Annotated in this window: 346 protein-coding genes, 7 tRNA genes, 1 other RNA gene and 1 riboswitch (1 of these 355 running past the window's edge); of the genes, 138 read left to right on the top strand and 216 right to left on the bottom strand. The window is 64.8% G+C overall.

The window, feature by feature from the left end; translation table 11 throughout:
* The 9 genes from ACP15K_RS00245 to ACP15K_RS00285 all read left to right on the top strand — a co-directional run.
* Nucleotides 1–995, top strand: the 3' portion of a protein-coding gene (locus ACP15K_RS00245) for a sugar ABC transporter ATP-binding protein (RefSeq protein ID WP_424989539.1). 532 nt of this gene lie to the left of the window's left edge; the window shows 995 of its 1,527 coding nt (coding positions 533–1,527); its start codon lies off the left edge, out of view; the stop codon is at nucleotides 993–995.
* 14 nt (nucleotides 996–1,009) lie between these two features.
* Nucleotides 1,010–1,993, top strand: coding sequence for an ABC transporter permease (locus tag ACP15K_RS00250; protein WP_193139122.1), 984 nt, complete (start codon nucleotides 1,010–1,012; stop codon nucleotides 1,991–1,993).
* Nucleotides 1,990–2,973: an ABC transporter permease gene (locus ACP15K_RS00255; RefSeq protein WP_424989540.1), complete on the top strand. Its 984-nt coding sequence runs from the start codon at nucleotides 1,990–1,992 to the stop codon at nucleotides 2,971–2,973. Before ACP15K_RS00250 ends, ACP15K_RS00255 begins: the two co-directional genes overlap by 4 nt.
* Nucleotides 2,973–3,287 carry an L-rhamnose mutarotase gene (gene rhaM, locus ACP15K_RS00260; RefSeq protein ID WP_193139125.1) on the top strand — a complete coding sequence of 105 codons (315 nt, stop codon included), beginning with the start codon at nucleotides 2,973–2,975 and terminating at the stop codon, nucleotides 3,285–3,287. The genes ACP15K_RS00255 and rhaM overlap by 1 nt, the downstream gene beginning before the upstream one ends.
* Complete coding sequence (locus tag ACP15K_RS00265; RefSeq protein WP_424989541.1) at nucleotides 3,284–4,663, top strand: FGGY-family carbohydrate kinase; 1,380 nt, start codon at nucleotides 3,284–3,286, stop codon at nucleotides 4,661–4,663. Before rhaM ends, ACP15K_RS00265 begins: the two co-directional genes overlap by 4 nt.
* A 124-nt stretch (nucleotides 4,664–4,787) precedes the next feature.
* Entirely contained in the window at nucleotides 4,788–5,165 is a 378-nt protein-coding gene (locus tag ACP15K_RS00270; protein WP_193139130.1) for a GtrA family protein, read from the top strand.
* A gap of 13 nt (nucleotides 5,166–5,178) precedes the next feature.
* Nucleotides 5,179–6,564: an SDR family oxidoreductase gene (locus ACP15K_RS00275; protein WP_424989542.1), complete on the top strand. Its 1,386-nt coding sequence runs from the start codon at nucleotides 5,179–5,181 to the stop codon at nucleotides 6,562–6,564.
* Nucleotides 6,561–8,186, top strand: a complete 1,626-nt coding sequence (locus ACP15K_RS00280) for a GMC oxidoreductase (RefSeq protein WP_193139134.1) — start codon at nucleotides 6,561–6,563, stop codon at nucleotides 8,184–8,186. The genes ACP15K_RS00275 and ACP15K_RS00280 overlap by 4 nt, the downstream gene beginning before the upstream one ends.
* 120 nt (nucleotides 8,187–8,306) lie before the next feature.
* Entirely contained in the window at nucleotides 8,307–9,311 is a 1,005-nt protein-coding gene (locus tag ACP15K_RS00285) for a glycosyltransferase family 2 protein (protein ID WP_424989543.1), read from the top strand.
* Between the two features lie 6 nt (nucleotides 9,312–9,317).
* On the opposite strand, the gene ACP15K_RS00290 is transcribed toward ACP15K_RS00285, so the two are convergent.
* Entirely contained in the window at nucleotides 9,318–10,070 is a 753-nt protein-coding gene (locus tag ACP15K_RS00290) for an FkbM family methyltransferase (RefSeq protein WP_424989544.1), read from the bottom strand.
* A 452-nt stretch (nucleotides 10,071–10,522) separates the two neighbouring features.
* Here ACP15K_RS00290 and ACP15K_RS00295 point away from each other — a divergent pair, with 452 nt between their 5' ends.
* Complete coding sequence (locus ACP15K_RS00295; RefSeq protein ID WP_424989545.1) at nucleotides 10,523–12,145, top strand: VCBS domain-containing protein; 1,623 nt, start codon at nucleotides 10,523–10,525, stop codon at nucleotides 12,143–12,145.
* Between the two features lie 118 nt (nucleotides 12,146–12,263).
* Here the strand turns inward: ACP15K_RS00295 and ACP15K_RS00300 are convergent, their stop codons facing one another.
* From ACP15K_RS00300 to ACP15K_RS00310, 3 genes are all read right to left on the bottom strand, one after another.
* Nucleotides 12,264–13,427, bottom strand: coding sequence for an MFS transporter (locus tag ACP15K_RS00300; protein WP_193139141.1), 1,164 nt, complete (start codon nucleotides 13,425–13,427; stop codon nucleotides 12,264–12,266).
* A 557-nt stretch (nucleotides 13,428–13,984) separates the two neighbouring features.
* Nucleotides 13,985–14,596: an enoyl-CoA hydratase/isomerase family protein gene (locus ACP15K_RS00305; protein ID WP_193139143.1), complete on the bottom strand. Its 612-nt coding sequence runs from the start codon at nucleotides 14,594–14,596 to the stop codon at nucleotides 13,985–13,987.
* Nucleotides 14,593–15,348 carry an SDR family oxidoreductase gene (locus ACP15K_RS00310; protein WP_193139145.1) on the bottom strand — a complete coding sequence of 252 codons (756 nt, stop codon included), beginning with the start codon at nucleotides 15,346–15,348 and terminating at the stop codon, nucleotides 14,593–14,595. Before ACP15K_RS00310 ends, ACP15K_RS00305 begins: the two co-directional genes overlap by 4 nt.
* Nucleotides 15,349–15,462: 114 nt before the next feature.
* Here ACP15K_RS00310 and ACP15K_RS00315 point away from each other — a divergent pair, with 114 nt between their 5' ends.
* The 6 genes from ACP15K_RS00315 to lpxK all read left to right on the top strand — a co-directional run bounded on the left by ACP15K_RS00315 (nucleotide 15,463) and on the right by lpxK (nucleotide 21,999).
* Complete coding sequence (locus ACP15K_RS00315; RefSeq protein ID WP_424989546.1) at nucleotides 15,463–16,986, top strand: hypothetical protein; 1,524 nt, start codon at nucleotides 15,463–15,465, stop codon at nucleotides 16,984–16,986.
* Nucleotides 16,987–17,096: 110 nt separating this feature from the next.
* Nucleotides 17,097–18,446: a TldD/PmbA family protein gene (locus ACP15K_RS00320; protein WP_193139149.1), complete on the top strand. Its 1,350-nt coding sequence runs from the start codon at nucleotides 17,097–17,099 to the stop codon at nucleotides 18,444–18,446.
* Nucleotides 18,433–19,230: an inositol monophosphatase family protein gene (locus tag ACP15K_RS00325; RefSeq protein ID WP_424989547.1), complete on the top strand. Its 798-nt coding sequence runs from the start codon at nucleotides 18,433–18,435 to the stop codon at nucleotides 19,228–19,230. Before ACP15K_RS00320 ends, ACP15K_RS00325 begins: the two co-directional genes overlap by 14 nt.
* A 203-nt stretch (nucleotides 19,231–19,433) precedes the next feature.
* Nucleotides 19,434–19,679, top strand: a complete 246-nt coding sequence (locus tag ACP15K_RS00330) for a DUF4170 domain-containing protein (protein ID WP_193139153.1) — start codon at nucleotides 19,434–19,436, stop codon at nucleotides 19,677–19,679.
* Nucleotides 19,680–19,687: 8 nt separating this feature from the next.
* The gene (locus ACP15K_RS00335) at nucleotides 19,688–20,998 is read left to right on the top strand and encodes a 3-deoxy-D-manno-octulosonic acid transferase (RefSeq protein ID WP_424989548.1); all 1,311 of its coding nucleotides are present in this window, start codon (nucleotides 19,688–19,690) and stop codon (nucleotides 20,996–20,998) included.
* Complete coding sequence (lpxK, locus tag ACP15K_RS00340; protein ID WP_424989549.1) at nucleotides 20,998–21,999, top strand: tetraacyldisaccharide 4'-kinase; 1,002 nt, start codon at nucleotides 20,998–21,000, stop codon at nucleotides 21,997–21,999. Before ACP15K_RS00335 ends, lpxK begins: the two co-directional genes overlap by 1 nt.
* Before the next feature lie 18 nt (nucleotides 22,000–22,017).
* Here the strand turns inward: lpxK and ACP15K_RS00345 are convergent, their stop codons facing one another.
* Both ACP15K_RS00345 and ACP15K_RS00350 read right to left on the bottom strand, forming a co-directional pair.
* Nucleotides 22,018–22,638: a DsbA family protein gene (locus ACP15K_RS00345; protein WP_424989550.1), complete on the bottom strand. Its 621-nt coding sequence runs from the start codon at nucleotides 22,636–22,638 to the stop codon at nucleotides 22,018–22,020.
* On the bottom strand, nucleotides 22,625–23,185 hold the full coding sequence (locus ACP15K_RS00350; RefSeq protein ID WP_424989551.1) for a DUF721 domain-containing protein: 561 nt from the start codon (nucleotides 23,183–23,185) through the stop codon (nucleotides 22,625–22,627). Before ACP15K_RS00350 ends, ACP15K_RS00345 begins: the two co-directional genes overlap by 14 nt.
* Nucleotides 23,186–23,266: 81 nt before the next feature.
* Here ACP15K_RS00350 and mutY point away from each other — a divergent pair, with 81 nt between their 5' ends.
* The gene (mutY, locus tag ACP15K_RS00355) at nucleotides 23,267–24,331 is read left to right on the top strand and encodes an A/G-specific adenine glycosylase (protein ID WP_424989552.1); all 1,065 of its coding nucleotides are present in this window, start codon (nucleotides 23,267–23,269) and stop codon (nucleotides 24,329–24,331) included.
* Between the two features lie 79 nt (nucleotides 24,332–24,410).
* Nucleotides 24,411–25,409 (top strand): SLAC1 anion channel family protein, encoded by a 999-nt coding sequence (locus ACP15K_RS00360; protein WP_193139175.1) that lies wholly within the window; start codon nucleotides 24,411–24,413, stop codon nucleotides 25,407–25,409.
* Between the two features lie 55 nt (nucleotides 25,410–25,464).
* Here ACP15K_RS00360 and ACP15K_RS00365 read toward each other — a convergent pair whose 3' ends face one another.
* A complete protein-coding gene (locus tag ACP15K_RS00365) occupies nucleotides 25,465–26,946 on the bottom strand; it encodes an NAD(P)/FAD-dependent oxidoreductase (RefSeq protein ID WP_193139177.1) in 1,482 nt (493 codons plus the stop codon).
* Nucleotides 26,947–27,708: 762 nt separating this feature from the next.
* Here ACP15K_RS00365 and ACP15K_RS00370 point away from each other — a divergent pair.
* Nucleotides 27,709–29,217, top strand: a complete 1,509-nt coding sequence (locus ACP15K_RS00370) for a PepSY-associated TM helix domain-containing protein (RefSeq protein ID WP_424989553.1) — start codon at nucleotides 27,709–27,711, stop codon at nucleotides 29,215–29,217.
* A gap of 10 nt (nucleotides 29,218–29,227) precedes the next feature.
* Here ACP15K_RS00370 and ACP15K_RS00375 read toward each other — a convergent pair whose 3' ends face one another.
* The 9 genes from ACP15K_RS00375 to ACP15K_RS00415 all read right to left on the bottom strand — a co-directional run bounded on the left by ACP15K_RS00375 (nucleotide 29,228) and on the right by ACP15K_RS00415 (nucleotide 39,179).
* The gene (locus tag ACP15K_RS00375) at nucleotides 29,228–29,986 is read right to left on the bottom strand and encodes a polysaccharide deacetylase family protein (protein ID WP_424989554.1); all 759 of its coding nucleotides are present in this window, start codon (nucleotides 29,984–29,986) and stop codon (nucleotides 29,228–29,230) included.
* Nucleotides 29,987–29,988: 2 nt separating this feature from the next.
* A complete protein-coding gene (locus ACP15K_RS00380; RefSeq protein WP_424989555.1) occupies nucleotides 29,989–31,416 on the bottom strand; it encodes a protoporphyrinogen/coproporphyrinogen oxidase in 1,428 nt (475 codons plus the stop codon).
* 86 nt (nucleotides 31,417–31,502) lie between these two features.
* Entirely contained in the window at nucleotides 31,503–32,402 is a 900-nt protein-coding gene (locus tag ACP15K_RS00385; protein WP_193139185.1) for a glycosyltransferase family 2 protein, read from the bottom strand.
* Nucleotides 32,403–32,478: 76 nt separating this feature from the next.
* Complete coding sequence (locus tag ACP15K_RS00390) at nucleotides 32,479–33,498, bottom strand: glycosyltransferase family 2 protein (RefSeq protein ID WP_193139187.1); 1,020 nt, start codon at nucleotides 33,496–33,498, stop codon at nucleotides 32,479–32,481.
* A gap of 86 nt (nucleotides 33,499–33,584) precedes the next feature.
* A complete protein-coding gene (locus tag ACP15K_RS00395; protein WP_193139188.1) occupies nucleotides 33,585–35,087 on the bottom strand; it encodes a hypothetical protein in 1,503 nt (500 codons plus the stop codon).
* Between the two features lie 7 nt (nucleotides 35,088–35,094).
* Nucleotides 35,095–36,084 carry a UDP-glucuronic acid decarboxylase family protein gene (locus ACP15K_RS00400; RefSeq protein WP_193139190.1) on the bottom strand — a complete coding sequence of 330 codons (990 nt, stop codon included), beginning with the start codon at nucleotides 36,082–36,084 and terminating at the stop codon, nucleotides 35,095–35,097.
* 300 nt (nucleotides 36,085–36,384) lie between these two features.
* Nucleotides 36,385–37,317, bottom strand: a complete 933-nt coding sequence (locus ACP15K_RS00405; RefSeq protein ID WP_193139192.1) for a pirin family protein — start codon at nucleotides 37,315–37,317, stop codon at nucleotides 36,385–36,387.
* Between the two features lie 15 nt (nucleotides 37,318–37,332).
* Entirely contained in the window at nucleotides 37,333–37,632 is a 300-nt protein-coding gene (locus ACP15K_RS00410) for a GNAT family N-acetyltransferase (protein WP_193139194.1), read from the bottom strand.
* 98 nt (nucleotides 37,633–37,730) lie between these two features.
* Nucleotides 37,731–39,179 (bottom strand): aldehyde dehydrogenase family protein, encoded by a 1,449-nt coding sequence (locus ACP15K_RS00415; protein WP_424989556.1) that lies wholly within the window; start codon nucleotides 39,177–39,179, stop codon nucleotides 37,731–37,733.
* Nucleotides 39,180–39,372: 193 nt separating this feature from the next.
* Here ACP15K_RS00415 and ACP15K_RS00420 point away from each other — a divergent pair, with 193 nt between their 5' ends.
* Nucleotides 39,373–39,876 (top strand): hypothetical protein, encoded by a 504-nt coding sequence (locus ACP15K_RS00420; protein WP_424989557.1) that lies wholly within the window; start codon nucleotides 39,373–39,375, stop codon nucleotides 39,874–39,876.
* Nucleotides 39,877–39,880: 4 nt separating this feature from the next.
* Here ACP15K_RS00420 and ACP15K_RS00425 read toward each other — a convergent pair whose 3' ends face one another.
* The 8 genes from ACP15K_RS00425 to ACP15K_RS00460 form a co-directional block, all read right to left on the bottom strand.
* A complete protein-coding gene (locus tag ACP15K_RS00425; protein WP_424989558.1) occupies nucleotides 39,881–42,622 on the bottom strand; it encodes an AsmA family protein in 2,742 nt (913 codons plus the stop codon).
* A 181-nt stretch (nucleotides 42,623–42,803) separates the two neighbouring features.
* Entirely contained in the window at nucleotides 42,804–44,375 is a 1,572-nt protein-coding gene (locus ACP15K_RS00430) for a GMC family oxidoreductase (protein WP_193139210.1), read from the bottom strand.
* Between the two features lie 21 nt (nucleotides 44,376–44,396).
* Nucleotides 44,397–44,921, bottom strand: a complete 525-nt coding sequence (locus ACP15K_RS00435) for a Twin-arginine translocation pathway signal (RefSeq protein ID WP_424989559.1) — start codon at nucleotides 44,919–44,921, stop codon at nucleotides 44,397–44,399.
* Between the two features lie 68 nt (nucleotides 44,922–44,989).
* Entirely contained in the window at nucleotides 44,990–45,385 is a 396-nt protein-coding gene (locus ACP15K_RS00440; RefSeq protein ID WP_193139214.1) for a VOC family protein, read from the bottom strand.
* A 104-nt stretch (nucleotides 45,386–45,489) separates the two neighbouring features.
* Nucleotides 45,490–45,795, bottom strand: coding sequence for a ribbon-helix-helix domain-containing protein (locus ACP15K_RS00445; protein WP_193139216.1), 306 nt, complete (start codon nucleotides 45,793–45,795; stop codon nucleotides 45,490–45,492).
* A gap of 133 nt (nucleotides 45,796–45,928) precedes the next feature.
* Nucleotides 45,929–47,680: a sensor histidine kinase gene (locus ACP15K_RS00450; RefSeq protein WP_424989560.1), complete on the bottom strand. Its 1,752-nt coding sequence runs from the start codon at nucleotides 47,678–47,680 to the stop codon at nucleotides 45,929–45,931.
* Nucleotides 47,677–48,180: an RNA polymerase sigma factor gene (locus ACP15K_RS00455; RefSeq protein WP_424989658.1), complete on the bottom strand. Its 504-nt coding sequence runs from the start codon at nucleotides 48,178–48,180 to the stop codon at nucleotides 47,677–47,679. Before ACP15K_RS00455 ends, ACP15K_RS00450 begins: the two co-directional genes overlap by 4 nt.
* A 47-nt stretch (nucleotides 48,181–48,227) precedes the next feature.
* The gene (locus ACP15K_RS00460) at nucleotides 48,228–48,407 is read right to left on the bottom strand and encodes a NepR family anti-sigma factor (protein WP_193139221.1); all 180 of its coding nucleotides are present in this window, start codon (nucleotides 48,405–48,407) and stop codon (nucleotides 48,228–48,230) included.
* 114 nt (nucleotides 48,408–48,521) lie between these two features.
* On the opposite strand from ACP15K_RS00460, the gene ACP15K_RS00465 reads away from it, so the two are divergent.
* The gene (locus tag ACP15K_RS00465; RefSeq protein WP_193139223.1) at nucleotides 48,522–49,340 is read left to right on the top strand and encodes a response regulator; all 819 of its coding nucleotides are present in this window, start codon (nucleotides 48,522–48,524) and stop codon (nucleotides 49,338–49,340) included.
* Nucleotides 49,341–49,429: 89 nt separating this feature from the next.
* On the opposite strand, the gene ACP15K_RS00470 is transcribed toward ACP15K_RS00465, so the two are convergent.
* Entirely contained in the window at nucleotides 49,430–49,600 is a 171-nt protein-coding gene (locus tag ACP15K_RS00470) for a DUF1328 domain-containing protein (protein ID WP_193140092.1), read from the bottom strand.
* Between the two features lie 197 nt (nucleotides 49,601–49,797).
* Here ACP15K_RS00470 and ACP15K_RS00475 point away from each other — a divergent pair, with 197 nt between their 5' ends.
* Entirely contained in the window at nucleotides 49,798–50,127 is a 330-nt protein-coding gene (locus tag ACP15K_RS00475; RefSeq protein WP_193139225.1) for a glycine zipper domain-containing protein, read from the top strand.
* Between the two features lie 3 nt (nucleotides 50,128–50,130).
* A complete protein-coding gene (locus tag ACP15K_RS00480; protein ID WP_193139227.1) occupies nucleotides 50,131–50,484 on the top strand; it encodes a phage holin family protein in 354 nt (117 codons plus the stop codon).
* Here the strand turns inward: ACP15K_RS00480 and ACP15K_RS00485 are convergent.
* Nucleotides 50,481–50,882, bottom strand: a complete 402-nt coding sequence (locus ACP15K_RS00485) for a hypothetical protein (RefSeq protein ID WP_193139229.1) — start codon at nucleotides 50,880–50,882, stop codon at nucleotides 50,481–50,483. The genes ACP15K_RS00480 and ACP15K_RS00485 overlap by 4 nt on opposite strands.
* A gap of 88 nt (nucleotides 50,883–50,970) precedes the next feature.
* Between ACP15K_RS00485 and ACP15K_RS00490 the strand changes: the two genes are divergently transcribed.
* Nucleotides 50,971–51,702 carry a Crp/Fnr family transcriptional regulator gene (locus tag ACP15K_RS00490; protein WP_193139231.1) on the top strand — a complete coding sequence of 244 codons (732 nt, stop codon included), beginning with the start codon at nucleotides 50,971–50,973 and terminating at the stop codon, nucleotides 51,700–51,702.
* 124 nt (nucleotides 51,703–51,826) lie between these two features.
* Here ACP15K_RS00490 and ACP15K_RS00495 read toward each other — a convergent pair whose 3' ends face one another.
* A complete protein-coding gene (locus tag ACP15K_RS00495) occupies nucleotides 51,827–52,024 on the bottom strand; it encodes a CsbD family protein (RefSeq protein WP_193139233.1) in 198 nt (65 codons plus the stop codon).
* Between the two features lie 105 nt (nucleotides 52,025–52,129).
* Here ACP15K_RS00495 and ACP15K_RS00500 point away from each other — a divergent pair, with 105 nt between their 5' ends.
* Nucleotides 52,130–53,221 carry an AI-2E family transporter gene (locus tag ACP15K_RS00500; protein ID WP_424989561.1) on the top strand — a complete coding sequence of 364 codons (1,092 nt, stop codon included), beginning with the start codon at nucleotides 52,130–52,132 and terminating at the stop codon, nucleotides 53,219–53,221.
* Nucleotides 53,222–53,235: 14 nt separating this feature from the next.
* On the opposite strand, the gene ACP15K_RS00505 is transcribed toward ACP15K_RS00500, so the two are convergent.
* Nucleotides 53,236–53,580 carry a VPLPA-CTERM sorting domain-containing protein gene (locus tag ACP15K_RS00505; RefSeq protein ID WP_424989562.1) on the bottom strand — a complete coding sequence of 115 codons (345 nt, stop codon included), beginning with the start codon at nucleotides 53,578–53,580 and terminating at the stop codon, nucleotides 53,236–53,238.
* A 163-nt stretch (nucleotides 53,581–53,743) separates the two neighbouring features.
* On the opposite strand from ACP15K_RS00505, the gene ACP15K_RS00510 reads away from it, so the two are divergent.
* Entirely contained in the window at nucleotides 53,744–54,157 is a 414-nt protein-coding gene (locus ACP15K_RS00510; RefSeq protein WP_424989563.1) for a hypothetical protein, read from the top strand.
* Nucleotides 54,158–54,332: 175 nt separating this feature from the next.
* Here ACP15K_RS00510 and ACP15K_RS00515 read toward each other — a convergent pair whose 3' ends face one another.
* From ACP15K_RS00515 to ACP15K_RS00535, 5 genes are all read right to left on the bottom strand, one after another.
* Entirely contained in the window at nucleotides 54,333–54,629 is a 297-nt protein-coding gene (locus tag ACP15K_RS00515) for an Arm DNA-binding domain-containing protein (protein ID WP_424989564.1), read from the bottom strand.
* Nucleotides 54,630–54,863: 234 nt separating this feature from the next.
* Nucleotides 54,864–54,939: transfer RNA gene (locus tag ACP15K_RS00520), tRNA-Thr, on the bottom strand.
* Between the two features lie 42 nt (nucleotides 54,940–54,981).
* Entirely contained in the window at nucleotides 54,982–56,490 is a 1,509-nt protein-coding gene (locus ACP15K_RS00525) for a heme biosynthesis protein HemY (RefSeq protein WP_424989565.1), read from the bottom strand.
* Nucleotides 56,491–56,501: 11 nt separating this feature from the next.
* Nucleotides 56,502–58,166, bottom strand: coding sequence for a hypothetical protein (locus tag ACP15K_RS00530; RefSeq protein WP_424989566.1), 1,665 nt, complete (start codon nucleotides 58,164–58,166; stop codon nucleotides 56,502–56,504).
* Nucleotides 58,167–58,229: 63 nt separating this feature from the next.
* Nucleotides 58,230–58,946: a uroporphyrinogen-III synthase gene (locus ACP15K_RS00535; RefSeq protein ID WP_193139247.1), complete on the bottom strand. Its 717-nt coding sequence runs from the start codon at nucleotides 58,944–58,946 to the stop codon at nucleotides 58,230–58,232.
* 99 nt (nucleotides 58,947–59,045) lie between these two features.
* Between ACP15K_RS00535 and tsaD the strand changes: the two genes are divergently transcribed.
* From tsaD to ACP15K_RS00550, 3 genes are all read left to right on the top strand, one after another.
* Entirely contained in the window at nucleotides 59,046–60,146 is a 1,101-nt protein-coding gene (tsaD, locus tag ACP15K_RS00540) for a tRNA (adenosine(37)-N6)-threonylcarbamoyltransferase complex transferase subunit TsaD (RefSeq protein WP_424989567.1), read from the top strand.
* 72 nt (nucleotides 60,147–60,218) lie between these two features.
* Complete coding sequence (locus ACP15K_RS00545) at nucleotides 60,219–60,491, top strand: YciI family protein (protein ID WP_193139251.1); 273 nt, start codon at nucleotides 60,219–60,221, stop codon at nucleotides 60,489–60,491.
* Nucleotides 60,491–60,913, top strand: a complete 423-nt coding sequence (locus ACP15K_RS00550) for an EVE domain-containing protein (protein WP_193139254.1) — start codon at nucleotides 60,491–60,493, stop codon at nucleotides 60,911–60,913. Before ACP15K_RS00545 ends, ACP15K_RS00550 begins: the two co-directional genes overlap by 1 nt.
* A 196-nt stretch (nucleotides 60,914–61,109) precedes the next feature.
* Here the strand turns inward: ACP15K_RS00550 and speB are convergent, their stop codons facing one another.
* The 4 genes from speB to speA all read right to left on the bottom strand — a co-directional run bounded on the left by speB (nucleotide 61,110) and on the right by speA (nucleotide 66,456).
* Entirely contained in the window at nucleotides 61,110–61,961 is an 852-nt protein-coding gene (gene speB, locus ACP15K_RS00555; RefSeq protein WP_424989568.1) for an agmatinase, read from the bottom strand.
* A gap of 9 nt (nucleotides 61,962–61,970) precedes the next feature.
* Nucleotides 61,971–63,158 carry a carboxynorspermidine decarboxylase gene (locus ACP15K_RS00560; RefSeq protein WP_193139258.1) on the bottom strand — a complete coding sequence of 396 codons (1,188 nt, stop codon included), beginning with the start codon at nucleotides 63,156–63,158 and terminating at the stop codon, nucleotides 61,971–61,973.
* Between the two features lie 114 nt (nucleotides 63,159–63,272).
* Nucleotides 63,273–64,484 carry a saccharopine dehydrogenase family protein gene (locus ACP15K_RS00565; RefSeq protein WP_193139260.1) on the bottom strand — a complete coding sequence of 404 codons (1,212 nt, stop codon included), beginning with the start codon at nucleotides 64,482–64,484 and terminating at the stop codon, nucleotides 63,273–63,275.
* Between the two features lie 73 nt (nucleotides 64,485–64,557).
* Nucleotides 64,558–66,456: a biosynthetic arginine decarboxylase gene (gene speA / locus ACP15K_RS00570; protein ID WP_424989569.1), complete on the bottom strand. Its 1,899-nt coding sequence runs from the start codon at nucleotides 66,454–66,456 to the stop codon at nucleotides 64,558–64,560.
* A gap of 201 nt (nucleotides 66,457–66,657) precedes the next feature.
* Between speA and ACP15K_RS00575 the strand changes: the two genes are divergently transcribed.
* From ACP15K_RS00575 to ACP15K_RS00590, 4 genes are all read left to right on the top strand, one after another.
* Nucleotides 66,658–68,790, top strand: a complete 2,133-nt coding sequence (locus ACP15K_RS00575; protein ID WP_424989570.1) for a hypothetical protein — start codon at nucleotides 66,658–66,660, stop codon at nucleotides 68,788–68,790.
* Nucleotides 68,791–68,891: 101 nt separating this feature from the next.
* Complete coding sequence (locus ACP15K_RS00580; protein ID WP_424989571.1) at nucleotides 68,892–69,800, top strand: sulfotransferase family protein; 909 nt, start codon at nucleotides 68,892–68,894, stop codon at nucleotides 69,798–69,800.
* A 226-nt stretch (nucleotides 69,801–70,026) separates the two neighbouring features.
* Nucleotides 70,027–71,511: a lipopolysaccharide biosynthesis protein gene (locus ACP15K_RS00585; protein WP_424989572.1), complete on the top strand. Its 1,485-nt coding sequence runs from the start codon at nucleotides 70,027–70,029 to the stop codon at nucleotides 71,509–71,511.
* Entirely contained in the window at nucleotides 71,508–72,803 is a 1,296-nt protein-coding gene (locus ACP15K_RS00590; protein WP_193139269.1) for a glycosyltransferase family 4 protein, read from the top strand. The genes ACP15K_RS00585 and ACP15K_RS00590 overlap by 4 nt, the downstream gene beginning before the upstream one ends.
* Here the strand turns inward: ACP15K_RS00590 and ACP15K_RS00595 are convergent.
* A complete protein-coding gene (locus ACP15K_RS00595; RefSeq protein WP_424989573.1) occupies nucleotides 72,773–74,308 on the bottom strand; it encodes a GMC oxidoreductase in 1,536 nt (511 codons plus the stop codon). The genes ACP15K_RS00590 and ACP15K_RS00595 overlap by 31 nt on opposite strands.
* 11 nt (nucleotides 74,309–74,319) lie before the next feature.
* Nucleotides 74,320–75,291, bottom strand: a complete 972-nt coding sequence (locus ACP15K_RS00600) for an NAD-dependent epimerase/dehydratase family protein (RefSeq protein ID WP_193139274.1) — start codon at nucleotides 75,289–75,291, stop codon at nucleotides 74,320–74,322.
* Nucleotides 75,292–75,551: 260 nt separating this feature from the next.
* Between ACP15K_RS00600 and ACP15K_RS00605 the strand changes: the two genes are divergently transcribed.
* The 3 genes from ACP15K_RS00605 (at nucleotide 75,552) to ACP15K_RS00615 (ending at nucleotide 78,816) form a co-directional block, all read left to right on the top strand.
* Nucleotides 75,552–76,901, top strand: a complete 1,350-nt coding sequence (locus ACP15K_RS00605; protein WP_193139276.1) for a nucleotide sugar dehydrogenase — start codon at nucleotides 75,552–75,554, stop codon at nucleotides 76,899–76,901.
* Between the two features lie 95 nt (nucleotides 76,902–76,996).
* On the top strand, nucleotides 76,997–77,713 hold the full coding sequence (locus ACP15K_RS00610) for a potassium channel family protein (protein WP_193139278.1): 717 nt from the start codon (nucleotides 76,997–76,999) through the stop codon (nucleotides 77,711–77,713).
* The gene (locus ACP15K_RS00615; RefSeq protein ID WP_193139280.1) at nucleotides 77,710–78,816 is read left to right on the top strand and encodes an AI-2E family transporter; all 1,107 of its coding nucleotides are present in this window, start codon (nucleotides 77,710–77,712) and stop codon (nucleotides 78,814–78,816) included. The genes ACP15K_RS00610 and ACP15K_RS00615 overlap by 4 nt, the downstream gene beginning before the upstream one ends.
* A gap of 4 nt (nucleotides 78,817–78,820) precedes the next feature.
* Here the strand turns inward: ACP15K_RS00615 and ACP15K_RS00620 are convergent, their stop codons facing one another.
* Nucleotides 78,821–80,845, bottom strand: coding sequence for a hypothetical protein (locus tag ACP15K_RS00620; protein ID WP_424989574.1), 2,025 nt, complete (start codon nucleotides 80,843–80,845; stop codon nucleotides 78,821–78,823).
* A gap of 178 nt (nucleotides 80,846–81,023) precedes the next feature.
* Nucleotides 81,024–81,100 (bottom strand) — tRNA-Met (locus ACP15K_RS00625).
* A gap of 176 nt (nucleotides 81,101–81,276) precedes the next feature.
* Between ACP15K_RS00625 and ACP15K_RS00630 the strand changes: the two genes are divergently transcribed.
* The 4 genes from ACP15K_RS00630 (at nucleotide 81,277) to ACP15K_RS00645 (ending at nucleotide 86,788) form a co-directional block, all read left to right on the top strand.
* Entirely contained in the window at nucleotides 81,277–82,896 is a 1,620-nt protein-coding gene (locus tag ACP15K_RS00630) for a thiamine pyrophosphate-binding protein (RefSeq protein WP_193139285.1), read from the top strand.
* On the top strand, nucleotides 82,883–84,079 hold the full coding sequence (locus ACP15K_RS00635) for a CaiB/BaiF CoA transferase family protein (protein WP_394355437.1): 1,197 nt from the start codon (nucleotides 82,883–82,885) through the stop codon (nucleotides 84,077–84,079). Before ACP15K_RS00630 ends, ACP15K_RS00635 begins: the two co-directional genes overlap by 14 nt.
* A gap of 131 nt (nucleotides 84,080–84,210) precedes the next feature.
* Nucleotides 84,211–85,566 (top strand): tetratricopeptide repeat protein, encoded by a 1,356-nt coding sequence (locus ACP15K_RS00640; RefSeq protein ID WP_424989575.1) that lies wholly within the window; start codon nucleotides 84,211–84,213, stop codon nucleotides 85,564–85,566.
* A 22-nt stretch (nucleotides 85,567–85,588) separates the two neighbouring features.
* On the top strand, nucleotides 85,589–86,788 hold the full coding sequence (locus tag ACP15K_RS00645) for an OpgC family protein (protein ID WP_424989576.1): 1,200 nt from the start codon (nucleotides 85,589–85,591) through the stop codon (nucleotides 86,786–86,788).
* Between the two features lie 21 nt (nucleotides 86,789–86,809).
* Here ACP15K_RS00645 and ACP15K_RS00650 read toward each other — a convergent pair whose 3' ends face one another.
* Genes ACP15K_RS00650 through ACP15K_RS00660 form a run of 3 tightly spaced genes read right to left on the bottom strand, consistent with a single transcriptional unit; the run spans nucleotide 86,810 to nucleotide 88,668 of the window.
* Nucleotides 86,810–87,646 carry an alpha/beta hydrolase family esterase gene (locus ACP15K_RS00650; protein WP_193139293.1) on the bottom strand — a complete coding sequence of 279 codons (837 nt, stop codon included), beginning with the start codon at nucleotides 87,644–87,646 and terminating at the stop codon, nucleotides 86,810–86,812.
* Nucleotides 87,643–88,113: a rhodanese-like domain-containing protein gene (locus ACP15K_RS00655; RefSeq protein WP_193139295.1), complete on the bottom strand. Its 471-nt coding sequence runs from the start codon at nucleotides 88,111–88,113 to the stop codon at nucleotides 87,643–87,645. Before ACP15K_RS00655 ends, ACP15K_RS00650 begins: the two co-directional genes overlap by 4 nt.
* A gap of 33 nt (nucleotides 88,114–88,146) precedes the next feature.
* Entirely contained in the window at nucleotides 88,147–88,668 is a 522-nt protein-coding gene (locus tag ACP15K_RS00660; protein WP_193139297.1) for a YHS domain-containing (seleno)protein, read from the bottom strand.
* Between the two features lie 205 nt (nucleotides 88,669–88,873).
* Here ACP15K_RS00660 and gatB point away from each other — a divergent pair, with 205 nt between their 5' ends.
* A complete protein-coding gene (gene gatB / locus ACP15K_RS00665) occupies nucleotides 88,874–90,385 on the top strand; it encodes an Asp-tRNA(Asn)/Glu-tRNA(Gln) amidotransferase subunit GatB (protein WP_193139299.1) in 1,512 nt (503 codons plus the stop codon).
* Nucleotides 90,386–90,442: 57 nt separating this feature from the next.
* Here gatB and ACP15K_RS00670 read toward each other — a convergent pair whose 3' ends face one another.
* Entirely contained in the window at nucleotides 90,443–90,748 is a 306-nt protein-coding gene (locus tag ACP15K_RS00670) for a hypothetical protein (protein ID WP_424989577.1), read from the bottom strand.
* A 318-nt stretch (nucleotides 90,749–91,066) separates the two neighbouring features.
* On the opposite strand from ACP15K_RS00670, the gene ACP15K_RS00675 reads away from it, so the two are divergent.
* Both ACP15K_RS00675 and ACP15K_RS00680 read left to right on the top strand, forming a co-directional pair.
* Nucleotides 91,067–91,402 carry a DUF4177 domain-containing protein gene (locus ACP15K_RS00675; protein WP_424989578.1) on the top strand — a complete coding sequence of 112 codons (336 nt, stop codon included), beginning with the start codon at nucleotides 91,067–91,069 and terminating at the stop codon, nucleotides 91,400–91,402.
* A 4-nt stretch (nucleotides 91,403–91,406) separates the two neighbouring features.
* Nucleotides 91,407–92,792, top strand: coding sequence for an arylsulfotransferase family protein (locus tag ACP15K_RS00680; RefSeq protein WP_424989579.1), 1,386 nt, complete (start codon nucleotides 91,407–91,409; stop codon nucleotides 92,790–92,792).
* 6 nt (nucleotides 92,793–92,798) lie between these two features.
* Here ACP15K_RS00680 and ACP15K_RS00685 read toward each other — a convergent pair whose 3' ends face one another.
* Nucleotides 92,799–93,056, bottom strand: coding sequence for a BolA family protein (locus ACP15K_RS00685; protein WP_193139307.1), 258 nt, complete (start codon nucleotides 93,054–93,056; stop codon nucleotides 92,799–92,801).
* A 95-nt stretch (nucleotides 93,057–93,151) separates the two neighbouring features.
* Between ACP15K_RS00685 and ACP15K_RS00690 the strand changes: the two genes are divergently transcribed.
* The 7 genes from ACP15K_RS00690 (at nucleotide 93,152) to ACP15K_RS00720 (ending at nucleotide 102,106) form a co-directional block, all read left to right on the top strand.
* On the top strand, nucleotides 93,152–93,784 hold the full coding sequence (locus ACP15K_RS00690; RefSeq protein WP_193139309.1) for a DnaJ domain-containing protein: 633 nt from the start codon (nucleotides 93,152–93,154) through the stop codon (nucleotides 93,782–93,784).
* 52 nt (nucleotides 93,785–93,836) lie between these two features.
* The gene (locus ACP15K_RS00695) at nucleotides 93,837–95,033 is read left to right on the top strand and encodes an NAD(P)/FAD-dependent oxidoreductase (protein WP_193139311.1); all 1,197 of its coding nucleotides are present in this window, start codon (nucleotides 93,837–93,839) and stop codon (nucleotides 95,031–95,033) included.
* A 103-nt stretch (nucleotides 95,034–95,136) separates the two neighbouring features.
* Nucleotides 95,137–96,108: a cobaltochelatase subunit CobS gene (gene cobS, locus ACP15K_RS00700; RefSeq protein ID WP_193139313.1), complete on the top strand. Its 972-nt coding sequence runs from the start codon at nucleotides 95,137–95,139 to the stop codon at nucleotides 96,106–96,108.
* A 35-nt stretch (nucleotides 96,109–96,143) separates the two neighbouring features.
* A complete protein-coding gene (locus tag ACP15K_RS00705; protein ID WP_424989580.1) occupies nucleotides 96,144–97,769 on the top strand; it encodes a CHAD domain-containing protein in 1,626 nt (541 codons plus the stop codon).
* Nucleotides 97,770–97,884: 115 nt separating this feature from the next.
* Nucleotides 97,885–99,759: a cobaltochelatase subunit CobT gene (gene cobT, locus ACP15K_RS00710; protein WP_424989581.1), complete on the top strand. Its 1,875-nt coding sequence runs from the start codon at nucleotides 97,885–97,887 to the stop codon at nucleotides 99,757–99,759.
* Nucleotides 99,760–99,853: 94 nt separating this feature from the next.
* Nucleotides 99,854–101,662, top strand: coding sequence for an aminopeptidase P family protein (locus ACP15K_RS00715; RefSeq protein WP_424989582.1), 1,809 nt, complete (start codon nucleotides 99,854–99,856; stop codon nucleotides 101,660–101,662).
* Between the two features lie 81 nt (nucleotides 101,663–101,743).
* Nucleotides 101,744–102,106: a DUF427 domain-containing protein gene (locus ACP15K_RS00720; RefSeq protein ID WP_193139321.1), complete on the top strand. Its 363-nt coding sequence runs from the start codon at nucleotides 101,744–101,746 to the stop codon at nucleotides 102,104–102,106.
* Nucleotides 102,107–102,109: 3 nt separating this feature from the next.
* Here the strand turns inward: ACP15K_RS00720 and ACP15K_RS00725 are convergent, their stop codons facing one another.
* The 9 genes from ACP15K_RS00725 to murB all read right to left on the bottom strand — a co-directional run bounded on the left by ACP15K_RS00725 (nucleotide 102,110) and on the right by murB (nucleotide 113,549).
* On the bottom strand, nucleotides 102,110–103,795 hold the full coding sequence (locus ACP15K_RS00725) for a chloride channel protein (protein WP_193139323.1): 1,686 nt from the start codon (nucleotides 103,793–103,795) through the stop codon (nucleotides 102,110–102,112).
* 81 nt (nucleotides 103,796–103,876) lie between these two features.
* On the bottom strand, nucleotides 103,877–105,532 hold the full coding sequence (gene recN, locus ACP15K_RS00730; RefSeq protein WP_193139325.1) for a DNA repair protein RecN: 1,656 nt from the start codon (nucleotides 105,530–105,532) through the stop codon (nucleotides 103,877–103,879).
* Nucleotides 105,533–105,565: 33 nt separating this feature from the next.
* Nucleotides 105,566–106,399, bottom strand: a complete 834-nt coding sequence (locus ACP15K_RS00735) for an outer membrane protein assembly factor BamD (RefSeq protein WP_193139327.1) — start codon at nucleotides 106,397–106,399, stop codon at nucleotides 105,566–105,568.
* Between the two features lie 136 nt (nucleotides 106,400–106,535).
* Entirely contained in the window at nucleotides 106,536–107,456 is a 921-nt protein-coding gene (gene lpxC / locus ACP15K_RS00740; protein ID WP_193139328.1) for a UDP-3-O-acyl-N-acetylglucosamine deacetylase, read from the bottom strand.
* Nucleotides 107,457–107,676: 220 nt separating this feature from the next.
* A complete protein-coding gene (gene ftsZ / locus ACP15K_RS00745; protein WP_193139331.1) occupies nucleotides 107,677–109,272 on the bottom strand; it encodes a cell division protein FtsZ in 1,596 nt (531 codons plus the stop codon).
* 148 nt (nucleotides 109,273–109,420) lie between these two features.
* Nucleotides 109,421–110,752, bottom strand: coding sequence for a cell division protein FtsA (gene ftsA, locus ACP15K_RS00750; protein ID WP_424989583.1), 1,332 nt, complete (start codon nucleotides 110,750–110,752; stop codon nucleotides 109,421–109,423).
* Nucleotides 110,749–111,636 (bottom strand): cell division protein FtsQ/DivIB, encoded by an 888-nt coding sequence (locus ACP15K_RS00755; protein ID WP_193139335.1) that lies wholly within the window; start codon nucleotides 111,634–111,636, stop codon nucleotides 110,749–110,751. Before ACP15K_RS00755 ends, ftsA begins: the two co-directional genes overlap by 4 nt.
* Nucleotides 111,624–112,559, bottom strand: a complete 936-nt coding sequence (locus ACP15K_RS00760) for a D-alanine--D-alanine ligase (RefSeq protein ID WP_424989584.1) — start codon at nucleotides 112,557–112,559, stop codon at nucleotides 111,624–111,626. The genes ACP15K_RS00755 and ACP15K_RS00760 overlap by 13 nt, the downstream gene beginning before the upstream one ends.
* 90 nt (nucleotides 112,560–112,649) lie before the next feature.
* On the bottom strand, nucleotides 112,650–113,549 hold the full coding sequence (gene murB / locus ACP15K_RS00765) for a UDP-N-acetylmuramate dehydrogenase (RefSeq protein ID WP_424989585.1): 900 nt from the start codon (nucleotides 113,547–113,549) through the stop codon (nucleotides 112,650–112,652).
* Between the two features lie 152 nt (nucleotides 113,550–113,701).
* On the opposite strand from murB, the gene ACP15K_RS00770 reads away from it, so the two are divergent.
* Together ACP15K_RS00770 and ACP15K_RS00775 are read left to right on the top strand one after the other, a co-directional pair.
* Entirely contained in the window at nucleotides 113,702–114,295 is a 594-nt protein-coding gene (locus ACP15K_RS00770; protein WP_424989586.1) for a hypothetical protein, read from the top strand.
* Nucleotides 114,289–115,218 (top strand): hypothetical protein, encoded by a 930-nt coding sequence (locus ACP15K_RS00775; RefSeq protein WP_424989587.1) that lies wholly within the window; start codon nucleotides 114,289–114,291, stop codon nucleotides 115,216–115,218. Before ACP15K_RS00770 ends, ACP15K_RS00775 begins: the two co-directional genes overlap by 7 nt.
* A 194-nt stretch (nucleotides 115,219–115,412) precedes the next feature.
* Here the strand turns inward: ACP15K_RS00775 and murC are convergent, their stop codons facing one another.
* The 16 genes from murC to ACP15K_RS00855 form a co-directional block, all read right to left on the bottom strand.
* Nucleotides 115,413–116,810 (bottom strand): UDP-N-acetylmuramate--L-alanine ligase, encoded by a 1,398-nt coding sequence (gene murC, locus ACP15K_RS00780; RefSeq protein ID WP_424989659.1) that lies wholly within the window; start codon nucleotides 116,808–116,810, stop codon nucleotides 115,413–115,415.
* A 17-nt stretch (nucleotides 116,811–116,827) separates the two neighbouring features.
* Nucleotides 116,828–117,928: a UDP-N-acetylglucosamine--N-acetylmuramyl-(pentapeptide) pyrophosphoryl-undecaprenol N-acetylglucosamine transferase gene (locus ACP15K_RS00785; protein WP_424989588.1), complete on the bottom strand. Its 1,101-nt coding sequence runs from the start codon at nucleotides 117,926–117,928 to the stop codon at nucleotides 116,828–116,830.
* Between the two features lie 4 nt (nucleotides 117,929–117,932).
* Complete coding sequence (gene ftsW, locus ACP15K_RS00790; protein ID WP_193139347.1) at nucleotides 117,933–119,096, bottom strand: putative lipid II flippase FtsW; 1,164 nt, start codon at nucleotides 119,094–119,096, stop codon at nucleotides 117,933–117,935.
* Nucleotides 119,097–119,378: 282 nt separating this feature from the next.
* On the bottom strand, nucleotides 119,379–120,785 hold the full coding sequence (gene murD, locus ACP15K_RS00795) for a UDP-N-acetylmuramoyl-L-alanine--D-glutamate ligase (protein ID WP_193139348.1): 1,407 nt from the start codon (nucleotides 120,783–120,785) through the stop codon (nucleotides 119,379–119,381).
* A gap of 88 nt (nucleotides 120,786–120,873) precedes the next feature.
* The gene (locus ACP15K_RS00800) at nucleotides 120,874–122,379 is read right to left on the bottom strand and encodes a phospholipase D-like domain-containing protein (protein WP_424989589.1); all 1,506 of its coding nucleotides are present in this window, start codon (nucleotides 122,377–122,379) and stop codon (nucleotides 120,874–120,876) included.
* An 83-nt stretch (nucleotides 122,380–122,462) separates the two neighbouring features.
* Entirely contained in the window at nucleotides 122,463–123,548 is a 1,086-nt protein-coding gene (gene mraY, locus ACP15K_RS00805; protein WP_193139352.1) for a phospho-N-acetylmuramoyl-pentapeptide-transferase, read from the bottom strand.
* Entirely contained in the window at nucleotides 123,548–124,966 is a 1,419-nt protein-coding gene (locus tag ACP15K_RS00810) for a UDP-N-acetylmuramoyl-tripeptide--D-alanyl-D-alanine ligase (RefSeq protein ID WP_424989590.1), read from the bottom strand. The genes mraY and ACP15K_RS00810 overlap by 1 nt, the downstream gene beginning before the upstream one ends.
* Nucleotides 124,963–126,456: a UDP-N-acetylmuramoyl-L-alanyl-D-glutamate--2,6-diaminopimelate ligase gene (locus ACP15K_RS00815; protein ID WP_193139356.1), complete on the bottom strand. Its 1,494-nt coding sequence runs from the start codon at nucleotides 126,454–126,456 to the stop codon at nucleotides 124,963–124,965. Before ACP15K_RS00815 ends, ACP15K_RS00810 begins: the two co-directional genes overlap by 4 nt.
* Before the next feature lie 12 nt (nucleotides 126,457–126,468).
* The gene (locus ACP15K_RS00820; RefSeq protein WP_193139358.1) at nucleotides 126,469–128,280 is read right to left on the bottom strand and encodes a peptidoglycan D,D-transpeptidase FtsI family protein; all 1,812 of its coding nucleotides are present in this window, start codon (nucleotides 128,278–128,280) and stop codon (nucleotides 126,469–126,471) included.
* On the bottom strand, nucleotides 128,277–128,633 hold the full coding sequence (ftsL, locus tag ACP15K_RS00825) for a cell division protein FtsL (RefSeq protein WP_193139360.1): 357 nt from the start codon (nucleotides 128,631–128,633) through the stop codon (nucleotides 128,277–128,279). The genes ACP15K_RS00820 and ftsL overlap by 4 nt, the downstream gene beginning before the upstream one ends.
* A gap of 1 nt (nucleotide 128,634) precedes the next feature.
* Nucleotides 128,635–129,621 (bottom strand): 16S rRNA (cytosine(1402)-N(4))-methyltransferase RsmH, encoded by a 987-nt coding sequence (gene rsmH, locus ACP15K_RS00830; protein WP_424989591.1) that lies wholly within the window; start codon nucleotides 129,619–129,621, stop codon nucleotides 128,635–128,637.
* Nucleotides 129,622–129,624: 3 nt separating this feature from the next.
* Nucleotides 129,625–130,128 (bottom strand): division/cell wall cluster transcriptional repressor MraZ, encoded by a 504-nt coding sequence (gene mraZ, locus ACP15K_RS00835; protein ID WP_193139364.1) that lies wholly within the window; start codon nucleotides 130,126–130,128, stop codon nucleotides 129,625–129,627.
* Between the two features lie 488 nt (nucleotides 130,129–130,616).
* Complete coding sequence (locus ACP15K_RS00840; protein ID WP_193139366.1) at nucleotides 130,617–131,699, bottom strand: Mrp/NBP35 family ATP-binding protein; 1,083 nt, start codon at nucleotides 131,697–131,699, stop codon at nucleotides 130,617–130,619.
* A gap of 472 nt (nucleotides 131,700–132,171) precedes the next feature.
* Nucleotides 132,172–132,549, bottom strand: coding sequence for a response regulator (locus ACP15K_RS00845; RefSeq protein WP_193139368.1), 378 nt, complete (start codon nucleotides 132,547–132,549; stop codon nucleotides 132,172–132,174).
* 108 nt (nucleotides 132,550–132,657) lie between these two features.
* The gene (locus tag ACP15K_RS00850; protein WP_193139370.1) at nucleotides 132,658–135,030 is read right to left on the bottom strand and encodes an ATP-dependent helicase; all 2,373 of its coding nucleotides are present in this window, start codon (nucleotides 135,028–135,030) and stop codon (nucleotides 132,658–132,660) included.
* A gap of 169 nt (nucleotides 135,031–135,199) precedes the next feature.
* Complete coding sequence (locus tag ACP15K_RS00855; RefSeq protein WP_193139374.1) at nucleotides 135,200–136,006, bottom strand: glycoside hydrolase family 19 protein; 807 nt, start codon at nucleotides 136,004–136,006, stop codon at nucleotides 135,200–135,202.
* 195 nt (nucleotides 136,007–136,201) lie between these two features.
* On the opposite strand from ACP15K_RS00855, the gene ACP15K_RS00860 reads away from it, so the two are divergent.
* Nucleotides 136,202–139,636: a pyruvate carboxylase gene (locus tag ACP15K_RS00860; protein WP_193139376.1), complete on the top strand. Its 3,435-nt coding sequence runs from the start codon at nucleotides 136,202–136,204 to the stop codon at nucleotides 139,634–139,636.
* A gap of 67 nt (nucleotides 139,637–139,703) precedes the next feature.
* Here ACP15K_RS00860 and ACP15K_RS00865 read toward each other — a convergent pair whose 3' ends face one another.
* Complete coding sequence (locus tag ACP15K_RS00865) at nucleotides 139,704–140,630, bottom strand: ketopantoate reductase family protein (RefSeq protein ID WP_193139379.1); 927 nt, start codon at nucleotides 140,628–140,630, stop codon at nucleotides 139,704–139,706.
* A 137-nt stretch (nucleotides 140,631–140,767) separates the two neighbouring features.
* Between ACP15K_RS00865 and ACP15K_RS00870 the strand changes: the two genes are divergently transcribed.
* The 5 genes from ACP15K_RS00870 (at nucleotide 140,768) to ACP15K_RS00890 (ending at nucleotide 143,210) form a co-directional block, all read left to right on the top strand.
* Nucleotides 140,768–140,842: transfer RNA gene (locus ACP15K_RS00870), tRNA-Gly, on the top strand.
* A 22-nt stretch (nucleotides 140,843–140,864) separates the two neighbouring features.
* Nucleotides 140,865–140,939 (top strand) — tRNA-Gly (locus ACP15K_RS00875).
* A gap of 136 nt (nucleotides 140,940–141,075) precedes the next feature.
* Entirely contained in the window at nucleotides 141,076–141,663 is a 588-nt protein-coding gene (hisB, locus tag ACP15K_RS00880; protein WP_193139381.1) for an imidazoleglycerol-phosphate dehydratase HisB, read from the top strand.
* Between the two features lie 4 nt (nucleotides 141,664–141,667).
* Entirely contained in the window at nucleotides 141,668–142,306 is a 639-nt protein-coding gene (gene hisH / locus ACP15K_RS00885) for an imidazole glycerol phosphate synthase subunit HisH (protein WP_424989592.1), read from the top strand.
* A 385-nt stretch (nucleotides 142,307–142,691) separates the two neighbouring features.
* A complete protein-coding gene (locus ACP15K_RS00890; protein WP_424989593.1) occupies nucleotides 142,692–143,210 on the top strand; it encodes a VPLPA-CTERM sorting domain-containing protein in 519 nt (172 codons plus the stop codon).
* Nucleotides 143,211–143,265: 55 nt separating this feature from the next.
* Here ACP15K_RS00890 and ACP15K_RS00895 read toward each other — a convergent pair whose 3' ends face one another.
* On the bottom strand, nucleotides 143,266–143,652 hold the full coding sequence (locus ACP15K_RS00895) for a DUF2147 domain-containing protein (protein ID WP_193139390.1): 387 nt from the start codon (nucleotides 143,650–143,652) through the stop codon (nucleotides 143,266–143,268).
* A 140-nt stretch (nucleotides 143,653–143,792) separates the two neighbouring features.
* Between ACP15K_RS00895 and hisA the strand changes: the two genes are divergently transcribed.
* Nucleotides 143,793–144,518: a 1-(5-phosphoribosyl)-5-[(5-phosphoribosylamino)methylideneamino]imidazole-4-carboxamide isomerase gene (gene hisA, locus ACP15K_RS00900; RefSeq protein ID WP_424989594.1), complete on the top strand. Its 726-nt coding sequence runs from the start codon at nucleotides 143,793–143,795 to the stop codon at nucleotides 144,516–144,518.
* Nucleotides 144,519–144,597: 79 nt separating this feature from the next.
* Here the strand turns inward: hisA and ychF are convergent, their stop codons facing one another.
* Nucleotides 144,598–145,695, bottom strand: coding sequence for a redox-regulated ATPase YchF (ychF, locus tag ACP15K_RS00905; protein WP_193139395.1), 1,098 nt, complete (start codon nucleotides 145,693–145,695; stop codon nucleotides 144,598–144,600).
* Nucleotides 145,696–145,910: 215 nt separating this feature from the next.
* Between ychF and trpA the strand changes: the two genes are divergently transcribed.
* Entirely contained in the window at nucleotides 145,911–146,702 is a 792-nt protein-coding gene (gene trpA / locus ACP15K_RS00910; RefSeq protein WP_193139397.1) for a tryptophan synthase subunit alpha, read from the top strand.
* A gap of 28 nt (nucleotides 146,703–146,730) precedes the next feature.
* Here the strand turns inward: trpA and ACP15K_RS00915 are convergent, their stop codons facing one another.
* Complete coding sequence (locus tag ACP15K_RS00915) at nucleotides 146,731–147,534, bottom strand: ABC transporter permease (RefSeq protein WP_424989595.1); 804 nt, start codon at nucleotides 147,532–147,534, stop codon at nucleotides 146,731–146,733.
* Nucleotides 147,535–147,712: 178 nt separating this feature from the next.
* Here ACP15K_RS00915 and ACP15K_RS00920 point away from each other — a divergent pair, with 178 nt between their 5' ends.
* The 4 genes from ACP15K_RS00920 to cutA all read left to right on the top strand — a co-directional run bounded on the left by ACP15K_RS00920 (nucleotide 147,713) and on the right by cutA (nucleotide 150,985).
* Nucleotides 147,713–148,306, top strand: coding sequence for a GcrA family cell cycle regulator (locus tag ACP15K_RS00920; RefSeq protein WP_193139399.1), 594 nt, complete (start codon nucleotides 147,713–147,715; stop codon nucleotides 148,304–148,306).
* A gap of 330 nt (nucleotides 148,307–148,636) precedes the next feature.
* Nucleotides 148,637–149,113, top strand: a complete 477-nt coding sequence (locus ACP15K_RS00925; RefSeq protein ID WP_193139401.1) for a hypothetical protein — start codon at nucleotides 148,637–148,639, stop codon at nucleotides 149,111–149,113.
* A gap of 139 nt (nucleotides 149,114–149,252) precedes the next feature.
* Nucleotides 149,253–150,656: a 30S ribosomal protein S12 methylthiotransferase RimO gene (rimO, locus tag ACP15K_RS00930; RefSeq protein WP_424989596.1), complete on the top strand. Its 1,404-nt coding sequence runs from the start codon at nucleotides 149,253–149,255 to the stop codon at nucleotides 150,654–150,656.
* Entirely contained in the window at nucleotides 150,638–150,985 is a 348-nt protein-coding gene (cutA, locus tag ACP15K_RS00935; protein WP_193139405.1) for a divalent-cation tolerance protein CutA, read from the top strand. The genes rimO and cutA overlap by 19 nt, the downstream gene beginning before the upstream one ends.
* Here the strand turns inward: cutA and ACP15K_RS00940 are convergent.
* Nucleotides 150,967–151,314: a YigZ family protein gene (locus ACP15K_RS00940; RefSeq protein WP_193139407.1), complete on the bottom strand. Its 348-nt coding sequence runs from the start codon at nucleotides 151,312–151,314 to the stop codon at nucleotides 150,967–150,969. The genes cutA and ACP15K_RS00940 overlap by 19 nt on opposite strands.
* A gap of 42 nt (nucleotides 151,315–151,356) precedes the next feature.
* The gene (locus ACP15K_RS00945; protein WP_193139409.1) at nucleotides 151,357–151,650 is read right to left on the bottom strand and encodes a DUF6455 family protein; all 294 of its coding nucleotides are present in this window, start codon (nucleotides 151,648–151,650) and stop codon (nucleotides 151,357–151,359) included.
* A gap of 184 nt (nucleotides 151,651–151,834) precedes the next feature.
* Here ACP15K_RS00945 and ACP15K_RS00950 point away from each other — a divergent pair, with 184 nt between their 5' ends.
* Entirely contained in the window at nucleotides 151,835–152,122 is a 288-nt protein-coding gene (locus ACP15K_RS00950) for a CBU_0592 family membrane protein (protein WP_193139411.1), read from the top strand.
* Nucleotides 152,123–152,171: 49 nt separating this feature from the next.
* Here the strand turns inward: ACP15K_RS00950 and ACP15K_RS00955 are convergent, their stop codons facing one another.
* Nucleotides 152,172–152,885, bottom strand: coding sequence for a M48 family metalloprotease (locus ACP15K_RS00955; protein WP_424989597.1), 714 nt, complete (start codon nucleotides 152,883–152,885; stop codon nucleotides 152,172–152,174).
* 157 nt (nucleotides 152,886–153,042) lie between these two features.
* On the opposite strand from ACP15K_RS00955, the gene ACP15K_RS00960 reads away from it, so the two are divergent.
* Nucleotides 153,043–153,288 (top strand): hypothetical protein, encoded by a 246-nt coding sequence (locus ACP15K_RS00960; protein WP_193139413.1) that lies wholly within the window; start codon nucleotides 153,043–153,045, stop codon nucleotides 153,286–153,288.
* A 53-nt stretch (nucleotides 153,289–153,341) separates the two neighbouring features.
* Here ACP15K_RS00960 and ACP15K_RS00965 read toward each other — a convergent pair whose 3' ends face one another.
* Complete coding sequence (locus tag ACP15K_RS00965) at nucleotides 153,342–153,572, bottom strand: DUF167 domain-containing protein (RefSeq protein WP_424989598.1); 231 nt, start codon at nucleotides 153,570–153,572, stop codon at nucleotides 153,342–153,344.
* Between the two features lie 115 nt (nucleotides 153,573–153,687).
* Here ACP15K_RS00965 and ACP15K_RS00970 point away from each other — a divergent pair, with 115 nt between their 5' ends.
* Both ACP15K_RS00970 and ACP15K_RS00975 read left to right on the top strand, forming a co-directional pair.
* The gene (locus ACP15K_RS00970; RefSeq protein WP_424989599.1) at nucleotides 153,688–154,266 is read left to right on the top strand and encodes a nitroreductase family protein; all 579 of its coding nucleotides are present in this window, start codon (nucleotides 153,688–153,690) and stop codon (nucleotides 154,264–154,266) included.
* Nucleotides 154,263–154,961 (top strand): EI24 domain-containing protein, encoded by a 699-nt coding sequence (locus ACP15K_RS00975; RefSeq protein WP_193139416.1) that lies wholly within the window; start codon nucleotides 154,263–154,265, stop codon nucleotides 154,959–154,961. The genes ACP15K_RS00970 and ACP15K_RS00975 overlap by 4 nt, the downstream gene beginning before the upstream one ends.
* Here the strand turns inward: ACP15K_RS00975 and ACP15K_RS00980 are convergent, their stop codons facing one another.
* The 3 genes from ACP15K_RS00980 to mce form a co-directional block, all read right to left on the bottom strand.
* On the bottom strand, nucleotides 154,962–155,678 hold the full coding sequence (locus ACP15K_RS00980) for a VPLPA-CTERM sorting domain-containing protein (protein ID WP_424989600.1): 717 nt from the start codon (nucleotides 155,676–155,678) through the stop codon (nucleotides 154,962–154,964).
* Nucleotides 155,679–155,769: 91 nt separating this feature from the next.
* The gene (locus ACP15K_RS00985; RefSeq protein ID WP_193139419.1) at nucleotides 155,770–156,054 is read right to left on the bottom strand and encodes a DUF1467 family protein; all 285 of its coding nucleotides are present in this window, start codon (nucleotides 156,052–156,054) and stop codon (nucleotides 155,770–155,772) included.
* Between the two features lie 30 nt (nucleotides 156,055–156,084).
* The gene (gene mce / locus ACP15K_RS00990; protein WP_193139422.1) at nucleotides 156,085–156,489 is read right to left on the bottom strand and encodes a methylmalonyl-CoA epimerase; all 405 of its coding nucleotides are present in this window, start codon (nucleotides 156,487–156,489) and stop codon (nucleotides 156,085–156,087) included.
* A 138-nt stretch (nucleotides 156,490–156,627) separates the two neighbouring features.
* Between mce and ACP15K_RS00995 the strand changes: the two genes are divergently transcribed.
* The 4 genes from ACP15K_RS00995 (at nucleotide 156,628) to gph (ending at nucleotide 159,505) form a co-directional block, all read left to right on the top strand.
* On the top strand, nucleotides 156,628–157,326 hold the full coding sequence (locus ACP15K_RS00995) for a response regulator (protein ID WP_193139424.1): 699 nt from the start codon (nucleotides 156,628–156,630) through the stop codon (nucleotides 157,324–157,326).
* A 234-nt stretch (nucleotides 157,327–157,560) separates the two neighbouring features.
* Nucleotides 157,561–158,256, top strand: coding sequence for a ribulose-phosphate 3-epimerase (rpe, locus tag ACP15K_RS01000; protein ID WP_193139425.1), 696 nt, complete (start codon nucleotides 157,561–157,563; stop codon nucleotides 158,254–158,256).
* 26 nt (nucleotides 158,257–158,282) lie between these two features.
* The gene (locus ACP15K_RS01005; RefSeq protein ID WP_424989601.1) at nucleotides 158,283–158,840 is read left to right on the top strand and encodes a thioredoxin family protein; all 558 of its coding nucleotides are present in this window, start codon (nucleotides 158,283–158,285) and stop codon (nucleotides 158,838–158,840) included.
* Nucleotides 158,837–159,505 (top strand): phosphoglycolate phosphatase, encoded by a 669-nt coding sequence (gene gph / locus ACP15K_RS01010; protein WP_424989602.1) that lies wholly within the window; start codon nucleotides 158,837–158,839, stop codon nucleotides 159,503–159,505. Before ACP15K_RS01005 ends, gph begins: the two co-directional genes overlap by 4 nt.
* A 35-nt stretch (nucleotides 159,506–159,540) precedes the next feature.
* On the opposite strand, the gene ACP15K_RS01015 is transcribed toward gph, so the two are convergent.
* Together ACP15K_RS01015 and ACP15K_RS01020 are read right to left on the bottom strand one after the other, a co-directional pair.
* On the bottom strand, nucleotides 159,541–161,499 hold the full coding sequence (locus ACP15K_RS01015) for a bifunctional 2',3'-cyclic-nucleotide 2'-phosphodiesterase/3'-nucleotidase (RefSeq protein WP_424989603.1): 1,959 nt from the start codon (nucleotides 161,497–161,499) through the stop codon (nucleotides 159,541–159,543).
* Between the two features lie 247 nt (nucleotides 161,500–161,746).
* Nucleotides 161,747–161,822, bottom strand: a tRNA-Lys gene (locus ACP15K_RS01020).
* A gap of 107 nt (nucleotides 161,823–161,929) precedes the next feature.
* Between ACP15K_RS01020 and dapF the strand changes: the two genes are divergently transcribed.
* From dapF to ACP15K_RS01035, 3 genes are all read left to right on the top strand, one after another.
* Complete coding sequence (gene dapF, locus ACP15K_RS01025; protein WP_424989604.1) at nucleotides 161,930–162,772, top strand: diaminopimelate epimerase; 843 nt, start codon at nucleotides 161,930–161,932, stop codon at nucleotides 162,770–162,772.
* Nucleotides 162,769–164,031: a tRNA (N(6)-L-threonylcarbamoyladenosine(37)-C(2))-methylthiotransferase MtaB gene (gene mtaB, locus ACP15K_RS01030; protein ID WP_424989605.1), complete on the top strand. Its 1,263-nt coding sequence runs from the start codon at nucleotides 162,769–162,771 to the stop codon at nucleotides 164,029–164,031. The genes dapF and mtaB overlap by 4 nt, the downstream gene beginning before the upstream one ends.
* Nucleotides 164,032–164,095: 64 nt before the next feature.
* On the top strand, nucleotides 164,096–164,707 hold the full coding sequence (locus ACP15K_RS01035) for a glutathione S-transferase (protein ID WP_424989606.1): 612 nt from the start codon (nucleotides 164,096–164,098) through the stop codon (nucleotides 164,705–164,707).
* 58 nt (nucleotides 164,708–164,765) lie between these two features.
* Here ACP15K_RS01035 and ACP15K_RS01040 read toward each other — a convergent pair whose 3' ends face one another.
* On the bottom strand, nucleotides 164,766–165,434 hold the full coding sequence (locus ACP15K_RS01040; RefSeq protein ID WP_424989607.1) for an outer membrane protein: 669 nt from the start codon (nucleotides 165,432–165,434) through the stop codon (nucleotides 164,766–164,768).
* A 288-nt stretch (nucleotides 165,435–165,722) separates the two neighbouring features.
* Between ACP15K_RS01040 and petA the strand changes: the two genes are divergently transcribed.
* The 4 genes from petA to aroC all read left to right on the top strand — a co-directional run bounded on the left by petA (nucleotide 165,723) and on the right by aroC (nucleotide 169,710).
* Nucleotides 165,723–166,286 (top strand): ubiquinol-cytochrome c reductase iron-sulfur subunit, encoded by a 564-nt coding sequence (petA, locus tag ACP15K_RS01045; RefSeq protein WP_366191962.1) that lies wholly within the window; start codon nucleotides 165,723–165,725, stop codon nucleotides 166,284–166,286.
* A gap of 12 nt (nucleotides 166,287–166,298) precedes the next feature.
* On the top strand, nucleotides 166,299–167,642 hold the full coding sequence (gene petB, locus ACP15K_RS01050; protein ID WP_366191963.1) for a cytochrome b: 1,344 nt from the start codon (nucleotides 166,299–166,301) through the stop codon (nucleotides 167,640–167,642).
* 16 nt (nucleotides 167,643–167,658) lie between these two features.
* On the top strand, nucleotides 167,659–168,450 hold the full coding sequence (locus tag ACP15K_RS01055; RefSeq protein WP_424989608.1) for a cytochrome c1: 792 nt from the start codon (nucleotides 167,659–167,661) through the stop codon (nucleotides 168,448–168,450).
* A gap of 153 nt (nucleotides 168,451–168,603) precedes the next feature.
* Complete coding sequence (aroC, locus tag ACP15K_RS01060) at nucleotides 168,604–169,710, top strand: chorismate synthase (protein ID WP_424989609.1); 1,107 nt, start codon at nucleotides 168,604–168,606, stop codon at nucleotides 169,708–169,710.
* Between the two features lie 136 nt (nucleotides 169,711–169,846).
* On the opposite strand, the gene ACP15K_RS01065 is transcribed toward aroC, so the two are convergent.
* The 4 genes from ACP15K_RS01065 to ade all read right to left on the bottom strand — a co-directional run bounded on the left by ACP15K_RS01065 (nucleotide 169,847) and on the right by ade (nucleotide 174,486).
* Entirely contained in the window at nucleotides 169,847–170,725 is an 879-nt protein-coding gene (locus tag ACP15K_RS01065; protein WP_193139444.1) for a DMT family transporter, read from the bottom strand.
* Between the two features lie 83 nt (nucleotides 170,726–170,808).
* Nucleotides 170,809–171,096 (bottom strand): HU family DNA-binding protein, encoded by a 288-nt coding sequence (locus ACP15K_RS01070; RefSeq protein ID WP_193139446.1) that lies wholly within the window; start codon nucleotides 171,094–171,096, stop codon nucleotides 170,809–170,811.
* Nucleotides 171,097–171,218: 122 nt separating this feature from the next.
* Entirely contained in the window at nucleotides 171,219–172,682 is a 1,464-nt protein-coding gene (locus tag ACP15K_RS01075; protein WP_193139448.1) for an AMP nucleosidase, read from the bottom strand.
* A gap of 7 nt (nucleotides 172,683–172,689) precedes the next feature.
* Nucleotides 172,690–174,486 carry an adenine deaminase gene (gene ade / locus ACP15K_RS01080; protein ID WP_193139450.1) on the bottom strand — a complete coding sequence of 599 codons (1,797 nt, stop codon included), beginning with the start codon at nucleotides 174,484–174,486 and terminating at the stop codon, nucleotides 172,690–172,692.
* A 585-nt stretch (nucleotides 174,487–175,071) separates the two neighbouring features.
* A riboswitch (TPP riboswitch) is annotated at nucleotides 175,072–175,161 on the top strand.
* Nucleotides 175,162–175,209: 48 nt separating this feature from the next.
* Between ade and thiM the strand changes: the two genes are divergently transcribed.
* The 7 genes from thiM (at nucleotide 175,210) to ACP15K_RS01115 (ending at nucleotide 180,625) form a co-directional block, all read left to right on the top strand.
* Nucleotides 175,210–176,001 (top strand): hydroxyethylthiazole kinase, encoded by a 792-nt coding sequence (gene thiM, locus ACP15K_RS01085; RefSeq protein WP_193139451.1) that lies wholly within the window; start codon nucleotides 175,210–175,212, stop codon nucleotides 175,999–176,001.
* Nucleotides 175,998–176,645, top strand: coding sequence for a thiamine phosphate synthase (gene thiE, locus ACP15K_RS01090; protein WP_193139453.1), 648 nt, complete (start codon nucleotides 175,998–176,000; stop codon nucleotides 176,643–176,645). Before thiM ends, thiE begins: the two co-directional genes overlap by 4 nt.
* Nucleotides 176,642–177,475, top strand: coding sequence for a bifunctional hydroxymethylpyrimidine kinase/phosphomethylpyrimidine kinase (gene thiD / locus ACP15K_RS01095; RefSeq protein WP_424989610.1), 834 nt, complete (start codon nucleotides 176,642–176,644; stop codon nucleotides 177,473–177,475). Before thiE ends, thiD begins: the two co-directional genes overlap by 4 nt.
* Nucleotides 177,472–178,410, top strand: coding sequence for an ABC transporter substrate-binding protein (locus ACP15K_RS01100; RefSeq protein WP_424989611.1), 939 nt, complete (start codon nucleotides 177,472–177,474; stop codon nucleotides 178,408–178,410). The genes thiD and ACP15K_RS01100 overlap by 4 nt, the downstream gene beginning before the upstream one ends.
* A complete protein-coding gene (gene tenA / locus ACP15K_RS01105; protein ID WP_193139458.1) occupies nucleotides 178,407–179,090 on the top strand; it encodes a thiaminase II in 684 nt (227 codons plus the stop codon). The genes ACP15K_RS01100 and tenA overlap by 4 nt, the downstream gene beginning before the upstream one ends.
* Before the next feature lie 70 nt (nucleotides 179,091–179,160).
* The gene (locus tag ACP15K_RS01110; protein ID WP_193139460.1) at nucleotides 179,161–179,883 is read left to right on the top strand and encodes an ABC transporter ATP-binding protein; all 723 of its coding nucleotides are present in this window, start codon (nucleotides 179,161–179,163) and stop codon (nucleotides 179,881–179,883) included.
* A 1-nt stretch (nucleotide 179,884) separates the two neighbouring features.
* The gene (locus ACP15K_RS01115; RefSeq protein WP_424989612.1) at nucleotides 179,885–180,625 is read left to right on the top strand and encodes an ABC transporter permease; all 741 of its coding nucleotides are present in this window, start codon (nucleotides 179,885–179,887) and stop codon (nucleotides 180,623–180,625) included.
* Here ACP15K_RS01115 and ACP15K_RS01120 read toward each other — a convergent pair.
* The 7 genes from ACP15K_RS01120 to ACP15K_RS01150 form a co-directional block, all read right to left on the bottom strand.
* The gene (locus ACP15K_RS01120; RefSeq protein WP_226925628.1) at nucleotides 180,622–182,094 is read right to left on the bottom strand and encodes a mechanosensitive ion channel family protein; all 1,473 of its coding nucleotides are present in this window, start codon (nucleotides 182,092–182,094) and stop codon (nucleotides 180,622–180,624) included. The genes ACP15K_RS01115 and ACP15K_RS01120 overlap by 4 nt on opposite strands.
* A 162-nt stretch (nucleotides 182,095–182,256) precedes the next feature.
* Nucleotides 182,257–182,652, bottom strand: a complete 396-nt coding sequence (locus ACP15K_RS01125; RefSeq protein ID WP_424989613.1) for a F0F1 ATP synthase subunit epsilon — start codon at nucleotides 182,650–182,652, stop codon at nucleotides 182,257–182,259.
* Between the two features lie 12 nt (nucleotides 182,653–182,664).
* On the bottom strand, nucleotides 182,665–184,083 hold the full coding sequence (atpD, locus tag ACP15K_RS01130) for a F0F1 ATP synthase subunit beta (RefSeq protein ID WP_193139468.1): 1,419 nt from the start codon (nucleotides 184,081–184,083) through the stop codon (nucleotides 182,665–182,667).
* A gap of 18 nt (nucleotides 184,084–184,101) precedes the next feature.
* Nucleotides 184,102–184,971 (bottom strand): F0F1 ATP synthase subunit gamma, encoded by an 870-nt coding sequence (locus ACP15K_RS01135; RefSeq protein ID WP_193139470.1) that lies wholly within the window; start codon nucleotides 184,969–184,971, stop codon nucleotides 184,102–184,104.
* 21 nt (nucleotides 184,972–184,992) lie between these two features.
* On the bottom strand, nucleotides 184,993–186,531 hold the full coding sequence (gene atpA / locus ACP15K_RS01140; RefSeq protein WP_193139472.1) for a F0F1 ATP synthase subunit alpha: 1,539 nt from the start codon (nucleotides 186,529–186,531) through the stop codon (nucleotides 184,993–184,995).
* A complete protein-coding gene (locus ACP15K_RS01145; protein ID WP_424989614.1) occupies nucleotides 186,531–187,091 on the bottom strand; it encodes a F0F1 ATP synthase subunit delta in 561 nt (186 codons plus the stop codon). Before ACP15K_RS01145 ends, atpA begins: the two co-directional genes overlap by 1 nt.
* A gap of 303 nt (nucleotides 187,092–187,394) precedes the next feature.
* Nucleotides 187,395–188,156 carry a class I SAM-dependent methyltransferase gene (locus ACP15K_RS01150; protein ID WP_193139476.1) on the bottom strand — a complete coding sequence of 254 codons (762 nt, stop codon included), beginning with the start codon at nucleotides 188,154–188,156 and terminating at the stop codon, nucleotides 187,395–187,397.
* A gap of 63 nt (nucleotides 188,157–188,219) precedes the next feature.
* On the opposite strand from ACP15K_RS01150, the gene gloB reads away from it, so the two are divergent.
* Together gloB and clpA are read left to right on the top strand one after the other, a co-directional pair.
* Nucleotides 188,220–188,987 (top strand): hydroxyacylglutathione hydrolase, encoded by a 768-nt coding sequence (gene gloB, locus ACP15K_RS01155; RefSeq protein WP_424989615.1) that lies wholly within the window; start codon nucleotides 188,220–188,222, stop codon nucleotides 188,985–188,987.
* 162 nt (nucleotides 188,988–189,149) lie between these two features.
* Complete coding sequence (gene clpA, locus ACP15K_RS01160) at nucleotides 189,150–191,477, top strand: ATP-dependent Clp protease ATP-binding subunit ClpA (protein WP_193139479.1); 2,328 nt, start codon at nucleotides 189,150–189,152, stop codon at nucleotides 191,475–191,477.
* Nucleotides 191,478–191,589: 112 nt separating this feature from the next.
* Here clpA and ACP15K_RS01165 read toward each other — a convergent pair whose 3' ends face one another.
* The 3 genes from ACP15K_RS01165 to ACP15K_RS01175 all read right to left on the bottom strand — a co-directional run bounded on the left by ACP15K_RS01165 (nucleotide 191,590) and on the right by ACP15K_RS01175 (nucleotide 195,285).
* Complete coding sequence (locus tag ACP15K_RS01165; protein ID WP_424989616.1) at nucleotides 191,590–193,440, bottom strand: peptidoglycan -binding protein; 1,851 nt, start codon at nucleotides 193,438–193,440, stop codon at nucleotides 191,590–191,592.
* A gap of 3 nt (nucleotides 193,441–193,443) precedes the next feature.
* Nucleotides 193,444–194,640 carry a biopolymer transporter ExbB gene (locus tag ACP15K_RS01170; protein ID WP_193139483.1) on the bottom strand — a complete coding sequence of 399 codons (1,197 nt, stop codon included), beginning with the start codon at nucleotides 194,638–194,640 and terminating at the stop codon, nucleotides 193,444–193,446.
* 63 nt (nucleotides 194,641–194,703) lie between these two features.
* Nucleotides 194,704–195,285, bottom strand: a complete 582-nt coding sequence (locus ACP15K_RS01175) for a gamma-glutamylcyclotransferase (protein WP_193139485.1) — start codon at nucleotides 195,283–195,285, stop codon at nucleotides 194,704–194,706.
* Nucleotides 195,286–195,349: 64 nt separating this feature from the next.
* Here ACP15K_RS01175 and ACP15K_RS01180 point away from each other — a divergent pair, with 64 nt between their 5' ends.
* On the top strand, nucleotides 195,350–196,354 hold the full coding sequence (locus tag ACP15K_RS01180) for a DUF2125 domain-containing protein (RefSeq protein WP_193139487.1): 1,005 nt from the start codon (nucleotides 195,350–195,352) through the stop codon (nucleotides 196,352–196,354).
* A gap of 1 nt (nucleotide 196,355) precedes the next feature.
* Here ACP15K_RS01180 and ACP15K_RS01185 read toward each other — a convergent pair whose 3' ends face one another.
* The 5 genes from ACP15K_RS01185 to ACP15K_RS01205 form a co-directional block, all read right to left on the bottom strand.
* Entirely contained in the window at nucleotides 196,356–197,063 is a 708-nt protein-coding gene (locus tag ACP15K_RS01185) for an extensin family protein (protein WP_193139489.1), read from the bottom strand.
* Complete coding sequence (locus ACP15K_RS01190; protein ID WP_193139492.1) at nucleotides 197,060–197,977, bottom strand: prephenate/arogenate dehydrogenase family protein; 918 nt, start codon at nucleotides 197,975–197,977, stop codon at nucleotides 197,060–197,062. The genes ACP15K_RS01185 and ACP15K_RS01190 overlap by 4 nt, the downstream gene beginning before the upstream one ends.
* Entirely contained in the window at nucleotides 197,974–199,062 is a 1,089-nt protein-coding gene (hisC, locus tag ACP15K_RS01195; protein ID WP_424989617.1) for a histidinol-phosphate transaminase, read from the bottom strand. The genes ACP15K_RS01190 and hisC overlap by 4 nt, the downstream gene beginning before the upstream one ends.
* 140 nt (nucleotides 199,063–199,202) lie before the next feature.
* Entirely contained in the window at nucleotides 199,203–199,823 is a 621-nt protein-coding gene (gene rpsD, locus ACP15K_RS01200) for a 30S ribosomal protein S4 (RefSeq protein WP_193139496.1), read from the bottom strand.
* Nucleotides 199,824–199,992: 169 nt separating this feature from the next.
* On the bottom strand, nucleotides 199,993–200,844 hold the full coding sequence (locus ACP15K_RS01205) for a flagellar motor protein MotB (protein ID WP_424989618.1): 852 nt from the start codon (nucleotides 200,842–200,844) through the stop codon (nucleotides 199,993–199,995).
* A gap of 85 nt (nucleotides 200,845–200,929) precedes the next feature.
* On the opposite strand from ACP15K_RS01205, the gene ACP15K_RS01210 reads away from it, so the two are divergent.
* Nucleotides 200,930–201,496, top strand: a complete 567-nt coding sequence (locus ACP15K_RS01210; protein ID WP_424989619.1) for a gamma-glutamylcyclotransferase family protein — start codon at nucleotides 200,930–200,932, stop codon at nucleotides 201,494–201,496.
* Between the two features lie 24 nt (nucleotides 201,497–201,520).
* Here the strand turns inward: ACP15K_RS01210 and ACP15K_RS01215 are convergent, their stop codons facing one another.
* The 3 genes from ACP15K_RS01215 to ACP15K_RS01225 form a co-directional block, all read right to left on the bottom strand.
* Entirely contained in the window at nucleotides 201,521–202,861 is a 1,341-nt protein-coding gene (locus ACP15K_RS01215) for an MATE family efflux transporter (RefSeq protein ID WP_424989660.1), read from the bottom strand.
* Nucleotides 202,862–203,026: 165 nt separating this feature from the next.
* Entirely contained in the window at nucleotides 203,027–204,346 is a 1,320-nt protein-coding gene (gene gltX / locus ACP15K_RS01220; protein ID WP_193139502.1) for a glutamate--tRNA ligase, read from the bottom strand.
* Between the two features lie 61 nt (nucleotides 204,347–204,407).
* Entirely contained in the window at nucleotides 204,408–204,824 is a 417-nt protein-coding gene (locus ACP15K_RS01225; RefSeq protein ID WP_424989620.1) for a DUF1801 domain-containing protein, read from the bottom strand.
* 88 nt (nucleotides 204,825–204,912) lie between these two features.
* Here ACP15K_RS01225 and ACP15K_RS01230 point away from each other — a divergent pair, with 88 nt between their 5' ends.
* The 3 genes from ACP15K_RS01230 to ACP15K_RS01240 all read left to right on the top strand — a co-directional run bounded on the left by ACP15K_RS01230 (nucleotide 204,913) and on the right by ACP15K_RS01240 (nucleotide 207,386).
* Complete coding sequence (locus ACP15K_RS01230) at nucleotides 204,913–205,323, top strand: metallopeptidase family protein (RefSeq protein WP_424989621.1); 411 nt, start codon at nucleotides 204,913–204,915, stop codon at nucleotides 205,321–205,323.
* Between the two features lie 86 nt (nucleotides 205,324–205,409).
* Nucleotides 205,410–206,327 carry an MBL fold metallo-hydrolase gene (locus ACP15K_RS01235; RefSeq protein ID WP_424989622.1) on the top strand — a complete coding sequence of 306 codons (918 nt, stop codon included), beginning with the start codon at nucleotides 205,410–205,412 and terminating at the stop codon, nucleotides 206,325–206,327.
* A gap of 108 nt (nucleotides 206,328–206,435) precedes the next feature.
* The gene (locus ACP15K_RS01240) at nucleotides 206,436–207,386 is read left to right on the top strand and encodes an endonuclease/exonuclease/phosphatase family protein (protein ID WP_193139510.1); all 951 of its coding nucleotides are present in this window, start codon (nucleotides 206,436–206,438) and stop codon (nucleotides 207,384–207,386) included.
* A 232-nt stretch (nucleotides 207,387–207,618) separates the two neighbouring features.
* Here ACP15K_RS01240 and hemF read toward each other — a convergent pair whose 3' ends face one another.
* The gene (gene hemF, locus ACP15K_RS01245) at nucleotides 207,619–208,509 is read right to left on the bottom strand and encodes an oxygen-dependent coproporphyrinogen oxidase (protein ID WP_193139512.1); all 891 of its coding nucleotides are present in this window, start codon (nucleotides 208,507–208,509) and stop codon (nucleotides 207,619–207,621) included.
* 119 nt (nucleotides 208,510–208,628) lie between these two features.
* Here hemF and ACP15K_RS01250 point away from each other — a divergent pair, with 119 nt between their 5' ends.
* A complete protein-coding gene (locus ACP15K_RS01250; RefSeq protein ID WP_193139514.1) occupies nucleotides 208,629–209,003 on the top strand; it encodes a hypothetical protein in 375 nt (124 codons plus the stop codon).
* A gap of 2 nt (nucleotides 209,004–209,005) precedes the next feature.
* Here ACP15K_RS01250 and ACP15K_RS01255 read toward each other — a convergent pair whose 3' ends face one another.
* From ACP15K_RS01255 to clpS, 3 genes are read right to left on the bottom strand one after another with little or no spacing between them, the layout of a single operon-like run.
* Entirely contained in the window at nucleotides 209,006–209,821 is an 816-nt protein-coding gene (locus ACP15K_RS01255) for an SDR family NAD(P)-dependent oxidoreductase (RefSeq protein WP_193139516.1), read from the bottom strand.
* On the bottom strand, nucleotides 209,818–210,828 hold the full coding sequence (locus tag ACP15K_RS01260; RefSeq protein WP_193139519.1) for a class I SAM-dependent methyltransferase: 1,011 nt from the start codon (nucleotides 210,826–210,828) through the stop codon (nucleotides 209,818–209,820). Before ACP15K_RS01260 ends, ACP15K_RS01255 begins: the two co-directional genes overlap by 4 nt.
* Nucleotides 210,829–210,846: 18 nt before the next feature.
* Complete coding sequence (gene clpS, locus ACP15K_RS01265; RefSeq protein WP_424989661.1) at nucleotides 210,847–211,176, bottom strand: ATP-dependent Clp protease adapter ClpS; 330 nt, start codon at nucleotides 211,174–211,176, stop codon at nucleotides 210,847–210,849.
* A gap of 147 nt (nucleotides 211,177–211,323) precedes the next feature.
* On the opposite strand from clpS, the gene ACP15K_RS01270 reads away from it, so the two are divergent.
* Both ACP15K_RS01270 and ACP15K_RS01275 read left to right on the top strand, forming a co-directional pair.
* Nucleotides 211,324–212,019, top strand: a complete 696-nt coding sequence (locus tag ACP15K_RS01270) for an HAD family hydrolase (RefSeq protein WP_193139523.1) — start codon at nucleotides 211,324–211,326, stop codon at nucleotides 212,017–212,019.
* 178 nt (nucleotides 212,020–212,197) lie between these two features.
* Nucleotides 212,198–213,766, top strand: a complete 1,569-nt coding sequence (locus tag ACP15K_RS01275) for a serine hydrolase (RefSeq protein WP_424989623.1) — start codon at nucleotides 212,198–212,200, stop codon at nucleotides 213,764–213,766.
* 91 nt (nucleotides 213,767–213,857) lie between these two features.
* On the opposite strand, the gene ccoS is transcribed toward ACP15K_RS01275, so the two are convergent.
* The 8 genes from ccoS to ccoN form a co-directional block, all read right to left on the bottom strand.
* On the bottom strand, nucleotides 213,858–214,016 hold the full coding sequence (gene ccoS, locus ACP15K_RS01280) for a cbb3-type cytochrome oxidase assembly protein CcoS (RefSeq protein WP_193139528.1): 159 nt from the start codon (nucleotides 214,014–214,016) through the stop codon (nucleotides 213,858–213,860).
* A gap of 1 nt (nucleotide 214,017) precedes the next feature.
* Complete coding sequence (locus ACP15K_RS01285) at nucleotides 214,018–216,264, bottom strand: heavy metal translocating P-type ATPase (protein ID WP_193139530.1); 2,247 nt, start codon at nucleotides 216,262–216,264, stop codon at nucleotides 214,018–214,020.
* Between the two features lie 3 nt (nucleotides 216,265–216,267).
* A complete protein-coding gene (locus ACP15K_RS01290; protein ID WP_424989624.1) occupies nucleotides 216,268–216,732 on the bottom strand; it encodes a FixH family protein in 465 nt (154 codons plus the stop codon).
* Nucleotides 216,732–218,174, bottom strand: a complete 1,443-nt coding sequence (gene ccoG, locus ACP15K_RS01295) for a cytochrome c oxidase accessory protein CcoG (RefSeq protein ID WP_193139532.1) — start codon at nucleotides 218,172–218,174, stop codon at nucleotides 216,732–216,734. The genes ACP15K_RS01290 and ccoG overlap by 1 nt, the downstream gene beginning before the upstream one ends.
* A 537-nt stretch (nucleotides 218,175–218,711) precedes the next feature.
* On the bottom strand, nucleotides 218,712–219,578 hold the full coding sequence (gene ccoP, locus ACP15K_RS01300; RefSeq protein WP_193139534.1) for a cytochrome-c oxidase, cbb3-type subunit III: 867 nt from the start codon (nucleotides 219,576–219,578) through the stop codon (nucleotides 218,712–218,714).
* Nucleotides 219,579–219,624: 46 nt separating this feature from the next.
* Nucleotides 219,625–219,807 (bottom strand): cbb3-type cytochrome c oxidase subunit 3, encoded by a 183-nt coding sequence (locus ACP15K_RS01305; RefSeq protein WP_193139536.1) that lies wholly within the window; start codon nucleotides 219,805–219,807, stop codon nucleotides 219,625–219,627.
* Nucleotides 219,808–219,819: 12 nt separating this feature from the next.
* Entirely contained in the window at nucleotides 219,820–220,545 is a 726-nt protein-coding gene (gene ccoO / locus ACP15K_RS01310; protein ID WP_193139538.1) for a cytochrome-c oxidase, cbb3-type subunit II, read from the bottom strand.
* 12 nt (nucleotides 220,546–220,557) lie between these two features.
* Nucleotides 220,558–222,165: a cytochrome-c oxidase, cbb3-type subunit I gene (ccoN, locus tag ACP15K_RS01315; protein ID WP_193139540.1), complete on the bottom strand. Its 1,608-nt coding sequence runs from the start codon at nucleotides 222,163–222,165 to the stop codon at nucleotides 220,558–220,560.
* Between the two features lie 219 nt (nucleotides 222,166–222,384).
* Here ccoN and ACP15K_RS01320 point away from each other — a divergent pair, with 219 nt between their 5' ends.
* Nucleotides 222,385–223,224 (top strand): universal stress protein, encoded by an 840-nt coding sequence (locus ACP15K_RS01320; protein WP_424989625.1) that lies wholly within the window; start codon nucleotides 222,385–222,387, stop codon nucleotides 223,222–223,224.
* Nucleotides 223,225–223,226: 2 nt separating this feature from the next.
* Here the strand turns inward: ACP15K_RS01320 and fnrL are convergent, their stop codons facing one another.
* Nucleotides 223,227–223,976 carry a transcriptional regulator FnrL gene (gene fnrL, locus ACP15K_RS01325; RefSeq protein WP_193139544.1) on the bottom strand — a complete coding sequence of 250 codons (750 nt, stop codon included), beginning with the start codon at nucleotides 223,974–223,976 and terminating at the stop codon, nucleotides 223,227–223,229.
* 60 nt (nucleotides 223,977–224,036) lie between these two features.
* On the opposite strand from fnrL, the gene hemN reads away from it, so the two are divergent.
* Entirely contained in the window at nucleotides 224,037–225,392 is a 1,356-nt protein-coding gene (gene hemN / locus ACP15K_RS01330) for an oxygen-independent coproporphyrinogen III oxidase (protein WP_424989626.1), read from the top strand.
* Nucleotides 225,393–225,452: 60 nt separating this feature from the next.
* Here the strand turns inward: hemN and ACP15K_RS01335 are convergent, their stop codons facing one another.
* From ACP15K_RS01335 to ACP15K_RS01355, 5 genes are all read right to left on the bottom strand, one after another.
* Entirely contained in the window at nucleotides 225,453–227,063 is a 1,611-nt protein-coding gene (locus ACP15K_RS01335; RefSeq protein ID WP_424989627.1) for an ABC transporter ATP-binding protein, read from the bottom strand.
* Nucleotides 227,060–228,205, bottom strand: a complete 1,146-nt coding sequence (locus ACP15K_RS01340; protein WP_424989628.1) for an ABC transporter permease — start codon at nucleotides 228,203–228,205, stop codon at nucleotides 227,060–227,062. Before ACP15K_RS01340 ends, ACP15K_RS01335 begins: the two co-directional genes overlap by 4 nt.
* 1 nt (nucleotide 228,206) lies before the next feature.
* Nucleotides 228,207–229,292: a microcin C ABC transporter permease YejB gene (locus ACP15K_RS01345; protein WP_193139553.1), complete on the bottom strand. Its 1,086-nt coding sequence runs from the start codon at nucleotides 229,290–229,292 to the stop codon at nucleotides 228,207–228,209.
* Between the two features lie 3 nt (nucleotides 229,293–229,295).
* The gene (locus ACP15K_RS01350; RefSeq protein ID WP_424989629.1) at nucleotides 229,296–231,170 is read right to left on the bottom strand and encodes an extracellular solute-binding protein; all 1,875 of its coding nucleotides are present in this window, start codon (nucleotides 231,168–231,170) and stop codon (nucleotides 229,296–229,298) included.
* Between the two features lie 220 nt (nucleotides 231,171–231,390).
* Nucleotides 231,391–231,915: a c-type cytochrome gene (locus tag ACP15K_RS01355; protein ID WP_424989630.1), complete on the bottom strand. Its 525-nt coding sequence runs from the start codon at nucleotides 231,913–231,915 to the stop codon at nucleotides 231,391–231,393.
* 140 nt (nucleotides 231,916–232,055) lie between these two features.
* Here ACP15K_RS01355 and ACP15K_RS01360 point away from each other — a divergent pair, with 140 nt between their 5' ends.
* Nucleotides 232,056–232,889: a prephenate dehydratase gene (locus tag ACP15K_RS01360; protein WP_193139558.1), complete on the top strand. Its 834-nt coding sequence runs from the start codon at nucleotides 232,056–232,058 to the stop codon at nucleotides 232,887–232,889.
* Between the two features lie 3 nt (nucleotides 232,890–232,892).
* Here ACP15K_RS01360 and ACP15K_RS01365 read toward each other — a convergent pair whose 3' ends face one another.
* Together ACP15K_RS01365 and nudC are read right to left on the bottom strand one after the other, a co-directional pair.
* Nucleotides 232,893–233,348: a hypothetical protein gene (locus ACP15K_RS01365; protein ID WP_193139560.1), complete on the bottom strand. Its 456-nt coding sequence runs from the start codon at nucleotides 233,346–233,348 to the stop codon at nucleotides 232,893–232,895.
* Nucleotides 233,345–234,328, bottom strand: coding sequence for an NAD(+) diphosphatase (gene nudC / locus ACP15K_RS01370; protein ID WP_193139562.1), 984 nt, complete (start codon nucleotides 234,326–234,328; stop codon nucleotides 233,345–233,347). Before nudC ends, ACP15K_RS01365 begins: the two co-directional genes overlap by 4 nt.
* A 235-nt stretch (nucleotides 234,329–234,563) precedes the next feature.
* On the opposite strand from nudC, the gene ACP15K_RS01375 reads away from it, so the two are divergent.
* The 3 genes from ACP15K_RS01375 (at nucleotide 234,564) to rsgA (ending at nucleotide 237,727) form a co-directional block, all read left to right on the top strand.
* A complete protein-coding gene (locus tag ACP15K_RS01375; protein WP_424989631.1) occupies nucleotides 234,564–236,384 on the top strand; it encodes a 5'-nucleotidase C-terminal domain-containing protein in 1,821 nt (606 codons plus the stop codon).
* A 60-nt stretch (nucleotides 236,385–236,444) separates the two neighbouring features.
* Nucleotides 236,445–236,541: signal recognition particle sRNA small type (ffs, locus tag ACP15K_RS01380), an RNA gene on the top strand.
* Between the two features lie 154 nt (nucleotides 236,542–236,695).
* A complete protein-coding gene (rsgA, locus tag ACP15K_RS01385; RefSeq protein WP_193139565.1) occupies nucleotides 236,696–237,727 on the top strand; it encodes a ribosome small subunit-dependent GTPase A in 1,032 nt (343 codons plus the stop codon).
* Nucleotides 237,728–237,776: 49 nt separating this feature from the next.
* On the opposite strand, the gene ACP15K_RS01390 is transcribed toward rsgA, so the two are convergent.
* On the bottom strand, nucleotides 237,777–239,318 hold the full coding sequence (locus ACP15K_RS01390) for an ankyrin repeat domain-containing protein (protein WP_424989632.1): 1,542 nt from the start codon (nucleotides 239,316–239,318) through the stop codon (nucleotides 237,777–237,779).
* 417 nt (nucleotides 239,319–239,735) lie between these two features.
* Here ACP15K_RS01390 and ACP15K_RS01395 point away from each other — a divergent pair, with 417 nt between their 5' ends.
* From ACP15K_RS01395 to recR, 3 genes are all read left to right on the top strand, one after another.
* Nucleotides 239,736–241,505: a DNA polymerase III subunit gamma/tau gene (locus tag ACP15K_RS01395; RefSeq protein WP_424989633.1), complete on the top strand. Its 1,770-nt coding sequence runs from the start codon at nucleotides 239,736–239,738 to the stop codon at nucleotides 241,503–241,505.
* 12 nt (nucleotides 241,506–241,517) lie between these two features.
* Nucleotides 241,518–241,862: a YbaB/EbfC family nucleoid-associated protein gene (locus ACP15K_RS01400; RefSeq protein WP_193139571.1), complete on the top strand. Its 345-nt coding sequence runs from the start codon at nucleotides 241,518–241,520 to the stop codon at nucleotides 241,860–241,862.
* A gap of 256 nt (nucleotides 241,863–242,118) precedes the next feature.
* The gene (gene recR, locus ACP15K_RS01405) at nucleotides 242,119–242,712 is read left to right on the top strand and encodes a recombination mediator RecR (protein ID WP_193139573.1); all 594 of its coding nucleotides are present in this window, start codon (nucleotides 242,119–242,121) and stop codon (nucleotides 242,710–242,712) included.
* A gap of 95 nt (nucleotides 242,713–242,807) precedes the next feature.
* Here recR and ACP15K_RS01410 read toward each other — a convergent pair whose 3' ends face one another.
* Nucleotides 242,808–243,578, bottom strand: coding sequence for a DUF1013 domain-containing protein (locus ACP15K_RS01410; RefSeq protein WP_193139575.1), 771 nt, complete (start codon nucleotides 243,576–243,578; stop codon nucleotides 242,808–242,810).
* Between the two features lie 142 nt (nucleotides 243,579–243,720).
* Here ACP15K_RS01410 and ACP15K_RS01415 point away from each other — a divergent pair, with 142 nt between their 5' ends.
* Nucleotides 243,721–244,377 (top strand): ribonuclease T2 family protein, encoded by a 657-nt coding sequence (locus ACP15K_RS01415; RefSeq protein ID WP_193139577.1) that lies wholly within the window; start codon nucleotides 243,721–243,723, stop codon nucleotides 244,375–244,377.
* A gap of 22 nt (nucleotides 244,378–244,399) precedes the next feature.
* Here ACP15K_RS01415 and ACP15K_RS01420 read toward each other — a convergent pair whose 3' ends face one another.
* Nucleotides 244,400–244,780: an HIT domain-containing protein gene (locus ACP15K_RS01420; RefSeq protein WP_193139579.1), complete on the bottom strand. Its 381-nt coding sequence runs from the start codon at nucleotides 244,778–244,780 to the stop codon at nucleotides 244,400–244,402.
* A gap of 60 nt (nucleotides 244,781–244,840) precedes the next feature.
* Entirely contained in the window at nucleotides 244,841–245,494 is a 654-nt protein-coding gene (gene nth, locus ACP15K_RS01425; protein ID WP_424989662.1) for an endonuclease III, read from the bottom strand.
* A 109-nt stretch (nucleotides 245,495–245,603) separates the two neighbouring features.
* Here nth and ACP15K_RS01430 point away from each other — a divergent pair, with 109 nt between their 5' ends.
* The 3 genes from ACP15K_RS01430 to ACP15K_RS01440 all read left to right on the top strand — a co-directional run bounded on the left by ACP15K_RS01430 (nucleotide 245,604) and on the right by ACP15K_RS01440 (nucleotide 248,058).
* Nucleotides 245,604–246,485 (top strand): methylated-DNA--[protein]-cysteine S-methyltransferase, encoded by an 882-nt coding sequence (locus tag ACP15K_RS01430; protein ID WP_424989634.1) that lies wholly within the window; start codon nucleotides 245,604–245,606, stop codon nucleotides 246,483–246,485.
* A 59-nt stretch (nucleotides 246,486–246,544) separates the two neighbouring features.
* Entirely contained in the window at nucleotides 246,545–247,213 is a 669-nt protein-coding gene (locus ACP15K_RS01435) for an OmpA family protein (protein ID WP_193139583.1), read from the top strand.
* An 86-nt stretch (nucleotides 247,214–247,299) separates the two neighbouring features.
* Nucleotides 247,300–248,058, top strand: a complete 759-nt coding sequence (locus ACP15K_RS01440; protein ID WP_424989663.1) for an FCD domain-containing protein — start codon at nucleotides 247,300–247,302, stop codon at nucleotides 248,056–248,058.
* Between the two features lie 77 nt (nucleotides 248,059–248,135).
* Here ACP15K_RS01440 and ACP15K_RS01445 read toward each other — a convergent pair whose 3' ends face one another.
* The 7 genes from ACP15K_RS01445 to ACP15K_RS01475 all read right to left on the bottom strand — a co-directional run bounded on the left by ACP15K_RS01445 (nucleotide 248,136) and on the right by ACP15K_RS01475 (nucleotide 252,204).
* On the bottom strand, nucleotides 248,136–248,696 hold the full coding sequence (locus ACP15K_RS01445) for a F0F1 ATP synthase subunit B (protein WP_193139587.1): 561 nt from the start codon (nucleotides 248,694–248,696) through the stop codon (nucleotides 248,136–248,138).
* A 3-nt stretch (nucleotides 248,697–248,699) separates the two neighbouring features.
* Nucleotides 248,700–249,251 (bottom strand): F0F1 ATP synthase subunit B', encoded by a 552-nt coding sequence (locus ACP15K_RS01450; protein WP_193139589.1) that lies wholly within the window; start codon nucleotides 249,249–249,251, stop codon nucleotides 248,700–248,702.
* An 84-nt stretch (nucleotides 249,252–249,335) separates the two neighbouring features.
* The gene (locus tag ACP15K_RS01455; protein WP_108262886.1) at nucleotides 249,336–249,572 is read right to left on the bottom strand and encodes a F0F1 ATP synthase subunit C; all 237 of its coding nucleotides are present in this window, start codon (nucleotides 249,570–249,572) and stop codon (nucleotides 249,336–249,338) included.
* Nucleotides 249,573–249,641: 69 nt separating this feature from the next.
* Nucleotides 249,642–250,349, bottom strand: a complete 708-nt coding sequence (locus ACP15K_RS01460; RefSeq protein WP_226925664.1) for a F0F1 ATP synthase subunit A — start codon at nucleotides 250,347–250,349, stop codon at nucleotides 249,642–249,644.
* Between the two features lie 91 nt (nucleotides 250,350–250,440).
* Nucleotides 250,441–250,785 carry an AtpZ/AtpI family protein gene (locus ACP15K_RS01465; protein ID WP_193139595.1) on the bottom strand — a complete coding sequence of 115 codons (345 nt, stop codon included), beginning with the start codon at nucleotides 250,783–250,785 and terminating at the stop codon, nucleotides 250,441–250,443.
* A 240-nt stretch (nucleotides 250,786–251,025) separates the two neighbouring features.
* Nucleotides 251,026–251,277 carry a hypothetical protein gene (locus ACP15K_RS01470; protein WP_424989635.1) on the bottom strand — a complete coding sequence of 84 codons (252 nt, stop codon included), beginning with the start codon at nucleotides 251,275–251,277 and terminating at the stop codon, nucleotides 251,026–251,028.
* A gap of 30 nt (nucleotides 251,278–251,307) precedes the next feature.
* Nucleotides 251,308–252,204 (bottom strand): DMT family transporter, encoded by an 897-nt coding sequence (locus ACP15K_RS01475; RefSeq protein WP_424989636.1) that lies wholly within the window; start codon nucleotides 252,202–252,204, stop codon nucleotides 251,308–251,310.
* A 99-nt stretch (nucleotides 252,205–252,303) separates the two neighbouring features.
* On the opposite strand from ACP15K_RS01475, the gene ACP15K_RS01480 reads away from it, so the two are divergent.
* Nucleotides 252,304–252,651, top strand: a complete 348-nt coding sequence (locus ACP15K_RS01480; RefSeq protein ID WP_193139601.1) for an ArsR/SmtB family transcription factor — start codon at nucleotides 252,304–252,306, stop codon at nucleotides 252,649–252,651.
* On the opposite strand, the gene ACP15K_RS01485 is transcribed toward ACP15K_RS01480, so the two are convergent.
* Nucleotides 252,648–253,532, bottom strand: coding sequence for a LysR family transcriptional regulator (locus ACP15K_RS01485; protein ID WP_193140110.1), 885 nt, complete (start codon nucleotides 253,530–253,532; stop codon nucleotides 252,648–252,650). The genes ACP15K_RS01480 and ACP15K_RS01485 overlap by 4 nt on opposite strands.
* Nucleotides 253,533–253,749: 217 nt before the next feature.
* Here ACP15K_RS01485 and ACP15K_RS01490 point away from each other — a divergent pair, with 217 nt between their 5' ends.
* On the top strand, nucleotides 253,750–254,334 hold the full coding sequence (locus ACP15K_RS01490; RefSeq protein ID WP_193139603.1) for an FMN-dependent NADH-azoreductase: 585 nt from the start codon (nucleotides 253,750–253,752) through the stop codon (nucleotides 254,332–254,334).
* An 18-nt stretch (nucleotides 254,335–254,352) separates the two neighbouring features.
* Here the strand turns inward: ACP15K_RS01490 and ACP15K_RS01495 are convergent, their stop codons facing one another.
* Nucleotides 254,353–255,057, bottom strand: a complete 705-nt coding sequence (locus ACP15K_RS01495; RefSeq protein ID WP_424989637.1) for a winged helix-turn-helix transcriptional regulator — start codon at nucleotides 255,055–255,057, stop codon at nucleotides 254,353–254,355.
* Nucleotides 255,058–255,137: 80 nt separating this feature from the next.
* On the bottom strand, nucleotides 255,138–255,419 hold the full coding sequence (locus tag ACP15K_RS01500) for a DUF1153 domain-containing protein (protein WP_424989638.1): 282 nt from the start codon (nucleotides 255,417–255,419) through the stop codon (nucleotides 255,138–255,140).
* Nucleotides 255,420–255,900: 481 nt separating this feature from the next.
* On the opposite strand from ACP15K_RS01500, the gene ffh reads away from it, so the two are divergent.
* The 11 genes from ffh (at nucleotide 255,901) to ACP15K_RS01555 (ending at nucleotide 262,752) form a co-directional block, all read left to right on the top strand.
* Nucleotides 255,901–257,376 carry a signal recognition particle protein gene (ffh, locus tag ACP15K_RS01505; protein WP_193139610.1) on the top strand — a complete coding sequence of 492 codons (1,476 nt, stop codon included), beginning with the start codon at nucleotides 255,901–255,903 and terminating at the stop codon, nucleotides 257,374–257,376.
* Nucleotides 257,373–257,900: a GNAT family N-acetyltransferase gene (locus ACP15K_RS01510; RefSeq protein ID WP_424989639.1), complete on the top strand. Its 528-nt coding sequence runs from the start codon at nucleotides 257,373–257,375 to the stop codon at nucleotides 257,898–257,900. Before ffh ends, ACP15K_RS01510 begins: the two co-directional genes overlap by 4 nt.
* Nucleotides 257,901–258,024: 124 nt before the next feature.
* Entirely contained in the window at nucleotides 258,025–258,321 is a 297-nt protein-coding gene (locus ACP15K_RS01515; RefSeq protein WP_193139614.1) for a chorismate mutase, read from the top strand.
* A gap of 73 nt (nucleotides 258,322–258,394) precedes the next feature.
* Nucleotides 258,395–258,769: a 30S ribosomal protein S16 gene (gene rpsP / locus ACP15K_RS01520; protein ID WP_193139616.1), complete on the top strand. Its 375-nt coding sequence runs from the start codon at nucleotides 258,395–258,397 to the stop codon at nucleotides 258,767–258,769.
* Nucleotides 258,770–258,777: 8 nt separating this feature from the next.
* Nucleotides 258,778–259,410, top strand: a complete 633-nt coding sequence (gene bluB, locus ACP15K_RS01525) for a 5,6-dimethylbenzimidazole synthase (protein WP_424989640.1) — start codon at nucleotides 258,778–258,780, stop codon at nucleotides 259,408–259,410.
* A gap of 19 nt (nucleotides 259,411–259,429) precedes the next feature.
* Nucleotides 259,430–259,573 carry a hypothetical protein gene (locus ACP15K_RS01530; RefSeq protein WP_366192051.1) on the top strand — a complete coding sequence of 48 codons (144 nt, stop codon included), beginning with the start codon at nucleotides 259,430–259,432 and terminating at the stop codon, nucleotides 259,571–259,573.
* Complete coding sequence (gene rimM / locus ACP15K_RS01535) at nucleotides 259,574–260,122, top strand: ribosome maturation factor RimM (RefSeq protein ID WP_193139623.1); 549 nt, start codon at nucleotides 259,574–259,576, stop codon at nucleotides 260,120–260,122. It abuts the gene before it with no gap.
* Nucleotides 260,119–260,949 (top strand): tRNA (guanosine(37)-N1)-methyltransferase TrmD, encoded by an 831-nt coding sequence (gene trmD, locus ACP15K_RS01540; protein WP_193139625.1) that lies wholly within the window; start codon nucleotides 260,119–260,121, stop codon nucleotides 260,947–260,949. The genes rimM and trmD overlap by 4 nt, the downstream gene beginning before the upstream one ends.
* A 48-nt stretch (nucleotides 260,950–260,997) precedes the next feature.
* A complete protein-coding gene (gene rplS / locus ACP15K_RS01545; protein WP_193139628.1) occupies nucleotides 260,998–261,390 on the top strand; it encodes a 50S ribosomal protein L19 in 393 nt (130 codons plus the stop codon).
* Nucleotides 261,391–261,401: 11 nt separating this feature from the next.
* Nucleotides 261,402–261,623, top strand: coding sequence for a 50S ribosomal protein L31 (rpmE, locus tag ACP15K_RS01550; protein ID WP_193139629.1), 222 nt, complete (start codon nucleotides 261,402–261,404; stop codon nucleotides 261,621–261,623).
* A gap of 319 nt (nucleotides 261,624–261,942) precedes the next feature.
* Nucleotides 261,943–262,752 carry a division plane positioning ATPase MipZ gene (locus tag ACP15K_RS01555; protein WP_193139632.1) on the top strand — a complete coding sequence of 270 codons (810 nt, stop codon included), beginning with the start codon at nucleotides 261,943–261,945 and terminating at the stop codon, nucleotides 262,750–262,752.
* A gap of 3 nt (nucleotides 262,753–262,755) precedes the next feature.
* On the opposite strand, the gene ACP15K_RS01560 is transcribed toward ACP15K_RS01555, so the two are convergent.
* From ACP15K_RS01560 to ACP15K_RS01575, 4 genes are all read right to left on the bottom strand, one after another.
* Nucleotides 262,756–263,796, bottom strand: a complete 1,041-nt coding sequence (locus tag ACP15K_RS01560; RefSeq protein ID WP_193139633.1) for an AI-2E family transporter — start codon at nucleotides 263,794–263,796, stop codon at nucleotides 262,756–262,758.
* 74 nt (nucleotides 263,797–263,870) lie between these two features.
* Nucleotides 263,871–264,308 (bottom strand): universal stress protein, encoded by a 438-nt coding sequence (locus tag ACP15K_RS01565; RefSeq protein WP_193139635.1) that lies wholly within the window; start codon nucleotides 264,306–264,308, stop codon nucleotides 263,871–263,873.
* Nucleotides 264,305–266,914, bottom strand: a complete 2,610-nt coding sequence (locus ACP15K_RS01570) for a TRAP transporter permease (RefSeq protein WP_424989641.1) — start codon at nucleotides 266,912–266,914, stop codon at nucleotides 264,305–264,307. The genes ACP15K_RS01565 and ACP15K_RS01570 overlap by 4 nt, the downstream gene beginning before the upstream one ends.
* A 74-nt stretch (nucleotides 266,915–266,988) precedes the next feature.
* Nucleotides 266,989–267,957: a TAXI family TRAP transporter solute-binding subunit gene (locus tag ACP15K_RS01575; RefSeq protein ID WP_193139639.1), complete on the bottom strand. Its 969-nt coding sequence runs from the start codon at nucleotides 267,955–267,957 to the stop codon at nucleotides 266,989–266,991.
* A gap of 332 nt (nucleotides 267,958–268,289) precedes the next feature.
* On the opposite strand from ACP15K_RS01575, the gene ACP15K_RS01580 reads away from it, so the two are divergent.
* Nucleotides 268,290–268,802 (top strand): hypothetical protein, encoded by a 513-nt coding sequence (locus ACP15K_RS01580; RefSeq protein WP_424989642.1) that lies wholly within the window; start codon nucleotides 268,290–268,292, stop codon nucleotides 268,800–268,802.
* Nucleotides 268,803–268,822: 20 nt separating this feature from the next.
* Here the strand turns inward: ACP15K_RS01580 and ACP15K_RS01585 are convergent, their stop codons facing one another.
* The 12 genes from ACP15K_RS01585 to ACP15K_RS01640 all read right to left on the bottom strand — a co-directional run bounded on the left by ACP15K_RS01585 (nucleotide 268,823) and on the right by ACP15K_RS01640 (nucleotide 281,989).
* Nucleotides 268,823–269,788, bottom strand: a complete 966-nt coding sequence (locus tag ACP15K_RS01585) for an ABC transporter ATP-binding protein (protein ID WP_193139643.1) — start codon at nucleotides 269,786–269,788, stop codon at nucleotides 268,823–268,825.
* Nucleotides 269,785–270,780, bottom strand: coding sequence for an ABC transporter ATP-binding protein (locus ACP15K_RS01590; protein ID WP_193139645.1), 996 nt, complete (start codon nucleotides 270,778–270,780; stop codon nucleotides 269,785–269,787). The genes ACP15K_RS01585 and ACP15K_RS01590 overlap by 4 nt, the downstream gene beginning before the upstream one ends.
* Before the next feature lies 1 nt (nucleotide 270,781).
* The gene (locus ACP15K_RS01595; RefSeq protein ID WP_193139647.1) at nucleotides 270,782–271,735 is read right to left on the bottom strand and encodes an ABC transporter permease; all 954 of its coding nucleotides are present in this window, start codon (nucleotides 271,733–271,735) and stop codon (nucleotides 270,782–270,784) included.
* Nucleotides 271,735–272,718: an ABC transporter permease gene (locus tag ACP15K_RS01600; protein WP_193139649.1), complete on the bottom strand. Its 984-nt coding sequence runs from the start codon at nucleotides 272,716–272,718 to the stop codon at nucleotides 271,735–271,737. The genes ACP15K_RS01595 and ACP15K_RS01600 overlap by 1 nt, the downstream gene beginning before the upstream one ends.
* 108 nt (nucleotides 272,719–272,826) lie before the next feature.
* Nucleotides 272,827–274,392: an ABC transporter substrate-binding protein gene (locus ACP15K_RS01605; protein ID WP_226925631.1), complete on the bottom strand. Its 1,566-nt coding sequence runs from the start codon at nucleotides 274,390–274,392 to the stop codon at nucleotides 272,827–272,829.
* Between the two features lie 193 nt (nucleotides 274,393–274,585).
* Nucleotides 274,586–276,163 (bottom strand): ABC transporter substrate-binding protein, encoded by a 1,578-nt coding sequence (locus ACP15K_RS01610; RefSeq protein WP_193139650.1) that lies wholly within the window; start codon nucleotides 276,161–276,163, stop codon nucleotides 274,586–274,588.
* 323 nt (nucleotides 276,164–276,486) lie between these two features.
* Nucleotides 276,487–277,215 (bottom strand): ribonuclease activity regulator RraA, encoded by a 729-nt coding sequence (locus ACP15K_RS01615; RefSeq protein ID WP_424989643.1) that lies wholly within the window; start codon nucleotides 277,213–277,215, stop codon nucleotides 276,487–276,489.
* Nucleotides 277,216–277,218: 3 nt separating this feature from the next.
* Nucleotides 277,219–277,911, bottom strand: coding sequence for a FadR/GntR family transcriptional regulator (locus ACP15K_RS01620; RefSeq protein ID WP_193139654.1), 693 nt, complete (start codon nucleotides 277,909–277,911; stop codon nucleotides 277,219–277,221).
* Between the two features lie 368 nt (nucleotides 277,912–278,279).
* A tRNA-Arg gene (locus tag ACP15K_RS01625) sits at nucleotides 278,280–278,356 on the bottom strand.
* Between the two features lie 57 nt (nucleotides 278,357–278,413).
* On the bottom strand, nucleotides 278,414–279,805 hold the full coding sequence (locus ACP15K_RS01630) for a sensor histidine kinase (RefSeq protein WP_424989644.1): 1,392 nt from the start codon (nucleotides 279,803–279,805) through the stop codon (nucleotides 278,414–278,416).
* Nucleotides 279,806–279,836: 31 nt separating this feature from the next.
* Complete coding sequence (locus tag ACP15K_RS01635; protein WP_424989645.1) at nucleotides 279,837–281,252, bottom strand: dihydrolipoyl dehydrogenase family protein; 1,416 nt, start codon at nucleotides 281,250–281,252, stop codon at nucleotides 279,837–279,839.
* A gap of 2 nt (nucleotides 281,253–281,254) precedes the next feature.
* Nucleotides 281,255–281,989 (bottom strand): TVP38/TMEM64 family protein, encoded by a 735-nt coding sequence (locus ACP15K_RS01640; protein ID WP_193139660.1) that lies wholly within the window; start codon nucleotides 281,987–281,989, stop codon nucleotides 281,255–281,257.
* A gap of 265 nt (nucleotides 281,990–282,254) precedes the next feature.
* Between ACP15K_RS01640 and rpmH the strand changes: the two genes are divergently transcribed.
* The 3 genes from rpmH to yidD are packed head-to-tail and all read left to right on the top strand — an operon-like array spanning nucleotide 282,255 to nucleotide 283,065.
* Nucleotides 282,255–282,389, top strand: a complete 135-nt coding sequence (gene rpmH, locus ACP15K_RS01645) for a 50S ribosomal protein L34 (RefSeq protein WP_012177012.1) — start codon at nucleotides 282,255–282,257, stop codon at nucleotides 282,387–282,389.
* A gap of 17 nt (nucleotides 282,390–282,406) precedes the next feature.
* Entirely contained in the window at nucleotides 282,407–282,847 is a 441-nt protein-coding gene (rnpA, locus tag ACP15K_RS01650) for a ribonuclease P protein component (RefSeq protein WP_394355438.1), read from the top strand.
* Nucleotides 282,844–283,065, top strand: coding sequence for a membrane protein insertion efficiency factor YidD (gene yidD / locus ACP15K_RS01655; protein WP_193139662.1), 222 nt, complete (start codon nucleotides 282,844–282,846; stop codon nucleotides 283,063–283,065). Before rnpA ends, yidD begins: the two co-directional genes overlap by 4 nt.
* Nucleotides 283,066–283,236: 171 nt before the next feature.
* On the opposite strand, the gene ACP15K_RS01660 is transcribed toward yidD, so the two are convergent.
* Nucleotides 283,237–284,190, bottom strand: a complete 954-nt coding sequence (locus tag ACP15K_RS01660; RefSeq protein ID WP_424989646.1) for an alpha/beta hydrolase — start codon at nucleotides 284,188–284,190, stop codon at nucleotides 283,237–283,239.
* Between the two features lie 123 nt (nucleotides 284,191–284,313).
* Between ACP15K_RS01660 and ttcA the strand changes: the two genes are divergently transcribed.
* From ttcA to ACP15K_RS01710, 10 genes are all read left to right on the top strand, one after another.
* On the top strand, nucleotides 284,314–285,171 hold the full coding sequence (ttcA, locus tag ACP15K_RS01665; RefSeq protein ID WP_193139666.1) for a tRNA 2-thiocytidine(32) synthetase TtcA: 858 nt from the start codon (nucleotides 284,314–284,316) through the stop codon (nucleotides 285,169–285,171).
* 88 nt (nucleotides 285,172–285,259) lie between these two features.
* Entirely contained in the window at nucleotides 285,260–286,786 is a 1,527-nt protein-coding gene (locus ACP15K_RS01670) for an EAL domain-containing protein (protein ID WP_424989647.1), read from the top strand.
* Nucleotides 286,787–286,909: 123 nt separating this feature from the next.
* The gene (yidC, locus tag ACP15K_RS01675; RefSeq protein WP_193139671.1) at nucleotides 286,910–288,739 is read left to right on the top strand and encodes a membrane protein insertase YidC; all 1,830 of its coding nucleotides are present in this window, start codon (nucleotides 286,910–286,912) and stop codon (nucleotides 288,737–288,739) included.
* On the top strand, nucleotides 288,736–289,476 hold the full coding sequence (locus ACP15K_RS01680; RefSeq protein ID WP_424989648.1) for an MOSC domain-containing protein: 741 nt from the start codon (nucleotides 288,736–288,738) through the stop codon (nucleotides 289,474–289,476). The genes yidC and ACP15K_RS01680 overlap by 4 nt, the downstream gene beginning before the upstream one ends.
* A complete protein-coding gene (locus tag ACP15K_RS01685; protein ID WP_193139675.1) occupies nucleotides 289,473–290,114 on the top strand; it encodes a CatB-related O-acetyltransferase in 642 nt (213 codons plus the stop codon). Before ACP15K_RS01680 ends, ACP15K_RS01685 begins: the two co-directional genes overlap by 4 nt.
* Nucleotides 290,111–290,761: a ribosome biogenesis GTP-binding protein YihA/YsxC gene (gene yihA / locus ACP15K_RS01690; RefSeq protein ID WP_424989649.1), complete on the top strand. Its 651-nt coding sequence runs from the start codon at nucleotides 290,111–290,113 to the stop codon at nucleotides 290,759–290,761. Before ACP15K_RS01685 ends, yihA begins: the two co-directional genes overlap by 4 nt.
* A 156-nt stretch (nucleotides 290,762–290,917) precedes the next feature.
* A complete protein-coding gene (argB, locus tag ACP15K_RS01695; protein ID WP_226925632.1) occupies nucleotides 290,918–291,784 on the top strand; it encodes an acetylglutamate kinase in 867 nt (288 codons plus the stop codon).
* Nucleotides 291,781–292,449: a ferredoxin gene (locus ACP15K_RS01700; RefSeq protein ID WP_193139679.1), complete on the top strand. Its 669-nt coding sequence runs from the start codon at nucleotides 291,781–291,783 to the stop codon at nucleotides 292,447–292,449. Before argB ends, ACP15K_RS01700 begins: the two co-directional genes overlap by 4 nt.
* Complete coding sequence (locus ACP15K_RS01705; protein ID WP_193139681.1) at nucleotides 292,434–292,940, top strand: SixA phosphatase family protein; 507 nt, start codon at nucleotides 292,434–292,436, stop codon at nucleotides 292,938–292,940. The genes ACP15K_RS01700 and ACP15K_RS01705 overlap by 16 nt, the downstream gene beginning before the upstream one ends.
* A 70-nt stretch (nucleotides 292,941–293,010) precedes the next feature.
* Nucleotides 293,011–293,439: a GNAT family N-acetyltransferase gene (locus ACP15K_RS01710; protein WP_193139683.1), complete on the top strand. Its 429-nt coding sequence runs from the start codon at nucleotides 293,011–293,013 to the stop codon at nucleotides 293,437–293,439.
* 65 nt (nucleotides 293,440–293,504) lie between these two features.
* Here ACP15K_RS01710 and ACP15K_RS01715 read toward each other — a convergent pair whose 3' ends face one another.
* The 16 genes from ACP15K_RS01715 to rplO all read right to left on the bottom strand — a co-directional run bounded on the left by ACP15K_RS01715 (nucleotide 293,505) and on the right by rplO (nucleotide 308,369).
* Nucleotides 293,505–294,296 (bottom strand): amino acid ABC transporter ATP-binding protein, encoded by a 792-nt coding sequence (locus tag ACP15K_RS01715; RefSeq protein WP_319022417.1) that lies wholly within the window; start codon nucleotides 294,294–294,296, stop codon nucleotides 293,505–293,507.
* A gap of 10 nt (nucleotides 294,297–294,306) precedes the next feature.
* Complete coding sequence (locus ACP15K_RS01720) at nucleotides 294,307–295,605, bottom strand: amino acid ABC transporter permease (protein WP_193139685.1); 1,299 nt, start codon at nucleotides 295,603–295,605, stop codon at nucleotides 294,307–294,309.
* A 1-nt stretch (nucleotide 295,606) separates the two neighbouring features.
* Nucleotides 295,607–296,821, bottom strand: coding sequence for an amino acid ABC transporter permease (locus ACP15K_RS01725; protein WP_193139687.1), 1,215 nt, complete (start codon nucleotides 296,819–296,821; stop codon nucleotides 295,607–295,609).
* Nucleotides 296,822–296,940: 119 nt separating this feature from the next.
* Nucleotides 296,941–297,957 (bottom strand): amino acid ABC transporter substrate-binding protein, encoded by a 1,017-nt coding sequence (locus ACP15K_RS01730; RefSeq protein ID WP_193139689.1) that lies wholly within the window; start codon nucleotides 297,955–297,957, stop codon nucleotides 296,941–296,943.
* Nucleotides 297,958–298,166: 209 nt separating this feature from the next.
* Nucleotides 298,167–298,877 (bottom strand): ATP12 family chaperone protein, encoded by a 711-nt coding sequence (locus ACP15K_RS01735; RefSeq protein WP_193139691.1) that lies wholly within the window; start codon nucleotides 298,875–298,877, stop codon nucleotides 298,167–298,169.
* Nucleotides 298,870–299,559: an HAD-IA family hydrolase gene (locus ACP15K_RS01740; protein ID WP_193139693.1), complete on the bottom strand. Its 690-nt coding sequence runs from the start codon at nucleotides 299,557–299,559 to the stop codon at nucleotides 298,870–298,872. Before ACP15K_RS01740 ends, ACP15K_RS01735 begins: the two co-directional genes overlap by 8 nt.
* Nucleotides 299,556–300,596, bottom strand: coding sequence for an RluA family pseudouridine synthase (locus ACP15K_RS01745; protein ID WP_193139695.1), 1,041 nt, complete (start codon nucleotides 300,594–300,596; stop codon nucleotides 299,556–299,558). Before ACP15K_RS01745 ends, ACP15K_RS01740 begins: the two co-directional genes overlap by 4 nt.
* 96 nt (nucleotides 300,597–300,692) lie before the next feature.
* On the bottom strand, nucleotides 300,693–302,006 hold the full coding sequence (locus ACP15K_RS01750; RefSeq protein ID WP_424989650.1) for a replication-associated recombination protein A: 1,314 nt from the start codon (nucleotides 302,004–302,006) through the stop codon (nucleotides 300,693–300,695).
* A gap of 3 nt (nucleotides 302,007–302,009) precedes the next feature.
* A complete protein-coding gene (locus tag ACP15K_RS01755; RefSeq protein ID WP_424989651.1) occupies nucleotides 302,010–302,411 on the bottom strand; it encodes a hypothetical protein in 402 nt (133 codons plus the stop codon).
* 77 nt (nucleotides 302,412–302,488) lie between these two features.
* Nucleotides 302,489–302,908 (bottom strand): 50S ribosomal protein L17, encoded by a 420-nt coding sequence (rplQ, locus tag ACP15K_RS01760; RefSeq protein WP_193139701.1) that lies wholly within the window; start codon nucleotides 302,906–302,908, stop codon nucleotides 302,489–302,491.
* Nucleotides 302,909–303,043: 135 nt separating this feature from the next.
* Nucleotides 303,044–304,060 carry a DNA-directed RNA polymerase subunit alpha gene (locus ACP15K_RS01765; RefSeq protein WP_424989652.1) on the bottom strand — a complete coding sequence of 339 codons (1,017 nt, stop codon included), beginning with the start codon at nucleotides 304,058–304,060 and terminating at the stop codon, nucleotides 303,044–303,046.
* Between the two features lie 113 nt (nucleotides 304,061–304,173).
* Nucleotides 304,174–304,569: a 30S ribosomal protein S11 gene (gene rpsK, locus ACP15K_RS01770; protein WP_193139705.1), complete on the bottom strand. Its 396-nt coding sequence runs from the start codon at nucleotides 304,567–304,569 to the stop codon at nucleotides 304,174–304,176.
* 15 nt (nucleotides 304,570–304,584) lie between these two features.
* Nucleotides 304,585–304,953 carry a 30S ribosomal protein S13 gene (rpsM, locus tag ACP15K_RS01775; protein WP_193139707.1) on the bottom strand — a complete coding sequence of 123 codons (369 nt, stop codon included), beginning with the start codon at nucleotides 304,951–304,953 and terminating at the stop codon, nucleotides 304,585–304,587.
* Between the two features lie 274 nt (nucleotides 304,954–305,227).
* On the bottom strand, nucleotides 305,228–306,352 hold the full coding sequence (locus tag ACP15K_RS01780) for a porin (RefSeq protein WP_193139709.1): 1,125 nt from the start codon (nucleotides 306,350–306,352) through the stop codon (nucleotides 305,228–305,230).
* An 88-nt stretch (nucleotides 306,353–306,440) separates the two neighbouring features.
* Nucleotides 306,441–307,793 carry a preprotein translocase subunit SecY gene (gene secY / locus ACP15K_RS01785; RefSeq protein WP_193139711.1) on the bottom strand — a complete coding sequence of 451 codons (1,353 nt, stop codon included), beginning with the start codon at nucleotides 307,791–307,793 and terminating at the stop codon, nucleotides 306,441–306,443.
* A 102-nt stretch (nucleotides 307,794–307,895) separates the two neighbouring features.
* Nucleotides 307,896–308,369, bottom strand: coding sequence for a 50S ribosomal protein L15 (gene rplO, locus ACP15K_RS01790; RefSeq protein WP_193139714.1), 474 nt, complete (start codon nucleotides 308,367–308,369; stop codon nucleotides 307,896–307,898).
* A gap of 198 nt (nucleotides 308,370–308,567) precedes the next feature.
* On the opposite strand from rplO, the gene ACP15K_RS01795 reads away from it, so the two are divergent.
* Nucleotides 308,568–309,587 (top strand): TIGR00341 family protein, encoded by a 1,020-nt coding sequence (locus ACP15K_RS01795; protein WP_193139718.1) that lies wholly within the window; start codon nucleotides 308,568–308,570, stop codon nucleotides 309,585–309,587.
* Nucleotides 309,588–309,599: 12 nt separating this feature from the next.
* Here the strand turns inward: ACP15K_RS01795 and ACP15K_RS01800 are convergent, their stop codons facing one another.
* The 41 genes from ACP15K_RS01800 to ACP15K_RS02000 all read right to left on the bottom strand — a co-directional run bounded on the left by ACP15K_RS01800 (nucleotide 309,600) and on the right by ACP15K_RS02000 (nucleotide 342,333).
* Nucleotides 309,600–309,917: an antibiotic ABC transporter gene (locus ACP15K_RS01800; RefSeq protein ID WP_424989653.1), complete on the bottom strand. Its 318-nt coding sequence runs from the start codon at nucleotides 309,915–309,917 to the stop codon at nucleotides 309,600–309,602.
* Nucleotides 309,918–309,995: 78 nt separating this feature from the next.
* Entirely contained in the window at nucleotides 309,996–310,184 is a 189-nt protein-coding gene (gene rpmD / locus ACP15K_RS01805) for a 50S ribosomal protein L30 (RefSeq protein WP_366192830.1), read from the bottom strand.
* Between the two features lie 12 nt (nucleotides 310,185–310,196).
* Nucleotides 310,197–310,775, bottom strand: coding sequence for a 30S ribosomal protein S5 (rpsE, locus tag ACP15K_RS01810; protein WP_193139724.1), 579 nt, complete (start codon nucleotides 310,773–310,775; stop codon nucleotides 310,197–310,199).
* A gap of 11 nt (nucleotides 310,776–310,786) precedes the next feature.
* Nucleotides 310,787–311,146 (bottom strand): 50S ribosomal protein L18, encoded by a 360-nt coding sequence (gene rplR / locus ACP15K_RS01815; RefSeq protein ID WP_193139727.1) that lies wholly within the window; start codon nucleotides 311,144–311,146, stop codon nucleotides 310,787–310,789.
* An 11-nt stretch (nucleotides 311,147–311,157) separates the two neighbouring features.
* Nucleotides 311,158–311,691, bottom strand: a complete 534-nt coding sequence (rplF, locus tag ACP15K_RS01820; protein WP_193139729.1) for a 50S ribosomal protein L6 — start codon at nucleotides 311,689–311,691, stop codon at nucleotides 311,158–311,160.
* 12 nt (nucleotides 311,692–311,703) lie between these two features.
* Complete coding sequence (gene rpsH / locus ACP15K_RS01825; protein ID WP_193139731.1) at nucleotides 311,704–312,096, bottom strand: 30S ribosomal protein S8; 393 nt, start codon at nucleotides 312,094–312,096, stop codon at nucleotides 311,704–311,706.
* Nucleotides 312,097–312,108: 12 nt separating this feature from the next.
* Nucleotides 312,109–312,414 (bottom strand): 30S ribosomal protein S14, encoded by a 306-nt coding sequence (gene rpsN, locus ACP15K_RS01830; protein ID WP_193139733.1) that lies wholly within the window; start codon nucleotides 312,412–312,414, stop codon nucleotides 312,109–312,111.
* A gap of 20 nt (nucleotides 312,415–312,434) precedes the next feature.
* Entirely contained in the window at nucleotides 312,435–312,995 is a 561-nt protein-coding gene (gene rplE, locus ACP15K_RS01835; protein WP_193139736.1) for a 50S ribosomal protein L5, read from the bottom strand.
* Nucleotides 312,995–313,300 carry a 50S ribosomal protein L24 gene (rplX, locus tag ACP15K_RS01840; RefSeq protein ID WP_193139738.1) on the bottom strand — a complete coding sequence of 102 codons (306 nt, stop codon included), beginning with the start codon at nucleotides 313,298–313,300 and terminating at the stop codon, nucleotides 312,995–312,997. Before rplX ends, rplE begins: the two co-directional genes overlap by 1 nt.
* Nucleotides 313,300–313,668 (bottom strand): 50S ribosomal protein L14, encoded by a 369-nt coding sequence (rplN, locus tag ACP15K_RS01845; protein ID WP_011567679.1) that lies wholly within the window; start codon nucleotides 313,666–313,668, stop codon nucleotides 313,300–313,302. The genes rplX and rplN overlap by 1 nt, the downstream gene beginning before the upstream one ends.
* Nucleotides 313,669–313,742: 74 nt before the next feature.
* On the bottom strand, nucleotides 313,743–313,973 hold the full coding sequence (rpsQ, locus tag ACP15K_RS01850; RefSeq protein ID WP_193139740.1) for a 30S ribosomal protein S17: 231 nt from the start codon (nucleotides 313,971–313,973) through the stop codon (nucleotides 313,743–313,745).
* A 12-nt stretch (nucleotides 313,974–313,985) separates the two neighbouring features.
* On the bottom strand, nucleotides 313,986–314,189 hold the full coding sequence (rpmC, locus tag ACP15K_RS01855; protein WP_424989654.1) for a 50S ribosomal protein L29: 204 nt from the start codon (nucleotides 314,187–314,189) through the stop codon (nucleotides 313,986–313,988).
* 211 nt (nucleotides 314,190–314,400) lie between these two features.
* A complete protein-coding gene (locus tag ACP15K_RS01860) occupies nucleotides 314,401–315,021 on the bottom strand; it encodes a TIGR02466 family protein (protein ID WP_424989655.1) in 621 nt (206 codons plus the stop codon).
* 35 nt (nucleotides 315,022–315,056) lie between these two features.
* Entirely contained in the window at nucleotides 315,057–315,557 is a 501-nt protein-coding gene (locus ACP15K_RS01865; protein ID WP_424989656.1) for a methyltransferase family protein, read from the bottom strand.
* A gap of 94 nt (nucleotides 315,558–315,651) precedes the next feature.
* Nucleotides 315,652–316,248: a hypothetical protein gene (locus ACP15K_RS01870; protein ID WP_226925633.1), complete on the bottom strand. Its 597-nt coding sequence runs from the start codon at nucleotides 316,246–316,248 to the stop codon at nucleotides 315,652–315,654.
* A gap of 159 nt (nucleotides 316,249–316,407) precedes the next feature.
* The gene (gene rplP, locus ACP15K_RS01875) at nucleotides 316,408–316,821 is read right to left on the bottom strand and encodes a 50S ribosomal protein L16 (protein WP_193139747.1); all 414 of its coding nucleotides are present in this window, start codon (nucleotides 316,819–316,821) and stop codon (nucleotides 316,408–316,410) included.
* 12 nt (nucleotides 316,822–316,833) lie between these two features.
* Complete coding sequence (gene rpsC, locus ACP15K_RS01880) at nucleotides 316,834–317,559, bottom strand: 30S ribosomal protein S3 (protein ID WP_193139749.1); 726 nt, start codon at nucleotides 317,557–317,559, stop codon at nucleotides 316,834–316,836.
* Nucleotides 317,559–317,939, bottom strand: coding sequence for a 50S ribosomal protein L22 (rplV, locus tag ACP15K_RS01885; RefSeq protein WP_193139751.1), 381 nt, complete (start codon nucleotides 317,937–317,939; stop codon nucleotides 317,559–317,561). Before rplV ends, rpsC begins: the two co-directional genes overlap by 1 nt.
* Nucleotides 317,940–317,942: 3 nt before the next feature.
* Entirely contained in the window at nucleotides 317,943–318,221 is a 279-nt protein-coding gene (rpsS, locus tag ACP15K_RS01890) for a 30S ribosomal protein S19 (RefSeq protein WP_193139753.1), read from the bottom strand.
* Between the two features lie 3 nt (nucleotides 318,222–318,224).
* Nucleotides 318,225–319,067, bottom strand: a complete 843-nt coding sequence (gene rplB, locus ACP15K_RS01895; protein WP_193139755.1) for a 50S ribosomal protein L2 — start codon at nucleotides 319,065–319,067, stop codon at nucleotides 318,225–318,227.
* A 170-nt stretch (nucleotides 319,068–319,237) separates the two neighbouring features.
* Entirely contained in the window at nucleotides 319,238–319,858 is a 621-nt protein-coding gene (locus ACP15K_RS01900) for a YdeI/OmpD-associated family protein (protein WP_193139757.1), read from the bottom strand.
* A gap of 122 nt (nucleotides 319,859–319,980) precedes the next feature.
* Nucleotides 319,981–320,277 (bottom strand): 50S ribosomal protein L23, encoded by a 297-nt coding sequence (locus ACP15K_RS01905; RefSeq protein WP_193139759.1) that lies wholly within the window; start codon nucleotides 320,275–320,277, stop codon nucleotides 319,981–319,983.
* Nucleotides 320,274–320,894 carry a 50S ribosomal protein L4 gene (gene rplD, locus ACP15K_RS01910; protein ID WP_193139761.1) on the bottom strand — a complete coding sequence of 207 codons (621 nt, stop codon included), beginning with the start codon at nucleotides 320,892–320,894 and terminating at the stop codon, nucleotides 320,274–320,276. The genes ACP15K_RS01905 and rplD overlap by 4 nt, the downstream gene beginning before the upstream one ends.
* Nucleotides 320,891–321,634, bottom strand: a complete 744-nt coding sequence (gene rplC / locus ACP15K_RS01915) for a 50S ribosomal protein L3 (protein ID WP_193140124.1) — start codon at nucleotides 321,632–321,634, stop codon at nucleotides 320,891–320,893. Before rplC ends, rplD begins: the two co-directional genes overlap by 4 nt.
* Nucleotides 321,635–321,648: 14 nt before the next feature.
* Nucleotides 321,649–321,957, bottom strand: a complete 309-nt coding sequence (gene rpsJ, locus ACP15K_RS01920; protein WP_009503373.1) for a 30S ribosomal protein S10 — start codon at nucleotides 321,955–321,957, stop codon at nucleotides 321,649–321,651.
* Nucleotides 321,958–322,037: 80 nt separating this feature from the next.
* On the bottom strand, nucleotides 322,038–323,213 hold the full coding sequence (gene tuf, locus ACP15K_RS01925; protein WP_193139789.1) for an elongation factor Tu: 1,176 nt from the start codon (nucleotides 323,211–323,213) through the stop codon (nucleotides 322,038–322,040).
* A gap of 87 nt (nucleotides 323,214–323,300) precedes the next feature.
* Nucleotides 323,301–325,418, bottom strand: coding sequence for an elongation factor G (gene fusA, locus ACP15K_RS01930; protein WP_193139765.1), 2,118 nt, complete (start codon nucleotides 325,416–325,418; stop codon nucleotides 323,301–323,303).
* A gap of 27 nt (nucleotides 325,419–325,445) precedes the next feature.
* Nucleotides 325,446–325,916, bottom strand: a complete 471-nt coding sequence (rpsG, locus tag ACP15K_RS01935; RefSeq protein ID WP_193139767.1) for a 30S ribosomal protein S7 — start codon at nucleotides 325,914–325,916, stop codon at nucleotides 325,446–325,448.
* A gap of 12 nt (nucleotides 325,917–325,928) precedes the next feature.
* Complete coding sequence (gene rpsL / locus ACP15K_RS01940) at nucleotides 325,929–326,300, bottom strand: 30S ribosomal protein S12 (protein ID WP_008331617.1); 372 nt, start codon at nucleotides 326,298–326,300, stop codon at nucleotides 325,929–325,931.
* Nucleotides 326,301–326,597: 297 nt separating this feature from the next.
* Nucleotides 326,598–327,512, bottom strand: a complete 915-nt coding sequence (locus tag ACP15K_RS01945; protein WP_193139769.1) for a DMT family transporter — start codon at nucleotides 327,510–327,512, stop codon at nucleotides 326,598–326,600.
* A 98-nt stretch (nucleotides 327,513–327,610) separates the two neighbouring features.
* The gene (gene rpoC / locus ACP15K_RS01950; RefSeq protein ID WP_193139771.1) at nucleotides 327,611–331,864 is read right to left on the bottom strand and encodes a DNA-directed RNA polymerase subunit beta'; all 4,254 of its coding nucleotides are present in this window, start codon (nucleotides 331,862–331,864) and stop codon (nucleotides 327,611–327,613) included.
* 100 nt (nucleotides 331,865–331,964) lie between these two features.
* Complete coding sequence (rpoB, locus tag ACP15K_RS01955) at nucleotides 331,965–336,101, bottom strand: DNA-directed RNA polymerase subunit beta (protein WP_193140126.1); 4,137 nt, start codon at nucleotides 336,099–336,101, stop codon at nucleotides 331,965–331,967.
* 240 nt (nucleotides 336,102–336,341) lie between these two features.
* Nucleotides 336,342–336,722 (bottom strand): 50S ribosomal protein L7/L12, encoded by a 381-nt coding sequence (gene rplL, locus ACP15K_RS01960; protein WP_193139773.1) that lies wholly within the window; start codon nucleotides 336,720–336,722, stop codon nucleotides 336,342–336,344.
* Nucleotides 336,723–336,782: 60 nt separating this feature from the next.
* Nucleotides 336,783–337,301, bottom strand: coding sequence for a 50S ribosomal protein L10 (gene rplJ / locus ACP15K_RS01965; protein WP_193139775.1), 519 nt, complete (start codon nucleotides 337,299–337,301; stop codon nucleotides 336,783–336,785).
* Between the two features lie 268 nt (nucleotides 337,302–337,569).
* Complete coding sequence (rplA, locus tag ACP15K_RS01970; RefSeq protein WP_193139777.1) at nucleotides 337,570–338,271, bottom strand: 50S ribosomal protein L1; 702 nt, start codon at nucleotides 338,269–338,271, stop codon at nucleotides 337,570–337,572.
* Between the two features lie 2 nt (nucleotides 338,272–338,273).
* A complete protein-coding gene (gene rplK, locus ACP15K_RS01975; protein WP_193139779.1) occupies nucleotides 338,274–338,726 on the bottom strand; it encodes a 50S ribosomal protein L11 in 453 nt (150 codons plus the stop codon).
* A gap of 125 nt (nucleotides 338,727–338,851) precedes the next feature.
* Nucleotides 338,852–339,385, bottom strand: coding sequence for a transcription termination/antitermination protein NusG (gene nusG / locus ACP15K_RS01980; protein WP_193139781.1), 534 nt, complete (start codon nucleotides 339,383–339,385; stop codon nucleotides 338,852–338,854).
* A 199-nt stretch (nucleotides 339,386–339,584) separates the two neighbouring features.
* Nucleotides 339,585–339,785, bottom strand: a complete 201-nt coding sequence (secE, locus tag ACP15K_RS01985; protein ID WP_193139783.1) for a preprotein translocase subunit SecE — start codon at nucleotides 339,783–339,785, stop codon at nucleotides 339,585–339,587.
* A 115-nt stretch (nucleotides 339,786–339,900) separates the two neighbouring features.
* The gene (gene tdh / locus ACP15K_RS01990) at nucleotides 339,901–340,926 is read right to left on the bottom strand and encodes an L-threonine 3-dehydrogenase (RefSeq protein ID WP_193140128.1); all 1,026 of its coding nucleotides are present in this window, start codon (nucleotides 340,924–340,926) and stop codon (nucleotides 339,901–339,903) included.
* Nucleotides 340,927–340,934: 8 nt separating this feature from the next.
* Nucleotides 340,935–342,137, bottom strand: a complete 1,203-nt coding sequence (locus tag ACP15K_RS01995; RefSeq protein ID WP_424989657.1) for a glycine C-acetyltransferase — start codon at nucleotides 342,135–342,137, stop codon at nucleotides 340,935–340,937.
* Between the two features lie 120 nt (nucleotides 342,138–342,257).
* Nucleotides 342,258–342,333, bottom strand: a tRNA-Trp gene (locus ACP15K_RS02000).
* 158 nt (nucleotides 342,334–342,491) lie between these two features.
* On the opposite strand from ACP15K_RS02000, the gene ACP15K_RS02005 reads away from it, so the two are divergent.
* On the top strand, nucleotides 342,492–343,013 hold the full coding sequence (locus ACP15K_RS02005; protein WP_193139787.1) for a peptide-methionine (R)-S-oxide reductase: 522 nt from the start codon (nucleotides 342,492–342,494) through the stop codon (nucleotides 343,011–343,013).
* A 108-nt stretch (nucleotides 343,014–343,121) separates the two neighbouring features.
* Here the strand turns inward: ACP15K_RS02005 and tuf (ACP15K_RS02010) are convergent, their stop codons facing one another.
* Entirely contained in the window at nucleotides 343,122–344,297 is a 1,176-nt protein-coding gene (tuf, locus tag ACP15K_RS02010; protein WP_193139789.1) for an elongation factor Tu, read from the bottom strand.
* Nucleotides 344,298–344,308 lie beyond the last annotated feature (11 nt).

Consider the following 344,308-nt stretch of genomic DNA (forward strand, 5'->3'; position numbering starts at 1 on the left):
TCATGGACGAACCCACCGCCGCGCTGTCGCACAAGGAAATTCAGGAGCTGTACGAACTGGCGGACAAGCTGAAGGCACAGGGCAAGGCGATCCTGTTCATCAGCCACAAGTTCGACGAGATCTTCCGCATCGCCGACCGCTTCACTGTCTTCCGCGACGGGCAATTCGTGGGCGACGGGCATATCTCGGATGTCACCGAATCCGACCTGGTCAAGATGATGGTGGGCCGCGATGTCAGCCAGATCTTCCCGACCCGCAACAGCCAGATCGGCGAGGAAATCCTGCAGGTCGCCGGCTATGACCATCCCACCGAATTCGCCGACATCGGCTTTACCCTGCGCCGGGGCGAGATCCTGGGTTTTTACGGTCTGGTCGGCGCGGGCCGGTCGGAACTGATGCAGGCGCTGTTCGGCATCACCACGCCATCAAAGGGCGTCACCAAGATCGATGGCACCGTTCGGGTGATCCGCTCTCCGGCCGATGCCATCCACAACGGCGTGGTTTATGTGCCCGAGGATCGCGGCAAGCAGGGCGCCATCACCGCGCTGCCGATCTTCCAGAACGTCACCCTGCCGTCGCTGTCGAAAACCTCGCACCGGGGCTTTTTGCGGCTGGCCGAGGAATTCAAGCTGGCCCGCGAATACACACGGCGGCTCGACCTGCGCGCGGCCTCGCTGGACACCGAACTGGGCACCCTGTCGGGCGGCAACCAGCAAAAGGTGGTCATCGCCAAATGGCTGGCCACCCAACCCAAGGTCATCATCCTGGATGAGCCGACCAAGGGCATCGACATCGGCTCGAAAGCGGCGGTGCATGAATTCATGGCCGAACTGGCCGCGCAGGGTCTGGCCGTCATCATGGTCAGCTCGGAAATTCCTGAAATCCTCGGCATGTCCGACCGGGTCATCGTGATGCGCGAAGGGCGCATCGCGGCGGAACTGGCCGGCGATGACCTGAGCCCCGAAACCCTTGTCCGCCACGCCGCGGGCATCTGAGAAAGGCCGAACAGATGTTGAAACGGCTTCTGGCCTCGCGCGAGGTCATCCTGCTGGGCGCCATCGGGGTGCTGCTGGCGCTGATCGCCACCCGCTTTCCCGGCTTCGTGACGCCGGCCAATCTGGCCGGGGTGTTCAACGATACCTCGCCACTGATCCTGCTGGCCGTCGGCCAGATGATCGTGATCCTGACCAAATGCATCGACCTGAGTGTCGCCGCCAACCTGGCGCTGACCGGCATGGTGGTGTCGATGATCAACGTGGCCGCCCCCGGCCTGCCCATCGTGGTGATCCTGCTGGTGGCCGTGGGTCTTGGCACCGCCCTTGGCATGATCAACGGGCTGCTGGTGTGGAAACTGGCGATCCCGCCGATCGTGGTGACCCTGGGCACCATGACCATCTTCCGCGGCATGATCTTCCTGCTGTCGGACGGCAAATGGGTCAACAGCCACGAGATGAGCGACGCCTTCAAGGCCTTCCCGCGCGCCCAGGTCCTGGGCCTGCCGATGCTCAGCTGGATCGCCATCGCCGCCGTCATCCTGTTCACCCTGGTGATGACCCGCACCACGCTGGGCCGTGCTTTCTATGCGGTCGGCGGCAACCCGCATGCGGCCACCTACACCGGTCTGAACGTGGGCAAGACCCAGTTCTGGGCCTTTGCCATCTCGGGCGCGCTGGCGGGGTTGACCGGTTACCTCTGGGTGTCGCGCTATGCGGTGTCCTATGTGGATATCGCCGGCGGCTTCGAGCTTGACGTGGTCGCCGCCTGCGTGATCGGCGGCATCTCGATCGCCGGCGGCATCGGCACCGTGGGCGGCGCACTTCTGGGCGCCCTGTTCCTGGGGGTCATCAAGAACGCCCTGCCGGTCGTCAACATCTCGCCCTTCTGGCAGCTTGCCATCTCGGGCAGCGCCATCATCATCGCCGTCGCCTTCAATGCCCGCGCCAATCGCGAGAAGGGTCGGATCATCCTGAAATCCGCGGAGCACACGGCATGAGCACCACCGAGCGTTTCATCCCCGACCGGCTGCAATCGCCGCTGGCCACCCGTCTGAAAAGCTGGGAAAGCCTGCTGCTTCTGGTGGCCATCGCGATCTTCATCGCCAACAGCTTTGCCTCGCCTTACTTCCTGAACGCCTGGAGCCTGAGCGACGCAACCTTCAACTTCACCGAGAAGGCGATGATCGCCTTTGCCATGGCGCTGCTGATCATCTCGGGCGAAATCGACCTGAGCGTCGCCTCGATCATCGCGCTGGCCTCGACCGCCATGGGCGCGGCATTGCAACTTGGCGCCGGCACCCCGGTCCTGATCCTTGTGGGTCTGGGCACCGGGCTGCTGTGCGGCGCGTTCAATGGCGTGCTGGTCACCCGGCTGGGCCTGCCCTCCATCGTCGTGACCATCGGCACCATGAGCCTGTTTCGCGGCATCAGCTATATCGTGCTGGGCGACCAGGCGTTTCGCGGCTACCCGGCGGATTTTGCCTTCTTCGGGCAGGGCTATGTGTTCTGGGTGGTGTCCTTCGAATTCGTCCTCTTCGTGCTGCTGGCCATCATTTACAGCGTGGTGCTGCACAGGACCAACTTCGGCCGCACGGTCTATGCCATCGGCAACAATCCCACCGGCGCGCTGTTCTCGGGCATCCGGGTGGCGCGGGTGAAGTTCATCCTGTTCCTGCTGACCGGGCTGATGGCCGGGGTCGCCTCGCTCTGCCTGACCTCGCGGCTGGGCTCGACCCGGCCGTCGATCGCCACCGGGCTGGAACTGGAAGTCGTGACCATGGTCGTGCTGGGCGGCGTCAACATCCTGGGCGGGTCCGGCACAATTCCCGGCGTCTTCATCGCCGCCTTCGTGATGGGGCTGGTCACCTTCGGTCTGGGCCTGCTGAACGTGCCGGGCATCGTCATGTCCATCGTCATCGGCGCCCTGCTGATCGGCGTCATCGCCCTGCCCCGCCTTTGGGCGATGTGGAGGAAATGATGGAGAAGTTCGCCTTCAAGATGCATCTGAACCCCGGCTGCGAAGCCGAATACAAGGCGCGCCACGATGCCATCTGGCCCGAGCTTGTCACGCTGCTGAAAGAGGCCGGGATTGCGGACTATTCGATCCATCTGGACCCCGAGACCCATACCTTGTTCGGCGTGCTCTGGCGCAGCGACGATCACCGCATGGACGATCTGCCCGCAAGCCCGGTGATGCAGAAATGGTGGGCGCATATGGCCGACCTGATGCGCACCCAGGATGACAACGAACCCGTGGCGGTGCCACTTGTGCCCGTGTTTCACATGCCATGACCCAGGGACATGTCGCCGTCATCGACATCGGCAAGACCAACGCCAAGCTGGCGCTGGTCGATCTGGCCGATCTGTCGGAAATAGCCGTGGTCACACGGCCCAACCTTGTGCTGCCCGGCCCGCCCTGGCCGCATTTCGATGTGGACGGGCACTGGGACTTCCTGTTGGAGGCGCTGACCCGCTTTCACGCCGAGCACGGCATCGACGCTATTTCGATCACCACCCACGGCGCATCCGTGGTGCTGCTGGATGCCGACGGGGGTCTGGCCGCGCCGATATTGGACTATGAACACCCCGGCCCCGACGATCTGGCCGAAGACTATGATCGCCTGCGGCCTGACTTCTCCGAAACCGGCTCGCCCCGGCTGGGCATGGGGCTGAATGTGGGCGCGCAACTGCACTGGCAGTTTGCCACCGATCCCGGCCTGAAGGCCCGCACCGAAACGATCCTGACCTATCCGCAATACTGGGGCGCCCGGTTGACCGGGGTCACGGCGGCAGACGTCAGTTCGCTGGGCTGCCACACCGATCTGTGGAACCCGCGCAGCGGCGAATTCTCCTCGCTGGTCGACACGTTGGAGATTGCCGACAAGCTGGCCCCGGCCCGGCCCTCGGCGGATGTGCTGGGCCCGATCCTGCCCGAGATCGCGGCACGCACCGGACTGGCCCCGGATACCCCCGTGCATTGCGGCATCCATGACAGCAACGCCTCGCTGCTGCCGCATCTTCTGGGCAATCCCCGGCCGTTCTCGGTGATCTCGTCGGGCACCTGGGTGATCGTCATGTCCGTGGGCGGGCATAGGGTCGATCTGGACCCGTCGCGCGACACGCTCATCAACACCGACGCCTTCGGCAACCCGGTGCCCTCGGCCCGCTTCATGGGCGGGCGCGAACACGATCTGGCCAGCGGCGGCGCCTATCCCGAACCGACCGAGGCCGATATCGCCGCGGTGCTGTCCGGCGGCGTGATGCTGTTGCCCGCCGTGGTGCCGGAAACCGGCCCGTTCAAGGGGCAGACAGCCCATTGGCATGGGCCGGAGCCCGCGGTCGGCACCGGCATGCGCGGCGTGGCGGTGGCCTTCTATCTGGCACTGGTCACCGCGCGGTGCCTGGAACTGGTCGGTCACGATGGCCCGATTCTGGTCGAAGGCCCCTTCGCCCGCAACCGCTGCTATGGCCGGATGCTGTCTGTCGCCACCGGCTCGCCGGTGCGCGCCATGCACGGCTCGACCGGCACCAGCCAGGGCGCGGCCCTGTTGGCCCGTCCCGCACCTGTGGACACCGCCCCGGCGCCGACCACACCCGGCAATCCCGCCGCACCCACCCCGTCGGAACGGGCCCATATCACCGATTGGACGGCGCGCAGCCGGGCCTGACATCGGTACGCGACCCCACCATCGCAGCGCAACTTTAAGCTGCGCCGTGTCAGTTCACCGCTTCCACCAAGGAAGGGACCACTTTATAGTCGTCCCGTTGGTACCTTTGCGGAAAGTGGCGAGTATGCGCAGTCTGATCACCTTTGGCTTCATGGGCGGGATCGTGACCTGTGTTCACATCGCCGTCGGCCTGTTCTGCGTCCACATCCTGCATATGGAAGCCTTTTGGGGCAATCTGGTGGCTTTCTGCACAGGGTTTTTCCTGTCCTATTATGGCCACCGGCATGTGACCTTCCGCTCGCAGGCGCAAGTTTCACGCTCGATGCCGCGATTCTTCGTGATCTCGGCGATCAACCTTGTCATCAGCCAGATGAGTGTCCTGATCATCGTCGACATCGCCGGGCTTTCCTATAATCTGGCGCTGGCAGTGATGATCGTGCTGGTCAGCAGCTTTGGCTATCTGGCAGGACGGTTCTGGGCATTCAGCGACGGTGAATTCTGAAGGAGACGGCGCCATGAAGCTTTTCGTGACGGGCGCCAGCGGCTTCGTCGGACGGCAGGTCTTGCGGCGTCTGGCGCAGCGGCCCCAGGTGACCTGCATCCTGCTTCTGCGGGATCCGGCGGCCCTGCCCGACCTGCCCGCCAATTGCACCGCCATAAAGGGCGATCTGGACCGGCCTGACAGCTATCGCGCGGCCCTTGAAGGCGCAGACCGCGTGCTGCACATGGCCGCGCTGACCGGCAAGGCCGCGCCCGCAGCCTATGCCGCCGCCAACCAGCAGGCCACCGAAGCCCTGACCGGGGCCGCCAAGGCCGCAGGCGTCAAGGCCATGATCTTCGTCAGCACCATCGCCGCCGGCTATCCCGACAAGCGCCACTATCCCTATGCCCAGACCAAAGAGGCCGCCGAGACAGCACTGGCCGCCAGCGGTCTGCCGCACACCATCCTGCGCCCGACGCTGGTCTTCGGACCGGGCTCCCCCATTGCCGCGACACTGGGCAAGATCGCCGGGGCTCCGATCATCCCGCTGCCCGCGCGCGGCGGTCCTGTGGACGTGCAGCCGGTGCATGTGGACGACGTGGCCCGCGCCATCGACGCGCTGATCGACGCCGAGCCTGCGGGCGAGGTGCTGGATCTGGGCGGACCGGAGCGCCTGAGCTTTCGTGATTTCCTGACCCGGATGCATGCCGAGATCACCGGCAAGTCCCCGAAGTTCCTGCCGCTGCCCCTGACCCCGCTGCAAGCCCTGCTGGCGGTGATGGAACCTGTCGCCCGCCCGGTCATGCCCGCCACCGCCGGCCAGTTCGCGGTCTTCGCCAATCATTCCGCCGCGCGCGACAACTGGCTGATGGATCGGCTGCGGCCCGAGATGGTCTCGCTGGAGGACATGCTGGCCGAAGCGATCTCGGGCGATCCACCGCCGCCGCCCGCCCGCGCGCCCAGCAACACCACGCCCCCCGATCCCGAACCGCGCGACACGCTGGTGCAGGAATGCCGGGACATCAGCCGCCACCTGTGCGGCACCCTGCCCGGCCCGCAGGCCGAGGCCGCCTATCTGGACGGGATCGCCCGCTTCGCCCTGACCCCCGCACCGGGCAGCTTCGATGCAGCGGTTTTGCGGTTTTCCCGCCGCAGCCCGATGGCGCTGAGCCTGATGGACGGCTACACCAGCTTCTTCGCCCGCAAGAGCCTGTTTCGCCGCCGCCTGATCCTGCTGCTGGCCATCGTCGAAAAACTGCCGCCCACCGCGCGTGCGTTCCAGACCGTCCCCGCCGAGGGCCCGCTGCGCGCCACGCTGGTCACCGGCCTTCAGGGGCTGCGTGGCCTGGCCACCATCGTCGCGGGCGGGCTTGCCGCCCTGATCCTGTCGCTTCAAAACCGCGGCTCCGGCCCCGCATGAGCGTTCTGGTCGTCGGCGCCGGGGCCAGCGGCCTGCATGCGGTCCAGACCCTGCTGGCGCGCGGCGCGCAGGTGACGCTGGTGGATGCGGGCGGGCTGCACGCCGGCTATCCCCTGCCCGACACCCCGTTTTCGGAATTGCCCGCGGCACTGGACGATCCCGCCGCCTTTTTCCTGGGCGCGGATTTTCAGGCGGTGCATCTGCCCGACCCCGGGGGCGCGCGGGAATACTATGGCCTGCCGCCGTCCAAGGATTTCGTGTTCCAGCCGTCGCCGCAGCCGCGCGTGCTGACAGGCGACGGTTTCGCCCCGTTGCGCAGTTTTACCACCGGCGGGCTGGCCGAGGCCTGGACCGCCGGGGCCTATCCCTTCGATGCCGCCGATCTGGACAACTGGCCGATCACGGCGCGGGATCTGGCGCCCTACTATGATCTGGTCGCCCAGCGGATCGGCATCGGCGGCGCGCCCGATGACCTGTCGCCACACCTGCCCTTGCACGACCACCTGCACGACCCGGTGGCCCTGGATCGCGCCAGCGCAACCCTTCTGGACAGCTACAGCACCCGGCGCACGGCCTTGCAAAAGGCCTTGCCCGGCTTCCGTCTGGGCCGATCCCGGCAGGCCACGCTGGCCGAGGATCGCGAGGACCGGCGCGGCTGCACCCTTTGCGGGCGCTGCCTGTGGGGCTGCCCGACCGGCGCGCTCTATACACCGGGGCAGACCTTGGCCGCATTGCTGGATCATCCCGGCCTGACCTACCTGCCGCATCTGGCCGCCGAAGCGCTGGAGGGCGACGGGACGGGCCGCATCGCCACCCTGCGTGTGCGCCGCCGAGACGGTGCTACCCTGCACCTGAAGGCCGACCACTTCCTGCTGTCCTGCGGCACGCTGGAAACCGGGCGGCTGGTGCTGCAAACCCTGGCCGAGCGCAATGGCGCAGCACCACGCCTGCACGGGCTGATGGACAACCGGCAGGTGCTGGCCCCCTTCCTGAACCTGGGCATGCTGGGACGCGGCGCACCGGTGGATGCCTATCAGTATCACCAGTTGGCCATGGGGCTGGCGGCCACCCCGGAGCGGCCCTATGTGCACGGCCAGATCACCACGTTTACGGCCGGCGACCTGCACCCGGTGCTGCAACAACTGCCGCTGCCCCTGCCCGTGGCCAGCGCGGTTCTGGCCCGGCTGCGCAGCGGTTTGGGCGTGGTGAACCTGAACTTCCATGACACCCGGCGCGATGGCAACTGGCTGACGCTGGAGCCCGGTGCCGACGGCCCGGTCCTGTCGGCCCGCTATCGCCCGCCCTCGGGCGAACGCCCGCGCATCCGCGCCGCGCTGCGCGATCTGGGCCGGGCATTCCGCATGATGCGCGCCCCGCTGGCACCGGGCATGACCCACATCCGCCCCATGGGCGCCAGCGTGCATTACACCGGCACCCTGCCGATGTCACAGGCCGAGACGCCGCTGACCACATCCCCCGATGGCGCCCTGCGCGGGTTCGCCAATGTGCATGTGGCCGATGGCTCGGTCTTTCCGGCGCTGCCCGCCAAGAACCTGACCTTCACCCTGATGGCCAATGCCGCCCGCGTGGCCGACGCGCTGCCGCTGGCGCAGCGCGGCTGAAAGGGAATGTAAAAATGCCGCTGATCTGTGGCTTGGGGAAGCGCCCGCAACCGACTAGAACGGATATGACGCGACGTCCATTCTGCGCGTCCAAGGTGTGTTTTCAGGAGGTTCCCAGGGGTGTCCGCTACGTCGACTAACCCAAGATCCCCGGCCCTATCGGTCGTCTCCCCTTGCTACAACGAAGAGGCCGTGCTGCCCGAGTTGTATCGCCGGGTCACCTCGGTATGCCGCGACACCGTGGGCGAGGATTACGAAATCGTACTGGTGGACGATGGCTCCTCCGACCGCACCCGCGCCATGATGGAAGAGCTCAGCGCCGCCGATCCCCATGTGGTCGCGGTGATCCTGTCGCGCAACCACGGCCACCAGTTGGCCCTGACCGCCGGTCTTCAGATCGCGCGGGGCGACCGCATCCTGATCCTCGACGCCGATTTGCAGGATCCCCCGGAATTGCTGCCCAAGATGATGGCGCGCATGGATGACGGCGTTGACGTGGTCTATGGCAAACGGACCGAACGGCGCGGCGAGACCGCCTTCAAGGCACACTCGGCCCGCCTGTTCTACCGGGTGCTCAACAAGCTGGTCGAGATCGAGATCCCCACCGACACCGGCGACTTCCGCCTGATGAGCCGCCGCACGCTGGATACGCTGAACCAGATGCCCGAACATCACCGCTTCATCCGGGGCATGGTGTCGTGGATCGGGTTCCGGCAGGAGCCGCTGGAGTACATCCGCTCGGAACGACTGGCCGGAGAAACCAAGTACCCGTTTCGCAAGATGGTGCATTTCGCCGTCGATGCCATCGCCGGGTTCTCGGTTCTGCCGCTGAAAATCTCGTTGTGGCTGGGCATCATCTGCGCCGTGATCGGCGTGATGTTCATGGGCTACACGGTCTGGGGCTTCCTGTCGGGCAATGTGGTGCAGGGCTGGACCACCACCATGACCGCCGTGCTGATCCTTGGCAGCGGCCAGTTGATGATGCTGGGCGTGATCGGCGGCTACCTGGGGCGGCTTTACATGCAGTCCAAGAACCGCCCGCTCTACATCATCGACCAGATCATCTGCCAGCCGCAGGTCAACGCCGTGCGCGATGACGCGGACCGCGACGACCCTGCCGCCTGAGCCGGATCAGAAGGCCTTTGCCGGAAGCTGTTCGAACGGTTTGCGCGGCAGGCTGTCGAACCCCGGCAGGCTATCGTGCACATAGAAGGTGTCGTACAGCGAATTGCGCACGAAGTGATAGCCGTTGGCGAACAGGATCTCGTTCAACTCGGGCGTCGGGCGTTCCACCGTCAGTGTCAGGAACGTGTAGCGATCAAAGGGAAACTCCCGCAGGATCCGGGTTTCCGAGCCTTCCACGTCCAGGCTGAAATAGTCGATGACCCGGGGCGCGTCGTAGCGGTCGAAGATCTCGGCCAGCGGCAGGGTCTCCACCGACACGATCCGACCCTCCGCGCGGGCCTTGTCCAGCTCCATCTTGTCGAGGGCGTGATCGGCCTCCTCCACCACAAGGCTGGAGCGCTGGCCGTCAAGATAGAACTCCAGCTTGCCCGCCACCGGATCGACCGCCAGCGGCACGCAGGTACAGTCGCGCCTGGTCACCTCGGTCAGCTTCTTGTAGTTCACCGGGTTGGCCTCGATGCACAGACCGCGCCAGCCGTAGCGTTTTTCCAGCACGAAGGTATTGGCTTCCGAGAACCCGTCGAATGCGCCAAGTTCCACGAAGAACCCACCGGTCTTGCCCTTGAACACCTCGTCGATGACCCAGCGATCCTGCCCGCGGTCCGACATCCGGCGCGGCACGATCCCGAACCAGCGATAGCCGCTCCAGTACAGCAGGTTCTTCAGCCACATCACCGCAGAAAACAGCAGGTAGGCCACGCGCGCCAACCAGGAATGCCTGTCCAGAAATGCCGTAATTCTGCCCAAAATTGCCTCCGAAACAAATGTCGCCTTTTTCGCGCCGAACCCGCATCGACCACGCGTATGGCTACCACATATGTGCTTTGGGCACAGAGTGGCTTTTCCATACCCCCCCAAGCAAGGGGCCGACTTGACGCAAGGCCGAATGAACGGGATGTCCGGCCCCGAGGCAAGGCTGCGCAACTGTTCTGGTTAAGGCGGGATGCGCCGTCCGGGCCGCCCCTTTGCCCACCGAAATACTGAAAACAATGATCCTTGTCATAGGGTTAACCATCTCAACGGCGGTATAATCGGGATGTTGGGGTCCGATTGCACCAATTTTTATGCAGACATAGGAATACGTACAGCCGTCGGCCGAAAGTTCCCGAGTACCAGCGTTGCTTCACCACTTTGTTCGGGAGGATCATCTCATGTCTACCACAACAGGACTCACCATTGCCGGCACCCCGGCCAATGAAGACATTCACGGCACCCGGTCCGACGACATTCTCAGCGGCGGCGCGGGAAACGATACGGTGCGCGGGCGGCGCGGCGACGATCTGCTGATCTATGATGTCGCGGCCAACGCCGGGTCCCGCGACACCTATGATGGCGGCATCGGGTTCGACACCATCCGCCTGCTGATGACTTCTGATACCTGGGCCGACCCCCAGGTCCAGCTTCAGGTGGCCGCCTATCTGGCCTTCCTGTCGGCGGTGACCGACGGCCACACGCAGGACGCCGCGAAAGAGTTCTTCACCTTCACCTGCTTCGAGGGCCAGACCCTGCGCGTGAACCGCGTCGAGAAGCTGGAACTCTTCGTGGATGGCGTTGAGATCTCGCCCGAGGACGATCCCGTCGTGGCCAATGACGACACCGCCATGGTGACCGAAGACGGCCCGGTGCTGACCGGCAACGTCCTGACCAATGACAGCGTGCCCGATCTGGTCGGGGATGTTCTTCTGGTACAGGGGCCGGCCCTTGGCACCTTGGTGCTGAACGATGACGGCAGCTACAGCTACGCCCTCGACAACAGCAACCCGGCCATCCAGGCGCTGAACGACGGCGACACGCTGACCGACAGCTTCACCTACCTGGTATCCGATCTGGACGGCGACACCGATTTTGCCACCGTCAACATCACCATCAACGGCGCCGACGATGGGGTGTCAGGGGTGATGGATGTCGAAGGAGGATTTGAAATCTACACCGCCATCGACGGCACGCGCACGCAATGGGTCACGGTTGACCAAGGCCTGCAAGTCGGGCCACGGGGCGACGACTTCCTGATTGTGGCGACATATTCCGACCTATCGGGCGTTGACGCCAACATCAGGACAGTAGACTTCGACTATTCGGCGCAAGATGGATTGGGTCGGATCGAGGGCGTAGGCGGCACCGGAACTTTCAGTTTGAAATCCCTTGATCTGGTGAGATTCGAGGATACGGACGGCGACGGATGGTCGGTGACCTTTACCGGCTCCAATGGCGCCACCCATAGCATCACCGTACCAGGCACCGGCGCGCTGGAAATCGGAAGCCATGGCACCGTTGATTTCGGCACCATGTTCACAGACGTGGCTTGGGTCGACTGGGATTTCGACGGCAATCTGGACAACGACACCACCCGAGGCAATGATCAGGATCGTCTCTATATCGACAACATCGTCTTCGAGGATCTGCAGGGCACGACACCTTACCTTCAAAGCGGTGATCCCAATGTCATCGAGTTTGAGACCGGCGCACCCGTGGCCTCCGGCCAGCACGAAGAAGACGGATTTGTCTTTGCGGCTCTGGAGAACCACATCCATATCATTCATCAGCACGATGCTGATGCGGATCTCGAACTCCGCAGCAACTCGCCCAACAGAACCCATGTCCTCAGCCGGGCTGATGGGGCGGCTTTCGATCTGGAGTCGGTCGATCTGATCGGGAACTGGGGCGGGCTGACGTTCACCGCGTCCAATGGCGCGACGCACCACGCCCCGTGGGATCAACCGGGCTGGTCACCTTTGATGACAGCTTCCACGACGTCGTCTCGGTCAGTTTCCTGACCGGTGCAAACGCCTTCATCCTGGACGACATCTCGATCGCCTGATCACCGGCGTCCCCCAGTGGCTCCCGCCTCCCCCCGGCGGGGGCCACATTTCTGTCCCCGCCCAAGACCCGTGCCTAGCCCGTCGCCGAAACGTCCGTCGGGGCCGTCCTCAGCGTGCGCGCCAGCCCGACGATCAGCAGCGGCATCAGCGCCAGCAGCCCAAAGGCCACCCGCAACGAGGCCAGTTCGGCCACGAAGCCGATCACCGGCGGCCCCAGCAGGATGCCGCCGTAGCCCAGCGTCGCGACACTGGCGATGGCCGCCCCGGGCGCGATATCGGGATCATTGGCCGCGCGCGAGAACGCCAGCGGGAAGATCAGCGCATACCCAGTGCCAAGGATCACGAACCCCAGCAGGACCATCCAGAAACTGCCCGAGAACACCACTGCCAGCGTGGTGCCGAAACAGGCCGCCAGCCCGGCCAGTTGCGCCGACCGTACCGTGCCGAACCGCAGGATGATCCGGTCGCCCATCAGCCGCACCGCCACCATCGCCACCGAGAACGCGGCGAACCCCAGCGCCGCGCGCGCCTCGTCGACACCTGTTGAAACAACAAGGAAAATTGCGCTCCAATCCGCCATCGCGCCCTCGCCCATGGCCGAGCAGAAGGTCATCAGGCCGACCGCCAGCAGCGCGCCGCGCGGCAGGGCAAACACCGGGCTGCCGGCAGTGGTCGCGCGTCTGGGCGATTGCCAGCCGATGTTCCCGGCCCACAGGCAGATGGCGGACATGGCCCCGCCGACCAGCAGGAAATGCGCCTCCGGTCCCAGTCCCGCCTGCACCGCCAGATAGCCCGAGCCGGCGCCAACCCCGGCCCCAAGGCTGAACATGGCATGGAACGACGACATGATCGGGCGGCCGATGTGCCGCTCGACCTCTCCGGCCCAACTGTTCATCGCCACGTCCAGCCCGCCGAACAGCGCCCCGCACAGCAGCAGGGCCACGGCCAGCATCCAGATCGAAGGTGCCAGCCCGATGGCAAACAGCGTCAAGGTATAGACCGCGCCCAGACCAAGACTGACCCGCCCCGCGCCCAATGCATCCGACGCCCGACCCGCCAGCGGAAACGCAACGATCGCGCCCGCCGCCAGCAACAGCAGCAACAGGCCCAGCGTGCCGGGACCAAGCCCATGCTTGTCGGCAATCGCCGGAATCCGCGAGGCCCAGACGCCGTAGAGCCCGCCATTGAGGAAGAACAGCGCGTTCACCGCGCGCCGTGGCGTGCGCAGCTCAGCCATGGATCACCTCGGACGTCATCGGCCCGCCATTCGGCACAGCATTTGGGCGGTCGGATTCAATCGGCAACATCGGGCACCTTCCTGCTTGGGGTCCGGCGTCCATGCACCAATCCGCCGCCGCTTGTCATCCCTGTAATGCTCGTGGTCGCGCCCGAGGGTCGAATCGGACGCTCTACCGCCACGATGCACAACCCGGCCGGGAAACAGTCCAGGCCCTCGCCTTTTACGCGCGCGCGTCTTTAACCACGCCAACAGCTTGGCCCGAGCCGGAAAACACACGCATACCGGGCGATTAGACGAAATTTCCGCGCGTTTGCAGGTAGTTGCCGAAACCGTCAGCGCCCGACAGATGACCGGCGCGTTAACTTTCCAGATCCGCGCCCCCTCGCCGAGCGACACCCCGCTTTTCTACACAGAAGACACCTTCGGTCGGGCGCTCTCCTTACCCTCAACTCTCAACTCCTGCCCGGCCGAGGGGTTCCGCATTGCCGTCCGACCCGCCAGACAGGGGGTCCGCGTCGCCGCGCTCTGGTGCCGATGCCACATGCGGGTGCGACTCAGGTCGCAAGCGCCTTGATGGCGGCAATGTGATCGGGCGCGGCAGACAGCGACGCTTCGGCCAGTTCGGCCACCGTGGCGCCCAGCGCCTCGCGCGGAACGATCCGGTCCACCAGCCCCCAGGCCAGCGCCTCCTCGGCCTCGACCTTCGCCCCGGCCAGAAGGATCATCTTCGCCCGCGCCGGTCCCACCAGCGCCACCAGCCGACCGGGATCCGACGGTTGCGGCAGAAACCCAAGCTTGGCCACCGGGTAGAAAAACCTGGCCCCCGGCACCGCGATCCGCAGATCACAGGCCAGCGCCATCCCGAAAGAGCCGCCCGCCAGCGTCCCGTTCAGCGCAGCGATGGTCAGGCAGGGCAAACCGGCGATGGCACCCGACAGCCGTTCCCAGACCGGATCGACCGCCAGACCGGCCTTGGCGGCCTCGATGTCGGCACCCGCCGAAAACACCTTGCCCGCGCCGGTCAGAACGAACACCCGCGCCTGTCCCCGCGCCTGCTCGGCGATCTCGGCAATGCGCGCCAGCATGTCGGGCGTGACGGAATTGGCCTTGTCGGGCCGGTTCAGGGTGACGGTCCAAAGATCGCCGTCCCGTGTCAGGTCTATCATGCGTTCAATCCTATGCGGTGTCGGATCGCTTCATCGCGCAGCGACACTTCGGTGCCAACCAGATCATCCGCCGCAGGTCCCGACAGCCAGACCAGCGCCTTTGCGGGCCATTCCGCCAGGATATGCTCGGACCAGTCCATCTGGCTCACCCGGTTCACGCCGCTGGCCTTGATCTGCACCTGCATCTCGGTGGCCACGGTGCCCGGTGACAGGCCGATGGCGCGCACCCCGGCTGCCCCGGCCTCAAGATGCACCTGCTCGGTCAGCATCTTCACGGCGGCTTTCGAGGCACAATAATGGCTCCACCCCTCCAGCGGCCGCGATGCCGCCCCCGACGAAATGGTCAGGATCGTCCCGTGCCCGCGCGTGATCATTCCGGGCAGCACCGCGCGCATGCCGTGATACACTCCCAGCGTGTTGATTTCCTGGACCTTGGCCCAGTCTTCGGGGTCGCTTTCGACCAGCCGGGCGATGGGTTCGATCACACCGGCGTTGTTGACCAGCACCTCGACCGGACCAAAGGTGGCCTCGGCCGCATCCACCGCCGCCGACACCTCCCAGTAACGCGAGACGTCGCAGGGCACCGCCAGGGCGGTCTCTCCGATCTCTCCGGCCAGATCCGCGATCGGTTCGCGCGATCGGGCCAGAAGCACCACATTTGCCCCCGCCTGGGCGAATTCCCGCGCCGCCGCCGCGCCAATTCCCCGGCTTGCCCCCGTGATCAGGACAGTTTTTCCAGAAACGTGATCCATGTCCTCTTTCCTCTGCCGCCGGGATGCCCCACCTTTCAGGCAGACATCATTCCGGCCGAAGTCTGGCCCAGCCTGACCCGGACTGCAACAAACACCGCCCGACAGAGGTTTTTCATGCCCGCACTTCGCACCGCCCCCGCGCGCCTTGCCCTTGCCGCGTTCCTCGCCTCCACAGCGCTTTCCGCGCAGGCCGAGATCACCCCGGACGCACTCTGGCAGCGCTGGCAGGACAGCATCGCCAGCGAAGGCCGCAGCGTCACCGCCGAACGCAGCCAGCCCGACGGCCGCACCCTGCGGCTGGACGGCGTCACCGTGACCCAACCCCTGCACGAGGGCGGCGCGTTGACCGCGCGGCTCGACACCATCGCCCTGCAGGACGGCGGCAACGGCACAGTCACAGTCGTCATCGCACCGGGGCAGGAACTGCACATCGCGACCCAGGGCACCGACTCCCCGTCCGACGCTCTGTCGGCCCGCTTCGATCTGGGCGGCGACGGGCTGACCCTGTCGGTGGCCGGCGACATCGCGGCGCCGGATTATGCCTTTGCTTCCGACAGCTTCCAGATGCGCCTGACCGAACTGGTACAGGATACCACCCCGCTGGAAGCCGCGGGCGACCTCACGCTGGACCGGCTTGCGGGCACCGTGGCGGGCACCGACCCGGCGGCGGGCGCGCCGCTGTCGACCCGCTTCACCGCCGGACGCGCCGCCATGACGCTGGATCTGACCGATCCGGCCACCGGCGTCACCTCCAGTTCAGCCACCGCGCAGCAGGATCTCGACGGCGCGGCCAGCTTCGAGCCCGGCACCCGATCCGGCACGTGGTCCGTGGCCGGCAGTTTCACCGCCGGGCAGGCCGAGACCCGCTCGTTGCAGACCAGCCCCGAGATCGGCCGGGTCGAAACCACCTCGCGCCAGGACAGCACCGCGGCGCGGCTGGCGGTGGACGCGACGCGCGCGTCCTATGATGTCACCGCGAAAGGGCTGGCCTTCACCTTTGCCTCGGACCAGTTTCCGGTCCCGCCGATCAATGTCACCCTGCCCGAAATGGTGGCGGCGCTGACGATCCCGATGGCCGCCGCCCCCGAGGCGCAGATCGCCCGGCTGGCCCTGAAGCTGTCGCAACTCAGCCTCGACGATGCCCTGTGGAACATGCTCGATCCCGGTCGCGCCCTGCCCCGCACGCCCGCCGATCTGGACCTGGACATCGAAGCCGACCTGATCGTGCGCGACACGGTCCAGACCCCGGCGCCGCCCGCGCCGGGCCTGTCTGCACAGGCCCAACCCGACATGCCGCTGCCCGACCTGCTGCCCACCGGCCTGCGGATCAACGCCCTGACGCTCGGCTTCGCGGGGGCCGAAGTCGCCGCCACCGGCGATTTCACGGTCAACATGATGGGCGATCCCCCCGCCCCCAACCTGACCCAGCCGGTGGGCCAGTTGAACGTCACGGCCACCGGCATCACCACCCTGCTGCAACAGTTGTCGGCGGCAGGCCTTCTGGCCAGCGATCAGGCCATGGGCGTGCAATTGATGCTGGGCATGTTCACCACCCCCGGCGCGGACGACAGCCTGACTTCGACCATCACCGCCGAACCCGGCGGCGGGCTGGTGATCAACGGCAACCGGGTCCGCTGACCGGCGCTGCGCTGCGGGTTTGAAAACCCGGACCGAAGCCGCTACCTGTCTGGCAACCTGACCCGCGCGGGGCCGCCACCGGCTGCCCTGCGCCCGATCGAAAGAACCCCATGTCCCCGGACCGCCTTTCCGACCTGACCCAAGCCCTGCTCGATGCTGCCCGCAAGGCCGGCGCCGATGCCGCCGATGCACTGGCGCTGGACGGCACCTCGCTGTCCATCGGCGTGCGCAACGCCGCGCTGGAAGAGGCCGAACGCGCCGAGGGCACAGATATCGGCCTGCGCGTGCTGGTGGGCCAGCGGCAGGCCTGCGTTTCGGCCTCGGACACCTCCCCCGACACGCTGGCCGCCATGGCCGAACGCGCCGTCGCGATGGCGCGCGAAGCCCCCGAGGATCCCCATATCGGCCTGGCCGATCCGACGGAGCTGTGCCGCGACCGCGATGCCACCGGCCTCGACCTGGCCGATCCGGCGCCGGAACCCGCCCCCGATCACCTGCGCGACCTGGCCTGCCGCTGCGAAGCCGCCGCCCTGGCGCTGGACGGCATCGCGCAAGTGTCCTCGGCGCAGGCCACCTACAGCCGCCGCCGCGTGCATCTTGCCGCCAGCAACGGGTTTTCGGGCGGCTACAGCCGCACCGGCACCGGCCTGTCCTGCGTCGCCATCACCGGCACCGGCACCGGGATGGAGCGGGACTATTTCGGCGACATGCGCGTCTTCGCCGCCGACCTGCTCAGCCCCGAAGAGATCGGCACCACCGCCGCCGAACGCACGCTCGCCCGCGCCGGGGCGCGGCAGCCGAAAACCGGCAGCTACCCGGTGCTGTTCGACGAACGGATCGCGGCCACGCTGATCGGCCACCTTCTGGCCGCGGTGAACGGCACCGCCATCGCCCGCGGCGCATCCTGGCTGCGCGACGCGCTGGACCAACCGGTGCTGCCCGCCGGGCTGGACCTGATCGAGGATCCGCGCAAGCTTCGCGGCCATTCTTCGCGCCCCTTCGATGCCGAGGGGCTGACCGCCTCCCCGCGCGCCATCGTCAAGGACGGCGTGCTGCAGGGCTGGACACTGGACCTGGCCACGGCGCGTCGGCTGGGCCTGTCCAGCACCGCCAGCGCGGCGCGCGGCCCGTCGTCGCCGCCCAGCCCCAGCGTGACCAATGTCGCCCTGACACAAGGCCCGCACACCCCGGCCGAGCTGATGGCCCGGATGGGCACCGGGCTGCTGGTCACCGGGCTGATCGGCGCCACCATCAATCCCACCACGGGCGACTATTCGCGCGGCGCCTCGGGCCTCTGGATCGAAAACGGCGTGCCCGCCTACCCGGTCAACGAATGCACCATCGCGGGCAACCTGCGCGACATGCTGGGCCGCCTGATCCCGGCCAATGACGCACGTCCGCACCTCAGCCGCGTGGTGCCCTCGCTTCTGGTGGAGGGCATGACCCTTGCCGGCGCCTGACACGCGGCCCCCGACCGCGCAGGAGGATCTGGCGCTGCTGTGCCGGGCGGCCGAGCACGCCGGCGAAATCGCCCTGCAATTCTTCCGCCGCAACCCTAAAACCTGGGAAAAACCCGGCGCGGGTCCGGTGACCGAGGCCGACTACGCGGTCAACACCTACCTTGCCGAAACCTTGCAGGCGGCCCGTCCCGACTATGGCTGGCTCAGCGAGGAAACTCCCGACAGCACCGACCGCCTTGCCCGCGACACGGTGTTCATCATCGATCCGATCGACGGCACCCGGTCCTTTCTCGAAGGCAGCGGCAGCTGGGCCCATTCGCTGGCCGTGGCCCATCGCGGCCAGGTCATCGCCGGCGCGGTCCACATGCCCCAGCGCGGCTTCACCTTCACCGCCTCGCTGGGCGGCGGCGCCCGGCTGAACGGTGCGCCGCTGACCGCCAGCCCGCGCACCGCGCTGGATGGCGCGACACTTCTGGCCAACAAGTTCAGCGTCGCACCGAAATACTGGCCCAACGGACTGCCGCCGATCAAACGCCACTACCGTCCCTCGCTGGCCTACCGCCTCGGCCTGGTGGCCGAAGGCCGCTTCGATGCCATGCTGGTGTTCCGCGACACCTGGGAATGGGACATCGCCGCCGGCAGCCTGATCGCGACCGAGGCCGGGGCCAGCGTCTCCGACCGCCACGGCCACGCGCTGCGCTTCAACACCGAACATCCGGTCTCGTCGGGCCTGATCGCCGGCGGTCCATCCATCCACGACGCCCTGATGCACCAGCTGCGCTGAGCGCATCCCTTCCGATTTCTTCTTGGCACAAATACTCCCGCCGGAGGTGGCCCGTCGCCAGCCATACGCGGGCCATACGTTTTCCAGACCGTTTCCAGCCCCGGTTTGCGCCCCCGGTCCCGGCCCTGCGACCTGCCCACTTCTTGACCCTGTGCCGCAAATGCACAATGGTCGCCCGAACCGAAATCACAAAGGCTTTTGCCATGGCCCAGCGACTGCATCTCGTCTTCGGCGGTGAACTCGTCGATCCGTCCAAAACCCAGTTCAAGGACGTGGAAAACATCGACATCGTCGGCATGTTCCCGGATTACCAAAGCGCCTATGACGCCTGGAAATCGGCGGCGCAGCGCACCGTGGACAATGCCCATACCCGATATTTCATCGCCCATATCCATCGCCTGCGGGACGAAGAACTCGCGGCGTCCTCGACCGAAGAACTCGGCGACTGAGCCCGCCCATGGGCTTCGCGCCTGCCCTTTGCGCCTATCTGGCCTTTTCCTCCCACGCCACCGGCTATGGCAACCGGCTGCTGGCCCGGCGTCTGGCCGATGGCCGCGAATCCGCCGCGCGGATCGAGGAACGCAGGGGCGGCACGTCGGTCCCGCGCCCCGAGGGTCGGCTGATCTGGCTGCACGCCGCCTCGGTGGGCGAATCCCTGTCCCTTCTGGAAGTCATCAAGCGACTCGGAGAAACCGATCCCGAGGTGAATTTCCTGATCACCACCGGCACCGTGACCTCGGCCGATATCCTCGCCGCGCGCCTACCGCCACGCACCACGCACCAATTCGTCCCCATCGACGTGCGCCCCTTTGTGCGCCGCTTCCTTGACCACTGGCAGCCCGATCTGGCGATCTGGACAGAAAGCGAATTCTGGCCGGCGCTGCTGACCGAAACCAGCAGGCGCGGCATCCCGCTGCTGCTGCTGAACGCCCGCATGTCGGCGCGCTCGGCCCGGCGCTGGCGCTGGATGCCCGGCTCTGCGCGCGCCCTGATGCGCTGTTTCACCGCCGTGCAGGCGCAGGACGACCGCACCGCCGCCGCCCTGCGGCGCATGGGCCTTCCGCGCGAGAAACTGGCCGTCACCGGCACCCTCAAGGAAGGCACCCCGCCGCCGCCCTGCGACGAGGCCGAACGCGCCCGGCTGGAAAAGCTGATCGGCGACCGTCCGATCTGGGTCGCGGCCTCGACCCATCCGGGCGAGGAAACACAGGTTCTGGAAGCGCATCGCACCGCCCGCCGCACCTCCCATCGCCTGCTGCTGATCCTCGTGCCCCGCCACCCCGAGCGCGGCGATGACATCCAATCCATGGTGCGGGCCGCGGGCTTCAGTGTGACGCGGCGCAGCACCGGCGAAGATCCCGCCCCCGAAACCCAGATCCTGCTGGCCGACACGGTGGGCGAGATGGGGCTGTGGTACCGCCTTGCGCCGCTCAGCTTCGTGGGCGGCTCATTGGTCGATATCGGCGGCCACAATCCGTTCGAACCCGCCGCCCTCGGCTCGGCCATCATCCACGGCCCGCATGTGCGCAACTTCCGCGATATCTATCAGCGGCTGGGGGCCTTCGGTGGCGCGCGACAGGTTGCCGACGCGCGCGAGCTGGCGCAAGCGGTCACCGATCTGATCCGCCCCGACCACCGCGCGCCGATGGCCTATGCAGCCTGGGAGATCAGCTCCAGCGGCGCGGATGTCACCGACAAGGCACTGGCCCTGATCCTGGACCATCTGCCCGGCGCGCCCGCCCGCCCGGATGGCGAGGACACCCCCTGATGCAGGCGCCGCGGTTCTGGCAAGGGTCGCCCGAACGCCCCGGCTGGCAGGCCCAGATGCTGGCCCCGCTTGGCGCGCTTTATGCGGCCGGCACGGCGCGGCGGTTGCGCAAGGGCACGCCGCTACGCCTGCCGGTCCCGGTGATCTGCGTCGGCAACCTGAATGCCGGTGGCACTGGCAAGACCCCCACGGTCATGGCCCTTGTCGAACGGCTGGGCGCGCGCGGGCTGTCGGCGGCCATCGTCAGCCGGGGCCACGGCGGCTCGGAAACCGGCCCGCTGCAGGTGGATGCCCGCCGCCACACCAGCACGCAGGTCGGCGACGAACCCTTGCTGCTGTCCGCCTTCGCGCCCACCTTTGTGGCCCGCGACCGGGCGGAAGGGGCACAACTGGCGGTCGCCAGCGGTGCGGATGCAATCATTCTGGACGATGGATTCCAGAACCCGTCACTGGCCAAGGATCTGTCCATTGTCGTGGTCGATGCGCGGGCCGGCTTTGGCAATGGCCGCACCATTCCGGCTGGCCCCCTGCGCGAACCGGTGGCAACCGGTCTGGCACGGGCCGACCTGCTGCTGTCCATCGGCGCCGAGGACGATCAGGCAGCGTTCGATACACAATGGGCAGCACAGATCCCGGTGCCACGGGCGCGCGCCCATCTGGCACCGCTGCAAACCGGCATGACATGGCAGGGGCTGCGGGTGCTGGCCTTCGCGGGCATCGGCATTCCCGAAAAGTTCTTCCGCACCCTGCGCAGCCTCGGGGCCGATCTGGTGCAGACCGTGCCGCTGGCCGACCATCAGGACCTATCGCCGGCCCTGCTGACCCGGCTGGAATCCGAAGCCAAGGTGCGGGGCCTGCAATTGGTGACCACGGAAAAGGATGCGGTGCGCCTGCCCGACCGGATGCGCGGACAGGTCCTGGCCCTGCCGGTGCGGCTGAGCTTCACCGACGAGACCGCGCTGTCCGAAGCGCTGGATCAGCTGCCGCGCAAGGCCCGCTAGCCCGGCGCGGCCAGCCCGTTACTTCGCGGCCAGCTTTTCGTCCAGAAGCGCCGCAAAGTCAGCGTAGCTCATGTTCGAATACAACTCGCCCTCGATCACGAAAGACGGGGTTCCCGAAATGCCGTCGGCCTTGGTGTTGGCATCGTTCCACGCCACCAGCGCCTGCGCCTTCTCGGCGTCCTGCAAGCAGGCGTCGAGTTGGTCGTTGCTCAGCCCCGAGGTGCGCCCGATGCGGTGCAGGTTGTCGGCGATCTGGGCCGGCTCTCCCTGGGTCCAGCTTTGCTGATCGGTATAGATCAGGTCGGCCACCCCGAAGTACCGCAACTGCCCGCCACAACGGGCCACCATCGCGGCCCAAAGGCCGTAGCGGTCGAAAAATACCTCGCGGTGGATGAAGCGGACCTTGCCCGTGTCGATGTAGCTCTTCTTCAACTCCTTGAAGGTGGTCGCATGGAAGTTGGCGCAATGCGGGCAGGTGAAGGACGCGTATTCGATCACGGTCACCGGGGCGTCCGGATCGCCCATGACCATGTCTTCGATCTCGGCGATCTCGGCAAAGGCCGGACCGGCAAGGCCAAGACCGGCGGTCAGGGCGGCCACGGAAACGAGGCCGGTGGCCAGAAAATCACGACGATGCATCAGGGTCTCCTTGGGGATTGCGGCGCGCATGAACACGCGCGCCAAGACCGGCCAGCGCCGCGCGCAAACCGGGATCAGAAATTTCGTCCGCCACTTCCGCGCCGCGCGCCTGCGCCTCGGGGCCCGGAGATACGGGCCGGTCGTCGACGCGCCGGGCCGGGCCGTCAAACCCTGCCTGCCCTTCGCCAAAGCCGGTGGCGGCGGTTTGGGTGATGCGGATCTGGGACACGGCGTTATAGCCGTAGCAGGCATTCACCCGGTCGCGGATCGCGGGCAATTGCGGTTGCAGCATCGGACCGGCGGCGCCGCGCGCCAGCAGGGTCAGGGTCGCGCCCATGCCCTGTCGCGCATAGCCGACCTTGACCGGGCGGCACAGGCGGGCAATGTCGGGGCCGACCACCTCGGCCCAATGGGTCACAAGGCGGCTGACCGCGAAGCCGCGGCTTTCGCTGGCGCGCTTGATCTGCGGCTGCACAAGGCCGCCCGCCTGGGCAAACCCCTTGCTCCACCGCGTCTTGCGCTTGCCATTGTATCCGCTTTTCGACATCAGGCCCTGTCCGCTTTCGCGCGCCATCCTAACTGAGCTGTACCCGAGGGCCAGACCCAAACCGCAGGAGCCGCCTGACAGTTGTGTGACCATCCTCTCTCTGACCGTCTGCTGGACTGGTACGACACCCACGCCCGCACGCTGCCATGGCGCGTGCCGCCGGAACAGTCGCGGCAGGGGCGGCGCGCCGATCCCTACCGGGTCTGGCTGTCCGAGGTCATGCTGCAGCAGACCACCGTGGCCGCGGTGAAGGCCTATTTCGATGTCTTCACCAAGCGCTGGCCGCGGGTGCAGGATCTGGCGGCAGCGGCGGACGAGGACGTGATGGCCGCCTGGGCCGGGCTGGGCTATTACGCGCGCGCCCGAAACCTGCTGAAATGCGCCCGCGTGATTGCCTACGAGCTGGACGGCAGGTTTCCCGACACCCGCGAGGGCTTGCAGGCGCTGCCGGGGATCGGCCCCTATACCTCGGCCGCCATTGCCGCGATTGCCTTCGACCAGCCCGCGACCGTGGTCGATGGCAATGTCGAGCGGGTGATGGCCCGGCTGCACGCGGTGCCGACCCCGCTGCCCGCCGCCAAGCCCGAGCTGACCGCGCGGGCGACCGCCCTGACGCCTCCGGACCGCTGCGGAGACTACGCGCAAGCGGTCATGGATCTGGGCGCCACGATCTGCACGCCGCGCAATCCGGCCTGCAGCCTCTGCCCGTGGCGTGCAGACTGCGCCGCCCATGCCCAGGGCATCGCCGCCGAACTGCCACGCAAGACCCGCAAGGCACCCAAGCCGATCCGGCAGGGCACCGCCTTTGTCGGACGTCGTGTCGACGGCGCATGGCTGCTGGAACGGCGCCCGCCCTCGGGCCTGTTGGGCGGGATGCTGGGATGGCCCGGCAGCGACTGGGCCGAAGATCCCGCCCCCACGCCGCCGCCGGCATCGGGGCACTGGACCCCCCTGACCGGTGAAGTGCGCCATACCTTCACGCATTTCCACCTGCGCCTGCGGCTTCAGGTGGCGCATCTGCCCGACACCAGCACACCGTCCCGCGGCCAGTTCATTTCGGGCGACGCCTTCGATCCCGACGACCTGCCCACCGTGATGGCCAAGGCGTTTCACCTGTCGCGCGACTGGTTCGACGGCTCGGACTGACCCGAGGCAATTCGGACACTGGCGCAGGGGCGCGCGCCCTTGCTATGGCAGGTCATATTCAAGGAAAGCAGTGTATCCCATGACCGAGCCCACACCCCCTGCCCCGCCTGTCGATCGTCCGGCCCGCTGGCCCATCGGCCTGTTTCCCGCCGTTATGGGGCTGTTCGGCCTGAGCCTTGCGGTGCAGGCCAGCCTAGCTGCCATGGGCGCCAGCCCGGCATTGTCCTGGCCCTTTGTGCTGCTGGGGCTGGCAGGCCTGATGGTGGCCGTCGGCGGCTATGGCCGCAAGTTCCTGCGTCATCGCGCGGCGGTTGTGGCGGATTGGAACACGCCGCTGAACCTGGTGTTCTTTCCGGCCATTGCCATCGCCACGATGCTGGCTGGAACCGCGCTGGTCCCGCTGCTGCCTGGTTTGGCCCGCTGGATCTGGATCCTCGGAGCCGTGGCGCAAGCGGGGCTGAGCCTTGGCGTGTTGTCGGCCTGGACCGGCCAGCGCGAGTTTCAATTGGCCCAGGTGTCGCCCGCGTGGTTCATCCCGGCGGTGGGCAATATCGTTGCCCCGATCGGCGGCGGACAACTGGGATTTGAGATGATCTCGTGGGTATTCATGGCGGCGGGTCTGGCTTTCTGGCTGATGCTTCTGCCGCTGGTGTTCCTGCGCCTTCTGACGCTAGGCCCGCCCCCGGCCCCGCTGCGCCCGACGCTGGCCATTCTGGTCGCCCCGCCGTCTGTCGGGGCGGCTGCGTGGATGTCAGTCACCGGGACAGTCGACACGGTGGCGGTGATCCTTCTTGGCATGGGGCTGAGCTTTGCATTGCTGGTTGCGGTGCGTATGCCGATCTATCTGAAACAGCCCTTCGGCCTGCCGCACTGGGGATTGACCTTCCCCTGGGCGGCGCTGGCCGCGGCCTGTATCCGCATCGGCAGCAGCCTTGAGGTTCCGGCGCTTGTCTGGCTTGGCAACGGGCTGACGCTGGCGCTGGCGGGGCTGATCGCATGGCTGCTGGTGCAAACCGGGCGCGCCTTTCGGGATGGGCGTCTTTTCGCGGTGCCTCCCGCTGCCCCGGCGACAACCTGAAACGCGAAAGGCCGCCCCTGAACAGGGCGGCCTTGTCACGACCAAGGAAATGAAATCAGGCGGCGGCCACGCTCTTTTGTGCGTCCGCGTCGTCTTCCTTCTTCAGCTCGAACTCTTCGTGATAGGACCGTTCGACGTTCACTTCCCAAACGTCATGATTGGCCCCCACGATGTTGCGCGCGGCATACATGGCCGACAGCATCGAGTGATCCTGGTTGTTGTAGCGGTGCAGGCCGTTGCGACCGACGGTCTGGAAGTTTTCCAGCGAGACGATCCAATCTTTCAGCACCTTCAGCACGTCCTGATATTCGCCGTCATAGACCGGATAGGCCTTGGGCTGGCGAATGATGGCCGCGTCGATCACCGTATCCGCCGAGGCAAGCCCCAGTTCGTCCAGTTCTTTCGATGCCAGTGCGCGCAACTCCTCGTCGGACATGGTCCAAAGGCCGTCGCCCTCCTGACAGAAATACTCCATCCCGATAGAGGCGGTGTTGGGATCCGGCACCATTTCCGGCGACCAGGCCGAGAAGTTCTGGATCCGGCCCACCTTCACCTGCGGACTGTGGATGTAAATCCAGTTGTCCGGGAAGGGATCGGCCTGGTTCAGCACCAGCGTCACGATCAGGAAATCCCGGTACCGCAGCTTGTTGGCCGCTTCGATCACATGCGGCGGTGGCGGCGGATCGAAGGCCAGGATCAGGTCGCGCAGCGCCATGGTGTTGACGAATTCGTCGCCCTCCACCAGTTCGGTGCCCAGATCGGTTCCATCCTCGGCCCAGCGTTTCACGTCGACACCGGTCACCCGCATGTCATCGCGATGCACTTTCACCACGGCCGAGCGCATGTGCACTTCGCCGCCCTGCTTCTCGACCAGTTCCGCGCAGCGTTCCCACATCATGCCGGGACCAAGGCGCGGATACTGGAATTCCTCGATCAGCGAGGCGGTGTCATTGGCGCCGGAAATCGCGTTCCAGACCGCCTTGAACAGCGACAGGTTCTTGATCCGCTGTGCTGCCCAATCGGCCCGGATTTCCTTGGGATCGATGCCCCAGACCTTCTCGGTGTAGCTGCGGAAGAAATGCATGTAGAGACGGCCGCCGAAACGGTTGATCACCCATTCCTCGAAGCTCTCTTCCTTGCGATACGGGCGGATCTGCCATTTCAGATAGCTGACCAGAATCCGGACCGTTTCATAGGGCCCGATATTGGACAGCGCGTTGAAGATCTTCAGCGGGTAGTCGAAGAAACGCCCGCGATAATAGATGCGGCTCTGGCGGGGGCGGGTGATGAAATCATCGCCCAGCACCTCGTGCCACATGGCCTCAACCTCGGTCACCTTCGTGAAGAACCGATGCCCGCCGATATCGAAGCGATAGCCCTTGTTCGACTCGGTCCGCGAGATCCCGCCGACAAGGTCAGAGCCTTCAAACACAACCGGTGTGTGCTTATTGCTGAGTTTCTGAAGTTCATATGCCGCCGTCAGCCCTGCTGGACCACCCCCGACAACCACGACTTTTGAGGTATCAGTCTCACTCATTGTTCAGCCACCAATATTACCATCCCAAGCAACCAAGGAAATTCGACATAAATCTAATGAAATTCCGCTGTTCTTTGCCATGCTAGTGAAACGTCCGCAGGTCCACCAGATAACCCCGTGCCGCAGGTCACGACAACAGGGATTGAGGACACGGACATCTGCGGATCTGGGTATGCCGGCCGTTCATCCCGTCGGCCATATGGCAACTGCCCCCACTGTTTACTCGTGTGTCTCCACATACCAGAAGCGCTCCCACCATTCACACACACATTTACGCCGTCTCGCGGCCCCACGTCAGGTCGCGGGCGGACGTCGCAAATTTCCCACCTCAAGGGTCTACCACGATTCCTTTCCGCGACGTTACAATAATGTTCCTGAGCATACCTTCAATTTCGGAAATAGATGAACGACGCTGCGCCATTTTGTGTCACGAATAGCGATTTCCCGGCCTTGTTGCGGGGACGATCTCTCACATGTCAGTTGGGCAAGTCGATTTTCAACATTTGCCCCAAGAATCAACGGGATGATTCGTTGCGTCTTTGCGGCAATAGTTGCGCTGGCGCTCACGTTGTATATTTGGAATATAAACTGGAACGCTGCGGCTGTCAGGATCCGTCTGGCCCTATTTCTCCCGCCCTGCCCCGAATACTGTATCCAGTTCGACGGGCAATTGGCGTCGGCAGATATCTGGCGATCGCCGCCGACAGTTAGAAATTTGTGGAATGACCTCAGGCAGATGCCGCCGTCAGGAGTATATCGTTCATGTTGTCCCGCGCCTTTCGCACGACCGTTTTCAAACTTCACGCCTGGGTTGGCCTGAACCTATCGATCCTGATGTTCCTGGTCCTGTTGTCCGGCTCGCTGCTGCTCTACGGGGTCGAGATCGAAGCGGTGATGCAGCCGCAGATGCGGACCGATTCCGCACCCCTCGAAACCCCTGCCAGTGTCGGGCAGATCTTCACGTCGGTGCGCGACGCCTATCCCGATGTGCAGATCAATTCCATCACCCCCCGCGGCGGCGGGTTTCTGGCCGACACCACCTTTGCCGTGACCCGTTGGGGGCAGCAGATCAACATCTGGACCGACCCGGTCACCGCCGAGGTTATCGGCACCACGAAGGTCAACGGGCTGCGCAGTTTCCTCCATGCCTTCCACGTCAGTTTCCTGATGAAGATGAAGCTTGGCGACCTGGCGGTGCTGTCGTTCTCGTTCATCCTGTTCGGCATGGTGGTGACCGGTCTGATCACCTATCGCCGCTTCTGGAAGGGCTTTTTCCGGGCACCGGCGGGCGCGGTCGGATCGCGTGGATGGTGGGGCGGCGTGCATCGGCTGATCGCCTTGTGGACGGCGCCGTTCCTGATCGTGGCCACGGTCTCGGCCTCGTACTTCCTGCTGGGGCATTTCGGCATTCGCCCGGCCCCCCTGAAGCCTATCCCGACCCTGGAACGCGAGACCGTGCTGCCGCCGGGACTGGACGGTGCGATGCTGGACCAGGTGGCGACACTGGCCGGCGATGCCGTCGGCGGGATGGAGGTCACACGCCTGCGCCTGCCCGGCACCAGGAAACAGCGGTTCGAAATCGAAGGGGTGACCCATCACGCGGCGCTGGAAGGTGGCACGGCGCTGGTTTTCGTTGATCCCGCCAACTTGCAGGTGCTGGGCGCCTATCCCGCCGACGAGGCCGTGCCGGGGCGGAAGCTGGCCCGGATCCTGCAGTCGCTGCACTATGGCACCTGGGCCGAGGGCATTTCCCGGCCCATGTGGCTGGTGTTCGGGCTGGCCAGCAGCGCGCTGGCCCTGTCGGGTGTTCTGGTGTTCGCCGCGCGGGTTGCACCGCGGCCACAGGAAACCCCGAAAGGTCCGGCTCTGCGGCGCGCATGGCGCGGGATGCGACCGCTGAAATGGCTGATCCTTGCGGGATTGATCGGCGCGGGCGGGCTCTACACCTATCGGTTCACCGGTGTTTTCGCCCCGGAGTGGACACGCATCTACTCCCGCGTGCCGAAATCCGACGGCGAACTACGGATCTCGGGTTCGCCGCAGGCCGGCGAACCCCTGTCCCTGAAGCTGCGGCTGAATGGTAAGACCGCGACGGACGCGCAGGTGCTGTTTGACGGCAATCCGGTCGAGGGCACGCTCCGCCCCAACGACAAGGGGGCGCAGCTTCTGGCGACGGTGACGGCCACCGAAGGCCGCAACCGGGTGTCCGTGAACCTGCCGGATCGCCCGCAGGCCCCGCTGGTCTGGTTTATTGGGCGCCCGATCGACTAGGACGCCGAGGTTACATCCACGGCAGGCGTTCGCGCACCCAGCGCAGCGCCTTGCGGCGCGCAAGATAGGCCCCGCCGCGCCCGGCCAGATGCGCCTTCCAGCGTGTAATGTCCCGGAAATAGTGCATCTCGATGCGCGGAAGTTCGTGCAGGTTGTCCACCGGTCCGGCCTGCGCCAACCGCGTGCCAACACAGGTCTTGTAGATGCTGGAGGCCAGATTGATGACATGGGTATTCAACAGGCCGTAGGGCGGCGCGAAATGGTCGACCGGACGGCCCAGTTCATCCTCGATCTCGGCCTTCGAAACATTCAGCTCGATCGCCAGCGTGTCATCGGTGACCATTGTCAGGTCGGAATGGGTGACGGCATGGCTGCCGAACTGGATGCCTTCCGCCGCCAACTCCTTGATCTTGGGCCAGTCCATCAGCTTGCGCGGTGTGGCGCCCGAGCCGATCCACAATTCTTCCCGTCCCACGTAGTCCGAGGGCAGATAGACGATGGCGGGAAACCCGTGCCCTTGCAGCACCGGATAGGCCGCTTCGGCAAAATCAAGAAACGCGTCGTCGAAGGTGATGATGATCGACCGCTCTGGCAGGGGCTTGCCCATGTTCCGCGCTTCGACCAGATCGTCCAGGGTGATCACCGGCAGACCGGCTTCGGCAATCGCATCCATCTGTTCGGCGAATACGTCCGGCGGAATGGTCGTCGGCCCACTGCCCTGCGAGACCGAGTGGTACATCAGAATATCAACGATCGGGGTACTGGACATCCTCAATCCTCCACAACGTGTTTGGCAAACTCGGCCCGGCGTTCCGACCAGAGTTTGCGATCAATCGACAAATCTTCGTTAACGCACTCTACCGCACCATAAGCCATTGCATAGGCATGATGCGTGTTGTCATGGGCAAACAGTCCCTGCCGCCCGAAATTCAGCACGCCGTCCAGCCCGGAAACCCAGCGATCCATCACGTCGAAATTGGCCTGATAGTCCAGATCGTAGACCGGATAGGCATGGCGCAGGCGGCGGGTTTCGCAGGATTTGACCGGCATGGTCACCGGCAGACCGAGGTCGCCGAGCCAGCCGCAGAAGGCCTCGCCCAGTTCCGCATCGGTCATGTCCCACCATTTCTCGCCGGGATCGCAGGGCAATTCAGCGCACAGCAGCGTGGTACCGCGCGGGGTGCTGGCCGAGTTGTAGTTCTTGGGCTCGGACATCCGGCTGATCGGGGTCGAAAGCTCGGGGAAGTAATGGGCGTCGTATTCGGTGAACTGGTCGGTTTCCAGCACCAGGTAGATCAGGATCATGCCGCGATAGCGGATCGCATCGGCGGCTTTCAGAACCTCGTCCGGTGCTGCCGGGGTGATGGCCCGCACCAGCGCGGTGATCGGAATGGTGGACATCACCAGGTCGGCGTCATGCCGCACCGCGTCATCGCCCTGCCCCGTGGTGATGGCGACGACCTTGTCGCCCTCCCGCACGATCCCGGAAATCGGCGTGTTCAGGGTGAAGGTCGCGCCCTTGTCCGCCGCCGCCTGGGCCATGGTTTCCGAGATCTGCCCGAAACCCTTCTTCGGATAGTAGAAGCGCCCGGTGGTCGGACTGCGCAGACCCGGAAGCATCCGCATCATCTTGCCCAGGATCTTGCCAACAGAACTGCCCGACACCCGCCGTTCGGCCAGGGTCACGGCCAGTTCGTCCGGGTCCAGCCCCCACAGTTTCTTCACGTAGGGAAAGTAGAAATTCTCGGAAATCGTCGGGCCCAGCCCGTCGTAAAGCACACTGGAAAACGTCGCGTCGCCTTCACGCGGCTTGCGGAACTTGCCCAGCACCATGTCGCGCACCAGCGAGGCCGCGAAGGGTTTGGGCAGGCGCATTAGCGCGTCGGCCAGCTTGAGCGGGAAATGGATCCAGCGCCCGCCCAGCCGGATGCGCCCGTGCCGGGGCTGCAACAGCAGATCCTCGCCCAACAGCGCCTTCACATCCGCCAAAACATGCGGATCGGCCACCGGGTGAAACCGGTGCGAGCCGTAGTCGCACCAGATGTCCTCGATCTGAAAGGACGCCGAGTTGCCGCCCAGTCGCGGGGCGGCATCCAGAACCTCGACCCCCGCCGGATGCGGGCCGTTGCGGTTCAATGCAAAGGCCGCCGCAATCCCCGCCGGGCCGCCCCCCAGCACCTTGATCCTGTTCTCAGCCATTTCGTCGGCCTCCGAGCCTTTGGCGCAATGCGCCGAACCTATACGCGGACGCAGCCCCTGCGGGGCGCATCCCATGACTGAACCCATCAGGGTCGAAGATGCAGACGCGAGATCATGTCGGCGATCAGACCCAGCGACCAGACCATGATCGCCGCCAGAAAGGCAAACACCGCCGTTTCACTCAGGTTCCATTGGGTCAGATCGTAGAGCGACTTGAAGAACCCCAGCAAGAACAGCACCAGCCCTACCGGCAGGAACACCCGCAGCGGATTGAACAGCGTGATCATCCGCAGGATCAGAATGATGAAGTTCAGGAAATCGATGGGTTTGATCTTTGATTTGCCCACCCGTTTTCCGTATTCGATGGGCGTGTAGATCATCCGCTTGCCGTTGCAGGCCATGCACAAAGTGATCGTCGTGGTGAACGAGAAATTCTGCGGCAGCAGCGGCAGGAAGGGGATCAACTCCTTGGTGCGGAACACCCGCAGGCCCGAGTTGATGTCGTTGAGCTTGCGCTGCGCCATGAAGGACGCCAGCCAGTTGAGGAATTTCTTCGCCGGGCGTCGCACCATCGGCACGTTCTTCATCGCCGCGCCGCGATCACCGACCACCATGTCCTGCTGGCGGCACATTTCAAGCATCGCGGGCAGGTAGCGTGCCGGATAGGTGCCATCGGCATCCATGATGGCGATGTATTCGAACTGCGCCATCTTCACGCCGCGCTTCAGCGTGGCGCCATAGCCGGAATTGGCATCGTTCCACGTCACCGTCGCGCCCGAGGCAACAGCCTCTTCCCGGGTGCGATCTTCCGAGCCGTCGTCGACGACGATGATCTCATAGTCGATGCCTGTGGGATCCAGCGCCGAGCGCACATCCTCGACCGTCGCACGGACGGCATTTTCTTCATTGAAGGCCGGGATCACGACGCTCAACGCCATCCCGTCCAGGCCTGTCTCCGGCGCCATCGCCTTGTCCATTCCGTCCATGTTCCCGGTTCCCGTCGTGCCCGTTCTGGGCTTACTCGTCATGACATTTCATCCATGGTCCCATTGACTCGAGGGATCACGGCACATGCAGTCGTCCCTTGCGGCCCAACACGTGATATTCGAACAGGCACCACGCGTAGGCGGCGCTGGAATAGACGTAGTAGAGCTGGTGATACAGAAAGGCCTTCACCGCGAAGACCGGCCCGCCGTTGGCCTTCATGAAGGCGATCAGGTCGCGGTTCAACCAGGCGGCCAGCCCCAGCAAGAGCAGCGTCAGCCACAACATGTCGCCGTCGAACGGCAGGGCCAGCAATGACAGCAGCAGCAGGCCGGCAACCACGGCCTTGAACCGCTCCGACAGGCTGACGTTCAACTCGTTCACCAGCCCGCCGCGATTGATCATCAGGCGCGACCACGGCAGGGCGCGGCGGAAGATATCGGTAAAGATGCCATTGCGCAGGGTCCAGACCTTCAGATGCTTGCCTTGCAGGCGCGGCAGAACCAGGATCCTGCCCCCGGCCCGCGCGATCCGGTCGCCCAGTTCGATATCCTCGATCGAGGGCACCTTGTAGGTCGTCACGTCGAAGCCGCCCACATCGCGAAACACATCCGCCCGGATGGCGCCGCAACCGGCCCACCAGGTCGTGACCTCTTGCCCGGTGTGCTGGTGATAGTAGCGATGCATCAGGTTCTTGTAGCGCGAATACCACGGCTTGCCCTCGGGCGTGGTGTCATAGGAACCGAACACCGCATGCACCGTAGGGTCGGCAAATGCCTCTTGCAGCAGGGCCGCGCCGCCGGGCCAGGCGATCACGTCGCTGTCCACGAACCACAGGATATCGGCATCGGTGTTTTGCGCCGCCAGGTTGCGCGCCGCCCCCGGCCCGCCGTTCACCGGGGTGACCAGAACCCGCGCGCCCATTTTTTCGGCCAGAGCCCGGGTGCCATCGGGGCTTTGATCGTCCACGACCAGGACCTCGTCCACCTCACCGGCCGCCTGCATCTGCAACAGCGGCGTCAGCACCTTGGGCAGCAGGTGTTCGGCCTTGTAGGCCGGCATCACAACACAAATCTTCAACACACGCGGTTCAGCCATCAACAGGGATTCCGGAATTTCCGTATGAGCACCAATTATCGACCCAAGGTAAAGAAAAAGCGAGGAAATGGGGTTGCTTCATATTATCACTCTTTGAACCGCGCCCGATCCAGCCATGCAAACCGAACCAGCGACAGCAGCGCCGCCAGATAGGGCAGCAGCCAGATCACCCGCGCCCCATAGCGTGCCGCCGGTTGCGAAACCCCGCCACAGACGAAAGCATTGACCAGGATACCCAGGAACACCATCACCACCAGCACAAGGATCGGGGCCGTGAAGGGCGCCGGGCGCAGCAGGTGATAGACGATCACCAGCAAAGACAGGGCATAGACGACCTCGTGCACCCGTTCGACCGCGGGCAGCCAGCTCTTGTCGGCCGAGAGGGTGCCGTGCACGAAGAGGGTCACGATATCCCCGCCATAGCCATGGGCGCGGGTGATGATGTCGTCATGCGGCAGGGTCATCCACACGCTGAACCCCATTGCTTGCAACCATGTGTTCTGCAGGAAGGCATAGCTTGTGCCCAGCGGATCGTTCAGCAGCACCCGGAAGAAGAAGGGGATCTGATCCTCGGCCACCGCCCGCTGATCTTCCGGCGTCATCAGCAGGAACGACCCCAGCCGCGGTGATTCTTCCAGCAGGATGTGCGAGGCGGTCAGCCGGTACGGGTCATCGGACCATTGCAGCGCCTCGTACAGCGCGCAGGTCGGGATGCTCTCGTCCGGGCAGGTGCGTTCCATGAAGCGGTAGGCCGGGCCGTCCTCGATCAGGCGCACGGTGATGAAGGGCTTGTAGACGACCTTTTCGTTGGTGACTTCCTGAACCCCGATGGTGAAAGCGCTTTTCTCGGCAACGCCCAGCACCAGCATGATCCCCACCAGCAGCGGAGCCAGCCACCAGCGGCGCAGGTCCACCACCAGCGCGCCCAGGGCCGACAGTGGCAGCAGCAGCGCAAGAATCGGCAGGTGCGAAATATGAAACACGCCCGCCATCGTGCCGATGGCCAGCGCCAGAAGGATCTCGCCCCAGCGCATCTGTCGGGCATAGCCGGTCAACAGTGCCACAACCAGCAGCAACAGCGGCGTCAGGATATCGGGCATCAGGAAAGCGACGTAGAACGGCAGCGACGAAACCGCCGCCACGATGATCGGGAAAGACGCCGCGAACGGCAGGTTCAGACCATACCCATGGACACGCGACACCACCCGCACCACCAGAGTGGACGTCAGCAGCACCAGAAACGCGTTGACCAGCGGCACCAGTTTCAGCGATGCAAAGCCCGCGAAGATGGCCAGCACCAGCGAGTACCAGACCGAATGTGACCCATCGATGCCGGCCTTCTCGGTGCCGCCGGCCCCGCCCAGACCGCCGCCGGCCCCGCCGGCCCCCGATGCTGCCGGGTCCAGAACCCCCAGCATCTTCAGCACGTTGGTGCCCTTCAGATAATAGCCAACGGAGTCGAAGTAGAACAACGGCAGCGTGTTCAGCACCGCCACATACAGGCAGCAGATCAGGGCGACCGCGTACCAGAGGTAGGACAGCAGCCCTTCGCCGGAATGTGCGGTGCTATGCAGGTCACGGCTGGTCATTGGCGGATCAGTTCTGCTTGGCGGTTTTCAGACCGGGCTGGGCCTCCAGCCGCGCCCAGTTGTCCCGGAAATAGGCCACGGTGGCGGCCAGCCCGTCGTCCAGCTTGACTTTCGGTGCCCAGCCCAGCTTGGTCTTGGCCAGCGTGATATCGGGCTGGCGCTGCATCGGGTCATCGCTGGGCAAAGGCTCGAACACGATCTTCGAGCCGGTGCCGGTCATCGCCACCACTTTCTCGGCCAGTTCGCGAATCGTCATTTCGCTGGGATTGCCCAGGTTCACTGGTCCGGTGAACTCATCGGGCGAGGCCATCAGCGCCATCAGACCGTCGATCAGGTCGGACACGAAGCAGAAGGATCGCGTCTGATCACCCTCGCCGTAGATCGTGATGTTGCGCCCTTCCAGGGCCTGCATGATGAAGTTCGACACCACGCGGCCATCCTGCGGATGCATCCGCGGCCCGTAGGTGTTGAAGATGCGGGCCACCTTGATACGCAGGTTGTGCTGGCGTTTGTAGTCGAAGAACAGCGTCTCGGCACAGCGCTTACCCTCGTCATAGCACGAGCGGAAGCCGATGGGGTTCACGTTGCCCCAGTAATCCTCGGTCTGCGGGTGGATGGTCGGATCGCCGTACACCTCGGAGGTCGAGGCCTGAAGGATCTTCGCCCCGACCCGCTTGGCCAGCCCCAGCATATTGATCGCCCCATGCACCGATGTCTTGGTCGTCTGCACCGGATCGTGCTGGTAGTGCACCGGCGAGGCCGGACAGGCGAGGTTATAGATCTCGTCCACCTCGACAAACAGCGGGAAGGTCACGTCATGGCGCATCAGTTCGAATCCCGGTTCGGACAGAAGATGCGCCACATTGGCCCGACGGCCGGTAAAATAATTGTCGACGCAGAGCACCTCGTGCCCCTGCTTCAATAGCTTTTCGCAAAGATGCGAGCCCAGAAAACCCGCGCCTCCCGTGACGAGAATACGTTTGGGAGTTGATCTCATGCTTTCACCCCACCTCTGGCGGCCACCCGCAGATGTTCCGGCAGATCGGGGGCTGGAACACTACAAACCGGTCAAACCCGGACGGACGGGAACGCTGCCCGCCTGCCCGCACGGCCCTGAAAGGAACCGCACCGACCTGACCCCCTTCGCCGTCAGCCCCCTGCGCAACGAAGGTCCCCCGCCGCGCGCCCGAAACCCGGAATGACGCGGCGGAATGATTTAGCTATAACAGCACCTTCGCACGGCTCAAAGTGGGCAGGCAAATTATCCTTACGCCGCTGGCAAGGGTATCCTGTCGCATCAGGGGGCGGGGATGAACTCGGCGTCGTCGCCGGGCGGCAGTTGGAATCGGCCATGGGCCCAGTCGCCCTCTTTCCACGCGGCTTTCGCAGCCTCGATCTTCTCGCGCGAAGAGGCCACGAAGTTCCACCAGATGTAGCGCGGGCCGTTCAGGGTCTCGCCGCCCAGCAGCATCAGGCGTGCCCCCTGTGCACCCGCCCGGATCGTGATGGCGTCGCCGGGGCGAAACACCATCATCCGGCCCGCGTCATGGGTCTGACCGGCGATCTGGACGCTGCCTTCCAGCACGTAAAGGCCGCGATCTTCATGGTTGTCGGGCAGCGGCAGGGCTGAACCGGGCTGCAGCACCGCATCGGCGTAGAACATCTCGGAAAAGGTCGTCACCGGAGCCCGTTCCCCCCAGGCGTTGCCAAGAATCAGGCGCACCTGCTTGCCTTCGCCGTCCAGCAGCGGCAGCGCTTCCTGCTTCTGGTGTTCGAATTTCGCGTCGCTGTCCTCGGCCTCTTCGGGCAGGGCCACCCAGGTCTGGATGCCCGACAGGCTGGACGGCTGCGCGCGGGTCTGGGCGCTGGTGCGTTCCGAATGGGTCACGCCGTTGCCCGCCACCATCCAGTTCACCTCGCCGGGATAGATCATCTGGTTGGTGCCCAGCGAATCACGGTGCTGGAATTCGCCCTTCAGAAGATAGGTCACCGTGGCCAACCCGATATGCGGATGCGGTCGCACGTCGATGCCCTGACCCGACAGGAATTCTACCGGTCCCATCTGGTCGAAGAAGATGAACGGGCCAACCATCTGCCGCCGGGGCGCGGGCAAGGCGCGGCGCACCTCGAAATCGCCGATGTCGCGGGCACGCGGGATGATCAGGGTCTCGATCGAATCTTCTCGGCCGGCTTCGGGGCATTGCGGCTCGATGGCGGGGTTCCAGCTCATGGTCGTTCTCCTTGCTCAGGCCAGCACATCGGCCCAGTCGGAATGCTTGCGGAATTGCGCGGCGGCGAAGGGGCACAGCGGGGTGATCTTCAGTCCCGCCGCCCGCGCCTCGGCCACCGCATGGGCCACCAGCGCCACCCCGACCCCCTGCCCGCGATAGGCATCGGGCACCTCGGTGTGGTCGAGGATGATCTGATGCGCACCCAGCTTGGACCAGGTCAGTTCGGCCTCGGGCTGATCGGGACCGCTGCGATAGCTGTAGCGGCCCTTGCTGTCGGTCTCGTGAACATGGATGTCCTTGGGGTCGATCTGCATGCCGGGGCTCCTTTGATGATGGGACAAAGATAGCGGCAGGATCTGCGCAGGGTAGAGCGAAGACTCCACCGCCGCTGTTCACCGACGCACAGTGGCCTCTAGTCGTCGTGGAAGGCCGCGCCCGAGATCGACTTCACTGCCTGATACCCGCGAATGCCCCACAAGCCGGCCTCGCGGCCAACGCCCGAGGATTTCCGCCCCCCGAAGGGCGCGCCCGCGGCCCGCGACTGGCCGTTGACCTGGACCATCCCGACCTGAAGCGCCCGCGCCACGCGATCGGCCCGTTCGGGGCTGCCGGTCTGAAGATAGCCCGCCAGTCCGAAGTCCGAATTGTTGGCCAGTGCAATCGCCTCGGCCTCGTCGTCAAAAGGCGTCATCGTCAGCACCGGGCCGAAGATCTCTTCCTGAAAGATGCGCATTTGCGGCGTCACATCGGCAAACACCGTGGGACGGGCATAAAACCCCCCGTCCAGACCGGCGGGCAATCCTTCGCCCCCGGCAATGCACCGTGCACCTTCGGACCGGCCAAGCGCGATGTAGGATTGCACCCGCTGCCACTGGGCCGCGCTGACCAGCGGGCCGATATGGGCGCCGTTGGCATCGGGGCGGCCAACTTCGGTGTCACGAGCGGCCTCGGCGGCCAGAGCGACCGCCTGGTCATACACCGACCGTTCCACCAGCATCCGCGAGGCCGCGTTGCAGGATTGCCCGGCGTTGCGCATGCAATGGGCCATCCCCTGCTGGATCGCCACCGGCAGATCGCAATCGGCAAACAGCAGGTTGGGCGATTTCCCCCCCAGTTCCAGGATCGTGCGCTTGAACCCCGGCGCGGCGGCGACGGCAATGGCCTGCCCGGCACCCGTGGACCCGGTGAAGGACACCACGCAAATGGCGTGCGCGCCCACCAGCGCGGCGCCGGTTTCTGCCCCGCCCAGAACAAGGTTGAACACCCCCGGCGGTGTGCCCGCCTCGGCCATGCATTCGGCAAACAGAACCCCCGTGCGCGACGACAGTTCCGAAGGTTTCAGCACCATCGGACATCCGGCCAGAAGGGCAGCCCCCACTTTCAGCACCACCTGGTTCAATGGCCAGTTCCACGGCGTGATCAGTGCGGCCGGACCCAGGGCCTCATAGCGCACCCGATGTTCGGGGCTATCGGGGGCAACGGCCTGGTCGTCGCTTGCGGCGTCTGCGGCGGCCAGGGTGGCCTGCAGATGTCCCAGTGCCGCGCCGACCTGCTGCTTTCGGGCGAAGTCTACCGGCGCGCCGATCTCGTCCGAAATCAGGGCGGTGAAATCCCCCTCGCGCCGGGCCAAGGCCTCCAGCAGGCGGCGCATCAGGTCCAGCCGCGCGGGCTTGGGCGACTCTTCCCAGCCACTGGCGGCGGCGGCGGCCACGGCACGGGCCACGTCGTCGGGGGTGGACACCGGCATCGGCGCCCGCGCCTGCCCGGTTGCCGGATCGCATTGGGCGATGGCAGGCATGCCTTCCGGCACGCTCCAGTCTCCGCCGATGTACTGCCGGAAATCCGGCGTTGCCCCTGTCACGTCCTATGCCCCTTGCCCGCCATGAAACACGCACGCGACCCCCGGCGCACCGCGGGTCAGCAGCACAGCTATACAGGGACCGGCGGGAAGGAGCCACCACCCGTGAACATGGCCCAAGGGATCAAACGGCCCCAAGACAGGTTGCGCCAAAGCGCCTAGACTGGGCGGAAACTCCCCCTGCCCCGGAGGCCCGATGTTCCGCATTCCCATCGCCCTTGGCCTTGCCGCCTGCAGCACGCTCGCAGCGGCCCAACCATACGAGCATTGGTCCGACAACGGCGCGTGGCAGATCCTTGTCGATCCGGCGAGGGGACCGGCCTGTCTGGCGCAAAAGACCTTCGATGATGGCACGCTGGTGCAACTTGGTGCCGTGCCGGTGCAGGAGGGCGGGTTTTTCGCCGCCTACAACCCGGCCTGGACCGATATCAAGGCGGGCGACGAGGGCACGCTGACCTTCGACTTCGGGGATGAGCGGTTTGCCGGGGAGGTTGTTGGCCAGATTCATGACGGCACCCCCGGCGGCTATGCCTTCTTCGACAATCCCGCCTTCCTGACCGAATTCGCCAAGCGGCAGGAGGTGACAGTTTCCGGCGAGGGCGGCCATCGCATCCGCCTGGATCTGACCGGCACCAGCAAGACCATCGACGCGGTGCTGGCGTGCCAGAAGGCACAGCCCGCGCCGCATCTGGCGAAATAGGCCCCTACTGCAACTGGTAGATGTCCGGCACGCAGGGCTTGCGGTCGGCGGGCATCTTGTCGGCGCCATCGGCGCGCCGGCTGCGCGCCCCGCCGGCCTGCAGCTTGACCTGCGGATCGGACACCTTGCCGGTCACATCGATGGGCCAGGCGCTGCGATCCAGCGGCTTGCCCACCGGGCGCGGTTCGGCCCGCACCGAAATCGTGTTGCGAAGCCAGTCGATGCTGCCCCTGGCAACCACCTGCACCCGCGTCGTCTCGGCCACCAGCCGGTCCGAGGACACGCGGCCCGCGTCGATGCGCAACGGTGCGCGGACGCAGACGATCCTGGTGGCGCTGTGCCGCAATTCCGGCGAAAACAGCCAGGGCACAACACCCAGACCCGCCAGTTCCAGCAGGCTGGTGGCGATGTGCCCCTCGGCCATCGAGATCGTGGCGCTGCCCCGCATCGTGTTCAGGAAGGTGTCAAGCGAACTGATGTTGCCGCGCAGGTTCAGCGGTCCGCCAAGGGTGCCATCGGCATCCAGTTTCACCCCGGCCACCGAGAGAAGATGTTGGAGGTCCCAGCCACGCGTGCTGCCCGACACCGACAAGTACTTCGGCGCGTTCACCAGATCCGAGGCAAGGTCGAGGTTGAAGTATCCCCCGCCATAGGACACCTCAAGCGGGCCAAGGCTGGCCTGACCCTTGCGTGCTTTCAGGGTGCTGGATACCGAGGACACCCCCCGCTGGCCGGTGATCTTGCGAATGTCCACGGCGATGTCGACATCGGCTTCGGTCAACAGGGTTTCGGGGTCCAGAAGGTTTGGCGCGTCCCTGTCGGGCAGCACCAGCGGCTGCACGTTGGCGTCGTCTTTCGGCAGGACCAGTGGCTGCACCGCGTTGTCATCCTTGGGCAGAACCAGCGGTTGCGCCTTGGGCTTGCGGTCCTTCTTGATAAGGGTGACCAACTCGACGACCGCCGCCAACGTGTCCTGAAATGTGTCGATGCGGACAAGATCGCTGTGCAGGGATCCGCGCACCACCGGAACATGCCGCGCGATGCTGGTGTCAAGCATCGCCTTCAGATGCGAGTTGCCATTGGCCAGCCCCAAGGTGCTGGTGAAGGCCGTCCCGTTGCCCTTTACGCTGGCGGTCAGATCCAGCGCCCCGGCGTCGATCACCTTCAGATCCAGCGCGGACAGCAGCCGCGCCGTATCGGCCACTGACAGATCCATGTCGACGTCGATGCCTTCCAGATCCGTCACATCGCCCAACCGGGCCGACAGGGTCATATCCCACAGATCGGTGCCCGAGGTCTGCGCCTTCAACTCGGACAGGCTGAGATCGCCTGCGGTGTCGTCGATCTTGAACACCGCCTCGACCCGGCCCATCAAGCCTGCCTGAACTGGAGTGAGATCGGGCAGCAGCAGCGTCGCCGCGCCGGCCAGCTTGCCGTGAAAGGCAAGGTCATCCAGTTGCAGCACGTCATGGATATAGCCGCTGGCATCAAGGATCGGCGCATCAACCGGACCGGCCTTCAGCGAGATGCCATCCATGGCCAGCCGCCCATCGGGCGTTCTGTAGATCTTTTCGATCCGGGCGGGACCAAGTCGTTCCAGCCCGTTGTCAAAAGCGTTGGTCTGGAATTCGAGATTGCGCACTTCGAAGTCTTGGCCTTGCCCGACGATATGCGCCTCGAACCCGGCCAGCCTGATATCCCGGACCAGCCCTGCGGGCGGGGGCGGGCGTTTTTCCGGATGCAGACGCCCCGCAATCACCAGATCCAGACCCTGCCCGCGTGCCAGATCCGCGATACTGCCCGTCGCGGTCAGCATCTGCCCTTCCGAAAAATCGATGCTGGCGGCAAGGTTGGCGACCTTCACGTGTCCGGCCTGGCTTTCCACATCGGCCGACAGCTTGCCGTCGCCCTCCAGCACGCGCTGCAGCTTCAGCACTTCCAGAAGATCGCCAATGTCGCCGGTCTTCAGATCGAAGGTCGCGCGAAACCCGCCCCCCGCCGCGGCGGGCATCGGCTGGCCGTCAAAGGACATGGTCAGATCGCCGAAGGTCGCCGCCGTGGTGAAGGGCGCGCCTTGCGGATAGTTGCCCGAAATCCCGAAGGTGTGGCCGTTGATAAGACCCTTGCTGCTCAACCCGACCCGGCGGCCTCCGTCCAGTTGTGCCAGTGACAGGGTGTCGAGATCGAAGTCGAAGCTGAACCCGGAATTCGCATCGTCGACCTTCAACCCGACCGAGGTGAACAGGGCCGTGCGCCCACTCAGGAACGACAGGATACCCTTGCCGTCCCTGGAGTTGACCGGGGTGCCGGACGTGTCCAATTGCCTGGCCTTGTCAGCCAGATCTGCAGCCGATGGGGTCCAGCTTGTCGTGCCGTCCGCTTGCGTCAACAGGTTGATCTGGGCGCCCTTCACAACCAGATTGTCCAGACCTGGCTGCCCCCGCGCCATGGCGATGAGATCAAGGTCGAACTCCATCAGGTCAAGCCGCGCAAGGTTGATGCCCGTGATGTTCTGGCTCGGGATTTCGACCCCGGCCAGATAGAAGTGGCTCGTGGGGGCCAGCAGGACACGCACGTCCTTTGTGACCACAAGAGGCTGGCCGATCGCGATGCTCAACCGGTCTTCGACAAACGCCCGGCGCTGGGGCGAGAACAGCGCGGATTCCAGCAGCAGCCATCCCAGCGCCGACAGCAGGACAAGAAAGCCCAGAAGCCCCAGACCGAGGCGCGGCAACAGTCTTCGCATGGCCCTCCCCGTCTGTGTTCGGACAGCTGACATACAGGACATATAATCCCGCAATGGACCGCGCCACAGAAACACGCCGGCCCAGGGGCCACACGTCAGCGCATCTTGCCTTGGGTACGCCCAAAAGGCAGGCGGCGCCCCGAAACCTCGGGACGCCGCCGTTCATCATTCCAAGGCCCGATCAGAGCGCGCCGCGCGACATCTCTCCGGCGATATGGTCGGCCTGACGGATGGCCAGCGCCACGATGGTCAGGGTCGGGTTCTCGGCAGCACCGGTGGTGAACTGCGAGCCATCCGACACGAACAGGTTGGCAATGTCATGGGTCTGGCCCCAGCGGTTCACCACGCCATCGCGCGGATTCTCGGACATGCGGTTGGTGCCCAGGTTGTGCGTCGACGGATAGGGCGGGGTCGGGAAGACGCGGGTTGCGCCCACCGCCTCATAAACGGCGATGCCCCGCGCATAGGCATGGTTGCGCATGGCGATGTCGTTGGGGTGATCGTCGAAATGCACATTCGCCACCGGCAGCCCGTACTGGTCGGTCACGTCCATGTTCAGCGTGACGCGGTTGGTTTCCTGCGGCATGTCTTCGCCGACAATCCACATGCCGGCCATGTTCTCGTAACTGTCCAGCGCGGTTGTGAACTCGCGTCCCCAGGCACCGGGATCAAGGAACGCCGCCATGAACGGCAGGCCCAGGCTGAGGGTTTCCAGTTCGTACCCGCCGACGAAGCCACGCGACGGATCGTGCCGCGCCTCGTCCTGGATGATGCCCGCCATGGTGGTGCCTCGCCACATGCGCACCGGCTTGTCGAAGGTCGCATAGACCGATCCGGTCATGTGCCGCATGTAGTTGCGCCCCACCTGCCCCGAGCTGTTGGCCAGCCCGTCCGGGAACATTTCCGAGGCCGAGTTCAGCAGCAGGCGCGGCGATTCGAACGAGTTGCCCGCCACGCAGACGATCCGCGCCTTCTGCATCTGCAGATTGCCGTCCGCATCGTAGTATTCCACGCCGGTGACCTTGCCGGTGTCGTCGTGCAGGATGCGGGCCACATGGGCGCGCTCGCGCACTTCCAGGTTGCCGGTGGCCTCGCCCGCCGGAATGTCGGTATAGGCCGACGACCATTTGGCGCCCCATTTGCAGCCCTGAAAGCAGAACCCGGTCTGCTGGCACGGCGTCCGGTCGCCGTCGTCATGGGACATGATCGCCATCCGGCCGGTGTGCACTTCTTCATAGCCAAGCGCCTTGGCGCCAGCTTCGAATACCTTGTAGTTGTTGTTGCCGGGCAGTCCCGGCCAGCCATTGGTGCGGGTCACGCCCAGCTTCTTCTCGGCCAGATCGTACCAGGGCGCCATCTCGGCGCCGTCGATGGGCCAGTCCAGAAGGTTGGCACCCTGCACGTCGCCATAGGTGGTCTTTGCCTTCCATTCGTAATCCTGGAACCGCAGCGAGGCCCCGGCCCAATGAGTGGTTGTACCGCCGACGGCCTTGACGATCCACGCGGGAAGCCCGCTGAAATCCTTGGCGACGCGCCAGTCGCCCGACGTGGTGCGCGGATCGGTCCAGGCCAACTGCCCGAAGCTTTCCCATTCGTCATTGACGTAGTCTTCCGGCAGATAGCGTCCGCCCGCTTCCAGCGCGACGACGCTGACGCCCTTCTGCGCCAGTTCGTTGGCCAGAACGCCCCCGCCCGCGCCGGTGCCGATGATGACGACGACGCTGTCGTCGGTCAGATCAAAAGGTGCAGCCATGTTCGTGTCCTCCCAGGTGGCTCACAGCCAGTTGATGTCGTTGAAACCGCGGTCGATGTAGCCGCCTTGCTCGTAAGAGGCGCCCTCATAGCCAAAGATCGGCCAGACCGCTTTCTGGTTATAAAGCCCGGTGACCAGCCCGCCCCGGATCTGCTGGAAGAAGGCGCTGTTCTCGATCCCCCGCAGGATGTCGACGCGGTCGCGCTCCCAGCCGGTATCGAGGTACGAGCCAAAGCCCTTGCCACGGGCGGCGGCATCCAGCGCGGCAATCCCCGCTTCGATCGCCGGCGCGGCCTCGGGGGTGTCATAGCCGCTGACGGCCCGTACGTAGAATTCGTCGCCAACCTTGTCGTGGGGATAGATATCGCGCGCCATCTGCACCAGCGTGGCGAAGGTTTGCGGTTGCAGGGCTTGCACTTCACGGGCCCAGGCTGCATCCGCCGCGGCGATGAACCCGCCGCCGACCGCGAAACCTGTGCCAAGGATCGCGGCATTCGACAGCAATTGCCGCCGGGTCATGCCCCTTGGGGTTTTGGGGGTGTTCATGGTCTTCTCCTCCTCATAAGCCATGGTCGGCCCGCGATCCGGCGCGGGCCATCGGTGTCGATGTCAGGTCACTTGAACCGGCCGCCGCGCTCCAGCACTTCGATCTGATAGCCATCGGGGTCGGCGACGAAGAAGAACCTGGCAAACCGCGTGCCGCCCGGCGCGAACTCCACCAGTTTGCGGGGGTTCAGGCCTTCGGCTTCGAACCGGGCGTGTTCGGCATCGATGTCTTCGACCGACACCGCCAGATGGCCATAACCGTTGCCCAGGTCGTACGGCTCGGTCTGGCCCTTGTTCACGGTCAGTTCGACTTCAAAGTCACTTTCCGCATTGCTGAGATACAGCAGCGTGAAGGTTTCAAAATCCTGCCGATGCGCCACCTCAAGGCCGAAGGCCCGGCGATAGAAGTCGACGGAACGCGCCTCGTCGAGGACGCGGATCATGGTATGAATGGCTTTTGCCACGGATCTCTCCTGAATTGGTCCGGTTGCGGTCCAGTTCAGTATGCCGTGTCGGTCACGGGGCCGGGTAGTAGCCGTTTACTACAGCCCCGGAAAAGACCGGCGGGTCATTCCGCGGCGAAGGCAGTGCCCGTATCGTGATGCGCGTCCGCGGCCGGCTGCGCGACAAACACCAGACAGGCGGTGCGCAGAAGCGAGGTGAAATTCACCGGCTCGCCGCGGGTTTCCAGCACCTCGGAATGCAATTTCGAAATGAAGGCCGGGGTCGAGACGCCATCGGCCTGGGCAATCTGGTCAAGGATGTCCCAAAAGGCGTTTTCCAGCCGCAGGCTGGTGCTTTGACCGTTCAGCCGCAGCCTGCGCGTGGTGGATGCGTAGCGGTCCGGGTCTTGCCCGGCGAAGACTTGGCACATGCTGATCCCTCCCTGAAGCGCAGCGCTTGCTGCGGGGAAAGTGTCTCACAGCTTGGCTGCCATTTCCACTCCTCACCACGAAGCCGTGAACGCCGGAGCGATCTGCTGCCCCGCGCGGGTGTCGCTGCCGGGATCAATCCGATGTGTCGTCCTCACCGTCCTGCGCCCAGGACAGCGGAAAAACCACGTGCATTTCGTAGCGATCGGGATGTTCGATGACCTCGCGCGTGCCGTTCAATTGCGCCACGAACGACTGGATCAGCCGCGCGCCCAGCCCCGAGCCCTTGGGCATGTCCATGGTGGTTTCGCCGGTGTCCGCGGCGCGGGAATTGACCACGCTCAGGCTGATGTTGTCACCGTCCGCCTTGCGCAGTGCAATATCGATCCAAGCCGGGGCATCGCCCGTGGCCCCGCAGTATTTCACCGCGTTGATTGCCGCTTCGGTGGCCAGAAGTGACAGGGGCACGGATTGATCGGGGCTGATCTCGACCGGGTCCAACGCGGTCGACACCCTGATCTGATGTCCCGAGTCTTCAAGCGTGCCTACGACAACCAGTTGCTGGATGATCTCTTCCAGCAATTCATCGGCCCGCAGCGACGACAATTTTCGGGCAAGATAGAGATAGCGGTGGATGGCTGACAGCGCCATCACCCGGTCCTGCACCCGCCGCAACAGGCGCTTGGCCTCGGGGCTGTCCGTCGCCCTGATCTGCATGTTCAGCATGCTTGAAATCAGTTGCAGGTTGTTCTTCACCCGGTGGTGCACTTCGCGCAGAAGCAGGGTTTTTTCCTTGAGGTCGGCCTCCAGCAGGCGCTCCTGCTCGGACAGGCGAGTGGTCATGGCGCGAAAGGCTTCGGCGACGACCTCCAGTTCCTCGGGCGCATTGTCGAGCCGCGCGTTCTCCAGCCCCGCCTGCCCGCTGGAATACAGACGCATCCACGACCGCAGCCGCCGCACATGGCGGATCACCAGCCGCTGCACGCCGACATAGGCCACGACAATCGCCACCACCCACATCACGATGGGAAAATACAGCGCCATCAGCCGCTTGTAGGTTGGAAGCGTCAGGCCAAACTCGCGCGGTTCCCAGCTTCCCAGGGCATAGACGCGACCGTCGACGATGGGTGCGATGGCAAAGTCACGGGTCAGCCCCTTGCGGTTTTCCCCACGAAAGGTCTGGCGGCCCGCAAGCGCCAGATCTTCCAGCGTGCGGTCCTGCGGCAGCACCGAGCGCCGGTCATCGGCATACTCCTCGGTGGCAATGATCTCTCCCTCGGACTGGAACAGCACCAGGTCCACATCCGGGGCTGCGCGGGCCAGGGCATCGTTCAGGGCTTCGGCGGGCACGGCGATCCACACGGTGCCCAGAAAGGTGCCCTTGCGCAGAACCGGCACGGTGATGTTGACGGTGGCCACCCCGCTGAGAATGGCCAGCGGTGTCATCCCGATGTCCTCGACGGCCAGATCCGCAGCCGGCAGGGCCGTCAGCGGATCTTCGTCGGGGGACAGGTTCTTGGACCCGCAGACAAGGCCCCGCGCGAGATCGCGGTAACCGGCAAACAGGATCCAGCGGGATTTCTCGGCGATCTGGGCCATCGCCGCGGTACAGGCGTCATCGGTAAACTCCGAGGCCGAGACCAGAATGGCCAGCGTCTCGGCCGCACCAACGGCGGTGCGGATCACCTCGCGGCTGTCGGATACGGCGCGCTGGGTTTCCTCCAGAAGGGCTGCTGTGGACAGCGACTGGCGTTCTTTCAGCACCGAATAGGTCTGGTAGACCGAGATCAGGCCCAGCGGCAGGATCGCGATGCTCAGAACCAGGGCCAGTTGCACCGCCAGACGCGGTTGCAGGGTCCGACCTCGCGCCGTCTTGGTGTCGCTCATGCGGCGGTCGAACCTTTCACGACCGCCAGCGTCGCCGCGTCTGTCATTTCAAGCGCCTCGTCCTCGTCCAGATGCATCAGTTCGGCCAGACGCTTGCGGGCGCGGTTGGTGCGGCTCTTGATGGTGCCCACGGCGCAACCGCACATCTCGGCGGCACCCTCATAGGAAAAGCCTTCGGCGCCGACCAGGATCAGAACCTCGCGCTGTTCGTCGCTCAGCTGATCGAAGGCGGTCCTGAAGTCCGACATCACCAGACGGCCATCATGGGCCGGCTTTTCCGACAATTGCCCGGCCAGCGCACCATCGGGATCCTCGATCTCGCGGCGGCGCTTGCGATACTGCGAATAGAAGGTGTTGCGCGTGATTGTGAACAGCCAGGCGCGCATGTTGGTGCCCACCTGAAACTTGTCGAAGTTGCCCCAGGCCTTGACCACGGCGTCCTGCACCAGATCGTCGGCCGCGGCGGAATTGCGGGTCAGGCTTTGGGCAAACGCCCGCATCGCGGGCAGGTGTTCGACCAGCTCGTCCTTGGGATCCTGAATGTCGGTCACTTGGTGTCCTCGCCGTTTTTTTCGGCGGTATCGCGCCCGGCTTCCGCATCGCGCAGCTGCTGCAACAACTGGGCGAACCGATCCGGCAAGGGCTCGTTCACCGCGTCCGAATAGACCCGGCGAAGGTTGTCGTCGATCTGCTTGTCCAAACTGTCAGCTTTGCGGATTTTTGCCATTGCACCAAGTTTTCTGCCATGCTCGTTCGAGCGCTTTTTTGCATTCCGATGGGAACGTAACACGCGCACAGGCGTTTGGTTCCCGCAGACCGGAAAATTTTTTCGAGGACACACATGACCAAAACCCAAAGCCAGCCCGACATGGCGCAGCAGGTGGCCGCGGCCCTGCCCTTCCTTCGACGCTATGCGCGGGCGCTGACCGGCGGCCAGAAATCGGGCGATCAATATGCCGCCGCCACGCTTGAGACGATGCTGTCCGATGACGCGGTTTTCAATCGCCAGCTGCCGCCGAAAGTGGCGCTGTTCCGGGCGTTTCACCAGATCTGGACCTCCTCCGGCTCTCCCATCGCGGAAACCGGGGGCATGTCCGCCCCCGAGGCGCAGGCGCAGAAGCGGCTTGCCGCGCTGACGCCGAACACCCGCGAGACGCTTCTGTTACACAGCATCGAAGGCTTCGGTGTCAGCGACATCGCCAGCATCATCGGCGCGACCGAGGAAGAAGCCGGACAGCTTCTGACCATTGCGCGCCGGGAAATGTCGGACGCCATCCAGGGCCGGATCCTGGTCATCGAGGATGAGGCGATCATCGCGATGGACATCATGGCCATCGTCGAAGGCGCGGGGCACGATGTGACCGGCAATGCCCGCACCCGTGACGAGGCCGTCGAACTGGCGCGCCGCGATCCGCCCGACCTGATCCTGGCCGATATTCAACTGGCCGACAAATCTTCGGGCATAGATGCGGTCAATCACATTCTGAAGGAACTGGGCGAGGTGCCGGTGGTCTTCATCACCGCCTTCCCCGAGCGGCTGCTGACCGGCGAACGTCCCGAACCGGCCTTCCTGATCACCAAGCCCTATTCCGAGGAACAGGTGCAATCGGCGGTCAGTCAGGCGATGTTCTTTGCCAGCACCGACACGCTGAAGACCTGACACGAGAACGCCCCCGCCCTTTCGGTGCGGGGGCGTCTCACTCACCCAGTCTCACGCGTTACGATATCGTTGTCTTGTCGCCGTGCCGGTCAGGGCGCCCGGCCACGCAGGGCGCGCGCCACCATGGCGACCACGAACAGGACCAGGAAGATCACGAACAGGATTTGCGCGATCCCGGCCGAGGCCGAGGCGATCCCGCCGAAGCCGAAAACACCGGCAATCAGGGCGACAACAAGAAAAACAAGGGCCCAGTAAAGCATAACAACCTCCATCATGGTTTGTCTGTTGCGACTGGGGAAGGAACCCGCAAGCGGACCGGTTTGTTCCGAAGTTTTTTTCGCGGCTGTCGGGGTGGCATCCGGAATCACATGGACAGGCCACAAGAAAATCGGGAACCTGAAGGCTGCGAAACCGTTGATTGCCTGAACAGACATCTTTCCCACAGGAGACTTTCCTCATGGCACAGACCAAACCCACCACCGCCTCGCCCAGTCAGGACATTGCCGAGCTGTCGAAACAGATCGACGCGCTGAAAGAAGACATCTCTGGCCTGTCGAGTGCCTTTGCCTCGCTGGCCAGCTCGTCGCGGGATGCCGCCATCAGTGGTGCCCGCGAGAAAGCCGCCCAGGCCCGTGCGGCGGGCGAGGATCAGGTGGATGCGATGCTGCGCAGCGCCGAGGAACTGGGGGAGCGGACGACCAACGCGGTACGGGAACAGCCAGCCATGGCCGTTGGTCTGGCCGTCGGCGCAGGGTTCCTTCTGGGTCTGCTGCTCGGGCGGAGGTGATCAATGGCCGGACTCGTTTCAGGCCTTGAGGCGCGCCTGCGTCAGACCGTGCGCAGTGCCGCCTTCGGGGTGGCCGGGATCGTGTTCGGTCTGGTCGGCCTTGGCCTGCTGAGCGCGGCCCTGTGGATCCTGATCGCGGCGCATCATGGCGCGCTGGCGGCCTGCGTGGTTCTGGGGCTGCTGTTCCTGGCCCTTGGGGCCGGGTTGCTGGCCGCCGGTGCGTGGTCACCCTCCGCACCGTCCCACAAGACCCCGCCGCCCCCGCCTGCCGCACCGGGCGATCCCTTCATTCGTATTGCAGAAGGTTTCGCAACCGGCATGCAGGCCGGGCGCGCCGCGCGGAAAGGGCGCCGCTAGGCCGTCGCCTTGGGCGACTCGGCCAGGATATCGCGGATCATCAGGTCGGTGAACGGACGCGCCAGCATGCGCCATCCCTGCGCCTCGGCCCGGTCCGCGTCATCCTCTCCGACTGTCAGGACGATGCGGGCGCCGCGGTCGATCAGCGGTTGCAGGATCGGACTGTCGATCAATTGGGCAAGGCGCATTTCCAGGAATGCCGCCGAGATCTGGATGCCATCCTGCAGATACGCGAACAACTCGTCGGGCGATGACAGGTGGATCGCCCGGCACGGCCCAAGATGACGAAGCGTGCCCAGCATGTCTTCGGCGACCAGATGGTCGCGCTCCAGCACCAGAAAGATCGGACCCGCGTCCGGTTCCGCGTTGTTCTTCGAGGTGATCAGGCGATCGTTCATGTCGGGGTTCCCGTCCTGTGGACCCCCTTGGTGACCGAAATTCCGACGCCGCGCATTAAACTGCGACATAGCCGAATGGAAAAAGCTCATGGGAACAAAGTGCCTCAACTGCCCGTTGCGCAACCGGCCGATTTTCGCGCCGATGAGCGATGGTGAAGTTGCCTTCATGCAGAAGTTCAAGACCGGCGAACTGGTGGTCGAGGGCGGCACCACCCTGATGATGGAAGGCTCCAACAGCCCGCAACTCTATACACCGCTGGAAGGCATGGGACTGCGCTACAAGACCCTCGACAGCGGAGAGCGTCAGGTCATCAACTTCGTCCTTCCTGGCGATTTCATCGGGCTGCAGGCCGGGGTCATGAACGAAATGCAGCATTCGGTGGAATCGACCACCCCGATGCGGCTGTGCGTGTTCGACCGGCGGGCGCTTTGGCAATTGTTCAAGGATCATCCGGAACGCGCTTTCGACCTGACATGGATCGCAGCGGTCGAGGAACACTTCCTGGGCGAAAGCCTTGCCATCCTCGGCCACATGAGCGGCATTGAACGGATCGCGCGCGCCTTCGTGCGGCTGCATGATCGTGGCGCGGCCCTTGGGTTGATTTCCGCGGCCCGGATGCCGCTGCCGTATCGACAACAGGACCTGGCCGATGCGCTTGGCCTGTCACTGGTTCATACCAACAAGACGCTGACGCGCCTGCGCCAGCAGGGCGTTGCCACCTGGCGGGACGGGTCGCTCAACATCCTGGACTATGACCGGCTCTGCCAGATCGCGCAGTTGCCCACGGATCGGACACCGATGACCCGGCCGCTGATCTGACACGGACGACCAGGCGTCATCAAGGACGCGAACCACTGCGCACACACGAAAGGACCGGCATCCCTTCGGATGCCGGCCTGATCTTGGAATGGGCAGGCCCCATTCAGGGCCGCCGGGTGCGAAATCAGATCGACTTCAGCCAGCTGTCGATGGCTTCCTCGGCCTCTTCGCGGGTCTTGCCGTAGTTTTCCTGGATCAGCCCCAGCAGTTGTTCGCGGTTGCCCTTGGCCTCTTCCAGTTCCTGATCGCTCAGCTTGCCCCATTTCTCGCGGGCGCTGCCCTTGAACTGCATCCATTTGCCTTCGATTTCGTCCCAGTTCATGGCGGTCTCCTTTTCAATTTGGTTACGGGGATTGAACGCGCCACCGCGCCGGTTGTTCCAAGAAAAACCTATGGAACTTTTCCGCCGCGGCCGCGTTGAGGGGGGATGCAAAGCTTCATTTCCACGCGCGATCCCGTGCTTCGGGTCGCAACCATCGCCATCGCGGTCATCCTTGTTTTCGCAACCCTGAAACTGGGGGCCGAGATCTTCGCGCCAATGGCAATGGGCGTGGTCGCGGGGGTCATCCTCGCCCCCATCACTCAGGCGCTGGAGCGTGTCGGCCTGCCCGTCGGACTGTCCGCCGTTCTGGTGCTTCTGCTGGGCGTCTCGGGCCTGTTCGCGCTGGCGTTTCTGCTGGAACCGATGGTCGGGCGCCTTGTCGAGGAATTGCCGCGCATCAAGTGGGAACTGCGCGCCACCCTTCAGGATATCCGTGACCTGTTTCGCGGGATCGATGCGGTGAACCGCGAGGTCGGCGCCGCCCTTGGTGCCGAGACCGGCGCTGACGCGCAATCCACCGCCCCAGAGATGCCCGGCGTGACCGACGCGCTGCTGCTGGCCCCTTTCGTGCTGGCGCAACTGCTGATCTTCTGCGGCACGCTGTTCTTTTTCCTGCTGACCCGCAAGAGTATCTATCGGGGGCTGGCGCGGCTGATCGGCACCTCAGCGGACACCCTTGTCCTGTTGCGCCGCTTCGATGCGGCGGAACGTATGGTCGCGCGGTATTTCTTCACCATCACGCTGATCAACGCGGGGCTGGGTGTCTTTCTGGGCAGTGTGCTGTCGCTGATCGGCGTGCCCGGCCCCTTCATCTGGGGGGCGGCGGCCGCCTTGCTGAATTTCATGGTCTACGTCGGCCCGATGATGATGACGGTCGGGCTGCTGCTGGCCGGGCTGGTGGCCTTCAACGGGTTGATGGTTCTGGCCCCGGTGGCCGCCTATCTTCTGCTGAACCTGCTGGAATCGCAGTTCGTGACGCCCGCGTTGCTGGGCAGGCACATGGCGGTCAATCCGCTGCTGATCTTCGTGTCTCTGGTGGTCTGGCTATGGATCTGGGGGCCGATCGGCGGAATCGTTGCCATCCCAATCCTGGTGATCACCATCGTGATGCTGGACCTGTTCGAGCCCGATAGCGACACGGCGACAGGGCAAGATGCGGACCCGGATGAGCCCGCACCGCAAGGCGCCGTGTCCTGACGGCGTTACGCCCTCTACACAGGATTGCCGGGTTCGGCGTCAGACCGCCTCTCGTGCCCCGGATCCTGGGCGACGCGCCTGCGCCGCGCCACGCCCATCAGGCCGCCCAGCCCTGCCAGCAACAGCCCCACCGAGGCCGGGAGCGGCACGTTTGCCGACAGATAGGCGATGCTGTTTGTCTGTCCCGACATGAATACACTTCGGTACAGTCCATTCGCACCGAAGTTCACCAGGTTGGCCTTTTCCGGCACCAGGGTGGCCCAGACATCATACGCCCCCAGGATGGCGAGCGCCGTAATTTCCAGCACCGTTGTACGCCGCGAACGCGCCAGCATCCCCGCCTTTACCCGGGCTGCCACCAGCCGCATCCTGGTAAAACAGATTGGTGGCTGCACCGCGTATACCGCCAAGTCCCCCATTGATTCCCGTCTTCCCGGATTGGCCGTCGCTGCCAAGTGCAGAGGAGTAGCGTGTAACGGCTGCACTACCGTGACGTCCATCTTGGGCGTCCCCTGCCGCATAGTGAAAATACCTGTCACGCGCCCAGTAACCGCCCGACGCTCCGGCGGTGGCCGAACCGCCAGCAGCACCCAAGGCACCAAGCTGAAAGAACCCGCGCCCGCCACAAAAGCCGCCATCGCCACCACCTGCACCGGAAACGCGGCCGCTTGCCGAAAAGTCAAAGTTCACATTGTCGCCGATATCGGCGTTGTTCAGGGCCATGAAAGCCGCGCCGTTGTTGCCTCCGGCCCGGACATTCGTGTCAGAGGCAACGGTGAAACCCCCGAGGAACCTGAACGTCATCACACCGTTGCTGAGGTTCGTCACAAATTTCGTGCCGTTGAATGTGCCCCGGATGCGACCCCGTTAATTGTTCCTGCGGATGTGTTGACGATGGCATCGGCCGCGCCGGACGGGCTGGGGTTCAATCCATAAAGGACAATGACGGATTTGGTGAGTGTGGCGAATAGATTTGACATGGGTCTCCCTGGCGTTCGGTCTGTTTTGAACGCAGCTGGGGGGCCCAAACACGCCAATTGATGCATATGAAATCGATGTTGCCGCCAGTTTTCATCCCAAACAAGAAAATTCCGGGGGCCTGTTCGGCCGATCAACTTTGTTCCCCCAGGGTCTGGGCTGTCGCAGCAGCACGGCCTGCCTTTGCGGCTTTGATCAGGAAGCCGTCCGCCAATGCCGCAAAGGTCCGCGATTGAAGCTCCTGCCCGGTTCTCCTGGCCTCTTGCCTTGCTTGGGAAGGACGCATGCCGGAGTGAAGATCAGCCCTTGCAGCCCGCGCCTTTGCCACGAAGACAGCAGGATAGTCTCCGATCACCAACAGCTGTACCTTGCCGTCAATCCTGTCCTTGAAGCGCCATGACTTGGACCCGGACGCCCCGACGAAATGCAAACTCCCCCAAAAGTCAGCGACGGTGAAGGGCTCTACTATTCCGGGTGGGTTTGGGCCAGTGGCATCGGGGGTCCGTTCTCAGCAGCGCAGTCCAGCGTGCCCCCAAAATATACCCCTATTCTAGGGGCAGGCATGGGATGCGATCGAACGCCACCAGCCAGCCACTAAAAAAAGACGAAGCCCCTTGTTTCAAGGGGCTTCGTGGATGTCTTTGGCTGGTTCTGTAGAGTTTGGTGGTGCCGCTGAAGGGACTCGAACCCCCGACCCCATCATTACGAATGACGTGCTCTACCAGCTGAGCTACAGCGGCGATGGCGCGGTTGCTATCAGGACTTTCCGGCGGGGGAAAGCCCTAGTTTGCAACCTTTTCAGCCTCCTTGACCTGTTCCACTTCGGTGGCCGTCTGGTCCAGAATATCGGCCTCGGGCTCCTCCACTTCGGTGGGTTCTGCCGTCGGTTCTGGCTCTTCGGACTTGTCCTCCAGCGCGCCGACGATCAGCGGCAGCATGGCCATGCCGGTGCCATCGACCACGGCACCGCCCTTCTGGGCTTCCTTCCAGCTCAAGGTATCGAAGGCATCGCAGTTGTCGCAGATGGCGGTCCAGCCGCCGTGGACGTGGCCGCAGTTCTCGCAGACCCATTGCGGTCCGCGCGACGCGGTCAGCGCCTTGGCCAGCCAGGCCTTGACGGTGGTGTCGTCCGAACCTTCGCCCCGTTCGATCGCCGCCATCAGGGTCAGCGTGCGGGCGTTGGGCATGGTCTCGGGCAAATCGCCCAGGGCCTTGCGCGCTGCCGGGAAATTCTCGGCGGCGATTTCCAGTTCGGCCAGCAGCATCTTGCTTTCCGGATGGATCGGCTTGAGCTTCAGCAAGTTGCCGAACCGCTTGATCCGGGCAGCCGGGGTTTCACTGGGCTCGATGGCGGCAAAAGCCGCGGCCAGATCGGGGTGCGGCTCGGCGGTCCAGGCGGTCTTGATGACCTTGACGGCGTTGCGCGGCTTGCCCATCGCGGTATAGGCGCGGGCGGCCATGGCGGCGGCAGGCACCAGGGCCGGCGACAGGCGCGCGGCCTCGATCGCCTCGTCGTTGGCCATGTCCAGATCACCGGCAGCAATGCGCGCCTCGGCATCGGCCAGCGCCAGCACCGCATCGCGGCGCTTGTGCAGATCGCGCGGGACAGAGCCGTATTTCAGCTTGGCTCCCAGCGTCTTGCGGGCGCCCTTCCAGTTGGATTTCTGCGCCTGCAACTGCAACAGCGTGTCCGAAGTTTCCGCGTGACGCGGCTTCAGCACGAAGGCCTTTTCGGCCAGCTTCAGCGCGGTGTCGGTGTCGCCCTCGGCCAGCTTCTGCTTCATCAGGCCACGCACACCGACAAAACGGGTGCGATCGTCGCCCAGCAGCTTCTTGTAGGCTTCCATGGCCTTGGTCTTGTCACCGGTCATCTCGGCAGCCTGCGCCCGGATCAGGTTGGTCAGATCGGGACGTTGCAGCAGACGTTCGGCCTTGGAGGCCCGGCTCACGGCCTCGCTACCCTCGCCCGCCGCAAGGGCGGTAAAGGCTTCGGACAGCGCCTTGAAGCCGCGCCGTTCGCGGTTGCGCGAGAAATAGCGGGTGATGGCGGTTTCATCCCCGGCCAGGAACCGCAGGGTGGCAATCAGCAGCCCCAGCAGTTTCAGGACGATCCAGACGGTCAGCAGCAGCAGCGCGGCGGCCACCAGGGTCTGAACCGGACCGAGGGTGAATTCCCAGTTGGCCACGGCAAGGTGCAGGCCCTCGCCCTCGGTCATCAGCAGTTCCACCCCGAAAATCAGGGCGGCGATGATGGCCACAAAGAGAAGGATCTTGATCAGCGAAATCAGCATGGGGGGCCTCCTCAGTTGGCCAGCAGGGTTGCAGCCAGATCCGACGCGGCGGTGGTCACGTCACGGCGCGACTGCGCCGCCGTGATCCAGTCCGCCAGTTCGGCCTGACCCGCCGGCGGCAACAGTGCCAATTCGGCCAGGGTAGAATCCAGATCTCCGGCGACCAAAGCCGCCTCGGCCCGCGACAGAACCGCGTCCGGGTCGTTGCCTTCTTTCGGTGTCAGCGACCGGGCACCGGTCTGCGACCTCAGGAAGGCGACAAAGCGCCCGGTCGTGTCGTCTGCCACGGTTTCGCGGATGGAAGCGTCCAGCGCCGCGCGGGCCTCTTGCGGAAAGCTGCTGCGCAGTTGCGCCAGCGATTGCACGCCGTTCTCGGCATGGGCGCTCAGCACGTCGGGCACCTCGGTCAGGTCAGACAGGATCGCCAAGGGGGTCACATAAGGCGCACCGCGTTGGATGGCCCCGTCGAGACTGGCCAGCGCTTCGCGCATGGCGGCGGCATTGGCCTTGGCCTCTGCCGCGGCAGCAGCTTCGGCGGCCTGCGCCTGGGCTGCGGCGGCAACTTCCGCGGCCTGGGCCTGCGCCGTGGCGGCGACCTCGGCCGCCTGCGACTTGGCTTCTTCCTGCAGCGCACGGGCCTGGTCGGTGACCGCGGCCATTTCGGCGTTGACCTGTTCGTTCAGCGCCTGGGCTTCTTCCAGGGTCTTTTTCAACCCGTCCAGCTCGCGTTCATAGGCTTCGAACGCCGCCTTGGCAGTTTCCGAGCTTTCCTGAAGCGGACGCTTTTCCACGGCGGTCAGGCGATCGTTGATCGCGGCCAGCCGGGTGTCGAGATCGTTCAGCCCCGATTGCACACCGGAAATGGCACCACTGAGGGAGCTTTCCACATTGCCCACGGTGCTGCCCACGGCCTCGAGCCGGGACGCCATGTCGCCGAACTGCCCCTGAAGGGTCGTCGCCACATCGCCCAACTGGCCCTGAAGCTGCTGGCTGAGGGCGGCAATCTGATCTTCGGCGCCGGTGTCGGCGGGTTTGGACACGGCCTCAGCGATTTCGCCGATCCGGGCTTCCAATGTACCCAGACGTTCCGATTGTGTCGCCAGAGACTGCGAGGTGCCGTCATCCTGGGATCCCAGGTAGGTGGCGCCGCCGAAGCCCAGGCCCGCAGCCACGAGGCCGCCCAGCACGGCAGGCATGAAGCCCCCGCCGGATTTCTCCGCAGCCGGTGCCGGCGCGGGGGCCGCGACGGGCGCAGGCTCGGGCGTGGGTTCTGCGACAGGTTCGGTGTCTTCGGCAGCCAGTTTCTCGGCCTCGGACAGGTCTTCGGCCGTTTCCGACACCGCAGCCTCGGCCAGCACATCGGCATCCGTGGCAAGATCGCCTTCGATGTCCTCGGGCGTGACGCTGTCATCCTCGGCGGCAACGTCATCCTCGGCCAGCGATTCGGCGTCTTCCGAGACGTCCTCGGCCAACGCCTGATCCTCGGCGGTGTCGTCACCCCCTTCGGTCAGATCCGTGAACTCGGCATCTTCCACCGATTCCCCGGCCTCATCCGCAGGCTTGGCACCTTCGACATCGTCGGCATCCTGCCCGATTTCGCTTTCCTGAGCGCCATCGAGCTTGTCTTCGATCTCGGGGGGCTGCTCCGGATCGTTTTTCTTGTCCTTGGAACTCAAAACCAAATTCCTTCCCTGTCTCCAGCGTGGAGCATATCCCGCGCTACGGTCACGCTCAAGAAATCATCCCCGCTCCGACAGACGCTGAATGAGATCCAGCATGGCATCGGCATCGGGGGTGGGCGCAACTTCCATTCGGGCGCCACTTTGCACTTGTCCTGCCTCGGCAACAGCAGGGCTGATTGCCGCAAGCCGCAATTCAGCGCGCGCGCGGGACAGTTCCGGGGCCAGCAGGCGGGCGCTGCGCGGCGAAAACATCGGGACCAGCACCGGGGCCGGGCCGCTCAGGCAGGTCCGGGCTTCGTCGGTCAGCGGGCGGGGCTGCTGATCATAGACCGCCAGATGCGCCGCCGCGATCCCCAGATCGGCCAGATCCGCCACCAGATCGCGCGCCAGATGCACGCCGCCCAGATGCAGCAGGCGGCCTTCGGGCGGGTGCCGGGCGATCAGGCGCACCAGTCCGCGCGCCTCTCCCGGCCCTTGCAAGGCCTCCAGCCCGATGCCCCGCGCAGCTTCCGCCGTGCGCGCGCCGACGCAATACGCCGGGAAGCGCCGTTCAACGGCGTGCCGGGCAAACACCGCGACCGCGTTTTCAGAGGTGAAGGCCAGGGCCCCGACACCCTCCCAGGTGGCGTCTTGGGTCAAGACGCAAGCCGCAGGTCGTTCGACAATATCCAGAACCGGCGCGATCACGATCCGAAACCTGTCGCCGAACCGCGCCCGCACCTGCGTGGCAAAGCGCGCCGATTGCGCGGCGGGGCGGGTCAGAAGCAGGATCATTGCGGGTCTCCGACGCTGGTGCGGCGGATGCTTGCCGCCTTGCGCCGCCAGTGGTAGCTGGCAGGCATCCCCGACACAACACCACCGATCGCCCCGCCCATGTCTCCTGCCCCCCTCACCCTGCTCGGCCTGGAAAGCAGCTGCGACGACACCGGCGCCGCCGTTGTGCGCGCCGATGCCGAGGGCCGAGGACAGATCCTGTCCAACGTGGTCATCGGTCAGGACGAACTGCACGCAGCCTTTGGCGGCGTGGTGCCCGAGATCGCCGCCCGCGCCCATGCAGAAAAGATCGACGTTGCGGTTGAACAGGCGCTGTCCCGGGCCGGTCTGCGGCTGGACCAGGTCGATGCCGTGGCGGTGACGGCGGGTCCGGGCCTGATCGGCGGCGTGCTGTCCGGCGTCATGTGCGCGAAGGGGCTTGCGGCCGGGGCGGGTCTGCCATTGGTGGGGGTAAACCACCTTGCCGGCCATGCGTTGACCCCGCGCCTGACCGACGGGCTGGCGTTTCCCTACCTGATGCTGCTGGTGTCCGGGGGCCATTGCCAGTTCCTGATCGCCCATGGCCCGGACCGGTTCACCCGCCTTGGCGGCACCATCGACGATGCCCCGGGCGAGGCCTTCGACAAGACCGCGCGGCTGCTGGGCCTGCCGCAACCGGGCGGCCCCTCGGTGGAACGCGCGGCACGGGATGGGGACGCCCGCCGGTTTGCCTTCCCGCGCCCGCTGTTGAACCGTCCGGGATGCGACATGTCCTTCTCGGGGCTGAAAACCGCGGTGCTGCGGGCCCGCGACCAGCTGCTGGCGGCGCACGATGGCCTCTATCCGCAGGACGTCAACGACCTCAGCGCCGGGTTCCAGACGGCAGTGGCCGATGTTCTGACCGAAAAGACCCGCCGCGCGCTGACCGCCTATCTGGACCTTCAGCCCCCCGCCCCGGCCATCGCCGTCGCCGGGGGCGTTGCCGCAAATGACGCGCTGCGCCGCCGACTGTCCACGCTGGCCGCCGAGCACGGCCTCGCCTTCGTGGCCCCGCCGCTGGCGCTGTGCACCGACAACGCGGCGATGATCGCCTGGGCCGGACTGGAACGGTTGCGCGCGGGGCTGACCGACAACGCTCCCCTGATCGCCCGCCCGCGCTGGCCGCTGGACCCGGATGGACCGGCCCTGTTGGGCGGCGGTCGCAAGGGCCCCAAGGCCTGATCGCGAAAGGCGGCTTGTCCCGCCCCGGCCCGCGCCCTAGCCTGCGCCAGACTACATCACACGGAGACCCCCATGCTGCACGTGCTCATCTGCCAGGACAAACCCGGCGCGCTGGAAACCCGCAAGGCCAACCGCGAGGCGCATCTGGCCTATCTCAAGGACACCGGCATCGTCGCCCAGGCCGGACCGGTCCTGAACGAGGCTGGCGAGATGGCGGGCTCCATCATCGTGCTGAACACCGACAACCGCGCCGAGGCCGAAGCCTGGGCCGAAAGCGATCCCTACGCCAAGGCCGGTCTCTTCGCCTCGGTGCAGATCCAGACCTGGAACCGGGTGATCGGCTGATGGCCTATTGGCTCTTCAAGTCCGAACCCTCCACCTGGTCGTGGGACAATCAAGTGGCCAAGGGCGCGGCGGGCGAGGAATGGGACGGCGTGCGCAACTACCAGGCCCGCAACCACATGCGCCAGATGAAGATCGGCGACCGCGGGTTCTTTTACCACTCGCAGAAGGAAAAGGCCGTGGTCGGCATCGTCGAAGTCTGCGCCGAGGCCCATCCCGACAGCACCACCGACGATGACCGCTGGGAGTGCGTCGACATCAAGGCCATCCGCCCAATTGCCAAACCGGTGACCCTGGCCGATTGCAAGACCAATCCGGCGCTGGAAAACATGGTTCTGGTCAACAACACCCGCCTGTCGGTGCAGCCGGTCACCGACGCCGAATGGCGCGCTGTTTGCAAGATGGGCGAAACCGACCCGGACTGACCCACAAACGGGGGGCGGCTCCCGCCCTCTGTCGATGCAAGGCATCTCCGCCGGTTGGGCCCGGCAGCGCCGTGCCGGCGCTGCGCCCGCGCCTGAGCCTCCGGCCGTAAAACCGGATCAACGTCCTGTTTTCTTCTTGGCGAAAATACTCCCGCCGGAGGCAAGAAATCTCTCGCCGCTGCAATACAGCACACGCTCAGGCCAGCGCCATCACCCCATAAGCCACCTGCGCAGCGGTGAAATCCGACACGGCCCCTCCGGGCCGGGGCGCCAGTTCCACTACGTCGCACCCCACCAGCCGCCGCCCCTTCAGGGCATGGGCAACAAGGTGCAGTGCCTGCCAAAATCCCAATCCTCCGGGCACCGGTGTGCCGGTGTCCGGCATCACGGCCGGGTCCAGCCCATCCACGTCGAAGCTGACATAGACCTGCTGCGGGAAGTCTTCGGGCAGACCCACCCCGTGCAGCCCGCCAGTGACCAATTCCTCGGCATCGACGTGGAACACCCCGAACTTGCGACGATAGTCCGCTTCCTGTGCGCACAGGGCGCGAACTCCGAATTGCGCCAGCGCGATGTTGTCCTCCTCGACCAGCAATTGCATGACCGAGGCGTGGGAGTGCCGCTCGCCCTGGTAGGCCACTCGCAGGTCCGCATGGGCGTCGATCTGAACGATGCCAACAGGGCCTTCCAGTGCTGCTGCCACGCCGCGCACCGCGCCATAGCTCAGCGAATGCTCGCCGCCCAGCACCACGGGCACCCGGCCCGCGGCCACCGCCGCCTGCGTGCGGGCAGCAATTCGCGCCATCACGTCGGGCAAAGGGCCGTCACAATCGACCGGCGCTTCGGTGTAGATCCCGGCTTCGCAGGGCTCCACCCCGCGCCACAGGCGCTCCAGCTCGACACTGGCGTCCAGCAAGGCCGCCGGACCGCCGGCCGTGCCCGCGCCGTAGGACACCGTGCGCTCCAGCGGCACCGGGATCACCCGGAATTTCGCGGTTTCGGGGTCGCACTCGGCGGCGCTCAACTCGCCATCCAGAAATGGGGTCATGACGGCTCCTCAGCCCAGCCGCATACGGAAATCGTCATAGCCGAATTCGCGCAGCACATTCAGGTGGTCGGTGTCGGAATTCCACAGGGCAAGCGCCGGCAGCGGCACCCCGTTGAAGGTGTTGGTCTTCACCATGGAATAGTGGGTCTGGTCCAGAAAGGCGAAACGCTCCCCGACCGCAAACTCCGTTGCCGGGCGGAAATCGCCGATCACGTCGCCGGCCAGGCAAGACGGCCCGCCGATGCGGATCTCGCCGCCGGTGCCTTCGGGACGTTCGCCCAGCAAATCGGGACGATAGGGCGCTTCCACCACGTCGGGCATGTGGCAGGTGGCCGACAGGTCCGAGATCGCCAGCGGCACATCGTTCTCGGTGCGATCCAGCACCTCGCCCACCAGGATGCCACTGTGCAGGACCACCGCCTCGCCGGGTTCCAGAAAGACCTCGACGCCGTGCTGGTCGCGGATCCTGCGGATCAGCGCGATCAGCCCCGCGCGGTCGTAATCCGGCTGGGTGATGTGATGGCCGCCGCCCAGGTTCAGCCAGGACAGGCCGTCCAGCCAAGGCCCCACTGTCGGGGCGATCGCCTCCCAGGTGCGGGCCAGCGGTGCGAACCCCTGCTCGCACAGGGTGTGCATGTGCAGCCCGTCGAGACCCGCCAGATCCTCGGCACGGATCTGCGAGACCGGATGGCCCAGGCGCGAACAGGGGGCCGCCGGATCATAGCGGTCAGTCCAGCCTTCGGAGTGCTGCGGATTGATTCGCAGGCCAATTTCCACATCCTCGCCGCTCCGCCGTGCTTCCTCCACCAGTGGCTGAAAGCGCCGCAACTGACCCAGCGAGTTGAAGATCACGTGGTCCGACAGGGCCAGAACCTCCTGCAGATCCTCGGGCTTGAATCCGGCGCTGAAGGTGGCGACCTGCCCGCCGAATTCCTCGCGCCCCAGCCGCGCCTCGTGCAGGCCCGAGGCCGCCGTGCCCGCCAGATAGCGCGTCACCACCGGCGCCAGCGCCGGCATCGAACAGGCCTTGAGCGCCAGGAACACCTGCGCGCCCGAGGCTTCAGCCACCTCGGCCAGGATCTCGCAGTTGCGCGCCACCTGCGCCTCGTCGATCACGAAGCACGGCGACGGCACCGCGGTCAGGTCGAAGCGGGCAAACCGCGCGCGGCTGTCGGCGGCGATATCGATGGGGGGCATGGCGCACTCCAGAAAGCAGGGCCGTAAAATGGGTCGAGCGGGGCCCGGAACAGGCCCCTGGGCCTGTGACCGGCGCGGGCGGGGCTCGATGCCCCGGCCGCGCCGCGCCCTGCCCTAGAAGGCGACGGGGCCGTCCAGTTCCTCGACCTGCCACGGCAGCCCTTGCGTGTTCAGCATGTCCATGAAGGCATCCGGGTCCAGCTGCTCCATGTTCCACACCCCCGGCTCGCGCCAGATGCCCTTCAGCACCATGGCGGTGCCGATCATCGCCGGAACCCCGGTGGTATAGGCCACGGCCTGGCTGCCGACCTCGGCGTAGCATTCCTCGTGATCGCAGATGTTGTAGATGTAGAAGGTCTTCTCGCCCGACCCGTCGGCAGCCTCGCCGGTGGCGATATCGCCGATACAGGCCTTGCCCTTGGTCAACTCACCCAGATCGCTGGGATCGGGCAGCAGGGTCTTGAGGAACTGGATCGGGATGATCTCCTTGCCGTCATGCATCACCGGGTCGATCCGGGTCATGCCGACGTTTTCCAGCACCTTGGCATGGGTGATATAGGCATCCCCGAAGGTCATCCAGAAGCGGGCCCGCTCGATCTCGGGGAAATGGGTCGACAGGCTCTCCAGTTCCTCGTGATACATCAGGTACATGTTCTTCGGCCCGACGCCGGGGAAGTCGAATTCCACCTTGTGGGTCATCGCCGGGGAGGTCTTCCACTCGCCCCCTTCCCAGTGCCGCGCCTCGGCCAGAACCTCGCGCAGGTTGATCTCGGGGTTGAAGTTGGTGGCAAAGGCCTGCCCATTGTCGCCACCGTTGGCGTCCAGCACGTCGATCTGTCGAATGGTCTTCAGCTTGTGCTTGCGCAGCCATGCGGCAAAGACCGAAGTCACCCCCGGATCGAAGCCCGACCCCAGGATCGCGGTCAGCCCGGCGTCGCGGAATTTCTCCTGATAGGCCCACTGCCAGCTGTATTCGAACTTGGCCTCGTCCTCGGGCTCGTAGTTGGCGGTGTCGATGTAGTTCACCCCGGCCTCAAGGCAGGCATCCATCAGCACCAGGTCCTGATAGGGCAGCGCCAGGTTCACCACGATCTCGGCCCCGGTCTGGCGGATCAGCGCCACGGTGGCGGCCACATCCATCGCATCCAGTGCATGGGTGGTCACATCGATGCCGAAGCGTGCCTTCACACTGGCCGCGATGGCATCGCATTTGGACTTGGTGCGGCTGGCCAGATGGATCGGCCCGAAGATATCGGGGTTCATCGCCATCTTGTGCACGGCGACCGAGCTGACGCCCCCCGCCCCTACAACCAGAACATTGCCCATTCGCTTGTCTCCCTCATTCTGGGTCTGCCCCGGGGTCGTCGGACCCGCGGGGCGATCATGCGTTCGTGTTGGCCTATTCGAAATAGGTATAGCCCGACAGGCTGTCCTTGTAGGCCGAAATCAGGGTACGGCGCTCTTGCGAGGTCACGGCGCGTTTGGCCACCGCCTGATCGACGCGCTTGCGGAAGGCCGCTAGACAGTCCTGCGGATCGTATTCCACATAGGACAGGACCTCGGCGATGCTGTCGCCCTCGACCTCGTGCTCCACCGTGAACCCGCCCTCGCCGTCCAGCGCGATGGTCACCACATTGGCATCGCCAAAGAGGTTGTGCAGATCGCCAAGGGTTTCCTGATAGGCGCCCACGAAGAACACACCGATCAGATAGTCCTCACCGTCGCGCAGATCATGCACCGGCAGCGCCTTGTGCATGCCGTCGCCCAGGACGAAGCGCTTGATCTTGCCGTCGCTGTCGCAGGTGATGTCGGTCAGCACCGCGCGCCGGGTCGGAGCCTCGTTCAGCCGCTGCAACGGGATCACCGGGTGGATCTGGTCGATGGCCCAGACATCCGGCAGCGACTGGAACATCGAGAAATTGCAGTGGTAGTAATCCACGTAGTTCTCCAGCTGGTCGCGCAATTCGCTGGCGCCTTCCTGCGCGCGCTCGACCTCGCTGATCCGCGACAGGGTATACAGGAAGGTGCGCTCGGCGCGGCCCATCTGGCGCAGGTCCAGCACGCCGCGCCGGAACAGGGCGCGCAATTCGTCCCGGTAATAGACCGCGTCGTTGAAGCATTCCTGCACCCGGTTGCCATCCAGATAGCTTTCCACCGCCATCAGGTCGGTCAGCAGATGATGATCGCCGTCGCGGGCGACGGGCTTGTCGGGCACATCGTACAGGGTGGCGTCCAGCACGTCGAAGATCAGCATCGACGACAACGCCACCACGAAGCGGCCCGACTCGGTGACGATGGTCGGATGCGCCTCGCCGGCGTCATTCATGGCGTGGGCCACGGTCTCGACCACCGCGAAGCAATATTCCTCGACCGAGTAGTTCACCGAGTTTTCCGAGGGGCGCTTTTCGCCGGTGTAGTCGATGCCCAGTCCGCCGCCCAGATCCATGTAGGTCAACGGCGCGCCCAGACGGCGCAACTCGGTGAAGAAGCGGCAGGCCTCGGTGGCGGTGCGGCGCACGTCGATGACATTGGGCACCTGGCTGCCCAGATGGCTGTGCTGCAGCACAAGACACTCCATCAACCCGCTGTCTTCCAGCCGGTCGATCAGCTGTACCAGCTCATAGGTGCCCAGACCGAAGATCGACCGGTCGCCGGAACTGGCTTCCCATTTGCCGCCCACCGACTGGGTCAGCTTTACCCGCACGCCCAGCAGCGGCTTGGTGTCCAACTCCTCGGCCACGCGGCGGACGATCTCGAACTCGTTGAGGCTTTCCAGCACGATCACGGTGCGGAAGCCCAGCTTGCGCGACAGGATCGCCAGCCGGATGAACTCGTCATCCTTGGTGCCGTTGCAGATGATCAGGCTTTCATCGGCCAGCGGCTGCGCCAGCGCGACGATCAGCTCGGGCTTCGAGCCGGCTTCCAGCCCATAGCCGCGCGCCCGGCCAACCTCGACGATGCGGCTGACGACTTCATGCTGCTGGTTGACCTTGATCGGAAAGACCCCGCGATAGGCGCCCTTGTAGCCGACCTCGGCCATGGTCGCGTCGAAGGCATCGCACAGGCGGTTCAGCCCGTAGTCCAGAAACGACTGTACGCGCAGCTGGATCGGGGTGCCGATGCCACGGGCCCGCAAATCCTCGACGATCATCGGCAGGGCCACCGGAGGGCTGCCCGGCGCCAGCGGATCCCGCAGCCCGACATTGCCGTCGGGCAGGACCGTCACAAGGTCATGTCCCCACGCGTCGATTCCATAGTCGATGTCCTGCACTTCGCCCACCTGACTTGCTCCAACCATCCCGGCACTGTCCGGGAAGCGTGTTGTGGGTGCAACCCCCGTGCGATGCAAGCTTGAAAACAAGTCCGCCGCGCTGGTGCCCGTCCCTGCGTCAACCTGCGCCTGTCCGCCCGTGGGAATACCGGAATATCTTTCCTTCGAAGGGGTTTATTGTTTGCAGCTTGTGTCGGCGGGCCGCTACCCTGACAGCAACGCCGTCGAGTGCAGTATTTGGTCAAGGGATCGGTCATCGTGCCCCAGCTTTGTGTGAAATCCGCCCGCATCGCCGCCACCGGAACGCTGGTTGCCGCCACTGCAGCCCTTGCCGCCACCCCGGCCGCAGCCGCCGTGGCCGGCCTGTCGCATCCCCTTGTCTGGCCGATTCTGCCGATTGTTCTGACCGGACTGTTCTGTGGATTCGTGGCCCTGCGCGGCTATCGCGATTTCGCGGCACTGGCCGGTGTGTTCCTGCTGGGCTCGATGGGCCAGTGGATGCTGGTTCAGGATCAGTACTTCCCGGCGCTGAAGCTGACGCCGCTGTCGCTGCGGGTCGTTTTTGGCCTGGCGGCGCTGGGGCTTCAGGCCGCCGTGACCATCTGGGTGCTGCTTCCCGATATCCGGGTCGGCCTGCTGCGGCGGATCGGCTGGGGCGGCGGGCTGCGGCTGGTCGTGCTGATGGGCGTGCTGGCGCTGTTCGCGGTCTCGCCCACGCTCTACGTCGCCTATGACTTTCTGCCCAGCTATGCGGTGCAGATTTTGCTGTGGGGCGGCCTGATCGGATTGCACCTGTTGACCCTGGGCGGGCTGTTGCTGGTGCCGGGACCGGATCTTGGGCTGCGCCTGCCGGGCTTGATCTTCGCGGCGCTGGCGGTGGCGGGCAGTCTGGCGGTGGGCGTTCTGGCGATGCAGGTGATCCCGCATGTGGGCGACGAGGTGCCCTATATCCTGCAGGCCAAGCTGTACCTGCAAGGCGCGCTGACGGCCCCGGCCCCGCCCGAGGCCCTGCGGCCTGGCCTGGAATACTACCTTCTGGACATCGTGGACGGACGCTGGATCCCGACCACCGCGCCGGGCTGGCCGATCCTGCTGGCGCTGGGGATTGCCGCCGGAATGCCGTGGCTGGTCAATCCGCTGCTTACCGGCGCGACGGTGCTGCTGGCCCGCAGCTTTGCCCTGCGCAGCAGCGGCGCGGTGGCGCAGGCCAATCTGGTGGCGCTGCTGATGGCATTCTCGCCCTGGGTGCTGGCGGTCGGCGGCTCGTACATGACCCATTCGACGGCGGTGTTCATGGCAGTGCTGGCGTGGTGGTGTCTGAGTTGCGGCGGCTTCCTGCGGCATGGCGAGGCGCGCCCGCTGTCAGTGGGTTGGGCCGTGGCCGGGGGCCTGGCCATGGGCTGGCTGTTCGCGACGCGACAATTCGAGGGCGTTCTGATCGGCGTGCTGACCGGGCTGGCCCTTGTGGCGCACCGGCCCTTTGGCTGGCGTCCGATCCTTGGCTATGCCCTGGGCTGCATCGCCACCGGCGCGATCTACCTGATTGCCAACTTCGCGATCACCGGCAATCCGCTGGTGGCGCCGCTGGCCGCCTATCTGGAGGGCTACTGGCCCGACACCCGCAACGCCTTTGGCTTCGGCCCCGACCTTGGCCCGCCCGCGAAAAGCTGGGGCGCGCTTGATTTCCGTCCCGGCCACAGCCCGTTCGAGGGCGCCATCAACACCGCCAACGGGCTGGCATCCCTGAACCGCGAGGCCCTGGGATGGGCGACGGGATCCTTCCTGGCGGCGGGGCTGGCGCTTACCTGGGGCAACTGGCGGCGGATCACCCGGTTCGACCTGTTTCTCGGGCTGGTGCTGCTGGGCACCATCGGCGGCATGTTCTTCTACTGGTTCACCGGCACCTTCTTCGTCGGCCCGCGCTATTGGTACATCGCCTGTCTGCCGGTGTTCTGGATCAGCGCCTGCGGGCTGACCGCCTTCATGTCGCGCGCGCCGGAAGAAACCGCGAAACGCGCCGGCAGCGTGATCTGGGCGTTGTGTCTCAGCGCCCTGATGGTTTTCCTGCCGTGGCGCGGGGCCGAGAAATACCACCAGTACCGCGAAAACTATGCAGGGCTTGAGGCCCTCCACGAAGCAGGCCGCTTTGGCCATGATCTGGTGTTCGTGACGACCCCGGGCGACATCGGCCCGGCCCTGGTGCTCAACGATCCGATGCTGCCCCCCGGCAAGCCGATTTACCTGAAAGACATGGGTGAGGCGCAGAATGCCGCTGCGGCAGCGGCCCTTCCCGATCGCGGGGTGCGCCATGTGACCCTGTCCCCGGACGGGGCGCGGGAACACCCAGCCACCGAAAACTGAAAGGGACGTCGGCGTGAACCATTCATCCGTTCACTGGGCGTTTCCTTTCGCGCTGCAAGACTGGCCGCGCGCAAAAGCCCAACTGGACAAGGAGACCGCCGATGTCGCGCATGCCTGATTTCCTGATCATCGGGGCCGCGCGCGCCGGCACCACGGCCCTGTATGAATACCTGCGGCAGGCGCCGGATGTGTTCATGCCCGACGGCAAGGAGCCGAACTTTTTCTGCTACGAGGGGCTGAACCTGGACTGCCAGGGACCGGGCGCCGATTTCATCAACAATTCGATCACCGATCTGGCCCGCTATCAGGCGCTGTTCGACCCCGCCCCCGAGGGCGCGATCCTGGGCGAGGCCTCGCCGCTGTACCTCTACGAACCCCGTTCGGCCGCGCGCATCCATCATCACGTGCCCGAGGCGCGGCTTGTGGTGATCCTGCGCAATCCCATCGAGCAGGCGTTTTCGCATTTCATGCGCGCCCAAAAGCTGCGGATCGAACCATTGACCGACTTCACCGAGGCGCTGAAGGCCGAGGACAGCCGACTTGCCAAGGGCTGGCAGCCGATGTTCGGCTATTCCAGCTTCCCGCGCTACGGCGAACAACTGGCGCGCTTCCTTGCCCTGTTTCCCCGCGACCAGATCCTTGTGCGCCGCTACGAGGATTTCGACGCAGATCCCGCCGCCATGGTGGCCGAGGTTCAGACCTTCATCGGCGCCGACACCGCGCACCGGCCCGATGTCGGCAAGCGGCACAATGCCGGGGGCGTGCCCCGCAACGCGGCGTTTCAGGATTTCCTGATGAAGCCCAATCCGATCACCGGGACACTGGGCGCGGTTCTGCCGCGCCGCCTGCGCTGGCAGGTGCGCGACTTGATCGCCGGGTTCAACCTGCGCGACCAGCGCCCCGCGATCTCCCCGGAGGCCCGCGCAATTCTGGTGAGTCGCCTGCAGGACGACGTGGCCCAACTGGGCGATCTGTTGGGCGAGGATTTCTCGGGATGGCTGCGCGGGTGAGTCCGCCGACACACTCAAGACCCGATTCGGCCCGCAACCGTGCCGGCGGTCACGCAGACAAGTCCAGAAAACCAACTGGTTGCAGGGTGATTCTGGTGTATCACTCCATTAACGAGGCCACGGTAACCAGTAGATTGTGGCGCCATCGATCGTCAGAATCGGATGTGGTGCGCGGTTTGCACCGCGCCGCAAAGGACAGGGGCCGTACCGACCGGACATTGTAACCATGGCGACCAAACAAAGATTTTCCAAAGGCGTCGCCTGGATGGCCGTGGGCAACTGGTCGGAACAGTTGGTCAATTTCCTTGTGTTCATGCTGTTGTCGCGCCTGCTGGGGGCCGAGTCTTTCGGCCTGCTGACCATGGCCATCGTGCCGATCCTGCTGGGCGAAGGTCTGGTCCGCGAAACCCTGTCGGAATACGTCTTTTCGGCCCGTGACATCACCGATTCGGACATCAACACGGTGTTCTGGGCGCTGGCGGCCTTTGGCGCGCTGTTGTCGCTGATCCTGTTTTTTGGCGGGCCGCTGGTTGCGGCCTTCTATGGCATCAAGCAGGTCCAGTACCTGATGTGGGCCGCGGTGCCGATTGTTTTCACCACAGCGATCACCGCGGTGCCGGTGGCCCTGCTGCGCCGCCAGATGCGCCTGCGCCCGCTGGCCATCCGGGCGGTTGCCGGGGTTGTCAGCGGTGGCATCGTCGGGCTGGGACTGGCACTGACGGGCTTTGGGGTCTGGGCGCTGATCTTTCAGCGCATCGCCCTGAACCTGACCAACGTCGTGCTGGCCTGGCGCGCCGTGGACTGGCGGCCCAGCCTGCAATTCGATCCCCGGCGCCTGCGGATGCTGACCTCCTTCGGCTCGCATGTGATCGGGATGCGTGGCGCGGAAATGGCCAATGCGCAGATGCCCTCGATCGTCATTGGCGCCACCCTGGGTCCGGCCAGCCTCGGGTTCTACACGATCGCATGGCGGCTGGTCGAGATCTGCTCGTTTCTCATCGTTACCCCGCTGCGCATGGCGGCGCTGCCGTCGTTCACCGCGCAGCGCAGCATCGGCAACACCGCTGGCGAGTTGCTGCTGGATATCCTGCGCGTTGCCAGTTTCGTGGCCTTGCCGGCCTTCTTCGGGCTGGCCATCGTCTCGGAACAGGTGGTGGTGCTGTTTGGCGGCGAGAAGTGGCTGCCCGCAGCCCCGGTGTTGTCGGTTCTGGCGTTCTACGGGTTTTTCCTGTGTATCGCGAAGATTGAAGAAGCCTTTGCCTTTGCCTTCGGTCATGTGCGGGAATTGGCCTTCCTGGCCAATGCGGCGCTGATCTCGGGCACGCTGGCCCTTGTTGCGCTGAGTGGGCAGAAGCTGGAATGGATGGTGATCGCCTATGTGGCCACTGCCTATCTGCTGTCGCCGCTGCGCTGGTGGCTGATCGGACGTCATGCCAGCCTGTCGATCTCGCGCCTGATGCGCCCGCATTTCGCCACGCTGTTCGGCGGTCTGATCATGGTGTTGGGTCTTCGGGTGATCGACCCCTACCTTCTGGGGCTTCCCGCCTTCCCGACACTGCTGATCAAGGCCGTGGTCGGCATCGGGCTTTATGCCGGCGTTGCCATGATCACCATGCGCCGGCGGCTGGCCATGACCCAAAGCTATCTCAGCGGCCTGTTCCGGCCTGCCGCGCCCGCTGCTGCTCCCAAAACTCAGGACACGCCCTCATGAGAAGCCTCGACATCCTGATGTTCACCACCTTCTACCCGCCCTATTCCTTCGGCGGCGATGCCATCGGCACCCAGCGGATGGCGCAGGCGCTGGTGGCGCGCGGCCATCGGGTGACAGTGGTGCATGACGAGGACTCCTTCCTGATCCTCGGCGGCAAGCCCCCCGCGGGCGATCCGCCCGACGACGGGGTCATCCGCATCGGGTTGCGCAGCCGCTCAGGCCTGGCGTCGAACCTGCTGACCCAGCAGACCGGTCGCCCGGTGGTGCATGCCGCCCGCCTGCGCGAGATCACGGCGGAACGGGCGTATGATATCACCTGGTACAACAACGTGTCGCTGGTGGGCGGGCCGGGCATTCTGGACTATGGCAGCGGCCTGAAACTTTACGAGGCGCATGAGCATTGGCTGGTCTGCCCCTCGCATGTGCTGTGGCGCTATAACCGGGAGCTTTGCGACAAGAAGGACTGCCTGCGCTGCGTGCTCAGCTTCAAGCGCCCGCCGCAGGTGTGGCGCTATACCGGCTATCTTGACCGGCAGATGGACAAGGCCGATCTGATCGTCGCGAAAAGCGAATTCAGCCGCCGCAAGCATCGCGATTTCGGCCTGCGGCAAGAGATGGAGGTGCTGCCCTATTTCCTGCCCGATCTCGACCACCAGGCCACCGAACCCTTCTCCGGGCATCCCCGCCCCTATTTCCTGTTCGTCGGACGGCTTGAGAAGATCAAGGGCTTGCAAGACGTGTTCCCGGCGATGGACAAATATCCCGATGCCGACCTGCTGATCCTGGGCGATGGCGACTATGCTCCGGCCCTGAAGGATCTGGCAAAGGACAACCCGCGCATCCGTTTCCTGGGCCGCAAGTCCCCGGATGAACTGGCGGCCTATTATCGGGGCGCGCTGGGGCTGATCGTGCCTTCGGTCTGCTATGAGACCTTCGGCATCATCCTGATCGAAAGCTTCCGTCTGGGCACCCCGGTCATCGCCCGCCGCCTGGGCCCCTTCCCCGAGATCGTCGAACATGCCGGGGCCGGCACCCTGTTCGAAACCGAGGACGAGTTGATCGCGGCAATGACGACCCTGCAAGGCAGCGCGCCAGAGCGGGCAGCCCTGTCCGCCGCCGCCCGGCAGGCCTTCACATCCACCTGGCGCGAGGATCGGGTTCTGGCGCAATACGGCGCAGCGTTGGCGCGCGCGGCCCACCGTGCGGGCAAGACCGAACTGGCGCAGGTGCTGGACGCCGGGGCCTTCGAAAACGGCGCCAGCTACGCGGGCGCTTCGGTGGCAATGCGATAGGCGTTGGCCATCACCGGCAGGGTGATGGTGGTGGCAGCGATCGCCGGCAGGACCGAGGCATCCACCACATGCAGCCGCGAGGCTCCCGCCGGCCGCCCAAGGGGGTCCGCCCCCCGCGCGTCTGGCGTTTCGGACATGGGCAGGCTTGCACCCACGTGAAAGCTGGAACCGGGCGCGCCCAGCCGGGTGGCGAAGGGCAGCCCGGCCAACCCCAAGTGTTTCAGTCCCTTGGCCAGTGTACGCCCCGCAGATTGCAGGCGGGCATGGGTGTCTTCGGGCAAGCTGACCTGCGCCTGAAGCCGGCCATCGGCAGCCCGCCGCAGGATAATGCGGGCACAATGATCCGAATGCAGGAACAGTTGTGTCACGATCAGCCGCCGCGCCAGCACCGGCCAGACCGGCGCACTGAAAGGCAGTTTCGCGCCATAGGTCTGCAGCAGATCACGAGCATAGAAATCGTTCCACGTATACACCTGCCCGTGCACCAGATGCGGCGAGACCGCGTCGTCGGACAATTCCACGAACATCTGCGGCAGCGTATGATGCGGCAATCGGTCGGGCCGCCGCCGGTTGGGCCGGATCTGCAGGGCAGGCAGGAACCCGTGCTGGCTTTCGCGAAGGGTCAGGCTGTCGGCTTCGAACCCGGTCGACGCCAGCAGAATCCGCGCCGTTTCCAGAACCCCGGCCGCCAGAAACAGCCGGTCGCCCGACACCCGGCGTCCGTCCGACAGGTGAACCTCGACGCCCGTGTCGGTCTCGTCGATGGCGCGCACGATCTGTCCGGGGCGATGGTCCAGCCGGGGATCGCCCAGCATGTCGCGCAGCGTGTCTGCCGCCGACCACATGGTGCCGGTGGGACAGCCATGCAGGCACAATCCGCACTGTCGGCAATCGGCGCGCACCGCCTGTCGCGCCGCCCCGATGCGAAGGCCCTGCGCCGCCAGTTTGTCGGCGCGTGCCTCCGCCCGCGCCAGCAGCACCCGCGCTTGCGGCGAAGGCGTCAACAGCGACGGCGCTTCGGGCAAGCCGTCGGGCAGAAGGTCGGCCAGCGCATCGCGGCGCGCCGACACTGGCAGGAATCCCAGCACCGCGCGGTAATGCGGCGCCAGATCCTGCGCCGTGATCGGCCAGCCCGCCATGTCGCGCGCCGCATAGGGCAGCACCGCCGTGCCCCAGAGGTTCGACAGCCCGCCCACAGCGCGCGAGGCGCGCAGGGCAACCGGCCCGGCCTCGGCAAAGGTTTCCGCCGCGGGCTCCATCGCGAAATCCGAGCCGAACTTGCGGATCTGACCCGGCGTGGCACCGTACTGACCGGATTTGTAGCGCGCCACATCCACCGCCGCCCACGTCGCGGGGTCTGCGTCTGCCAGCGCGTCACGCGCGCCTGCCTGTTCCGGCTCAAGCGTCTTGCCGCCGTCCAGAAGGATCACCGCGCGCCCCAGCGCCAGCCGCGCCTTCACGGCGGCAATGCCGGAAGGGCCGGATCCGATGACGATATCGGCCACGGGGAAGCCCCTCAGCCAGCCATCTGGGCGCGTTTCTCGGCGATGATGTCGTCGATGATCTCGGACAGGGGCCGCTCGGGCCGGAACCCGGTGACTTCTTTCAGGCGCGAGACATCCGGCAGGCGGCGGTTCATGTCCTCGAACCCCTCGGGATAGACCGTGTCATAGGCGACCAGTTCGATCGACGAGGTCGATCCGGTGGCGGCGATCACCTGCTCGGCCAGCGCCTTGATCGACACTTCCTCGTCATTGGCGATGTTGAACACACGGCCCTGTGCCTCGGGGGTTTCCATCAGCCGCATCAGCGCCTCGATCACGTCTTTCACATGGCCGAAACAACGGGTCTGCTCGCCGGTGCCGTGCACCTTCAGCGGACGGCCCTCCAGCGCGGCCTGCACGAAATTGGGCAGCACCATGCCATAGCGCCCGGTCTGGCGCGGCCCGGTGGTGTTGAAGAACCGCAGCACCACGACCGGCAGATCCTTTTCGCGGGCATAGGCCAGCGCCAGGAATTCATCCAGCATCTTGGCGCAGGCATAGGACCAGCGCAGGTTTTTGGTCGCCCCCAGCGTCAGGTCGTCGTCTTCCGAGAAGGGGAACTTGCGGGCCTTGCCGTAGACTTCCGAGGTCGAGGCCACATAGACCGGCGTCTTGTCGGTCAGGGCTGCGGTCAGCACGTTCTCGGTGCCGTTGATGTTGGTCAGGATGGAGCGGCTGGGTTCCTCCATGATCAACTTGACCCCGACAGCGGCGGCCAGGTGGAAGACCAGATCGGCCTCGGCCACCATCCGTTCGACAAGATCGCGATCCAGAATGTTGCCTTCGGTGAAAGTCACCTTGCCGCTGGCCATCGCGTCCGACAGATTCTCAAGCCGCCCCGTGGACAGATCGTCCAGCACGTCAATGCTGTGCCCCTCGGCCACCAGCCGATCCGCCAGATGCGAGCCGATGAACCCTGCGCCGCCTGTGATCAATACCTTCATGTCACCTGAAACCCTTCAAATCGCCCGTTGCTTCAAGGTCTAGCACCCCGTTTGCCCCGTGGCCAAGGCTGCGTCGTCGCAATCGGGCGGGTTGGTGAATCCGCGGGCGTGCTGCCAGTCCGTTGACCAGAAGCGGGGCGCAACGCCCTGCCCCGCGACCTGACGCCGCGACAGTTTAACCAGATCGCCCTGCAACTCGTGGTTTGCTGCCGGAGTGTGCTAGGGTGGCCCGGTCCCTTTGTTCAACGCCGTATAGTCCCATGAATACCGAGTTTTCGCTTAGCAGCACCCTGAAAGACAAAATCAAATCGGATCAGGCCCATGTGGCCGTGATCGGCCTAGGATACGTGGGGTTGCCCTTGGCCCTGACGGTGCATGAGGCCGGGTTCCGGGTGACCGGGGTGGATCTGAATTCCGACCGCGTGGCGGCGATCAATGCCGGCCAGCGGGTCATCACCTATCTGGCCGAGGATCGCATTGCCACTGCGGTGGCCAGCGGGCGGTTCGGGGCCAGCGACGATTTCGCCGCGATCCGCGCTGCCGACATCATCCTGATCTGCGTGCCAACCCCGCTGGACAGTGCCGGTGACCCTGATCTGGCCTATGTGCGCAAGGCCGGCGCCAGCCTGTCGGCGCATCTGCAACCCGGTCAGCTGGTGGTGCTGGAAAGCACGGTCTGGCCCGGCGCGACCCAGACGGTGCTGCGCCCGCTGCTGGAAGACAGCGGCCTGAGCGCGGGCAAGGACTTCTTCCTGGGGTTCTCGCCCGAGCGCGAGGATCCCGGCAACGAAGTGCATCACACCAACACCATCCCCAAGATCGTCGGTGGCGACGATCCCGCCACCCGCGACCTGCTGAAGACCTTCTACGAAAAGGTCGTGTCCCAGGCGGTGCCGGTGGACAGTTGCGCCATCGCCGAGGCGGTGAAACTGGTGGAAAACACCTTCCGTACCGTGAACATCGCCTATGTGAACGAAATGAAGGTGGCGCTGGACCAGATGGGCATCGACATCTGGGACGTGATTCCCGCCGCCGCCACCAAGCCGTTCGGCTACATGCCCTTCTATCCCGGTCCCGGGATCGGCGGCGACTGCATCCCGGTGTCGCCGGTGTTCCTGTCGTGGCGGGCCCGCGACGTGGGATCCTCGCTGCCGCTGGTCGATCTGGCGCGCAGCTACACAGACACCACCCCGGCGACCATCGCCCAACGGATCATCGCCGATGTGTCGGTCAAGGCCGGTGTGGCGGCGGCGCAAGCCCGGGTGCTGCTGCTGGGCGTGTCCTACAAGAAAGATATCGAAGACAGCCGCGTCAGCCCGGCCATTGCCATCCTGCGTCATCTGGAAGCCGCGGGCGTCACGGTGGACTACCACGATCCCTATTTCCCGGTGATGCCCCTGACCCGCGACGATCCCGATCTGGCGGGCCGTCAAAGCATCGATCTGAGCGCCGGGGCGCTGGCGGGCTATGATGCGGTGCTGGTGACCACGGATCACACCCATGTGGACTACGCGCTGGTGGCCGAACATGCCCGTCTGGTGTTCGACAGCCGCAACGTCTTTGACGGGCGGGGCATCGTGATCGACCGGGGCAAGTTCACCAAGGTCTGACCCCTTCCCGCAATCCCTGATTTCCTTCTCTGACATGGACAAGGCCGCCACGGCGTGGCCTTGTCTGTATAACCGTCTCGCGAGAACTGTCGAAGATGACCGTGCTGAAACGCTATCACGCCGCCGTTGCCCGCCGCAGGTGGAGCCTGCTGCTTGTCCTTCTGGTCGTCAGCATGTTGCTGGAGCCCGCCTTCGGCAAGGCGAACTGGGTGGAAACACTCACGCTTTGTCTGCTGGCCCTGACTTTCATCGGCACCATCCAGTCCGCCAATGTTGCCGGGCAAAAGCAGGTTGTGGGAAATTTCATTGTCGTGATCTGGTTCCTGACCAGTATGGTGGACAGGTTCGGATTTGACACCGGTTCGCTTCTGGCAGTCGAGACCGCCTTTCTGCTGGGTGGCACCCTGTGGCTGGTCTTTACCTATCTGATGCGCGAGCGCGCCGGCAGCTTCGACAGCCTGATGGGGGCCGTGTTCGGCTATGTGCTGTTGGCGTTGGTCTGGTCGGTTCTCTATCTTCACATTGAAAACCTGCGGCCCGGCGCCTTTGCCCTGCGCGACGGTCCCGCCGAGCATGGCCAGCTGGTCTATTTCAGCCTCGTGACCATCACCACGCTGGGCTATGGCGATATTCTTCCGGTGGATCCCCTGGCCCGGATCTGCGCCGGGTTCGAGGCCGCCGTCGGAACCCTGTATGTCGCGGTGCTGATCGGCAGTATCGTGGGGGCGTTTGGCAATTCGGTCCGACCGCGCCACACTTCGTCCTCACGCCCCCCGTCCGATCCGGGCGCATCCGAAAGGCCAGATTCATGACCGACGCTCCCGCCCCCAAACCATCCCGCAGCACGGACGCCATCGCCATCGACGTGGCCATCCGCATGGGGTTTCTGGCGCTTTTTGCCTATCTGTCACTGCGGCTGGTGGCGCCTTTCGCGGCGATCGTGACCTGGTCGGTCGTCCTGGCGGTGGCGTTGCACCCGGTCTATGCGTGGCTGGCGGCCCGTCTGGGCGGCCGCAGGAAACTGGCGGCAACCCTGCTGACGCTGGTCGGGCTATCGGTCATCCTGGGCCCGGCGGCGGCGCTGGTCACCAGCACCGTCCGGTCGGTCGCCGGTTTTGCCGAGAAGATCCGCACCCAGTCCCTTGAATTGAAGGTGCCGACGTGGCTGGCCGATATCCCGGTGATCGGTCCCAATCTGAACGACGCCTGGACCATGTTGACCGGCAATCTGGAAACCTTCCTGCATGACTATGGCGCAACGGTCCTGAACCTGGGCACTCATCTGCTGGAAATCGCCGCCGGTCTGGCGGGCGGCATCCTGCAATTCACCATCTCGATGATCATCGCCGGGTTCCTTTTCCTGCCGGGTCAGAAACTGGCCGACGGCATCCGGCATTTCGGGCGTCGGATCATTGGCGACCGTGGGGCGGGTTTCGTGGACCTGGCCGGTGCCACGATCCGCAACGTGGCGCGCGGCGTGATCGGGGTGTCGCTGCTGCAGGCAATGCTGCTGGGCATCGGTCTGATCGTGGCCGGAGTACCGGCGGCAGGGCTGTTCGCGTTGGCCGCCCTGATCCTGGCCATCGTCCAGGTCGGCGCGGCGGTGGTGATCCTGCCGCTGGTGATCTGGGCCTGGACCTCGATGGGGACGTTGCCGGCCCTGCTGTTCACCGCCTATATGGTCCCGGTCGCCACCGTCGACAACATTCTGCGGCCCATCGTTATGGCGCAGGGTCTGACCACGCCGATGCTGGTGATCCTGCTGGGCGTGATCGGCGGCACGTTGTCCTTCGGGTTGATCGGCCTGTTCATGGGACCGATCGTGCTGGCGGTGTTCTATGAGCTGCTGATGTTCTGGGTGGAAGCCCCAACAGCCAAGGACGCACCGGACAGCGCCCCCCCCACCGAAGACTGACGCCTCAGCGCAGCCCGGTCAGCGCGGCCAGATCCCAGACCGGACGCGGTCCGTCTTTCGGCCCGGTTCCGAACAGGATGCGCCGCGGCACGTAGAACCGCGCGTTGACCGAGGATTGCGCCAGTGTCGGCAGCAAGCCGACCTCGGCCGCCTCGGGCGAGGTCGCCACCAGGACATGACCGTCGCTTTCGGCCATCAGCACCTCGCCTGGCAGCGCAGCCCCCTTGCGCATGATGAATTCTGGCGGCATGTCCGGCAGATCTGTCGAGGTGACGTAGTAATACAGCATGATCGGCGAGGCTGCGCCGCGCACCAGCCCCTCGGTGGCAAGCGCCTGTTCCGAAAAGGCGAGGCTGATCAGATCCTGAAGAACGCGGACATCCTCGGCGTGAAACGCGCCCGGATCGATGGACTCCAGACGCCAGCCGGCGGCAAAGGACGTGCTGGCAGTGTTCGGCGCCCAATCGTCGGGCCGCGCCAGCCACAGGCCCGCCGCCACACCGGCCAGTGCCAGCCCGGTCGCCAGCCGCGGACGCGTCACCACCGGCGCCAGACGCCAGAACACGATCAGCGACAGGATCGGCACCGGCGCGAAATGATGCGGCAACACGCGGTAAGCCTGCAGGTAGAACAGCGCGAAATATCCCAGCGCCACCAGCGACAAGGCCCGCGACAGGCGGTCCTGCCAGAACCACGTCAGCACCGCCAGGCCCGGCAGCAACCCGCAAGGTACCAGCCAGAACCAGAACCGCTCGACCTCGGCGACCGAGACAAAGCGCAACCGGCGCAGCAGGTTGCCCGAACTGAACTCATCCCCCGGCACCGGCAGGCCGAAATGCACCATGACCATTGGTGCCACCATGGTCACCGCCATGGCCGCCACCGTCAGCCCCCCGGCCAGAAACAGGCGCGCCCAGGGAATCGGCCGCCAGACCAGGAACACCGCGCCAAGCCACATGCCGATCAGGCCCACCGCCGAGGGGATCGACAGCAGCAGCAGCAGCAGAAAGGCGAACAGCCAGAGGTATTCGCGCTGCAGGAAGAACCAGATGACCCCCAGCGCGGCCACCACCACCAGCGGTTCGCGCGCCAGCGGCAGGGCAATATCTGCAAACGACGGATGATAGGTGGCGTGCCACCCGAGGGTGGCGGCGAACAGCACCAGCGCCAGACCAAGGGCGACCACCGCCCCGTTGCCAAGCGGCACCGGACGGCGCCAGCGCACCAGCCCCAGAACCGCCACCGTCAGGAAGGACATCTGCGGCAGCACCGACAACCGCGCGGACAATTCGTTCTCGCCGAAAAACCGCAGGGTGAAAGAGCTGAACACCACCGCCGACGAGGTCGACAGCGACGGGTAGGAGGCCATGTTGCCCGCCTCTTTCGGCCAGAATGGCGAGCCGGTCAGGACCATGTTGCGCAGGGAATAATAGCTGTGCACCCCGTCGCCATTGAAGTTCTCCCAGACGAATTTCGGCAGCAGCAGGGCCAGCAGCAGCAAGGGCACCGCCAACAGCGCGGCCATGTCCTGTCCGGCGTTCAGGGCCGCGCCCTCGGGCAATCCGCGACGCGCCACCAGCAGGGCACCGGGCAGCGCCGACAGGATCAGAAACAGACTGAACCCAACCCCGGTCAGAGGCTGGGGCAGCACCAGCGAAACAACACCGGGCGCCAGCGTCAGCCACAGCATCGACCAGATCAGCCCCTTGAGGACCACCGAGGTCATGCCTTGCACAGGTCCCGACAGCCCCAGCGCCAGAAGGATACCCGGTGCATAGATCAGGGCCGAACTGGCCAGCGCGGTGACCACAACCCCCAGATAGATGACCAGCGATCCCTGCCCCACGGGCCGGGTTGTGGCAAACTCGGCCACCGGTCCGGCGAAGGTCGACAGAACGGCCAATATCAGCAGACCAAGGCCAAGCCCGATGCCCAATCCGCCCATCCGATTCAGTGCCTGTGCGCTTTGCAAATCAAGGTTCCCGTCTTGCACGATGGCCGGCGATCCGCGGCGCTCGGGGAGATACATTCATATCCGGATAGTCATCCCTGCCCATTGAGGAAACTCAAGCAGGGCTTTCCTGCCCGCGTCGATGTTTCTCGATTCGGACCCGTCATAACGTGTTGCGGGAAACAACAGGTTTCCAGAATGCCCGACGGACATTGTGCCGCAAAACCGGGCCGACCAAGGATGTGAGAGGGGGAACTGGTAGCGGAGGAGGGACTTGAACCCCCGACACGCGGATTATGATTCCGCTGCTCTAACCAACTGAGCTACTCCGCCAGAGAGTGCGCGCTGACTAAGAGACTGGGGCGGACCCGTCAAGAGTGAAATCCCGAAATCGGGGAAGTTTCTGGGCAGCGCTCTCGCGCGGGTGTGACAGAAGCACAATGGACACCAGCGCTCGCCGTGATAGCCAGTGGTCGGGGCGTTCTGGCCCCGCTCGGACGGAGGCCCCCATGACGCCACAGACCCGCGCCGCCGATGTTCTGGCGCAACGACTTTATCAGGCCGGGTGCCGCCATGCCTTCGGGATGCCGGGCGGCGAAGTGCTGACCCTTGTGGACGCCCTGAACCGCGCCGGGATCGAGTTTGTTCTGGTCAAGCATGAAAACGCCGCCGGCTTCATGGCCGAGGCGGTCTGGGCGCGCACCGGGGCGCCGGGCATCCTGATCGCCACTCTGGGACCGGGGGCGCTGAACGGCATCAACTCGGTCGGCAACGCCCATCAGGACCGCGTGCCGCTGATCGTTCTGACCGGCTGTGTGGACGAGGACGAGGCCCAGACCTACACCCATCAGGTGCTGGATCACGCCGCCGTTTTCGCACCGATCACCAAGGCCAGCCTGCGCCTGTCGACGGGCAGTGCCGATGTGATCGCCGACAAGGCCGTCACCATCGCCACCGAGCCCCGCCCCGGCCCGGTGCACGTCGATGTTCCGATCAGCGTGGCGGTGGCTGCCGCCCCGCCGCCCTCACCCTTCGCGCGGCGACAGCTGGCCTCTCCTGCCGCGCCCGCCGGGCCGGATCTGGACACCGCCCGCGCATGGCTGGCCGAAGCCGATCGCCCGATCATGGTGGTCGGGCTGGACGCCCTGAACGAGGGCGCAGGCGCGGCGGTGCAGACGTTTGCCGAAGCCCATGGCGTGCCCTTCGTCACCACCTATCGCGCCAAGGGGATCGTGGACGAATCGCACCCCCTGTGTCTGGGCGGTGCCGGTCTGTCACCGCTGGCCGATGCCACGCTGGTGCCGCTGGTGCAAAGCGCCGATCTGATCCTGACGCTGGGCTATGATCCCATCGAGATGCGGCCGGGATGGCGCAACATCTGGGATGCCAGTTTGGACCGGGTGATCGAGATCGCCCCGGTGCCCAACCATCACTACATGCATCAATCCAGCCTGACCTTTCAGGCCGGGGTTGCCGAAAGCCTGAAGGCCCTTTCCGCAGGGGCCCCACCCCGTGCCACATGGTCCGACAAGGCGCCGGATGCCGCCAGGGCCGCGCTGGCCTGCGCCTTTCCCACGGGTGCCGACTGGGGGCCCGGCGCCATCGTCGCCACCGCCCGCGCCACCCTGCCGCCCGACACGATTGCCACCGTCGACAGCGGCGCGCATCGCATCCTGCTGTCGCAGATGTGGACCTGCCCCGGCCCGCGCAGCCTCCTGCAATCCTCGGCGCTGTGCACCATGGGCTGCGCCATCCCGCTGGCCCTGGGCGCCGCAATCGTCGAACCGGACCGCCCGGTCGTGGCCTTTACCGGCGACGCGGGATTCCTGATGGTCGCGGGCGAGCTGGCCACGGCACAGGAACGCGGGCTGAAACCGATCATCGTGGTCTTCGTCGATGCCAGCCTTGCCCTGATCGAGCTGAAACAGCGCCAGCGGCAACTGCCCAACAGCGCCGTCGACTTCGCCCGACATGACTATGCCGCCATCGGTCAGGCCTTTGGTGGCCATGGCGTCACGGTGTCCGATCGCGCCGGGCTGCAAGCCGCCCTGCGCGACGCGCTCACTGCCGACCGCTTTACTGTTATCGCCGCAATCTTCGACAAGGAGGCCTATGATGGCCGCATCTGAACCCCGCAGTGCACTGGACGGGATCGTCGTGCTGGACCTTAGCCGTATTCTGGCCGGTCCCACCTGCACCCAGCTTCTTGGCGACCTGGGCGCCACCGTCTGGAAAATCGAAAACCCGAAGACCGGCGGCGACGACACCCGGCAATGGGGCCCCCCCTATGCCCCCCAGGCGGATGGCAGCGACAGCGACCTGTCGGCCTATTTCATGTGCGCCAACCGCAACAAGCGGTCCGTGGCGGCGGACCTCGGCAATCCGGAAGACCGCGCCATGCTGGAAGCCCTGGCCGCCCGCGCCGATATCGTGATCGAGAACTTCAAACCCGGCGGGCTGGTCCCGTTCGGGCTGGATCACCAGACACTTTGTGCGCGCCATCCCGACCTTGTCTATTGCTCGATCTCGGGATTCGGCCACACCGGACCCAACCGTGAAAAGCCCGGCTATGACCTGATGGCGCAGGGCTACGGCGGCATCATGAGCCTGACCGGCGCCGCCGACGGCATGCCGATGAAAGTGGGCGTGGGCATCGCCGATGTGATGTGCGGGATGTATGCCACCATCGGCATCCTCGCCGCCCTGCGCCACCGGGAGACCACCGGCGAGGGCCAGCACATCGACCTGTCGCTGGTCGACAGCCAGATGGCCTGGACGATCAACGAAGGGGTGAACTACCTGACCTCGGGCAACCTGCCCCAGCGGCGCGGCAACGCCCACCCCAACATCGTGCCCTATGAAGTCTTCGAATCGCACGACGGCCATGTGATCGTGGCGGTGGGCAATGACGCCCAGTTCCGCCGTTTCTGCGATTTCCTGAATCTTGCGAACCTGGCCGATGACCCGCGCTTTGCCACCAATCCGGCACGGCTGAAGCACCGCGACGACCTGCTGCCCCAGATCGCCGCTGCCCTGCGGGACCATACCACCGACGCCATTATCGCCGGGCTTGAAGCCCGCAAGGTGCCGGTCGGCCCGGTCAACACGCTGGACCGCGCCCTGGGCTCGGATCAGGCCCAGGCCCGCGACGCGGTGGTCGAGATGCCGGGGCCAGCCGGGCCGGTGCGTCTGCTGGGAAATCCGCTGAAGCTTTCGGCCACGCCGGTCCGCTACGACCACGCGCCCCCCAATTTCGGAGCCGACACCGAGGCACTGAAAGCCTTCCTTTCCGCCAAACAGCCACCCGAATAGGCTGTATTTCGAGGCATCTGGCCGCATCTTCTTCACACGTTCGAACACAAACCCGTTGGTTCGGGCTTCATCGCTGGACAGGCCCGCGATCGCTTCCCACAACTGGAATTGAACAAGGTGGAGACGTGACCGTGCAGACAGATCTTTTTGGCAGCGATGTTTCGTTGGACACCTCCACCGCGGTGGAGGCGTGGAACGCGCTGCAATTGGCCTTTCTGGCGCATGGGGCCTCGGCACCGGATCATCTTGGGGCCACCCTGAAGGCCGCGCCCGAGTTTGCGCTCGGGCACGCCACCAAGGGGCTGTTCCTGCTGTTGCTGGGACGGCGCGAATTGATCCCCACGGCGCGCGAGGCGCTGCAGGCCGCCCGTCAGGGCCGCGCCGACAGCGCCCGCGAACGCGCCTTCATCGACGCGCTGGCCGCCTGGCTGGACGGCAGCCCCGCACGCGCGGCGGACCGGGTCGAAAGCGTGCTGGACACCGACCCCACCGACACGCTGGCGCTGAAGATCAGCCATGCCATCCGTTTCATCCTTGGGCACAAGGGCCGGATGCTGGCGCGGCTGAACACCGCCCTGCCCCTGATCGGCGAAGATCACGCGGCCAGGGGCTATCTCATGGGCTGCCACGCCTTCGCGCTGGAAGAAAACGGCCATTTCGCCGAGGCCCGCAAGTCTGGCGAGGCCGGGTTGGAACGCGCCGCCGACGACGCCTGGGGCCTGCATGCGGTGGCCCATGTGCACGACATGACCGGCGACAGCCGGGGCGGGCTGGCCTGGCTGAGCGGCAAGGAAGCCGCCTGGGCCCATTGCAACAATTTCCGCTTCCACGTCTGGTGGCACAAGGCGCTGATGCACCTGGATCAGGGCGACCACGCCACCGTGCTGGACCTTTACGACCACAAGATCCGGGCCGAGCATACCGACGACTACCGCGATATCTCGAACGCCACTTCGCTGCTGATGCGGCTGGAACTGGAAGGCGTGCCCGTGGGCAACCGCTGGGAGGAACTGGCCGATCTGTCGGAATCCCGCGTCGGCGACGGCTGCCTGATCTTTGCCGATCTGCACTATCTGCTGGCGCTGGTCAGCGATGACCGCGACGCCGCCGCGCACAAGCTGGTGGCGCGCATCGTGGCCGATGGTCAGGCGCAGGCCACTGATTATGCGCCGGTGTTCGACCATCCCGGTGTGGCGGCGGCCCATGGGCTGGAAGCCTTCGGCGAAGGCAACTACGCGCAGGCGTTCCAAAGCCTCACCGCCGCCCGTCCGGCCATGCAGCGGGCCGGCGGCAGCCATGCCCAGCGGGATGTCTTCGAACGCATCACCATCGATGCGGGCATTCGCGCGGGGCAATTGGGCCCGGTCGAGGATATTCTGGCCGCGCGCAGCGCCCTGCGCGACGGGGCCGAAGACAGCTTTGCCCGCCAGCGGCGCGAGATGATCAACGACCTGAGGCGTCCCGCGATGGCGGTGCCCGCCCAGTAACGACCCGGAAAGACCCGATCCCATGAGTGCCCTGAGTTCCGATCCCCCGCAGGCCCGGCCTGCGCAGGCGGCGGCTGCGCCGGCAGCCCGCGTCCGTGATATCCGTCTGGATTTCTATCGCGGCATCGCGATGTTCATCATCCTGATGGCGCATATCCCCTATAACACCTTTACCAACTGGATCCCGGCGCGGTTCGGCTTTTCCGACGCGACCGAGATATTCGTGTTCTGCTCGGGCATGGCCTCGGCCATCGCCTTTGGCCGGGTCTTTGCAGATCGCGGCTGGGGCATGGGGGCGCTGCGCATTTCCTACCGGGTCTGGCAGGTCTACTGGGCCCATATCGGGTTGTTCTTCGCGGTGGCGATGACCCTGGCCGCGCTGGACGCCACGGGCCTGTTCGAGCGCGACTATATCGGCGACCTGAACCTGTATCCGTTCTTCGTCGACAATACCCAGCAACAGCTGATCGGGCTGATGACCCTGCGCTACGTGCCGAATTACTTCGACATCCTGCCCATGTACCTGGTGATCCTGGCCATGATCCCGCTGATGATGGGTCTGGCGCGGATCCATCCGTACCTGGCCCTGGGCGCCTCGGCCGCGATCTGGCTGGTGACGCAGACCGGCGCGCTGTCGCTGCCGGCGGAACCCTGGACGGATCGCGAGTGGTTCTTCAACCCCTTCGGCTGGCAATTGATCTTCTTCACCGGCTTTGCCTTCATTCGCGGCTGGCTGCCCGCGCCACCGGTGCGCAAGGATCTGGTGCTGCTGGCGGTAGTTCTGTTGCTGGTGACCATCCCCTTTGCCCGCTGGCAGATCTTTATCCATGTGGACTGGATCAAGGACTGGCGGGCCGACTATCGGGTGCTGATCGCCAAGACCGACTTCGGGCTGCTGCGCTATGTGCACTTCCTGCTTCTGGCCTATGTGTTCTGGGTGCTGGCGGGGCCCGGCGGGTCGCACATCCGCGCCCATGGCACCGGCCTTGCGGCGCGGGCCTGGGGCTTTGTCCTGAAATGCATCCTGAAGGTCGGGCAACAATCGCTGGCGGTGTTCATCACCTCCATGTGGCTGGCGCGGGTCCTGGGCGCATGGCTGGACGTGATCGGGCGCACCACCCCGAACTTCTGGCTGGTCAATCTGACTGGCATGGCGCTGATCACCCTGACCGCCTTTGGCGTGGCATGGATCAAGGGCCAGCCCTGGCGCAAACCGGCCTGAGGCCCGCAGGCGCGGGCGCGCTCAGTCGCCGCCCGCGTCTTCGATCCAGTCCAGCACCAGATCAGCCCAGCCTTTGGGCACCGTGTGGCCGCCGTCGAACAACGCGAATTGCAGCGCCGCCCCCTCGGCACAATCCGACCAGCGGCGCAGCAAGAACCCATCGGTCTGCCCTGTGGTGCTGGCATCGGGACGTGCACAGCCGTTGGCGGAACGCCAGATGCTCATGGCCTCGAACACATCGCCTTGCAGGAACCGGCCGCCGCCCAGGGGGCGGCCTTCCAGCGGCACGGTGGTGTCGCGCCAACCGTGGGTCTGGAACAGACGGACCGGGCCCTCGCAGGTCTCGGGATGCGGCCGCCAGAACGTGCCCGCCACCGGCGCATAGGCCGTGAAAGCCCGAGGCGTGTCGCAGGCCACATAGGTGGCCATGAAGGCGCCGTTGGAAAACCCGCCCAGCACGACCTGACCGGGATCAAGACCAAAGCGGGCCGCCGCGTCATCGCGCACCTGTGTCAGGAAGGCGGCATCGTCGCGCCCGTCCGGGTTGCGCCCGCGGAAGTCCCAGCGATAGCCCGCCCGGTTGCCCGCCATGGGCGAACCATTGGGCGCGATCACCGCCCAGCCCCGCGCCAGAAACGGGGCCGCCACGGTCGGCGTGCGCAGGCTGCCCGCGCCAGTTCCGCCATAGCCGTGCAGCCAGATCAGGGCCGGGATCGGCCCCTCGACCGCCTCGGGCAAGGCCACGTGATAGGTGCCGCCATCGATCTCGCAGACGGCCCCCGGATCGGAACAGGCCGAGGCCGCGCCACCGCACAAGGCAACCGCAGCCCCCAGCAGCAACGCCGCGCGCGCCCTCATCCGGGTACCTGCCGCACCGGCAGGCCGCGCGCCACCCAGCCGGGGCCGGCGCGCGAGCCGACCATGCCTTCGGGCACATCCACAAGATTGGTCAGCCCCTGTTCGGCCAGCCGCGCCGTCAACTGGCTGGACCGCACCCCGCGCGCGCAGATCAGCGCGATGGGCCTTGCCGGATCGGCAGCGGTCAGCCGCGCCAGGGCCTCGGTGAAATCGGGGCGGCGCATGTCCAGCGGCATCGCCCCCGCGCCCACGCCGGTGGCGGCCCATTCATCGGGGCGGCGAATGTCGATCAGGAAGATCTGGCCTGCGGCGGCCAGATCATGCGCTTCGATCGGGGTGATCTGCCGTCCGTCGAAGGGTCGGCGCAGGATCCATGCGTACCAGCCCCCGGCGGCAAGGGCTGCGCCGCTGAGCCCGCCCAGAAGCAGGGTTCGCCGCGATAACGGGCCGCCCGGTCGCAGTCGCATGATGCCTTCGCCTCCCTGGCCAATGGCCGCCTGTCAGTTCGCCTGCGGCGCGTCGGACGACCACTTGGGAATGGTGTTGCCCGAGGCCGGGGCCTCTTCCAGCCCGACCCAGTTGCTTTCGGACAGTTGCAGGTTACCCGGAATATCCTCTTCCCAGAAGCCCACAACGGTCTGGGTGATGTTCAGGTACAGCTTGCCGTCCACGATCCGCCACAGCGTCGGATTGCCCGGCACCTTGCCGCCCTTGGCCACACCATAGGCGCAGTGACCATCGTATTGCGGCAGGTATTTCTCGGGATCTTCCAGGAAGGCGGCGCGATTGGCGTCGGAGGCAAAGGCGAAGGTGGCGCCGTTGTAGTCGGCGGTCAGGCTGGCACGCCCCTTTTCCGGGGCGGGCTGGGACTGGCCGACCGCGACCTGATCGAGGGTCCAGTAGGACACCACGTCATAGCCTGACACGGCATAGCCGGTTTCATCGATGAACTGCTCACCAGCCCAGAGCGCCGAGGTGGCAGTCGCGGAAAAGGCCAGGGCCAGAAGGGAAGTGCGGAACATGGGGGATCTCCATCTTGTCAGGGTCGAACGTTGAATACCTGCTCAAGGGGGGCTGCGCATCCCACCCTCCCGCGACTGTGAAGGGTTGTGTGTGCGGGCCAAAGGTTGGGTACGGCAACCGCCTGCTGCGGCCCCCGCGCACCGCCCCTTGCCAGCCCCGCGCCCCTGCCCTAGAACCCGTTCCGTTGACAGCAGGAGAGACAGGATGCTCGACCTCACCTATGAGGCCCCCAAGCCGAAAGTGATCGCAGGCGCCAAGCAGGACTGGGAGCTGGTGATCGGCCTTGAGGTGCATGCGCAGGTGTCCTCCAACGCCAAGCTGTTTTCCGGCGCTTCGACCCAATTCGGCGCCGAGCCCAATTCAAACGTCGCCTTTGTGGACGCCGGGATGCCAGGAATGCTGCCGGTCATCAACGAGGGCTGCGTGGCACTGGCGGTCAAGACCGGGCTGGGCCTGAAAGCACAGATCAACCTGACCTCGGCCTTCGACCGCAAGAACTATTTCTATCCCGACCTGCCGCAGGGCTACCAGATCAGCCAGCTGTATCACCCCATCGTGGGCGAGGGCGAGGTGCTGGTGGACATGGGGCCGGGCGTGGCCCGTCTGGTGCGGATCGAACGCATCCATCTGGAACAGGACGCGGGCAAGTCGATCCATGACATGGACCCGCACATGTCCTTCGTGGACCTGAACCGCACCGGTGTTGCGCTGATGGAAATCGTCAGCCGTCCCGACATTCGCGGCCCCGAAGAGGCCGCCGCCTATGTCAGCAAGCTGCGCCAGATCCTGCGCTATCTGGGCACCTGTGACGGCAACATGCAGAACGGCAACCTGCGCGCCGACGTGAACGTCTCGGTCTGTGCACCGGGGGCCTATGAGAAATACCAGGCCACCCAGGATTTCAGCCATCTGGGCACGCGCTGCGAAATCAAGAACATGAACTCGATGCGCTTCATCCAGCAGGCCATCGACCATGAGGCCCGCCGCCAGATCGCCATTCTGGAAGACGGCGGCAAGATTGTGCAGGAAACCCGCCTGTATGACCCGGACAAGGGCGAAACCCGCTCGATGCGGTCCAAGGAAGAGGCGCATGACTATCGCTACTTCCCCTGCCCCGACCTGCTGCCGCTGGAAATCGAACAGGCCTGGGTGGACGAGATCGCCGCGACCCTGCCGGAACTGCCCGACGAGAAGAAGGCGCGCTTCGTGACCGAATTCGGCATGACCGAATACGATGCCGGCGTGCTGACCGCCTCGGCCGAAAGTGCGGCCTATTTCGAGGAGGTCGCCAAGGGCCGTGACGGCAAGCTGGCCGCGAACTGGGTCATCAACGAATTGTTCGGCCGCCTGAAGAAGGAAGACCACGACATCACCAAAAGCCCGGTCTCGGCGGCGCAGCTTGGCGGCATCATCGAGTTGATCTCGAAAGGCGATATTTCGGGCAAGATCGCCAAGGATCTGTTCGAAATCGTCTATACCGAAGGTGGTGATCCGGCGCAGATCGTCGAAGATCGCGGCATGAAGCAGGTCACCGACACCGGCGCCATCGAGGCCGCCGTCGACAAGGTCATCGCCGAGAACCCGGCACAGGTGGAAAAGGCCCGGCAGAACCCGAAGTTGGCGGGCTGGTTCGTCGGTCAGGTCATGAAGGCCACCGGCGGCAAGGCCAATCCCAAGGCGGTCAACCAGATCGTGGCGGCCAAGCTGGCACAGTAATCCGCCCAATCTGTCCCTGAAAATGCCGGGCCGTCCGCAAGGGCGGCCCGTTGCCGTTCAACCCTCGGCCACGGGATGCAGAATCACCCGGCGGCCCAGCGTGACGACCCTGAAACAGCGCCGGTCGGCAGCGCGGCGCAGGTCCGCCTCCTGCAAAGATGCGCAGAACCGGCCCCGGCGATAGTCCCAACTGCCGACGAAAGGCTTGCCCAGATAGGTGCCGACCAGCAGGCCGTCAGGCTCGACCGTGACATCGACCCCATCGCCGCGCAGTTGATAGCCCGCCACCGCCTTGCGGAACGCCTTGCCGCGATCCAGTTCCTGATGCCCCGGCTGCACCGGCGCGTCAGAGGACAGAACCACGGGATCAGCTGGGCCACAGGCAGAAAGCACGGCACACAACAGACTTGTTGAAATCTGAATCTTCATGGAACCCCGGACCTTCCGGCAAGACCGGAACCGGCTTTCCGCCCGCGTCGAAAGTATCGCGAAAAGCCCTGACGCGGGGCCAGTTTCGGCGGAAATGGTAAATGAAGCCCTTGCCCGCCCCCCCCTTTGGCACGGCCCGGCCCTGTGACCTCAACGCGACGGCTGGACGCGCGTTCGCTCACGCGACATGTTGGGGCCTTCCCGCGGGGCATCTGAGGCCGATAATTGCCCGGCAACGCCAAGAGGTTCCCAATGTCGCATTTTGAGTACAAGGTCACCCCCGCCCCCGCCCGTGGCGTGAAAGGCAAGGGCGGCAATGATGCCAGCAGCCGCTTTGCCGCGACCCTGTCCGAGGCACTGAACCAGGAGGCCAGGGACGGCTGGGACTTCCTGCGCGCCGAGACCCTGCCCGTTGAAGAGCGGCAGGGACTGACCGGCACCAAGACCGTGTTCCGTTCGATGCTGGTGTTCCGCCGAAGCGTGGATATGTCCGAGGACGAGGCCACCAAGGCCGCGCTGCGGTTGCTGGAAGATCGAACGGATGATCGAACCGAAGACCGCGCGGAAGACCGAACGGACGAAGGCTGAGCCCATGGCCACCCCGGACAAGACGCGTGACCCCGCCAAATGGGTCTTCCTGACGACCCTGACCCTGTCGGTGCTGGCCGTCACCTTTCTGGCGGGGCTGTACCTGGCCCACAGCCGCCACCCGCTCTACCGATCCTTCATCGGCTTCACCAAGAAGGTCAGCCTTGTCTTCGAAGAGCGCGAGAACCTTGTTCCCGACGGCGAGCCGATTCATTTCCTGCAACCGGCGCGCAAGCCCGGCGACGGGGTAACGGTCAACAGCCTGCCCGACGACGGTGCCACCATCCTGATCGCGGGCTTCTTCGACGGCGGCAACGCGGCCCGGCTGATGCGCCGCGACGGCACCCTGCTGGCCGAATGGCCGCTGCGCTTTTCCGAGCATTTCCCCGACCCGGCGCATCTGCGTTTTGCCCCGGCCACCGACCGCAACATCGACACTCACGGCTCGCTGGCGCTGCCCGATGGGTCGCTGGTGTTCAACTGGGAATACGGCGGCAGCGTGAAGCTGTCGCGCTGTGGTGACGTGACGTGGACGGTGCCCGAGATCACCCACCATTCCATCGAACAGGCCGAAACGGGCGGCTACTGGGTGCCGGGACGCGCCTATCTGGGGACGGATACCGCGGATCTCTATCCCCCCGTCACCCGGCTGCAGAAAAAGGTCGCCTATCCCGAGGATCTGATCCTGCGGCTGGATAGCGACGGCAAGGTCATCGAACGCAAGTCGGTCCCTGAAATCCTGTGGGACAACGAGCTGCAGGGGGTGATGACCGCCGGCGGTTTCAGTTTCGATCCGCGCAACGACTGGGAAGACGAACTTGTCCACGTCAACAAGATCACCGAGTTGAGCACCGAACTGGCCCCGGCCTTCCCGATGTTCGAGGCAGGCGATCTGATGCTGTCGCTGCGCACCCATAACCTCGTGTTCGTGGTCGATCCCGACGACTGGCACGTCAAGTGGCACCAGACCGGACCCTGGCTGCGTCAGCATGATCCCGAGTTCAGCGCGGATGGCACCATCACGGTGTTCAACAACAACCGCTTCCTGACCGACCTCGGCCCGCTCGACCGCTCCCTGCCCGACACGCCGATGGTCAGCAACATCCTGCGCATCGATCCCGAGACTCGCGCGACTTCGATCGCGGCCGGAATGGCGCCGGGACAGGCGTTCCTGTCGGTGATCCGGGGCAAGCACGACCCGGTGCCGGGCGGCGGCTTCATCATCACCGAATTCGAAGGCGGACGCGCCTTCCAGACCGACGCCGAGGGCCGGGTCGTCTGGGAGTACCTTAACCGCTATGACGAGACGCAGGTGGCCGAGCTGACCGAAGCCCGGCTCTACCCTGCCGATTATTTCACCGTGACCGACTGGAGTTGCCCGCCACGCTGACCGCGATCAGGCATCGATCTCTAGCGCCAGCGCGTGGATACGCGCCAGAATATCCTTGCCGATGGCCGCATGGACCGCGCGATGCCGCTGCAATCGGCTCATTGCCGCCAGTTCGGCTGCGGCAATTTGGACACGAAAGTGACTTTGGCCACCCTCCTGATAGCCCGCATGTCCGCGATGCATCTCACTTTCATCAACAACTTCCAGACGTTCCGGCCCGAAGGCCTGTGAAAGCCGCGTCTCGATTTCCTCGGCAACCGTCATTTTCGGTTCTGCCCCCTTTTTCTTGGCGTCAGAAAGGTTAAACTCTGCGGCCTTCGAAGAAAACGGTCTTGCGCGAGTCGGACAGGAGTATGCCCATGGCAAAGAGTGATCCTTTTGGTTTTGACATGTCGGTGTCCTCGGCCAAGAAAAAGCGGACCCGTGGCAAACGCGGCATGTCCGGGGCATTCGAAACCTCGACCCGCGTCTGCGAATTTGACGGTTGCGATCTGGCTGGCCAGTATCGTGCTCCGAAATCGCCCGATCACCTGGACGAGTACCTGTGGTTCTGCAAGGACCACGTGCGCGAGTACAACCTGAAATGGAACTTCTTCAACGGCAGCACCGAAGAGGAAATGAACGCCCAGATCGACAAGGATCGTGTCTGGGACCGTCCGACCAAGCCCTTCGGAAAACCCTCCGAGGAACAGCGCGCCTGGTCGCGGCTGGGCGTGGACGACCCGCATCAGGTGCTGGGCGAGAACGCCACGCAGAACCCCGGCAAGTCGATCACCGGAACACGCCGCCTGCCGCCCACCGAGCGCCGCGCGCTGGAAATCCTTGAAGCCAAGGACCACTGGACCAAGATCGAGATCCGCAAGCAGTACCGCAGCCTGATCAAGATCCTGCACCCGGACATGAACGGCGGCGACCGCTCGGACGAGGATCGCCTGCAGGAAGTCGTCTGGGCCTGGGATCAGATCAAGGAAAGCCGGTCCTTCCGGGACTGAGCCGCCACACCGGGCAAGGCGCAACCTGCCGCCCCGACATCGGACAGGTTGTATGCCCGCTCCCACGCCCCTTCCCGCCCTGATCCTTGGCGCTGGCGCCGCCGGCCTGATGTGCGCAGCCCACGCCGGACCGGGTGCTGTGGTGATCGACCACATGGATCGCCCCGGCGAGAAGATCCGCATCTCGGGCGGCGGACGCTGTAATTTCACCAATATGTACGCGGGGCCGCAGAATTTCCTGTCGGCCAACCCGCATTTCGCCAAGTCCGCGCTCAGCCGTTATACGCAATGGGATTTTGTCAACCTGATGGCGCGGCACGGCGTGACATGGCACGAGAAGACCCTTGGACAGTTGTTCTGCGACGAGAAATCCGAACGGGTGATCCGGCTTCTGCTGGACGAAGTTGCCGCCGCGCAGGCCGAGGTCTGGCTGAAGACCGAGGTGCGCGAGATCGCCCATGTGGACGGGCAGTTCCGGGTCGATCTGATCCGCGACGGCCAACCGCTGACGGTCACGACCCGCGCGCTGGTGGTGGCCTCGGGCGGCAAGTCGATCCCCAAGATCGGCGCCACCGGTCTGGGCTATCGCATTGCCGAGCAGTTCGGCCATGCGCTGACCAACACCCGCCCCGGCCTTGTGCCGCTGACCTTCGGCGACAGTTTCAGCGATCTGGCAGGGGTGGCCTGCCCGGCGCGCCTGTCGTGTAACGGCACCAGTTTCGACGAAGCCCTGTTGTTTACCCATCGCGGCTTGTCGGGCCCCGCGATCCTGCAAATTTCGAACTTCTGGCGCGAGGGCGAAGATATTTCCGTGCGCCTGTGCCCCGATCTGGATTTCCTGGGCAGCCTGAAGGACGAACGCCAGCGCGCCGGGCGTCGGGACGTGGAAACGGTTCTGGCCGGACTTCTGCCAAAACGGCTGGCCGCGCAGGTGGTGCGCGACAGCGGGTTGAAGGGGCGGCTGGCCGATCTGTCGGACGCCGCCCTTGCCCCGCTGCTGGACCGGTTGACCGACTGGCGCCTGCGCCCCACCGGCACCGAGGGCTACCGCAAGGCCGAAGTCACGCTGGGCGGCGTCGACACCGCCGGTCTGTCGTCGCGCAGCATGGAATCGCGCACCGTGCCGGGACTGCATTTCATTGGCGAGGTTGTCGATGTGACCGGCTGGCTGGGCGGCTACAACTTCCAGTGGGCGTGGTCCTCGGGCTGGGCGGCGGGCACGGCAATTGCCGCGCGCGGCCCGGACTGACACGCCCCCGGCGCCCTCTTCGGGCCGACCTGCCTCTTGCACGCGGCGGGGATATGTTGCACCACGGCGCAATGTATTGAAGCGGCACGATGGCGGACGAACTATGGATGTGAACAGCAAACCCACGGAAAATATCTCGGTCCGCGATGTGTTCGGCATCGACACGGACATGACGGTCAAGGCGTTTGCCGACCGATCCGACCGAGTACCGGATCTGGATCCGACCTATAAGTTCGATCCCGACACCACGCGGGCGATCCTTGCCGGCTTTGCCCACAATCGCCGTGTGATGATCCAGGGCTATCACGGCACTGGCAAATCGACCCACATCGAACAGGTGGCCGCACGCCTGAACTGGCCTGCGGTCCGGGTCAACCTCGACAGCCACATCAGCCGCATCGACCTGATCGGCAAGGATGCGATCAAGCTGCGCGACGGCAAGCAGGTGACCGAATTCCAGGAAGGCATCCTGCCCTGGGCGCTGCGCAACCCCTGCGCCATCGTTTTCGACGAATACGACGCCGGGCGCGCCGACGTGATGTTCGTGATCCAGCGGGTTCTGGAACATGACGGCAAGCTGACGCTGATGGATCAGAACGAGATCCTGACCCCGCACCCGTCCTTCCGCCTGTTTGCCACCGCCAACACCGTCGGTCTGGGTGACACCACGGGCCTGTATCACGGCACCCAGCAGATCAACCAGGCGCAGATGGACCGTTGGTCGCTGGTGGCGACGTTGAACTATCTCAGCCACGACGCCGAGGTGATGATCGTCCTGTCCAAGGCCCCGCATTACAACACCGAGGCCGGGCGCAAGACCGTCAGCCAGATGGTCACCGTCGCCGATCTGACCCGCACCGCCTTTACCAATGGCGAACTGTCCACGGTGATGAGCCCGCGGACCGTCATCACCTGGGCCCAGAACGCCGAGATCTTCCGCGATGTGGGCTATGCCTTCCGCCTGAGCTTCCTGAACAAATGCGATGAGCTGGAGCGTCAGACCGTTGCCGAGTTCTACCAGCGCTGCTTTGACGAGGAACTGCCCGAAAGCGCTGCCAGCATCAGCCTGGGCTAAGTCCACCCCTTATAGTGTCTGTGACGGCCCGCGCCTTGTCGCGGGCCGTTTTGCGTCCTGCCCATGCCCGCGCGAAACTTGTCGCGGCTCCGGCCCTGTCCTACGACTGGGGAATGGATGAAATCGAACTGAAATTCGTGTCCAGCGCGGAACAGACCGCCGCGCTGTGTACGCAGGTGCCCGGCCTGCCGGGTCTGGTCACGCCGCCCACCACCCGGCTGCTGCGCAGCATCTACTATGACACGCCGGATCAGGTGCTGCGCCACAACGGTATTGCCCTGCGGCTGCGGTTCGATGGGGCCGGATGGGTCCAGACCGTCAAGGCCAAGAACAAGCGCCACGGCGGGCTGCACACCACGCAGGAATCCGATTGTCCGGCGGACGGCGAAACCCTGCGCCTCAAGCTGATCCCTGACACCGGCCTGCGCGACCGCATCACCGCGCTGTGCCGCCGCCGAGATCTGGCGCCGATCTGCGAAACCCGGATGGAACGGACCGCCGCCCTTGTCGACATCGCCGCCGAGGGCCGCGTGGAACTGGCCATCGACCGCGGAGAAATCCGGGCCGGGGAGCGCTGCGAACCCTATCACGAGGTCGAACTGGAACTGGTGCGCGGCGAGATCTCGGCCCTGTTCACCCTGACAGCGCGGCTGTTTCCCGAAGGCGGGCTGCGGTTCGCCCCAATCTCCAAGGCGGCACGCGGCTACATGCTGGCCGCCGAAGGCCGCATTGCCGAGCCGCCAGCCCCTCGCCACGCCCATCCGGTGCTCCTGACCCGCAAACAGACGGGCCAGACCGCCGCCCGCGAGGTGCTGCGCGAGTGTTTCGACCAGATCACCCAGAACATCGACACATTCCGCGACAGGGATGATCCCGAAGGCGCGCACCAGTTGCGCATCGGTCTGCGTCGCTTTCGCAGCGCCAGCGCCCTGTTTCGCCCGGTCATCGGCCATCCGAATCTGACCCGGCTGCGCGCCGAGGCCCGCTGGCTGAGCCGGGAGGTCGGGCTGCTGCGCGATCTGGACATGGCACTGACCGATCTGCTGGCGCCCGAGGCCGAAGCCTGCCCCGAAGAGCCGGGCTTTGCCCTGCTGACCGACCTGCTGGCGCCCCGGCGCCAGACGCAGCGCGACAGGGTGCGCGAGGTTCTGACCTCGGCCCGGACGCAAGCCTTCCTGCTGGACCTGGCCCGTTTCATCGAAACCCGTGGCTGGTTGCGTCCGGATGATTTCGCCCAGGACTACCGCCTGTCGCGACCGGCCAAAAAGCTGGTCCGCCGCGCGATCCACAACCGTTGGAAAGCCTGCGAGACACGCGCCGAAGGGATCGAAACCCTGTCCATCGATGCCCGCCACGCCTTGCGCAAGGAATTGAAGAAACTGCGCTACGCGATGGAGTTCCTCGCGCCGCTGCTGCCCCGAAAACGCACGAAATCCGCGCTGCGGCGGCTGAAGCGATTGCAGGATGTCTTCGGCGAGCTCAACGATCTGTCCACGGTCGAAAGGCTGTTGCTTGCACCCGATGCGCCGGGACGCAGGGATCCGGACGTGCAGCGGGCCGTGGGGCGCGTGCTGGGCAGCCACCGGGTACGGGCAGACCTGCGTTGGGCCGAGGCCCAGCACCTGTGGCAGGACCTTCGCGCCCACAAGCCCGGCCCCTAGACCTTTGCCGCGCCCGCGCGCCGCCTCTGGTCAAGCCTCGCCGGACAGGACATAAACGGGGCAACGGCCCGGCCTGACCGGCGCCATCCCTTACCGACCCGCTGCCGAGGCTGTCATGTCTGCAAAATCCGACAATCCCGCCGATCCGTTCAAGAAGGCACTCGCCGAAGCCACGCGGGTTCTGGCCGATGATCCGGACATCGGCGTCAGCTTCTCGGTCGATCCCTCGGGGATGACCGACGACAACATGCGCCTGCCGCAGGTCAGCCGCCGCATGACCAAGGCCGAGGTGCTGCTGGCCCGCGGCACTGCGGATGCCTATGCCATGAAGCGGCGCTATCACAACGCGGTCACCCACGCGCGCTATACCCCAGAAGGTCAGCTGGCGCGCGATATCTACAACGCGCTGGAAACCGCGCGCTGCGAGGCCGTGGGCGCCCGCGCCATGCCCGGCACCGCCGGCAACATCGATGCCAAGATCGCCACGGAAGCGGCCAAGAAGGGCTATGGCCAGATCGAGGAAATTGCCGACGCGCCCCTGTCGGTCGCGGCGGGCTATCTGTTGCGCCACCTGGCCACCGGGCGGCCTTTGCCCGAAGGGGCCGACAACGTCATGGACCTGTGGCGCGGCCAGATCGAAGCCAAGGCCGGCACCACCCTTGAGGGGCTGGAAGACTGCCTGACCGACCAGACCGCCTTTGCCCGCTTCGCGCGCCAGATCATCACCGATCTGGGCTATGGCGACCAGTTGGGGGATGACCCCGAAGGGCCGGATGAAGATCAGGAGGACGAGGCCTCCTCCGAAGACGATCAGGATCCCGACAGCACCCCGTCAGAGGACGAGGACAGCGAAGAAGACAGCGACGCCGCCCCCGAGCAATCGCAGGAGGATGCCGGCGATGCCTCGGAAGCGCAGGTCACCATGGATCAGATGGCCGATGCCGAGATGTCCGAAGAGTCCGACCTGCCCGACGGCGACGCGCCGCTGGACCCGCCGCCACCCGCGCCGGTTTCGGATGCCGATCCCGATTATCGCGTCTTCAGCACCCAGTACGACGAGGAAATCCGCGCCGAGGATCTGGCCGAACCGGTCGAGTTGGAACGCCTGCGCGCCTACCTTGACCAGCAGCTGGAGCCGCTGAAAGGGGCCGTCAGCCGTCTGGCCAACAAGCTGCAGCGCCGCCTTCAGGCCCAGCAGAACCGCAGTTGGGAGTTCGACCGCGAAGAGGGCATTCTGGATGCCGGGCGACTGGCGCGCGTGGTTGCCAACCCGACCACCCCGCTCAGCTTCAAGGTCGAGAAGGACATGGAGTTCCGCGACACGGTGGTGACGCTGCTTCTGGACAACTCCGGCTCGATGCGTGGACGCCCGATCTCGATCGCGGCGATCTGTGCCGACGTGCTGGCCCGGACGCTGGAACGTTGCGACGTGAAGGTCGAGATCCTGGGCTTCACCACCCGCGCGTGGAAGGGTGGCCAAAGCCGCGAGGACTGGCTGAACGAAGGCCGCCCGCAACAGCCCGGTCGCCTGAACGACCTGCGCCACATCATCTATAAATCCGCTGACGCACCATGGCGGCGGACCCGGCCCAATCTGGGACTTATGATGAAGGAAGGGCTGCTGAAGGAAAACATCGACGGCGAGGCGCTGGAATGGGCGCATCGGCGCATGGCGGTACGGCCCGAGGCACGCAAGATCCTGATGGTGATTTCGGACGGTGCGCCGGTGGATGATTCGACCCTGTCGGTGAACTCGGCCAACTACCTTGAAAAGCACCTGCGCGATGTCATCGCCATGGTCGAGAAGAAAAAGCTGGTCGAGCTTCTGGCTATCGGCATCGGCCATGACGTGACCCGATATTACGACCGCGCGGTGACCATCACCGATGTGGAACAACTGGCCGGGGCCATCACCGAACAACTGGCCGCCCTGTTCGACAGCGACCCGCGCGCCCGCGCCCGCGTCATGGGCATTGCCCGCGCCAGTTGACCGCCTGCCCCCTGTTCGCCCGCCGGGGGCTTTGCTAGGCTTTGCTCGCGCGCCGATCCCGGCGCGCGCGGCAACTTTCAGGGCGGAGAGCGTTTTGTTCCAATCCTTCGAGACAACTTCCAACCCCGCAACGGGCGCGCCGCGTCTGGCAGCCCTGCGCGAGGCCATCGCGACGGCCGGGCTGAGCGGGTTTCTGGTGCCCCGCGCCGATGCCCATCAGGGCGAATACGTGGCCGACTGCGACAATCGTCTGGCCTGGCTGACAGGCTTTACCGGTTCGGCGGGCTTTGCCGCGATCCTGCCCGATCTCGCCGGGGTCTTCGTCGACGGGCGCTATACGGTGCAGGTCCGCGCGCAGGTGGATCCGGCGGTGTTCACACCGGTAGCCTGGCCTGCGACCGGCCTGTCGGACTGGCTGAAGGCTCACGCAAAGCCGGGCATGAGCATCGGTTTTGACCCGTGGCTGCACACGGTGCAGGAAATCGACACCCTGCGCCGCGACCTGCGCGGCACCCAGATCACGCTGGTGGATTGCGAAAACCTTGTGGATCAGGTCTGGACCGACCGCCCCGCCGCGCCTGCCGCACAGGCCTGGGCGCATCCCTCGCAACTGGCAGGCAAGAGTGCGGCCGACAAGCGCGCCGATCTGGCCGCCGACCTGCGCAAGGACGAACAGCGCGCGGCGGTCCTGACGCTGCCCGACAGCATCGCCTGGTTGCTCAACATCCGCGGCGCCGACATTCCCCGCATTCCCGTCGTACAAGCCTTTGCCATCCTGCATGACGACGGTGCGGTGGATCTGTTCACCGATCCGGCCAAGCTTACCGGGCTGGAGGATCATCTGGGCGACGCGGTTCGCATCGCGCCCCAGGACCGCTTCGGCGCGGCCCTGCAGGGTCTGCCCGGCCCGGTGCGCATCGACAAGTCCAGCGCGCCGCATGCAGTGCAGATGTACCTGACCGACGCCGGCACCGAGGTTGCGCTCGACCGTGATCCCTGCGTTCTGCCCAAGGCCTGCAAGAACCCGGTCGAGATCGCCGGAGCCGAAGCCGCGCATCTGCGCGACGGGGCCGCCATGGTGCGCTTTCTGCACTGGCTGGACGATACCGCCGGCGACGGTACGGTGACCGAGATCGACGCCGTCACCCGTCTGGAGACCCTGCGCGCCGAAACTGGCGCGTTGAAGGATATCAGCTTTGACACCATCGCCGGGGCCGGTCCCAACGGCGCCATCGTGCACTACCGCGTGACCGAGGACAGCAATCGCGCTCTGGAACCGGGCGGGGTGTTCCTGATTGACAGCGGCGGCCAGTACGAGGACGGCACCACCGATATCACCCGCACGGTACTTGTGCCCGGTGGCCCTGCCGATCCCGACGCCGTGGCCGCCCATACCCGCGTGCTGCAGGGGGTTATCGCGCTCAGCCGTGCGCGGTTTCCCAAGGGGGTGACAGGGCGCGATCTGGATGCGCTGGCGCGCTTCGCGCTCTGGACCGCCGGTCAGGACTATGACCACGGCACCGGCCACGGCGTTGGCGCCTATTTGTCGGTGCATGAAGGTCCGGCGCGGATCTCGCGCACGGGGAACGAGGAATTGCGCCCCGGCATGATCCTGTCGAACGAACCGGGATACTACCGCGAAGGCGCCTTCGGCATCCGCATCGAGAACCTGATCCTCACGCACGAGGCCCCGCCCCTGCCCGGTGGCGACGACCGCGAGATGCTGTGTTTCCGGACCCTGACACATGTGCCCATCGACCGCCGCCTGATCGAGGTCGACGCGTTGAGCCGGGCCGAGCGCGACTGGGTCGATGCCTACCACGCCGAAACCCGCAAACGGCTGTCACCTTTGCTGGACGGCGCCGCGCACGACTGGTTGCTTCGCGCGACCGATCCGCTCTGAGACGGATTTTTGCGTGTATGTCGGCCCGATCCGGTCTAAGGATCGGGCCATACACAAAAGTTGAAACGAGTAGGGGAACGCATGTCCGATACGTCCAATGCAAATGGTGTCGCGCTCACCATCCGCGAATTGCCTGGCAAATATGTGGTCTACGCCTCGGGCGCCGTCTATGCCGAAACCCAGAACGCGCTGGAACTGGTCGACGGCGACGGCGCGCGGGAAATCTTCATTCCCCGCGCGGATGTAGCCATGGCCTTCTTCGACAAGTCCGAAACGTCGACCGACTCTCCGCAGAAGGGCACGGCAAGCTTTTACTCGATCGAAACCAAGAGCAAGGTGATCGACGATGCGGCCTGGTCCTATGAGAACCCGACCGCTGCGGCCGCGGCGATCAAGGATCATCTGACCTTCGACACCGACAAGGTCACCGTCGAGGAACACTGACCCTCAGGAATGCTCCTCGGCAGCGGTGGCGACCAGGGCGCGGTTATAGGCCTTCAGGGCGTCCAGATGATACAGGGCGCCCACCACCACGACCTCTCCGGGCGGGTCGCCTTGCTGGATCACCGGCAGGAAATCGCTGTCGGTTTGCTCGAACAACGGCATCGCCTGTTCCAGCGTGGCGGTGCGATCCAGGCTCAGCCCCTCAGTGATCAGCGCCCGTGCGGCCTCCTCCCCCGGATAGTGGGGGTGGTTGGGCTTGCGCATGACCACGGACACCCGGTGCAGCGCCAGCAGGTATTGCTGCGGCCCTCCGGCCAGATGGATCCCGCGCCGTTCCAGTTGCGTCAGGAAGAACGAGCGATGCACCATGGTGCTGGCCAGCGCCGTGGACAATCCCACCGAGGTCATCACGACAATCCCGGTTTGCCAGTCGCCGGTCAGCTCGAACACGATCAACGTGGTAGAGATGGGCGCGCCCAGCACAGCCGCCGCCACTGCCCCCATGCCCGCCAGCGCATAAAGCGTCTCGCTGCCCGAGACGTCGGGGAAAACCCCGGTGGCGATCAGCCCGAAAGCCAGCCCGGTCAGCGCCCCCATCATCAGCGAGGGCGAGAAGATGCCGCCACCCATGCGCCCGCCCATGGTGATGGCCACAGCAACGCATTTCAGAACGGCAAAGACCACCGCCTCGTGCAGCACCAACTCTCCGGTCAGGGCGCGGGCCGTGGTTTCATAGCCGACCCCGATGATATGCGGAAAGAAGATGGCAAGCGCCCCAAGAAAGACCCCGGCCACCGCCGGGCGCGCCCATCGCGGCAGACCCGTTTCGGCCTGGATGTCGTTGGCCACGCCTTCGGTCCAAAGCACCAGCTTCATGAAGATCACGGCCACCAGCCCGCAGACGAGCCCCAGCAGCAGAAAAGCCGGCAGTTCGATGAAGAAATCCAGCGTGTTCATTCCCGGAAGGACGAATTCGGTCACCCCGCCGAACTCCAGCCGGTTGATCACCGTACCGGCAACCGAGGCGATGGCGATGGGCGCGAAGGCATGAATCGCGAAGTGCCGCAGCACCACTTCCAGCGCGAACAGCGCCCCGGCAATCGGCGCGTTGAACGAAGCCGAAACCGCCGCCGCCACCGCGCAGCCCAGCAATTCGCGCCCGTGCAAACCGTCCGCGTGCATCCGACGGCTGACCCAGCTTGAGATCTCTCCGGCCAGATGAACCACCGGCCCCTCGCGTCCGGTGGAGCCGCCGGTAGACAGGGTGATGAGCGAGGCAACCGTCGAGGCGATGCCGGCCTTGCGCTCCAGCCGCCCCTCGTGCAGGGCCGCGCCTTCGATCACATCCGCCACCGCGCGCACGCGGCCATCGTCGGTGAACCGGTCGAGGATGATCCCCACGGCCAGCCCGCCAAGGATCGGGATGATCAGCACCCACCACCACGGCAATTCGCCCGCCACCGACGCCAGGGAAACGTCGTCGGTGCCGTAAAACGTTGTCTGCAGCACCTGGATGCCCTTGCGGAACCCCATGGCGGCCAGTCCCGACACGCAGCCCACCAGCAGCGCGATGAACCAGAACTGGATGGTGCCCGGCCCTTTCAGGCGCAGCGCGTCGCGGATGCTGACAAGATGGCTGCGCAATCGCGCCACTGCCTGCCTTGCAATCCGTCCCAGCCGCAAGCCCATGCTACACCCCCGCCCGACCGTAAACCCGGTGGCCCTGCGCGGGGCGGGTCCGGGTGATGCGGAGGGGGCGTAACACCGGCCCTATCCCGCCAGCAGCGCCCGCGCGGCAGAGCGCGCATGATCGGTGATCTGGTCGCCCGCCAACATCCGGGCAATTTCATCGACTCGGGCGTCGGGATCCAGCGGCACCACGTTCGACAGGGTCCGCCCTTCGGACACGGCTTTTTCCACGCGCCAGTGATGCTGGCCCAGGGCGGCCACCTGCGGCGAATGCGTGACCACAAGAACCTGCCCTTCGGCGCGCGCGGCCAGGGCTGCCAGACGCCGCCCCACGGCATCCGCCGTGGCCCCGCCGACGCCACGGTCAATCTCGTCGAAGATCAGGGTCAGCCCGGTGTCGCCGGCGGTCAGACAGACTTTCAGCGCCAGAAGAAAACGCGACAGTTCTCCGCCCGAGGCGATCTTGTCCAGCGGACCCGAGGGCGCGCCGGGATTGGTGGCCACGGTGAATTGCACCGCGTCGATGCCATCTGGCCCCGGAGTGGCGGGAAGAACCTCGGTTGTGAACTCTGCGCGCTCCATCTTCAGAGGGGCCAGTTCTGCCGCCATGGCCGCATCCAGACGACGGGCCGCCGCCTGCCGGGCCCGTTGCAGCGCCTCGGCGGCGGTGTCGTAGTCTGCTTGCGCCGCAATGACCGCCGCCTCCAGCCCCGCGATGTGTTCGGCGCCGTGATCGATCGCTTTGAGGCGTGTGCGCAGATCACCGGCCAGTTCAGCCAGTTCGTCGGGCAGAACGCCATGCTTGCGGGCCAGCCCCCGCAGCGCAAACAGCCGCTCCTCGGCCTGCTCCAACTCCATCGGATCGAAGGTCAGCGCGTCGAGACAAGCCTCGACCCCGGCCTGTGCCTCGGCCAGTTCGGTCATCGCCCGGTCCAGCGCGGCCAGTGGCTCCTGGATCTTGTCCTCCAGCAACTCGCCCGCCCCTTCCAGCCAGCGAATGGCCCCGGCCAGATTGCTTTCGGCCCCCTCGCCGCCCAGCACCTGTGCGGCGCGCTGCACGTCGTCGCGCACTTTCTCGGCGCCCTGCATCAGGCGGCGGCGGGTGTCCAGTTCGGCATCTTCGCCGGGCTGCGGGTCAAGATCGTCCAACTCCTTGACCGCATGGCGCAGGGTGTCTTCCTCGGCCCGCGCGGCATCCAGACGGGCGCGGGCCGTGGCCTCTTCCTTGCGGGCTGCAGCCAGCGCCTTCCACGCACCGGCCACGGCTGCTTGAAGCGCGCCATGCCCGCCGAAATCGTCCAGAAGCGCGCGATGACCGCGCGGGTCCAGCAAGCCGCGATCGTCATGCTGGCCGTGCAATTCAACCAACGTGCCGGACAGGGCGCGCAGCACATCGCCCGAACAGCGGCGATCGTTGACCCAGGCGGCCTTGCGTCCATCGGGAGAGTTGGTGCGGCGCAGCAGCAACTCGCGCCCGCCGGGCAGACCGGCCTCGGCCAGAACCGCTTGCGCGGGGTGGTCGTCGCCAATGTCGAACAGGGCCGTGACTTCGCCACGCTCGGCCCCTTGCCGGACCAGATCGGCACGGCCGCGCCAGCCAAGCACGAAACCCAGGCTGTCCAGCAGGATCGATTTCCCGGCTCCGGTTTCCCCGGTCAATACGTTCAGCCCCGGCTGAAACAACAGTTCCAGCCGGTCGATGATCAGGATGTCGCGTATGTCCAGTTCCCGCAACATGCGGCGCTGTCTCCCGTCATGCCGTGGTGTGTGTCAGAGCCATTTTCCCTGGATCGACTGACGGTAGATGCCACTCAACCAGTTCGAGCCAACAGGCTCCAGCAACAGCCCCTGCCCGGTCAACAGCGCATAGCTGTCGTTGTACCATTCGCTGCCCTGATAGTTGTAGCCCAGGATCGCCCCAGCGGTCTGGGCTTCCTCGATCAGGCCAAGGGCGAGATAGGCCTCGACCAGACGATGCAGCGCCTCGGGCGTGTGGCTCGTGGTCTGGAAATCCTCGACCACCACGCGGAACCGGTTGATCGACGCCGCGTAGTACTGCTTGCCCAGATAGAAGCGCCCGATCTCCATCTCCTTGCCCGCCAGATGGTCGAAGGCCAGGTCGAATTTCAGGATCGCCGAGTCGGCATATTCGCTGTCGGGATAGCGTTCGATCACCGTGCGCAGGGCTTGCAGCGCCTGGAAGGTGATGCCCTGGTCGCGGCCCACGTCGTCAATCTGATCGTAATAGCTGAGTGCCAGAAGGTACTGCGCATAGGCGGCATCTTCATCCGCCGGATAGAAGTCGATATAGCGCTGCGCGGCCGACCGCGACTCTTCATAGTTCCGATCCCAGTGGAAGGCATAGGCCTGCATGATCAGCGCCCGCTTGGCCCATTCCGAATAGGGATACAGCCGCTCGACCTCGCCGAAGTAGCGCGCCGAATCCTCAAGGTTGCCGGTCTCAAGCTCGTATTCGGCCCGATCGTAGATTTCCTTGGGCGAGAAGTTCTCGAAACTGGGCTCGCGGTTGCCCACGCAGCCACCCAGCCCTCCTGCCACCAGAAGCACGAGAATCGATTTCCGCAGTGACCCGGATGCGCGCATGCCTGTTCTTACCAATCCCGAGGTTTTGTCCTCAATTGAGACGGGGTTATCATGAAAGATTGGCGGGAAAAATGGGGATTGCAGAACACGGCGCGCAAAAATTGCGCGCCGTTCCGCCGTTTTCTGCCGGAAGGTGTCAGGCGCAGAGCGCCAGATCGCTGGCCTGCACCCCGACGCCGGGCAGCGACTGGGCCATTTCGGCGTCGCATTCGACGATTTCAAAGGCCTCGGGATCGGCGAACACCGCCCGCAGCAGCGCGTTTGTCAGACTGTGCCCGGCGCGAACACCGGTATAACGGCCCTGGATCGGCAGACCGGCCAGCGCCAGATCGCCAAGCGCGTCCAGCATCTTGTGGCGCACCGGTTCGTCCTGATGGCGCAAACCACCGGGGCTGAGCACCACGTCGCCGTCAAAGACCACCGCGTTCTCGGTCGTGCCACCCAGGGCAAGCCCGGCAGCGCGCATCGCGTCCACGTCGGACTGGCGGCAGAAGGTCCGGCTGTCGCACAGGTTGCGGACGAAAGCGCCGTTGCGCATGTTCAGCGAGCGGGCCTGATGGCCGATGGCAGCATCGTCATAGTCGATGCGGAAGTCGATGTGGAAGCCGTGCGACGGGGTCAGCGTGGCCATGGCATCGCCCCGCGTGACGGTAACCGGCTTGAGGATGCGGATCACGTGCAACGGTCCGGCCTGACGGACAAGACCCGCGGCCAGCATCTTGCGCACGAAGGGGGCCGCGCTGCCATCGAGGATCGGAACCTCGGGCGCGTTGACCTCGACCAGCGCGTTGGTGACGCCCAGACCTGCAAAGGCCGCCATCAGATGTTCGATGGTCGACAGCTGGGTGCCGTGATCGTTGACAAGACGGGTGCACAGCGGGGTCTGTTCGGCGCGATCCCAGCGGGCTTCCAGAACCGCGGCCTCGCCGGTCAGATCACTGCGGCGGAACACGATCCCGTGGTTGCGCGGTGCCGGGTGCACAATCATATGCACAGGGCGGCCCGAGTGGAGCCCGGTACCCTTGAAGTGCATGTCTTTTGCGACGGTCATCTGCATTGGGAGTGATCCTGCTTCAACAGTTTCAACAGTTTGCAGATGTTAGGTATGGGAGGGGGGTCGATGTCTCAACTCAATCTTCATGTCGGTCTGAAACATCCCAAAAATCAGGTCGGCGGGTTTTCGCTCATAGGCCTTCGCAGTCGCAGCAAGATATTGCTCTAAAAAGAAAAAGGGCCGCTTCACGCGACCCTTCAATTGTTTCAGACCGTGTAAAAAATCAGTTGGCCTGGCGGCGGAGAAAGGCCGGGATTTCGATTTTATCGAGGTCGGCGTCATCCTCGGGCAGGTCCTGGGGCATCGATTGCATCGGCGGCTGCTGCCGTGCGGTGGGGCTTGCCGGGCGCTGCTCAGTGCCGTGGCCGGTCATTCGGTTGATCAGGGAGTTGATCCCGAAGCGGGCCTTGTCATGGCTCGGTTCAGCCACCGGGGCTGCCGCCGGTTGCGCGGCGGGCCGCGCTGCGGTCTCGTAGCCTTCCGGAGCCTTGCGGACCGCCGCTTCCAGGCGCCGCAGGGTTTCGGCAGACGGGGTTCCGGCAGACCGCGCGGCGATGCCGGCGGCATCGCCAGCCGGGGCCGGCGCATAGGCGGGCGGCGGCAGGTCATCGCTGGCCTGTGGTTGCTGTGCTGCCGGAGCTTGCGGCTGCGGATCGAGATCGTGGAACAGCGTCGGCTCCTCTGCCACCACCGGTGCGGCGGCGGGCTGGGCCATGGCCGCGGCAGGCGCGACAACGGGCGCTTCCACCGGTGCCGGTGCGGCGGCTTCTGCCGGCTTTTCCTCGGCGGCGACCTTGTTGGTCAGCGGCGTCGCAAGGCTGCGGCGCGGCACCGGGGTGTCGGCAGCTTCCACAGCGGCATCGATGCCGGTGGCCACAACCGAAACGCGCATGCAGCCTTCCATGTCGGTGTCGAGGGTCGAGCCGACGATGATGTTGGCGTCCTGGTCCACTTCCTCGCGGATGCGGTTGGCGGCCTCGTCCAGTTCGAACAGGGTCAGATCGTAGCCGCCGGTGATGTTGATGAGCACGCCGCGCGCGCCCTTCAGCGAAATCTCGTCCAGCAGCGGGTTGGCGATGGCCTTTTCGGCGGCCTGGATCGCGCGCTGCTCGCCCTCGCCCTCGCCGGTGCCCATCATGGCCTTGCCCATCTCGTCCATCACGGCGCGCACGTCCGCGAAGTCGAGGTTGATCAGGCCCGGACGGACCATCAGGTCGGTGACACCCTTGACGCCCTGGTACAGAACGTCGTCGGCCATCGAGAAGGCCTCGGTAAAGGTGGTCTTTTCATTGGCCAGACGGAACAGGTTCTGGTTCGGAATGATAATCAGGGTGTCGACGACCTTTTGCAGGCATTCGATCCCCTCTTCCGCCTTGCGCATGCGCTTGGCGCCTTCGAACTGGAACGGCTTGGTCACGACGCCGACGGTCAGAACGCCAAGTTCCCGCGCGGCCTGCGCGATGATCGGGGCCGCCCCGGTACCGGTGCCGCCCCCCATGCCGGCGGTGATGAAGCACATGTGGCTGCCGACCAGATGATCAACGATCTGTTCGATCGATTCTTCCGCCGCCGCCGCACCGACCGAAGGCCGCGCCCCCGCGCCCAGACCTTCGGTCACCTTGATGCCCATCTGCACCTTGGAAACCGACCGGTTTTGCTGCAGGGCCTGCGCATCGGTGTTGGCCACCACGAATTCGACGCCTTCCAGCGCCTTTTCGATCATGTTGTTGACCGCGTTGCCGCCGGCCCCGCCCACACCGAAGACGGTGATCTTCGGAGTCAAATCTTCCTGCTCGGGCATAGTCAGGTTCAATGTCATGTCTGGATCCGCCTGTAGTTAATTTACGGACTTTGCGCCCGCGCGTGCTCATTGGCAGCGAGTGTATCCGCCCCGTGGCGCTGGGTCACGCCAAAATCTGTACATTTGGGTCAAAAACCACAAGGTTTGGCGGCTTCGCGCCGCCAATCTACCAGTTCTCCCTGAACCAGCGCACGGCGCGACGCAGGGATCTGGCCGGATAACGGTGGGTTTCGATGTCGAAATCCCAGCATTCGTCCTGTGGATGTGCCGCGAAAAGGCACAGCCCCACGGTGGCCGCAAACCCCGGTCCCGCCGCCGCCTGCGGCATCCCCTGGATGCGCAGCGGCCGGCCCAGCCGCACCTGCTGGCCCAGCATCCGCGTGGCCAGCGCCGACAGTCCGGGCACCTGGCTGGCGCCGCCGGTCAGCACGATCTTCTGGCTGGGCAGATGGTCAAAGCCCGCAGCCTCCAGCCGGGCGTGCACGTCTTCGAGGATCTCCTCGACCCGGGGCCGCATGATGCCGATCAGTTCGGATCGCGAGATTTCGCGCCGGTCATGTTCCCAATCGCCGGTCTCGCCGGTCAGCGGGATCGTCTCGCGGTCGTCGCGCCCGGTGGCCTCCAGCCCGCCATGCAGGGTCTTGATGCGTTCAGCCAGATCCAGCGGAATGCCCAGCCCCTTGGAGATGTCCTGGGTCACATGTGCACCGCCGATGCGCACCGTGTCGGCAAAGATCATGTGGCCGCGCAGGAAGATCGAGATGCCTGTGGTGCCTGCACCCATGTCGATGCAGGCGGCGCCCAGTTTCTGCTCGTCCTCGACCATCGCCGAAATGCCCGCCGCATAGGCCGATGACGCCAGCCCGGCCAGTTCCAGATCGCAGCGCTTCACGCAGTGCAGGATGTTCTGCACAACCGCCCGATCCACCGCCAGAAGATGCATGTCGGTGGTCAGCGTGTTGCCGATCTGGCCGCGCGGATCCGACAGGCCCGAGCGATAATCGAGCGCAAAGTTCACCGGTTGCGCGTGCAGGATGGTGCGATGACCGCCAATATCCGGCGTGTCGCAACTGCCCAGAACGGCGGCCACATCGCTTTCGCTGACCTCCTGCCCGGTCACGTCGATCTCGCCTGTGACCCCGTACGAGCGCGGATTGGCGCCCGAGAAACACACGATGGCATGGTCGGCCCGCACCTGCGCCATTTTCTGGGCGGCCTGCACCACCGTGCGGATGGCCCGCTCGGTCTCCTGCATGGCCGAAATCTCGCCATGCCGCATACCGCGTGCCCGTGTCGTCGCGGCCCCGATCACCCGGAATTGCGACTGCCCGGCCATCGGTCCGACCCCGTCCACCGTGGGCAGGTCGCCGCCATCAAATCGCAGGATCAGGCAGGTGGCCTGATGCGTGCCCATGTCCAGAACCGCCACCACGCCGCGCTGCATGGCGGCCTTGCGCATCTGGCGCATCGCGCGTTGCGTTTCGAATACGTCCATCATTGGCTTGCAAGTCCCTGTTCGAATGAGCGGGTGAGGCGCAGGTAGTCCATCGCCCCCGGCCCCAGCCGGACCGTCGGACGGCCCGGATTGCGCATGTCCACGACCGGCACGTCGCGATTGAGAAGATCCAGCGCCGCATGAATCGCCAGCGTCCGTTCCAGCGCCTGCTGCGCGCCGGTTTCGGGCAGCCGGATCACCTGGTCGCGATCCAGCATGATGTCCCAGCGCCGTTCGCCGCGCCGGGTCAGGGCCCGCAGGCGGTCCTGGATCGGCTCGGCTGAGGCGATCAGGGCCAGCGCCTCGGGGATGGCCGCATCGGCCCCGGTTCCGGTGACCAGCGGCAGGTCGGGGCGACCGTCGCGATGGTCGATATAGGCGATGCGATGGCCGGTGGCGTCCAGCATCTCCAGCGCGAAGGGCCGTCGCCAGATCACCGCCGGTTCGCGTTCACGCACGGCGATGCTCAGGGCACCGCCCAGTTCGACCGACACCTGCACCTGCGCCACCGCGTCCAGCTCGGCGACGCTGGCCTGCAACAGTTCCGGGTCAAGCCGGAACCAGCTGACCGGAAACTCCAGCGACAGCCGTGCGCGGATCGCCTCGGCCAGCACCGGCGAGGCCCCGGTCACCGCCATCTGCCGGATCTGGAACTCGGGACGGGCTTCGACCGAGGCGAGGATATCCCCGGTCCAGGTCTTCACCATGTCGATCTGCGCGGGCTGGGTGACCCAAGCCGCCGCCCCCCCAAAGATCAGGGCCGCGGGCATCACCGCCGTGACCAGACGCCGGAACAGCGGCGACAGCCACAACCGCGTCATGCGATAGGCCGCGCGGCTGGGCGCGGGATCGTTCAGGTCGCGGCGGCGGTGGATCAACGGTCGCATGAGGCGTCCTCCACCATCCAGCGCACGAGGGTCGGATAGTCGATGCCGCAATGTGCGGCCTGTTCGGGCACCAGCGAGGTCGGCGTCATGCCCGGCTGGGTGTTGGTTTCCAGCAGGATCAACCCGTCCAACCCGCGGCTTTCGTCCCAGCGGAAATCGGTGCGCGATACGCCCCGGCATCCCAACGCCTCATGAGCGCGCACGGCGTAATCCAGACAGGCCTCGAAAATCTCGGTCGGCACATCGGCGGGCAGCACGTGGCGCGAGCCGCCGGGGGCATATTTCGCCTCGTAATCGTACCAGCCGTCCATCAGGATGTCGGTCACGGTCAACGCACGCGATGCGTCCCCGCCGACGCCCGCCCCCAGAACGGTGGTGGTCATTTCGCGGCCCGGCGCGAATCGCTCGACCATCACCCGGCCCGGCATTTCGGGGGCCAGTTGCGGTGGGCCGTTGGCGGCCTCGTGCACCAGGTAGACCCCGACCGAGGAGCCTTCGTTGTTGGGCTTCACCACGTAGGGCGGATCCATCACGTGCCCGGCGCGCACGGCCTCGGCGTCGAAAATCCCGCTCTCGACCACTGGCAGGCCGGCGGCGGCATAGGCCGACTTGGTGCGGGTCTTGTCCATCGCCAGCGCCGAAGCCAGCACGCCTGAATGGGTATAAGGCAGGTGCAGCCATTCCAGCAGGCCCTGCACGCAGCCATCCTCGCCCCAGCGTCCATGCAGGGCGTTGAACACCACGTCCGGCACGGTCGCGGCCAGTTGCGCGGGCAGATCGGCCCCCGCGTCGATTTCGGCCACACGAAAGCCCGCCGCCCGAAGGGCCACGGCACATTCCCGTCCCGAACTGAGCGACACGTCACGCTCAGCGGACAGCCCGCCCTTCAGGACGGCCACCAAGGGATCTGTCTTGGACGACATGACCCTGCCTCAATCTGTTGTGGGGCGCCTGGCCCCGCTGCTCGAACCGCCGGATTTTTCCGGTCTGATCTTCTGGTGTGGGCGTCCCGTTCAGCCGGGCTTTTCGCCTACACGCATGATTTCCCACTCTAGCGTGATGCCACTGTTTTCGAAAACCCTTTTTCGCACGTCCTCGCCCAGATCTTCCAGATCGGCGGCGGTTGCGCCACCGGCATTGGTCAGGAAGTTGGAATGCTTTTCCGACATTTGCGCCCCGCCCTTGCGCGCGCCCCGCATCCCGGCGTCGTCGATCAGCTTCCAGGCCTTCAGGTCATGCACGTCGTCGGCCCGCCCGGTCGAGGAAAACCCCGACGGGTTGCGGAAGGTCGATCCGGCCGTGCGGTCCTTGGTGGGTTGGGTCGCATCGCGCTTGGCCAACTGTTCGGCCATCTTCGCTTCCAGCGCCGCCGGATCGCCAGCGGGGGCGCGAAAGGTGGCCTCTGTCAGCACCCAGCCGTCGGGCAAAGTGCTGTGGCGATAGCCGAAGGCCAGATCATCGGCGCTCAGGGTCACCGAGTCGCCTGCCCGTGTCACCGCCTGCGCGGACACGAAATGATCGGCGACATATTGGCCATAGCAGCCTGCGTTCATCCGCACCGCCCCGCCAATGGCACCGGGAATCGTGCGCAGGAACGTCAGGTCGCGCCCGGCTTGCGCCGCCTTGCGCGCCACATGGGCATCCAGCGCCGCGGCTCCGGCGACCACCAGATCGCCGTCGATTCGGATCTGGTTGAACCCGCGCCCCAGCCGCACCACCATGCCCCGGATGCCGCCATCGCGCACGATCAGGTTCGACCCCACGCCCATGGGAAACACCGGCACCATGGGGTCGAGCCCAGCCAGCGTCGCCTTCAGATCCTCCAGGTCCGTGGGCTGGAAGAAGATCTCGGCGGGGCCGCCCACCCGCAGCCAGGTCAGGTCAGACAGGGGTCTTGCAGGGGTCGTCGGCACGTCGGCTTTCCGGAAATGGATCAGGATCAGGGTTCCGGCGCGGGGTAACGCGAAACCCCCGCCCTGTCACGCATAGAACTGCGGGTCGCGGTGACCTGACTTGATCGGGTGCGGGAAATGGCCAACACTTCCCCAAGGACAAGGAGTGCCTCATGGACACCATCATTCTGTTCCGCATTGCCGAACGGCTGACCCTGACAGCCGTTGTCCTGCTGGTGGCACTGGTCGTGATGATCGGCTTCTGGCGCACGGTCCAGAAGATCAATCTGGCCGAGGGCGCGCCATTGGGGCTTGGCGGCTCCTTCGTGTTTTCGACACCGGTCTTCGTGCTGATGGCGCTGATCGGCTACGCCTGGGTCTCGCTGGAACACCCGATCGAAGTCACCTCGGCAGCCGCGCCAGAAGGGATGCAGGTGGCCGAAGGCGGGACACCGGCCGGCGGGTTTACCGGCGTGGCGCCGCTTTATCCCGATGCCGGCCCCGGCCCGCAGACCACGGGCACCGGCTATGACGCTTCCGTCGCACAGCGGCAGTTGCGCAGCCTGAACTGCCTGATCGACGGGCAGACCCTTTCCGCACGGACCGAAATCGACGTGACCGACGTGAAGCTGTCGCTGTTGGCAGGTCTGTGGCAACCGGCCTGGGGCAACCGATCCGATTTCGCCGACTGGGCCCGCAACACGGGCGGCCCCACCCCGTCACAGGAGGCGCGCACCGCCTGGTCCGCACTGCACCCGCTGTGCTGAGGGCCCTTGCCGTCACCCTTGCCCTGCTCGCCGCCCCGGTGTCGGCGCAGCTTTATACGCCTGACGAGATGCGCCATACCTTCCAGGCGGCCACGCCCGACATACAGCGTGTGTTCACACAGGACATACTGGGCAACCTGCCGCGCGATCTGCGTCCGCGCGCGGCACAGGTGCGGCTGGAGTTTCCCGAACAGGGCCGCTCGCCACTGGACTTCTTCGCCCACCCCGGCCGCGGCGTGATCTATTTCCCGATTGAGTCGATCCGCTTTTTCGACGATGTCGCCACGCTGTTCGCCTGGGTCGAAAGCCAGAACTGCAATCCCGAGGCGATACAGGCCTATCTCTGGGCCAAGCTGCGCGAAGGGCGCCCGCTGCCTTCGCCGCTGCGCGCTTTCAACATCGACCGCGACACCGCCTTTGCCGATGAATTCACCTACAACGTCTCGGGCAAGATCGTCAGTTCCGGCCTGCAATTCATCCTTGCGCATGAGTTGGGCCATATCCTGCTGAACCACGAAGGCGAGCTGCCCAGTGCCGAAAGCCAGCGACAAGAGATCGCCGCCGACGCCTTCGCGCTGGATCATTTCGAACGGCTGGGCGGGCTGCCGATGGGAGTGTTCTGGTACTACATGGCCGCCTGGTGGCTGGATCCGCTGGACGAGGCCGGGCGCGATGCCAGTTCCCACCCGGTCAGCCCGGCGCGCATCGCCACCCTGGCCGCGCGCCTGACCGGCGATCCCATGGCCTATTCCCATGGCGAACTTGACCCAAACCGCGAGGCCGAACTGGCCGCACAGATCGGCGCGATGGTGGCCGAACTTGCCACACTGATCGACGACGACGGGATGCTCAACCTGATGCCGCTGGTGTTGGATCGCGACTGGCCGGCCACGCGCATCGCGCAGGCTTGCCCCACGCCCTGAAACGCGGGCGGCCGTTCTTCTTCATCTGGCTGGAAGTTGCACACAACGACAGGCGTGCCCACCTTTGCACCTTGCCCCCCTGTGACACGGGGCTTTTGCGATCTTCCTGCAATCCGGCGCGGGAACTTCCCATGACAAACGCACATCCGGCAACCGCGATCGCCGGATATGCATCACGTCACACGGCGGCCGCGTCAGTCAGCCAACCGCCCCGGCAGCGCATTGGCCCAGGCACTGATCGTCCCGGCCCCAAGGCACACCACCATGTCACCGGGGCGGGCCTGTTCGCGGACGAGACGCACAAGGTCATCCTCGCAAGTGACGACGCGGGCGTGGCGATGGCCGTGGGCGATCAGCCCCTGAACCAGACCTTCGCGGGTGGCGCCCTCGATGGGATCTTCGCCAGCTCCGAAAACCTCGGCGATGCCGACCACGTCAGCCTCGTTGAAACAGGTGCAGAAATCCTCGAACAGCGAATGCAGGCGCGAATAGCGGTGCGGCTGATGCACGGCGATGATCCGGCCCTCGGTGGCCTGTCGCGCGGCTTTCAGCACGGCGGCGATTTCCACCGGGTGATGGCCATAGTCGTCGATGATCGTGATGCCGTTGACCTCGCCGACCTTGGTAAAGCGCCGGTTGACGCCCTTGAAGTTGGCCAGCGCCTGCCGGATTTCCGCGCGCTTCATGCCCAGGTGGCGGGCCACGGCCACGGCCGCCAGCGCGTTCGAGACGTTGTGATCGCCCGGCATCGGCAGGGTACACCCTTCGATCACCGAATCCTCGAACTGAAGGCGAATGTCGAAATGGGCCACACCGCCCTCGTACCGCAGGTTCACGGCGCGCACATCGGCCTGCGCGTTGAAGCCGAAGGTCCGCACCCGGCGGTCGGTGATCCGGCCCACCAGGGTCTGGACCTCGGCATGATCGGTGCAGCAGACCGCCAGCCCGTAGAACGGAATGCGCGAGACGAATTCATGGAATCCATCCCGCAGCGTGTCGAAATCGCCCCAATGCTCCATGTGCTCAGGGTCGATGTTGGTGACGATGGCAATGGTGGCCGGAAGGCGGTTGAAAGTGCCGTCGCTTTCGTCCGCCTCGACCACCATCCATTCGCCCTGCCCCATCCGCGCGTTCGAACCATAGGCGTGGATGATGCCGCCGTTGATGACCGTCGGATCGATGCCGCCTGCGTCCAGCAGCGTCGCCACCATGGTGGTGGTGGTGGTCTTGCCGTGGGTTCCGGCGACGGCGATGTTGGACTTCAGCCGCATCAGCTCGGCCAGCATCTCGGCCCGGCGCACCACGGGCAGGCCACGGCGGCGGGCTTCGTCCAGTTCCGGATTGCCCGGCTTAATCGCTGACGAGATCACGACAACATCGGCCTCGGCCAGGTTCTCGGCAGTCTGCCCCACGAAGATCCGTGCGCCCAGCTTGGCCAGTCGCTCGGTGATCTTCGAGGCCTTCAGGTCCGATCCCTGCACCTGGTAGCCGTGGTTGAGAAGCACCTCGGCGATGCCCGACATGCCGATCCCGCCGATCCCGACAAAATGGATGGCTCCAAGTTCCAGCGGCAGTTTCGTGGCGGCGTTCATGCGGGCTTCCCAATGCTTCATCTGTTCTGTCCTTTGTCGGCGTAAGTCTCGACCAGCGCCACAAGGCGATCGGTGGCATCTGGCCTGCCCTGCGCCAAAGCGCCATGGGCCATCTTCACAGCGGTATCCGGGTGTTGCAGGACCGCCGCGATCTGCTCGGTCATGATTTGCTGGGTCAGGTGGCTTTCGGGGATCAGGATGGCCGCATCGGCATCGACCAGCCCGCGCGCGTTTGCGGTCTGGTGATCGCCGGTGGCGGCGGCATAGGGCACAAGGATCGACGGCCGCCCGATCACCGAGATGTCGGCCACCGACGAGGCGCCCGAGCGCGAGATCACCAGTTGCGATTCCGCCAGCCGGGCCGGCACATCGCGGAAGAAGGGCTGCACATCGGCCTGCAGGTTGTGCAGATCATAGAAGGCCCGCACGCGTTCTTCGTCCTCGCCCCGCGCCTGGTGCGAAATGCGCAGACGCGCCTTCAGGTCGTCGGGCAAGCCAACGATGGCCTGCGGCACCATGTTGGACAGGATCCGCGCGCCCTGGCTGCCACCGATGATCAAAAGATGCATGGGGTAATCGCCGGGCGGGATATAGGGGGCACCGGCACGCTCCAGCACCTCGGCCCGCACCGGATTGCCGGTGGGTATGCCTTCGACCCCCTCAGGCAGGGTCGTGGGCCATGTGCCACAGGCGATGGCGTCGACGCGCGGGGCGAAGAACCTGTTCACCCGCCCCAGAACGCCGTTCTGTTCGTGGATCAGCCGGGGCAGCTTCAGCAGGCTGGCCGCCGCCAGCGCCGGCACCGACGGATATCCGCCAAACCCCACCACGATGGCGGGGGTCTCGCGCTTCATCTGCCGCCAGGCGGCATGGACGCCGCGCCCGATGCGCAGCGGCACCAGGGCCTTTTCAATCCCTTCGCCCCGCGAAAACGTCGCCGCGGTCACCTGTTCGACCTCGACCGTATGCGGAAAGCCGCCCGCATAGCGGGCACCGCGTTCATCGGTGGACAGCTTTACACGCCAGCCTCGCCGCAACATGGCCTCGGCCAGCGCCTGGGCGGGAAACATATGGCCGCCGGTGCCGCCAGCGGCAATGACAAGCAAGGGTTGGCTCAAATTCTCAACTCCGGTGTCTCAAAACATCGGCCATGCGTCCCTGCGGGCGGGTCCGGGTCAGGGCCAGCAACATGCCCACGGTGATCCCCGCCGCGATCACCGACGAGCCGCCGTAGGACACGAACGGCAGGGTCATGCCCTTGGTGGGCAACAGCCGCACCGCCACGCCCATGTTGACCATCGCCTGCATTCCCAGAACGCAGGCCAACCCGGTGCCGGCATAGCGCACGAAGGGGTCACGCTCCTTCAGCAGACGCAGCAGCGACCGCACGGTGACGGCGCAATAGAGCACGATGATCGCCAGAACCAGCACCAGCCCGTATTCCTCGGCCGCAACCGCGATGATGAAATCGGTATGGGCATCGGGCAGAAAGATCTTCACTTCCCCCTCGCCCACGCCAACGCCGAACACGCCGCCTTCGCGGATGGCATTGGCGGCATAGCCGATCTGAGTGGTGGGATCGATTTCGGTCGACAGGTAGCCGTCGATGCGGCGCGCGAAATGCTCCGAACTGTTGTAGGCCAGCACCCCCCCGGCAACGACCGCCCCGGCCACAAGGATCAGCAGGACGATCGGCGCACCAGCGACGAAATACATCACCCCCCAGGAAAACAGGACCAGGCAGGCCTGCCCATAGTCCGGTTGCATCGCAAGGATCAGAACGATCACCAGCGCCAGGGCTGCCGACATCAGCCGCCCCGGCGGTCCGGCCACCTGTTGCGAGGCCGCCATGAGCCAGGCCGCCAGAATGATATAGGCCGGTTTCAGGAACTCAGAGGGTTGCAACGAGCCGAACCCAAGCGAGTACCAGCGCACGGCGCCCTTACCGAAATTGGTGCCGAACACCGGCAGCAGGATCAGGGCAATGAACGCGCCCACGAAGGCAATGACCCCCAGCCGCCGCACCTCGCGTGGATCCAGCATCGAACAGAACAGCATCACGACAAAGGCCATGGCCCCGAAAATCGCCTGCTTCTGCACGTAGTAGAACGGCGACAGCCCGTTGCGCTCGGCCAGGGGGGGCGAGGCTGCCAGCCCCAGCAACATGCCGATGCCGAACAAGGCCAGCACGCAGACCAGAGACCACCGGTCGATGGTCCGCCACCATTTCGGAATCAACGGTTCTCCCGCGCTTCGCGGAATCGCCCCGTGCGCCATCTCTGTCATGGGTATGCCCGTACCAAACTGTCTGCTCTGCCGTGCCCGTGTATCCGGGCTTTCAGCAACCCTACACCAATGTGTTCTGCCACGCCACTGAAAGCAGCAGGCGTACAGCGCCCGGACCGTCGAGTGGCCCGGTTGGCGGCAGCGGTGCTGTGAGTATTTGTGCCAAGAAGAACCCCTGCGCCGTGGCAACTTCTTCTTGGGTCAAATACTCATCTTGCGCCGCGCAGCGGCGCCCGGCCCAACGCCTTTCGACCGACAGGTCGACACGGCGGCGGGAGCCCCCTAGCTGGCGGGCGCTAGTGCCTCGACAAGCGCAATGAACGCCTCGCCGCGCTTTTCGAAATCGGGGAACTGGTCGAAACTGGCCGCGGCGGGTGCCAGAAGAACGGTATCGCCGGGCGCGGCCTCTGCCGCGGCTCGGGCCACGGCGGCGTCCAGCGTTTCGCAGATCTCGTGCGGCGTGTCGGCCAACTGCAATGCGAAATCGCGGGCGGAATGGCCGATCAGATAGGCTTTCTCGACATTGCCCAACTCGGCGGCAAGACCGCTGATGCCGCCATCCTTGCCCAGCCCACCAGCGATCCAGCGGATGCGGTGGAACGCCTTCAGCGCCTGTGCCGCGCTGTCCACATTGGTGGCCTTGCTGTCGTTGACATAGCGCACCCCGTTGATCTCGGCGATCGTCTGGCTGCGGTGGGCCAGCCCGCCGAAAGAGGCAAACCCGGCTTCGATGGTGCGGGGCGGCAGGCCAAGGGCGCGCAGGGCCCCGTAGGCCGCGCAGGCATTCTGGTGGTTGTGGGTGCCCGGCAGCCCGGAAATCGGGCGCAGGTCGATACTGGCCAATTGCCGCCCCTTTCGGGTCTCGGACAAAAAGCCCTTCCGGGCATGTACGTTCCAGCCGATGCCGGCCAGCTTGCGGGTAACCGACACGCGGATGACCCGGTCGTCGCCGGGGCCTTCGGCCATCTGCCCGGCCAGGAACTGGCCCGGGTCTTCGTCCACCCCGATCACGGCGCGATCCGGCCCGCCTTCGGCGAACAACCGGCGCTTGGCAGCGAAATAGCCGCCCATGCCTCCGTGGCGGTCCAGATGATCCGGGGACAGGTTGGTGAACACCGCGATATCCGGCGTCAGCGCGCGGGCCAGGTCGGTCTGGTACGAGCTGAGTTCCAGCACCACCACGCCGCCATCTTCCGGCGGATCGATGTCCAGCACCCCGCGCCCGATGTTGCCGGCCAACTGGCTGGGACGGCCCGCATCGGTCAGGCAATGGTGGATCAGGGCCGAGGTGGTCGATTTCCCATTCGACCCGGTCACTGCCACCACCTTGGGCGCCTTTTCAAAGCGATCCCAATCCTCGGTCGCGAACGACCGGAAGAACAGGCCGATGTCGTTGTCGACCGGCACCCCGGCCTCAAGGGCTGCATGGATCACCGGGTTGGGCTTTGGAAAGAGATGTGGAATGCCGGGAGAGGCCACAAGGCAGGCCACATCGTCGAAGGCCCCGGATCGCGTCAGGTCGCGCAGGGTGAATCCTTCGGCCTCGGCCCGCGCCCGGCCTTCGGCGCCGTCATCCCAGACCACCGGATCGGCCCCGCCGGCCTGCAAGGCGCGCGCCGCTGCAAGGCCCGAGCGCCCCAGCCCCAGCACCGCCACCACCTGTCCGTCAAAACCGCGCACCGGGATCATAGCTACACTCCAATTGTCGGCGCGCAACCTGCGCGCTGCCGGGGACCGGGGTCAAGGGGCGGCACGGCACAGCCGGACCCGCGCAGGCTCAGAGCTGTTCCTCGATCCCCAGAAAGGCCGTCAGGCCCACCACGAAATTCTTCCATGCCGTTGCGCCGGGTTCCCGATCGGTCACCGACGCCGCCCCCGGCGCGTCGTAGTACCACAGCAGATCCCCGTCCGGGCCCGCGACCACCCGGTAGGTGTACAAGGGCAGATCGTTGTCCAGTGCAGACCAGACGGCACCCGCGAAGGCGCGGCTGCGCACGAAGGTGCCAAACTCGGTGTTCTGCTTGATCGACCTGGGGTCGAGGTTGAGCGAGCCGACGAACACCGCGTCATCGTCGATCACCGCCAGCTTGGTGTGCATTACCAGGCCGGTTTCATCGCCTTCCGGGACCAGACCCAGGGCCTGCGGCGTGTCCGAGCGGATCTCATAAAGTTCCACCCCGGCGGCCAGCAGCGCCTCGCGATGACGCCTGTAGCCCGCGTGCACATAAGCGTGATTGGTCGATCCCAGCGAATTGGTGACGATCTGCACGCGCACACCGCGTTCGGCCAGGTCGGAAAACAGCCGGGCACCATAGTCTTCCGGCACGAAGTAGGGCGTCAGCAGAACCACGCGCTTTTTCGCGTTTTTCATCCGGGTCAGCAAATCCTGCGCCAGAATCTTCTGGCCCTCGGGGACCGGCACCTTCAGTTTTGCGGGATCGTCCACAACAACTTCGACCCTTCCCGTGAAACTCGGGATCTGCCCGGCGGACAGACGCTTGAAGAAGGGATCGTTGACGGCCCCTTCATAAACATTCCGGGCCGGTTTCAGACGCGCCACCAGGTTGGCACGAACTTCGGCCAGTTCCTCGGGGCTGGGGTCGCGTTGCAACTGGCCAATGGGCACTGACCAGCCGTCGTTCCAATAGTGATCGAAGCTGGCCGAGATCCCCTGCACCGCCGGGCCGATCACCAGCATCTCGAAATCGGCGAACTCAGAGCTGGTATCGATCTGGAAATACTCATCGGCGATGTTGCGCCCGCCGACAATGGCCCAGCTTCCGTCGGCCACGAAGGACTTGTTGTGCATGCGCCGGTTGACGCGGTTGAAATCGGTGACAAAGCCCGCCGCTTTCCACCCCGGGCGCGGCGAGGGGTTGAAGATGCGCACCTCGATGCCCGGATGCACATCCAGAAGCCCAAGCGCGTCGTCCGACATTGTGGTAAAGACATCGTCCAGCAAGACGCGCACCCGCACGCCACGATCCGCCGCATCCAGCAAGGCGGTCAGCACCAGCGCGCTGCCCAGATCGGGCTTCATCAGGAAGTACTGCAAGTCGAGTGTGCGCTCGGCCCGTTCGATCAGCCGCAGGCGGGCCCCCAGCGCGATATTGCCGTCTTCCAGCGTAACCAGCGAGGAGTCGCCGTCGGGATTGTCGCTGGTGTGCGTCCGGGCGATGCGCTGGAGCATGGTGGAGCCATCGGACACCAGGGCGCGGCTGACCGGTTTCGGCGCATCCAGGGGCACCGGGGCACATCCCGCCAGCCCGAGGGCCACAAACATTGGCGCCAGCACGGCCAACCGCCATCTGCCCAGGGAAATCAACGTGCGGCGGGCATGGTACAAAAGGGCATCCTCCGTTCGGTTCAGCGGATCTTCAGCGTAGCCAGCCCGATCAGGGCCAGGATCAGCGACACGATCCAGAAGCGGATCACGATCTGCGGCTCGTGCCAGCCTTTCTTCTCGAAGTGATGATGGATCGGTGCCATCAGGAACACCCGCCGCCCGGTGCGTTTGAAGTAAGCGACCTGGATGATGACCGACAGCGCCTCGACCACGAAGATGCCGCCGACGATGGCCAGAACGATCTCGTGCTTGGTGGCGACCGCGATGGCGCCAAGCGCCCCGCCCAGGGCCAGCGATCCGGTATCGCCCATGAACACCGCCGCAGGGGGCGCGTTGTACCACAGGAACCCCAGCCCGCCGCCCACGAGGGCCGCCACGAAGATCAGCAATTCACCGGTGCCGGGCACGTAGTGGACGTCAAGATACTGCGTGAAGTCGACCCGGCCCACCGCATAGGCAATGATCCCCAGCGCCGAGCCCGCGATCATCACCGGCATGACCGCCAGCCCGTCCAGCCCGTCGGTCAGGTTCACCGCGTTGGCAGCCCCCACGATCACGATCATTGCGAAGGGAACAAACAGCACCCCCATCGGCAGCAGCACATCCTTGAAGATCGGAAAGGCCAGCGCGCCCGAAAGCTCGGCGGGGTGAAAATACATGGCCCAGAGTGCGGCGATGCCCGAGATCAGAAATCCCAATCCCAGCCGCACCTTGCCCGGCACGCCCTTGGTGTTGTTCTGGCTGACCTTGGCATAGTCATCGGCAAAGCCGATGGCGCCGAACCCGTAGGTCACGAACAGCACCATCCAGATGAACGGCGTGTCCAGACGCGCCCAGAGCAGCGTCGAAAACAACAGGGCGCCCAGGATCAGCACCCCGCCCATGGTCGGTGTTCCGGCCTTGGTCAGCTTGTGGCTTTCCGGTCCATCCTCGCGGATCGGCTGGCCGTTGCTTTGCCGACGGCGCAGCAGGTTGATCAGGGGCCGCCCGAACAGGAAGCCAAAGATCAGGGACGTGAAAAACGCCGCCCCGGCCCGGAAGGTGATGTAGCGGAACAGGTTGAAAAAGTCGCCGCCATCGGAAAAGGCCGCCAGCCAATACAGCATCAGTTTGCCTTTCTGGAAGTCTGCGGTGCGGCATCGCCGATCTTCCGCAACGCGTCAACCACCTGCCCGACCCGCGACCCGAAGGAGCCCTTGACCAGCACGATATCGCCGGGGCGCACCAGATCGGGTGCCATGCCTGCCATTTCGGCGGCGGTCTTGCACCAATGACCCCGTTTTGCCTCGGGCAGAGCCTTGTGCAGCGCCTTCATGCGCGGGCCGACGCAATGGACGCGATCCAGTGCCTCCATGGCCGGATGGGCGGCCAGACCCGCATGCAGGGCCGCCTCGTCTGGCCCCAGTTCCAGCATGTCGCCCAAAACCGCGATGCGCGCGCCTTTCGGGGTGCTGGCCGCAAGGGTTTCCAGCGCCGCGCCGACCGAGGTGGGATTGGCGTTATAGGCATCGTCCAGAAGCGCGAAGCTGCCGCCCCCCGGCAGATCGACCGTCTCCCGCGTGCCGCGCCCGCCGGGGGGCGTCCAATGGGACAGGCCGACAATGGCCCTTGTCACATCGCCACCCGCTGCTGCGACGCAGGCCAGCGCGCCAAGGGCGTTCAGCGCGAAATGGCGACCGGGCGTGTTCAGCCGCACCGGGAAACCTGCTCCTTCCAGATGGGCGGTGAACAGGGTGCTGTCTGCCGTAACCTCCAGCCCACTGAGCCGGACATCGGCGAAATCCAGCGCCCCGAAGGACACGCAGTTGTCGGTGGCGGCGCGGGCCGCTTCGGACAGGATGCCCGAGACCTCCAGGTCGCCATTGAACACTGCCCAGCCGCCGGGTTTCAGGCCCGAGAAGATCGCTGCCTTTTCATGCGCGATGGCGGGAAGCCCATTGGGGAAGGCCTCAAGATGCACCTCTGCCACGATGGTGACCAGCGCCACATCGGGCGCGGCCAGCGCGGCCAGCGGCGCGATCTCGCCGGGATGGTTCATGCCGATCTCGATCACCGCGAAATCCGCGTCCACCGGGCAGCGCGCCAGCGTCAGCGGCACGCCCCAATGGTTGTTGAAACTTTTCTCGGCGGCATGCACCCGGCCCAGTGGCGCGAAGGTGGCCCGCAGCATTTCCTTGGTCGAAGTCTTGCCGACCGAGCCGGTCACCGCGATGACCCGCGCCCTTGTGCGGGCGCGTCCTGCCCGGCCCAAGGCCTCCAGACCGGACTGAACGTCCTCGACCATCAGCAGCGGTGCATCGTCGGCCACACCACGCGGGCGATGGGCGACCAGCGCGGCGGCGGCGCCCTTGGCCAAGGCATCGGCCACGAAGTCATGTCCGTCGCGCTGATCCTTCAGCGCAATGAACAGATCGCCGGGCTGGATCGAACGGGTGTCGATGGACAACCCCGTCGCCTGCCAGTCACCAAACGCCTTGCCCCCGGTCGCCTCGGCGGCTTCGGCGGCGGTCCACAATGGGGTCATGTCAGGCGTCCTTCCAGGGCAGCCACGGCGACCGAGGCTTGCTCGGCGTCATCAAAGGGGAACACATCGTCGCCGATCGTCTGGCCGGTTTCATGGCCCTTGCCGGCGATCAGCAGCGCGTCGCCCGGTCCCACTGCATCGACGCCGCGCAGAATCGCTTCGGCCCGGTCGCCCACGTCGGCGGCCTCGGGGCAGCCGTCGCGGACCATGGCCCGAATCGCCGCCGGATCTTCCGAACGCGGGTTGTCGTCTGTGACGATGCACAGGTCGGCGTGTTGCGCGGCCGCCTGCCCCATCAGCACACGCTTGGCGGTGTCGCGATCGCCGCCCGCGCCGAACACGATGATCAGCCGACCCAATACATGCGGCCGCAGCGCGGTCAGCGCCGTGGCAATGGCATCGGGCGTATGGGCGTAATCGACAAAGATCGCGCCGCCGTTTTCGCGGCTGGCCACATGCTGCATCCGCCCGCGCACGGTCTTCAGCCGGTCAAGCGTGGTGAACACATCGTCGGGATCTTCCCCGGCCGCGATCACCAGACCGGCGGCCAGCAGCGCGTTGGCGGCCTGAAATCCGCCGATCAGGTTCAACCGCGCCATCCGGGGCCGGCCTTGCCAGGAAAACCGCAGATCCTGCCCGGTGGTGTCGAACCGCTGGCCTTCGATCCGCAGCGCCGCATCCGGGTGCCGGCCGATGCCGATGACCTCTTGCCCGCGCTCCATGGCGTGCTCTGCCACCACCCGCCCCTTGGGGTCGTCCAGATTGCTGACGATGATGCCATCCTCGGACAGCACCCGGTCGAACAACCCCGCCTTGGCCGCGAAATAGCTTTCGAAATCCTGATGATAGTCCAGATGATCCTGCGAGAAATTGGTGAACCCCGCCGCCGCCAGCCGCACCCCGTCCAGCCGTTTCTGGTCCAGCCCGTGCGAAGAGGCTTCCATCGCCAGGTGGGTGATCCCCTGCCGGGCCATCTCGGCCAGATGGCGATGCAGGGTCAGCGGGTCGGGGGTGGTGTGCTGCAACGGCGCTTCATAGGCGCCTTCGATGCCGGTGGTGCCCAGGTTGCAGGCTTCGCGGCCCAGATGAGTCCAGATCTGGCGCGCAAAGCTGGACACCGAGGTCTTGCCATTGGTGCCGGTGACCGCCACGCAGGTCTCGGGCTGGCTGCCGAACCACAGGGCCGCCGCATAGGACAGCGCCTGCCGGGGATCCTCGGCCACCACCAGAGCCCTGTCGCGGGCTACCGCCAGCGCCTCTTGGGCCAGGGCTGCCCCTTCGCGATCGGTCAGGATGGCGGCCGCGCCCATGCGCAGTGCGGTGCCGATGAACTCGCCGCCATGCAACCGTGCGCCGGGAAGGGCTGCGAACAAATGGCCGGGCCGCACCGCGCGACTGTCGATGGACAGGCCGGTGATCCGGGCCTCCTGCCCGCCCTGGGCGTGCAGACCAAGCTCTGCCAAGCTGCGTTTTGCCTGATCCGCGTCCATATCCACCCTCGTTCAGCCGCCGTTGCGCGCCTCTCGTATCCCAGCATCGGGGCCGGGTGCAATCTCGGGCCGCATTCCCAACAGCGGCGCGACGCGGCGGATCACCTCGGCGCTGACCGGAACGGCGGTCCATCCGGCGGTGCGGCGGGGAATATCGTTCACGATCTCATAGCCCTCGTCGAGGGTGATGACGAAGACATAGCGCGGGTCATGCATCGGGAAGGCGCCGGCGAAAGTCGCCAAAACCTTGTCCTTGTAGTATCCGCCGCGCGGCTTGGGCTTGTCGGCGGACCCGGTCTTGCCGCCCACCGCATAGCCGGGCACTTCGGCGAACCGGGCCGAGCCGCGCACCACCACCGCGCGCAGCATCTCGCGGGCATGGCGCGAGGTGTCTTCCGACACCACCCGCGGCCCGATGCTGCGGGCATCGCGTTTCAGCAACGTGGGCGTGACCTTGGTGCCGCCGTTCAGCAGCGCGGCATAACCCTGGGCCAGATGCATCGGGCTGGTCGACAGGCCGTGGCCGAAAGAGATGGTCATCGACTGGATCTCGCCCCAACGCCCCGGCAACAGGGGCCGACCCGAGGGCGCTTCGGACAGCTCCACCTCGGTGGCTTCCAGAAAGCCGAACCGGCGCAGGAATTCCTTCTGGTTCTCGGCACCCACGTTCTGAATGATCCGCGAGGTGCCGATGTTGGAGGATTTCACGATCACATCCGTGGCCGACAGGGTCGCGCCGTAGTCATGGAAATCGCGGATCTTGTGGCGGCCCCAGACCAGCGGCCCCTTGGTGTCGATCATGGTGCTGGGGGAAATCTGTCCCATCTCAAGCGCTTGCGCGACGGCAAAGATCTTGAAGACCGAACCCAGTTCATAGACCCCCTGCACCGTGCGGTTGAACAACGGGCTGTCGGCCTGATCGCCGCTGGTCAGCGGCTGCGGGCGGTCGTTGGGATCGAAATCGGGCAGCGACACCATCGAGACAACTTCGCCGGTGTGAATGTCCATCACCACTGCGCTGGCGCCCCTGGCGTTCATCAGGCGCATGCCGCCGGCCAGAACCTCGCGCACCGCCGATTGAACGGTGGTGTCGATGGACAGTTGCAGCGGCTCGACCAGCAAGGCGGGATCGCGCAGGCGCGCGTCAAAGGCTTTTTCGACCCCGGCCACGCCCAGAATCTCGGCCGCGGCCACGCCTTCTTCGCCGAAGCGCGCACCGCCCAGCACATGCGCGGCCATCTTGCCGTTGGGATAGACGCGCATGTCGCGCGAAGCGAACAGCAGGCCCGGATCGCCGATGTCGTGTACCTGCTGGATCTGCTCGGGCGACAGGGTCTTGCGGATCCACATGAATTTCCGCCCGTCCTGCATCCGTGCCTGCACCTTCTCGGTGTCGATGTCCGGGAAGATCTTGGCCAGTTCGCGCACCGCATGGGGAATATCCACCATGTCGTGCGGATGTGCATAAAGCGCCTGCGTGGTCAAGTTGGTGGCCAGCAACCGGCCATTGCGGTCGACGATATCGGCGCGGGCCGAGGTGATCTGGCTGCCATAGGTCGAATTGCGCGCCTCGACCGGGGCCGAGGTCGCCAGCGCCGCCATGCGCGTACCGACCGCGCCAAAGGCCAGAACAAAGGCCAACCCCAGCACCAGCAGGCGACCTTCGGCCTGCCGCCGGGCACCGTCGCGCAGCCGTTCATTGCGCTGGTTGAGGTTCTCACGCTCGATCAGATCGGGGTTTTCGCCCTTGTCGCGGGCTTCCAGCACGCGGGCCAGCGGGCGCAGGGGCTTGCGCGGTGTGCCTTCGGGGGGGAGATCGGTCATGGGCGCTGCTCCGTTGCGGCGGCCACTGGCGTGGCAATGACGATCTCGGGCTCGATGGGCACACTGCGCGGCGGATAGGCGACTTGGTCCAGTCGCCCGAAATGCTCGGGCGCCATGGGCAAGAGCTGCAGACGCTCGAAGTTCAGTTCGCTCAATTCGCGCAGTCGCTCGGGCCGGTTCAGATAGGCCCATTCCGCCTTCAGCACGCCCAGATGTTCCTGCAACCGCCCGATCTCGCGCGCCAGGCCGCGGTTGTCAGCCAGCGCCTGCCGGGTGCGATAGTTTTCCTGGTACGCCCAGAAGGCCAGTCCCAGCACGGACACGCCCAGAAGAAGACCGAAGATCAAACGCATCTCACCATGCCTCCATGTTCAGTTTCGGCAGGCCCAGGGCGCTGCGATCCACCGGGGTGGCGGGCGCTTCGGTGCGAAACCCGACCCGCAGCTTGGCCGACCGGGCGCGCGGGTTGTCCGCAAGCTCGGTGGCGTTCGGTGGAATGGCCGAGGCCTTTTTCAGATGGAATTGGGCCGGAACGGTTTCGGTTTCGGGGGCATAGCGGTTGGCCCGCCCGCCGCGCCCGGATCGGGCCTGGAAGAACCGCTTGACCACGCGATCCTCCATCGAATGAAAGGTCACCACGGCCAGCGCGCCACCGGGGGCCAGCGCCCGCTCGGCGGCCTCCAGCCCTTCGGCCAACTGCCCGAATTCATCGTTCACCGCGATGCGCAGCGCCTGGAAGCTCCGGGTCGCGGGATGGCTTTGCCCCGGCTTGGGACGCGGCAGGCAGCTTTCGACCACCTTGGCCAACTGCCCGGTGGTCTCGAAGGGTGCGTCAGCTCGGGTGCGCAGGATGGCCCGCGCAATCCGGCGCGAGGCACGCTCTTCGCCATAGTGATACAGAACGTCGGCCAGCAGGCTTTCATCGGCAGAGTTCACCAGATCCGCCGCCGAGGGGCCATCCTGGCTCATCCGCATGTCCAGCGGGCCGTCGCGCAGGAAGGAAAAGCCGCGCTCGGCCAGATCAAGCTGCATCGACGACACGCCCAAATCCAGCACCACGCCATCGACGGACGCATCGACATAGTCATCCAATTCGGAAAACGTGCCCTGCACCAGCGTCAGCCGGTCGCCGTAGTCGGCCTGCATGGGGGCTGCCATCTCGATCGCCAGCGGATCGCGATCCACACCGGTCACATGATCGGCCCCGGCCGCGAACAATCCGCGGGTATACCCCCCTGCCCCGAAAGTGCCGTCAATCCAGTGCCCCTGTACGGGGGCCACGGCCCGCAACAGCGGGGCCAGCAGGACCGGGATGTGGGGGCGGGCAGCATCGGAGGGCATCACTCAGCTCTCCAGATAGGGGGCCAGAAGCGTCAGCGGGTCGGCGTCGGTGGGCATGTCGTCGAAGACAGCCTGAATGGCGGCACCCTGTTCGGCGTCATAGGTCGGCTTGTCCCAGATCTGGAATCGATCCACAGCGGATTTGAAATGCGCTTCGCCGCCCAACCCGATCTTGTCGCGCAACTTCTTCTGCAACACCAGCCGACCGGTGCCATCGACCTGCACCTCTTCGGATTTGGCCGAGAAGAAATCCTCCATCGCCATGCGCTGGGGCGAGCCCATGGGCATCCGCTCGATGGCGTCCTCGATCTTCTCCATGGCGGTGATGGTGTAGCATTCCAGATAGTTCCGGCGTTCGTTGCCGAACACGATGATCAGGGTTGCGGCACCGCCGTCTTCATAGTCCGGATCATTGGCCTGGATCACACGTTTAAAGGTGGCGGGAATGGACACGCGTCCCTTCCCGTCCACCTTCTGGGTGTGTTCACCTCTGAACCGTCGTGCCACTGCCCTGGCCTCAATTCATCTGTTCTGAACGTGGAAACGGCGGATTGCGCCGCTGCCACCGCTCAATCCGCCGTTTTCCTGTCCCTCGATGGGGCGCCCACCTGCGCGCGTGTCTTTGGGGGACTGCTCATGCGCGTGGCGGAACTTCTTTTTGTGGGATGAAAGCGATTGCCTGTATGTAACCTGCCATTTTGTTTTTTTGTGTGGCCCCGAAGGACCGATCGTCTTCATCGTGTAGAGACTATGGCAGACGGCCCGTCGATTTGGCAAGGGATTTTATGGGAATTCAGGGGAAAAACTGGTTAACGACATGCCAGATCTAGGAATGGTCCCCTCTTAACACAATATTTAGTAGTTCAATACACCACCAACCACCAATTACGCGCAGTACGCGAAAAGCGCGCCCTTGGCAGGACGCGCCTTGAATCTCCTCTGATTTCCCGAAAATGGCAAGAAGTGCCGCGATTTCCCCTGCCGAAGGGTGCGACTCAGGCCATACCACCCTGAATGAGTCGCTGGGCCAGCGCCCGGTACGGCGCTGCCAGAGGGCTGTCGGTGGCCGCGATGGGGGTTCCATCATCCCCGGCCAGCCGCACATCCAGATCCAGCGGCAGCGCCCCAAGGAAGGGGGCGTCCAGCTTCTCGGCCTCGGCCTCGACGCCGCCATGGCCGAAGATATGCGCCTCGTGACCGCATTCGGGACAGACATAGGTGCTCATGTTCTCGATCAGGCCCAGAACCGGCGTATTCAGGCGCTTGAACATGTCCAGCGCCCGCCGGGCATCCAGAAGCGCCACGTCCTGCGGGGTCGATACAACGAGGGCCCCGGTCAGTTGGGTTTTCTGGCACAGGGTCAGCTGGACGTCGCCGGTGCCCGGCGGCATGTCGACCAGCAGCACATCCAGCTTGCCCCACTCCACCTGCCCCAGCATCTGCTGCAACGCGCCCATCAGCATCGGCCCGCGCCAGACCACGGCGGCATCGGGATCGACCATGAAACCGATCGACATCAAGGTGACCCCATGTGCCTGCAGCGGAATGATGGTCTTGCCATCGGGCGAGGCCGGACGTTTGTTGATCCCCATCATCCGCGGCACCGAGGGGCCGTAGATGTCCGCATCCAGCAGGCCGACCTTGCGACCTTCGCGCGCCAGCGCCACGGCAAGGTTGGTCGAGACGGTGGATTTGCCGACCCCGCCCTTGCCCGATCCGATGGCAATGATTCGATCCACGCCGGTCACCGCCTGCGGTCCGGCCTGCGGACTGGGATGCTTGCCGACCTTCAGGCTGGGCGGCGCCGATTGCGCGGCAGGTTTGGCCGCGGGACCATGCGCGGTCAATGCAGCACTGGCCTTCTGCACCCCCGGCAGCGCGGCAACCGCGCGCTCGGCATCCTCGCGCACACCGCCCCAGGATTTGGCCACCTCCGGCGAGGGCGCCTCGATCACGAACCGCACAGCCGCGCCATCCACGGTCAGGGCCCGGACCAGATCGCGGGACACCAGGGTTCCGCCGTCGGGAAGCGCGATGCCACCCAGGGCGTCAAGAATTTCGGATTTCGATATCGGCATGGTTCCTCGCATACTTGCTCACCCGCCATACATGATGCGGCGCGACAGACCTGCAACTTAGGACCCGGCGATGCAACCCATGCAGAAAACGCATAGCGGCTCTGAAGCGGCGGCTATTGTGCACCCGCAGAAAAAGGCTATCTTTCTTTCAACGGCGGCAGAAAAGATCCTGCAGCCCGGGATGGAAAGCGAAAGATCAAGACCTACATCAGGTTCAGATCATCGCTGGCGAGCAAATTTCGCCCCATCTCGATGACAGACAAAGTTCAGAAGGCCCTCCTCCTCCCTGGGTTTTCTGTTTTTTGCGGCGGCACCCTCCTCCTCCCTGGTGTCGCCGCTTTTTTTGTTCTGCGCGGACAGGGATCGGGCGGACATTATTTCAGCGCATGACAAAAATGTGAGCCGTAGAGCGCGCACAGCCTTGCAGCGCCGTCGCCCCAGGTTCCAGGTCTGACAGGGTATCAGGAGTGTTTCAGGCCGTTCGTCGCTGGCTGGACGAGTCGATAAGCGCGCAGGATTCCATCAGATCCTCGATATCGACGGGCTTGCGATGCACCGTCACCACCAGTTGCGATCCGGCTTGCATCTTGCCTTCGGCTACATCCGCTGCACCGGTCACGATGATGACCTTGCAGTCGGGATTGACGGCTTCGATCTCGCCGATCAGCGACATGCCGTTCTCGCGCCCGAGATAGAGATCCAGAATCACCGCGTCATAGGATGTCTGCGACAGGGCCGAACTCGCCGCGCCCAGGTTGTCCGCCTCGGTCACCTGATATCCCCGATCGCACAGGATCGTTCGCCACAACAGCCTCAGGTTCGGATCATCCTCGACAATGAGATAATGCAATACTGAAACTCCAATGCGGCAAAAAGTTGCGTGCTGATGCAACGCATACCGAAATATCCGGCAAGTTTCCAGCATTCCATACGTATTTTTTGCACTTGCAGAAATCGATTAGAACGGAATGTCGTCCGCTGATTCTGCCGCAACCACGAATTTGGCCACGATGTGCTTGGATCCGGCCTTGTCGAAGTCGACTTTCAGCTTGTCGCCCTCGATCCCGGAGACCGTGCCGTAGCCGAATTTCTGGTGAAACACCCGGTCCCCTTCCGAGAAGGCCGACACCGCCTGCAGGTCGATGACCGAGTTGCGGCTTTCGCGTGGCTGCGACACCGGCCGGGTACTGCTGCGCGCCTGAAGCCGCCGCCATCCGGGCGAATCGTAGCCATCGGCCTTTGCAGCCTTTTCGTGCAGGTTAGATGTGGCCTGCGCTTGCGGGGCGGCTGCGCCATAGCCGCCGCCATACAGGCCCGGCGGCGTCAGCACCTCGACATTCGCTTCGGGCAGTTCATCCACAAAGCGCGATGGCAGGGCCGATTGCCACTGGCCATAGACCCGGCGGTTGGCCGCGAAAGAGATTGTGCACAGCTCTTCCGCCCGCGTGATGCCGACATAGGCCAGCCGCCGTTCCTCTTCCAACCCGGTCTGGCCGTTTTCATCCATCGAGCGTTGCGAGGGAAACAGCCCGTCCTCCCACCCCGGCAGGAACACCGCCGGAAATTCCAGCCCCTTGGCCGCGTGCAGGGTCATGATCGACACCTTCGGGCCGCCGTCGTCGGTTTCGTTGTCCATGATCAGCGCGACATGTTCCAGAAACCCCTGCAGGTTCTCGAATTGCTCCAGCGCCTTGACCAGTTCCTTCAGGTTTTCCAGCCGTCCCGGCGCCTCGGGCGTCTTGTCGGCCTGCCACATGCCCGTATAGCCCGAGCCATCCAGCACGGTTTCGGCCAGCGCGATATGGTCATAGGTGGTATCGGCCACCACCACCCCGTGCCAGCGGTCCAGCGCGGTCACCAGCTTGGCCAGTTCGGTCTTGCCCTTGCCCTTCAACAGCCCGGACTCGACCGCGATCCGCGCACCCTCCAGAAGACTTGCGCCATTGGCGCGCGCCGCCTGCTGGATCGTTTGCTGCGCCTTGTCGCCCAGACCCCGCTTGGGCAGGTTCACGATGCGTTCAAAGGCCAGATCGTCGTCGGGACTGACCACCAGCCGGAAATAGGCCATGGCATCGCGGATCTCGCGCCGCTCATAGAAACGCGGGCCGCCGATCACGCGATAGGGCAGACCAATGGTCAGAAACCGATCCTCGAACGCCCGCATCTGGTGGCTGGCGCGCACGAGGATCGCGCATTCGTTCAGCGTGTAGGGCCGCCCGCCACGCGCGCCGCCCTGCATGGCGTCCAGTTCCTCGCCAATCCAGCGCGCCTCCTCCTCGGCATCCCAATGGCCGATCAGGCGCACCCGGTCGCCGCCGTCGGCCTCGGTCCACAGGGTCTTGCCCAGCCGCCCCTTGTTCCCGGCGATCACGCCGGAAGCGGCGGCCAGGATATGCGCCGTGGAGCGGTAATTCTGCTCCAGCCGGATCACCGTGGCGCCGGGGAAATCCTTTTCGAACCGCAGGATGTTGCCGACCTCGGCCCCGCGCCAGCCATAAATCGACTGGTCGTCATCGCCGACACAGCAAATGTCGCGATGCCCCGCCGCCAACAGACGCAGCCACAGGTACTGTGCGATGTTGGTGTCCTGGTATTCGTCCACAAGGATATAGCGGAACCAGCGCTGGTATTGCGCCAGCACGTCTTCGTGCCGCTGGAAGATCGTCACCATGTGCAGCAGCAGATCGCCGAAATCCACGGCGTTCAGATCGCGCAGCCGCTGTTGATAGTCAGCGTATAGCGTCACGCCCATGTTGTTGAACCCCGAGCCTTCGGCGGCCGGCACATGTTCGGGCGTCCAGGCGCGGTTCTTCCAATGGTCGATCATCCCGGCCAACTGCCGTGCCGGCCAGCGCTTTTCGTCGATATTGCGGGCCAGGATTACCTGTTTCAGCAGGCGGATCTGATCGTCGGTATCCAGTATGGTGAAGTTCGACTTCAGCCCGGCCAGTTCCGCATGGCGGCGCAGCAACTTGACGTTGATGGCGTGGAAAGTGCCCAGCCAGGGCAGGCCGTCGACCTCCATCCCCATCAGCTTGGCCACCCGCAGCTTCATCTCGCGCGCGGCCTTGTTGGTGAAGGTCACCGCCAGAATTTCATTGGGGCGTGCGGTGCCGGTGTTCAGCAAATGCGCGATGCGGGCCGTCAGGGCGCGGGTCTTGCCGGTGCCGGCCCCCGCCAGCATCAGAACCGGGCCTTTCAGCGTCTCGACCGCCTGCCGCTGCGCCGGGTTCAGCCCGTCCAGATACGGCGTGGGCCGCGCGGCCATGGCGCGGGCCGACAGAGGTGTGGGGGCATCGGCAAAGGCGCCGTCATCGTCATATCCGCTCATGGCGGCAGCATAGGTCGCGCCCGCGCCGACGCAAGCCCCTGTTCGCGCTCTGTTCCCACGATTGTAGTGGCCAGTTCAACCCCGCGCGCCCACGGTCCGCCCTGGACGGGACCGGGACACCACCCGCCAAGCGCTGGCCCGCCGGGGGGTGTCCGGGATGGATGCCGCCTCAGGCGATGCTTTCCAGTTTCTCCCACAGGTCCGCGCCCTTCAGGCCGAACTTCCTGGCAGCGGCCTCGGTGGCGGCCTTGGTCTTGCTGCCCATCAGCCCGTCGATGGGGCCGGGGTTGAACCCCGCAGCCAGCAGCACCCGCTGTTGTTCGATCACCGGCGGGATCTTGCTGCCGCCCAGGGCCGTCAGGGCCTTGGCCGTGCGCAGTTCGCGATCGACCAGACCATGGGTGCCGCCGTTGATGACCAGGGTCACCATGCGGTCATCGCTCTCATCGGCCCATTGCAGGCAGGTCTTGCCGCTGCGCTTGCGCGAGGCCATGTAGCGTACCGCCACCATCCAGGCGATGCCGGGGTCGGCCGCCCGGTCGGGGTTGCCTACCAGATCCTCGCCGATGGCCGCGCCGAAGTTGGTGTAGTTCGACTTGCCGGTCAGCTGGATGTAGCCGCGCCCGCGATAGCGCCAGCCGTCCCCGGACCCTTCGGAGCCGTTGCCCATGCGGTTGCCATAGACCCGGTTGGCGATCTTTTCCGGCTTGCGGGCAAAGGCGGCGGCCTCGGCATTGGTCTTGAAGTATTTCTTGAACACCCGCCGCAGCGAGGCCTGCGAATAGTTCAGGTTCTCGAACCGATGCAGGAAACCCCCGCTTTCATGGGCGCATTGGCCGATGATGGCGGCCAGACGCAGAGGCGAATTCGCCCCCAGCGCCTCCAGCTTCTCGGCATGGGCTTTCCAGGCATTCGCCGCCGTGGCAGCAGCGTTGTTCGACGCGGCGACCGCGGCAATTGCAGCTTCTACAGACATGGTATCCTCCCCCTCTTGGATTGTTCTACCGTAACGTCAACCAGCCACTTGCCAAGTTGGGAATTCCACAGCGCCTTGCTTACGGGCCAGAAATATTGGTGAATAAACTTGACCAAGTAAAACGCCGCGTTGCGGCATGATCCCGTTAGCGCTAGAAACGCCCCAACCCCCGGTGCATGCAAGGAAATCAGCCCGATGACTGAGTTCAAGAAGCTACTGATCGCCAACCGAGGCGAGATTGCCATTCGCGTGATGCGCGCAGCCAACGAGATGGGCAAGCGAACCGTCGCCGTCTACGCGGAAGAGGACAAGCTTTCGCTGCACCGCTTCAAGGCCGACGAGGCCTACAAGATCGGTGACGGCATGGGACCGGTCGCGGCCTATCTGAGCATCGACGAGATCATCCGCGTGGCCAAGGCCTGTGGGGCTGACGCGATCCATCCCGGCTATGGCCTGCTGTCGGAAAACCCCGACTTCGTGGAAGCCTGCGCCAACAATGGCATCGCTTTCATCGGCCCAAAGGCCGAAACCATGCGCGCCCTTGGCGACAAGGCCAGCGCCCGCAAGGTCGCCATCGAAGCCGGCGTGCCGGTCATCCCCGCCACCGAGGTTCTGGGCGACGACATGGACGCGATCCGCGCCGAGGCTGAAGCGGTGGGCTATCCGCTGATGCTGAAAGCCTCCTGGGGCGGCGGCGGTCGCGGCATGCGGCCGATCCTTGGCCCCGATGAACTGGAAGAGAAGGTTCTGGAAGGTCGCCGCGAGGCCGAAGCGGCCTTCGGCAACGGCGAGGGCTATCTGGAAAAGATGATCACCCGCGCCCGCCACGTCGAAGTGCAGATCCTGGGCGACAAGTACGGCGAGATCTACCACCTGTTCGAGCGCGACTGCTCGGTCCAGCGCCGCAACCAGAAGGTGGTCGAACGTGCGCCCGCGCCCTATCTGACCGACGCCCAACGCACCGAGATCTGCGAATTGGGCCGCAAGATCTGCGCGCACGTCGGGTACCAATGTGCCGGCACTGTCGAATTCCTGATGGATATGGAATCCGGCAATTTCTACTTCATCGAGGTCAACCCGCGCGTTCAGGTCGAACACACCGTGACCGAAGAGGTCACCGGCATCGACATCGTGCGCGCCCAGATCCTGATCACCGAGGGCAAGACGCTGGCCGAGGCCACCGGGGCCGCGAAGCAGGACGACATCACCCTGTCGGGCCACGCCCTGCAATGCCGGGTCACCACCGAGGATCCGCAGAACAACTTCATTCCCGACTACGGCCGCATCCAGACCTATCGCTCGGCCACCGGCATGGGCATCCGTCTGGATGGCGGCACCGCCTATTCGGGCGCGGTCATCACCCGCTATTATGACAGCCTTCTGACCAAGGTCACGGCCTGGGCGCAGTCGCCCGAAGCTGCCATCGCCCGCATGGACCGCGCCCTGCGCGAATTCCGCATCCGCGGCGTCAGCACCAACATCGCCTTCGTCGAGAACCTGCTGAAGCACCCGACCTTTCTGTCGAACGAATACACCACCAAGTTCATCGACGAGACGCCGGACCTGTTCGACTTCTCGCCGCGCCAGGACCGGGCCACCAAGATCCTGACCTATATCGCCGATATCACGGTGAACGGGCATCCCGAGACCACGGGCCGCGCCAGACCCGCCGATGTGCGTATTCCCAAACCGCCGCTGGCCATTGCCGCAGGGGCCGAGGGCACCAAGCAGATCCTGGATGCCCATGGGCCGCAAGCGGTGGCCGACTGGATGGCCGCGCAGCCGCAACTGCTGCTGACCGATACCACCATGCGCGACGGTCACCAGTCGCTGCTGGCGACGCGCATGCGCTCCATCGACATGATCCGCGTGGCGCCGGCCTATTCGGCCAACCTGCCGCAACTGTTCTCGGTGGAATGCTGGGGCGGGGCGACCTTCGACGTGGCCTATCGCTTCTTGCAGGAATGCCCCTGGCAGCGCCTGCGCGATCTGCGCAAGGCCATGCCCAACCTCCTGACGCAGATGCTGCTGCGCGGCGCCAACGGGGTGGGCTACACCACCTATCCCGACAACGTGGTGAAATTCTTCGTCAAGCAGGCTGCCGAAACCGGCGTCGATGTCTTCCGCGTGTTCGACAGCCTGAACTGGGTCGAGAACATGCGCCTGGCGATGGATGCGGTGCTGGAAAACAACAAGGTCTGCGAAGGCACCATCTGTTACACCGGCGATATCCTGAACCCGGACCGCGCCAAGTACGACCTGAAGTACTATGTCGCCATGGGCAAGGAGTTGCGCGATGCAGGCTCCCACGTGCTGGGCCTGAAGGACATGGCCGGCCTGCTGAAGCCTGCCGCCGCGAAGGTCCTGATCAAGGCGCTGAAGGAAGAGGTCGGCCTGCCGATCCACTTCCACACCCATGACACCAGCGGCATTGCCGGGGCCACCATTCTGGCGGCGGCCGATGCGGGCGTCGATGCCGTCGATGCGGCCATGGATGCCTTCTCGGGTGGCACCTCGCAGGCCTGCCTCGGCTCGGTGGTCGAGGCCCTGCGCAACACCGACCGCGACACCGGGCTGGATATCGGCGCGATCCGGGCGATCAGCGAATACTGGGAACAGGTGCGCGCGCAATACGTGGCCTTCGAATCCGGCCTCGCGGCGCCGGCGTCTGAAGTCTACCTGCACGAGATGCCCGGCGGTCAGTTCACCAACCTCAAGGCGCAGGCGCGCAGCATGGGGCTGGAAGAACGCTGGCACGAGGTCGCGCAAATGTATGCCGAGGTGAACCAGATGTTCGGTGACATCGTGAAGGTGACGCCGTCGTCGAAAGTGGTCGGCGACATGGCGCTGATGATGGTCAGCCAGAACCTGACCCGCAAGCATGTCGAGGATCCGGGGCAAGAGGTCTCTTTCCCCGACTCGGTGGTCGACATGATGAAGGGCAACCTTGGCCAACCGCCGGGCGGCTGGCCCAAGGCCCTGCAATCCAAGGTCCTGCGCGGCGAAACCCCGATGACCGACCGCCCCGGCGCCCATGCCGCGCCAGTCGACCTGGAGGCCCGCCGCGCCGAACTGGAAGCCGAACTTGGCGGTCCGCTGGACGACGAGGATCTCAACGGCGCGCTGATGTATCCCAAGGTCTTTGCGGATTACACCAAGCGGCACGAGCTTTACGGTCCGGTCCGCACCCTTCCGACGCCGGTCTTCTTTTATGGCATGGAGCCGGGGGAAGAGATCTCGTCCGAGATCGATCCCGGCAAGACGCTGGAAATCCGCATGCAGGCGGCCGGCGAGACCAACGAGGAAGGCGAGGTCAAGGTCTTCTTTGAACTCAACGGACAGCCGCGCGTGATCCGCGTGCCCGACCGCCACGCCAAGGCCAGCCGCAAGGCGACGCCGAAAGCGGACGAAAGCAACCCGAATCACGTGGGCGCGCCGATGCCCGGCGTCGTCGCCTCGGTTGCCGTGCAGCCCGGTGTTGCCGTCAAGAAAGGCGATCTGCTGCTGACCATCGAGGCCATGAAGATGGAAACCGGCCTGGCCGCCGACCGCGACGGCACCGTCAAGGCGGTTCACGTCCAGCCCGGCGCGCAGATCGACGCCAAGGATCTTCTGGTCGAACTGGAATAAGCGCGGGCGGCCCTGCCCGCCACCGCCCATAGCACCCCCCGCCGATGCCGTCGGCGGGGCGTTTTCGTCAGGGGGCTGCGGGAGCCCCTTGGGCAAAGGGCAACAACGCGGCCTGCATGAAGCTGTGGGTCGGGGTGCTGATCCCGTGTTTCAGCCCCAGCCGCACGATCTCGCCGGACAGATACTCCAGTTCCAGCGGCTTGCCCCGGTTCAGGTCATCCAGCATCGAGGCATGGCTGTGCCGCGGGAGCCCCTCCATCAGGCGGGCAAACTGAACTTCAGCCACATCCGCATCCAGATTGATCCCGGCCGCCTTGCCCACCGCCGCCGCTTCCTCGACCCCGGCCCGCAGCAAGGCTAGGGTTTCCGGGCAGTCGCGCAGCGGCCCGATATCCAGCCGCGTCAGGGTAGTGATGGCGGAAAAGACGCTTTGAAAGATCATCTTCTCCCACAGCATCTTGTCGGTGTCCTCGACACGCTCTGTCGCCACGCCCGTTGCGGCAAGTGCCGCGATCAGCCTGTCACACAGATCGGATGGCCCACCATCGCGCACGCCGGCGCGCACAAGGCTGTTGTCCGATGAATGCAGGATGACGCCCGGTGTCTTGATGCTGGCGGGCATGAAGACCGAACCGGAAATGACCCGTTCGGCCCCGATCACCCGTCCCAGCCGTTCAGGCGCCGACACCCCGTTCTGCACCGTCACCACGGCGCTGTCGTCATTCAGGAACGGCTTGACCTGCGCGCCCGCGTCTTCCACGTCGCGGTTCTTGACCATCAGCAGAACGATGTCCGGATTGCCTTCGGGCCGATCGGTTGCGTGGAAATCTGTCACATGCAGATCGCCCAACGGGCTTTCCACCCGCAGACCGGCGCGCTGCATCGCGTCCAGATGCGCGCCGCGCGCCACCAGCGTGACCTCATGCCCGTCTCGGGCCAGCCGCGCGCCGTAGAATCCCCCCAGCGCCCCTGCCCCCATGACCAGTATTTTCATCGCATCCTCTTTCGTTCCCTGCCCGTATGGCCGCATCAAGGCATGACCTGCACTCTAGTGGCAATCCCGCACGAGGGGCCATTTTTTCCCTTGCAGCGTCCCGAACGTGGCGCTAGACAACGCGCACTCTCAAGGATGCGGGCGTAGCTCAGGGGTAGAGCATAACCTTGCCAAGGTTAGGGTCGTGAGTTCGAATCTCATCGCCCGCTCCAAGAGAGAGACAGGTTTCCGGATGCGGGCGTAGCTCAGGGGTAGAGCATAACCTTGCCAAGGTTAGGGTCGTGAGTTCGAATCTCATCGCCCGCTCCAGGAAAACCACTCCCAGCCTTTCAAACCGCCGCCCCTTCGGACCACCGCTGCAAAGCTATTGCGCCCGGTCCGCTGCAAGGCCTTCTCATCCCGTGCCAAGCCTCCTAAAAGGCAGGTGAAACGGATGGAGACCCGCATGCGCAAGGCCAGCATCACCCGCAAGACCGCCGAAACCAGCATCACTGTCGAGATCGATCTCGACGGCAGCGGCAGCTATGACAACCAGACCGGTGTCGGCTTCTTCGATCACATGCTGGACCAGCTTGCCCGCCACGCGCTGATCGACATGACGATTCGGGCCGAGGGCGATCTGCACATCGACGATCACCACACCGTGGAAGATACCGGCATCACCCTGGGCCAGGCGCTGAGCGCGGCACTGGGCGACAAGCGCGGCATCACCCGGTATGGCGCCTGCCTGCTGCCGATGGATGACGCATTGGTGCGTGCGGCCTTGGATCTGTCGGGGCGGCCGTTCCTGGTGTGGAATGTCGACATGCCGACCCAGAAGATCGGCAGTTTCGACACCGAACTGGTGCGCGAGTTCTTCCAGGCGTTCTCGACCCACGGCGGCATTACCCTGCATGTGGACGCGCTGCACGGGGTGAACAGCCACCACATTGCCGAAGCCGCTTTCAAGGCCGTGGCCCGCGCCCTGCGCGATGCGCTGGAAACCGATCCGCGCAAGGCCGGTGACGTGCCGTCCACCAAGGGAACCCTGTAAGCCGATGACCACGGTTCTGATCGACTATGAATCCGGCAACCTGCATTCTGCCGAGAAGGCCTTCCAGCGCATGGCGCGCAATGCAGGCACCGGCGAGGTCATCGTCTCGGCCCTCCCCGAGGATGTCGCCCGCGCCGACCGCGTGGTGCTGCCCGGCGACGGGGCTTTCCCGGCCTGCCTGCGCGGCCTGAAAGCCTGCGACGGGCTGTTCGAGGCGCTGGACGAGGCCGTGCGCCACCGCGCCGTGCCCTTCATGGGCATCTGCATCGGCATGCAGATGCTGGCCACCACCGGCCATGAGTACGAGCAAACCCCCGGTTTCGACTGGATCGGCGGCGACGTGGAACGGATCGTGCCCTCGGACCCCACCCTGAAGGTGCCGCACATGGGCTGGAACGACCTGGTCATCGACCATCCTCACCCGGTGCTGGAGGGCGTCGCCACCGGCGATCACGCCTATTTCGTGCATTCCTTCCAGTTCCACGTCTCGGACCCGGCCAGCCGTCTGGCCTATGTGGACTACGGCGGCGAGGTGACGGCCATGGTCGCGCGCGACAACATGGTCGGCCTTCAGTTCCACCCGGAAAAAAGCCAGGCGGCGGGCCTGCGGATGATTGGCAATTTCCTGGGCTGGGCGCCCTGAGTTTCCACCCGGCCCGCGCGTGGTTGGGCCCCGTGTAGCCGACCCTGCAGATGCAGAGCGCCGCCCGCTTTTTCGGTGCTTGCGGGGTTGCAGCCCCAAGCGGACGCCCAGAGTTTACTGCAGGGTTAACGCACCATCGGGGCCCTGACCCGTGCTGGAACAGTCGCGCCGTGCGGGTCCAAGCACATGATGTTTCACCTGAATTTTTTAGGGCTGGGAAGCGGACGCAAGGCACACCGGGATAATCGCAGGATGGTTGCCGCCCCCGGTGCCGTCCGGCTTTAACCATCCCCCCCAACTCCGTTGGATTTGAGACAATTCCTTCCGCATCCTTGGATCATGACGCGCCAGATGCTGCGCGGAAGTTGTTTCAAGGAGTTGAAAAGTGAACCTGAAATCCATTGCCCTGGCCGCCGTCGTCGCCCTGACGCCCGCCGCCACGCTTGCCGCCACGATCTCGCCCAGTTCCAACATCAGCGATGGCGGCAACTATGACATCGCCAACGGGCCGTTCTTCTGGGATGCCACTTTTTCCCGGGGCGACAGCGCCGGTTCGGCCTCTTTCACCTTCACCAATTCCACGCTGGGCCGGTTCACGGCAGGCGTCGCGCAAGGCACCGTTCTGCAGTTTTCCGGCACCTTCGACGGTGTGACCATCAGCTGGGCCAATGGCCAGTCCCAGACGGTCGCCCAGGGCCAGAATGCCATCATCAACGTGCGCTCCCGGCTGGCCTCCGGTGGCGCGGACACGCTGACGGTCGCATGGGGTGCAGTGCGCGGGGATATGGCCAACATCGATCTCGACATCGCGGCAGTTCCCCTGCCCGCCGGTGCGCTTCTGCTGGGCACCGCGCTGATCGGCATGACCGGGCTGCGCCGCGCACGCCGCCCGGGCTGCGCGTGACCCAAACCGGCCCGCGCCGTTGCTGTCCGGCACGGCGCGAGCACGGCCGACGCGGTTACTGCACGCGGGTCCAGACCTGCGTGCGGCAGATTCCGATGACGCAACCTGAAACCTTCAGCGTGTTGCCCTCCAGCGCCATTTTGGAAGCATAGGTCTTGTCGCGATCCGGCGCCCAGATCTTGCCCTTGCCATAGCTTCCGCCCCCATGCGCGACCATGTCCCAGACCATGCGCTTGCCAACTGCCGCGCTGCTGCGCGGACCACCGCCAGCATCGAAAGCCTGCACCAGCACACCGCAGACCTTGCCTTCGCAGGGTGACAATTCGACATAGCCATAGGCACCGTCGTCGCCCGGCTGGGTCTTCCAGGTGCCAAGCACGGGATCCGCAAAGGCGGCCGTCGCCATCGCGGCCAGTGTGGCCGCCAGAACCAAGGTTTTCATTCTCATCTCCTCCCAGGATCGAAGGCTCAGGTGACGTGCAGGTCAGCCTTGTGGCAAGTGATACGTTGCGTCGCGCGCCCCTTGGCTTTGCCGCCCCCGCGTGACAGACAGCGCGCAAGTTCTGCCAAGGAAGGTGCCCCATGATCCTGTACCCCGCCATCGACCTGAAAGACGGCCACTGCGTTCGCCTGCTGAAAGGTGACATGACCAAGGCCACGGTGTTCAGCGACAGCCCGGCCCGACAGGCCCGCGCCTTTCAGGATGCCGGCTGCGAGTGGATCCATCTGGTCGATCTGAATGGCGCTTTCGAGGGCCAGCCGGTCAATGCCGCGGCGGTCGAGGCGATCCTGTCCGAGATCTCGGTCCCGGCACAACTGGGCGGTGGTATCCGCGACATGGCCACCATCGAAATGTGGCTGACCAAGGGCATCTCGCGGGTGATCCTGGGCACCGTGGCGGTCGAGGATCCCGACCTTGTGCGCGCGGCGGCGGCAGCCTTTCCCGGACAGGTGGCTGTTGGTCTGGATGCGCGCAACGGCTTCGTGGCGACGCGCGGCTGGGCGGAAGAAACCGAGATCCAGGTCACCGACCTGGCGCGCAAGTTCGAAGACGCCGGCATTGCCGCCATCATCTACACCGACATCAACCGTGACGGCGCCATGCAGGGGCCCAACACAGACGCCACCGCAGCCCTGGCGCGCGCCACCACGATCCCGGTGATCGCCTCGGGCGGTGTGTCATCAATGCAGGATCTGATCGACTTGCGCGATTGCGGCACACCGCTGAACGGGGCAATCTCGGGCCGCGCACTGTATGACGGGGCGCTGGATCTGGGCGAAGCCCTTGCGCTTCTCAAGGCCACCTGATGGCGGCAGGCACCGCTGCGCGGTGCCTGTTTGAGTATTTGGACCAAGAAGAAATCAGCGATTTCAGCTTTGGTCGGCGTCAGGCATTGAACAGGAAGTGCAGGACGTCGCCGTCCTTGACCTCGTACGTCTTGCCTTCCGCGCGCAGCTTGCCCGCATCCCGGGCACCGCTTTCACCATTGCAGGTGAGATAGTCATCATAGGCTACGGTTTCGGCGCGGATGAACCCGCGCTCGAAATCGCCATGGATGACCCCTGCGGCCTGCGGCGCCAGGGTGCCTTCCCGGATCGTCCAGGCGCGCGCCTCTTTCGGACCCACAGTGAAGAAGGTCTCCAGCGACAACAACTCATAGCCCGCCCGGATCAACCGATCCAGCCCGGCTTCCTCAAGCCCCAGATCCGACAGGAACACCTCGGCTTCCTCGGCATCCAGCTGGCTGATGTCTTCTTCGATGGCCGCCGAGATCACCACGGTGCCCGCCCCCTGCGCCGCCGCCATCTTGGCAACCTCGTCGGAGAAGGCATTGCCTGTTCCGGCCGCGTCTTCCTCGACGTTGCACACATAGAGGATCGGCTTGGAGGTCAGGAGCTGCAGCATTTTCCATGCCTTGGCATCTTCGTCGCTGACCTCGACGGTGCGGGCTGGCTGGCCGTCTTCCAGCACGGCCATGGCCTGTTTCAGAAGGCGCTCCTGCTGCACCGCCTCCTTGTCGCCGCCGCGTACCTTGCGGGACAGGTTCTGCAGTCGCCGCTCGATGCTTTCCATGTCGGCAATCATCAGTTCGGTCTCGATGGTCTCGGCATCGGCCACCGGATCGACCCGCCCGTCCACATGGGTGACATCCTCGTTCACGAAGCAGCGCAACACATGCGCGATGGCATCAACCTCGCGGATGTTGGCCAGGAACTGGTTGCCCAGCCCTTCCCCTTTCGAGGCACCTTTCACCAGACCGGCGATATCGACGAAGGTGATCCGCGTCGGGATGATCTCCTTAGAGCCGGCGATCGCCGCCAGTTTTTCCAGACGATCATCGGGCACGGCAACATCGCCGACATTCGGCTCGATGGTACAGAACGGAAAATTCGCCGCCTGCGCCGCCGCCGTCCTGGTCAGCGCGTTGAACAGGGTGGACTTGCCCACATTCGGCAGCCCCACGATCCCCATCTTGAAACCCATGATACGTCCCTCCTTGGCACCGGCACGCTCTTAGGCGCACGGCCCAGCCTGTGCAAGCGCTGACGCCGCCAGCAGCAGCCCGGCCCGAACACCGGATGTCCCCGCACCGCGCTTTTTCTTGTCAAGAATACGCAACTTGCGGCGCGCAGCGGCGCCCGCTTGCCTTTTCCGGCCCCATGGGCGACACCATCGCGACGACATTCAGAGGGCCCGCCATGACTCGTATCGATCGCAAATTCGCCGACCTTCGCGCCGAAGGAAAGAAAGCCTTCGTGGCCTATGTGATGGCGGGCGATCCGGACTACGACAGCTCGCTGGACCTGATCAAGGGGCTGCCGGCCGCCGGGGTCGACATCATCGAACTGGGTCAACCGTTCACCGACCCGATGGCCGATGGCCCGACGATCCAACTGGCCGGGCAACGCGCCCTGAAGGCCGGGCAGACGATGGACAAGACCCTTCAAATGGCGCGGGCCTTTCGCGAAACCGACGACAGCACGCCGATCGTGATGATGGGGTACTACAATCCGATCTACAATCGCGGTGTCGAGCGGTTTTTGCAGGATGCCAAGGACGCCGGCATCGACGGGTTGATCGTGGTCGATCTGCCGCCCGAGGAAGACGACGAGCTGTGCATTCCGGCCCAGAACGCCGGACTGAATTTCATCCGCCTGGCCACACCCACGACCGATGACAAGCGCCTGCCCAAGGTGCTGCAGAACACCTCGGGCTTCGTCTATTACGTGTCCATCACCGGCATCACCGGCGCCGCCGCCGCCTCGGCGACCGACGTGGCCCCGGAAGTGGCCCGCATCAAGGCCAGCACCGACCTGCCGGTCATCGTGGGCTTCGGCATCCGCTCGCCGGAAACGGCGCAGGAGATCGCCTCGGTGGCCGATGGCGCCGTTGTCGGTTCGGCCATCGTCAAGCAGGTGGAAGAGGGCAAGCCGGTTTCCGATATCCTCGCCTTCGTCAAGGGGTTGGCCGACGGCGCGCACCGCGCCTGACGTCTGCCGTCAGGCGCAGCACCTGCCCTTACGGCTTCAGGCGAAATCCCGTGCGGAACCAACGCAGACAGATCGCCAGCACCGCCGCCGTGGCCAGAAGACAGATCGGCAAGCCGATCCAGGGTGAGCTGTCAGAGGTGCCCAGCACGCCAAACCGCACCCCGTCGATCAGGTAGAACACCGGGTTCACATGGGTCAGAACCTGCATCGCAGGCGGCAAGCCTTCGACCGAATAGAAGGTGCCGGAGAGGAAGCTCAGCGGCGTGATGATGAAATTGGTGATCGCCGCCATCTGGTCGAACTTGTTGGCCAGGATCGCGGCGATGATCCCCAGCCCGCCCAGAAGCGCGCTGCCCAGCACCACGAAGACCAGCACCCAGACCGGATGCGTGATCCCCTGGCCCAGGAAAATCGCCGCCACGATCAGAATGGCGCCGGCCACGAACAGCCCCCGCCCGATAGATCCGGCCAGATAGCCCGCCACCAGTTCCGCCGGCGACAGCGGCGGCATCAGCGTATCCACGATATTGCCCTGCACCTTGGCAATCATGATCGCCGACGAGGTGTTGGCAAAAGCGTTCTGGATCACCGTCATCATCAGGATACCGGGGGCAAGGAACTGGGCGAAGGGCACGCCCATGACCTCCCCCCGCCGGGTGCCGATGGCCAGCGAGAAGATGGCCAGGAACAACCCCGCCGTGATCAGGGGGGCCATCAGGGTCTGCGACCAGACCGCCAGAAACCGGCGCACCTCGCGTTCGGCCAGTGTCGCCACGCCCAGCCAGTTGACGCGGCCAAAGCGCCGTTCCCCCATTCCGGTCATATCCGTCATGTTCCGCCTTCCATGTTTCGCTGCTGTCTCGGGTTCCGGCCCGTCACACCGGACTCAATCCGCAAGGACACCTTGTATCCGGCGGCACGAAGATTAAAATAGGCATCTGCTGAATTTCTCCAAGGCGTCCGGGTCGACGGGCGCCTTCTCGTTTGACCCATGTCTGCAAGGTGGCCCCATGTCCTGGACCGAAGAACGCGTCGAGATCCTGAAGAAAATGTGGGCCGACGGCCAAAGTGCCAGCCAGATCGCCAAGGAACTGGGCGGGGTGACCCGCAACGCCGTGATCGGCAAGGTGCATCGTCTGGGCCTGTCCAACCGCAACACCGGTGCCGCGCCGGCCAAACCGGCGGAACCTGCGGCTAAACCCGCGCCTGCCGCCGAAAAACCGGCCGCCCCCGCCGCGGCGAAACCCGCGCCGCAACCGGCCGCCGCCGCGCCTGCCGCTGCAGCCCCCGCCTCGCCGGCACCGAAACCGGCCCTGCCCGCCCGCAAGGCGATCATTCCCGCCGGCCAGCCGCTGCCGCCGCAACCCTCGGCCAATGAAATCTCGCCCGAGGCCCTGGCCTCGCAGCGCGAGGTCGAGAAGAAGGCGCGCAAGCTGACCCTGATGGAGCTGACCGAACGCACCTGCAAATGGCCCATCGGCGACCCCGCAACCGAGGAGTTCTGGTTCTGTGGCCTGCCCGTGGAACAGGGCAAACCCTATTGCGAGGCGCATGTGGGCGTGGCCTTCCAGCCCATGTCCTCGCGCCGCGACCGGAAACGGTAAGGCGCCGGTCCGGCCCAAGAGCGGTCTCGCGAAACCCCGGTCCAACTCCGTTGGGACGGGACAGCCTTTCGGCGCAGGTCTGCGCAGCGCGAGGCCGCCCGCGACGCGGGCCGGACTGCAGACCTGTTCCGGGCGTTCGGCGGTGGACATTTCTGGCGTGCATCACAGCTCCACCCCTGCGCCGTTCTTCTTGGGAAAAATACTTCATTCCACGTCACAACGGGCGAGAATCGTGCATAGTCGAGGCGCGCCCCGGGCAGAGAGTGGACCGGCGGGGCCGCGCGATCAGGATGGCCATTGGTCTGCTCCCCCCGAGAGAAAGTTCCCGGAATGAAACAGATCCTGACGACACTCACCGCCATCGCCCTGACAAGCCCGCTGTACGGCGCAGAGATCCTGCCGGCCAACGGCGTCTGGTCCGGCACATCCGCCTCGGAAGTCCACCAGATCAACGAAAACCACATGGTTCTTCGTTCGAACTCAGCCTACCAGAGTTTCGACCCCGCCAGCAACGGCAGCGCCATGGCCGGGATGAGCGGCACGTGCTACGGCGCGGTTGAAATGGCCCCGCCCATGGCTAACGGGACCGGGCATTGCGTGTTTTCCCGCGACGATGGCGATGCGATGTTCTCGCATTGGACCATCACCGCGCTGACTGCCGACGGTGCGGTAACCGGGACGTGGGCGGTCCTGGGCGGCAAGGGCGCGTTGGAAGGGGCTTCTGGCGGCGGGACTTTCGCCTCGGAGACCGACCCCGAAACCGGCGCCTTCCAGAACACCGTCACCGGGGCCGTTGCGGTCCCCTAGGACCAGATTGCATCGACAGGGGCGGCCATGGCTGGTCCTGTTCCCCGGTTTGGGATTGACCCGGTTTGGCACCCTAGCGGATCACGTCCCACGCGCGGCACACATTGCACCAGACCGCAGGCTTGCCTATAGCGCCCCCATGACCAGCAATCCGCCCAGCCTCCGCCCCGACCTTGCCCCGCGCGCCAGTTTCGATGGTGCGGCCCCCCGAGAGGGCCAGCCGACCATCGGCATGGTGTCCCTGGGCTGCCCCAAGGCGCTGGTGGACAGCGAACGCATCCTCACCCGGCTTCGGGCCGAAGGCTATGCGATCTCTCCCGATTACGCGGGGGCCGGCGCGGTCATCGTCAACACCTGCGGCTTTCTGGACAGCGCCAAGGCCGAGAGCCTGGAGGCCATCGGCGAGGCGCTGCATGAAAACGGCAAGGTCATCGTCACCGGCTGTCTGGGGGCCGAGCCCGAGTTTATTACCGGCGCGCACCCTTCCGTCATGGCCGTCACCGGGCCGCATCAGTACGAACAGGTCATGGATGCGGTGCACAAGGCGGTGCCGCCCAGCCCTGATCCCTTCATCGACCTGGTGCCGGGGACCAGCGTGCAACTGACCCCGCGCCACTACGCCTATCTGAAGATCTCGGAAGGCTGCAATCACGCCTGCAAGTTCTGCATCATCCCCGACATGCGCGGCAAACTGGTGTCGCGTCCGGCTGCCGCCGTTCTGCGCGAGGCCGAGCGCCTGGTCACCGCCGGGGTACGTGAATTGCTGGTCATCAGCCAGGACACCTCGGCCTATGGCCTTGACCTGCGCCACGCCGCCAGCAGCTGGAAAGACCGCGAGGTTCGCGCTCATGTCACCGATCTGTCGCGTGAACTTGGGCAACTCGGAGCCTGGGTGCGGCTGCACTATGTCTATCCCTATCCCCATGTGCGCAACCTGATCCCGCTGATGGCCGAAGGTCTGGACGCGGGCGGCGGTGGCATCCTGCCCTATCTCGACATTCCGTTCCAGCACGCCCACCCGGACACGCTGAAGCGCATGGCCCGGCCTGCGGCGGCGGCGAGGACGCTGGACGAGATCGCCGCCTGGCGCGCCACCTGCCCGGACATCACCCTGCGCTCGACCTTCATTGTCGGTTATCCGGGCGAGACCGAGGCAGAATTCCAGACCCTGCTGGACTGGATGGACGAGGCCCAGCTCGACCGGGTCGGCTGCTTCCAGTACGAAAACGTCGCCGGGGCCCGTGCCAACGCCCTGCCCGACCATGTGCCGGCCGAGATCAAGCAGGACCGCTGGGACCGCTTCATGGAGAAGGCTCAGGCAATTTCCGAGGCCCGTCTGGCCGCCAAGGTCGGCACCCGCCAGAAGGTCATCGTCGACCTGGTGGAAGATGACGCCGCCACCTGCCGCACCATGGCCGATGCCCCCGAGATCGACGGCAACCTGTTCATCGACGAAGGTTTCGAAACCCTCAAACCCGGCGACATCGTCGAGGTCGAGGTGGATGAAGCCGGCGAATACGATCTGTGGGGCAAGCTCGTCTGATGGCCACGATCACCCTGCTCCGGGTCACCTGCCCCGACGACCAGAGCGCCCGCAGCATCGCCGGCGCCGCCCTGACGGCGCGCCTGGCCGCCTGCGCCAACCTGGGTGCCATCACTGCGGAGTTTCACTGGGAGGATGCCCTGAACAGCGAGACCGAGGTCGCCGCCCTGTTCAAGACCCGCCCGGACCTGGCCGCCCCGCTGGCCGAGCTGATCCGCAAGACGCATCCCTATGATCTGCCCGCGATCACCTGGTGGGAGGTGCAGACCGACGCCGCCACCGCCGGTTGGGTGGCGCAAGAAACCCAGGCTCACAGCGCGTCGAGGTAGACCCGTACCGCTTCCTGCACATGGCGGAAACGATCCCCGCCCAGATGCTTGCCGCCGTACCAGCGTGTGACCACGATCACATGGTCGCGCAGATCGGCGCGCTCCAGCATCCGCAGGATCACCATCCCGGCCCCGGATTCCCCGTCATCGGACTTGAGCGGCCCGTCCGCCAGCAGCACCCCCCATGTGTTGTGGGTGGCCTTGGCGTATTTCTTGGCCCGCTTCAGCTCTTTCAGAAAGGCCTCTACCTCGGCGCGCGAGGCTGCCGGGCCGCCGGACACCGCGTATTTCGATCCGCGATCGGTGATGACATTTTCGATCTGTCGCATGACCCCGTCCTGCCGCAAGGCACCGCCAGGGTCCAGCCTTGATCAGGCTTCGGGCGCGGTCGGCTCGGCCAGAGCGTCGAATTCCTGCTGGTTGAGACAGCTTCCCGGCACTTCGGCGCCGCCCGCATCCTGCATGGTCAGCCAGCGCGTGCACCCACCGTCGCGCTGCCAGTCGCAACCACGGCAGCGTTCCACCATTCCGGCCCACCCTTCGTGCGACAGGCGCCCTGCTTCCATGGCGTCCGCAAGGTCGACACCGGCAGCGCGCGCCATCTCCAGCACCAGCCAATAGTGGGTGATCGGATCGCCAAGCGGCTTGGGGCTGTGCAGGGTCATGGCCGGGTCCTTCGTTTGGTTGCCCGACGATGAAGCGGCCCATTTTGCCCGTCTACCTTGATGCAGGTCAAAATGATGCGGGAATCCCTGACCGATGCATCCGGTTTCATCGGGAATCCCTGACCATGCCCATTATTCGGGATCTGTTAACTTTCATGAAGACAAACGAGCAAGGATCACGACCATGGAAATCGCCGGCATCATGCTGTCTTGGAAAGACCTTCCCGGCCTTCTGGGTTTTGCGCTTTATGCCTGCAACTACGTGTCCCTGTGCTCGGGCCGCCTGAACGGGACCGAACTGCGCTACTTTGCCCGCAACGGGGTGGCCGCCACCCTCGTGCTGATCGGTCTGCACCTTGATTTCAACCTGGGCGCGGCGATGCTTCAGGTCTTCTACATCCTTGCCAGTGCTTCGGCGATCCTGACCCGCCTGCGCAAGCCCGCGCAGGCCGACGCCCCGGTGACCGGTTAGGGTCGGTGCGGCGCTCCCCCGCGCCGATCCCAAAGCGTAACGAGTTCCCTTAGTTCAGCCCCGCCGCCACTTGCCGCACCACCCGCTGACGATCGGCGTTGGGCGGGTGCGTGCCCAGGAACTGGTTTCCAGGATCGGGGATGCGCGCAAAATAGGCCGACCCGCGCACCGGATCATATCCCGCCTGATAGGCGATTACCGTGCCCAGGGCGTCGGCCTCCAGTTCATAGTTCTTGGAAAACGCCCGCGATCCTGCCAGCGCACCCAGATCCTGCGCCGCCTCGACCGAGGCCAGATCCCCCCCGCCCGCAGCCACGATGGTACCGGCAAGAATGGCACCCAGCACGGCGGTGTTGCTGGTGCGGGTCAGATGTCCGCGAATGTGGTGCGCTGCTTCATGCCCCAGAATGAAGGCCACCTCATCGGCATTGCGGGTCTCCTCCAGCAGCGGCTGGGTCACGATCAGCAAGGGCCGTCCCGTCTTGTCGACGGTCTGGAAGGCATTGGCGGGCACGCCGGGCCGCGTGTCCACGACGATGCGATAGTCGCATTGCGCCACGGCGCCGCTGCGCCGGCAGGTTTCCTCGGCGACCGGCTCCACCCGCCGCACGATGGCCGCGAAATTCACCTCCTGCGACGGGGCGCGGGCCGGGGTGACAGTCGCGGGCGTGTCGGCCGTGCGCGGTACCGGGGTTGTCGAGGACGCGCAGCCCGCCAGCATCAGGATCAGCCCAGCAAGGCCCAGCTTGTGCCAGTTGTTCATCCCATCCTCCGTCGCAGTCGATCACCGCACCATTGAAGCCTGAAACGCGCGGGCTTCACAATGGGGTCCCGGCCAACCCTGCGTCACCTGACAAACAGGGCTGGCCCCGCCGCCCGGCCCGGCCTAGCCTGTAAGGAAAACCAGCCGGAGCCTTGCCATGTTCTCCATCGAGCACGAATTCGACGCCACCGTCATCACCCTTGTGGACGATCAGGCCGGGCCGACCTCCGAAGACATTTCGGTGCAGGCCTTCGAGGATTGCGTCACGGTCGAACAATTCGACCCCCGCCGCGACGATGTTGTCCGCATCACCTTCACGCTGCGCCAGATCCAGGATCTCGCCGCCGCGCTTGATCTGCCCGAAGGCGTCTACCGGCTGAAACCCCGCACCGCCCCGGATTGATTCTTCTTGGCGTAAATACTCCCGCCGGAGGCTCCCGCCCCCGCCGCCCGCGCCTAGATCAGGCGAAAGAGCTTGTCGCGGGACTTGGCGCCGCGCACCAACTCCAGCCGTCCCGGTGCCACGCCCAGATGCTTGGCCAACAGCTTGCGCACGGCGGCATTGGCCTTGCCATTCTCGGGCGCCACGGTGACATAGACCCGCAGACCCGCCCCGGTGTCCTCGACCCGCGCCCGCGAGGCGCGCGGCGTCACCCGCACCTGCCATTGCTGCCCCGCTTGTGCCATTCTGCCCGCCCTTTGGCCCGATCTTTCCGCTTCCGGCCCGGCAAACCGGACCCGCCCCTTGCAACTGCGGCAAGAATTGCACAGGTCAGGGACAGACAAAACGCCGGACCCCTTGATGCCTGATCTAAATCCTCTCGTTCTCGACTTTCTTCTCACGCGGCGCTCGCGCCCCGGCAAGCTGCTGGCGGCCCCCTTCCCGACGCCGCAAGACCTGACGCCGATCCTCACCGCCGCCGCCCGCACCCCCGACCATGGCGCGTTGGAGCCGTGGCGGTTCATTGTGCTCACGGGTGCTGCCCTGCCCCGCATCGCCGGGGTGATCGAGGCGCGCGGCCCAGACCTGGGCAAAACCCCCGAGGATATCGACAAGCTTGCCGCCGTCTATCGCAGTGCGGGCTGCGTGGTGGCGGTGATCGCCAGCCCCAAGCCCTCGCCAAAGATCCCCGAGATCGAACAGACCTATTCCGCCGGGGCCGTCTGCCTGGCGTTGGTCAATGCCGGGCTGGCCGCAGGTTGGGGCGCCAACTGGCTGTCGGGCTGGATCTCGCATGATGCCGAATTCCGCACCCGCGCCCTGAACCTGGCCACGCACGAGCGGATCGCCGGGTTCATCCATCTGGGCACTGAACCGGCCGCCCCGCCCGAACGCCCGCGCCCGGACCTGTCCACCATCACCAGTTGGGTGTCCGCATGATCTTCAGCGATTTTCTGAAGGCGCTTGGCCAATTGGGCGATCCGCGCTTCCGCCGGGTGCTGCTGTTGGGGCTGGGCCTGACCTTCGGGCTGCTGATTGCGGCCTATGTGGCGACGGTCTGGCTGGTGGGGGCATTGGTGCCCGAAACCCTGACCCTGCCCTTTGTCGGAGAGGTGGGCCACATCAGCGAGATCGCCTCGGGCTTCTCGCTGATCGCGGTCATGGGTCTGTCGGTGTTCCTGATGGTGCCCGTGGCCTCGGCATTCACCGGGTTGTTTCTGGACGACGTGGCAGACGCGGTCGAAGATCGCCACTATCCGCAACTGGCCACCGCACCACGGGCCGAGTTCCTCAAGGCGCTTGGCGATTCGCTGAAGTTTCTGGGCGTGATCGTGCTGGCCAACCTGCTGGCGCTGGTGCTTTACGCGGTATTTCCACCCTTCGCGCCCTTCATTTTCTGGAGCATGAACGGGTTCCTCCTGGGCCGGGAATACTTCCAGATGGTCGCCATGCGGCGGCTGTCACAGGCCGACGCCCGGCGGATGCGCCGCCGCCATTCGGTGCAGATCTGGCTGGCGGGCGCGCTGATGGCGGTGCCGCTGACCGTGCCGCTGGTCAACCTTCTGGTGCCGATCCTGGGTGCGGCCACCTTCACGCACTTGTATCATCGCCTGCGCGGCGAGGCCCGAAGCTGATCAACTGCCGGTTCTGCGCCCACGCACCACGGATAGCCCCGCCAGCGCGGCCAGCAACAGCAGGCCCGCTGCGGGCAGCGGCACGGCCTCAAGTTGCACTTCAAACGGTTTCGGCGGGTTCGAGAAATCGAACGGCCCCGGCCCGTGGAAGCCTTCCAGTTCGATCAGCCATCCCCGACGGGTGACGTTGTGGGAACTCCCCGGCGACAGGCCGAACAGGGCAGTGCCCTCATCCAGCAGAAAATCGAGGAAATAGTCGTCTGAGACGGACTCGTGCGGCACCGATCCGCCGATGGCCCTGATCGTCTCGACCTGCGGATTGCCCGTGCCGCCCCCCGTCAAGCCCGAGAAATTGAAGCGCGGCGCGACCGACGGAACCAGGTGCTGCACCCAGCCCGAGGCATCCACCTGCCGGTTGTTGCCCGCATTGGTGCTTTGCGTCAGCTTCAGGTACCCCTGCCAGTATTGCCCCACCCAGCCCAGGGCGATGGCCGTGCCCGGCTGGATCCGGTCCCCTACAAACAGCGCCTTGACGTGGTTTGGCTCCTCGCACAGGTGTATCTCAAGGTGGATCGTCGTGCGCTGCTTCTGCGGTGGAATGAACGGCGAATCCTGCGTAAAACACTGCGGCAGCGACGCGGCGTCGAACACGACCGCCTGGGCTGGCGTCGATTGCAGCGCAACGGCAATAACCCCGGTCGCAAGACCAAGGCACATTGTCCGAATGAAGTCGGGTATCCCTGTCCGTTTCATGATCTGTTCCCCCTGCGGGAAGCATAGCAGAAAACGGTCAGATTGTCGCGGGGTGCTATTCGGCCCCGGCCACCGGCGGCATCCGTCCCATCACGTCGAAATCGCGCACGGTGATGGTTTCGGTGACGATGACCGTGAAGATCACGACCCACAGCCCCACCGCCCAGATCGTGGTGAGCCGCGCCTTGCGCCCGATGGCCGGATTGGTGGGCGCCGACGAAGGGGTGCCCGGCACTACCTTGCCGCTTTCACCCTGCGTGGTCAGACGCAGGGGCAGCACGACGAAGAACACCATGAACCAGATCACGGCAAACAGGACGATGGCAGAGGTGATGGACATGTGTCCGCGCTCGCTTTCCTAGGGGTCCGGTCAGACCTGTTCCAGTTCGACCAGACAGCCGTTGAAATCCTTGGGATGCAGGAACAGCACCGGTTTGCCATGGGCGCCGATCTTGGGCTCTCCAGATCCCAGCACCCGCGCGCCCGAGGCTTTCAGATGATCCCGGGCGGCCAGGATGTCCTCGACCTCATAGCACACATGGTGGATGCCGCCCGAAGGGTTCTTTTCCAGGAAGCCGTTGATCGGGCTGTCCTCGCCCAGCGGGTACAGCAGTTCGATCTTGGTGTTGGGCAGTTCGATGAACACCACGGTCACGCCGTGATCGGGTTCGTCCTGCGGCGCGCCGACCTTGGCGCCCAGCGCATCGCGGTACTGGGCCGAGGCCGCCTCCAGATCCGGAACGGCAATGGCAACATGGTTCAAGCGACCGATCATGGCAGTATCCTCCAATGGGTTTTGCGGCTTATCCCGTGCCGGACCGGGGCAGGCAAGGCAACCGAGCGTCGCAGCCGCCTTAACCCAGCGTTCACCATGGCGGGTCTTTTCTGGGTGCAGCCAGAATGGAGAAGAAGGATGACCCCAGCCCCTGCAAGACTGATCCCCACATCGGCCCGCCCCCTGTTGGGCCTGACCGTCATGGTGGTGGAAGACAGCCGTTTCGCCTCGGAAGCCCTGCGGCAGATGTGCCTGCACGGCGGCGCCCGGATCCGGCGCGCCGATTGCATTGCCTCGGCCCGCCGGCACCTGGCGGCCTATTTCCCCTCGGTCTCTATCGTGGACATGGGGCTGCCGGATGGCGACGGGGCCGAGCTGATCTCCGAAATTCGCCAACGCTGCGGCGACCTTGCCCCGGTGATCGCCACGTCGGGCGACCCCGACCGGGAAATGCCGGCGCGGCGGGCCGGGGCGCATGACTTCCTGCCCAAGCCGGTCGCAAGTCTTGGCCTGTTCGAACAGGTGATCCTGCGCCATCTGCCCGACAGCGCCCGCCCCAAGGGGCCACGCATCCTGCGACGGGAGTTGCCGATGCCGGACCGGGCCGCCCTGCGCGACGACCTGGATCACGCAGAACGGCTGTGCCGCGGCGAACCGGATACAGAAATGCGGACCTATCTGGGCGCCTTCGTGGCCGGGGTGGCCCGCTGTGCCGAGGATGAGTCGCTGGCCCGTGCCGCCGACGACCTGCCCGCCACTGCAGGTTCAGGCGCGCTGCGGCAGTTGCGGGCGCTGCTGCAGGACCGTTTGCGCAAGGAAACGCGCGCGCCCGTCTGACCCCTCACAGGCGGCAATCCGGGGTGCCAACGTGCCTCGACTGACGGAAACAGGCGCGGGGCCGCCCGGCGCGCACACCTCTGCCAGGGGTCGCAAACGGTCCTCACGGGCTGATTTGCGCCCTGCCCCTCTGGTCCTTGCCGTCCCGCAGCGGTATCGACACGGACAGAAGCCGGCTGCCATACTGCCGGATGTCCGCGGCCCGCTGCCGCCCCGGCCAGAGGAAGACCGACCATGTCATTCGACCGTTCGATCAAGATCGCTCCGTCGATCCTGTCAGCAGATTTCGCCAATTTCGGCGCCGAGATTCGTGCGATCGAGGATCAGGGCTGCGACTGGGTCCATGTGGATGTCATGGATGGCCATTTCGTGCCCAACCTGACCTTCGGCCCCCCCGCCGTCAAAGCCTTCCGTCCGCATGTGAAAACGGTGATGGACGTGCACCTGATGATCGCGCCGGTCGATCCCTATATTGACGCCTATGCCGAGGCCGGGGCCGACATCCTGACCGCGCATGTGGAAGCCGGCCCGCATATCCATCGCACCCTGCAGGCCATTCGCGGTGCCGGCATGAAGGCAGGCGTGGCCCTGAACCCCGGCACCCCGGCCGAGGCCGTCGCCCATGTGCTGGACCTGACCGACCTGATCTGCGTGATGACCGTGAACCCCGGCTTCGGCGGTCAGAAGTTCATCGACATGACAGGCAAGGTGCGCCAGTTGCGCCAGATGATCGGCGACCGCCCGATCCATATCGAGATCGACGGCGGCGTGACCACCCAGACAGCCCCGCTGGTGGCCGCCGCCGGAGCCGATGTTCTGGTGGCCGGATCCGCCGTCTTCAAGGGCGGCTCGGTCGCGGCGCCTGAAGTCTACGGCACCAATATCGCCGCCATCCGCGATGCAGCCAGCGCCTCGGCAGCTTCGGCCTGACCCCCACCAGAAACTGGAGAAACGCCATGGCCACTGAAACCCCGGTTTGCAACTTTGGCTGGCCCGCGCCGGATTTCTCCCTGACCGGCACCGACGGGCAGACCCACACCCTGACCGATATCGCCGGTCCGAACGGGACGCTGGTGATGTTCATCTGCAACCACTGCCCCTTCGTGCTGGCGGTACTGGATCGCATCATCCGCGATGCCCGCGACCTGCAGGACCTTGGCGTCGGGGTTGTCGCGATCTGTTCCAACGATGCCACCTCCCACCCCGCTGACAGCTTCGAAAACATGCAGAAGATGGCCGTCGAAAAGGGATTTCCCTTCCCCTATCTGCACGACGCCGATCAGACCGTCGCCCGCGCCTTCGATGCCGCCTGCACGCCGGATTTCTTCGGCTTCAATGCTGATCTCAAATTGCAGTATCGCGGGCGGCTGGATGCCTCGCGCAACACGACCGGCCCCGCCGATCTGCGCCGCGATCTGTATGAGGCGATGAAACTAGTGGCCGAAACCGGTCAGGGGCCAAGCGATCAGATCCCGTCGATGGGATGTTCGATCAAGTGGAAGCCCGAGACGTGACAGCGGTCGTTTTCGATCTGGACGGCACCCTCGTCGACAGCGCCCCGGATCTGCATGCCGCGGCCCTGGCGATGCTGGCCGCTGACAGCCTGTCGCCGATCACCTTTGCCCAGACCCGCAGCTTCATCGGCAATGGCGTTCCCACGCTGGTCGCGCGGATCATGGCAGCGGTCGGCCTGCCCGAGGATCCGGACCGGCACGCCGACATGGTGGCGGGTTTCCTGCGGTCCTACAACGCCGCGCCCGCCGAACTGACCACACTGTATCCCGGCGCCCTGCGCGCCTTGCAGCAGCTGGAAGCCCTCGGCTGCCCGATGGCGTTGTGCACCAACAAGCCCGAGGCCCCGGCGCGGGCGATTCTGGCCAGTTTCGGCTTGTCGCGCTTCCTGCCGGTCGTCATTGGCGGCGACACGCTGACGGTGAAAAAGCCCGACCCGGCACCGTTGCGCGCCGCATTGGACCGCTTGGGCGTCGAGGGCTGCCTTTACGTCGGCGACAGTGAAGTGGATGCGGCGACGGCGCAGGCAAGCGGCCAGCCCTTCGCGCTTTATTCAGGGGGCTATCGCAAATCGCCGGTGGCCCAGATCCCCCACCAGCATCTGTTCGATCATTTCAAGGCGCTGCCGGGCATCGTCGAAACCGCCCTGCGCCTGCCGGCTGCATGAAAGGGGCTGCCACCGGCCCCTTTCCGCAGATCCTGTCACAAGGTGATGCGGAACCGCGCAAAGCCTGTGTCGGCCATGCCCGCTTCCTCGATGGTTACACCCGGCACTTCCGCGGCATAGGCGGCCCCGTTTGGCCCGGTCTCGAAGATCACCGTCGCGCCATCCACCGGCGCAAAGCGCCAGTTGCCATCGGCGCGCGGGCTGACGGTGCCCTTCTCGACGATATAGCGCACGATCACGTCCCGGTTGGTATCAGGGCCTTCAAACACCAGCGTGTCGTCATTGGCGCCGGGGAAGTTGCCGCCGCCACCAGCCCGGTAGTTGTTGGTCGCGACGATGAACTCCTGCGCCGGATCAATGGGCTGCCCGTCGAACATCAGGTTCACGATGCGGCTGGCCTCGGGATTGATCAGGTTGCCCTTGCTGTCGAACTTCGACGGCTGTGACAGGTCGATCTGGTATTCCACCCCGTCGATCACGTCGAAATTGTAGCTGGGGAAATCGGGATTCAGCAGCGGCGCATCCTGCGCCCCAACGTCGACCTGATTGAACATCCCGGCCGAGCGTTCCAGCCAGTCCTTGACCAGCGCCCCGGTGATCCGAACCGCACGCACGGTGTTGGGATAGAGATACAGGTCGGCAACGTTCTTGATGGCGACATCGCCCGCCGCCACGTCGGTGTAATACTCCGGCCCGCCGCGCCCCCCGGCCTTGAATGGGGCTGCCGCCGACAGGATCGGCAGGCCCTCGTGTTCGGTGCCCGCCATCATCTGCGCGATGTACCAGATCTGGGCGTTCGACACGATCTGCACCGAGGGATCATCGGCCACCAGCGCGAAATAGCTGTGCAGCGGCGCGTCGGTCTTGCCGACGGCCCGGCGCACATAGGCCAGGGTTTCATCATGCTCGATCTGCGCGGCGGCCAGAACCGCCGGCACATCCTCGGCCAGCGCGGTGGTCGAACGATCCTCGTTGCGCTTGTAGATCGGACGCGCTTCGGAGACATGCGACAGCACCCGCCAGCCAGCGCCGTCGCGCTCCAGCATCAGGTCGATCAGCCCCATGTGAGAGCCCCAGAACCCGCCCATGGTGGCCGGCTTGCCCATCAGCGTGCCCTTGTCGGCATCGACGCCGGCAAACTCGGCAAAGGTCGAGGACGGGAACACCAGGTGATTGTGCCCGGTCAGGATCGCGTCGATCCCTTCGACCGCCGCCAGCGGCACCGAGGCATTCTCCATCCCGTCCGACGCGTCTGCCGCTCCGATGCCCGAATGGCTGAGCGCGATGACGATGTCGGCCCCCTCCTCGCGCATTTGCGGCACCCAGGCGCGCGCGGCTTCCAGGATGTCGCGGGCTGCGACATTGCCTTCCAGATGGCGACGATCCCAGGTCATCACCTGCGGCGGCACGAAGCCGATGAAGCCGATCCGGATCGGATGGCTGTCGCCCGCGCCATCGACGACCTCGCGCTCGACGATCACATAGGGGGGCAGGAAGGTCTCGTCCTCGCGCGGGCTGGCGCCCAGCGACTTCGAGATATTGGCGCAGACCACCGGGAAATTCGCCCCGGCCAGCGATTTCACAAGGAAGTCGAGCCCGTAGTTGAACTCGTGATTGCCAAGGGTCGAGGCATCGTAGCCAAGGGTGTTCATGGCGGCGATGATCGGGTGGGTGTCGCCCTCCTTCATCCCGCGCTCATAGGCGATGTAGTCGCCCATCGGGTTGCCCTGCAGGAAATCTCCGTTGTCGAGCAGCAGCGCGTTGGTCGCCTCGGCCCGGATGCCGTTGATCAGATCCGCCGTCCGCGACAGCCCGACCTGGTCGGTGGGACGGTCGGAATAATAGTCATAGGGGAAGACATGCACATGCAGATCGGTGGTTTCCATGATGCGCAGATGCGCCTGGTTGGCAGCGGCCCGGACCGAGAAAGGATGCAAGGCAATCATGCCCGCCGTACCGGCCAGAAATCCGCGACGGGTGAGAGTCAGTGACATTGGGAGCCCCTATCTTTTGGAAAGTCGTGGGCCAGCCTAGCACTAAGAACGAGTCGTGACAGCCTTGAGTTCGAGCGGCATGTCGTTTGGCCGGACACGGGGGTCGGTCGTTGGCTGGCAAGGGTGTGCCCGGACCGCACACACCCAGCCCCGACAGCCCCTTTGGGTCAGTCTGGCCAGCGCGCGTTTCAACTTTGGCAGAAAAACCAAAGGGCTCGGACGTTTCCGTCCAAGCCCTTGGTTCAAGTGGTGAGCCGTGCAGGATTCGAACCTGCGACCCACTGATTAAAAGTCAGTTGCTCTACCAACTGAGCTAACGGCCCACTTGAGGCTCCTCCTATAAATCCCCACCGGGGGGGTCAAGCAGCTTTTCCGACTTTTTTCGCGGCATCTTTATTTTTTTCCGGGGCGGGTCTATATGCCCGCGATGATGAACAGTTCCCCTGAGTTTCCGGCCGCCCTGCCCTTCGTGAAGATGCACGGGCTGGGCAATGATTTCGTGGTCGTCGATACCGCGCAAAGCGGAATGCCGGTGACCCCGGCGCTGGCGCGGGCCGTGGGCGACCGCCATCGCGGCGTGGGGTTTGACCAACTGGCCGAGGTTCTGCCCAGCGCGCGGGCCGATCTGAAGCTGCTGTTCTGGAATTCCGACGGCTCGCGCTCGGGCGCCTGTGGCAATGCCACCCGCTGCGTGGCCGAGCGGGCCATGACGGCACGCGGCGCCGACAGCCTTGTCATTGAGACCGAACGCGGGCTGCTGTCGGCCAGACGCGGGGCCGAAGGCATGGTGTCGGTCAACATGGGCCAGCCACAACTGGACTGGCGCGAGATCCCGCTGGCCCGCGACGTCGATATCATGGCGCTGCCCCTGCCCGGTCGCCCGGCCGCCGTGGGCATGGGCAATCCCCATTGCATCACCGTGGTGAGCGATGTCGCGGCCGTGGCGCTGGAAGAGATCGGCCCGAAGCTGGAACACGACCCGCTGTTTCCCGAACGCACCAACGTCGAATTCATCGAACACCGCGCCGACGGCACCCTGCGTATGCGGGTCTGGGAACGCGGCGCAGGCGTGACGCTGGCCTGCGGGTCCGGTGCCTGTGCGGCAGCGGTAGCCGCCCACAAGCTGGGGCTGACCGGGCGCGAGGTTCGGATCGAGTTGGACGGCGGTTGGCTGATCATCGACTGGCGCGAGGATGGCGTCTGGATGACCGGCCCCACGGCCGAGGTATTTTCCGGCACCCTGTCGCCCAGCCTGCTGGCGGCGCTGTCATGACCGCCAAACCGCCGGTATTCTCGACCCACGGGTGCCGCCTGAACGCCTATGAAACCGAAGCCATGAAGGATCTGGCGGCACAGGCCGGGCTGGACGATGCGATCATCGTCAACACCTGCGCGGTCACCTCGGAAGCGGTGCGCAAGGCCCGGCAGGACATTCGCCGCCTGCATCGTGACAACCCGCACGCGAAGATCATCGTCACCGGCTGCGCGGCGCAGACCGATCCCGAAAGCTTTGCCGAAATGGCCGAGGTCGCGCGCGTCATCGGCAACACCGAGAAGATGCAGCCCGAGACCTGGGCCGGGCTGGCCGGGGCCGACTGGATCGGCGAGACCGAGAAGGTTCAGGTCAACGACATCATGTCGGTGCGCGAAACCGCCGGCCACCTGATCGATGGTTTCGGCACCCGCTCCCGCGCCTATGTGCAGGTGCAGAACGGCTGCGATCATCGCTGCACCTTCTGCATCATCCCTTTCGGGCGCGGCAACTCGCGTTCGGTGCCCGCAGGCGTGGTGGTCGATCAGATCACCCGGCTGGTGGACAAGGGCTATAACGAGGTGGTGCTGACCGGGGTCGACCTGACCTCCTGGGGCGCCGATCTGCCGGGCGGGCCGCGTCTGGGCGATCTGGTGCGGCGCATCCTGAAGCTGGTGCCCGACCTGTCGCGGCTGCGCATCAGCTCCATCGATTCGATCGAAGCCGACCCGGCGCTGATGGAAGCCATCGCCAGCGAGCCGCGCCTGATGCCGCATCTGCACCTGTCATTGCAGGCGGGCGACGACATGATCCTGAAACGGATGAAACGCCGCCACCTGCGCGACGACGCCATCGCCTTTTGTGAAGAGGCCCGCCGCCTGCGCCCCGACATCACCTTCGGCGCGGATCTGATCGCCGGTTTCCCGACCGAGACCGAGGCGATGTTCGAAAACTCGTTGAAACTGGTCGACGATTGCCACCTGACCTGGCTGCACGTCTTTCCCTATTCGCCGCGTCCGGGCACCCCGGCGGCAAAGATGCCGCCGGTCAACGGTCTGGCCATCAAGGAGCGCGCGGCGCGTCTGCGGGCGGCGGGCAGCAGCGCCGTGACCCGGCATCTTGAGGCGCAACTGGGCCGCGCCCATCCGGTACTGATGGAGGCGCCCGACCTGGGCCGCACCCCGCAATTCGCCGAGGTGCGCTTTGCCACGGCCCAGCCCGTGGGCCAGATCGTGACCGCCCGGATTTCCGGCCATGACGGAAGCCGCCTCGCCGCCTGACTTGAGAAAACGCACAAGGACGCCTAGGATTCGCGTGATTGCCCAACCAGAAGGAACGCGTCCCATGCGTCTGCACGGCTCCCTCACCTCACCCTATGTTCGCAAATGTCTCGTGCTGCTGCGTGAGACCGGCCAGATCGACAGCGTCGAGTTTGTTTTGACCGGCGGCACACCTCTGGACAGCTCGGCCATGCCTCTGGCCCAGAACCCGCTGGGCAAGATCCCGGTGCTGGAACGCCCCGAGGGTCCGGCGCTGTATGACAGCCGCGTCATCACCCAGTACCTCGACCATCGCGCCGGGGCCGGGCTGTACCCCGAAGCCCCGCACCGCTGGGACGTGCTGACGCTGGAAGCCACCGCCGATGGCATGCTCGATGCCGCCGTCACCATGCTCTACGAGGATCGCATCCGCCCCGAGGGCACCTCGCTCGCTTCCCTGAAGGATGCCTGGTGGGCCAAGATCGCCCGGTCGATCGACGCGCTGGAAGCGCGCTGGATCGGCCATCTGGCCGGGCCGATGACCATGGGGCAGATCGCCGTGGGCTGTACGCTTGGCTTTCTGGACTTCCGCCACGATGCCCGCAACTGGCGCGCCGACGCCCCGGCGCTGTCCGACTGGTACGCCGGTTTCGCCGAACGCCCGTCGATGCAGGCCACGGTGCCGCCTTCGGGCTGACACGAAAAAGCCCCCGGCGGTGCGACCGGGGGCTTGAAGCCTGCAAGGTGAAGAAGCCTCAGAACCGGAAACCGACCCCCAGGTTCAGCGCGTTGGTGACGATGTTGGTCTCCAGCTTGCCGCCGCCCTTCAGATCCGCCTTGTTCATCGAATAGGTGCCCTTGTATTCGCCGAAGACCGACCAGCTTTCGGCGAACGGATAGGACACGCCCGCCACCCATTGCACCGCGGGGCCGGTCACCTGGTAGCCAAAAGTCTTGCTGCCCGAGGATTCCACATCCACATGCGGGATCGCCACACCGGCGCCACCGCCCACATAGGGCGTCCACTTGCGCTCAAGGCTGGGAAAGCGGCGGAACACGTTGGCGGTCAGGATGTTCAACCCGTCGGTAAACTCCAGCCGTTCGAATCCGCTTTCGTCGAGGGTTTCGTCGTCGGCGTAAACCTTGGCGTGGTTGAAATCGACCCCGAAGCCAAGAACCTCGTCGCGCCACCAGATCCCGCGCACGCCCCAATAGGGCGGCGCCTCGAAGGACTTGCCGTCCCATCCGGCGGTAAAGTTGAAATCGCCGACGCCGTTCGGGTCGGACCCTTTGACGGTGCTGTGCGGGGACGTCTGGAACCCACCGTAGGCCTGCAATTCGAACTCGGCCGCCGCGGGCAACGCGGCGACCGACAGGGCGGCGCCCAGGATCGGGGCGGCGAGAAGCATTGAGATCTTGCGCATGTCAGGTTCTCCGGCCCCCGGTGCGTCGCGGCGCGCGGATCCGGGGCATGGGCGATGCGTGAAACTGACCTCGGATCTGGCAGTCAACCGAAGCCGGTGCAATCCCTTTTCACATAATGTCGCCGTTTGAGACCGCAAACAGGGCAATAATGCGGCATTTCGCCCGTCATGCGCTAGATTGTCCGCTGGACCCGTACCGGGCAGAGGTCTACCTACCGGCGGTGAGGCTGCGTAACATGCGGCCAGGGTTTGCGTCGGTTATTCCGACGAAAATGATGGAGAATTTCCGTGTCCCACGCAGAAGATCACGAAGGCACCCGCCGGGATTTCCTTTACTACGCGACCGCCGGGGCCGGTGCGGTTGCAACCGGCGCCGCTGTCTGGCCGCTGGTCAACCAGATGAACCCCAGCGCCGATGTTCAGGCGCTGTCGTCGATCCGCGTCGACATCAGCGGCGTTGAAAGCGGCACCCAGATCACGGTTCAGTGGCTGGGCAAGCCGGTGTTCCTGCGCCGCCGGACCGAAGAAGAGATTGCCGAGGCCCAGGGCGTCGAGATGAGTGAGCTCATCGACCCCCTCGCCCGCAACTTCAACCTCGACGCCTCGACCGATGCCGAAGATGCCAACCGCGCGCTGGACGAAAGCGGCGAATGGCTGGTGATGATGGGCGTCTGCACCCACCTGGGCTGCGTCCCGCTGGGCGATGGCGCCGGTGACTACGGCGGATGGTTCTGCCCCTGCCACGGGTCGCACTACGACACCTCGGGCCGGATCCGTCGCGGACCCGCTCCCGAGAACCTTCATGTTCCCGTCGCCGCCTTCGCCGACGAAACAACTATCAAACTCGGCTAAGGGAGAGCCCGTATGTCCGGAATACCTCACGACCATTACGAGCCGTCGACCAAAGCTGAGAAGTGGGTGGAAAGCCGCCTTCCGATCATCGGCCTGCTCTACACCACCCTGATGATCCCCACTCCGAAGAACCTCAACTGGATGTGGATCTGGGGCATTGTCCTGGCCTTCTGCCTGGTGCTGCAAATCGCCACCGGCATCGTGCTGGTGATGCACTATGTACCGTCCGAAAGCGCCGCCTTCGCCAGTGTCGAGCACATCATGCGCAACGTGAACGGTGGCCACATGCTGCGCTACCTGCACGCCAACGGCGCCTCGCTGTTCTTCGTCGCCGTCTACCTGCACATCTTCCGCGGCCTGTTCTACGGGTCGTACAAGGCCCCCCGCGAGATCACATGGATCATCGGGATGCTGATCTACCTGTGCATGATGGGCACCGCCTTCATGGGCTACGTTCTGCCCTGGGGTCAGATGTCCTTCTGGGGCGCGACCGTGATCACCGGCCTGTTCGGCGCCATCCCCTTCATCGGCGAACCGATCCAGACCTGGCTGCTGGGCGGACCGGCGGTGGGCGGCTACACGCTGAACCGCTTCTTCTCGCTGCACTACCTGCTGCCCTTCGTGATTGCCGCCCTCGTGGTGGTGCACATCTGGGCCTTCCACACCACCGGCAACAACAACCCGTCGGGCGTGCCGGTGCGCACCGACAGCAAGGACGCGGTCAAGAAAGACACCCTGCCGTTCTGGCCCTACTTCGTGATCAAGGATGTGTTCGCGCTGTCCTTCGTGCTGGTGATCTTCTTCGCCATCGTCGGCTTCATGCCGAACTACCTGGGCCACCCGGACAACTATCTTGAGGCCAACCCGCTGGTGACGCCCGCGCACATCGTGCCCGAATGGTACTTCCTGCCGTTCTACGCCATCCTGCGCGCCTTCACCGCCGACGTCTGGGTCGTTCAGATCGCCAACTTCCTGTCCTTCGGCATCATCGACGCCAAGTTCTTCGGGGTTCTGGCCATGTTCGGCGCCATCGCGGTGATGGCCCTGGTGCCCTGGCTCGACACCTCGTCGGTGCGCTCGGGTCGCTACCGCCCCATGTTCAAGTGGTGGTTCTACCTGCTGTGCTTTGACTTCATGGCCCTGATGTGGCTGGGCGCCATGCCCGCCGAAGAGCCCTATTCGTCGCTGTCGCTGATCGCCTCGGCCTACTGGTTTGCCTACTTCCTGGTCATCCTGCCGCTGCTGGGCGTGATCGAGAAGCCGGAGCCCCAGGTCGCCACCATCGAAGACGACTTCAAGGCCCATTACGGCAAAGCGAAATCGGCTGATGCCGCTGCCACGACCCCGGCCGAGTAAGAGGACTAGAGAACCCATGTTCAAGAAAACCGTTCTTGCATCGCTCGCTGCCCTGGCCGTTTCGGCCAGCGGTGCCCTGGCAGCCGGTGGCGGTGGCCATGTCCACGACTACAGCTTTTCGTTCGAAGGGCCGTTCGGCACCTACGACGAGCATCAGCTGCAGCGCGGCCTTCAGGTCTTCACCGAGGTCTGCTCGGCCTGCCATGGCCTGCGCTACGTGCCCCTGCGGACGCTGGGCGACGAAGGTGGCCCGGCCCTGCCGGAAGACCAGGTCCGGGCCTATGCCGCACAGTGGGAGGTCTTCGATCCCGCGCTCGACGACTATCGCCCGGCGTCCCCGACCGACCACTTCCCCGGCAGCAACCTGGAAAACGCGCCTGACCTGAGCCTGATGGCCAAGGCCCGTGCCGGGTTCCACGGCCCGCTGGGCAGCGGTCTCAGCCAGTTGGTCAACGGCATCGGCGGCGCGGAATACATCGCCAGCCTGCTGGTCGGATACACCGGCGAGGAAAAGGAACAGGCCGGATCGCTGTTCTATGAAAACGAGGTCTTCGCCGGCGGCTGGATCGCCATGGGCCCGCCGATCGAGGACGGTCTGGTGGAATACGCCGATGGCTCGCCCAACGACGCCGAATCCATCGCCCAGGACGTCGCCGCCTTCCTGATGTGGGCCGCCGAGCCGAAGATGATGGCGCGCAAGGACGCCGGGCTGACCGCCGTGCTGTTCCTGACCGTGCTGACGGTGCTGCTGTACCTGACCAACAAGCGCCTCTGGGCGCCGGTCAAGAAGGCCGCCAAGGAAGACTGATCGGTCTTTCCCACGCTCTTTTGAAACGCGCGTCCCTAAGGGCGCGCGTTTTGCATTGGTGGCCCGGCAAGGTGCCCGCGCCCCGAAAACTGCAGCTTCCGGCTTGAGCCCCGCCCCCGCCCCGGCTAATCCATCGGGCAAAGGAGCCTGCGCATGTCCCTCAACACCTTCGGTCACCTGTTCCGTGTCACCACCTGGGGCGAAAGCCACGGGCCTGCCCTGGGCGCCACCGTGGACGGCTGCCCGCCGGGCGTGCCGATCGAGGCCGAGGCGCTTCAGGTCTGGCTCGACAAGCGCAAGCCCGGCACCTCGAAGTTCACCACCCAGCGGCGCGAGGCCGACGCGGTCGAGATCCTGTCCGGCGTCTTCGAGGGCCAGAGCACCGGCACGCCGATCCAGCTGATGATCCGCAACACCGACCAGCGGTCGAAGGACTATGGCGACATCGCCGAGAAGTTCCGCCCCGGCCATGCGGATATCACTTATTGGCAGAAATACGGCATCCGCGACTACCGCGGCGGCGGACGCTCTTCGGCGCGCGAAACCGCGGCACGGGTGGCCGCCGGGGGGGTGGCACGGGCGGCCCTGGCCACGCTGGTGCCGGATCTGAAGATCACCGGCTACATGGTGCAGATGGGGCCGCACAGGATCGACCGCGACCGCTTCGACTGGGACCAGATCGCGCAGAACCCGTTCTGGGTGCCCGACGCGCAGGCGGCGGAGGACTGGGCCGCCTATCTGGACGGGCTGCGCAAGGCCGGTGAAAGCGTCGGCGCGGTGATCGAACTGACCGCCAGCGGCCTGCCCGCCGGGCTGGGCGCGCCGGTCTATGGCAAGCTCGACACCGATCTGGCCGCCGCGATGATGTCGATCAACGCGGTCAAGGGTGTCGAGATCGGCGAGGGCATGGAGGCCGCCGCCCTGACCGGCAGCGCCAATGCCGACGAGATCTTCATGGGGCCGAACGGGCCGGAGTATTCCTCGAACCATGCCGGCGGCATCCTGGGCGGGATCTCGACCGGGCAGGACGTGGTGCTGCGCTTCTCGGTCAAACCGACCTCCTCGATCCTGACCACCCGGCGCACGATCACCCGCGACGGCGAAGAGACCGAGATCATCACCAAGGGGCGCCATGATCCCTGCGTCGGCATCCGCGCGGTGCCGGTGGGCGAGGCGATGATGGCCTGTGTGCTGCTGGATCACCTGCTGCTGCACCGGGGCCAGAACGGCGAAGGCCTGCGCGGCCGGATCGGAACATAACAGCCGGGGGGCCACTCCCGCCCGTCCTTGCTTCGTGCCGAAGCGCGTCCCGTTGGGCCGGGCGCCGCTGCGCGGCGCCTTTTGAGTATTTTCGCCAAGAAGAATCAGGCTGGGTCGGCGACCGCCGCGGCGGAGATCAGGCCGTCTGCGCGGGCCGTTGGCGCGACAGTTGCACCGCGAGGATTCCCATGGTCACGATCAGCACCCCGATGCCATCGGTCAGCCGGATCGGTTCGCCCAGCACCACCGCCGCGACCAGAACGCCGAATACCGGGTTGAGGAAGTGGAAGGTGGCGGCGCGGGTCGCCCCTACCCGATTGACCAGCCAGAACCAGACGATGGTGGCCAGCAGCCCCGGCACCACGGTGGTATAGGCAAAGGCCGCGCCGAGACGCCAGGTCACGATCACCGGCTCGATCCCGGTGATCAGCACCGGCACCCAGAGCACCGCCGAGCCCACCAGCATCTGCAGCCCGACGATCATCAGCAGGTTGCCGCCCGACGTGGCACCGCGCACCATCAGCGTCGCCGTGGTCAGCGCCAGCATCCCCAGCACGCAAAGACCGATGCCGAAGGGATCGGCGCCGCCGCTGATCCGGGCGCTCATGATCACCACGACGCCGATCAGCCCGGCCACCAGACCGGCGATGGCCTGCCGGCTGAGCCGTTCACCCATGGCGAGCCAGCCGAAGGCCGCCACCGCCAGCGGCATGGTCGAGGCGATGATCGAGCCCACCGAGGCCTCTACCGTCTGCATCGCCACGAAGTTGAGCCCGAGGTAGAGCGCGTTCTGGCAGACCCCGAAGATCAGCGTCGCCTGCCACTGGCGCCGGGTCAGCCGCCACGTCTGGCCTAGCGCCAGCGCAATCGCCACCGCGATGCCGCCCGAGATCAGGAAGCGCAGGGCCAGGGCCGCGATCGGCGGCGCCTCGGCCACGATGATGCGGGCCGAGGTGAAGGCCGAGGACCACATCAGCCCGAAGGCCAGCCCCGCCAGAATTGCCTTGAGATCCATGTCGCGCTCCAACGAAAAAGGGCCGCACCGGGCGACCCTTGATCACGATGTGCCGGGACGGGCAAGCGCCCTGCCCCAAACGGTCAGTCGTTGACGCTGTCTTTCAGCGCCTTGGCGACGGTGATCTTGACCACCTTGTCGGCCTCTTTCTTGATCTGCTCGCCGGTGGCGGGGTTGCGCACCATACGCTCGGGACGCTCGCGGCAGTAGAACTTGCCGACACCCGGCAGGGTCACGGCACCGCCGCCCGAAACTTCGCGGGTGATCAGCCCGGTGATGGCGTCCAGCGCCGCGGTCGCGGTCTTCTTGTCTGCCCCCATTTCATCGGCGATTGCTGCCACCAGTTGTGCCTTGGTCATCGGTTTGCTCATTCTAGCCTCCAGAGCCTGCCTTTTGTCATTGGCCTCAGTCTAGCGGCAAGCGATTCAGCGGCACAATGGTTTTCGCCTGCTTTCCTTGGCGAAAAGGCAAGTTTTCAAGGGTTTTTTGGCTCTCAGAGGAAGGCCGTCTCCTCGAAAGAGCGCAGTTTGCGCGAATGGATGCGTTCCAGCGGCATGTCGCGCAGCAGCTCCATCGCCCGCACCCCGATTTCCAGATGCCGCGAAACCTGCGTCTTGTAGAAGTCGCTGGCCATGCCGGGCAGCTTCAGCTCGCCGTGCAGCGGCTTGTCGGAGACGCAGAGCAATGTGCCATAGGGCACGCGGAAGCGGAAGCCGTTGGCGGCGATGGTGGCGCTTTCCATATCCAGCGCAATGGCCCGTGACTGGCTGAGGCGATGCACAGGGCCGGTAGGATCGCGCAGTTCCCAGTTGCGGTTGTCGATGGTCGCCACGGTGCCGGTGCGCATGATGCGTTTCAGCTCGTACCCTTCCAGCCGGGTGATTTCGGCCACCGCCTGTTCCAGTGCCACCTGGATCTCGGCCAGCGGCGGGATCGGCACCCAGACCGGCAGATCGTCGTCCAGCACGTGATCCTCGCGCAGATAGGCATGGGCCAGCACGAAATCGCCCAACCGCTGCGAGTTCCGCAGCCCGGCGCAATGGCCCACCATCAGCCAGGCATGCGGGCGCAGCACGGCGATATGGTCGGTGGCGGTCTTGGCGTTCGACGGACCGACCCCGATGTTGACCAGCGTGATCCCCGAGCCGTCGGCGCGGGTCAGGTGATACGACGGCATCTGCGGCAGCTTGCCGGGATGCAGAAGGTCGTCCTTGGGACCGGTGATCGTGGCATTGCCCGGCCCCACGAAAGAGGTATAGCCGCTGTCCGGATCGCCCAGCACCTGCCGCGCGAAGGCTTCGAATTCATCCACGTAGAACTGGTAGTTGGTGAACAGCACGTGGTTCTGGAAGTGCTCGGGGTCGGTGGCGGTATAGTGGCTGAGACGGGCCAGAGAATAGTCGATGCGCTGCGCCGTGAAGGGCGCCAGCGGCGACACCGCGCCCGGCCCGGCTGGAACCATGCCGTTGACGATATCGTCGTTGGTCGAATTCAGGTCGGGCACGTCGAAGGCATCGCGCAGGGCGAAGGTCAGCGCGCCGTCATGGGGCACCGCCTTGCCGGCCATGGCGAAATGCAACGGCATCGGCGTGTCCGAGACCCCGATTCGCACCGCCGTGCCGTGGTTCTTTTGCAGCAGCCGGATCTGCTGCTTGAGATAGTTCTCGAACAGGTCGGGCCGGGTCACCGTGGCGGCGAATTCGCCCGGATGGCCCACATGGCCAAAGCTCAACCGGCTGTCCACAGGCGCGTACGAGCCCATGACCACCCGGATCTCGGGGTAATAGGCGCGATAGCGGCCCGCAGGCTCGCCGGCTTTCAGCGCCGCCTCGAACCCATCGGCCAGATGCAGCCGTGCCACATCGTACAGCTCCTGCAGATAGGCCACGGCCAGCGCGGGATCGGTGAATTCGCGCGCCGGCATCTCGGGCGGCGTCAGAAGGGATACGTCGTTCATAAGGGGTTCAGCTTTCAATCAGATCGGTCAGTTCGAAGCGGGTGACATCCACCAGCCCCATGTCGGAAATGCGCAGTTCCGGGATCACCACCAGCGCCAGCAGCGAATGCTGCATGTAAGCGTTGTTCAGGGTGCAGCCGCAGGTTGCCATGGCCTCGACCATCGCCTGTGCCTGTGCGGCCACCTCGGCCGCCGGGCTGTCGGACATCAGCCCCGCCACCGGCAAGGGCACCGAAGCCAGCTCGACCCCGTCGCGAAACACCGTGATGCCGCCGCCCAGTTCGCCCAGATGATTCGCCGCCGCCGCCATATCCGCGCGCGCGGTGCCCACCACGATCATGTGATGGCTGTCATGGGCCACGGTCGAGGCGATCGCCATGTTGCCCTGATACCCGAAACCCGACACGAAGGCATTCTGAACTTCGCCGGTGGCGCGGTGACGCTCGACCAGCGCGATCTGGCAGACATCCTGCGCGGGATCACCTTCGATCCGGCCATCGACCACCGGCAGTTCGCGCACCAGCGCCTTGGTCGGGGCCTGATTCTCGACCACGCCGATGACCTTGGCGGTGACGTGATTGGCACCTTCGGGGGCCGGGATCTCGAAATCGGGCGCGGCAAGGGTCTTGCCCAGATGCACGGTGGCGCGGGCGTCCTCGGGCCAGTCCAGATGCGGGCACTCCACGGTGATCCGGCCGTTTTCGGCCACCACCTGCCCCCGCGCGATCACCGTCTCGATGGGCAGCGCGGTCAGGTCCGAGGTCAGGATCACATCCGCCCGCCGCCCCGGCGCGATGGACCCCAATTCACGCTCCAGCCCGAAATGGGTGGCGGTGTTGATCGTACACATCTGCAGGGCCACCAGCGGGTCGCAGCCGCAAGCGATGGCATGGCGCAGCACCCGATTCATATGGCCGTCATTGACCAGCGTGCCGGAATGGCAATCGTCGGTGCACAGGATGAAGTTGCGCGGGTCCAGCCCCTTTTCGGTGACCGCCGTGATCTGGCTTTCCACGTCGTACCAGGCCGAGCCCAGCCGCATCATCGACCGCATCCCGGCGCGCACGCGGGCAATGGCATCGCCCTCGCAGGTGCCTTCGTGATCATCCGCCGGGCCGCCCGCCGCATAGGCATGAAAGTCCGGGCCCAGATCGGGGCTGGCATAATGTCCGCCCACGGTCTTGCCCGCGGCTTGCGTCGCCGCAATCTCGGCCAGCATCTTGGGGTCGCCATTGACCACGCCGGGGAAATTCATCATCTCGCCCAGCCCGATGATACCGGGCCAGACCATCGCCTCGGCCACATCCTCGGGGGTGATTTCATAGCCGGTGGTTTCCAGACCCGGTGCCGAGGGCGCGCAACTGGGCATCTGGGTGAAGATGTTGACCGGCTGCAGCAGCGCCTCGTCATGCATCAGCCGCACGCCGCGCAGGCCCAGCACATTGGCGATCTCATGGGGATCGGTGAACATGGTGGTGGTGCCATGGGGGATCACCGCGCGGGCGAATTCCGCCGGGGTCAGCATGCCGCTTTCGATGTGCATATGCGCATCGCACATGCCGGGGATCATGAAGCGCCCGGCGACCTCGATCACCTGCGTCTCCGGTCCGATGCAATGGCTGGCGTCGGGCCCACAATAGGCAAACCGGCCGTCGGCAATGGCCAGGTCGTGATTTTCAAGGCATTCGCGCGTGTGAACGTTGACCCAGGTGCCGCCTTTCAGAACAAGGTCGGCAGGCGCGCGACCGGCGGCGACGGCAATCAAACGGGGGGCACAGTCGGCCCAGGAGGAAATGGTCTGCATGGCCAAGGCTGACACAAGCTGCGGGGGAACGGCAAGTGATATTGCGGTGACAATCCGGGGGGTTGCCGGGTCGTGCCGCAGCGTTGTGCAAGGCGACCCGCACGGTGATTTCCCGCGCCGGGTGGGAAATTCCATACCCTGATGGGACCCGCGCAGCTCCGGCGTCAACAATTTGATGAGATTCGGCTGCTAGACCAAGGGCTGCCGGAACTGGTGCCGGAAACGGCCGGTGCAAAATGCACTCACCATGGCATTCGGATGACCCGAGGGGAGACCTCCTTGCCCCCGCGGGTCCGGCGGCGGCGCGCGCAGGACGCCAGTGCAGGCGCGCGCCGCCCCGCTGACCGACTAGACCCGTCGCGCGCGGCCGGGGGTGCAACGCCGCCCGCCCGCGAAGTCTGTCCGGCTCTCTGTAGGTACACCACATCGCTGGGCCGTCCGGTTCGCGGCCCGGCAGGGGGCATCCCCCGGTTCGATCCGGCATCCCTTGGCCAGCGCCTAGCGCCGCCTGCCCGGCGGCAGCCCGCCCCCCCCCCCGCGCCGATTTTCGCCCGTGACACGGCCGCGAGACTGTGGTTTACCCCCTGCCCGAGACAGGGGCGCCCGCTGGGCTGAGACGTACCCTTGGAACCTGATCCGGTTGATCCCGGCGTAGGAAGTCTTGCGGACCCGCCCCGTTGCTGCCCCGCATTGCCTCCTGCGTCTTGATAGGAGGCGCAAGACGTGACCACCCCCCCTGCCGAGGCCCTGCGCACCCTGCGTGCCCAGACCCCGCTGGTGCAATGCATCACCAATTTCGTGGCCATGAATTTCTCGGCCAACGTGCTGCTGGCGGCGGGCGCTGCCCCGGCCATGATCCATTGCGCCGAGGAAAGCGGCGATTTCGCCGGGGTCGTGGGCGCGCTGTCAGTGAACATCGGCACCCTGTCGCCGCCATGGGTCGACGGCATGCGCGCCGCCATCGCCGGGGCACAGGCGGCGGGCACGCCGTGGGTGCTGGACCCGGTCGGCCATTTCGCCACCCCCTACCGCGCCCGCGTCGCGCAAGACCTCGTGGACCTGCGCCCGACCATCATTCGCGGCAACGCCTCGGAAATCCTGGCACTGGCCGGTGAAGCGTCAGAAGGGCGTGGCGTCGATGCCAGCGATCCGGTCGCCGCCGCCGAAGGCGCCGCCCGGGCGCTGGCCGTCCGCACCGGCGGCACCGTGGCCATCACCGGCGAGGTTGATTTCGTCACCGACGGCACCCGCGCCCTGCGGATCCACGGCGGCCACCCGCTGATGCCCCGCGTCACCGCCACCGGCTGCGCCCTGTCCAGCCTCGTTGCCGCCTTCGCCGCCGTCACCGAGGACCCGTTCGACGCCACCGCCGCCGCCCTGACGCTGTTTGCCGCCGCCGGTCAGCGCGCGGGCATCGGTGCCGCCGGACCGGGAAGTTTCGCGCCCGCCTTTCTGGATGCGCTCTACCTTGCCAAGCCCGAGGATCTGGACTGGATCGAAAGGCACGCCGCATGAGCCGCCGCCCCCTGCCCGACCTCTCGGCCTATCTGGTGCTCGACCCCGGCCTGTGCGGCGGCCCCGAGGGCATGATCGCCACCACCCGCGCTGCGCTGGCGGGCGGGATCACCGTGGTGCAACTGCGCGACAAGACCCATGGCACCGAAGCCCTGATCGACACCGGTCGGACGTTGATGCGCCTGCTGGAGGGCACCAAGGTAGCCCTGATCGTCAACGATGACATCGATGCTGCGCTGGCCATCGGCGCCCACGGGCTGCACATCGGCCAGGGCGACCTACCGGTGGCCGAGGCCCGCGCCCGGCTGGGTGAAACCCCGCTGCTTGGCCTGTCGGTGGAAACCCCTGAACTTGCCGCGCAAGTGGATCCGGCCCTTGTCGATTACGTCGGCTGTGGCCCGGTCTTCGCCACCCCCACCAAGACCGACCACAAGACCCCCGTGGGATTCGACGGTCTGGCCCGGATCGTGGCCGCCGCCCCGGTGCCCGCCGTGGCCATCGGCGGGCTGAAGCCCGAACATGCGCGAGACGCCCTGAGGGCCGGCGCACAGGGCCTTGCCGTGGTTTCGGCCATCTGCGGCCAGCCCGACGCGCAAGCCGCCACACACACCCTTGTCACCGCGCTCTCGGAGGCCCGCTCATGATCCCCAACGTGCTGTCCATCGCCGGCTCCGACCCCTCGGGCGGCGCCGGCATCCAGGCCGACCTCAAGGCAATCTCGGCGCGCGGTTGCTACGCCATGGCCGCGCTGACGGCCCTGACCGCGCAGAACACCACCGGCGTCACCGGCGTGCACCTTGTGCCGCCGGCCTTCGTCGCCGACCAGATCGCCACCGTCTTTGCCGATGTGCGCGTCGATGCGGTGAAGATCGGCATGATCGCCACCGCCGAGATCGCCGAGGCGGTGTCCCGCGCCCTTGCCCCGCATCGCGGCATTCCGGTGGTGCTGGACCCGGTGATGATCGCCAAGGGCGGGGCGGCCCTGCTGGACCCCAATGCGGTCGAAGCGCTGACCCGCCACCTGCTGCCGCTGGCCACCCATCTGACACCCAACCTGCCCGAAGGCGCGGCCCTGCTGGGCGCGTCCCCCGCCACCACCCGCGCGGCGATGGAGGACCAGGCCACCGCCCTGCGCGCCTTCGGCCCCCGCACGGTGCTGCTGAAGGGCGGCCACCTGCCCGGCGACCAAAGCCCGGACCTGCTGGTCTCGGACCACGGCCTGCGCTGGTTCGAAGCCGCCCGCATTCCCACCGCCAACACCCATGGCACCGGCTGCACCCTGTCCTCGGCGCTGGCGGCCGAACTGGCCATGGGCGCCTCGGATCCCGAAGCGGTGCGCACCGCCAAATCCTATGTCACCGGCGCGGTTGCCAGGGCGGGCGAGCTTTCCGTCGGCCACGGCCACGGCCCGACCCATCATTTCCACGCCTTTTGGCCGCCCGCGGCCACCTATCCCGAAAGGACCCAAGGATGAGATCCCTTGCCGCCTCTGCCCTCGCCCTGATGCTTGCCCTGCCCGCGCAGGCCGCCGACGAGATGACCCTGATCCTCGACTGGTTCGTGAACCCCGATCACGGGCCGATCATCGTCGCGCAGGAACTGGGCTATTTCGCAGAACAGGATCTTGAGGTCGAGATCATTGCCCCCGCCGACCCTTCCGACCCGCCCAAGATGGTGGCCGCGGGCCGCGCTGATCTGGGCGTCTCCTACCAGCCGCAACTGCATCTTCAGGTCGCCGAAGGGTTGCCGCTGATCCGCGTCGGCACGCTGGTCGCCACGCCGCTGAACTGCCTGCTGGTGCTGGAAGACGGCCCGGTCAAGACCCTCGCCGATCTGGACGGCCGCAAGGTCGGCTTCTCGGTCGCCGGTGTCGAAGAGGCGCTGCTGACCAAGATCCTGTCCAACGGCGGGCTGACCATGGACGACATCAAACTGGTCAACGTCAACTGGTCTCTGTCGCCCGCGCTGATGGCCGGTCAGGTGGATGCGGTCATCGGCGCCTTTCGCAACTTCGAACTCAACCAGATGGAGATCGAGGGCATCGCGGGCCGCTGCTTCTATCTGGAGGAAGAAGGCATCCCCGCCTATGACGAACTGATCTACGTCGCCAACCCGGACACCATGGATGCCGACATGATCCGCCGCTTCCTGACCGCCACGGAACTGGCCACCCAATACATCATCAACAACCCCGAAGCCGCGTGGGAGGTGTTCTCGGGCACCGCCAAGGAGCTTCAGGACGAGTTGAACGCCAAGGCCTGGGTCGACACCTATCCGCGCTTCTCCCTGACGCCGGCCGGTCTGGACGCGGGCCGCTACGCACGGTTCGAGGCTTTCCTTGCCGACAGCGGTCTGGTCGAAGGCACCCGCCCGGTGTCGCAACTGGCCGTGGATCTGGGCGCGCAATGAGTGCGCCCGATTATGGCCGCGCCTTCGCCCTGTGGCGGGCTGGCGCGGCGGACCCTTGGCAGGCCTATACCCGGCACGCCTTCGTCGAAGGGCTGAAGGACGGCACCCTGCCGCGCGAGAACTTCCTGCACTACCTGGTGCAGGATTACGTCTTCCTCGTGCATTTCTCGCGCGCCTGGGCGCTGGCGGTCACCAAGTCCCGCACGTTGGACGAGATGAAGGCCGCCGCCGCCACGGTGAACGCGCTGGTCAACCACGAGATGCAGTTGCATGTGACCACCTGCGCCGAGGCCGGCATCTCCGAGGAGGACCTGTTCACCGCCACCGAACGGCCCGAGAACCTCGCCTATACCCGCTATGTGCTGGATGCCGGCCATTCCGGCGATCTGGCCGACCTGTTGGCGACGCTGGCCCCTTGCGTGCTGGGCTATGGCGAGATCGGCGCGCGGCTTTCGGTCGAACGGGCCGCCGACACCCCTTACGGCGATTGGATCGAGACCTATGGCGGGGCCGAATATCAGGATCTCTGCCGCGACACCGGCGCGATGATCGACGCCGCCCTTGCCCGCCGCATCGGGCCGGAGTTCGATGCCGCCCCGCGCTGGCCCGAATTGCAGGCGCAGTTCACCCGCGCCACGGCGCTGGAAGTCGGCTTCTGGGACATGGGGATGACCCCGTGACCCAGCCGCCCCGCAGCCATACGCCAGCCATACCTTTTCCGGACGTTTTCCAGACGCGGGTTTTGGCGCCATGAGCGCCCCGGCGATCCGGGTTTCGGGTCAGGCCGAAATCGGCGGCGCGACGCTGTTCGGCCCGCTGGACCTGACACTGGAACCCGGCGGCTGGACCTGTCTGCTGGGACCGTCGGGCGTCGGCAAATCCACTATCCTGCGGCTGATCGCCGGGCTGGACACCGGCGCCCGCTTCACCGGCCAGATCACCGCCGACGGCGGCCCGCTCCCCCCTTCGCACCTGGCCTATATGGCCCAGGACGACCTGCTGCTGCCGTGGCGCAGCGTGCTGGGCAACGTGATGCTGGGGGCCGAGTTGCGCGGCCAGAAGGCGGAACGGGCGCGCGCCGAAAAACTCCTTTCAGATGTTGGACTTGCGGCCCATTCCGGCAAGCGGCCCGCGGCGCTTTCGGGCGGTCAGCGGCAACGCGTGGCGCTGGCCCGCACGCTGATGGAAGATCGCCCCGTGGTGCTGCTGGACGAGCCGTTTTCGGCGCTGGACGCCCGCACCCGCGCCGACATGCAGGATCTGGCCTTCGGCCTGCTGGCCGGGCGCAGCGTGCTGCTGGTCACCCATGATCCGGCCGAGGCCGCGCGGCTGGGCCACCGCATCTTCGTGCTGGAATCCCATGGGCTTGCGCAGATGCCCACGCCCCCCGGTGCGCCGCTGCGCGCGGTGGACGACCCCGCCCTGCTGACGGCGCAGGCACAACTTCTGCAACACCTGCGCGGGAAGGCGTAACATGGGCGCCCGGATCCTGAACGCGCTGTTCGTGACCGCCGTGCTGCTGGGGCTGTGGCAGACGCTGGTGACGCTGGCCGATCTGCCGCCCTTCATCCTGCCCGGCCCGGTCCGGGTGGCGCAGGCCCTGTGGAACAATGCCGGGCTGATCGGCTGGCACGCGCTGGTGACCTTTTCCGAAGTGCTGGCGGGGCTGGTGCTGGGGTCGGCGCTGGGGATCGTCACGGCGCTGCAACTGGCCACCTCGGGGCTGGCGCGGCGGCTGATCCGCCCGGCGCTGGTGCTGACCCAGGCGCTGCCGGTCTTCGCGCTGGCGCCGATCCTGACCCTGTGGCTGGGTTACGGGCTGTGGTCGAAGGTGCTGATGGCGGTGCTGATCATCTATTTCCCCGTCACCTCGGCCTTTTTCGACGGGCTGATGCAGACCCCGCGCGGCTATCTGGATCTGGCCCAGACCATGCAGGCGACACCGCGTCAGAGGCTTTGGCGCATCCGCGTGCCCGCCGCGCTTCCGGGACTGGCCTCGGGCCTGCGGCTGGCCGCGGTCTATGCGCCCATCGGGGCGGTGATCGGGGAATGGGTCGGGGCCAGCAACGGGCTTGGCTACCTGATGCTGCTGGCCAATGGCCGCGCCAAGATCGACCTGATGTTCGCAGCGCTGGTTGTGCTGGCCTGCCTGACGCTGACCCTGCACGTGCTGGTCAGCCGGGCCTGTGACCGGCTGACCGCGCGGATGGTCTAGGTGTCGTCGGTGCTTTCGTCGGCGCCTTCGTCGCCGGACTTGAAGTCCGGCGCACCCTTGGGCCGCCCGAGCCCGTGGTCACCGTCCACCGCAACCGGGGCGACGCCCAGCAGCGGCGCCGGCGCCATGCCTGAGGCCACGTGCAGGTGCATGTCGGTCTGCGGGAAGGGGATCGAGATTCCGCCTTCGTCAAAGGCCTCTTTGACCTGGCGGGTCAGATCCCAATAGACGGTCCAGTAGTCCGTGCTGTTGACCCAGGGCCGGCAGATGAAGTCCACCGAGCTGGCTCCCAGCGCGCTGACCCGGATCACCGGGGCCGGATCGCTCAGAACCAGCGGATGCTCCTCTACCACCCGCTCAAGGATGGCCTGCGCATCAGAGATGCTGTCGTCATAGCCAATGCCGAAGGTCAGATCGACCCGGCGCGTGGTCGAAGCGGTGGTGTTGGTGATCACGTCGCCCCAGACCTTCGAGTTCGGGATCACGATGACCTGGTTGTCGGGCGTATTGATGGTGGTGGACACCACCGACACCGATTTCACCGTACCGCCCATGCCCGCGATGGTCACATAGTCGCCCTCGTCGAAGGGGCGGTTGAACATGATCATCAGACCGGCGGCAAGGTTACCCAGCGTGTCCTGGAAGGCAAAGGCAATGATGAAGGAAGCACCACCAACCAGAGCGAACATCGGCGTAACGTCAATCCCGAGCGCCGACAGCACCACCATCAGACCGATCGCGATGGTCAGCCAGTAGACCACCATCGCAAGGAAAGCCTGCAACAGCCGCGACAGGTTCGGCACCCGGCCAAGCGCCCGGCGCACGAAGCCGCGCACGGTGCGGCTGACAATCAACAGAAGGATGAAGGCACCGACGATCGTCACGACCTGGATTGCAAGGGCAATACCGCCTTCGCGATCCTGCGCCCACGACAGGGCCAGACTGACCAATGTCCGCCAGTCCGCGTTCTGCTTTTCATCGACAATGATCGCATTTCGGTAGGCACGGAACGACGCCACCACGGCCTCGTCGCCGCCCTTCTTCTCGAAGGCGTCGACCACGGTGATATAACGGGCAAAGGCTTCGCCGCGCTGGTCGCTCATGGAAGTCAGCCGGTCCCGCATGTCCTCGGTGGCGTCGCCTTCGGCCTGCAGGATGACCACCTGCTGATCGACGACCGCCTGCGTCTGACGCTGGACGATCTCCAGCCAGGTTTCGGCCAGGGCCTGCAACTGGTCCGCCGTCAGCGGAATGACCAGCAGCTTCAACTCGTCCAGAGGAATTCCGGTGCTGTCCAGTCCTTCGGGATAGGACGGCCCTTCTTCGGCGGGCGCTTCCTCGGCGGCGGCGGCATCGCCCTCGGCCGGGGCTTCCGCCGATTCGTCAGCGCCCGCGGCAGCGGGGGGGGTCTGGGCAAAAGCGGGCGCGGTCAGGACCTGACCTGAAACCGCGGCGAAAAATAGAATCAAGAGAAGGCGGCGAAGCATCTGTTGGGCAAGCTTTCCTGTTGAACACGGGGGGGACACGCCCCGAACCGGGACGCCATGATGGTCAGAGGAATAGCGCATTCCGAACACAAGAAAACCCCCCGGATGTGATCCGAGGGGTTCAGAACACGCAATAAAACTGCGTTACTCCATGTCTTCCAGAAGCTTGACCAGATCGGCCACCAGTTTGGCAGCCACATCCTTGTGCTCGCCCGACGCATCCTCGTGGGTGCTGCGGGCGGCGACCAGGTGTTCCTCGACGGCCGGTTTGGAATCGGCGTGGCGGGGAAAGGCCCGCTCGGCCAGGACCGTAGTGGCATCTGCGGTGATCTCGGCAAACCCGCCGGTGACGGCGAATTCACTGGTGCCGTCCGGCCCGGTCACCTTGAGGATTCCGGGACGAAGGGTGGTGATCAACGGCGCATGGTTCGGCATGGCCGTCAGGTCACCTTCGGCGCCCGGGATCTGGACCGAGGTCGCGGTGAGCGAAGCCAGGCTCCGCTCGGGCGACACGAGGTCGAATTGTAGGGTATCAGCCATGCGCCTGTTCCCTTATGCCGCGTCCGCGGCCATCTTCTCGGCCTTGGCGATCACTTCGTCGATGTCGCCCACCATGTAGAAGGCGGCCTCGGGAAGATGATCGTATTCGCCGGCCACGACGGCCTTGAACGACTCGATGGTTTTTTCCAGCGGGACCTGAACACCGTCCGAACCGGTGAACACTTTCGCAACGTCGAAGGGCTGCGACAGGAAGCGCTGGATTTTCCGGGCACGGGCAACGGTCAGTTTGTCTTCTTCCGACAATTCGTCCATGCCGAGAATGGCGATGATGTCCTGCAGCGACTTGTAGCGCTGGAGAATCCCCTGCACTTCACGCGCAACGTTGTAGTGCTCTTCGCCCAGAACCGCCGGGTCCATCAGACGCGACGAGCTGTCGAGCGGGTCCACGGCCGGGTAGATACCCAGTTCCGAGATGGCGCGCGACAGAACGGTGGTGGCGTCCAGGTGGGCAAAGGTGGTGGCCGGGGCCGGGTCGGTCAGGTCGTCCGCGGGAACATAGACGGCCTGGATCGAGGTGATCGAACCGGCTTTGGTCGAGGTGATGCGTTCCTGCATGGCGCCCATGTCGGTGGCCAGCGTCGGCTGGTAGCCCACAGCGGAAGGAATCCGGCCCAGCAGGGCGGACACTTCCGAACCGGCCTGCGTGAAGCGGAAGATGTTGTCCACGAAGAACAGAACGTCGGTCCCGGACTGGTCGCGGAACTGCTCGGCCAGGGTCAGGCCGGTCAGGGCCACACGGGCACGGGCGCCCGGAGGTTCGTTCATCTGACCGTACACCAGGGCCACCTGCGATTCTTCCAGGTTGTCCGGCTTGATCACGTTCGATTCGATCATCTCGTGATACAGGTCGTTGCCTTCACGGGTCCGTTCGCCAACACCCGCGAACACCGAGAAGCCCGAGTGCACTTTTGCGATGTTGTTGATCAGTTCCATGATCAGAACGGTCTTGCCCACACCGGCGCCGCCGAACAGGCCGATCTTGCCGCCCTTGGCGTAGGGCGCCAGCAGGTCGATCACCTTGATGCCGGTGACCAGAATGTCGCTCGACGTCGACTGCTCGTCGAATTGCGGAGCGGGCTGGTGGATGGCGCGGGTCTCGCTTGCGGTGACCGGCCCTTTTTCGTCCACCGGCTCGCCGATGACGTTCAGGATACGGCCCAGAGTGGCGTTGCCAACCGGGATCGAGATCGGGGCGCCGCTGTCCTCAACCGCCTGGCCACGAACCAGACCTTCGGTGGCGTCCATCGCGATGGTCCGGACCGTGTTTTCACCGAGGTGCTGGGCCACTTCCAGAACCAGTTTCTTGCCATTGTTTTCGGTGGTCAGTGCGTTCAGAATCGCCGGCAGTTCGCCGTCGAACTTGACGTCAACGACCGCGCCGATGACCTGGGCTACCTTGCCTTGTGCCATGTCGTGTCTCCGGTTCCTTTAGAGCGCCTCGGCGCCCGAGATGATTTCGATAAGCTCGTTGGTGATGACGGCCTGACGCGAGCGGTTGAACTCGATGGTCAGCTTGTCGATCATTTCGCCAGCGTTGCGGGTTGCGTTGTCCATTGCCGACATCCGCGCGCCCTGCTCCGAGGCGGCGTTTTCCAGCAGGGCCGCGAAGACCTGCGTGGCAACACCCCGAGGCAGAAGATCGGCCAGGATGCCTTCCTCGCTGGGCTCGTAATCGTACAGCGTGCTCGCTTCCGCGGTTTCTTCAAAGCTCGCCGGGATGATCTGCTGTGCCGTCGGCACCTGGCTGACCACGCTTTCGAACTGGGCGTAGAAGATGGTGCAGACGTCGAATTCGCCGCCGTCGAAACGGGACAGCAGATCCTGGGCCACCGACAGGGCGTTGTCATAACCGATACGCTTGACATGGCTCAGGTCAACATGGGCGACAAACAGATCCCCCAGATCGCGCTTCAACTGCTCGCGGCCCTTCTTGCCGACGGTCAGGATCTTCACGGTCTTGCCCTGCCCGCGCAGCTTTTGCGCATGGATGCGGGCCAGCTTGGCGATCGACGAGTTGAAGCCGCCGCACAGGCCCCGTTCGGAGGTCATCACCACCAGAAGGTGGGTCTGATCCGCGCCGGTTCCGCTGAGCAGTTTCGGCGCACTCGGGGAGCCGCCGACCGACGCCGCCAGCCCACTCAGAACGGCGTTGAACCGTTCTGTGTAGGGCCGGGAAGCCTCGGCACTCTCCTGGGCGCGGCGAAGTTTCGCCGCCGCGACCATCTGCATGGCTTTCGTGATCTTGCGAGTGCTTTTGACACTCTCGATCCGATTTTTGAGATCCTTAAGGTTAGGCATGTGCGCTCTCCCTCAAGGTGCTCAAGCGAAGCTAGCAGCGAATTCGTCGAGCGCAGCCTTGATCTTGTCTTCCAGCTCACCTTTGACCTTGCGGTCGTTCTCGGTGATGTCGACCAGCAGGTCCGACTTCTGGTTCCGCAGGAAGGCCAGCAGCCCCTGCTCGAAGCGGCCCACGTCGGACACCGGGATCTTGTCCAGGTAGCCCTTGGTGCCGGCAAAGATGACGCAAACGATTTCCGCGTTGGTCAGCGGCGAATACTGCGGCTGCTTCATCAGTTCGGTCAGGCGGGCGCCGCGGTTCAGCAGGCGCTGGGTCGCAGCGTCCAGGTCGGACCCGAACTGGGCGAAGGCCGCCATTTCGCGGTACTGCGCCAGTTCCAGCTTCACCGGGCCGGCAACCGATTTCATCGCGTCGGTCTGCGCCGAAGAGCCCACACGCGACACCGACAGACCGGTGTTCACGGCCGGGCGGATGCCCTGGAAGAACAGTTCGGTTTCCAGGAAGATCTGGCCGTCGGTGATCGAGATCACGTTGGTCGGAATGAAGGCCGACACGTCGCCACCCTGGGTTTCGATGATCGGCAGTGCGGTCAGCGAGCCGGCACCGTGATCCTCGTTCAGCTTGGCAGACCGCTCCAGCAGGCGGGAGTGCAGGTAGAAAACGTCACCCGGATAGGCTTCACGTCCCGGCGGGCGGCGCAGCAGCAGCGACATCTGGCGGTAGGCAACGGCCTGTTTGGACAGGTCATCGTAGATGATCAGCGCGTGGCGACCGTTGTCGCGGAAGTATTCCGCCATGGCGGTCGCGGCGTAGGGCGCCAGGAACTGCATCGGCGCGGGGTCCGACGCGGTGGCGGCGACGACGATCGTGTAGTCGATGGCGCCGGTTTCTTCCAGCTTCTTCACCAGCTGTGCCACTGTCGAACGCTTCTGACCGACGGCAACATAGATGCAGTACAGCTTCTTGCTTTCGTCGTCGCCAGCGGCGTCGTTGTAGACTTTCTGGTTCAGGATGGTGTCCAGCGCCACGGCGGTCTTGCCGGTCTGACGGTCACCGATGATCAATTCCCGCTGGCCGCGGCCGATCGGGATCATGGCGTCGACCGATTTCAGGCCGGTGGCCATCGGTTCGTGGACCGATTTACGCGGGATGATGCCCGGCGCTTTCTGGTCGGCGACGCGACGCTCGGTGGTCTCGATCGCCCCCTTGCCGTCAATCGGGTTGCCCAGACCGTCGACAACGCGGCCCAGCAGGGCTTCGCCAGCAGGGACGTCCACGATGGCGTTGGTCCGTTTGACCGTGTCGCCTTCCTTGATGTCCTGGTCCGTCCCGAAGATCACGACGCCGACGTTGTCGCTTTCCAGGTTCAGGGCCATCCCGCGGATACCGCCCGGGAATTCGACCATCTCGCCGGCCTGGATATTGTCCAGACCGTAAACGCGCGCGATGCCGTCCCCGACACTCAGCACACGGCCGACCTCGGCAACTTCTGCTTCCTGTCCGAAGTTCTTGATCTGCTCCTTAAGGATCGCAGAGATTTCGGCTGCCTGGATTCCCATTATCCGACCTCTTTCATTGCATTCTGGAGGTTTGCGAGCTTGGCCGCGATCGACGTGTCGATCATCCGCGAGCCCACCTTGACTACAAGACCGCCGATGAGGCTTTCATCCACGGTCGCCTTGATCTTGATATCCTTGCCGATCTTCGCCTTCAGCGTTTCCGCAAGGCGTGCGGCCTGCGCGTCGGTCAGCGCGGCTGCCGATTTCACATCGGCGGTTACTTCGCCTTTTTCCTCGGCGATCATCTCGTGCAGGGCCGCGATCAGCTGCGGCAGCACGAACAGACGGCGTTTCGAAGCCATCAGGGCCAGCGTGTTGCTGGTCAGCGCCGACAGGCCCATTTTCCCGGCAAGCGCCACGATGGCATCCTGCTGTTCCTGGCGCGCATACAGCGGCGACCGCACCATGGCCCCGAACTCGGCGCTTTCGCCAAGGGCGGCGCCCAGGGCATCCGCATCGGATTCTAGGGCCGCAAGCTGGCCTTCTTCTTTTGCCAGATCAAACATGGCAGTGGCATAGCGCTCGGCGATGCCTGAGGAGATCGAAGCTGGTTCGGACACGTCCACCCTTTCGATGTCGTTGGCCGGAACACACCCTGCGGGCGGCACCGGTCGGGGCCTGTGGCTCGTGTGCTCACGCAGCCGTCAAAATCAGCGCGGGTGTAGCAAAGCAGGTATTCACAGGCAACAGCGCAACATGGCTCAGATTGCAGCAGAGCGCCAGAAAATAAGGGGGTTTGGGCAGGTGCGACGGTTTGTGCAATCCATGTAAACCAGACATGTCATTTCCCGGACAGCCCGATTGCCCGCTTCCGCCCCGTTTTCGAGACCTTGATTCTCATAATTATTTCTTCGAATACCGAGTCAGTCTTGCCCGGACCGTGTCGCCACCGGACGCGCCGGGGCCATGCCGCCCAGAACCCGGATCGGATCGGGCAGCGCGTCGCGCACCGCGTTGCCGGTGGGGCGGAAGACCTCCTTGCAGGCTTCCACCATCAGCACGCCGCCAGCATAGCGGTTGGACAGGCTTTGCCCCACCCGCTCGCAGAACGGTCCGGCCTTCAGCCAGAACCGCTTGTGCGAGGGCGGCTGGAACAGGGCGACCTCGTGACGTTCGGCGGAAAACCCGTGGCGCTTCATCTGCGCTTCCAGCTGTCCCAGGCTGTAGGGCCGGCCATAGCCGAAGGGGGTCTGATCCGACCGCGCCCAGATCCCCGCCCGGTTCGGCACGATAAACAGGATGCGCCCGCCCGGCCCCAGCACCCGGCTGCATTCATCCAGCAACGCCGAGGGGTATTCCGAGGTTTCCAGCCCGTGCATCAACACCAGCTTGTCGACCATGCCGGTGGGCAGCGGCCAGCGCGCGTCCTCGCACAGTACCGAGACATTGGGCATCCCCGCCGGCCAAGGCATCACCCCCTGTGGCCCCGGCATCAGACCGACCACCCGCCGCGCATCCGCCAGATAGGGTCGCAGAAGCGGCACGGCAAAGCCGAAGCCCGCCACGGTCTGGCCCTTGGCCTCGGGCCACATTTCCAGAACCCGGTTGCGAATGGCGCGTTGGGCGGCCCGGCCCAGACGGGTCCGGTAGTAGAAGGTTTTCAGGTCCTGCACATCAAGATGCATTGCACAGCTCCATCCGCAGGGCGTAGCGTCGTGGAAACATTACCGCATCACTCCAGGAACACCATGCCCCTTGAACTCGTCACCGTGCCCTGTCTTTCCGACAACTATGCCTACATCCTTCACGATGCGGACAGCGGGGCTACGGCCGTGGCGGATGTGCCCGACGCCATGGCGGTCGAGGCCGCGCTGAAAAACCTCGGGTGGACTTTGAGCCATATCCTGGTGACCCACCACCATGATGACCATATTGGCGGGGTCGACGCCCTGCGCGCCGCCACGGGTGCCAAGGTCGTCGGCAACGCCGCCGATGCCAGCCGCCTGCCCCGACTCGACATCTCGGTCAGTCCCGGCGATCGGCTGGAATTCGGCACCGATACACTTGAGATTCTGGATGTCTCCGGCCACACGATCGGGCATATCGCCTATTTCTTCGGCAACGCCCATGTTCTGCTGTCCGGCGACAGCCTGATGGCCTTGGGCTGCGGGCGCCTGTTCGAAGGCACGCCGGCGCAGATGCACGCCAGCCTGACACGCATGGCCGCCCTGCCCGATGACACGAAAATCTGTTCGGGGCATGAATATACACAAGCCAACGCCCGCTTTGCCCTGAGCGTCGATCCGGACAACGCCGCCCTGAAAGCCCGTGCCGAAAAGGTGAACCTGCTGCGAAAAGACGGTCACCCCACGGTTCCCACCACTTTGGCCGAAGAAAAAGCCACCAACCCGTTTCTGCGCACGGACGACCCGGCCATCCGCCATCTGCTGGGGATGGAATCGGCAACAAACACTGAGGTTTTTGCCGAGATACGCGCCCGCAAGGATCGCTTCTGAAGGGGCCGATTGCCCCCCGCTCACGCCCCGGAAACACGCCCCGGTGCCAAGAGGTTGAAGAAAAAACACTTGAAGACGCTGTCAGAAAACCAAAACTTAAACCTGTGAGCCCACGGTCGAAGCGGGTTTACCCTTCGACCCAATGTGAAAGGAGCACGCCACGTGCCGTCGTTTTCCAACACACTAGAGCAGGCAATTCATGCGGCACTGGCCATGGCCAACACCCGCCGTCACGAGCTGGCGACCCTGGAGCATCTGCTGCTCGCCCTGATCGACGAACCCAATGCCGCAAAGGTCATGCAGGCCTGCGGTGTGGATCTGGACGTGCTGAAAGCCACCCTTGAAACCTTCATCGACGAGGAACTGACCTCGCTCGTGACCGAGGTGGAGGGGTCCGAAGCCGTGCCCACCGCCGCGTTCCAGCGGGTGATCCAGCGCGCGGCGATCCATGTGCAGTCCTCGGGCCGCACCGAAGTGACCGGCGCCAACGTGCTGGTGGCGATCTTCGCCGAACGCGAAAGCAACGCCGCCTTCTTCCTGCAGGAACAGGACATGACCCGCTATGACGCGGTGAATTTCATCGCCCATGGCGTCGCCAAGGATCCCAGCTATGGCGAGGCGCGCCCGGTGACCGGGGCCAGCGACTATGAAGAAGAGGTTGCGCAGGCCGCGCCGGAAGCCGAAGCCAAGGATTCCGCGCTGGCCAAATACTGCGTGGACCTGAACGCGAAATCCGCCAAGGGCGATGTCGATCCGCTGATCGGCCGCGACCAGGAGGTCGAGCGTTGCATCCAGGTGCTTTGCCGCCGCCGCAAGAACAACCCGCTGCTGGTGGGCGACCCCGGTGTCGGCAAGACCGCCATCGCCGAGGGGCTGGCGCGCAAGATCGTGCAGGGCGAAACGCCTGAAGTGCTGTCCGGGGCCACCATCTATTCGCTCGACATGGGGGCGCTGCTGGCCGGCACCCGCTATCGCGGCGATTTCGAGGAACGGCTCAAGGCGGTGGTGTCGGAACTGGAAGACCACCCCGACGCGGTGCTGTTCATCGACGAGATTCACACGGTGATCGGCGCCGGGGCCACCTCGGGCGGGGCGATGGATGCCTCCAACCTGCTGAAGCCGGCGTTGCAGGGCGGCAAGCTGCGCTGCATGGGCTCCACCACCTACAAGGAATTCCGCCAGCATTTCGAAAAGGACCGCGCGTTGAGCCGCCGGTTCCAGAAAATCGACGTGTCGGAGCCTTCGGTGGAAGACACCGTGAAGATCCTCAAGGGCCTGAAACCCTATTTCGAGGAACATCACGAGATCAAATATACCAGCGATGCGATCCGCACTGCGGTGGAACTTTCGGCGCGCTACATCAACGATCGGAAACTGCCGGACAAGGCCATCGACGTGATTGACGAGGCCGGCGCGGCGCAGCATCTGGTCGCCGAAAGCCGCCGCCGCAAGACCATCGGCGCGAAAGAGATCGAGGCCGTCGTCGCCAAGATCGCCCGCATCCCGCCGAAGAACGTCTCGAAAGACGATGCCGAGGTGTTGCGCGATCTGGAAACCACGCTCAAGCGGGTGGTTTTCGGGCAGGACGAAGCCATCGTGGCGCTGTCCTCGGCGATCAAGCTGGCCCGCGCCGGTCTGCGTGAGCCCGAGAAGCCCATCGGCAACTACCTGTTTGCCGGCCCCACCGGCGTCGGCAAGACCGAAGTCGCACGGCAACTGGCCGACAGCCTGGGCGTCGAACTGCTGCGTTTCGACATGTCGGAATACATGGAGAAACACGCGGTCAGCCGTCTGATCGGTGCTCCTCCGGGGTACGTCGGCTTCGACCAGGGCGGCATGCTGACCGATGGCATCGACCAGCATCCGCATTGCGTGCTGCTGCTGGACGAGATCGAAAAGGCGCATCCGGATGTCTACAACATCCTGCTGCAGGTGATGGATCACGGCAAACTGACCGACCACAATGGCCGGCAGGTGGATTTCTCGAACGTGATCCTGATCATGACCTCGAACGCCGGGGCCGCCGAACAGGCCAAGGCCGCCATCGGTTTCGGCCGCGACCGCCGCGAGGGCGAGGATACCGCCGCCATCGAACGAACCTTCACGCCGGAATTCCGCAACCGGCTGGACGCGGTGATCAGCTTCCGTCCGCTGCCGCAGGAGGTCATCCTGCAGGTGGTCGAGAAGTTCGTGCTGCAGCTTGAAGCCCAGCTCATGGATCGCAACGTCACCATCGAGCTGTCTCCGGCGGCGACCGCTTGGCTGGCCGAGAAGGGCTATGATGACAAGATGGGCGCCCGCCCGCTAGGCCGTGTGATCCAGGAATACATCAAGAAGCCGCTGGCCGAGGAACTGCTTTTCGGCAAGCTGGCCAAGGGCGGCGTGGTCCTTGTGACCGTGGAAGACGGCGCACTGAAACTGACCAGCGAGCCACCGGAAAAGGCGCGCCTGTCCAACGACAAGCGCCCGCCGCTGCTGACCGCGGATTGATCCCGCAGCCCTTCGACACAAAAAAACCCCCGCCATCGCGCGGGGGTTTTTCATTTTGGGAGGACCTTAACGTCATGCGCCTACGACCAAAGGCGGCCGGCGTCGCCCGGCCCTAGCGCTCCGTCAGTTTCAACTCGATCCGCCGGTTGCGCGCCCGCGCCTCGGGCGTGTCGCGCGGATCGACGGGCTGGTATTCACCAAATCCGGTGGCGGCCAGACGCTGGGGCGGAAAGCCAAAGGCATCGACCATGAAGCGCACCACCGACAGGGCCCGCGCCTGGCTGAGTTCCCAGTTGTCCTGATAGCTGCCGCCCGAAATCGGGATATTGTCCGTGTGGCCATCGACCCGGATCACCCAGTTGATCTCGGGCGGGATGATTGCGGCCACGTCCTGCAGCAGCTGGGCGATCTTGGCAATTTCGCCGCGCCCCTCGGTGGACAGAACCGCCGAGCCGGAAGCAAACAGCACTTCTGACGAGAACACGAAGCGATCCCCGACGACGCGGACGCCCTCCTGATCCCCCAGCAGATCCTTCAGCAGGCCGAAGAACTCGGACCGGTAGTTCTCAAGCTCTTTCTTCTCGGCCTCGACCCGCGCCCGCTCCGCCGATTCCAGTTGCGCCGCACGCAGGGCCTCGGCCTCGGCGCGCCTGGCCTCGGACGCCGCCTGTGCCAGCGCCGCGTTCAGACGCCCGCCCAGATTCTCCAACTGGATCTGCGAGGCACTGTCACGTGCCTCGGCATCGTCCAGCAGCGCCTGCAGATTGCCCAATTGATCCTGCAAGCCGGTCAATTGCGCGTTCAGCAAGGCCAACCGCCGCTGATCCGCGGTCGAGACCTCTTCCATCTCGGTGATCTGGCCGCGTGCCTGCGCCAGCAAGCGCGCCTGACGCTCGGTTTCGCTGAGCAGTGCCTCGGCTCCGGCTTCCGCCACGGCCCGCGCGGCCAAAGCAGCGGCCAGCTTGTCGCGTAGATCGTCCTGGCTTTCTCCGGCCCGGTCCAGTTCGGCGCGCAGCGCCTCCAATGCCGCCTCGGCAGTATCCAGCGCGCCGACATTCTCCTGCCCCTGCAACAGGGCTGCGGCAAGCTGCGCCTCAAGATCGTCGCGGGCTTCCCGCGCCGCGGCCAGCAGGGTCAGGGTGTCTTCCGCTTCTTTCCGCTGCGCCTCCAGCGACAGGGTCATGGCGGTCAGTTCCGCATCCGAGTTGCGCAGCCGTTCGCGCAGCGCCTCCGCCGCCGCGACCTCGGCCAGACGGGCGGCTTCTTCTTCGCTCAGGGCGGTTTGCGTTTCGGCCAGATTTTCAGCCAGGGCAGCCCGCTGTGCTTGGGTCAGCTCCAGTTGCGCCGCCGTGTCCTCGGTCTCGCGGCGCAGATCGGCAACCAGGGCCTCCAGGGCCTCGCGTCGGGCCGCTGCCAGCCGCGCGGCCTCAACCCCGGCGTCGACCTCCTGCCGGGCGGCGGCCAGCGCCAGTTCCAGCGCGCTGCGTTGGTCATCCAGCGCGTCAACCTCGCCTTCCAGATCGCCAATGCGCTGCTGATCGGTGGCGCGATCGGCCAGCAAGACGGCCACCTGCGCCTCGTAATCGGAAATCGCGGTGCGTGCCTGCGCGATGACGTTGTTGCGCCGTTCGATTTCGGTGGACAGCGTGTCGATCAGCCGAGCCTGGAATTCCTCGTTGGTCTCGGTCTCCTGCAACTCCAATCCCAACTCGGCAAGGTCCTCCTCCAGCTCGAAACTGCGCTGCTGCTCGGTCCCCAATGCGACGGCCAGTTGATCCAGCTCTCGCGACAGCCGGTCAAGTTGGCTTTCCTGCCCGGTGATGGTTTCGGTCTGGATCGATTGCACCACCATGAAAATGGTCAGCACGAAGATCAGCACCAGCAGCAGCGCCGTCATCGCATCGACGAAGCCGGGCCAGATGTTGGCCTCGAACCGACGTCCGCTGCGGCGGCTCAGCGCCATGGATCAGCGCCCCGCCCCGTTGGGGTCGGCGGCAATCTCGATCACGCGGGTCAGCCGGGCCAGATCGCGGCGCAATTCGGTGGTGCTTTCCTGCCGCCCGGCGGTGAGTTCTTCTAGGATCTTCAGAAGCTGCACGTCGATGGACCGCAGCCGCGACCGGGTTTCAGCCTCCAGCGCGTCCTTTTCGCCAGCGGGCTTGGCGGTGACCGTGTTGATCGCCTCGATCAGGTTTTCCTGCCCCTGCGCGATGCGGTTCAGCGCCGTGGTCATATGCGCGTCTTCGGACACCCGCGTCGCCAGCTTCTCGACCGAGGCCGCGATCTCGCCTAATCGCGCATCCACCGCCGCGCGGCTCTGGTCGCTTTCGATGAAGGTGGTGTTGAGCGCGTCGAACTGCTCGGTCATCTGATCCATCAGCGTGGCCAGCATCGAGTTTTCGGCGCTCATCTCGCCTTCGCTGTCACCGGCCGAGAATCCGACACGGGTGATGGTCGAAAGCCATTCCTCAAGCTCGCGGTAGAAGCGGTTCTGCCCGTGGCCCGCGAACAGCTCCAGCAGGCCCACCACCAGCGAGCCTGCAAGCCCCAGCAACGACGAGGCAAAGGCCGTGCCCATGCCGCCCAACTGCTGTTCCAGACCGCCGATCAGCCGCCCGAACACCTCGGTCGAGCTTTCGGTTTCCGACGGCGCCAGCGAGCGGATGGTGTCCACCACCGCCGGGATGGTCGTGGCCAGACCATAGAACGTGCCCAGAAGGCCCAGGAAAATCAGAAGGTTGACGATATAGCGCGTGATGTCGCGCGCCTCGTCCAGCCGGGTGGCCACGGAATCGAGGATCGAACGCGCCGAGGACGCCCCAATCTGCATCCGCGCCCCGCGCGTCCGCAACAAGGCCGCCAGCGGCGCCAGCATGCGCGGCGGGCGCTGGATGTCGAAACCGGGACGGTCGCGGGCAAAATCCTGAATCCAGTTTGCCGCCGAGAACAATTGCGCCACCTGCCAGAAGCAGGCGGCAACGCCGACCACGAAGACCACGCCGATGGTGCCGTTCAGCCACGGGTTGGCGGCAAAGACCGGCGACACCCGTGGATAGGCCACGTAAACGCCGATGCCGAAGGCCGCCATCACGATCACCATCGACAGAATCTGGCGCACCGGCTGGGAAAACTGCGCCCTGACCTCCCGCGTTGTGATCGCCATATGCCCGCCTCTTTCCTTGGTGTTGTGCAGCATAGGAAGCCGCCGTCTGGCTGCCAACCGGTTTTAAGTGCCCGTGGTTGCGCGCAATTCCGCCACGCGCGCCTCAAGCCAGTCCAGTTCGGGGTCGCGCAGGCCCAATTCACGCAGATGGCTGGCGGTGTTGGTCAGATACTCGTGATTGGGACCGCGCCCGCCGACGGCCCGGGCGATGACCTGCGCCTGTTCCTCAAGCGGCAGCGCACCGCAATACTGCACGTGGTCGGGGTCGATCACATAGGTCACGGCTTTTGCCACACGCCCGTCGCGCAGGCGGATCTCAAGGTACTTTTCCAGATAGGCCGACGAGATCAATTCCCGCGCGCGCAATTCGTCCAGGGTTTGCTCGGCATGATCGGGGTCCACGCGAAAGGCCACCCCGGCGCAGGTGGCCGCAGTCCCCTCATCCAGCGCCAGCACCAGCCCCGGTGCCGCCTCGGTGCCGCGATGATGGATCGACCGCATACAGAACGACCTGTGATAGCCGCTCAGATCCGCCAGCACCCGCTCGGCCACCGGAAAGCCGGGGTTCCACACCAGCGAGCCATAGCCGAAGACCCAGAACGGCGTCGGGGGTTCGGCAAGCAGGATGGCGGCGGTGTTGATCATGGTCTGGCCCTTCTGGTTCGCGTCGTTGTAAACACACAAGCAACTGTGCGGAAAAGGGCTGCCAATGCGAATTCTGTTGATCGTGGTTATTTTGGCAGCCGCCGGCTGGGCGGGATACTGGGTCTTGGGCAGCCGATCCGTGGAACGGGGGTTGCAGGGCTGGTTTGCCGCGCGCGAGGCGGAAGGCTGGTCGGTGCATGTGGATGCCATCGACACCATCGGCTTTCCCAGCCGCTTCGACACCACCCTGACAGCACTGGACCTTGCCGATCCGGAAACCGGCGTGGCCTGGTCGGCGCCGTTCTTCCAGATCCTCGCGCTCAGCTACAAGCCGCACCACGTCATCGCCGTCTGGCCAGACCAACAACGGCTGGCAACGCCGAACCAGAAGATCGACATCACCAGCGAGACCCTGCGCGGATCCGTGGTGTTCGAACCGGGGCCGTCGCTGGCGCTGGAGCGCAGCACGGTGGAGTTCTCGCGCATCGGGCTGGCCTCGACCGCGGACTGGCGCGCGGCGCTGGATGGCGGGCAACTGGCGCTGCGGCGCACGCCGCTGGCCGAAAACTCCTATGATCTGTCGTTCGAGGCCCGCGACCTGACCCTGCCCTCCCGCCTGACCGAGATGCTGGCCCGCACCGGGCTGGGCAGCGAAACGGCGCAAGGGGTGCGGCTGGAGGCCAGCGTCGTCTTCGACCGCCCCTGGGACCGCTTCGCCATCGAGGATCGCCGCCCGCAGCCGACCCGGATCGACCTCACGCTGGCCAGCGCCACATGGGGCGAGCTGGATCTGAAACTGGCCGGAGAGCTGGAGGTCGACGCGCGTGGCCTGCCCACCGGCGAGATCACGGTGAAGGCCACAAACTGGCGCGAGATGCTGGATCTGGCAGAGCATTCCGGCCTGCTAGCGCCGCAGATCCGCCCGCTGATGGAGCGCGGATTGCAAACCTTGGCGGGGCTTACGGGCAACAAGAAAACGCTGGATCTGCCGCTGACCTTCCGCGACGGACAGGTCGTGCTGGGCGGGTTCCTGCCCGTGGGTCCGGCCCCGGTGCTGCGCCTGCGCTAGGTTACTTGCAGTAGGGTCCGCTGCGGTAGCGCGCGGTGTCCAGATGAAAATGATCGCGGTGATGGCGGTTGGCGCGCGGCCCCAACACGGTGCCGAACGGACCGCAGGCGGCCTTGTGCGCGGCTTTCATGGCCGGACCGTGGGTCTTGCTGGGCCATCCCGACAGCACCGGTATCCGCGTGCCATCGGCCAGGGTAAAGCCGCCGATGTCCACGGCGCGGCCCTTGCCATGTTCGGACACCTTGGCGCCCTTCTTGTTGTTGCGCGTGCGGCAGGCGTAATGACCGATGACCTGAACCTCGGCCAGGCCGCCCCCGGTGTCGCCGATCAGCGGCTTCACCGCCTGATCGACCCAGGCCGCCAGCGCCCGCGCCGTGGGGCAGTCGATCCGGGCCGGTTGCGACAGGCGCACGCCGTAGACCGCCGTGATCTCGACCCCGTCCTTCAGGCCGCAGCCCTTGCGGGTGCCCTTGATCGGCGCGATGGGCTTGCCCTGGATCCCTTTCACGCCGCACAGCTTCGGGCCCTTGCCAAACAGTTTCGTCAGGCCATTTGGCGTGGTCACCCCGATGGCCTGCACCAGCACATCGCCAACCGGTGCCTTGGGACGCGGCTCTGGCGCCGGGCTGTTGCGCGGCGCATTGGCCAACGCCCCCTGGGTCGCGAGCAGGAGCAGCAGCCCCGCCAGTCCCGCGACCCGGCGGCTCATTTGGTGCCCCCGCGGCCGAAATCCGGGGCCGCGGTGTCCTGACCGGCCTCGATAATGCCGCGCCGGATGGCGCGCGTGCGGGAAAAATAGTCGAACAATTCATCCCCCTCGCCAGTGCGGATGGCGCGTTGCAGGGCGAACAGCTCTTCGGTGAAGCGGCCGAGGATTTCCAGCGTGGCATCCTTGTTGTTCAGGAACACGTCGCGCCACATGGTCGGGTCCGAGGCCGCGATGCGGGTGAAGTCCCGAAAACCGGCCGCCGAGTATTTCACCACCTCGCTGTCGGTCACCCGGCGCAGATCGTCGGCCACGCCGACCATCGTATAGGCGATCAGGTGCGGCACATGGCTGGTGACGGCCAGCACCAGGTCATGGTGGTCAGCGTCCATTTCCTCGACGTTGGCACCTATGCCTTCCCACAGCGCCCGCAGCCGGGCGGTGGCGGCGGGATCGGTGCCCTCGACCGGCACCAGCAGGCACCAGCGGTTGTCGTAAAGCTCGGCAAAGCCGGATCGTGGCCCCGAATGCTCGGTCCCGGCGAGCGGATGCGCGGGGATGAAATGCACGCCCTCGGGGATGTGCGGGGCCACCGCATCAATGACCGCGCGCTTGACCGAGCCGACGTCCGATACCGTGGCGCCGGGTTTCAGGTGCGGCGCAATCTCGGCCGCCACCGCGCCCATCGCCCCCACCGGCACGCAGAGCACCACCAGATCGGCATCCTTGACGGCCTCGGCGGCGGTGTCGGTGACGCGGTCGCACAATCCGTCCAGACGCGCGATCTGCCGGGTTTCGGGCGAGCGGGCGGTGCCCACGATCTCGCCCGCCAGACCGCGCCGCCGCATGGCATGCACCATCGACGAGGCGATCAGCCCCAGCCCGATCAGGGCAACGCGGTTGTAGATGACGCTCATGCCGAGCCGTCCTTGAAGGCCGCAACCGCAGCAACCACGCGCTGGCAGGCGGCCTCGTCCCCGATGGTGATGCGCAGGCATTCGGGCAGGCCATAGCCCGCCACCCCGCGCACGATCAGCCCGGCGGCTTGCAGCGCGGCGTTGCAGGCCTGCGCCTCCTCGGCATCGGCGAACCGCGCCAGGATGAAATTGCCGAATGACGGGTCCGACGGCACCCCCAGCTTGGCCAGCTCCGCCGCCAGCCAGGCCCGCAGGCGGGTGTTTTCCGACAGGCTGAACGCGGTGTGGTCGTCGTCGTCCAGCGCCGCCACGGCTGCCTTGATCTGCACCTGCGAGACGTTGAACGGCCCGCGCACCCGGTTGAGCGCATCGATGACATGTTCCGGCCCGTAGCCCCAGCCGACGCGCAGCCCGCCCAGCCCGTAAAGCTTGGAAAAGGTGCGGGTCATCACCACGTTGTCGAACTGGTCCGCCAGCGCGGCGCCACCATCGAACCCATCGACAAATTCGGCATAGGCCCCGTCGATCACCAGCAGCACATGGCCCGGCAGGTTTTCGGCCAGCGGCCGCAGCCCTTGCCCGCCGACCATGGTGCCGGTGGGGTTGTTGGGGTCGGCCACGAACAGGATGCGGGTGCGATCGGTCACCGCCGCCAGCAGCGCGTCCACATCGGTGGTGCGGTTGCGCTCGGGCGCGGCGACCGGCGTGGCGCCCGCGGCCAGCGCCGAGATCTTGTACATGGCAAAGCCGTGTTCGGAATACAGAACCTCGTCGCCCGGCCCGGCGTAAGTCTGGCACAGGAACGAGATGATCTCGTCGCTGCCGGCCCCGCAGATGATGCGATCCGCCTCAAGCCCGAACTTGTCGGCAATCGCCCGGCGCAATTCGATGTGATCCCCCGGCGGATAGCGGTGCGCGGTCACGCAGGCCTCCTGCGCGGCTTTCACCGCGGCCGGGGACGGGCCGAAGGGATTCTCGTTGGACGAGAGTTTCACCACATCGGCCACCCCTTCCACCGTGTCGGCACCGCCCTTGTAGGGGGCGATTTCCAGAATGCCGGGCTGGGGGACGATCTGCTGGGTCATGGCGCTCTCCGTTTGCGCTGTTCTAACCACGGCTGCGGGCCAAGGCCAGCCGCCAAAATGACAGGGGCACGAGCCCCCGAAAAACGAAAAAGGCCGCCCCGGTTTCCCGGCGCGGCCTGTCGAATGGATACGGTCGGAACTTAGTTCTGAGCGTAGTATTCGATAACCAGGTTCGGTTCCATGTGGACCGGGTACGGCACGTCACCCAGACCGGGGGTGCGCACGAAGGTGGCGGTCATCTTCGAATGATCGGCTTCGACATAGTCAGGCACGTCACGTTCGGCCAGTTGAACGGCTTCCAGCACGACGGCCAGTTGCTTGGACTTCTGGCGCACCTCGACCACATCGCCTTCCTTGACGCGGTAGGACGGGATGTTGACGCGCTTGCCGTTCACGGTGACATGGCCGTGGTTCACGAACTGGCGGGCCGCGAAAACGGTCGGCACGAACTTGGCGCGGTAGACGACGGCGTCCAGACGGCGCTCCAGCAGACCGATTAGGTTTTCACCGGTGTCGCCCTTCACACGCTCGGCTTCGGCGTAGATGCGGCGGAATTGCTTTTCGGTCATGTCGCCGTAGTAGCCCTTGAGCTTCTGCTTGGCGCGCAGCTGCAGACCGAAGTCCGACATCTTGCCCTTGCGGCGCTGACCGTGCTGGCCCGGCCCGTATTCGCGGCGGTTCACCGGCGACTTGGGACGGCCCCAGATGTTTTCGCCCATGCGGCGGTCGATCTTGTACTTGGCAGACGTGCGTTTGGTCACGGCTGATCTCCTTCTTTGGGCCCTTGCGGGCGTGAAGGGCGTTGTCCTATGCCTTGCGGCCGACAGGCATCCCCTTGCGGGGGCCACCAACACCAATTGTTCCGCAGCAAGCGGAGAGCGCCGTTTAGGGCGGCTCGACCAGGGAGTCAAGCCGCACCCCGCGCGAAACTCAGAAGGTCGACCGCAGCACGGTGATCTCGACCCGGCTGTTGCGCAGATCCATGCGGTTGTCCAGCACCGGCTGGCTGTCGCCATAGCCGGTGACCCGCTGGATGCGCGCCGGATCCAGCCCCGCCCGTTCGATCAGCTTGCGCGCCGCCAGCGCCCGGTTGGTCGATCGATCCCAGACCGGGTTGTCGGCCAGCACCACGGGGCGCGCGGCCAGATGCGCGGCCACCGAGACATCGTTGGTCACCAACTGCATCAACGCCGTGATCTGACGAAGCAAGGCCTTGAGTTGCGGGGTCGGCGTATCGTCCTCGTCAAACAGGCGCGAGTCGGGCAGTTCCCAGACCTCGATCACCAGCCCCACGTCGGACAGCCGGGTCACCACGTGGCGTTGTTCCAGCAGCCGGGCCATGCTTTCGCCACCGCGCAGCTTGAGCGTTTCCAGCAGTTCCTCGGACTCGGGCGGCACCACATTGGTCTGATCCTGCACGCGGGTTGCCTGCGTGCCCAGCCCGGTTTCGCCCTTGGCCTGACGCTGATCGGTGGGATGCAGGTTGGCCGCACCATTGCCGTTCTGGGCAAGTTCCTCGGTCGAGAACACGCTGTCGCCGTAGAACGAGCCATCGCCGCCCCCCGAGACCCGGTTGATCGGAATGGTCGGCGAAAAGTAGTCCGCCAGACCCTTGCGCTGTTTCTCGGTCGTGGCATTCAGCAGCCACATCAGCAGGAAAAAGGCCATCATCGCGGTCACGAAATCCGCATAGGCCACTTTCCACGCGCCGCCGTGGTGGCCGCCCTCTACCACCACCTTCTTGCGCTTGATTACAATCGGGGCCAGAGACTCATCTGACATCACACACCTCACATTCACCCGACGAAAGGGATAGCATCCCGGGGGTGAAGGCAGGCTTAATCGCGACGGGAGGCACACGGGGCACATGCACCAGCAGTATTTCTTCGGCTACGGATCGCTGGTGAACCAGCGCACGCACAGCTATCCCGAAGCCCGGCCGGCGCGGCTGAAAGGCTGGCGGCGGTTGTGGTGCCATACCGAGGCTTCGGACCACGTGTTCCTGTCGGCGCATCCGGTGACCGGCGGCACCATTGACGGGCTGATCGCGCAGGTGCCGGGACAGGACTGGCGGGCGCTCGATCACCGCGAAACAGGGTACCAGCGGGAACCGGTGACCGATCTCGTGGATCACGACCATCCCGCGCAGCCGCAGGTGCAGGTCTACGCCATCCCCCGCGACCGGCATCTGTCCGAGACCGGCGGGCATATCCTGCTGAGCTATCTCGACGTGGTGGTGCAGGGTTTCCTGAAAACCTATGGCACTGTCGGCGTGGCCGGGTTCTTCGACAGCACCGACGGCTGGGACCGCGTGGTTCTGGATGATCGCGCAACCCCCCGCTATCCGCGTCACCAGCAGTTGACGTCGTCGGAAACCGCGTTGGTCAACGGGCATCTGGATCGGCTGCCGGTGCGGATCCAGCGGGCAGGGTAGCGTCGGGACGCGACGGGGCGTGCCCTAGCGCCGCCCGTAAAACAGCTGGATCAGGCGGCGTTGCTGGCGGAACCCGGTGTCATCCTTGGGCGGTGTGCCGGGGCGGTGCGAGATCAGCCGCAAGGCCAGCCAGATCGACAGACCGGCGAAAAACACGCCCCCTACCGCCTGCCCGATCAGCACACCCGGTGCGCCTGCAATCGCCGCCCCGGCGATCACGAAAGGAATGGTGCCCAGCGTGTGACGACCCCAGTTCATCGCCGTGGACAGGAACGGCCGCCCGGTGTTGTTGAAGGCGGCATTCGACACGAACAGCGCCCCGTTGAAGAAGAACGCCAGCGCCAGCGGGCCGCAGAACAGATAGATCAGGGCGCGGCTTTGGCCCTCGGCCCGGAACAGATCGGCGATGGGCGCCCGCAGGACGAACAGCAGGGCGGTCATCCCCAGCACGAAAAGTGCCGTGAACAGCAACCCGTCCAGATAGGCCCGGCGCACGCGGGCCGGGTTGCCCGCGCCGAAGTTCTGCCCGATCACCGGGCCGACCGCGCCGGACAGGGCAAAGATGACGCCGAAGGCCACCGGGATCAGGCGGCTGACCACGGCCAGACCCGCCACCGCGTCTTCACCGAACTGCGCCATGGAGCGAGTGACATAGGCCTGCCCCACGGGGGTGGCCAGCTGGGTCAGGATCGCGGGCAGCGCGATGGCCAGGATGGCGCGAAAATCCTGACGCAGCCCCGCAGCACCGGGCCAGGCAAGCCCGCCGTGGTGCCGGAAGATCGGGCGCAGGGCAAAGTAGGCCATCGCGGCGCGGGCGGCGACGCTGGCCAGCGCGGCCCCGGTCAGATCCAGGCCAAGCCCGAAGATCAGCAGCGGATCCAGTGCCGCGTTGACCGCGCCGCCGATCACCGTGGCCTGCATCGACCGGCGGGCATCGCCATGGGCGCGCAGGATGGCGCCGCCGACCATGCCGATCAGCAGCAGCGGCAGGCTGGGAATGATGATGCGCAGATAGCCGACCGCCAGATCCTGCGTGGCGCCGCTGGCCCCCACCAGCCGCACCAGTGCGGGCAGGTTGACCCAGACCACGGCGGCGAACAGCGCCCCGAACAGCACGCCGTAGACCAGCGTTGTGGCGGCTTTCTGGCGGGCGGCCTCGATCGCGCCGGCACCCAGGGCACGGGCCACCAGCGCCCCGGCGGCAATCGCCATGCCGATGCCGAAAGAGGATGTGAAGAACAACAGTGCCCCGGCGTAGCCGATGGCAGCAGCTAGTTCATCGCGCCCCAGCATCGAGATGAAGATCATGTCGACGAAATCGACGATGAACACCGCCATCAGCCCGACCGAGGCGGTCAGCGACATCACCGAGATGTGCCGGAACAGGTTGCCTGACAGGAATTTGGCTCTCTGGTTCACATGCGCTCTCCATACCGCCTGCGCGCCCCGTGTCCCCACGGATTGCGGCTTTCCCTTCCGGTGGTGTGTCGCGAAACCGGGACGGCGCTGCCGCCCCGGTCCCCACCGGATCTATTGCTTCGGCAGCGCCCGCATCAGCGGCAGGAAATCGGCCATCTCGGGCCCACGGGCGCGCCCCGTCAGCGCCTTGCGCAGCGGCATGAACAGCCCCTTGCCCTTGCGCCCGGTCTCGGCCTTCACGGCGTCGGTCCAGCTTTTCCAGGTGGTGGCGTCAAAGGGCAACGGCGGCAGCAGGGCCATGGCCTGTGCCACGAATTCCGCGTCTTCCTCGGCCACATCCGGCGTCGCGCCTTCGGACAGGATCTGCCACCAACCGGCCAGATCGGCGCGGGTTGTAATGTTGTCGCGGATCACCTCCCAGAATTGCGGCGCCAGATCGTCGGGCACGCCCGCGGCAGCCACATCGGCGGCGGCGGCCTCAAGGGGCAGCGCCCCCAGATAGCGGGCGGTCAGCGGGAACAGGTCGTCGACGTCGAACTTGGTGGGCGCCGCGCCGAAATGGGTGATGTCGAACCCTTCGATCAGCTCGTCCAGCGAGGTGCGAAGCTCTACCGGGTCCGACGAGCCCAGCCGCGCCATCAGCGACAGCAGCGCCATCGGCTCCACCCCCTGCTCGCGCAGGTCGCGCAGGGCCAGCGTGCCCAGACGTTTCGACAGCGCCTCGCCCTGCGGGCCGGTCAACAGCGAGTGGTGGGCAAAGCTGGGCACGGCGCCGCCAAGCGCCTCGATGATCTGGATCTGGGTGGCGGTGTTGGTCACATGGTCCGAACCGCGCACCACATGGGTCACGCCCATCTCGGTGTCATCCACCACCGAGGCCAGCGTATACAGCACCTGCCCGTCACCCCGGATCAGCACCGGGTCCGAGACCGAAGCCGCGTCGATCGACAGGTCGCCGAGGATCTGGTCATCCCACGCGATCCGGGTCTGGTTCAGCAAGAACCGCCAATGGCCGCCACGCTCCGCACGCAGTGCCTGTTTCTCGGCTTCCGACAGGTTCAGCGACGAGCGGTCATAGACCGGCGGCTTGCCCATGTTCAGCTGCTTCTTGCGCTTGAGGTCCAGTTCGGTGGGCGTCTCGAAGCACTCATAGAACCGCCCCATCTCGCGCAGCTTGTCGGCGGCCTCGGCATAGCGGTCCAGACGCTGCGACTGGCGTTCCACCCGGTCCCACGTCAGGCCCAGCCATTCCAGGTCTTCCTTGATGGCATCGACATAGGCTTCCTTCGACCGCTCGGGATCGGTGTCGTCGATGCGCAGGATGAAGGTGCCGCCAGCCTTGCGGGCGATCATGTAGTTGAACAGCGCGGTGCGCAGGTTGCCAACGTGGATATAGCCCGTGGGCGAGGGCGCGAAACGGGTGGTGGTCATGTGAATCTCCTGTCGGCGTTTCGTGTTCCACACCGCAGGGATTTTGTCGAGAGGCGGCGCCTCAGGTCGGCTGGATTGGCCAGCGTGTCGCCATATCCTCCAGCCCGGCGCGGATCAGGCGGCGCAGGGCATCCTCGTTCACGCCGCTCAACCGGCCCAGGTACAGGCAGGACTTGCCCAACTTGTGACGGCCCAGATCGTTCAGGATATGGGCGAACTCGCCATAGCCCGGCATGATATAGACCACCATGTTGGCCTTGCGCGGGGCAAACCCCGTGGCCAACGTCTGACCGCTGTGGCCGGTGGCATAGGTGTAGTCATAGCGCCCGTAGCCGATGATCGACGTTCCCCAGAGCACAGGTTCGAACCCGGTTTCCTCGCGAAAGATCCGGTCCAGCAGGATGGCATCCTCGCGTCGGCCCGCAGGTTCCACCTGCGCCAGATAGCTGGCCACATCGGCGTCGCTGGGCTGTGTCATGTTGGTTCCCATACGGCCAATTATATCACGGGATTGCCAATGGGCCGAGGGGTTTCCCCCCGGCCCGCCAGCGGTCATACCTTGGCCCATGACGCAGGATTGGACAGGGGCCATCGCGCCCAGCCTTGAGCAGTTCGAAACCATGGGCCGGGCGGCGCTGGAGGCCCTGCCCGCCGCCTATCGCGCAGCCGCCCGCGACGTGCTGCTGCGGGTCGAGGATTTCGCCGATGACGCCATGCTGGACGGGCTTGGCCTGCAAGACCCGTTCGAACTGACGGGCCTTTATGATGGCGTGCCCATGACCGAGAAATCGGTCAGCGATCAGCCCTATGGCCCGGACATGATCTGGCTGTTCCGGCGTCCGATCCTGGACGAATGGGTCACACGCGGCGACGTGGCGCTGGATCATCTGGTGGCGCATGTGGTGGTGCACGAACTGGCCCACCATCTGGGCTGGTCGGATGCGGACATTGCCCGCGTCGATCGCTGGTGCGAGTAACACGTCTCACGAGAGAGTGATCACGCTCGAAAGCAAATCCGGGGCATCTAGGTTATCGTGAGTGCTCATTCAACAGGGAGATTGATATGACCCGCTTCACCCGTCGCCAGGCCCTTTCCGCCGCCGCCGCCGTACCCCTCGCCGCCGGATTGGCGCGTCCGGCACTTGCTGCCGCTGACAAGCAGGGCGCGGCAACCCCTTCGTTCAACCGTGTCACGCTGGGAGATTTCGAAGTCACCACCATCGCCGCCGGGGCCGCGGTGCGCGAAGACCCGCAGAGCATCTTCGGCATGAATGTCGATGCCGAAGCCTTTCAGGAGGTCTCGGACCAGAACTTTCTGCCCACTGACAAGCTGGTCATTCCCTTCACCCCGACGGTGGTGAACACCGGCGCCGAGTTGATCCTGTTCGACACCGGCCTGAACCCCGAAGGCACCACCGGGCTGCTGGAACAGGCCGGGATCTCGGCGGACCAGGTGGACACCGTGGTGTTGACCCATATGCACGGCGATCACATCGGCGGCCTGTCCACCGACGGGGCGCCCACCTTCGCCAACGCCAAGATCATCACCGGCGCGGCCGAGCACAATTACTGGGCCGGGGCGGACAATGACAACTTCAAGGGCAAGGTCGCGCCGCTGAACGATCGGATATCGTTCCTCGACGATGGCGGCAGCGTCGCCTCGGGCATCACCGCAATGTCGGCCTTCGGTCATACGCCGGGACACATGACCTACATGATCGAAAGCGGCGGCAAGCAGATGGTGATCTTTGCAGACACCGCCAACCACTATGTCTGGTCGCTGGGCTATCCCGACTGGGAAGTGCGGTTCGACATGGACAAGGCCGCCGCCGCTGCGACCCGGCGCAAGGTGCTGTCGATGCTGGCCACCGACAAGATCCCTTTCATCGGCTATCACATGCCCTTCCCCGGCATGGGCTACGTGGAAACCCGTGGCGACGGCTTCCGCTATGTGCCGGTCAGCTACCAGATGATGCTGTAACCCCCACGCGGCGCGGCGGGAACACACCCGCCGCGTTGCCGCATCGCGGGGCTGTCCAAGCCGCGGGCGATTCACTAGGCTGCGCGCGTCCCGGTTGGATTGGTATTCATGTCTCAAGTTCTGCGCGGCACCTTCATTGGTCTTTGCCTGCCTTTCGCCATCCCGCTGCCGATTCTGGCGGTGCTGTTTCAATTCATGCCGAATGGCGATCCGCTGGGCAGCTTTGCCCGCATTCTTGAACATATGGCGCCGCAGATTCTGGCGATCTGCCTTGTCCCTGCCCTGTTGCTGTGGCTCTTGCGGGCCCGCCTCCTCAGCCTGCTCAGCCTGGTGCTGATCCTTGGCGGCAGTGGCCTGATCGCGGCGCAGCATATCCAGGCCTCGACACCGCTGCGGGCCGATCTTGAGCCGGATTTCTCGGTTGTCTGGTTCAACGCCCTGTTCGACAACCCGGTCCCGCCCGAAGCCATCGCCGACGAATTGCGCGCCACCCTGCCCGATGTGGCCGTGCTGGCCGAAGCCACGCAACTGGAAGACATGATTGCCGACCTGTCGGATGTCTTCCCCTACCGCCTGGGCTGTCTGGAGGTTTGCGAGGTGGTGATCCTGTCGCGCCACCCTTTCCTTGTGCGCGCGGTCCGCAATCCCGGCCCGGTGTGGCGCGAAAGGATGCTGGTTGTCGATGTCATGCCGCCCGGTCAGGACAGGACCGTCAAGGTCGTGGCACTGCACATGGTCAAGCCGTGGTATTTCGGGATTACCGAGTTGGAGACCCAATTGGTCACCGCCCGCCTGCGCCGCTACACCGGGCCGACCGTGGTCGTGGGCGACTTCAACGCCGCACCATGGAGCGACCGGATGCGCTTCATCCGCAAGCGCAGCGGGCTGGAAGGCATCCGCTGGCCAATGGCGACCTGGCCTGCGGCCGCCGGCCGGGCCGGGGTGCCCATCGATCATGTGCTGGTCAAGAATGGCCCGCAGGTGGTGGCGGTGACGCCCTGGGGCCAAGAATTGGGGTCGGACCACCGCGGGCTGCTAGTGGACATCGCCCTGCCATGACACGGCCTGTCGCTCCTATGCGAAAGGATAGGCCCCCTGCCCGGCTGCCACCGGCCTTATACCAAAGCAAACGGGCGTGAGGGCGGTCGGGTTCCTATATGTCTGGTGTATCGCCAAGGCCAGTTCCCAGCCGGATACCACAGTTTGCGCCGGTCTTCTGATCCCTCTCTCTTCCTCCCCCGGCGCGCAATCGAAAGACCCCCGTTCCCTCCCGGGGGTCTTTCCAATTCTGTCAGGCCCATTTGGCCAGTGGCGGCAGGCTCATCAACACGGCGTTGGCGTCATGGCCGGTGGCCAGCCCGAACTTGGTGCCCCGGTCGTAGACCAGGTTGTATTCCGCATAGAGCCCGCGATGGACCAACTGTGCGTCCTTGTCGGCCTCGGACCAGTCGGTATTCAGGCGGCTGCGGGTCACCGGCAGGAAAGCTGGCAGGAAGGCCCGACCCACGTCGCGGGTGAAGGCAAAATCCGCCTCCCAGTCGCCGGTGTTCAGATCGTCGAAGAAAATGCCACCTACCCCGCGCGCCCGGCCCCGGTGCGGAACGAAGAAATACTCGTCCGCCCAGGCCTTGAAACGCGGGTAATACTCCGGGTCATGCGGGGCGCAGGCGCCTTCCAGAACCTTGTGAAAGGCTGCCGTGTCTTCGCTGTATTCGATGCAGGGGTTCAGATCGGCACCGCCGCCGAACCACCAGGCGTTTGGCGTCCAGAACATGCGGGTGTTCATGTGCACCGCCGGGGCATGCGGGTTCTGCATATGCGCCACGAGGCTGATCCCCGAGGCCCAGAACCGCGGATCGGCCTCGATCCCCGGCACGCCGCGCGCCGCCATCGACGCCTGCGCCTGCTGGCCCAGGGTGCCATAGACGGTCGAGACATTGACCCCGACCTTTTCGAACACCCGCCCGCCGCGCATCACCGACATCAGACCGCCGCCGGCATCGGCGCCATTGTCCGCGGCGCGGGTGGTGGTCGTGACCTCGAATCGCCCGGATGGCAGGTGCGCCGTCGGCCCGTGCAGCGAACTGTCCTCCAGCCCTTCGAAAGCGGTGACGATCTGGTCACGCAGTTCTCGGAACCAGGCGCTGGCGCGGGCCTTTCGCGCGTCGAAACTGTCGGTCATGGCGGTCTCCTTCTGTCGATTACCGCCCTAGCAAGTCCCGGCCCGGTTCACCATTCCCTCGAACGCGTGAATTGCCATCTGTCGCATGGGGCTGCTATCCAGAAACAGATGAGGCGCCCATGCGATTTGTGATATTTCCGGTTCTCTTGCTTCTGGCGGCCTGTGGCACGCCCGAGCAGCGCTGCGTGCGCCAGTATACCGGCGAGGTCGCCACCGTGGAGCGGCTGATCGAGGAAACCGAGCTGAACCTGACGCGCGGCTATACCTACGTGCTGGAGCCTTCGCCGTTCAATTTCTATTGGGGGGGCTGCACCGGGGGCTGGGATGGCTTCAACTTCTGTGGTTACAGCCAGCCACAATACCGCAGGAAGGCCGTGGCCATAGACCCGGCGTCCGAGAACCGGAAGCTGCAGGATCTGCAACAGAAGCTGACACAACTGAAATCACAGGCCCGACCGGTGCTGGAAGCCTGCGGTGTGACCGTCGTCGACTGAACTCAGTGCGCGGGTGCTGTCACCGGATCAACCAGCGTGCGGCCGCCGTCCACGGTCAGGATCTGCCCGGTCATGAAGCCCGAGCCTTCGCTGGCAAGGAATTGCACGGTCTCGGCCACTTCCGACGGGTTGGCGATGCGGGACAATGGCGTGTGATCCACGATCTGGCTGCGGTAGTCGACATTGTCACGCAGCGAGTGCTTCAGGCTGGACGACATGACCGACCCGAAGGCCACCGAATTCACCCGGATCCGGTGCGGCGCCAGCGCCACCGCGTGCGAGCGCGTCAGCTGATCCAGCGCCGCCGTCGACACCGAGAACGCCAGAAGCTGCGGATGCGTCCGCCGCGCCGCGATCGACGACAGGTTGATGATCGATCCCACGGGCCGGTCATCATCGATGCCTTCGTTCGCCTCGGCCTGGGCGATCATCCGCTTGGCGGCGATCTGTGTCAGGCGCAGGCTGGTCATCAGGTTCTGCTGCAACTGCTGCTCGACCACGTCGTCCAGATCCAGAATGTCGGCATCGGTGGCATGCACCTGCCGCGAGGCATTCACCAGGATATCGAGCCGGTCGAAATGATCCAGCGTCGCCGACATCAGGTTGTTCAGCGTCAGCCTTTCGCGCAGATCCCCGGCAAAGTAGGCGATCTTTTCATTGTCCGCCTCGTCGGACAATTCTTCCTTCAGGCGGGCTTCGTCTATGTCTGCGAACATCACGTTGGCCCCGGCGCGGGACAGGTGGCGCGCGATGGCAAAGCCGATGCCATGGGCGGCACCGGTGACGATGGCGGTCTTGCCTTCGACGGAAAAACTCATGATCGGCCTTTCTTGCCAGTCCGCCGCGGTTTTTCGGCGCGCAGCAGCTTGAAGGAACGGGTTCCGTCCAACACATGCACCGCGGAAAACCGCAGATCCAGTTCCGCTTCATAAGGCAAATGCCGGTTCGCAACCAGCCACAGCTTGCCGTGGGGCGCGAGGGCGCGGGCAGCCGCCGCGATGAACGCCCGGCCCAGTCCCGGATCGCCGCTGCGTCCGGTGTGGAACGGCGGGTTCATCACCACGGCATCCAGCGGTGCCTCGGGCTGCCAAGCGGTGGCATCAGCCCAATGGAACGAGGCACGCGGGTCGGTGATGTTCTGACGGGCCGCGCTGAGTGCGATATGGTCGGCCTCGACCAGATCCAGATGGGTGACCCCGTCGTTCTGCAGGATCTGGCGGGCCAGATAGCCCCATCCCGCCCCAAGATCAGCCACGCGTCCCTTCAGAACCGGCAGCGCCTGCGCCAACAACTCCGAGGCCGGATCGATGCCATCTGCCGAAAATACCCCCGGCCCGGTCACGAAGTCCCCCGCCCGCAGATCCGGGGCGCGCCAGTCGTCAAAGCGGTCGGCACCAACCTGCCCCCAGAACAGGCGGCCATGCGCCTTGGTGAAACTGTCGGCGCTGTCCAGGCGTGCCCGGCAGGCCTTGAACAGCGAATCCACCCCGTCGGTCTTGGCGCCGTCCACCAGCAGCCATCCGCCGGTGGGCAGGCTGGCCGCGGCCTCGGCGATCCACATCTGGGCGCGGGCGCGGGCGCGCGGCAGGGTGACGATGGCCAGATCCGCTGTATGGCCCATGGACAGCACCGGATGCACGGCAATCCCAGCCTCGGCCAGATGGCCCGCCACGGGTTGCAGGGGTTGAATTGCGGTCACAGTCCCAAACGCCAGATCCTGCGCCGACTCGGGCGTGGGCATCCCGAACCAGACCACGCGCGTGGTGTCGGCCCATTCGGGCAGCAGACCCTGCGTCAGGGCCAGCGAGAGGCGGGTGTCAGACATGGGGACCCGGCGCGCCGGTCATTCCCGTTCCATAGTGCATTGCAGCGGATGCTGGTGACGGCGCGCGAAATCCATGACCTGCCCGACCTTGGTCTCGGCAATCTCGAAGGAGAACACGCCGACCACGGCCAAACCCTTCTTGTGAACGGTCAGCATCAGTTCGAAGGCCTGACTGTGAGTCATGCCGAAAAACCGCTCAAGCACATGGACGACAAACTCCATCGGGGTGTAGTCGTCGTTCAGGATCAGCACCTTGTACAGCGGCGGCCGTTTCGTCCGGTTCCGGGTCTGGGTGATGATCCCGGTGTCCCCGTCGGTCCCGTCGTCGTCATTGGCTGAAAGGATCAACGGATAATCTTGCAATTCGAGACTCCAGCGGTTTCTCATCAAGCGCGTGCGGTCACCATATAATCGTGGTTGGGTCCATGAAAAGGGGGCGCCGCGGGGCGGTCGGTCTAGGTGACACCGAAACTGCGGCGAGACAAGGGGCTGAAGATGCAAAAACTGACGGCGATCGGCTTTGATGCGGATGATACGCTTTGGCAGAACGAACAGTTCTTCCGTCTGACCGAAGAGCGATTCGCCGATCTGCTGCGCGATCACGCCGGCCCCGACCATCTGGCCGAACGCTTGCTGGAGGCCGAGCGGCGCAACCTTGGCCACTATGGCTTCGGCATCAAGGCCTTCATGCTGTCGATGATCGAAACCGCCATCGATGTGACCGACGGCAAGGTGCCCGCCGCGATCATCCGCGAGATCATCGACGCCGGACAGGAGATGCTGGCCCACCCCATCGAGCTTCTGCCCCATGCCCGCGCGGCGGTGGAACTGGCCTCGACTGCACACCGGGTGATTCTGATCACCAAGGGCGATCTGCTGGACCAGGAACGCAAGCTGGCGCAATCGGGACTGGGCGACATGTTCGACGGGGTCGAGATCGTCTCGGACAAGAAGCCCCAGACCTATATCGACATCTTCACCCGCCACGGCAGCGGCCCCGAATCGGCGATGATGGTGGGCAATTCGATGAAATCCGACGTGCGTCCGGCCATTGATGCGGGCGGTTGGGGCGTGTTTGTTCCCCATGGCATGACCTGGGCGCTGGAACATGCCGACGCCCCCGAAGACCACCCGCGCTTTCGCGAACTGACCGATCTGGGAGAGTTTGCAGCCCTTCTGCAACAGTTCTAGGGAAAATCTAGCGCCCGGAAGCCCCGATGCCGCCACATCTGCCCTCGCGGCACCTGCGCGTCATTTCGGGTATAAAACCCTGCCGCATCAAAAATTTCCGTGCTAGTCTTAACCTGCAGGCAACCAAGCTAGCCGAAAAATCGGCAGCGGGCAGAGAAACATAAAGGCAGGTGACGTCATGCAGCGTCTGAAGACTCTCGCCCTCGCGGGCGTGACCCTTCTATGCATCCTCTCTACTTCGGGACAGCTTTCGGCCGCACCCTATGCGGCGATGGTGATTGATGCCCGATCTGGCAAGGTGCTTCATTCCCGAAACGCCGACACGCGGCTTCATCCCGCGTCACTGACCAAGATGATGACCTTGTACGTCGTCTTCGATGCGGTCCGGCGGGGCGAAATTTCCCTCGACACGCAGGTGCGCGTGTCCAAGAACGCGGCGGCCGAGCCGCCCTCGAAACTTTACCTGAAGGCCGGGCAGCGGATCCAGTTGCGCTATCTCATCCGCGCCTCGGCGGTGAAGTCGGCCAATGACGCGGCGACCGCCATGGCCGAGGCGATCTCGGGCAGCGAAGCCGCTTTTGCAAACCGCATGACCCGTACCGCCCGGGCGCTGGGGATGAAGGACACCACCTTCAAGAACGCGCACGGGCTGACCCAATCGGGCCACCTGTCCACCGCGCGGGACATGACCACACTGGGGCGGGCGCTGTTCTATCACTTCCCGGACTACTACAACCTGTTCTCGCGCCAGTCGGCGCAGGCCGCGGGCAAGACCGTCTACAACACCAACCGCAAGCTGCTGGCCGCCTATCGCGGCGCCGACGGGATCAAGACCGGCTATACCCGCGCGGCGGGCTTCAACCTTGTGGCCTCGGCACAGCGCGGCAACGAACGGATCATCGCGACGATGTTCGGCGGCAGTTCGTCGGCCGCCCGCAACAAGCGCGTGGCCGAGTTGCTGGACATGGGCTTTTCGCGCGCCCCCAGCCGGGTGGCCGTGAACAAGCCGCGCCGCCCGAAGCTTGGGCAATTCGCCAGCGCGTCACCGTCACAGGCAGTGGCCGAAACCATGCTGGCCGTGGCGACCAGCATCCGTCCGCTGCAGCGCCCGATCACCGTGGCAAAGGTCGACCTTCCCGCCGAAACCCAGCTGGCCGCAGCCGATGGCAGCGTGACCCGTCCGGCCGAGGGCGAATCGGCGGTTCTGGCCGCCTCGACCGCCTCGCCACCGGATGATGCCGTGCCCAAGCCCTTGATCGAGGATGCGGTGGCCGCCGCGGTGCTCGCTTCGGTTCCGACCGACGAGGCGCTGTCCTCTTCCGTAGCCGCGGTCGTCGTGGCACCTGCCGCGGCAGAGGTGAAGGTCAGCGCCTTGGCCGCCGTGGCCAGCCCTGCGCCGCAGCCGCGCCCGGTCAAGATCACCTTCTCGACCAGCACCGCGCCTGCCAAGACCGCAGATCCGGCCCGCCCCGCCACCAAACCGGTCACCGTGGCCCGCCTGTCCACTTCGGGCGATCGTCACTGGGGCATCAACGTCGGCACCTACGCCAGCCGCTACGAGGCAGAGCGCGTGCTGCTGCGCACTGCCCTGATCGAGATCGAGACGCTGGACAGCGCGCTTCGGAAAGTGGTGCGCAAGAATACCGGGTTCGAGGCCAATTTCGTCGGACTGGATGAACGCAGTGCCGCCCTGGCCTGCCAGCGGCTCAGCGCCCGCGAGCAGCGTTGCGAGCCGCTCAGCCCCTGACCTGCGCCGCCTCTCTTGCCTAAAAAAATGCAACGCCGCCCTCCGGGGCGGCGTTTTGCGTGACGGTCATCGTTTGGCGTCGGTTTTCGGCTCAGCCCTTGGGCTTGTCGTCGTAGTCGTCGGTCAGAATACGGCGGCTGTCGCCGTCCGGGTCGTCATACTGGTTGCTGCGCAGCGTCCAGAAGAACGCGGCCAGACCAACGCCGCCCAGCAGCAGCGAGGCCGGGATCAGGTAGCGCAAGACATCCATGTCAGACCTCCTTTGCCGAACGGGCCGGGCGCGGTTTGCGCGCGCCTACCCGCAGGGCATTCAGGGACACCGTGATCGACGAGGCCGACATGGCCAGCGCCGCGATCAGTGGCGTGGCAAGTCCGGCCACCGCCAGCGGCACCGCGATGACATTGTACACCGTGGCGATCCGGAAGTTCTCACGAATTCGCCGAATGGCCTGCTGCGCCGTGGCCCGCGCCGGGGCAAGTTCCGACAGGTCGGTGCCCAGCAGCACGATGTCCGAGGCCACACGCGCGGCATCCAGCGCCGAGGCGGGCGAAATCGAGACATGCGCGGCGCTGAGCGCGGCGGTGTCGTTCAGCCCGTCGCCCACCATCAGCACCTTGCGGCCGTGCCCCGCCAGATCGCCCACGATCCCAGCTTTTTCCACCGGCGTCGCCTCGGCCACCCAGTCCGTGATGCCAACCTCGCGCGCCAGATCCTCGACCGCCGCGCGGCCGTCGCCCGACACCAGCCGGACCGCCAGCCCCTGGGCCTGAAACCCGGCCACCGCCGCCGCAGCACCAGGGCGCAGGGCATCTGAGAAGGTGAAGGGATGGGGCGCATCCGCGCCGATCTTCAGCCATGTGGCCGCCTTGGCGCCATTCTGCGTGCCGCCGACCCAGTCGCCCCGCCCCAGACGGATGCGATCATCGCCCAGACGCGCCTCCATGCCGAATCCCGGCGTTTCGCGGATGTCCGCGACCGGGGCAGCGGCCACGCCTGCGGCCTCGGCAGCGGCCACCAGCGCGCGGCTGAGCGGATGCGAGGAGGCTTCGGCCAGTGCCCGCGCCACTGCCAGAACCTCTGTCGGGTGGCTTTCGGGCGCATCCAGTCGTGGGGTGCCAGCCGTCAGCGTGCCGGTCTTGTCGAAGACCACCGTATCGACCTCGGCCAGTCGTTCCAGCGCGGTGGCATCCTTGATCAGCAACCCCTTGCGAAACAGCCGCCCCGAGGCCGCCGTGGTCACCGCCGGCACCGCCAACCCCAGCGCGCAGGGACATGTGATGATCAGCACCGCCGCCGCGATGTTGATCGCCGTGCGCAGGTCGCCGGTGCCGATGTACCACCCGGCAAAGGACAGCCCCGCAAGGATATGGACGCCGGGCGCATAGAGCGCCGCCGCGCGATCCGCCAGCGAGGAATAGTTCGACCGCCCGCTTTCCGCCACCGCCACCAGATCGGTCAGCGCATGCAGCGAGCTGTCGGCGCCGACAGCGGTGGCGCGCAGGGTCAGCGGTCCCGTCAGATTGACCTCGCCTGCGCTGACCTCGGCGCCCGGACCGGCATAGACCGGCAGCGTCTCGCCGGTCAGCAGCGACCGGTCCAGCTCGCTTTCGCCGCGTTCGACCACGCCGTCGACGGGCATCCGGCCACCGGGCCGCACCAGCACCAGATCGCCCGCCGCCAGATCGGCCAGCGGCACGGTCTGCTCGGCCCCGTCGGGCCCGATGCGGATGGCGCGGGGCACTTCCAGCGCTGCCAGTTCCTCGGCGGCAGAGCGCGCGACGGCGCGGGTGCGATGGTCCAGATAGCGTCCGGCCAGCAGGAAGAAGGTCAGCGTCAGCGCAGCGTCGAAATAGGCGTGCGCGCCGCTTTGCGAGGTCTCGTAAAGCGAGGTGCCCAACGCCAGCAGGATCGCCAGCACGATGGGCACATCCATGTTCAGCCGCCGGGTTTTCAGCGCCGTCCAGGCGTTGCGGAAGAACGGCTGCCCGGCAAAGGCGATGGCGGGCAAAGCGATGGCGGCAGAGATCCAGTGGAACAGGTCACGGGTGGCATCCTCGGCGCCGGACCAGACCGAGATCGACAACAGCATGACGTTCATCGACGCAAACCCGGCCACGCCCAGCCGCATCAGCAAGTCCCGCCCGGTGCGGTCGGTTTCGGTGGCGGCCAGCGCGCCGGGGTCCAGCTCGTGGGCCTCGAAGCCTACCCCGTCCAGCGCGGCGGCCAGGGTTTCGGGCAACATGTCGGGATCGGCGGTAACGCTGGCGCGCTTCATGGTCAGGTTGACCCGGGCCGTGCGCACGCCCGGCACGGCCTTCAGGGCCCGTTCAACGCGGGAAATGCAGGCGGCGCTGGACATCTCCGGCACCGACAACATGATCCGCACCTCGCGGGCGGCCCGCTCGCGGCGCGCCAGAACCTCGGCCGCCGGGGTGACGGCACAGGCCGGACAGGCGACGCCGCCGGGGGGTTCGGGAAGATCCTCGACGACGGCCATGGGTCAGCCCGCGCTGGACGCCTTCACATGCAGGATGACGCGTTGCTTGAATTCGGTGCCGTCGGACGCGGTGGCCTTCAGGCGGATGTTCCAGTTGCCTGGCACAAGATCCAGCGGCGCGGTGAAGGTGGCGTTGTTGCGCGAGAAATCGGGCACCACATCGTCATGGGTGCTGGTGGCCCAGCCCACGAGGGCGGTCAGATCGGCCACGTCCGGTGCCGGTTGTCCCGCCTTGGTGACGCTCACCGCGAGCAGACCATCGGAATAGTCCGCCGACACCTCCCAATCCAGCGCAAGCTGGGCGGCACGGTCGGCGTCGAAGGTCTGGCTGGCGACATAGGTGTTCTTGACTTCCAGCCCCGGAAAGGTCCGGACCGCCTGCACGGCAAGCAGAAGGTTGACCCCGATGATGATCCCGAAGGCCATGACCGTAAAGATCAGCACATGCCGTCCTGTGATCTCTCGCATCAGTTTGCCTTTCCATTAAAGACGGTGTCCTTGCCCGCGCGTTCGCCCGACACAGTGTCTTCGACCCAGATGTCTACATCCGTCACTGCACTGGTGGCGGCCGCGCTGTCGGGCGGGGCCATGATATAGACCCGCTGCAGCTTGGTCGAATCCGCAGGCACCAGGATCAGCGCATTGTCGCTGCCCTCGGCCAGCACAAACAGGTTGGCGTCGGATTCGATGGTGATCTGGAAGTCGCGATCCTCGCCATGCTTGTTGCGCAGCCGCACGTCATAGGCGTTGCGGATCGTGCCGTCGGACATGGTCACATAGACCGGGTTGCGGATCGGCGCAACGGTGAGGCTCAGGTCCGGGCGGATGAAAAGGGCGACGATCAGGCCGATCCCCACCAGGGACCACAAGGCCGTGTATAGGATCGTCCGAACCCGGAAGATGTGCTTCCAGACCGGGATTTTCTCCTGTCCCGAGCGTTCGTGCTGTTCATCGGTCAACGCCATGTAGTCGATCAGACCGCGCGGCTTGCCGATCTTCTCCATGATCTCGTCACAGGCATCGATGCAAAGGGCGCAGGTGATGCACTCCATCTGCTGGCCGTCGCGGATGTCGATGCCCATCGGGCAGACGTTGACGCAGGCGTTGCAGTCGATGCAGTCGCCCAAGGGCGCGGCGTCGACCTCGGCGGCCTTCTTGCGGTGATGTCCGCGCGGCTCTCCGCGCCAGTCGCGGTAGGCCACGGTGATGGTGTCCTCATCCATCATCGCTGCCTGGATGCGCGGCCACGGGCAGGCATAGATGCAGACCTGTTCCCGCATCAGCCCGCCGAAGACAAAGGTGGTGGCGGTCAGAAGGAAGATGGTGGAATAGGCCACCGGATGCGCGTTCAGCGTCACCACATCCCTGAGCAGCGTCGGCGCATCGGCAAAATAGAACACCCAGGCCCCGCCAGTGGCCACGGCGATCAGAATCCAGACCGCGAACTTGGTAATCCTGAGGCGCAGCTTGCGGGCGTCCATCTTCTTCTGGCGATGCAGACGCAGGCGCGCGTTGCGGTCGCCTTCGATCCAGCGTTCGACCAGAATGAACAGGTCGGTCCAGACCGTTTGCGGACAGGTATAGCCGCACCACACCCGACCCAGTGCCGAGGTGAACAGGAACAGCCCCAGCCCCGCCATGATCAGCAGGCCTGCCACGAAGTAGAATTCATGCGGCCAGATTTCGATGAAGAAGAAAAAGAAACGCCGATGGGCCAGATCCACCAGAACCGCCTGGCTGGGCAGTTCCGGGCCACGGTCCCAGCGGATCCACGGGGTGATGTAATAGATCCCCAGCGTCACCAGCATGATGATCCATTTCAGGTTCCGGAAACGTCCCGAAACACGCTTGGGGAAGATCGGCTCCCGCGCGGCGTAGAGGCTCGGAGGGGTTTCGTCGGTCGTACTCATAGTGACTTGTCCGATTCTGGCGACAGCATTGCTGTATCTCGCATAGGCCTTTCAGAAGGTAATTGACCTGTATCAAACCTCCAGAGGGCGCGACGCAAAGGCACTGCTTGGGTGGGGTCCTGTCCTGGACGAGGTGTACCTTGAGCGCCTTTCTGATCCCAAGAAGGGAATAGGTCGATGCGCCTTTCCGCCTCACACATGCGATGTTTTGCATGAAAATGGCGGGATTTCTGACCCGACATGCAACCAAGGCGTGCGAGAGGTCCGAGATTGCCCACTCCCCGGCCCGATATCTGTGGGGCAGATTGAAAGGACAGTCATCACAGTCGGAAAGGAATATCCTCGATGCCCCGCGCGAACATGACCCCCCGCCCTGCCCGCATGACCGGCCAGGCACCCCGCAAGACCGTCCCCACGCGCCACGATCTGCTGCAAGGCTGGGTTCTGCCGGTCCGCCGCAGCTGATCTTCCCGTCGCCGGACCGAAAAAGGCCGGGCACAGAGGCCCGGCCTTTTCATGTCGCCAGCGCGATTCGGCTTATTCGCCGCCGCCCAGCTGGTGCACATAGACGGACACGGCGTTGATTTCGGCCTGCGTCAGGCGGCCTTGCCACGGCGGCATGACACCGAAGCGGGCGTTCTCGACCGACTCCATCACGGCGTCGTAGTCGCCGCCGTAAAGCCACACGGCGTCGGTCAGGTTCGGCGCGCCCTGATCGCGGTCGCCGGTGCCGTCTTCGGCGTGGCACGCGGCACAGTTGTCCATGTAGACTTCCTCGCCCGCCGCCGCGGCCTCGGCATCCACCGGATCGCCCGACAGGCTCATCACGTAGTTGACCACCTGGTCGATCTGTTCGGATTCCAGCAGGTCGTCAGCCCCGAAGCGAGGCATCTCGGAATACCGGGCGTCCGGATCTTCCTCGTTGCGGATGCCGTGCATGACGGTGGTCTGGATGGCTTCGATGTCACCGCCCCAGAGCCAGGCGTCGTCCAGCAGGTTCGGGAACCCGATCGCACCGGCAGCCCCCGAGCCGTGGCACTGCGAGCACCAGGTCCGGTAGACCGCCGCGCCCTTGCTGACCGCGAACTGATCCAGAGAGGCGTTGTTGGCCACCTCGGTCAGGTCGATCGAGGCCAGCGCCGCGTTCAGGTCTCCATGGGCGGCTTCGGCTGCCTCCATGTCCGCGGCCAGATCGCCGCGGGTCGAGAACCCGAGGATCCCGGCCGTGGCCTTGTTGATCATCGGCCACGCCGGATAGGCGATGGAATATCCGATGCCCCAGACAATGGTGGCGTAGAAGCACCACAGCCACCATCGCGGCATGGGGTTGTCAAATTCCTCGATCCCGTCCCAGCTGTGGCCGGTGGTGGGGACCCCGTCTTGTTCATCAGGTTTGTTGCTCATAATCGAGTCTCCTTGCCGCCTTCGCGGTTGGGGGGGTGGGACCGCCTTAGCGGTCCTTGTCCTCATCGCTCAGGGGCTTGTCTTCGTGCCTGAAAATCACGTCTGCCGTATCCCGGTACTTCTGACGGTTGCCAAAAATCACGTAGATGACCACGCCGATGAAGAAGGCGAAGATGAACAGCATCATCCAGCTATCGGCGAATTGGCGAAGCAGAGTGTAGGTTTCCATGGCGTCCCCGCTTTACCGGCTTGCGTCGGGTGTGAAGGTCGAGAAGTCGACCAACGTGCCCAACATCTGAAGATAGGCCAACAGGGCATCCATTTCCGAGATCCCCGGCTCGCCGTCGAAGTTGCGCACCTGTGCGCCCGGATACCGCTCCAGCAGCGCGTCATAGTCGCTGTCCGGATTGGCCTGGGCCACGAAGTCGGCCTTGGCACTGGCGATCATCTCGTCGGTGTAAGGCACACCCACGATCTTGTGCGCCTTCAGCGTGTCGCCGATGTGATCCGGATGCAGATGGGTATCCAGCAGGAACGCGTATTTCGGCATGATCGACTCGGGCACCACCGACTGCGGGTCTACCAGGTGGGCGACGTGCCAGTCGTCCGAGTAGCGGCCGCCGACACGGGCCAGGTCAGGCCCGGTCCGCTTCGATCCCCACTGGAACGGACGGTCGTACATCGACTCCGCCGCCAGCGAGTAGTGGCCATAGCGTTCGACCTCGTCCCGCATGGGACGGATCATCTGGCTGTGGCACACATAACAGCCCTCGCGGATGTAGATGTCGCGCCCCTGAAGTTCGAGCGGGGAGTAGGGGCGCATGCCCTCTACATCCTCGATCGTGTTCTCCAGGTAAAACAGCGGCGCGATTTCAACGATGCCCCCGATGGTCACCACGATGAAGCTGAACACCAGCAGCAGCGTGACATTGGTTTCAATGATCTTGTGCTTCTTAAGGATGGACATGTGTCGTGCTCCTTACTCGGCCGGGGCGGCAACTGCGGCCGGGGCTTTCGCCTCGCCACGGGTTGCCGTCATGTACAGGTTATAGGCCATGATCAGGGCACCGACGACATACATCAGACCACCCAGAGCACGCACGACATACATCGGGAACTTGGCCGCCACGGTATCGGCGAAGGAGTTCACGAGGAAGCCGTTGGCATCCACTTCACGCCACATCAGGCCTTCCATGATGCCGGTCACCCACATGGATGCCGCGTAGAGCACGATGCCGATGGTGGCGAGCCAGAAGTGCCAGCTGACCATGGACAGCGAATACAGACGCTCGCGGTTCCACAGGCGCGGCACCAGGAAGTACAGCGCGCCGAAGGTGATCATGCCGTTCCAGCCCAAAGCGCCAGAGTGGACGTGACCGATGGTCCAGTCGGTGTAGTGCGACAGCGAGTTCACCGCGCGGATCGACATCATCGGACCCTCGAAGGTCGACATGCCGTAGAAGCCGATGGACACCACCATCATCCGGATCACCGGGTCGGTGCGCAGCTTGTCCCAGGCGCCCGACAGGGTCATCAGACCGTTGATCATGCCGCCCCAGCTGGGCATCCACAGGATCACCGACATCACCATCCCAAGCGTCCCTGCCCAGTCCGGCAGAGCCGTATAGTGCAGGTGGTGCGGACCGGCCCAGATGTACAGGAAGATCAGTGCCCAGAAGTGAATGATCGACAGCTTGTAGCTGTAGACCGGACGTTCGGCCTGCTTCGGCACGAAGTAGTACATCATGCCCAGGAAGCCCGCGGTCAGGAAGAAGCCCACGGCGTTATGGCCATACCACCACTGCGTCATGGCATCCTGCACACCGGCAAAGACCTGCACCGAATCCGAGCCGAAGATCGACACCGGAACCACCATGTTGTTGACCACATGCAGCATCGCGACGGTCACGATGAACGACAGCAGGAACCAGTTGGCCACGTAGATGTGCGGCTCTTTCCGTTTCACGAGGGTCCCGATGAAGATCGCCAGATAGGCCACCCAGACGATGGTCAGCCACAGATCGACGTACCATTCAGGCTCGGCGTATTCCTTGGACTGTGTACCGCCCAGGACATAGCCTGTTGCCGCCAGAATGATGAACAGCTGGTAACCCCAGAAGACGAACCACGCCAGGTTGCCGCCCCAGAGACGGGCCGCGCAGGTGCGCTGGACGATGTAGAACGAGGTACAGATCAGTGCGTTGCCGCCAAAGGCGAAAATCACCGCCGAGGTGTGCAGCGGACGCAGGCGGCCGAAGTTCATGTACGGCTGGGCAAATTCGAAGTTCAGGACCGGAAAGGCCAGCTGAGCCGCGATGAACGTGCCGGCCAGAAATCCGACGACACCCCAGAACGTGGTTGCAATGACCCCGTAACGGATCACGTCATCCATGTATTCGTCATCGGGGGCCTTGGTGGAAATTTTCACATCATCGACTTTGCGGAGGGTGTAGAGGAACATCCCCGCCGCGATGAGCATGATCAGAATTGCGTGGACGAAATACGCAAGGTCTCTTGCGTAATTCGCCGCTATAGCGGCTGCAAGGGTGATCAGCCCCAGCGCAACCAGCTTGAAATAATCGGTCATTCTCGTTCCCTTCTGCGTCCCATCCCGGCTTTGTCCGAACACCCTCACGCCCGGTTCCGAAGATTGGGACTGTCAGCCTGACAGTATCCCTCGGTATCCACACGGTGCCTGCGCAAGGCATTGATCCATGTCAAAAGCGACTGTAGCGCATGTGATAGGCTATGCAGTGCGGGCTGAAAGTCGCACGTTTTCAATCTCGCGCCGAAAGGAGCTTCCCCCATGTCCTACAAGACATTGTTGACCCTGATCCGCAGTCCGGATGACGCAGCGCAGCAAATTTCTGCTGCAGCGCAGCTAGCTCGGCATTTTGACGCACACCTCGAAATCATCTGCATCGGCATCGATGAAGTGCAGATGGGCTACTATTTCGCGGGTGCGGATTCGATGCTGCAGGAGACCAGTATCGATATGGCCCGCGAACGGGCCCAGGACCTGCTGACCCAGGCCGAAGCACTTGCCGAATCAGAAGGTGTCCGCTGGTCGGCGCGCGGAATCGTCAGCCAATACGGTGTGTTGGGCGATGTCGTCTCGCAACTGGCCCGATTCGTGGATCTTGTGATCCTGCCCCCGCCCTATGGCGACGAGGGCCACGTGGAAACCGAAGCGATTCTGGAAGCGGTGCTGTTTTCCGGCACGGCGCCGGTGCTGATCGCACCGAAGGGCGGCCTGCCCGCCGGGTTCCCCAAGCGCGCCGTGATCGGCTGGGACGAAAGCGGCGAGGCGCTGCACGCCACCCGCGCCGCCCTGCCCCTGCTGCAAGCCTGCGAGGATGCCCGTGTCACCATGGTCACCCCGTCGCGGCGCATCCGCCATTCCGGCACGCCCGGAGAGGACCTGTCGACCATGCTCGACCGGCACGGCGTCAAGGTGCAGATCGATCAGTGCCCGAAAGGCTCTGACCGGGTGTCGGACGTGATCCTGACCCATGTGCGCGACACCGACGCGGATCTCCTGGTGATGGGCGCTTACGGCCATTCGCGGTTCCGCGAAGCCCTTCTGGGCGGCGCCACGCGCGACATTCTCAGCGACGCGCCACTGCCGCTGTTGCTGGCCCACTAGGCTCAGGTCAGCATGCCACCATCGGCATCGTCCCCGGTTTCCTCCAGCAGACGGTCGAAATCGGGGATGGTGATGTGGCGTTTGCCTTTCAGGACAATCACCCCGTCACGGCGCAGGGCCGAAACCTGGCGGCTGACGGTTTCCAGGGTCAGGCCCAGATAATCGGCCATGGCCTCGCGGGTCAGCGGCAGGTCGAATTCCAGCGGTCCGTCGCGTCCCATCAGTTGCAGCGAGGCATCCCGGCGCACGATGATGGTCAGCAGCGTCGCGATCTTCTCGCGCGCGGTCTTGCGGCCCAGAAGCAGCATCCATTCGCGCGCCGCGTCCAGTTCGTCCAGCGTCATCTCCAGCAGCCGCTGGCCGATGTTCGGCGTGCGCCGCATCATTTCCTCGAACGGGCGTTTGCGGAAACAGCACAGCGTCACCTCGGTGGTCGCGGTCACGTCATAGGCCGCCTGTGCGCGCCCCGGCCGACCCACGAAATCCGACGGCAGCAACAGGCCGACCATCTGGGTGCGGCCGTCTTCCATCGTCTGGGTCAGCGTGGCGATGCCGCTGACAATCGAAGCCACGAAATCCATCTCGTCCCCGGACCAGACCACGGTCTGCCCGGCCGGCACGGTGCGATAGTATTTCAGAGCGTCCAGTTCCCGCAGTTCGTCGGTTTCGCACTTTGCGCAAACCGCGCGATGGCGGATCGGACAATCATCGCACTTCAGATTCGGAGTGGTGGCCAGCGAATGTGCGCGCATGGGAACCCTATTTGATGCGGATCAATGTCCGGCACGAATTAATGAGCTTAGCGTACCGGCATGGACACTCTAACTCAACTCTCCCGACTGGGTCTCTTCGACAGCCGGGTGCCGCGCTATACCAGCTACCCGACCTCGCCGCAATTCGATCAAAGCGTCGATGAGGCCAAGGTTTCGTCGTGGATTCAGGCCATTCCGGCAAACAGCCGCATATCGCTTTATGTGCATGTGCCGTTTTGTCGTCGCCTGTGCTGGTTCTGCGCCTGCCGCACCCAGGGCACGTCGAATCTGGACACGGTTCGCCTGTACCTTGAAACCCTGAAAACCGAGATCGGCCATCTGAAGGCGCATCTTGCGCCCGGCGTGACCCTGTCGCGGCTGCATTGGGGCGGCGGCACGCCGACCCTGCTGGCGCCCGACATGATGCGCGAGCTGGCCGATACGATCTTCGACATGACGCCCATGGCCGAGGACGGCGAGTTTTCGGTCGAGATCGACCCGAACGAGATCGACCATCCCCGCCTTGACGCGCTGGTCGCCGCCGGGATGACGCGGGCCAGCATCGGCGTGCAGGACTTCGACCCGAAGATCCAGGAAACCATCGGACGGATCCAGGGCTATGACCTGACCCGCCAGGTGGTCGAGGACATCCGCGACCGGGGCATCGAAAGCCTGAATACCGACATCCTGTACGGCCTGCCGCACCAGACCAACGCGCGTATCGCCGACAGCGTGCAACGGCTGCTGTCGCTGAACTCTGACCGGGTGGCGCTGTATGGCTACGCCCATGTGCCGTGGATGGCACGGCGCCAGTCGATGATCCCCTCGGACGCCCTTCCCACCCCGGCCCAGCGGCTGGAACTGTTCGAAACCGCGCGCGAGCTGTTCGCATGGGACGGCTATGCCGAGATCGGCATCGACCATTTCGCCCGGCCCAGCGACGGGCTGGCCCTGGCGCAGGAGGAAGGCCGCCTGAAGCGCAACTTCCAGGGCTATACCGATGACACCGCGCCGGTTCTTGTCGGCGTCGGCGCCTCGTCGATCTCGCGCTTCCCGCAGGGGTTTGCCCAGAACGCGCCCAGCACCGGGGTCTACACCAAGCATGTGCGCGCCGGGCAGTTTGCCACCGCCAAGGGGCATGCTTTCCGGGGCGAGGATCTGATCCGCGCCCGCATCATCGAGGCCCTGATGTGCGATTTCCGGGTGTCGAGCGCAGAGCTGGCCCGTGACTTCGGGGTCACGCCCGCGCAACTGGCCGCGCTTTACAAGCCGGCGCTGCACACCTTCGCGGGCTTCGTGCAGCAGACCCCGCACGGGTTGGAGATCACCCGCGACGGCCGCCCCCTGACCCGCATGATCGCGCGCAGTTTCGATGCCTACGAGTTGGCGAAATCAGGCCACAGCTCGGCGGTCTGACTGCCGCACCTATCCAGCCTCATGCGCCCGGTCTGCATCCCGCAGGCCGGGCGTTGCCGTTCAGGCCGCCGTATGGCGCGCATCCAGGTTCAGCGCCGCGGCCAGCAGGTCGCGGGTATAGTCTGATTTCGGCGCGCTGAAGACGTCTTCGCTGCGGCCCGATTCCACGATGTCCCCGGCCTTCATCACCAGCACCTTGTGGCTAAGCGCGCGCACCACCCGCAGGTCATGGCTGATGAACAGATAGGCCAGCCCATGGCGGCGTTGCAGGTCGCGCAGAAGATCGACGATCTGCACCTGCACCGTCATGTCCAGCGCCGAGGTCGGCTCGTCCAGAACCACCAGCTTGGGCCGCAGGATCATGGCGCGGGCAATGGCGATACGCTGGCGCTGCCCGCCCGAGAACTCGTGCGGATAGCGGTCGGCCATGGCCGGTTCCAGCCCCACCTCGACCAGGATCTCGGCCACCATCTGGGCCGGGGTCTTGCCGCTTTCAGTGCCATGCACGCCCAGCCCCTCGGCGATGATCTCGCCCACGTTCATGCGCGGACTGAGCGAGCCGAAGGGATCCTGAAAGACGATCTGCATGTCCTTGCGCAACGGCCGCAACGCCCGCGTTTTCAGCCCCGAGATATCGCGCCCCATGTAGACGATCGGCCCTTTCGAGCCGACCAGCCGCATCAGCGCCAGCGCCAGCGTGGTCTTGCCCGAGCCGGATTCGCCGACGATGCCCAGCGTCTCGCCCTGCCGCACCGACAGGGTGGCGGCGTTGACGGCCTTCACATGGCCGACGGTCTTGCGCAGGAAGCCCTTGGTGATCGGGAACCAGACCCGCAGATCGGTGCAGGACACGACCTCGGTCCCGGTATCGGGGGCCGGATCGGGCAGACCGGTGGGTTCGGCTTCCAGCAGTTTCCGGGTGTAGGGGTGTTGCGGGTTGGCGAAGATCTCGGCGGTCTTGCCGGATTCGACGATCTCGCCATCCTTCATCACGCAGACCCGGTCGGCAATGCGCCGCACGATGCCCAGATCGTGGGTGATGAACAGCAGGCTCATGCCCTCGGCCTTTTTCAGGTCGGCCAGAAGCGCCAGGATCTGCGCCTGGATGGTCACATCCAGCGCCGTCGTCGGCTCGTCCGCGATCAGCAGTTCCGGCCCGTTGGCCAGCGCCATGGCGATCATCACCCGCTGCCGCTGTCCGCCGGACAGCTGGTGCGGATAGGCGTCCAGACGGCTCTCCGCGTCGCGGATGCCCACCTTCTGCAACAGATCGATGATCCGCGCCCGCGCCGCATCGCCGGTCAGCCCCTGGTGCAGGGCCAGACTTTCGCCGATCTGCTTTTCCAGCGTGTGCAGCGGGTTCAGCGAGGTCATCGGCTCCTGGAAGATGAAGCTGATGTCATTGCCGCGAATCTCGCGCAGTTTGGCCGCCGAGGCGCCGACCATCTGCTGGCCGCGGAAGGTGACCGAGCCGTCGGTCTGCGCGCTTTCGGGCAACAGCGCCACGGTGGACAGCGCCGTCACCGATTTTCCGGACCCTGATTCGCCCACCAGCGCGACGGTCTCGCCCGCGCCCACGTCGAAGCTGACGCCCTTCACCGCTTCGACCGTCCGGCCATCCTGGCTGAAACCAACGCGCAGGCCGCTGACACTGAGAACCGGATCACTCATGCGAAGGTCTTTCTGGGGTCGAACGCGTCGCGCACGCCTTCGAAGATGAAGACCAGAAGCGACAGCATGATGGCGAAGGTGAAAAATGCGGTGAAGCCCAGCCACGGGGCCTGCAGGTTCTGCTTGGCCTGCAAGGTCAGTTCCCCCAGCGACGGGGCCGAGGATGGCAACCCGAAACCGAGGAAATCCAGCGCGGCGAGCGAGCCCAGCGTGCCGGTGATGACGAAGGGCAGCATGGTCAGCGTCGCCACCATGGCATTGGGCAGCACGTGGCGGAACATGATGATGCCGTTGCTGACCCCCAGTGCGCGGGCGGCGCGGACGTATTCGAAGTTGCGCGCACGCAGGAATTCGGCCCGCACCACGCCGACCAGCGCGGTCCAGCCGAACAGCACCATCAGGAACACCAGCAGCCAGAAGTTCATCTGGAAGATCGCCGCCACAATGATGATGATATAGAGGCTCGGCGTCGCGCCCCAAAGCTCGATCACGCGCTGGAAGATCAGGTCGATCCAGCCGCCGAAATAGCCCTGCACGGCCCCCGCCGCGATGCCGATGATCGAGGTCAGCGCGGTGACCACCAGCGCAAACAGCACCGACAGGCGGAAGCCATATATCACGCGGGCCATCACGTCGCGCGCGGTGTCATCGGTGCCCAGCCAGTGGGCGGCATCGGGCGCCGACGGCGCGGTGCCGACGATGTCGCTGACGGTGTTGTAGCTGTAGGGAATGACCGGCCACAGCAGCCAGCCTTTCGTGACCTCCTGCCCGTCGAATTGTCCGGTTTCCTGCACGCTGTCGATGACAGCTTCGGGATCGTCCCAGCAATCCTCCAGCCCACCCGAGACGATCAGGCATTGCACCTCGATGTCGCGATAGACGGCTTCGGTGCGGAAATCGCCGCCGAACTGGGTTTCGGGATAGAAGTTGAAGATCGGGGTGTAGAACGCGCCCTCGTATTTCACCAGCAGCGGCTTGTCGTTGGCGATGAACTCGGCAAACAGCGACAGGCCGAACAGCAAAGAGAACAGGATCAGCGACCAGAACGCCCGACCGTTGGCGCGGAAGTTGCGCCAGCGCCGCTGGTTCAGGGGGGACAGCCGCGACTTGCGGGGGGGGACGGTCGTGTCAGCAACGGCCATCTCAGGTCTCCCGCGTCTCGAAGTCGATGCGTGGATCGATCCACACATACATCAGGTCCGACACCAGCCCCATCAGCAGGCCGATCAGGCCGAAGACGTAGAGCGTGCCGAAAATCACAGGGTAGTCGCGACTGACCGCCGCCTCGAAGCCCAGCCGGCCCAGACCGTCCAGCGAGAAGATCGTTTCGATAATCAGCGAGCCGCCGAAGAACACCGACACGAAGACCGCCGGAAACCCCGCGATGACGATCAGCATGGCGTTGCGGAACACATGGCCATACAGCACCCGGCGCTCGGTCAGCCCCTTGGCCTTGGCGGTCATCACGTATTGCTTCTTGATCTCCTCAAGGAAGGAATTCTTGGTCAGCAGCGTCAGCGTCGCGAAGGCCGAGATGGTCGAGGCCAGCACCGGCAGGGTGATGTGCCAGAAATAGTCGATGATCTTGCCCATCAGGGTCAGGTCCGCGAAATTGTCCGAGGTCAGGCCACGCAGCGGGAACCATTTCAGGTAAGAGCCACCCGCGAACAGCACCAGCAGCAGGATCGCGAACAGGAAGCCGGGAATCGCATAGGCCACGATGATCGCGCCGCTGGTCCAGGTGTCGAACCGGGATCCGTCCTTGACCGCTTTGCGAATGCCCAGCGGGATCGACACCAGATAGGCGATCAGCGTTGACCACAACCCCAGCGAGATCGACACCGGCATTTTCTCCTTCACCAGATCGACCACGCTGATCGACCGGAAGTAGCTTTCGCCGAAATCGAAGCGGGCATAATTCACCAGCATGTTCAGGAACCGCTGCCACGCGGGCTTGTCGAAGCCGAATTCCTTTTCCAGTTGCTCGATGAAATCCGGTGGCAGGCCACGTGCGCCCAGATAACCGTCACCGGCATCGGTGCCCCCGCCGCCGGCATCGCCACCGCCGCCCGCGAAACTGCCGAACACATCCCCCTGCCCTTCGATCCGGGCAAGGATCTGTTCAACGGGTCCGCCGGGCACGAATTGCACCAGTATGAAGTTGATCAGCATGATGCCGATGAGAGTCGGAATGATCAGCGCCAGACGGCGCAGGATATAGGGACCCATGGGTTACCTCAGAACCCCGGCGGCCTTCAGCGCGGCGGCGCCTTCGGCGTCATACCACCAGAAATCGAACTGGCCGAGGTCCAGCGGCGGCAGCGGGTCGGGATGGCCATACATGTTGTAATAGGCCACCCAGTGCTTGTCGTTGTACCACAGCGGGATCTCATAGTTCAGCGCCCGCAGCGTGCGATCCAGCGCATGGGTGGCGGTGGTCAGATCCTCCAGCGTTTCGGCGGCCGTGACCTCGCTTACCAACCTGTCCACCGCCGGGCTGCGCAGCCGTGCAAGGTTGCGCGAGCTGTTGTCGGCGGTAGCGGAGCCGAACCACTGCAGCAGCCCGCTCGAGGGCTCAAACCCCATCTGGAAGCCCTGATTGGTCAGGTCGAAATCGCCCTTGCGGCGGCGTTCGACGTATTGCGCGGTGTCGATCCGGTCCAGCCGTCCCGTGACGCCCAGGAGTTTCAGGTTATTGATGTAGGGGTTCACGATGCGGTCATACAGCGGGCTGAACTGGATGATGACAACCTCCAGCTCTTGCCCGTCCTTGCGGCGGATGCCGTCGTCCCCGGTGATCCATCCGGCCTCGTCCATCAATTGCGAGGCAGCGCGCAAAATCCGGCGGCTGGGCTGGTTGCGCTCGGCCCCGTGTTGCAGGGGCACATCGGCCTCGGCGGTCAGGATCTCGGGATCCAGCAGGCCCTCGTCCACCAGCGGTTGCAGGATGGCAATCTCCTCGGGCGTGGGCAGGCCGCTGGCAGCCAGATCGGTGCCTGGCCAGAACGACACCGGCTGTTTGTAGAGATCATAGAACAGCGTGTTGTTCGACCAAGCGAAGTTGAACATCATGCCGATGGCCTGACGGACGCGCTTGTCCTGCCATTTTTCCTTGTCCAGGTTGAACACCCAGCTCAGGCGCTGGCCGACATTGCCGTCGGGGATTTCGACCTTGGTGACATAGCCGTCCTTGAGCGCCGGGAAGTCGTATCCCGTGGCCCAGTCGCGCGACGAGCTTTCGGTGCGGAAGGTATAGTCGCCGGATTTGAACCCTTCGAAGGCGGCAGAGCCGTCCGCGAAATACTCCACCCGGATGCGATCGAAGTTGTTGCGACCGATGTTGAACGGCTGGTCCGCGCCCCAGAAATCGGGGTTGCGGGCATAGACCACGCGGCGGTTGATGTCGAAACTGTCCAGCACGTAGGCGCCGGTCGACATGAAGGGGCGCTTGGTGCTCTTGTCCAGCCGCACGCCGGTTTCCTCGAACCACGCCTTCGAGAACACGGGCGTGCCGCCCGCCAGCCCGACCCGGTCGCGCAGCGCCGCCTCGTCGGTGAAACTGAACTTGATGCGATAGGGATCCAGGACCTCGACCCCGTCGAAATAGCGTTCGACCAGCCGCCGGTATTCGATGATGCCCTGCTCAAGGAACAGCCGGTGGGTAAAGGCCACATCCTCGGCGGTCATCGGCGTGCCATCCTGGAAGGTCACGTCATCGCGCAGGTTGAAGATCACCCAAGACAGATCTTCGGGGTATTCCAGCGTCGTGCACAGGTAGCAGTACAGCCCATAGGGGTCGTCTGCGGTCGAGGTCATGATTCGCTCGGTCCCGATGGTGTTGAGCGCGGCCGACACCCCTTCGCGGGCGTACTGGTTGAAACTGTCGAAATTGCCCTGTGCCCAGACCGAGATTTCACCGCCCTTCGGGGCGTCGGGGTTCACATAGTCCAAGTGGGTGAAATCGGCGGGGTACTTGATCGCGCCGAAGTTGGAATAGGCGTGCGCTGTGGTGACATCTTCCTGCGACACGGCCGGAATGGCGGTTGCGGACAGGATCGTGGCCAGAAGGGCCACCTTCTTGGTGGTGGCGCGCGTCATCGGCGTCATCTGCTACTCCCCATGCAGTCATTCAAGCTGTTGCGCTTAAGCTAGTGGGCAGGGCCGACCATGTTCAAGCCGCGATTGCGCAAGCGTGAATTTGCGTGTGCCACCGGGGTCGGAAATCTGCCCGGAACGGCCCCCGAATGAAGGCAGGAACACCCACAGCGCGCAAGAAAAAGGCCGCCCCGGAAGGCGGCCTGAACAGTGTCTTGATCCGGGCTGACGCTCAGTTGCCTGTGGTCTGCAGATAGGCCACCAGGTTGGCGCGATCGGTGATCTTTTTCAGACCGGCAAAGCTCATCTTGGTGCCCGGCGCCCAGTTCTTGGGGTTTTCCAGGAACCCGTCCAGGTTCTCGGCGGTCCAGGCTTCGGCGGATTTGTCGGCCAGCGCGTCGGAATAGGCAAAGCCCGCGATGCTGGCGATGCCACGATCCACCACACCGTCAAGATGCGGGCCGGTGCCGTCGGTGCCGTCCAGCTTGTGGCAGGCCTTGCACTTGCCAAAGACCTTCTCGCCCTTGTCGGCATCGGCTTCGGTCAGGACCGAGGCAAAATCCTGGATCTCGGCGGTATCGCTGTCGCCGTGTCCGTCTTCCTCGCCGGTGTCGATGAGGTAGGCTTGCTCGCCGTGATCGCCATGGCCGCCGCCGGTGGTATACAGGGACTCACCAACCCAGCCGCCCAGAAGATAGACCAGCAGCGCGCCACAGAAAGCGCCCACAATTTTGGTCATCGTCATCGTGTCTAGCATTCTGTCGCCTCGTGCTTTCAGATTGCGCGCATCTAGCGGCTTCCGTCTGCCCGGTTCAAGGTGTAGGAGGCGCGACCAAACGACCATAAAGCCGCAGGATCCCGTCCTGACGGGAAAAACCGAAGCAGAGAGACGCAGCCATGACCCGCATCGCATTCCAGGGGGAACCCGGCGCTTACTCCCACGAAGCTTGCCGCAATGCCCGCCCCAATTACGAGGCGGTTCCGTGCCGCACCTTCGAAGGTGTGATCGAGGCCGTGCGCGAGGGTCGCGCCGAGCTGGCGATGCTTCCGGTCGAAAACTCCACCTATGGCCGGGTTGCCGACATTCACCGGCTTTTGCCCGAAAGCGGGCTGCACATCGTCGAAGAGGCCTTCGTGCGGGTGCATATCAACCTGCTGGCCCTGCCCGGCACCAAACTGGACGATGTGCGCGAGGCCATGAGCCACACCGTGCTGCTGGGCCAGTGCCGCGGCTTCCTGCGCGAACATGGCATTCACGCGGTGGTCGGCGCCGACACCGCCGGGTCGGCCCAGCAGGTGGCCGAAGAGGGCAACCCGGCGATGGCCGCATTGGCCTCGGAACTGGCGGGCGAGATCTACGGGCTGGAGGTGCTGGCCCGCCACATCGAGGATCACGACCGCAACACCACCCGCTTCCTGATCATGGCGAACGCGCCTGACCTGTCGCGGCGCGGCACCTCGGGGATGATGACCAGCTTCGTCTTCCGGGTGCGCAACATCCCGGCGGCGCTGTACAAGGCGATGGGCGGCTTCGCCACCAACGGCGTCAACATGACCAAGCTGGAAAGCTACATGGTGGGCGGCAGCTTCACCGCCACCCAGTTCTTCGCCGATATCGAGGGCCATCCCGACGATCCGGCGGTGGCCCGTGCGCTGGAAGAGCTGGAATACTACACCTCGACCCTGTCGATCCTTGGCGTGTATCCAGCCGACCCGCGCCGCCACGAATAGGGCTCAGGCCGGGGTTTCCAGCGCCCGGGCCATGGCCGCGATGTTGCGCACCAGCCGTTCCTCGATGCGCGGGCGCAGCAGGTGCAGCGGCGGCATCAGCATATGCCCGGACAGGGCACAGGGGCGCACCGACAGATCAAACCGTGCCAGTGTCAGATCAGCCGCAAGGGCGGCGAACCCGGCGGCGATCTTCACCTTCAACTCGGATGTGCGCCCGGTCAGGGCATAGCCGTCGGGCGGGGTGATCTCATCAAGGCACAGCGTCACCTCGCGCTGCAACCCGTGAAAAGTCACATCGCATTGCCAAGTCGCACCGGGCTGCAAGGGCGTGCTGTGATTCTGGCGGCGCAAGGCCATGTCCCCGGGCACCACTGCGGAAATCAGCCGGTCGAGATCGGAAAACCCCGCGAAGGCCGCGGCGCGGGACACGGCGATCTCTTCCTCGTGGCTGAACTTCATCTGGGCATGTCTCCCAGCCGGTCGGCCAGCCATTGCGCCATGATGAACCCCGCAATGGCGCCCCGCCGAGGCGCACGAATGGTGGGATGGGCGCCCGTGAACACCTCCAGCAACTCTTCGCGGGTGATCCAGCAGGCATCCTCGATCTCGACCGGATCGACGGTGATTTCGGTGCTGCGCGCGATGCCATGGCAGGCCAGCATCAGCGACGAGGGGAAGGGCCAGGGCTGGCTGGCAAGATAGTGCACCGCGCCCACATCGACGGAAGTTTCCTCGGCGACCTCGCGCCGAACGGCGGCTTCCAGCGTCTCGCCGGGTTCCACGAAGCCCGCCAGCAGCGAATACATGCCTTCGGGCCACTGCGGAGAGCGTCCCAGAAGCAGAGAGTTGCCATGAGTGATCAGCATGATGACCACCGGATCGGTGCGCGGAAAATGCTTGCCATCGCAGGTCGCACAATCGCGTTGCCAGCCGCCCTGCGTGATGTCGGTCGCCGCCCCGCAGTTCGAACAGAAGCGGTGGCGTGTGTGCCAGGACAACAAGGCGCGGGCGGTGGCGGCAAGTTCGGCATCGCGCGGGGTCAGCCCGGTCATCGCGCCGCGCAATTCGGCAAACCGGTGCTGCGGGGGGAAGGCCGGATGCACCTGTTCCGAGGGATCGAAGAATGCCTCAAGCGCGCCCTCCGGCACCGCATCCGGCTCCCACGCCGACAGGTCCAGCGCAAACCGGGGCGTGTCAGCGTCCATTCCCAGGAAAAGGGGGGCTTCGACGGCTGCCTCAAGGCCGGCCGCGCCCGTCGGCAGCCATCCGGGGGCCAATGTGTCCACATCGCCCGCGATCAGCGGCTTGCCCCGCCAGAACGGCAAGACACGCGCCGCCGGACTGTCGTACAGCGCGCGCAGACGGGCCGGATCGGACCGCAGGTGCCCGGCCCGTTGCAGCCCCGAGTCCCGGAACGCCAGCGAATTCGTGTCAAACATGCGGCTCGACCCCTGTTTTTCTGCCCCGCCGCTTCGCACAGCCCCGGCCGGAATGCAAACCGCCGGCCCGGCGCGGGTGTTGCGAGAACACCCCGGCTGCGCGAGAAATACAACCTTTGGTGCGGCTCGCCTTGCCCCCGGCGCCAAGGCCCCGTGAAGATATGCGTACCAGACGCGAACGTCATGGAAAGGGTACCCGATTTCCACCACGGATCACTCGCCGGACCAAGCGCAGGTGTCCCTGCGGATTCTGTGCACGACCGATCTGCATGCCGCGATCTGGCCCTTCAACTATGCCACCGACCGACAGGATGACACGCGCGGGCTGGCCCTTCTGGCACCGCTGATCCACGCCGCCCGGCGCGAGGCCGCCAACACCTGCCTGTTCGACGTGGGCGACAGCCTGCAAGGCACGGCGCTGGCCGACGCCGCTGCCGGGGATCTATCGTCTCCCCATCCCATCATCGCGGCGATGAACACGCTGGGGTATGACGCAGCAACGCTGGGCAACCATGATTTCGACTATGGGCTGGAGACCCTGAACGCGGCAATGGCCGCCGCCCGGTTTCCCTTCGCGCTGGCCAACCTGCGGAATGCGGCCGGATCTTCCCCGGCCCTGCCGCCGCCCTTTGTTCTGCTGGACCGGCAGGTAACGGATCGTGCCGGGCGCACACATCCCCTGCGCCTGGGCGTCCTTGGGCTGGCCCCGCCGCAAACCATCCTGTGGAACACCGCCGCCCTTGACGGCGCGGTCGTGGCCGAAGATGTCGTGCAGGTTACGCAATCCCTGATCCCCCGGATGCGCGCCGCTGGCGCCGATCTGATCGTGGCGCTGTGCCATTCCGGCATCGGCAGGGATACCGACACCGATCCGCCCGACCTGTTTGCCCAGAAGATCGCGCGGCTGGACGGGATCGACGCCCTACTGACCGGTCACAGCCACGGGCGCCTGCCGGGGCCGGACTATGCGGACCATCCCGACGTCGATGCCGAACGGGGCACGATTTGCGGCACGCCCGCGCTGATGGCCGGGGCGCATGGACGGGATCTTGGCCTGCTGGATCTGGAGCTTGCGCACGACAACCGGGGCTGGAGCGTCACCGGCGCGCAGGCCGCGTTGCGCGGCATCCCCACGCCCCCGCCGCCCGCCGATCCCGCTGTCCTCAAGGCCACGGCACAGCACCACGCGCGAACCCGCACCAGCCTGAGCGACACCATCGCCACAACCGCGATCCCTTTGCACACCATTGCCGCCATGGCGGGGCAGGCCCCTGCCCTGCGCGTGCTTTCGGATGCGCAGGTCTGGACCGCGCAACGCCTGCTGAAGGATGATCCGCTGGGCGATCTGCCCCTGCTGTCTGCGGTGGCGCCGATCCGGATGGGCGGGCGTGCCGGACCCTTGGCCTTTGTCGATCTTCCCGCAGGCCCGATCCGCGAACGTGATCTGCTGGACCTTGCCCCGTTTCCCAATCGTCTGTGCGTGTTCGAAATCACCGGCGCCCAGCTTCGGTTGTGGCTGGAACGCGCCGCGGCATGCTATCAGCAGGTGAGACCGGACCCGGAACCGCAGTCTTTGCTGGTTCAAGGCGCTCCCGGTTATAATCTGGATACAGTCTTTGGGATCACCTACCAGATCGACTTGCAAGCCCCATCATGGTTCGACGCGATCAGCGGCGCCCGCAAACCACGCCACGGCCCCGGTCGCATCCGGCGATTGAGTCACATGGGCACGGCGGTGGCGGACACGGATCGCTTCGCCATGGTGACCAGCGCCTTCCGGGCCTGCGGCGGGGGCGGCTATCATGCTCCCCCCGATCCGGCGGAGTTGCTGTTCAGCGCCAAGACCCTGCGCCATTGCCTGTCGGCCTATCTGCGCGAAACCCGAACTCTGAACCCGGTGCCGCAAATGCCGTGGCAGTTCACGCCGATGGCCGCCTCGGTACACCTGAAGACATCTCCGGCAGTGACACCCGCCCATTTCGGACCGCTTGCGCCTTCGGTGCAGGATCTTGGGCTGGATGCGCAGGGGTTTCGCCAGCTGTTGCTGGACGGCTAGGCCATATGGCTTGCGCCCAGACCCTTGCATCCGTTTCGCAAGACGCATAGATATCGCGGTGAGAGGTTGGCGCGGGCAGGCGCCTCGCCAACCCGGTCAGATCCGGAAGGAAGCAGCCGTAACGAGCCCCGCTTGGGTCGTTGTCCAGCCTCTCACCCACACCATCCAGCCCGGAGGTCATCTGATGATTGTTCTCATCTCTCCCCGGGCAGCGCGTTCCTGACGGTCTGAACCGTCCCGCTGCCTGATCCGTATTGCCGCGCAAGCGATTGCTGCGCGGTGAGCAACGCGTGATATAGACAGGCAGACAAATGGCTTTTTCCCTTGCGGACCTTGGCTGGTCCAACTTTTTCCTGCAACAAGACCCTCAGAACGACGGCGACACGCTGTATCGGCTGACTCATGTGCACCGCGATCGCGCCGAAGGGCTGGGCTGTGACGGCCCCGCCGTTCTGACAACCGCGCCGCCGCTGACCACCGCAGACCTGGCGGTCGGCGATTGGGTCGCGGCGGATTCCGATTTCCGAATCCAGCGTCAGTTCGACCGAAAGACCGTGCTGCAGCGCCGCGCGGCGGGCACCGATGCGCGCACCCAACTGATCGCCGCCAATGTGGACACCCTGTTCATCGTCGGCTCCTGCAACGCCGATTTCAGTCCGGCGCGGCTGGAGCGCTACCTCGCGCTGGCCAAGGGTGCCGGGTGCTACCCGGTCGTGGTCTTGACCAAGGCCGACCTTTGCGACGATCCCGATGCCTACCGCACGCAGGCCGAAACCCTCGCCCCCCTGCTGACCGTGCTGACGGTCGATGCCCATACGGCCGAGGATATCCGGCAGGTGGCCGGGTGGCTGGGGCGCGGCCAGACCGGGGCGCTGGTGGGCTCCTCGGGCGTTGGCAAGACCACCCTGCTGAACGGGCTGACCGGACAGCAGGAGGACACGCAGGCAATCCGCGAGGATGACGCCAAGGGTCGCCACACCACCACGGCGCGCGGACTGTATCCGGTCGCCACTGGCGGCTGGATCATCGATACCCCCGGAATGCGCGCCCTGCGCCTGACCGAGGCCAGCCAGGGCATCGACGATGTGTTCGAGGATGTCTCATCGCTGGCCACGCAGTGCCGGTTCAGCGATTGCACGCACGAGACCGAACCCGGCTGCGCCATCCTCGCCGCGATCGAACGTGGCGATCTGGACCCCGCCCGCCTGCGCCGCTGGCAGAAGCTGCGGCGCGAGGACCAGCACAACAGCCAGACGCTGGCACAGGCCCGCGCCCGCGACAAGGCGTTTGGCAAGATGGTCCGCAACGTGATGGCCGAGAAGAAGTCCAAGCGCGGCCACTGAACCGCGCCGGACAGCCGGGGCGCCTTTCAAGGGCACCCCGGCACGCGGGTCAGACCACGCCGTCGGCAACCACCTGCCCCGGATGCGCCTCGGCCCACGTCGCCAGAAGCGCCGCCATCTCGGGCGCTTCGGCCATCCCGACCGCCCGGCGCGGCAGCGCAACGCCATGTTCCAATGCTAGGCGCATGCAGCCGGTGTGATCGCGTTCGGCCCGGTGCGGGCAATTCTCCGATCCATGCAGGATGGTCGAGAACACCGTGCCGCCATAGGCGTTCACATGGCTCATGTCCGGACCCTGCTTCAGGAACCAGGCAAAGACCTCGGGCAGCCCTTCCCAACCGGCCAATTGCAGCGGGGTCAGACCCATTTCGTCGGTTGCATTCGCATCGAACCCCATGGCCACCAGGCGCTGCATGTGCGGCAGCGTGCCCGGACGCGGCACCAGCAGCGTCAGCAAGGGGCGCAGATCCGGCGAAACCCTGGCCATGTCGATCCAGTCGCTGGCCGAAACGGCCCCGTCCGCCGCCCGCGCCAGTTGCGCCTCGATCGCCGAAAGCGCCGTGTCTGCGCCCCGTGCCTCCAGCCGCCGCGACAGGGCGGGCTGCCCGAAGATCCGCGCATAGGCATAGGCCGAATGCCCGTGGAACAGGGCTGCGGGATCGGCGCCATTGTCCAGCAGAAGTTCCGCCATCGCCACCGACGCCCCCCGCCGCGCCACCTGATGCAGCGCCGGCAGTGTCGGCATCGGTGCGCCCGAGGGATGCGTGGCGACCCCCTCGTTCGGATCCGCCCCCGCCGCAAGCAACAGCCGCACCGCTTCCAGATCGTCGAAGTCGATGGCCCGCAACACGGCGTTGGTGCCCTTCGGCGACGCGCCATGCTCCAGCAGCATCCGAAGCCCCTCGTGATGGCCCAGCTCGGTCGCGTGATACAGCGATTCGCCATCGTTGGGATCGGCCCCATGTGCCAACAACCACCGCGCCAGCACCATGTTGTTGCTGTGCCCGATCGCCCCGTACAGTGCCGACAGCCGGTGTTCGGATCCCGGCTCGGCAGGGCAACTGTCATTCACCGACGCCCCGTGCCGCAACAGCACGTCCGCAATGCCCAGCATGGCACTTTCGGGGTCAGGCATCCCCTGGAATCGGCGCGAGAAGGCCAGATGCAGGATCGGCCGCCCGCGCGGCCCGAAGCTCTGGGTGGCGAGCGACGGATCGCGGGCCAACGCCGCCGCCACGGCAGCATGATCCAACAACGCGACCTGCAAGGCAAAATGCCCTGCGGCCAGATCTGGGGCCTCCTGCAACAACCGATCCACGCGGCCGTTCTGCCCCAGATACAGGGCCCGTTTCAGCGCCTGCAATCGCGCCGCCCCATCCATGCCGTGCCGTTCCACGGCTTCTTTCAATTGCGGCCAACTGGAAAAACCAGCCTCGCGCGCCACCACATGCAGCGCATCCGCATGGCGGATGTCCGCAACCGGCGCCCCCAGCGCCTGGCGGACACGGGCCACAGCCGCCGGATCACCCAGATCATAGCCGGATTTGAGCGCCTTGGCTGATCGGCGCAGATGGTCGAGGGATTTCGCCATCGGTTTCCTCATCGCTTGGCCCAGTGATCCGCCGACACGGGCATGAGAAAAACCGAAGATACTTCTTCGTTCAGGTCTCGAAAGGGTGCCGGCAACAGCTTTCCGCGGATCAGGAGGCCGCCCCGAACGGCCCTCGCGGAAGGGTAGCGCCGCACCACGCCTGTCGCAAGGGGTACCTCCCGCCCTCTGTTGCGCCCTTTCGGGCGCGTCGCCGGTTGGGCCCGGCGCCGCTGACGCGGCGCGGCGTCCCTTTCTTCTTGGCGAAAATACTCAAGATCCCACCGCGCCCACAGGCTTCGTCCCCCGCTTCGAAGGCACCCTCCGATTTCCCCAGCATTCCCGCCTGTCCTTCTGGACCTCTGCCCCGCCGGACCCTAGCTTGGCTGCAACCAATGATTCCCCGAGGAGACGACACAGGTGACCGACAGCGGCTATCAGGTTCTGGCACGCAAATACCGCCCTGAAACCTTCGCCGACCTTGTGGGTCAGGAGGCGATGGTCCGCACCCTGAAAAACGCCTTCGCCGCCGACCGCATCGCCCAGGCCTTCATGATGACCGGCATCCGCGGCACCGGGAAAACCTCCACCGCGCGGATCATCGCCAAGGGTATGAACTGCACCGGCCCGGACGGTCTGGGCGGCCCCACCACAGATCCCTGCGGCCAGTGCCCGCAATGTCGCGGCATCGCCACCGGCACCCATGTGGACGTGATCGAGATGGACGGCGCCAGCCAGACCCGCATCGATGATATCCGCAGCAACGTGCTGGACAGCGTCACCTATGCGCCCGCTGAAAGCCGCTTCAAGATCTACATCATCGACGAGGTGCACATGCTCAGCACCTCGGCCTTCAACGCGCTGCTCAAGACGCTGGAGGAACCCCCCCGCCACGTGAAGTTCATCTTCGCCACCACCGAGATCCGCAAGGTGCCGGTGACGGTGCTGTCGCGGTGTCAGCGTTTCGACCTGCGCCGGATCGAACCCGAGGACATGCTGGCCCTGCTGCGGCGCATCGCCAAGGCAGAGGGCGCCGAGATCACCGACGAAGCCCTGGCCCTGATCACCCGCGCCGCCGAGGGCTCGGCCCGCGACGCCACCTCGCTGCTGGATCAGGCGATCAGCCATGGCGCCGGTGAAACCGGGGCCGAACAGGTGCGCGCCATGCTGGGGCTGGCCGACCGGGGCCGGGTGCTGGACCTGTTCGACCTGATCATGAAGGGCGAGGCCGCCGCCGCACTGAACGAACTGGCCGCGCAATACGCCGACGGCGCCGACCCGCAATCGGTGCTGCGCGATCTGGCCGAGATCGCGCATTGGCTCTCGGTCACCAAGGTCACGCCGGACGCCGGCGACGATCCCACCCTGCCCCCCGACACCCGCGCGCGCGGTCAGGAAATGTCGGCCCGCCTCAGCCAGCGGGTGCTGGGCCGGGCCTGGCAGATGCTGCTGAAGTCCCTCGAAGAGGTCGCCGTGGCCCCCAACGCGATGATGGCCGCCGAGATGGCGGTGATCCGCATGACCCATGTCGCCGATCTGCCCCCGCCCGAAGAGCTGTTGCGCCGTCTGAACGCGCAACCGGCCGGATCACCTGCCCATACGGCATCCCCCGCACGCACCGCCCCGGCTGGCACGCCGACAGCACGTCAGCCCCCCGCCGTGGCACCACGCGCATCTGCCCCCCGCACCTCCGGTCCCGCCACCGCCGCGGCCCCGATGGCCGACGCCGAAACCGCGCTGGCCCGGTTTTCCACCTTCGAGGACGTGGTTGCCCTGATCCGTCGGCACCGTGACGTGAAACTGCTTCTGGAAGTGGAAAACGCGCTGCACCTCGTGCGCTATTCTCCGGGGCGGATCACCTTCCGCCCGACGCCGCAAGCCACCCCGGACCTGGCCCAGGTGCTGGGCGCGCGGCTGCAAGCCTGGACCGGCAACCGTTGGGCGGTGACCGTCACGACTTCGGAAGACGGCGCTCCGACCATCGCCCAGGCCCGTGCTGCGGAAACCGACGCGCTGACGGCGCAGGCGCTGGAACATCCCATGGTGAAGGCGGTGTTTGCGCGCTTTCCCGGCGCCGAGATCATTGATATCCGAACCCCCGAAGCCATCGCCGCGGACGCCGCGCAGGAGGCCCTGCCGGAACTGCCCGAGGCCGATGACAACTGGGACCCGTTTGACGACGATTTCTGAAAGGACAACACGATGCTGAAAGGACTTGGCGGTCTGGGCGACATGGGCAAGATGATGAAGGCGGCCCAGGAGATGAAGGACAAGATGGAGGCGCTCCAGGAAGAGCTGACCACCATCACCGTGGAAGGCGAAAGCGGCGCCGGACTGGTGCGCGCCACGGCGACGGCCAAGGGCGAGCTGACCGCCCTGTCGATCGATCCGTCGATCTTCCACAAGGATGAAAAGGAAATGGTCGAGGACCTGATCCTCGCGGCGATCAAGGACGCACAATCCAAGGCGCAGGACCGCACCCAGGCCGAAATGCGCAAGCTAACCGAATCCATGGGCCTGCCCGCCGACATGAAGCTGCCCTTCTGATCATGGGCGCGCCCGTCGCGGTCCGGGTCAAGGGCGCCGAAGGCGCGGCGCAGCCGCTGGCCCTTGACGCGGGCCGCGGCGGGATCACGCTCGTGCCGGGCCGCACCCGGGTGCGGCCTTCTCAGCGAAAACTCCGCACCCTCTCCGCCGACCCCCGGCTGACCGGCCGGGCGCCCACGGGCCCCGTCGCCGCCAAGGGCGGTGATGGGGGGACAAGACGTGGCGCGCTTGCGCGCCGCCGCATGACAGGTCGGACATGAGCGCCCCGTCCTCGGTCGAAGCGCTGATCGAACTGATGGCCAAGCTGCCGGGTCTCGGTCCGCGTTCGGCCCGCCGCGCGGTGCTGCACCTGTTGCGCAAGCGGTCGCTGTTGTTGCTGCCGCTGGCCGACCTGTTGACCGAGGTCGCCCGCACCGCGCGCGAATGCGTGACCTGCGGCAATATCGCGACCGAAGACCAATGCCCGATCTGCACTGATCCGCGCCGCGCCACCGGGGTGATCTGCGTGGTGGAAGACGTGGCCGATCTTTGGGCCATGGAACGCACCGGCGCCTTCAAGGGCCGCTATCACGTGCTGGGCGGCACCCTGTCGGCGCTGGATGACATCGGTCCCGAGGATCTGGGCCTGCCGAAACTGTCCCGCCGCCTCATCAACGAGGGCGTGTCGGAGGTGATCCTCGCGCTGAACGCTACCGTGGACGGGCTGACCACCGCGCATTACATCGCCGATCTGCTGGAAGACGGGGTTCTTGTGACCTCGCTGGCGCAGGGCGTACCGGTGGGGGGCGAGTTGGACTATCTGGACGACGGCACCATCGGGGCGGCACTGAAGGCCCGCAGCCGGGTCTAGGGTCCGACGGGCGGATCTTGAGTATTTTTGCCAAGAAGAAGGGCGCGGAGTCATCGACCCGCGCCCTTGAATTCTGATTCCGACGCCTGGTCAGATCAGGGGATCAGGTTGCCCTCGCCATCCTCATCCTCGTCGTCGTCATTGTCGGGCAGGTTGAAGAAGCTGTCGGCGTCAATCGGCGCGTCCTTCTTTTCGTCTTCGTCCATGGAACCGCCCAGGGTAAAGGTCTCCAGCCCGGAAATCGCCGTCGGGATCTTCGGTTCTGCATCCATTTCCAGCGATTGCTCGGTCGACACCAGCTTGCGACGCTCGTCGTCGGACATGACCGCGCCCTCGCGCGCCTTCTTGGCGGCGGCTTTCTGGACGGCGGCATCCAGCTCCGACTGCCGGCACAGGCCCAGTGCCACCGGGTCGACCGGCTGGATGTTGGAAATGTTCCAATGGGTCCGCTCGCGGATGGCCTGGATCGTCGGCTTGGTGGTGCCCACCAGCTTGGCGATCTGGCTGTCGGCCAGTTCCGGGTGAAACTTGACCAGCCAGAGGATCGACGCCGGGCGGTCCTGGCGCTTGCTGAGCGGAGTGTACCGCGGGCCACGGCGCTTGTCCTCGCCCGAGGCCGCCGGGTTGTACTTGAGCTTCAGCTTGTAGAGCGGGTTCTTCTCGCCCTGATCGATCTCGCTCTGGTCAAGCTGGTTGTTGGCGACCGGGTCGAACCCCTTGACGCCGGCGGCCACATCGCCGTCGGCGATGCCCTGCACCTCAAGCTGGTGAAAACCGCAGAATTCGGCGATCTGCTTGAAGCTGAGTGTCGTGTTGTCCACCAGCCAGACGGCGGTGGCCTTGGCCATGATCGGCTTGCCTTGCATGGCGATCTCCTGTCATTCGTTGTCCCGTCGAAAACGCGCAATTTCCCCGCGCCGTGACTCGGCTGCGCCGGGAAGGCGCGTCTTCTCGATGTAGGGAAGATTGAGTGTATATAGGGCGGCTTGTCCGCGGAGGAAAGAGAAAATGCGTACTGCTGCGGCCCGCGGGCTGGTGTTGAGCATGGCCTTGCTGAGCCTGCTGTCCGGGGCGGCGCGCGCCGACCATGATCGGCCCGGGGTCTTCGACTATTACGTATTGTCGCTGTCGTGGTCGCCAAACTGGTGCCTGCGCGAAGGCGATGCCCGCGATGCCGAACAATGCGACACCCGGCATGACCATGGCTGGCTGCTGCACGGGCTGTGGCCGCAGCACGAGGATGGGTATCCAAAGGACTGTCACACCGACACCGCCGATCCGACGCGGGCGCAAAGCGGTGCCATGACCGACATCATGGGATCGGGCGGGCTGGCCTGGTACCAGTGGAAGAAGCATGGCCGCTGCACCGGGCTGAGCGGACCGCAATACTATGCCCTGTCGCGCGAGGCCTATGGCCGGATCACCCGCCCCGAATTGCTGCGCAAGCTGGACAAGACGGTGAAGCTGCCCGCCACGGTCATCGAGGAGGCGTTTCTTGAGGTCAACCCGGCCCTGTCCGCCGCAGCCCTCACCATCACATGCCGCGATGGCATGATCCAGGAGGCGCGCATCTGCCTGACCCGCGATCTGGACCCACGGCCCTGCGGCGATGGCGTGTCCCGCGATTGCTCGCTGGACGACGCCCTGTTCGCCCCGATCCGCTAGGGGCGCCTGCGGCGCCCGACGGTCAGGTGGGCTGCAGGATGCGGCCCAGCGGTCGCCCCGCCAGCAGGTGCACATGCATGTGCGGCACTTCCTGGATCGCATCCTCGCCCGCGTTGGAAATCAGGCGGAACCCGCCCGCGCCGCTGGTCGGCTGAACGCCCAGCATCTCGGCGATCTTCCCGACGGCGCGGGTGAAATCCACGATCTCGGCGTCCGAGGCCTCCTGCGCGAAATGATCAAAGGTGACATAGGGCCCCTTGGGGATCACCAGCACATGTTCGGGCGTCTGCGGCTGGATATCGCGGAACGCAAGGCTGTGTTCCGTTTCAAGCACGGTGTTGTTTGGGATCTCGCCGCGCAGGATCTTGGCGAAGATGTTCTGATTGTCATAGGTAAAGGCCATTGGGGCGCCTCATGTGTCAGGAAATCGTTGTGCCTGTGTCCGCTTCCGGACCGGCGACTGTCAAGCGGGCTGAATGACCTTGTCTTCGAAGGCGCAGAGATCCCGGATGATGCAGGTGCCGCACATGGGTTTGCGCGCCTTGCAGTGATAGCGCCCGTGCAGGATCAGCCAGTGATGGGCGTGCTGCTGGAACTCGGCGGGAACCTGATCCTCGATCGCGCGTTCCACCGCATCCACATCCTTGCCCGGACACAGGCCGGTGCGGTTGCCGACCCGGAAGATATGGGTGTCGACCGCCTGCGCGGGCATCTTGAACCACATGTTCAGCACCACGTTGGCGGTCTTGCGCCCGACGCCGGGCAGCGAGACCAGCGCCGCGCGCGACGAGGGCACCTGCCCGCCAAAATCGTCCACCAGGATCCGGCTCAGCTTGATGACGTTCCTGGCCTTGTTGCGATAGAGGCCGATGGTCTTGATGTGCTCGATCACGCCCTCCTCCCCCAGTGCCAGCATCTTCTCGGGGGTGTCGGCGATCCTGAACAACTCGCGGGTGGCCTTGTTGACCCCGGCGTCCGTGGCTTGCGCCGACAGCGCCACCGCGACCACCAGCGTGAAAGCGTTGACGTGTTCCAGCTCACCCTTGGGCTCGGGTTCGGCGTCGCGGAAGCGCGAAAACGCCTCGACAATGGTGGCGTAATCGGCCTGCGGTGACATCGGCGTGGGCGACGGCGCCCCGGCAGCGGGGGCCTTGGCCTTGCGGCGCGGTTTCGCTTGCGCAGGTTTCGGGTCGTTCGACGCCGGTTTTGCCGCTACATCCTTGGCCATGACCCGTTCTTCCTCATCCTCGTCCGCAGCGGACACCGCCCCCGAGGGGGCCTATCACTATGGCGTCATGGCGCGTGCCATCGCCGCCATCGACGCCGCCGGGGGCGCGCCCCTGCCGCTGGCCGATCTGGCCGCTGAATTGCACATGTCGCCGGCCCATTTCCAGCGCATCTTCACCCGCTGGGCCGGGGTCTCGCCGAAACGCTATCAGCAATACCTGGCGCTTGACCATGCCAAGCGGCTGCTGGCCGAACAAGCCACCACCCTGGCCACGGCGCAGGAGGTGGGTCTGAGCGGCTCGGGCCGGCTGCACGATCTGTTCCTGCGGTGGGAAGCGATGACACCGGGCGACTATGCCCGCGCCGGCAAGGGCCTGCTGATCCGCATGGGGATGACCGACACGCCTTTCGGCCCGGCGCTGGCCATGGCCACCGAGCACGGGTTGTGCGGGCTGGCCTTCACCGCCGAGACCGGCGAGGACGCAGCCCGCACCGACCTGTGCGCCCGCTGGCCCGCCGCGCGTTTCGTCGAGGATCCGGATGTGGTTGCGCCGATGGTCGCGGATGCCCTGGGCGGGCGCGGGGCCCGGCTGCACCTGATCGGCGCGCCGTTCCAGATCAAGGTCTGGGAGGCGCTGCTGCATATCCCCTCGGGCCAAGTGACCACCTATTCCGACATTGCCCGTGTGGTCGGCAAGCCCAACGCGCAGCGGGCCGTGGGCACCGCCGTGGGGCGCAACCCCATCAGCCTGCTGATCCCCTGCCACCGGGCGTTGCGCAAATCCGGTGCCCTGGGCGGCTATCACTGGGGGCTGCCGGTCAAGCGCGCCATCCTGGCCTGGGAAAGTGCGCGGAGAGACGCCGAGTTCACGCAAGCCTGACTCGCAATTCTGCCCGGTTTCGCCATATTGGCGGCAAAGAAACGAGCAGAGGCAAACCCATGTTCCCCACCCGCATCCCGACCGCCGCCAAAGGCGCCGGTCTTCTGGCCCTTGCATTGGCCCTGACCGCCTGTACCCCGACTTATGAGCAAGGCACCGGCTCAGGCAACCGCAACACCACCACCGGCGCGATCATCGGCGGCGTGGCGGGCGGGCTTCTGGCCGGTCCCGTCACCGGTGGCAACGGCGGCAAGGCCGCCGTCGGCGCCGTGGCAGGGGCCGCCGTGGGCGCGGCCATCGGAAGCGCGCTGGACCGGCAGGCTGCCGAGTTGGACCAGCAGTTGGGCGACAGCATCACCGTGGAAAACCAGGGCGACAAGCTGCTGGTGAACTTCCCGCAGGACATTCTGTTCGCCGTGGACAGCGCCTCGGTGGCCGAAAGCCAGAAGGCCGAACTGCGCACGCTGGCGGCCAACCTGCAACGCTATCCCGACACCACGGTCCAGATCATCGGCCATACCGACAACACCGGCGCGGCAAGCTACAACTTCGACCTGTCGGCCCGGCGCGCAGGCGCGGTGTCTTCGGTACTTGTGGGTGCCGGTGTCGCGGGCAAGCGCCTGAGCGCCATCGGCCGGGGCGAGGATGCGCCCATCGCGTCGAACCTGTCGGTCGAGGGCCGCGCCCAGAACCGTCGGGTCGAGGTCGTCATCCGTCCCAACGGCTGACACGCCTTGCGGGCGGGCCGCGCCGGTCATACCCTTTGACCAGAGTGAAAGGCCCGCCCTTGACGTTCCGCCGCATCGAGCATGAAATGGTCTCCGCTTCGGTGATCCGCCAGATCGAAGATCTGATCCTGCGCGGCATCCTGCGTCCCGGAGAGCGCCTGCCCCCCGAACGCGATCTGGCCGAACGGCTTGGGGTATCGCGCCCGACCCTGCGCGATGCCATTGCCGATCTGTCTGAGCGCGGTCTGCTGACCCGCCGTGCCGGGGCCGGAATCTATGTGGCCGAGGTTCTGGGCTCGGCCTTCGCACCGGCGCTGATCGAGCTGTTTGCCTCGAATGAAACGGCTGTCTTCGACTATCTGGAATTCCGGCGCGAGCTTGAGGGCATGGCCGCCGCCCGCGCCGCGCGGCTGGGCTCGGACACCGACCTTGCGGTGATCGACACGGTCTATCGCCGCATGGAAGCGGCCCACGCGGATCGCGACCCCACGCAAGAGGCCGCGCTGGACGCCGAGTTTCACCTGTCGATCCTAGAGGCCAGCCACAACGTCATCATGCTGCACATGATGCGGTCAATGTTCGACCTGCTCAGGCAGGGCGTGTTCTACAACCGCCAGTCCATGTTTCGCCAGCGCACCGTGCGGGAGCAATTGTTGCAGCAGCACAAGGCCATCAACAGCGCCCTGCAGGCCCGCGACCCTGCCGCAGCACGCGAGGCGGTCGAGGCGCATCTGGGGTTTGTCGAGGCCACCCTGCGGGATGAAGCCCGCGCCCGCGACAACGAAGCCGTCGCCGCGCAGCGACTGGCGCACCAGGAAGAACGGGCCGCCGGGCGCAAGGGCTGACCGGCCCGGCCCCCTGCCCCGCACACGAAAAACCCGGCCAGAGGCCGGGTTTCACGAGATCACATGTCACAAACCGCTCAGTGCAGCTTGGCAGACACTTCGTCGATCGAGGCGTCGATGCTGGCCGAAACCGCCTCGGCGCTGGTGTTCTTGACCATCACGTTGCGGGCCGCGGCGATTGCCACGGTGATCGCACGGTCGCGGACCTCTTTCACCGCATTGGCTTCCGCCGACGCGATCTGGTCCTCGGCCGCCTGCAGACGACGGGCAATGGAGACCTTGAGGTCGTCCTTGGCCTGTTCGGCTGCCGCTTCGGCTTCTTTCTTGGCACCGGCGACGATGCGCTCGGCCTGCTCCTGCATCTCTTTCTGCTTGCGCTCGTAAGAGGCCAGCAGCGTCTGGGCTTCTTCCCGCAGGTTACGGGCTTCGTCCAGATCGGACAGGATGTTGTCTGCGCGCTTGTCCAGCAAGCCACCCAGCAGCGCCGGTACCTTGAAGTAGACCAGCACGCCGATGAACAGCAGGAACGCCAGCAGCACCACGAAGTTGGTGTTGTGCAGCGAGAAGAACGGACCGCTGGCGGCCAGCGCGGGGCTGGCAGCCACGACAGCGGCAAAGGCAAGGCTCAGTCGTTTCATGGCTTACCCTTTCAGCTGCGCGGAAACCGCGGCGTTCACGGCGTCATCATCGCTGGCGCCACCCAGGGCAGCCACCAGAGCGGCAGCAGTGTCCTTGGCCACCAGTTCGACACTTTCCACGGCCCCGGCGCGAATTTCGCCGATCCGGGCTTCCGATTCCGCGGCTTTCGCCGAGATCTCGGCATCAGCCTTGGCAATCGCATCGTCCAGGTCCGCCTGAATGGCAGTCCGGGCTTCCGCGGTGATACGGGCGCTTTCGGCACGCGCATCGGCCAGGGCCTTCTGATAGGCCGCTTCCGCTTCCTGCGCCTTGAGCTTGAGCTCTTCGGCGGCAGCAATATCATTGGTGATCGTCCCCTGACGGTCTGCCAGGATGGCCGCGATGCGCGGCAGCGCCACGCGCGACAGGATCAGGTAGATCGCGCCAAGCGCGATAATGAGCCAGAAGATCTGGTTCGGGAAATGCGCGAATTCCAGCTGCGGCATTCCTGCCGCTTCGGCTGCGTGCCCACCCCCGTGTGCCGCATCTGCGGCAACATGCTTGGTGTCGGCCATGTCGTCCTCCTGGAACCTAGAGACTTACACGGGCAGGGCAACGCGTCGGCGCCCCGCCCGGTCGTAAGGATGGGTCCGGGTGGATCAGACGGCGAACATCAGCAGAAGGGCAACGAGGAACGAGAAGATCCCCAGAGCTTCTGCGAACGCGATGCCGATGAACAGGGTCGCGGTCTGGTCGGCAGCAGCCGACGGGTTGCGCAGGGCGCCAGCAAGGAAGTTGCCGGCCACGTTGCCCACACCCATCGCGGAGCCGCCCATGCCCATGCAGGCCAGACCAGCGCCGATGTATGCACCCATTTGTACGATATCGCCTTCCATGTCGTGTTCTCCTTACGTTGGAATTGGCAGGTATAAGTTGGTGTTTCGGTTGTTCGATCCCGGCGCCGCTTAGTGGTGCGGGTGCAGGGCGTCCTTCAGGTAGACGCAAGTCAGGATCGTGAAGACATAGGCCTGGATGAAGCTCACCAGAACTTCGAGGCCGTACATTGCGGTGATGGCCAGGACCGAGATCGGCGAGATCGCGGCAATCGCGGCGAAGCCCGCGAATACCTTGATCACCGCGTGGCCGGCCATCATGTTGCCCGCAAGACGAATGGAGTGGCTGACCGGGCGCACGAAGTACGAGATCACCTCGATCAGCGCCAGCACCGGGCGCAGCGCCAGCGGTGCCGAGGACACCCAGAACAGGCCCAGGAAGCCGACGCCGTTCTTGACGAAGCCCAGAACGGTCACGGTCACAAACACCGCCAGCGCCAGAACTGCGGTCACGGCGATGTGGCTTGTGGTGGTGAAGGACATCGGCAGCAGGCCAAGGAAGTTGGCGAAGACGATGAACATGAACAGGGTCATGATGTAGGGGAAGTAGCGCACGCCATCCTTGCCGGCGACGTCTTCCACCATCTTGTAGACAAAGCCATAGGCCAGTTCGGCAATCGACTGGGTCTTGCCGGGAACGATCTTGCTGTCACGGGTGCCCAGCACCAGCAGGGCGGCAATCGCGGCCACTGTCAGGGCCAGCCACAGGGTCACGTTGGTGGGCGTATACCAATGCACCGCGCCATCCCCGAACAGGGGCTTGACGATAAACTGGTCCATCGGGTGAAAAACAAGACCGCCTTCGGCTGGTGCTTCCGTTGCCACGTTGTCGTCCCTCTTGCCTGTCCGCGCCGGTGACGCGGGTCGTTGTTCAGTCGCCCGCGTCGGGCGGATCGGTTTTCGCGGCGGCCTCGGCCTTCCGCGCGGCCTGGAACTCTTCGGCGGTGCGCATCATCGTCTTCACGCCGGCCGCCAGCCCCAAGAATACAAACAGCACCATCAGTATCGGCATGGTCCCCAGAAGGGTGTCCAGCCCGTACCCGATGCCGAAGCCGATCCCCAGACCGGCCACAAGCTCGATCACCATGCGCCAACCCATCTGGGCCTGCGAATAATGCTCTTCCTGATGGGGTTTGCTTGTGCCGCCAGCCTGTTTCGCGGCGTCGATCCGCGCTTCCAGTTGTCTGAGCTTTTCCCGCTCGGACTCCTCGGCCATGCAATCCCCCTTCAGGTTCGAGCCGGAACCTAGGCAGGGGGGGCGCCAAAGTCAAAGCCAATCGACTCTGGCAAAACCCTTTTAATTCAATGGGATGATACCTATGCGACACATGTGCCGCACCTGCGGGATATTCAACCACGCGGTTGAGGAATTCTCCCTGGTACGCCGTTAGCGCCCCTCAGACCGGCAAGATGGGGCATGCCGCTTGGCCCTGCCCCGTGCCGGGTCCAAGGGCGCTCATCCGCGCGAGATCAACAGCAGCATCACGAAACACAGCGGCACCGAGGCCACGAAGGGCACGGCAAAGGCGACCAGACCCCAGGTGGAAATCGCCAGGAGCCAGACTGTGACCATGATGGCCAGCGCGTACCAGATGTTCTCGCGATGGCCGAACAGGACGTCGCGGGCGATCCATCCCAGCACCGGGAGTTTCAGAAGAACCCTGGAATACCAGGGCACGGAGGGCGGGATGGGAGTAAGGATGCTCATGCATCCGAGGTAATTTCTGCGGTCGCGCCGTCACCGTGCCAGCTTGCCGCGCCCCAGCCATTTGGCCAGCCGCCCGTCGAGGATCAGCAGCGCCACGAAGATGATCGCCATGCCCAGCAGGTGTTCGGGTTCCAGCCGTTCCTTCAGGACAAAGACCCCCAGCACCACCGCCGAGATTGGCGCGATGAAGGTGATGGTCGACGCCGCCGTCGCGCCGACTATCGGGATCAGCCAGAACATGGTGATGAAGGCCGCCGAGGTCAGCACGAATCCGATGATCAGGGCCGCCGCCCAGGTCTCGGGCCGGTGCATCACCGGCAGCCCTTCCAGCGTCAGCGATACCGGCAGGATCATTGCCGCGCCGATGGTCGCCGACCAGGCCGTCAGCACCACCCGGTCCATGCCCTGAAACCGGCGCAGATAGTTGACGGCGATGCCATAGCAAACCGGTGCCAGAAGCGCGACCAGCAGCCCCCACAGCGCATTGACCCCGTCGCCGCGCGCCGCCGGCAGCATCAGCACAACGATCCCGGCAAAGCCCAGCCCCACTGCCAGGCTCTTGACCTTCGTGGCGCGTTCGCCGCCGGGCAGGAAATGTCCGAAGATCACCGCGCAGATCGGGGTGGCCGCGTTGATGATGCCCGCCGCGCTGCTGGTGATGCCCTGTTGGGCCAGCGGATAGAAGGTCAGCGGCAGCGCGTATTGAATGGCACCGAAGATTAGCAAGGCCCCGGCCAGGTGTTTCGGGAAGGGTGCCGGGATGCGCCGGGCGGCGATCCAGATCCAGCAGCCCAAGGCCCCGAAGCCGACCCGCACCAGCGACACCGACAGCGGCCCGATTTCGCGCAGAAGGATCTCGTTGAAGAAGAACGATCCGCCCCAGCCGATGCCGAGGGCGAAGATCACCAGCCAATAGCGCAGTTCCATTGCGGACCCTCCTGCCCCCTCCCTGCGCCGGGCGCGGCGGTTTGTCCAGACCGAGGATGCGCTTGGCCTTTGGGGCGCCGCATTCTATCGTCTGCGGCCATGACACTGTCCCTGGATACGGTTTTCTCGGCCCTTGCCGACCCCACGCGCCGCGCGATCCTGTCGATGCTGCTGGAGGACGACATGGCGGTGACGGATGTGGCCGAACCCTTCGAGATGTCGCTGGCGGCGGTATCGAAACATCTGGTGATCCTGACACGCGCCGGCCTGATCACCCAGGAAAAACGCGGCCGGGTGAAATGGTGCAAGCTGGACCCCGACGCCCTGCGCGAGGCCAGCATCTGGATGCAGAGCTTCGGCCAGTTCGAGGCGGTCAACCTGGACGCGTTCGAGCGGTTTCTGGAACAGGAACTGTCGGCCCCGGTGCCCGACACCGATCCGGGCTAGGCGAAATCCCAGCCGCGCGCCTCGGCCTTCAGATGGGTCAGCAGGGTCTGCACCTTGACCGTGCGGTGCAGGTCCACGTGCGTGACCAGCCACAGGCGGGATTGCCATTCCGGACGCGGCGGCAGCACCTGCACCAGTTCGGGAAGATCCTGAACCTCCCAGCACGACAGGAACCCCAGCCCAGCCCCCGACAGGATGGCATGTTTCAGGGCGCGGGCATCGGTGCAGCGGAACCGCACCCGGTCGCGGGGCACGGCGGTGCGCAGCCAGCGATAGATCGGCGCACGGCTGTCTTCGTGATCCGGCCCGATGAAGATGTGACGCTCCAGGTCGGCATCGGTCTCGGGCATGCCGTGCTGTTCCAGATACGAGGGCGCGGCATACAGCGCGGCGGGCAGGCTGGTCAGGCTTTGCACCACGTTGTCGGGTTCGTCCGGGGCCTGCGCCCCGGCGCGGATCGCCACATGCGCCTCGCCGTATTCCAGTCGGAACACCCGCTCGTCGGTGAGAAACCGCAGGGTCAGGTCCGGATGCAGGTTCAGAAAGCGCGCCATCGAGGGCACCAGCAGCGGCGACAGCCCCGGCAGGCTGGTTACCACCAACTCGCCCGTTACCGAATCGCCGCGTCCGCGCAAGCGCCCGGCCAGTTGCGTGAACTGATCGTCGGTGGCCTGTGCCACCTGCAACAGGTCCTGCCCGGCTTCGGTCGCGGTATAGCCGCGTGCGTGGCGCTGAAACAGCTTGGTGCCAAGGCGGGCTTCCAGCGCATCTATGTGGCGGATGACCGTGGCGTGATGGACCCCCAGTTCCGACGCCGCGCCGGAGACCGTACCCTGGCGGGCAACATGAAAGGCCGTGCGGATTTCATCCCAGGCATCAATGGACATGGGCAGGCACACTCGCTCGCGGACAGGATCAGACGAAACCCCATAGAACCGCACATGCCCGCGTCCCTCAAGCGCAATCGCATTAGAACGACGCGCGCAGGATGCCAGATCTTTTCTGTGCACCAATGCGCATAAACCGCGCGAAATGTATCAATTAACACGATTGGCGCGCAGTTCTATCTGTATCTCAACGCAACGAAAGGATACGCTCATGACCCACATTCTGCACATCGACAGCTCCGCCCGCTTGCAAGACTCTGTGACCCGCGATCTCAGCGCCCGGATCGTCACACAGCTTTCCGGCCCTGAAACCCAAGTGATCCGCCGCGACCTTGCTGGTGGCCTGCCGCTGCTGTCCGAAACCTGGGTGATCGCGAACGCCACGCCCGAAGCCGAACGCACCGAAGCCCAAAAAGCCGAACTGGCCCTGTCGGATACGCTGGTGTCCGAACTGGAATCCGCCGAAACCATCGTGATCGGAGTGCCGGTCTACAACTTCAACGCACCGGCGGTGTTCAAGGCCTGGATCGATCTGGTGGCCCGCGCCGGGCGCACCTTCCGCTATACCTCGGAAGGGCCGCAGGGCCTGCTGACGGGCAAGCGCGTGGTACTGGCGGTCGCGTCGGGCGGCACACAGGTCGGGTCGCCCATCGACCACATGACCGGCTATCTGCGCCATGTTCTGGGCTTCATCGGTCTGGATCAGATCGAGATCGTGGCCGCCGACCAATTGGCCCGCAATCCCGAGGAAACCCTGGCGAAAGCCTTCGCAGCCATTCCTAAAATCGCGGCGTGACAGGCCATTGCCCGGCGGTCAGACCATCGCGCTGACCGCCCGTGGCATGGCGTCGATATCAACCACGGGATCGCGCAGGACATACCCACGGCCCCAGACGGTCTGGATCATCGGATCGCCGCCGGTCAGCTGCTTCAGCTTGCGGCGGATCTTGCAGACGAACACGTCGATGATCTTGACCTCGGGCTCGTCGATGCCGCCGTAAAGACGGTCAAGGAACATCTCCTTGGTCAGCGTCGTGCCCTTGCGCACGGCGAGATATTCCAGAACTTCGTATTCCTTGGCGGTCAGCGGCACCGGCCGGTCACCGAAGCGGGCCTGCTGCGCCTCAAGATCCAGCTGCAGCGCCCCGACCTTGACCGTCTTGCCGTGGCTCCGGCGGATTTGCTGGCTGGCATGAATCCGGGCCAGCAGGTCGTCACGGTGGAACGGGGTCGCCAGCGTGTCGGCATCTTCCAGGCCACGGGGCAGTTTCGGATCAGGCTCGTTGCCGACGATCACCAGCATCGGGACGTTGCCCAGTTGCGCGGCCTGATAGGCGCGGAACGCCTGTATCTCGAGCGCGGGCAGATGCGAATCCAGGATCACAAGACCGGGCACCGGCAAGGCGCGCGTGTCGGTGCTGTCGAACCTTGCAACGGACATCCCGAAGGCCTCGTCGGCCAGCATCAATTCGATGCTTTTCACAAGCATGGGGTTCTGGGACACGATACAGATATTCATGGGGTCTCCTTCCCCATCCATTGATGGCAATTCATATTGCTATCTAAAGATGTGTTGATCCGTTGTGCAGATTTCAAGAGCTAATGACCGGTCCGCAGGTCGTGCATCCGGGTGATCTTCAGGCCCGCGGCACCGTGGCGATCAATCGCCCCGATCCAGCCCTGCAGTTCTTCGCGGGACAGGTCGTAGCGGGCGATGGCCTCTTCGGCAGCGATCAGCCCGTATTTCACGGCCTTGGCGACCACGGCCTTGCGGCTGGCCACCCAGCGGGTGGTGCCGGACTTTGGCAGATCGGCAACCGAAATGCTGCCGCCATCCGGCAGGCGAACGACGCGCGGTCCCTTGAGCTTTCTGACAAACATGCGACAGATCCCTTTTCCTCAATACCCTTGGCCTCGATCGGTGGCCCCGGCACTGTTGCGACACAGCGTTTTCCGGGGCGGAGCGAGGATCGCACGGGGCGGGTCTTCCAATTCCGCACCGGAAAGTCTGAGGTGCGGCGGTAACTTGTTAACCACGTCCTTGCGATAGTAATGATCTAGGGTCAGGGGCTGCGTGCGATCACCTCTGCTGAGGGATAATCAGGCGCCCAAAAGCCTACGCTTTCGGAAATTGGGATAGGCCCACTATACGAAAGCACATTCCGGCATATGTCCTCCCTGCCCCTGCTTCGCTTGACATTTCCCGCCCAACGGTCCATCTGCTGCGCAAACCTTCCGGGAGCCGTGAGTCTTCCGGTCCTTGGCCCATGCCAGGATCGCCGTCCACCAGCGCGTTGCGCCCGTGGGCGCGATTGTGCTTTGAGCCTTGGCAGGGAACCGAACGACAAGGAGTGCCACGCGCATGTTTGAAAATCTGTCCGAACGCCTTGGCGGCGTCTTTGACCGGCTGACCAAGCAGGGTGCGCTGAGCGAGGATGACGTCAAGACCGCCCTGCGCGAGGTTCGCGTCGCCCTTCTGGAAGCCGACGTTTCGCTGCCCGTGGCCCGCGATTTCACCAAGGCCGTGCAGAAGAAGGCCACCGGCGCGTCGGTTACCAAGTCGGTGACGCCGGGCCAGCAGGTCGTGAAGATCGTCCATGACGAACTGGTGCAGGTGCTGGCGGGGGACGACCCCAACCCCGGCGCGCTGAAGATCGACACCATTCCGGCGCCGATCCTGATGGTCGGTCTGCAGGGGTCGGGCAAGACGACCACCACCGCCAAGCTGGCCAAACGCCTGACCGAGAAGAACGGCAAGCGGGTGCTGATGGCCTCGCTCGACACCAACCGTCCGGCGGCCATGGAACAGCTGGCCATCCTCGGCAATCAGATCGGTGTCGACACCCTGCCCATCGTCAAGGGCGAAACTGCGGTACAGATCGCCAAGCGGGCCAAGCAGCAGGCGACGCTGGCGGGCTATGACGTCTATCTGCTGGACACCGCCGGCCGCCTGTCCATCGACGAAGAGTTGATGACCCAGGTCGAACAGGTCCGCGACGTTACCAACCCGCGGGAAACCCTGCTGGTGGTTGACGGGCTGACCGGTCAGGACGCGGTGCACACTGCCGAGAACTTCGACCAGCGCATCGGAATCTCGGGCGTCGTTCTGACCCGGATGGATGGCGACGGACGCGGCGGTGCGGCCCTGTCCATGCGCGCCGTCACCGGCAAGCCGATCAAGTTCGTGGGCCTTGGCGAAAAGGTCGACGCGCTGGAGGAATTCCACCCCAGCCGCGTCGCCGGCCGCATCCTTGGCATGGGCGATATCGTTTCGCTTGTGGAAAAGGCGCAGGAGACGCTGGAGGCCGAACAGGCCGAGCGCATGATGAAGCGGTTCCAGAAGGGTCAGTTCAACATGAACGACCTCAAGAACCAGCTTGAGCAGATGATGAAGATGGGTGGCATGGAAGGCGTCATGGGCATGATGCCGGGCATGGGCAAGTACAAGAAACAGGTCGATGCCGCCGGTCTGGACGACAAGGTGCTCAAGCACCAGATCGCCCTGATCCAGTCCATGACCAAGAAGGAACGCGCCAACCCGCAGCTTCTGCAAGCGTCGCGCAAGAAGCGCATCGCGGCCGGCGCGGGCATGGAAGTGTCCGAGCTGAACAAGCTTCTGAAGATGCACCGCCAGATGGCGGACATGATGAAGAAGATGGGCAAGATGGGCAAAAAGGGCATGCTGAAGAACCTCGGCAGCATGTTCGGCGGCAAGCAGCCCTCGGAAGCCGAGATGGCGGCGGCACAGCAGAAACTGGGCTCGATGCCCGGCGGGATGCCGGGACTGGGCGGCGGCGGTCTGCCACCGGGTCTGTCGGGCTTCGGGAAAAAGAAATGAACTTCCCGACCCTCACCACCGCGCGGCTGACGCTGCGCGGCTTTGTTCCCGAAGATTTCGACGGGTTCGCGGCCTTCTATGCCGACGACCGCTCGCGCTTTGTGGGCGGGGTGAAGACCCGTAACGAGGCCTGGCGTCAGTTCGGGCTGGAATTCGGCCACTGGCATCTGCGCGGCTATGGCAATTTCGCGGTGACCGAGACCGCCACCGGCAAGCTGGCCGGCTATGCCGGGCCGTGGAACCCCGAAGGCTGGCCGGAACCGGAACTGGGCTGGAGCCTGTTTGCCGGGTTCGAAGGCAAGGGTTACGCCACCGAAGCCGCCCGCGCCGTGCGCGACTGGGCCTATGCGGACTGCGGCTGGACAACGGCGATCAGCCTTGTGGACCCGTCCAACGCCGGCTCGGCCAAGGTCTGCACCCGTCTGGGAGCCTGGCACGAAAGCGACATGGATCACCCGATGTTCGGTGCCCTGCAGATCTGGCGTCACCCCTCGGCCGTCGATCTGGCAAAGGGCGTGGCCTGATGGGGCCGCTGACCACACAACGCCTGGCCCCGCGCCGCTCCCAGCCGTTTCCAGGCTGGGCCGTGCCCGTGCGTGCCGCGATGATCCGCACCCCGCATCCCTGTCCAGCCCCCGGAGCCCCCCGATGACCGACGCCATCACCCGCGCCGCAGAGCTTCTGAAAGATCACCGGGCCAGCATCGACCGGCTGGACGCGATCCTAGTCTACACCCTGGGAGAGCGGTTCAAGCACACCCAGGCGGTGGGCAAGCTGAAAGCCGAACACGATCTTCCCCCGTCCGATCCCGACCGCGAAGCGCGGCAGATCGAGCGGCTAGAAGCCCTTGCGAAAGAGGCGGACCTGGATCCCGATTTCGCAAAGGAATTCCTGAACTTCATCATTCAGGAAGTCATCCGACACCACAAGAAGCAACAGAAGTGATCCCAGCGGGATCGCCCCCCAAAGATGACAGGTGCTTGCGCCTGACAGACGCCATTCAAAGGAGAACAATACAATGGCTATGAAAATCCGTCTCGCCCGTGGCGGCTCGAAAAAGCGCCCCTTCTACCGCATCGTTGCCGCCGACAGCCGCATGCCGCGCGACGGCCGCTATGTGGAGCGTCTGGGCACCTACAACCCGCAGCTGCCGAAAGACAGCGAAGATCGCGTGAAAATGGACGTTGAGCGCGTGCAGCACTGGCTGAGCCAGGGTGCCGAGCCCTCCGACCGCGTGTCGCGCTTCCTAGAAGCCGCCGGTGTTGTCGCCAAGAAAGAGCGCGCCAACCTGAAAAAGGGCGTTCCGGGCAAGAAAGCCCAGGATCGCGCCGAAGAAAAGGCCGCCAAGGCCGCCGAAGCCGCCGAGGCACCGGAAGAAGCCTCCGCGGAATAAGCGGGCGCTTGGGGGTGCAGTTCTCGGACAGCTTCCGGCACGACCTGGCGGAGTTGATGCGCTGGCGGCGCGATGTACGCCGCTTCCGCAGCGACCCCGTCGATACGCGCGTGCTGGACCGCTGTCTGCAAAGCTTCACCCTGGCCCCTTCGGTGGGGCTGTCGCAGCCGTGGCGCCTGCGCCGGATCGCATCCGGTCCGGCACGGGACGCCGCGCGCCGCAATTTCACCGCCGCCAACGCGGCCGCCCTGGGCGGCTATGATGGCGACAAGGCGGCCACCTATGCTGGACTGAAACTCAGCGGCATGGACAGGGCGCCCGAACAGATCGCCGTATTCTGTGACGAGGCCACGGCCCAGGGCGCCGGTCTGGGCGCGGGCACCATGCCCGAGATGCGCCGCTATTCGGTGGTCTGCGCGATCATGCAGTTCTGGCTGGTGGCACGGGCCGAAGGGCTGGGCGTCGGCTGGGTGTCGATCCTGAATGCACCGGCCCTGTGCCGGGACTGGAACATGCCCGAGACCTGGGAACTGGTCGCCTATCTTTGCATCGGCTGGCCGGAAGATGACGGCACCGACCCCGAGCTGGAAAAAGCCGGCTGGGAAACGCGGCGGAGCCTGCCGCCACTGGAAACCATTTGACCCGACGCGGAGGACCCTCATGATCCGTCTCATTCTCTATGTCGTGATGTTCGGCGCGGGCCTGTACGCGGGCTCGGAATACGAACGCGTCACCGCGATGGAACGCTGCCTGAACGCGGGCGGCTCGGTCGACCCGCGCGGCTTCTGCATGGGAGCGCAATAGATGGCGCGCAAGGAAGACCTGATCTGCGTCGGCGCCCTTTCGGGCGCCTATGGCGTGCGCGGCGAAGTGCGGCTGAAAAGCTTCTGCGCCGAGCCGGAAGCCATCGCCGACTATGCGCCCCTGCTGTCCGAGGACGGCAGCCAGACCTACACGCTGCGTCTGACCGGACAGGTCAAGAACGGCCTGACCGGGCGTCTGGGCGGCGTGTCGACCAAGGAACAGGCCGATGCGCTGAAAGGCACCCGCCTGTACGCGCCCCGCGATCGCCTGCCCGGCCTGCCCGACGACGAATACTATCACACCGACCTGATCGGGCTTGAGGTGCTGGACACCGGCGGCGGCCTGCTGGGCAAGGTGGCCGCGGTGCACAACCATGGCGCCACCGATCTGCTGGACGTGCGCGGCCCCGGCCTGCGCGAAAGCGTGCTGCTGCCCTTCACCCTGGCCCATGTGCCCACCGTTGATCTTGGCGCGGGACGCATCATCGCCGACCCGCCCGAGGGGCTGTTTCCCGATCCTGACGACAAGGGCAAGGGCAAGGACGCATGACCGGCCCGACCCGCTCGCACGGGCGCAAGAGCATCCAGGCGAACCTGGTCCCGAAAGACCTGATGGGCGGGGCCGACAAGCTGGCCGGCGTGTGGACCGCCAAGATCGTGACGCTGTTTCCAGAGGTGTTTCCCGGCATCCTCGGGGCCTCGCTGACCGGCAAGGCCTTGAAGGACGGGTTGTGGCAGATGGAAACCATCGGGCTGCGCCCTTACGGCGAAGGCCGTCACCGCAACGTCGACGACACGCCCGTGGGCGGCGGTGCCGGCATGGTGCTGCGCCCCGACGTGCTGGCCAAGGCGCTGGATCAGGCCGCACGCGGCACCCCGCGCAACGCCGCGCGCTGGCCGGTACTGGCCATGTCGCCGCGTGGAAAGCCCTTCGATCAGGCCATGGCGCAAAGGCTGTCCAGGGCCGAGGGCCTGACCCTTCTGTGCGGGCGTTTCGAGGGCTATGATCAGCGGGTTCTGGATGCTTACGGTGTCGAAGAGGTCTCGATCGGCGATTTCGTCCTGACCGGCGGAGAGATTGCCGCGACAGCCTTGATCGATGCGACAGTCCGTCTTATACCCCGCGTGCTGGGGAATCAGGCCTCGGTCGAAGAGGAATCCTTTTCCACCGGACTTCTGGAACACCCGCAATATACGAAACCTGTCGACTGGAACGGCCGCAAGGTCCCGGAGATTCTCCTTTCCGGACACCACGCGAACATCGCCGCCTGGAGACAGGTCCAGGCCGAAAGGCTGACCAAGGAACGCCGCCCTGACCTCTGGCGGGCTTACTGTGAAACCCACGGTAAGGACCCGGACGGGGACCAAGAGCTCTGAGGGTGCATCACGTTGCGGATCGAACCGCACAGGAAAAGGAAGATTGCGATGAATCTGATCGCACAGCTTGAAGCCGAGCAAATCGCTCAGCTTGACAAGACCATCCCGGATTTCAAACCCGGCGACACCATTCGCGTGGGCTACAAGGTGACCGAAGGGTCGCGGACCCGCGTGCAGAACTACGAAGGCGTCTGCATCGCGCGCAAGAACGGCAAAGGCATCGCCGGCTCGTTCACCGTTCGCAAGATCTCGTTCGGCGAAGGCGTGGAGCGTGTTTTCCCGCTGTATTCGACCAACATCGACAACATCGAAGTGGTTCGTCGTGGCCAGGTGCGCCGCGCCAAGCTGTACTACCTGCGCGCACGTCGCGGCAAGTCTGCCCGTATCGCTGAAAAGACCAACTACAAGCCGCTGGCCGCCAAGGCCGGTGCCGACGCATAAGGACGGGTATCATGCGCAAAGACATTCACCCCGATTATCACATGATCGACGTCAAGATGACCGACGGCACCATCGTCAAGATGCAGTCGACCTATGGCAAGGAAGGCGACACCCTGTCGCTGGACATCGATCCCAGCTCGCACCCGGCATGGACCGGCGGCACCACCCGCCTGATGGACCAGGGCGGCCGCGTGTCGAAGTTCAAGAAGAAATACGAAGGCCTGGGCTTCTAAGCCTCAGCCGCATCCGAATGATGAAACGCCCGTGGTTCCGCCGCGGGCGTTTTCTTTTGGGCAACGGGTGGGGGAAATGCGGCCATGTCCCCGGCCCTGCAGCCGCCAGACTTGCCGGTTGGCCCACAAGGATCCGTCCCCCGCGCGCTGCCAGGCCGCGTTTTCTTCGCACCGCGCCGCATTGTCATGGCTTTTGCGGCCTCAAAGCGGCCGTGATCAGATCCCGGTCGGTTCCGCGCTTCCCAAGCCCCGCTGCACAACATATAGGTTGACCAAACCCCAAAAGGGGCAAGGGCAGTAAGGCGGACCGGAGGTTCGGGTGGCATATATCATCGTGGTGGGGAACGAAAAGGGCGGCTCGGGCAAGTCCACGACCACCATGCATCTGGCCACCGCGCTGGTGCGGATGGGCTATCGCGTGGGCGGGCTGGATCTTGACCTGCGGCAACGCTCGTTCGGGCGCTATGTCGAGAACCGGCAGGGCTATTGCGCCCGAGAGGGGCTGCATCTGCCGATCCCGCTGTACCTGCCCCTGCCCGAGATCGACCGCGCCCATGTGCCCGAGGGCCAGAACATCTATGACCTGCGGCTTGACGCGGCGATCACGGAACTCGACGACAAGGTCGATTACATCCTGATCGACTGTCCCGGCAGCCATACCCGGCTGAGCCAGCTGGCGCATTCCATGGCCGACACGCTGATCACGCCATTGAACGACAGTTTCGTCGACTTCGACCTTCTGGCCCGGCACGATCCGGCCACCGGGCAGATCAGCGGCCCCTCGGTCTATTCCGAGATGGTGTGGAACGCCCGCCAGTTGCGCGCGCAGGCCGGGTTGAAGCCGATCGACTGGCTGGTCATCCGCAACCGGATGGGCCGCCAGCAGATGCACAACAAGAAGCGTGTGGGCGATGCGCTGAATGACCTGTCCCGGCGCATCGGGTTTCGCGTCGCGCCGGGCTTTGCCGAACGGGTGATCTTCCGCGAATTGTTTCCGCGCGGGCTGACCCTGCTGGATCTGCGCGACACCGGCGGCGGCACTCTCAGCCTGTCCAACATCGCCGCCCGGCAAGAGGTCCGCGACCTGGTCACCGCCCTGAACCTGCCCGGCGTGAAGCCGAACTTCTAGGCGTCAGGTGATTTCGCCATCGCGCGAGGCCAGAACCGCCACCGCCCGTGTCGATTTGAACGAGGCCAGAACGATCATCACGATCGACGTCATCGGCACCGCGATGATCGCCCCCGGCAGCCCCCAAAGCGACCCCCAGACCACCAAGGCCACCAGCACCGTCAGCGGGCTGAGGTTCAGCGACCGGCTCATCACGCGCGGCTCAAGCCAGTTACCGACATAGACCTGCGCCGCGGTCAGCAGCACAATGGTGGTCAGGATCGTGGTGAGATCGCCGGTGACCAGCGCCCGGTAAAAGACGATGACCCCGACCGCGACCAGCGAGCCGACATAGGGGATATAGTTGAAGATCGCGACCAGAAAGGCCCAGAAAACCGCGTTGTCCATGCCCATCAGCCACATCAGCGCATAGGACACCACGCCCAGAATCACGTTGATCAGGGTCTTGGTGGACAGATAGGTGACGATCTGGTTGTTGATCTTGTTGAACACATGCCGCGCGTTGCCGCGTTCCGTTGTATCCGGCAACAGCATGTCGATCTTGATCGACATCGGCCCACGCTCGGCCACCATGAACACCATATAGGTGCCGATCAAGACCACGTAGCCGCCCGCCGAGGCGACCGAGGTCAGCACTTGCAGCGACAGGTCGGGCACATCCAGCCGATCCAGCGTGATGGCGCGCAAGGTGTCCCAGGACGGCGTGTCATGCAGGCCGAACATGCTGCCGATCCCGCGGGTCAGGGCCAGGATGTTGTCTTCTGTGTCCGGTGCCGTGCGGGCAATGTCGCGCAGGTTCGACACCGCGATCAGGCTGATCGACAAGAGCGCCAGCCCGAACAGGGTCAACGCCAGCACGTAGGAGAACCAGATCGGCAACAGCGACAGCCCAGGCAGCTTGCGCAACCCCTGCGAGGCTCCGATCAGAACGTAGGTCAGCATTACCGCAACGACCAGTGGCAGCAGAACCCCGCCGCCAACCACCAGGAACCACCCCACAAGGGCGGTCAGGGCAGTGAAATGAAAAACGTCGCGAATGTTCATGCGGCCTCTCAAGCGTAGTTGCCCCAGTGCTATCGCGCTGGGGCGTCAAGGCCAAGGCAGCCCAGGGGCGTTTTTCAGTCGCCGCGCACAACGAAGACCGAACAGGTCGAATGACGCACGACCTGCGCGGCATTCGGGCCCAGGAAGTAGTCGCGCAAGGTGGGCCGGTGCGAGCCGATCACGATGACCCCGGCCTTGTCGGCCTGGGCGGCGCGCAGCACCTCTTCATGGACCGAGCCGGTGGCCACGATGTGACGCACTTCGTGATCCACATCTTCGCCCAGAACCGAGCTGATATAGGCCGACAGGTCGGCCTGCGCCTTCTCGATCGCCTTTTCGTGGAAGTCCGGGCTGAAGTAGCTGCCGACCATCGACGCGCCGAAGTCGGGCACCACGGTCAAGACATCCAGTCGTGCCCCGTCCAGCCTGGCGATCTGCGCCGCGCGCAGCAGGACGGGTTTTTCATGTTCGGGCTGGCTCACATCCAGCGCACAAAGAACGATGTTGCTCATGCCGGGTTCTCCTCTAGCCGGGCTGCACGCCCCCTTTGCAGGAAGACTACCCCGGCCAGCAGCAGCAGGGCCGGGATGAAGATCAACTCCTTCGGCAGTTGGCTTGCCGCGGCGCGGGCCGCCGCGACCACCACGGGCGTATCGCCGTAGAAGTCGAAACCACTCATGACGTCGGCGTAGGGCGTGCCGAAGAAGGGTTCTTCCAGAAGCATCTGGTCGCCTTCGGGGGTCAGGACGATCCCGAGGGACTCCAGCCGCTCCACGCCCGGAACACCATCGCCTTCGACCGGCAGGACCAGAACCGTGGATTTCGGCTCTCCGGTCAGGAAGTCCGGTCCAGCAACCTCGATCCGGACCGAGTCGCCCACCGTTGCGCCATCCATCGCCATTTCCAGCTGTGCCGGCGGGATGTCATCAAAGGCCGGCATCAGCCGATCCATGAAGAAGTCCGGGCGGAACAGGGCGAAGGCGATGAACACCAGCGCGACGCTTTCGTAGATCCGGTTCTTGGTCAGGAACCAGCCCATGGTGCCCGCCGTGAACACGAGTATGGCTATTGTCGCGATCACGAAGACCAATATCCCCTGGACCCACCCCACATCGATCAGCAGCAGGTCGGTGTTGAAGATGAACACGAAGGGCAGCGCGATGGTGCGCAGGCTGTAGAAGAAGGCGATGAAGCCGGTGCGAATGGCATCGCCCCCGGACACGGCTGCGGCCGCGAAACTCGCCAGCCCCACAGGTGGCGTCACATCCGCCATGATCCCGAAGTAGAAGACGAAGAGGTGCACGGCGATCAGCGGTACGATCAGGCCCGATTGCGCGCCCAGTTCCACCACGACCCCTGCCATCAACGAGCTGACAACGATGTAGTTGGCGGTGGTCGGCAGGCCCATGCCCAGGATCAGCGAGAGGATGCCAACGAAGATCAGCATCAGCACCAGGTTGCCACCCGACACGAACTCGACAAGGTCGGCCATCACCTGCCCGATGCCGGTCAGGGTCACGGTGCCGACGATCACACCAGCGGTGGCGGTCGCAAGACCGATGCCGATCATGTTGCGGGCGCCGTCGATCATGCCCTGGATCAGGTCCACCACGCCGTTCAGGCCAGCACCGGCCACGTCACCGTTGCCCCGCATGATGGCCTTCAGCGGATGCTGGGTCAGCAGGATCACGAACAGCAGCGAGGTCGCCCAGAAGGCCGACAGGCCCGGCGATTTCTGTTCGATCATCAGGAAGTAGACCAGAACGATGATCGGCAGCAGGTAGTACAGGCCGGACTTGTAGATCTCGGCCACCACCGGCAGTTCGACCTGCTCGGCGTTGGGATCATCCGGCACCAGGTCGGGGCCTTGCGCAGCCAGGTACAGCAGCGCGAAGTAGGCCAGGCACACCATCGCCGCCAGGATCCAGCCCGCGCCCTCGGGCACGGCGGCGGCGATCCAGCCGACCGGGTATTTGACCCCGTAGCAGATGGCCGCGAACCCGATGAAGAACAGGGCCATGCCCAGCACCGTGCGTCCGGTGGAGGTCACCTTGTTGCCCAGCGTCGGCATGTTGCGCTTCACCGCCTCAAGATGGACGATATAGACCAGCGCGATATAGCTGATCGCTGCCGGCAGGAAGGCGTGGGTGATGACCTCGACATAGGAAATGCCGACGTATTCCACCATCAGAAAGGCCGCGGCCCCCATGACCGGCGGCATGATCTGGCCGTTGACCGACGAGGCCACCTCGACCGAACCCGCCTGTTCCGACGAAAAGCCCACCCGCTTCATCAGCGGAATGGTGAAAGTGCCGGTGGTAACCACGTTGGCAATGGAAGAGCCCGAGATCAGGCCGGTGGCGGCCGAGCCGACCACGGCGGCCTTGGCCGGGCCGCCCTTCAGGTGGCCCAGGGCCCCGAAGGCCATCTTGATGAAATAGTTGCCCGCACCTGCCTTGTCCAGCAGCGCCCCGAACAACACGAAGAGGAACACGAATTTGGTCGAGACCCCGAGCGCGATGCCGAACACCCCTTCCGAGGTGATCCACATGTGGCTCATGGCCTTTTGCAGCGAGGCGCCCTTCCAGCGGATCACCTCCGGCACCCAGCCGGCAGATCCGAAGAACACATAGGCCAGGAAGATCGTCGCGATGATCGCCATCGCCGGTCCCAGCGCGCGGCGCGCGGCCTCGAACAACAGGATCAGGCCGATCAGGGCGAACCATTTGTCCACGTTGTCGGCCAGACCGCCCGATTGCACGATCTTGGCATAGAAGAAGAACCCGTACAGCGACAGGAAGGCGCCGCCGATGGCGAACACCCAGTCCTGAATGGGAATATAGTGGCGCGGGCTGGACTTCAGGGCCGGATAGGCCATGAACGCCAGGAACATCGCGAAGGCCAGATGGATCTGGCGCGAGTTGTTGATGAGATCGCCGGGCAGGATGTAGTTCGCCACGGGCGAAGCCAGAAGAACCTGGAAGATCGACCAGATCAGCGCGGTCAACGCCAGCATCGAGCCGACCCAGCCTACGGGGTTGCGGGCGCCGGAGTCGGACGAAGAGACGAGCTCCTGCAGTTCCTCTTCCGACAACGGACGATTAGACGAGTCACTCATGCTGCAATCCCCTGGCTTCTTCTGATGGAAGAGAACCGGGCACCGTGGCGCCCGGTTTCAGGTTGGTCTGTCGATTACTCGATCAGGCCCTGTTCCTTGTAGTACTTCTCGGCGCCGGGATGCAGCGGAGCCGAAAGACCGTCCTTGACCATTTCTTCCTGCTTCAGGTTGGCAAAGGCCGGGTGCAGTTTCTTGAAGTCGTCGAAGTTTTCGAAGACCGCCTTGACCAGCTGGTAGACAGTTTCGTCCGACACGGCCGTCGAGGTCACGAAGGTCGCACCAACACCGAAGGTTTCGGTGTCGTTGTCATTGCCGCGATACATGCCGCCGGGGATGGTGGCCTTGCGGAAATACGGGTTGTCGGCGACCAGCTTGTCGACCGACTCGCCGGTGACGTTCACCAGCGTGCTGTCGCAGGCGGTGGTGGCTTCCTGGATCGACCCGGAAGGGTGGCCCACGGTATAGACCATCGCGTCGATCTGGTTGTCGCACAGGGCGGCCGATTGCTCGGCGGCTTTCAGCTCGGTGGCCAGAGCGTAATCACCCGTGGACTTGCCCATGGCATCCAGCAGCACCTCGATCGTGGCGCGCTGGCCCGACCCCGGGTTGCCGATGTTCACGCGCTTGCCGAAGAGCTCTTCGAAGTTGGTCACGCCGGTGTCAGAGCGGGCCACGACGGTGAAAGGTTCGGGGTGAACCGAGAACACCGACCGCAGTTCGGGGAAGGCACCGGATTCGGCAAACTGCACTTCGCCGTTGTAGGCGTTGTACTGCACGTCCGACTGGGCGACGCCGAATTCCAGCTCGCCAGCCTTGATGGTGTTGATGTTGTAGACCGAGCCGCCGGTGGATTCGACCGAGCAGCGCAGCCCGTGATCCTTGCGGCCCTTGTTCACCAGACGGCAAATCGCGCCGCCGGTCGGGTAGTAGACGCCGGTCACACCGCCGGTGCCGATCGTGAAAAATTCCTGGGCTTGCGCCATCGGCGCGACAAGTGCGCCGGCAGCCACCGCGGCCGCGGCGAGTTTCGTCTTCATCAGCATCTTGATCTCCCTGATTGATGCGTATTTTCGACAGCCGCCTCCCGATTCCATCGGATATTTTTCAGCGGCCTGATGCCACCGACTCAAGCGGCTTCACGGGCGTGTGTCAACGGCTAGCGCGAAATCCGTGCCAGAATTCAGGGACATGGATGGGTGGACGCATGATATTCGGCACCGAACTCGGGCCGCGACCCTCTGGAAAGGCGTCACTTTCCGCGTTTGTCACCAAGGTCTGGACACTGGCGGCACTGCCGTTGCGAAGCCAACGAACTGGACAAACAACAAGGCCGCGTTCACACAGTTCCAGCAATCATGAAGAATGAGGGACACGCATGGACGTACCAACCGGCCTTCTCGTGGCGCTGATGTTCGTAACCCTTCTGACCATGGGGTTTGGCAACATCCTGGCGGCCTTCGCACCGAAGATTCAAGCCAAGGAGCCCTTGTTCATCCACCCCCTGCACGGGCTTTGGTGGGCCATCCTTTGCCTGGTGATCCTTGGAACCTTCTGGCGCTGCGCGGCCATCTTCCTGGTCGAGAACTGGAGCTTCGTCGAATTTCTCTACATGATCCTCGGCGCCGCGTTCCTGTTTTTTGCCAGCACAAGCCTGCCCGGCAATGATAGCCCCGGCCTGTCAAAGCCGTTCCTTGCCAGCCTGGCGGCCTTTCATCTCTGGGGTCTGGGACTCGCGGTTCTGTTTGGCAGTCCGGGTTGGTTGCCGCTTCTGGTAACAGGCGGCCTGCTGGGATTGCTGGTATCCCTGTGGCGCAACCCGGATGCGCCCTATTTTCCACAGCTCAGCTACGCGGTGGCGGGTCTTACCATCCTCAGCCTGATCGTCTGACCCCCGAAGCGGGGGCGCAGCTATTCCGCCAGGTGGCAGGCAACGCGGGTGCCGTGCACCTGCCGCATCTCGGGCCGTTCGCGGGAACAGCGGTCCACCGCAATGGGGCAGCGCGGATGGAAGGCGCAGCCTGACGGCGGGCTGATCGGATCGGGGATTTCGCCTTTGGGCGGCTCCACCTCCCGGCCAAACCCATCCATCTTCGGCGCAGCGGCAAACAGCATCTGCGTATAGGGATGGCGCGGCGTTTCGAACAGCGCGTCGGCAGCGGCTTCTTCCACAAGACGGCCCAGGTACAGCACGCCGATGCGGTCGGCCATATGTTGCACCACGGTCAGGTCATGGCTGATAAACAGATAGGTCAGACCGAATTCTTCCTGAAGATCGCTCATCAGGTTCAGCACCTGCGCCTGCACCGACACGTCCAGCGCCGAGGTCGGCTCGTCGCAGACGATCATCCGCGGCTGCGAGGCCAGCGCGCGGGCAATGCAGATCCGCTGACGCTGTCCGCCCGAAAACTCATGCGGATACTTCGCGGCATCGGCGGCGTTCAGGCCGACCTGGTCCAACAGGCGTTCGGCCAGACCGTTGGCCTTGCCGCCGCGCGCGGTCACCGGTTCGTTGATGATGTCGCGCACCCGCCAGCGCGGGTTCAGGCTGGCAAAGGGATCCTGAAAGATCATCTGGATCTCGGACCGGGCGGCGTCGATCTTCTGCGCGTCGGTTTCCGAGGCCAGGTCGATGCCGTCGATCTCGACCGCCCCTTCGGACGGCGGCAACAGCCCCACGACCATCTTGCCGATGGTGGATTTGCCCGAGCCGCTTTCGCCCACCAGCGCATAGACCGTGCGTTCCTCGATCTCCAGGCTGACATCCGACACGGCGGTCAGCATGGCCTTCGGCAGCCGTTCGATCAGCCGGTTCAGCAGGGGTTTGGAGACGTCGAAAACCCGGCTCAGGCCGGAAATGCGGACCAGCGCGGTCATGCGGACTCCTTGGCGGATGCGTCGATGGGAAACCAGCAGGCGGCGCGTCCGTCGCAGCTGTCGATATGCGGGCTGTCACCGGCGGCGCAGCGCGCGGCGGCGCGGGGACAACGGGGATGAAAGGCGCAGCCTTCGGGCAGCGCGCCCAGTCGCGGCATCGAGCCGGGGATCTGGTTCAGCCGCCGTTTGCCTTGCGATGCCAGCGGGGTCGAGGCCATCAGCCCCGCCGTATAGGGATGGCGCGGCGCAGTCAGAACCTCGCGCACCGGACCGATCTCGGCCAGACGCCCGGCATACATCACCGCCACGCGGTCGGCGGCCTCGGCAATCACGCCCATGTCGTGGGTGACTAGCATCACCGCCGTGCCCCTTTCGCGGCACAACCGCCGCAACAGCGCGATGATCTGGGCCTGCACCGAGACATCCAGCGCGGTTGTCGGCTCGTCAGCGATGACCAGCGTCGGCTCGGCACAGAGTGCCAGCGCGATCACCACCCGTTGCCGCATCCCGCCCGAGAACTCGTGCGGATAGCTGTCCACCCGTTCAGCGGCGGCGGGGATGCCCACCTCTTCCAGCGCGGCGATGGCGCGGCGGCGGGCCTCGGACTTGCCGACATTCAGATGCTCGATGATGGTTTCGCTCAACTGGTCGCCGATGGGCAGCAGCGGGTTCAGCGATGTCAGCGGGTCCTGGAAGACCATGCCGACCTCGCGCCCGCGCTTGCGGCGCATCTGGCTGCGCGACAGGTTGTCGATGCGGTTGCCGTTCAGCCAGACCTCGCCGCCGGCGATATGGGCGGGCGGCGACAGCAGGCCGATGACCGCATTGCCGGCCATGGATTTCCCGGCGCCGGATTCGCCGACCACGCCCAGGATCTCGCCCGGCTGGATGTCATAGCTGACCTGATCGACAGGCCGCAGGATGCCATGGCGGGTCGGGATCTCGACCACCAGCTTGCGGATCGACAGGGTGGGTTGCATGCTTTCACTCATGTCACTTCAACCTCGGGTTCAGCGCATCGCGCAGCCAGTCGCCCAGCAGGTTCACCCCCAGCGCCAGCGCCAGCAGGATCACCGAGGGGAACAACAGGATCCACCATTCGCCCGAGAACAGGTAGCCCTGCCCGATGCGGATCAGCGTGCCCAGCGACGGTTGCGTGGGCGGCGCGCCGATGCCCAGGAAGCTGAGCGTCGCCTCGGCGATGATCGCCAGCGCCAGCGAGATGGTGGCGATCACCAGCACCGGCGACAGCACGTTGGGCAGGATGTGGCGCATCATGATCGCCGGGCCTGACCGTCCGATCAGCCGCGCCGCCTGCACGTATTCCTTGCTTTTCTCGACCATGGTGGCGCCGCGCACGACGCGGGCGAATTGCACCCAGTCGGACAGGCCAATGGCGAAGATCAGCACCCAGATCGCCATCTGGTCGCGATATTCCACCGGGGTGATGCCCTTGGCGATGCCGAAGATCAGCATTGCCACAAGGATCGCCGGAAAGGTCAGTTGCACATCGGCGATGCGCATGATGACCGTGTCCACCCAGCCGCCCAGATAGCCGGCCAGCAGCCCCAGCGTGATGCCAAGTGTCATGGCGAACATCACCGCGGCAAACCCCACGAACAACGAGATCCGCAGCCCGAACAGGATGGTCGAGAACACGTCGCGACCCTGATCGTCGGTACCCAGCCAGAATTCGTCACCGGTGAAGGCGTTGGGCTCCATCGGCGGGGTGAAGCCGTTCATCAGGTTCAGCGAGGCCGGGTTGAACGGATCATGCGGCGCGATCAACGGCGCGAAGACCGCCGAAAGCACCAGCAGCAGCACCAGGCACAACGAAATCACTGCCAGCGGCGCGTGGCGGAACGACCACGCAAGGTCGCTGTCCCAGGCCCGGCGCAGGGCGGATGGGCGGCGCGGCGCGGGCGTGCTTTGCGGTAGGTCCGACATCAGTGCCCCCTCTTGCTGGAATCGCTGCGCAGGCGCGGATCGATGGCCACATACAGCAGGTCGACGATCAGGTTGATGCCCACGAACATCACCGAGATCAGCATCAGATAGGCCGCCATGACTGGGATATCGACGAACTGGATCGCGTTGATGAACAGCAGACCGACGCCGGGCCACTGGAACACCGTTTCGGTGATGATGGCGAAGGCGATGATCGAGCCCAGTTGCAAACCAGTCACCGTGATCACCGGCACCAGCGTGTTCTTCAGCGCGTGGCGAAAGTTGACCGAGCGTTCACGCAGGCCGCGGGCGCGGGCAAAGCGGATGTAGTCCTGCCGCAGCACCTCCAGCATTTCAGAGCGCACCAGCCGCATGATCAGCGTCATCTGGTAAAGACCAAGGGTGATGGACGGCAGGATCAGCGCCTTCAGCCCGCTGGTGGTCAGAAAACCGGTACTCCAGCCCCCGATCATCACCGTGTCCCCGCGCCCGAAACTGGGCAGCCAGCCCAGTTCGACCGAGAACAGATAGATCAGCAAGATGCCGATCAGGAAGGTTGGAAGCGAAACCCCGACCAGGGATAATGTCATGACGGTGCTTGATAAGAGCCCGCCGCGCCGGATCGCGGTCAGCACCCCGAAGCCGATGCCGAAGGTGATGGCGAACAGGCCCGACACGGCGGCCAGTTCCAGCGTTGCGGGCGCGCGTTCCAGCAGAATGTCGGACACCGGGCGGCCCTGCCGGTAGGAGATACCGAAATTGCCTTCGGCGGCCTGGCTCATGAACTTCCAGTATTGCACCGGGAAGGGATCATCCAGCCCCAGCACATCGCGCAGCCGTTCGATATCGGCTTGCGTCCGCTCTTGCCCCAGCATGTTGTCGATGGGATCGCCCACGAAGCGGAACATGGAAAACGCCACCAGTCCCACGACCAGAAGGACGAGGACCGATTGCAGCACACGACGGATGATATAGGCGAGCATCGCACCCCCAGAATGTGCGGATCACTTTGATCCGCGTATGCAGACCCGGTCAAGCTTTGCCCGGTCGGATCTGCCTTGTGTTGCCTTTGACGCAGCGTTGGTCGGCGCTCAGTTCACCGTGACCCAGCGCAGGATGAAGAAGTTGTCCGGGCGTTGGGTCAGCGCGATATTGCTGGCCGCCCCCCAGAGCAGCGGTTGCACGTAGAGCGTCACATAGGCCGCCTCGTCCTGCAGGATCGCGGCGACCTCGTCCAGCATCGCCTGCCGCTTGGTGTCGTCGATCTCGGACTGGATCAGCGGCAGCAGTTCGTCCACGCGCGGGTTGGAATAATCGCCGAAGTTCCAGCTGCCCAGCTTCTTTTCGTCGTTGGGCGTGGCGGCCAGGAAGCGGATCGGATGTTCGGCATCGAAGGTGCCCGGCGACCAGCCCAGCAGGAACATGTCGAAATTGTCCTCGCGCAGCTCCGGCCAGTAGCCGCGCACCGGCATCGCATCCAGCTGCGCCTCGATCCCGATTTGCGCCAGCATCGACACCACGGCCTGACAGACGCTTTCGTCATTCAGGTAGCGGTCGTTGGGACACTTCAGCCCGAAAGAGAACCCGTCCGCATAGCCCGCCTCGGCCAGCAGCGCGCGGGCCGCCTCTGGATCGAAGGCCGGACGCGCCGCCAGATCCTTGGAAAAGCCGCGCATCGACGGGCTGACCAGTTGCGAGGCCGGTTCGGCATTGCCGCGCATGATGGTTTGCAGGATCGCCGGCACGTTGATGGCATGAGCCACGGCCTGCCGCACCCGCACATCGCGGAACGGGTTGGGGGCGCCCTGATCGGTGCCGTATTTCAGGGTTTCGGCCTGATGCGCGAAGCCCAGCATGATGACACGGGCCTCGATGCCCTGGATCACCTGCACATCAGGGCTTTGCGACAGACGGGCGGCATCCTGGATCGGCACCGGGTTGATCATGTCGATGTCACCCGACAACAGCGCCGCGACGGCAGTGGCCGGGTTCTGGATCGGGGTGAAAGTGGCGCGGGTGACGTTGTGTTCGGCCGTGTCCCACCAGTCCGCGAAGGGCTCCAGCACGGTTTCCAGGCCGGGCTGGCGCGCCGCCACGCGGAAGGCGCCGGTGCCATTGGCGTTCAGGGTGGCATGGTTTTCGGCTTCCTTGGCGGGCCGCTCGGCAGCGTTGTCCGCCGCCCAGCCGCTGTCCATGATCATCCAGTTGGCGATGCTGTCTGGAAAGATCGGGTTGGGCGCGGTGGTCAGGATATCGACGGTATAGTCGTCCACCATGGTGACCCCGGCCACGGGCGCGAACCAGCTTGAGGTATCGGCCTCGGGGGACGACGCGCGCTGATAGCTGAAGATCACGTCCTCGGCGGTGAAGTCGGACCCATCGTGGAAGGTTACGCCTTCGCGCAGGTGAAAGCGCCAGCCCTCGCCGTCGCCAATGGGCTCCCACGCCGTGGCCAGCGCCGGTTCGATGGCCATGTCCTTGCCGCGGCGGACCAGCCCTTCGTAGACGTTGTTGAGAAAGCCCAGAACCGCCGCCGTGTTCACCGCATGCGGGTCCATGGTCTGCGGATCGGTGGTCGAGGCCCAGCGGAATTCGGCGGCCGCGACTGGTGGGGCAAGGGTTGCGGCCAGTCCGGCGGCAAGCATCAGGGAACGCATGGTCAAATCTCCTCTGGTCGTCGTGGCCGCCAGGCCGGGGGGCCAGCTTGGACATCCGGCGCACCGCGCGTCATCTCACGTCACCGTGAAGCCGTCTGCGGCAGCCGAAACGTCTTGGCGGTCAGAAACACGTGAAATCCCCCGTTGCCGGGGGATTTCGAACGGGATGTCTCCCGATTGGGCAAACGCCCTGTCACTCGATGGTGACGTATTTGATCTTGGGCTGATCTTCGGGATCGGGGTTGACCTTGACGTTGGCCTTGGCGCCCCAGTTCAGCACCTGGTGGTGGATCGGCAGATACAGGGTCTCGGCCTGCACCACGTCCCAGATGTCGCTGATGGTGGCATCACGTACGGTCAGATCGGTTTCCGAAGCCAGCGACTGGATCTTGGCATCCAGTTCCGGGTTGGCATAGCCGGTGGCGTTCCAGGATCCGCGATCATCGCCGCGGCTGTGGACCAGGAAGTTGAAGATGTATTCGCTGTCATAGGTCGGAACACCCCAGCCCAGCATGTAGAAATCCGTGGTGCCATTGGCGATCAGCGGGAAGTGCTGCGCCTTGGGTTTGGCATCCAGGTTCACGGTGATGCCGATCTGGGCGAACATGCCCACGACCGCCTGACAGATGCCTTCATCGTTGATGTAGCGATCGTTCGGGCAATCCAGCTGGAGCGAGAACCCGTCACCATAGCCGGCTTCGGCCATCAGTTCCTTGGCCTTGGCGATATCGGTGGCAGGCACGGCGTCCTTCTCGGCGGTCCAGCCATTGACGAAGGGCGGCGCGATCATGCCGGCGGGCTGCGACTGGCCACGCATCACCACCTGCTTGATGGCGTCGCGGTTGATGGCCATGTTCATCGCCTGCCGCACGCGGGCGTCGGCCAGCGGGTTTGCGCCTTCCACGTCGTCACGCTCGATGTCGGCGGCGCCCATGTTCAGGCCCAGGAAGATCACCCGGTTCTGCGGCGCGGTGCGCACCTCAAGCCCGTCGGTTCCGGCCACGCGGCCCAGATCCTGCACCGGCACGTCCTGGATCAGATCCACCTCGCCCGACAGAAGTGCCGCGACACGGGTCGAGGCGTTCTGGATCGGGGTGTAGATGATCTCGGTCACCTCCAGCGGGAACTGGCCCTTGCCCCAATAGTCGGGGAATTGCTTGAGCACGGTCTTCACGTCCGGCTCGCGGGTTTCAACCATGTAGGCGCCGGTGCCATTGGCGTTCTTGGCCGAGAACGTGTCCTCGCCGCCTTCGAAGTCCTGCACCTTCTCGGCGTTGTTCGCCTTGGTCCAATCCTCGTCCATGATGAACAGGTTGGTCAGGTTGTTGGGCAGGATCGGGTTCGGCCCGTCGGTTACGAATTCCACCTGGTAGGGGCCGGTGGCGCGCACTTCGACGATCGAGTTCAGCAGCTCTTTCATGTCGCTGTCTTCGGTCTGGGCGCGCTGGAACGAGAACACCACGTCCGAACTGTCAAAGGCCGCGCCGTCGTGGAAGGTCACACCTTCGCGCAGGTTGAAGACCCAGACATTGGGATCATCGGCCTTGGGCGCCCAGTCGGTCGCCAGCGCCGGTTCCGGGGTGCCGGTGGCATCGCGGATGATCAGCGGCTCATAGATCTGATGGGCGATCGTGTGGGTCGGGCCTTCGTTCTGGGCGTGCGGATCGAGCGTCAGGCTGTCGCCGGCGCGGGCCCACCGCAGGGTCTCTGCCTGCGTGGACAGTGCCGTGCTTGCCAGAAGCGCCGCCGCGAGAAGAGTCGTCTTTTTCATTGTTTTGAGCTCCCTGTTTTTGTCGGGGCAGACTGTCACACCCATGGCCCCGCGCAAGGGGTGACCTTTCGCAAGGCAAAAAACGTTGGGTAACTCTGTGCTTTTCGTGTTCACAATTTCGTCATCTCTGCCCCGGACAGTGCAGAGACGCGCGCTTGCAGCTTGAAAAATGCGTGTCGAGGGCGCACCGGATCGCGGCGCACACGACCCCCGCCGGACCAGACCAGGCAGGCAGCCTTGCGTGCCGATCATCAGTATCGGATCGGCCTGCCGCCGGGTTTCCCCGGCGGCGGTTCAACCGATCATGGTTGTCGAAACGGGCCTCACAGCCCCTTTTCGGCCTTCCATTTCTCGAACTTTTCCAGGTTTTCCGGCTTGGTGGCCGGATAGAGGCCGATGATCGTGGCCCCGGCCCGCACCTCTTCCAGAACGAAATCTTCGTACAGTTCCATCGGTCCGGCCTCTTCGGCGATCTGGTCGGCCATGTGGCGCGGGATCACCATGACGCCATCGCCATCGCCGACAACGATGTCACCGGGATAGACCGGGCAGGTGCCGCAGCTGATCGGCACGTTCAGATCGACCGCATGATGTTTGGTCAGATTGGTCAGCGCACAAGGGCCCGCAGCATAGACCGGCATGTCCAGCGCCGCCGCGCCATCGGCATCGCGCACACCGCCATCGGTGACAACGCCCGCACCGCCGCGCACTTCCAGCCGAGTCAGCAGGATCGAGCCTGCCGAGGCCGCCGAGGTGTCGCCGCGGCAATCCATCACCAGCACATGGCCTTCGGGGCATTGTTCGATTGCCTGCCTCTGCGGATGGTCGGGCTTGCGGAATTCGGTCACCTGGTCGGTGTCCTCGCGCGCCGCGATATAGCGCAGGGTAAAGGCCGGCCCGACCATGCGCGGCTTTTGCCCGCCCAGCCGCCCGACCCCCTGAACGAAGGCATTGCGGATGCCATGCTTGTACAGAAGCGTGGCGATGGTCGCGGTCGAGGTGTTGCGCAGCGTGTCCAGCGTACCGGACGAAACGGGAGCAAGATCAGTCATGGGTTATCCTTCGAAGAGTCGGTTCAATGCATTGCCAAGATGGGTGGCCATGGCTTCGGCAGCAGCGTCGCCATCGCCCTTGCGGATGGCGTCGCAGACACGGCGATGTTCGTCCTGCACCCTCACGAGACGCGGGGCTTCGGACATCAGAGACAGCGTTCGGTTGATCGTCATCCCTTGGGCGATATGCGGCCGCACCTGCTCCAGCCCGGCCACGAAAAAGCGGTTCTGGCTGGCGCGGGCGACAGCCATATGAAAGCCTAAGTCTTGCTCCATCCCGGTTTCGCCCCTGACGTTGGCGCTGTCCATGGCCGCGATCTCGGCCTCCAGTCCACGCAGATCGTCGCGTGTGCGGTTCTGCGCGGCAAGGCGCGCGGCCTCGGATTCCAGCCCGATCCGGAACCTGAAGCACATCTGCAGATCCTGAATGCTGGTCAGGGGCGCTATGCGGGTGATGCGCTCGGCCGCGTCCTGAACATAGGCCCCGGAACCGCGACGCGAGGCGATCATCCCCTCCTCGCGCAGCCGCGCCAGCGCCTCGCGCACGGTGGGACGCGAGACCCCGTATTCCGTCGCCAGCGCGGTTTCCGAGGGAAGTTTCTCTCCGCGCGCCAGTCGCCCGGCCGCGATACCTTCGGCCAATTGCCGATAGATCTGGTCGCTGCGCCGTTCCGTGCTGTCGGATCCACCGTCCAAGGTGTCCTGCCCCTACTGTTTCGGGGCTCACCCTATGAACATCGCCGCAATCAGTCAAACAACTTTACGATATGCCCGACAGATTTCGAACCTGTCACACAGATGCGCGGATCGCAGAACCGACACGGCCTTCGGCTCCGGGGTCTCGCCGGGCAAGAAGATTGAACCGAAGAAGGGCGCCCCCCGGTTCAGGCAACACAGGGGTAAGACAGGGGCAATCACGCCACCGGGACGGGCTGTGTCTGCGGCGTGGTCAGTCGGCAACCGACGGCGTTTGTCGCGCCGCAACCCGCACGAACCGAAGGGCGATAGCCACGGCGTGCCGCACCCGAATTATCGGGAGATTTCAGTTGGATATGGAAGGGAAGTGGCGCGCTGGGGAGGATTCGAACCCCCGACCCCTTGATTCGTAGTCAAGTACTCTATCCAACTGAGCTACCAGCGCGTAGGGCGTCCTTCTAGTCGCGGCCTTGGGGGACTGCAAGCAAAAAAATGAAGTTTTCTACGCCGCCAATCCGCTTTCGCCGCGCGGCAGCGTCAGCAGGAAGACGGTGCCGCTGTCATCGCTGCTTTCCAGCGTCAGGGTGCCGCCGTGGCCGCGGGCCAGTTCAGCCGCGATGACCAGGCCCAACCCGGTGCCACCCTTGGTGAAACTGCCCTGAAACGCCTGAAACAGGGCCTCGCGTGCCTTGGGGGGCAGCCCCGGCCCGGTGTCGGCCACGGTGATGGTCCAGGCGGTTTCGCTTTCGTCGGCATGGACCGTCACGGTGCCGGGCGCCCCGGTGCTGGCAATGGCCTGCCGCGCATTGCGCACAAGATTTCCCAGGATGCGCAACAACTGTTCCGAGTCGCAGCGGATGATCTGCGCGGGCGGCACTTCGTTGACATAGGTGATCGAGCCATCGGTGGCCGCGATGCGTTCATTGTCAAAGACCTCCTCGACCAGATCGTACAGCGGATGCCGGTCCAGCTTGGGCGGCGGCTCTTCGGCCTTGCCGAAGGCCAGCGTGGACTCGCACAGGTTGACCGCCCGGCTGATCGAATTGACCAACTTGGGGGCGGCGCGCTGCACGCGGGGATCCTTGGACCGCTCCATGGTGTCGGCGAACAGCTGCGCCGTGGTCAGGATGTTGCGCAGGTCGTGGCTGACCTTGGCCACCGCGCCGCCCAGCTGTGCCAGCCGATCCTTCTGCCGCAGGGCTCCGGTCAACTGGGTCTGCAGCGATTGCAGCGCCAATTCCGCGTCGCGCAATTCGCGCACCTTGGTGCGCGGGTTGATGATGTGGCGCACGTCTTCCGGGGCGGCGGCGTATTCCTTCATGTGGGTCACCACATGGCGGATCGGCAGCACCATCATCCGGCGCACGGCGAAGAACAGCAGCCCCGCCGTCACCGCCGAGATCAGGGCCGACAGCCACAGGATGCGCAGGCCATAGTCCAGCATGGCCGCGCGCAGGGGCGCCGCATCCATCGTGACCTCGATCAGCAGGCCGGCCGCGCGGGTCGGGTTGCCAATCACGCGGATGATCTCGTTCTCGCCATTGAGCAATTGCATCATGGCCTCGCCGATCAACCGGGCGGGGGGCGCTTCGCGCAGGTCATAGGTCGCGGCGATGGGTGCGGGCAGCGGCGAGGACAGCATCAACTGCCGCATCTCGTTGCGGCGCAGCACGACGTTATAGACCTCGGCGTTTTGCAGAAGCTCGCGCTCCAGTTCCGGCGCGATCATATCGTCGGCCAGCAGCACCAGCGAGGCGATCTGCGCCCGCTCCAGCCGCGCCAGAAGATAGTCTTCGCGGAACCGGGCTACGGACGGCACAAAGATCAGAACTTCGGCCAGCATCACGAACAGGATGGTCAGGACAAGAAAACGGCCTGATAGAGTATTGAACATGCCCGCCCTGATCCTGGTCCGTGCCACGGTGTTACGGCAAAAAGCGCTGAATCGCCCGGACAATCCGCTTCACCATCGGGTTTTCGAACAGCCGGGGAGAGAAATAGGCCCCGGCCGCGCGCTTTCCAGCTTCGCTCATGGTCGGATAGGGGGCAACCATATTCGTGACCGCGCTGAGTTTCAGCTTGTTGGCCAGCACCAGCGCCCAAAGCGCGATCTGTTCGCCCGCCTGTGGCCCGACGATGGAAACGCCCACGGGCCGCCCTTTCACCACCATGACCTTGGTCAGCCCGGTGGTCGTGCCTTCCGCAATGGCGCGATCGTTGCCGGACAGGTCGAACCGGGCGACCTCCAGCTTGTCGCCATGCACCGCGCGAGCCTGGGCCTCGGTCAGGCCGATCTGGGCCAGTTCCGGATCGGTATAGGTGACCCAGGGGATATGGTCGGTGCGCACCTTGGCCGGCAGCCCGAACAGGGCCGACCGGATCACGATCCCGGCGTGGTATCCCGCCACATGGGTGAACTGCATCCCGCCCGCCACATCGCCGATGGCATAGACCCGGCGGTTCGAGGTGCGCAGCCCGGCATCCACGGTGATGCCCGTGCGATCATGGTCGATCCCGGCGGCTTCAAGGTTCAGCTTGTCGATATTGACCTGCCGCCCCACCGCCACCAGCAGGTGCGTGCCGGTGATCGGCCCTTTCGAGGTTTCCACGGTGATCCGGCCTTCGAAGTCCCAGACCGACCCGGCCTCGGTGTCCTCCAGGATCTCGATGCCTTCACTGCGCAGCCGATCCAGAACGATGGCGGCCAGTTCGGGATCATCCTTGCCGAATGCCGTCGCGGCTTCGATCACCGTCACCGCGCAGCCCAGCCGCCGATGCGCCTGCGCCATCTCCATGCCGATGGGCCCGCCACCGATGATGATCAGATGCTCGGGACGGTCGCGCAGGCTGAAGATGGTTTCATTGGTGTGATAGGTGACGTCGTCCAGCCCCTCGATGGGCGGCACGAAGGGACGTGATCCTGTGGCGATGACAAAGCGGCGCGCGGTGATGCGATGCTCCCCGACCTCGACCTCGGTCGGCGAGACAAAGCGCCCGAAGTCGCGGATGACGCGCACCCCCAACCCCTCGAACCGCTCCTGGCTGTCATGCGGGGCGATGGTGGCGATGGCGGCATCCACGTGGTCCTTGGCGGCGGCGAAATCCACCTGCGGAACCACCGGGGTGACCCCATAGGCCGCCCCCTGCCCCATTGCATGGGCGCGTTTGCCCGCCGCCAGCAGCGCCTTGGAGGGCACGCAGCCATAGTTCAGGCAGTCGCCGCCCATCTTGTGGCCTTCCAGCAGCACCACGTCGGCGCCCATCTGGGCCGCCCCCGCCGCCACCGACAGCCCGCCAGAGCCAGCCCCGAGAATGCACAGATCGCACGAGATGGTTTCCATGGTCAGATCCCTTTCCTGCCGCGCAGCGCCTTCAGACCCATCGGCAGCGCCGCCAGCGCGCACAGGCCGAGGATCGGCAGCAGCACATGCGGCTCGAAGATCACGCCAAGGTCCGGGGTCGCGCCGCTGGCAAAGACCTCGCCCAGACCGGCGCCGACCGAGGTATAGACCACCGCGCCGGGGATGATGCCCAGAAAGGTGGTGACCACGAAGCGAAAAAGCGGCACGCCCACCAGCGCTGGCACCAGGTTGGCCACGAAGAAAGGCACCGCCGGCACCAGCCGGATCAGGAACAGCATTTCCCACTGGTTTTCGTCGATGCCCGTCTTGATCCGCCCGACGGTGCCTTTCGAGGCATCCATCCGCGCCGCCAGCCGATCGCCCAGCCCCCAGCGCGCGGCCAGGAAGATCGCTGTTGCGCCAAGGGTGGCCGCAACGATGTTGAACAGCGCGCCGGGAAAGGTGGCAAACAGGAACCCGCCGGTCAGGGTGGCAATGGTGGCACCGGGCAGGCTGAAGGCTACGATCAGTGTATAGAGCGCGATGAAGGCCGCGACAGTGATGGTGTAGTTGGCGTCGCGGAACGCCAGCAGCGCCTCGCGGTTGGCCGCCAGCGCCTCGAAGCTGAGCACATCGCGCAGGGTAAAGGCGCCAACCGCAGCCACCGCCACGATCACCGCCAGCGGCAGCCACCGTTTCAGGGGACCAAGGTTTTCAGTCGTGGGAATGTCGCTCATGCCGGTGCCCTTTGCCAACCCATGCCTTGGACATGCCCCCTTTGGAGCGGTCGCGGAAGCCCCTCTCACGGGCCCTTGATCTTCTGTAGGGGATTGTGAGCCAGGGCGGTTTTTCTGTAACAATCGCGGAAAGGGCGGAAAAACCCGCCAGATTTCCGGCCAGCGACGTTGACGGGCGCGGGATTAGGCTCTAGGAGCGGGGCTTCGAATTCCGATGCCCGCGAATCCCGTTCGCGGTCCCGCACAAGAAAATGGAGACGGCGCGATGAAACGCACCTTTCAGCCCAGCAATCTCGTCCGCAAGCGGCGTCATGGTTTCCGCGCCCGTATGGCCACCAAGGCCGGTCGCAAGATCCTGAACGCCCGCCGCGCCCGCGGCCGGAAGTCGCTCAGCGCCTGAGGGCGTTGGCTCCGTCCATGACGGTGCCCGAGTTGACCGTGGAACAGCCTGATATGGCCGCCTCGCCTTGCGACGGCGGCCTTTCTGCCGTTTGCCATCCCATCCAGACCCTGCGCCAGCGCACCGATTTTCTGGCGGCGTCGCGCGGGCGCTATCGTGCCATGCCGGGATTTGTCCTGCAGGGCCGCAAAAGGCGGGACGGTGAGGCCGAGGGCGATGTGATCCGCGTGGGCTTCACCTGTTCAAAGAAGGTCGGCAATGCGGTGGCCCGGAACCACGCCAAGCGCCGCCTGCGCGCCTTGGCGCGCGAGGTGATCGCAGAACAGGGCAAGCCCGGCTGGGACTACGTGCTGGTGGGCCGCAAGGACGCCACCGCCCAGCGCCCCTTTGCCGAGATGCAGGGCGATCTGTCCCGCGCCCTGACCAAGATCCACGCCCCTAAAGCCGCCCGCACATGAGCCCGCTGGCCCATGTCGTCGCTTTGCCGGTGCGCGCCTACCGCCTGTTGCTGTCGCCCTGGGTCGGCCACGGCTGCCGATTCCACCCCACCTGTTCGGCCTATGCGTTGGAGGCCCTTGCCGCCCACGGGGCCATCAAGGGCAGTTGGCTGGCCGCCCGGCGCATTGCCCGCTGCCATCCATGGGGCGGATCGGGCATCGACAACGTCCCGGACTGACCGCTTCTGACTTCTGGCAGTGCGAACTTCTTGCCTCCGGCGGGAGTATTGCCCCCAAGAAGAACGAGGCGCGCCCGGAGTTCGGGCGGGGCAGCGGTTCAGATGCGACCCGGCGGAGCCCCAAGCGATCTTTGCAAGCCCGCAATGCCCCGGGACGGGCGCTCCGGTCCGTCAGGGTTTCAGGATCAGCTTGTCGCCCAGACGTGCGCGCGTGGGAATGTTGTGCCGGTCGGTGTCCCCGAGGATCGTGTAGAAAGCGTCGCGCATGAACTCGGTGTCTTCGAAATAGAAGCGGTGTCCGGCCAGATCGTCTTTCTTGAAGGTTTCGGGCAACGCATCGAACCTCTCGGTGCAGCTGATGTTGACGGCCTTGTCGGGGGCATCGTCGGGCAGGCCGATACGACCGGCGCGGGGCGACACGCCGATGCGTTTCACGTTGGACAGTTTCAGCGCATTGTCGAAGTGGTTGTAATAGTTGGTCAGACGCGCGCAGTGGCGATAGAGCGATGAGGACTTCGAACTGTCCGCCGCAAGCGAGCCCGCCGAAATATCGGCGCCGAACAGCAGAACCTGGCTGACAGCCCAGCTTTTCGCCGCCAGCTGGCGCCGGTCGTCAGCATCGTCGAAGGCCTCGCGCACCACGTAGGTGCCCATGGAATGCGCCATGATGTGCAGGTTGATCTCGCAATCGGGGCGCTGCAGGCGCACGAAATTGGCGATGCCTTCCTTGACCAGCTGGTTGGCTGTCTGCTTGGCATCCCAGCGATCCTCAAGATAGTTCAGGGCGCTGTCATCCGAGGGCCAGTCAAAGCTGACCACGGTGCCTTCGAAACCGAAGTCCTGAAAGCACTTCTTGATGAACCGATGCCGGGTCACCACCGCGTCCAGAGAATTGTTGAATCCATGCACGTAGACCACGATATCGCCGACATCCTCGCCGGTGATCGGGTTGACCCGCCCCGTGCAATCCTCCTGCACTTTCTTGAACCAGCTTGCGCGGCTGATCTTGTGGTCCAGGTCGTGGACCTTGGCGTCATCCGGCACTTCCAGGAAATGCGCCGGGCCGGGTTCGGGCAGGAAGGCCCCCTTGCGGATCTTGCGGACGGAAAAGATGTAATCGGGCATCCTGCTCTCTCTGAAATCGGGGTTTTCGCTTACCTTAGGCAGGGGACACGCGGGGCGCGAGGAAATTCACCGGTTCGCGCGGGAACGCTTGATCTGTTGCGGGCGCGGGTTTAGGGGCTGGCCATGCTTGATGATGCCGATGACATTCACCCGCTGTTCCACGGTGCGCCCAAAACCACCGAATTCCGCAAGCTGCGGAAGCGGATCGTGCGCCATGCCCGCGAGGCCATCGAGCAATATGGCATGATCGAACGCGACGCCCGCTGGCTGGTCTGCCTGTCGGGCGGCAAGGACAGCTATACCCTGCTGGCGGTGTTGCACGAACTGAAATGGCGCGGGCTGCTGCCGGTCGAGATCCTGGCCTGCAACCTGGACCAGGGCCAGCCGGGGTTTCCCGCAACCGTCCTGCCCGAATTTCTGGAGCGCATGGGCGTTGCGCATCGGATCGAATACCAGAACACCTATTCCGTGGTGATGGACAAGATCCCCCAGGGCCGAACCTTCTGCGCGCTGTGTTCCCGCCTGCGGCGCGGACATCTCTACCGGATCGCGCGCGAGGAAGGCTGTTCGGCGGTGGTGCTGGGCCATCATCGCGATGACATTCTGGAAACCTTCTTCATGAACCTGTTTCACGGCGGGCGGCTGGCCACCATGCCGCCGAAACTGGTGAACGAGGAAGGCGATCTCTTTGTCTATCGTCCGCTGGCGCATGTGGCCGAGGCCGATTGTCAGAAATTCGCGCAGGCGATGGGATATCCGATCATTCCCTGTGATCTGTGCGGCAGTCAGGACGGGCTGCAACGCCAGCAGGTCAAGCAGATCCTCGATGGCTGGGAGGCCAACGCCCCCGGCCGCCGGCAGGTCATGTTCAGGGCGCTGATGAACGCGCGGCCCTCGCATCTTCTGGATCCCAAGCTGTTCGATTTCGCCGGGCTGACGCGCGGGACGTCCGAACCCGCAGATCCGGACAATTTGATCTAATTCCGTCCCAGATCGCGCCGTTGCATTAACCTTCCCCAAAGGCCGCCACCCTAGCGTCACCTGAAACGCTTGGCCGAAGGGGAACGCGATGCCGGTTCCGGGACAGACACTGCCCTCAGGGATACATTTCCTCGCCTCTGTCGTTCGGGGGCAATGGGGGCTGGCGGCCTCGGCCCCGCTTCTGGCGCTGTTCTGGTATCTGAAATCCGGTGACGTGGCCTGGGGGATGGCCCTGTCGGGCCCAGTGGTGCTGGCTTTGGCGTGGCTTCCCCTGTGGCGGGCGGGGCATCGGCTGGCGCAACTGCCGCTGGCTTCGCCACGGCAACGCCTGATCCGGGCGCTTTGCGCCGACAGGGATGCTGCGCAGGGCCAGACTGTCTGCATCCTGCTGAACCTGGACGACACGCCACGCCTGCTGGAACGGTATTCCCCCGCAACGCTGGACCGGACGATGGACGCGCTGGCGGACCGGGCCCAGCAGACGCTGCGCGACCAGGATCATTGTGCGGCGCTTGCGCCAGGGCTGATCGCCATCGCGATGGCCCCAGCGGCGCGTTACGACTTGGAAACCGCGCTGCAAATCGGTGCGCGGCTTCAGGCCAGGCTCTCCGATCCGATCCCCGTGGGCGAGGATCCGCAGCGGTTGTCCTTCTCGGTGGGCATTGCGCTGTCGGCGCAGGTCGCGTCCGGATCCGGGGACGCGGTCCTGGCCGCGGCAGAAACCGCCCTGAAGCGCGCGCAATACGCCGGTGCCGGATCCATCCGGGTCCATGATCCCGCCCGACCGGTGCCGCAGGTGCCCGACACCGCGCGCATCACCCGCGCTCTGGACGCTCTGGAAAGCGGGCAGATCCGCCCGTGGTTTCAGCCGCAGGTGTCCAATGATACCGGCGACATCAGCGGGGTCGAGGCGCTGGCCCGTTGGGTTCATCCGGATCGCGGCCTTCTTGGGCCCGCCGAGTTCTTCCCCGAGATCGAAGCCGCCGGCCGCTTCGAACGCCTGGGCGAAGTCATGCGCCGCCACGCCTACCTCGCGTTGAAAACCTGGGACACGGACGGCCTCGACATCCCCGGTATCGGCGTCAACGTGACCCTGGCCGAACTGCGCAACCCGGCCTTCGCGGACAAGATCGCCTGGGAACTGGATGGCTTCGATATTCTGCCGCACCGGCTGACGCTGGAAATCCTCGAATCCGTGGTCTCCGGCACCTCCGGGGATGTGGTGGCCCGCAATATCCAGATGCTCGCCTCCTATGGTTGCGGGTTGGACCTTGACGACTTTGGCACCGGCCATGCCTCGATCACCTCGCTGCGGCGCTTCCCGGTGGGCCGGATCAAGATCGATCGGTCCTTCGTCACCGGGGTGGATCACGACCGGAACCAACAGCAGATGATCTCGGCCATCGTGACCATGGCCGAGCGACTGGATCTGGATGCCCTGGCCGAAGGCGTGGAAACACCCGGCGAGCACGCCATGCTGGCACAGTTGGGCTGCACCCATGTCCAGGGCTACGGCATCGCGCGACCGATGCCCCAAGACGATTTGCCCGCCTGGGTCCACGAGTTGCGCCATCGCCTGCCCAAACCCGCCCCATTGCACCGGAAACTGGGCTGAACCACCGATTCGCGGCGCGCTCATTCACGACATTGCAGAGGCTGCGGCCTAAAACCGCTTGACCTTTGTCCGGTGCGCCTGTTGAACCTGCCCGCAATCCCAAGTTTCGAGGCGGTGTTCTACATGGACAATCAAAACAAGAATATGATTCTGGCGACGGCACTCAGCTTCCTGGTGATCCTCGGCTGGTTTCTGCTCTTTCCGCCAGAGGAACCGCCGGTCCAGCCCCAGCGACCCGCGGCCGATTCCACCGCGCAGGCGACGCAGGATGGCATCGCCATTGCCCCGCCTGCCGGCGGCACTGCGGCCCCGGCCCCCGGAGCCAGCCCCGTCGAAACGCGCAGCGCGGCCCTGACCGCTTCCGAGCGCCTGACCATCGACACCCCCGAGCTCAAAGGCTCCATCGCGCTGACCGGCGGCCGGCTCGACGATATCGCGCTGAAGGATTATCGCGACACGATCGAACCCGACAGCCCCAACGTCACGCTGCTGTCCCCGGTGGGCGGTTCACATGCCTATTATGCGCTCTATGGCTGGGCGCCCGGCGCGGGTCTGACCTTCGAACAGGTCCCCGGGGCCAACACCCCCTGGTCGCTGGTGAGCGGCGACAAGCTGACCCCCACCAGCCCGGTCACACTGGAATGGGACAACGGCGCCGGCTTGACCTTCCGCCGCGTGATCAGCGTCGACGAAGAGTATCTTTTCACCGTCACCCAGTCGGTCACCAACGCCAGCGAAACCGCCCAGCGACTGGCCCCTTACGGCATTGTCGCCCGCCATGGCGAGCCGGAACTGACCAACTTCTTCATCCTGCATGAAGGCGTCGTGCGCATGTCCGACGGCACGCTGGAAGAAATCGAATACGGCGACATGCCGGATCTCGACTACGTCGACCGGGAAGCCGCCCGCGCCGAGATCATCGACGTGGCCGCCAACGGCTGGATCGGGTTCACCGACAAATACTGGATGACCGCGCTGATGCCGGCCCCCGGCCAGAATTTCCTGTCGGTCGCCAAATACGTCGCCAACGCCGACATCTACCAGACCGAAACCCGCCTGCCGACCCAGACAGTGGAACCCGGCCAGACGGTCGAGGTGCAGACCTTCCTCTTCGCCGGGGCCAAGGAATGGGAAACCATCAAGCACTACGAGCAGGATCTGGGCTTCGAAGGCTTCGTCGACAGCATCGACTGGGGCTGGTTCTTCTTCCTGACCAAGCCGATCTTCCAGCTGCTGCACTTCCTCAACGGCATCATCGGCAACATGGGCTGGTCGATCATCGTCCTGACCCTGATCATCAAGGCGCTGGTCCTGCCCCTGGCCTGGAAATCCTATTCTTCGATGGCGAAGATGAAGGAACTTCAGCCCGAGATGGAGAAGCTGAAGGAACGCTGCGGCGACGACAAGCAGAAGATGCAGCAAGAGATGATGGCGCTCTATAAGAAGGAAAAGGTCAACCCGGCCTCGGGCTGCCTGCCGATCATCCTGCAGATCCCGATCTTCTTCTCGCTCTACAAGGTGATCTTCGTCACCATCGAATTGCGCCACGCGCCGTGGTTCGGCTGGATCCGCGACCTGTCAGCGCCGGATCCCTCGTCGATCCTGAACCTCTTCGGGCTGCTGCCCTACGGGGTGCCCGATCCCGGGTCGATCTTTGCGATCGTGTCGCTGGGCATCCTGCCGATCTTCCTCGGCGTCTCCATGTGGCTGCAGCAGAAACTGAACCCGGCACCCACCGACAAGACCCAGGCCATGATCTTTGCCTGGATGCCCTGGATCTTCATGTTCATGCTGGGCAGCTTCGCAAGTGGCCTGGTGCTGTACTGGATCGCCAACAACGTGATCACCTTCTCGCAGCAGTACTTCATCATGCGCACCCACGGCTTCAAGCCAGACATCCTGGGCAACATCCTCTCGAGCTTCAAGAAGAAGGCCGGAGCGTCGAAGGAATGACCCACAGGCTCGCCGCCATCTGGCGTCACCCGATCAAGGGCATCGGCGCCGAGCCTCTGGAAACCACCCAACTGACCCCGGATCGCCCCCTGCCGGGCGACCGGGCCTGGGCTGTCCTGACCGGTGACGCCACCGACACCGGTGATTGGCAGCCCTGCCGTAACTTTGCGCGCGGTTGCTATGGGCCCGAGCTGATGGCAATCACCGCGCGCACCATCGGCGATCGCATCCATCTCAGCCACCCCCGGCATACGGACCTGATCATCGATCCCGCAACAGAAGGTCCGCGCCTGATCGACTGGCTGCGCCCGCTTTACCCCGCCGAGCGCCCGGCCCCGACACGGGTGATCAAGGCCCCACCAGAGGGGATGAGCGATGCCCCCTTCCCTTCGGTTGCCATCCTGGGCCGCGCCGCGCTGGACGCCCTGGGCGAGGTTGCGGGCCAGGCACTGGACATGCGGCGGTTCCGTGGCAACCTCTGGCTCGACGGGTTGGCCCCGTTCGAGGAACTGGACTGGGTCGGCCGCACCCTGCGCATCGGCAGTGCCGAGCTGCGCGTGGACGAACGCATCACCCGCTGCCGCGCCACCGAGACCAACCCCGACACCGGCACCCATGACGTGACCACCCTGCAACTGCTGCGCCGCCACTGGGGTCACATCGACTTCGGCATCAAGGCCGTGGTCACCAAGCCCGGCGCCATCGGGGTGGGCGACACGGTAGAGGTGTTGGCATGAATGCCCCCGACCCCGATGTCCTGCACCCGATGCCCGGCATCGACCAGGTGGTGTTCCTGCGTCCGCTGGCGAAAGACCGGCCCAACGTCTCGGTTGGTGCCTTCACCTACTACGACGACCCGGACGGGGCAGAACACTTCTTCGACCGCAACCTGCGCTATCACTTCGATTTCGTCGGTGACCGGCTGGTGATCGGCCCGTTCTGCGCCCTCGCACGCGGCGCCACCTTCATCATGAATGGCGCCACCCACGCCATGGGCGGCTTTTCCACCTTTCCCTTCAACATCTTCGGCCACGGCTGGGAAGAAGGATTCGATCCGGCCAGCTGGGCGGCGGAGAATCGCGGCGACACGGTGATCGGCGCCGACGTCTGGATCGGCACCGAAGCCCTGATCCTGCCCGGCATCACCATCGGCCCCGGCGCCATCATTGCCGCCCGCAGCGTCGTCACCGCCGATGTGGCGCCCTACACCGTGGTTGGCGGCAACCCAGCGCGCGAAATCCGCACGCGGTTCGATGCCGGTACCGTCGCGCGCCTGCTCGCCATCGCCTGGTGGGACTGGCCGCTCGACAAGCTCACCCGAAACCTCGACGCCATTCGCGGCGCCGACCTGGCCACGCTGGAGGCTGCCCGATGATGCTGCCCTTCCCCCTCGCCCCCGAGCCCGACGACATCACCGCCGAAGCCGCGCGCAAGTTCTTCGCCGGCGAGACCACCTTTGTGAAAGGCGTGGTCGCCATGTCGGGCCTGCCCGCCGCCGACCGCGCCGAGGTCTGCTTCGCCGGCCGTTCGAACGTCGGAAAATCTTCGCTGATCAACGCGCTGACCGGACGCAAGGGGCTTGCGCGCGCGTCCAACACCCCAGGCCGCACGCAAGAGATCAACTTCTTTGAACGTGACGACCTCTACATCGTCGACCTGCCTGGATATGGCTTTGCCAACGCGCCCGTCGCGGTGGTCGAGAAATGGCAGCGCCTGCTGAAATCCTATCTGTCGGGGCGCCAGACCCTGCGCCGCGCCTTCATGCTGATCGATTCGCGCCACGGCGTGAAACCGGTGGATGAGGAAATCATGACCCTGCTGGACAGATCCGCCGTGCCCTTCCAGGTGGTGCTGACCAAGGATGACAAGATCAAGGAAAAGGATCGCGACCCGATGCTGGCGCAGGTGCGCAAGGCGCTGTCCAAGCACCCCGCCGCCTTTCCCGAACTGATCGCCACCTCCTCGGAAAAGGGCCTCGGACTGCCGACCCTGCGCAGCACCATCCACGGCCTGCGCGACTGACGCGCCGACGCCCTGCAGCTGACCCAGCGGCGGCGGCTTCTTCTTGGCGAAAATACTCTCGCCGAAGGCCCCGGCCTGCCAGGGGCGATCCACATCGGCCTCTTGGCAGCGCCCGCGCAACATAATAACACCGGCGGACGCTTCTGGATCCCGATGATGAGAAAACGAACCGACATGACCCGCGACTGGATCGCCACCGCCCGGACCCTGTCCGAGGCCCTGCCCTACCTGCAACGCTACGAGGGCGCGACCGTCGTCATCAAGCTGGGCGGCCACGCGATGGGCAGCGACGAGGCGATGGACGGATTCGCCCGCGACATCGTGCTGATGAGCCAGGTCGGCGTGCATCCGGTCATCGTTCATGGCGGCGGCCCGGCCATCAACGAGATGCTGGGCAGGCTCGATATCCAGTTCGAGTTCGTCAACGGCAAGCGCGTCACCAGCCAGCCGGTGATGGACGTGGTGGAAATGGTGCTTGCGGGTCTCGTGAACAAACGTGTCGTGGCCGCGATCAACCGCCAGGGCGGGCGCGCGGTGGGCCTGTCGGGCAAGGACGCCAACCTGATGATCTGCCGCCAGACCGATCCGTCCCTCGGCTTCGTCGGCACCCCGGAACAGATGAACACCGACGTGGTGCGCACCATTTTCGAGGCCGGCATGATCCCGGTCATCGCGCCGATCGGCGCCGATGCCGAAGGCCACAGCATGAACGTCAACGGCGACACCGCTGCCGGGGCCATCGCCGGGGCGCTGAAGGCGCATCGCCTGCTGCTGCTGACGGACGTGCCGGGCGTCAAGGATGCCACGGGCACTGTCGTGACCGAACTGACCGCGGGGCAAATTCGCGAGATGACGGCGGACGGCACCATCGCCGGGGGCATGATCCCCAAGACCGAAACCGCGCTGGCGGCCCTGCAAAGCGGCGTTCGGGCGGCCGTTATCCTGGACGGGCGTGCCCCCAACGCCTGCCTGCTGGAACTCTTCACCGATCACGGTGCCGGGTCGATCATCCGAAGCGCGTGACCGGCCCGGCTGCCTTTCAGCGGGCCCTTGCGGACTGCCAGTTGTTGCAGGCGGCCCATGTGCCGCTGGAAGCCAGCGACGGCATGCCGCCGGATTTCACCAGCATCGCCCTTGTCGCGCCGCAGGAACCCGGCTTCTGGACCCTGGCCCAAACCGCGCCCGAGATGCGCGACGGCCTGTCCGACCCGCTGGATCGGCTCTCGCGGCGGCTGGTGACGCCGGTGGCGGCCTCGGTCGGGGGGATGGCCCTGTTTCCCTCCGATGGCCCGCCCTATCCGCCTTTCGTGTCCTGGGCGCTGCGCAGCGCCCGGATCTGGGCCGCGCCCATGGGGCTGCTGGTCAGCCGCACGGCCGGGCTTTGGGTGTCTTTCCGGGCTGCCGTGGCGTTGCCCTGGGCGGCGCCCGCCCAGCCCGCCGCGGCCAGCCCCTGCGACACATGCGCGGCGCGTCCCTGCCTGTCGGCCTGCCCGGTATCCGCGTTCAGCGCCGATCGGGGCTATGATCTTGCCGCCTGTCATGGTTTTCTGGATCGCGCGGCAGGCCAGGACTGCATGACACGGGGCTGCGCCGCACGCCGCGCCTGCCCGCTGGGGGCCGCCTCCGGGCGTCACCCCGACCAATCCGCGTTCCACATGAGAGCCTTCCACCCATGCCAAAACGCCTGATCCTGATGCGCCATGCAAAGTCCTCGTGGCAGGACACGGACCTGGACGATCACGCCCGGGTGCTGAACGCACGCGGGCGGCGCTCCTGCGACGCGATCGGCCCCTGGCTGGCGGCGCGCGGCCATGTGCCCGACCAGATCCTGTGTTCCGACAGCGCCCGCACCCGCGAGACATGGGACCGGCTGGCGCCGCACTTTCCGCCCACGCCCACACCGGCGCTGATGCCCGAATTGTATCTCGCTTCGGCCAAGGCCCTGCGCACGGCGCTGAGCGAGGCCAGCGGCGACACCGTGATCCTGCTCACCCACAACCCCGGCGTCGGAGATCTGGCCGCCCAGCTTGTGCAAGCCGCCCCGGCGCATCCGCGCTTCGACATCTATCCGACGCTGGCCACGCTGGTGTTGGAATTTCCCATCGACGCCTGGTCCGACCTGAAGCCCGGCACGGGCAAGGTGCTGGACTTCATCGTCCCGCGTGAATTGACGGACTGACCCGACGCTTCGGGAACCGCAGCCAATGGTCGGACACACCGGCGCTTCAAACCGAACGGATGCCGCTTTCATGATCCGCCCTTATACCGACAGCGACAAAGCCGCCGTCATGGCCATCTGGCGCGAGGCCAATGCCCAGGCCCACCCCTTCCTGAGCGCCGAGGTCGTCGCGCAGGCCGACACGCTCATCGCGACCCAGCTTCTGCAAGTCGCCGACACCCATATGTACGAGACAGACGGGCGCTGCGTCGGCTTCCTGTCCCTGCTCGGGGCCGAAATCGGCGGGCTCTTCATCCTGCCCGCGTGGCAGGGGCACGGCTTCGGACGCGCCCTGCTGGACCACGCCGCCACCCTGCATCCCGAGTTGCACCTGTGCGTTTTCCACGACAACAGCCGGGCACGGGCGTTTTACGATCGCTACGGATTTGAACCGGTCGAGGACCGGCGCAACGCCATGTTCGACGCCCTTGAGACGGTGATGCGCTACAGCGTGCCCTGAACGTCTGCGGCCCCCGCGGGGGTGTCCCCACAGAGGCCGCCAGGCATTGTTCGTCTTGCGGGGCGTCAGTGTCCCAGGATCTGGCTCAGGAACAGCTTGGTCCGCTCGCTTTTCGGGTTGTTGAAGAACGGTTCCGGCTCGTTCTGCTCGACGATCTGGCCGGCATCCATGAAGATCACCCGGTTCGCCACCTGCCGCGCAAAGCCCATTTCATGGGTCACGCACAGCATGGTCATGCCGTCCTCGGCCAGCTCGATCATGGTGTCGAGCACTTCCTTGATCATCTCGGGGTCCAGCGCCGAGGTGGGTTCGTCGAACAGCATGATCTTGGGTTTCATGCACAGCGACCGTGCAATCGCCACCCGCTGCTGCTGACCGCCCGACAGTTGGCCGGGGTACTTGTTGGCCTGATCGGGGATCTTCACCTTTTCAAGAAAATGCATCGCCGTGGCCTCGGCCTCGCGCTTGGGGGTCTTGCGCACCCAGATCGGCGCCAGCGTGCAATTCTCAAGGATGGTCAGATGCGGGAACAGGTTGAAGTGCTGGAAGCACATGCCAACCTCGGAACGGATCTTGTCGATGTTCTTCAGGTCCGACGACAACAAGGTGCCATCCACCGTGATCTTCCCGGCCTGATGCTCCTCAAGCGCGTTGATACAGCGGATCAGCGTGGATTTCCCCGACCCCGAGGGGCCGCAGATCACGATGCGTTCGCCACGATAGACGGTCAGGTCGATGTCACGCAGCACGTGGAACTGGCCGTACCACTTGTTCATGCCGCTGATTTCGATGGCGACCTCATCCGAGACTTCCAGATGGCTCGGAACAGCGGGGGCAGCGTCGATGGGTTGGCTCATGACCGGCTCCTTAACGATGATCGGTGGCCAGCTTGCGCTCCAGCCATTGAGAATATTGCGAGATGCCGTAGCAGAAGACGAAGAACAGGACCCCGGCGAAGCCCAGAAGCTCCCAGTAGACCCCGAACCATTCGGTCGAGGACAGGATCGGGCCACGGATCATGCCGATCACGTCGAACATCGAGATGATCGACACCAGCGTGGTGTCCTTGAACAGGCCGATGGCGATGTTCACGATCGAGGGGATCGAGATTTTCAGGGCCTGCGGCAGCACGATCAGCCGCATCTTCTGCCAATAGTCCAGGCCAAGGCTGTCACCGGCCTCGTACTGGCCCTTGGGCAAGGCCGCCAGACCGCCCCGGATCGCCTCGGCCATATAGGCGGCGGCAAACAGGGTGACCATGATGATGACGCGCAGCATCAGGTCGAAATTGGTGCCCGGCGGCAGGAAATAGGCCAGCATCACCGAGGCCACGAACAACAGCGTGATCAGCGGCACGCCGCGCACGAACTCGATGAAGATCACGCAGATCATCTTGATGATCGGCAGGGTCGATTGCCGCCCCAGCGCCAGCATGATGCCCAGCGGCAACGACAGGGCGATGCCACTGGTGCCAAGGATGAAGTTGATCATGAAGCCGCCGATCTCGCGGCTGGCCACCGGGGTCAGGGCCAGCGGCAGCACACCGGCCAGCGCCTCGGCCAGGGGGGCGGTCAGCACGATCCAGAAGGCCAAGGCCGCGGCCAATGCGGCCACCATTGCCCCGAAGAACGACTTTTCTTCCAGCAGCCGGAACACCACGAAGCCGACGACCACGCCGACCAGCGCCATGATCGGGATCCACAGCGTGCCGCCCCAGATCAGCCAGTAGGCCAGAAACGGATACAGCCCGGTGAACCACAGCATCTTGCGCGGCAAGCCGAAATACAGCACCGGCGCCAGGGCCACGAACAGCAGCACGAAGGCCAGCACGGCACGGCCGTAGTGTTCGGGCGGGTAGTTACCGAAGACCAGTTGCGGCCAACGTTCCTCGATCACCGCCCAGCAGGCGGCATTGACGCCCTGCAACTGCTCGCGGCATTCGCGGATCGACGAGGCATCCCAGACGCCATTGGCGATCCACGGCACGATGGCGGCCAGCAAGGCGTAGATGACGTAGAGCGTGATCAGCGTCATGATCGAATTGCCGATCGAGCTGAAAAGATTGGTGCGCAGCCAGCCGATCACCCCGGCCTGCGACACCGGCGGGGCCTGCGGCGGGAGTGGATCGTGGCGGACGAATGCAACCGAGTGATCGCCTTGGGACATCTCAGCGCTCCTTCAGCTTCACGGCGTTGTTGTAAAGGTTCATCACCCCCGAGATCGCCAGCGAGATCATCAGGTAGAATAGCATCAGCAGCAGCACCGCTTCGAAACTGCGGCCGGTCTGGTTCAGGGTGATCCCGCCCAGCGTGCCGGTGATGTCCATGTAGCCGATGGCGGCGGCCAGCGACGAGTTCTTGGTCAGGTTCAGGTACTGCGAGATCAGCGGCGGGATGATGACCCGCAGGGCTTGCGGCAGGACGACAAGGCGCATGATCTTGCCGGGGCGCAGGCCCAGGGCGGCGGCGGCCTCGGTCTGGCCCTTGCTGACGGCCAGGATGCCGGCGCGCACGTTTTCAGCGATGAAGGCCCCGGTATACAGCGCCAGCGCCCACCACAAGGCAATCAGCGTGCCCTGAACCTTCAACCCGCCCTGGAAGTTGAACCCCTTGAGTTCGGGGTAATCCAGGCCGATGGGCGATCCCATCACGAAATAGGCGATCAGCGCCGGCACGAAGAACAGGCCAAGCGACAGTTGCAGCACCGGAAGTTCACGTCCGGTGTCGTACAGCAGCTTGGTGGCATAGCGGCGCAGGAAAAAGATGCCGACGATCGAGGCCAGGAACACCGCGACCACGATGCCCGAGCCAGCCTCCCACACCGGACCGGGCACATAGACACCGCGGTTGGTGAAGGCCATCGCGTCAAACACCATCGACGCCGTCGCATTGTCGCCGCGAAAGTCGCGCGGGCTTGGCAGGGCGTTGGACATCACCGAGAAGATGATGAGGATCCAGATCAGCACCGGCACGTTGCGGAAGATCTCGACGTAGACCGACATGACCTTGGCCACCAGCCAGTTCTTCGACAGCCGCAGCACCCCGACCACGACCCCGATGATCGTGGCGGTGATACATCCCAGGAAGGCCACCAGCAGGGTATTGAGGATCCCGACCATCGCAGCACGGAAATGGGTGTCGGTACTGACAAAGGGGATCAGTTGCTGGTTGATGTCGTACCCGGCCTGCTCGCCCAGGAACTTGTACGAGATGTCCTGCCCCAGGGCGGCCAGGTTCTGTGTGGCGTTCCAGATCAGCCATCCGAAGAAGAAGACAATCGCAAGGAACGCGATGATCTGGAAGGTGATCCCGCGATACCGGGTATCGTTGACGAGCATGCTCAATCGGAAAGCAGGCTGCGCCGGATCGCTGATACTGGCCATGAAACTATCCTTTGTTCGGCAGGGCTGGGTTGCCGAGGTCGCGCAAGACAGGCGCGGGTGGGGTCAGGACCCCGAATGGAACAGGGCGGCGGATCCACATCCGCCGCCCCCTGAGGTTCTTACCGGAACGGCGGCGCATACAGCAGGCCGCCTTCAAGCCACTGGGCGTTCAGGCCGCGCGCCAGCCCGATCGGGGTGTTCTGGCCGATGTGACGCTCGAAGATCTCGCCATAGTTGCCGCCCGCGGCAATGGCGTTCTTGGACCAGTCGGGCGACAGGCCCAGCATTTCGCCCAACGACCCTTCGGTGCCAAGGATCCGGTTGACTTCCGGGTTGGTGGTGCCTGCCGCCAGTTCCTCGATATTGGCCGAGGTGATGCCCAGTTCTTCAGCGGCGATCAGCGCGTTCAGGGTCCAGCGCACCACGTCGCCCCAGTTGTTGTCGCCATGGCGGACCAGCGGGCCCAGCGGCTCTTTCGAGATGATTTCCGGCAGGATCACATGCGCCGAGGGATCTTCGAATGCGGCGCGTGTCGCGGCCAGACCGGAGGCGTCGGTGGTGTAGACGTCACAGGCCCCGGCCAGATACTGCTGCTGCGCTTCCGACGCAGTGGCGATCGGCACCGGCTCATAGCTGATGTTGTTGGTGCGGAAGAAGTCCGCGAGGTTCAGCTCGGTGGTGGTGCCGGACTGGATGCAGACCGTGGCGCCATCCAGTTCCTTGGCCGAGCTTACGCCCAGTTCCTTGGGTGCCAGGAACCCCTGGCCGTCGTAATAGTTGACGCCCGCAAACTCGAGCTTCAGGTCCACATCGCGCGAGAAGGTCCAGGTGGTGTTGCGCGACAGCATGTCGATCTCGCCCGAGTTCAGAACCTCGAAGCGGACCTTGTTGGTCACGGGGGTGAAATCAACAGCGGTGGGGTCGCCCAGAACAGCGGCGGCCACGGCGCGACAGACAGCCACGTCGAAACCTTGCCAATCGCCCTGCGCGTCCTGCGTTGCAAAGCCAACAAGGCCGGTGCTGATACCGCAGTTCAGCTTCCCACGCTCCTTCACTTCTTCCAGAGTGTCAGCCGCTACGGCGCCGGCAGCCAAGCCGGCTAGGGCAATGGTGCCAAGGAGTACGTTCGTCTTCATGTCTACCTCTTCCTGATGGACCGCAGATGATGCGGTTCGGCCCCGTTATTTAGGGTGCCATTCATGGTCCGGTCCCGGTTGGTTCCGGGTCCGGTCAAACCTTGGTCAAAAGCCCAATGGACAGTCAAGGGGAGACGTGGGACAGAAAAATGAACTTGGTGGACAAGGGGACGTGGTTTCAGGCCTGCCCTGTTTGCGGGCGGCTTTGGTCAGCCCGTGACCAAATCGTAGAACCTTGCTGCATCTGCGAAGGCCTGAGCCTTCAATGCCGCGGCCTCCTGGGCCTCCTCATCCTTGCCCCATTGCTCGGCCTGCCAATCCTCGTCCAGACGCGACCAGGCCCAGATATCCTTGCGATTCCAGCGCGGATCCAGGGATGCGAACCCCAGCACCAAAGACCCGGTCAGCGCCACCAGATCGTGGAAGGCGGTCAACTGCCAATGCGACAACGCATGTGTTTTTCGCCGCAACGCAGCGATGCTGGACTCCGGCTGGGGCACGAACATGACGCCCGAGGCCACGTTCAACTGGGCGTCAAATTCCCGTGCGGCCCAGTCCAGAACCGGATCCCAGGCCGCAGCCTGACGTTGGATCAATTCTTCCGGATGTTCGGCGCGATAGCACAGAAGATCGCTTTCGCCATAAGCCGCCAGCAGGTCCGCGACCTCGGTGAACTGGACTGCCACCTTGTCCACGGCCGAGTTGGAGGAGCGCGTCATCGGCATGGTCGCGGGCTGGATGGCCTCTTCCTGCGCATCCCATTCATCGGCCATGGCACGGGCCAGCGCCTCGGTGGGTACGATCAGCGGCGCCTTGGACGGGGTGCGGATGCCGCGCCCGTCCAGGCGGACCGTGTATCCGCCCTCCGCAGGTTCGACGCTGGTCTCTTTCCAGAACCGTTTCTGCGCCCATTCAGTCATCGCTCACTCCCAGAACGTCAAGGATCGTCGCGGCCAGTTCGCCGGTGTCCTGCACCATCGCACGCGGCGACAGCCGTTGCAGGTCGGCCACCGGGTGATAGCCCCAACCGACCGCGATGGCGGGAATACCGGCGGACCGCGCCATTTCCAGATCGAATACCGTGTCGCCGATCATCACCGCGTCGGCGGGATCACACCCGGTGTCGCGCAAGGCGGCCTCCAGCATCGCCGGATGCGGTTTCGACGGGTGATCGTCGGCCACCTGCTGGGTCACGAAGCGGCGGTTCAGACCGTGCTGGTCCAGCACATGGGTCAGCCCGCGCCGCGACTTGCCCGTCGCCACGCCCAGCAGCAGCGGCTCGACCCGCGCCAGCCGGTCCAGCGTTTCGGCAATGTCGGGATAGAGCGGCGCGGTCGCCGCCCCGTCGGCCACCCGCGTCGCGGCGAAGGTGTCCTTGTAGGTCGCGACCATGCCGTCGCGCACCGTGTCGGACAGATCGGGACAGAGCCGCGCGATCACCAGCGGCAGGGACAGGCCCACCAGTTCCAGCACCGCGCCGCGTTCCGGCATCTCGCGGCCGACGCTGTCGAAGGCCGCCGTCATGCTGCGTAGGATATGCGCCTGGCTGTCCACCAGCGTGCCGTCGACATCGAAGATCGCCAGTTTCAGACCGCTGCTCACAGGAATTCCTCGAACGGATCTTCGGGCACATCCGCCTCGCGCCAGTCGAATTCCTTCCAGGTGCGCTTCATATGCGCGGGCAGCGGTGCGGTCACGGTCACCCGCGCGCCGGTCACCGGATGGTCAAAGCTGATCGAGCGGGCATGCAGGTGCAGCTTGCGCGAAATGTCCCCGCCCAGTTGCGCGCCCCAGCCATCACCAAGGTTTTCCTGCCCCGAGCCGCCGTATTTGCCGTCACCGATGATCGGATGCCCCAGTTCGGCCATATGCGCGCGCAACTGGTGGGTGCGCCCGGTGATCGGCACCAGCGCCACCCAGGCGGTGCGCTTGGCCAGCGCCGAGAGCACCGCGTAATCGGTGGTGGCATGTTTGGCGTCCGGCGTGCCGTCAACCTCGCGCGGGTGGAGGCAATGCATCTTCTCGCCCTCGCCGCGCGGCCCATGCCCCGGCGCCTTGACCAAGCCATACTTCACGGTGCCCATCTGCGGATGTGGCACCCCGGCCACGGCGGCCCAATAGATCTTGCGGGTGCTGCGGGCGCGGAACGCCTTGGTCAGATCGGTGGCCGCGGCCCCGGTGCGGGCCAGCAACAGAACGCCCGAGGTGTCCTTGTCCAGCCGATGCACCAGTCGCGGTTTCAGCGGCTTGTCATAGCGCAGCGCCTCGGCCAGCCCGTCGACATGGCGGGTCTGGCCGCTGCCGCCCTGGCTGGGCAGGCCGGGCGGTTTGTTGATGGCGAGGATATGCTCGTCCCGGTACAACACCATGTCCTGCATCATCCGGGTATCGGCCTCGGACAGGCGCGGGGCTTCAGGCTTGGGCGCGGCCTCGTCTGGCAGCGGCGGGATGCGCACGGTCTGGCCCGGCGCGACCCGGCTGGAGGCCTTGACCCGTCCGCCATCGACCCGGATCTCGCCCTTGCGGCACAGTTTCTCGATCCGGCCCTGGCTGATCTGCGGGAAATGGCGGCGGAACCAGCGGTCCAGCCGCTGCTCGGCCTCGTCGGCGCCTACCTGGCGCATCTGCACTCCGCTCATGCGACCCCCATCGGGTTTCGGGCGGCCCCTGCGGCGCGCGCGTCTGTTGCTGCTGTGTTGAACATGGGCTTTCTCTTTCCCGGGACGGCAGGCTTGTCAACCGTCTTGGCGCTTGGCGCGCAGCTTCGCGAAATAGGCAGTGCGCTTGGCCAGATCCCGCTCAAACCCGCGTTCGACCGGCGCATAAAGGCTGGGCCGGTCCATCCCGTCGGGAAAATAGTTCTGGCCCGAAAACCCGTCCTCGGCGTCATGGTCATAGGCATAGCCGTCGCCATAGCCCTGCTCCTTCATCAGCCCGGTGGGCGCGTTCAGGATGTGCTTGGGCGGCGGGGCCGAGCCGCTGTCACTGGCCAGCTTCCGCGCGGCCTTGTAGCCGGTGTAGGCGGCGTTGGATTTCGGGGCCAACGCCAGATAGACCACCGCCTGGGCCAGCGCCAATTCGCCCTCGGGGCTGCCCAGCCGTTCGTAGACATCCCAGGCCCCCAGGCACAGGGTCTGGGCCTGCGGGTCGGCAAGGCCGATGTCCTCGACCGCCATGCGGGTGATGCGGCGGGCCAGATAGCGCGGGTCCTCGCCGCCTTCCAGCATGCGCGCCAGCCAGTACAGGGCAGCGTCGGGATCCGACCCGCGCACCGATTTGTGCAGCGCCGAGATCAGGTTGTAATGGGCATCGCCGGATTTGTCATATTGCGCCGCCCGCCGGGCCAGCCGCGCCGACAGCGCCTTGGGATCGATCGGCGCCTTCAGCTTCCAGCTGAGCACGGTTTCGGCAAGGTTCAGCATCGCCCGCCCATCGCCATCGGCCATTTCGATCAGCGCGGCGCGGGCAGCCTCGGTCAGCGGCAGCGGCTGGCCTTCGACCTCTTCGGCGCGGACCAGCAGGGCTTCCAGCGCCGGGGCTTCCAGCCGCACCAGCACCACCACCTGCGCCCGCGACAGCAGTGCGGCGTTCAACTCGAACGAGGGGTTCTCGGTGGTGGCGCCCACCAACAGGATGGTGCCGTCTTCCATGTGCGGCAGGAAGCTGTCCTGCTGCGCCTTGTTGAAGCGGTGGATCTCGTCCACGAACAGCAGCGTCCCCTGCCCGTTGCCACGGCGCAGCTTGGCGGCCTCGAAGACCTTTTTCAGCTCCTGCACGCCCGAGAAGATGGCACTGATCTGCACGAAACTCATGTCGGTTTCATGGGCCAGCAGCCGCGCGATGGTGGTCTTGCCCACCCCCGGCGGCCCCCAGAGGATCAGAGAGCCCAGCCGCCCGGACGCCAGCATCGCGCCCAGCGGCGCCTCGGGGCCCAGAACCCCCTCCTGCCCCACAACCTCGGCCAGGGTCGCCGGGCGCAGCCGGTCCGCCAGCGGACGCGGGGCGGTGTCGGACGCATCCGAGGCGCCGCTGGAGAAGAGATCAACCATGGCTCACCCTTTCCGCTTGAGGAATTTCAGCGCCGACCAATCCGCATCCACCGCGCAAACCTTCACATCGACCCAGCCCAGTGGCAACACCGCATCGCGCAGCGCATCCTCGGTGACACCGGTGTGCAAAGCCGAGGACTTCTTGGTCCAGGACACCCAAAGCATCCCACCGGGCCGCAGACGCGGCAGGGCATCGGTGATGGTCTGGGCGATGTCGTTGGGACTGCTCAGAAACATGTGGATCGCATCCAGATCGCCTGCGCGCGGCCCTTCGAAGGTCACCTCTTCGACACCGGCCAGCAGGTCGCCGTAGTGGTCCGGTGCGGCCACCAGCCCGACGCGGAAACCCGGCTTGAAGCTCAGCTTCTTGTACAAGGGTTTTCCTGAGTATCCTGCCTGAGCCATGGCGCCACTCCAGTCCTGTCCGGCCAAGAAAAAAGCCCCACCAGAGGCGGGGCTTCGAGCTGTCGAAAGGGCCGGGATTATTCCGCGGCGTCTTCTTCAGCGGCAACGCGGGCCTTGTCGCCAGCGCCCTTGGCATCGACATCACGATCGACGAATTCGATGATCGCCATCGGCGCCATGTCGCCATAGCGGAAGCCGGCTTTCAGAACCCGGACGTAGCCGCCCTGACGATCCTTGTAGCGCGGGCCCAGAACGTCGAACAGTTTCGCCACATAGGCGTCCTGCTTCAGCTGCGAACCGGCCTGACGACGCGCGTGCAGATCGCCGCGCTTGCCCAGGGTGATCAGCTTTTCGATGATCGGGCGCAGTTCCTTGGCTTTCGGCAGCGTGGTCTTGATCTGCTCGTGCTCGATCAACGAGCCGGCCATGTTGGCAAAGAGCGCCTTGCGGTGCTCGTGAGTACGGTTCAGGCGGCGGTATCCGCGGGCGTGACGCATGGTATCTATCCTTGTCTTGCGTGTTTTGCTTTGTCAGGCGGCTGATGCGTGTCAACCGCTCACCTTGGGGCGTGGGCCCGAGTATTCCCCGGCTGTCCGGGCATTTGGCGAGGCGGGGTTTCCCCCGCCACCACCTTAAAACTGGTCTTCGAACTTCTTGGCCAGATCTTCGATGTTCTCTGGCGGCCAGTCCTCGACATCCATGCCCAGGTGCAGACCCATGCCCGAGAGCACTTCCTTGATCTCGTTCAGCGACTTGCGGCCGAAGTTCGGGGTGCGCAGCATCTCGGCTTCGGTTTTCTGGATCAGATCCCCGATGTAGACGATGTTGTCGTTCTTCAGGCAGTTTGCCGAACGGACCGAAAGCTCCAGCTCGTCGACCTTCTTCAGCAGCAGCGGGTTGAACTCCAGACCATCGTCGTCGGCTTCGGAACGTGCGGGCTCCGGCTCGTCGAAGTTGACGAAGATCTGCAGCTGGTCCTGAAGGATACGCGCGGCATAGGCCACGGCGTCATCGGGGGTGACCGAGCCGTCGGTTTCCAGCTTCAGGGTCAGCTTGTCATAGTCCAGCACCTGGCCCTCGCGGGTGGGCTGCACGTCGTAGCTGACCTTGCGGACCGGCGAATAGATTGCGTCGATCGGGATCAGGCCGATGGGCGCATCCTCAGGGCGGTTCTTGTCCGCCGAGACATAGCCCTTGCCGGTGTTGACGATCAGTTCCATGAACAGATCGGCACCATCGTCAAGGTGGCAGATGACGTGATCCTTGTTCAGAACCTCGACCCCTGCGGTTTCGGAGATGTCGCCCGCGGTGACCACGCCCGGCCCCTTGGCCAAGATCGAAAGCCGCTTGGGGCCTTCGTTGTCCATGCGCAGGGCAACGCCCTTGAGGTTCAGAACGATGTCGGTCACGTCTTCACGCACCCCGGCGACCGAAGAGAACTCGTGCAGCACGTTGTCGATCTGAACGCTGGTGATGGCCGCGCCTTGCAGCGACGACATCAATACGCGACGCAGGGCATTGCCCATTGTCAGACCAAAGCCCCGCTCCAGCGGTTCTGCAACCACCGTTGCCTGACGCGCCGGGTCGTTCCCCGGCTTTACGTCAAGCTGAGTGGGCTTGATGAGTTCTTGCCAATTCTTCTGGATCATGCCTGTCGCCTCCATGCTCGTTCCCGACCGATGACCAAAGTCAGAAACACCCGAGGTAAAATGACAAAGCCGGGCCGCGCCCAAGGACGCAGCCCGACCAAATTTGGTCTGGATCAGACGCGGCGGCGCTTCGGCGGACGGCAGCCGTTGTGGGCGATTGGGGTCACATCACGGATCGAGGTGATGTTGAAGCCAACCGCGGCCAGTGCGCGCAGCGCCGATTCACGGCCCGAACCGGGCCCCTGAACTTCGACTTCCAGCGTTTTCACGCCGTGTTCCTGAGCCTTCTTGCCGGCGTCTTCTGCAGCCAGCTGTGCTGCGTAGGGCGTCGATTTCCGCGAGCCTTTGAACCCCATGGTGCCAGCCGACGACCATGCGATCGCATTGCCCTGCACGTCCGAGATCAGGATCTTGGTGTTGTTGAATGTCGAATTCACATGTGCGACGCCAGCGGCAATATTCTTCCGCTCTTTGCGCTTGCCGCCACGTGCTTTTGTATCGCGTGCCATATAACCTGCCCCCTCTTACTTCTTCTTGCCGGCGATCGGCTTCGCGGGGCCCTTGCGGGTACGCGCGTTGGTGTGGGTGCGCTGACCGCGCACAGGCAGGTTGCGGCGATGGCGCAGACCGCGATAGCAGCCCAGGTCCATCAGACGCTTGATGTTCATCTGAACTTCACGGCGCAGGTCACCTTCGACGGTGAAGTTGGCGTCGATCTGTTCGCGGATCGCCAGAACCTCGGAATCCGACAGTTCGTTGAAGCGGCGCTCGGTCGCGATGCCGGCGGCTTCACAGATCTGGGCCGCCGCTGCGGGGCCGATACCGTGGATGTAAGTGAGGGCGATGGGCACCCGTTTGTTGGTCGGGATGTTGACGCCGGCAATACGTGCCAAGTGGTCGTTCCTTTTCCGTTGCGGTTCCGTAGCTCCAGAACCTTTTTTCACAACATTGGCCGGGCAAGGACCCGGCCGCAGCCATTTAACACGGAACCATTCCACGCGCGAACATCGCGGTCACGGAATCGGTTCTGTGACGAGAGAGCATCGGGTATTGCGAATTTGCAAACAGGTCAAGCCGCTTTCGCGGCAATTCGACCCCAGACGGCACATTGGCCTGTCTGGGGTTCAGTCTAGCGTTCCTTGGCGCGGCAATCCAGACCCCAGTGGATCAGAATTTCCACTGCAGACCGGCAAGGATGACATCCATGTCGTCATAGGAGGCCGCCTTGTCGTCATAGGTCAGGCGGTTGTAGCCAAAGTAGATCGACAGGTTGGTGTCGTCGAAATACTGCGCCACCTGCAAGCCGGTCGATGTGGACGTGCCATCCGACCCGGCGATATCGTTGCCCGAATAGTAATCCGCCGAGAACGCGGTGTCGCCGATGGTCCAGAAACTGGTGATCCAGCCCAGCTTAATATAGCCGAACTGGCCACCATCCGGGTCGCCGCCAAAGGACAGTGTACCGTTCAGCCCGTTGACGTCGCTGAGCGCCGAGATCGAGCCGCCGTAGCGCTCGGTTGTGCCATCGTCGTCTTTCCAGGCATAGCTCAACCCGGCCCTGACGGTGATCGAACTGATGGTGTCGCTGTAGTTCAGGCCGATGTCGTAATATTCGGCATCGTCGCTGGAATTCAGAAGGTCCTGCCCGTAGGACGCGCCGATGCTGATCCCCTTGCCGGGCTCGGTGCCCCCGAACCGGGGCGTGTCATAGCGAATGCGCGCCTTGCGACCGCCATCGTAGTCCTTGAAGACGTTGCTGACCGCGACGCTGGACAGGGTCCCGTCCTTCTGGCGGAAGAAATAGCCGCCGGCCGCGTCCGGCACCGTCACCGTGCTGGCAAGGGTGGTCGCCGAAAGATCAAGGGTTGACGTGTTGTCCGACGCCATCGAGCCCTGCCCGAAAAACACGGTACCGAAATTGCCGCTATAGATGAATTCCAGCTTCCGCAGGTCAGTTCGTTGCCAATCCCAGTCCGGCTGGAAATTCTGGCTGAACTTGGAACTTTGCGGGGCGCCCAGTGCCGCTTCGAAGTTGAACAGCAGCATCTGTCCGTTATCGAACTCCTGATCGAGCCAGATGCCCGCCCGCGAGTTCGAACGGGAGTTGTCGACCAGATTGCCGTCAGTGTCCTTGCCGTCGTCAACGTTCAGCCAGGCCGGGGTCAGTTGCCCGTAGACGCGCGCGCTGCCGCCGGTGCCGTTGGTGTATTCCAGCTCGGCCATCACCGGCGAGGCCACGCCCATGGCCAATGCCGCCGTCAGCGGCAGATGGATCGTGAGTGCTCGTTTCATGACAAAGGCCCTTTCACCGGTGCGTATGCCACCAGTAAAAGGGCCTTTGGGGTTCCCAGGCAAGCACCAAGCGGCTTGACCGGCGATGTTAGCGCCGCGCCGGGCCTTTCTTGCGCTTCTTGCCACGCAGTTGCGACTTTTCGATCAGCCCTTCGTACTGGTGCGCCAGAAGATGCGACTGCACCTGCTGGATCGTGTCCATGGTGACCGACACGACGATCAGCACCGAGGTGCCCCCGAAGTAGAACGGGATCGCCAGTTGCGAACGCATGATCTCGGGCAGCAGCACGACCAGCGCCAGATAGGAAGCCCCCAGTACCAGGACGCGGTTGACCACGTATTCCAGGTACTCGGCGGTGCGCTTGCCCGGACGGATGCCCGGCACAAAGCCGTTCTGGTTCTTCAGGTTGTCCGCCACATCCTCGACCTTGAAGGCGACGTTGTGGGTGTAGAAGTAGGTGAAGAACACCACCATGCCGACCATGAACAGCAGGTACAGCGGCTGACCGGGCCCGAAATAGGCCAGGATCGTCGACATGACCGGGCTGGTGGAATTGCCCGAGAACGTGGCCAGTGTCGTCGGCAGCAGCAGCAGCGAACTGGCGAAGATCGCCGGGATCACGCCCGCCGGGTTCACCTTGATCGGCAGATGCGACGAGCCGCCGTCATAGACCTTCATGCCAACCTGGCGGCGCGGGTACTGGATGTGGATCTTGCGCAGCGCGCGTTCCATGAACACCACGAAGCCGATGGTCAGCATCATGATGACGATCACCGCGATGATGACAGCCGGGCTGATGGCGCCCGAGCGGCCCGACGCCAGGAATTGCGCCAGGGCTGCGGGAACCTCGGCGATGATGCCCACGAAGATGATCAGCGAAATGCCGTTGCCGATGCCACGCTGGGTGATCTGTTCGCCCAGCCACATCAGGAACATGGTGCCGCCGACCAGCGTGATCATGCAGGCGATGCGGAAGAACCAGCCCGGATCATGGGCAAGGCCGCCGGATTCCAGGCTGACCGCCAGGCCATAGGACTGGAACAGCGCCAGCGCCACGGTGCCATACCGGGTGTACTGGTTGATCTTCTTGCGGCCCTGCTCGCCCTCTTTCTTCAACTGCTCCAGCGGCGCCCACATGGAGGCCAGAAGCTGAATGATGATCGAGGCCGAGATATAGGGCATGATGCCTAGGGCGAAGATGCCCATCCGGCTGATGGCGCCGCCCGTGAACATGTTCAGGATGCCGCCAATGCCGGCGGACGCCTGTTCCATGAAGGCACGCAATTCGCCGCCGTCGATGCCCGGCACCGGAATATAGGTGCCCAGGCGGTAGACGATCAGTAGTCCCAGGGTGAAGAGGATGCGCTGCCTCAGCTCGGTCGCCTTGCCGAAGGCGCCCCAGCTCATGTTCGCGGCCATCTGTTCCGCTGCTGATGCCATGTGGTGTCTCTTTCATGCGGGCGCCGCCGAACCGGGTTTCCGGTCGGCGGCGCTGAAAACCTTTGAGAGGATGTAAGCGGCTTGGACGCCGCCCACAACCACTTACTCGGCGGCCGCCGGAGTTGCGACAGTCAGCGAACCACCGGCCGCGGCCACCGCGTCGACGGCGGCTTGCGAAGCGCCGGTCACGGTCAGGTTGACGGCCGAGGTGATCTCGCCCTTCGCCAGCACCCGGACGCCGTCCAGCTTGCGGCGCACCAGGCCCGAAGCCACCAATGCGTCTTCGTCCACCGGGTTGGCGGTGTCCAGCTTCCCGGCTTCGATGAATTTCTGCAGGATGCCGAGGTTGATGACCGCGAACTTCTTGCGGTTGGGCTTGTTGAAGCCCCGCTTCGGCAGGCGCTGGTACAGCGGCATCTGGCCGCCTTCATAGCCGTTCAGGGCCACGCCCGAACGCGATTTCTGACCCTTGATACCACGGCCAGCCATCTTGCCCTTGCCCGAACCCGGGCCACGGCCAACGCGTTTGGATTTCTTGACGGCGCCGTCGTTGTCGCGCAGTTCATTCAGTTTCATGTCGCTTCTCCTTGCCGGATGTAGCCCCCGAAGCGAAAACGGGGCCAGCCACGGCATTTCTTGTTGCTTGAGTCGGGTCCCTTTGGAACCACCGGGTGCGTATAGGGCCGTTGCCGGGCGGGATCAAGACCGTTCGCGCGTGCCCGCCCCACGCTTTTTTGGGCTTGGCAGGCCCGCCTGCTGCCGTATCAAGGAAGGATGCGCCTGATCATCCTCAGTCTTCCCAACCACGCCTGCGACAAGATCTTCGCCACCGCCAAGGACATTTGCGACGGCGCGGTGATGAAACACCGCGAGGATTCCGGCGACAAGACCCGCTGGACCCTGCATATCCTGGCCGATGACGACTGCCGTCAGAACCTGCTGGACGCCATCCAGACCGAACTTGACAGCCAGGACGGCTGGCGCCTTGCCATCGTACCGGTCGACACGTCCCTCCCCCGCAAGGAAGAGGAGGAGGAGGAAGACGCCGAACCGGATCCCGAGGAAGAGGCCGAAAAGGCCATGAAACTTCCCGGCGGGCTGTCGCGGGAAGAGATCTATGAGCAGGTGGAAAAGCAGGGGCGGATCGACCGCGCCTATCTGGTCTTCGTGCTGCTTTCGACCGTGGTGGCGGCCTTCGGGATGCTGGAGGACAACGTGCCGGTGGTTCTGGGCGCCATGGTGATCGCGCCGCTGCTGGGCCCCAACCTGGCCCTGTCGGTGGGCGTCGCGCTTGGCGACGGCAAGTTGATCCTGCGCTCGGCGGCAGCCTTGGTGATCGGCACGGTGCTGAGCATCGCGCTTGGCTTCGTGATCGGGCTGCTGATGCCGATCTCGGACGCGGACGAATTGCTCAGCCGCACCGACATCGGCTTTGACGGGCTGGCGATTGCCCTGGCCTCGGGGGCGGCCGCCGCGCTGAGCCTTGTGACCGGGGTATCCTCGGCGCTGGTCGGGGTGATGGTCGCGGTGGCGCTGCTGCCGCCGGCCACGGCCATCGGGTTGTTTCTGGGCTTCAGCCAAGGCTACCACGCGCTGGAGGCCGGCGTGATGCTGCTGATGAACATCGTCTGCATCAACCTGTCGGCGCAGGCGGTGATGCTGACACGCGGCATCACCCCCCGGCGCTGGTACGAAAAGAAACGCGCCAAGCGGCACAGCCTCATCAATGGCGCGATCTGGCTGAGCCTTCTGGTGATCCTGGCCATCTTGCTGTGGCTGCGCCAGCCCAGTTGATTGCGACAGCCTTCAGCGACGGGGCCGTGACAGCCGCCGCGCATTGGCGCGGGTCTTGGTGCGGATCGGCCTGACCGCAGCCAGCGCCATCGCCGCATGGCCCCGCCCTGCGGCCTGCGCCCGGGCCGCCATTTCCATCGACTTGGCAAAGGCGGCGGGTTTCTCGAAGATCATCCGCGCCGCTTCCTGCGAGGACATCATCCCCAGCATCATCTGGGTCGTCCGGTTCAGAATCACGAGGTTCGCCGCCATCATCATCTCGGCAGTGGCCAGATTGGCCCGCTGCCATGTCTGCATGGCGTCGAACAGGGATTTTTGGGGAAAGAACATCTGGTCACTCCAGCAAATGCACAACGAAAAAAGCGCCCCGCTATCGCGGGACGCCATCAATCTATCAGAAGATCAGGATCAGTCCCGTTCTTCGATGATTTCGACCAGATGCGGGATCTTGTTGACCATGCCGCGCACGGAAGGGGTGTCTTCCAGTTCACGGGTCTTGTGCATCTTGTTCAGGCCCAGGCCGATCAGCGTTTCACGCTGCTTGGCGGGGCGACGGATCGGCGAGCCGATCTGCTTTACAACAATGGTTTTCGCCATGGGTCAGTCTCCTCAGGCTTCAGCCGCTTCGGCCGACGCATCGGCCGCCGGTGCGTCATCCCGCTTGGGCAGGATATCGGCAACCTTCTTGCCACGGCGTTGCGCCACCATACGCGGACTGGATTCGCTCTGAAGCCCGTCCAGCGTTGCGCGGATCATGTTGTAGGGGTTCTGCGACCCGATGGACTTCGCCACCACGTCATGAACACCCAACATTTCGAACACGGCGCGCATCGGACCACCGGCGATGATGCCGGTCCCGGTCGGTGCCGTGCGCATGGTCACCCGGCCTGCCCCGTGACGCCCGTGGACGTCGTGGTGCAGCGTGCGGCCTTCTTTCAGCGGCACACGGATGAGGTTGCGCTTGGCTTGCTCGGTGGCCTTGCGAATGGCCTCGGGGACCTCTTTCGCCTTGCCCTTGCCAAACCCGACACGGCCCTTCTGATCGCCGACGACCACAAGTGCGGCGAAGCCAAAACGCTTACCACCCTTGACGGTCTTCGAGACCCGGTTGATCGCCACGAGACGATCGGCGAATTCCGGATTTTCGTCGCGATCGCGACCACCCCGGCGGTTATCTTCTCTTGCCATCTATCGTCTCCTCAGAACTTCAGTCCGCCTTCACGCGCAGCGTCGGCCAGAGCCTTCACCTTGCCGTGAAAGAGGAAGCCGCCACGGTCGAAGTAACATTCTTCGACACCAGCTGCCTTGGCACGTTCGGCAATCGCGGTGCCCACTTTCGCGGCGGCCTCGACGTTGTTCTTGCCGGTGATGCCCAGATCCTTTTCGAGCGACGAGGCCGAGGCCAGGGTGACCCCTTTCACATCGTCGATCAGCTGGACGCTGATGTTCTTGTTCGAACGATGAACGCTCAGGCGCACGCGCCCCGAGTTCATCTTGCGAAGCTTGTTCCGAACGCGCAGACGGCGCTTCAGGAACAGTTCCCTTTTGCTGTTTGCCATTTCTCGCGTCCTTACTTCTTCTTGCCTTCCTTACGGAAGATGAACTCGTCTTTGTACTTGATGCCCTTGCCCTTGTAGGGTTCCGGAGCACGCCATTCGCGGATGTTTGCCGCAACCTGGCCAACGAGCTGTTCATCGGTCCCTTCGACCACGATCTGGGTCTGCTTAGGGCAGGTGACCGTGATGCCTTCGGGGATCGCGAAGTCGACATCGTGGCTGTAGCCAAGCGCCAGCTTCAGGGAGTTGCCCTGGATCTGTGCCCGGTAACCCACACCGTTGATCTCCAGCTCCTTCTTGAACCCGGTGGTAACACCGGTCACGAGGTTCTGGATCATGGTGCGGGTCATACCCCACTGCTGACGCGCCCGCTTGGACATGCCACGCGGCGTGATCACGATGGTGTTGTCTTCCACGGAGACCGAAACGTCGTCGGACGCAGTGAAGCTGCGGGTCACTTTCGCGCCCTTCACTTCAATGGTCTGACCCGACACGTTCGCGGTCACGCCCGAAGGAATGTCGACCGGTTTCTTGCCAATACGAGACATTTCCGGACCTCCCTAGAATACGGTGCAGAGCACTTCGCCGCCAACATTGGCAGAACGTGCAGCTGCATCCGACATCACACCCTGAGGTGTGGAGACGATGGAAACGCCCAGGCCTTGCTTGACCTGAGGCAGGTTTTGCGAGGCGGCATAGACGCGGCGGCCAGGGGTCGAAACGCGCTTGAGATCGCGGATGACCGGGGTGCCGTCGAAGTATTTCAGGCTGATTTCAATGGCCGGGTGGCCGTTGAGATCCGTGGTTTTCTCATAGCCGCGGATGTAGCCTTCGTCGGCCAGAACATCCAGCACCCAGCAACGCAGTTTGGACGCGGGCGAAGTCACGGTGGACTTGCCGCGCAGTTGCGCGTTGCGGATACGGGTCAGCATATCACCGAGAGGATCGTTCATTATATACGCTCCTTACCAGCTCGATTTGACCATACCGGGGATCTGGCCGTTCGAGCCAAGTTCCCGCAGCGCGATACGGCTGACCTTCAGCTTACGATAGTAAGCGTGGGGACGGCCGGTCAGCTGACACCGGTTATGAAGACGGGTTGCCGAGGAATTCCGCGGCAGCTTCGCCAGCTTCAGACGCGCCTTGAAGCGCTCTTCCATCGGGCGGTTTTCGTCGGTTGCGATCTCTTTCAGTTCAGCGCGTTTGGCGGCGTATTTCTCCACCAGCTTCTGACGCTTCACTTCCCGAGCAATCATCGATTTTTTTGCCATGTCGTGATTTCTCCCGCGGCTCAGCTGGTGAAGGGCATGTTGAAAGCTTTCAACAGCGCCTTGGCTTCCGCGTCGGTGGATGCGTTGGTGCAGATGATGATGTCCATGCCGCGGACTTCATCGACCTTGTCGTATTCGATTTCCGGGAACACGATGTGTTCTTTCAGGCCCATGGCATAGTTGCCACGGCCGTCGAACGACGTCGTTTTCACGCCCCGGAAGTCACGCACGCGCGGCAGCGCGATGGTGATCAGACGGTCGAGGAATTCATACATCCGGTCACCGCGCAGGGTCACCTTGGTTCCCAGCGGCATGTCTTCGCGAACGCGGAAGCTTGCCACCGATTTCTTGGCGCGAGTCACGACAGCGTGCTGACCGGCAATCAGGGTCAGGTCGGCCTGGGCCGATTTCACCTTCTTGGTGTCCTGCACGGCTTTGCCGACACCCATGTTCAGGACGATCTTTTCCAGCTTCGGGATCATCATCTCGTTCTTGTACGAGAATTCTTCCTTCAGCGCGGCGCGGATCGTTTCCCTATACTGGGCCTTCAGGCGCGGGGTGTAGTCTGCGGTATCCAGCATCACACGGCCTCCCCGGTGGACTTGGCGAAACGCACTTTCTTGCCGTCTTCGACACGGAAGCCGACGCGGGTCGGTTTGCCGTTGGCGTCCAGCAGAGCCAGGTTGCTCAGGTCGATCGGCATTGCCTTCGGCACGCGACCCCCTTGCGAGTTCTGCGTCTGCTTGGTGTGGCGGATGGCCATGTTCACGCCTTCCACGACAGCCTTGCCGGCTTTCGGATCGACGGACTGGATCTCGCCATCGCGGCCCTTGTCCTTGCCCACGAGAACGCGGACCTTGTCACCCTTGCGGAGTTTGGCAGCCATCACAGCACCTCCGGAGCAAGCGAGATGATTTTCATGAAGTTCTTCGCGCGTAGTTCGCGCACAACCGGTCCGAAGATCCGGGTGCCGATCGGCTCGTTGTTGTTGTTCAGGATAACAGCAGCGTTGCGATCGAAGCGAATGGCGGTGCCGTCTTCACGGCGAACTTCCTTGGCGGTGCGCACGACGACAGCCTTGCGAACGTCGCCTTTCTTGACGCGGCCACGCGGAATGGCTTCCTTGACCGACACCACGATGATGTCGCCCACGGAGGCATATTTCCGTTTGGATCCGCCCAAAACCTTGATGCACTGAACTCGGCGAGCGCCAGAGTTGTCAGCAACATCCAGATTTGTCTGCATCTGGATCATGGGATACTCCCGACCTTTGGGACCGCTTTACAGACATAGGCCCCAGGGTTTCGATGAAACCGGTTGGCGTGACCTTAAGCGGTCACGACCTCCCAGCGTTTGGTCTTCGATTTCGGCGCACATTCCTGGATGCGAACGAAATCGCCTTCCTTGAACGTGTTGGCCTCGTCGTGGGCCCGGTACTTCTTCGATTTCCGGATGGTCTTCTGAAGAACCGGGTGCTTGAACCGACGTTCTACCGATACGGTGACGGTCTGGTCGTTCTTGGCGCTGGTCACAGTGCCGGACAGGATACGCTTGGGCATGTCTAAGGCTCCTTATTCGGCGGCTGCAGCAGCGGCTTTTTCGTTCAGCACGGTCATCACACGCGCGATGTCACGACGGACAACGCGGGTACGAGCAGTGTTTTCCATGGCACCCGTGGCGCTCTGGAAGCGGAGGTTGAAGGCCTCCTTTTTCAGCGCGGCCAGCTCATCACGAAGCTGATCGGGCGTCTTTTCACGCAGTTCAGTGGCGTTCATGCGCCGTTCCTTTCTCAATACACCAGCAAGCCCCTGACGGTTGGTTCAGGGTCACCCGAAGCCCGGTGGTTGAATGGCAATAACCACGAATCCCGCAAGCGGGAATCCGTGAGATGGCGCTGCCTACAAGACGGGGGCTTTGGTGGCAAGGGAGAATGTGGAAAACAGCCAGTGAGGCCGCGTCCGGGCGATCAAACGGGCAACTTGTGCCCTATTCCCATCCGTAGTTGAAGCTCACGCTGATCCGTTCGTTCTCGGCCATGTTCATCGGCACCTCGTGTCGCAGCCAGCTTTCCCACAGCAGCACGTCGCCGACCGTTGGCTTGGCGTAGACGAAGGTCTGCAACTCGCGCCGGGCCTGTTTCGCGCGCGCTGGCGCGGCCATCATGCGGGCGGATCGCGGATCTTCCAGCTTCAGCGCGCTGGCCCCTTCCGGCATCGCCACATATGTCGTGCCCGAGATCACCGAATGCGGATGGATGTGCGAGGCGTGCATGCCGCCCTCGGGCAGGATGTTGATCCAGATGTCTTCCAGCTTCAGCGCGCGGCCGTCCAGATCGAACTCCAGATCCCTGGCGAATTCCGCCACATGCAGATCAAGGGCTGCCACCACATCGGCAAAGATCGGAAACCGCCACGGCAGGTCGGTCAGCGAGGCGTAAGAGGTATAGCCGGGATAGCCGTTTTCCTCGCACCAGTCCTGCCCGGCCTCGTCATCCTGCGCGATGACCATGCAGGAGGATTCCAGTTCGGCCGGATCGACGGGTGTTCCGAACTCTGACAGGGCGGCGCGATACAGGCGGGTGACAAAGAGGGATTCGATGGTAGGCATGCGGTGATCTCCTGTGGCCGCGCCACTGCCGGTCGTCACAACCAGCGCCGGGTCCGGCGTCGGTAGTCTTGGTATTCCCCTGCAAACCGTTCGGCAAGATAGCGTTCCTCGGGCCGGATCATCCAGACCTCGAGAATCGCACAGGCCAGCAGGGTCGTGGCGATGAGCCACCAGGATTCCAGCGCCAGCGCCCCGCCGATCCCGGCCAGCGCTGCCCCCAGATAGTTCGGATTGCGCGACCAGGCGAAGGGTCCGGTGGTGACAAGCCGCGTCGTCGCAGCCCCCGGCAGCGACGGCTGGTCTGCCTTGTCCAACTCCGTCTTGGCGCGGTGGATCAGCCAGAACCCGAACAGGAACAGCGCAGCCCCTAGCACACCTCCAGGCACACGCCAGAGCGGGAGCGTGGTCGGCCAGACCCATTCAAGGACAAGCCCCAATCCCAGCAACGGGAACAGAACCACATCCGAGATTTTCCACGGATGGCCATGGGCGCCAGCATCCTGTGCTGAAGGGCCGTCTTTGAAGGGATTGGTCATGCACGCAATGCCGGATGTGGTGACAGAAGTGCGGCCTTGATAGCAGCCCTGTTCCGCACGCCCAAGCCTTGCCCCACCCGTACGCGATCAGGGGTCAGTTTTGCGCCCGCTCCATCATCATCATGTGGACGGCATGCATCCCTTGGTCCGCCATGCGCGTGACCTCGGCTGCATGGGTCTGCAGGGCCGCGACCACCTCGGGATCGGTCGAGGTCTGGATGACGACGATCTCGTCCTGGGTCGTCTCGATGGTCGAGGTGATGCTGTCCCCGCGCAGAAAGAAGATGTCCAGGGTCGGGCTCTGGATATAGATCTGCGGATCGTCTGCGGCTTCCACCCGGCCGATCATGCCGACCACATGGCTGATCAGCGCCTCGGCCACCATGGGATCCGAGGCGCGGGTCACGGTGCGGATGCCATCGGGCAGCAATTCAACCTCGCGGCTCAGCGTATCGAAATGGTGGAACAGGACCTGCAATTCCGCGCTTTCCTGCGGCGTCGCGTTGTCGCCGCGCAGCCCCGGCATCACGCGCATGTCGTGGCCGGTGCCATCGGCGCCATGATGCTGCATCCTGTGCCCGCCCTGCCCCATCTGGGCGGCGGAGGGTACCGCCACCAGGGTCAGACCCGCCAGTGCAATGGCCATGACGGGGCCTGCCCCGCGCGCTTTTCCCATGATCGGATGTCTCATGCCTTGGCTCCTTCTGATCGGGCAGAGCCTAGGGCGAAAGCCGGAAGATTAAAACATCGTAATGCTGGAATGTAGCCTGAACGCAGGCCAAACGAAAAGACCCCCGCCGATCGCTCGACAGGGGTCCATTTCCCAGGGCGGGGATCACCCCGCCGCCGCTTACCAGTCCTCGCGGACCACCACGCGGGTCTTGATCGGCAGCTTCATCGCCGCAAGGCGCAGGGCCTCGCGGGCGACGGCTTCGCTGACGCCGTCGATCTCGAACATGATCCGACCCGGCTTGACCTTGGCTGCCCAGAAGTCGACCGAACCCTTACCTTTACCCATCCGGACTTCGGTGGGTTTGGAGGTCACGGCCACATCCGGGAAGATGCGGATCCAGACACGGCCCTGACGCTTCATCTGACGCGTCATGGCACGGCGTGCGGCTTCGATCTGACGTGCGGTAACACGCTCCGGCTGCAGGGCCTTCAGGCCGTAGGTTCCGAACGCGAGGTCCGAACCGCCCTTGGCTTGACCGTGGATACGGCCTTTGTGCTGCTTGCGGAATTTTGTACGCTTTGGCTGAAGCATTTGTCGCTCTCCTTAGCGGTCGCGGTCGCGACGGCCACCGCCGCCTGCGCCACGGGGGGCAGGACCATCCTGAAGCTCGGCCGCCTTGCGGTCACGCGCCTGAGGATCATGTTCCATGATCTCGCCTTTGAAGATCCAGCACTTGATGCCGATGATGCCATACGGCGTGACGGCTTCGACCAGTGCATAGTCCACGTCGGCCCGCAGGGTGTGCAAAGGCACGCGGCCTTCACGATACCATTCGGTCCGCGCGATCTCTGCACCGCCCAGACGGCCGGCGACGTTCAGACGAATGCCCAGGGCGCCCATCCGCATCGAGTTCTGCACGGCGCGCTTCATGGCGCGGCGGAAAGACACCCGGCGCTCCAGCTGCTGCGCGACGTTCTCGGCGACCAGACGTGCGTCCAGTTCCGGCTTGCGAACCTCGACGATGTTCAGGTGCACTTCGCTGTCGGTCATCTTGGCCAGCTTCTTGCGAAGCAGCTCGATATCCGCGCCTTTCTTGCCGATGATCACACCCGGACGCGCCGAGTGAATGGTCACGCGGCACTTCTTGTGCGGACGCTCGATGATGATGCGGCTGATGCCGGCCTGCTTGCATTCCTTGAAGATGAATTCGCGAATGCGAACATCTTCCAGAAGCATGTCGCCGAAGTCCTTGCTGTCGGCGTACCAGCGGCTGTCCCAGGTCCGGTTGACCTGCAGGCGCATGCCGACGGGATTGACTTTGTTACCCATTAGGCTTGCTCCTCGATCTGGCGGACCTTGATGGTCAGTTCCGAGAACGGCTTGATGATCTTGCCGAACCGGCCACGGGCACGCGGGCGACCGCGCTTCATGGTCAGGTTCTTGCCGACATAGGCTTCGGCGACGACCAGCTCGTCCACGTCCAGGTTGTGGTTGTTCTCGGCGTTGGCGATGGCGGACTGAAGACATTTCTTCACGTCGCCAGCGATCCGCTTGTTCGAGAAGGTGAGATCGGTCAGTGCCTTCTCGACCTTCTTGCCGCGGATCATCTGCGCAACCAGGTTCAGTTTCTGCGGGCTGGTCCGAAGCATGCGCGTTTTCGCCATTGCTTCGTTTTCAGCCACGCGGCGGGGATTCTTTGCCTTGCCCATGACTTACTTCCGCTTCGCTTTCTTGTCCGCCGCGTGACCGTAATAGGTCCGGGTCGGAGAATATTCGCCGAACTTCTGGCCGATCATGTCCTCGGACACGGCAACCGGAATGTGTTTCTTGCCGTTGTAGACGGCGAAAGTCAGACCCACGAACTGGGGCAGAATGGTCGAACGACGCGACCAGATCTTGATGACTTCGTTCTTGCCGCTTTCGCGGACTTTCTCGGCCTTCTTCAGCACGTAGCTGTCAACGAAAGGCCCTTTCCAAACGGAGCGTGCCATATGTTAGCGGCCCTTCTTCTTGGCGTGACGCGAGCGGATGATAAGCTTCTGCGACGCCTTGTTGGTGTCACGGGTGCGGGCACCCTTGGTCGGCTTGCCCCAGGGGGTCACCGGGTGACGGCCACCCGAAGTCCGGCCTTCACCACCACCATGGGGGTGATCGATCGGGTTCATGACGACACCACGGACCGACGGACGCTTGCCCTTGTGGCGCATACGACCGGCTTTACCGTAGTTCTGGTTGGAGTTGTCGGGGTTCGACACGGCACCGACAGTGGCCATGCATTCCTGACGCACCAGGCGCAGTTCGCCCGAGCTGAGGCGGATCTGGGCGTAGCCACCGTCACGGCCGACGAACTGGGCGTAGGTGCCCGCGGCGCGTGCGATCTGACCGCCCTTGCCCGGCTTCAGTTCGATGTTGTGAACGATGGTCCCGATCGGCATGCCCGAGAACGGCATCGCGTTGCCCGGCTTGATATCGGCCTTCTCGGTCGAGACGACCTTGTCGCCAATCGCCAGACGCTGCGGGGCCAGGATATAGGCCTGCTCGCCGTCGGTATAGGTGATCAGGGCGATGAACGCGGTCCGGTTCGGGTCGTATTCGATCCGGGTGACAACGCCTTCGACGTCGAACTTGCGACGCTTGAAATCGACGATGCGATAGAGACGCTTCGCGCCACCACCACGGCGGCGAGAGGTGATCCGTCCGGTGTTGTTCCGGCCGCCCGACTTGGTCAGACCCTCGGTGAGGGATTTGACCGGGCGCCCTTTCCAGAGCTCCGAACGGTCGATCAGAACCAGCCCACGCTGGCCAGGCGTCGTCGGTTTGTACGACTTGAGTGCCATGCTTTCTGTCTTCCGTTGTTGGCGGGACGCAAGCGCCCCTGGCTAAAGGCCCCCGAAGGTGCCCGAATTCATAAAAACCATCAGCCCCGGACGAATCCGGGGCCGATTGGATGGTTCCCTCTAAAGGAGCCTCAGGGGAGGGTCAAGCGCGGGCCCGGAAAAACCTGACCTCAGCGTTCAAGGGCCCCCTTGCCTGCCAAAATCCCGGGGCGAAATCTGGCAATTCGGGCCACTCGGGTTTCCGGCTTCTTGGCGGAATTCAGGGCAATGGCATAGCTGCGTTGGCGCCCCGGCGTCAGATTTGAAAACGCCTCTGCCAACTCTGGATCCTCCGTCAGCGCATCTTCCAGTTCCACCGGTAGATCCAGTGTTCGCACGACTTTGGGCGCCCTGATGCCGCGCTCTGCATAGCCCTTGGCCTCCTCCAGATAGGCGCGCAGAAGGCTCTCTCGGTCCCGCACCCCGGCGGCGGAAGTAAAAACCACCGTGTCGGGGTTCTGGGTATTCGGCCCCCGGCGTTGCAGAATGCCAGCCGGATCTTTCAACAACGCGGCGTTGAAGAAGGTCAACCGGAAATCTTCCCGGAAAGCACCCATCAGAACGATATTGCGGCTTGCGTGAATATAGCAGGGATGCCCCCATTTCACGGCTTCCCCAAGACCTGCTTGCAGACAGATCCGTCTCAGAGACGCCAGCCCCTCGGCCCAGTGGTGCGCGGAACACGCCGGCGTATCGAACCGTGAACACCGTCCGCAACCACGCGTGAAAAAGTCCTCAACCTCGGTGATCATGGCCTGCCTTCCCAGTCTCGGGCCACCCTACCCCCACAATTCCCCGGAGCAAAAGAAAAGCCCCCGCATCGCTGCGAGGGCCTTTCCGATTTCGTAGGGCGGGGTTCACCCCGCCGTCCCGATCACAGACCGGTGGAGACGTCGATCGTGTTGCCCTCTTCGAGCGTCACATAGGCTTTCTTGACGTCCTTGCGCTTGCCCAGCATGCCGCGGAAACGCTTGACCTTGCCCTTGGTGATGGTCGTGTTGACGGCCTTCACCTTGACGTTGAACAGGGTCTCGACGGCTTCCTTGATCATCGGCTTGTTGGCGTCGATGGCCACTTCGAAAACAACCGCGTTGGCCTCGGAGGCCATGGTCGCTTTCTCGGTGACGATCGGCTTGCGGATCACGTCGTAGAGTTCGGCTTTGGTGCTCATTTCAGGCGCGCCTCCAGCGCTTCGACACCTGCTTTCGTGATCACCAGGGTGTCACGCTTCAGGATGTCATAGACATTGGCGCCCATCGACGGCAGCACGTCCAGACCTTCGATGTTGGACGCAGCGCGCGCGAAGTTCGCGTTCACTTCTGCCCCATCGATGATCAGGGCGCGTTTCCAGCCCAGGTTCTTGACCGCAGTGGCCAGAGCCTTGGTCTTGCCCGCGTCCAGAGCCGCATCCTCGATCACAACCAGGTTGCCCGACTGTGCCTTCGCCGACAGGGCGTGCTTCAGGCCCAGAGCGCGGACCTTCTTCGGCAAATCGTGCGCGTGGCTACGCGGGGTCGGACCCTTGTAGATACCGCCCTTGCGGAAGATCGGTGCGTTCCGGTCACCGTGGCGTGCGCCGCCGGTGCCCTTCTGGCGATAGATCTTCTTGGTCGAGTAGCTGGTCTCGGACCGGGTCTTGACCTTGTGGGTGCCGGCCTGCGCCTTGTTGCGCTGCCAACGGACCACACGCTGCAGGATATCTGCGCGCGGCTCCAGGCCGAAGATGTCGTCATTCAGATCGACATCGCCCGCTTCAGAAGCGTCGAGCTTGATCACTTGCGCTTTCATTCTACCGCACCTCCTTCAGGGGCTTCAGCCGGAGCTTCTGCCGGTGCTTCGGTCGCCGCAGCTTCCACCACTTTCAGGGCAGCCGGGAACGGCACGCCATCGGGCAGTTTCTTCTTCACGGCATCCTTGATGGTGACCCAGCCGCCTTTCGAACCCGGCACCGCGCCCTTGACCATGATCAGGCCACGGTCGGCATCGGTCCGAACCACTTCCAGGTTCTGGGTGGTGACACGGGCAGCGCCCATGTGACCGGCCATCTTCTTGCCTTTGAACACCTTGCCGGGATCCTGACACTGGCCGGTCGAACCGTGCGAACGGTGCGAGATCGACACGCCGTGCGAGGCGCGCAGGCCGCCGAAGTTGTGCCGCTTCATGGCACCGGCAAAGCCTTTACCGATCGAGGTGCCGGACACATCGACCTTCTGGCCTTCGACGAAATGGTCAGCCGAAATCTCGGCGCCCACGTCGATCAGGTTTTCCGGGGCCACGCGGAATTCCACCAGCTTGCGCTTGGGGGCCACTTTCGCAACAGCGAAATGACCGCGCATGGCCTGGCTCACACGTTTGGCCTTGGCCGTGCCGGCGCCCAGCTGAACCGCGGTGTAGCCATCGCGTTCAGTGGTCCGCTGGTCAACGACCTGCAGGTTGTCGAGTTGAAGAACGGTGACGGGGATCTGCTTCCCGTCCTCCATGAACAGGCGGGTCATGCCCACCTTTTTCGCAATAACGCCAGAGCGCATCATGTCTGCCCTCCTCAAACCTTGATTTCGACGTCAACGCCGGCCGCGAGGTCGAGCTTCATCAGCGCGTCCACGGTCTGCGGGGTCGGGTCAACAATGTCGAGCAGGCGTTTGTGCGTGCGGATCTCGAACTGGTCACGAGATTTCTTGTTCACGTGCGGACCACGCAGAACGGTGAATTTCTCGATCTTGTTCGGCAGCGGGATCGGCCCGCGCACGGTTGCGCCCGTCCGTTTGGCGGTATTGACGATCTCCTGGGTGCTGGCATCCAGAACCCGATAGTCAAACGCCTTCAGCCGGATGCGAATGTTTTGGCTTTGCATTCTTGTCGCCTTTCGCGGCACAGAAAAGAGAGGTGGAGCGCCCATTATCGGGCGCCCCACAGTCATTCCCGAAGGTCTTGTTACTCGATGATTTTCGACACCACGCCAGCGCCGACGGTGCGGCCGCCTTCGCGGATGGCGAAGCGGAGTTTTTCTTCCATCGCGATCGGGGCGATCAGCTCGACCTCGAACTTCAGGTTGTCACCCGGCATCACCATCTCGGTGCCTTCCGGCAGCGTCACGGTGCCGGTCACATCGGTGGTGCGGAAGTAGAACTGCGGACGGTAGTTCGCGAAGAACGGCGTGTGACGGCCGCCTTCTTCCTTGGTCAGGATATAGGCCTCGGCTTCGAACTTGGTGTGCGGGGTCACGGAACCCGGCTTGCAGAGAACCTGCCCGCGCTCCACGCCTTCACGGTCGATGCCGCGCAGCAGCGCGCCGATGTTGTCGCCCGCTTCACCACGGTCCAGCAGCTTGCGGAACATTTCCACACCGGTGCAGGTGGTGGTGGTGGTGGCGCGGATGCCGACGATCTCGATGCTGTCGCCGACGTTGATCACGCCACGCTCGACACGCCCCGTAACCACGGTGCCGCGGCCCGAGATCGAGAACACGTCCTCGATCGGCATCAGGAACGGCTGGTCCACGGCGCGGTCCGGGGTCGGGATGTACTCATCCACGGCCGCCATCAGTTCGCGGATCTTGTTCTCGCCGATTTCCGGATCACGGCCTTCCATCGCGGCCAGCGCCGATCCGGCGATGATCGGGATCTCGTCGCCCGGGTACTCGTAGCTTTCCAGCAGTTCGCGGATTTCCATTTCCACGAGCTCCAGCAGCTCCTCGTCGTCCACCTGGTCGACCTTGTTCATGAACACGACCATCTTCGGGATGCCAACCTGGCGGCCCAGCAGGATGTGCTCGCGGGTCTGGGGCATCGGGCCGTCGGCCGCGTTCACCACCAGGATCGCGCCGTCCATCTGCGCGGCACCGGTGATCATGTTCTTCACATAGTCGGCGTGGCCGGGGCAGTCGACGTGCGCGTAGTGGCGGTTGTCGGTCTCGTATTCCACGTGCGCGGTCGAGATGGTGATGCCACGGGCCTTCTCTTCCGGCGCGCCGTCGATCTGGTCGTAGGCCTTGAAATCACCGAAATACTTGGTGATCGCCGCGGTCAGCGTCGTCTTGCCGTGGTCAACGTGGCCGATCGTGCCAATGTTCACGTGCGGCTTGCTGCGGTCAAACTTTTCCTTTGCCATGATGGCCTCCTGCTATCTTTTTACGGTCGGCGGGGTGAGCCCCGCCCTACGGTGGGTGGTAGGGCGGGGTTAACCCCGCCGTCCCGATCAGGCGTATTTTGCCTGGATCTCGTCGCTGATGTTCTGCGGCACCGGATCATAGTGATCGAACTGCATCGAGAAGTTTGCCCGGCCCGAAGACATGGACCGCAGCGTATTGATGTAGCCGAACATGTTGGCCAGCGGCACGAAGGCGTCGATCGCGATCGCGTTGCCGCGGGTGTCTTGACCCTGCACCTGACCCCGACGGGACGTCAGGTCGCCGATGATGCCACCGGTGTATTCTTCCGGCGTGATCACTTCGACCTTCATGATCGGTTCCAGCAACTTGGCACCGGCACGGCGCATGCCTTCGCGCATACACATCCGGCCCGCGATTTCGAACGCCAGAACACTGGAGTCCACATCGTGGAACTTGCCGTCGATCAGCGCGACCTTGAAATCGATGACGGGGAAGCCGGCCAGCGGGCCGCTATCCATAACCGATTTGATGCCCTTTTCGACGCCAGGAATGTATTCCTTCGGAATGGCGCCACCAACGATCTTGCTCTCGAACGAGAAGCCTTCGCCAGGCTCTGTCGGGGAAATGACCATCTTGACTTCGGCGAACTGACCCGAACCACCCGACTGCTTCTTGTGGGTGTAGGTGTGCTCGACCTCGTGACCGATGGTCTCGCGGTAGGCCACCTGCGGCGCGCCGATGTTGGCTTCGACCTTGAATTCGCGCTTCAGACGATCCACCAGGATGTCGAGGTGAAGTTCGCCCATGCCCTTCATGATGGTCTGACCCGATTCCAGGTCGGTTTCCACGCGGAAGGACGGGTCTTCAGCGGCCAGACGGGCCAGACCCTGGGACATCTTCTCCTGGTCGGCCTTGGTTTTCGGCTCGACCGCGATCTCGATCACCGGATCCGGGAAGGTCATGGTTTCCAGAACCACCGGATCCTTGGCGTCACACAGGGTATCGCCCGTGGTGGTGTCTTTCAGACCCGCCAGCGCGATGATGTCGCCTGCGAAGGCTTCATCGATTTCTTCGCGGTTGTTCGAGTGCATCATCATCATCCGACCGATGCGCTCTTTGCGGCCCTTGGTCGAGTTCAGGATCGAGTCACCCTTGTTCATCTTGCCCGAATAGATCCGGGTGAAGGTCAGCGAACCGACGAAGGGGTCGTTCATGATCTTGAACGCCAGACCGGCGAACGGCATGTTGTCATCCGCACGGCGCGGGATGTCGCGCACTTCTTCCTCGTCGCCCGGCTTGAAGCCCATGTAGTCGACCACGTCCAGCGGGCTGGGCAGATAGTCGATCACGGCGTTCAGCAGCGGCTGGACACCCTTGTTCTTGAACGCCGAACCGCCCAGAACCGGAACGAAAGCCATGGCCAGAGTGCCCTTGCGCAGCAGTTTGCGCAGGGTTGCCACATCGGGCTCTTCGCCTTCGAGGTAGGCTTCCATCGCGTCGTCGTCCATGTCGACGGCCGCTTCGATCATCTTGCCGCGCCACTCTTCAGCCACGTCTTTCAGGCTGTCGCGGATATCGACCTTCTCCCAGGACGCGCCCAGATCTTCACCTTTCCACAGCCACTCTTTCATGGTGACCAGGTCGATGAGGCCTTCCAGCTCGTTCTCCGCGCCGATGGGCAGAGCCACCGGAACAGCAACCGCGCCGGTGCGATCTTCGATCATGCGCACGCAGTTGAAGAAGTCGGCGCCGATCTTGTCCATCTTGTTGACGAAAACGATGCGCGGAACCTTGTAGCGATCGGCCTGACGCCAGACGGTTTCGGTCTGCGGCTCGACACCGGCGTTGGCGTCCAGAACACAGACGGCACCGTCGAGAACCGCCAGCGAGCGTTCGACTTCGATGGTGAAGTCAACGTGGCCGGGGGTGTCGATGATGTTCAGGCGGTGCTTCGGGGTGTCGGCTGTTACGCCGTCCTCGGTGCGCTCCCAGAAGGTGGTGGTTGCAGCAGAGGTGATGGTGATGCCCCGCTCCTGCTCCTGTTCCATCCAGTCCATTGTCGCCGCGCCATCGTGCACTTCGCCGAGGTTGTGGGACTTGCCGGTGTAGAACAGGATACGCTCAGAGCAGGTGGTCTTGCCTGCATCAATGTGCGCCATGATACCGAAGTTGCGGTACCGGTCGAGGGGATAATCGCGAGCCATGGGTTCGGTCCTTAGGCGGAGTATTGTTTACCAGCGGTAATGGCTGAACGCTTTGTTGGCGTCGGCCATCTTGTGGGTGTCTTCACGCTTTTTCACAGCGGTGCCGCGGCCATTCACGGCGTCGATCAGTTCGCCGGCCAGGCGCTCTTCCATCGTGTTCTCGTTGCGCTTGCGGGCAGCGATGATCAACCAGCGGATGGCCAGGGCCTCACGGCGCTCGGGGCGCACTTCGACGGGCACCTGGTAGGTGGCACCACCCACACGACGCGACCGCACTTCGACCGACGGCTGGATGTTTTCCAGAGCTTCGTGGAAAACCTCGACAGGGGCCTTCTTCAGCTTGGCTTCAACCCGGTCGAAGGCATTGTAGACAATGCGCTCGGCGGCGGACTTCTTGCCGTCGACCATCAGGTTGTTCATGAATTTGGTCAGCACGCGATCGCCATATTTGGCGTCGGGCAGGACTTCGCGCTTTTCGGCAGCGTGACGGCGGGACATGTGCGTCTCTCCTTACTTGGGGCGCTTGGCGCCGTATTTCGAGCGGCGCTGCTTACGGTCTTTGACGCCCTGGGTATCCAGAACACCGCGCAGGATGTGATAACGGACACCGGGAAGGTCTTTTACACGGCCGCCACGGATCAGGACCACCGAGTGTTCCTGAAGGTTGTGGCTTTCACCCGGAATGTAGCTGATGACTTCATAGCCGTTGGTCAGACGCACCTTGGCCACCTTCCGCATGGCCGAGTTCGGCTTTTTGGGCGTGGTGGTGTAGACGCGCGTGCAGACGCCGCGCTTCTGGGGGCAGGATTCCAAGTGCTGCGACTTGGAGCGTTTCACTTTCGGCTGCCGCGGTTTGCGGATCAGCTGTTGGATCGTTGGCATTCCGGTTCGTACTCCGCTTTGCTCATCGTTCGTCTTGTCGGTGCACGCCAAGACGACGCGCGGTTCATTTCTTATCTCGTGGCGCTGCCCGATTGATATACGGACAAGCGAAAAAGCCGCTCCCGCCTCCTGCATTCAGGGGCGATGCGGCGGGTTCCAGAGGATCGGAGCGCCAAGCGTTCGGATCATGACCACGACTAATCTTGGGTCAGGACAGGGAAAACCCCACCCGATTGCGCGGCGTATAGACAGAGTCGCAGGGGGTGTCAACATCCAGCGGGCGCTCTGCGCGCCGGATCACGTCTGACGGCTGCGTCGGCGGGCCTGATGCTCGCGATACAGGGTGAATCCGCCGGTGGCGAGCACGATCGCCGCCCCGACCAGGGTCAGCAGATCCGGGCGTTCGCCAAGGAACAGCACGCCCAGCAGAAGCGCCCACAGCAGGCCAGTGTAGCGGAAGGGCATGACAAAGGCGATCTCGCCCACCTGCATGCAGCGCACCGCAAGGATATAGGCCGCCGCCGAGAACACCGCCGCCGCCACAATTCCCACCCACAGCGACGGGGTCGGCATCTGCCAGGTCACCGCGGGGCTGATCACCGCCGCCGCCAGCAACACCGCGATGGCGCCGCACAGCGCTGTCAGAATCGGAGAGAAATGCGCCGGAACGCGGCGCGCGGCCAGATCGCGCAGCGTAAACCCGGCCACCGCCGACAGGCCCGCCAGTGACCAGATGTCAAAAACCTCGGTTCCGGGCCGGATGATGATCATCACCCCGCCAAAACCGATCAGGATCGCCACCAGACGGCGCCAGCCTATCGGCTCTTTCAGGAACACCGCCCCGGCCAGCGCCACCGACAGCGGCCCGGCCTGGATGATCGCGGTAAATGTGGACAGGCTCAGGTGCTGCAACGAGATCAGCACGCTGAAGGCGGTCCAGATTTCGGCAAAACTGCGCAGGGCGACCAGTGCCCAGCCCCGGCGTTCCAGACGGAAAAGCTGGACAAGAATGCCGCCGTGGATGGCCAGCGCCAGCAGGATCAGCGCGGTCAAGCCACCGCGCAAAACCAGGATCTGCGCGACCGGCAGGGTCCCGGCCATGGCCCGCATGCAGGCGTCATTGCCGACGAAGGCCGCCATCGAGAGGGTCATCAGGAAGGCGCCGCGCAGGTTGCGGCTGGCAACAGAGCTGTCTTCGGCCAAAGCAGGCACGGCAGGGTTCCCTGGATCGTCAGGCCAGCCGCGAAAGCCGACCAATGAAAAACCCCGCCCTGTTCCGGGCGGGGTTCCTTGTGCGTGTCAGCGGGCGATCAGAGCTCGCCGCGCTCCGGTGTGTCCACCAGGGTGTCGCCGGGTGCATCCCCGAAGACATCGCCCAGACCCTCGCCTTCCGGCGCCTGCAGCGCCAGTGCCGCTTCGGCCTCGGCCTGCTTCTGTTCGATGACCTTCTGGTCGCGCTCGCCGGCAATGCGGCGCACGCGCTGGCTGGCACCACCGGTGCCCGCCGGGATCAGACGGCCCACGATGACGTTTTCCTTCAGACCGATCAGCTTGTCGCGCTTGCCCTGAACCGAAGCTTCGGTCAGCACGCGGGTGGTCTCCTGGAAGGATGCCGCCGAGATGAACGAGCGGGTCTGCAGCGAGGCCTTGGTGATCCCCAGAAGGATCGGCTCCGCCTCGGCCGGGCGACGTCCGTCGGCCAGCGCCTTTTCGTTCATTTCGTCCAGCTCGGCCTTGTCGACATGCTCGCCCTTCAGCAGCGTGGTCTCGCCGCTGTCGAGGATCTCGAACTTCTGCAGCATCTGCCGCACGATCACCTCGATGTGCTTGTCGTTGATCTTCACGCCCTGCAGGCGATAGACGTCCTGCACTTCGTTGATCAGGTAGTCGGCCAGCGCCTCGATGCCCATGATCCGCAGGATGTCGTGCGGCGCGGGGTTGCCATCCATGATGTAGTCGCCCTTCTGGACGAAATCGCCCTCGACGACCGGGATGTGCTTGCCCTTGGGCACCATGTATTCCACCGGCTCCAGATTCTCATCTGCAGGCTCGATCGAGATACGGCGCTTGTTCTTGTAGTCGCGGCCAAAGCGGACGTAGCCGTCGATCTCGGCGATGATGGCGTGGTCCTTCGGACGGCGGGCTTCGAAAAGCTCGGCCACCCGCGGCAGACCCCCGGTGATGTCCTTGGTCTTGGCGCCTTCGCGCGGGATCCGCGCAACGACGTCGCCCACATGAACATCCTGGCTTTCTTCGATCGACAGGATCGCGTCCACCGACATCGGATAGCTGACCGGGTTGCCGGCATCGTTGCGTACCGGTTCGCCGGTCTCGGGATCCATGATGATGATCTCGGGCTTCAGGTCGCTGCCTTTCGGCGCCGACCGCCAATCCGAGACGATCTTCTGGGTCATGCCCGTGGCATCGTCGGTATCTTCGCGCACCGAGATGCCCGAAACCAGATCGACGAATTTCGCCTGACCGCTCTTCTCGGCGATGATGGGAAGTGTGTAGGGATCCCATTCATACAGCTTGTCGCCGCGGCCAACGGCGGCCCCGTCCTTGACCAGGATCTTGGTGCCGTAGCCGATCTTGAAGCTGGCCCGCTCCTCGCCGTCGTCGCCGATGATCGCCATCTGCATGTTCCGGCCAATGACGATGGCTTCGCCACTGGAGTTGGTCACGAGCGCCGGGTTGCGGAACTCGATCTTGCCCTCGGCACCGGCTTCCTGGAACGACTGCTGGCCACCCTGTGCGATGCCGCCGATGTGGAAGGTCCGCATCGTCAGCTGGGTGCCCGGTTCGCCGATCGACTGGGCCGCGATGATGCCCACGGCCTCGCCCTGGTTGACCAGGGTGCCGCGTGCAAGGTCACGACCGTAGCAGGCCGCGCAGACGCCCTCGTCCGCTTCACAGGTCAGCGGGCTGCGGATGCGCATCTTGGCCACGCCGGCGCTTTCGATCTGATCGGCACGCCGTTCGTCGATCAACTCGCCCGCCGCCACGATCACCTCTTCGGTGCCCGGCACGTGAACGTCATCCGCGGCCACGCGGCCCAGAACACGCTCGCCCAGGGTCGCCACGACCTCGCCGTCGTTGACGGCCGCCTCGGCGGTGATCGCCTTGTCGGTGCCGCAATCGTGCGACCGCACGATGCAGTCCTGCGCCACGTCGACCAGACGACGGGTCAGATAGCCCGAGTTCGCCGTCTTCAACGCGGTATCCGCAAGGCCCTTCCGGGCGCCGTGGGTCGAGTTGAAGTATTCAAGAACGGTCAGACCTTCCTTGAAGTTCGAGATGATCGGCGTTTCGATGATCGAGCCGTCGGGCTTGGCCATCAGGCCGCGCATCCCGCCCAGCTGTTTCATCTGAGCGGGAGACCCCCGCGCCTTGGAGTGAGCCATCATGTAGACCGAGTTCGGCTCCTGCTCGACCCCATCCTCGACCCGCATGGCAGAGATGTCGGACATCATGGCGTCGGCCACGGTGTCGGAACACTTCGACCAGGCGTCGATGACCTTGTTGTACTTTTCGCCCTGGGTGATCAGGCCGTCCATGTACTGCTGTTCGAACTCCTTGACCTGGTCGCGCACGGCATTGACGATCGTCCACTTGCTGTCGGGGATGACCATGTCGTCCTTGCCGAAGGAAATGCCGGCCTTGAAGGCTTCGCGGAAGCCCATGGTCATGATCTGGTCACAGAAAATGACCGACTCTTTCTGACCGCAATAGCGGTAGACGGTGTCGATGACCTGCTGAACCTCGCCCTTCCGCAGAAGGCGGTTCACCAGATCGAAGGGCGCCTTGGCGTTCAGCGGCAGCAATGCCCCGAGCAAGACCCGGCCCGGCGTGGTTTCGAAGCGCTTGTAGATCTCAAGCCCGTCTTCACCGATCTGCTTGATCCGTGCGGTGATCTTGGCGTGCAGATGCACTTCGCCACTGTCCAGCGCGTGCTGCACTTCTTCCACATCGGCGAAGATCATGCCTTCGCCCTTCATGCCGGCCCGCTGCAGGGTCACATAGTACAGACCCAGAATCATGTCCTGCGACGGCACGATGATCGGCGCGCCGTTGGCGGGCGACAGAACGTTGTTGGTCGACATCATCAGGACGCGCGCTTCAAGCTGGGCCTCAAGGCTCAGCGGGACGTGCACGGCCATCTGGTCGCCGTCGAAGTCGGCGTTGAAGGCCGAACACACCAGCGGGTGCAGCTGGATGGCCTTGCCTTCGATCAGCTTCGGCTCGAACGCCTGAATGCCCAGACGGTGCAGCGTCGGCGCCCGGTTCAGCATGACGGGATGTTCGCGGATCACTTCGTCCAGAATATCCCAGACCTCGGGACGTTCCTTTTCCACCAGTTTCTTGGCCTGCTTCACGGTGGAAGACAGCCCCTTGGCTTCAAGGCGCGAATAGATGAACGGCTTGAACAGCTCCAACGCCATTTTCTTGGGAAGTCCGCACTGATGCAGTTTCAGTTCCGGCCCGGTCACGATGACCGACCGGCCCGAGAAGTCCACCCGCTTGCCCAGAAGGTTCTGGCGGAAACGACCCTGCTTGCCTTTCAGCATGTCGGACAGCGACTTCAGCGGACGCTTGTTGGCGCCGGTGATGACGCGGCCACGGCGGCCGTTGTCGAACAGCGCATCCACGGATTCCTGCAGCATCCGCTTTTCGTTGCGGATGATGATGTCCGGTGCGCGCAGCTCGATCAGCCGCTTCAGACGGTTGTTGCGGTTGATGACGCGGCGATACAGATCGTTCAGATCCGAGGTCGCGAAGCGGCCGCCATCCAGCGGCACCAGCGGACGCAGTTCCGGCGGGATGACCGGCACAACGGTCAGGATCATCCATTCCGGGCGGTTGCCGGATTCCAGGAAGCTCTCAACCACCTTCAGGCGCTTGATGATCTTCTTGGGCTTCAACTCGCCGGTGGCTTCCTTCAGGTCGTCACGCAGAGTCGTTGCTTCGGCTTCCAGATCGATCTGGGACAGCATCTCACGAATGGCTTCCGCGCCGATCCCGGCGGTGAAGGCATCCATGCCATAGGTGTCCTGGGCGTCCATGAACTCCTCTTCCGACATCAGCTGACCATAGGTCAGATCGGTGAGGCCGGGTTCGATCACCACGTAGTTTTCGAAGTAGAGGATGCGTTCCAGATCGCGCAGGGTCATGTCCAGCATCAGGCCGATGCGCGACGGCAACGACTTGAGGAACCAGATGTGCGCCACCGGCGAGGCCAGTTCGATATGGCCCATCCGCTCGCGGCGGACCTTCTGCAGGGTGACTTCCACGCCGCATTTCTCGCAGACGACGCCGCGATACTTCATGCGCTTGTATTTGCCGCACAGGCATTCGTAGTCCTTGATCGGACCGAAGATGCGCGCGCAGAACAGGCCGTCACGCTCGGGCTTGAACGTGCGGTAGTTGATGGTTTCGGGCTTCTTGATCTCGCCGTAGGACCACGAGAGGATCCGTTCGGGAGAGGCCAGCGACACCTTGATCTCGTCGAATTGCTTCGGCGGGGTCAGCGGGTTGAACGGGTTGGTCGAGAGTTCCTGGTTCATTGAGTTTCCTCAGAATACGGGCGTTTTGGGGGAGTGAAGGCGGAGAGATCCCCGCCCTGCCGGGCTGCGTAGGGCGGGGTTCACCCCGCCGCCGCCGGCCTTATTCCTCGCCCTCCGCGTCCAGGAGTTCCATGTTGAGGCCCAGACCCCGGACCTCCTTGACGAGAACGTTGAACGATTCCGGCACGCCGGCTTCGAAGTTGTCCTCGCCCTTCACGATGCTTTCGTAGACCTTGGTCCGGCCTGCCACGTCGTCCGATTTGACGGTCAGCATTTCCTGCAGGGTGTAGGCGGCGCCATAGGCTTCCAGGGCCCAGACCTCCATTTCCCCGAAGCGCTGACCACCGAACTGCGCCTTGCCGCCCAGCGGCTGCTGGGTGACCAGCGAGTACGGGCCGGTCGAACGCGCGTGGATCTTGTCGTCCACCAGGTGATGCAGTTTCAGCAGGTACTTGATGCCGACGGTGACCTTGCGGGCGAATTGTTCGCCGGTACGGCCATCGAACAGTTCCGACTGACCGGACTGGTCGAACCCGGCCCGCTTCAGCGCGTCGTTGACGCCTTCCTCTCGCGCCCCGTCAAAGACCGGGGTTGCGATCGGAACACCGCGGGTGACATTGCCCGCCGCTTCCAGCAGCTGCTCGTCGTCCATGCCGGCGATGCCCTCTTCATAGACATCGTCGCAATAGGCCAGACGCATCGCATCACGCACCGGGGTCATGTCGCCGGTCCGGCGATAATCGCCAAGTGCTTCGTCGATCCTCAGGCCCAGACCACGGCAAGCCCAACCCATGTGGGTTTCCAGAATCTGCCCGACGTTCATCCGCGACGGCACGCCGAGCGGGTTCAGAACGAAGTCGACCGGGGTCCCATCGGCAAGGAACGGCATGTCTTCCATGGGAACCACGCGCGAAATCACGCCCTTGTTCCCGTGGCGACCGGCCATCTTGTCGCCCGGCTGCAGCTTGCGCTTCACCGCAACGAAGACCTTGACCATCTTCATGACGCCCGGCGGCAGGTCGTCGCCACGACGCACCTTCTCGACCTTGTCCTCGAAGCGGGCTTCCAGGGCACGGCGCTGGTTCTGGTACTGCTCGTTGAGCGCCTCGACGATCTTCGCCTCGGCCTCGTCTTCCAGCGCCAACTGCCACCACTGCCCCTTGGACAGGGTGCTCAGCAGATCCGGCGTGACTTCCGAGCCCGGCTTGACGCCCTTTGGCCCCTTCACGATCACCTTGCCCATGATCTGCGTGCGCAGACGGGCATAGATGTTGCGCTCGAGGATCGCCATCTCGTCGTCCCGGTCACGGGCCAGACGTTCGACTTCCTCGCGCTCGATCTGGATCGCGCGTTCGTCCTTGTCCACACCGTGACGGTTGAAGACGCGAACTTCCACGATGGTGCCGTAGTCCCCCGGCGGCAGGCGCAGCGAGGTGTCGCGCACGTCCGAGGCTTTCTCGCCGAAGATGGCGCGCAGAAGCTTTTCTTCCGGCGTCATCGGGCTTTCGCCCTTCGGAGTGATCTTGCCGACCAGGATATCCGCCGGGCCAACCTCGGCACCGATATAGACGATGCCCGCTTCGTCGAGGTTGCGCAGGGCTTCCTCGCCGACGTTGGGGATGTCGCGGGTAATCTCTTCCGGCCCCAGCTTGGTGTCACGGGCGGCGACTTCGAATTCCTCGATATGCACCGAGGTGAAGACGTCATCCCGCACGATGCGTTCCGAGATCAGGATCGAGTCTTCGTAGTTGTAGCCATTCCACGGCATGAAGGCGACGACGACGTTCTTGCCGAGCGCCAGTTCCCCCATGTCGGTGGACGGACCATCGGCGATGACTTCGCCCTTGGTGACTTCCTGCCCCACCTTCACCAGCGGACGCTGGTTGATGCAGGAGTTCTGGTTCGACCGCTGGAACTTGCGCATCCGGTAGATATCGACGCCCGGATCGCCCGGTGCCATATCAGAGGTGGCCCGGATCACGATCCGGGTGGCATCAACCTGGTCAATGATACCGGCGCGCTTGGCAACGATGGCCGCGCCCGAGTCGCGGGCCACGATTTCCTCGATCCCGGTGCCGACCAAGGGGGCCTCGGCCTGCAACAGCGGAACCGCCTGACGCTGCATGTTCGATCCCATCAGGGCGCGGTTGGCGTCGTCATTTTCCAGGAACGGAATCAGCGAGGCCGCAACCGACACCAACTGCTTGGGCGACACGTCGATCAGGTCGACGTTTTCGCGCGGCGCCATGGTGTATTCGCCGGACTGGCGGGTGTTCACCAGGTCGTTCACGAAGTTACCGTCTTCATCCAGCGTCGCGTTGGCCTGCGCCACGGTGTGACGCATTTCCTCGGTCGCGGACATGTAGACCACGTCGTCGGTCACGTGACCCTCGACCACCCGGCGATAGGGGGTTTCGATGAAGCCGTACTTGTTGACGCGGGCGAAGGTGGCCAGCGAGTTGATCAGACCGATGTTCGGACCTTCCGGCGTCTCGATCGGGCACATCCGGCCGTAATGGGTGGTGTGCACGTCGCGGACTTCAAAGCCCGCACGCTCGCGGGTCAGACCGCCCGGCCCAAGCGCCGACAGGCGGCGTTTGTGCGTCACTTCCGACAGCGGGTTGGTCTGGTCCATGAACTGCGACAGCTGCGAAGAGCCGAAGAATTCGCGCACCGCGGCCGCGGCCGGCTTGGCGTTGATCAGATCCTGCGGCATCACCGTGTCGATCTCGACCGACGACATGCGCTCCTTGATGGCACGCTCCATGCGCAGCAGACCGACGCGATACTGGTTTTCCATCAGTTCGCCGACCGAACGCACCCGGCGGTTGCCAAGGTGGTCGATGTCGTCGATGTCGCCCTTGCCGTCGCGCAGTTCCACCAGCGCCTTGATGCAGGCGACGATGTCTTCCTTGCGCAGCGTGCGCTGGGTGTCTTCCGCGTTCAGCGCAAGACGCATGTTCATCTTCACCCGGCCCACGGCGGACAGGTCATACCGCTCGCTGTCGAAGAACAGCGTGTCGAACAGGGCCGAGGCCGCTTCGACGGTGGGCGGCTCGCCCGGACGCATGACACGGTAGATGTCCATGAGCGCGGTGTCGCGGTTCATGTTCTTGTCTGCCGCCAGGGTGTTGCGGATGTAGGGACCGACGTTGATGTTGTCGATGTCCAGCACAGGGATCTCGGTGATGCCCGCGTCCAGCAGCTCTTTCAGCGAGCCGCCGGTCACTTCCCCGTCCTTGTCCAGTTCCCAGGTCAGCTCATCGCCGGCTTCCACGTAGATGGCGCCGGTTTCCTCGTTGATGATGTCCTTGGCGACGTATTTGCCGACGATCATGTCAAAGGGCACCAGAAGTTCGGTGACATTGCCTTCGTCGATCAGCTTCTTGACGGCGCGCGGGGTGACCTTCTTGCCGGCTTCGGCGATGACTTCGCCGGTGGCTGCATCCACCAGATCATAGGTCGGACGGGTGCCGCGAACGCGTTCCGGGAAGAACTTCGTCGCCCAGCCCCGGCTGTTTTCCAGCTTGTAGGAAACGGTGTCGTAATAGGCGTCGCAGATGCCTTCCTGATCCATGCCCAGGGAATAGAGCAGCGTCGTCACCGGCAGCTTGCGGCGACGGTCGATACGGGCAAAGACGATGTCCTTGGCGTCGAATTCGAAATCCAGCCACGAGCCGCGATAGGGAATGATGCGGCAGGCAAACAGCAGTTTGCCGCTGGCGTGGGTCTTGCCCTTGTCGTGATCGAAGAACACACCCGGCGAACGGTGCATCTGGGAAACGATCACACGCTCGGTACCATTGACCACGAAGGTGCCGTTCGGCGTCATGAGCGGCATGTCGCCCATGAACACGTCCTGCTCCTTGATGTCCTTCACCGACTTGGCGCCGGTATCTTCGTCCACATCGAACACGATCAGGCGCAGGGTCACCTTCAGCGGCGCGCTGTAGGTCATGTCGCGCTGCTGACATTCCTCAACGTCATACTTGGGTTTTTCCAGCTCGTAGGAGACAAATTCCAGAACGCTGGTTTCGTTGAAATCCTTGATCGGGAAAACCGACTGGAACACGCCCTTGATGCCTTCGCCATCCAGCGGAATATCGCTGTCGCCGGACCGCAGGAACAGGTCGTAGGATGATTTCTGAACCTCGATGAGGTTCGGCATTTCCAGAACTTCCCGGATCTTGCCGTAATATTTGCGGAGTCGTTTCTGGCCGATATAAGTCTGCGCCATAAGTGCCGTTGCCTTTCGTTTCACCGGAATACCGCCACCGCCGGGGCCACGGGGCGCATCCCTGAAACATCGAAACGGTCGGTCCATGCCTGGCGCCCTTCCCACGGGGTGCCTCCCGACCTTTGACCGCTTCTTGGAGAACCCCTGTCAACAGGGCCTCGCCAAGACGCGGACAGCTGGACCCGGAGTATCCCCGGGCCCAGCCAATCTTGAAACCTACGGGCCAGATGGCCCGACGGATTACTTGAGCTCGATCTCGGCGCCGACTGCTTCCAGCTTCGCCTTGATGTCTTCGGCTTCTTCTTTCGAAACCTGCTCTTTGACAGCTTTGCCGCCAGCTTCGACCAGCTCTTTGGCTTCTTTCAGGCCAAGACCGGTGATGCCGCGAACTTCCTTGATGACCTTGATCTTCTCGCCGCCAGCGGCTTTCAGGATCACGTCAAATTCGGTTTGCTCTTCGGCAGCGTCGCCACCGGCGTCGCCGGCCGGGCCAGCCATCATCACGGCGCCGCCTGCGGCGGGCTCGATGCCGTACTCATCCTTCAGGATGGTTTTCAGTTCTTGTGCTTCCAGCAGCGTCAGGTTGACGATTTGCTCAGCAAGTGCTTTCAGATCAGCCATTTTCTCTGTTCCGTATCTTTAGATGTGTTCCAACGTGCGATGATTTCCACACGCGGGATCTCACGCGGCCTCGCCGCGCTCTTCGATTGTCGAAAGGATGCTCGCGATGTTCGAAGCAGGTGCGCCAATCGCACCGGCGATGTTCGAAGCGGGCGCGCCGATGCAGCCGACGATGGAGGCAATAAGCTCCTCGCGCGACGGCATTTTCGACACGGCTTCAACACCAGCCCGGTCCAGGATCGTCTCGCCCATTGCCCCGCCAAGGATTTCGAATTTCTTGTTGTCCTTGGCGAAGTCCTCGGCCACCTTGGCTGCTGCCACGGGGTCCTCGGAATAGGACAGTACGGTCATGCCCGTAAGAAGCTCACCCATGCCTGCGCAGGGTTTGCCCTCGAGGGCGATCTTGGCGAGCCTGTTCTTGGCAACACGCACGGATCCGCCGGATGCGCGCATGCGCCCCCGAAGATCCTGCATCTCGGCAACCGTGAGACCCGCGTAGTGTGCAACCACTACAACGCCAGAGCTTTCGAAGATCTGGCCGAGTTCATCGACCAATTTCTCTTTCTGGGCTCTATCCACAGTTTCACTCCAAGTTTGAGAGGTTGCCCCCTCGGCTCACTTCTGCCGGGTTTCCCCAGCGTTCGGGTCCTCAACTCAGGGTCCCGAGCAGATCGCCCGAGGGCCGCACGCGGCACTCAGAGAAATGTCTCGTTCCCCATCTCGGGAAGGAAATTAAGCCCCGCTTCAGCAGCCTTGCGGCCCGGTCAGCGACACGCCCTCCGTCTCGGACAGGACAGGGCCTGTCGGCCCTGCCACCAGGCGGGTCGCCCCGCCCGATCTTGCGGGATTACTCGGCGGCTGCCGCGTTATCCACGTCGACACTGACGCCCGGACCCATGGTCGAGCTCAGCGCGATCTTCTTCATGTAGGCGCCCTTGGCCCCCGACGGCTTGGCGCGCGACACGGCGGCCACGAAGGCGCGCACGTTCTCGACCAGCTTGGCTTCGTCGAAGGACACCTTGCCGATGCCTGCGTGCACAACGCCGGCTTTCTCGGCCTTGAACTGAACCTCACCGCCCTTGGCGTTGGCCACGGCTTCGGCGACATCCATGGTCACGGTGCCGACCTTGGGGTTCGGCATCAGGTTGCGCGGGCCCAGGATCTTGCCCAGACGCCCCACGACCGGCATCATGTCCGGGGTCGCAATGCAGCGATCGAACTCGATGGTGCCACCCTGAATGGTCTCCATCAGGTCTTCGGCGCCGACGATATCCGCACCGGCGGCCTGGGCTTCTTCAGCCTTGGCACCACGGGCGAACACGGCGACGCGAACGGTCTTGCCGGTGCCGTTGGGCAGGCTGACCACGCCGCGGACCATCTGGTCTGCGTGACGCGGATCGACGCCCAGGTTCATCGCGATCTCGACGGTTTCGTCGAACTTAGAGTTGGCGTTGGATTTCACCAGTGCGACAGCTTCTTCGACGGTGATGTTGTCTTTACCTGCGAAAGCAGCGCGGGCTGCCTTTGTACGCTTACCGAGCTTTGCCATGATCAGCCTTTCACCTCGATGCCCATCGAGCGGGCAGAGCCCACGATGATCTTCATTGCGGCTTCAACGTCATTCGCGCTGAGGTCTTTCATCTTGGCTTCGGCGATTTCACGCAGCTGGGCCACGGTCACGGTCGCCACGGTGTCGCGGCCGGGGTTCTCGGCACCGCGCGGACGGTTGCGCTTGCCCACGGGCTTCAGACCTGCGGCCTTCTTCAGGTAGTAAGACGCGGGCGGCGTCTTGATGTCCATGGTGAAGGACTTGTCCTGATAGTAGGTGATCACGGTCGGGCACGGCGCGCCGGCTTCCATTTCCTGCGTCTTGGCGTTGAACGCCTTGCAGAATTCCATGATGTTGATGCCGCGCTGACCCAGCGCCGGACCCACGGGGGGGCTCGGGTTCGCTTTGCCGGCGGGGATCTGAAGCTTCATCTTCCCAGCAAGTTTCTTGGCCATGAGGCCTCTCCTTCTTCCAGCGGCGGGTCGCCCCGCCCTACAACAGCCGCCAACGCGTCGGCGGCCTTGGGTTGCCGTGGTTCAGCCGGCCGGGCGCGCCCGGAAAGCCTCCCACGTCTGACACGTCAGGCCTGTTTGGTGACCTGCGTGAATTCCAATTCCACGGGCGTTTCGCGCCCGAAGATCGACACCGTCACCTTGAGGCGCTGGTTGTCTTCGTCCACTTCCTCGACCATGCCGTCGAAATCCTCGAACGGGCCGTCGTTGACCTTCACGCGCTCGCCGATCTCATAGTGGATCAGGGTGCGCGGCTGGGCCTCGCCCTCTTCGACGCGGTTCAGGATCTGGTTCACCTCGGCATCGCGCATGGGCATCGGCCGGCCCTGGGGCCCGAGGAATCCGGTCACCCGGTTGATGCTGTTGATCAGGTGGTAACCCCGATCGGTCATTTCCATCCGTACCAGCACGTAGCCGGGCATGAAGCGACGCGGTACCGAGACCTTCTTGCCCCGGCGCACTTCGATCACTTCTTCTTCAGGGACCAGAACCTCTTCGATCTCGTCCTCAAGGCCCTTCTCGACGGCCTCGGTCCGGATCTGTTCAGCGATCTTCTTTTCGAAATTCGAAAGAACGCTGACCGAATACCACCGTTTCGCCATCTTGCTCGCCGCCTTTACGTCGTCTTGCCGAGCCCCGTAAGGCCCTGATCGTGTGTAATTTTTTCAAGCATTCCGGAAGAAAAAAGCGGCGCGCAACACGAATCATTGCACGCCCTCATCCAGAACACACGGTGTGCTAGACCTTTGACGCCCGAATGACAAGTCACAATGTCGGTCGGGGCGCCGGGCCGGGGCGGGATCAGCTGCCGAAGAAGTTCAGAGTGAGCGTCAGCCCGTTGCGGATCAGGAAGTCCACAAAGAAGAAGAAGATGGCCGTCAGCGTCGCCATCGCCAGCACCATGGCCGAGGTCAGCAGCACTTCACGCTGGCTGGGCCAGACGATCTTGGCTACTTCACCACGCACCTGCTGGATGAACTGGAAAGGGTTGGTCTTCGCCATCGTCTACGGAGTCCTTCTTGCGCAATGGGCGGCAGATACGCCTTTCGGACGGGGAATTCAAGCGGCCCTCTTGCGCGCGACGCCACGGGACGAAACCGGCGGCAGCGCTGGGGCGTCAGCCCCAGTCCAGAACCACCTTGCCGCTCTTGCCCGAGCGCATGACCTCGAAGCCTTCCACGAAATCGTCCACCGGGTAGCGATGGGTGATGACGCGCGAAACATCCAAACCGTTCTGCAGCATCGCGATCATCTTGTACCAGGTCTCGAATATCTCGCGGCCATAAACGCCCTTGATGGTCAGCGCCTTGAAGACGATGCGCGACCAGTCCACGGGGGATTTTCCGGGCGGTATGCCCAGCATGGCAATGCGCCCGCCCATGACCATGCCTTCGACCATCTGATCCAGCGCAATCTGGTTGCCGGACATTTCCATGCCGACGTCGAATCCTTCGCGCATCCCCAGTTCGGCGATGACATCCTTCAGGTCTTCGTTCGCCACATTGACCGGGCGCAGATCGGTGACCGCTTGCGCCAGGTCCAGCCGGTCGGGATTGATGTCGGTGATGACCACATGGCGCGCGCCGACGTGGCGGGCCACGGCGGCGGCCATGATGCCGATGGGCCCGGCACCGGTGATCAGGACGTCCTCGCCAATCAGATCGAAGCTGAGCGCGGTATGCACGGCATTGCCGAGCGGGTCGAGAATGGCGCCGATCTCGTCCGGGATCGAATCGGGCAGCGGCACCACGTTGAAGGCCGGCAGCCGCAGGTATTCGGCAAAGGCGCCCTGCTCGTTCACGCCGATGCCACGGGTTTCCGGATCAAGGTGGAACTTGCCCGCCCGCGACTGGCGCGAATGGTGGCCGATCAGATGCCCCTCGCCGGAACAGCGCTGTCCGACCTTCAGGTCGGTCACGTCACGGCCCAGTTCGACGATCTCGCCGGCGAATTCATGCCCGGTGATCAGCGGCACCGGCACCGTCTTCGCGGCCCAGTCGTCCCAGTTCCAGATGTGCACATCGGTGCCGCAGATGCCGGTCTTGCGGATGCGGATCAACACGTCGTCGGGGCCGATCTCGGGGACCGGGGCACGCTCCATCCACAGGCCCATTTCCGCGCGGGCTTTCACAAGGGCCTTCATCTGGTTGCTCATGACAGCGCCCCCACGGCCCGGCCTGCCGCAGCGAAAGCGTCCAGTGCCTGATCCAGATCCTCGCGTGTCAGTGCTGCGTTCATCTGGGTGCGGATGCGCGCCTGCCCTTTCGGCACCACCGGGAAGAAGAACCCGGCGACATAGACGCCGCGGTCGTACAGGGCTGCCGCCAGATCCTGGCTGAGCCGCGCCTCGCCCAGCATCACCGGCACGATGGGGTGCTCCCCCGGCAAGGTGGTGAAACCGAGGCTTTCCAGCCCGTTTCGCCAATAGGCAGTGTTCTCGAAGAGTTGCGCCCGCAGGGCGTCGCCCTGCTCGACCAGATCCAGCGCCGCCAGACCGGCCATCACCACCGACGGCGGCAGCGAGTTGGAAAACAGATAGGGCCGCGCCCGCTGGCGCAGCAGATCGACCACCACCTGCGGCCCGGCGATATAGCCGCCGATGGCCCCGCCAAGCGCCTTGCCCAGCGTGCCGGTCAGGATATCGACCTCGACCCCGAAATGCGCGGGCGTGCCGCGCCCCTGCGGCCCCATGAACCCCGTCGCGTGGCAATCATCCACCATCACCAGCGCATCGTATTCGCGGGCCAGCCGGGTGATCTCGGGCAGTTTGGCCAGATAGCCGTCCATGGAAAAAACGCCATCCGTGGCGATCATCACGAAGCGCGCGCCGCCATCGCGGGCGGCCTGCAATTGCGCCTCAAGATCGGCCATGTCGGAATTGGCGTAGCGATAGCGTTGCGCCTTGCACAGCCGTACCCCGTCGATGATCGAGGCATGGTTCAGCGCGTCCGAGACGATGGCATCCTCGGGGCCCAGCAGCGGCTCGAACAGCCCGCCATTGGCATCGAAACAGGCGGCAAACAGGATCGCGTCGTCCTTGCCCAGAAACGCGGCCAGGCGACGCTCCAGCTTGCGGTGAATGTCCTGGGTGCCGCAGATGAACCGGACCGAGGCCATGCCATAGCCATAGTCGTCATAGCTGGACTTCGCGGCGGCGATCAGGGCCGGATGATCGGCCAGTCCCAGATAGTTGTTGGCACATAGGTTCAGCACTCCGTTCTGCACGGTGCCATTGCGCTGCACGTCGATGCGCCCGCCCTGCGGCGAGGTGATCTCGCGTTCGGTTTTATACAGCCCGTCGGCCCTGAGGCTGTCCAGCGTGGTGCCGATATGGTCGAGAAACGCGTCGGTCATGGCCCCTCCGGAAGTGGATTGCGCCATGACAGCCTGTCAAAGCCGTGCCGCCCTGTCACGAGGAATCGCCGGACAACGCCGGGCGCCCGAAGGCGCGCGTATTCACGATGTCTGAAGGACTGGCAGGGGCTGAGGGACTCGAACCCACGACCCTCGGTTTTGGAGACCGATGCTCTACCAACTGAGCTAAACCCCTAGGCCGGCCTGCTGGATAAGCGTATTCGCTGCGGGCCGCAAGCCAAAAGCGGCGGGAAGATCACAAGATGCTCTCCGAGTGGTGGTTTCTCCGTGTCCCGGTCGGGGCGGTAGGCTGAGCCATGATTTCTTCCCGTTCCGTTTTCAAGGAGACCCCCCATGACGGCCCCGACCCTGAGCAGGCGTGTCTTTCTGAGCAGCACGGCCATCGCAGCCCTGGGCGCGGCCCAGATCCGCACGGCTGCGGCCGAAACGCCCGGCGACGACTTCAAGTTCGAAATCACCCGCAGCGAGGCCGGATGGCGCGCCCGCCTGAGCGAAACAGAGTACCACATCCTGCGCGAGGGCGGCACCGAAGAGAAGTTTTCCAGCCCCTTCTGGAACGCCCACGATGAAGGTCAATATGCTTGCAAGGGCTGCGACCTGACCCTCTATTCCTCGGTCTGGCAGGTCTATCCGGGTGTCGGCTGGGCCTTCTTCCGGCATGCCGAACCCAACGCGATCCTGATGGGGATTGATGGCAATCCCTATGTCGGGATGACCGACATCCGCGTCCTGTCCATCATCGAGGCACACTGCCGCCGCTGCGGCTCTCATCTGGGCCACATCCTGACCGTGGGCAAGACATCGCTGCACTGTATCAACGGTGCCGCCCTGAGCTTCACCACCGGACCCGTATGACGCGCCGGTGCCATCGCCCGCCCCGCCGGTCATTAAAAAGGGGCCGCCCCCGAAGGTGCGGCCCCTGATCGTCATGCCTGAGGCGCCGAGGGGCGCTTCAAACCTGGATCATTCGATGATCTTGGAAACGACCCCTGCCCCAACCGTGCGGCCGCCTTCGCGGATGGCGAAGCGGAGTTTTTCTTCCATCGCGATCGGGGCGATCAGCTCGACCTCGAACTTCAGGTTGTCACCCGGCATCACCATCTCGGTGCCTTCCGGCAGCGTCACGGTGCCGGTCACATCGGTGGTGCGGAAGTAGAACTGCGGACGGTAGTTCGCGAAGAACGGCGTGTGACGGCCGCCTTCTTCCTTGGTCAGGATATAGGCCTCGGCTTCGAACTTGGTGTGCGGGGTCACGGAACCCGGCTTGCAGAGAACCTGCCCGCGCTCCACGCCTTCACGGTCGATGCCGCGCAGCAGCGCGCCGATGTTGTCGCCCGCTTCACCACGGTCCAGCAGCTTGCGGAACATTTCCACACCGGTGCAGGTGGTGGTGGTGGTGGCGCGGATGCCGACGATCTCGATGCTGTCGCCGACGTTGATCACGCCACGCTCGACACGCCCCGTAACCACGGTGCCGCGGCCCGAGATCGAGAACACGTCCTCGATCGGCATCAGGAACGGCTGGTCCACGGCGCGGTCCGGGGTCGGGATGTACTCATCCACGGCCGCCATCAGTTCGCGGATCTTGTTCTCGCCGATTTCCGGATCACGGCCTTCCATCGCGGCCAGCGCCGATCCGGCGATGATCGGGATCTCGTCGCCCGGGTACTCGTAGCTTTCCAGCAGTTCGCGGATTTCCATTTCCACGAGCTCCAGCAGCTCCTCGTCGTCCACCTGGTCGACCTTGTTCATGAACACGACCATCTTCGGGATGCCAACCTGGCGGCCCAGCAGGATGTGCTCGCGGGTCTGGGGCATCGGGCCGTCGGCCGCGTTCACCACCAGGATCGCGCCGTCCATCTGCGCGGCACCGGTGATCATGTTCTTCACATAGTCGGCGTGGCCGGGGCAGTCGACGTGCGCGTAGTGGCGGTTGTCGGTCTCGTATTCCACGTGCGCGGTCGAGATGGTGATGCCACGGGCCTTCTCTTCCGGCGCGCCGTCGATCTGGTCGTAGGCCTTGAAATCACCGAAATACTTGGTGATCGCCGCGGTCAGCGTCGTCTTGCCGTGGTCAACGTGGCCGATCGTGCCAATGTTCACGTGCGGCTTGCTGCGGTCAAACTTTTCCTTTGCCATGATGGCCTCCT

It is taken from the genome of Fluviibacterium sp. S390 (assembly GCF_049800695.1).
GTDB lineage: Bacteria > Pseudomonadota > Alphaproteobacteria > Rhodobacterales > Rhodobacteraceae > Meridianimarinicoccus.

Coding starts and splice junctions, on each gene's coding strand:
- ACP15K_RS00250 (WP_193139122.1), top strand. CDS start 1,010: ATGTTGAAACGGCTTCTGGCCTCGCGCGAGGTCATCCTGCTGGGCGCC.
- ACP15K_RS00255 (WP_424989540.1), top strand. CDS start 1,990: ATGAGCACCACCGAGCGTTTCATCCCCGACCGGCTGCAATCGCCGCTG.
- rhaM (WP_193139125.1), top strand. CDS start 2,973: ATGGAGAAGTTCGCCTTCAAGATGCATCTGAACCCCGGCTGCGAAGCC.
- ACP15K_RS00265 (WP_424989541.1), top strand. CDS start 3,284: ATGACCCAGGGACATGTCGCCGTCATCGACATCGGCAAGACCAACGCC.
- ACP15K_RS00270 (WP_193139130.1), top strand. CDS start 4,788: ATGCGCAGTCTGATCACCTTTGGCTTCATGGGCGGGATCGTGACCTGT.
- ACP15K_RS00275 (WP_424989542.1), top strand. CDS start 5,179: ATGAAGCTTTTCGTGACGGGCGCCAGCGGCTTCGTCGGACGGCAGGTC.
- ACP15K_RS00280 (WP_193139134.1), top strand. CDS start 6,561: ATGAGCGTTCTGGTCGTCGGCGCCGGGGCCAGCGGCCTGCATGCGGTC.
- ACP15K_RS00295 (WP_424989545.1), top strand. CDS start 10,523: ATGTCTACCACAACAGGACTCACCATTGCCGGCACCCCGGCCAATGAA.
- ACP15K_RS00300 (WP_193139141.1), bottom strand. CDS start 13,427: ATGGCTGAGCTGCGCACGCCACGGCGCGCGGTGAACGCGCTGTTCTTC.
- ACP15K_RS00305 (WP_193139143.1), bottom strand. CDS start 14,596: ATGATAGACCTGACACGGGACGGCGATCTTTGGACCGTCACCCTGAAC.
- ACP15K_RS00310 (WP_193139145.1), bottom strand. CDS start 15,348: ATGGATCACGTTTCTGGAAAAACTGTCCTGATCACGGGGGCAAGCCGG.
- ACP15K_RS00315 (WP_424989546.1), top strand. CDS start 15,463: ATGCCCGCACTTCGCACCGCCCCCGCGCGCCTTGCCCTTGCCGCGTTC.
- ACP15K_RS00320 (WP_193139149.1), top strand. CDS start 17,097: ATGTCCCCGGACCGCCTTTCCGACCTGACCCAAGCCCTGCTCGATGCT.
- ACP15K_RS00330 (WP_193139153.1), top strand. CDS start 19,434: ATGGCCCAGCGACTGCATCTCGTCTTCGGCGGTGAACTCGTCGATCCG.
- ACP15K_RS00335 (WP_424989548.1), top strand. CDS start 19,688: ATGGGCTTCGCGCCTGCCCTTTGCGCCTATCTGGCCTTTTCCTCCCAC.
- lpxK (WP_424989549.1), top strand. CDS start 20,998: ATGCAGGCGCCGCGGTTCTGGCAAGGGTCGCCCGAACGCCCCGGCTGG.
- ACP15K_RS00345 (WP_424989550.1), bottom strand. CDS start 22,638: ATGCATCGTCGTGATTTTCTGGCCACCGGCCTCGTTTCCGTGGCCGCC.
- ACP15K_RS00350 (WP_424989551.1), bottom strand. CDS start 23,185: ATGTCGAAAAGCGGATACAATGGCAAGCGCAAGACGCGGTGGAGCAAG.
- ACP15K_RS00360 (WP_193139175.1), top strand. CDS start 24,411: ATGACCGAGCCCACACCCCCTGCCCCGCCTGTCGATCGTCCGGCCCGC.
- ACP15K_RS00365 (WP_193139177.1), bottom strand. CDS start 26,946: ATGAGTGAGACTGATACCTCAAAAGTCGTGGTTGTCGGGGGTGGTCCA.
- ACP15K_RS00370 (WP_424989553.1), top strand. CDS start 27,709: ATGTTGTCCCGCGCCTTTCGCACGACCGTTTTCAAACTTCACGCCTGG.
- ACP15K_RS00375 (WP_424989554.1), bottom strand. CDS start 29,986: ATGTCCAGTACCCCGATCGTTGATATTCTGATGTACCACTCGGTCTCG.
- ACP15K_RS00380 (WP_424989555.1), bottom strand. CDS start 31,416: ATGGCTGAGAACAGGATCAAGGTGCTGGGGGGCGGCCCGGCGGGGATT.
- ACP15K_RS00385 (WP_193139185.1), bottom strand. CDS start 32,402: ATGGACGGAATGGACAAGGCGATGGCGCCGGAGACAGGCCTGGACGGG.
- ACP15K_RS00390 (WP_193139187.1), bottom strand. CDS start 33,498: ATGGCTGAACCGCGTGTGTTGAAGATTTGTGTTGTGATGCCGGCCTAC.
- ACP15K_RS00395 (WP_193139188.1), bottom strand. CDS start 35,087: ATGACCAGCCGTGACCTGCATAGCACCGCACATTCCGGCGAAGGGCTG.
- ACP15K_RS00400 (WP_193139190.1), bottom strand. CDS start 36,084: ATGAGATCAACTCCCAAACGTATTCTCGTCACGGGAGGCGCGGGTTTT.
- ACP15K_RS00405 (WP_193139192.1), bottom strand. CDS start 37,317: ATGAGCTGGAACCCCGCCATCGAGCCGCAATGCCCCGAAGCCGGCCGA.
- ACP15K_RS00410 (WP_193139194.1), bottom strand. CDS start 37,632: ATGCAGATCGACCCCAAGGACATCCATGTTCACGAGACCGACAGCAAG.
- ACP15K_RS00420 (WP_424989557.1), top strand. CDS start 39,373: ATGTTCCGCATTCCCATCGCCCTTGGCCTTGCCGCCTGCAGCACGCTC.
- ACP15K_RS00425 (WP_424989558.1), bottom strand. CDS start 42,622: ATGCGAAGACTGTTGCCGCGCCTCGGTCTGGGGCTTCTGGGCTTTCTT.
- ACP15K_RS00430 (WP_193139210.1), bottom strand. CDS start 44,375: ATGGCTGCACCTTTTGATCTGACCGACGACAGCGTCGTCGTCATCATC.
- ACP15K_RS00435 (WP_424989559.1), bottom strand. CDS start 44,921: ATGAACACCCCCAAAACCCCAAGGGGCATGACCCGGCGGCAATTGCTG.
- ACP15K_RS00445 (WP_193139216.1), bottom strand. CDS start 45,795: ATGTGCCAAGTCTTCGCCGGGCAAGACCCGGACCGCTACGCATCCACC.
- ACP15K_RS00450 (WP_424989560.1), bottom strand. CDS start 47,680: ATGAGCGACACCAAGACGGCGCGAGGTCGGACCCTGCAACCGCGTCTG.
- ACP15K_RS00455 (WP_424989658.1), bottom strand. CDS start 48,180: ATGCGGGCGTTTGCCCAAAGCCTGACCCGCAATTCCGCCGCGGCCGAC.
- ACP15K_RS00460 (WP_193139221.1), bottom strand. CDS start 48,407: ATGGCAAAAATCCGCAAAGCTGACAGTTTGGACAAGCAGATCGACGAC.
- ACP15K_RS00465 (WP_193139223.1), top strand. CDS start 48,522: ATGACCAAAACCCAAAGCCAGCCCGACATGGCGCAGCAGGTGGCCGCG.
- ACP15K_RS00470 (WP_193140092.1), bottom strand. CDS start 49,600: ATGCTTTACTGGGCCCTTGTTTTTCTTGTTGTCGCCCTGATTGCCGGT.
- ACP15K_RS00475 (WP_193139225.1), top strand. CDS start 49,798: ATGGCACAGACCAAACCCACCACCGCCTCGCCCAGTCAGGACATTGCC.
- ACP15K_RS00480 (WP_193139227.1), top strand. CDS start 50,131: ATGGCCGGACTCGTTTCAGGCCTTGAGGCGCGCCTGCGTCAGACCGTG.
- ACP15K_RS00485 (WP_193139229.1), bottom strand. CDS start 50,882: ATGAACGATCGCCTGATCACCTCGAAGAACAACGCGGAACCGGACGCG.
- ACP15K_RS00490 (WP_193139231.1), top strand. CDS start 50,971: ATGGGAACAAAGTGCCTCAACTGCCCGTTGCGCAACCGGCCGATTTTC.
- ACP15K_RS00495 (WP_193139233.1), bottom strand. CDS start 52,024: ATGAACTGGGACGAAATCGAAGGCAAATGGATGCAGTTCAAGGGCAGC.
- ACP15K_RS00500 (WP_424989561.1), top strand. CDS start 52,130: ATGCAAAGCTTCATTTCCACGCGCGATCCCGTGCTTCGGGTCGCAACC.
- ACP15K_RS00525 (WP_424989565.1), bottom strand. CDS start 56,490: ATGCTGATTTCGCTGATCAAGATCCTTCTCTTTGTGGCCATCATCGCC.
- ACP15K_RS00535 (WP_193139247.1), bottom strand. CDS start 58,946: ATGATCCTGCTTCTGACCCGCCCCGCCGCGCAATCGGCGCGCTTTGCC.
- tsaD (WP_424989567.1), top strand. CDS start 59,046: ATGTCTCCTGCCCCCCTCACCCTGCTCGGCCTGGAAAGCAGCTGCGAC.
- ACP15K_RS00545 (WP_193139251.1), top strand. CDS start 60,219: ATGCTGCACGTGCTCATCTGCCAGGACAAACCCGGCGCGCTGGAAACC.
- ACP15K_RS00550 (WP_193139254.1), top strand. CDS start 60,491: ATGGCCTATTGGCTCTTCAAGTCCGAACCCTCCACCTGGTCGTGGGAC.
- speB (WP_424989568.1), bottom strand. CDS start 61,961: ATGACCCCATTTCTGGATGGCGAGTTGAGCGCCGCCGAGTGCGACCCC.
- ACP15K_RS00560 (WP_193139258.1), bottom strand. CDS start 63,158: ATGCCCCCCATCGATATCGCCGCCGACAGCCGCGCGCGGTTTGCCCGC.
- ACP15K_RS00565 (WP_193139260.1), bottom strand. CDS start 64,484: ATGGGCAATGTTCTGGTTGTAGGGGCGGGGGGCGTCAGCTCGGTCGCC.
- speA (WP_424989569.1), bottom strand. CDS start 66,456: ATGGTTGGAGCAAGTCAGGTGGGCGAAGTGCAGGACATCGACTATGGA.
- ACP15K_RS00580 (WP_424989571.1), top strand. CDS start 68,892: ATGTCGCGCATGCCTGATTTCCTGATCATCGGGGCCGCGCGCGCCGGC.
- ACP15K_RS00585 (WP_424989572.1), top strand. CDS start 70,027: ATGGCGACCAAACAAAGATTTTCCAAAGGCGTCGCCTGGATGGCCGTG.
- ACP15K_RS00590 (WP_193139269.1), top strand. CDS start 71,508: ATGAGAAGCCTCGACATCCTGATGTTCACCACCTTCTACCCGCCCTAT.
- ACP15K_RS00600 (WP_193139274.1), bottom strand. CDS start 75,291: ATGAAGGTATTGATCACAGGCGGCGCAGGGTTCATCGGCTCGCATCTG.
- ACP15K_RS00605 (WP_193139276.1), top strand. CDS start 75,552: ATGAATACCGAGTTTTCGCTTAGCAGCACCCTGAAAGACAAAATCAAA.
- ACP15K_RS00610 (WP_193139278.1), top strand. CDS start 76,997: ATGACCGTGCTGAAACGCTATCACGCCGCCGTTGCCCGCCGCAGGTGG.
- ACP15K_RS00615 (WP_193139280.1), top strand. CDS start 77,710: ATGACCGACGCTCCCGCCCCCAAACCATCCCGCAGCACGGACGCCATC.
- ACP15K_RS00620 (WP_424989574.1), bottom strand. CDS start 80,845: ATGTATCTCCCCGAGCGCCGCGGATCGCCGGCCATCGTGCAAGACGGG.
- ACP15K_RS00630 (WP_193139285.1), top strand. CDS start 81,277: ATGACGCCACAGACCCGCGCCGCCGATGTTCTGGCGCAACGACTTTAT.
- ACP15K_RS00635 (WP_394355437.1), top strand. CDS start 82,883: ATGGCCGCATCTGAACCCCGCAGTGCACTGGACGGGATCGTCGTGCTG.
- ACP15K_RS00645 (WP_424989576.1), top strand. CDS start 85,589: ATGAGTGCCCTGAGTTCCGATCCCCCGCAGGCCCGGCCTGCGCAGGCG.
- ACP15K_RS00650 (WP_193139293.1), bottom strand. CDS start 87,646: ATGAGGGCGCGCGCGGCGTTGCTGCTGGGGGCTGCGGTTGCCTTGTGC.
- ACP15K_RS00655 (WP_193139295.1), bottom strand. CDS start 88,113: ATGCGACTGCGACCGGGCGGCCCGTTATCGCGGCGAACCCTGCTTCTG.
- ACP15K_RS00660 (WP_193139297.1), bottom strand. CDS start 88,668: ATGTTCCGCACTTCCCTTCTGGCCCTGGCCTTTTCCGCGACTGCCACC.
- gatB (WP_193139299.1), top strand. CDS start 88,874: ATGCTCGACCTCACCTATGAGGCCCCCAAGCCGAAAGTGATCGCAGGC.
- ACP15K_RS00675 (WP_424989578.1), top strand. CDS start 91,067: ATGTCGCATTTTGAGTACAAGGTCACCCCCGCCCCCGCCCGTGGCGTG.
- ACP15K_RS00680 (WP_424989579.1), top strand. CDS start 91,407: ATGGCCACCCCGGACAAGACGCGTGACCCCGCCAAATGGGTCTTCCTG.
- ACP15K_RS00685 (WP_193139307.1), bottom strand. CDS start 93,056: ATGACGGTTGCCGAGGAAATCGAGACGCGGCTTTCACAGGCCTTCGGG.
- ACP15K_RS00690 (WP_193139309.1), top strand. CDS start 93,152: ATGGCAAAGAGTGATCCTTTTGGTTTTGACATGTCGGTGTCCTCGGCC.
- ACP15K_RS00695 (WP_193139311.1), top strand. CDS start 93,837: ATGCCCGCTCCCACGCCCCTTCCCGCCCTGATCCTTGGCGCTGGCGCC.
- cobS (WP_193139313.1), top strand. CDS start 95,137: ATGGATGTGAACAGCAAACCCACGGAAAATATCTCGGTCCGCGATGTG.
- cobT (WP_424989581.1), top strand. CDS start 97,885: ATGTCTGCAAAATCCGACAATCCCGCCGATCCGTTCAAGAAGGCACTC.
- ACP15K_RS00720 (WP_193139321.1), top strand. CDS start 101,744: ATGTCCGATACGTCCAATGCAAATGGTGTCGCGCTCACCATCCGCGAA.
- ACP15K_RS00725 (WP_193139323.1), bottom strand. CDS start 103,795: ATGGGCTTGCGGCTGGGACGGATTGCAAGGCAGGCAGTGGCGCGATTG.
- recN (WP_193139325.1), bottom strand. CDS start 105,532: ATGTTGCGGGAACTGGACATACGCGACATCCTGATCATCGACCGGCTG.
- ACP15K_RS00735 (WP_193139327.1), bottom strand. CDS start 106,399: ATGCGCGCATCCGGGTCACTGCGGAAATCGATTCTCGTGCTTCTGGTG.
- lpxC (WP_193139328.1), bottom strand. CDS start 107,456: ATGCAGATGACCGTCGCAAAAGACATGCACTTCAAGGGTACCGGGCTC.
- ftsZ (WP_193139331.1), bottom strand. CDS start 109,272: ATGACATTGAACCTGACTATGCCCGAGCAGGAAGATTTGACTCCGAAG.
- ftsA (WP_424989583.1), bottom strand. CDS start 110,752: ATGATGGACGTATTCGAAACGCAACGCGCGATGCGCCAGATGCGCAAG.
- ACP15K_RS00755 (WP_193139335.1), bottom strand. CDS start 111,636: ATGCGACCGTTGATCCACCGCCGCCGCGACCTGAACGATCCCGCGCCC.
- ACP15K_RS00760 (WP_424989584.1), bottom strand. CDS start 112,559: ATGTCGTCCAAGACAGATCCCTTGGTGGCCGTCCTGAAGGGCGGGCTG.
- ACP15K_RS00770 (WP_424989586.1), top strand. CDS start 113,702: ATGGACACCATCATTCTGTTCCGCATTGCCGAACGGCTGACCCTGACA.
- murC (WP_424989659.1), bottom strand. CDS start 116,810: ATGAACGCCGCCACGAAACTGCCGCTGGAACTTGGAGCCATCCATTTT.
- ftsW (WP_193139347.1), bottom strand. CDS start 119,096: ATGACAGAGATGGCGCACGGGGCGATTCCGCGAAGCGCGGGAGAACCG.
- murD (WP_193139348.1), bottom strand. CDS start 120,785: ATGATCCCGGTGCGCGGTTTTGACGGACAGGTGGTGGCGGTGCTGGGG.
- ACP15K_RS00800 (WP_424989589.1), bottom strand. CDS start 122,379: ATGTTTGTGGCCCTCGGGCTGGCGGGATGTGCCCCGGTGCCCCTGGAT.
- mraY (WP_193139352.1), bottom strand. CDS start 123,548: ATGCTGTATTGGCTGGCGGCCTTTTCCGATGGCGGCGACTTTTTCAAC.
- ACP15K_RS00810 (WP_424989590.1), bottom strand. CDS start 124,966: ATGACCCCATTGTGGACCGCCGCCGAAGCCGCCGAGGCGACCGGGGGC.
- ACP15K_RS00815 (WP_193139356.1), bottom strand. CDS start 126,456: ATGGACGCGGATCAGGCAAAACGCAGCTTGGCAGAGCTTGGTCTGCAC.
- ACP15K_RS00820 (WP_193139358.1), bottom strand. CDS start 128,280: ATGACCGATCTCCCCCCCGAAGGCACACCGCGCAAGCCCCTGCGCCCG.
- ftsL (WP_193139360.1), bottom strand. CDS start 128,633: ATGCGTTTGATCTTCGGTCTTCTTCTGGGCGTGTCCGTGCTGGGACTG.
- rsmH (WP_424989591.1), bottom strand. CDS start 129,621: ATGCCCTCCGATGCTGCCCGCCCCCACATCCCGGTCCTGCTGGCCCCG.
- ACP15K_RS00840 (WP_193139366.1), bottom strand. CDS start 131,699: ATGCCGATATCGAAATCCGAAATTCTTGACGCCCTGGGTGGCATCGCG.
- ACP15K_RS00850 (WP_193139370.1), bottom strand. CDS start 135,030: ATGAGCGGATATGACGATGACGGCGCCTTTGCCGATGCCCCCACACCT.
- ACP15K_RS00855 (WP_193139374.1), bottom strand. CDS start 136,006: ATGTCTGTAGAAGCTGCAATTGCCGCGGTCGCCGCGTCGAACAACGCT.
- ACP15K_RS00860 (WP_193139376.1), top strand. CDS start 136,202: ATGACTGAGTTCAAGAAGCTACTGATCGCCAACCGAGGCGAGATTGCC.
- ACP15K_RS00865 (WP_193139379.1), bottom strand. CDS start 140,630: ATGAAAATACTGGTCATGGGGGCAGGGGCGCTGGGGGGATTCTACGGC.
- hisB (WP_193139381.1), top strand. CDS start 141,076: ATGCGCAAGGCCAGCATCACCCGCAAGACCGCCGAAACCAGCATCACT.
- hisH (WP_424989592.1), top strand. CDS start 141,668: ATGACCACGGTTCTGATCGACTATGAATCCGGCAACCTGCATTCTGCC.
- ACP15K_RS00895 (WP_193139390.1), bottom strand. CDS start 143,652: ATGAAAACCTTGGTTCTGGCGGCCACACTGGCCGCGATGGCGACGGCC.
- hisA (WP_424989594.1), top strand. CDS start 143,793: ATGATCCTGTACCCCGCCATCGACCTGAAAGACGGCCACTGCGTTCGC.
- ychF (WP_193139395.1), bottom strand. CDS start 145,695: ATGGGTTTCAAGATGGGGATCGTGGGGCTGCCGAATGTGGGCAAGTCC.
- trpA (WP_193139397.1), top strand. CDS start 145,911: ATGACTCGTATCGATCGCAAATTCGCCGACCTTCGCGCCGAAGGAAAG.
- ACP15K_RS00915 (WP_424989595.1), bottom strand. CDS start 147,534: ATGACGGATATGACCGGAATGGGGGAACGGCGCTTTGGCCGCGTCAAC.
- ACP15K_RS00920 (WP_193139399.1), top strand. CDS start 147,713: ATGTCCTGGACCGAAGAACGCGTCGAGATCCTGAAGAAAATGTGGGCC.
- ACP15K_RS00925 (WP_193139401.1), top strand. CDS start 148,637: ATGAAACAGATCCTGACGACACTCACCGCCATCGCCCTGACAAGCCCG.
- rimO (WP_424989596.1), top strand. CDS start 149,253: ATGACCAGCAATCCGCCCAGCCTCCGCCCCGACCTTGCCCCGCGCGCC.
- ACP15K_RS00940 (WP_193139407.1), bottom strand. CDS start 151,314: ATGCGACAGATCGAAAATGTCATCACCGATCGCGGATCGAAATACGCG.
- ACP15K_RS00945 (WP_193139409.1), bottom strand. CDS start 151,650: ATGACCCTGCACAGCCCCAAGCCGCTTGGCGATCCGATCACCCACTAT.
- ACP15K_RS00950 (WP_193139411.1), top strand. CDS start 151,835: ATGGAAATCGCCGGCATCATGCTGTCTTGGAAAGACCTTCCCGGCCTT.
- ACP15K_RS00955 (WP_424989597.1), bottom strand. CDS start 152,885: ATGAACAACTGGCACAAGCTGGGCCTTGCTGGGCTGATCCTGATGCTG.
- ACP15K_RS00960 (WP_193139413.1), top strand. CDS start 153,043: ATGTTCTCCATCGAGCACGAATTCGACGCCACCGTCATCACCCTTGTG.
- ACP15K_RS00965 (WP_424989598.1), bottom strand. CDS start 153,572: ATGGCACAAGCGGGGCAGCAATGGCAGGTGCGGGTGACGCCGCGCGCC.
- ACP15K_RS00970 (WP_424989599.1), top strand. CDS start 153,688: ATGCCTGATCTAAATCCTCTCGTTCTCGACTTTCTTCTCACGCGGCGC.
- ACP15K_RS00975 (WP_193139416.1), top strand. CDS start 154,263: ATGATCTTCAGCGATTTTCTGAAGGCGCTTGGCCAATTGGGCGATCCG.
- ACP15K_RS00980 (WP_424989600.1), bottom strand. CDS start 155,678: ATGTGCCTTGGTCTTGCGACCGGGGTTATTGCCGTTGCGCTGCAATCG.
- ACP15K_RS00985 (WP_193139419.1), bottom strand. CDS start 156,054: ATGTCCATCACCTCTGCCATCGTCCTGTTTGCCGTGATCTGGTTCATG.
- mce (WP_193139422.1), bottom strand. CDS start 156,489: ATGATCGGTCGCTTGAACCATGTTGCCATTGCCGTTCCGGATCTGGAG.
- ACP15K_RS00995 (WP_193139424.1), top strand. CDS start 156,628: ATGACCCCAGCCCCTGCAAGACTGATCCCCACATCGGCCCGCCCCCTG.
- rpe (WP_193139425.1), top strand. CDS start 157,561: ATGTCATTCGACCGTTCGATCAAGATCGCTCCGTCGATCCTGTCAGCA.
- ACP15K_RS01005 (WP_424989601.1), top strand. CDS start 158,283: ATGGCCACTGAAACCCCGGTTTGCAACTTTGGCTGGCCCGCGCCGGAT.
- ACP15K_RS01015 (WP_424989603.1), bottom strand. CDS start 161,499: ATGTCACTGACTCTCACCCGTCGCGGATTTCTGGCCGGTACGGCGGGC.
- dapF (WP_424989604.1), top strand. CDS start 161,930: ATGAACAGTTCCCCTGAGTTTCCGGCCGCCCTGCCCTTCGTGAAGATG.
- mtaB (WP_424989605.1), top strand. CDS start 162,769: ATGACCGCCAAACCGCCGGTATTCTCGACCCACGGGTGCCGCCTGAAC.
- ACP15K_RS01035 (WP_424989606.1), top strand. CDS start 164,096: ATGCGTCTGCACGGCTCCCTCACCTCACCCTATGTTCGCAAATGTCTC.
- ACP15K_RS01040 (WP_424989607.1), bottom strand. CDS start 165,434: ATGCGCAAGATCTCAATGCTTCTCGCCGCCCCGATCCTGGGCGCCGCC.
- petB (WP_366191963.1), top strand. CDS start 166,299: ATGTCCGGAATACCTCACGACCATTACGAGCCGTCGACCAAAGCTGAG.
- ACP15K_RS01055 (WP_424989608.1), top strand. CDS start 167,659: ATGTTCAAGAAAACCGTTCTTGCATCGCTCGCTGCCCTGGCCGTTTCG.
- aroC (WP_424989609.1), top strand. CDS start 168,604: ATGTCCCTCAACACCTTCGGTCACCTGTTCCGTGTCACCACCTGGGGC.
- ACP15K_RS01065 (WP_193139444.1), bottom strand. CDS start 170,725: ATGGATCTCAAGGCAATTCTGGCGGGGCTGGCCTTCGGGCTGATGTGG.
- ACP15K_RS01070 (WP_193139446.1), bottom strand. CDS start 171,096: ATGAGCAAACCGATGACCAAGGCACAACTGGTGGCAGCAATCGCCGAT.
- ACP15K_RS01075 (WP_193139448.1), bottom strand. CDS start 172,682: ATGAACGACGTATCCCTTCTGACGCCGCCCGAGATGCCGGCGCGCGAA.
- ade (WP_193139450.1), bottom strand. CDS start 174,486: ATGCAGACCATTTCCTCCTGGGCCGACTGTGCCCCCCGTTTGATTGCC.
- thiE (WP_193139453.1), top strand. CDS start 175,998: ATGAGCCGCCGCCCCCTGCCCGACCTCTCGGCCTATCTGGTGCTCGAC.
- thiD (WP_424989610.1), top strand. CDS start 176,642: ATGATCCCCAACGTGCTGTCCATCGCCGGCTCCGACCCCTCGGGCGGC.
- ACP15K_RS01100 (WP_424989611.1), top strand. CDS start 177,472: ATGAGATCCCTTGCCGCCTCTGCCCTCGCCCTGATGCTTGCCCTGCCC.
- tenA (WP_193139458.1), top strand. CDS start 178,407: ATGAGTGCGCCCGATTATGGCCGCGCCTTCGCCCTGTGGCGGGCTGGC.
- ACP15K_RS01110 (WP_193139460.1), top strand. CDS start 179,161: ATGAGCGCCCCGGCGATCCGGGTTTCGGGTCAGGCCGAAATCGGCGGC.
- ACP15K_RS01115 (WP_424989612.1), top strand. CDS start 179,885: ATGGGCGCCCGGATCCTGAACGCGCTGTTCGTGACCGCCGTGCTGCTG.
- ACP15K_RS01125 (WP_424989613.1), bottom strand. CDS start 182,652: ATGGCTGATACCCTACAATTCGACCTCGTGTCGCCCGAGCGGAGCCTG.
- atpD (WP_193139468.1), bottom strand. CDS start 184,083: ATGGCACAAGGCAAGGTAGCCCAGGTCATCGGCGCGGTCGTTGACGTC.
- ACP15K_RS01135 (WP_193139470.1), bottom strand. CDS start 184,971: ATGCCTAACCTTAAGGATCTCAAAAATCGGATCGAGAGTGTCAAAAGC.
- atpA (WP_193139472.1), bottom strand. CDS start 186,531: ATGGGAATCCAGGCAGCCGAAATCTCTGCGATCCTTAAGGAGCAGATC.
- ACP15K_RS01150 (WP_193139476.1), bottom strand. CDS start 188,156: ATGCATCTTGATGTGCAGGACCTGAAAACCTTCTACTACCGGACCCGT.
- gloB (WP_424989615.1), top strand. CDS start 188,220: ATGCCCCTTGAACTCGTCACCGTGCCCTGTCTTTCCGACAACTATGCC.
- ACP15K_RS01165 (WP_424989616.1), bottom strand. CDS start 193,440: ATGGCGCTGAGCCGCCGCAGCGGACGTCGGTTCGAGGCCAACATCTGG.
- ACP15K_RS01170 (WP_193139483.1), bottom strand. CDS start 194,640: ATGGCGATCACAACGCGGGAGGTCAGGGCGCAGTTTTCCCAGCCGGTG.
- ACP15K_RS01175 (WP_193139485.1), bottom strand. CDS start 195,285: ATGATCAACACCGCCGCCATCCTGCTTGCCGAACCCCCGACGCCGTTC.
- ACP15K_RS01180 (WP_193139487.1), top strand. CDS start 195,350: ATGCGAATTCTGTTGATCGTGGTTATTTTGGCAGCCGCCGGCTGGGCG.
- ACP15K_RS01185 (WP_193139489.1), bottom strand. CDS start 197,063: ATGAGCCGCCGGGTCGCGGGACTGGCGGGGCTGCTGCTCCTGCTCGCG.
- ACP15K_RS01190 (WP_193139492.1), bottom strand. CDS start 197,977: ATGAGCGTCATCTACAACCGCGTTGCCCTGATCGGGCTGGGGCTGATC.
- hisC (WP_424989617.1), bottom strand. CDS start 199,062: ATGACCCAGCAGATCGTCCCCCAGCCCGGCATTCTGGAAATCGCCCCC.
- ACP15K_RS01205 (WP_424989618.1), bottom strand. CDS start 200,844: ATGTCAGATGAGTCTCTGGCCCCGATTGTAATCAAGCGCAAGAAGGTG.
- ACP15K_RS01210 (WP_424989619.1), top strand. CDS start 200,930: ATGCACCAGCAGTATTTCTTCGGCTACGGATCGCTGGTGAACCAGCGC.
- ACP15K_RS01215 (WP_424989660.1), bottom strand. CDS start 202,861: ATGTCGCTGACCGCCTCGGTCGGGCTGATGGCGGTGTTCATCGTCGAT.
- gltX (WP_193139502.1), bottom strand. CDS start 204,346: ATGACCACCACCCGTTTCGCGCCCTCGCCCACGGGCTATATCCACGTT.
- ACP15K_RS01225 (WP_424989620.1), bottom strand. CDS start 204,824: ATGACACAGCCCAGCGACGCCGATGTGGCCAGCTATCTGGCGCAGGTG.
- ACP15K_RS01230 (WP_424989621.1), top strand. CDS start 204,913: ATGACGCAGGATTGGACAGGGGCCATCGCGCCCAGCCTTGAGCAGTTC.
- ACP15K_RS01235 (WP_424989622.1), top strand. CDS start 205,410: ATGACCCGCTTCACCCGTCGCCAGGCCCTTTCCGCCGCCGCCGCCGTA.
- ACP15K_RS01240 (WP_193139510.1), top strand. CDS start 206,436: ATGTCTCAAGTTCTGCGCGGCACCTTCATTGGTCTTTGCCTGCCTTTC.
- hemF (WP_193139512.1), bottom strand. CDS start 208,509: ATGACCGACAGTTTCGACGCGCGAAAGGCCCGCGCCAGCGCCTGGTTC.
- ACP15K_RS01250 (WP_193139514.1), top strand. CDS start 208,629: ATGCGATTTGTGATATTTCCGGTTCTCTTGCTTCTGGCGGCCTGTGGC.
- ACP15K_RS01255 (WP_193139516.1), bottom strand. CDS start 209,821: ATGAGTTTTTCCGTCGAAGGCAAGACCGCCATCGTCACCGGTGCCGCC.
- ACP15K_RS01260 (WP_193139519.1), bottom strand. CDS start 210,828: ATGTCTGACACCCGCCTCTCGCTGGCCCTGACGCAGGGTCTGCTGCCC.
- ACP15K_RS01270 (WP_193139523.1), top strand. CDS start 211,324: ATGCAAAAACTGACGGCGATCGGCTTTGATGCGGATGATACGCTTTGG.
- ACP15K_RS01275 (WP_424989623.1), top strand. CDS start 212,198: ATGCAGCGTCTGAAGACTCTCGCCCTCGCGGGCGTGACCCTTCTATGC.
- ccoS (WP_193139528.1), bottom strand. CDS start 214,016: ATGGATGTCTTGCGCTACCTGATCCCGGCCTCGCTGCTGCTGGGCGGC.
- ACP15K_RS01285 (WP_193139530.1), bottom strand. CDS start 216,264: ATGGCCGTCGTCGAGGATCTTCCCGAACCCCCCGGCGGCGTCGCCTGT.
- ACP15K_RS01290 (WP_424989624.1), bottom strand. CDS start 216,732: ATGCGAGAGATCACAGGACGGCATGTGCTGATCTTTACGGTCATGGCC.
- ccoG (WP_193139532.1), bottom strand. CDS start 218,174: ATGAGTACGACCGACGAAACCCCTCCGAGCCTCTACGCCGCGCGGGAG.
- ccoP (WP_193139534.1), bottom strand. CDS start 219,578: ATGAGCAACAAACCTGATGAACAAGACGGGGTCCCCACCACCGGCCAC.
- ACP15K_RS01305 (WP_193139536.1), bottom strand. CDS start 219,807: ATGGAAACCTACACTCTGCTTCGCCAATTCGCCGATAGCTGGATGATG.
- ccoO (WP_193139538.1), bottom strand. CDS start 220,545: ATGTCCATCCTTAAGAAGCACAAGATCATTGAAACCAATGTCACGCTG.
- ccoN (WP_193139540.1), bottom strand. CDS start 222,165: ATGACCGATTATTTCAAGCTGGTTGCGCTGGGGCTGATCACCCTTGCA.
- ACP15K_RS01320 (WP_424989625.1), top strand. CDS start 222,385: ATGTCCTACAAGACATTGTTGACCCTGATCCGCAGTCCGGATGACGCA.
- fnrL (WP_193139544.1), bottom strand. CDS start 223,976: ATGCGCGCACATTCGCTGGCCACCACTCCGAATCTGAAGTGCGATGAT.
- hemN (WP_424989626.1), top strand. CDS start 224,037: ATGGACACTCTAACTCAACTCTCCCGACTGGGTCTCTTCGACAGCCGG.
- ACP15K_RS01335 (WP_424989627.1), bottom strand. CDS start 227,063: ATGAGTGATCCGGTTCTCAGTGTCAGCGGCCTGCGCGTTGGTTTCAGC.
- ACP15K_RS01340 (WP_424989628.1), bottom strand. CDS start 228,205: ATGGCCGTTGCTGACACGACCGTCCCCCCCCGCAAGTCGCGGCTGTCC.
- ACP15K_RS01345 (WP_193139553.1), bottom strand. CDS start 229,292: ATGGGTCCCTATATCCTGCGCCGTCTGGCGCTGATCATTCCGACTCTC.
- ACP15K_RS01350 (WP_424989629.1), bottom strand. CDS start 231,170: ATGACGCCGATGACGCGCGCCACCACCAAGAAGGTGGCCCTTCTGGCC.
- ACP15K_RS01355 (WP_424989630.1), bottom strand. CDS start 231,915: ATGCTAGACACGATGACGATGACCAAAATTGTGGGCGCTTTCTGTGGC.
- ACP15K_RS01360 (WP_193139558.1), top strand. CDS start 232,056: ATGACCCGCATCGCATTCCAGGGGGAACCCGGCGCTTACTCCCACGAA.
- ACP15K_RS01365 (WP_193139560.1), bottom strand. CDS start 233,348: ATGAAGTTCAGCCACGAGGAAGAGATCGCCGTGTCCCGCGCCGCGGCC.
- nudC (WP_193139562.1), bottom strand. CDS start 234,328: ATGTTTGACACGAATTCGCTGGCGTTCCGGGACTCGGGGCTGCAACGG.
- rsgA (WP_193139565.1), top strand. CDS start 236,696: ATGGCTTTTTCCCTTGCGGACCTTGGCTGGTCCAACTTTTTCCTGCAA.
- ACP15K_RS01390 (WP_424989632.1), bottom strand. CDS start 239,318: ATGGCGAAATCCCTCGACCATCTGCGCCGATCAGCCAAGGCGCTCAAA.
- ACP15K_RS01400 (WP_193139571.1), top strand. CDS start 241,518: ATGCTGAAAGGACTTGGCGGTCTGGGCGACATGGGCAAGATGATGAAG.
- recR (WP_193139573.1), top strand. CDS start 242,119: ATGAGCGCCCCGTCCTCGGTCGAAGCGCTGATCGAACTGATGGCCAAG.
- ACP15K_RS01410 (WP_193139575.1), bottom strand. CDS start 243,578: ATGCAAGGCAAGCCGATCATGGCCAAGGCCACCGCCGTCTGGCTGGTG.
- ACP15K_RS01415 (WP_193139577.1), top strand. CDS start 243,721: ATGCGTACTGCTGCGGCCCGCGGGCTGGTGTTGAGCATGGCCTTGCTG.
- ACP15K_RS01420 (WP_193139579.1), bottom strand. CDS start 244,780: ATGGCCTTTACCTATGACAATCAGAACATCTTCGCCAAGATCCTGCGC.
- nth (WP_424989662.1), bottom strand. CDS start 245,494: ATGTCACCGCAGGCCGATTACGCCACCATTGTCGAGGCGTTTTCGCGC.
- ACP15K_RS01430 (WP_424989634.1), top strand. CDS start 245,604: ATGACCCGTTCTTCCTCATCCTCGTCCGCAGCGGACACCGCCCCCGAG.
- ACP15K_RS01435 (WP_193139583.1), top strand. CDS start 246,545: ATGTTCCCCACCCGCATCCCGACCGCCGCCAAAGGCGCCGGTCTTCTG.
- ACP15K_RS01440 (WP_424989663.1), top strand. CDS start 247,300: ATGGTCTCCGCTTCGGTGATCCGCCAGATCGAAGATCTGATCCTGCGC.
- ACP15K_RS01445 (WP_193139587.1), bottom strand. CDS start 248,696: ATGAAACGACTGAGCCTTGCCTTTGCCGCTGTCGTGGCTGCCAGCCCC.
- ACP15K_RS01450 (WP_193139589.1), bottom strand. CDS start 249,251: ATGGCCGACACCAAGCATGTTGCCGCAGATGCGGCACACGGGGGTGGG.
- ACP15K_RS01455 (WP_108262886.1), bottom strand. CDS start 249,572: ATGGAAGGCGATATCGTACAAATGGGTGCATACATCGGCGCTGGTCTG.
- ACP15K_RS01460 (WP_226925664.1), bottom strand. CDS start 250,349: ATGGACCAGTTTATCGTCAAGCCCCTGTTCGGGGATGGCGCGGTGCAT.
- ACP15K_RS01465 (WP_193139595.1), bottom strand. CDS start 250,785: ATGGCCGAGGAGTCCGAGCGGGAAAAGCTCAGACAACTGGAAGCGCGG.
- ACP15K_RS01470 (WP_424989635.1), bottom strand. CDS start 251,277: ATGAGCATCCTTACTCCCATCCCGCCCTCCGTGCCCTGGTATTCCAGG.
- ACP15K_RS01475 (WP_424989636.1), bottom strand. CDS start 252,204: ATGGAACTGCGCTATTGGCTGGTGATCTTCGCCCTCGGCATCGGCTGG.
- ACP15K_RS01480 (WP_193139601.1), top strand. CDS start 252,304: ATGACACTGTCCCTGGATACGGTTTTCTCGGCCCTTGCCGACCCCACG.
- ACP15K_RS01490 (WP_193139603.1), top strand. CDS start 253,750: ATGACCCACATTCTGCACATCGACAGCTCCGCCCGCTTGCAAGACTCT.
- ACP15K_RS01495 (WP_424989637.1), bottom strand. CDS start 255,057: ATGAATATCTGTATCGTGTCCCAGAACCCCATGCTTGTGAAAAGCATC.
- ACP15K_RS01500 (WP_424989638.1), bottom strand. CDS start 255,419: ATGTTTGTCAGAAAGCTCAAGGGACCGCGCGTCGTTCGCCTGCCGGAT.
- ffh (WP_193139610.1), top strand. CDS start 255,901: ATGTTTGAAAATCTGTCCGAACGCCTTGGCGGCGTCTTTGACCGGCTG.
- ACP15K_RS01510 (WP_424989639.1), top strand. CDS start 257,373: ATGAACTTCCCGACCCTCACCACCGCGCGGCTGACGCTGCGCGGCTTT.
- ACP15K_RS01515 (WP_193139614.1), top strand. CDS start 258,025: ATGACCGACGCCATCACCCGCGCCGCAGAGCTTCTGAAAGATCACCGG.
- rpsP (WP_193139616.1), top strand. CDS start 258,395: ATGGCTATGAAAATCCGTCTCGCCCGTGGCGGCTCGAAAAAGCGCCCC.
- ACP15K_RS01530 (WP_366192051.1), top strand. CDS start 259,430: ATGATCCGTCTCATTCTCTATGTCGTGATGTTCGGCGCGGGCCTGTAC.
- rimM (WP_193139623.1), top strand. CDS start 259,574: ATGGCGCGCAAGGAAGACCTGATCTGCGTCGGCGCCCTTTCGGGCGCC.
- trmD (WP_193139625.1), top strand. CDS start 260,119: ATGACCGGCCCGACCCGCTCGCACGGGCGCAAGAGCATCCAGGCGAAC.
- rplS (WP_193139628.1), top strand. CDS start 260,998: ATGAATCTGATCGCACAGCTTGAAGCCGAGCAAATCGCTCAGCTTGAC.
- rpmE (WP_193139629.1), top strand. CDS start 261,402: ATGCGCAAAGACATTCACCCCGATTATCACATGATCGACGTCAAGATG.
- ACP15K_RS01560 (WP_193139633.1), bottom strand. CDS start 263,796: ATGAACATTCGCGACGTTTTTCATTTCACTGCCCTGACCGCCCTTGTG.
- ACP15K_RS01565 (WP_193139635.1), bottom strand. CDS start 264,308: ATGAGCAACATCGTTCTTTGTGCGCTGGATGTGAGCCAGCCCGAACAT.
- ACP15K_RS01570 (WP_424989641.1), bottom strand. CDS start 266,914: ATGAGTGACTCGTCTAATCGTCCGTTGTCGGAAGAGGAACTGCAGGAG.
- ACP15K_RS01575 (WP_193139639.1), bottom strand. CDS start 267,957: ATGCTGATGAAGACGAAACTCGCCGCGGCCGCGGTGGCTGCCGGCGCA.
- ACP15K_RS01580 (WP_424989642.1), top strand. CDS start 268,290: ATGGACGTACCAACCGGCCTTCTCGTGGCGCTGATGTTCGTAACCCTT.
- ACP15K_RS01585 (WP_193139643.1), bottom strand. CDS start 269,788: ATGACCGCGCTGGTCCGCATTTCCGGCCTGAGCCGGGTTTTCGACGTC.
- ACP15K_RS01590 (WP_193139645.1), bottom strand. CDS start 270,780: ATGAGTGAAAGCATGCAACCCACCCTGTCGATCCGCAAGCTGGTGGTC.
- ACP15K_RS01595 (WP_193139647.1), bottom strand. CDS start 271,735: ATGTCGGACCTACCGCAAAGCACGCCCGCGCCGCGCCGCCCATCCGCC.
- ACP15K_RS01600 (WP_193139649.1), bottom strand. CDS start 272,718: ATGCTCGCCTATATCATCCGTCGTGTGCTGCAATCGGTCCTCGTCCTT.
- ACP15K_RS01605 (WP_226925631.1), bottom strand. CDS start 274,392: ATGCGTTCCCTGATGCTTGCCGCCGGACTGGCCGCAACCCTTGCCCCA.
- ACP15K_RS01610 (WP_193139650.1), bottom strand. CDS start 276,163: ATGAAAAAGACGACTCTTCTCGCGGCGGCGCTTCTGGCAAGCACGGCA.
- ACP15K_RS01615 (WP_424989643.1), bottom strand. CDS start 277,215: ATGACTGATCTTGCTCCCGTTTCGTCCGGTACGCTGGACACGCTGCGC.
- ACP15K_RS01630 (WP_424989644.1), bottom strand. CDS start 279,805: ATGTTCAATACTCTATCAGGCCGTTTTCTTGTCCTGACCATCCTGTTC.
- ACP15K_RS01635 (WP_424989645.1), bottom strand. CDS start 281,252: ATGGAAACCATCTCGTGCGATCTGTGCATTCTCGGGGCTGGCTCTGGC.
- ACP15K_RS01640 (WP_193139660.1), bottom strand. CDS start 281,989: ATGAGCGACATTCCCACGACTGAAAACCTTGGTCCCCTGAAACGGTGG.
- rpmH (WP_012177012.1), top strand. CDS start 282,255: ATGAAACGCACCTTTCAGCCCAGCAATCTCGTCCGCAAGCGGCGTCAT.
- rnpA (WP_394355438.1), top strand. CDS start 282,407: ATGACGGTGCCCGAGTTGACCGTGGAACAGCCTGATATGGCCGCCTCG.
- yidD (WP_193139662.1), top strand. CDS start 282,844: ATGAGCCCGCTGGCCCATGTCGTCGCTTTGCCGGTGCGCGCCTACCGC.
- ACP15K_RS01660 (WP_424989646.1), bottom strand. CDS start 284,190: ATGCCCGATTACATCTTTTCCGTCCGCAAGATCCGCAAGGGGGCCTTC.
- ttcA (WP_193139666.1), top strand. CDS start 284,314: ATGCTTGATGATGCCGATGACATTCACCCGCTGTTCCACGGTGCGCCC.
- ACP15K_RS01670 (WP_424989647.1), top strand. CDS start 285,260: ATGCCGGTTCCGGGACAGACACTGCCCTCAGGGATACATTTCCTCGCC.
- yidC (WP_193139671.1), top strand. CDS start 286,910: ATGGACAATCAAAACAAGAATATGATTCTGGCGACGGCACTCAGCTTC.
- ACP15K_RS01680 (WP_424989648.1), top strand. CDS start 288,736: ATGACCCACAGGCTCGCCGCCATCTGGCGTCACCCGATCAAGGGCATC.
- ACP15K_RS01685 (WP_193139675.1), top strand. CDS start 289,473: ATGAATGCCCCCGACCCCGATGTCCTGCACCCGATGCCCGGCATCGAC.
- yihA (WP_424989649.1), top strand. CDS start 290,111: ATGATGCTGCCCTTCCCCCTCGCCCCCGAGCCCGACGACATCACCGCC.
- argB (WP_226925632.1), top strand. CDS start 290,918: ATGAGAAAACGAACCGACATGACCCGCGACTGGATCGCCACCGCCCGG.
- ACP15K_RS01705 (WP_193139681.1), top strand. CDS start 292,434: ATGCCAAAACGCCTGATCCTGATGCGCCATGCAAAGTCCTCGTGGCAG.
- ACP15K_RS01710 (WP_193139683.1), top strand. CDS start 293,011: ATGATCCGCCCTTATACCGACAGCGACAAAGCCGCCGTCATGGCCATC.
- ACP15K_RS01715 (WP_319022417.1), bottom strand. CDS start 294,296: ATGAGCCAACCCATCGACGCTGCCCCCGCTGTTCCGAGCCATCTGGAA.
- ACP15K_RS01720 (WP_193139685.1), bottom strand. CDS start 295,605: ATGTCCCAAGGCGATCACTCGGTTGCATTCGTCCGCCACGATCCACTC.
- ACP15K_RS01725 (WP_193139687.1), bottom strand. CDS start 296,821: ATGGCCAGTATCAGCGATCCGGCGCAGCCTGCTTTCCGATTGAGCATG.
- ACP15K_RS01730 (WP_193139689.1), bottom strand. CDS start 297,957: ATGAAGACGAACGTACTCCTTGGCACCATTGCCCTAGCCGGCTTGGCT.
- ACP15K_RS01735 (WP_193139691.1), bottom strand. CDS start 298,877: ATGACTGAATGGGCGCAGAAACGGTTCTGGAAAGAGACCAGCGTCGAA.
- ACP15K_RS01745 (WP_193139695.1), bottom strand. CDS start 300,596: ATGAGCGGAGTGCAGATGCGCCAGGTAGGCGCCGACGAGGCCGAGCAG.
- ACP15K_RS01750 (WP_424989650.1), bottom strand. CDS start 302,006: ATGGTTGATCTCTTCTCCAGCGGCGCCTCGGATGCGTCCGACACCGCC.
- ACP15K_RS01755 (WP_424989651.1), bottom strand. CDS start 302,411: ATGGCTCAGGCAGGATACTCAGGAAAACCCTTGTACAAGAAGCTGAGC.
- rplQ (WP_193139701.1), bottom strand. CDS start 302,908: ATGCGTCACGCCCGCGGATACCGCCGCCTGAACCGTACTCACGAGCAC.
- ACP15K_RS01765 (WP_424989652.1), bottom strand. CDS start 304,060: ATGATCCAGAAGAATTGGCAAGAACTCATCAAGCCCACTCAGCTTGAC.
- rpsK (WP_193139705.1), bottom strand. CDS start 304,569: ATGGCACGCGATACAAAAGCACGTGGCGGCAAGCGCAAAGAGCGGAAG.
- ACP15K_RS01780 (WP_193139709.1), bottom strand. CDS start 306,352: ATGAAACGAGCACTCACGATCCATCTGCCGCTGACGGCGGCATTGGCC.
- secY (WP_193139711.1), bottom strand. CDS start 307,793: ATGGCATCAGCAGCGGAACAGATGGCCGCGAACATGAGCTGGGGCGCC.
- rplO (WP_193139714.1), bottom strand. CDS start 308,369: ATGAAACTGAATGAACTGCGCGACAACGACGGCGCCGTCAAGAAATCC.
- ACP15K_RS01795 (WP_193139718.1), top strand. CDS start 308,568: ATGCGCCTGATCATCCTCAGTCTTCCCAACCACGCCTGCGACAAGATC.
- ACP15K_RS01800 (WP_424989653.1), bottom strand. CDS start 309,917: ATGTTCTTTCCCCAAAAATCCCTGTTCGACGCCATGCAGACATGGCAG.
- rpmD (WP_366192830.1), bottom strand. CDS start 310,184: ATGGCGAAAACCATTGTTGTAAAGCAGATCGGCTCGCCGATCCGTCGC.
- rpsE (WP_193139724.1), bottom strand. CDS start 310,775: ATGGCAAGAGAAGATAACCGCCGGGGTGGTCGCGATCGCGACGAAAAT.
- rplR (WP_193139727.1), bottom strand. CDS start 311,146: ATGGCAAACAGCAAAAGGGAACTGTTCCTGAAGCGCCGTCTGCGCGTT.
- rplF (WP_193139729.1), bottom strand. CDS start 311,691: ATGTCTCGTATTGGCAAGAAACCGGTCGACATTCCTTCGGGCGTGACC.
- rpsH (WP_193139731.1), bottom strand. CDS start 312,096: ATGAACGATCCTCTCGGTGATATGCTGACCCGTATCCGCAACGCGCAA.
- rpsN (WP_193139733.1), bottom strand. CDS start 312,414: ATGGCAAAAAAATCGATGATTGCTCGGGAAGTGAAGCGTCAGAAGCTG.
- rplE (WP_193139736.1), bottom strand. CDS start 312,995: ATGCTGGATACCGCAGACTACACCCCGCGCCTGAAGGCCCAGTATAGG.
- rplX (WP_193139738.1), bottom strand. CDS start 313,300: ATGGCTGCCAAACTCCGCAAGGGTGACAAGGTCCGCGTTCTCGTGGGC.
- rplN (WP_011567679.1), bottom strand. CDS start 313,668: ATGATCCAGATGCAGACAAATCTGGATGTTGCTGACAACTCTGGCGCT.
- rpsQ (WP_193139740.1), bottom strand. CDS start 313,973: ATGCCCAAGCGTATCCTGTCCGGCACTGTGACCAGCGCCAAGAACGAC.
- rpmC (WP_424989654.1), bottom strand. CDS start 314,189: ATGAACGCCACTGAACTGCGTGAAAAGACGCCCGATCAGCTTCGTGAT.
- ACP15K_RS01860 (WP_424989655.1), bottom strand. CDS start 315,021: ATGCCTACCATCGAATCCCTCTTTGTCACCCGCCTGTATCGCGCCGCC.
- ACP15K_RS01865 (WP_424989656.1), bottom strand. CDS start 315,557: ATGACCAATCCCTTCAAAGACGGCCCTTCAGCACAGGATGCTGGCGCC.
- ACP15K_RS01870 (WP_226925633.1), bottom strand. CDS start 316,248: ATGAGACATCCGATCATGGGAAAAGCGCGCGGGGCAGGCCCCGTCATG.
- rplP (WP_193139747.1), bottom strand. CDS start 316,821: ATGCTTCAGCCAAAGCGTACAAAATTCCGCAAGCAGCACAAAGGCCGT.
- rpsC (WP_193139749.1), bottom strand. CDS start 317,559: ATGGGTAACAAAGTCAATCCCGTCGGCATGCGCCTGCAGGTCAACCGG.
- rplV (WP_193139751.1), bottom strand. CDS start 317,939: ATGGGCAAGGCAAAGAATCCCCGCCGCGTGGCTGAAAACGAAGCAATG.
- rpsS (WP_193139753.1), bottom strand. CDS start 318,221: ATGGCACGCTCCGTTTGGAAAGGGCCTTTCGTTGACAGCTACGTGCTG.
- rplB (WP_193139755.1), bottom strand. CDS start 319,067: ATGGCACTCAAGTCGTACAAACCGACGACGCCTGGCCAGCGTGGGCTG.
- ACP15K_RS01900 (WP_193139757.1), bottom strand. CDS start 319,858: ATGATCACCGAGGTTGAGGACTTTTTCACGCGTGGTTGCGGACGGTGT.
- ACP15K_RS01905 (WP_193139759.1), bottom strand. CDS start 320,277: ATGAGCACCAAAGCCGAACTCTACGACGTGATCCGCAAGCCGATCGTC.
- rplD (WP_193139761.1), bottom strand. CDS start 320,894: ATGAAAGCGCAAGTGATCAAGCTCGACGCTTCTGAAGCGGGCGATGTC.
- rplC (WP_193140124.1), bottom strand. CDS start 321,634: ATGCGCTCTGGCGTTATTGCGAAAAAGGTGGGCATGACCCGCCTGTTC.
- rpsJ (WP_009503373.1), bottom strand. CDS start 321,957: ATGCAAAGCCAAAACATTCGCATCCGGCTGAAGGCGTTTGACTATCGG.
- tuf (WP_193139789.1), bottom strand. CDS start 323,213: ATGGCAAAGGAAAAGTTTGACCGCAGCAAGCCGCACGTGAACATTGGC.
- fusA (WP_193139765.1), bottom strand. CDS start 325,418: ATGGCTCGCGATTATCCCCTCGACCGGTACCGCAACTTCGGTATCATG.
- rpsG (WP_193139767.1), bottom strand. CDS start 325,916: ATGTCCCGCCGTCACGCTGCCGAAAAGCGCGAAGTCCTGCCCGACGCC.
- rpsL (WP_008331617.1), bottom strand. CDS start 326,300: ATGCCAACGATCCAACAGCTGATCCGCAAACCGCGGCAGCCGAAAGTG.
- rpoC (WP_193139771.1), bottom strand. CDS start 331,864: ATGAACCAGGAACTCTCGACCAACCCGTTCAACCCGCTGACCCCGCCG.
- rpoB (WP_193140126.1), bottom strand. CDS start 336,101: ATGGCGCAGACTTATATCGGCCAGAAACGACTCCGCAAATATTACGGC.
- rplL (WP_193139773.1), bottom strand. CDS start 336,722: ATGGCTGATCTGAAAGCACTTGCTGAGCAAATCGTCAACCTGACGCTG.
- rplA (WP_193139777.1), bottom strand. CDS start 338,271: ATGGCAAAGCTCGGTAAGCGTACAAAGGCAGCCCGCGCTGCTTTCGCA.
- rplK (WP_193139779.1), bottom strand. CDS start 338,726: ATGGCCAAGAAACTTGCTGGGAAGATGAAGCTTCAGATCCCCGCCGGC.
- nusG (WP_193139781.1), bottom strand. CDS start 339,385: ATGGCGAAACGGTGGTATTCGGTCAGCGTTCTTTCGAATTTCGAAAAG.
- secE (WP_193139783.1), bottom strand. CDS start 339,785: ATGGCGAAGACCAACCCTTTCCAGTTCATCCAGCAGGTGCGTGGTGAA.
- tdh (WP_193140128.1), bottom strand. CDS start 340,926: ATGAAGGCCCTTGTGAAAGCCCGCGCGGAAATGGGCCTGTGGATGGAG.
- ACP15K_RS01995 (WP_424989657.1), bottom strand. CDS start 342,137: ATGACCGACGCGTTTCTCGACCATATCGGCACCACGCTGGACAGCCTC.
- ACP15K_RS02005 (WP_193139787.1), top strand. CDS start 342,492: ATGACGGCCCCGACCCTGAGCAGGCGTGTCTTTCTGAGCAGCACGGCC.
- tuf (WP_193139789.1), bottom strand. CDS start 344,297: ATGGCAAAGGAAAAGTTTGACCGCAGCAAGCCGCACGTGAACATTGGC.